Here is a 461,373-nt window from a genome sequence, read left to right on the forward strand (position 1 = left end):
AATTTTACCTGTTATTTTTTTTAAAGAAAACACTTCTTTTTTACGAACTACCGACAGTATTTCGGCAAGAATAGAAAGTGCAATTTCTTCGGGAGTTTCTGCACCAATATTTAATCCAGCAGGAGTGTGAATTTTTTCTAAGAAATCATCAGTAACATCAGGAGCCAAGTCAAACAATTCGTTTAGTAGTTTTTCGCGTCGTTTTGCTGCACCTAAAATTCCTATATACACGGGGTTTTGCTCTTGCAATTTAATAATCCAACGTAAATCATAGGTGAAATTATGATTCATAATTACAACGGCGGTGTTTTCATTGATATTTGTTAATTGAATAACTTCTGGAGTTTGAGCTATAACTGATTTTGCAGTAGGAAAGTCAGCCAATTGTTTTGGGTCTTTAATGGAAGTAATTACATCAACTTCCCAACCCAATAAAGTTGCTTGATTAGATAATTTAACAGCATCATGCTCTCCACCAACAATTAATAAACGAAACAAAGGTTGTAGTTTTTGTTCAAAAAACAAATTGTTGTTTTTTTCTGATGGATTAAAAGGTTTAGAAAAAGGCAATGTTACATTGTTATTAAATTGAATAACCGAACCAAAATTATCATAAACTTCATCCTCTCTTTTGTAATAAGAAGTAATAATAAAAGGTTTTCTAGCAGATAAATGGTTAGAAAAAGTAGTTATAAATTCTGATGATAAATAAACCGATTCCAATAAAATATACAGCACTCCTTCACAGCCTAAGCGATACCGACCGTCATAGGTAATAACTTTCGGTTTTCCATCATTAAAAACTGATTGCGCTCTGCGTTGCACTTCTTTTTCTACACAGCCACCGCTTACAGCTCCTGTAATTTTTTTATCTGAAGAAAGTAACATTCTAACACCAGGTTTTCTGTAAGAAGAACCTTCTAAATCAACAACGGTTGCCAATACATTTTGTATGCCTTTTTGCTGATTTAAAATAATTTGCTGAACAATTTCTTTAAATTCGTGCGTCATCTAATAATGTAAGTTTCTGTTTTTAAAAATACAATTTTTTATGAACTACAACTCAATACAGAGCAGCCTACTTTATGTCTAGCCCATTCAGGTCGTTTAGCAAACCATTTTTCGTAATTTGGTTGCTCAGCATATGGTTTTTTAAGCAATTGGTATAATTCTTCAATTAATAAATAATCGCCTTCGTTGGCAGCATCAATAGCCAATTGTGCCATATAATTTCGCAGCACATATTTAGGGTTTACTAAATCCATTTTTTCTTTTTTCTCGGTATCTGAAAAAGTTTCTTGTTGTAATCTTTTTAAATAACGTTGCAACCAATCTTTCCAATGCGTTTTTATTTCGTCTTTTACTTCATCAATAGTATAAAAAGCATTTGTAATTTTTTTAAAAGCACCTTCAAAAGTATCTTCCGAACTAATATTTGCTAAATTTCTAAAGAAAATAGTCATGTCGGTTTCTGTTAAATGTAAGGTTTCTTCTAATCTACCAATAAGCTCTTTGTCGTTTTCATCATCAGAAAATAAACCGATTTTAGCTTTCATTATATGATGTTTCTTTTCATTATAAATGTCAGAATATTCGTCTAAAATTGCTTGTATTGGTGCTACTTCTTCAATAAGAGGGTACAATGCGTTTGCGAGTTGAAACAAATTCCATAAACCAATTTGCGATTGGTTTCCGTATCGGTACCTTTTATGTTGATTGTCGGTTGTATTTGGTGTCCAACCAAAATCATAGCCTTCTAACCAACCATAAGGGCCATAATCTATTGTTAATCCTAAAATAGACATGTTATCGGTGTTCATTACGCCATGTACAAAACCAACGCGTTGCCAATGCACAATCATATCGATGGTTTTATTTCTTATTTCTGATAAAAAATCGAGATATTTTTGTTTTCCTTCGGATGTGATTTCCGGATAAAAATATTTGATGGTATAATCTGCTAAGACTTTTAGAGCAGGTGTATTTTTTCTTGCTGATAAAATTTCGAAATTCCCAAAACGGATAAAACTTGCCGCTAAACGAGTAACGATAGCTCCTTTTTCGTAGGCCGAATTACCGTTGTAAAGCATGTCTCTTAAAACTTTATCACCTGATAAACTTAACGACAAAGCGCGCGTGGTTGGAACACCTAAATGAAACATGGCTTCGCTACACAAATATTCTCTGATGGATGAACGTAAAACGGCTAAACCATCGGCAGTTCTTGAGTATGGAGTTTCGCCAGATCCTTTTAATTGTATTGCCCAACGTTTGTTGTTGTGAACAACTTCGGTTAAGTTTATAGCACGACCATCACCCAATTGTCCTGCCCAATTACCAAACTGATGTCCACCATAACACATGGCAAAAGGATGGGTGTTTTGTATGATTTTATTTCCAGTAAAAACCTTTAAAAACGCTTCTGAATTTGCATCTTCAGTTGATAGTCCGATTTCGTTTAACATTTCTGTAGAAACATGTAATAATTTCGGGTTTGCAGTTTTTGTAGGTTCAACAAACGAAAAACAAGCATCTAAAACTTGCCTGCGAGTGTTTCCTGTAATTTTATCGGCAGGTAATTCTTTATTAAAAGTATCTTGAATGTTAAGTTTCATCGTCTTTTTAAAAATAGTGCTATTTTAATTTGTCGGCATGTAATTTTCGCAATTTGGCTAGTTTTGGTTCAATTACAAAACTACAATATCCTTGTTGCGTATTTTCTCGATAATAATTTTGGTGTTCTTCTGTTGCTTTATAAAAAATAACGTATTTGGTTACTTCGGTTACTATTGCATCTTCATAGTAAGGTGTAATTTCTTTTAAAACATGCTGTGCTATTTTTTTTTGTATATCAGAATGATAAAAAATTACAGAACGATATGCTGTTCCACGATCAGCACCTTGTTGATTTAAAGTTGTAGGATCATGAGTTGTCATAAAAATAATTAAAATTTCTTGATAAGAAATAACAGCAGCGTCAAAAGTTATCTGAATAACCTCTGCATGACCAGTTAATCCAGAACATACTTCGCGATACGTTGGATGCCCAGGAACTGTACCTCCAGCATAACCTGAAACAACTTTTTCAACTCCTTTTACTTTTTGAAAAACAGCTTCGGTACACCAAAAACACCCGCCACCTAAAGTGGCTATTTGTAAATTTTTAGTCATAATTATTCTTTATCTAATTGCATTGCTTCTGAATTGATACAATATCTTAACCCACTTGGTTCTGGTCCATCAGGAAAAACATGTCCTAAATGTGCATCGCAAGTATTACATAATACCTCCACGCGCACCATACCAAAAGTTATGTCTCTATGATATTGAATTGCATTTTCTGTAATTGGTTGTGTAAAACTTGGCCATCCTGAACTTGAATTGAATTTTATAGTTGAATCAAATAAAGGAGTATTGCAACAAACACAATTATATTTCCCTTCATCATAACTAGTACATAATTCACCTGAAAAAGGACGCTCAGTTCCTTTTAAACGTGTAATTCTAAACTGTTCAGGTGTTAGTAGTTTTTTCCATTCATTTTCAGTTTTTTCAACTCTTTTTGTGGGAGTTGGGTTTCCTTTTACAGCAAAATGAATAATTTTTTCCCAAGTTAGCATACAAATTTTGGTTTTAATAATTAGGATTAAAAATATACTAATTTTAAATGACAATAATTAGGTACTTTTTGTACGTTAGTTTGTCGTGTTTAATCCGACAAACTTACATCTAATTAATAGTTAAATATTATTTTTAATTTAGCAAAAACCTTTTTAATGAAAAATTTATTAATTGAAGCTGAAAATTTTGTTATTCATCTTTTAAATGAAAAATTAACATCTTCGTTTGTTTATCACAATGTATTTCATACGCAACGAGTTGTCGAAAAAGCAAAAGAGTTGGTTGAAGGGATGCAAATTGATGAGGCATCTGCAAATAAATTATTGTTAGCGGCTTGGTTTCATGATACAGGTTATATTAAACAGATTGATGGTCATGAGGAAGAAAGCGTTAAAATAGCAGCGTTGTTTTTTAGAGAAAGAAATGTTTCAGAAACTATAATTAAAGAAGTTTCGGAGTTAATTTTAGTAACAAAAATGGATGCAACACCAGTTACTGAATTAGAAAAAATAATTTGTGATGCAGATTGTTCTCATTTAGGAAGTAAAAATTTTAGCGAGTATAATTCTTTATTAAGAAAAGAGTGGGAATTGGCTAAAAATCATGTTGTTTCTGATTTTGAATGGATTGAAGAGAATATAAATTTTTTAACAAATTATAGGTTTTATACTAGTTTTGCTGTTAAAAATTGGGAAAAACCTAAAAGTAAAAACTTAGCGCAGTTATTAAAGATTCAAAAAAAAACAGCTCAAGAAAATAGAAAGTTAAAGCAAAAAAGGGAGGAATTGGCTTTTAAAAAGAATAAAGTAGAATTACCTGAACGCGGAATTGAAACAATGTTTCGTGTTGCATTGAGAAACCATATAACATTAAGTGATATTGCTGATACAAAGGCAAATATTTTATTATCGGTAAACGCAATTATTATTTCGATGACGCTGTCTACACTAATCCCAAAGTTAGACAACCCATCAAATCATTATTTAATTATTCCGTCAATAGTTTTTATTTTATTTACGGTAGCTTCTATTATCTTATCAATAATGGCAACACGTCCTAATGTAACAGAAGGCAAGTTTACCAAAGAAGATGTTGCAAATAAAAAGGTAAATTTATTATTTTTTGGGAATTTTCATCAAATGAGTATGCCTGATTTTGAATGGGCAATGCATGAAATGATGAAAGATCGTGATTATTTGTATGGTTCACTTACAAAAGACTTATATTTTTTAGGATTGGTTTTAAATAGGAAATATAAATTATTAAGAACCACTTATACCGTTTTTATGATAGGTATAATTATAAGTGTAATTGTTTTTGCCATAGCGTTTCAAATGCAAGAAGTAACAAACCTAGTTTAGTAAAAAGAAAATCCTTTGTAATTCACGAAGGATTTTCTTTTTTAGTGTTTAAATTCTTCTATTAATTCGTCAATAGAAATAGTTTTTTTACTATCAAAACCTTCTTGATAAATGACTTCGATACGTAGCGCTTTTAGGCCAGAAACCCCTTGTAAGTCTTCTAATTCTAGTTTTTCGATATCACCTAACAAGTTTTTTGACTGTAAATAACTAATGTATTTTAGATACTCATTAGCATCTTTATCTTGCGAATAAACAATGGCTATTTTTCCAGGAACGGTTAAGCGCTCTTGCGTATTTTTAATATGGGCTTTATCTATTCGTTTTTTTATAATTTCATACCTAATATTATAAGCTCCATCAACATCAAATTGTTTTTCATCCATTCTAAATTTTATAGATAAAGGATTACTGTGTACTAATATTAAAGAAGCAACTTGTAAGTCATGATCCATAGCTTTACGTGCAGTATTAGCAACGTTTTCCATTTCACACATTGTTTGTAGTTGCCACAAGCGTAAGTTATAAAGATATAGTTGATCAAACTTTTTTTGCTTGGTTAAAGATTGCCCGATATACATGTTGTATTCTATACCGTCGGTTTTATAACGTTCAAAGTAATGTGGAAACATTACTTGTGCATTTCCTTGTTTCTTGTCAATAAATTTAGCGAGTTTGTCATTTAATAACGTAACGCTTTGTTCATAAGCTTTTCGTTTTTCATAAACTACATGTAGGTTGCTGTCTAAACGCTTCATATAAGTATTTACAACGCTAGTTAAATTATTGTTTAGCGATTTAATATGTTTAAATACTGGGTAAATTTCTCTGCTTAAAAAATCTAAAATACCAACTTCATCACCTGCTTTTAATCCGTTAATAACAGCATTTAGATACTCGTTTACACGAAAGGTTAACTCTTGGTAAATAGGTAGTTTTTCAGATTTACATGCTTGTTTCAATACAGATATAGCTAAGGTAAGTTGTGTAATTAAATCCTCTTTAATAGCTTCGTTTCTTGCTAAAGAAGATCCTTTTATATCTGTTTGACCATATAAAGGGTATACATTTTTAAAAACAATTTGTTCGATTTTTACATTTTCTTTTTTAGTAAAAACATCCGTTTGATATTGCTCAGCTGCTTCGTAAAATTTCCATTTTACTGTTGGGTGTAAAGAGGTGTAGTGTTCTTGTATTGTAGCTTCTAAAATGTTTATATATTCCTCCGAAAAACGGTCAATAGCTGCTTTAAAAACAGGAACAATGTCTGTTAATTTTTGATGATTTACCGAGTTTAATTCATAAGGTCTAGGAGAAGCTATTTCTAACAGCGCCAAATCATTATTTTCACTAGCTTTAAATGGAATTAATAAAATACTTCCAATATTTTTATCTTTTAATCGGTTAAAAAACTGATTACCTTTAGTGTTTTTTCCGTAGTTGTCAGTGTTTGAAATAATAACGGTTTCTTGTTTGTTAAAAAGCTTAGTGATAACATGATCACAAAAAAAAGTATTACAAGCTATTTCTTTTTCTTCTGTTAATAAAATAATGCTTTCAGATTTTTTAATCCGAGTGGATTGTAACGACAAATCGGTAGTGTCAAATACAGAAAAACCTACTTTTAAGTCTTTAATATTATAAAATTCGCTTAAGTTTTTACGCAGTTTTTCAATAATATTCCCATCGTCTTTTTGTAGTAAACTTGTTCTTATTGATGAGATGTTTTCGTCAGCAGTAACATCAAATAGCGTCATTAAACCGAAGCCTTTGAAAATATAGCTGTTCGGAGGGAATTTTTCTTTCCACACTTCAATGTTATCATAGTTGTCTAAAAGAATTTTAATATCTTCCTCAGTAATTTTTGGTGCACTACTAGAAGGTGCTACTTCCATAAAATCACCATTAAATGCCACACGATAATGTTTCATGATATTGTTTTCCTTATCAGGAATGTCAAAGAAAAAAGGACGTTTTAAGTCGATAGGATGGTTATAATACATGTTTAAAATAAAGGTACATGCCATGATGTACATTTTATCTTCTTCAAAATCTCTTACTTTAAATTCAAATCCTTCTCCAGCATTTTTAAGAATGTTTTCAAGTCGTTTAGTAAATTTAAATGAAGCGAAAGAGAAAGGAATTGTAGCTGCTTTTATTTCGTTTAAGGTTAATATTTCTGGGAATAAGGCTTCTAATAAAACATCGATAGTTTCTTCGTGTTTTTTTAGTAGAGAAAGGTCGGAAAATCCTTCGATAAGTTCTGGGTGGTTTTCAATTTCTTTAATTAATATGTTAACTGAAGCATCGAAAGGATGGTTTTTAGAGTTACTATTTTTATACTCTTTAAGCATATTATAGATTTTCTTAAAACTTACATTTAGTTGTAGTGGTAACTCTGTGTTTTGAAATTTTTTTAATTTTCTAACCTTCATAAAATATTTTCTTAACCTAATTACAAATTTACAAAATTTGTAGGCATATAGTCGTTGTTGCTTAATAAAGCTTTCATAGGCTAAAGCGTAAAAAAAAAGACATTAATTTAATTAATGACTTTTTTTGATAATTTTTATGTTAAAAAAACATTTTATAATCTCTTACTTTTCCTTTTTTTCCTAAGCTATTAAATTTCCAACTAAAACCTAACATAAAGTATTGTTGTAATACTGTACTTTGTGAGTCTTCAATATAATTAGAAGTTGCTCTACGTTGTGCATTGGTGTTTTGGTTTAATAAGTCATAGGCTTTTAAACTAATTGTACCTTGATCTTTTAATACAGAATAAGCTAAAGTTGCGTTCCAGAACCAAGAAGATTTGTTAAAGCCAATTACATTTGCATTGTAGTTGTACCTTATATCATTTCTCCATTCTAATTTTTTTGGAAAATTAGTTTTTGTTCTAAAACGTAAGGTTTGACTCGTAAAGTTTTGATTTTGATTCGTGTTAATGTCGTATTTAGTTTTAGAGAATGAAACATCGTAGCGAGTTTCAATTGAAATAAGCTTATTCCACTCTAAAGTTATTCCTAAGTTTGGTCTAAAAGAAGTTGTTTGAGCTCCTTCTTTTACTGTGTTTACTATGTTAAAATTTTTGTAGATACTTACATTAGAACCTGCTCTAAGTTTTAAATTGGTAATAGAGTCTAACTTAAGTTTTTTACTATAACTACCACCTCCCCAAAAATCGTAGCCTTCATCAGTGTTTTCGTAGGTTGAATTTCTGATAAACTCATCAGAGATCGTAGTATTTGAAATAATTTGATTTTTGAAAATACTACCACTCATATATAAATAGAGACCTGTACCAGCTTGCCAATTATATTTGTTAAAGTTAATGTAAGCTCTGTGGTTTTGTGTAGGTTTTAATTCTGGGTTACCTGTAATAATGTTAGATGGGTTGCTAACATTTGCAAATGGTTGAATTTGATTAATGTTAGGAACTTGATTTGTTAAACGATAATCAAAATAAATTGAAGCTTTTGAATCGAATCTATATCTAAAACCAGCATCTAGCGCTAAATTATTAAATTCTTTTTCTAAACTTAAATTTGGACGTAGTTTATCGTTGTTTTCTAATGTTCTGTTTACAAAACCAGTCTCAAAATTAAAACGCCATTTTTTCGTTTTATAAATTAACTCCAGCGCAGGTGTTTTAGCAATATCGTTATAGGTAAAATCTGAACTTAAACTTTGATTAAAATCACTGTATTGTTGAGTCGTGTTGTTAAAATCATACGTGTCTTCTTTGTTTTCTCTTTCATCGTTTTGATACGTGTATTTTGCATCTAAAAATAATTTTTTAGCAATTAAAGGAAAACGGTAAGTAACCTTTGTGTTAAAGCTATTTAAATTATTTGAAATTGCGCTTTCTTGATCCCTATTTTCAGTACTAGCATTTGGGCCGAATACTTCAATGGTCGATTTATTTAATTCGTCTGTATCAGCTTTGTCTATTTGATTTGTAATAGATGTTTTAATAAATGACCCTTTATTACCTAGTTTTTTGGTTAAATCAATAGTGTTTTGAAAATTATTAGCTTTAGATTTAACATAAGAATTACTGGTGTAATTGTTTGTTAAAGTGCCGTTTTCGTCTAAAGATTCTTCTTGTCTGCTGTTACTACCGTCTCTTTTATTAAAAACAAAAGAAGGTTTTATATTAATTAAAAAAGTTGAGTCAATTTTTATATCAAATTCAACACCAATGCTATGGTTATGGTTTTCATTATCAGATTTAGAAATAGAGTTTGAGAAGTATTTTCTGTCTGGAAGCGTGTATTCTTTGTTGCTTTTAGATTCATCATTAGAGTTGCTGCCAGAATAAAAGTAATTTGCATTTACATCAACACCCTTGCCGTATTGATCGGCATAAGTTGCGCCAGCTGTTTTAGATTTTACAATTCCACTTCCTCCGCCAAAACGTCTACCATTAATGCTAAAACTACCATTGCTGCTAACCCAATTGTTACCGCCGCCAAACATTTTTTGAATTTCACCAAAGCTAAAACCAGGAGAGTTTATGTTGTTGGTGCTTGCCAGAATACTAAATCGTTGGTCGTTGTCAAAACGATTAACCATTGTAGCTCCTTCAAAACGTTTGTCTGTTCCTGCGCCAGCAGATACTCTACCAAACCAACCTTTATTGTTTTCTTTTTTTATGGTAAGGTTAATTGTTTTATTGTTGGCGTCTCCTTTTTCGCCTGAAAACGCCTCTGATTTTGATTTGGTATCGGTAATTTGAACTTTTTCAATAATTTCTTTTGTTAAGTTTTTGGTTGTAATACTTGGGTCGTTACCAAAAAAAGGTTTTCCGTTTACTAGTATTTTATTCACTTCTTTACCGTTTACGGTAATTTTCCCTTCTTCGTCTACTTCTACACCTGGTAATTTTTTTAGTAGATCTTCAACGTTAGCATCTTTTTTTGTTTTAAAGGATTTTACATTGAACTCTAAAGTGTCTTTTTTAATAGTGATAGGTGCTCTTGATTTTATAACAACTTCATTAAGTAAATTACTTTCTTCTTTTAAAGAAATAGTACTTAAGTTAAAATTACTTTTTTTTCCTAAAGTAATTGTTTTAGTGTAGTTATCCATTCCTATGTAAGAGATGAATAGTTTTAAGTTTTTGTGAAAAGATTTACCCTCTAAAGAGAAGTTTCCTTTATTGTCAGATATTGTATAGGAAACAACTGTGCTGTCTTTTATTTTTTCTAAATGAATGGTTGCAGCTTCAATGGGTGTTTTTTCTTTACCGCTATTAATTTTACCAGTAATCTTAAATGGGTAAGATTGAGCAAATGTACTTGTAGTAAGTAATAACGTAAAAACAAAAAGTAGTTTTTTCATTGCTTTTTTATGAGTTGTTTAATAAACGCATAAAGAAAATGAAAAAACTACTTTAAAAGAGTTAATTTATGTTAAAGCTATATTTATTTTTGTCTAAAGTAAATAATAATTGGCACTCCATTAAAATTATAATGCTGGCGTAATTGATTTTCTAAATAACGCCTGTACGGATCACGAATATATTGAGGTAAATTAGCAAAAAATGCAAATTGAGGTGTATGCGTTGGTAATTGCATACAGTATTTAATTTTGATGTATTTCCCTTTGGTTGCAGGAGGCGGATTTTGTTCTAAAATCTCTAACATCGTTTCATTTAATTTACTTGTTTGAATACGACGTTTTCTGTTTTCAAAAACTTCAACAGCGGTTTCAATAGCTTTAAAAATACGTTGTTTTGTTAAAACAGAAGTAAATATAATTGGTACATCTGTAAATGGAGCTATTTTTCTTCTTATTTGCGCTTCAAAATCACGCATAGTATTGGTTTCTTTTTCAATCAAATCCCATTTGTTAACAAGAATAACGACTCCTTTTTTGTTTTTTTCAGCTAGCCAAAATATTTTTTCATCCTGACCTTCAAAATCACGAGTTGCATCAATAACTAAAACAGCAACATCACAATGTTCAATAGCACGAACAGCTCGCATTACTGAATAGAACTCTAAATCTTCTTTTACTTTAGATTTTTTTCGAATTCCAGCAGTGTCTACTAAGTTAAACTCAAAGCCAAAACGATTGTATTTTGTGTCGATAGAGTCACGAGTAGTACCCGCAATATTGGTAACAATATTTCTGTCTTCACCAATTAAAGCATTGATAAATGATGATTTACCGGCATTAGGGCGACCAACAATCGCAAAACGAGGCAATTCATTTTCTTCAACTTCATCTTCTTCAGGTATTTCTTTTGCAACTGCATCTAGTAATTCACCTGTACCACTACCATTTATTGAAGAAATAGTATGGTATTCACCTAAGCCAAGGTTGTAAAATTCAACCGCATCAGCATCACGCATTGCGTTATCTACCTTATTTACAGCCATGATAAGTGGCTTTTTAACTTGACGTAATATTTTAGCAACCTCATTATCCATTGGGGTAATTCCTTGCTCTACATCAACTACAAAAACAATAATATCAGCTTCATCAATAGCTAATTGAACTTGTTTACGTATTTCTCCTTCAAAAATATCATCCGACCCGACAACATATCCACCAGTATCAATTACAGAAAACTCTTTCCCGTTCCACTCAGATTTTCCGTAGTGTCTATCTCTTGTAACTCCACTTACAGAATCTACAATAGCTTCACGACGTTGTACTAAACGGTTAAATAAAGTGGATTTACCTACATTAGGTCTTCCTACAATGGCTACAATACTACTCATTTTGTAAAAATTTGTGCAAAGATACAACTTACGTTATGATTTTAAGCCGAATTTTAAAGAGTATACTATTTTTACTACATTGTGGGATAATTAGTTTAAAATATGGAGGATCAATTATATAATCAGATTTTTTTAAAACCAAGATTTCAAATTGATTTTGAAATGGATGCTGAGGTTTTATTAAATGAAGTTAAAGCACATTTATTGGATACATCAGTATATAAAATGAAAGTTATTGATAATCATGTTGTTATTGATGTGCCTGTTAATGAAACTCATTTTTGGTCACCTCAACTAGCTATTGAGATAGAAAAAATATCAGCAAATAAATCTAAAATTAAAGGGTTATTTGGTCCTAAACCACAAGTTTGGACTTTTTTTATGTTTTTGCATTTTGTGGTTGCCACCGCCTTTTTAATTTTTGGAGTTATAGCATATAGTAATTGGTCTTTAAAAAAAGTGTCAATTTTGCCAGTTGTAATGCTTGTTGTTTTACCAATTGTATGGGTATCGTTATATTTTGTAGGAACAATAGGTAAATCTACTGGTCAAAAACAAATGGATGAATTAAAAGATTTTACAAAATCATTTTTACAAAAAATAAATTAATCTTTGTAACCAAAACGTTTTAATTGACGTTCATTAGATCTCCAATTTTTATTTACTTTTACATATAAATCTAAAAAAACCTTTTTATCAAAAAACTGCTGTAAGTCCTTACGAGCTTCGGTACCTACACGTTTAAGAGCGCTTCCTTTATGCCCAATAATAATTCCTTTTTGGGTGTCACGTTCTACCATAATAATAGCTCGAATTTTTATAATATCCTCTTCCTCAATAAACTCTTCGGTTTCTACCTCAACAGCATACGGAATTTCTTTTTTGTAGTGTTGTAGAATTTTTTCACGAATTTTTTCGTTTACAAAAAAACGTTCAGGTTTATCGGTTAATTGATCTTTTGGGTAAAAAGCAGGTCCTTCAGGCAATAACTCTACAATTTTATTAAAAACTACTTGTACGTTAAATTTTTCTAAAGCTGAAATTACATGTACAAATGCGTTGGGTACTTTATTAGTCCAGTAAGTAACTTTTTCTTCAACTTCTACTTGTGTAGATTTATCTATCTTATTTAATAATAAAATAATTGGAATTTTACTGTGAATTATTTTATTAAAAAAAGCTTCGTTTTTTAACTCCTTTTCACCAACTTCAACCATATATATTAATACATCAGCATCATCAAAAGCCGATTTTACAAAATCCATCATAGAAGATTGTAATTCATAAGCGGGTTTTATAATTCCGGGTGTATCAGAAAAAACAACTTGATAATTATCATCGTTAACAATCCCTAAAATACGATGTCTTGTCGTTTGAGCTTTTGAAGTAATAATTGATAATTTTTCACCAACCAATGCATTCATTAAGGTTGATTTCCCAACATTTGGGTTTCCGATGATGTTTACAAATCCTGCTTTATGTGTCATGCTGCAAAGATAAGCTGTTTGAATTAAAAATATTTTTTTTTATTAGGTTGTTATTGATGTAGTTATAAAAAATAGTGTTTTTAAAAGATGTTTTATTTGGTTATAAGAAATAAAAGAGCGTATATTTGCACTCGAAATCGCGGGATAGAGCAGTAGGTAGCTCGTCGGGCTCATAACCCGAAGGTCACTGGTTCGAGTCCAGTTCCCGCTACTAAGAAAAAAGTCTTTCATTTATTTGAAAGACTTTTTTTGTTTTAAAAGTTCTATGATTAAAATAAGATTTAGTTATTTAATATAATTGAATAACTTAGCAAAAAAAGGTTTAATGATTTTAACGGTTTCAATAGTCTTATTTAATAATGAAATTAATGAAGTTAAGAAATTACTTTCTGATTTTTTTTCATCAACTATTAATTTATATGTTTTTATTATAGATAATTCGCATGAAAACAATTATAACTTTTTTAAAGAATATAAAAGCCTAGAATATATTTATAATAATGAAAATTTAGGGTATGGAAAAGCACATAATATAGCTATAAGAAAAGCAATTGAATTAAATTCTAAATATCATGCAGTTGTTAATCCAGACATAAGATTAGGTAAGAACCTGGTGTCCCAGCTAATTCTTTTTATGGATAGGAATAAGGAAATTGGTTTAAGTGCTCCTAAAGTATTATATCCATCAGGTAAATTACAATTTTTGTGTAAGTTAATACCTACTCCAAAAGATTTAATTATTAGACGCTTTTTACGGGTTAAAAAGATTGTTAAAAAGAGGGATGAAAAGTATGAATTAAGAAACTTCAATTACAATAGTAATATAGATATACCATATGTATCGGGTTGTTTTATGTTTTTTAGAACAAGTATATTAAAAAAAGTGAATGGATTCGATGAGCGTTTTTTTCTTTATTTTGAAGATCTAGATTTAACGAGGAGAGTAAATGAACTATGTAGAACAGTTTTTTTTTCCGAAGCATTTATTTATCACGTTTATAATAAAGAATCATATAAGAAAAACAAAGTTTTTTTACATCATTTAGTATCGTCAATTAAATATTTTAATAAATGGGGATGGTTTTTTGATGAAAAAAGAGAGGAAATAAATAAAAGAACACTTCTTCAAATAGATATTAAAAAATGAATATTTTAAAAAGCATATTATATTTTTCTATTTTTAATTATCCTTTAACACTAGAGGAGGTTTTTCGTTTCTCAGATTCTAAAAAAAAAGAGGAGGTAGTTAAACAGATATTAAGTTTAGAGCAACGAGGGATTATCTATAATAACAATGGGTACTATTCTATACTTAATGATAAAAACATTTTAGATAGAAGGCTAGAAGGAAATAAAAATGCTGAAAATATAATGCCTAAAGCTTGGAAGATAGCTAAGTTTATATCCAATTTTCCATACATAGATAGTGTTTGTATTTCTGGATCATTATCAAAAGGATATTTTGATGAGAAGAGTGATATTGATTTTTTTATTATTACCAGAAAAAATAGAATTTGGATTGCCAGAACTTTACTGATACTATATAAGAAAATATTCTTGCTAAATTCTAAAAAATATTTTTGTGTAAATTACTTTATGAGCAGCGGTTATTTAAGTGTAGATGAAAAAAATAGATTTACTGCTACAGAAGTCGCTACGCTAATTCCTTTATACGGAGAAATTACATTTAAAGAATTTCTTAAAGAAAATAAATGGGTGTATGGTTTTTTTCCAAATTTAATTAGAAAAGAAAAAAATATTAAAACAATCTCTAAAAGTGCTTTTACTAAAACGGTTGAAAAACTATTGAATTATAAAGCAGGAGATTATATAGAAAAGATTTTTATGAAAATAACTATAAAAAAATGGAGAGATAAATTTAATCATTTACCTAAAGAAGATTTTGAAATAGCTTTTAAGTCTTCAGAGAATGTATCAAAACATCACCCGAGTAATTTTCAAAAAAAGGTACTGTCTTTATTAAATGAAAAATACGAAGAAATCGAAGAAATACATAATATAAAACTTGCGTCAGAACATGCTTAACATTGCTTTTTCACATTCTTATTTTTATCCGTTTGACGAAAAACAGTGGAAAAATAAAACCCCTTTTCCACCGCTTGGAACTATGTATGCTGCATCTTTTTTAAGAGAAAAAGGGTATGTTGTTAGTCTATTTGATACATGTTTGCTTAAAAATATTGACCCATTACATTCGTTTTTAGAAATTAATAAGCCTGATATTTTTGTAATTTATGATGATGGTTTTAATTACCTCACTAAGATGTGCTTAACCAATATGAGAGAAGCAGCATTTGAAATGATTTTAAAAGCAAGAGGGAATAATTGTAAAATAGTAGTTTGTAGTTCTGACGCTACTGATCATTATGAAAAATATTTGGATGCTGGAGCAGATTTTATAATTCAAGGAGAGGGAGAAGTAACATTAAAAGAGTTAGTAGGTAAGTTTCAGAATAAAGAAGATGCCACAGTAATTGATGGAGTTGTTTATGTTAATGATAAAGGGGAAATTATTAAAAATCCAAAAAGACCTGTTTATAAAGACCTTGATAGTTTTCCAATGCCTGCTTGGGATTTAATAAATATTAATGATTACAAAAAAATTTGGGAAGAAGGAGGGAAAGAGTTTAGTTTAAATATGGTTACTACTAGAGGATGCCCGTTTAAATGTAATTGGTGTGCTAAACCAATTTATGGAAATAGATACAATTCACATTCTCCAGAATATATTGTTGCACATATTAGTTATTTACAGAAAACTTTTGGAGTTAAAAAGTTTTGGATGTGTGATGATATTTTTGGTTTAAAATCACAATGGGTACAAGAGTTTAATACTTTATTGAAGAAAGAAAACTTAAATATTAGTTATTATATACAAAGTAGAGCAGATTTATTATTAAAAGAAGAAAATATAGAAGCATTAGCCGAAAGTGGATTATCTGAAGTTTGGATTGGTGCTGAAAGTGGGTCTCAAAAAATTCTTGACGCTATGGATAAAGGAACTACCATAGATCAAATAGAAAAGGCTACTTATTTACTAAAAGAAAAAAATATAAAAGTTGCTTTTTTTATTCAGTTTGGATATTTAAACGAAACTAAAGAAGATATCGATTTAACAATTAAAATGATACAAAAATTGTTGCCTGATAATATAGGTGTTTCGGTATCTTATCCATTACCTGAGACAGAATTTTACGAAAAAGTAAAAGATGATTTAAAGCTAAAAGCTAATTGGACAGATTCTGATGATTTAGCAATGATGTTTCAAGGATCATTTAATTCTAAATTTTATAAAAAACTGCAGCGATATGTTCACAAGGTTTTTAGGAAAGCTCAAGGAGTTTTTAATTTTAAAAAAATGATTAGAAACCCTTTTAGTTTAAAAATGTATGAGTGGCGTTTAGTTTTTTTATTACCATATTATATAACTACCTCAATGATAAATAAATTGCAACTAAATAAATTAGAGAATATTAATGACTAGTTTTTTTGATATTGCAGCAAAAACATACGATGATACCTTTACGAACACTAAAATAGGTAGGGAACAGCGTAAAAAAGTTTATAAAAATATTGAACATATATTTTCATCAGAAAAAAAAGTAAATGTTTTAGAATTAAATTGTGGGACAGGTGTAGATGCAATTGCTCTTGCAAAAAAAGGACATAATATAATAGCCACAGATATTTCAGAAGAAATGATTAAAGTAGCAAATAAAAAGAATAGCTATAATAATTTAAATTTTGAAGTTTTAGATTGTAAAAAACTTTCAAAAGATTCTTTTAAAAAAGAATTTGATGTTGTTTTTTCAAATTTTGGAGGATTGAATTGCTTCTCTCATGAAGAGTTGAGAGAGTTTTTAAAAATGGCTTCAGAATTATTAGTATCTAAAGGAAAATTAGTAATGGTACTGATGCCTAAAAACTGTGTTTGGGAACAACTTTATTTTTTAGTTAAAGGAAGTTTTAAAAAGGCTCAAAGAAGAAATACAAATGAAGCTTTATTGGTGAATGTTGATGATGTACAAGTGCCAACTTGGTATTTTAACCCAAAAGGAATAATTGAAATGTCTAAGGTAAATTATACATTAATTAACTATTCTCCTGTAGGAATCGTAATTCCACCTTCTTATTTAGAAAAGTCGTTTTTAACTAAAAAGCCTATTTGGAATATTTTAAAAACAATCGAAAAAAGATTGTCAAATCGTTTTTTAGCGAAATATGCAGATCATTTTATAATTGAATTGATAAAAAAATGAATGTAGTTTTAACCCATGCATATTATTTATATGAAGATGATAAGGAGCAAAAAATTATGCGGCCTTATGCTCCTTTAGGACTATTATATATATCGAGTTATCTCAATAAAAATAAAATTGAAAACGATGTATATGATAGTACTTTTTATTCATTTAAAGAGCAGTTAGAGTTTATTGAGGAGAAAAAACCTAAGGCGATAGCTATTTATACTAATTTAATGACAAAAGTTAATGTTATTAAGTTGATGAAAAAACTTAAAACAAATGTTAAACTAAGAGGAGTTAAAATTATACTTGGAGGGCCAGATGTAACCTATAATTGTGAGAGTTACCTAAAGGCAGGTGCTGATTTTTTGGTTATAGGAGAAGGAGAACAAACTACTTTAGATTTATGTTCAGCAATTTTTAATAATGAAAGTTATAACACGATTCAAGGAATCGCTTTTTTACTTGATGAAAAAGTTATTAAAACAGCCCCGAGAGTAAAAATAAAAGATTTAACTGATTTACCATTGCCTAATAGAGAAGCAATACCTGTTTATAAGTATTTAGAAACTTGGAAAAAACACCATGGACAAAGCTCTATGACTGTAAGTACACAGCGTGGTTGCCCATATACATGTAAATGGTGTAGTACTGCCGTTTATGGGCAAAGTTATCGTAGAAGGTCTGCAAACTTAGTTGCTCAGGAATTAAAATTATTAAAAAATAAGTATCAGCCGGATTCTATTTGGTTTGTTGACGATGTTTTTACAGTAAGCCATAAATGGATTAAAAGTTTTCATGAAGAAGTTATAAAACAAGATGCTATTATTCCTTTTGAATGTATTACGCGTGCAGAGAGATTAACCGATGAGGTTTTACAACTTTTAAAAGAAGCGGGGTGTTCTAGAATTTGGATTGGAGCAGAAAGTGGTTCGCAAAAAATTGTTGACGCTATGGATAGACGTGTAGATATTAACGTAGTAAAATCAGCAATTCAAAAAACAAACGCCTTAGGGTTAGAAACAGGTACTTTTATTATGGTTGGTTATCCTGGAGAGGATGAAAAAGACATCTACGAAACGGTTAAATATTTAAAAGCAGCAAATCCAACACATTTTACAATTACTGTTGCTTATCCTATAAAAGGAACTTCATTATATAATGAAATAGAACAAAATATTACGATACAGCCTGATTGGAAAACTACGACCGATAGAGATATAGATTTTAAAAGAACATATTCTCGAAAATATTACGATTATGCAGTTAAGTATATTGTAAATGAAGTAAATTCTAATAAAGAGATTTTAAAAGGAGATAGAAAAAGTTTCCTTTATTTTATGAAAATAAAAGCGAAATCAATTTTAGCATATTGGGCAATGAAATATTATAAGAATCTATGATTATAAATCCTCTTTATACACGGAATGGTGTCGGTTATTTAACTGAAGAAAAAGAAAAATTTGAATCAGACTATATTAGAGCTCGTGAGAAAGAAAATAGAATATTGATAGATAAGGAAGTTTCCATACTACCAAAAACATTTGCAGAAAACCCCAATAAAAAAGAGTGGGAATTACGAGGGAAATCAACGAAAAGATTTTTAAAATATTTAGGAAATAAAAACAGAGGTTTATCTATTTTAGATATAGGTTGTGGAAATGGTTGGTTTACGAATCAATTATCAAGTGTTTTTAAAGAAAATAAAGTTATAGGGTTAGATGTAAATAGTGAAGAATTAGAACAGGCTGTACGTTTGTTTGGGAAAGGTAAAATTAGTTACCTGTATGGAGATATCTTCAAGTTAAAGAGTTTTGAAGAGCAATTTGATATCATTACTTTAAATGCTTCTGTTCAATATTTTTTAGACTTTCAAAAATTATTTTCTATTTTGAAATTATATTTAAAATCAAAAGGTGAAATACATATTATAGATAGTCCGTTTTACAAGAAAGAAGAACTGTCGAAAGCAAAATTTAGAACTGAAAAATATTATAAAAATTTAGGTTTTCCACAAATGACATTAAACTATTTTCATCATGAAATTACAAAGGTGAAAGATTTTGAAATTCTTTACATGCCTAATAGAAGTATTTTTCATAGAATATTAAAAAGAAATGATTCTCCGTTTCCGTGGTTACGTTTTGTGAAAAAATAATTGAAAAAGAACTGTTTTGAAAAAATGATTAAAGAGTTAAAATAATATCAGGGTAAGAGTTTATGTAGTTTTGATATTGATGTGATTTTAGGTGGAAGAAGATTGGTATTTGAATATAAGAATCTTAGGTGGTAAAGATATTACAACTTGTCTATTACTGATTTAGTTTTGTTTCATCTAATTTTTTTTTAAATAAACAATGAAATGGTAATAATGTAGTATTATTTTATGAAGATCTATCAATTAGAAATAGAAAACAAGTTGCCATATGGTTGTCGTTTGTATATTGTAAAAAAAAGATTTAGTTTCGATAGTCAACAAGACAAGAAGAATAGGGTAAAAGAATATTCTGATTTTTTAACACCCTAAGGACAATATCAGAAATTCATTCTAAAACAATTTCTGTTATGCACCTATGATTTAAGAAGTTTATAGGAAACATAGTCAAATATTTGTAAGGTTATGTTTTTGTCTCTTTTTTTTAAAAAAATAAAAAAATTAACTTATGATTTGGATGAAAGTTAAATGTCGTTTCTTATTGTTTTATAGGAATTATTTATTAAAAATAGGATTGAAAAAAGCATTGCTTAAAAATAGGTATGGTGAACGTATTTTGTTATTTCATGGGGTTGATAAAGTAGGGAACACTAGTTTAAGCAGTAGGTTTTTTTCTGAAGAATATTTTGAGCGATTTATAGAATATATTGCGTTACACTATAATATAGTTTCTGTAGGTGATTATTATGCTAAAAATTTTAAAGAGAATACGTTGAATATAGCAATAACTTTTGATGATGGATATTTAAATAATTATGAATATGTAATTCCAATTTTGAAGAAGTATAAAGTACCGGCAAGCTTTTATATTACAACAATTCATGAGCAAGCTTCATTTTTATGGACAGATTTTTTAGATTTGGTTTCATTAAAAACAAAAGTAAAGCAAATTTTTTTTGAAGGAAATACATATGAGAAAAATAAAAAGTCTGAGTTTGTTAACAAAGGAATGTCTTTGAAAAAAAAAATGAAAACAATTTCTTATGAAAAAATTAAATCAGTTTATAAACTTTTTAATGAGGATTGGAATGTTATAAAATCGAGTTCATTAAAAGAATATTGGCAATTAATGAATTTCAGACAGATTAAAAGTATTTCGGAAAATTCATTGTTTACTATTGGTTCTCATGCCCAAACACATGCTAATTTATTAGCGATTTCAATTGAAGAAGCAAAAGGTGAAATTATTGAAAGTAAAAATAAATTAGAAAACATATTAGGGATTCCTATTGAAGAATTCGCGTTTCCTTTTGGTTATTATTCAGATGAGCTTGCTAATTATTGTTTAGAGATTGGGTATAAAAGAGTTTTACTAGTTGATTATAATAAAAATGAGGCTAATAAAAATGAAGTTTTTAAAAATCGTTTTGTAATGAATCCTTATATTTCGTTTGAACTTCAATTAATTTGTTTATTAAAAGGCTCTTATTTTTAAAATGATGTTATATAAGTTTGTCCCACTTACTTCAGAAAATATAAAAGATTTAATTTACCTCTATAAACATGTTTTTGGGAAAATTGTAACTTTAGATGAGCTTTTAGCTAAGTTTGATACTTCTTATCTAGGTACCGGTTATTTGGGGTATTTAGCTTACGATAAGGGCAAACCTATTGCCTTTCAGGGAGTAGTTCCTGTCTTAATGAAATATAATGAAAAAACTGAACTTGCTGCTCAATATACAGATTCTATGACACTACCAGCCTATGCTAGAAAAGGTGTTTTTACGAAATTACTGAAACTTACAGATGAGGCATTAAAAGAGGCTAATGTTAAATTTGTTTGGTGTTTTCCAAATCAAAATTCAGAATACGTGTATATGAATAAATTAAATTGGCAATACAAAGAACGTATGCAGAGATTTAGTGTGAAAACGGCCTTAATTCCAATTGAAAAAATTACAAGGAAATTAGGTGTAATTAATCGCTTATACAAAAAAAGAGTTTTTAATATTTTAAAAAAATATAAAACAGATGCAATTATAAAGGGAAGTGTTTTTCAAGAAAAAAATATTGTTTCAACAGTTAGAAACCATGAGTTTTATAAATACAAAACGTTTACAAATAATTTTACCATTTCTATTGAAGGAGTCCTTTTTTGGATAAAAATTAAAAATGGATTGTTAATAGGTGATATAGAAACCCCATCAGAAGAATTGTTTCATATAGCATTTAAAAAAATAAAAAAGATTGCAACATTTAATGGAATTGGAGAAATTAATATTCAAGCTTCACCAAATACACAAATTTCAAAATTGATGAGAAAACACTCGAAGAAAACCTTTGAATCTTGGACTGTTGGATATAAGAATTTCTCTTCTGATTTTCCTCTAGAACAACTTAAGTTTACTTTTGGAGATTTAGACACTTTTTAGTATGAAAGATAAAGAGTCACATATTGTTTTTTTAACACCAGGTTTTGCTTCTTCTGAAGAAGATTCAACTGTAATACCAGCATTAGCTATTTATTTAAAGGAATTAAAAAAAACTATTCCAAAAGCTCGTTTAACTGTTATTGCATTTCAATACCCTAAATTTATTGAACAATATAAATGGTTTGATATTACTGTAATACCTTTAAATGGATCTAATAAAAGAATAAAAAAACCTTTTATATTTTATAAAGCAAAAATGAAGCTTAATCAATTGAATGAAAAACAGCCAATTAGTTGTGTTCATAGTTTTTGGATTGGTGATTGTTCTTTTATAGGACAAAGGTTTTCGATTAAGAACAATATAAACCATGTTGTTACAGTTATGGGGCAAGAGAGTGTCGTTAGAAATAGATTTGTGAAATTTATTAATGAGAAAAAGTCAAAAATTGTATCTCTTTCTAAAAATCATTCTGAAGATTTAAAAAATAAATTAAACATTAGCTCTCAAATAATTCCTTGGGGAATATCCTCTTCAAGTTTTCCTGATTTAGAGTTGAATTCAATTGATATTTTAGGTGTTGGTTTTTTAAATGATGTAAAAAACTATTCTTTTTTTATTAAAGTGATAGCTTTTTTAGTGAAGAAACACCCTAATATTAAAGTTGAAATTATTGGTGAAGGAAAAAAATATACCTCTTTAAAAGAAGAGATAAAAAAATTAAATCTTAATAAAAATATAAAATTAACGGGGTTATTACCAAGAAGTGAAGTTTTATTAAAAATGTCTAAATCTAATATTCTTTTACATACAAGTAGGTATGAATCTTTTGGTTTTGTTTTTCCAGAAGCTCTTTACTCAGGTATGAGAATAGTTTCTACTAATGTTGGTTGTGCTTCTGAATCAATGTTTTGGAAAGTTGGAGGTAATGTAAAGGATTTAGCAAGTTATTGTGATGATTTTCTCTTGTTTACTACTGTTAATAAAAAAAGAATACATTTATATTCAATAGAAAATACAATCAAATCTTATTTGAATTTATATCAGTTAACAGAATAAAATGATAAATCAACTAAAAATTATCTTATCCATTATTCCTGAAAAATTTAGGAAAAAACTACCCTTTTTTGTATCTCTATCTTTTTTAAATCTTTTATTAGATCTAATTTCAATAGCTTATTTAATACCTGTTTTTTTGTTGTTAATAGATTATAAGATGGTTTTAGAAAAAGCTTCGGAATTTATACAAATTAGTGAGTCTAATATTCCTTTGATTGTTGTTTTATTTATTGTCAGTTTTATCGTAAAAAATTTAATACAGATAAGGATTAATACCTACCAATCTCATTTTATTTTTAATATTGCAACGAAATTATCATCAAAATTTTTAAATAATTTTTTGACAAAAAACTATCTTGATTTTCAAAAAAAAAATACAGCAAAAAGTATCCAGAATATTAAAATAGTTGGATTAGATTTTTCAAACCATATTTTGTTGTCAATTAATACATTTCTTACAGAAGGTATTGTTGTTTTTATTATATTAGGAATAGGTATTTACTTTTATCTAAAGCTAACACTAATCGTTTTAGGAATTTTTTCATTAGCTTTTATTTTTTTAATATTTCAAAGGAAAAAAAAAATTATCGCCATAAATGATTCCTTAAAAAGCAGTTATCATGAGGTTACATCACAATTAATAAATATAATTCAAGGTTTTTTGGAGTTAAAAAGCTTAAATAAAGAATTACATTTTTATAAGAAGTTTAATAAAAGCGTTCATCATTTTAATAATCAATATGCGAAGTTGGAAATTTACAAGAAATCTAATAACAAGTATTTAGAAATTTTAATGGTGGTTGGATTGACTTTTGTTGTTCTTTTTCTAATTCAAGCACAAAATTCAACAATTTCAAATGTTTTTGTAATTTCATTTATTGCAGGTTCTGCTTTAAAATTGCTACCGTCAATAAATAAAATAATTGTGTCTTATACTAATTTTCAATCATTCAAGTATACGATAGATATTTTAAGTGAAGTTGTTAACTTAAATAAAAACACGACTATAATTAATACCCCTTTAAAAAAGAATTTTATTTTAAAGGATGTTTCATTTCAGTACAGTTCCAAGAAACGTATTATTGATAATGTAAATTTAACTATTCTTAAGGGGGAGGTTATTGGGATATCTGGAGATTCTGGAACAGGTAAAACAACCTTCGTAAATATTATTATGAATCTTCAAAAACCTCAGAAAGGAGCTGTTTTTATTGATGATTTTAAAATTTGTAATGAGCATAATTTATTTGGTATAATTAATTATTTACCTCAAAATTCTTTTATATTTGAAGGATCTATTATTGATAATATCACTTTAGGTGAGGGTGAAAAGAATATTGATTTTAAAAAAATTCATAAGCTTTCAGAGATCCTAGAATTAGATAGTATTATAAAATCTGAAGAAAAACTATATTTAGATATTAATTCTTTAAAAATATCTGGAGGTCAAAAGCAACGAATTGCATTATTACGTTCACTTTATCATAATTTTGATATTTTAATATTAGATGAAGCGACAAATCAATTAGATGAAAAGTTAGAAGAAAGAATACTTAATTATCTTGTTGAATTAAAAAAAGAAGGAAAAACAATTATAATGATTTCACACAACCCAAAAATGAAAAAAATTAGCGATAAATATTATGTTCTAAAAGATAGAAAATTAGTGATGATTAAATAAAGTTTCAATTAATTTTTCTAAGCCAGATGATAAAGCCTTAAAAGAAAGTTTATTATTAAAATGGTTTTTAATTTTTAATGATAGTGATTTAGAATTAAAATTCTTTAACGATTTTAATTTTTCTAGAAGATCTTCTTTATCTCCTGGTTTAAATAGTTTTGCATATTTACCATTCTCAGTTATTGCTCTATTTGAAGCAATATTAGTTATTATAGGGATACATCCACAAGCCATCGATTCTATAAGAGCTGTTGATCCACCCTCATAGTATGATCCTAATAAAAAATAAGTGCTTTTTTGATACCATTCTTCTAATTCTGAATTATCAATAACTCCCATTAGTTTGATTTCATTTGTTATTCCACTTAAATTTAGAATGTCAATAATTTTTTTCTCTAGTTCTTTCTCTGAATAAAATAAGACTAATTTGGCTTTTGAATTGATTTTGATATAAGATATAAATGCTTCTATTATAGTTATAGGGTCTTTGTTTTTATTTAGTCTACCAACCCAAATAAATAAATTAGCATCCTTTTTGATAGTGCTATTATAAGAAAAGTGAGTAGATAATTCAGGTTGGGTAAAAATTTTAACTCTAGAAGATATTAAATCTTTTGAGATCCAATTATCAGCCATATCAATAGATGTGAAAATATAAGCATCAATAAATTTATCTAACTTACTTAAAATATTTTTCTTAAGCCAGTTATGAGGAGGCCTTTCAGCATGATGTTGAATAATGATTTTGGTGTTTTTTTTTAAATAAAATTTAAAGAAAATAACATGATATATCTTACTAAAACCATGAATGTAAATAACATCAGGAGAAATTTTTTTAATTAAAAAATGAGTTTTTAAATCAATTAAAAACTTCTTGTTATTTGTTTTTCTTTGGAAATAATAAAAAATATTATTTTTAATAAAAAAGTTTTTTACACCAATAAATTCTATGACACTAATTTTATGTTTTTTTTTAAGTTCTAAAAGAACGTCATATACAAAGTGAAATTTTATAAGTTTTTCATTTGGGTCTAGGATTTTAGGTAAAGAATGGTAATTTAAAAATAATACATGTTTACTCTTCATTTTTTAATTGGGGATTATTTTTTATAATATTAATAAAAAATAATTAGGTTTTAAAGCTTAAAACTTATATTTTTCTTATTTATTTTAAATTAAATTTATAGTTCAAGAGAACACATTAAATATGTACAAAGTATTAAAAACAATCAATAAAAATTATTTTCCAAACAAATATTTATTCGCACCAGAGTGGATTGTTTTAGGGGTAAATAATGTTTGTAATTTACATTGTAAAATGTGTGATGTAGGAACCAAAAATTTAGAGAGTAATTTTGCTCAAAATTTAGTGGGGACTCATCCTATAAACATGCCAATAGAATTAATTAAAAATATTATTGATCAAGTAAAAGAAAATTTCCCTAAGACTAAATTAGGTTATGCTTTTACAGAACCTTTAGTATATCCTCACTTGATTGAGTCTTTAGCATACGCAAATAAGATGGAGTTGTATACAACCATAACAACAAACGCTTTAACCTTAAAATATAAAGCGCAACAACTAGTAGATTCAGGAGTTAATGAAATTTATATATCTTTAGATGGTCCAAAAGACATTCACAATGAGATTAGAGGTCATAAAAAATCTTTTCAAAAAGCATTAGAAGGTATTGAGGAGCTTATTAAAATTAATCCTAAACAATCTGTATCTGTTTTTTGCGTAATTACAGAATGGAATATTGGTTATTTAACTCAATTTATTAATGAAATTAAACATTTGCCTTTAAAAGAAGTTGGTTTTATGCATACTAATTTTACCCCAGAATATGTTGCTCGGTCCCATAATGAAAAATGGAGTCAATACTATTTAGCTACTTCGTCAAATATGGATGAAATAAATATAGATAATTTTAATCTTGATACTCTTTTAAAAGAAATAAAAAAGATAAAAACTACCAAATTAAATTTTAATGTAAGTTTTTCACCAGATATATCTACAAAAGAAGGGTTAAATGTTTTTTATCATGCACCCCAAGAAATTATAGGAAAAGGATGTAATGATGTTTTTGGAAACATAATGATAAAATCTGATGGTAGTGTAATTCCGGCTCATGGAAGATGTTATAATTTAGAGTTAGGAAATATGTATAAGGAATCTTTGAAAGAGGTTTGGAACTCTAAAGTATTGAAAAAATTACGTAATGACTTAAATAAATCAGGAGGGTTGTTCCCAGCCTGTAGTAGATGCTGTAGTGCTTTTTAATTATGAAAAATAAAGTAATAATATTTAATCCTAAAAGTGGAAATGCAAAACATAGAATACCGAACTCTATTTTGCAGGTTGGAGCATCTATTCATGAAGAGTTTGAATATGTTTTGGTAGATGGGAATTTAGAAAAAGATCCACTTCAAGAAATTTTTAAATATTTAGAAACAGGTGAGTATAAGTATTTTTGTTCAACTGTTATGCCGGGACCACAACTTAGACAAGCAATTCCTTTTACCAAAAAAATAAAAGAAACGTTTCCTAATGTTACTGTAATTTGGGGAGGTTATTTTGCCTCTAACCAATACGAGGTTTGTATGGATTCTCATTTAGTAGATTATATTGTAAATGGGCCTGGAGATGTAACTTTTCCTTCTTTATTAAGTGTCTTAGAAGGAGAAAAATTAGGTAAAGTAGTCTTTGAAAAAACGTTGAGTAATATAGATAATTTGATTTTTAGAAATGGTGATGGAAAAATCGTTAAGACTAAAAAAGAAAAATTGTTAGATCAGGATGCATTACCCAATTTACCTTATACTTATTTAGATACTTTTTACCCACTTGAAAGTTATTTAGGAAAAACTTTTATGGGGAAAAGAACTTTAGCTTATCATTCGAGTATGGGGTGTCCATTTACATGTTCATTTTGTGGAATTGTACCGATTTTTAGTGGTAGATGGAAAGGTAAATCAGCTGAAGGAATGTATCAAGATGTAAAGTATTTTAAAGAGAAATACAATGTTGATGCAATTGAATTTCATGACAATAATTTTTTTACCTCAAAAAAACGAGTTTTAGAATTTTCTAATTTAATTTTAGAGGATAATATTAAATACTGGGGAGAAGGAAGAATTGATACACTTAATAAATATTCTGATGAAGAGCTAAAGTTGATGAAAAAGGCAGGTTGTGAAATGATTTTTTTAGGCGCAGAAACAGGAAATGATGAAGTGTTAAAGCAAATGAATAAAGGAGGTACACAATCTGGGAAAATGATTAAAGACTTTGCTTTACGTATGGGGAAAGCGGAAATTATTCCTGAAATGTCATTTGTTTTAGGAATGCCCGCAGATACTGAAGAACAAGTGTATAAACAGATTCTTTGGGATATCAATTTTATTAAAGAAATTAAAGAAATAAACCCAGATACAGAAATTATTATTTATTTATATAGCCCAACCCCAACAAAAGGATCAGAATTATATAAGCAAATTTTAGATGCAGGTTTTTCTTTTCCAGAGACTTTAGAGGAGTGGGTTTTGCCAAGTTGGGAAAATTTTGATTTACGTAAAAACCCATTAACTCCTTGGTTAAAACCATACATGATTGATACCATTAAAGATTTTGAAACGGTATTGAACGGAAAATATCCAACAGTATCTGATTTTAGAATTCGTGGATATAAGAAAAACATATTACGTTTGGTTTCTAATTGGCGTTACAAAACAGGTTTTTACAATTACCCTTATGAAATAAAAGTATTACATAAAGTTTGGAAATACCGTCAACCAGAAGTAGAGGGTTTTTACTCAGAATAGAATTATGAGAGGTTTTATAAAAAAAGTAATTCACCCTTTCTTTAGAGTTATAACTAAACTTTGGTTTTCTAAGCCAAGGAAGTATTCTTATAAAAAAGTAAGTGTAACAGTACATCCAGAAGTGTTTCCTCCGCATTATACAATAAGTACTAAAATTTTATTAGATTTTATTAGCACTTTAAGTATTTCAAAAAAAGACTTTTTAGAGCTAGGTTGCGGTTCAGGAATCATTTCTTTATATGCGGCGTCAAAAAAAGCAAACGTTACAGCAGTAGATATAAACGTAAAGGCTATCGAGTATTTAAAAAAATCGGCTTTAAAAAATAACTTATCGATTACTGTGATATATTCAGATTTGTTTTCTGAATTGAAAGATTCATATTTCGATTTGATAGTCATAAATCCTCCTTATTATCCTAAAGATCCACAAAATCAAAAAGAACAAGCTTGGTTTTGTGGGGTAGATTTTGAGTATTTTAAACAATTGTTTCATGAATTATCTAAAAGAAAAAAAACTGAAACTGTATATATGATTCTTTCAGAAGATTGTAATTTAGCTAAGATTAAAGATATTGCTTTAAATCACCACTTTGAAATGAAAATTATTTTAGAAAAGAAAGTGTTTAAGGAGAGAAATTTTATTTTTCAAATTATTAAGAATAAAAAGTTATAATTAGGTGAAAATTTATTAAACCCCGTAATTTAGGATGAGTTTGTTAGTTACTATTTAAGGTTAAAACTATTTTAATAGTTTTAACCAAAATAATGAAGTCTAATTTCCAAGGGTATTTTTCTATATAGTATAAATCAAACTTTAATTTTTTTAGGTTGTCCTTAGGTTTTGCTTTAGGTAAATTAACTTGAGCCCAGCCAGTAATACCTGGCTTTATGGCATGTCTTAACTTAAAAGAAGAATTCTCTTTTAAATATTCATTAACATAATGAGGTTGTTCAGGTCTAGGACCTATAAAACTCATGTCGCCTTTTAAAACATTAAATAGTTGAGGAAGTTCGTCAATTTTAGAAAGTCTTAAGATTTTACCTAAAGAGAAAATTTTAAAATTAGATTTTTCTATGTGGTCATTTTGAACATTAGAAATTGTTCTTATCTTGTATATTAAAAATAGTTTATTATCTTTTCCTACTCTTGTTTGTGAATATATAGCAGATTCTTTTAGGGTTATTTTAGTTAGTAATAAAGCAATTATAATTAAAGGTAGTGATATCGGTAAAAAAAAGAAAACAATACAAATGTCAAACATTCTTTTCAATATTTTTCTTTTCTTTCTTTCTAAAGACGAACTAGAATTTTCAATCATTTTAACGAAAAAAGGAATTTTTTATAAATATATTAAATACATTTAAAAAAAAACATCGTGTTGAAAAAAATATTACATAAAAACGAATTTTATTTGCACTCGAAATCGCGAGATAGAGTAGTAGGTAGCTCGTCGGGATCATAACCCGAAGGTCACTGGTTCGAGTCCAGTTTCCGCTACTAAGAAAAAGTCTTTCATTATATTTGAAAGACTTTTTTGTTTAAAAGTAAAGTTTGGTAATGAGTTACTTTATTTAAAGCAATCTGATTTTTTTGGTTTTTGGTTAGCAGGTGTTAAATCACGGCGATAAAATACTGTTTTACCAATGCTAATATTTGATTTTTTAGCACTCATATCTAAAAAAAGTTCTTTTTCTCCCTTCTTTGCAAAATCATACGTTAAATCATTGATACAATGCCTTTTGTTGTTCTTTGTAATTATAACAAACCAGTAGCGCATATACTTTTGTGGTTGCCGTAGGTTTTTTAGCATGCATGTCATAGGACAAAGGAGAAACTAATAAACGTGCATTTCCGTATTGGTTTTCTTTTAAGAATGTTTTTCATCTGTATTTAAATTAAGTTGTACTTTAAAAATATATGTTTTATGTGTGTTAAAAAATACCTAATTCTAGGTATTTTGATGCTATTGAATTTTCTTAAATAAATAAAGGATAGCCTTTAAATTGAGGGTTGTTTATATTTTGAGTATAAAATAAAAACTAAAAAACAAAAAATAGTATTGTAGTTTAATAAAAACATAGTATATTTGCAGTCCAAATCGCGGGATAGAGCAGTAGGTAGCTCGTCGGGCTCATAACCCGAAGGTCACTGGTTCGAGTCCAGTTCCCGCTACTAGTAAAGAGTAATCAGCAATGATTACTCTTTTTTTGTTTAAAAAGTTAAACTTTTTTATTGTTCTTGTTTTACAAAAGAAAGATGTTATTTTTACAAAAAATAGAATAACTTTTTTAATTGTATAAAAATGAGGAAATTAATAGCGATCTTAATCTTTACAATAAGTTCTGTGTCATACGGGCAAATGCACAGTCCTGTAAAATGGACAACCACAGTAAAAAAAATATCTGATAAAGAAAGTGAATTAATTGCCGTAGCTACATTAGATGAGGAATGGTACATTTATTCTCAAGAAATACCTAAAGGAGGGCCATTACCTACGGTGTTTTCATTTACAGGAGATCAACGTTACTTAAAAAAAGGAAATACAAAAGAAGAAGAAGGGCACGTTGTAGATGATGATGTATTTGATATGCGTATTAAATATTTTGATAAAAAAGCAGTTTTTAAACAACGTATTCGATTAAAAACAAACGAAAAGTTTATCATAAAAGGTACTGTTGAATATATGGTTTGTTCTGGTGAAAATTGCTTACCTCCAAAAGAAGAAGATTTATCTTTTTCAATTAATTAAAGTTTTAAGAAATAGTAAATGAAAAAAACAGGAATATTATTATTTTGTTTATTGATAAGCTTATCAGCAACAAGTCAAATATTTAATCCAATTAAATGGACAACTAAAGTTGAAAAAGTAACAGATTCTAAGTTTAAACTAATAACAATAGCAACTATTGAAAATGGTTGGAGCTTATATTCTCAACAAGTACCAAAAGGAGGACCAATACCAACAACTTTTACTTATGATGATGTTGGAGGTAAAATTACAATAGTCGGAAATACGAAAGAACCTAAGGGAAAAATTAAGTTTACCAAACTGTTTAGTGAAACAGGAATGAACATTAAATCTTTTGCTCATAAAGCGATTTTTGAACAAGAAATAACTTTGGTAGATGCTAGTATTCAAAAAGTCGATGCTTTTGTAGAGTTTATTGCATGTACTGAAGAGCAGTGCTTGCCTCCAAAAGAAATAGAACTCACTTTTGCTTTAAATAAAGCAAGTATTAAAAACAAAAATGCAACTAAAATAAAGACAACAATAAACGGTAAGGATGATAAAAAAGGTTTATTAAGTATCTTTTTTATTGCTTTTTTATCAGGTTTTGCCGCCTTATTAACCCCGTGTGTTTTTCCGATGATTCCGATGACGGTAAGCTTTTTTACAAAACAAAGTAAAAGTAAAGCTAAAGGAATAAAAAATGCAATTATTTACGGGATTTCAATTATCGGAATATATGTATTATTAGGTACCGTAGTTACCGGTATTTTTGGTGCAGATGTTTTAAATGCGTTATCAACAAATGTTTGGTTTAACATTATCTTCTTTTTAATTTTAATAATTTTTGCAGTTTCCTTTTTAGGAGCTTTCGAAATAACATTGCCAAGTTCTTGGGCTACAAAAGTAGATTCACAAGCAGATAGAGGTGGATTATTAGGAATCTTTTTTATGGCATTAGCCTTAGCAATTGTATCATTTTCTTGTACTGGACCAATTGTAGGGACATTGTTAGTAGAGGCAGCCTCAAAAGGGGGAATCGCGCCTATTGTAGGTATGTTAGGTTTCTCTTCAGCTATCGCAATACCATTTGCATTGTTTGCAGCTTTTCCGGGTTGGTTAAATTCACTGCCAAAATCAGGAGGGTGGTTAAACACGGTAAAAGTTGTACTAGGATTTTTAGAATTAGCTTTAGCTTTTAAATTCTTATCGAATGCCGATTTAGTATTGCAATTACATCTACTAGAAAGAGAAGTATTTATTGCAATTTGGATAGCTATTTTCGGGGCTTTAGCATTATACTTATTTGGTAAAATTCAATTGCCACATGATAGCCAGCAAAACCATATTTCAGTAGGTAGATTAAGCTTAGGATTAATAGTAGCATCATTTACTATTTATATGTTACCTGGTATGTGGGGAGCACCTTTAAATTTAATCTCGGCTTTTCCGCCACCACAACATTATAGCGAATCTCCTTATGGGGTAGGCTTTACAAAACAAAACACTGTAACAGTTTCAAATAACGATACAAATACACATAATAGTTTACCTGAAGGTGCACATTTAATGCCTCCGCATGATATTATTTCTTTTCATGATTATGACAAGGGATTAGCATATGCTAAAAAAGTAGGGAAACCAGTAATGATAGATTTTACAGGGCATGCTTGTGTAAATTGCCGAAAAATGGAGCAAAATGTTTGGGTTAAACCTAAGGTTTTAGAGGTGTTAAAAAACAAAGTAGTACTTATATCATTATATGTTGACGATAAAAGGGCTTTAAAAGAAGGTGAAGTTGTTGAATCAAAATTAAACCCAGGAAAGAAATTAAAATATATAGGACAAAAATGGAGTGAAATGCAGACTATAAAATATAAAGCAAATTCACAACCATTTTATGTGTTAATGGCACATGATGAATCTAATTTAATTGACCCCGTTGCCTACACTCCAGATGCATCAGAATATTACAATTGGTTAGAAAAAGGAATTGCAAATTTTAAAAAACAATAATAAAAAAGCTTCTCTATAACGAGAGGCTTTTTTATTATTTGTGCTTTATTATATAGTTTTCTAAAAATAATATACCTTTGCACAATATGTTAGATACTACACACGAGAAAAAAAATCAAAGAGTTTTTACTTTTAATTACCTTGTTTTTCGTAACCAATCAAATAAATTTATTCCGCCTGGGATATAATAATATTTAATTGTTTTCTTTTTTAAGAAAACAAACCACCCATTTCTTCTTTTTAACAGAAATACTCTATCACCCAGAAGTAATTTTTTAATTTATATTGTTTTATAATTATAAAGCAGTATGATTGATGCCTTATGCAAACCATTATGCATTCTATTTTATTTCATTTATGAATTAAAATAGTATGTTTCATTATACAACCTTAAAATAAAAGACATGATATTAAAAACATACGATGCGTTTAATCGCATTACACCTTTAAAAATCGAAAAAGTAACCAATTTTTTATTCGAACACCTTGAAAATTATGGAGATAGTAAAACAGCAATAAAAAAAGCAATAGATTACGCAGCCAAAGAGAGAACAGGTTTAGGTGGTTATGTATTTACTATTGAAAATGATAATATAATTGTAGGAGCAGTTGTTGTTAATAAAACGGGTATGGATGAGTATATACCTGAAAACATTTTAGTTTACATAGCAACTCACAATGAGCATAGAGGTAAAGGAATCGGTAAAAAGATTATGAAATATGCTATAGATAACTGCAAAGGAGATATAGCATTACATGTTGAAAAAGATAATCCTGCAAAATTTCTATATGAAAAATTAGGGTTTACAACCCCTTATTTAGAAATGAGGTTAAAACGATAAGTAAAAACACTCAATATAACCTTTAAATAATATGGCAGAATTAATAATTCATTCAGAAAGGATAAAACATAATATAAAAAGTTTAAGTAGCTTTTTTGAAAAAAATAATATAGAATGGAGTTTGGTTACAAAAGTGTTTTCAGGAGATAAAACTTTTTTAAAAAGAGTTTTAACCCCAGATGTGACTGAGAAAATAAATTCAGTAGGAGATTCTAGATTAACAAGTCTAAGAAACATACGAACAGTAAACTCTAAAGCAAAAACTATTTATATTAAGCCACCTGCAGATATTTATGTCGATGATGTTGTCGAATATGCAGATATATCCTTAAATACATCTTTATCAACAATTAAAAAATTAAACGAAGCTGCAAAAAAGAAGCAAAAAACTCATAAAGTAATTGTTATGGTTGAGTTAGGGGAGCTTCGTGAAGGTGTTAAGCGAGATGATATTTTAGGGTTTTATGAACAGGTTTTTAAACTTTCAAATATAGAAGTTATCGGTATAGGTTCAAATTTAGGCTGTATGTATGGAGTAGAGCCAACGTATGACAAATTATTGCAATTATCATTATATAAAGAATTAATTTCCGCAAAGTTTGATAAAGAATTAAAATATGTTTCTGGAGGAACCTCTATAACATTACCACTAATTGAAAATAAAATGATTCCTAAAGAGATTAATCATTTTAGAATAGGAGAAGCTGCTTTTTTTGGTATTAGTCCTCTTGAAAATAAACAGTTTCAAAATTTATTTACAGAAACCTTTGAGTTTTATGCAAATATTATTGAATTAGAAGAAAAAAAAATTGTTCCAGACGGTATTATAAGTGAAGCTAATATTGGGCATACAACAGATTATGATCAAAAAAAACTAAAAGAAACATCTTACAAAGCGATACTAGATTTTGGTTTATTAGATGTTAACAAAGAGGATGTAGAAACAGATGATTCTGATATTTCTTTTGTAGGAATAACATCCGACATGTTGGTTATTGATGTTGGTACAAATAAAGATACTTTAGGAAATATAAAATATAAAGTAGGAGATAAGGTTAAATTTAAACTTAATTATATGGGAGTCGCCAGGTTGTTAAGCTCTAAGTTTATTGATAAAATATACTTATAAGATTTTGCGATTTATTTTCAAGAGAGAAGTATAATCTCTCTTGAAAATTTAATCATATCTATTCGGATTAAAAGGGCTAATATCTAAACTAGTTTTTTCTTCAGATATAATTTCAGAAACTAGTTTTCCGGTTGCAGGTCCTAAGCTCCAGCCCATCATCGCATGCCCGGTTGCAATAGTAATATTTTTAACTTTAGATAAACGACCAATATAGGGTAATCCATCAGGAGAACATGGTCGCAATCCGCTATCAGCGTTATCAATTTCGAGTTGATTTATATCTAGACCTTTATAATAGTTTTCCCCTGCTTTTGTAATAGTTTTTACGCGAGTGGCATTTATTTGGTTGTTTAATCCGCCTATTTCCATAGTTCCTGCAAAACGAGTAAAACCATCCATTGGTGTAACAGCAACTTTTGCTTCAGTTAAAATAGCTGGAATTTTAATACCAGTGTCTTTTTTAACATCAATTCTATAACCTTTACCAGCCTGTATAGGTATTGTTGTGTTTAGTTTTTTTAATAGTTTTTGTGACCATGAGCCAGAAGCAATAATAATTTCATCAGCAAATAACTCTTGTTTGGTTGTTTTAATAGAAGTTACATTATTTTTAACTGTATTAAAATCGAGTACTTCTTCGTTTTGTAAAAAAGTAACTTCATTGTTTATTAAATATTTTTTTATTTGAGGCATAAAATCATTTGGCGTCATATGAGCATCAGAATGATAATAGACTGCGCCCTTAATATTTAAATTCACATTAGGTTCTAATTTTTGAACTTCTTGTTTTGTTAAAAGTTCAACCTTTAAGCCTTCTTCAATTGCAACTTTTCCCGTATTCCATTCTTCTTCTCCTGCTTTATCTGTCTTGTAATACATCAGCAAACCATTGTTTTGGTAAAAAAAATCAAAATCATTCGAATTCTTCATTTCTTCATATAAAGCTTTACTAAATAGATTAATATTCTTTATAACAGGAATAGATGAGGTTACTTTTTTAGTAGTTGATGCTTTTTTAAATAATAACGACCATTTTAAAAAGTCGATATCTAGACGTGGTTTTATTGAAAACGGACTTGTGGTACTAAGCATCCATTTAATTCCCTTATTAATCATCCCTGGAGCTGCTAAAGAAATAATATGACTAGGCGTTATTATACCCGCATTTACGTGTGAAGCACCAGATGAAAAATCATTTTTTTCGATTACAGTAACTTTATGCCCTTTTTTTTGAAGATAATAAGCACTACACAAACCAATAATTCCGCCACCAATAATTAATATTTTTTTAGACATAGGAATATTTTTAAATTACCTGAAAACCATGTGCATACGGGTCATCTTCATCATTAATAATTATGTTATTATATCCAAATACTTTTGCCCAGCCTTGTATGCTTGGTATAATTGCTGGTTTTCCGTTTAAAGTAGTTTCTTTTGTTACCTTACCAATAAATTTGCTGCCAATAAAACTTTCGTGAATAAAAGGTTCATCTAACTTTAATTTTCCTTTTGCGTATAATTGAGCTAAACGAGCTGAGGTACCTGTACCACAAGGACTCCTGTCAATAGCTTTATCACCGTAAAAAACAGCATTTCTTCCAGATGATGTTACGTCAATTGGATTTCCTGTCCATAACAGATGTGTTACATCTCTAATAGTTTCGTTTTCAGGGTGAATAAACATATCAGGATATTTTTCATTGATATTTTTTCTAATAACTTGTGAAAATTGAATAATCTTTGAAGCTGAAAAATTATGAACTCCACTAAAGTTTTTTTGAGGATCTATAATGGCATAATAATTACCGCCATAGGCAACATCAAAAGTAATGTCTCCTAATTCAGGGCAGTTAACAGTTAAATTTTCAGCAGCTAAATAGCTTTTTACGTTTGTAAGTTTTACCCAATCTACTTTTTCATTTGTTTGTTGATATTCGATTTCAACCAATCCAGCAGGGGCTTCCATTTTAATTTTTCCTGGAGTTTTTGGTGTAATTAAGCCTTCTTCAATAGCAATAGTAACGGCACCAATAGTTCCGTGTCCGCACATAGGTAAACATCCCGAAGTTTCAATAAATAAAATAGCAAAATCATTATCAGAGTTATGCGGAGGAAATAGCATTGCTCCACTCATCATATCATGTCCACGAGGTTCAAACATTAATCCTTTACGAATCCAATCATATTCGTTTAAAAAATGTTGTCGTTTTTGGCTCATATTAGTTCCAATTAAATTGGGACTACCACCAGTAACAAGTCTTACAGGGTTTCCGCAGGTATGCGCATCAACGCAAAAGAAAGTTTTTTTCATGCTAAATTGAAGCGCCAGCTTGTATTCTTTCTTAGAAAAAACCCTTCAAAATCTCTCTAATTAAGAAAAACGAAGCTGGCTTTGTTTTCAATCTCTTTAGCGTATTCAAAAGTAGTATTTAGTTTTTTTGAATACCTAAAGAAAATGTTAATTTTTGTTAAAGTATTTGTTGTTTTGTACGTTCATTATTAACCCTACGTGAAATATTTAACGGATTTTCATTCTTTAGTTCATCCGGTAATAATTCGTTTGGCCAATCTTGATAACTAAAAGGTCTAATCCAACGTTTAATTGATTCGGTTCCAACTGCTGTAAATCTAGAATCTGATGATGCTGGATAAGGACCACCATGCGTCATAGATTCACAAACTTCAACACCTGTTGGTACTCCATTAAAAATAATTCTTCCAACTTTAGTTTGTAAAGCATCAGTTATGGCAGGAAGTTTAGCAAAATCTTCTTTTTCTGCTAAAATAGTACCTGTTAATTGCCCTTCTAAATGATTAATAATTTGTATTAATTCTGATTGGTCTTTTGCTTTTACTACTATAGAAAAAGGACCAAAAACTTCAGTTTGCATTTTAGGGTTTTCTAAAAAGTCAGCTCCTGATACTGCACATATTGTTGAAGCAGCAAAATTAGAATTAATATCTCCTTGAATTTTTTCAACGATTTTTATACCTGGTTGTGAAGTGACAACTTCTCCGTTTGACACAAAGGCATCTTTAATATTTGGATGTAACATACATTGCGATGCAATTGCTATAGTTTTTTCTGCTAAATCTTTAATAAAAGCATCTGTTTTTTCCCCTGCTATAGTTAACAATAATCCTGGGTTTGTACAAAATTGCCCTGTTCCCACAGTTATTGAATCTGCATAAGTAGCTGCTGTTTCTGCAGATTTATTTTTAATTACATTTGGCATTATTACAACAGGGTTGATACTTCCCATCTCAGCAAATACCGGAATTGGTTCAGATCTTTCAGCTCCTAAATTGTATAGTGCTCTACCACCAGCAATACTTCCTGTAAACCCTACAGCTTTTATTTTTGGGTGTTTTACTAATGCACTACCAACAATTCTTCCGCTTCCAGTAATGTTTGAAAATACACCATTTGGCATTCCTGTTTTTTCTGCTGCTTTTATAATTGCTGAAGCTACTAATTCTCCTGTCCCTGAGTGCATTGCGTGTGATTTTACAATTACAGGACAACCTGATGCTAATGCACTTGCTGTATCTCCTCCTGCAGTTGAAAAAGCTAAAGGGAAGTTACTTGCTGCAAACACCACAACAGGGCCTAAAGGAATTGACGTTTTTCTAATATCTGACTTAGGTAATGGCTGTCTTGTAGGGATTGCTTCATCAATGGTAATGCTTCTCCATTCATCTTTTAAAATTAATTCAGCAAAGGCTCTCAATTGACCTATGGTTCTACCTCTTTCTCCTTGTGCTCTTCCTTCAGGTAAACCAGACTCTAACATATACATATCGGTTAGTTCTGAGTCTAAAGCTAATATTTCATCAGCTATTGCATTTAAAAAAACAGCTCTTTGCTTTCCTGGTATTTTACGATATGTTTTAAAGGCACTGTCTGCTAACATTACAGCTTCATTTACTTCTTCTAAAGTAGCTTGGTGAAAAGCGGTAGGATTTTGTATGTTTAACTTTGGATTTATTGTTTTGTGCGTTTTCGTTCCGTTTCCAGACAATCTATTTCCTATATAATTTTTTCCTGTAATCATTGTGATTCTTTATTTATATTCTATACCAATCGGGTTTGTAACATTGATCTTATTTCTTTAAAAAGAACATCAATTTTAAATACATAAAAGCCTAATTTTGATAAAGATATTAATTTGTTTATTATATCAGTAAGTTATTAATTAACCTTTTTGAATACAAAAATAGTATTGATTTAATATTTTTTTTGTTTATTTTCTATCTTGTTATGATACTATTTTATCCATTTATATGATTTTATTCGCGTTATGCGTGAGTAGTGTATGTGTTTGTTGTTATTTTATATAGTTTTACAAAAAACTTACTAATATAATTTTAGACAATAAGAAACATGATAAAAGTAAATAATTCAGATTGGAGATATAGCGTTATGCCGGCCGTGTTTACATGGTTGAAAGAGTCAAAATCTGGCGATTTTGAAATAGACTTGGATGCTACAAAAAAATATGCAGCAGACATTTTAAAGGTTCAAGGAAAAGGTGGAAGCAGAATGGGGGGACTTGTAGGTTCTGGTACTTTAGGTGAGAACAGCTATTTGAGCTCAGAACAGCGACTTTCTTTACTAAAAGCTCTTTCTGAGGTTGCTAAAGAATACAATGTGCCATTAATTAGTGGAGCTGCAGCAGAAACTAAAGAAGAACTTGCTAAAATAGTTGAAGGTCTTGCTACTGTAGGAGTGGATACTGTTATGGTAATGCCTCCAAAAACTAAAGCAGTTCCTTCTGATGAAGAAATGTATGAGTACTATGCACTTGCTGAAGCAACTGCAAGAGGTGCAGGCATAACCATTATGCCTTATAACAATCCTGATGCAGCTGGATATCATGCGCTTTCAGTGGATCTTCTTTTACGAATTTCTGTTCTCCCTAATGTAACTGCACTTAAAATATCAACTATAGATGTTTCTATTATTGAAACATTGATGTTAAAGAATAAAGAATTAAAAGTTTTAGCAGGAGTCGATACAGTAACTATACATGCAGGACTTGCTGGAGCATGTGGTGGAATTACAGGTGTAGGTTGTATCTTCCCAAAGGCTAGTGTTACTATGCAAGAATATATCGTAAATGGAGAATGGGCTAAGGCAAATCAAATCTCTCAGGCAATGAATTCTATTTCATATCTTGATGCACAGCCGTTACTTATGGAATATCTTAAATATGCTTTTGGAATTCATCATAATGATGCTGATGGAGGACTTCACACATTAGGTACGAAGTTAACACAGCAACAAATTAATGATGTTCAGGTAAGATATATTCAAGCTAAAGAGAGACTTGAGGTTCTAGACTTAATATAGGTTAATTCTTTTAAGTAGTCAAAAAAACTCTTTTTTTATTGAGTTTTATTATGGTCAAATGCTTAGTATCATAAAAAGAGAGCAGATTGAGAATAGATTAATGACAAAAAGTTATATTATTTTTCTAATTAAAACTTTCTTTTTGTGATACTACCTTATCTTTTTTTGTTGAAAAATATTATTGTATTATTTGAATAGTTTTGAGTTTTTAATTTAACAGTATATTAATGAAAGTTTTACCATTTAAAATACCAAAAGTAAAAAATCTAGGATTAATTTATCAAGAAGATAAAGGACGATTTTTTTATGATAAGTTACATCAGCATGAAGAAATTCAACTTTGTTATATTGTAAAAGGTGAAGGAACTTTAATTGTTGGCGATACAGTTAATGAATATAATACAGGTGATATTTTGGTAATAGGAGGTAATCAACCACATGTTTTTAAAAGTGATATAACTAATGTACAAGAGTCATTTATGATATCACTTTTTTTTACAAGGAAATCATTTGGTGATACCTTTTTTGAATTGGATGATTTTAAAGAGCTTACTTCTTTTTTTGACAATAGTAAAAATAGTTTTAGAGTAAAAAATAATAAGAAAGTATTAATAGATTTTTTTTTAGAACTACAAAAAAGTAGGGATTTAGTGAAGTTTATTATTTTTATTAAGATGATAGCTGTTATTTCAAATTCTGAAATTGAATATCTCTCTTCATTTGTTTACAAAAAAAAATATACAGACAATGAAGGAAAGAGAATGAGAGATATAATGGACTTTACTCTTGCTAATTTTAATAAAAAAATTGAATTGAATGAAATAGCACAAATTGCAAATATGACTTCTAATGCTTTTTGTAGATATTTTAAACAAAGAACAAATAAAACATTTTTTGCTTTTTTAAATGAACTTAGAATTGAAACGGCATGTAAATTACTGCAAAATAAAGAATATTCAATTATTGAAGTTTCTGAGAAATCTGGATTTAAAAATATTTCTAATTTTAATAGAAAGTTTAAAGAATTAAAAAGGAAAACTCCATCTAATTATCGGTTGAATTATTAAAACATTAAAAATTAATAATAAGAGCATTTTTTTTATAAATAAGTATTTTTTTATTTACTCTTAGTTATATTTGACAGCTATTTATCAAAAAATATATGAAAAGAGTTATTATCTTGTTTTTTATCGTTTTTATATCAAAAGTTAATGCACAAGAAACATTACCTATCTATGCAGATTATTTATCTGATAATGTTTATTTGTTACATCCAACTGCTGCAGGAATTGGTGATTGTGGGAAATTACGTTTAACTGCCCGTCAACAATGGATTGGAGTCAAGGACGCACCATCACTACAAACGGCTAGTTTTCATGCTAAGTTTAATGAAAATTCTAATGCAGGTTACGGTTTTGTTCTTTTTAATGATAAAAACGGATATCATTCTCAAAAAGGATTGCAAGGAACTTATGCTTATCATATAGATATGGGGAATGAAAATTTATTTAAACAATTATCATTTGGTTTGTCAATGTCAATAGTGCAAAATGAGGTTGATCAACGAAATTTCGTCAATGATCCTACTGTTAGTCAGATTATAAATAGCGATTTTTATTTTAATGCTGATTTTGGTATGGCATACCATTATAAAGGTTTTTCATCTTACTTTACAATAAAAAATATCATGCTTTCTGCAAAAAATGATTTAAACCCTGATTTTGAGTCGTATAATTTAAGAAACTATATTGTTGGAGGAGGATACTTTTTTGGTGATGCAGATAAACTACAGTTCGAACCATCAGTTATGTTACAATATAAAGATCAAACTGGCGAAAAAATTGCAGATTTAAATTTTAAAGTATACAAGCAATTTGAAACCACTCAATTATGGGCTGCTTTATCATACAGAAGAAGTTTAGATAGTAGTGTTTTTGGTGATGCACATTACATAACACCAATTGTGGGTGTTAATTATAAAAATTTAATGTTTGCTTATACTTACACTCAACAAAGTGGTGATGTTGTTTTTTCTAATGGAGGTTTTCATCAAGTATCATTTGGTATTGATGTTTTGTGTAGAAAACGTAGAGCTTCAGCTTGTCCAAATATAAATGGAAGTTTTTAAAAGTCTAAAGTAGCAACGGTAACCTTATCATAGTCTTTTAATAAATGCTGCAATACATCTTTGTTTTTGTTAATGTAAAAAACGTTAAATTCATTTTTATTGGCAGCGGCAAGAAGATTATTTTGCTTTAAAACGTTTTTAGTTTGTCTTGCTACAGCTTCTCCTGAATCAATAATTTTTATATTATTTCCCACAATTTTCTTTATTTGAGGTATTAAATACGGATAATGGGTACATCCTAAAACAATACAATCACATTTTGATGAAAGCATAGTCTTTAAATATTTATTTAATAAAGTGGTCATTTCAGAAGAGTGTATTTTTCCATTTTCAATCAACTCAACTAAGCCATTTCCAACCTGTTCAACAATCGTAATTTTATTGTTAATAGAAGCAGAGGTTTTTTCAAATAAAGCGCTATTAAGTGTGCCTTTAGTAGCTAATATTCCTATAGTAGCAGTTTTTGTTTGTATGGATGCCGATTTAATTGCAGGCTCAATGCCAATAATTGGAACAGAATATTTCTTTCTTAAATAATCAATAGCATTTGTCGTTGCAGTATTACAAGCAACAACAATTAGTTTACAACCTTTTTTTATTAAAAACTCTGTGTTTTTAATTGATAAATCAAGGATTTGCTGTTTTGATTTTTGGCCGTAAGGAGCATTTTTACTATCTGATAAATATATGGTGCTTTCATTTGGCAATAAAGCATGGATTTCTTTCCAAATAGAAGTGCCTCCAATACCAGAGTCGAAAATGCCAATAGGTTGTTGCTTTTGTGTAATCATAGATATAACAAAAATAAAAATCCTGCTGAATTCAGCAGGATTTTTATAAAATATTTTAAATGTTTCTTAGAAGCCTAATTTTGCTTTTACAGCATCGTAAATATCTTCACCTTTATCATAAACGATTAATCCTTTACCAGGTGCAGCATCAAATACATAGATAATTCCTTTAGCAGCAGCAACATCTTTAATTGCTTGTTCAGCTTTCTTTAAAATAGGAATTGTTTTTTCTTGGTATTTCTTTTGCATTTCTTGACTAGCAGATTGCTCAGCCTGACCAATTCTTTGTCTGTCTTGTTGAATTTCAACAGCTCTTTTTTGGTTTACTTCTTGTGTTTGGCTTTTAGCTTCTGCTTCATATTTTTTAATTTTAGCCTGTACTTTCTTTACCATCGCTTCAATATCATCACGATAAGTTTTGTTTAATTTTTCTAACTCAGCTTTCATTGCTTTAGTTGCAGGCATTTCAGATAATAATTTATCTGTATTTATATGTGCAGTTTTTTGTGCATTTGCCACACCACCTAATCCAATTGTGAAAATTGCAACTAATACTAACGTTTTTAAATGTTTCATCTTTGTTTTAATTTAATTTATGTTCTTTATTCTTGATTTATTTATTCTCTTCTGTTGTTGCTTTCTTTTTAACCTCTTCTTGTGCTTTTTTTAATGCATCCTTTTTCTGTTTCAGCAACCTTCTCTTATCAGCTCTCAGTTTTAATTTAGCTTGTCTTTTTTCTTCGATGAGTTTTATTTTAGCTAACCGGTCTGCTTCTTTTTTAGATCTAAGTGCTTTCTTTTTAGCTATTTTATCTTTTTGCTCATCAGTTAAACTTTCATTTTTAAGTAACTCTTTTTTAGCTGCTATTTTATCTTTCTTTTCTTGTTTTTTCTGATCAATATTAATCATTTTAACAATAAGGTCGCTAATATCGTGTTTTTTGTTTGAATATAGCATAACTAATTCACCTGACTTGTCAAATACGAAATCATATTTTTTTCTAGCGGCAATTGTTTGTACGGCGTTAAAAACTTGATCTTGAATAGGTTTAATTAATTGTTTTCTTAAATTATACATATCCCCTTTAGGACCAAAATATAATGATTCTAATCTGCGTAAAGATTCATGTTTAATTGTGATGTCTTCTTCGCGTTCATCAATTAAATCTTTTGTTAAAATAGCCTTTTCATTTGTTAAGTCAGTTTTTAAAACTTCTATAGCCCTAGCTTCTTTGTCTAATTTTGTTCTCCATTTTTCAACTTTTGCATCTAATGAGTTTTGTGCTTCCAAATATTCTGGAATATTTTGAAGAATGTACTCCATATCAATATATGCTATACGTTGCCCTTTTTGTGCTAGAGTGATACTGGTAATAAGTAAAAGAACGAGTGCTAAAATGTTTTTTTTCATCTTGATAAAATGTATTTAGAAAAAACCGTGCCAAAAAACTACAAGCGTTACAAATGTAAGGTTTTAGAACTGTCTTCCAATAATAAAATGTGTTTGCCAACCAGACTTTTCAGTTGATCCAGGTAGTGGATCAAACCCATGAGCAAAATCAATACCTAATAAACCAAAGGCAGGCATAAAAATACGAATACCCATACCAGCCGAACGTTTTAATTTAAACGGATTAAAATCACTAAAATTGTCATAAGAGTTTCCTGCTTCTAAAAATCCTAAAGTATATATTGATGCAGAAGGTTTATCAGTTATAGAATAACGTAATTCCATTTGAAATTTATTGTAAATAGAACCTCCGTCAATAGATGATATTCTATTGTTTTCATATCCTCTTAAACCGATTGTTTCACGACCATCTAGTTGTCCTTGTGCTATACCATCACCTCCTACAAAATATCTTTCTACAGGAGTTAAGCCTAGTTTGTCATTGTAAGAACCTAAATACCCCATTTCAAAATTAGACATTAACACTAATTTATTAGCTAATGATGTATACCATTTACCTTTCGCAGTAATTTTGTAGTATTCTAGCCATTTATATTTATCAGACAAATAAGCTTGTCTTTCATCATCTGTAGGGAAATCAGGTTCTGTATAATCTTTTCCATTAACCAAAGAGTATGGAAATGTAGCTTTAGCACTTAGTGAAAAGTCTGAACCATAGGTTGGGAAAATTAAAGTAGGTCCCGCAGAATTTCGCCCGAAAGCAACTGTATAGGCTAGATTATTTAAGTTACCATCACTAATAACATCATTAGATGAGCCTACTCTGTAGCCATAGTTTTGTAAGTCTATTCTTTGATAACTTATAGTTTGTGACAATGAAAAGTAATCATCTGGCCAAGTTAAACGTTTACCTAAGCCTACAGATGCTCCAATAATACTTAAGCTTTGATTTTTATCAACAGAGTTTGTATTGTAGTCGTATCTATATTGATTTGATAAGTATACAGAAAAAGATAATGATTGTGGTTTTTTACCCCCTAACCATGGTTCTGTAAAAGAAAAGCTATAGGTATTGTAAGTTCTACTAGTTTGTAAACGAAGTGATAACTTTTGTCCATCTCCCATAGGTAATGGTTTATAAGCTTCTTTGTTAAAGATATTTCTAATAGAAAAATTATTAAAAGATAACCCTAGTGTACCTATAAAAGATCCACCACCATAACCACCTTGTAGTTCTATTTGACTACCACCTTTTTCAGCAACAGAGAATTCAATGTCAGCTGTTTTATTTTGATAATTTGGCTTTACATCAGGGGTTACATTTGCATCAAAAAAACCTAATTGCCCAATTTCACGTATAGAACGAATGATGTTTTGACGGCTAAATAAATCTCCTGGTTTTACACGTAATTCTCTATAAATAACATGGTCATTTGTTTTATCGTTACCTGCTACGCTTACCTTCTTTATGGTAGCTTGCTCATCTTCACGTATACGAACCTCAACAGTAATAGAATCATTACTAACTTTTGTTTCAATTGCGTTTATTTGAGAAAATAAGTATCCATTGTTATGGTATAAGGTTTGAATATCTTGAGAATCAGGAGTTCCATCACCTGAAATACGTTCTTTTAAAACTTTACCGTTATAGATATCACCTTTTTCAATACGTAACAAGCTGTGTAAAAATTCATTAGAATATTCTTTGTTACCTATGAATTTAATTTCTTTGAAACGGTATTGGCGACCTTCCTCTAATGCTATTTCTAGATTAATGGTGTTATCATCATTCCATGTTAAATTGTCAGATATAATACGTGCGTCTCTATATCCTGTTTCACTGTATTTTTCAAGTATACTTTCTAAGTCTGCCTTGTAGTCATCTAACACATATTTTGATGATTTCCAAAAACGACCTAAAACTTTACGTTTAGTGTTTTTCATTAACCCACGTAAAGCACTGTTAGACATTGCTTGGTTGCCAATAAAGTTAATTTCTTTAATTTTTATACGTCTCCCTTTATCAATAAAAATATTCATACTAACGGTGTTAATGTCAGTAGTATCTTTTTTAGTTGTTAAAGATACTTTTGTTTTTAAAAAACCTTTGTCGGTGTATTTTTTCTTAATAAAGTTTCTGGTAGTTATAATTAGGTTATCGGTAACCATAACACCTTTTTTTAGCTCAGTTTCTTTTTTTAAATCTCTTGCTTTAGATTTGCTAACACCTGAAATTGATATATCGGTTAACTGAGGTAATTCTGTAACATCAAATAAAAGATAAACAGTTTCTCCATCTTTTTTTGATAAATAAACATCTACATCACTAAATTGTTTACTTTCATAAAGCTTTTTTATAGCACTAGTAAGTTTATCTCCTGGAAGTTTTATAGGCTGTCCATCAATCAAGCCAGTATAAACTCTTATGGTTTGTTCACTGAATTTTTGTAAACCTGTAACAGTAATACCTCCTAGAATATATTGCTCCCCTTTTTTGTAGGAAATAATATTGCTGTTAGCAGTACTATCTTTAACTATTGTGTTTTGTGCTTGTGTTTTCGCTGATAAAAAAGCGATTAAAAATACTACTATATAAGAATATTTATTCATCATTGGTCTCAATCTGTTCACTTGTTTTTCCAAATCTTCTCTCTCTATTTTGATAATCTATTACAGCCTCAAAAAGGTGTTCCTTTCTAAAGTCGGGCCATAGGGTTTCGGTAAAATATAGTTCGGCATATGCAATTTGCCAAAGTAAAAAATTACTAATTCTTTGTTCCCCACTTGTACGTATCATTAAATCAACGTCGGGCAAATTAAACGTATATAAATGGTTATTTATAATTTTTTCATCTATTTTTTCAATATCTAGTTCGTTATTAACAACTTTTTTAGATATGTTTTTGATTGTATTAACAATTTCTTCTCTTGAACCATAGCTTAAAGCAAAGGTTAAAGTAATTTTTGTATTGTTTTTAGTTTCTGTAATTACTTTTGTTAGTATTTTTTGAGCATTACTAGGTAGGCTATTGATATTACCAATAGCATTTACTTTTACGTTTTTACGTTGAAAATCTGGTAATTCTTTTTTTAAAGTGTTAACCAATAGGGTCATTAAAGCATCTACTTCTAATTTTGGTCTGTTCCAGTTTTCTGTTGAAAAAGCATAAAGTGTAAGGTTTTTAACACCTATTTCAGAGGCCGCGTCAGCAGTTTCGCGAATAGCAGTTAAAGCGTTTCGGTGCCCAAAAACACGTTGCATTCCTTTTCCTTTAGCCCATCTGCCATTACCATCCATAATAACAGCAATGTGATTTGGTACTTTTTGTAAATTAATACGATGTTGTTGTTCCGTCATATTATTCTGCTAATCCTTTGTAACAAGGTGGTCTTCCGAAGGAATAAACAATAGAAACTCCTGTAAACATATACCAGTCGTTTCCTGTACCTCCAAAATTTAAACTATTTATTTTCTTTGTTGTAAAATCAATATCATCTACTAAAGTAAATCGAACTCCAGTTTCTAAAGCAATAGCAAAATGATCGTCTAATCTTCCTTTAATTCCAATACCTACGGGTAATGAATATGAAAATTTATTTTTTAAACGAATTGTCGTTGGTGATGTTCTTTCAATAGGGCTACTGTAGTTAAATACCGCAATTTCTGCTAATAAATAAGGTGTAAAAGTGGTGTTGTAATTACTGATATTATAATCAAAAAAGTTAAATTCTATACCAGCGGCAAATTCATGTATATTGTTAGAGAATTGTATTCCTCTATTTTTACGAAATAAGTTTTCTGCATCTTTATCGTTTCCTGAAACAGGAATATATGTGTAAGTACCTCGTAAAGCTATTCTAGGGTTTAAATTATATTTATAAATTAATCCTGCACCTACTTTATTGGGGTATATGTAGTTTGTTCTACCTATATCACCTACGTAATTAGATCCGCCTAGAAATACACCTACTTCGTGAGTTTGTGATTGTAATGTAATTGCTGTAATAGCAAGTAGTATGAATAAAAAATATTTCTTCATGTTGAAAAATAGCGTGCAAATATAGGGAAATGAATTTGCTTTAAAAAGTTAATAATCTGTCTTTTTGATTAACTTTTTTTTATTGATTTTATTGTGAATAGTTATAATTATGAAGACTCATTACGAGTATCTTCTCCCCATAATAACTTTTCGCGCAATGTTTTTAAATGGGATTGATTTTGTAATAAGATGCTTTTTATAGAAAAATTAGCTTTTTGTATTTTAATTTTTGTTCCTTCTGAAACTGTTGTAATACGAGAGTCTAATGATATTAAAAAATCTTTTTCGCGGGCGCTAACTTCTAATTGAATTAAAGTGTTGTCAGGAATTACCATGGGTCTTGCGTTTAAGTTGTGTGGCGCAATAGGAGTAATTACAAGGCTTTTAGAATCTGGTAAAATCACTGGTCCGTTACAACTTAGCGAATATCCGGTAGAACCTGTTGGGGTGGATACAATAAGTCCATCTGCCCAGTAGTTTGTTAAGTATTCTTTATTTAAATATGTTTTTACTCCAATCATCGAAGTCGTATTTCTACGAGCAATTGTTATTTCATTTAAAGCAAAGTCTAATTCTGCAAACTCTTTAGCTTGTGGTGTTGTTGTTATTTGTAATAAAGACCTTTCTTGAATAGAATACTTGTTTGCCAGTAATAAGTCAACCGATTCTTCTATTTGGTCTTTTTGAACGGTTGCTAAAAAACCTAATCTTCCTGTATTGATTCCTAAAACAGGAATATTTAAATCTCTAATATAGGTAACAGCTCTTAAAATTGTACCATCACCACCCATTGAAAACATGGCGTCAAATGAATTAGAAAGCTCTTTAAAGTGAGTGTAAGTAGGGTGTTTTTTGGTTATAATGTTGTTGTTAGTAAGTAGGTCGTAGAAATCTTTTTCAAAAAAAACAACAATATTGTTTTTTTCTAAAACAGCGAGTAAGATTTTAATTTCTTTTTCTGCTGATATTGTATAAGTTTGACCGTAAATAGCTACTTTTTTCACTTGTAATAATGTTTTGTTAAAAGATATGTAAAACTTACATGTCTAAATATTTTTTCAAATAAGAGGCTCTGTCCTTTAATTCTTCTAGGTAAAAATCATCTTTATGTTGCGTAATTACATTATAGTCATATCTTCTAAAAGTTTGAATAATTTCATTTATTTCATCAGTAATTATTTTTAAAGTGATTTGAATATTGTCTTGATTTTCAGATGAAATATAAAAACCAAGTAGCTTGCCATTAGTTGTTTCAACTATTTGTGCAATCTGACTCATTGAATAATCGTTTTTGTTTTTATTAACGATTAAAGTTTCACTTTCGTTGTGTAAAAAAGGACTGTCGGCAAAAGCATCCAAAATATCACTTAACTCATAATAACCTACGTAATTCATTTCTTTGTTTAAAACAGGAATTAAATTACAATCATTGTCTGCAAAAAGCACAATTAAATCTAATAAAGTAGCTTCTTCATTGGTGTGAAAATGATCAAATAAATAAGAATATTCACTAAGTTCTTGATCTTTGTTTTCAATGGTTTGAATATCACTTTCTGGTAGACAGCCAATTAGTTTTCCATCATCAATAATCGGAATATGGGTTATCGGCAGATTTTTACATATTTTCTGAGCACATTTTACAGTGTTTTTTGAAGTAAGTGCTTTTATTTCGTCTAATATAAAGTCGTTGATATTCATTATTACGAATATAGTTTAAAATGTTTTAATGATTTACCTTTGTGGTTTAATTTTAATGACATGACAAAGTTAAGTGTAAATATTAATAAAATTGCAACATTACGTAATTCTAGAGGTGGAGATACACCTAATTTATTAAAAGTAGCTAAAGATATTCAAGAGTTTGGTGCAGAGGGAATAACAATTCATCCACGACCAGATGAGCGTCATATTCGTTATCAAGACGCGTATGATTTAAAATCATTAGTAACTACCGAATATAATATTGAAGGGAACCCGATTGATAAATTTACTAAAATGGTTTTAGAAATTAAGCCAACACAAGTAACTTTAGTGCCCGATAGTGTATCGCAACTTACTTCAAACGCAGGTTGGGATACGATAAAAAACCAATCTTATTTACAAGAGGTAATTGCTGAGTTTAAAAACGCAGGAATAAGAACGTCAATTTTTATTGACACGGATTTAAACTTGATTGAAGCGGCAGCAAAAACAGGAGCAGACCGTATTGAATTATATACCGAAGCTTTTGCAACGCAATATGATTTAGGAAATAAAAATGCAATAAAACAATATGTCGATGCTGCAGTTTTAGCGCACGATTTAGGATTAGGAGTCAATGCAGGGCATGATTTAAGTTTAGAAAATATTAAATTTTTCAAACATAATATTCCAAATTTAGCTGAGGTTTCAATAGGGCATGCACTTATTTCTGAAGCTTTATATTTAGGGTTAGAAAATGTAGTGAATATGTATTTACATAGATTACAATAAGATGCAAATTTTACATTCAAAAATTTTAGGAGCAGGAAATCCATTATTGATTTTGCACGGGTATTTTGGAATGGGTGATAATTGGAAAACTCATGCCAATCAACTTGCTAAAGACGGGTTTGAAGTGCATTTAATAGATCAACGTAATCATGGACGTAGTTTTCATTCTGATGAATTTAATTATGAATTAATGGTAGATGATTTGTATAATTATATAACGAATCATAATTTAGAAAAGGTAAATTTACTAGGGCATTCAATGGGAGGAAAAACAGTAATGTTATTTGCTACGGAATATCCTAAGTTAGTTGATAAGTTAGTGGTTGCAGATATTTCACCAAAAATGTATCCACCACATCATCATGATATTTTAGATGCGTTGAATTCGATTGATTTTACGATTCAAAACTCTCGTAAACTAATTGATGAAAAATTAGCAACCTTGATCCCTGAAATTGGTGTACGTCAGTTTTTGATGAAAAGTGTATACAGAAAAACAAAAACTGAATTGGCTTTCCGATTTAATTTATCATCCTTAACAGAAAATAATAATGAAGTAGGCGTTGCATTGCCATCTTTTACCATTTTTGAAGGAGAGACTTTGTTTTTAAAAGGTGAAAATTCAGGATATATTTCATCAAATGAAGCGCCAATTATTGAAGCTCATTTCCCGAATTCAACCATAAAAAAAATAGCCAACGCAGGGCATTGGCTGCATGCTGAAAATCCTAAGGGCTTTTATAATGAAGTTATTAGTTTTTTAAACTAATAAAATAAAGTAGGCTTGTAAATATAAGAGAACAAGTGTTTTTAGTTATAGGAAAAGAGATTACTTTAATAATATTTAATTGCTGAGTTTATTTTAGTATAACTGCCAAAATTACAGTTTATTAATTTTGGTATGATTATCGCACTTGATTATAAAAAATAAAAGTAATGAAACTATTTTTAAAATTATTATTAACAGCACTAGCAGTTATTATATTAGCAAGCATTTTGCCAGGTGTAACAGTAACAAATTATGTAACAGCTATGCTTGTAGCGGTGGTAATTTCGTTATTAAATATGTTTGTGCGTCCGTTATTGGTATTTTTTACATTACCGGCTACCATTGTAACATTAGGGTTGTTTTTATTTGTGATAAACGCCGTAATTATTTTGTTTGCTAGTAACTTAGTAGGAGGTTTTGCTGTAAATGGATTTTTTACAGCGCTCTTGTTTAGTATATTATTGTCAGTATTTAGGTCGTTCTTATTTTCGTTGTTAGATGAAGAAAGAAAAGCGTAAAAATTCAGTTAAAAGCAAGCGTAAATAATAATTTGATTATCAGTATATAAAAGATTAAAAACAGTGTTTGTTCTTAGTAGCAAATAGCTTGTTTCTAAAAAAATAAAATAGTAATTTTGCACCCGATTTTAAAGAAACTTATTTTAAGATGAATATTACAAAAGAAAACGTAGATGCGTTAAATGCAGTTGTAAAAGTTGATATAGTTGCTGAAGATTATCAAGCTAAAGTAACAAAGCAATTAAACGATTACCGTAAAACAGCAAACATTCCAGGATTTAGAAAAGGTCAAGTGCCAATGGGAATGGTAAAAAAGCAATACGGAAAATCAATAATGATTGATGAAGTAAATAAGCTTTTACAAGAATCATTAAATAAATATTTAACAGAAGAAAAATTAGATATTTTAGGAAACCCGTTACCAAGAGTTCAAGACGATTTTAATTGGGATGCTGAAAAGTTTTCTTTTGAATTCGAATTAGGATTAGCCCCTGAGTTTGATGTAAACTTAAAGCCTAAAAATAAAGTTACCCAATATAACATCGTTGCTACTGATGAGTTATTAGACAAAGAGGTTGAGAATATTCAAACTCGTTACGGTAAAATGATAGCTAAAGAAGAAGCTACTGAAACAGCAAACGTAACAGGTACATTTATAAACGAAGAGAAAGAAATCAATAAGAAATCAACTGTTTCTGTAAAAGATATTAAAGGAAAAACAAACTTAAAAAAGTTTGTTGGTGCCAAAGTTGGTGATGTTTTAGAATTAAAAACTAAAAACTTATTTGAAGACGAACATAAATTACAAGGAGCTTTAGGAGTTTCTCATGATGATGTTCACGAATTAGATGTTCCTGTAACTTTTACTATTGAAGAAATTACTGAAACAGAAGCAGCAGAATTAGATAAAGAATTATTTGATAAGTTATTTGCTGACGGAAGTGTAAGCACAGTTTCTGATTTAAAAGATAAAATTAAAGAAGATGCTGAAAAGCAATTTCAACAACAAGCAGATCAGCAATTGTTAAACGCAATTACTGAAAGCTTAGTAGAAAATACAAAGTTTGATTTACCTGTTGAGTTTTTACAAAAGTGGTTACAAACTGCTGGTGAAAAACAGTTAACTGCTGAAGAAGCTGTTGAAGAGTATAACAAATCTGAAAAAGGACTACGTTACCAATTAATCGAAGGAAAGGTTATGAAGGATAACGATATCAAATTAGATTATAAAGAATTGGTAGACTATGCAAAAGGATTTATCCGTTCGCAAATGGCACAATTTGGTAACATGAACCCAGAAGAAAAAGAATTAGACGATATTGCTGGTAGAGTGTTACAAAATCAAGAAGAAGCTCAAAAATTACAATCGCAATTAATTAGCCAAAAATTATTAGCTTTTTATAAAGAAAACATGAGTTTCGATTCGAAAGAGCTTTCGTACGAAGATTTCATCAAAGAAGTATATAAATAAATGTCATTGCGAAGAGTAAAACAACCTGTTTATTAAAAACTAAATTGTTTTAATTAGCCCTTCGTAAAGACAAAAAAACATAAGAAACCTGAATGTAAATTCAGGTTTTTTTAGCCATAAACAGTAGTAAAATACTAACTAAATAGTTCTTATATTTACAACTTTATAACCCCAAAAACATTTTTAGAATGGATTACGGAAAAGAATTTGAAAAATACGCAACAAAGCACCACGGAATAAACAGTACATATTTAGGTAAAGTAACCAGTAGTTTAACGCCATATATAATGGAAGAACGTCAAATGAATATTACACAAATGGATGTTTTTTCTCGTTTAATGATGGATAGAATTATCTTTTTAGGTACTGGTATTAACGATCAAGTAGCTAATGTAATTCAAGCACAATTATTATTTTTAGAAAGTGTAGACGCTAATAAAGATATTTCAATTTACATCAATTCACCAGGAGGTGGAGTATATGCTGGTTTAGGTATTTATGATACCATGCAATTTATTAAGCCAGATGTAGCAACAATTTGTACAGGTATGGCAGCATCAATGGGAGCTGTATTAATGTGTGCTGGCGAAAAAGGAAAACGATCTGCTTTACCACATTCACGTATCATGATTCACCAACCATTAGGAGGCGCACAAGGACAAGCATCTGATATGGAAATTACTGTAAAAGAAATCGGAAAATTAAAAACCGAATTATACAATATTATAGCAAATCATTCAGGGCAACCTTTTGATAAAGTACATGCCGATTCTGATCGTGATTATTGGATGAAAGCCGACGAAGCAAAAGAGTACGGAATGGTTGATGAAATTTTAACAAGAAAATAAAATACTTGCCTTAAGCTTACGTTAAAAACACACGCTGTTAATTAAGAGTGTGCTTTTTAGCCAAAGGCCTAAAGCCAAAAGCAAATAAGATGTCGAAAGAAGAAAACTTACAATGTTCCTTTTGTGGGCGTAAAAAACCAGAAACCGATTTGTTAATCGCAGGTATGGATGCGCATATTTGTGACAAATGTATAGAGCAAGCACACGGAATTGTAGAGGAAGAAATAACTGAAGCTAAAACTGATGGATTGTCTAAAGATTTAACATTAAAAAAACCATTAGAAATAAAAGGTTTTTTAGATGAATATATTATTGGGCAAGATGCTACTAAAAAAGCAATGGCAGTAGCTGTTTACAATCATTATAAAAGATTATTGCAAGCAAAAGATGATGCTGATGAGGTTGAGATAGAAAAATCAAACATTGTTTTAGTTGGTGAAACAGGTACTGGTAAAACATTAGTAGCCCGTACTATTGCTAAAATGTTAAATGTACCATTCTCTATTGTTGATGCTACAGTTTTAACGCAAGCAGGTTATGTAGGTGAAGATGTTGAAAGTATTTTAAGTCGTTTACTACAAGCTGCAGATTATGATGTAGAAAAAGCCCAGAGAGGAATCGTTTTTATCGATGAAATTGATAAAATTGCGCGTAAAGGCGATAATCCATCAATAACTAGAGATGTTTCTGGTGAAGGAGTGCAACAAGCATTATTAAAATTATTAGAAGGGTCAGTGGTAAATGTAGCTCCTAAAGGAGGAAGAAAGCATCCTGATCAAAAATTTATTGAGGTAGATACTAAAGATATTTTATTTATTGCAGGCGGTGCTTTTTCTGGAATAGACAGAGTTATTAGCAAGCGTTTAAATATGCAAGCGGTAGGGTACAGCGCATCAATAGATGAAGATAAAATAGATGAGGATAATTTATTACAATATATTATTCCATCAGATTTAAAATCTTTTGGATTGATTCCAGAAATCATTGGTCGTTTGCCAGTATTAAGTCACATGAATCCGTTAGATGCAGAAACGTTAAGGGCTATTTTAACGGAACCTAAAAACTCGATTATTAAACAGTATACAAAATTATTTTTAATGGATGATGTTGTATTTAGTTTAACCGAAGAAGCTTTACAATATATTGTAGATAAAGCGGTAGCATATAAATTAGGTGCTCGTGGATTGCGTTCGTTATGTGAAGCTATTTTAACAGATGCGATGTTTGATATGCCTAGTTCTGATGAAAAAGAATTAATAATAACAAAAGAGTATGCTGAAGCTAAAATAACAAAATCGGCTTTAAAGAAATTAAGAGCTGCTTCGTAATAGACGTACAATAAATAGTTACAAAAAAAAAGCACCTTATTTTTATAAGGTGCTTTTTTTATTTGCTTAAAAAATATTTAACGAGTTCTTATTTTACTGTGTTTTTGAATCCATTCAGTAAGCTGTGCATTGGTTAAATTATATTTTTTTTGCACAATGTTTTTTTTGCTTTGCAAGTAGGCAGTGTTTAAAACTAAATATTCATATTCTTTAGCTACCGACTTTTTAAACTTTGTATAATAGCTTTCAGAGTTTTCTGAAACAGGTGTCGTTTTTACTTTAAGATCAGCGTTACCAAGTAAATTAATCCACTCGGTAAATTGATTTGCGTTTAAATTATATTTTTTCTGAATTTCCTCTTTTTTACTTTGTAGGTAAGCCGGTGTAAGAATGGCTTTTTCATACTCTTCTACAGCAGATTTTTTAAATTTAGCATAATAAGCAGGCGTAAATTTAGCAGGAAGTCCAACATCAGTTGTTTTTGTTACACTTTCTGTAGTTAATAAACTAGCATATTTAGCAAGCCATTGGGTAAGTTGTGCTGGGTTTAAGCTGTATTTTCGTTGCAATTCCTCTTTTTTACTTTGTAAATGTGCAGCTGTTAAAACAAGTTTATCATATTCGGTAACTACAGAAAGTTGAAATTTTTCATAATAATTAGAGGCACTTTCTTTTGAAGTGTTATTCTGTGTCGGTTGTTTTTTTACAACACTAGGTTGTTGTACAATTGCTTTTTCTTTTTTAATTATAGTTGAAGTAGGGGTACTTACAGTAGCATTTGTAGTGTAGTAAGCTGTGTCGTCTTTATACCATGCTTGAGGAATATTATTACGCTGTACGTTGTTTACAACAATGGCGTCAATTTCATTACTAGTAGCATCTAAACTTTCTAACTTAGTACAACCTTTAACATCTAATTTAGAAATGCGATTAAAACTACAGTATAAACTTTCAAGGTTTTTGTTGTCTCCAAGAATAAGCTCCGTTAACTCATTGTTATCACAACTTACATAAATTAATTCGGTATTGTTTCGAAGGTCAAGGCGCTCAATTTTATTATCGCTACAATTTAAAAAAGTAATAGAAGTGCTTTTAGATAAATCAATTTTTGTAATATTATTTCCAAAACAATCAATACGTTTTAAATTAGGAAAGCTTTCAAGTCCTGTTAAATCTTTAACTTTAGAGTGTACGTTTGGTAATAACTTGTTGGTTATAGGGTCGTTAATGTTTAGGTTAACAACATATCTAGCATCACTAACTAAAATACTTCCGTTTAATCCGTTAGAGTCAATTCCTAAGTCGATTAAACATTCCTCCAAACCAATATCAGGAATAGTAATAGTTTCTTGCGAAGCTACATTTATAGTTAATAATACTGTAAATATGAATGATATATATGTTTTCATGATTGATAATTTGTGGCAAAACTATATATTTATAAGTTTTTAGCAAATAAAATAGATAAGAGATTTCTTTTTAATCATCAAAATATATAAAACGAGTATATTTGTTCGCTATATTTTATACCATATGATAACCCAACAAACCATAGAAAGAGTTTTTGAAGCAGCCCAAGTAGAAGAGGTGATAGGAGAGTTTGTGCAGTTAAAAAAATCAGGAAGTAGTTTTAAAGGGCTCAGCCCGTTTACCGATGAGCGAACCCCATCGTTTATGGTATCGCCAGTAAAACAAATATGGAAAGATTTTAGTACAGGAAAAGGAGGGAATGCTGTTTCTTTTTTAATGGAACACGAACATTATACTTATCCTGAAGCTATAAAATGGCTTGCTAAGAAATATAATATTGAAATAGAAGAAACCGAACAATCCGACGAGCAAAAAAAACAACTTAACGAAAGGGAAAGCATGTTTTTGGCTTCTAAATTTGCCAAAGATTATTTTCATGATGTGTTAATGAATACTCAAAAAGGACGCGCAATTGGATTGTCGTACTTTAAAGAAAGAGGATTTAGAGAAGATATTATCGAAAAATTCGATTTAGGGTATTGTAAAGATGAGTGGGATAATTTTACCAATGCAGCATTAGCCAAAGGGTATGATTTAAAATATTTAAAATCAACCGGATTAACAATCGTAAAAGAGGGTGGTCCGCAAATAAAAAAATTCGACCGTTTTAAAGGACGTGTAATGTTTCCTATACACAGTATGTCGGGGCGTATTTTAGGATTTGGTGGTAGAATATTAACTAATGATAAAAAAGCTGCAAAATATTTAAATTCACCCGAAAGTGATATTTACCATAAAAGTAAAATTTTATACGGAATTTATCATGCCAAAAAAGAAATCGCAAAACAAGATAATTGTTATTTGGTAGAAGGGTATACTGATGTAATTTCTTTTTACCAATCAGGTGTAGAAAATGTGGTTGCTTCATCAGGAACTGCATTAACAGCCGATCAAATTAGGTTGGTAAATAGATTAACAAAAAACATTACCGTTTTATTTGACGGTGATGCTGCCGGAATTAGAGCTTCTATTAGAGGTATCGACTTAATTTTAGAGCAGGGAATGAATGTAAAAGTGGTTTCTTTTCCTGAAGGAGAAGATCCAGATAGTTTTGCAAAAGCACATTCAACAGCTGAATTAAAAGAATATTTAGCCGATAAATCACAAGATTTTATCGAGTTTAAAGTGTCTTTGTTGATGAAAGAAGCAGCAAACGACCCTGTTAAAAAAGCGGGATTAATTCGTGATATTGTTACGAGTATTTCTAAAATTCCTGATGGAATACAGCGAGAAGTATATGTGCAAGAATGTGCGCGTATTATGGATATTTCTGAGCGTGTTTTATTTAGTGAGTTAGCACAATTGTTAACTAAAGGTTTGGCTAAATCAAATAAAGGAAGTCAAGCCAATAATAATTCAAGTCAACCACCAGCTGAATACTTGTACGAGCAAGAACAAGGTGGAATGAGGGCTTTAAAAGGCGGAAAAAAGGGAACTCAGAAAATAGATCAACTAAATATTCTTGAAAAAGAAATTATTAGAATTTTATTGTTATACGGTAACGAAGTTGTTGATTTTGTAAACTGGGTAGATGGTGTTGATGAAAAAGGACGACCTGTTTTAGAAAAAGAAGAGTATCAAAATACCGTATCAAACGAGTTGTATTTAAATTTGCAAGAAGATGAAATTGAGTTTGCAAATGAAATTTTTAAACTAACATATTATCAATTGGTACACCAATTAAATCAAGATGAAAAAATTTCTATTGATCAATTAATAATGCACGAAAACCAAGAAATATCAAGTTTAGTAACTAATATTTTAATGGATGAAGAAAAATATTCGTTAAGTGATTGGGAACGAAAAGAAATTTTTGTAACCGAAACAATTAAAATTCTTCCAAAATTGGTTTCAGATGCAACCTTAAATTTACGAAGGATTTTAATAGAAGAAAAAATTAAAGAAATGATGCACGAAGTACAAACGCAAAATGCAGTACTTGATTTAGAGGAAATTTCTAATTATACAGATCTTAAAAAGCGTCTTTTTGAAAAGTTAAACCGTGTAGTTTAACTTTTGTTGTTAATTGATTTTTATAATTTCTTTTTTGTAAGTTTACAATGAAAAAGAAAAATCATGAAAAATATATTACATTTCTTAGAGCTTTTAAGGCTCTTGATATTATTGCCAGTAAAAATTTCTAACGGATATAAAAAACAGACATATCAAAAAATTAAACGTCAAATGATGTTTTTGAATTTACTTTAAGCTTTTTGGTATTTCGCAAATAGGAATTGGAATCATTTTATGCTGATTAATACTGTTTAGACGGGTATATATTTTAAAAACTTCTAATTCTCTGCCAGTAAAGTCAGTATTGTTTTTACCTAAATCTTGCATGTGCATAGCCCATTCTAATTCGTCGTACGAAGCACCTATTTGATCTTCATCAGTTCTGCTATCACCAAATAAACCATCGGTAGGTTGTGCTTTTTGAATTGAATTTGGTACGTTTAAATGTGACGCTAAAGCATATACTTCAGATTTTACTAAATCGGCAATAGGACTTAAATCAACACCTCCATCACCATATTTAGTGTAAAAACCGACACCAAAATCCTCTACTTTATTACCCGTTCCGGCAACTAATAAACCGTGTAAACCAGCAAAGTAATACAGCGTTGTCATGCGTAAACGAGCTCTTGTGTTTGCTAATGCTAAGTCGGTTTTAGCAGAAACTTCGGCTTTAGGAACTACTGTTTTAAAATCTTCAAAAGTACTAGTCAGGTTTACTTCAGCTTCAGTAACGTTATTAAAACGATCTTTTAATAGTTTAATATGCTCATTAGCTCTGTTTACTTGACTTGCAGCTTGATGAATTGGCAATTCAACACATAAAGTAGGTAAACCGGTTAATGCACACAAAGTTGAGGTAACCGCACTATCAATACCACCTGAAATACCAACAACAAACCCGTTTACTCCTGAATTAGTAGCGTAGTTTTTTAACCATTGTACAATATGTTCTGATACTTTTGATGCATTCATAATTAAACAGATTTTATAAGCGTTTATATAAAATTGATATAAACTATTTTAGTAATTTCGACGTTGTAATGTTAAATGTAAATATACTAAAGTTCATGAGAAAAATTTTAGCACTTTGTGTTTTAGTTTCAAGTTTAATTTCTTGTCAAAAAGAAACAAATTTTAAATTAAATATAGATGTTTCTACAATAAAAACAAATGTAAATATTGATAGGTTTGATGTTGATTTTTACACAGCAAAACCTAATCAATTAAAGAAATTAAAAACAAAATATCCTTTATTGTTTCCTAAACAACCAGATAGTGTTTGGGTAAATAAGATGCATGATAAGGATGAAAGAGAGTTGTTTACTGAAACGCAAAAAGTATATGGTAGCGTTGGTAAATTAACGGAGGAATTAACGTCACTTTTTAAACATGTAAAGTATTACAACTCTAAGTTTAAAAGCCCAAGAGTAATTACAATGTTAACTAATATTGATTATGATAACCGAATTGTATATGCAGATAGTTTGTTGCTAATTTCGTTGGATGCTTATTTAGGTAAAAAACATCGATTTTATAATGATTATCCAGTTTACGTTAAACAAAATAATGAAAAAGAACATATTGTAGTTGATGTAGCAAAGTCCATTATAAATGCTCAAATATTACATAGAAAGCAACGTGATTTTATAAACAAAATGATTTATAAAGGTAAAAAAATGTATCTGTTAGACGCTTATTTACCAAATGTGTTAGATGCACAAAAAATAGGTTTTTCTAAAACAAAACTTGACTGGGCTAAGAGTAACGAAGAGCAAATTTGGAAGCATTTTGTTGAAAAAGATATGTTGTATAGTACTAGTAAGGAATTAGATAAACGATTTTTAGATATTGCGCCTTTTTCTAAATTCTATATGGAGCAAGATAGGCAATCTCCTGGTCGAATAGCTGAGTTTATCGGTTGGCAAATAGTACGATCTTATATGCAAAAGAATGATGTATCTTTGCAAGAGTTAGTACAAAAAAATGAAGTTGAAATCTTCAAAAAATCAAAATACAAACCAAGGAAATAATGGCGATAGAACACACTTCTAAAATAACTTTTAAGGTAGGATTAGACGAAAATAAAATTCCGGAAGAAATTTCATGGAATGCAGAGGATGGTGGAATTAGTAATGAGCCTTCAAAAGCGATAATGCTATCTGTATGGGATCATAAGAAAAAAGATACTTTGCGTATGGATTTATGGACAAAAGATATGCCTGTTGATGAAATGAAACAATTTTATCATCAAACATTAGTATCTATGGCAGGTTCATTTGAAAGAGCAACAAATGACGAAAAAATGAGTGCGACTATGCGAGATTTTTGTGATTATTTTGCTGAGAAACTTGAACTTAAAAAATAAAAAAAGCAGCTTTTAAGCTGCTTTTTTTGTTAAAGGATAATTATTTTTGATTATGATTAAATACCTAACCTTATTTTTAATTTTAATTACGATTACTGTTAATAGCCAAAACAATAGTTTAAGGGGAGTTAAAAGTGAAAACGAAGTAAAACAAATTCAAAAAGCTTTTTATTTATTAAATAATAATGAAGAAGATAAAGCATATTTAATAGCTAAAGATTCAGAAGAAATTTTTAAGTCTCGTTATGCTTTAATGAATAAGAATATAATTTTAGCCTATTACTTTAATAGAAAAGTCGCAATAGACTCATCAATAATTTATGCAAAAAAATCGCTTAAATTTAATACACAAGGTAGTGATTCAATAAAAGCAAGAAGAAAAGCAACTGTTTGTAATCTTTTAGGTAAAAACTATAATGTTAAAGGGCTTTATAAAGAAAGTAAAAAATGGTATTTACAAGGAATCGAAGAGGCTCAAAAGTATAACGAAAAATACTCATATTATGCTAATACACATGGATTGGCATTAGTATATTATAACGAAAGAGAGTTAGAAAAAGCACTTAGTTTTTTTAAAGAATGTTTAAGTTATAAAGAAGATAAAGAAATTACTTATGGAAGTTATATAAATATGGGGATGATTTATGGTGAACTTAAAAATTATAAAGCTTCAGATAATTATTTTAAGAAAGCGTATAATATGAGTTTGATTGATAATAACACTAATGCAATGGTGGCAATTCTTTTAAATTTAGGAAACAATGCTCAAGAACAAAAACAAGTAAGTAAGGCAAAAGAGTTTTATACAGAGACAATAAAAATTAGTAAAAAACAAGGGTTTCATCAAACAAAAATAGAGGCAAGAATAGGTTTAGGTAATGTATATTTTTTTTTAAAAGATTATAAAAATGCCCAATTGTCATATGGTATCGCACTTATTGGAGCATTAGAATTGGGTTTATTAGCAAAACAATTAAAAATTTATGAAAAGTTAAAAGTACTGGCAATAAAAAGGAAAAATTATAAAGATGCTTTTTATCATAACTCAAAGTATTTTAAAATACGAGATTCTATTAATCAGTTACAGAAAGTAGAAAAAATTAATGAGTTAGAAGTTAGATATGAAACTATAAAAAAGGAAAAAGAAATTGACTTATTAAAAAAAGATCAAGAATTACAGGAGTTTAATTTGAAAAAAGAAAAAGAAAATAAAAAATTCATGTTAATTTCTTTTTTAATTCTTCTTGTTCTTGTTATAGGTTTGCTTATTAATTATTATTTGCGCTTACAGGCTCAAAGTGAATTAAATAAAAAAGAAAAAGAGATTAATTTACAAAAAGTAACAACGTTATATAAAGAAAAAGAACTAGAATTAATAAAAGCAAATATTACCGGAAGAGATTTAGAACGTGAAAGAATAGCACAAGAATTGCACGATAGTATTGGGGGGAATTTAGCTGCAATAAAATTGCAATTAGCCAGTTCTAAAATTTCAAATCCAACTTATATAAAAAAAGTAAGTATTCAAGTAAATGATACTTATACTCAAGTAAGAAACATATCACATTCATTAGTTTCAGATCAAAAAAAAGGAGATGTTTTTTGTGATGAAATTGAAATGTACTTAAATAATATTGGTGACTCAAGTAATATCATAGCTTCATTTACAGCGCATCCTAAGAAAAAAATAGATGATTTACCACAAGAGATAAAAACTGAAGTTTTTAAAATTATTCAAGAATTAATAACCAACACACTTAAGCATGCAAAGGCATCTTTTATGGAGTTAAATGTAAATTTATCAGATAAAAAACGCCTAAATATTATGTTTGAAGATAATGGTGTTGGATTTAATTTTTACGAAACAAAAAAAGGCTTAGGGTATCTAAATATAAAAAATAGATTAAAGAAGATTAATGGAAAGTTAATGGTGGATTCTAAAAAAGGAAGAGGGACTATTATTAATATTGAAATAAATAAAGCTTAGCAATAGCTGTTGGTTTTAGGAGATTGTTATGAATGATTTTTTATTTTATTAATTATAAAATGGTAATCATCAAAGTTGTTTACAAAATCTAAATCAGAAACATCAATAATCAGTATGTTTAAATCTTGTTGTGTTTTTATAAAGTTACTATAACCATCGTGAATTTTTTGTAAATATTCAGCTTCAATATTTTGCTCATATTCACGACCTCTATTTTTAATATTTTCTAGTAATCGATCTGTATTTTGGTATAAATATACATACAAGTCAGGTTTTGTAATTTCTTTATACATTAAATCGAACATTTTACGATACAATTTATATTCATCTTTTTGTAAAGTAACTTGTGCAAAAATTAATGATTTAAAGATGTAGTAATCAGAAACGATAAAGTTTTTAAATAAATCAAATTGTGCTAAATCATCAGATAACTGTTGGTACCTGTCTGCTAAAAAACTCATTTCTAAAGAAAAAGCATAACGTTCATTATCTTCATAGAATTTTGGTAAAAACGGATTGTCGGCAAAACGTTCTAATACAATCTTGGCATTAAACTCATCTGACATCATATTTGCTAATGATGTTTTTCCTGCGCCAATATTACCTTCTATAGCTATGTAATTGTATTTTTCGGTTATAGGAATAGGTCTTTCTAATTGTTTTTTGATAGGTGTTATTTTTGAGCTATCGATACAGTTTTTTAAACAAATGTATAAATGTTTTTTTTCTATTGGGTGAAGGGTATTTCGAGCAATTTCAACCAACGGAACTAATACAAACTTTCGTTCTAACATTCGTGGATGTGGTACAATAAGGTTTTTAGAAAATATAATCTCATCTTCAAATAAGACAATGTCTATATCAATAATTCTATCTGTGTAACCTTTAGTTGTTTTTGGAGATCTCCCTAATTCTTTTTCAATAATAAGTAATGTTTTTATTAAGCTTTCAGGAGGTAAATAGGTTGATACTTTGATGCAGGTATTATAAAATTCTGCGCCATCAAAACCTAAAGAAGGAGTTTTATATATTGAAGCAATTTTTTGAATTGCACCAACTTTATTAGCAATTAAATTTATTGCATTTTGAATGTTTTTGAATTTATCACCTTGGTTTGTCCCTATAGATAAATATGTAGTTCGTTGTATTTTCATGAGCAGATTGCAAAGTAAAATAAAACTAAAATAAGATGGATAAAAAAAACAGTTTAATTTTAAAAAAAAAAGTAAAGTAAGATTGTTTTTACGTGTTTATCTAAAACAAAAAAACAACCATAAGGTTGTTTTTTTGTTTTAAGAAAGAAGGTTTTCTATGCTTCTTTTTTATCTTCTCTTGGTTTTCTATCATCACGACGATTGTCACGTCCACGATTATCTCTTCCTCTATTATCACGGCCACCACTTCTTTTATCATCTCTTGGTGGTCTTGCTACATAACCTTCTGGTTTTGGTAACAAAGCTTTACGAGAAACTTTTTCTTTACGTGTTCTAGGGTCAGTTCCAAAATATTTTACATCAAAAACATCTCCCATATTTACAACATCAGAAACATTTTCTGTACGTTCCCAAGCTAATTCACTTACGTGTAATAAAACTTCGTTTCCTGGAGCCTCCATATATTCTACAACGGCACCGAAATCTAACATTTTAATTACTTTTACTTCATAAGCACTACCAACTTGTGGCTTAAATAACATTGATTCGATACGTGAAGTAACCGCATCAATTCCTTCAGGTTTAGTACCTAAAATTTCAATGATTCCTTCTTCTGTTACAGGATCTTCTGTTACTACAATTGTAGTTTCAGTATCTTTTTGTAACTCTTGAATATGTTTACCTCCTGGGCCAATAAATGCACCAATCATATCATTAGGGATACGTCTAGTTATCATTTTAGGCGCATGTGCTTTAACATCTTCGTTTGGAGTTTGAATAGTATCGGTTAATTTAGATAAAATATGTAAACGACCATCACGAGCTTGTTTTAGCGCATTTACTAAAATCTCATATGATAATCCTTTTACTTTAATATCCATCTGACAAGCAGTAATACCATCAGCAGTACCAGTTACTTTAAAATCCATATCACCTAAATGATCTTCGTCTCCTAAAATATCAGATAAAACTGCGTAACGATCACCATCAGAAATTAATCCCATAGCAATACCTGAAACTGGTTTTTTCATTTGTACACCAGCGTCCATCATTGCCATTGTACCAGCACATACTGTTGCCATAGATGAAGAACCGTTAGATTCTAATACTTCAGATACAACTCTTACCGTGTAAGGGCAATCATCAGGAACCATTCCTTTTAATGCTCTTTGTGCTAAGTTACCATGACCAACTTCTCTACGTGAAGTTCCTCTTAAAGGACGTGCTTCACCTGTACAGAAAGGAGGGAAGTTATAGTGTAAATAGAAAGTTTCCTCACCTTCGTAAGTAGGCATGTCTATTTTATTTGCTTCTCTTGATGTTCCTAAAGTTACTGTGGCTAATGCTTGAGTTTCACCACGTGTAAAGATTGAAGAACCGTGTGTTGATGGTAAGTAATCTACTTCACACCAAATTGGTCTGATGTCTGTTGTTTTACGACCATCTAAACGTAAACCTTCAGCTAATGTTAATTCACGAACAGCATTTTTTTGAGCTTTATTGAAATATTTTCCAATTAATCCACCAAAATCAGCTATTTCTTCTTCAGAAAAAGTTGCAACAACTTCTTCTTTAACTTCTGCAAATGCAGCAGAACGTTCAGCTTTTGAAGTTCCTTGTTTTGCAATAGCATAACATTTATCGTAAGCTAAATCATTAATCTTTTTAGCTAACTCTTCATCTTCTCTTTCTGGTTCGTATTCGCGAGTTTCTTTTTTACCAAAAGCTTCAGCTAAACGCACCTGAGCAGCACATTGTACTTTAATAGCTTCGTGTGCAAATTTAATTGCATCGGCCATTTCTTCTTCAGAAACTTCATCCATTTCTCCTTCTACCATCATTACAGAATCTGCAGAAGCTCCAATCATCATATCTAAATCAGCATCTGCTAATTGAGTTCTGTTTGGATTGATAACAAATTCCCCATTTACACGTGCAACACGTACTTCAGAAATTGGTGTTTCGAAAGGAATATCAGACAATTGTATTACTGTTGATGCTGCTAAACCTGCTAAAGCGTCTGGCATAACATCTTCGTCATGAGACATTAATTGAATCATAACTTGTGTTTCCGCATGGTAATCTTTTGGAAATAATGGACGTAAAACACGGTCTACTAAACGCATTGTTAATACTTCTCCATCACTTGGTCTTGCTTCTCTTTTAAAGAATCCTCCAGGATAACGTCCTGCGGCAGCAAATTTTTCTCTATAATCTACCGTTAAAGGTAAAAAATCTACATCAGATTGCTTGTAGTTAGATACAACTGTACATAACAACATTGCTTTTCCCATTTGAACAACAACTGACCCGTGGGCTTGTTTTGCTAACTTACCCGTTTCTAATGAGATGGTTCTTCCATCTCCAAGGTCGATGACCTCTCTAAATACTTTTGGAATCATAAATTTTAATTCTAAATTTTTAAATTGTTTGTTGTTGTGTTGTTATTGTTTGTTGTTGCAATGGAAATTCAAAATTGTTGTTAAAAATTTTGAGTTTTTTATATAAATTTCTGTTTGTTAGTCAGAAATGAATTTTTGTAAAATAAAAAAGAGGCACGTTTATAGAGCCTCTTTTTGAAAGAAATTATTTTCTAATTCCTAATTCTTTAATAATTGCACGATATCTGTTGATTTCTTTTTTCTTCAAGTAATCTAACAAGCTTCTACGCTTACCAACCATTCTTACTAATGAACGCTCTGTGTTAAAATCTTTACGATTTTGCTTTAAGTGCTCAGTTAAGTGGTTAATTCTGTGTGTGAATAATGCAATTTGACCTTCTGCAGAACCAGTATCGTTTGCTCCTTTACCGTGTTTTGTGAAGATGTTTTCTTTTACTTCTTTAGTTAAATACATACCAATATTGTTTAAATGATTTTAATGTACACAATGCTTTTGCATTGAATCAGCAAATGTACAACTATTTTTTAAAATCATATTAATGATGTAAAAATAAAAAAGCTAGCATTTGCTAGCTTTTTTATTAGGCTCTTATGGGTTGATTTTGAATTAAATCAATGTATAAGTTTACTTGTTTTTTTAAGTTCTTACGCTCGTAAATACCATCTAAAAATCCGTGTTCTAATACAAACTCTGAACGTTGAAAGCCTTCAGGTAATTCTTTACCTGTTGTATCTTTTACAACACGTGGTCCTGCGAAAGCAATTAAAGCATTTGGTTCTGCTATATTAATGTCTCCTAACATTGCAAAAGAAGCTGTTGTGCCTCCAGTAGTAGGATCTGTACATAATGATATATACGGAATTTTAGCATCTGCTAATTGCGCTAATTTCGCAGATGTTTTTACCAATTGCATTAATGATAGTGAAGCTTCCATCATACGGGCACCTCCTGATTTTGAAATCATTAAAAAAGGAAGCTTGTTTTTTATTGAATAATCAATAGCTCTTGCTATTTTTTCTCCAACAACACTTCCCATTGATCCTCCTATAAATGCAAAATCCATAGAAGCGATAACGATATCTTTTCCGTTAGATTTTCCTACAGCTGTACGAACGGCATCTTTTAAGCCTGTTTTCTTTTGCGCTGCTTTTAAACGATCTGGATATTTTTTAGTGTCTTCAAATTTTAAAGGGTCTTTGGCAGTAAGATTTGAGTTTAACTCTTTAAAATCATTATCGTCAAAGAATATATCAAAATATTCATGACTTCCGATACGAACATGATAACCATCTTCAGGGCTTACATATAAGTTTTTCTTTAATTCATCAGTGTCAATTACCTTTCCGCTTGGTGTTTTATACCACAAGCCTTTAGGTGTATCTTTTTTTTGTTCTGTAGGGGTTTGAATCCCTTTATCTGTACGTTTAAACCAAGCCATAGTTTAGTTTATTTTTTGTTGTTTGTTAGTATATGACTCTTATTTTGTAAAAAAGAGTAGGCTACAAATGTAAATTATTTTTATGAACTTTGGTTTTTTGAAACAAAAAAAGCGCTTAGAATATTTCTAAGCGCTTTTTTTATAAGTAATTTTTATAATGTATTTACATTGTTTAAGTCTTCAAAAGCTTTTTTAAGACGTGTTTTAAATGTAATTTCACCTTCTCGTAACCATTTACGAGGGTCATAATGTTTTTTATTTGGTTGGTCGGCTCCATCAGGATTACCAATTTGGCTTGCTAAATATTCTTTTTTCGCTAAAACATAATCTCTAACACCTTCGGTAAAAGCATATTGTAGGTCAGTGTCAATATTCATTTTTATAACTCCGTAGCCAATTGCTTCTCTAATTTCATCTAAAGTAGAACCTGATCCTCCGTGAAAAACAAAATCGATCGTGTTATGAGGTACATTATATTTTTTTGAAATATATTCTTGTGAGTCTTTTAATATAGAAGGGGTTAATTTTACGTTTCCTGGTTTGTATACACCATGTACATTTCCAAAGGCAGCAGCAATGGTAAATTGATCACTTACTTTCATTAATTCTTCGTAAGCAAAAGCAACCTCTTCGGGTTGTGTGTATAATTTAGAAATATCAACATCTGAATTATCAACACCGTCTTCTTCTCCTCCTGTAATACCTAATTCAATTTCTAAAGTCATTCCTATTTTACTCATTCGAGCTAAATACTCTTTACAAATTTCAATATTTTCTTTAATTGGCTCTTCAGATAAATCAATCATGTGAGAGCTGTATAAAGATTTTCCTGTTTCTTTATAATGTTGTTCACTTGCGTCAAGTAAACCATCAATCCAAGGTAATAACTTTTTAGCGGCGTGGTCGGTATGTAAAATTACAGGAATACCATAAGCATCAGCTAATAAATGAACGTGTTTTGCTCCGGCAACTGCCCCTGCGATAGCTGCTTTTTCATTTTCGTTAGATAAGCCTTTACCGGCGTTAAATTGTGCTCCTCCGTTAGAGAATTGAATTATAACGGGTGAGTTTAATTCTTTTGCAGTTTCTAAAACAGTGTTTACTGTATTAGATCCTACCACGTTTACAGCAGGTAAAGCAAATTTTTTATCTTTTGCTAATTGAAATATTTCTTGTACTTCTTTTCCAGTAGCAACGCCAGCTTTTATCATTTTTTAGTTTTTTAGTTTACAGTTGTTGTGAATGCCAAATTTACACATTTTTGACTAAGTTATTGTCATTTTTACCGATAACGTTTTAGTTAAAAAGGGTAGTTAATTCCGATATTTATAACAGAGCTTTTAAAATTGAAGTTTTTAAACCATCGATTATTAGTTAAGTAAGGTTCACGCATTTTAAATCCTAAGTCCAATCGGGCTACTAAAAATTTAAAGTCGTATCGGAGCCCAAATCCTGAGCCTACTGCCATATCATTTAGTGATTTTAGGTTTTTGAATTTTGCGTTTTCGTCAATAAATTGAGAATTTGTGATATCCCAAATATTTCCTGCATCAACAAATAAAGCACCTTTTAATGAACCTATCATATCAAAACGATATTCAAAACTTGTTAAAAATTTTAAGCTACCAATGTTATATTCTAACCCAGGGCGTCTGGTTCCTGGACCTAAGTCGTAGGTTCTCCATGCTCTAATGTCGTTTGATCCTCCTGCAAAATAACTACGAGAAAAAGGAATGCTAGAGTTGTTGTAAGTTGCGATTGCTCCCAAAAATGTTCTGTGCGCTAAAACGGTGTTGCTTCCTAAATTCCAGTATTTTTTATATTCGATATCTGTTTTAAAATATTGTGCAATAGGTATTTTAAATACAGTTTTTCGTCCATTAGCATTTGTTTGCTTGGATAGCAAACCCATAATGTTCCCAGAATTTGCAATTCGAAATTTAAAAAAAGAAAAATTGGTGTCTTTCGTGTTTTCTTGGTTGTTATAGATATAATTAAAAGCTATTTCTGGAATTAAGAAATCAGAGGTAATGATATTGTATCTATTTAATATATTAAGGTTGCTTTGATATTCTGATGGATTTGTGCTGGCAAAAGAAGTGTCTCCTCTAACATCTTGAATAAATTGAAGTATATTATCAGAATTACTTGGTATATTTTGAGGTAAAGTATAATTATTATTAGCAGTATCTACATCTTTAAGTTTTGAATATTCAGATGAGTAGATATTAAAATAATTATCTACATTAAAATTACGAATATATTGTGTGTTGAAAAATTCTAATTGGATAGATTTCCGTTTATTATAATTCCATTTATAATCAATTCCTACAGATATATTTTGGTTATCAAGACCAATGTTTTTCTGAATTCCTCCACCAATGAAAAATTTGGTTTTTGGAAACATCCTTTTTGGTACAAGTGACTGTAAACCAAAGGGAGCCATAAAACGAGGCACTTCTAATGAAAGATCGGCTCCAATTTCCCATCCAGGTCCATTGTTAGAATTAAAATAAGAACCAAAAGTTGAAAATTTAAAAATTTCAGCACCTTTAAAGGTGTTTCTATTTGTTAAAGAAAACTTTAATGAAACATCGAAGTTACGGATGTTAGAGCGAGATAACTCAGTGTCTAAACCAAGAGTATATTTTTCAATAGGGGTTAAAAATATATTTGCTTCTAATTCATGGTCGCTTAATTCATTGTAACGAATAGAGGTAGATTTAAAATTTTTTAAACCTCTTAAATGGGTTCTAGTTAAATTTCTTGATATATCGTTATAAACCGAGTTGGGCTTAACAAACAATGATTGTGATAAAAATTTTGGATTATACTTTAATTTTTTATGAGCATAAAAATTAATTCCTTTATACAATAAAGTATCTTTATGAAGAGAGTCTCTTTTATTGTAGGTATAATCAGTAAAAACGTTTATTTTTTTTATTGTTTGAATTTTAAAAGGAATTACTCGGTCAGAAATATTAATATCTACACTTGTTTTCTGGTAATCTTTAAGTGTGTCATTATCAAAAGAAATATAATTTTCATTAAAATGATATATTCCTTTATTTCTAAATAAGGTAACTAGCCGATTTGCTTCTTTAATAAAATTACCATCTTTATATTGGTCTCCAGATTTAAGAAAACTTTTACCTTTTGATTCTTTATAGATAACATCTAGAGTAGGAGATGAAATTTTGGTGTAAATAGAATCTAAAAAAGAAGGATTACCTTTTTGTATAGAGTAGGTTATAGCCCCTTTTCGATTAGAAATAGTGTCTTTTTTAAAGGATACTTTTGATCTAAAATAACCTTCTGTTTGAAAATAGGTTTTTAAATTTATAACCGTTTTTTTTGTTTTTATATCATCTATAATAATAGGAGCTTCCCCACTATTTAAAAACCAGTTATTAATTCCGATAAAATTTTTAGCTATAGAGATACTCTGTTTTTCAGAAAAGTTTTTTTTGAAAAAAGAATAAGTATTAGGGTGTTTTTTACCCCATTCGCTAGGTTTTTTAGGAGCTTTCGGGTTTCCTAAATTATAAAAATATAAAGATAAAGGTATGCCTAAGGCTTTTGCATTAGGACGTTGCAGCAATAATTCAGTAATGTTTTCACTAGAGTTTTTTATACTATCAATATAAACAGTGTTTTTTGCTAATAGTAACTCATTTTTATTTACATATTTTATCGTATTACACGAACTGAATAAGATGACTAATAAAAAGAAGAAAGAAAGTTTTTTCATTAACTTTACGCCTCGTATTTTAAATGACAAAAATACTATTTTTTAGTGGTTATAATGTGTTAAAAAATATTTAATGAGTTTATCAAAAAACAATCTGAAGTTAATAACAAGTTTACAACAAAAAAAGTATAGACAAAAGCATAAATTATTTGTTGCTGAAGGAATAAAGGTTGTAAATGAGTTGTTAAAGTCGTCGGTAGAAGCATCGCATATTTTTATGACAGAAGATGTTGTTGAGTTACCTAAAAATGTAGCTCATACAGTTATAACAGAAAATGAGTTAAAAAAAATTAGTACGTTAAAAAATCCGAATAAAGTTTTAGGATTATTTCAGATTCCTGATGAAAAAGAAATATCAGAAAACTGTTTTATAGTTGCTTTAGATGAAATAAATGATCCAGGTAATTTAGGAACCATTATTCGTTTGTGTGATTGGTTTGGTGTTACGGAGTTGATTTGTTCTAAAAGCACGGTAGATTGTTACAACCAAAAAGTAGTACAATCAACTATGGGGTCTTTAACCAGAGTAAATATTTCGTATGTTGATTTATATACATTTTTATCAAACAGTGATTTTCCTGTTTTTACAGCTGATATGGATGGTGACAATGTATATAAAACCTCATTACCCGAAAAAGCTGTTTTAGTAATGGGAAATGAAGCAAACGGAATTTCAGCAGAAATATCGGCAATTGTAAACCGCAAGTTAACAATTCCTAGGTTTGGTGAAATTCAACAAACAGAAAGTTTAAATGTTGCAACAGCAACTGCTATTTTATTAAGTGAATTTAGAAGAAGTTAAAATAAACCGTTTATTTGTGCGTCAATTTTATCAATAATAGACCCTAAATCTTCTTGATTTTTAACAAAGTCTAAATTATCAACATCAATAACTAGTAGGTTTCCTTTGGTGTATTGGCTAATCCACGCTTCGTAACGTTCATTTAACCTGCTTAAATAATCGATACTAATAGAGTTTTCATACTCTCTGCCTCGCTTGTGAATTTGACCAACTAAAGTAGAAATATCTGCACGTAAATAAATTAATAAATCTGGAGGGGTTACTAAATTTTCCATTAATTCGAATAACGAAGAATAATTACTATAATCACGATTCGTCATCAAGCCCATTGCGTGTAAGTTAGGTGCAAAAATATGTGCATCTTCGTAAATAGTTCTATCCTGAATTATTTTTTTGCCAGATTGCCTTAATTCTAATACTTGACGAAAACGGCTGTTTAAAAAGAAAACTTGTAGGTTAAAAGACCAACGTTCCATTTCAGCATAAAAGTCATCTAAATAAGGATTCTCATCTACCGATTCAAAATGAGGATCCCAATTGTAATGTTTAGCTAATAATTTAGTTAAAGTGGTTTTACCTGCGCCAATATTTCCGGCAATTGCTACATGCATATTTTTAGATATTTCAAGATGGTAAAATTACATAAAAAAAGAGATTTGTAACAATGTTTAACAAATCAATTTATAACCATAGCCTTACATATTTACAATTTGAATGTTTTTGTTGTGTTTTAATTTTTTTGCGTAGTTTAGAAATAAATACATATGATAAGTGTTAAAAATATATCATTATTCTATATTATTTTTAATAAAATAACTAATCATGTCTCTACATATTAATACGTTTATTGTTTTGTCTTTAATGATAATTTTAAGTAATGAGTAAAAATCAAAAAACCTTCTATTAAAAAAGGTTTTTTGATCTAGTTAGTGAAATTTTTATTCAATAATAATTTTTCGCGTTTTTGTTTTTCCACTATTTTCTACTTGAAGTAAATAAATACCGCTACTCATTTTTGGGAATTGAATCCCTTCTTTGAATATATTTGAAATGGTAGAAAAGTTTTGAGTGTGTACTAAATTACCTGCTAAATCGAATAGTCGGATAATAATTAAATCTCTTGACTTAACCTTGAATTCGATGTTTAGTTTTTGATTAGAAAGTAAAGGTATACTACCTATTTTTAAATCGGTGAATAAATTATTATCGGTAGCAAAACTTTCTTCAATATTAATAGTATAATCTTCAGTTTCTCCCCATTCACTTTTATGATCAGAATCACAAGCGCCATCACCGTTTGATGAGGTTTCTAATTCAAAATATTCAATAACAACTCTCATTCTCGTTTTTCCTAAAACAGCATTTTCTGGTACTGTTATATTTAAGGTAGCTGTGGCTATATCTGTAGTTTGATTTCCTAAATCATATCTTTCGGTAGAGTTGTTAAATTGATAATCTTGGTTCCAATCAATAAAAACATAGCAATGATCTTGGAATCCACCTGTGTTAAGTGTTATACTTATTTCATATGCTTGCTTTCTTTCAAGGTTTGTGGTTATGGTAGTAAAATCTTCATATCCATTTACAGTGTTGTTGCCTGAAGTGTTGTTAATTGTATTAAGGGTAACATTGGTTATATGTTCCGTACCTCCAGTCTCATCTGTAAAAGTTGAATCGCAATAAGACGGATCTTCTGTTGTAAAAGTAAAATTATTAGAAAAATCACCTTCTCCACAAGCGCTTATAGGTTTTACACGCCAGTAATAATTTGTACTATGAGATAGAAAAGAAGACGGAGTGTATGAATTGACGGTTGTTGTTTCGTTAACTATAATAGAACTGAAGTTAGCATTAGTTGCAATTTCAATTTTATAAGAAGTCGCATTTAAATTTGTTTCCCATTCAAAAGTAGGGGTAATACTCGTATTTATATTAGCGTTTGCAGGTGATGTTAAATTTTGGGTAGAGAAATTATTAGAATTAACCTTTAAAAGGGCTTCGGTGGTTTTAGTAAAAGTGTTTGTTTGTGCTTGTACAACAATTGTATATTCTTGCTGAGTAGTGCCGTTTAAATTAGCAACGGTCATGATAACATCACCATCAGTGTTAATTGTACTTGGAGTAAAGTTAACTGTTGCTCCGTTAGGTAAACCTGTAGCTGATAAATTTACTGTTTCATTAAATCCGTTTACAAAATCAAAATTTAAGGTGTACTTGGTAGTATTATTACCATTGTTACAAACAGTTTGCTTTGAGGTGTTGTTATTTACAAAAAATGTAGGAAGATTGGCGTTAATGGTAAATTTTGAAGTATTTACATTGTAAAAAATATTATCAGCAGCTTCAACAAGTATACGAGCTTGTGTTGTAGCATTATTAGGAACGGTAATGCTTTCGGTACCGTCATTATCAGTATTTGACTTTAAAACAATTGGAAAAGTAACTCCACCATCTATAGAGAGTTTAATAGTTACCTTACTACAGTTTATTGGAGCAATGTCAGTGGTTCCTTTATTCCATGTTATGGTTTGAGTATCACCTGCGTTCCATATTACATTAGTGTTTGGAGCTGTAACGGTAAAAGGAACCGCATTGGTAACGGTAATTGCAACATCATCTCTATCCGAATTTCCTCCACCAATATGATTATCTCTTACGGTAAAAGCAAAATTTAACTCTCTTTCAACACTAGGTAGAACTTCCCATTGATTTGAAGTTCCGTTAACAACGTTTGCTAATGTTGGTAAATATCTATTTGGAGAAGTACTAGAAGGTAAAGCTCTAAAAGTAGGTCCAGCTGTATTGGTTGAAACAGGCGGCATGGTTGCAATTTCATTATCCGTTTGTTCCCAATTATAAGTCAAACCGCTTGTTCCTTGCGCATCGGTAGCAGTTCCTTTTAAAATAAAAGGAGTAGATTTTGGAATGCTATAGTTGGCACCAGCATTTGCAACTGGAGCATCATTATTTGTGTTAGATAATGTAGCACAATTACCACTGTTTTGTATGTGTGTCCACATTTGGGCAATGCTTATCGCATGAAAATTAGCATGACTGTTTCCTTGAACATCAGGATCACAAATACCTGCGTAGCCCATAATTGTAGAGCCGCTTCCAGGCTCTACAGCTGTGGCGTTGTTTCTGTTACAATCATTATTTTGTGTATGCATAGCACCAAATTGATGTCCTATTTCATGTGCTACATAGTCAATGTCATAAGGGTCATTAATAGGTTGGTTTCTACCAGTGATACCACTGGCTTTATGATTAGTAACACAAACAGAACGTACACTAGCTAAACCACCACCACCGGTACTAAAGGTGTGACCAATATCGTAGTTAGCATCACCAATAATAGCATCACATTTTTGTTGACTTTCATCAATTAAATCATCTGAATCATCATTTGTTAAACCATCAGTAGTTGCATCTAAAAAAATTAAATCGTCGTTATTACTTACCAGTATCATTCTAACTCCTAAATCTCTTTCATAAACTTCGTTTACACGAGCCATTGTGGTATTTATTGCTGACAAAACAATTGCTTTTTTTTCTGTGTCAGTGGTTGGAGTTGTATTAGCTCTATTGATATGAAACTGCGAATATTCTCCAGTACAGGCAATTGCTGTTCTAAAGGTTCTTAACTGACTATCATTTGCATTTCTCTGTTGCTTAGGGCTAACTATATTACTTTTTGCAGTTTCTTCTATTTTACAGGTAAAATTATTATTACTAGCAATTAAATCCTTTTTTTTATATATAATATATTGCTCCTTATTTTTAGTATACGGGTCTATGTATAATGTACCTTTACTACCGTAATTTATCAAAGCATGAAAGCCGTTAACTCCTAAGCTAATTTTAGCAGTAGTGGTTGGGTTGTCAATTTCTTGTGCCGAATATGATTTTATCATCGGAAATTTAGCTGCTAATTTAGGCGCTAAATAAGATGTTTCTTGAACATAAAATTGTATTAATTCACCTTTTGAATTAGGTAGCGTAATTGTTTTTTTATTGTTTTTTGATTGAAAACTAGTTAAGTGGTTTTTTAACTTATTTAAATTTAATACTGCTAAAGCGTATTTTTGAGGAATGTTTTTTCGGCTAAGAATTTCTTTCTTATTGATAGAAATATCTTTCTTAGATCTTTTATTCCAATAGCTCTGAGAGAATGAACTATTTGTGATAAATATGAAGAATAATACTACTAAAAGAACATTTTTTTTAATCATAATTGTAGATTTAATAGTAGTGAAAAATAACAGTTTAGAGCTATTTTTCCTACCTTTGGGGGACTTATTTTAGAATGTAAATTTATGAATAAAAAAATAACAGTCAGTGATTTAGGTCAAAAAGATTATAAAGAAACATGGGATTATCAAACTCAATTGCTAGATACAATAGTTTCTTTAAAAAGAGAAAAACGGAATTCGACTCAAGAAATTGTAACACCAAACCACTTTTTATTTGTAGAACATCCTCATGTGTATACTCTTGGTAAATCAGGTGATATGAGTAACTTATTGTTAAATGAAGAAAAATTAAAGGAAAAAAAAGCTACTTTTTATAAGATAAATAGAGGGGGAGATATTACGTACCACGGACCTGGACAAATTGTTGGTTACCCTATTTTAGATTTAGAAAATTTTTTTACGGACATTCATAAATACTTACGATTGTTAGAAGAAGCTATTATTTTAACAATTGCTGAATATGGATTAAAAGGTGAGCGTAGTGATGGTGAAACAGGGGTTTGGTTAGATGTTGGTACTCCTTTTGCTAGAAAAATTTGCGCAATGGGTATTCGTGCTAGTAGATGGGTTACTATGCATGGTTTTGCTTTAAATGTTAATGTGAATTTAGGGTATTTTGACAATATTATTCCGTGTGGTATTAGAGGTAAAGCAGTAACCTCAATGGAAGTTGAATTAGGTAAAAAGGTTTCAGAAGAAGAAATAAAACAAAAAATACTAAAACATTTTAAAGATCTCTTTGAAGTAGAAAAATATATAAAAGCATAAAAAAAGGGTTGACATCGTCAACCCTTTTTTTATAAAAAGTTAAAAATTATTTTTGAGCTTTAATATCAAAAGAAATTTCCATTAAATCGTTAATGAATTTATCTTTTAAAGCAGCATCAATTTTCTTAGATTTATAAGTTACACCAAAATCTGTTCTATCAATACTAAAAGTATCACTTTTAAAAGTAGCTACACCTTCATTTTCTGTAACTGTAGCAGGGATTGTAATGCTTTTTGTAGTATCTCTAAGAGTTAAGTTACCTGTTACACTTAATTTACCTTCTTTTATTTCAGAACTTGTAACAACAAACTTCGCTGTTGGGAATTTAGTTACATCAAAAAAGTCTTCATTTTTTAAATGTCCTTCTAAATCTTCTTTTCCTTTACCAGCTTCTAGATCAGTACAAGAAATAGAGTTCATGTCAATAACAAATTCTCCTGCTTTTACAATACCGTTTTCAATGTCAAAAACACCAGTTGTAATACTTACAACTCCGTTGTGAGAACCAGTTGGTTTGTTTCCTTTCCAAGTAACGGTAGACTCAGCTACATTTGCTTTATAAGAATTAATTATATTTTCTACTTTTTTCACCTCTTTAACTTCTTCGTTAGCAGTAACTTTATTTTTTTCTGTTTTACATGAAACAGCAGTAATTGCAATAAGAGCAATGGCTAAAATTGATTTTTTCATTTTGATTGATTTTAATAATTGAGTTTATTTTGAACAAATGTAATTAAAAAATAGTTTCCTTGGAGATTATTATTGTGCTAAGATTTTGTTAATAACATAAGAGCTAGCTTGTAAACCAAAAGCTGCGGGCATATAACTAATAGTACCGTAAAAAGATTTTTTAAAATTTGCTCCGTTTGTAAGTTGTAAACTTTCGGAAATTTGCACTTCTTCTGAATACACTGCGGTAATTCCTTTATTAACCTTGCGCTCTTTTAATCGTTTTTTTAAAGCACGTGCCATTTTACAGTTTTTGGTTTTACTAATATCTTTAACAACAACTTTGCTTGCATCTAACTTTCCGCCAGCCCCCATTGAGCTTATTAATTTCACCTTTTTTCGTTTAGCAGCCACAATTAAATTTATTTTTGGTGTAATACTATCAATACAATCCATAACGTAATCGTATTCTTTGTTAACAATTTCAAAAGCCCTTTCAGGCGATAAAAACTCTGTTAAAACCGTTAATTCAATTTCAGGGTTAATATCTTTAATTCTATCGGCAATTACGGCTGTTTTTGCTTTTCCAATAGTGCTATTTAAGGCTGGTAATTGCCTGTTTTTATTGGTTTCATCAAAAGCATCACCATCAACAATTGTCATTTTTCCAACTCCTGATCTTGCTATAAATTCGGCAGCAAACGACCCAACACCACCTAACCCAACAATTAAAATATTTGCTTTTTTAAGTTTTTCAATTCCTTCTTTCTGAACCAATAATTCTGTTCTTTCTAACCAACTCATTTTGTGTATAACTTATTAAAATTTCGATGTATGTTTTCTTGTAGTTTTTCTATTTCTATGCCTTTTGTAGTGGCTGCTTTTTTGTAAACCTCTTTTATGGTAATTGTAGCATCATCGTCTGTTTCTAAAAAAATAGTGTTTAATGAAATGTTTAAAAATACTTCTTGCAATTTGGTTGAAGTTATTAAAGCTTTTCCGAATGATAAATAACAGCCTTTTTTTAAAAGTGATGCAGCTACTTGGCTATTTTTATTAAAACCATGAATAATCCATGGTTGTTGAGGTTTTATTATTTTTTTTAAATGTAAAATTTCTTGAAATGATTTTACACAATGTATAATTAATGGTTTTTGATATCTTTCTGATAAAAAAATGTGCTTTTTGAATACAGATAACTGAAGATTATAATTAGTTTCAGATAATTTATCTAAACCGCACTCGCCGATAGCAAAACAATTTTTAAGTTGTAATTGCTGTTCTACAAAGTGAATTTCAGTAGCAATATTTTTCTCTTCAATATACCAAGGATGAATTCCGATAGAAAATAAATTGCTAAAATCGGCCGAGTTAGGATAACAATTTACAACTGTTGTAACCGAATTTTTATTTGAATTTTGATGTGTATGAATATCGATAAAATCCATCAAAAAATTACACCTTATTTTTAGTGTCGATTATAATAGTTACTGGGCCGTCGTTTAAAAGAGCTACTTTCATATCAGCGCCAAACTCGCCTGTTTGCACTTTTTTGCCTAAATATTTTTCAAATTGATGAATAAATTCTTCGTATAACGGAATAGCAATATCAGGTTTAGCAGCTTTTATATAACTAGGTCGATTGCCTTTTTTTGTGGTAGCTTGTAGTGTAAATTGACTTACAATAATTGCATCACCTTTGCTATCAATTAATGAATTATTCATCACATTATCACCATCATTAAAAATACGAAGATTATTTATTTTTTTTGATAACCAATCAATATCCTCTTTTGTGTCGTCATTTGTAATGCCAACCAAAATTAATAAACCGTTGTTTATGTTTGCAACTTTATTACCCTCAATAGTTACACTGGCTTCCGAGACTCTTTGAACAACTGCCTTCATTTATTTTTATTCTTTTTCCCAAACATCGGTTCGGTAATGTTCTTCTTCTCCTTCTAAAATTTGCAAATAACTTTTATAACGCGACCATGAAACTAAATCTTCTTCTAAAGCATCTTTAACAGCACATTTTGGTTCGTTAACGTGAATACAATTGTTAAATTTACAATCTTGTTTTAGGGCAAAAAACTCAGGAAAATAATCACCTAATTCTTCTTTGTCAATATCAACCACTCCAAAACCTTTAATACCTGGTGTGTCTATAATTCGAGCATCTTTAGGGGTTTCGAGATTTAAATCAAACATTTCGGCAAATGTAGTGGTGTGTTTTCCTTGATTGTGTTGATCGGAAATTTCTTTGGTTTTTAAGTTTAAATCGGCATCAATAGCATTCACTAACGTGGTTTTACCAACACCAGAATGCCCTACAAACATAGATGTTTTGTTAAGCATCATTTTTTTAATGGCATCAATATTGGTGTTTTTTTTGGCAGAAACTTCAATACATGTGTAGCCAATAGCTTGATAAATGTCTTTTAAATATAATATTTCGGCACGTTGTTCTAATTCGTATGCATCTATTTTATTAAATACTAAAATAGTATCAATTCGATAAGCTCTTGTTGATACTAAAAAACGATCGATAAATGTGGTAAAAGTAGGTGGGTTGTTAATAGTGATTAACAAAAATACCTGATCGATGTTAGAAGCAATAATATGTGTTTGCTTCGATAAGTTAACAGATTTACGAACAATAAAATTTTCGCGTTCATGAATTTCAGTAATTACACCAGTTTCTTCATTGTTTTTGGTTTCAAGATCAAAGTCAACCTTGTCGCCAACAGCAATTGGATTGGTACTTTTTATTCCTTTTAAACGGAATTTTCCTTTAATTCGGCATTTGTATAAAACATCTTCATGCTTAACCCAATACCAACTTCCTGTAGATTTATAAACCGTTCCTGTCATGTTGCAAAGATGAGAAATTTTTAAAAAATATGAGTGTCACTTCTATTGATTTTCAATTTTATAAAAAAAATGATTCCGTAATTTATAATAACTCACTTTACGATGTTTTAATCTTGTTTCAGGTTCTCATTATAATTTATTGTTTTATTATATGGATGTGATTCTGAAATAAATTCAGAATGACGCATTAATATTAGATTATGAATCCAAACGAATGTTTATAAAAAACGATGTAACGATAAAATAAAAAAGATCCTTTTGGTTTTTTTATACCTAAAGGATCTTTATTTGGTTAAAAATTCACTTTGTAAAAAGGGTTACGCGTTAAGGATTGAGTGGTTTGTTTGAGCTCTTTTTTGTTTGTTGAAAAACAAAAAAAGCGAGTAACGAAAGCCTGACCCTTGTGGTAACGCCCTAAAACTATCCTTTGATGATTTTTTCTTGATGATTGATAGATTCTTGGTGAATTGCTTTAAACATTTTTAGTACAAACTCTTCACTTAAACCTCTTGTTTCACCTTCTAAAATCATTTTTCCTAAAATTTCATTCCAACGCCTAGATTGTAAAACGGCTACATTTTTCTCTTTTTTTAGAAGTCCGATTTTGTCAGCAACTTTCATTCTTTTACTCATCATGTCGATAAGCTGATCATCGACAACATTTATTTGCGCTCTTAAATTATCTAAAGATTCTCTGTAAGAAGAGTCGGTTTCGGTTTCTTTTCTGATTTTAAGATCTTCGGTAATTTTTTTCAAGGTATTTGGTGTTACTTGTTGGGCAGCATCCGACCAAGCGTTATCAGGGTCGAAATGTGTTTCAATCATTAAACCATCAAAATTTAAATCTAAAGCGGTTTGTGAAACATCAAAAATCATGTCTCTATTACCAGTAATGTGTGATGGGTCGCAGATTAAAGGTAAGTCGGGAAATTTATTTTGAAACTCAATAGCTAATTGCCATTCAGGAATATTTCTGTATTTTGATTTCTCGTAAGTAGAAAATCCTCTATGAATTGCACCCAAGTTTTTGATTCCGGCAGTGTATAATCTTTCAATTCCGCCTAACCATAAGGCTAAATCGGGATTTACAGGGTTTTTTACCAATACAATTTTATCTGTTCCTTGTAAGGCATCAGCAATTTCTTGCATGATAAATGGCGATACTGTAGATCGGGCACCAATCCATAATAAATCGATATCGTGCTCTAAAGCTAACTTTACGTGAGCAGCATTGGCAACTTCGGTACAGGTTTTCATACCTGTTTCTGCCTTAACTTTTTGTAACCATTTTAAACCTAAGGCACCAACACCTTCAAAGTTTCCTGGTCTTGTTCTTGGCTTCCAAATTCCGGCACGAAAATAATTGGTGTCAGTGTCTTTTAATTCGTGTGCAATTTTTAAAACTTGTTCTTCGGTTTCGGCACTACATGGCCCAGCAATTACTAATGGATGTGCTAGTTTCATGTCGTTTAACCATGTTCTTAATTCTTTTTTGTTTTCCATCTTTTAATTATTTGTGCCGTTTTCTTAGCAAGTTGCTCTTTAAGTTTTTGATAGTAATAAAATTACAGTTTTAAAAAGTACTCAAAATTACAGCTATTTTAGTTTTATTTTATTCCGTTTAATATTTTTTTTATGTGATTTGTACTTTCCATTTCATCATAAATTTTAGTGAAATCGTCTTGTAGCATCAATTTTTTAAATTGCTGTAGGTTGTGTATATATTCATCTAATGTTTCAATTACGTTTTCTTTATTTTGTTTAAAAATGGGTGTCCACATGGCGGGCGAACTTTTTGCTAAACGAACGGTAGAGGCAAACCCTGAGCCTGCCATATCAAAAATATCGCGTTCGTTTTTTTCTTTATTGATGACTGTTTTGCCTAACATAAATGAACTTATGTGTGATAAATGTGATACATAAGCAATGTGCTTATCGTGCGATTTTGCATCCATATAACGAATACGCATTCCTAATTTTGAAAATATTGCTAAGGCTTTTTCCTGTAATTTAAACGCTGTTTTTTCTACTTCGCAAATAATATTTGTTTTTTGTTGAAACAGGTTTTGATGCGCGGCTGTTGGGCCTGAAAATTCGGTTCCGGCAATAGGGTGTGTAGCTAAAAAATTTCTTCGCTTTGGGTGATTTTTAATAATTTCACAGACTTGAGCTTTTGTAGAGCCAACATCTAAAACCAAACAATCTTCAGTAACAAGGTTTAATATTTTAGGAAGTATTTCTAGCTGAATATCAACAGGAACAGAAATGATGACAATAGTTGCTTTTTTTAAATCACTAAATGTTGCTTTTTGTTGAATTACACCAATTTCTAACGCTTTTTTTAAATGCTCTTCGTTAGTGTCAATTCCGTAAACGATAGCCTCAGGGTATTCTCTTTGAATATCTAAAACCATGCTTCCGCCAATTAACCCAACACCGATTACAAATACGTTCATTTTTTTGTTTTTTTAGAGTTGTTTCTGAAAATAGATTCAGAATACTGTTTTAAATTCTATTAATAGCAGCTTTAATTGTTTCTGCTGATACACATAATGAAAATCGAATATAGCCTTCTCCTTGAGAGCCAAAAACAGTACCGGGAGTAATAAAAATATCTTTCTGATATAAAATTTTATCAGCAAATTGTTCAGCTGTTTTTCCTCTGGGGATTTTTGCCCAAACAAATAATCCTGTTGAGTTTTTATTGTAAGTGCAGTTTAATTTATCAGCAAGTTGAAATACTAAATTTCTACGTTCTTCGTAAACTTTATTTTGATTTAAAAACCAATCATCTGATAGATGTAAGGCTTCGATAGCTCCTTTTTGAATGCCATAAAACATTCCAGAATCCATATTGCTTTTTACTTTTAAAATTGACTCAATAAAATTAGCTCTTCCTAATACCATTCCAACTCTCCAGCCAGCCATGTTAAAGGTTTTACTTAAGGAGTTTAATTCTAAAGCTGTTTCTTTAGCGCCATTTATTTGTAAAATGCTAATAGGTTTGTTATTTAAAATAAAACTATACGGATTATCGTTTACAATTAAAATATGATGCTTTTTTCCGAATGCAATTAGTTTTTCAAACGTTTTTAACGTTGCGTTTGTTCCTGTTGGCATGTGAGGATAATTTACCCACATGATTTTTACATCGGTTAAGTCTAATTTTTCTAATTCCTCAAAATCTGGCTGCCAATTATTAGTATCGCTTAAATTATAAAAAACAGGTTCAGCTCCTACTAATTTTGTTACAGAAGTGTATGTTGGGTAGCCAGGATTTGGAATTAAAACTTTATCACCTTCATTTAAAAAAGCCATTGAAATATGCATTACACCTTCTTTACTACCCATTAACGGAAGTATTTCATCCTCAGGTTTTGCAGTAACTTTAAATTTGTGTTTATAAAATTCTGCAATAGCATTCCTTAATTCAGGTAATCCTTGATAGCTTTGATATTTGTGAGCAACAGCATCGTTAAAACTTTGTTGAATGGCAGTTAATACTTTTGTTGGAGGTTGTAAATCAGGGCTTCCAATTCCGATATTTATTATCGGTTTACCGGCAGCAGCTAATTCCCTTACTTCTCTTAATTTTTTAGAGAAGTAGTATTCTTGTACGGTTTTTAATCTTTTAGCTGGTTGAATCATCTTCTTCCGTTTTTGTAGGTTCCTAATATCTTTAACTCTAAGGCCATTATTTTTATAATTGTAACTGCTTTTTCATAGTCGGAGTAATTATCAAAAGTTACATCTACAAAAAATGAATATTTCCATGGAGCTTCAATAACGGGTAGCGATTGTATTTTTGTTAAGTTCATTTTGCAGTCGCTTAAAACATTAAGTATCGTAGCTAAACTTCCTCTTTTATGGTCTAATTGAAATTTTAATGAGGCTTTGTTTATTTGATTAATACCATTATTAGGTTGGTTAGTTTGTATAATTACAAAACGCGTAGCATTATCTTTCATGGTTTGAATATCATCTTCAATAACATTTAAACCAAAAATATCTGCAGCAATTTTTGGAGCAATAGCAGCTACGCCTTTTAAGTTGTTTTTGGCAATTCTTTTAGCTACTTCTGCGGTGTCAACATCCTCTACTAATTTTATATGTGGATGTTTTTTTAAAAATTCTTTACATTGTAATAATGCCATTGGGTGCGAACAAACTTCATTAATGTCTTTAATTGTTTGATTTGGAAGCGCCATTAAATGATGATGAATGTTTAAATATTCTTCACCTACAATATGTAAGTTATTATTGTCGATTAACGCATAGTTTGGAATTATAGAGCCGGCAATTGTGTTTTCTAAGGCCATAATACCAACGTTAGCTGTTTTGTTAAGTAAGCTGTCTACCAAAAAATCAAAAGACATACATTCTTTTAATTGAATTGTAGATCCGTAAAAATCACGGGCCACTTTGTGGTGATTAGATCCTTCTGCTCCTTGAATTGCAATAGTTTGTTTCATTTTAGTCCAAAAAAAAAGTCTCGATATATCGAGACTTTATAATTTATATTTGTTGTTTAACAATATGGTACAAAGTCTCAGCTCTTATTAAAAAAATAAAAGTAAAAATAGAAACCTTGCCAAATGTTTTGTAATGTCATTGTAATTGTTGTATTGTACTCGACAAATCTAGAAATTAAATTGTCAAAAACAAATTTAATTTACTTAAATATAAAAAACTTTCGATAAACGTATTTTTAAAGTCTATGAACAACGTCAGTAGAATTATATAAAACTAAAAAAGCTCCTCTTGAAAAGAGAAGCTTTTTGCGGTCTGGACGGGACTCTCCACTTTTTTACTTTTGTTAATGCTATTGAGGCTTACAAAGGATTACATTTTTGATGTATGCCTAAATGTGTGCCTTTTCTTAATTTACACGAACAAAATATACAGTCTTAATATAACTTTCAATACCTGTTACAGTGAATTTAAAGTTCATATTATTTCCATTAACCTCTACAATTTGTTTGTTATTTCCTGGTAGGGTTAATTCATTGTTTGATTCATCATAAGAATAGTTTCCCTCCAAGATTTTTAAATCATCACAGTTAGTACCTGAATATTTAGTCAGTATTACTTGACTATTAGATTTTAACTCTAATGTTTCTTTGGAGTCACAAGCTGATAAACTTATTTCATCAATACTTCCATCTTGATACTCTTTAGTCTCTTTTGTTTTATTCCATTTTCCAATGATGCCTGACTGTATATCATCATTATTTTCTCCACAAGAGTATAATAATAAAATACTCATTAAAAGTAAAATTGTTTTCTTCATATTATCTATTTTTAATTGTTACTGTTTTAAATTTACTCTCATAATAGAGTAAATAGATTATAGTGAGTTTTGATTTCCACTTTAAATAAGATGTCTAATTCAAAATACAAATGAATCTGCTCTATTAGTTCCTCATTTATTTCTTCTATATCTTCTTTAATGTATTTATAAACTTCATAACTTTTTTTTGTGCTTACTAATTCTAAATCAAACTCCCAATTTTCATATTGCATACCTATTTTAAAGGGTAGTTCTTTTAACTTCATACAAACACATTGTTTTTTCTTTTACTTATAGGCACTGCTATTTTAAAATCTATTGTATCATTTTCTCTATTATTAATAGAAATAGCTACATCATCTTGAATACAAAACAAATCTGAATTACCTCCTAATACATCTTCAAATAAAAATTCATCTTCATTATTAGCAAAAGAGTTTATAAACTCAACTAGGTAATTAAGATTTTGCTCACTAGCATTAAATACTATTGCTAATAACTCATCTTTATAAAAACTTAAATAAGTTTCTACAGAGATAATCTTATTGGGGAGATATAACTCATGAAGCCTATTGCTTTTACAGTATTTAATTCCGTTACTAAAAGTAGTTAAGTAAGTTAATTCAATACTGCTTACATCAAAAGAACTCATCAGTTTATACTTGATATAATTTGTTATCATATTCTAAAATATTAACCTCCACAAAAAAGTTAGTACATACATAAACATTGAAACTATCATTAAAACAAATACAAACCCTATTAACTCTTGGAAAATTCTAAATCCCCAAGAAACTTCTTTGTTTTCTGTTTCGGAAAACAACCCTCCTAGTTCTTTTTTTAATGCTTTTTCTTTTTCTTCTTTTTTACCAATGTAAGAGATTAGTATAGTATAAACTACAATAGCTACTAATACTCTTAGTATGAAAAAATTTAATACACTCATAAATATTAGATGTTGCCATAAATGGCATTATGTTAAACAAATATAAATCTTTTATTGACTTGTCAAATAAGACAAGTAACAAATGATTCAAGATTTAAAACAATTACAGATTTCAATTCAAAAAGAAGTGGGTAAGAGTGTACAAACCATTAGAGAGTCTAAAGGTTTATCACAAGTTGATTTAGCTAGTAAAATGCTTGGTAGATTTGACACTACAAATATTTCTAGGATTGAATCTGGAAGAACTAACCCCACTCTTTTTACTTTATATAGAATTAGTGAAGCTTTAGAAGTTCCATTATCTGATTTAGTAAATGTGTCATTTGAAGAGGAAGAATAAGTTTTAGCTATTATATCCAAATCACAATAGAACTATAGGATAAAAGCTATTATCTAATGTAATACACTAAAACTACCTCTTGTAATGCTCTTTCTATTATAAAAAAGCTATAATTAATTATCTAGGTTTTTTTATTCCTGTAGCTCATGTGCCTTTATAACTTGTTTATACACTCATCCTTGTTGGTACTAGACTAAAAAATAATACCAATAGTATACAAATTGCAGACACTACAAGTAGTATAATTATAAAATTCCTTCATCTGCAAAGCTAAAGTAGTCTGTCTTAGTTATAATTAGATGGTCTAATAAGTTCAAATCCATATACATACATGCTGACTTTAATTTAATAGTAATACTCTTATCTGATGTACTTGGTTTTAAGTTTCCACTTGGGTGATTATGACATAAAATAATACTGTGAGCAACGCATTTCAATGCTACACTTATAATTAACTTTATATCCACTATACAGCTTGTTGTACCTCCCTTAGATAGATTATATATACCTAGTACCACATTAGCTCTGTTTAGCAAAATGACTTTCACTTCTTCCTGTAATTCTATAAGGTCTTGATTCCAGTTATCTAGAACTAACTTATAAGCATCTTTACTATCTGTAATTTTAACTTTTCTTCTATCATTAGTTGAATAAGAAACTTTTATTTCTGCTACATTCATTTCTTTAAAAATTAAATTCTGTCCAACTTTCGTAATCACTTATTATAATAAACACAAAACTTGGACAGAATTAAGTTATACAGCTTCTGCTTAATTATTGATTTACTCCATTAGGAGAAAAAGCATCAACATTAGTTTGAAATAACTTCTCTACATTAGGAGCTTCATCTGGTGTATAAACCCATCTATGAGTTAAAATAATTTCTTCTCCTGTTTCTTTAATTACATATTCATAAGGAGCTACTTCCTGCTTAACAATACTTCCTTTCATTTGAGTTCCAATAAGAGCCTTACAAGTAACCTCATCAAAAGTTGATGTTATTACAGCTTTTTTAGCTGTAGCATAGAACTGTCCTGTTGTTTTACTAATTACCATTTCTATACCTCCCTGTAACTCTAACAAGTAGAATTCAGAACCATCATCTTTGTTACACCCTCTGTAACCTACAATTTGTACCATAATTTATTTTTTTGAGTTGATAAATAAGTTGATTCTAGAAAATATCTTCTCCTTTAAAAACAGCTATCATCTTGTTTTTTAATCTAGGAAGTAAGAATATTTTCTATACAGAAACACCAAGGGGCATTTCAAAATCTAGAATAAGTGGGGGTAGTTTGGATAGAGAGACTTACATGTGAGAAAAGTTTACTTTAAATTTTTTATATAAAATTTTATATTCTATATTTAATGCCTTAACCCCGAAAAAGAAAAAGAAAAAGAAATGGGAGAATGGTCTAAATCAATAGGTGAGAAAGGAGAAAAAATTTCTAAATTCTTATTTGAAGATATTTTAAATTTTAATTCATTAGAAGAGAATACATCAATCAACTGTGTAAAAGGTAAAAAACATAAAAGAGTAGAAGCTAAAAAAGAAAGAACCACTCATGGATTGGATGGTCTAATAAATTATAAAAGCCCTGTTGAAGATTATTTACTAGATATAGGTCTCATTTCTTCAAAATATACAGGTAAAGAATACCCTAGTAGTAAATCAACATTAAAGACAGAGTTTAAAAAGTATATCAAAGATTTAGCTTATGGTATTGAGTGTTTCCGTTTTAGTGAAAAAAAAAGTAAAATAGATAAGGAGTATATCAATGTTAGTAAAACCACTATAACTGGTGTTTTAGTCTGGTTGTCTGATGCAAGTCCTTTAAATTATGATTTATCTCCTTTTTTGAAAAATGCTATAATAGATAGTGACTTAAATTTTGATAAAATCATATTAGTTGATAATCAAAAGATAAATTTTTTTTATGAAAGCATTTTTAAGACAAAAGACAAATATAAGCATGAGAATGTAGATTTTGTTTACCATAATTCTGGTATAAATACAGAGTTAATTCAAGAGAAATCTTATGGGAAAACTTTCCCTTTAGATTATTTATACTCTGATATAATCCCATTGAGAATAAAAGATAATAATCAAATCATATTAAAAGTATTTATTAATGATGACTTTGATGAAAAAAGTTTTGCTCAAGTGTTAAACTTTACAAAGTCTTTTGACTTATTAAATGCTGTAGATGAAACCATTTTTAAATTTAAAAACTATAATTCATCAATTGATGGGAACTTAGTGAAAGAAAAGCTTTCAAAATTTGAAAATTACAAATTCAATGAAAATCTATTTGTAGAAAAATTCCCATCAGACTTTAGAAATTAAAAATGAAAAAAGATTTTTTACCACAAGGAGATAAAGTAAGGCAATTACTTATCAAATCAGAAATATCAAGTTCAAAGATTAATAATTTATTAAGAGAGAAGGGGGTTTTTATAGGGAGAAGCAAAAAAAATGACTCAATCCCAATGCTAATGAAGAGTATAATTAGTCCAGATGATTTTGAGGAATTGTATAGTGCGCAAAAAAGCAAAGAAGAGAGTTTAAAATATCGAACATCTTCTATAAAGTGTAGTAAGGATTTTGATTTATCCGAAGTTTTTTCATCTGAACTAGATTTAAACTCTAAGATAAGTAAAATACACACTTACAACCCAGGTTATAAAGTAATAGGAGCACCTAATTTTACCATTCCAGATAAAAATACTGTTATGGTAGAGTATAGAATTGAAAGAGAAAATGTTCTAAATGATTGGACAGATAACAAAACATACCATAATGGTTCTGTAATGCTAAGAAAAACCTCTGATGGTAATGTTCAAATTTCAGTTCAACAGAACTCTACATCTAGGGAAACCTTTGAGGTAAATAATATTATAATTAATGAAACAAAGAGATTGTTGAATTATAATTCAATTATTAATCCTCAAGATGATTTTATTTCTATAAAATTTAAAGACTTTGATAATGAGTCAAGGATTAAGTTTTTTAATTCTTTCATGGAAAATCTCTCTTTATTTTTAGATTTCAAATCAATAACTGATATAGATTTATATAGGGATTCTGATAAAAAAAGTCATATTGATATTAAAAAATTTCTTGATGAGATTGTAAATTTAAAATTAAATGGTAAAGGTTTGGAAAACCATATTCTATTATCTAAAGAAGAGTATCATCCGAATCTTATTTTCTCATCTGTTAAATTAAAGTATAAACTTAATTATTCTGATGATGTAAAAGGAGAAGCTATAATAATACTTTCTTTTCCAGATTATATGAGAAATAAAAATGAAGACTCTGAACTTCAAGTATCTATTAATTTCAAGCTAGATAAAGAGAATAGAAAAAAGAAACTTGAAAACTTAATAAGAAAGAAGTTATTAGAGCATCTTGAAATAAAAAAAATAAATAGTTATAATTTACTTAAGATAAAGCCCTCCCTAACTAAATAGGTTGGGCTTCTATCAACTCAAAAACCAATGATAATCTCCATTACCATTGAGTGCTTTAGCTAAACCTTGAGTAAATTCAAAAACATTTGAGTTTCTATTTAAGAAAGTATCTATATAACTACTCTTATTAGCAGAAGTAAATAAGTTATATACATTCCATAAATTAATTGTACTATCATTGCTTTTACAAAACCTTTCATCTTGGTAGAAATCTTTTGCAATGGTAGAAATTTGCCCATCATTTAATAAGAAATCAGGTATGATAGCCTTTTGTTCTTTAGGTAAGTACTGATATAACCTCATCCTACCAATAAGTTGAGCAAATTGATGTTCTGTTAATTGATACTGAGTAAGATTTTTCATTTCTTGTAAGTGCTGTTCAGCTTGATATTGCTGTAAAACTGTAGTTACCTTATTTCCTAGTTCAGTATAAGAACCCACCCGCATTTCATCTATAAAACCATCTGAACTTACACACAAATTACAACAGACTAAATTTTGAAAGCCCACAAAAAATTTGAATTTCTCAATAGTCTTTTTACTATATAAATTCTCTTGGTTATAGGCTCTAACTCCTCCTAATGTTAAAGATATTTTATTACCATTAATAGTATCAGTAATACTTGGTATCCTTATTATAAAAGCCATTCTTTCATAATAGGTTGTTTTCTCATGTTCTAAGAGCTCATTAACAGATTTATTTATTGCAGAAGGTACTCTTCCTTTTATTTGATGAGAAACTCTGATTTCAGCTTTTGAAATAATATGATGAGGAAAAACTTTTCTTACAGCATCTTGCACTACTTCAATAAACTCATGATGGCTAATAGTTCTTTCATTGTCTTTTGAGAATACAGGAATAATACATTTCTCCTTTAAATGAGAAAGACTAACACTCTTTGTGTTAGCCTCTATAAAAGGAGAATTATTTTCACTACTTACAATATCATTATACTCTATTATGTTAGTAGTTTTTTGAATATCTGTATTTTTTCTAGTTGGTATGAGTTGTAATTCCATTTGTACTAAAGTTTTGTTGGTTACTTAATTTTTCTAATTGTTCTTTTTTACTCTTAAACTGAGATTGTAAAGACTGTTGGTATTTTGGATTATCATTATAAAGTTCAGTTAATTCTGATACTGATAAAGAGTTATTAATTTTATGCATCATTTCTTTAACTGTAAGAGGCATGGTATTACACCATTTCAATAATCTCTCACCTATTTTATCTGTAATTACAAACTCTGGTTTATTCATAAACAAACCTGTTCTATCCTTACTTGCTTTAACTAAATGCCTATCATTAACTAATTCAAAATTTACAGTCAATTCATATTCAAAACCTTCTCTTGTAATTTCTTTAGTTCCATGTTTTACAACTTTAGTTTTACCATTACCTACTGAATCTAAAGAGTAATCTACTTTTCTTCTAGTAGTAGTTATAATATGGCAAGATGATTGTAATATTTTGTTTATAAAGTTCTGATGTCTAGGTGTTACAACTGCCCAATCCTGCCACCTGCCACCTAATTTTTCGTGTATCTGCAAGCATCCTCCCGTACCATTCCATTCATGACTCATAGAATCAATGATAACTACTGACATATTGGACTTTTCACATAATTCTATAGCTTCAATATATCTTTCTGGTGAATAAGGAGCTTGTAAGTCTACTACATTAAAACTTCCTAAATCTGAATACAAACTAGCTGATGAGTTTTCTGTATCAATTACAGCTATCTTATTCCAATCTTTTGTCATACCATAAGCTAATAGTAAAGCAGAGTGAGTTTTACCAAATCCACTTGCTCCAGATATTCCTAATCTGAGTTTTACATTTGTTCTTTTACTTTGTTTTAATTGCATAATTTTATTGTTTAAATTAGTTAATATCTATGTGTATAATCTTAAATTTAAAAACGCATCTAATTACTTGAAAATAAATCACTTAATTAGTGTTTTTTTAACATTTGAAAGACCTAATTCTAAATTTTTTTCACTACCTTTGCCTAACAAGATTTCTAGGAGAGAAAATCTTGAAATACTAAAGTATTTTGAGGTGGGGTGTGTTTTTAAGAGAGGGGAGGTAACTTTTATACCTCACAACTAATTCCTCTTTTAAATCTATAAAGTTTTGATTTAATTGGTGGGTACTAGGATTAAAAAGGAGTCTTACTTTATTCAAACAGTAAAACTCCACTTTATTGTTTTTTATATACTATACAAATACATAAAAGTGTGGATTGTTTAAAAACCAGAAGTATCTATATCATCAAGAGCTAATTCTGAATATAATCTATCATATTCTTCTTGACCTAAGTAATCTATTCTCTCCTGCTTTATTTGCTCCCAATTGATACTAGGGTTTAGAAAGTTGATGGAATTGTGATTCATTATTTTAATAGAAATTACTTCTTTAACAAGCACCCTTTCACCACTTACATAATGCTCTTTTCTTTTTCCTAACACTACAAAGTCCTTTTTCAAAAGCTTATACAGGGAGTTTATCTTTTGTCTTGGAGTTTTATTCTCTAAGCTTCTTCTAAATATAAAAATATCATTGTTTAAAAAATCATCATATGTTAATAATCCTTCTAATTGAGTTAATACATCTAAATCTATTGAATCTAATCCGAACTTATTATCAGTTCTTAAGTAGTAGTATTGTTTCCCCTTACTATCATACTTCTTAATATTTACAAGTAGTTTATTCCTAAAATGTCCTATAGCTTTAAATAGGGTTATTCTTTTTTGTTGTACTTCATCTTCAGCAGTAGGAGTCTCTATCTCAGAAGCTGTTTTTATATTATCTAAGAGATAATCTGCTCTTGAATAATCTTCTGTGTGCTCAGCTCCAAAGAACCATTTCTTAGCTCTAGAAATGAGTTGTATTTCAAATGCTTTAAGTGCTTCTTTACTCCTTTGATAAGTTTCCTGTTCTTGATTTAACCTTTTTCTTTTATAGGATACTTTGCACACATTAAATACATAATCTCTTAGCTCGTAATAGTATGCGCTAAAATTTCCGTAGTCTAAATGAAGTCTAAGTTTATATTCAATAGCATGATTGCTGTAAAATCTAGTAAGTTCTTCTTCTATGTTAGTTTCACTAAACCATAGCATTTTACTTGCAAATACCTTTTCTAGTTTACAATTTATAAATTGATTTGTAATAGCAGCATAGGTTATATAGCCACTAATATCTCTCCCGAAGATTGGATAAGTATTTGCTAAATAATCTTCTCCTTTTTCTAATACAAAAGTTTTGAATTCTGGAAAATTTAAAGCTGGTAATCCTCTTCTGTTCCTAGTACCAACTATATCAATTTCATTAGATAAGTAGCCTTGTAATTCAACTGAATAAAATTGATATAATAACCTATTTTGTATACCAAACTTAAAATATTTTACACATTCTTCTTGTTCATTTACATCATGTACTCTTGAATAGAGTTTTGAAAATTGAAGCTTTTGTGCTTGATTCATCAAAGTATACTGAAGTGAAGTATAATCAAATTGGTTGGGTCTAGATAAAATAATATGAATTTGGTTTTTCTCTTGTGTTTCTTCTTCAGGCTTCATATATCTCTGTCTTGCTAAGGCTTGTATCACTGAATTAATTCCACCAGAAAATATTCCGTATTGATTTTTAAAATGTAGCCTTGTACTTCTAGATGGCATAATAATCACCAACGCATGATTGTGTTTCTTTATACTTACTCCTGTCTTGAAATTAGTACCAACATTACACATTGAGTTATCAAATTGATTTTGTTGCTCTATATTTTCCTCTCTACTATTTGAAGCTAATTGAGAGGTGCAATCTTTAATCCCATCATTTCCATACATCTTACGTAATTCCTTACCTATATCTTCTCTTGGGTTTATTATATCCTTTGAAAGTGATTTTGAATAACACAGTACATCAATATCTTTCTTTCTCTCTAATAGCCTAAAAATTGTATTCTTTATTTCTTTTGTCTCAGTAGTAAAATTATAATCATCACTATAATGTAGGTAAAGAGCACTTTGTTTTCTTGAAAACCTTGTTCTTTTAGATTCTATTATTTTAATTTTTCTGTCAGTGAGTTCTGCTAAATATTCAACTACAACTTTTGAAGCTTCATTAAAGGTGGCACTTATTATGAAATTCTTGTGGATAACCTTTTGCCATTTCCATAGATTAAAAATATATTCTTGCCTAAAGTTATGATGTGAATCATGTATTTCATCATATATAAAAACAACCTTTATGCTGTTTTTTTCACAATACTTAGATAATAAACTTAAGTATTCTCTTTTAATTTCGGAGTTCTTAAAGCCATCTTCTCCTGGGTTACCTAATAATGTATTTGCTGTAACTACATGCACGAACTTATTTAAATAATCTATATTTGATGTTCTTCCCAGGTTATTATAATCAAATATTTTCTCTTTAGGTATTCCACCATCTACATGAATATCATTTACATACTGCTTAACTAAGCTAACAAAAGGTGATGCTACAATTATTAAATATTTTTGTCTAGATGTATCTTCGTAGTATCTTTTTATAGTTTTTATAATTCCATAAGATTTACCTTGACCTACAGCTGCATTTACAATTACTGTATTTTTGTAATCTATGGTTATTTGAGCTTGAAGAGAATTATTTATATAACCATTTTCATCAGGTGGTATAATTATTTTCTGTCCATTAGGTTCAATCTTAAGTGTACTATTATTAGTCCTAGAACCAACTATATCAGTTTCACAAATAAAGTCATCAGGGTTTACTTCTTTATACTCAATAGGGTAGTCCTTAAATTCAGTATTCATAGCTAATTTTATTTATAAACCCTAAAATAACACTTTTCTAAAAAACAAAAAGATGAACCTAAGTTCATCTTCTTGAATATTCTAATTATTTAATTTACTATTAAGAATTATCTTTTAGTTTAGCCTGAAGCATAAAAACTTCATCACTAATCTTTTTCTTAACTACTTTAGCGTAGTGCTCTTGTGTTACTGTGATTTTAGAATGCCCTAGTAATTCAGATACAATTTCCATAGGAACACCATTATAAAGCAATACAGTAGAAGCAAATGTTTTTCTAGCTATATGATGAGTAAGGTTTTTATTTAGTCCTACTATATCTGCGATTTCTTTTAAATAAGAATTAAATCTTTGATTAGATATATCAGGTAAATCATTATTGTATTTTAATAAGATTTCTTTTGCTTTGGGTAATAATGGAACTGAAACTTTAGATTTTGTTTTTTTTCTCTCCATCTCAATCCATTCATTGCCATCAAATCCAATTTGAATGTGTTTAATATTTAATTTTGACATATCTACATAAGCTAATCCTGTATAACAACAAAAAATGAATAAGTCTTTTACAACTGATAGTTTCTTTTGTTTTAACTGATGAGTTTCTAATAATTTTAATTCTTTATCAGTTAAGAAAATTAGCTTTTTATAGGTTTTCTTGGCTTTGTAAAACACAAATGGGTCTTTGTCAATATATCCCTCTAGAAAGGCTAATTTGATAATCTTGCGGGTTCTCTGTATGTGTTTGTTTATTGTACTTTGACTTTGTTTTCTTTCGGTTTTTAAATAATAATCTAAATCTTCTAAAAATATGAGTTTTATATTTTTGAGTACTAAATCATTTTTCTTGTATTTATGTTTAATAAATCTTTTTATTAGCTTTTTACATTCTTCAAATTTCTTGTAAGTTGATTCTACATAGCTAATACTAATCATCTTTTTAATTTTTGAATTGTGATAGTCAAATACCTCAAGAAATGTTTTTTCAGATTTTATGCTTTTACCCCTGTATTGTAAATAAATATCTTCAACATCAAACTCTTTTTCATTTACCTGTAAAAACAAGAAAGCCTGATTAATTTGTTGTTTAATCAGACTTAGTTGGGTGTTTATAAAAGTATTGTCTTTATCAGGTGGTTTAGCTAATTGTTCTTTACTATTCCAATATTCTGGATTTATAAAAAAACCAGTTGAGAATTCTTTTCGTTTTTTATAGTAAGTTATTCTGCATCTAATTGGACACTTATTTTGTTTGTTAGTTCTATTCTTTTGTAAGAAGAATAGAATAATTAATCTATTGTTATTCATTGTGTTGTGTGTAATTAGTAATGGTACACCTGAAAATAAGAGTGGTACACCCAATGGTACACTTTTGATACACCTAGCTTTTTTAGCTATGTACACCTAAAAGTACTCCTTTGTAGTTGTTTTTATAAGGTTTTGAAAGAGTAGAGTAGTAGTGAATCCCTTGTAATTACTGTAAACTAAAAAAGCTCCTCTTGAAAAGAGAAGCTTTTTGCGGTCTGGACGGGACTCGAACCCGCGACCCCCTGCGTGACAGGCAGGTATTCTAACCAGCTGAACTACCAGACCGTTGCTTGTAGCAATAATATATTTACTTAGATAAATTTGCGGTCTGGACGGGACTCGAACCCGCGACCCCCTGCGTGACAGGCAGGTATTCTAACCAGCTGAACTACCAGACCGTTGCTCTAAGCGGGTGCAAATATAGAACCTTTTTTTAAATAAAAAAGAATTAATTAGATTTTTTTTTGTCTTTGAATAAGGTAAGCGGTAAGTATTTTCTCATAACCTTCAGTAATATTAACAGGTATGTAGTCTATCTTGTATTGTAAGCATTTGTTTTTTAAGTTGTTGAAAAATGACTGGCTTAATTCGGTATATTTTTCTTGGATGTTTTCTGGATGTAAATTTATTTTTTCACCAGTTTCAATATCTACAAATTTTTTAGGGCTATTATCAAAATCAAATGAAAATTCTGTTTTTTTATCATAAGTATGAAATAAAATTACCTCATGTTTGTTAAATTTTAAATGTTTGAGGGCATCAAACAGTTCTTCTTCGTTTTTTGTTGTTTGAAACATGTCTGTAAATAAAAAAATTAATGAACGGCGGTGAATTTTTTCTGCTATTTCATGTAGGTATTGATGTGTTTCTGTTGTTGCTTTAGAATTTGATGTAAGTAAGTTTTCTAATTGATTTAATAACATCTTACGGTGACGCTCGCTTCCTTTTTCAGGAGCGTAATATTCATAAGTGTCAGAATAGATACTTAAACCTACCGCATCGCGCTGTTTTTTTAGAATTTCTATTAAAGAAGCTGCAGCTACCGCAGAGAAGCCAATTTTATTTAAACGATGTATTGATTGATTTTTAATAATAGGGTAATGCATTGAGGCTGAGTTGTCAATAATTAAATGACAACGTAGATTTGTTTCCTCTTCATATTTTTTAGTGTATAGTTTTTCTGTTTTAGCAAATAACTTCCAATCTATATGACGTGTGCTTTCTCCTTTATTATAGAGTTTGTGCTCTGAAAATTCGACAGAAAAACCATGAAATGGGCTTTTATGCATTCCTGTAATAAACCCTTCAACCACTTGTTTAGCTAGTAACTCGAGGTTTTTAATTTCTGAAGAAGTATTGTTTAAATCAATCATATGCTCGAAAATAAAAAAAGGTTTAGCGATAGCCAAACCTTTTTAATGATATATTGTAATTAAATAGCTTATAAAGCAGCGTCAATTTTATCAGTATATGCTTTTTTAGGAGCAGCACCAACTTGCTTGTCTACAACTTCTCCGTTTTTAAACACTAAAACAGTAGGTATGTTTCTTACACCGTATTTAGCCGCAAATTCTTGATTGTTGTCTACATCTACTTTACCAACAACAGCTTTCCCTTCATATTCAGTGTGAATTTCATCAACAATTGGTCCAACCATTCTACAAGGTCCACACCAAGCTGCCCAAAAATCAACTAATACTGGTTTGTCTGATTTTAATACTACTTCCTCGAAGTTTGCATCTGTAATTTCTAATGCCATTTTGTTATATTTTAAATTAGGTTACTATCTTATTTGTACACTACAAAAGTAATCAAATATTTTACCAATACAATTTTAGTAAAATTACTTTTTATTATCAGAGTATCAATACTTTCTATTTCTTTGCTAGTTTGTTTTTCTGTGTGTAAAATTATTGATAACTTTGCAGCATAATATTTTGAGGAAAAATTTGACTGATTGCAACCTCTTTGAACATTGAGTTCATAAATAAAATGCTAAAGCAGTAATAATCTACTTCTTTACGCGACCAAGCAATTCAAGTTTTTCTTTTAATTAATTTTTAAATAAAATTTTATGTCATATTTATTTACTTCAGAAAGTGTTTCTGAAGGACATCCAGATAAAATAGCTGATCAAATTTCAGATGCTTTAATTGATAATTTTTTAGCCTTTGATAAAGAATCTAAAGTTGCTTGTGAAACATTAGTAACAACAGGACAGGTTGTGTTGGCAGGAGAAGTGAAGTCTAAAACATATTTAGATGTTCAAAAAATTGCAAGAGATGTAATTAACAAAATAGGATATACCAAAAGTGAGTACATGTTTGATGGTAGTTCTTGTGGTGTTTTTTCGGCAATTCATGAACAATCACCTGATATTAATCAAGGAGTTGTAAGAGCAAATCCTGAAGATCAAGGAGCGGGAGATCAAGGAATGATGTTCGGTTACGCAACCGATGAAACTGAAAACTACATGCCATTAGCATTAGAGTTATCACATCGATTGTTAATTGAATTAGCAGCACTACGTAGAGAAAATAAGGATATTACTTATTTACGACCAGATGCTAAATCGCAAGTAACTATTGAATATTCTGATGATAATGTGCCGCAAAGAATTGATGCAATTGTAATCTCTACACAGCATGATGATTTTGATGAGTCTGATGATGTGATGCTAGCTAAGATAAAAAAGGATATTGTAGAAATATTAATTCCGAGAGTAGTTGCTAAATTACCAGTACATATTCAAAAATTATTTACTGATAGTATTACGTATCATATTAACCCAACTGGAGTTTTTGTAATCGGAGGGCCTCACGGAGATACTGGTTTAACAGGGCGTAAGATTATTGTAGATACTTATGGAGGAAAAGGAGCTCATGGAGGTGGAGCATTTTCAGGAAAAGATCCTTCTAAAGTAGATCGTTCTGGAGCCTATGCAACTCGTCATATTGCTAAAAACTTAGTAGCAGCAGGTTTGTGTAAAGAAGTTTTAGTACAGGTTTCATACGCAATTGGTGTTGCAAAACCAACAAGTATAAATGTAGAAACTTACGGAACATCGAATGTTGATATGACCGATGGAGAGATTAGTAAAATAGTAGAAACTATTTTTGATATGCGTCCATATTTTATTGAGCAACGTTTAAAGTTAAGAACGCCAATTTATTCTGAAACTGCTGCTTATGGGCATATGGGAAGAAAATCTGAAAAGAAAACAGTTACTTTTTCTAATCCAATGGGAGAAACTGTTTCTCAAGAAGTAGAAACATTTACTTGGGAAAAGTTAGATTATGTTGATAAGATAAAAGAAAGTTTTGGATTGTAAATAACCCAAAACTTATGATAATAAAAAAGCCTTGACAATGTCAAGGCTTTTTTATTAAGTCTATTTTATTTGAAGGATATATGGCATTCTTGCTTGAATTCCTTTTAGTTTTTTCATTTGGTTAATGTTATTATACATTTGGTAATTTTCGTTACCTAAAGCCTCTTTTAAAATATCCTCTTTAGATGCTTTAGTAAAAGGAGAAAAACTAAAAGCTTCTTTTAAATCTTTTTTATAGTTAGGGTAGTTACGCACTTTGTAAGCTTCAATTTGTGCTAGTTCAGCAGCAACTGTAATTGCATCATTTAAGTTTCCTAATTTGTCTACCAATCCATTTTTAAGAGCTTCTTTACCTGTCCAAACTCTACCTTGTGCAATTTCATTTACTTGTTCAAAAGTCATATTACGACCAACGGCAACACGGTTTACAAAAGTCGTGTAAATTTGTTCAACACCTTCTTTAGTTACGTCATAGAATTTTTTATCCATAGGTTCAAAAACACTATAGTTAGGGTTGTTGTTTGTTGATACTTGTTCAGCATTGATACCTATGTTATCCGCGAGTTTGTTAAAGTTTGGTATAGCTCCAAAAACACCAATAGAACCAGTGATTGTAGTAGGTTCAGCAAGTATTTTGTCAGCATTACAAGCAATATAATAACCACCAGAAGCGGCTACGTTACCCATAGAAACAACTAAAGGTTTTTCTTTTTTCGTTAATTCTAATTCACGCCAAATTAATTCAGAGGCTAAAGCACTACCTCCTGGTGAATTAACACGTAAAACAATTGCTTTTACATTTTTGTCTTTTCTAGCTTTGCGTAATGCTTTATTTATAATTCCTTGACCAATAATATCTTCATTTCCTTCAGCATACATTATTTCACCTTGTGCATAAATTACAGCAATTTTGTTTTTTGCAGTAGCAGAAATTCTTCCTTTTCCAGAGTTGATGTAATCAGCTAAAGAAATAGTGTTTGTTTTTTTATCAGCATTTAAAGCTAGTTTTTCGTCATATTCATCTTCATAAATAATCGCATCAATTAATTTATGGTTTTTAGCCATTACTGCATTTCTACCATTAGCATTATCAGCAATTAAATTTAATTGTTCGGTAGTTATATTTCTACTCTTACTAATGTCATCTGTAATTTCTGACCAGATAGATTTTAAAAGTGATGTGGTTTGTTCTCTATTGGCATCACTCATTTTATTTGTTAAATATGGTTCAACGGCACTTTTGTATTTTCCGTGACGAATTACTTCCATTTTAACTCCGTATTTATCTTCAAAATCTTTATAATATAATATTTCGGTAGCTAAACCTTTAAAATCAATTGCGCCAACAGGATTTAAGAATAAACTATCGGCAACTGAACTTAAATAATAGTTTTTTTGAGAATAGACATCATTATAGGCATATACAAATTTGCCGCTTTCTTTAAATTCTTCAATTTTATTTCTAATAGCTTGCGTTTGTGCTATACCAGCGTTTACTAATGTTGTTTTAATACTGACTCCTTTAATATTGCTATCTGTTTTAGCATTTTCGATAGCGTTTATTATTTTGTTTAAAGCTAGTTTCTCGTCGGTTAACTCTAAAATTTCTGCTAACGGATTGTCATCTTTTGGAGCGTAATCTTTTATAGTTGCTGATAAATCTAATTCTAAAACAGAATTTGGTTTTACCGTAATTTCTTCTTCAGCTCCAATGATAGAGGCGATGGCTATAAAAAATAAAAAGATTAAAAAAGTGGCTATAAAAAAGCCAAGTATCGAGGCTAATAGGTTTCGTAAAAACTTCATGTGTTGTTGTTAAATTTTTTAGCAAAGATACATTTTTACATGTAGCTTACTATTTTAACGTAAGGTCATTCGATATTTGCGTTGTGCAAATTCAAAATAATTAAAAAGCTTGTAGTTTACATCATAACCATAATTAATGTTTAGGTCGTAATCAATTCTATTTTCGTAAATATTACTGTCAAAATTAATAGGATTGTCAACTCTAGTGTTCCATTCAACAACATATATACGATTTTTGTTTTCTAAATAAAATTGAGAATGAAATCCTGGCGGTTTTGCAATGGTGTTTAAATAATTGTTAAAACCAACATCAAAAATGATAATTTCATATTCTAAACTATCGTTTTTAATCACAACAGGTTCTTCTTTTACGGTAGTTTTATTTTTTAGAGATGAAGATCCGCAAGCGTAAAAGATGATGATTAAAATGGTTATAGCCGATAAATACTTTAAGGTTTTCATAATCTATAAATTCGATGTCTATAAAGTTGCAAAAAATATTTTAATTTTCATTGATTTTTAATCTGTTTAACAGTAATTTTCACTTTTAAAGTCAAGAAAATGAAGAAAAGATGTTTTTGGGTAAATGATGATCCTTTGTATGTAGCATATCACGACAAAGAATGGGGTGTTCCTGTTTATGACGATAAAACTTTGTTTGAGTTTTTAATTTTAGAAACTTTTCAGGCAGGTTTAAGTTGGATAACAATTTTAAAGAAAAGAGAAAACTTTAGAAAAGCATTTGATAATTTCGATTATAATAAAGTAGCAAATTACAAAGAGGATAAATATGAAGAGTTGCTTATGGATGCTGGAATTATAAGAAATAAATTAAAAATACGAAGCGCTATAGCAAATGCAAAACTTTTTATACATGTTCAAGAAGAGTTTGGGTCTTTTTCGAAATATATTTGGGCTTTTGTTGATGGTAAGTCAATTAAAAATAGTTTTGATAAGCGAGAAGATGTTCCTGCCACTACAGTGTTGTCAGATAAAATATCAAAAGATTTAAAAAAACGAGGTTTTAAGTTTGTGGGTTCTACAGTTATATATGCTTATATGCAGGCTACAGGTATGGTTAACGATCATACAACCGATTGTTTCAGATATAACGAAATTTAAAATTCGTACATTTATCAACTGAAAAAATCAATTTAAAATTATAAAAATGAAATTAAAACAAATGCTTTGTGCTGCGGCAGCAGTTAGCTTATTGGTTTCTTGTGGAGTGGAAAATAAAAAAGAAACTAAAGAGAAAAAAGTAGAAACAAAGAAGGAAGCAAAGTTTAATCATGAGGTTGAGCAATTTGCAGATATAAAAGTTTTAAGGTATCAAATTCCGGGGTTTGAAGAATTAACACTAAAAGAAAAAAAGTTAGTGTATTATTTAACACAAGCAGGATTGGCTGGGCGTGATATTATGTGGGATCAAAATTACCGTCATAACTTAGAGATAAGAGCCGCTTTAGAGCAAATAAATAACGATTATAAAGGAGATAGAAATAGTGAAGATTTTAAAAGTTTTACTACTTATTTAAAACGTGTTTGGTTTTCAAACGGAATTCATCATCATTATTCAAATGATAAAATTAAACCTACTTTTTCTAAAGAGTATTTAGTTGGTTTATTAAAAGACACGAAAGCAATTTTATCTGCAGAAGCATTAGATGTGATTTTTAATGAAAAAGATGCTAAAAAAGTAAATAAAAAAGCTGGCGTTGATAATGTGTTAGCATCAGCAATTAATTTTTATGGACCAGATGTTACAAGTAAAGATGTTGAAACTTTTTATGAATCAGCATATAAAGGACCTGAAGGGCAACCGATAGAAGCTGGATTGAACTCTAAATTAGTACGTGAAAACGGAAAGTTAGTTGAAAAAGTATGGAAATCATGTGGTATGTATGGTAATGCTATTGATACCATTATTTTTTGGTTAGAAAAAGCACAAGATGTAGCTGAAAATGAAAAACAAGGAGCCGCTTTAGGGTTATTAATCGAGTATTATAAGACTGGAAGTTTAGATGTTTGGGATAAATATTGTATTGCTTGGGCTACATCTGTTGAAGGAAATATCGATTGGATAAATGGTTTTATTGAGGTTTACAATGATCCAAAAGGATATAGAGGTTCTTATGAAACTGTAGTGCAAATTAAAGACTTTGATATGTCTAAAAAGATGAAAGTTTTATCAGACAATGCTCAATGGTTTGAAGATAATGCGCCATTATCACCAGCGCATAAAAAACAAAATGTAGTGGGTGTTTCATATAAAACGGTAAATGTTGCCGGAGAAGCAGGAGATGCATCACCAAGTACCCCAATAGGAGTGAATTTACCAAATAATAATTGGATTCGTCAGCAACATGGATCTAAATCGGTTTCATTAGGTAATATTATAGGGGCGTACAATAATGCTGGAGGCTCTGGTAGATTAAAAGAGTTTGCCTATGATGAAGAAGAAATAGCGTTAGAGCTAGAATATGGAAAATTAGCAGATAAATTACATACTGCTTTGCATGAAGTAATCGGGCATGCTTCAGGGCAGATAAATGAAGGAATAGGACAGCCAAAAGAAACCTTAAAAAATTATGCATCTACGATGGAAGAGGGTAGAGCAGATTTAGTTGGATTGTATTATTTAATGGATCCTAAATTACAAGAATTAGGTTTGGTTAGTGATTGGCAAAAAGTAGGAAAAGCTGCTTATGATGGTTATATTAGAAATGGATTGATGTCTCAATTAATACGTATTAAATTAGGAGATGATATTGAAGAAGATCATATGGTAAATCGCCAATGGGTTTCTGCTTGGTCTTTTGAACAAGGAAAAAAAGAAAATGTAATTGAAAAAATTACCAAAGAAGGTAAAACATATTTTGTGGTAAATGACTATATGAAGCTTCGTGAAATTTTTGGTCGTTTATTAAAAGAAACGCAACGAATTAAATCAGAAGGAGATTTTGATGCAGCCAAAGCTTTAGTAGAAGGTTATGGTGTTAAAGTAGATCAAGAACTTCATAAAGAGGTTTTAGAGCGTAATAAACAATTTACATCTGCTCCTTATAGCGGATTTGTAAACCCAGTTTTAGTACCAGAATTAGATGCCAAAGGAAATATTACTGATGTAAAAGTTACACAACCCGAAACTTTTGAAGAGCAAATGAAGTTTTATGCTAAAAATTATAGCTTTTTACCTATTAAAAACTAATAAGAGGTTTAATTTATTTATAAAAAACCGACTCTTTCATAAAGAGTCGGTTTTTGTATTTTTACAAAGTAAAATAATGTAATGGCAAGAAAAATTAAAGACCCTGGATTAGGTTATAATTCACAAGAAAATAGTAGGGGGCTTATTAATAAAGACGGGAGCTCTAACGTGATTCATGTTAATAAAAACGTGAATATAGATGACTTGTATACGTATTTTGTTGAAATGTCTTGGGCTAAATTTTTTCTTCTAGTTTTTTTAGGATACACTTTTTTAAATGTGATTTTTGGACTTATATATACCTTAATTGGTATTGAAGAAATTACTCAGCCAAATGATTATTTTTTGTATGATTTTTTAAATGGATTCTTTTTTAGCGCGCAAACATTAACTACAGTAGGGTATGGAGGGATTGCTCCGCATGGAATAACATCTAACGTCATTGCTTCTTTTGAGGCAATGCTTGGTTTATTATCTTTTTCATTTATTACAGGGTTATTATATGGTCGGTTTTCTAAGCCAAAAGCAGCCATTCGTTTTAGTGATAATTTGGTGTTAAGAGATTTTAAGGAGCACAAAGCATTAATGTTTCGATTAATGAATAACCGAAAAACCGTAATGATTGAGCCTGAAATAAAAGTTACATTGGTTTTAAATGAAGAGAGTGAAAAAGGAAATTATAAGCGTCAATTTTATCAATTAAAATTAGAACGAAATAAAATAATGTATTTGCCAACAATCTGGACAGTGGTACATGAGGTAGATAAAGAGAGTCCGTTATATAAATATACCAAAGAAGAAATAAAAAATATGGATGCTCATGTGTATATTTTACTCAAGTATTACGAGGAGTCTTTTGGGCAAAATGTTTACCAAGCAACTTCTTATAATTTTTCTAACTTACAGATGGATATGAAATATACAGCTTCATCTCATTTTAATGAAGAAGGATTCACTATCTTAAATCACGATAAGTTGAGTAAAGTAGAAAAAATGAATTAACCTTTAATTAAAAATTTAGAAATAAATAAAAACGCAATAACACTTATAATTCCTATAGTTACATAAATAGCACCATTCTTATAATGTTTTTTATTGTTTTTTGCATCTTTTTTGTAGCTATAAAACATTAACACTATAAAAGCGATAACAAATAAACTAGCAAAAACTATTCTACCTGGAGTAAACATTTTTGCAGCGATAAGAGTAAACATAAAATTGTATTTTCAGCAAAGTTAAAGAATGATTTTATTATGAAGAAAAATTTAAGGAAGTAGTTTTTTTTGATACATTTAAAAAGTAAACCAATAAGAAATTTTATAAAATGAAAAATAAATTAAAAGCAGTACATGAATTTCATTCAGCATTTAAGTTAAATATTCAAAACGAGCCAACAGTTAAAATAGCTGAAGATCGAAAAAAATTGCGTTTTGAATTAATGAAAGAAGAAAATGAAGAGTATTTAGAAGCGGCTAAAAATAATGATTTGGTTGAGGTAGCTGATGCTTTAGGTGATATGTTATATATTTTATGTGGTACTATTATTGAGCACGGAATGCAAGATAAAATAGAAGCCGTTTTTAACGAAATTCAACGAAGTAATATGAGTAAATTAGGTGAAGATGGTAAACCAATATATCGTGAAGATGGTAAGGTTTTAAAAGGACCTAATTATTTTAAACCGAATATAGAAACAATTTTGAATCAATAAAAAGAGCCTCATTAATGAGGCTCTTTTTATTTATTAGTTGCTTATTTACCTACAATACGTTCTAGTTCTGAGGTTAATGTTTTAACGTTATTAACCATTTTTAAAATAACACCGTTGGCATCAACAATAAGATGTGTAGGGTATTGTTTTACCTTTAATTTTTTAGACATGTACTTTTTTTGATTAGGAACCGTGACATATTTAAAAGGTTTTGTTTTTAAAAACTCGATTAGTTTATCTTTTTCATCAAAAGCTAAACTAACAAATTCAATATCATCTTCTTTATATTTATCAACCAAAGCATTTAATTGAGGAAACTCTTCAACACAAACTTTACAAGTAATAAACCAGCACTTTAAAACGACTATTTTACCTTCTGTATCTGCTTTATTATGAGATTTTCCTTTTAAATCAACAAAATCATAACGAGGAATTTTTTTGCCTTCCATTTTAAAATATTGATAAGCAATAGTAGCTTTACTTACAATTGCTTTTTTTATTTTTTCGTTACTAGTATTTTTAATATTAGTTAACTGATATTGAATTTCGTCTTTTTTATTTTTAGATTTAACAGCAATGTAGGCTCCTGTACGTAATGAAACTAAAAAAATCCCTTTATCCATTATTGCTCCCTTGTTATCAAGAGGAATAAAGGTTGACATTAAATCAATATTTTGTTTATTGTAAGCGTTCCAGTTGTCGTAATTTTCTTGAATATCATCGGTGTTTATAGGTTTTTTCTCCTCAGTATTGTTGGCGACTACAGTTGCTTCAATTTCCACTGGTTTTTCAACTTCTGCTGGCTTTTCAATTTCTTTAGTTTCTGAAGCGGCTTTTTTACTAATTATAATTTCTTTTGCTGCTGATTCAGTATTATCATTTTTACTAGTACCTTTTATGTAGGTGTTTAAAGTAAATAGCGATAAACCAAACCCTATAATTATTGATAATAAAGCAAGTATAATATTTCTCATTTCCCCCTTTTGTAATTTTATAAATATCTTATTATGAATTACTAAGATAGTTTTTTTTAACGAAATCTAAATTTTAACTCTCCAGCCGTGTTTGTCTTCAGTTTTGTTAGATTGTATGTTAACAAGCTTTTCTTTAAAAAATGTTGCATATGAATCGTTATTTTCAGGTAATTCAAAAACGTCATCTTGATGCTTAAAACCTTTGATAGGGTTAATTACAGCAGCAGTACCTGAACCGAAAATTTCTTTTAATTCACCAAGTTTTGCAGCTTCTTTAATTTCGGCAACAGTTACCCTTCTAACGTCAACGTTAATGTTATTATCCTCCGCAAGTTGAATTATTGATTTTCGAGTAATACCATCTAAAATACGATCGTTTGTTGGTGTTGTTATTAATTTATCTCCTATTCTAAAAAAGATATTCATGGTACCAGCTTCTTCTAAATATTCATGGCTATTAGCATCGGTCCAAATTATTTGTTGAAAACCTTGTTCATTTGCTAATCGCGTAGGATAAAACTGAGCGGCATAATTACCTGCGGCTTTAGCATAACCTACACCACCATCGGCAGAACGACTATATTTTTCAGCAAATAAAACCCTAACTTCACCAGCATAGTATGATTGTGCAGGTGAGCAAATAATAATAAATTTATAAGCTTCGGCAGGTGAAGCTGCGATAGCACCTTCAGTAGCAATGATAAAAGGACGAATGTAAAGAGCATTACCAGCCCCTTTTTTTATCCAATCGTTGTCTATTTTTAAAAGTTTTTCTAACCCCTCAAAAAACACCTCTTTAGCAACAGCAGGCATTGCTAAACGTTCGGCAGATACGTTTAATCTGTTAAAGTTGTCTTCAGGTCTGAATAAAAATACGTCATCATTATCGTCCTTAAAAGCTTTCATGCCTTCAAAAACAGCTTGTCCGTAATGAAATACTCTCGCCGAAGGATCAAAAAGCATTGGTCCGTAAGGCATTATTGTTGGGTTTTTCCATTCTCCTTCAGAAAAATCACAAACAAACATGTGGTCTGTAAAAGTACGACCAAAAGCAAGGTTGCTAAAATCAACTGAATCAATTTTTGATTGTGCTACTAATTGAATATCTATGTTCATAAAAATGCTTTTTTTTTCAGTGTGTCAAAGGTACAAAAACTAGCTATATAAAGATTTGTAATAAGTAATCACTTCAGTAATTATAATTATATTTGCTAAGTGTTAATTTTAACTTTTTGATAATGAAAAGAATACTAGTATTTACCTTGGTTTTAAGTTTCTTGTTTTTAGCTTGTAAAGTAAAAAAGAAAGAAGAAGTAAAAGAAAATGAAGCTTCTAAAATAGCATATGCTTCGTTTGGGGAAAAAATAGAAAGTGTAAATGCACTTTCTGAAAAAGAAATGTCTAAAAAATTTGATGCCTTAAAGATTGGTGATACAATAAACGTGAAATTTACATCTAAAATTGATGAGGTTTGTACTAAAAAAGGATGTTGGATGGTGTTGCCTGCGGCGGATAAAAAAACAATGGTAAAATTTAAGGATTATGGTTTTTTTATGCCGTTAGATAGTAAGGGAAATGAAGTGATAGTTGCAGGAAAAGCGTTTGTAAAAGAAACGCCAGTTGATGAATTACGTCATTATGCTGAAGATGCAGGGAAATCAGAAGAAGAAATCGCAAAAATAACGGAACCTAAAAAAGAGTTTTCGTTTTTAGCACACGGAGTATTAATGAAATAATTGTTGTTATTAAAAGAGAAATAATTATAACGTCAGATGGTTCTACTACAATACATTTACCTGATTGGAATGAACAGTATCACTCCAAACACGGAGCAATACAAGAAGCATATCACGTATTTATAAAAAGCGGATTAGAACAGGTTAATAAACCAAAACTTTCTATTTTAGAAATAGGATTTGGTACTGGGTTAAATTGTTTTATTACTTTTTTAGAAAGTAATAAAACAATAAATTATGTAGGAGTAGAAGCATATCCTGTAAGCAATACTGAGCTTGTTAGGTTAAATTATGTTACCGAATTAAATGTAGTAGAGCAACAGCCTATTTTTAATAAAATGCATGCGATTTCTTGGGAAGAAAAGCATGAGGTTACATCAAATTTTAGCCTAACAAAGCGTCAACAATTTTTTAAAGATATTGATGACAAAGAAGCATTTGATTTAATTTACTTTGATGCCTTTGGTGCTGAACATCAACCAGAATTGTGGACAGAAGATATTTTTAAATTGATGTTTAATGCTTTAAATAAAAACGGAATTTTAGTAACTTATTCAGCTAAAGGAAGTGTGCGTAGAGCAATGCAATCAGTAGGTTTTAATGTAGAACGTTTGCCTGGGCCACCAGGAAAAAGAGAAATGCTTCGAGCAATAAAATATAGTTAAAATAATAAATTATAAAAGTAAAAAATGAAGTTTCAAAGACGTTTTGGTAATCGAAAAAAAACAAATCCTAAAAAAGGGTTGTACTTAATTATAATGCTTATTGTTGTTTTGTATTTGTTTTTTAATGCTGATGCTATAATTGGAAAATATTTTTAAATGAAACCATTTCAATTTAAAAAATTTACAGTAGCACAAGATAAAACAGCTATGAAAATTGGTACTGATGGGGTTTTATTAGGTGCTTGGTGTGCTTTGCCTGAGTTTCCAGACAGTGTTTTAGATATTGGTTCAGGTACAGGTCTTATTTCGTTAATGATAGCGCAACGAACAGATGCTATGACAATAGATGCGGTAGAGGTTGATGCGGCTGCTTATGAGCAAACGGTAGCTAATTTTGAGCAATCTGACTGGGGAGATCGATTATTTTGTTACAATGCATCTTTTAATGATTTTGTAACCGAAATGATAGAAGAGGAAGAGCAGTATGATATTATTGTATCGAATCCGCCATTTTATACCGATAATTTTGAAACAAATGATGTTTCTCGTAACAAAGCACGTTTTACATCGTCTTTATCTTTTAAAGAATTGATAGTTGGAGTAGCTAAAATTTTGGCTCAAAAAGGTATGTTTTCAGTAATAATACCTTATAAAGAAGAAGTTGAATTTTTAAAGATAGCACTTGAATACAATCTATTTTTAAATAAGGTTTGTCATGTAAAAGGAAATGAAAATTCTGTTATAAAAAGAAGCTTGTTAACCTTGTCTTTTGAAGAAAAAGAAATTGAAAAAGAACTTTTGGTTATTGAAAAAGAAAGGCACCAGTATACTGATGCCTATATAAATCTAACAAAAGACTTTTATTTAAAAATGTAAGTTTTATACTTATTTTTTAATACTGTAATCAAAATCGTTAGCTAAAAATTTATCAGCTATTTCATTGAAGTTTTTAGCACTGTTACGAGGAATTCCATGGTTAGCTCCAGGAACAATACATAATTGAGATTTTTTAATATTATCAAAAATTTCAACAGCATGTTGGTTTTTAATAATATCTCTATCTCCAATTGTAATTAATACTGGTGCGTTTATTTTTTGTAATTCAGCATGACTTATATCTGGAGAATTTAAAAGTAATTTGTCTAATTGTAATTCTTTTTTCCAGTTTCTTGAAGTGTCACCTTTTTTTATCATTTTTAAAGTTTCGGCATGCATTTCTTTAACTTGTTGCATTGCCCAATCATTAACAGCAGTGTTGTCAAACCTTAAATTAGGTCCCATTGTAACTATTTTTTTAATAGTTACTTTGTTTCTAATTCCCATTTTTAAGCCAATAATACCGCCATCGCTCCAACCAAGAATATTTACAGCTGTTAAATTTAGTTTTGTTACCAATTGCTCTAAATCTTTTGCCATTTGTAGGTAGGTTAAAGATTTTGTTTTTAATTCTGATTTTCCTTGCCCTCTACTATCCGCAGCAATTACCCTATATTTATCTTTAAAATAATCAATTTGATATTCCATGGCTTTAATGTCTGTCCCACAGCTATGTATGATTAATAAAGGTTCTCCTTTTCCGTATTCTTCGTAATAAATTTTAGCGCCGTTTACTTTAATATATTTACCAACGGTTTTATTGTTTCCGTAAGGAGTATTAAAATTATTTTGAGCGTTAGTTTTACTAAGTTGTAAGCTTAATAAAAAGAAGGCGGTTAAAAGAAAGATTGTTTTTTTCATTGATTGATTTTTAAAAATTTAATTAATGTTGTTAAGGGTTTGGTAATGTTTTAATTAATAAAAAATCGGGGATGCAAAACTAACTTTAAATTGTTTAGAAATCAAGTGTTTTGTTTTAAGGTTAAAACTTTTGTATAAGAAAAAAGACATCAGTAATAATGCCTTTTTAAATTATTTATGGTAATTAATAAAAAATGAGTTTTTTAAAGCATAACTTCTATTTATTTAAAAATGTGAATAGAAATAGTTATTCATATTCTATTAGATACTTTCAGGATTATAGCCTAAATATGGTACTTCTTTCTCAATAAAAGTAATTCCGTATTCTTCTAACTCCTTTAAAATAGGTTCATACACTTCTTTTGTTATTGGTAATTGAACACCTGGAGTTGTAATTTCACCATTTAAAATACGTAAAGTAGCCATAGCTACTGGTAAACCAACTGTTTTTGCCATGGCAGTATAGGTTTGGTCATCACCTTTGATAACCATGCTACTTTCTATTTGATGTTTTTTGTTGTTAAGTTCATATCCAAATTTATGATGCATTACAATCATATCTTTATCATCGGCTTCAAGCGTCCATTTATCAGAAAGTATTTTTTGTAAAATTTGAGCAGGAGTAGCGTTCTTAAGTCCAGTTTTTTTAGTTGGGTTAAAAATGTCAAGTTCCAAAAACTTATCCCACATAACATCATCCTGGTCTATTTTTAAGTAAGAACGAAATTTTAATTCTACAGAATCTGTAGGAGAGTAAGCTAAAAATAAATTCGTAAAATCACGATAACTCATGTTTTCAGAATCTTCAATGGCATAAGAATCATCGGTCATTCCTAATTGAACAAAAACATTCCAAGCTCTCGAAAAACCTACTTTTCTAATGGTACCTCTGTACATTGTAGGTATGTTTTCAAGATTATAAAGACTTCTATATTTTAAAGAATCACGATTCGCATACCCTTCAAACTTACCATATCCTTCAATATCTAAAAATTCTGTTCTTCTAAATAATTTATGATATGGTATGTATTTGTATGTGTTTTCTTGAATAAACATTGCGGCGCCACCTTGTCCGGCTAAAACCACATTTCTAGGGTTCCAAGTAAATTTATAGTTCCATAAATTAGTATCACTTTCAGGAGCCACTAAGCCACCTGTAAAAGATTCAAAAAGTAACATTTTAGCTTTCTTGTCATGAATTTCATTAATGATTTTCATGGCACTCATATGATCAATCCCTGGGTCTAAGCCAATTTCATTCATAAAAACCAGTCCTTTAGCTTTAGCTTGTGTATCTAAAGCTTTCATTTCATCAGAAATGTAAGAAGCAGTTACCATATGTTTATCATAAGTAATACAATCTTTAGCTACTTGTATATGAAAACGGGCAGGAAGCATTGATATAACGATGTCGGCATTTTTAATAGCATTAATACGTTCTTTATCGTTAAAAACATCTAAAGTAATAGCTGTTGCGTTTTTATGATTATTAACTAATTTTTTTGCATTGTTAATAAAAACGTCACCTATGGTTAAATGCAATTTTTCTGATATGGATTTATCTAATAAATATTTTATAAGTGATGCACTAGATCTACCAGCACCAATAATTAATATTTTTCTCATTATATAATGTATTTTTGTATACTCTAATTTTTAAAGGCACAATATCGCTAAAAAAGTTTAAATTTAAACAAAAACAATAAAAATGTACAAGAATTTAACAATATCATCTTTTTTGGGAATTATAGCAGTAATTTTAGGTGCTTTTGGAGCGCATGCTTTAAAGACAAAATTAAGTGCAGAGGCTATGCAAAGTTTTCAAACAGCGGTACGATATCAATTTATGCATGTTTTATTATTGTTGTTTGTAAACATTTTTAATGAATTTACTTCTAAGCAAAAAAATGCAATTAGTTTATTTGTAATTGGCGGTATCATTTTATTTTCAGGATCAATTTATGCAATACATTTATTAAAAGTACCTGCCAAATCAATTTGGTTTGTAACTCCATTAGGTGGACTTATGCTAATTATAGGCTGGTCTTTACTGTTTTTTTTATTTTTTAAAAAAAGTTATTAAAAAAGAATAGTTGATAATTTTTTTCAATGATTAATGAGTTTAATCAAAAAGCCCTACTTTTGTATGAAATTTAACACAACTAAATTATTTTAAGATGACAAATCTTGATACGAAAACGATATCGTTAAACAACTTAGGTATAAAAGATGCTACGGTTCGTTATCAATTAACTTCAGAGGAGTTACACAATATTACTATAGAAAAAGAACAAGGAGTAGAAACTAGTTTTGGCGCATTAGCAGTTAAAACAGGTGAGTTTACTGGACGTTCGCCAATGGATCGTTTTATCGTTAAAGACGATATAACAAAAGATGAAATTTGGTGGGGAGATATAAACATACCTTTTGATTCAGAAAAATTTGACAAATTATACGATAAAGTAACACATTACTTATCTAATAAAGAGGTTTTTGTACGTGATAGTTATGCATGTGCAGATGAAGATTACAAGTTAAATATTAGAGTTGTAAACGAGTACCCTTGGAGTAACATGTTTGCTTACAATATGTTTTTACGACCAACTGCTGAAGAATTAAAAGATTTTTCTCCAGAATGGACAGTTGTTAACGCACCTGGTTTTATGGCAAATCCTGAAGTAGATGGGACACGTCAGCATAACTTTGCTATTTTAAATTTTGAGAAAAAGATTGCTTTAATTGGTGGAACTGGTTATACTGGTGAAATTAAAAAAGGAATTTTTTCTGCATTAAACTTTATTTTACCTGTGTTTAAAAACACATTACCAATGCACTGTTCAGCAAATATTGGTAAAGAAGGTGATACTGCTATTTTCTTCGGATTATCAGGTACAGGAAAAACAACTTTATCTACTGACCCTAACCGTAGTTTGATTGGTGATGATGAGCACGGTTGGACTTCAGAAAACACGGTGTTTAATTTTGAAGGAGGTTGTTACGCAAAAGTAATCGACTTATCTAAAGATAAAGAGCCAGAAATATACGCAGCTATTAAGAAAGGAGCAATTCTGGAAAATATTGTGATGAACGATAAAAAAGAGGTTGATTTTAACGATACTTCAATTACACAAAATACACGTGTAAGTTATCCAATTCATCATATTGAAAATATTCAAACACCATCGACAGGTAAAAACCCTAAGAATATATTTTTCTTAACGGCAGATGCTTTTGGGGTATTGCCTCCAATTTCGAGGTTAACACCAGGGCAGGCAGCCTACCACTTTATTTCAGGTTATACTGCTAAAGTAGCAGGAACAGAGGCTGGTGTTACAGAGCCATTACCAAGTTTTTCGGCTTGTTTCGGAGCGCCATTTATGCCATTACATCCAACTCGTTATGCAGAAATGTTAAGCGAAAAAATGAAAGAAACTAACGTTAATGTTTGGTTGGTTAATACAGGTTGGTTTGCAGGTCCTTACGGAGTAGGAAATAGAATGAAGTTAAAGTATACAAGAGCTATGATTAACGCTGCTTTAACAGGTGGTTTACCAAGTGAAATTACTAAAGAAAACTATCATATACATTCGGTATTTGGTTTAGCACAACCAAGAGAATGTCCAGGAGTACCTTCTGAGTTATTAAGCCAAAGAACAGCTTGGAATAATGATGAAGAGTATTATAAAACAGCACATAAATTGGCAGATTCATTTAAAGAAAACTTTAAAAAGTTTGAAGAATATGCAAATGAAGAAATTTTAAAAGGAGGGCCAGCGGCTTAACTTTTAATCATATTGTAAAAAAAGCATCCTTTTAAAGGATGCTTTTTTTATGCATAAATACTAGCTATTTTTGTGGTGTTAAAAATAAAGGTATGATTGTACAAGGAAATATAGTTGATATACAAAATAAACGAATCTTTAAAGGAGAAGTTGAGGTTGAAGAAGGTAAGATAAGAGCAATTAGAAAAGCTGATCATTTAATAGAAAACTATATTATTCCTGGTTTTGTTGATGCGCATATTCATATTGAAAGTTCGATGTTAGTGCCGTCAGAATTTGCAAAAATAGCTGTAACGCACGGAACAGTCGCTACTGTTTCTGATCCGCATGAAATAGCAAATGTATTAGGAGTAAAAGGTGTTGATTTTATGATTGAAAACGGAAAGAAAGTTCCGTTAAAATTTAATTTCGGAGCACCATCATGTGTGCCAGCTACCTCTTTTGAAAGTGCAGGAGCTATTATTGATTCTGATGACATAAAATTGATGCTAGAAAATCCGAATATTAAATACCTAGCTGAAATGATGAATTATCCGGGTGTTTTGTTTGACGATGAAGAGGTTTTAAAAAAGATTCAACACGCTAAGAATAATAACAAACCTATAGATGGGCATGCGCCAGGTTTAAGAGGTGATGATGTAACTAAATACATATCGGCAGGTATAACAACCGATCACGAATGTTTTATCTACGAAGAAGCTTTAGAGAAACTTCAAAAAGGAATGAAAGTAATTATTCGTGAAGGTAGTGCTGCCAAAAACTTTGAGGCTTTAATTGATTTATTGCCTGATCATTTTGAAAATATGATGTTTTGTTCAGATGACAAGCATCCAGATGATTTATTAGTTGGGCATATTAACCAGTTATGTGAGCGCGCAGTATCGAAAGGTGTTAATGTTTTTAAAGTATTACAAGCTGCCTGTGTTAACCCAGTAAAACATTACAATTTAGATGTTGGTTTATTAGAGAAAGGAGATGATGCTGATTTTATTGTTGTTGATAGTTTAGAAAAATTTAATGTTTTACAAACGTATATAAACGGTGAATTAGTTAGTGAAAATGGAAAATCATTTGTAAAATCAGTAGATTTTGAAGTATTGAATAATTTTGATACAGATAAAAAGAAGGTTACTGATTTTGAATTTAAATCATCCGCAGAAAAAATTAGAGTTATTGAGGCTTTAGACGGAGAATTGGTAACCAATGAAATTGAAGCAAACTCTCTAATAAAAGAAGGGAATTTAGTTTCTAATATAGCAAATGACGTATTAAAAATGACGGTTGTAAATCGTTATAAAAATGCTGAACCTTCAATCGCTTTTATTAAGAATTTTGGATTAAAAGAAGGGGCAATAGCAAGTTCTGTAGGACATGATTCTCATAATATAATAGCCGTTGGTGTTTCTGATGAAGCAATTTGTAAGGCTGTAAATTTGTTAATTGAGAATAGAGGCGGAGTTTGTGCTGTTACCGAATCCAAAGAAAAAATAGTTTCATTGCCAGTGGCAGGGATTATGAGTGATAAATCGGCTGATGAAATAGGTAAATCGTATGCTGAATTAGATAAGATGGCTAAACAAATGGGGAGTAAATTACGCGCACCATATATGAGTTTATCGTTTATGGCGCTGTTGGTAATACCAGCGTTAAAATTATCTGATAAAGGTCTGTTTGACGGAAATAACTTTAAGTTTACTTCATTAGAGATTCAGTAAAATACTATTTAATTGATTAGTTTAGCCTTATAGAAATTAAAATTTGAAGACAGAGAAAATTATTTTAGGAATTGATCCAGGAACCTCTATCATGGGATTCGGAATTATAAAAGTGGTAGGAAAAAAAATGGAATTCGTTCAAATGAATGAATTGATTTTAAAAAAATACGACGATCATTATTTAAAACTAAAGTTAATTTTTGAACGTACAATTGAATTGATAGATACTTATAAACCTGATGAAGTTGCTTTAGAAGCTCCTTTTTTTGGTAAAAATGTACAATCGATGTTAAAGCTTGGGCGTGCGCAAGGAGTTGCTATGGCTGCTGCATTGTCGCGTGAAATACCTGTAACAGAATATGCACCACTTAAAATAAAAATGGCAATTACAGGAAACGGAAAATCGAGTAAAGAGCAAGTCGCGTTAATGCTAAAGTCTTTATTAAATTTAAAAACCTTGCCTAAAAATTTAGATGCAACCGATGGTTTAGCCGCTGCGGTTTGTCATCATTATAATTCAGGAAAAGTTATTGGCGGTAAAAATTATACAGGTTGGGCAGCGTTTGTAAAGCAGAATGAAAAAAGAGTTAAGAAGTAATTTAATTTGGCAGGAATTTATATACATATACCGTTTTGTAAGCAAGCATGCTTTTATTGCGATTTTCATTTTTCTACTTCTTTACAAAAGAAAGACGAATTGGTTTCATGCATGGTAAAAGAGTTAGGGTTACGTAAAGAAGAATTAGCAAATGAAATGATAGAGACTATTTATTTCGGAGGCGGAACCCCTTCTTTATTATCAAAAGAAGAAATAGAAACTTTATTAAATGCTATTCATCAAAATTATAAGGTAATTCAAAATCCAGAAATTACTTTAGAAGCCAATCCGGATGATTTGTCTGAAACTAAAATTTCAGAACTAGCTAATTCGCCTATTAATCGATTAAGTATTGGCGTGCAATCTTTTTTTGAAGAAGATTTAAAAAGCATGAATCGCGCGCATAATTCAAAAGAAGCAAAAGAATGTTTGACTATGGCGACTCGCCATTTTGATAATATTACTGTAGATTTAATTTATGGTGTTCCGAATATGAGTAATGAACGCTGGAAAGAGAACTTACAGATAGCATTCGATTTTGGGGTGAATCATATTTCAAGCTATGCCTTAACTGTTGAGCCTAAAACGGTACTAGATAGTTTTGTGAAAAATGGAAAATATCCCGCACCAGACGAAACCGAAGCAAAAGAGCATTTTGATATTTTGGTAGCAGAAACCGCTAAAAACGGATTTGTACATTACGAGATATCAAATTTTGGAAAACCTGATTACTTTTCAAAACATAATACAAGTTATTGGTTGGGTAAAAAGTATATAGGTATTGGCCCGTCGGCACATTCGTTTAGTAAAACGCATCGTAGCTGGAATATAGCCAACAACGCAAAATATATAAAAGAACTTCAAGAAAGTAATTTACCGAATGAGGTTGAAAAACTATCAAAAGAAGATCAGTTTAATGAATATTTAATGACTGGTTTGCGAACTATTTGGGGTGTTTCATTAAATAAAGTAGCTGAAGAATTTAGAGAACAATTAGTAATTTCTTCAAAGAAGTTTATAGATGAAGGTTTACTCGTCATTGCGAGAGAAACGAAGCAATCGGTATCTTCTTTATCGAGATGTAATGAAGATAGCGTATTAAAAACGACTGAAAAAGGAAAGTTTTTAGCAGATGGTTTAGCTTCAGAATTATTTATAGTTAAATAATAAAATATGATTGCAGAGATACAACACAAATCAAAAAAATATCAAATAGATTTATCGAAACCTTTAGATATTTCTATCTCAATAGATGTTTTGAAAGAAAATATTAACGCTTGGTATCTTGATGACCCTGTAATTTCCCCTGTTACGTCAGGAGATTGGGTAGGTAGTGTCGCAGAAGGTGCTGATGTGAATTTTAATAATGTATCATTCAATCCACATGCACATATAACACATACGGAGTGTGTTGGTCATATTACCAAAGAAGTGTATTCTGTTAATAAAAATTTAAACAGATTTTTCTTTTTAGCTGAGGTGGTAACTATTTATCCTGAACAGTTAGATAATGGAGATTTTGTAATTACAAAACATCAATTACAAAAAGTTTTAAACCATAAAAAAATAGTAGCCGTTGTAATTAGAACTTTGCCAAATTCTGATAAAAAAACAAACGCTCGTTATTCAAACACAAATCCGCCATATTTATTAGAAGAAGCTGCGGTTTATTTAAAAGAAATAGGAATAAAACATTTGTTAATTGATTTACCTTCGGTAGATAAAGAAAAAGATGAAGGGAAATTATTAGCACATAATGCTTTTTGGAATACTAAAAACGAAATCCGTTTTGATGCAACCATTACAGAGTTTATTTATGTGCCAAATAATATTGAAGACGGAACTTATTTTTTAAATTTAATGATTGCGCCTTTTGAAAATGACGCAACACCAAGTAAGCCTATTTTATACAAAGTTCTCTAAGTTGATTTATTTAGAATCAATATGAAATGAGATTTTTAAAATACATTTTGTAAAACCTATTTCTTTTTTTTATAGTTTTACAACTCAATTAGAAAAGTAGAATGACAAATTTTTATACATATAAGCAATGTAAATCAGTCGTGAGAAACGATAGATGTCGGGCTATTTATGTATTCTAATTATATTCAAAAAAAATATAACTATAACTAAAAGTCCGACTTAGCAGTCGGACTTTTTATTTTTATAATAAATCAAAACTAACCAACTATGAAAAAATTATATTTTAATTATTTAAATACCTTTAAAGGACTTTCTACTGAGGTTTGGTGGCTTGCTTTAATTACTTTAATCAATAGAGCGGGTACCATGGTAATTCCGTTTTTATCATTGTATCTAACAAAAAGTTTAGATTTTTCTTTAAAAGATGTAGGATGGATTATGAGTTGTTTTGGATTAGGATCTGTATTAGGGTCATGGTTGGGAGGTAAGTTAACTGATAAAATAGGGTATTATAAAGTAATGAAAACGAGTTTGTTTTTAACAGGTTTATTCTTTTTAGGATTACAGTATGTAACAACATTTTACGGCTTTTGTATCGGTATTTTTTTAGTAATGTTAGTTGCTGACACTTTTAGGCCTGCTATGTTTGTAGCCTTAAGTGCTTATAGTAAGCCCGAAAATAAAACACGTTCGGTAACTCTTATTCGTTTAGCAATAAACTTAGGTTTTTCGGCAGGGCCTGCAGTTGGCGGAATTATTATTACATCGTTAAGTTACAGTGGTTTGTTTTGGGTTGATGGTGTTACTTGTATTTTAGCAACCTTTTTGTTAATGAAAGTGTTAAATCCTAAAAAAGCAAAAGTTTTAGATGAGATAAAGACTGAAAATCCTATTTCTGTATTTTCAGATAAAGCATTTTGGGTGTTTTTTGTGGCTATGTTTATCTTCGGATTTGTGTTTTTGCAATACTTTTCAACAATGCCATTGTATTATGAAAACATTCATAATTTATCAGAATTTGATATTGGTTTATTAATGGGAATGAATGGTTTTTTAATATTTTTATTAGAAATGCCTTTAATTAAATGGTTAGAAGAAAGTAAGTACTCAAAAGAACGTTTAATGTTCGTTGGGTTATTGCTAACAGCTATTAGTTTTTTAGTGTTAAACCTAACAGGCTGGGTTGGTGTTTTAGTAATAGGAATGTTGTTTATGACTGTTGGAGAAATGATTGCTTTTCCGTTTTCGAATGCCTTTGTAATGGAGAGAGCAAAAAAAGGGAACCAAGGAGAATATATGGCATATTATAGTATTGCATTTTCTTTAGCTCATATTTTTGGACATAATTCAGGAATGCAATTAGTAGATAATTTAGGGTTTGATAAAACTTGGTGGATTATTACCATTATGTCAGTAATAGGACTATTTTTCTTGCTCATTTTAAGTAATGTTGTTAAAAAAGAAAAATAAAAAGATGGATTTAAATCAAGTTACTGTCCCTTCTTTAAATGTTGAGGTAGCAACATTGTTTTATATAAAATTAGGCTTGCATCTTATTGTAGATGCAAGACCTAATTATGTTCGTTTTCAAGCACCCGAAGGTGACGCTACATTTTCTATTCATAAAGTAACAGAACTACCAAAAGGAAATGGAATAGATGTTTATTTTGAAGATGAAAACTTAGATGTTTTAGTTAAAAATCTCCAAAAAAAAAGGAATTGTTTTTACACAGTTGCCAAAAGATGAAAACTGGTTATGGAGAGAAGCTCATTTGTTAGATCCTGACAAGAATAAAATCATTTTGTTTAAAGCAGGTAAGAATAGAAAAAATCCGCCTTGGCGAATTAACTAGCCCAAAAGAAATATTTATATTTGATTTTTAAATTATAAAAAGTAAAATGAATATACAAAACGCTCAAAAAGAAGTTGATAATTGGATTAAAAACCACGGAGTTCGTTATTTTAACGAATTAACCAATATGGCACAATTAACAGAAGAAGTAGGAGAGGTTGCAAGAATTATTGCGCGCCGTTATGGAGAACAAAGCGAGAAGGAGAGCGATAAAAATAAAGATTTAGGAGAGGAATTGGCAGATGTTATGTTTGTTGTTTTGTGTTTGGCAAATCAAACAGGAATAAATCTTCAAGAAGCTTTTGATAAAAAATTAGATATTAAAACAAAACGCGATCATGATCGCCATCATAATAACGAAAAATTAAAATAAATGAGTCTTTTAAAAAAAATACAAAAAGGAAGTTTTTGGGTTAACGTAGTTAAAGTAAGTGTTCCTTTTTTAGTTTTTGTAACACTATTTTCGTTATTGGTAAATAGCGGAAGCGCATTGTTTTCTGGAGATTTTGAAACAGTAAATGCTATTAATTTTTCAGAAAATAAGTGGCAACGATTTTGGTTAACCAAAGTAACTGTTAGTATTTTATATGCAATTTATGTTGTAAATAAAAAAACAAAATAAAAATGAACCTCAAAAAAACAACCGATCAGCTGAATAAAAATATTGAAGAAGAAACGGAGTTTGTAAACAAAATATCATTATTAAAATATATTTTAGTGTACGTTCCGTTATTATTTTCAATGTTTGCAGCTACCAATTTTATAGGAAGCTTAGTGTTTGAGAGTGTTGTTTTTGATTGGAGAAGAATTTTAATTCAAGCCGTATTTTTTTCAATTTTCTTTAGAGTTTTTCATGGAGTTAGAAAATTATGGAATGATGGTTGGAAAAAATAATAATAAAAAGCGATTGTAAAAGCAAACAAATAAATAGTAAATGAACTTACAACTAACAGTAAAAAAAGATGTAGAAATTAATACCGATATTGTAATTTCAGGATCTAAAAGTGAATCGAATCGATTGTTAATTTTACAACAATTATATCCGAATATTACAATTCAAAATTTATCAGATTCTGATGATACGCACCATTTAAAAGAAGCATTATCATCAAAAAATAAAATTGCAGATATTGGTCATGCAGGTACAGCTATGCGCTTTTTAACTGCTTTTTTTGCAGGTAAAGAAGGTGTTGTAAAAGTTTTACAAGGGTCAGAAAGAATGCATAATCGACCGATTAAAATTTTGGTTGATGCGCTGCGTGATTTAGGAGCCGATATTGCATATTTAGAAAAAGAAGGGTATCCGCCATTAAAAATTACAGGAAAAAAATTATTGAAAGAAACCGTTACTATTAACGGAAATGTAAGTAGTCAATATATTTCAGCTTTAATGTTAATAGCACCAAGTTTATCAAACGGTTTAGAAATTGAACTGATTGGTAAAATAACATCGATACCGTATATAAACATGACATTAAGTTTATTACATCAACTAGATGTTAAAGCAAGTTTTTCAGGGCAAAAAATTAAAATTTTACCTAAACCAACGGTTCATGATAAAACATTTGTAGTAGAATCTGACTGGAGTTCTGCTTCTTATTTTTATTCCTTAATTGCATTGAGTAAAATAGGATCGTCAGTAAAATTATCAGCCTATAAAAAAGATAGTTTACAAGGCGATAGTTGTTTAACAAAAATATATAAACACTTTGGTGTAACAACCGTTTTTAAAGAGAACTCGATTGTTTTAACAAAGGAAAATCTACACAGTTCATCAGTTTTAATTGAAGATTTAAAAAACGCACCAGACATTGCACAAACTATTGCAGTAACCTGTTTTGGATTAGGTGTTGCTTGTGATTTATCAGGCTTACATACCTTAAAAATTAAAGAAACTGATCGATTAGAAGCCTTAAAAGAAGAATTAACAAAGTTAGGTGCTAGTATATCTGTAAGCAACGAAAGTTTGCATTTAAAACCATCCGAAGTAATTAATAAGGATGTAAAAATAGCCACCTATAACGATCATAGAATGGCAATGGCATTTGCGCCGTTAGCATTAAAAACAAGTATTGAAATTTTAGATGCAGGGGTAGTTACAAAATCGTATCGAAATTTTTGGAATGACATGCAACAGGTAGGTATAGAAACGATTAAAGTAAAATAAAAGCCGAATTGCTTGACAAGGCCTATGTCGAGATTGTATATTTGCGCATACGAAAAAAAGACACATGAAGTTATCAAATTTTAATTTTGAATTACCAGAAGAATTATTAGCAGAATACCCTTCTGAGCATAGAGATGAAGCACGTTTAATGGTGTTGCATAGAGATACTCAAAAGATCGAACATAAAATGTTTAAAGATTTAATCGATTATTTTGATGAAGGAGATGTAATGATGTTAAATAATACGAAGGTTTTTCCTGCTCGTATGTACGGGAATAAAGAAAAAACTGGAGCACGTATCGAAGTTTTTTTATTACGTGAGTTAAATGCTGAAAACCGTTTGTGGGATGTGTTAGTTGATCCGGCAAGAAAAATTAGAATAGGAAATAAGTTGTTTTTTGGTGATGATGAAAGTTTAGTAGCTGAAGTTATTGATAACACCACCTCACGAGGTCGAACTTTACGTTTTCTGTTTGATGGACCTTATGAAGAGTTTAGAGAAAAGTTAGTAAAGTTAGGAGAAACACCGTTACCTAAATATATTAAACGTGAAGTTGAAGAAACAGACGAAGAACGTTACCAAACCATTTATGCAAAGCACGAAGGAGCTGTAGCAGCACCAGCAGCAGGATTACACTTTTCTAAACATCTAATGAAGCGTTTAGAGATAAAAGGAGTTGATTTTGCTGAAATGACATTACATGTAGGTCTGGGAACATTTAATCCAGTTGAGGTAGAAGATTTATCGAAGCATAAAATGGATTCTGAAAAAATTAATGTTCCATTATCAAGTGCTGATATGGTAAATAATGCACTTACTAATAAAAAGCGCGTTTGTGCGGTTGGTACTACTGTAATGAGAACAGCCGAATCTGCAATTACATCAAAGCATAAGTTAAAAGAATTTGATGGTTGGACTAATAAATTTATCTTTCCTCCTTTCGATTTTAGCGTTGCTAATGCTATGATTACTAACTTTCATACTCCAAAATCAACATTAATGATGATGGTATCTGCTTTTGCAGGTCATGATTTTATGATGGAAGCGTATCAAGAAGCAATCAAAGAAAAATATAAATTTCACTCGTACGGAGATGCGATGTTAATTTTATAAAACAATACATTAAAACGAATTATAAAACCTCACAAGGCTACTTGTGAGGTTTTGTGTATTTTTGCACCAATGAAAGTGAAGAAAAAAGACATACGCGCATTAACAAAAGAACAATTACGTGATTTTTTTGTTGAAAATGGAGATAAAGCATTTAGAGGTAATCAAGTGTATGAATGGCTGTGGCATAAAACAGCACATACTTTTGAAGATATGACAAGCTTGTCGAAAGCAACACGTTTAATGTTAGACGAAAATTTTGTAATCAATCATATAAAGGTTGATAATATGCAGCGTAGTAAAGACGGTACGGTAAAAAATGCTGTTCGTTTACACGATGGTTTGGTGGTTGAGTCGGTTTTAATACCAACAAAAACCAGAACTACAGCTTGTGTATCTAGTCAAGTTGGTTGTAGTTTAGATTGCAGGTTCTGTGCAACTTCACGTTTAAAAAGAATGCGAAACCTAAATCCTGATGAAATTTACGATCAAGTATCGGCAATTAATCAAGAAAGTTTATTGTACTACAACAGAAAATTATCGAATATTGTTTTTATGGGGATGGGAGAACCGTTGATGAATTACAATAACGTAATTAAATCGATTGATAAAATCACCTCTCCCGAAGGTTTAGGAATGTCGCCAAAACGCATCACAGTTTCTACTTCTGGTGTGCCAAAAATCATCAAAAAAATGGCAGATGATGAGGTTAAATTTAACCTAGCTGTCTCATTACATTCTGCAATTGATGAAGTTCGTACATCAATCATGCCTTTTAATGCAACTTTTCCTTTAAAAGATTTACGAGAAGCATTAGAATATTGGTACGAAAAAACCGAACGTATGATTACTTATGAGTATGTTGTTTGGGGCGGAATTAATGATAAAAGAGAAGATATTAAAGCGTTGATAGATTTTTGTAAGCATGTGCCTTGTAAAGTCAATTTAATAGAATATAATCCTATTGATGATGGCGAATTTCAACAAGCAAGCCCAGAAGCAATAAACAATTATATATCTAATTTAGAGATGCATGATATTACGGTAAATGTAAGACGTTCACGTGGAAAAGATATTGATGCAGCTTGTGGTCAATTAGCAAACAAAACGTAATGAATTTATCCTCTTTTAGAGTTTTTTTCAAACAAATATTACAAACCTTAGGCTTGTTGTTGCTTATTAATTTTTTAGGTCTTTTTATAGATAGTAAATTTGTAGCAGAAAATATTTTTAAAGAAGCTCAGTGGATTAATAACATAGCAGTGATTATTGTTTTTATTTACTTGTTCCTAAAGGCAACTGCAAGAGTTAAAGAACAGCTTATTTATGCAATTTTAATAGCAATAATTGGTGAATATTTGTTTTCCTTGATCTTTGGTATGTACTCATATCGTTTAGGTAATATACCTCATTATATACCTGTTGGTCATGCTATTGTATTTATATTTGTGTATTATTTTAGTAGAAAGCCATCAGTAAAAGCAAATAGAAAAAACATAGAGATGTTTAATACTATATTGATACTAATTTTCTCATTATTTTTTTTACTATTTAAAAAAGATGTTTTCGGTTTTGTTTGTACATTGTTTGTTTTTTTCTTTTTAAGAAAACATCCTAAAGAGCGTTTGTTTTATTTAACAATGTATTGTGTGATTGCTGTTATAGAGCTTATAGGTACGGGATTTGAATGTTGGAAATGGCCAGAGATAGCTTTTAATAAATTCGAGTTTTTGCCAAGCGGAAACCCACCTTCTGGAATATGTTTGTTTTATTTTGGTTTAGATAGAGGAACCATGTCTTTTTATAAGAGAAGACATAAGTTAACGTGGGGCAGATTAAAGAGAATTAGAGCTATTGAAAACTAAAATTTTCACTATTTTTGATATTGAAATGAAGCCAGTAGAACAAATAAAACTTCCGATTGCCAATGAAATGGAACTCTTTGAAACCAAGTTTAAAGATTCCATGTTATCAAAGGTCCCATTATTAAATAGAGTAACCTATTATATCGTTCGTAGAAAAGGAAAACAAATGCGACCAATGTTTGTGTTTTTAGTAGCTAAAATGGTTTCTGATGGAGGCTTTGATGAGCGTACTTATCGTGGAGCTTCAGTAGTTGAGTTAATTCATACTGCTACTTTAGTGCATGATGATGTGGTAGATGATAGTAATCGACGTCGTGGATTTTTTTCAATCAATGCGCTCTGGAAAAATAAAATAGCTGTTTTAGTAGGTGATTTTTTATTGTCAAAAGGATTGCTACTTTCTATTGATAACGAAGATTTTGATTTGTTAAAATTGATTTCTATCGCTGTTCGTGAAATGAGTGAAGGGGAGCTATTACAGATAGAAAAAGCAAGGAAATTAGATATAACCGAAGAAATTTATTTTGAAATTATTCGTCAAAAAACAGCAACGTTAATCGCTGCTTGTTGCGGTATTGGAGCTGCGTCTGTAGGTGCTAGTAATGATGTTGTGCAACAAATGCGAAAATTTGGAGAATATATCGGAATTGCTTTTCAAATTAAAGATGATTTATTTGATTATACTGAAGATGAAATAGGAAAGCCTACGGGAATAGATATTAAGGAGCAGAAAATGACATTGCCGTTAATTTATACGTTGAATAATTGCTCTAAAAAAGAAAAATCTTGGTTAATCAACTCGGTTAAAAAACACAACACGAATAAAAAACGAGTAAAAGAAGTTATCGCTTTTGTAAATACCAATGGAGGTTTAGAATATGCCACAGTTAAAATGCATAGTTATAAAAATAAAGCATTAGCCATATTAAATAACTTCCCAGAATCAGCATATAAAAACTCATTACAACAAATGATAGATTATGTTGTAGAGCGTAAAATATAACCTGATTTTTCAAGTCTTTAAAAAATAAAAACCTCGATAATATTAATTATCGAGGTTTTATGTTTAGATGTCGAGCTTCTCGACTACATCATTCCTGGCATACCACCACCCATTGGAGGCATAGCTGCAGGAGCGTCTTCTTTAATATCAATTAAAGCACATTCGGTAGTTAAAATCATACCCGCTACAGAAGCGGCATTTTCTAGCGCTACACGTGTTACTTTTTTAGGGTCGATAATTCCAGCTTCTAGCATATCAACATATACTTCAGCTTTAGCATCATAACCAAAATCTTTTTTACCTTCTAATACTTTATTTATAACAACAGATCCTTCACCACCAGCATTTTCAACAATAGTTCTTAAAGGTGCTTCAATAGCTTTGTTAACGATTTGTACTCCTGTTGTTTCGTCTAAGTTTTCAGTAGCTAAAGCTTCTAATACTTTTTTAGCGCGCACTAAGGCAACACCACCACCGGCAACAATACCCTCTTCTACAGCAGCACGAGTTGCATGTAAAGCATCATCAACACGATCTTTCTTTTCTTTCATTTCTACTTCAGAAGCAGCACCAACGTATAAAACAGCAACTCCGCCAGCTAATTTTGCTAAACGCTCTTGTAATTTTTCACGATCGTAATCAGAAGTAGTCGTTTCAATTTGTGCTTTAATTTGGTTTACACGACCTTTAATTTGCTCTTCGTTACCAGCGCCATTAACAATAGTTGTATTGTCTTTATCAATAGTTACAGTTTCAGCAGTTCCTAATAAATCTAAAGTTGCATTTTCTAAAGAAAAACCTCTTTCTTCAGAAATTACAGTTCCACCAGTTAAGATAGAAATGTCTTCTAACATTGCTTTTCTACGATCACCAAATCCAGGAGCTTTTACAGCAGCAATTTTTAAACCACCTCGTAATTTATTAACTACTAAAGTAGCTAATGCTTGTCCGTCTACATCTTCAGCAATAATTAATAAAGGTCTACCAGATTGAGAAACAGGTTCTAATATTGGTAAAATTTCTTGTAAGTTAGAAATCTTTTTATCGAATAATAAAATATAAGGATTTTCTAAGGTAGCTACCATTTTATCAGCATCAGTTACGAAGTATGGAGATAAATATCCACGATCAAACTGCATTCCTTCCACAACATCAACATACGTATCCATTCCTTTAGCCTCTTCAACAGTAATCACTCCTTCTTTTCCAACTTTACCAAAAGCAGTAGCAATTAAATCACCAATAACCTTATCGTTATTTGCAGAGATTGAAGCTACTTGTTGTATTTTTTCAGAAGAGTTACCAACTTCTTGAGATTGTTTTGCTAAATCTTCAGTAATAACAGTAACAGCTTTATCAATACCACGTTTTAAATCCATTGGATTTGCACCTGCGGCAACATTTTTTAAACCTTCTTTTACGATTGCTTGTGCTAATACGGTTGCAGTTGTAGTTCCGTCACCAGCTAAATCGTTGGTTTTAGAAGCAACTTCTTTCACCATTTGAGCTCCCATATTCTCTAAAGAATCTTCTAACTCAATTTCTTTTGCTACAGTAACACCATCTTTAGTTACGTGTGGCGCACCGAAAGATTTAGAAATAATTACATTACGTCCTTTAGGACCTAAAGTTACTTTTACTGCATTTGCTAATGCATCTACACCGCGCTTTAAACCGTCACGAGCATCTACATCAAATTTTATATCTTTTGCCATTTTATGATCTTTTTTTGTGTTAATTATTAAGTGGATAAATAAATTATATGATAGCGAAAATGTCGCTTTCCCTCATAATTAAATAATCACTTCCTTCATGTTTTAATTCAGTACCAGCGTATTTTCCATATAAAACAGTGTCTCCAACTTTAACCGTTAAAGGTTCATCTTTGGTACCATTACCAATAGCAACAACAGTTCCTTTTTGAGGTTTTTCCTTGGCGTTATCAGGAATAATAAGTCCTGAGGCTGTCTTGGTTTCTGCAGCAGCTGGTTCTATAAGAACTCTATCTGCTAAAGGTTTAATATTTAATCCCATTTGTATAAGTTATGATTAAGTAGTTGTTATTTAAAGTTTAGAATTAGTCAGAAATTATGCCATTAAAAAAAACATGCCACTTTTTCTAAATCACTTAATGTTATGCATAAAAAAATGCCAACGTGTCATTACGTTGGCATTTTTATTTTTATGTTAAAAAGATTAGTTTACACTATCTTTTGTTGTGTCATTTGTTACTGGTGCAGTAGGTGCTGTAGCTTCTACATTTTCTAAAGCACTGTCTAGCTGAGGTGCATCAGCTGAGTTACCTCTAGGTATCGCAAAGTTAGCTAATAAAATTAAAGCAAACATTGTAATTGCTAAAGTCCAAGTAGTTCTGTCTAAAAAACTGTTAGTGTTCTGTACACCACCAATGTTTTGAGCACCACCACCTCCAAAAGAAGAAGATAATCCGCCACCTTTAGGGTTTTGTACCATAACAATTAAGATTAAAGCTATCGCAACAATCAATATTAGCACTAAAAGTAAAGTATACGTTGTCATTATTTATTTTTTTGTAAAATTTGTATTCTCTTAATTTGGTCTGCAAAGAAACCACTTTTTTCTGGATATTTCAAACTTAATATTTTATAAGCTTGTATAGCACTGTTATATTTTTTTTGTTCAAGATAAACTTTAGCTAAGGTCTCGGTAGCTAGGGGAGAGTTTTGTTTGCTTTCAATAATTTTAACCTCAGAAGGATTCGTTTTACTTGGACGAGATATTTTAGGGGCTGTTTCGATAAAACGATTAATAATATCGTTTTTTACAGAGTTTTTAGTTGATTCTATTTCTTTTAAAACAACAGGAGCTTCTCGATGAATTATTTTTTTTGATGAAAGCTGCATCCATTGATTAAAAGAAAAAGATTCGTTTTTAGTAAAAGCAATAGGCTTTCCTATAGCTAGTTTTTCCTTGATTAACGAAACTTCTTTTGTTTTTTTCTTTGGAAGCAAAATTTCTTTTAAACTTTGTTTTTCTTCTTTTTTTAGGGTGTTTTCTTTAAAAGATCTGGAAGTTACAAAGTCAAATAAAACACTACGGTCGCTCGTGTAGGCTGCTGTAATTTTTAATTCATTATTATACTTAAAACTGTCTTGATTTTTTAAAAGTTTTAAATGTAAAGCTCTTGCTGATTGAAAATAAGGGTATTTTTGAGTGATATCTCTTAAATCAACATTATTTTCAGTTGAAATTAATGTTGGTTTTTCTAGAATTTTTATGTAGCTTTTTTTATCCAATTAGTTGTGAAATATTATAAAAAAATTACTTTTTATCAAATAGATATTTAAGAACAAGTAAGTAGAATGTGAAAATTGAAGTTGTTAAAGAACCAATAATGAAGAGGAATTCAGTTTGCGATAAATTGTAACTCCAAAGCTCAAATCCTTTCAGTAAAATAGTTAAAGCTATAAAAATTGCCCAAGCTGATGAAAACCTAAATGCTAATTTAGCATTCTTTTCTCTTAAAATTCTTTCTGATTGTCTATCAAGCTTATTGATAACAAATTCTTCGTGTTGTATGTATTCTTGAAAACTTTCATACTTACCCGTAAATTCAAACAGAAAAACATCTTCTTTACTTGATTTTGAATCTGCACTTGAATCAATATCATCAAGGGGTTTAGAAAAATAATTTTTAGCTTTTTCTTCTAGACTATCCATTAACCTTGTTTTTATAATACTCTTTGATTAACTCATTGTTTATCTGAGTAAAAGATTGACCATTATAGGTCTTATACCAAGGGGTACCTTTTTCATGAGTTTTTGAAGATAACTGACTTCCGTCGAAACGGTTGTAGGCTCCCCAAACAGTTTCTATAAACTTACTATCTTCTTTACTTAAATTATTTTGAGAGTACATTTCTATAAACTTAAAATCATTGTTTGAAAAATCAACTCTTTTAATAATATGGTATAAGTCTGGTATAACTGGTCCGTACTTCCAGGCTTCAATTTTGTTTTCAAATAAAGGTTTATCTGTAAAAGCAAGATAGTAACCATGAGCTATATAAGTTAACTTTAATAACTTCATAGGACTCATTGGAATTGAATCTTTATTGGATAATTCTATGAACTTCTTAGCTATGTCGAAACAGTTATTCACAATAAAGGTGAGTTTTTAACAAAAGTAAAATTTATTACTGACAAAAAAAAACGTGCTTATAACATTGGTTTGATTTAATACTTTTTTTAGTTTTTATTAATTTTTTACTCTATTTACTTATCTGATTAGCTTTAAGTTGATGAAGAAAAAAATATAAAATAAATCTAGTTTAAGTAGCTTGTTCAGTAATTTTTGATTTATCAACTAGCGTACCAAGTTTGGTTAAATATGTTACCATTTGGCTACAGAAGCATTAAAAATATCTTGTGTAATTCTTTCCAAAATATCTTTTAAAGCACTGTCTAAAACTCCGCCAGAAAGTTGTTGTGTGGCACCATAATCGTAGTAAAAAGAAAAACGTTTTTCAAAGTTATCTTTTTCTTCGAGTTTGTTTTCAAAAATTACATTTACAGTAATAGTTAGTCGGTTTTGCGCAGCAGTTTGTTCTGCAGTAGCACTCATCGGTGTAATTCGATAATCTGTTATTTCACCTGAAAAATGCAAATCGCCATTAGTATTTACAAGTGTTAAATTAGTTTGACGAGTAAATAAATCTTGTAAAGTTTGAGTAAATTCTTGACTTAATTTAGGTTCAATTAATGGAGCTTGATTTGGAAAAAAATCAACTTGAATCGTTTTTGCTTTACCTGTGTTACCTCCAGTAAAAGAATAAGCACCACAACCTATTAAAATAGACGCAACGATTATAAAGGTGATATTGTATAAGAGTTTTTTCATAAAATCAAAAATAAATAATTTAACACTTAGCTAAGTTGTTTTATAAATCGTATTGCTTAATTTTTCGGTATAATGTTCGTTCAGAAATCCCTAGTTCTTTTGCCGCTAATTTACGCTTGTTACTATTTTTTTCTAGCGATTTTCGGATCATTTCAATCTCTTTTTCTTGTAATGATAAGTTTTCATCTTCTTCAATAGTTTCAGCATATTCATAATTGTTCTGAACAGATGAATTTTGAGGAATTTGAACTACTTCTATATTTTGGTTTTCAGGCGGTTCTTGTTCTTGATAAATACGTTCTATTAAACTATGGTTAGCTTCTTTTACTTGCTCAGTATCTCCATTTTTCATTAAATCTAGCGTCAATTTTTTTAAGTCATTGATGTCATTACGCATATCAAACAAGATTTTATACATAATATCTCGTTCGTTAGCAAAATCTGAATTACTAGATTGCTTTCCAATTACAGCGGGTAAGCCACTTTTGTTATTCGGGAGATATTGTACTAGTTTTTCAGCAGTAATTAAACGACTTTCTTCTACAACAGATATTTGTTCTGCTAAATTTCTTAATTGACGTATGTTACCCGGGAAATTGTAGTTTAATAGCACTCTTACAGCGTTATCTTCTAGCCTAATGGTTGGCATTCGGTATTTTTGAGCAAAATCAGCAGCAAATTTTCTAAATAATAAATGAATATCTTCATTTCTGTCGCGTAAAGCTGGTAGGCCAATTTCGATAGTACTTAAACGATAATATAAATCTTCACGAAATTTTTCTTTAGAGATTGCTTGTTGCATGTTTACATTGGTAGCAGCTACAATACGAACGTTAGTTTTTTGTACTTGTGATGATCCAACTTTAATAAACTCACCATTCTCTAAAACACGCAGTAAACGTACTTGCGTTGTTAATGGTAGCTCACCAACTTCATCTAAAAAAATGGTTCCTCCATCGGCAACCTCAAAATATCCTTTACGTGAGGATGTAGCTCCTGTAAAAGCGCCTTTTTCATGTCCGAATAGTTCACTATCTATGGTTCCTTCAGGAATAGCTCCGCAGTTTACCGCAATATATTTAGCGTGTTTTCTATGTGATAATTGGTGAATTATTTTAGGAATACTTTCCTTACCTACACCACTTTCACCAACAACTAAAACTGAAATATCGGTAGGAGCAACGCGAATTGATTTTTCAATAGCGCGATTCAATTGCATATCATTACCAATAATTCCGAATCGTTGTTTTATAGCTTGTAGGTTTTCCATAGTTTTATTCTCTTTTAAAGAGGAAGTGTTCTTGTTTTTTAATTATTATTAGAATATCCAACTGCGGTTCCTCTTAAGGTTGCCGAAGTACAATCTTCTACTTTTACATTTACAAAATCTCCTAATTTATAATCGCCTTTAGCAAAAACAATTACAGTATTTTGTGTATTTCTACCTTTCCATTCATTTGGGTTCTTTTTAGAAGTTCCTTCAATTAAAACTTCTTCAATTTTACCTAAATGTTGTTGTGTTCTGTATAAACTATGTTCTTGTTGTAGGTCTATGATTTCTTGTAAACGACGTTTTTTGATAGCGTGCGGAACATCGTCTGGCATTTTTTTAGCTGCCAAAGTTCCTGGTCGTTCAGAGTATGCAAACATAAATCCAAAATCATATTTTACATGACGCATTAAATCTAATGTGTCTTGATGATCTTGTTCTGTTTCTCCGCAAAAACCAGCAATCATGTCTTGCGATAAAGACATCTCAGGGATAATTCTAAAAATATTATCAACCAACTCCATGTATTCTTCACGTGTATGTTGGCGGTTCATGGCTTTTAGCATATTGTTACTTCCACTTTGTACAGGTAAATGAATGTATTTGCAAATATTGCGGTGTTTTGCCATGGTGTGAATTACATCTAAGCTCATATCTTGCGGATTAGAAGTTGCAAAACGGAATCTCATTTTAGGGAATTCAGTAGCAGCCATATCTAATAATTGGGCAAAATCTACGGCACTAGCTTGTGCTATTTCAGAAGCTTTGTTAAAGTCTTTTTTAAGTCCACCACCATACCATAAATAACTATCTACGTTTTGACCTAATAAAGTAATTTCTTTAAAATTTTGATCGGCCATAGATCTAATTTCCTCTAAAACACTTTTCGGATCTCTACTTCTTTCGCGTCCACGAGTAAACGGAACTACACAAAAAGTACACATATTATCGCATCCACGAGTAATTGACACAAATGCTGAAACTCCGTTTGAGTTTAAACGAACTGGCGCTACATCACCATAGGTTTCTTCTTTAGATAAAATTACATTTATTGCATCTCTACCAGCATCAATTTCTTCTAATAAATTAGGTAAATCTCTGTAAGCATCTGGTCCAACAACCAAATCTACAATTTTTTCTTCTTCTAAAAATTTCTCTTTTAAACGCTCAGCCATACAACCTAAAACACCAACTTTCATTGTTGGATTTACTTTTTTAACAGCATTGTATTTTTGTAAACGCTTACGAATGGTGGTTTCGGCTTTTTCTCTAATAGAACAAGTGTTTACCAAAACCAAATCAGCATTTTCTAAATTTTGAGTGGTATTAAAACCTTGCTCTGCTAAAATAGAAGCTACAATTTCACTGTCGTTCATGTTCATTTGACAACCGTAACTTTCTATAAATAAGTTTTTAGTATTTTCTTTTTTGTTTTCGGTAACAAGAGCTTGCCCTTGCACTTTTTCATCTATAACCTTTTCAGTGTGCTCCATATTCATAATAAAAATGATTGCAAAGATACAACCAAAATCTAAAAATTATGACAAATTGGCAGAAAATTACTATTGAAATTATAACTGTTTTTTAGGGAAGTTAAAACAAATAATTTTTTTTTAAAAAAAAGATTCTACTTTTGCAAATTGAAAGTGTCATTATATATATGATACAAAAAGAGATAATCGAAGAGTGTTATGGCAAAGAATTTAGTTATAGTTGAGTCACCTGCAAAAGCAAAGACGATTGAAAAATTTTTAGGAAAAGATTTTCAAGTAGAATCTAGTTATGGTCATATTGCAGATTTGCCCTCTAAAGAGTTAGGGATAGATGTTGATGGAGATTTTAGTCCGAAATACATTGTTTCAGATGATAAGAAACCCGTTGTTAGAAAGTTAAAAACCTTAGCAAAAAAAGCAGATACTGTTTGGTTAGCGAGTGATGAGGATCGTGAGGGAGAGGCAATTGCATGGCACTTAAAAGAGCAATTAAAACTAAAAGATGAAAATACAAAACGTATTGTTTTTCATGAAATTACAAAAAACGCCATTTTAAAAGCAGTTGATAACCCAAGAGATATTGACTATAATATGGTAAATGCACAACAAGCACGTAGAGTTTTAGATAGACTTGTTGGGTATGAATTATCGCCAGTTTTATGGCGTAAGGTTAAGGGAGGATTGTCGGCAGGTAGAGTACAGTCGGTAGCGGTACGTTTGATTGTTGAAAAAGAACGTAGTATTATCGATTTTAAAGCAGAAACGCATTATAAGGTAGTTGCTCAGTTTTCTAATAACGAAGGAAAATCGTTTAAAGCAACAATTCCGAAAAATTTCGATTCTAAAAAAGCAGCTGAAGAGTTTTTAAATTCATGTGCAAATGCTAGTTTTTCAATTGCAGATTTAACAAAGAAGCCAGCTAAGAAATCACCTGCACCACCATTTACAACATCAACTTTACAACAAGAGGCATCACGTAAATTAGGTTTCCCGGTAGGTAAAACCATGCAAGTTGCACAACGTTTATATGAAGCCGGTTTAATTACCTATATGAGAACTGATAGTGTAAATTTATCAGAAGATGCAAGGAACGCTGCCGAAGAAGAAATTAGTAATTATTACGGTAAAGAATATAGTAAACAACGTGTTTTTAAATCGAAAGCAAAAGGAGCGCAAGAAGCCCACGAAGCGATTAGACCAACTAATATGAAAGCACATTCTATAGATACTGAATACGATCAAAACAGATTGTATGATTTGATATGGAAAAGAACATTGGCTTCTCAAATGAGTGATGCGCAATTAGAGCGTACTAATGTGAAAATTGAAAATTCAGAAAACGATAAAATTTTCACTGCAAACGGTGAAATGATAAAGTTTGATGGTTTCTTAAAAGTGTATTTAGAAGGGACTGATAACGAAGAGGAAGAACAAGCAGGAATGTTACCTAATTTAACAAAAGGTGATAATTTAGGTTATGTTTTTATCAACGCAACACAACGATTTACGAGTCCACCTTACCGATTTACGGAAGCATCTTTAGTTAAGAAGTTAGAGGAGTTAGGCATCGGTCGACCATCAACCTATGCGCCAACAATTTCTACAGTACAACGAAGAGGTTATGTTGAAAAAGGACAAAATGAGGGAGTAGAAAGAGGTTACGAGCAAATGATTTTATCAGATGGAAAAGTTGAAAGTCAAATGTTGACAGAAAAAACTGGTTCGGATAAAAATAAGTTAATTCCTACCGATATAGGGAATATTGTAAACGATTTTTTAGTTGCCAATTTTTCAAATGTTTTAGATTTTGGGTTTACTGCAAAAGTTGAAAATTCTTTTGATGATATTTCAGAAGGAAATGAAAATTGGACAGAAATGATTAAGGGGTTTTACAATACCTTTCATGAAATTGTAGAAGATGTAAAAGAAAACGCCAACAGAGAAAGTGGCGAACGTATTTTAGGAAAACACCCAGTTTCAGGTAAAACAGTTTTAGTGCGTTTGGGTAAATTTGGACCAATAGCTCAAATCGGTGCTCCTGAAGATGAAGAAAAGCAATTTGCAAGTTTAAATAAAGACCAGCATTTAGGAACAATTACGATGGAGGAAGCATTAGAGTTGTTCTTGCTTCCAAAAACTTTAGGAACTTTTCAAGATGAAGAAGTGATTGTATCTAACGGGCGTTTTGGACCTTATATAAAATTTGGAGCAATGTATGTTTCTCTTGATAAAGGAGAAAATCCTATGGAGGTTGATTTGCCAAGAGCTGAGGAGTTAATTGTTGCAAAACAAAAAGCTGATGCGCCAATTTATCATCACGAAGAGTTACCTGTGCAAAAAGGAGTTGGACGTTTTGGACCTTATTTAAAATGGAACTCAATGTTTATCAACGTAAATAAAAAATACGATTTTGATAATCTTTCAACAGATGATATTATTGAGTTAATTGAAGCAAAAAAACAAAAAGAAATAGATAAAGTACTTCATAATTGGGAAGATGTTGGTATTCGAGTAGAGAAAGCACGTTGGGGGCGCTTTAATGTTATTAAAGGTAAGATTAAGGTAGAATTACCTAAAACTACGGACATTGAAAAAATGACAAAAGAAGAAGCAGTGAAAATAATTGAAGCTAAAACCCCTAAAAAGAAAGCAACTAAGAAAAAAGCTGTTAAAAAGAAGCCTGTTAAGAAGAAATAAAAAAAATGATTTCATAAAAAATAGTATATTGCCAATTCTTTAGTCCCCGAAATAGATGAATTTTAGTTTTTTTACCCCAATAAAAAATACTGTTGTTGCACATTTAATGTCGCAACCAATAACTTCATTTGGGCAAAATATTGCAATACATACAGAAGGTGATGGTTTTCCTGATTTATCAGAAGTTGCTATTGCTATAATAGGCGTAAAAGACGGTAGAGGAGCTATAGATAACGAAGGTTGTGGTGAGGATTTACAATATATTCGTAAAAAAATATATGAATTATATCCAGGAAATTGGCATACAAAAATAGCTGATTTAGGTAATCTTGAAAAAGGGCATACGCTTAAAGATACTCACTTTGCTGTAAAATCATCCGTAGAATATTTATTAAAGAAAAAAATATTGCCTGTAATAATAGGAGGTGGGCAAGATATAACATACGCTAATTATAGAGGTTACGATACTTTAGAGCAAACAGTAAACTTAGTATCTGTTGACAGTCGTTTTGATATTGGAACTCTTGAAGAGAATATTTCTTCTAAATCATTTTTAAGTAAAGTGATTATGGAGCAGCCTTGTAATTTGTTTAATTACAGTAATATAGGGTATCAAACTTTTTTTAATTCGCAAGAGGAAATAGGGTTGTTGGATAAATTATATTTTGATGCTTTTAGGTTAGGTGAAGTAAAAGATGTAACTTTAGTGGAACCAATACTGAGAGATGCGGATGTGGTTAGTATTGATATTGGAAGTGTAAGACAAAGTGAAGCACCAGCTAATAATAATGCCTCTCCAAATGGGTTTTATGGAGAAGATATTTGTGCCATAGCAAGATATGCCGGAATAAGTGATAAAGTAACTTCTTTTGGTATTTATGAGTATAATAGTAGTTTAGATTCCAATAATCAAACCGCAAGTTTAATTGCACAAATGATTTGGTATTTTATAGAAGGAGTAAATGCAAGAGCAAAAGACTATCCATTTGTAACAAAAGAAAATTACCAAAAGTTTACCGTACTTTTAAGTGATGATGATCCAATAAACTTTTATAAGAGTGATAAAACAGGACGTTGGTGGATGGAAATAAATTTAATAACGAATAATAAACACAAAAGACACGCGTTAATACCTTGTAACTATAAAGATTACGAGCAAGCACTAGAACGAAAAACGCCAAGCAGGTGGTTTAAAGCTCACCAAAAGCTTGTTTAAAGCAGTATGTTTTTTGTTTTTGAAAAAATTATAACACGTAATTGTTTTTTAATAAAAAAAATAATAGGTTTACGACCTCTTTTATAAGAAAGAAATAATATGAAGAAAGTAGTAATATTTGCATTGTTAGTATCTCTAATATACGCTTGTGGATCAAGTGGTGATAGAGGAGAATTGGTAGGTGAAAAGTCAAAAAGAAAATGGTTTGCAGAAAAACCTTTTGGAATGGCGAAAATACCTGGAGGTTCTTTTACAATGGGTAAGCAAGATGAAGATCCTTTAGGAGCAATGAATGCACCAACCAAAACAGTTACTGTTCAGCCGTTTTATATGGATGAATCTGAAATTACAAATAGTGAATACAAGCAATTTGTGTTTTGGGTAAGAGATTCTATTACGAGAACAAAATTAGCATACCAAGCAGAGTTTGCTTCAGGAGGTGACGTAGATTCTGAAAATGCAGGTAAAAACGCCGAAGGTATTCAGTTATATGCATTTGCATCAGCAGATACTGTAAACGAATCTCCATACGCAAAGTACATGCGTGAGAATTATTACGAATTAGGAGAAGGTATGGATTCTTTAAAACCATTAAATTGGCAAGAAGAATTAGTTTGGGAACAACAAGAATACCCTGATGTAGATTATGTTGAAGTAATGGATTCATTATATTTAAAGAAAGATGAATCTTTAAACGGAATAAGAACATTTAATACAAAATTACTTAATTACAGATATTATTGGTTTGATAATGAGCAGGCTGCTAAAACAGGTAAGAATAGAAAAAATTTCATGAAAAGTGAAGTGATAAACGTATACCCTGATACAACAGTTTGGATTAAAGATTTTAATTATTCATATAATGACCCAATGCACCAAGAGTACTTTGCGCACAAAGCTTATGAAAATTATCCTGTAGTTGGAGTAACATGGAATCAAGCAAAAGCATTTTGTCATTGGAGAACACAAACAAAAAATAATTTTCAGCGTTCTAGAAAAAAATTAGGATTAGTTCCTTCTTTTAGATTACCAACCGAAGCAGAATGGGAATATGCTGCTCGTGGAGGTTTAAACTATGGTAAATACCCTTGGGGTGGACCGAGTACAACAAGTGATAGAGGTTGTTTTTTAGCAAACTTTAAACCAGTACGTGGTGATTATGCTGCTGATGGAGCTTTATATACTGTTGAAGCTGTTTCTTTTAATCCAAATGAATATGGGTTATATAATATGGCAGGTAATGTTTCAGAATGGACAAATACAGCATATAATCAAATGTCTTACTATATGGGGTCAACAATGAATCCTAATGTAGAGATTAAAGAAAACCGTAGGAAAATTATCCGTGGTGGTTCTTGGAAAGATGTAGCATACTTTTTAGAAGTAAGTTCTCGTGACTGGGAATATGCAGATACTGCAAGAAGTTACATTGGTTTTAGAACTGTACAAGATTATTTAGGTACAAATAAAAGTAAGTAATCAAACAATAATAAATATAATAATCCCCAAAAATCAAAAGAAAAATTATGGCACAGTCAAAATCAACTAAGAAAATTTTTAACATGGCTTATGGTTTAGGAGCCTCAGTAGTAATACTTGGAGCTTTATTTAAAATCATGCACTTTAAAATAGGACCGTTAACAGGTGGTGTAATGCTAACGCTAGGTTTAGTTGTAGAAGCAATTATTTTTGCTATTTCAGCATTTGAACCTATTGAAGACGAATTAGATTGGACTAAGGTGTATCCAGAGTTAGCAGACGGACAATCTTTAGGGAAAAAAGGAAAAGAAGCTGCTCCACAAGATGCACAAAGTATGTTATCTCAAAAATTAGATAGTATTTTAAAAGAAGCAAAGCTAGATGCAAATTTAATTTCTAGTTTAGGAGATAGTATTAAAAATTTTCAAGGTGCTGCTGAAGGATTAACAGCAACTTCTAAAACGGTATCTTCAACTAATCAATACAACGAGCAAATGTCTATGGCAGCTGCTAAATTAGAGTCGTTAAACGGATTATATACTACGCAAGTTGAAAACGCTGGAAAACAAGCAGATTTAAATTCAGCTTTAGTTGAAAATTCTCAACGATTACAAGAGCAAATGCAATCATTAGCAACTAATTTATCTTCTTTAAACGGAGTATATGGAGGAATGTTAACTGCAATGTCAACTAAATAATTAATTAGTTTATCTAATTTTAATATTAACTAAACAAACTAATTAAAGATGGCAGGAGGAAAACAGTCACCAAGGCAAAGGATGGTAAACTTAATGTATCTTGTATTTATTGCAATGTTGGCAATGAATATGAGTAAAGAAGTTCTATCAGCCTTTGGATTAATGAATGAGAAATTATCGGAGTCTAATATTAGAGCTACCGAAAAAAATAAAGCTTCGTATGAAACTTTAGCATTAAAAGCACAAGAGCAAGCAAAGCAATATGGTGAAGCTAAAGGAAAAACAGACAAGCTTAGAGTAATGGCAGATGAATTCTTCGCCTACATTGGAGCGTTAAAAACTCAAATGACAAGTGATTTAGAAGATAAAAAAGCCTATGAATCTATGGATAAATCAGGGTTTTTAGATCAATATTTTTTCGCAAGCGGAAAGATTACACCTAAAGGAAAAGAATTTGTTGACAAAGTAAACCAGTTTAGAGAGCAATCTTTAGCAGTTTTAGGTGAGTCTGAATTATCTACGGTTGTAAAAGCGCGTTTTAGTACTGCAGACGTTAAAGGTCAGGATGGAGTTACTAAAAATTGGTTAAACTATAACTATGAAGGTTTCCCTTTAATAGCATCATTAACTAAGTTAACACAAATTCAGGCTGATATTAAAACGACTGAATCTGATGCGTTAACAGCTTTATTACAAGGAGAGTTAGAAAGTGCGGTGTCAATGACAAACTATGATGCCATGGTTATTTTTGATAAAAACGCATACTATCCGGGTGAAAAATTATCTGGTAAAATTGTGTTAGGTAAGAATGATCCTAATTTAACAGCCGAAAAAGTTATCGTTAACGGTAAAGAAATGCCTGCTGATAAAATTCAAGCTGGTCAAGTTATTTTAGATGGTCCTGCAGGATCAGTAGGAGATAAGGAATTAAAAGGAGAATTCCAGTTTATGGAAAATGATTCTTTAGTAACAATTCCTATTTTAGGAGGTTACTCAGTAATTCCTAAACCTAACGAAGCTGTTGTATCTGCAGATAAAATGAATGTTGTATACCGTGGGTTATCAAATCCATTAACAATTTCTGTACCAGGAGTTTCAGGAAATAAAGTTACAGCATCAGCACCAGGATTAAGAAGAGTTAAAGGTGATAAGTATGTAATGAACCCAGGTAAGGGAAGCGAAGTTACTATTAGAGTATCGGCAACATTACCAGGAGGTGGAAAAATTAGTACGCCTAAAAAATACAGAATTAAAGATATACCACCAGCAGTTGGTATGGTAAGAGGTCAATATGGTACAGTAAAAATGCCTAAAGCAAGTGTTGCTAGAATTAGCGTTGCTGCAGGTTTACCAGATTTCTTATTTGATTTAAAATTAAATGTATCTAGTTTTAAAATTAAAGTTCCAGGTCAGGTAACAATTCCTGTAAATGGAAGAAGTTTATCAGCTAGAGCAAAACAAGCATTAGGTAAAGCAAGAAGAAATGATGTAATCACTATTTATGACATCAAAGCATCTGTTTCAGGATCTAATTATAAGATCAAGAAGGTATTACCTGTAAGTATTGAAATTACGAATTAATAAGTAAAAAATTAAAGTATGAATTGGAAGCGTTTTTATATGGTTTTATTTGCCCTTGCAACCACAAGTTATGCAAGTGCACAAGCTAACCTTTTAAACTCTAAAAAGGTTGAAGAGATTGGATTTAAATCTGAAGCCCAAATAGCTTCAGAAGACGATAAACCTCTTCCTTATGGTTATATTAGCGATAGAGATGTATTATGGTCTAAAGTAGTGTGGGAATATGTTGATTTAAATCAAAAAATCAATTTACCTTATTATTATCCAATTGATACAACTAACGCAGGTTTAACAAGACGTTCGCTGTTTGATACCTTATTAAAAGGAATCAAAAACGGTGAAATCAAAGAAGTTTATAGTGATTCTTATTTTACAACCAAAATAGGAATGGAAGAAATTAAACAAATGACCTACAATGAGCGTGATGATGGTTATGGTAATATGGATCCTTACGCAGTTCAATCTTTAGATATTAAAGGATATTTAATAAAAGGGCTTTGGTATTTTGATAAAAGAGGAGGAGAGTTAAAATACCGTATGTTGGCTTTAGCACCTATGGGACCTGACGTTCAAACATTAGGAGTTGAAGAAATTGATGACAAAGATAATGTTTATGAGTTGTTTTGGGTATTTTTTCCAGATGCAAGAAACACCTTACATGCATCTAAAGTATTTAATCCTAAAAATACAGCGCATCCGTTATCTTACGATAACTTGTTAAATGCTCGAAGATTTACTTCTACGATACTAAAAGAAGAAAATATTTACGGAGATAGAGCTATTAAAGACTATGTTCGAGGTAATTCATTATTTCAATTATTAGAAGCTGATCGCGTTAAAGAAAATATTCGTAATCGAGAAATGGATATGTGGAATTATTAATAACTTTCACTATCAAGTATATTGTTAATTGAAAAAATAAAAATCACAAAAATAACTTCCTAGATTTTTAAAGGAAATTTAAATAGAAAAAGATGAGAAAAATGTTTATGAAATCTGCACTTATTATATTAGGTGTTGTATTAATGAGTTTTACAAGTAAAGACAATGAAAATAAGAAATTTGGTGTTAATTGTACTATAACGCATGGCCGATATCACACAGTAGATGGCGTGAGAAGTTTATTATGGTCAAGAATGGAAAGTTGTGATGGGAAACACGTTTACAAATATTATTTTGGAACAGGACCTATAGGGCCAATTACTAATGGAGATTTATCAATGCCTGTAGAGGACGGAATTATAGGTAAACAACAGACAGAAGATTTTTATGAAGATGATACTGATTCTTTCGTACCTTTAAATATATTAGGTAACTAGTTTATTAATGATAAATAAGTATAGTTTCAGAAAATTATAGTTATTGAATAAGGTTGTCTATTGAGTGGCAACCTTATTTATTCATAAAAAGATGAAAGTAGATTATATTATTGTAGGCCTGGGTTTAGCAGGAATTGCTTTTGTTGAAGAGTTATTAAATGCAAACAAAACGTTTGTTGTTTTTGAAAACAATTCACAAACATCATCTATTGTTGCAGGTGGTGTATATAATCCAGTAATATTAAAACGATTTAATGCGGTTTGGAATGGTCATCAACAAATTGTTGATTCTCAGCCTTTGTATAAAAAACTAGAAGAAAAATTAAATATAAAATTAGATTATAAGTTCTCTATTAAAAAAGCTTTTGGAAGTATTGGTGATGAAAATAATTGGTTTTTAGCCTTAGATAAACCAACATTATCAAATTATATGAATCCTAAAATTAGTAAACAGAAAATTAAAGGAGTTATTGGTGATTTAGGTTTTGGAGAATTAACAGGAACAGGGAGAATAGACACAGCCTTGCTAGTAAAATCATATAGAGCTTATATTAAAAGATTAAACAATTTAATTAATGAATCATTTGAGCATTCAAAATTAAGTATTGTTGATAAAGCAGTGAAGTATAAAAATATTACAGCAAACAAAGTTGTTTTTTGCGAAGGATATGGAATTACTGAAAACCCATTTTTTAAACATTTACCATTAAATGAAGCAAAAGGTGAAACTGTAACAATACATGCGCCAGATTTAAAAATTGATTTTTTATTAAAATCAGCAGCATTTGTAATGCCATTAGGTAATGATTACTATAAAGTAGGAGCTACTTTTAATTGGACAGATAAGACATGTAATCCTACAAATGAGGCTAGAAAAGAATTAGAAGAAAAGCTTAGTAAGGTAATCACTGTACCTTACACCATAACAGATCATACAGCAGGTATTAGACCAACAGTAAACGATCGAAGGCCTTTGGTTGGTGTACATCAAGAATATAAACAATTAGTCGTTTTAAACGGACTAGGTACACGTGGGGTTATGATTGGCCCAACAGTTGCTAAAAACCTATTTAACCACCTTGAAAAAGGAGCAGAGTTAGATCCCGAAATAAATATAAAAAGGTTTGAAAATTAGTTTATTTCTAATAAACTAATTTTATACTCATTTAGCTATTTATTATTATATCAAATAAAACAGTTTTTTATTAACTGATTAATTTTAAAATTTCAGAATAAAAATTAATCAGAGATTTTTTTATTTCCTTTATCGTAACTAACAAAAATGTTTATCCAAATAATTCTAGATAAACGCAAAGTAAAAGGAGTTAGTAATAAAGAAACGATTACAATTGTAATAAAACTTTGTAAAATTGTTAAACCAAAAAACACTTTTGAAATAATAAAAATAGCAACAAATAAAGCAACAGCTAATCCGTAGTTTACGTACATGGCTCCAAAGAAAAAAGAAGGTTCCATCATGTATTTTAAATTACAATTAGGGCAATTATCATGTAATTGAGTTATTTTTTTAGGATTAATTGTTGCACCGTGTTTAAAGAATTCTCCTTCATGACAACGTGGGCATTTACCTTTTAAAACACTGTATAACTTTGTTCCTTTTCTAAACATAATCGAATATAAATTTATATACTTTTGCAAAGGTAAATTTTTTATAACTTTTTATAAGTAACAATTATTACAATTATGCTAAACGTACACAATTTATCGGTTTCTTTCATGGGGTCGGATTTGTTTTCAGGAATCACTTTTAAATTAAATAAAGGGGATAGAATCGGGTTGATAGGAAAAAATGGAGCAGGAAAATCGACACTTTTAAAAGTACTTTCTAAAGATATTGAAACTAGTGGCGGTACGATGGCTTTTGATAAAGATATTCGAATGGGATTTTTACGACAAGATATCGATTTTGTTGAAGGAAGAACAATTTTAGAAGAAGCATATCAAGCATTTGAAGAAATAAAAGAAATCGAGTTAAAGTTAGATGATATAAACAATCAACTAGCTACAAGAACCGATTATGAAAGTGAAGCATACGGACAATTAATTCACGATTTAACCGATTTAACTGAACGATACGAACTTTTAGGAGGATATAATTATCAAGGTGATACTGAGAAAATTTTACAAGGTTTAGGATTTCAACGAGAAGATTTTGATAAATTAACCAACACTTTTTCTGGTGGATGGAGAATGCGTATCGAATTAGCAAAGTTGTTATTGCAAGACAATGATATTTTATTGTTAGATGAACCTACCAATCACTTAGATATAGAATCGATTATTTGGTTAGAAAGCTTTTTAAAAAATTATTCAGGCGCAATTGTACTTGTTTCGCATGATAAAATGTTTTTAGATAATGTTACCAATCGTACAATCGAAATTTCTTTAGGGCAAATTTACGACTATAAAAAACCGTATTCAGAGTTTTTAAAATTGCGAGGAGAAATTAAAGAAAAACAGTTACAAGCGCAAAAAAATCAAGAAAAAGAGATAAAACAAAAGCAACATTTAATCAATAAATTTAAAGCAAAAGCAAGTAAAGCTTCGATGGCACAATCGTTAATGAAGCAACTTGATAAAGTTGAATTAATTGAGGTTGATCAAGATGATAATGCAGCAATGAATGTTCGTTTTGCAATATCAAAAGAACCGGGAAAAATTATTGTTGAAGCTGATGGTTTAAGTAAAAGTTATGGAGATAAACATGTTTTGGAAGATGTTGATTTATTAATTGAGCGCAATAGTAAAATAGCTTTTGTTGGTCAAAACGGACAAGGAAAATCTACCTTAGCAAAGATGATGGTTGGTGAAATTCCGTTTACAGGAAACCTTAAATTAGGACATAATGTACAAATAGGGTATTTTGCTCAAAATCAATCAGAAGAGCTACCACCAGAGAAAACAGTGTTAGAAATTATGGAAGATGCTGCTTCAGACACCAACAGAATGCGTGTTAGAGATATGTTGGGGTCGTTTTTATTTGGAGGTGATGCAGTAGATAAAAAAGCAAAAGTATTATCAGGAGGAGAAAGAAATCGATTAGCTTTATGTAAATTATTATTATCACCATTTAACGTGTTAATAATGGACGAGCCAACAAACCACTTAGATATTGCTTCTAAAAATGTATTAAAAACTGCATTACAAAATTTTGACGGAACTTTAATCGTAGTTTCTCACGATAGAGATTTTTTACAAGGATTAACATCAACCGTTTACGGATTTAAAGATAAGGTAATTAAAGAGTATTTAGGAGATATTGATTATTTCTTAGAGCAGCATAAGATGGAAAATCTTAGGGAAGCTGAAAAGAGAACCGTTGTTAAAGAAGAAAAAGATACCACTAAAAAAGAAGCACATCAATTATCTAGAGAGCAAGAAAAAGAGTTGAAAAAACTTAAAAATAAACTGAATAAAATTGAAACTCAAATTGCTGATTTAGAAAAAGAAATTGAAAAGATAGATTTAGAATTAGCAAATAATTATGACGAAGTTTCATCTCGTCCTAATTTCTTTGAAAAATATAAAGCTAAAAAGACAAGCTTAGAAAATTTAATGCACGATTGGGAAAATGTAGAAGAACAGGTTACTGGTTTTTAGAGTGTAATAGCGCATTAACTCATTTAAATCAGCAATCATAAATACGATGATTGCTGATTTTTTAAAATATAGAAAGCTCAGTTTTTGAGGTAAACTCCTCTAAAAACTTCATTCCTTTATAAGAGTTTCCTTTTTTATTAAGTTTCGGACTCCAAACAGCAATTGCATATTGATCTGGATGTATTGCTATAATACCACCACCAACACCACTTTTTCCTGGAAGGCCTACTTTAAAAGCAAACTCACCAGATTCATCATAAAATCCACAAGTTTGCATCAAAGCATTTATTCTTTTAGATTCACTTTCACTCAAAATATTTTGATTAGAAGGTGCTCCAATACCATTGTTAGCTAAAAATAAAAACATTTCAGATAATTCTTTGCAACTCATTTCTAACGAACAAAGGTTAAAGTAAAAATCAAGAACATCTGATGGGTTATTATCAATACATCCGAAGGATTTAATAAAATTACATAAGGCAACATTTCGATAGCCAACCGCTTTTTCTGACTCTGCAATTTTACTAGAATAATCAATTGTAGTATTGTTAGAAATTTGACGAACAAAATTTAAAAAATCTTCTTTAGGATTTTTTAAATGACTTAATAAAATATCAGAAATAACAAGCGCACCGCCGTTTAAAAAAGGATTTCTTGGTATACCATTATCAGCCTCAAGCTGCACTAAAGAATTAAATGCGGTACCCGATGGTTCAACCCCAACCCGATTCCATATTTTATCCCCTAAAAGTTTATAGGCTAAACTAAGTGCTAACACTTTGGCTATACTTTGTATTGAAAACTTTTTATAACAATCACCTATACCAAAGTTATCTTGATTGATGGTAGTTATATGAACCCCAAAATTTTCGGAATCTATAAGTGCTAATTCAGGAATATAAGAAGCAGTTTTTCCACTGTCATCCATATTTTTAACTTTAAAAAAAGTTTCTTTAATTATTTCCTCAAAATTTAAATCCATTGTTTTTATATAATGACGTAAGTTTAATAAGCTAAAATCGTTTTTTTATTATAAAATCAAGTGAAAAATAGCTATAAATTAATTGAGATTTCTATTATTTTTACATAAATATTTTTTGCATTGAATAGTATACATAACTTTTTTTTTAATCAAGTTTTTAAAAGTGAAAATCAACAGGTATTTCTTCCGATATTAGAAGAAAAAAAAGTGGAGTTGTTTATAAAACGAGAGGATGAAATTCATCCATTTGTTTCAGGAAATAAGTTTAGAAAACTAAAATATAACATTGCAGAAGCTAAAAATCAACAAAAAAAAATATTATTAACCTTTGGAGGCGCTTTTTCTAATCATATAGTAGCAACAGCAGTTGCGGGGAGTTTATCTGGTTTTAAAACCATCGGAGTAATTCGTGGTGATGAATTGGGAAATAATCTTGAAAAAACATTGGCAGGAAATTCAACTTTGCAAGAGGCACATAAAAACGGAATGGAATTTAAGTTTGTTTCAAGAAGTGTTTACAGAAATAAAACATCCGAAGAATTTATAAATGATTTAAAATATGAGTTTGGCGACTTTTATTTAATCCCCGAAGGAGGAACAAACGAACAAGCAATTAAAGGTTGTAAAGAAATCTTAAACGAAGAAGACGAGAATTTCGATTATATTTGTTGCGCAATTGGTACTGGTGGAACTATTGCTGGATTGATAAATGCAGCAAAAAAGCATCAAAAAGTAATAGGTTTTCCTGCATTAAAAGGTGATTTTTTTCAGCAAGAAGTTGAACGTTTTGCAAATAATAAAAGTAATTGGAGCTTGCAAACTGACTATCATTTTGGGGGTTACGGAAAATATGATGAAAATTTAATTCGTTTTATAAACGAATTTAAAGAGCAAGTAAAAATTCCATTAGATCCTATTTACACAGGTAAAATGTTATTCGGAATTATTGATATGGTTAAAGAAAACCTGTTTCCTGAAAACAGTAAAATCATAGCAATTCATACAGGTGGATTACAAGGGATTGCTGGGGTTAATCAAAAGTTAAAAAAGAAAAATAAAGCGTTAATAAAAAATTAATGAATTTAAAATTAGTTACTTATATAGTTTTGAGTGCCACTTTTTTAGTGAGTTGTGGTTCTAATAAAAATGCGGTTACAAAAAACCGTAAAAAAGTTGTTGTTTTAGAGCAAGAAGAAGTGTATCCAGAGCTTCCACAATTAGAGCAAATACCAAAACCGATAAAAACAAACGGAAATCATACACTTACTTATATTCATAAATTTGCACCGATTGCCGTAAAAAAAATGCACGAGCATAAAATTCCTGCTAGTATAACTTTAGCACAAGGAGTGTTAGAGTCTGGTAGTGGAAGAAGCGCCTTGGCAGTTCGTTCGAACAATCATTTCGGAATAAAATGTCATAAAGGATGGCAAGGAAAAAGTGTAACACATGATGATGATGAAAAAGGAGAGTGTTTTAGAAAGTATAAATACCCAGAAACTTCTTATGAAGATCATTCGCAGTTTTTACTTACAAGAAGTCGTTATGCTAGTTTGTTTAGGTTAGGGCATACCAACTATAAAGGCTGGGCGTATGGCTTAAGAAAAGCTGGTTATGCTACTGATAAACGCTATCCACAAAAGTTAATCTCAATTATTAATAAATATGGATTAGCAAAGTACGATAGAGTTAAATTTAAAAATAAAGCAACCCAGAATATAGGCATAACTAATAATTATCATAAAGTAGAAAAAGGAGATACACTGTATTCTATCGCAAGAAAATATCAAATATCTGTTAGTAGACTAAAACAAGTAAACGGACTTACCGATAATACAATCAGTATTGGAGAAAAGTTGTTGTTAAATTAAAACAACTTCTACGTAATAAAAAACAGCCGTTATTTTAATAACGACTGTTTTTTATTTTACCAAGAATATTTTTTCTTTTTAGCTTGTTTTTTTATTGCTTTAATCATTACGTTTTCTAACTCATTTTTAGAGTTTTTTTCATGTTGTTTTTTAGCAACATATTGTTTTCTTTTTTTATTTAAATGTTGAATTTTTTCTTGAATTTTAGCTCTTTCTTTTCGTTTAGTAGCAACATATTTTTTTATTTCTTCGGATGACTTTCCTTGTAGTTTTTTAGGAAGTTGAGATTTTTTTAGTTTTTTATAATCTATTTCTTTTTCTTTAGAAGCATCAACCAAATCCCATTCAGCATTGTTATATAATTTAGAACTTTTACTAATAGCACGTTTTACAACAACAACTTCATCTAAAACTTCAGCATTGGCATCTTGTTTTGCTTGATTAGTGTATTTTGAATGTCCAACACTTCCATAATGAATATAGGTTTTATTTAGTTGTTTATTTAAAATAATAATGTCATTATCATACGGTGTTACAATATGTACAATGTTTTTGTTGTGATTAATTGTCATATAATCTCCGCCACCATAAGCAGCTCCGTCTTGCCACATTCCAGAAACACCTTGGTCGTAATTACCACAAAAAATAGTGTTAACTGTAATGTCATTTTCTTTAGCGTTGGTAATAGCATCTTTATAATTTAATTTTCCTTGTGTAAAAGGTTCGTTTCCTGCAATAAAAATCATTTTTAAATCACGTTTATTATCGCCCCATTCTAGCTCATTTAAAGAGGTTTGAATTACCTGTCCGCAAAACTCACTACCGCCGTTGGTAGTTAAAGAAAATAACTGTTCAGAAATAGCGTCTAAGTCACTTGTAAATTGTAAAACCTGACGGATGTAGCCTTCTTTAGAAGAAAGACGACTATTACCATATTCGTATAAAGCAATTTCTAATTTTGGAGTTTTTCCTTCACATTTAGCATGTGATAATTCATTAATGATTTCCCATAATTGTGCTTTTGCCTGATTTATAAGCCCGTCCATACTGCTACTAGTATCAAGTAATAATGCAACTTTAGTAGTTTGTTTTTTTGCTTTATTTATTGGATTTGTAGCATAACTAGTAATTGAAGTTAAGAAAGTAAAAATGAAGACTGTTTTTAAGATATAATTTTTCATGTTTTTTTGTTTTAAATTATTATTGAATCAAATTTTGCCGACTTACAATACTGTAAAACTACAAGCAACTTTCTTTTTAAAAAATTAAGAATGAGGTAACGAGTAATCTAAGTGAGTAAAGTGGTTAAAAAAATGAGTGAAAGTAATTTTTTAATGTTTCTTGGTACTGTTATTTAAGGAAGTTCATTTTTTGTACTCAACTTTTGTGTGTATGTTTACAGTAATAAATAAAAGATGAAAAGATTTTTTAAAATAATATTTGCATTGTGTTTACTAAACTTTTTTTCAGGGTATGCTCAGGTTTTTGAAGAACAAAAAAAAGAGTTTACTGTAAAGGTTCAGGTAATTAACGATAATACGCAACAACCAATAAAAGATGCAACGGTAACCGTTAATGGACGTATTTTTAATTTTTCAAACATAAAAGGGCGATATATTGTAACGGCTCAAAAGGGAAGTCAATTAGTAGTTTCTCATACAGGCTTTGAAACTATTTATTATACAATTAAAGATGACGAGGATATAAAAGTACTGGTTGAAGATTTTACACGAGAAAGAAAGTCGAAGTTAAAATATTCAAGTTATAAAAAGATAGATTTGTATACGAAGTATTTAGATTCAGTAAAATTTTATAAGAAAAAAAATATTGATAAGAGCATCGCTGCTATCGAAAAAATGTTACTAAATTCTTCAACAAAAAAACAAAGAGCTATTGCTTACAAAGAGTTGGCTGATATTTATTTTTATTGGAAACAATATGATTTAGCTGAAGAAAACTATACTGTTTCTTTAAAGGAGCTAAATAATTCAAAAGTTCTTTTTTTATTAGCAAAAACACAATTTTTATTAAAAAAATATAAAGAAAGTGAAAGTAGTTACAAAGCAAGTTTACGTTTTAAAATAAGTGCTTATCAGCAACTAAAGATTTATGAAGGTTTAGGCGATGTTTTTAAGGAAACGAAACAATATAGTAAGGCATCTAGCAATTATAAAGAAGCTTTAAAGATTGCTAAAGATAATTACGTAACACCAAAAATAACGGATTTGAATTCGAAGTTAGCAGAAGTTTTTGCGGCACAAGGAAAAACACAAAAGGCTGATGGGTATTTTCAAAACTCGTTAAAATTAGCATCTAAAGAAAATCAAAAAAGAGCCTTAAAAGAGCAAGAAAAAGTAGCCGATTTTTACAATTCATCTCGCAGATATGATGATGAAATTCAATTGCGAAAGCAAAGTTTAGTAGAGGCTGATGAAATTAATATTGAAGCAGTAGATAAAGAATCATTAGTCGATTCGATTACACCGCAAAAAATTAACTACAAAATAGGAAATGCTTACATTCAAAAAGAGTCTTATAACGAAGCAATTCCTTTCTTTAAAAAAAGTATAAAAGAAGCGGGCGAAAAAGAAGATTTAATCATACAGAAAGATGCAACACGTAGGCTTTCTGAAGTATATGCAACTGTTGGAGATTATACAAAAGCGTTAGAGAGTTATCAAGATTACGTAAAGTTGGTAGATACGTTGTATTCAAAAAAAGAACAAGAAATTCAACAAGTTAAAAGGTTTGGAAAAAAAATAGCAAACAACCAAAATCGAATCCGAAGTTTAGAAAAAGACAAGCAATTAAGCGATAGTAAAATAAGCTTGGCATATAAAGATCAACAATTAATACAGGAAAGTAATAAACAGCAAAAACTGATTATTTATTCATTAATCGGAGGTTTCTTTTTAATGAGTTTGTTGGCATATTTTATGTTTCGCACTAATAAACAACAAAAATTAGCAAACAATTTATTGGCATTAAAATCAATGCGATCGCAAATGAATCCGCATTTTATATTTAATGCTTTAAACTCGGTAAATAATTTTATAGCAGTAAATGACGAACGAAGTGCGAATCGTTATTTATCGGAATTTTCAGTATTAATGCGGTCAGTTTTAGAAAATTCTGATGAAGATTTTATTCCGTTAGCAAAAGAAATAGAACTGTTAGAATTGTATGTGAAATTAGAACATAATCGCTTTAAAGACAAGTTTGATTATGTAATGTTTATTGATGAAAAAATCAAAAGAGAAAACTTTTCTATTCCGCCAATGTTACTACAACCTTATATAGAAAACGCTATTTGGCACGGACTCCGTTATAAAAAAGAAAAAGGGAATTTAGAGATTTCTATGCGTCAGCAAACAGCGAATACGATTTTAATAACGGTGCAAGATGACGGAGTTGGTAGAAAGAAATCGATGGAAATAAAAACAAAACATCAATTACAGCAAAAATCAAAAGGAATAAGTACCATTGAAAACAGAATTGCTATTTTAAACAGTATGTATAAAGATAAAATTAAAGTTACAGTTTCTGAAGTTTTTGAAGATGGTAGCGGAACAAAAGTCGAACTGATTTTAAAGAAAAATTAAAGATGAAGTTAAAAGCAATCATTATTGAAGATGAAGCCATTGGTAGAGATATTTTGCGAAATTATATAACAAAATATTGTCCTAATGTTCAATTATTAGGAGAAGCAGATAATATAAAAGACGGACAAAAATTGATTGAAGAACACGAGTTAGATTTGGTGTTTTTAGATGTAGAAATGCCTTATGGAAATGGATTTGATTTGTTAGAAAAAATAGAAAATCAAACCTTCGAAACCATTTTTGTAACCGCCTACGATCATTATGCGATAGAAGCTTTAAACAATCAAGCAACATATTATTTATTAAAACCTATTTCGATAGATGAATTAATTAAAGCAGTAAATTTGGTTGAAGAAATTAAAACCAAAGAACAAACGTTAGAAAACACGGTTTTAACAACCAAGAGTATTACAAATTTAAATAAAATTACCATTCCACAACAAGACGGATTTGAAGTGGTATCGGTAAAAGACATTCTGTTTTGTAAGGCAGATGATAATTATACCGAAATCTACTTCGAAAACACCAAAAAAGTAGTTAGTAAAACCTTAAAACACTTTGACGATCTTTTAAAAGAAAGTGGTTTTGCACGCGTGCACAAATCGTATTTGGTAAACGTAAACGAAATTGTAAAATATAAAAAAGGTAAGGGTGGAAGCGTACTTTTATCCAACGGAAAAGAAATAATGGTATCCGCATCAAAAAAAGCAAATTTATTATCATATTTTAAATAAAAACGAATGAAAATTATAAAAGCAGTAAACGGTAAATCTCCTCAAATACCTGAAGATTGTTACGTAGCAGAAAACGCCACAATTGTAGGCGATGTGCAAATGGGAAAAGAGTGTAGTATTTGGTTTAACGCCGTAATAAGAGGCGATGTACACTATATAAAAATGGGTAATAAAGTAAATATTCAAGATGGTGCTGTAATTCATGCAACTTATCAAAAATCACCTACTACAATTGGTAATAATGTTTCAGTTGGGCACAATGCAATTGTACATGGTTGTACCATTCAGGACAATGTTTTAATAGGCATGGGAAGCATAATTATGGACGATTGTATTATAGAATCAAACTCGATAATAGCAGCCGGAGCAGTGGTTTCTAAAAATACAATTGTAAAAAGCGGAAGCGTTTATGCCGGTGTGCCAGCCAAAAAAATTAAAGATGTTTCTAAAGAATTAATTTCAGGTGAAATTGACCGAATTGCTAATAATTACGTAAAATATTCAAGTTGGTTTAAGGAGTAATATTTGGGCGTTACCTAAAGGTCGGGCTTTACGTTGTATCTTTTTTTCGTGCCTCAAAAAAGGATGCCACTTCAATCCCTAACGCAAAAAGTAACAATGCATAAAAAAGCCCAATTTTGTTTCCAAAAAAGGGCTTTTAATCACAAAACTAATCTACTATCAATCAATATTATTTTTTTTCGTGCGCTTTTTTGCGTTTTCTGTTTTTCATTTTCTTTTTACCTTTTTGAGCTCTTTTTTTGCTTATTTTCTCAAACCTTTCAAATTGTTGTTTGTCTAAGATGCGTTTCATTTCGGTTTTAAAAGCAATTCGGCTATCCAATGCTTTGTTTTTTCTTTCAAAGCGCTCATCAGCAGATAATTTTACTCTTTTTTTACCACTTTCTCTTATAGCTTTTCTTTGCTCATGCATTGTTTTACGCTTTGCAATCTTTTCAGCTAATAATGGTTTTATTTGGTTTTGTTGAGACGTTGTTAAATCTAACTTTAAGGTCATTTTTTTAAGAGCTAACTCTGTTTGTTGTGCAACACTTAATCTTTCTAATTTATTTTTCTTTCCTTTTTGAGCCTGAGTAGTTAAAATAAAACTAAGGGCTACAACTAATACTGCTATTATTTTTTTCATTATTGTATAATTTTAAGGGTTTATTTATATATCTATGACTACGCTTCTTTAAAAAAGTTTAAATTTGAAGGTAATTTTAACATTTTTTTAGATTTTTATGAAAAATATAATAAAGCCTGTAGTAAGGCTGCTTGTTTTGGTAATTATTGCATTTGTAATCTTTTTTTTCTGGGCATCATCACCAACAATAGATGAAAAAGAATATGCCGAGTTGATAGAGAATGAAAATCCAGTAGCCGTAATAAATGATTCAGTATACAGTATTGTAACATATAATGTGGGTTATTTAAGTGGTATGACAAACAATTTACCAGTAGCAAAACCAAGGAAACTTTTTGAAGATAATCAGAAAAAGGTAGAAGCGGAACTTAAGAAAGTAAATCCAGATATTGTTGCTTTTCAAGAAATTGATTATAAGGCATCGAGATCTTATGAGGTAGATCAAGAAAAGGAGTTTATGAAATTAGGTTTTAATTATGCTGCAAGAGGTGTAAATTGGGATGAACGATATGTGCCTTTTCCATATTGGCCGCCAAGCATGCATTTCGGAAAAGTAATTTCAGGGCAATCAATCATCAGTAAATATAAATTAAAAGACTATGAGCGCATTGTTTTAGAGCGTGTGCCAGATAATCCTTTTTATAGAGATGCATTGTATTTAGAAAGATTAGCACAAGTGGTAAAAGTTGTTCTAGAAGGAAAAGAAGTGGTGATTATAAATATCCACTTAGAGGCTTTTGATAAACCAACACGAGTGTGTCAGTTCGAATATGTTTTAGAGTTGTTTAAGCAGTATAAGGATAATTATCCAACAATATTATTGGGAGATTTTAATTCAAAGGCAAGAGATAAAGAGGCTGCGGTTCAAAAAATATTTAAAATGAACGGAGTAGGAAACGCTGCTTTTAACACTTTAAACCCTTCAAATACATTTGATACGAAAAATCCGTTTGAACGAATAGATTACATTTTTTATACAGAAAACACTATTGAATATGTAAATGGTAAAGTACTTAATGATTTTGAGCAAGCGTCCGATCATTTGCCTGTTGAAATGCAATTTAAGTTAAAGTAAAATATAAAAGTTCATTATTTAATAGTGAATTTTTATATTTTATTAAACAAAAAACCCGAACAAATGTTCGGGTTTTTTCGGTGGTGCCTCCAGGAATCGAACCAGGGACACAAGGATTTTCAGTCCTTTGCTCTACCAACTGAGCTAAGGCACCGTTAATTGCTTTATTAAAGTAACAAAAATAAAATTCACAATTGCATTGAGAAAATTATAGTGGTGCCTCCAGGAATCGAACCAGGGACACAAGGATTTTCAGTCCTTTGCTCTACCAACTGAGCTAAGGCACCAGTTTGCTACTTTCGTTAAGCGGATGCAAATATACAACCGTTTTTTAATTATACAAAGTATTTTTTTTAAAAAAATGTATTGTAACTTTGAAATTCAATAAATATAAAGATGAATTTAATAGTTGATGTTGGTAATACTAGAGTTAAAGCAGCTGTTTTTGAGTTGAATACGCTTAAGAAAGTTTTTGTTTTTAAGGAGGAAGAAATTGTATTAGAAATAGAAAAAATTATTAAAATTTTTTCTATTTCAGGAGCCATAGTGTCTTCAGTAGCTAATTTATCAGTAAAAACAATAGCTGAAATTACTTATTTGTTAAATCCAATATATTTAAATTCAAAAATAAAAGTTCCGTTTTTAAATAAATACCAAACTCCAGCAACACTTGGTGTAGACAGAATAGCTTTGGCAGCAGCAGCTACTGATAAATATCCTAACAAAAATGTTTTAGTTATTGATGCAGGAACCTGTATTACTTTTGATTTCATAAATAGTGAAAAAGAATATTTAGGAGGAGCCATATCATTAGGAGTAGTTATGAGGTATAAAGCATTACACGACTACACGTCAAAACTTCCATTATTAAAAAAAGAGGAAATTTCTAATTTTATAGGAGCTAACACTAGCAGTTCAATACATTCGGGCGTTGTAAACGGTATATGTAACGAAATAGATGGGGTAATTAGTCAATATCAAAAAAAGTATACAGATTTAACAGTTGTTTTAACAGGAGGAGATACAATTTTCTTGGCTAAACAATTAAAAAGTGGCATATTTGCCCATCCAAATTTTGTTTTGGAAGGATTACATACTGTTTTGACATATAATTTAACGAATGATTAAGAGATTTATATTAGGATTATTAGTGCTTAGCGCAATAACAATATCAGCACAAAGAAACAGTGCATCACCATATTCTTATTTTGGAATTGGAGAAAACTTTGAGGCGGTTACTGTAGAGCAAGCTTCTATGGGAGGTATAGGTGTAGCTTTAAAAGATACATATCACTTAAATTTTACAAATCCAGCTGCAAATGCAGATTTAAGAGTTGCTACATATGCCTTAGGAGGTAGTTTAAGTTTTTTAACACTTAAAGAAGAAAATTCATCGCAATCAGGAAATTCTACAAATTTAAGATATATATCATTTGGATTTCCTATTGGAAAAAAGGCTGGTTTATCTGTCGGATTACAACCTTTCTCATCAGTAGGGTATTCGTCATATGATAATCAAAGTGACACTGAAGCTACTTTATATAGAGGTGAAGGTGGAACAAATAAAATTTACATAGGTTTTGGTACTTCAGTTTTTAAAGGGCTTTCTTTGGGATTAGAGGCAGGATATATATTTGGAAGTTTAGAAAATAGTATACTAAATGAAAGAACAAATGTGTCATTAGTTACAAAGTATGAAGAAAATGTAAACATTAGAGGAGGGCAATTTAAGTTAGGAGCAAAGTTTGAAAAAGAATTGAAGAATAAATTAAACTTATATTCAGGTGCTTCAATTACATTAAATAGTAACTTATCTGCTAAAGGAAATGAAAAAATGTATTCATTATCTTATGTGGGAGCTGGTCAAGAAGCACCTAGAAAAGTATTATTTGATAAACCATTAAATGGTGAGGTTACTATTCCTATGAAAACTGTTTTTGGGTTTGGTTTAGGAAAAACAAACAAATGGTACGTTGGTGTTAATCAACAGTTTCAGAGCGCAATAAGTAGTACTAATAGCCTTTTTTCAAATACAGGAAATTATAAATATGATGATTCGAGTAAGTTTTCTATAGGAGGATATTACATTCCAAAAGTAAATTCAATATCAAGCTATTGGGATCGAGTTACCTATAGAGCTGGTTTACGTTTCGAGAATACAGGCTTGTCAGTTAAAACAGGTAGTAATTATACAGACGTTAATGACTTTGGCATAAATGTTGGTTTAGGTTTACCATTGCCAAGGCAATTATCGAATGTGAATATTGGGTTTGAGTATGGGCAAAAAGGGACAACGAGCAATAACCTTGTAAAAGAAAACTATTTTAATGTTAGATTAAGTTTATCTTTAAATAGCGTTAAATGGTTTCAGAAAAGAAAAATAGACTAATAAAAAACTAATAATAGGATGAAAAAAATTACGTATTTACTAACAGGATTATTTTTGTTTGTAGCCGTAAATGGTGTAAAGGCACAAGCAAGCCAAGAGTGTAATATAAAGTATAACCTTTTTAAAGGAGATACAAATACAGGCAAGTATGAAGCTGCGAAAACTAATTTAGAGTACTTGTTAACTGAGTGCCCGAAATTATCGGTTAATATTTATAAATATGGAGCTAAAGTAGCTAAAAAAACAAAAGACCATGGGTTGGCTAAAAAAGTTTACGAAGCTCGATTAGTTAATTTTCCATCAAAAGGAGTTGCTAAGGCTCATAGTGATTATGCTACGTATTTAATAAAAAATAAATTAGCTACAGACGCTGAGGTTTTTGCTATCTTAAAGAAAGCTTATGATGTTTCGCCTAAAGATATGGGAGTGAAAAATATCTTTAGATATTTTAAAGCTATTGCAGAAGAAAATAAAGATACGAATCCTCAAAAAGTATTTGATACTTATGATGATGTAATGGAATCTGTAGAAGTTAAATTAGAAGACTATAATAAAAAAGTAGCTAAGCTGCAATTAAAAGATTCTATAGGTACTATAGGTGCTAGAGAAAAGAGAAACTTAAAAGCTTATACTATAAATTCAAGTGCTTTAGGTCAAGTTGAAGGAGGTTTAGATGCAATGATCTCTAAAATAGCAACTTGTGAACGGTTAATACCAATTTATACAAGAGATTTTGAAGCTAAGAAAACTGATGGGGTCTGGTTAAGAAGAGCAGTTTCTAGAATGTATAATAAAGGTTGTCAAACCGATCCATTATTTGAAAAATTAGCTAATGCTTATGCTGAAACTACACAGTCTGCAGATGCATACAATTTTTTAGCAGGTGTTTTAGCTAAAAATGGAGATAGAAATGGAGCTGCACAAATGAGAAAGAAAGCATTTGATTTAGAAACAGATCCATTTAAAAAAGCAAAATATAAGTTAAGAGAAGCACAAAGTGCTAGAGGGGCAAGAGCAAGAGCTTTAGCTTACCAGGCATTAAAGTATAATCCTAATATGGGTAAAGCATATTTATTTATCGCTAGTTTATATCAAAAAAGCGCCAACTCTTGTGGTAGTGATGAGTTTGAAAAAAGAATGGTATATGTAGCAGCATTAAACAAAGCATTAAAAGCTAAAAAAGTAGATCCAGGATGTGGAGCTAACAGATATATTTCTAGTTATAGAAAGAATATGCCATCAAAAAAATTAGTTTTTCAAAAAGGTGTAGCGTCAGGAAGTACTCATAAAATCGGTTGTTGGATTGGTGAAACTGTTCGTATACCATAACATATTAAATGAAAATATATTTACGACATATATATCAAAGCATTGTTATCATTTTTTTGATAACAATGCTTTTTTCTTGCACAAATTCTAAAAAAGAAGTGAGAGATTTTTTGGCTGATAAAAATATGCCAGTTGGAACAGCTGTAAATATTTATCATATAAAAAAAGACTCAGGTAAAATAACATCTAAAACAAAAGCACCTTTGTTTTATGATTTTTCGAACCGAAAAGAGCACCCGTATAATGAATTTCCTAAAGGAGTAAAAATTGTTACTATTGATAAAAAAGGAAAAGATTCTACAACAATTACAGGGAATTATGCGTTAACCTATAGTAAAACTGGGGTTTCTGAAATAAATGGGAATGTGGTGATTCTAAATCATACAGAAAACTCTAAATTAGAAACCAATCAATTGTTTTGGGACCAAAAAGAACATTATTTTTTTACTGAAGATGGATTTAGGTTAACTACCTTTAAGGATACAATTAATGGGTATGGTTTTGAATCGAAAGAAAATTTAAAAAAATGGATAGCAAAAGACATTACAGGTGATGTTATAACTACTCAACAATAAATATTATGAATACATTTTGGAAATACTTACAGTATGGATATTTAGTTATTGGAGCACTTTTTTTTATAGAAGGAGTTTTAAGATGGAGTACAGATAAAAAAGATGCGCTTATTATGTTTGGTTTTGGTATCTTTATTACCTTAATTTTCTTTTTTAAGCGTCATTTTAGAAGGAAAATTGATAAGAGAAACCAACAACTTTAATGGAACTTGAAATTATTATAATTTTTACTTCAATACTATTTTCAGCTTTTTTTTCAGGAATGGAAATAGCTTTTGTTTCCGCGAATAAGTTACACATAGAGTTAGAAAAAAAAAGAGAAGGCCTACTCCCTAAAATATTAGCAAAGCTTACAGAAAAATCATCCAAGTTCATAACCACAATGTTGGTGGGTAATAATGTTGCCTTAGTAATTTACAGTTACTTTATGGGACAATTATTAATGGATTGGTTTCAACTCATGTTGCCAACAAATATTGTTTTTGTAAATTACTTACTAAACGATTTAAATTTATTAACGCAAACTATAATATCTACATTATTAATTTTAGTAACGGCAGAGTTTTTACCTAAAACAATTTTTAGAATCTATGCGAATGAAACACTAAAAATTTTTGTAATACCAGCTTATGTTTTTTATATACTTTTTTATGGTGTTACATGGGTAATTACAAAAATATCAGATTTTTTTCTCTATACTTTTTTTAGAATAAAAGAAAATGAAACTAAAACAGAATTTAGTAAAGAAGAATTAGGGAATTATATTTCAGAACAGCTAGATGGAGGAAGTGATGAAGATAAAATTGACTCAGAAATTCAAATTTTTCAAAATGCGCTAGAGTTTCATAAAGTGAAATCAAGAGAAATCATGGTGCCTCGAACTGAAATAATGGCTATTGATATCCATCAATCTGTTGCAGAACTCAAAAAAGTATTTATAAACACAGGTTTGTCTAAAATTTTAGTGTATAAAAATTCTTTAGATGACATTTTAGGTTATGTCAATGCGTTTGAATTGTTTAAGAACCCACGTTCTATCAAATCGATATTATTGCCAGTTGAGTTTGTGCCAGAATCGATGATTATTAATGATGTTTTAAATAATTTAATGAAAAAACGAAAAAGTATTGCCGTGGTTGTTGATGAATACGGAGGTACTTCAGGTATAATAACCGTTGAAGATGTTGTAGAGGAGTTGTTTGGTGAAATTGAAGATGAACATGATAGTCAAGAGTTATTGGAAGAAAAAATTAACGAATCTGAATTTAAGCTTTCCGCTCGCTTAGAGGTAGATTACTTAAATGAAGAATACAGTTTAAATATCCCTAAAGAAGAAGCGTACGAAACTCTAGGAGGGTTTATAATTAATCATACCGAAACAATACCCGAACAAGAGGAGGTTTTAGAAATCGATAGATTTCATATTAAAATATTAAAAGTAAGCGCAACAAAAATTGACGCTCTTTACTTAAAAGTTATCGATAAAGCAGAGTAAGAACAACTTATTTCATATAATGTAGATAGCCATTAAAAACAGCTAAAAAAAAGATTGCATTGTTTATTATGAAATTGTATTTTCGCTCACTGTTAATAAAATAAATAACGTATGGCAATTTTATCGAAAATTAGAGAGCGCTCAATGTTCTTAATTCTTGTAATTGGTTTAGCACTTTTCGCTTTTGTATTAGACCCTTCTACAATATCAGATTTTTTTAATGCAAGCAAAGTAAATGAAATAGGTGAAGTAAATGGAGAAGCTATTTCGCGCCAAGAATTTGCTGAAGCTTTAGATGCATATAAAGCGCAAACAGGAAATAGTGTTTCTGAAATGCAAGCTGCTAAAGCTGTTTGGGGTAACTTAATCAGACAAAAAATATACAAAAATCAGTTAGAAGAAGCAGGTATTACTGTTGGTGATGCTGATATAATGAATAAGTTGTATGAAACAGAGTTCATTTTAAATGATCCAAGATTTCAAACATCTAACATTTTTGATAAGAATAAATTTAAAGAATTCTTAGCAACAATTAAAGAAGAAAATGGAGCTGATTGGAAAAATTGGCAAAACTACATGTTTTCATTAAAAAATAGTCTTGAGAAATCTGCATACGATAATTTAGTTGCAGCAGGATTAGGAGCATCTTTAAAAGAAGGTGAAGCACAATATTTAACAGAGAACACAAAAGTGACAGGTAATTATGTATACGTTCCTTATACAACAATTGCCGATAGTTTAGTTACTTTAAAACAAAGTGATGTTAAAAACTATATTAATGAGCATAAACAACAATTTCAGGTTGATGCTTCAAGAGATATTAACTTTGTAAAGTTTGATATAAAAGCAACACCTGAAGATGAAACTGCGATTAAAGAAGCCGTAGCAAAATTAATTGACGATTCTGTTACAAGTGCAAATATCTCAGTTAAAGGGTTAAAAAATACTACAGATTATGCTGAATTTTTATCAGAAAATGACTCAGATTTAACTTTAGATAATAATTACAAGTTTAAAGTACAAGTACCACAAGTAATTGCAGACGATATTTTTAATGGAAAAGAAGGCGATGTTTTTGGACCATATAAAGATGCAGGTCAATTTAAATTGTCAAAAATTACAAAGGTGGTTCAATTACCAGATTCTGCACAAGCAAGTCATATTTTAATTCCGTTTGTAGGTACAGCTAGTGCTGATGCAAGTGTAACTCAAACAGAAGAAGAGGCTAAAAGCACTGCCGATAGTTTGTTAGTAGTATTAAAAGCAAACAAATCTAAATTTGGAGAATTAGTAAAACAATTTTCTTCGGATAAAGGTTCGGTTGAAAAAGAAGGTTTTTATGATTGGTTTGGTTACAACAGAATGGTGCCAGCGTTTAGAGACTTTGTTTTTGAAGGAAAAAAAGGTGATATGGGAGTTGTAAAATCTCAATTCGGATTTCATGTAATAAAAATTGATGATCAAAAAAACTTTCAACCAGTTGTTAAGTTAGCAACATTTGGTCGTAAAATAGAAGCATCAGAAGCAACAGAAAATACAATTTTTCAAAATGCAGAAACATTTGCTTTAGCATTAGCAAACGGCAAAAAATTTACAGAGGTAGCAAAAGAAAGTAATTTAACGGTTTTACCAGCAATAGGGTTAAAATCATTAGATGAAGTAGTGCCAGGTATTGGTAGCGAAAGAGAAATTATAACTTGGTCATTTGATACCGAAGTTAATATTGGAGATGCTAAGCGTTTTGATGTAGATGGAGGATATGTGGTAGTTACTTTAACAGGTAAAACAGAAAAAGGTTTAATGCCAGTTGAAAAAGCAATAGCTCAAGTACGTCCTATTTTAACAAAAGAAAGAAAAGCCAAATTAATTGAAGCTAAAATTAATGGCGCTACCTTAGCTGAAATTGCTAAATCGGTTGCACAAACTGTTAAAAAAGCTACTGATGTTAATTTACAATCACCTACAATTTCAGGTGTTGGTTTTGAACCTAAAGTAGTAGGAGCGATGCTAAATTCTAAAGAAAATACTGTTGTTAAAAACGTTGCAGGTGATAAAGGTTTATTTGCTTTTGAAGTAACTTCTAAAACATTACCAACAGCATTGCCAAATTATGATTCATACAGAAACCGTATTGTAAATCAAAGAAAAAATAAAACTTTTCAAATGTATGAAGCAATTAAAAAAGCTTCTAATATTGAAGATAATATGAGTTCTTTTTACGGAATTCAGTAATCATAAAAAGTTAAAATATAAAAAATCCGAACTCATTGAGTTCGGATTTTTTTGTGCTTTGTTATAAAGGTATCGCTAATTTATTTTTTAGATTTTTTATTCTTTAATTAGCCATCGCTTTACCCAAAGTTTCACCAAGGTCAAAAACATAGCCAGTCATTAACATAATAGCTATAAAAGCGATTAAAACATACCAGTAATTATTTTTTTTAGTTTTCATAACTTTAGTTTTATAGTTTATAACAATTTATTTAATCATAATCATAATAATAAACCAAAAAGCAATCTCATTTGAGATTGCTTTTTAAAATATATTTTAAAGCTTTGTATTAAGCATTTAAAGGTTTTCCGTCCCAAGCAGCTTTTGCAGCTTCTTTAACCGCTTCTGAATAGGTTGGGTGCCCATGACAAATTCTAGCTAAATCTTCCGCAGAAGCTCTAAATTCCATAGCTACAGCAGCTTCCATAATTAAATCGGCAACACGTGCACCAACCATATGTACACCTAATACCTCATCAGTATTTTTATCAGCTAATACTTTTACAAATCCGTCAGTATCTCCACTTGCTCTAGAACGACCTAAAGCACGCATTGAAAATTTACCAGCCTTATATTCAACTCCAGCATCTTTTAACTCTTGTTCTGTTTTACCAACAGCGGCAACTTCTGGCCATGTGTAAACAATACCAGGAATTAAGTTATAATCAATATGAGGTTTTTGTCCTGCTAAAAATTCAGCAACAACAACACCTTCTTCTTCAGCTTTATGAGCTAACATTGCTCCACGAACAACATCACCAATTGCATAAATATTAGCAACATTGGTTTGTAAATGATCGTTTACATCAACCATACCTCTATCGGTAAGCTTTACACCAGCCTTTTCTAAATTTAATCCTTTTGTAAATGCCTTACGACCAACAGAAACTAAACAGTAATCCCCTTTAAATTCAACTTCAACACCTTTTTTGTTGGTTGCTTTTACGATTACTTCGTCTCCGTTTCTTTCTACAGAAGTTACACCATGACTAGTGTTAAACTTCATACCTTGTTTCTTTAAAACTTTTTGAAGTTCTTTAGAAATATCAGCATCCATAGTAGGAGTAATTTTTGGAGCGTATTCGATAACAGTTACATCAGCGCCTAAACGTTTGTAAACAGAACCTAATTCTAGTCCGATAACTCCACCACCAATTACTAATAAGTGTTTTGGAACTTCTTTAAGTTTTAAAGCTTCGGTAGATGTTATAACACGCTCTTTATCTAAAGATATAAAAGGCAATGTAGATGGTTTAGAACCTGTTGCTATAATAATATTTGTTCCTTCAATTATTTCTGAAGTTCCGTCGTTTTTAGTAACCTTTACATGCGTAGCATCTTCAAAAGAACCTAAACCTTCATGAACAGTAATATCATTCTTGTCCATTAAATATTTAATTCCTCCAGTAGTAGTTTCAACAACATTGGCTTTACGAGCTACCATTTTTTCGAAATCAAACGTTGGTTTTTCAACCGTAATTCCATGTTCTTCAAAGTGGTTTACAGCATCGTAATAGTGGTGAGAAGAATCTAATAATGCTTTTGAAGGAATACATCCTACATTTAAACAAGTACCTCCTAAAGTTGAATATTTTTCGATAATAGCTACTTTAGATCCTAATTGAGCGGCTCTAATGGCAGCAATATATCCACCAGGACCAGAACCGATAACGATTAAATCGTATTTCATAATTCGTTTTTTATTATTTATGTATATCTGGTAAAAATTTAACTTTTACCAGTTTATATTTTGTTTTTCAGAATAATAACTGCAAAATTACACATAAAAGTTGATTTTTTGAAGTATGTTTTCGATTACTTTTTATCAAAAAAAGACATTAATTATTTTAACTTTGAAACCTTATGAAACAGCTATTAATTATTGGGTATGTTTGGGTTGAACCAAAATCATCTGCGGCAGGAAGTAGAATGTTACAATTGATTGAATTGTTTACCAAAAACGGTTATAAAATAACGTTTGCTTCACCAGCTCAGAAAAACGAGAAAGCTATTGAATTATCTGAATTGGGAGTAGAAGAAGTAGCGATTGAGTTAAATAATACGTCGTTTGATGATTTTATCTCTGAATTAAATCCGGATATTGTTTTGTTTGATCGTTTTATGATGGAAGAACAATTTGGTTGGCGTGTTGCTGAAAATTGCCCGAATGCCTTACGGATTTTAGATACTGAAGATTTACATTTTTTACGCAAAACCCGTCATCAGCAATTAAAAAAAGGCGAAGTTTTTTCTACGGATGCTTTATTAAATTCTACAGATGCAAAACGAGAAATCGCAGCAATATTGCGCTGTGATTTGAGTTTAATAATTTCTTCTTATGAAATGAAATTACTGAAAGAGGTTTTTAAACTTGATAAGCGTTTATTATATCATTTGCCTTTCTTATTGGATAAAATTGATGAAAAGGTTATAGAAAAGTGGAAAAATTTTAAAGAGCGTCAACATTTTGTATTCATAGGTAATTTTTTTCATGCACCAAATATTGATGCCGTTTTACAATTAAAACAAATTTGGAAATCAATTCGTAAACAGCTACCAAAAGCAGAAATTCATATATACGGAGCCTACGCAACACAACAAATAAATCAGTTGCATAATAAAAAAGAAGGTTTTTTGGTTAAAGGTTTTGCAGAAGATGCTATAAAAGTTGTGCAAAACGCAAAAGTTGTATTAGCTCCGATACGTTTTGGTGCCGGAATTAAAGGTAAATTAACCGAAGCGATGGTTTGCGGAACTCCATCTGTAACAACATTAATAGGAGCAGAGGGAATGCATGATGGTTTTGGTTGGAATGGTTTTGTAGAAAATGATTTTGAGGTTTTTTCAAGCAAAACAATTGAATTGTTTACTGATGAAAAACTGTGGAAAAAATCACAGTTAAATGGAATAGAAATTATCAATGCTATTTATGATAAAAATAATATTGAACCAATTTTTATAAATCAACTAAAAAAAATCCAAGAAAACTTAATTGAACATCGTCAACAAAATTTTCTTGGAAGTTTATTACAGCATCAAACCTTACAAGCTACAAAATATATGAGCAAATGGATTGAAGCAAAAAATACCGACTAACCTCTTTTAATAATTAATAAGTGTTCCTTTTTTTAATTTTCGTTTAAAAAGCCACCAAGCGATACTCACAAAAAATAAAGAAAAAACTATTAGTGAAATTAATTTTATTAATAAGGAAGAAGAGTCAGAAACTTTGTATTTAAAAGTTGGAAGTTTATAATACAGTTTTGTGCTAAATTTTTTGTTTTTATATAACAAGGGAACAAAAAAGTTTCGCCATTGCTTAGAAAAAGCACCAGCTTGCTCTCTAAAATTTTGATAATGTAAACTAGAGGTTCCGGTAATATCATTTAAAGCTTGTTGCAAAATTATAGCAGGCGAAGTATATTGCCAATTTTGTACCCAATTTTGTTGGTTTTCTAATTGAATATCATAAGTGTCAATTAAAGGTTTTAACTCTTCTTCAACTAAATTTTGTGAAGCCATATATTTATGCCAAAAAGAATAATTTGTACTAGTATTATTACTAGCATATTCTGGATGATCTCTTAAATAACTATCTAAAATTTCATCTTGTTTTTTTGAAATTTCTTCTTTAACCTCTCTTATCTCACTGATTAATTTTGTTCTTGACGGAATCGGATAAAAAGTATTACCAAGTTGACCAATTACCGCAGGAATTATTAAAATTATAAATACCCAAATAGCAAGTAAACTAACGGCATTTTTTGCAGAGTTATTAATCAATATATTTATTAAAAACACCATAGCAAACCAAAAAAGAATATAGGCTGTTATTAACAATAATGTATTTATATAAACTGTAAAATAGGAATAAAAATCAAACTTATTGATTGCAAAAGTTATGGTTAAAATTAAAAGTGTACTTATAGTTAACCAAATGAAACGTATACCAATTTTTTGTACTATCCAAGTAAATATAGATAAAGGTTGTGAAGCTAATAGTTTTAAAGAACCAGCTTCTTTTTCTGACGAAAAAATATTATAACTAAAAGCAATAATAATTAGCGGAAGTATGTAAATGATAACAAAAGAAAGGTCAAAACTTCCAAAAAGTAATTGAATAGGGTTCGTTAATTCAGCATAATTAAATAAAAAACTATCTCCATAAGCTTTTGGTTGCACATAATGGGTAAATAAATCACTTTGTCCTGTCGCTATAAAAGCCAATGATTGTGGGGGCATTGCTACTACTCTTGGAAAAGAATAACCTATGTGCATGGGTCTTGTTGGTGCAGCCCATGAATTGTTACTTGTTTTATGCCCTTTTTCAATAGAATCTAATACTTGTAGCATTTTTTGATCCTTCTTTTTTACGCTATTATTAATTGCTTCAATATCAGCAATGCGTTTGTTTACCTTAACTTTTCCGTTGTAACCCGCAAAAAGAATAATAGTAAGTATTGTAAAAAAAAGTAAAAGAAGCCACTTATTACGTAACAATATTTTTAATTCGTATTTAAAATTATGTGTAATCATTTTAATAAGTTTTATTAGTAAATGTTAGTACCAGTGATGTAATTATAAACCACACAAAAAGCATTAAAAATAGAAAGGAATTTTGTTGTAAGATCTTTTCGAATGAAGAAGTTTCATATTTAAATTCTGGTAGTTTACTCCAGGTACTTGCAGGTGCCACATAACGTTCTCCGTATTTTGAATTTTTTTGGGTAGTACCGTTTAAAAAACCTTGTGTTTCAACCCTATATATTTCGGCCGATTCGGTAAAATTCCAATGATTTTCATAATCAGTTTTTGCGACTGCCATTGATAAAAAACGAGTAGGAAGAAAAGGAGAAATAATAGCTAATGATTTATAAATTTTATCTTGATTTTTAGCTTGTTCTTTTAAGAAAGCGTAATGTTTTTGATACACTTTAGCTTGATACTCTTCTCCTTTTTGCATGCGGTAGGCACTAAAATTAAATGGAAGTTTATGAACACTATCAACTTTATATTTAGTAAGAACTTCTTGTTCTAATTTTTTAGCTTCCTTGCTCCAAGGGTTATGACCATCTAAGCCTTTTTTGTTTTCCTCTGAAATTCGTTTAGAAAACTCTTGATGCGTAGGATATGGATATTTGGCATCAGCGAGATTACTGGCAACTTTAGGAGTTATAAAACAAGCTAAAACCCAAAAAGATAAATTAATAACTAAAGAAATTCCTGATTTTTTTACAAGAGAAGAAATTATTAAGGTGATATTTATAAAAACAAAATAATATAAAAGATATATCAGGTATAAAGTACCAAAAGGCTTCCAGTTAAAAACCCCATAGTTTTCGATGCTAGAAAGTATAATGGCTCCTATAGCAAAATGAAATGTAAGAATTGTAAAAGGTGGTATTAATGTGGCTACCCATTTTCCTAAAAGCAGTTTCCAACCAGTAACACCTTGACTTTTTAAAATGTAAATAGTTTTACCTTCAATTTCTTTAGTAAAACTATTATATCCAATTAAAATTATAATTAAAGGAAGTATGTATAATAAAATAAAATCAACCGATAGTTCTCCAGAACGAGATAAGGCAGTTTGATCAGAAGCATTGCTAAATTGTGCTTGGTTTCTACTATGTGCTTCTAAAAAAATAGAAACACCAGTGTATTTATCAATCCCTTGATCTATAAGTGATAATGGAGATTTAGGTTTAAAAATATAATTACCATAATGTGCTGCCGAATGAGGGGTTTTTTCCCCTTGAGACTCCCATATTGTTCGTTCGTTATTTTTAGCTTCATTATATTGATAATTAGTAGTCTTGTATTGTTTATTTGTTGCTAAAAGAGCTACAATTAATAACACAAATACGATACTTATTGAAATTTTAAAACGACCGTCTCTAAAAATTTCTTGAAGCTCTTTTTTTATTACGTAGTAAATCATACAGGTTCATCTTTTAAGTTCATCGTTTCTAAGTATAATTTTTCTAAATCAAGCAATGAAATATCATCACTTAAAAAGCAATGTTTTAATTCCCCTTGTTTCATAATACCAATATGTGTACCTATTTTTTTAGCTCTAAAAATATCATGTGTAGCCATTAATGTAGCTACATTGTCTGCTTTCATTTTTTTTAAAAGCTGTCCAAATTCATTACTGGATTTTGGATCTAACCCCGATGTAGGTTCATCTAATAATAACACTTTTGCATTTTTAGCAATGGCCAAAGCAACTCCTATTTTTTGTCGCATTCCTTTTGAAAAATACTGCGTACGTTTATGGTAAGCTTCTTTTTGCAAGCCAGCTTCATCTAAAAAGAATTCTAACTCTATTTTAGAAAACTTGTAGCCACCAATTCCTAAAAAATAATCTAGATTTTCTACCGCAGTTAAACTAGGGTACAACATTAAATTTTCTGGAATATAAGTTAAGAATGATTTTGTTTTTTTAGTGTTATTAGCAACATCTAACTCATTAATAAAAGCATTGCCAGAAGTAGGGGTGATAAAATTTAATAATAGGTTTATCGTGGTTGATTTTCCAGCACCATTTGCGCCAAGTAAACAAAATATCTCTCCTTCTTTTATTTCTATATTTAAATTGTTTAACGCAATAAAATCGCCATATTTTTTAGTTAAGTTTTTAGTTTTTATCATTTTGTGAAATCGTTTTTTAGAATTCTTTGTGTAACAAGTTTATTCAATTTTAATATCTATTGATGTTCTGCTTTGCCAACCAGTTATATCAATTACAGAAATTTGACAATGATAATCTCCTGTATCAATATCATTAGGTATTGTTATGACTTGCGAAATTTCATATTCTTTAGGTTCGTTATCAATAGTATAGTTTTGCATAAAAATTAAAGGAGAAAGAGGTGTTTTGATAGGGTTCAGTTCACATTGGCTTCCTTGATCATCATGCGTATGGTGGTCAAAATTATGGTGAATGTCGATAGCGTATTTGGCTAAAGCAACATTGTCAGAAACTTTTACTTTAATAGTGTATTGTTTACCTTTTTCTAATACGGTACATGATTTAGGAAAACCTTGGTTGTAATTAACTGATATTGTTGGTTTTTCTTCGTCGATATTTTCAGAATCACTACTACAGTTTACTAGTGGTAAGCTTAAAAGTAGAAGGAGTGTTGTTTTTTTTATAAATTTCATTTTTTTAGATATAAAAGGCTACCCAAAGAGGTTTGGGCAGCCTTGATTTTTTATTATTAATTTATTTCGAAAGGAATAGATAGTTTTACTTTTTCTTTTTCACCATCTTCTTGTACATAAATGTTTAACCAGTATCCTCCTTTTGGAGATTCAGGAATTAAGTCGAAATGATAATGGATATCTGGGTTTATTACATTTTCATATAATTCTTTTGGTAATATTGTTACTACACTATCCCATTCACCAACGGCTACATCTTGGCCAGTTCGCCATTCTTCAAACCATAATTCATATTTAATTTCAGTTACTTTATTAGGAGTAGATACATATTCAAATTCGGTATGTAGTTCATCTTTTCCGTAAGTAACTCTATTGTTTTCACCAACTTCTAAATGTTTAAATTTTTGAACAATATTTAACTTCTTTGTAACAATACTTTTAGTACCATCTTCATGTTCAACAGTAATTTTAAAGTTGTATACTCCTTCAGCAGCTTTAAACGAAGGTTCATATTTGCTATCTTCATCAAAATAAACATGGTAATGAATATGAGGATTTAATTGCCCTTGGTATCTTTCAACAGGTACTAAATGATCTCTTAAGTCCCATATTAATTCTCCGTCGTTAACTGCATTTGTACTGTGTGCTTCAACATCAAAATATATTTTAGATACTTTGCTGGTTCCAGTATAGTCAAATTCGATATGCACATCTACATTTGATTGTGGTAAAATAAAATCAGAGTTTCCTAACTCGATATTTGTAAATCTTTCAGCATTTTTGTTTTCTTCAAAGGTTTTAACGATTGAATCGTCATCGCTACAAGAAACCATAAAAGTGGTTGCTAAAAATAGAATTGCTGTTTTAATTGTGTGTTTCATGATTAAAAAAAAATGATTGTTTAAAATGTTTGTATAATGGTTATTGAAAAATTTCTACCAGGTTCAGGGACCTCAATCAACCGGTAAAAACTTGTGTGATTAAAAGCTTTAGTATTAAAAATGTTATTTATTTTTCCTTGAATTTTTAAAGGATGTTTTTTTGAAAAAGGAAATGTATTTGTGTGTAAACCTATATCTACAAGCGTGTAGCCTTTGGTTGGTTTTTCTGGTGGAACTATATTGTCTTGATCCGAAACAATTCTTACTTTCGAGAAAAACGAGGTGTCTTTTAAAAAGAAGAAACGATTTAAATTGTATTTAAGTGATAGTATTCCGGTTAAAGGTGGTGAAAACGGTAGGGTAAAGTTTTTCTTTTTACCGCTTAATTGTGTTGCCTTAACATACTCTAAAGATCCTTTAAAAGTGAAGGTTTTAATCGGTGTGTATTCTAGGCTAATTTCGCCTCCATATCTAAAAACCTCGCTCTGTGTATATTGATATTTTTGAAGTGTTTCGTAATATTCAGATGTAGGGCTTAAGTAAATATAATTGTCAAAGTAATTAGCAAAGGGAGTAATTTGGATAAAACTATTCTTAAAGTTTAAACTAAATTCTCCATCAACTTGATAAGAGCTTTCAGGTTGTAAATTGGTGTTACCTTCTTCATAGCGATACATGTGATAATTAACTCCGTTTGAAGCAAGCTCATTAGCTAAAGGAATTCTAAAACTTTTACCAAAGTTTATTTTGTAAGAAGTATTTTTTACCGAATAACTTAATCCAGCAGAAGCACTAAAGTTTTTAAAATTTAAATTCCTTTTTTCTGATCGCTGTAATTGTTGTTGTGTAATGTTTCCGTTATTATCAGTAACAGGAGATGTAAACCATTCATAATATGGTTGTGTTTTTACAACCCCATAATCATAACGTATTCCAGTATCTAGGTATAAATTAGTATTAATTTTTATTTGATCATATAAAAAGGCGCCAACAGTTAGTCTTGTGTATTCAGGAATCAGAAATCCCCAGCCATCAATGTCATTGTCTTGATATTCGAAATTAAGTCCTGTTGTAATTTTATGGTTTTTAAAACCATAATGATTATTTTTTATATTAAAACTGTAAGTGTTTTTGTTAAATAAACGTTCTTTGGTTGAATCTGGTTTTGGCATATAACCATGTGGCACAGGCTCTGAATGTTCTTCTCTGTCATTTATTTGATAACCAAGTTCAATATCTAAAGTATTGTTAGCAAAAAGAAAACTGGTGTTATTTGTTATTTTAAAGTGATTAACTTTATGTAGTGGTAAATCAATATCTCTATTGTTTGCATCGTAATTAATTTTCGAAGTTCTTACCTCTAATCCATGTGCGTTTGCAAAAAAACCATTTTTAGCATTTACATTACTAAAAGTAGTGATTGTATTTATTTTATCAGAAGTGTAACCTAAAGAAACACTAATATTATGATTACGTCCTGCGGTATTTCGTAAATAGTTTTTATGTAGGTTAAAAATGTAATTATCATACGTTATTGTACGAGTAGGCACCTTATAATCACCATATTCTTCATGCGTAATTCTTGCTTTATAATACCAATGTTTATAACGTTGTTTTACTCCTAATGATATTCCGTATAAATCATTATTACTCCTGTTAGTTAGGTTTAGTTCTCCAGAAAAAGAATTAACATCTGGGAGTAAATTATTTTTTAAACTAATAACACCTGCAATTGCATCAGAGCCATGCATTAAAGAAGCAGCTCCTTTTGTTACTTCAATGTTTTCAACGTTGTATTGATCAATTTCTAAACCATGATCTGCTCCCCATTGTTGCGCCTCGTGTTTAATTCCGTTTTCAACAACCACCACTCTGTTAAAACCGAGCCCTCTTATTGTAGGTTTAGATTGCCCAGACCCAATGGCAATTGTACTTACACCTGGTATATCTTTTAACGTTTGCATTAAGCTATTGTCTCTATTTTGTTCTAAAAACAGTTTGTCAATTTTTTGCTTATTGCTTGAGCTTTTATGAAATACTTTTTTTGTACTATGTGCAATCGTAACTTCGTTAAGCAACGAAATATCTTGTTTAAGAGCTATTGATATTACCGAGTTTTTAAGAGGGAATGTTACCAGTTTTTTATGGGTAATATATCCTACGTGCGTAACACTTAGTAGTTGTTTTTTAGAGTTAATTCCTTGAAAGTAACTGTTTCCTTTTAAATTGGTGTACGCGTGTTTTAAGCCAATACTTACATGGGCATTGGGCAGCTCTATTTGTGTTGCCTCATCAATTACTTTTACCGTTACACTATTAGTGTTTTGGCTAAAGATAAAAGCATGAAACAATACACAAAATAAAGCACTTAAGCTTAGTTTTGTCATTATAGTAAAAAATAAGTGGATGTAGTATTATGGTCAAATAATTATAATATTTGAGGATAATACAGATTAAATTAGTGAGTTACTTAAATTCAATTAAATAGATAATACAAAACCATCTATACACTAATTTGTAGGTAATAAATAGCTGTTGGTATTAAATAAAAAGAGAATAAAAATAATTAAGAGTTCACAGGAGGAGCTCTTAGTCTTTTAAGTGATGAAAAGTAAGAAACAGTAGCAATTAAATTGTAACTTTCAATTACGTTCTTATTAATTTTAAAAGTTTTAGTTTGTGCAAACTTTTTTGAAGCTAAGTTAAAAGCAGCAAAAGAAAAATAACAAATATCACAATGATCATTTACAGATTCATGTAAGTGTGTTAATTTTTCTTTACAATGATGATGACTTTCATCTTTATGCTCATGAGTAGCTTTAACAATAGCAGGAAGCATAATAAGCAACACCAAAAATATGGCGGTGATTCTACTTGCTATGCTATTGTTTTTTATGGTCATTTATCTTTTTTTATAGAAAAGAAATGCAAATATAAATTATTAATAATCATTATAAATAGGTTATTGTGTTAAAAGTTTAAAAAAATGATAAGAATATTATTTTAGTGTTTTTTAAAGAAAAAACCTTTCGAAATTTCGAAAGGTTTTTGTAGCTTTTATAGTAACCCAGCACGTTTTAAAAGTGCATCTGGTTTAGGTTCTTTTCCGCGGAATCGTTTGTATAATTCCATCGGTTTTTCAGTACCTCCTTTAGATAAAACATTGTTTTTAAATTTATCGGCAACTTGTTTATTAAAGATTCCTTCTTCTAAAAAATACTCAAAAGCATCAGCATCTAAAACTTCCGCCCATTTATAAGAATAATATCCGGCAGAATATCCTCCTTGAAAAATATGAGAGAAAGCCGTACTCATACAATTTTCAGCAACATCAGGATATAGTTTTGTTTCAGAAAACGCAGCGGTTTCAAAATCTTTAACAGATTTTATTTCTGAAGGGTTTTGGGAGTGCCAACTCATATCTAATAATCCAAAGCTTAACTGACGAAGCGTTTGCATACCTTCATGAAAACTAGCTGACTCTTTTATTTTTTCAACATATTCCATCGGAATCGTTTCTCCAGTTTCATAATGTTTTGCAAACAACTCTAAAGCTTCCTTTTCGTAACACCAGTTTTCTAAAACCTGACTAGGAAGTTCTACAAAATCCCAAGAAACAGATGTTCCAGATAAACTATTATACGTTGTGTTTGCAAGCATTCCGTGTAATGCGTGACCAAATTCATGAAATAGCGTTGTAACCTCGTTAAAGGTTAATAATGATGGTTTTGTTTCGGTAGGCTTAGTAAAGTTACAAACAATAGATACTTGCGGGCGCTCATTAACACCATTTTTAATTTGTTGCGATTTATAACTCGTCATCCATGCACCATTTCTTTTTCCTGGCCTTGGATGAAAATCAGCATAAAAATGTGATACAAAATTTCCGTTTGCATCAGTTACATTGTATGTTTTTACATCTTCGTGGTATTTATCTATCGAGTTTATTTCTTCAAACTGTAAGTCGAATAATCTATTTGCAATTTCAAAAACACCATCAATTACGTTTTCTAATTTAAAATAAGGCTTCAGTAACTCTTGGTCTAAAGAAAATAATTCTTTTTTTAATTTTTCTGAATAATAAGCGCCGTCCCATTTTTCAAGTTGCGTTATACCATCTAATTTTTTAGCGTAAGCAGCTAAATTATCAAATTCACGTTTTGCGGCAGGTTTTGCTTTGGCTAATAAATCGTTTGAAAAAGATAAAACTTTTTCAGGTGTTTCTGCCATTCGTTCTTCTAAAACAAAATGTGCATGTGTTTTATAACCTAGTAAATTGGCTCTTTTATGACGAAGTTTTACAATATTTAAAACAACATCTTCGTTGTTAAAGTCATTATCTTGAAATGCTTTTTTACCAGCTGCAATGGCTATTTTTTTGCGCAATTCTCTATTGTCAGCATAGGTCATAAAAGGAATGTAACTTGGATAGTCTAAAGTGAAAACCCAACCTTCTTTTTCTTTTGATTTTGCAACCTCTTTAGCAGCCTCTTTTACACTTTCAGGTAAACCTGATAAATCATTTTCATCAGTTAAATGCATTTCAAAAGCATTGGTTTCAGCCAATACATTTTCTCCAAATTTTAATGATAGCTTAGATAATTCAGCATCAATTGTGCGTAATTCTGCTTTGTCAGTTTCATTTAAATTAGCGCCGTTTCTAGCAAAACTTTTGTATTGTTTGTCTAGCAACATTTCTTGCTCAGGAGATAAATCTAAATTATCTTTAGCATCAAAAACAGTTTTAACTCTTTTAAATAAAGCTTCATTTAACGTAATATCATTTCTAAATTCACTTAGCCAAGGAGAAACCTCTTGTGCTATTTTCTGAATTTCATCATTGGTTTCGGCAGAATTTAGATTGAAAAAAATAGAAGTTATTTTATTCAGCTTTTCACCTGTAAAATCTAAAGCTACTGTGGTATTATCAAAAGTAGCAGCATCATTATTATTTACAATGGCAGCAATTTCTGTTTTTGCTATTTTTATTGCTTCTTCAATAGCAGGTTTATAGTCTGCATTTGTAATTTTAGAAAAAGGAGGTGTATTAAAATCTTGTAAAAGTGGATTCATTTATTCTTTTTTCAAACCTCACAGGTTTTTAAAACCTGTGAGGTTTATTTATAATAATCTATTTTTTTACGCGTTCCGAAGCTTTTTCAACTTTAAGTTTTAAACCTTCTTTGTAGGCAATAATTTTGTCTAAAACACATTTATCAGAAGCACCAATAATTTGAGCTGCTAAAATCCCTGCATTTTTTGCACCATCTAACGCAACAGTTGCAACAGGAACGCCACCAGGCATTTGTAAAATTGATAAAACAGAATCCCATCCATCAATAGAGTTTCTACTTTTTACAGGAACTCCAATTATTGGTAACGGACTCATACTTGCTACCATTCCTGGCAAATGAGCAGCGCCACCAGCACCAGCAATAATAACTTTTATACCGCGTGTGTGTGCGTTTTTAGAATAATCTACTAGTTTTTCTGGTGTTCTGTGCGCAGATACAATATCAACTTCTATTTGAATATCAAAACTTTCTAAAATATCAATTGCTTCTTGCATGATTGGAAGATCTGAATCGCTTCCCATTATAATTCCTACCATAATTTATGTTTTTAAAATGAGGTTCTAAACTTTTTTCAGAACCTCATGAGTTTGGGTGAGAAGCTGAAATAAATTCAGCTTGACGAGTAATTATTTAGCTATTACTCTAATTGTTTCTTTTACTTGTTGCGCTATTTTTCGAGCTACATTTACGTCTGTATTAACAATAGTAACGTGCCCCATTTTTCGGAAAGGTTTGGTTGTTTTTTTTCCGTAAATATGTGGTGTTACTCCATCAATTTTTAAAATTTTGTGCATGTTTTCATAAACAACATCGCCTGTATAACCTTCTTCACCTACAAGGTTTACCATAATTCCGGCAACTTTACTTTCGGTATTTCCTAACGGAAGATTTAAAATACTACGAACATGTTGTTCAAACTGACTAGTATAACTTGCTTCGATTGAATAATGTCCAGAGTTATGTGTTCTTGGCGCTACTTCGTTTACTAAAATAGCATCATCTTCTGTTTGAAACATTTCAACAGCTAATAATCCAACAAAATCTAATTTACTGGCAACATCTAAAGCAACTTCTCTAGCTTTTTTTGCTACAGTAGTATCAATTCTTGCAGGACAAATTACATATTCAACCTGATTTGCCTCTGGATGAAATTCCATTTCAACAACAGGATAGGTTTTTATTGCTCCATCAGAATTTCTAGCAACAATTACTGCTAATTCATTTTTAAACGGAACTAATTTTTCTGCAATACATTCTCCTTCTGGTAAGGATTGTAAATCATCATAATTACGAACCACTTTTACGCCATTACCATCATAGCCAAATTGCGCAGCTTTCCATACAAAAGGGAATTCAATAATGTTGTTTTCGTATGAATGTTTTAATTCTTCTAAAAAAGCATAATGAGAAAAATCGGCAGTAGGAATTTGCTGGTCTCTATAAAATAATTTTTGACGTGCCTTGTTTTGAATTACTCGTAAATTGGCTGGCTTTGGGTAAATTGTTAACCCTTCGGCTTCTAGTTTATCTAAAGCATCAATATTTACATTTTCAATTTCAATAGTTAATACATCTACTTTTTTACCAAAATTGTAAACAGTATCAAAATCAAACAAATCTCCTTGATGAAATTCGTTGCAAACTTGTGCGCAAGGAGCTTGCGGATTGTTATCTAAAATAACCGTGTAAATGTCTAGTTTTTGTGTTTCGGTAAGTAACATTCTACCTAATTGTCCGCCACCGAGAACGCCCAATTTAAAATCAGAAGAAAAATAATTTTTCAAGATAAATATTTTAGTGTGTTGTTGTTATCGCAAAAATAAGAATCTAAATAATAGTATTATACAATTAAATTGAGATTCTTAATTTAGAATTACCAAGATAAGTTACAAAGTACATTAAAGCTGAACAAGAACTACTACCAACGCATTCTCCTTTATCATTAATGAGGCATCCAGATAAAGAGCTATACTGCTCTCCACCACAAGAACATATTAATTTTAATCCATTAAAATCCATTGGAGATGTACAATCTTTTGATGGACACTGTAAATCAAAAGCACGATAATTATTATTTCCAAGATTTGAAATTAAAATTTTTCTACCTTCAATAAAACTAATTGAATACCCACCAGGGACTAATAAATTATAAGGGCTAATATTATGTTCAGACAAAGATGAGTCAATAATAGTAGTTATATTAACCCCTCTAAAGCAGTTGTTAATATTTGTATTATCACTACAACTTAAAGTGGTTATAAAGCAAAATATAGCTATAAGTTTTTTCATTATTTTAAAATAGGGTTATTAAACTAACGCTACGAATTTACAAATATTTTGTACATTTGTTACACAATCTCATTCCTATCGGTGTGAGATTTTTTAAAGTTTAAAAGTTATGAGTAAAGTATCATATTATAGTGCCGAAGGATTAAAAAAATTAAAAGACGAGTTATCACACTTAGAGCATACTGAAAGACCAAGGGTTTCTCAAGAAATTGGTGATGCTATAGATAAAGGGGATTTAAGTGAAAATGCAGAGTATCATGCAGCAAAAGAGGAACAATCGTTATTAGAAACTAAAATTGCAAAACTTAAAAACGTAGTTGCAAACGCACGTATTATTGATGAAAGTCAGTTAGATACCTCTAAAGTGTTAATTCATTCTATCGTAAAGTTAAAAAATACAACCAATGGTATGGAGTTTACCTATACTTTAGTTGCTGATTCTGAAACCGACGTTAGAAATGGTAAATTATCAGTTAATTCGCCTATCGGAAAAGGATTATTAGGAAAAAAGGTTGGTGAAATAGCAGAAATTAAAGTGCCTAACGGAATTATGAAATTTGAAATTATGGAAATTTCAAGATAATTTTTGTTTAAAATATTTATAGATAAAAGCGTTGCATTTGCAGCGCTTTTTTTATTTTTGATTGATAAGTCTTAATTGTTTGATACATCAACCTGAACTCGTTTCAGATTCTCATCATGATTTGCTGTTTGTTATATAAGATTGACAAATGAATGTAGAATGGCGTACTGATATTGAGTTTCGAATTAAAATAGATATTTATAGTTTTACTAAAAGAATAAAAAATTATGGCAAGTATTTTTACCAAAATAATAGTAGGAGAAATTCCATCATACAAAGTAGCAGAAGATGAAAATTTTATAGCCTTTTTAGATGTAAATCCGAATACAAAAGGACATACTTTAGTAGTGCCTAAAAGAGAAGAAAATAAGCTTTTCGATTTATCAAAAGAAGAGTATAACGGATTAATGTCTTTTTCATATCGCGTAGCAAAAGCGATTGAAAAAACAATTCCTTGTAAACGCATAGGTATGAGTGTAATTGGTTTAGAAGTACCGCATGTGCATGTGCATTTAATTCCGTTAAACACAATGGCAGATATTCAGTTTATTGAAAAAGTAAAATTAACCAATGATGAATTTGTAGATTTGGCTAAAAACATAGCTTCTAATTTTAAATAAAATTATGAAGCTAAAAAAGTGGCAAAAAGCTGGATTAAGTTGGGGGATGTTTATGTTTGTTATAATGACTTTTGTTTGGCCTTATTTTGATGGAGAAGAAATTACGTTAAAAAAAACATTGATAAGTTTAGTAATTTGGACAATAGCAAGTTTTGCTTTTGGTTGGTCAATGAGGCATAATCACAAAGAAAAATAAACGAAACATCAGCGTGTCATTCTGAATCTATTTCAGAATCACATCGTTGTTAGACGGAGTTACTTTAAACTTTTTTTAAGAGGATTTCGAAAGTAGTTCCTTTGTTTATTTCAGATTTTAAAACGTGTATTTTTCCGTTATGATAATCTTCAATAATACGTTTAGAAAGTGATAAACCTAAACCCCAACCACGTTTTTTAGTTGTGTATCCAGGTTTAAATATTTGTTTAAACTGCGATTTAGCCATTCCTTTACCAGAATCAGTAACTATAATTTTAACAAACCTAGTGGTTTCTTTAATAACCAATGAAATGCTCCCTTTCCCTTGCATAGCATCAATGGCATTTTTAATTAAGTTTTCAATAACCCAACCATACAATTCAATATTTAATAAGGTTGTAATAGCTTTTTTATCCGAAGAAAAAGAAAAAAATATTTGTTTAGAGCTTCTAGTTTTTAAATAATTAAAGGCGGTTTCTGTTTCAGTAACAATATTGTAGCTTTTTAATTTTGGTAACGAGCCAATTTTAGAAAACCGATTTGCAATGGTACTTAATCGATCAACATCCTTTTCAATTTCAACAATATAATCTTCATTTACATTTTCGGTTCTTAAAATAGCAATCCAACCTAATAAAGATGATAACGGCGTACCTATTTGATGTGCAGTTTCTTTGGCCATACCTGTCCAAAGTTTGTTCTGTTCCGCAACTTTACTCGATTTATACACCATATATACAATGGTAACAAAGAGCCCTAAAATTAGTAATAAAGCGAGTGGATAATATTTAAGCTTGTATAATAAATCAGAGTTTCGGTAATAAAGATGTTGGGTGATTCCAAAATATTCAATAATAATAGGCTCATTTTGCCCTTTCATTATAGCTAATTGTTCTTGAAGGTATTTAGGGTTTTTAGACTTAATACTGTCTAAATTTCTATGTAAATTAATAGTTTCATCTTCATTTACAAGAATTGTAGGAATGTTTTCAATAGTTTCATACACCTTATTAATTAAGTTGGTGTTTTCATTTAAATCTGGATTAGAGGCGAGTTCTTTAAAAGCAGCCGCAAAAATTTTAATTTTACCTCTTTCTTCTTCTTTAAATTTTTGAAAAAAAACATAAGTATTCCATAAAATAAAAGGAACAATTAATAGTGAAACAAAAACGGTAATTCGCTTTATCCAATAAGTATTTTTAAAAAAAGTCATTAGTCAAATATAAACTATTCCATACAATAACTTAATTTGTAAAAGCGTAGTATCTTTACCATAAAAAATAAAATATGTTATCACTAGATCCTAAAGAATTACCAGTACCAAAATTACACGGTTATTTATTAGGTGCCATAGCGCCAAGACCCATTGCTTTTGCAAGTACTATTGATAAGGATGGAAATCCGAATTTATCGCCATTTAGTTTTTTTAATGTTTTTGGAGCCAATCCGCCCATGTTAATCTTCTCACCTGCACGAAGTGTACGTGGTAATAAAACAAAACATACGTTAGATAATGCAGAAGAAACTAAAGAAGTGGTTATTAATGTAGTAAATTATGACATTGTACAACAAATGTCGTTAAGCAGTACCATGTACCCGAAAGGAGTTAATGAGTTTGAAAAAGCAGGTTTTACAATGTTAGCTTCTGATAAAGTAGCGCCTTTTAGAGTAGCAGAATCACCTGTGCAATTTGAATGTAAAGTAACTGATATTATTTATACAGGAACCGAAGGAGGTGCAGGAAACTTAATAGTTTGCGAAGTAGTAAAATTACATATTAACGAAAATGTTTTGGCAGAAGATGGCAGTATTGATCAGCACAAAATAGATTTAGTAGCTAGGGCAGGTGGAAGTTATTATTCAAGAGCAAGAGATGGTTTTTTTGAGATACCAAAACCAATTTCAACTTTAGGTATTGGAGTAGATCAAATTCCGACTGAAATTAGAAATAGCCCTGTTTTAACAGGTAATAATTTAGGAATGTTAGGTAATGTAGAGCAGCTGCCAAGTGAAGACGCTGTTAATAACTTTGCAAAAGAACACCCAAAATATGTTTCGCTTTCAACTGAAAAAAAACATACATTTGCACAAGAATACTTAAAGAGTAATGATGTCGAAAGTGCTTGGAAAGTGCTTTTAATTAAATAGTTAAGAATATGGAAGTAATAGGGAAGATTAAATTAATAAACGAAACACAAACATTTGGTGCTAGCGGATTTAGAAAACGTGAAATGGTTGTAACTACCGATGAGCAATATCCACAAATGATTATGATCGAATTTGTGCAAGATAAATGTGATGTTTTAAATAACTATGCAGTTGGTCAGGATGTAAAAGTGTCTATTAATTTAAGAGGTAGAGAGTGGATTAACCCAGAAGGTGTTGCAAAATATTTTAACTCTGTTCAAGGATGGAGAATTGAAAACTTATCACAAGCAGCTCAAAACACTCCGCCAGTTGATCAATTTCAACCAGCTCCAGATTTATCTGCAAACGAACCAGATGATTTACCATTCTAATAAAACAAAGTTTTTAGAATAAAAATAAAAAAAGAGAACTAAAATTATTTAGTTCTTTTTTTTTTGTTTTTTGAAGCTATTTCCAGCTTTCAGTACTCGCTTTTTTTTCGTTCCTCAAAAAAGAGCTCAAACAAATACTTCAATCTGGGCTAAACATATTTATAAAGTATAGGTAAAACTCTTAATAGTAAAGATTATTTTTTAGGAGGCATTGGTCCTCGTAAATGAATAATTAATCCATTTAAAAAATTACGTAAAAACTGATCACCACACTCCATGTATTTAGGATGATCTTCTTTTCTAAAAATAGCTCCTAATTCGCTTTTTGAAACTTTAAAATCAACCAAAGCACAAATGTCAATAATATCAGTATCTCTTAATTTGTGTGCTACCCTTAATTTTTTAAAAATATCGTTATTGTTTAATCCCATAATTTTTTTAATATTAATGTTTTAGTTTACTACCGAAAAGATAGCCCAAGCATAAATTGCAAAACGTATAAAACGAAAAGAACCAACCAATACTACATTTTTAAAAGGGTATTTTATCATACCAGCTGTTAAACAGCTAATAGCAAAGGGTAATGGCAATAAAGCACCAACTAAAATTAAAAAACCACCCCATTTACTGGTGTTTTTAAGGTTTTTAGCCATTTTTACTTCTAAATAATTTTTAACAGAGTCAATTTTTAAAGAAGCTCTACCAATAAAATAAGCAGTTAAGCCACCTAAATACGATAAAGTAGCTAAAATTGATAAATTTAAAACAGGGTTGGCAGTTTTTTTAGACCAAGCTATAAAAATTTCAGGCGGTATTAACCCTAATATGGTTTCAGAAATAAAGAAAACAGTCAACACACCTAGTCTAGAAAAAGTTTCGGTCATTGCCTGTAAGCCATCGTTAATATTATAAACGTATTTATTAAAAATAAATAAACCTACAATAGCTCCCACTATTGGCCAAAAAGCTTTTTTTAAACTTTCCCAAATAAACATGTAAAAACCAGTACGTTGGTAGTAGTTATGTAAACGTTTAACGTGCGGTTTTACATTCTTTTTATTTCTTCTTTTTTTAACTTTCATTTCCTTGTTACTCTAAGCATATTTTAGAGGTAGCAAAAATACGAGGTAATTAGAAAATATTCTAACAAAAAATTGTTAATTATAAATTCGTAATTGCAGCTTCGGCACAACGTTCACCGTCCATAGCTGCTGAAATAATTCCGCCAGCATAACCACCACCTTCTCCGCAAGGAAATAAACCTTCAATTTGTGGGTGTTCTAGGTTGTCTTTTCTAGGAATATTTACTGGTGATGAGGTACGAGATTCTACCCCTATAATATTCGCTTCAGCAGTATAATAACCATGCATTTTTTTACCAAAAGCGTCAAAACCTTTACGTAGCCTACCTCCAATTATTTTTGGAAGTAATGAATGTAGCGGAGAAGATTTTAACCCTGGTTGATACGAAGTTTCATTTAATGTAGAAGATAACCTCCCTTCAACAAAATCAGTTAAACGTTGCGCAGGGGCAACTTGACTTTTACCGCCTGCATTAAAAGCTAATTTTTCTAAATCTTTCTGAAATTCTAACCCTTTTAAAGGTCCAAAATGTTCGTATTTCTTAAAATCTTTATCAATATTTAATTCAACAACAATACCCGAGTTCGCAAACTTATTATTTCTACGAGAAGGCGACATTCCGTTCACTACAACTTCGCCATTTGCTGTGGCAGCAGGTACTATAAATCCGCCAGGACACATACAAAAAGAATATACGCCACGGTTATTTACTTGATGTACCAAACTATATGCAGCGGCAGGTAATAATTCATCTCTTTGTCCTGTACAGCTGTACTGAATTTGGTCAATAATTTCTTGAGGATGCTCTACACGAACTCCCATTGCAAACGATTTTGCTTTTAATAAAACATCTTTCTTGTGTAGTAATTCGTAAATATCTCGTGCTGAATGCCCTGTTGCTAAAATTACCGAGTTTACAACCATTTCATTCCCGTTTTGTAACAGAATCGCTTGTAGCTTGTTGTTTTTTATAACAAAATCGGTAACACGTGTGTCAAAATGAACTTCACCACCATATTTTATAATATTCTCACGAATATTTTTAATAATTTTCGGCAATTTATTAGTTCCGATATGTGGATGTGCATCAATTAAAATTTCTTCAGTTGCACCATGATAAACTAGGTTTTCGAAAATACGGCGAACATCACCACGTTTTAAACTACGAGTGTATAGCTTTCCGTCAGAATACGTTCCGGCACCACCTTCACCAAAACAGTAATTAGAATCTTCATTAACAAAATGCTCTTGATTAATAGCTCGTAAATCTCTACGACGATCTTGAACATTTTTACCACGTTCTAAAACAATCGGTTTGTAACCAAGTTCAATACAACGCAATGCGGCATACATTCCCGCAGGCCCAAAACCAATAATATGGATTTCTTTTGCTTTTGATACATCTTTATAATCAAAAATATAATCAGGTGTAGTTGGTTGAGGTTCGTTTACATAGACTGCAACTTTGTAGTTGAAAATAACTTCTTTTTTACGCGCATCGATAGATTTACGTAATATTTTTACACTGTTTATTTCAGAAACATTGATGTTTAATTTTCTAGAAGCTTTCTTTTTTAAGATATCCTCTTTTTTTTCTTCTATTAAATTAACGCGAAGTTGCAGTTCTTTTACCATACTGCAAAATTATGGAAATTTGTATGGATTCGTTTTTATTTCAATAAGAATTATAAAAAAATGAAATGAACGAAGTTTTTTTATCATTAGTTATGATAAAAACTGCAGTATATTTGTAGCATTTATTATAGTTTTTATATGATTTGGTTACCTGAAGAAATAGTATTTCCGCCCTACGAATTCGCAAATGAAGATGGTGTTTTGGCATTTGGTGGAGATTTATCTGCTAAGCGGTTAATACATGCGTATAAAAACGGAATTTTCCCATGGTTTAATGAAGGTGAACCAATTGTTTGGTATTCGCCACCAGAACGTATGGTTTTATTTCCGCAGGAAGTAAAAATTTCAAAGTCAATGCGTCAGGTTTTACGAAAAGGAGGTTTTAAAATTACCGAAAACAAAGCATTTAAAGATGTTATTTTTAATTGCCGCCATATTGATAGATTCGACCAACTAGGAACTTGGATTACGGACGATATGGAAGATGCTTATATTAATTTGCACGATAAAGGAATCGCAAAATCTATTGAGGTTTGGATTGATGACAAACTCGTTGCTGGTTTGTATGGAGTTGATGTTGGAAATGGTATTTTTTGCGGCGAAAGTATGTTTAGCAAAGCTAGTAATATGAGTAAAGTTGCTTTTATACATTTAGCCAAAAAATGCGATTACAAACTCATAGATTGCCAAGTACATAATGAACACCTAGAAAGTTTAGGTGCTCGTGAAATTGATAGAAATGATTTTTTAAAGATGTTATAGGACATTATATAGGATTAATTATGATTATTATTTATGCTTTTCAATGGTTCTGCGTTTAATTTTTTCCAATTAGGAATATCAGTCATAGCTATTAATGCATTCTCTGTTTGGATGTTTGAAATTATTTTAAATTCATTTGGAATTTTTGATTTATCAGTGTAAAAAAAGATTATTATATCTACTAGAAAGAGACCAAAGGAGTACTTCGAAAATTCATAAGCTGCAAAAATACCTCTTGAATATTTATTCTTTACAGTACATTTGAAGAAATATGAGTCAAAACTCGTTTTATTCTGAATATTTTTTAATGTTTCAGTTAACTGATTATATGATAGTGTTAAGTTAGAATTTAAGAAAGTTCTTAAAATTTCCTCATTAAATTCATTAAGTTTAAAGCTTGAAAATTCATGCATATTAGAAATACTAGCCCTCCATACTAAAGAATAATTAAATAATTTTATTGCATTAAATGGAATTTTATAACATTCTAGAATAATATTGTTTTGAATTGTATGAATTTTAAATTTATCTTTTTCATTAAGATAATTATGTATACTCTTCAGTTTTAACGAAAAATAATGTTCAAGTTTAGCAAATCTTTCTTCACAGCTTGAGCAAAAAATGTAATCTTCTTTGGGCGAGTCTTGTATTTTTTTCAAGTTACCATTACCATCTATTTTAACACCATGTCTGGGGCTTGTAGATTCGAACAATCTTTTACCCATAAATTTGGGGATAATATGAGAGTTTTTTTTGTCAGCAATTTTTATTAAGCATAATTTGCATTTTGACATAATTTCAATGTTGGAATACGTAATTTAAATACCCTTTTTTTAAGAGATATAATTAGTTAACGAAGTTAATAATTTTAAAGCGTAAATAAAACTGACTTAGTAATCAAAAACCTCGCAATTTTAATTACGAGGTATAGAAAAAAATATTTAAGCCAATTTTAAAATAGCTATTAATTGAACTTTAAAGTATCATCTTTAATCGATTTTACACGTAATGTAAAATAATCGTAAATCCAGTTTTGATATAATTTCCACGGAAACTTATTTCCTTGTTTTGGTAAGTTTGCGGTAGAACGATGGATATATCCTGAGTTTAAATTAATTAACGGAACAGTTTCTATATTTTCATTTTCTACTTTCGGAACAATGGTGTTGAATCCTTTTTTATCCATGTACGAAATAACTCTACTTGCATATTCGCTAGTTAAATCACTTTTTAATGTCCAAGAAGCATTGGTATATCCTACAAAAAAAATGAAATTAGGAAGATCGTTTAACATCAAACCTTTGTAAGTTAACTTTTCAGCAGGATTAAAAGCGGTGTTGTTAATACTTACTTTAGCATCACCAAAAGCAACCAATTCTAATCCAGTTGCGGTAACAATAATATCAGCTTCAAGTTCTTTTCCTGATTTTAAACGCAATCCGTTTTCGGTAAAACAATCAATATGATCGGTTACAATAGTTGCTTTTTTGTTTCTGATAACTTTAAATAAATCGCCATCAGGCGCTACACAAAAACGTTGATCCCAAGGATTGTAACTTGGTGTAAAATGCGGTTCAACCGGAAAGCCATTCAGTTGTTTTTTTGCTCCTTTAATAATAAAGTTTCTCATAAAATTCGGAAACCTTTGCGAAACGTTATAAAATAGAATTGAAAATAAAATGTTTTTAAGTCGAACTACTTTATGCGCTATCTTTTTAGGTAGTATTTTTTTAATTCCGTTGGCAACTTTATCTTTGTTTGGTAGTGCACCAATATAGGTTGGCGAACGCTGTACCATCGTAATATGTTCGGTTTTATCTGCCATGGCTGGCAATAATGTAACTGCTGTTGCGCCACTACCAATAACGATAACTTTTTTACCAGTATAGTCTAAATTTTCAGGCCATTTTTGCGGATGAATTACAGTGCCTTTAAAATTAGTAACTCCATCAAATTTTGGTGTATATCCTTGTTTGTAATTGTAATATCCGCTACAAGAAAACAAAAATCTTGAAGTATATTGATGTGTTTCTTTTGTTTTTTGATGCTCAGAGGTAACTGTCCAAAGAGCAGATTTTGTATCAAAATTAACCGATGTAACTTTTTCGTTATAGCTTATTTTATCGCGGACTTTATATTCATCAACAGCTTCGTTTAGATATGCTAAAATAGAAGGAGCATCTGCAAAAGATTTAGAAGCATCCCATGTTTTAAAAGAATATCCGAAGGTATACATATCAGAGTCTGAACGAATTCCAGGATATTTAAATAACGACCATGTTCCGCCTAATTCTCCACGCATTTCTAAAATACGATAACTTTTATTTGCATTTTTTCTTGATAAATGACAAGCTGCGCCAATTCCAGATAATCCAGCGCCAACAATTATTACATCGGTATAATTTTGATTCATACTTAGTTTTTTAACACTGTGAATTCTATACTAGAATCTGTAAAAACCGAATGTGTTTGTGTTTTAAAATCTTTTTCGTCAGCTTTATAAATGTTATCTACGTAAGTCTGCGGGTTTAAATCAATTAAAGGAAACCAGGTACTTTGCACTTGAATTTGTAATTTATGCCCTTTTTTAAATGTGTGAAATACATCTTGTAGTTTAATATTTACGTCTGTTTTTTTGTTAGGTGTAAACGGTTCTGGATTCGAAAAACTATTTCTAAAACGGCCACGTAAAACTTCGCTACGAACCATTAAATGATAGTTACTTAGTTTTAAATGCGATTGCATTTCTTTATTATCATTTTTTAAATCAGAAGGATGCACATCAATAACTTTTACAATCCAATCGGCAGCAGAACCAGTTGTTGCTACTTTTAATTTAGCTAAAATATCACCAGCTAACGTAAAATTATCTGTTAAAACATCAGTTTCGTAAACCAATACATCAGGTCTACGAGCAGCAAAACGCTGATCATCGGTCATGTATTTTCTTGGCGTGAATACGGTTTTAATGTCTTCAGAATACGGAACAGGACGTTTAATATCACTGATGAAATCAACTTTAGAATTATCTTTCTTTGTAGTTGTTAATTCTTGATTTTCTGATAAATAAAATGATTGTTTTTCTGCATTTTTTGGTGGCCATACATCGTATGATTTCCATTCTTTTTTACCGCTATCAAAAACGTACGCTTCTGGTAATCCACTATTTTTAGACCCGTCACCTTTTAAGAAATGATTAAAAAATTTAGTTTCAATTTCTTTTTGAAATTTTAATGAGATTGAATCTCCAAAATAATAGTTACCCACTTTGTTGGCTACTTTATTTCTTGCCCATCCTCCATGATCCCAGGGGCCAAATACTAATGTATTGTAATTATTAGGCTGATTTTTTTCTATATTTTTATAAGTTTCTAAAGGACCATATAAATCTTCAGCATCAAACAAACCACCAACAATCATCGTTGCTACGGTAGATGGAACTTTATCTAAATGTTGAATAATTCCTTTACTTTGCCAAGTTTCATCATAATTTGGATGCTCAACAATTTCTTTCCAGAAAAAATCATCAATTTGATCTTTCTTTTTAGTTGATGCAACATCTAATTTATCATATTGAAAATATTCGTTGAGGTTTTTTAATGGTCCTTTGTCTAAGAAAAATTGATATTGATCTTGCGTATCCATTTTAGGAAACGAATACCAAGCAGAATCTGTAGGTTGATCTTTATAGGTTCCGAATAACGAAATTGCTCTGAAATAACTTAATAAAAATGCACCGTTATGGTGAAAATCATCAAAGAAAAAATCACCAATACAAGCTTGTGGTGAGGCTGCTTTTAAAGCAGGATGCGCATCAATTGTAGAAACAGTTGCATAATGCCCAGGGTATGAAATTCCCCATGTACCAACTTTTCCATTATTGTTGGCAACATTTTTTATTAACCAATCAATGGTATCATATGTATCGGTTGTTTCATCGGCTTGCTTTGCTGTTTTGTTAGGGATGTAAGCACGCATATTGTCGTATACACCTTCGCTCATCCAACGACCACGAACATCTTGATACACCACAATATTTCCTTCTTTCATTAAAATGCTATTCGGACCAATTTTGGTTTTAAATTTACCATCTCCATAAGGTCTAGAACTATAAGGAGTACGTTGCATTAAAATAGGATATGTTTTTGAAGTGTCTTTTGGTGCGTAAATTGTGGTATGTAATTTTACGCCATCACGCATGGTAATTGTCACTTCTTTTTTAGTGAAATTATCTTTTACGTAGGTGTCTTTTTTCTTTACATCGGCATTTTTGTCTGTTGTTTTTTGGGTACAACTGCTAATTATTAATATAATGATTAGTAGTGGTTTAAAAAGTGATTTCATATATTTTAAATGTTTGGAAAGTAAATATAAAAAAAGGCAACCAATTTGGTTGCCTTTTAGTTTTATAAAATGAATACTTAGTTTTTTAACCAAGCTTTCCTTAAAATTACTTTAGCGTTATTGGCAGGAAGATTTTCAATTAACAAGCCAGTACTTTCACTGGTTGGTTGTACATAATTTCCTTTTAGTGTAATTAATTTTCCGTTTCTAGTAACTTCCATGGTTATTATATCTCCAGCTTTCCACAGCATAGTTTTTCCTATGACAGGACGAATATTTGCTAAAGATATTTTTTCGCCATTTACAGCTTCTAACACATCATTAGCTTCAATTCCAAAGGTAACTAAAGCAGAATTTGTTCTCTTAGTAAAAAAAACTTTTTGAGCCTCGTTAACAGAAATAAAAGGTTGTCCTTTTGAGTCGATAAAATAAGTAGCGTTTTCGGTTTTTGTTTCTTTTTTAACACCTACTTTTTTAAAGTATGTTTCGTAATTTATAGGTGTTGCTCCTTGTACATGGTTCTTAAAGAACTCGCCAACGGAAGGGTAAGTCATCTTTACAATTTCATCAATAATTTTTTCATCTTTAAAAGCATTGTTTTTTCCGTACTTTTTAGATAAATCTAACATCATGTTTCTTACACCGTATGTACCGTTGCTTTCTTCTCTTAAAATAATATCTAAAACCATTCCAATTAAAGCACCTTTTTGATATACATTTCCGTAGTTTTTAGCATATTCAGGTTCTAAGATGTTTTTACTCATTTTGGTAAAAGACATAGCATCGTTATAACGCATTGAAGAACCTATTTTTACGTTCATTTCATTAATAAATTCTTCTTCAGAAATTAAACCTTGATTTACTTGAAAAAGATTGGCAAAATATTCCGTCATCCCTTCATACATCCATAAATGCTCAGACATGTTGGCTTTGTTAAAATCGAATGTGTGAATTTCTTCAGAATGCACAGATAATGGCGAAACGATATGAAAAAATTCATGAGATACCGTTCCGTTAATCATATTACTAGCAAATTGTTTTTTGCCCATTGTTTCTGGATAAACAACTGTAGTTGATGAACGGTGTTCTAAAGCTCCATATCCTTGAAATTTATAAACTTCAGGGTCAAATAAATATACTAAAACATTGTATTCATTTGTAGTTTCAAAGCCTTTTAAAAAGTTTGTTTGGGCAGTCATCATTGTTTTTAAAGCTTCTTCTAAATCTGTCGCTTTATGCTTGTTGTTAGGAGAGTATACTGCTAAATTAACATCAATTCCGTTTACTGTAAAATTAACGTTGTTTAACGGCGCGTACATAATCGGATTGTCAGAAATTTCATCATACCTAGGTGCTAAAAACACATCTTTACTATTATCTGTTTTAGTCGTGTTTTTATTGATTAAAGATGAGGTTTCGTATAGGTTTGTTGGGTGCGTTACGGTAATTTCATAAGGCAATTCTTTTTTATTATTAAAGTAACCAATAAACCCAGGTAGGTTTAATAAAAAGTTTTTACCCTCTTCAATATTAGTACCTGCCATTACATAAATTTTGTGCTCTTTTTCAGAATCGAAAGTATCCTCAACCCAGTAAGAAATTTTATCCATGTTCTTCGCATTGTTTATTTGCCAAGAATTTTCGCTTAATTTTGTAGTAACTAATTCTTTTCCGTCGTAGTCAAAAGCTTTAAAGTCTGCAACAAATTTACCGTAGTTACTCATTGCATAGGTTCCGGGTACAATTGCAGGAATGTTATAAATAAGAGTTTTTTCTTTAATTTTCTGCGGATTTATCTCAACCATTATTTTATCATCAACAACAGTATTTAAGTCGATTGCAACAGCCACGGTTTGCGTGTTGTTTTGAACTGTTTTGTAAGTAGAACAGCTTGCTAGTAAGGCTATAAAAGCAGTTCCTAGTATAATTTTTTTCATGATTCGTATTTTATCTACTGCATAAGTATTAATTTCTATAGAAATGTTACATTATTATTCATTTATTTAACACCTTTTTATGATAGGTAATTTCAACTAAAACGTTGTACCTTTGCAACGGCATGAGAATAAGACGAGTTTCAGATTGGTTACCGACTACAAATAAGGAGGTTAAGTTAAGAGGATGGGAAGAATTAGATGTAATTCTTTTTAGTGGAGATGCATATGTAGATCATCCATCATTTGGTCCTGCAGTAATTGGGCGTATACTAGAAAGTTACGGGCTAAAAGTAGCCATTGTACCACAACCTAGTGTAAACGATAACTTACAGGATTTTGAAAAGTTAGGAACCCCGCGTTTATTTTTTGCCATTACTGGTGGATGTATGGATCCGATGGTAAGTAATTACACCGCAAGTAAACGTCGTAGAGATAAGGATGCTTATACTCCAAATGGTGATAAAGGTTTTAGACCAGATTACGCTACTTCGGTTTATTCAAAAATTTTAAAAGAAAAATTTCCAGACGTTCCGGTATTAATTGGAGGTATTGAAGCTTCATTACGTCGTGTAACTCATTACGATTACTGGTCAGATAAGTTATTGCCAACAATTTTAGAAACTTCTAAAGCGGATATGTTGGTATACGGAATGGGAGAACAACCGTTGCGTGAAATTGTTGAGTTACTGCAAAAAGGTGTTCCGTTTTCGAGCTTAAAAACCATAAAACAAACAGCTGTTTTTGTTGAAGAAGGAGAGAAAATTCCGAAGAATAAAAATTGGAAAGATGTTGATATCAATTCGCATGAATTGTGTTTAAAAGATAAAAAAGCATACGCATCAAACTTTAAAGTAATAGAGCAGGAGTCGAATAAATTATATGCGCGTCGTATTTTTCAAGAAGTAGGTGATAAGAAGCTGATGATAAATCCGCCATATCCTACCATGACTGAAAAAGAAATTGATGCTTCTTTCGATTTGCCTTTTACACGTTTGCCGCATCCAAAATATAATAAGCGTGGGCCAATACCTGCGTTTGAAATGATTAAATTTTCAATAAATATTCACCGTGGATGTTTTGGAGGTTGTAGTTTTTGTACAATTTCTGCGCATCAAGGAAAATTTATTGCCAGTCGTAGTCAAGAATCTGTTTTAAAAGAAGTGGATGCCGTTGCGCAAATGGACGATTTTAAAGGTTATTTATCTGATATTGGCGGACCTTCTGCCAATATGTATAAGATGAAAGGTAAAATACAATCTATCTGTGATAAATGTGTGGCACCTTCTTGTATATCGCCAGTAATATGTAGTAATTTAGATACTTCTCATAAGCCGCTAACAAAATTATATCAAGCTGTAGATGCACATCCGAAGATAAAAAAATCATTTATAGGAAGTGGAATCAGGCACGATATGTTAGTGCCTGAGTTTAATAAAAATGCGGATCCGAAAGAGTTAGATGCGTATACCGAAGAGGTGATGACAAAGCACGTTTCTGGTCGTTTAAAAGTAGCGCCAGAACATACTTCTGATCCTGTTTTAAAATTGATGCGTAAGCCATCGTTTAAATATTTTCATTTATTTAAAGAACGATTTGATCGTATCAACATAAAAAAGAAATTAAAACTTCAGTTGATTCCTTACTTTATTTCAAGTCATCCAGCTTGTGAAAAAGAAGATATGGCAAATTTAGCTGCCGAAACTAAAGATATGGGTTTTCAGTTAGAGCAAGTACAAGGGTTTACGCCAACACCTATGACAGTTGCTACGGTAATTTATTATAGTGGTTACCATCCATACACTCTGAAACCAACAAAAACGCCTAAAACAGCTAAAGAAAAAGAAGATCAACATAAATTCTTTTTTTGGTATAAAAAGGAGAATAGAAAGTGGATTAAAGATACGTTAACTAAAGTTGGACGTAACGATTTATTAAAAAAGTTATTGCCTGAAGATACTTCGTGGAAGAAAAATAAAGCAGGTAAAGCAAAAAATACGTTTGATGATACGGTAGAAAAGTTTAATCCGAAATCTCGAAATTCAAGAAGAAAATCGAAAGGAAATTATAGTAAGAAGAGAAGGTAAAAGCTTTTAACATAAAAAAACTCAGTATTATCTAAATATACTGAGTTTTTTGTTTTCTTAACTTGATGTAAATAAGCGTTCCATTACGATATACTGAATCCCACCTTTTTCAAATTTTTTATTGGTTGGTTTTAAATCGAATTTTTCATAGAAGGTTGATTTTTCTACTCGAGCATTGCACCATAATTTACGGGTTCCTTCTTTTTTTGCTGATACGATTACTTTTTGTAATAAAACTGTTCCGTATCCCAATCCTTGAAATTCAACTAGTGTTGCAAATTTTCGAAACTGTACCTCATTATTAACAGTAAATAATGAAACTATTGATGTTAGCGTGTCGTTTACATACAAACCCAAATGTTTTCCGTTCTTATCGTCTGGTAACTCAACATAGGTTAATGGTTTGTTTGGCCACATAACTTTGTGTCGAATATGTAAAGTCTCAACAATAGAAATTTCTTTAATTTCAAAGCGTTTGTTTTTCAATGATAATATGATTAAAATTTATCGAATTGATTTTATAAAAGGAGCAATTCCTTCAACACCTTCTTTACCTAAATTTTTGATAAAAGCAGAACCAATTATGGCTCCGTTCATATAATTACAAGCAGTTGAAAAAGTTTTTTTATCAGAAATACCAAAACCTACAATTAAATTACTTTGTAATTGCATTGCGTTTATGCGGTTAAAATAATCGATTTGTTGTTGTGAAATTTCACCTTTTGCACCTGTAATACTTGCATTAGCAACTACGTAGATAAATGATTTAGTATAAGAATCTATTTTTTTAATTCGCTCTTCAGAGGTGTGTGGTGTTATTAAAAACACGTTATTGATTCCGTATTTATCAAATAATTGTTGATAATGATTTTCAAATTCAATCATTGGTAAATCAGGAATAATAACTGTGTCAATTCCGCATTCGTTTACTTTTTGACAGAATTTTTCTTCACCATACTTTAGCATCTGATTTAAGTAGCCCATCAAAACTAAAGGTGTTTTGTTGGTGTTTTTTATTGATAAAAGTTGGTCGAAAATCACATCTAAATTAATTCCGTTTTGCAATGCAATTTGGCTACTATCCTGAATTGTTGGGCCATCTGCTAATGGATCAGAATAGGGTAAACCTACTTCAATAAAGTCAACATCGTTTTTTGAAAGTTCAGAAATAACTTTTGTTGTGTCGTTTAATTTAGGAAAACCAGAAGTAAAGTAAATTGATAATAAATTTTTATTTTTTTGCTGAAATATTTGTTGAATTGAGTTCATTATTTAATTTTTATGTCAGTTCGAGTATTTCCTGAAAGAAAATATATCGAAAACTAATTACATCTCGATACTAATTTGTTCATTTTTCACAAATTCACTCGATGCGACAGCTATTTTAAATGTTTAATATACGTTTCTAAATCTTTGTCGCCTCTTCCTGATAAATTAATAACAATTACTTGATTCCCTTTTAAATCCATCTTAGGTAAAACGGCTAAAGCGTGTGCGGTTTCTAGCGCAGGGATAATTCCTTCTATTTTTGTTAATTCATAAGCAGCTTCTAGTGCCTCTTTATCAGTAGCATTCATAAATGTAGCTCTTTTTTCATCAAACAAAAAAGCATGTAAAGGGCCAACACCTGGGTAATCTAGTCCTGCAGAAATAGAATATGGTTCAATTATTTGTCCGTATTCATCTTGCATTAAAATAGTTTTACTACCATGAATTACACCAACTTCTCCTAGTTGTGAAGTGGCAGCACTTTCGCCAGAATCAACTCCTAGGCCAGCTGCTTCTACAGCAATTAATTCTACATCTTTATCCTCTAAATAATGATAAAAAGCACCTGCAGCATTAGAGCCACCTCCAACACAGGCAATAATTGTATCAGGGTTTTCTTTACCAGTTTGTTCTTTTAATTGAATTTTCATTTCTTCTGAAATAACAGCTTGCAAACGCGCTACCATATCAGGATAAGGATGCGGGCCTACAACCGAGCCTATTAGATAATAAGTATCAGGGTTTTGAATCCAATAGCGAATTGCTTCATTGGTAGCATCTTTTAGGGTTTTACTTCCGCTTGTGGCAGCAACAACTTTAGCGCCAAGCATTTTCATACGAGCTACGTTTGGAGCTTGACGTTCAATATCAATTTCACCCATAAAAACAGTACATTCTAAACCCATTAAAGCACAAACTGTAGCGGTTGCAACTCCGTGTTGACCAGCACCAGTTTCAGCAATGATTTTAGTTTTCCCTAAATGTTTTGCAACTAAAATCTGACCTATAGTGTTGTTTACTTTATGTGCTCCTGTGTGATTTAAATCTTCTCGTTTTAAATAAATGGTTGCTCCATATTTTTCAGATAAACGTTTTGCTAAGTATAGCGGACTTGGTCGGCCAACATAATGTTGCAATAAGTCTTTATATTCATTTTGAAATGCTTCAGATTCTAAAATTTTCAAATAATTATCTTCTAATTCTTTTACGTTTGGGTATAGCAATTCAGGTATAAATGCACCTCCAAATTGTCCGTAATAACCGTCTTTGTTAGGTTGAAATTTCATTTGATATATCTTTCTGTCATTCTTGTGTAAACAGGAATCTCGTAATGAGAAGTTACAACAAGTTTAGCTTGACTGGTTTTTATTATAGTTTTAACTCTTGTTTGAACTTTTTTATTTTTTCAACTGATTTTAAACCAACAGTTGTTTCAAATTTACTATTTACATCTAAGGCATAAATAGGTAGTTTTTTTGATTGTAATTTATTTACCTCCTTTGTTTCATTAAGCCCAATTCCTCCGCTTAAAAAAAAAGGTTTTGTAAAAGGATATTTTTCTAAAACCTTCCAATTAAATGTGATTCCATTGCCACCTCTTTCTTTTCCTTTGGTGTCAAATAAAAAATAATCAACAATTTGTTCATAAGGTTTTAAAATCTCGAAATTAAATTCGTTTTTAATACCGAATACTTTTACAATTTCAGGTGTTTTGTATTTTGCTTTTTGATGTTTTTCAGAAATACTTTCTTTAAAAATAATTTTTAATTGTTGAATGTATTCTGCGGTTTCATCACCATGTAATTGCACCATGTTTAAACCATATTCTTCAACTAACGAAACCACAATTTCAGGGATTTCATTTACAAAAACCCCCGCTTTTTTAATTTCCTTAGGTAGCTCAGGAATAATTCCTTCAAAATTTCTTTTAGATTTTTCATAGAAAATAAATCCCAAATAATCAGGTTGCAACATGGCAACTTGTTGGATATTTTCTATGTATTTCATTCCGCAGACTTTTAGTTTCATGCTTTTCTATAATGAGATACTGAGGTAAGTTCAGTATAAAGTTTGTAATTATCGTATTTGATTAATAAAATCTTTACAAGCTTCGCCTGGATTATTAGTTTTCATAAAGTTTTCACCAATTAAAAAACCTTGAAAACCATGTTCTTTTAAACCTGTTATAATTCTTGGGTCTGAAATACCACTTTCAGAAACTTTAATACAAGTGTCTGGAATTTGGTTCGCTAATTTTATTGAGTGCTCTAAATCTACCTCGAAAGTTTTTAAATTACGGTTATTGATACCAATAATTTTATTGTTTAAATCGTTAATTTTATCTAAATCTTCTTGTGTATGCACTTCGTATAAAACCTCTAAACCTAGGTCGTTAGCTAGTTGTCCGTAATTTTTTAGTTCTTGGGCTGTTAAACAAGCGGCAATTAATAAAATAACATCAGCACCAATTGCTTTGGCTTCAACAATTTGAAATCCGTCTACAATAAAATCTTTTCTAAGAATAGGTGTTTGTTGATTAATAACTCTAGCTTCCATTAAATCTGCCATGGTACCGCCAAAAAAAGAAGTGTCCGTTAAAATAGATTGCGCTGCAACGTTAGCATCTAAATATCCGTTGGTTACATCGGCAATGGTAGCTTTATCATTAATAATTCCTTTAGAAGGAGATTGACGTTTAAACTCGGCAATAATTCCTGTTGAATTTGGTGTAAGTAACGATTTTTTTAATGAGAAAGATTCGTTTTTAAAATTAGGGCTTTCAACTAATTTTTTAACAGGAATTTCAGCTTTTATTTTAGCGACTTCTGTTTTTTTAAACGCGATTATTTTATCTAGTATTGTCATATTGCTATTCTTTGTCACTTCGAGTGATTTTCGATTTTATGAGAAAATAGTATCGAGAACTTTTTTATTTATAAATTTATTAATTTTTCTAATGTTTGTTTTGCTTTTAATCCTAACAAAGAATCTTTTGCTTCTTCGTAAGCATCTTGAAAACTTTTCTTGTCATTAACAATTTTCAAAGCGAATGCTGCGTTTGTTAATACTACACTATTTTGAGCTTCGGTACCATTTCCGTTAATAATATTTTTAAATATTTTTGCGGCATCAGCAACAGACTTTCCTCCAAAGATAGCAGATTGTTCAATTCTTTTTTGATTTAAATCTTCAGGGTTTATTAATTGTTCTCCTTTTTTGGTAAACAATTTAAATCCACTTGTTAAAGATATTTCATCATAGCCATCTAAGGTATGAACAATACCATAATTTGTATTTTCCTCTTGTAAAATATAATTATACAAACGAGCTACTTCTAAATTAAAGGTTCCTAATAGTTGGTTTTTAGGTGAACTAGGATTTACTAAAGGACCTAACATGTTAAAAAATGTTTTTAACGCTAAGGCTTTTCTGGTAGCACTTACGGCTTTCATTGCTGGATGAAATTTAGGAGCGTGTAAAAAACAAATATTTGCTTGCTCTAAATGTGATTTTAAAACGGTTTCATCGTTGGTAAACTGATATCCAAAACTTTCTAACATATCAGATGACCCAGATTGTGATGAAACTGAATAATTACCATGTTTTGCTACTTTTTGTCCGGTTCCGGCAACAATAAAAGAAGTCAGGGTTGATATGTTAAAGGTGTCTTTACCATCACCACCAGTACCAACAATATCAATGGTGTTGTAATCAGAAAAATCTACTTTTATAGCCAGCTCTACTAAAGCGTTTCTAAAACCTGAAAGTTCATCAACAGTTATTGGTCGCATCATAAAAACAGTCATGAATGAGGCTAAATGTGCTTCGTTAAATTTACCTGAAGTAATATCAATTAATACTTGTTTGGCTTCGGTTTTTGATAACTTTTTGTGCTGGTATAAGTTGTTTAAAATATCTTTCATTTGTTGTTTATTACTTTGTTGGCAAAAATGTTTTTTGTGTAACGATTACTTTTTTGCGTTGTTAATAAAGTTTCTAACAATTTGCTCGCCTACTGTTGTTAATATTGATTCAGGGTGAAATTGTACTGCGGATATGTTAAATGTATTGTGCTCTATGGCTTGTATTCCACCATCTTCATCTACCGCTGTGATGCTGATTTGTGAAGGGAAATTTTTATGAGTAGCAATCCAAGAATGATATCTTGCGGCTTCAAATTTTGTAGGAATATCTTTAAAGATAATAGCGTCTTTTTTTGTGATTTCCATTTCTGTAGCTACACCATGAAATACTTCGCCCATGTTTACAATGTTACCTCCAAAAACTTCTGTTATTGCTTGTAGACCTAAGCAAACGCCAAAAATAGGTTTTTTACCAGCGTAGTATTTTATAACATCTTTTAAGATGCCTGCTTCGTCTGGAATTCCAGGACCTGGTGATAAGATAATAGCATCGTATCTTTCGATTTCTTCAATCGAAATTTCGTTATTTCTATATACATCAGGCAAATTACCTGTAATATCTTCTACCATGTGTACCAAGTTGTAGGTAAATGAATCGTAATTGTCTAGTACTAATATTTTCATTTTTTGTTTGTTTTTGCGTTAGGGATTGAAACGGCATCCTTTTTATTTTTTTTAATAAAAAGATATAGTGTAAAGCCCGCTCGAACGCCCTAAATATTTTCGGCTAAAGTCAATGCTTTTTTTAAGGCTGCTAATTTATTGTTTACTTCTTGTAATTCTTTTTCTTCGTCGGAATGAATTACGATTCCGGCACCTGCTTGGTAATACAAAACGTTGTTTTTGCTAACAAAAGAGCGAATGGCGATGGCTAAATTTACCGAACCATCTAAACCGATGATTCCGACTGCCCCACCATAAAATCCGCGCGATTGATTTTCGTAAGTGTCAATTAACTGCATGGCTTTGTATTTTGGCGCGCCGCTTAAGGTTCCGGCAGGAAAGGTGTCACCCACTATTTCAATAGGGTTTCCTTTAATTTTACCTTGCACGGTAGATACTAAGTGAATTACGTGACTAAAATATTGTACTTCTTTAAAAACTTCAACTTTTACGTTTTCGGCGTGTTTACTTAGGTCGTTTCTGGCTAAATCAACTAACATTACATGCTCGGCTGTTTCTTTTTTGTCTTCTGATAACTTTTTGCCTAACTTAATATCCTCAGCCATGTCGCCAGTTCTTCTAAAGGTTCCAGCAATTGGATTGATGATTGCTTTTCCTGCATTTATTTTAATTTGTGCCTCAGGTGAAGAACCCATTAATTTGAAAGAGCCATAATCGAAATAAAACAAATAAGGTGAAGGATTTATAGAGCGTAATGCTCGATACACATTAAATTCGTCTCCTTTAAATTTTTGTTGAAATTGGCGTGATAATACTAATTGAAAAACATCGCCACGTTTACAATGTGCTTTTGCTTTTACTACATATTCTTTAAAATCGTCGTTAGTGCAATTTGAAGTTTCTGTTCCATCAATTTCAAACTTTTGGGTGTTAAATGTTTGTGCTTTAATGATGGTTTCAATTTCTGAAATTCTCGATGCTGTTCCTGCTTCAATATTTTCTATCAACGTCATTTCATCGTTAAAATGATTAATGGCGATAATAAATCGATAAAAACTGTACTGCATTACAGGTATTTTTGACGGCGCATCTTTTACGTTTAGTTGTATGTTTTCGAAATACTGAACGCTATCGTAAGTTGAATATCCGTATAATCCGTTGAATGATTTTAATTCGTCAGGACAATCTAAGGTGATTGATTTTGAAAAATCATCAAACAAGCTGTAAAAGTTTTTGTTGATGGTGTTTTTGGTTACAATTTTTCCTTGTTTTGAAACTACAAAAGCATCGTTTTCAACTTTCATAGTTACTATAGGATCAATAGCTATAAACGAAAAACTTTCTTCTTTACTGTGATAGTCAGAGCTTTCTAATAGTAGTGTGTTGGCATATTTATCTCTAAACCGTAAGTACAAACCTACTGGAGTAATGGTGTCTGAAATACGCTTTTTGCTAATTGTTTTAAATGTTGTTTTACTCATTTTTTTATGCTTAAAAAACAAAAAAAGGCTTATCGTGAGATAAGCCTTTTCTTTATAATATATACATATAGGTTTCTTCTCACTTAATTTTTAAGAGAGTTCCACCACCATATGTTGTTTTGTTTCGTCATTATATGGCAAATGTATAAAGTGTTTTTGTGTTTGCAAAATTTATTTTATTAAAAATGCATTTTGTTACAAAATGTTATTCATATTTAACATTTGAAAAATAAATGTCTATGGGAGAGTTTCCTACGTTTTTGATTGTTTTAAAAACAGTTTTATCTTGATTATATATTATTAATACACTTTTTTCTGTATCAAAAAAATCTTCAAAACCTAATACATATACTTGCTTAGTAATTGGGTGTTCTCTTATTACAGAAGTTAATAAAATGTTGTTTGTTGATGGGTTTGCAAACTCTTCAATAGTTTTAGTTTCTGTGTTAAAACGATACACTAATCCTGTGGCTACTTCTGACCAATATATGTGGTTACTTGTCTTATTCATAGAAAACATGCTTGTTTTAAATAAATTAAGAGTAGGGTCGTTTACGGTTACTGTTTCTTTTATCGAATAATCTGTATTCAAACTAATGATTTTGGCATCTCCAGTTCTTTTTTCTGTGACTAACCAAATTATATTGTCTTTGTCTTTAAAAATTCCGCAAATAGCGTCTTCAAAAGTTAATTGAACTTTAATAGATTTATTATCTATATCTAATATTTTTAGTTCTTTATCATCTGCTATTAAAACATTTTTGTTGTCTACTAAAAGTGCTGATTTAGCGTATAAAACTTTAGTTGATATTTCATCTATTTTTTCTCCTATTCCATTGGTAACGTCAAAATAAGATAAATTGTAAGTTCTTCTTCTTCCTCTTCCTCCGGTTGATATCATTAATCCTTCAGTTTCAGAAAACATAGTTAAATAAGAGGGACTTGTTACCTTGGAGTTTGTAATTTCCATTTCTGAATTTAAATTCTCTAAATTTAGTTTAGCTACATAAGCAGGGCCATTTTGACTTACTAAAAATAATTGCTTATCGAACTCTGAAAAAGAAATTGTATTTTCATTTAAAGATTCATATACTTTTGCGGTAAATTCTTGTTTTTCATTTAGGTGGCCTATTGTGGTTTTATCACTTTCAAAAGTTAAAATAAAAGAGTTGTCATAAATAGGTTCAGGTTCTTTTGAATCTTCAGAACATGAAAAAAATGCCATAGTAAGGCACAGTAATAGTACGTTATAAATACGTGTCATTCTATAATTAATTTTAAATTTTAAAAACGTAATTATACATCTATAAACATCAATACCTAATTTATTGTTATATAGTTAAATGTATAAGATTGTTTGCAATTACTTTTAATCCCGAAAGTAAAAACTAATGAATATTTTTGGCAGGTCTCCTGACTTACATCTTGTTATAGCCTTCCCGTAAAAACAGTGGCGTAAGAACATAACAAGTAGCCAATAAATTAGGCTTAAAGTTTACAGTTGCGGGTACAGTTTAGGTATTTCACCTAATTCCCTTTTAATTTACTTTATAAACATAAAGAAAAACCGCCGCAAATATATTTCAGTTTTATTAATTAATAAAATTTTGCAAGTGTATATTCATGTCATTCATATAAAAAGTAAGCTTATTTAATTAAAAATGATTGTAAAAGTTACATTTTTATATATAAATTTATATTTAAATTTATATTTAAAACTAAAAATAAAATATTTGTTTTTATAATGAAACTTCATTCGGTTATTTGTATCATAATTATAAATAAAAAACAAACTTCTTTTCTATTTAAAATTGAAAAGAAAATAAAAAATATAAAAGTTATGTGTGGAATTGTATGTGCGTTTGATTTAAAAGAATCTTCAAAAGTTTTAAGACCTCAGTTATTAGAAATGTCAAAAAAAATTAGACATCGAGGTCCGGATTGGAGTGGTGTTTATAGTGATGATAAAGTAATCATGACGCATGAGCGTTTGGCAATTGTTGATCCTGCTTCAGGGCAACAACCATTATTTAGTGCTGATAAAAAATTGATTCTTGCAGCCAACGGAGAAATTTACAATCATAGAGAATTGCGAACACAATTAGATGGTTCTTATCAATTTCAAACAGCTTCTGATTGTGAGGTGATTTTAGCGTTGTATAAAGAAAAAGGTGTTGATTTTATTGATGATATGAACGGAATTTTTGGTTTTGCGTTGTATGATGTAGAAAAAGATGAATATTTTATTGCACGTGATCATATGGGGATCATTCCATTATATATTGGTTGGGATCAAAACGGAACTTTTTATGTGGCTTCTGAATTAAAAGCTTTGGAGGGAGTTTGTACAAAAATAGAATTATTTCCCCCAGGGCATTATATGTCAAGCAAAGACGGAAAGTTTATACAATGGTATAAAAGAGATTGGAGTGAGTATGAGGCGGTAAAAGAAAATGAAACGAGTATTGCTGAGGTTAAAGAAGCGCTAGAAGCAGCAGTTCATAGGCAATTAATGTCTGATGTTCCTTATGGCGTTTTACTTTCAGGCGGGTTAGATTCATCAGTAACATCTGCTATTGCAAAAAAATATGCTCAAAAAAGAATAGAATCTGATGATAAGTCAGATGCTTGGTACCCGCAGTTACACTCTTTTTCAGTTGGGTTAGAAGGCTCTCCAGATTTGGCAGCGGCACAAAAAGTTGCCGATCATATAGGTACAATTCATCACGAAATAAAGTTTACCATTCAAGAGGGTTTAGATGCTATAAAAGATGTGATTTATAATATTGAAACCTATGATATTACTACAATTCGTTCATCAACACCAATGTATTTAATGGCACGTGTTATTAAATCAATGGGAATTAAAATGGTGTTATCTGGTGAAGGAGCGGATGAAATTTTTGGAGGTTATTTATACTTTCATAAAGCTCCAAGTGCAGAGGAGTTTCATGAAGAAACTGTTCGTAAATTAGACAAATTACACATGTATGATTGTTTACGAGCAAACAAAAGTTTAATGGCTTGGGGAATTGAAGGGCGTGTGCCATTTTTAGATAAAGAATTTATGGATGTTGCTATGCGTATAAACCCGCAAGACAAAATGATTAACGGAGAGCGCATGGAAAAGTGGGTGATTCGTAAAGCTTTTGAAGATATGTTACCAGAAAGTGTTGCTTGGCGACAAAAAGAACAATTTTCAGATGGTGTTGGTTATAGTTGGATTGATACTTTAAAAGAAGTAGTAGAAAAGGAGGTGACAGACGAGCAATTGGCAAATGCTAAGTTTAGGTTTCCAATTCAAACACCAACAAATAAAGAAGAATTTTATTATCGATCTATTTTCGAAGAGCATTTTCCAAGTGATACAGCAGCATTAAGTGTACCGCAAGAAGCAAGTGTTGCTTGTAGTACAGCTACAGCTTTAGAGTGGGATGAGGCATTTAAAAATATGAACGAACCATCGGGTAGAGCAATTATGAATGTGCATGCTGATGCTTATTAGACGCTGCATTAATCTTGATTATTAATGAGGTATGTCATTCTTGTTTAGAAAATAAATTGATTGTTTAATTCGCGTTTGTTATCTTTACAGCGAATGTTCGCTGAAATATTATAAACACACACACTAGTAAAAATGAAAATTAAAAAAGTACTTGTTGCCAATAGGGGAGAAATAGCTATTAGAATATTTAGAGCCTGTACCGAAATTAACGTTAAAACAGTTGGAGTTTATACCTTTGAAGATCGTTATTCATTGCATCGCTATAAGGCTGATGAATCTTATCAAATAGGAGAAAATAACGAGCCTTTAAAACCGTATTTAAATATTGATGAGCTAATTAGAGTTGCATTAGAGAGTGGCGTAGATGCTATACATCCTGGATACGGTTTCTTGTCTGAAAATGCAAATCTTGCTCAAAAATGTGAAGATAATGGTATTGTTTTTATAGGGCCAAAAGTTTCTGTTTTAAAATCTTTAGGAGATAAGATAACGGCAAAAAAAGTGGCTGTAGCTAATAATATTCCTATTATTAGAAGTAATGAAAACCCTTTGGTTGATATTGAAACAGCATTGAGTGAGGCCGAAAAAATTGGGTACCCAATTATGTTAAAAGCCGCTTCTGGAGGTGGTGGAAGAGGAATGCGTGTTATAAGAAATGATGATGAACTAAAAAAAGCATTTGTTGAGAGTAAGCGAGAAGCTTTAAATGCTTTTGGAGATGATACTGTTTTTCTTGAAAAGTATGTAGAAAATCCAAAACACATAGAGATTCAAATTGTAGCCGATAATTTCGGAAATACAGTGCATCTTTTTGAACGCGATTGTTCTGTGCAACGTCGTTACCAAAAAGTAATTGAATTTGCACCATCATTCGATTTAAATCAAGATACAAAAGACGCACTTTATAAATATGCAATCAACATTTGTAAAGCGGTAAATTATAACAATATTGGTACCGTTGAATTTTTGGTTGATGATGATGGCTCAATTTATTTTATTGAGGTAAATCCAAGGGTTCAAGTTGAACACACAGTTACCGAGGTTGTGACAAATATCGATTTGATAAAAACACAATTGTTTATAGCAGGTGGATATAAATTAGCTGATCAGCAAATAAAAATACCAAATCAAGAAGCTGTAAAAGTTAATGGTTATGCTTTGCAGTGTAGAATAACAACTGAAGATCCTCAAAACGATTTTAAACCAGATTATGGAGAAATTACTACCTACAGAAGTGCCTCTGGATTCGGAATCCGTTTAGATGCAGGTAGTGTGTATCAAGGAGCAATTATTTCGCCATTTTTTGATTCTATGTTAGTTAAGGTTACAGCAAATAGTAGAACTTTAGATGGAGCTTGCAGAAAAGTTCGTAGAGCCTTAGCTGAATTTAGAATTAGAGGTGTAAAAACCAACATGCCGTTTCTAGATAATATCTTAAAACACGATACTTTTAGAAAAGGAGCGGTAACAGTAAATTTTATTAAGCAAAATCCTGATTTATTCAATTTTAAAGCGCCTAGAAATAGAGCAACAAAATTAGTTACCTATTTAGGTGATGTGATTGTAAACGGAAATTCGGATGTTAAAAAAATAGATACAACAAAAACGTTTGTAAAACCAATCGTTCCAAAATTTGATGCAAATGCAGCTTATCCGAAAGGAACTAAAGATTTGTTAACAGAGTTAGGGCCTGATAAATTTTCGCAATGGTTAAAAAATGAAAAGAAAGTTCATTTTACAGATACCACCATGCGAGATGCACATCAAAGTTTATTAGCAACTAGAATGCGTACGTATGATATGCTAAAAGTAGCAGAAGGTTACGCAAAAAACAATCCGAATATCTTTAGTATGGAAGTTTGGGGTGGTGCTACTTTTGATGTTTGTATGCGTTTTTTACAAGAAAATCCGTGGGAACGTTTACAGTTACTGCGTAAGGCAATGCCAAATGTATTGTTGCAAATGTTACTTAGAGGTTCAAATGGAGTAGGGTATAAGGCTTATTCTGATAATTTGATTGAAAGTTTTGTGCAGCAATCATGGGAAAATGGAGTAGATATTTTTAGAATTTTCGATTCTTTAAATTGGATGAAATCTATAGCTCCGTGTATAGAACATGTAAGAAATAAAACACAAGGATTAGCAGAAGCTTCAATTTGTTATACAGGCGATATATTAAATCCGAAGAATACAAAATACAATCTTAAATATTACACTTCTTTAGCTAAAGATATTGAAAATGCAGGAGCGCATATTTTAGCAATTAAAGATATGGCAGGTTTGTTAAAGCCCTATGCCGCATATGAATTAGTCTCGGCATTAAAAGAAGAAATAAATATTCCAATTCATTTACATACGCATGATACTTCGTCAATTCAATCAGCAACCTATTTAAAGGCTATTGAGGCTGGGGTTGATGTGGTTGATGTGGCTTTAGGTGGATTGTCTGGGTTAACTTCGCAACCCAACTTTAATTCAGTTGCTGAAATGATGAAGTTTAATGAGCGCGAAAATGATTTAAACATCGATTCTTTAAATGAATATTCTAATTATTGGGGAGCGGTTAGAGAATATTATTACCCGTTCGAATCTGGTTTAAAAGCAGGATCAGGAGAGGTTTTTAAACACGAAATTCCTGGTGGACAATATTCTAACTTAAAGCCACAAGCGCAAGCATTAGGTTTAGAAGATAGATTCCACGAAATCACTAAAATGTATGGCGATGTAAATTTACTCTTTGGTGATATTGTTAAGGTTACTCCAAGTTCTAAAGTAGTTGGAGATATGGCACAGTATTTAGTAAGTAATAATTTAACGGTACAAGATGTTTTAGAACGAGGTGATACTATTTCGTTTCCGCAATCAGTAGTTAGTTTTTTTAAGGGAGATTTAGGACAGCCAGTTGGTGGTTTTCCAAAAGACCTTCAGAAGTTAATTTTAAAAGATGACACACCTTACACAGACAGGCCAAACGCTCATATAGCACCTTTAGATATTGAAGCTGAATATGAAGATTTCAAGAAAATATTTGAAAACGATTTAAGTCGTCCTATAGATTTTACGGATTTTTTATCCTATAAATTATATCCAAAAGTATTTACAGAGGCTTACAATAAGCATTTAAAATACGATAGTTTACTAAACCTTCCAACTAAGAATTTTTTCTATGGAATGGAAAGAGGTGAAGAAATCATTGTCGAATTAGATAAAGGTAAAACCTTGTTAATTACGTTAGATTCTGTAGGAAGACCAAATGAAGACGGAATGGTGAAAGTTTACTTTAAAGTAAATGGACAAGGTAGAACAGTTTTAATAAAAGATGAGTCAATAAAGATTGATAAAGTAGCACACGTTAAAGCTAATAAAAGTGAACCAAAAGAAATTGGAGCACCGTTGCAAGGAATGTTGTCAACAATATTGGTTAAAAAAGGAGAAAAAGTAAGTAAAAATCAGCCTTTATTTATTATTGAAGCGATGAAAATGGAAACTACAATTACGGCAAATGAAGAAGGAGTAGTTCAAGAGCTTATTTTAAAAGCAGGGATTATGGTAAATTCAGAAGATTTAGTGTTAAAACTAACGTAAAAGTTTTTGTTTCTGATATAAAAACCTTGCGTTAGTAAGGTTTTTTTTGTTTTTGTCATTTTTTTTTAAGGTAAATCTTGTCAATTTGTAAAACAAGGTGCTTTTTAACGTGTTTAAGGCGGTTTTGTTTTTTAGGGTGAAAAAATAAATATAAAAATTATATTAAAGCAAAAGCTTTTATTTAAGGTCTTAAAATTGTAAGTTTGTTAGGTTAAAAATACCTTATTATAGGTTTTTTTAAAATAAAAACTAAAAACGCACTTTTCATAATGAGCGAAGAAAAAAAACATAATTATTCAGCCGATAGTATTCAGGCATTAGAAGGAATGGAGCATGTAAGAATGCGTCCGTCGATGTATATTGGAGATGTTGGTGTTAGAGGTTTACATCATTTAGTATATGAAGTTGTAGATAACTCTATTGATGAAGCAATGGGAGGTCATTGTGACGCCATAGATGTTACTATTAATGAAGATAATTCTATAACAACCAAAGATAACGGTCGTGGTATTCCTGTTGGAATTCACAAAAAAGAAGGTGTTTCTGCATTACAGGTTGTAATGACAAAAATTGGAGCTGGAGGTAAATTTGATAAAGATTCATATAAAGTTTCTGGAGGGTTGCACGGAGTAGGTGTAAGTTGTGTAAACGCATTATCAGATCATTTAACAGCGACCGTTCATAAAGAAGGTAAAGTTTGGCAACAAGAATATGAAAAAGGAAAAGCCTTATATCCTGTTAAAACAATAGGAGAAACTGATTTTACAGGTACCATTGTAACTTTTTTACCAGACAAATCAATATTTGCGCAAACTACCGAGTATAATTATGATACACTATCAGCTCGTTTAAGAGAATTAGCTTACTTAAATAAAGGAATCACAATAACTTTAACAGATAAGCGAAATACAGATGATGAAGGTAATTATATCACTGAAACTTTTAAAAGTACAGAAGGATTACCTGAGTTTATTACATATTTAGATAGCACACGAGAGCAATTAACAGCGAATGTTATTTCAATGGAAGGTGAAAAAAATGGAATTCCGGTTGAGGTAGCCATGGTGTATAATACATCATATTCTGAAAACTTACATTCGTATGTAAATAATATTAATACACACGAAGGAGGAACTCATTTATCTGGTTTTAGACGTGGATTAACGCATACCTTAAAAAAATATGCAGACGAATCAGGATTGCTTAAAAATGTAAAGTTTGAAATTGCAGGAGATGATTTTCGTGAAGGATTAACAGCAATCGTTTCTGTAAAAGTAGCAGAACCACAATTTGAAGGACAAACAAAAACAAAATTAGGGAATAGAGAAGTAACCTCTGCTGTATCACAAGCTGTAGCAGAAATGTTAACTGATTATTTAGAAGAGAATCCTAATGATGCTAAAACAATAGTTCAGAAGGTAATCTTAGCCGCACAAGCACGTCATGCCGCGCGTAAAGCACGTGAAATGGTACAGCGTAAAACGGTAATGAGTATTGGTGGTTTACCTGGTAAATTATCTGATTGTTCAGAAACGGATCCAGCACAATGTGAAATTTTCTTAGTTGAGGGAGATTCGGCAGGTGGAACGGCAAAACAAGGTAGAGATCGTAACTTTCAGGCAATTCTTCCGCTACGTGGAAAAATATTGAATGTTGAAAAAGCGATGCAGCATAAAGTTTTTGAAAATGAAGAAATCAAAAACATGTTCACAGCTTTAGGTGTATCTATCGGAACAGAAGAAGATCCAAGAGCTTTAAACTTATCTAAAATACGTTATCATAAAGTAGTTATTATGTGTGATGCCGATGTAGATGGTTCGCATATTGCTACGTTAATTCTTACTTTTTTCTTTAGATACATGAGAGAGATGGTAGAGCAAGGGTATATTTATATTGCAACACCACCTTTATATTTAGTAAAGAAAGGACAAAAAAGAGAATATGCCTGGGATGATAATCAACGTGATTTAATTGCTCAAAAATTAGGAGGAAGTGTAAGTATTCAGCGTTATAAAGGTCTTGGAGAGATGAATGCTGAGCAGTTATGGGATACTACAATGAATCCCGAGTTCAGAACATTACGTCAAGTGACAATTGATAGTATGACAGAAGCTGATAGAGTATTTTCAATGCTAATGGGAGATGAGGTGCCACCACGTAGAGATTTTATCGAACGTAATGCAAAATATGCAAATATTGATGCCTAACAATATCTTAATAATAAAATTAAAAAGCTCAATCTTAAAAGATTGAGCTTTTTTTATACATTTGTTAAAAATAAAAATGTAATAACATGAAAAAAATTACTTTATCACTATTGGCAGTTTTTGGTTTGATGTTTAATGTAAGTGCTCAAGACGGACCAGAAGGAATGTTATTTGCAGACTCAGAAGACACTAATCGTTTAATAAACGCATACATGAACCCAGCAATGAAGGGGCTGGTTTATGGAATGAGTAATGGTTGGTATCATACGGCTAAAGTTCACAAAAAATTTGGATTCGACATTACCATAGGTGTTAGTGGAGCTACTGCACCTTCAAAAGAAGAAATGTTTTCTTTATCTAACTTAAAATCTATAAATCAAGCTACAGGCGGAGGGATAACTTCAGCTACAGTAGTAGGTTCTGAGAATGACGGTAGTAATGCAACAGTAACATTTCAAGAAAATGGAATAACTTATACAGGAACTTTTGAAATGCCTGGAGGAGTTAAAGAAAGTTTACCATTAGACTTTGTTCCTGCACCAGCAATACAGGCAAGTTTAGGATTGCCTTTTAAATCGGAAGTGATTTTACGTTTTGTACCTAAGGTTGGAGAAGATGATGTAAAAGGGAGCTTGTTTGGTATTGGGCTTAAAAAAGAGATAACTAGTTGGTTTGGTCCTTTAGATAAATTACCACTTCACGTATCTATATTAGCAGCATACACAACAATGGGGGTTGATTATGATATAAAAGATGAAAATACAAGCGATAATATTGCTATCGAAAATGGAAAAATAGATTTTGATTTAAATTCTTATACAGTTCAAGCAATTGCTTCGTTAAACTTTCCAATCATTAATGTTTATGGAGGTGTTGGGTATACAGGAGGTTCATCAAGTGTAGACATGTTAGGTAAATATACATTATCATACAATGCCTCTTTAAATCAAAGAGTTCTTAATGACCCTTTAAATTTAGATTCTAATACTGGCAGATTTAACGCAACTATAGGTACACGGTTAAGTTTAGGTTTCTTTAAAATATTTGGAAGTTATACAATGCAAGAATATAATTCTGTAAATGCAGGTATTGCTTTTAGCTTTAGATAAGCAACACTAAAAATAAGATAGATAAAACCTCGTTGAAATTTCAATGAGGTTTTGTTTTTATATCCATAGTCAAATCGTTATTTTTGTGCAACTTAAATTAATCATCACAATTAAATAGATAAAAAAAATGAAAGTAACAGTTGTAGGAGCAGGTGCTGTAGGTGCAAGTTGTGCAGAGTACATTGCAATTAAAAATTTCGCATCAGAAGTTGTATTAGTAGATATTAAGGAAGGTTTTGCTGAAGGTAAAGCAATGGATTTAATGCAAACAGCTTCTTTAAATGGTTTTGATACTAAAATTACAGGTACTACTGGTGATTATAGTAAAACTGCAGGTTCGGATGTTTGTGTAATTACTTCAGGTATTGCTCGTAAACCAGGTATGTCTCGTGACGAGTTGTTGGGAATCAATGCAGGTATTGTAAAAACGGTAGCTTCTAGTTTAGTAGCAGAATCACCTAATACAATTATCATTGTGGTTTCTAATCCAATGGATACTATGACTTATTTAGTACATAAAGCAACTGGATTACCTAAAAATAGAATTATTGGTATGGGTGGAGCTTTAGATTCTGCTCGTTTTAAATATCGTTTAGCAGAAGCTTTAGGAGCGCCTATTTCTGATGTAGATGGAATGGTTATTGGAGGGCATTCAGATAAAGGAATGGTTCCTTTAACGCGTTTAGCTACTCGTAACTCTGTACCAGTTTCTGAATTTTTATCAGAGGAAAGGTTAGAACAAGTAAAACAAGATACTAAAGTTGGTGGAGCAACTTTAACAGGTTTATTAGGTACTTCTGCGTGGTATGCACCAGGAGCAGCGGTTTCAGGGATGGTACAAGCGATTGCTTGTGATACTAAGAAAATATTTCCATGTTCAACTTTATTAGATGGTGAATACGGATTATCAGATTTATGTATTGGAGTTCCTGTTGTTTTAGGTAAAGATGGAATTGAAAGTATTGTAACAATTAATTTATCTGATGCAGAAAAAGAACACTTAACGGCATCAGCTGAAGCTGTTAAAAATAACAATGCTGCTTTAAATTTATAGATAGTTTTTGTTGTAGTAACATAAAAAAACCTGTGTAGTTTTAACTATACAGGTTTTTTATTTAAAAAAAAAATAATTTTTTGTAAGGCTTTGTAAGAAATAGCGTCTTATGTAAAAGAGAAGCATACATAGTGTTTCTTTTTCATAGTTTTTCATAGCAATTTTCCCACTTCATTCGTGAAGTGGGTTATTTTTTACTTAAAAACTACACTGTTTGTTGTACTACTTCAAACAACTCTCCGCCTTCACATTTAATTGTTTTTTGCTTAAATTTTACAATTAACTGATAGTCATGTGTAGCCATTAAAATAGTTTTTCCGCTTTTGTGAATTTCATTTAATAGCTGCATTACTTCTAAAGATGTTTTAGGGTCTAAATTTCCCGTAGGCTCATCAGCTAAAATTAACTCAGGATCGTTTAATAATGCTCTAGCAATAGCTACCCGTTGTTGCTCACCTCCAGAAAGTTCAAATGTTTTTTTGTAGTATTTTTCTTTCATACCTACTTTGTCTAAAACCTCATAAATCTTATCTTTCATTTCAGTTTTGTTTTTCCATCCAGTGGCTTTTAAAACAAATTCTAGATTTTCAAAAACGTTTCGATCGTTTAGTAATTTAAAATCCTGAAAAACGATCCCTAATTTTCTTCTTAAAAAAGGAATGTCATTTTCTTTCATCTGTTTTAAATCAAAACCTACAATTTCGCCCAAACCACGTTGCAAGCGTAAATCGCCATAAAGCGTTTTTAGTAAGCTACTTTTACCGCTTCCTGTTTTTCCTATCAAATAATAAAAATCACCTCTATTTAATTTGAAGTTGATTTTTGATAACACTAAATTGTCTTGCTGATAAATATCAGCATTTTCAAGATGTAAAACAGGTTTTTCCATAAATCGATTGGTTTTTACAAATCTAAAATTTTATTATGTAATTCTATAACATTTCTTACTTTTGATGCGTTGTTTTCCAACAAAAACAAAAAAGGAACGTTATACCTCTTAGATAACTAAAAAATATGAGATTTATTTGTTACAAAAAAAGCTATTATTTATTATTTATAATCGCTTTTTCAACAACGATAGTAGCCCAAGAATCAGCCATTAATTCAGCAATAACAGCCAATTATCATAAGGCAGTAAAACTATACAATAACAAAGCTTACGCCGCTGCGCAGAGTTTGTTTATTGAGGTTTCAAAGAATGCGAATATTCATGAAAACAAGAAATCAGAAGCTGATTATTATGATGCAATGTGTGCTATAAAGTTAATACAAGACGATGCCAATGATAAGGTGTTAGCATTTGTAGAAAATTACCCGTATAGTAATAAAAAAGAAAAAGCTTTTTTAAATGTGGGTAACTATTATTTTGCTAACAGAAAAGCGGCACATGCATTAAAATGGTATCAAAAAGTAAATGAAAAACTATTAAGCCAGCCAGAAAGAGATGAGTTAAACTATAAAATGGGATATGCTTTATTGGTTTCTAATTATTTAAAAGATGCAAAATCTAGATTTCAAACCTTGTTAGGAAACCCAATTTATGGTAACGATGCCCGCTATTACTTTGGATATATTGCATACAAACAAGAGAATTTTGGAGAAGCAGAAAATAATTTAAGCCAACTAGCAAATGACGCAACGTATCAGGCAAAAGCTAATTATTATATTTTAGATATTAGTTTTAAAGCAGGACGTTTTGATAAGTCGGTTAAAATAGGAACACAGCTTTTAGAAAAGTCAAAAGACGAAAAAGAGATTTCTCAAATATCTAAAATAGTTGGAGAAAGTTATTTTAACCTAAAAAAATACGCTGAGGCAATTCCGTATTTAACAGCTTATAAAGGAAAAAACGGAAAATGGAATAATACTGATTATTATTATTTAGGATACGCCTATTATCAGCAAAAAAACTATGAAGAAGCAATTGGTAACTTTAATAAAATTATAGATGGTAATAACAAAGTAGCTCAAAATGCTTACTATCATTTAGGGGAGTGTTATTTAGAATTACAAAAAAAACCAGCAGCGTTAAATGCATTTAAAAATGCTAGCGAGATGGATTTTGATTTAAAAATAACAGAAAGTGCTTCGTTAAGCTACGCAAAGTTAAGTTACGAGCAGGGAAATCCGTATAAAAGTGTACCAGATGTATTAAAAGATTTTTTAGCAAAATATCCTAATTCATCCAATGCATCTGAAATAAATGACTTGTTAATTACTTCTTATTTACACCAGCAAGATTATCAAGGAGCTTTAGATTATTTGAGCACCACAAAATCTATTGCTAACGAAAATATAGCGAAAGAAGTGTCATTATATAGAGGGATTCAATTATTCAATGAAGATAAATTATTAGAAGCAAAATCATTTTTTAAGACAGCAACTGCATCACAAAATAGTTTAGTGAATAATAAAGCAACCTTTTGGTTAGCAGAAACTGAATATTTATTAGGTAATTATAAAAATGCTCTAACTAATTTTTTATTAATAACTGACACAAGTTTAGAAGACACTAAAAGATTAGAGTACCACATAGCATACGCTTATTTTAAACAAAAAGAATATGAAAAATCAGCAAAACATTTTCAACAATTTTTGGCACTTAAGTTAGATGATAATGATATAAATGATGATGCTTCAAATCGATTAGGAGATTCTTATTATGCTTCTAAAAATTATTCAAAAGCAATAGAATCGTATAAAAAAGTAATTGACGAAGGTGGTGTTGGAGCAGATTATGCACAGTATCAAACAGCAATGAGTTATGGTTTTAAAGGGGAAAATGATGCTAAAATTACAAGTTTGAAAAAATTGGTGACCAACCATACAGATTCTCAATTACAAGACGATGCTTTATTTCAAATAGCAACAACGTATACAACGATAAACAACTCGAGCCAAGCGCAAAAAACATATAATAGTTTATTGTCAAAACACGCAACTAGTAATTACGTACCTACTGTTTTGTTACGTCAAGGATTGTTATACTACAATAATAATAAAAACACAAAAGCATTACAAAAATATAAGGAAGTAGTAGCAAAACATCCAAATTCAAAAGAAGCAAAACAAGCAGTTACTAATGTTAAAAATGTATATATAGATATCGGTAAGGTTGATGAATATGCGACATGGGTTAAAAACGTGAAATTTGTAAACGTTACGGATGCTGAGCTTGATAATGCAACCTATCAAGCTGCTGAAAATAAATTTTTAGAAAATAATAATACAAAAGCAATCACAGGTTTTCATAAGTATCTTCAAGCATTTCCTGGCGGAATTAATGCATTAAAAGCACATTTTTATTTAGCGCAATCTTATAATAATACACATCAGTTTAAAAGCGCTGTTCCGCATTATACTTATGTGATTACTCAAAATAAAAGTGAATTTACAGAAGAATCACTAACTAAATTAGCTAAAATTTATTTAGAAAAAGAAGATTGGGATAACGGAATGAAAATTTTAGCACAGCTAGAAAAACAAGCCAATTATCCGCAAAATATCACCTTTGCACAAAGTAACTTAATGAAAGGATATTACAATAAAAAGGAATATACAAATGCAATAAGTTATGCCGAAAAAGTTTTAGGAAAAGGAAAAGTAGCCACAAATATCATTGAAGATGCTAAAGTAATAATGGCACGATGTGCTTTTAAAACCAATGATTATTTAACGGCAGAAGAGTTTTTTAATGAAGTAGGTAAAAACGCTACAGGTGAGTTAAAAGCTGAAACATTATATTACAATGCTTTCTTTTTAAATGATTATAAAGATTACGAAGCATCTAACAAAGCGGTACAAAATTTAATAGCTAATTATTCATCATACAAATATTGGGGAGTAAAAAGTTATATTATTATGGCTAAAAATTATTATGCTTTAAAAGATGCTTATCAGGCAACCTACATCTTAGAAAACATTATTAAAAACTTTACACAATTTAAAGATGTAATTGAAGAAGCTACTAATGAACTTCGTTCAATTAAAAATAAAGAAGCTAAAACCAACGAATCAGTAACTAACCAAAACTAAAATTTGTTACTAACAAAAAAGAGTTCAATGATTAAATCAATGAGAAAGTATTTAGGTTTACTTGTTTTATTTGTAATAACAATTGCAAATGCGCAAGAAAAAAAAGCATCCGAAAAAGCAAAAGATTCCATTATAAAAACCGAGGTAGTAAAGGTGGTAACCTCTTATGTACCTAAAATTACTGATGCTTTTAAAATAAAACAAAAACCAATAATAAAGCATACTAAAGAAACCCAAAAAAAAGCGTTAGAATACACAATTTTTTCAGTGCCTGTTGCTTCTACATTTATTCCTAAAAGTGGTGTAATGAAAAAGGTAGATTTAGGAAAAAGAGAAACGCTATATGATAATTATTTTTCTTTAGGTTTAGGAAATAAGATCACCCCTTTTTTAGAAGCTTATATACGACAAAACGAAAGTTATAACAGTGAGTTGGGGGGGCATTTAAAATTTTTATTATCAGCAGATCCAGTAGAAAAAACACGATTAAGCAGTACTTTTTACGATCTTAGTTTAAATTTATTTTATGCTCAACAAGAGCGTTACTTAAATTGGAGAGCAGGTATTGAAGCAGCACGAAATAAACACAATTGGTATGGTTTACCAACTAATATAAATTTTACAGACGCAACTATAAGTGCTATTGAAGAAGAGCAATCATACACCTCTTTTAAAGTTTTTGGAACTATAAAATTTGACGATTCTTATTTAGAAGAAGGTAATGCTGCTGTTTCATTTTTAACAGACGGAATAAGTAGTAGTGAGTTTTTAATAGATGGAAACGCAAAGTTTAGATTACCGTTAGATAATTTTCATCGTCAATTAAACGATCTTTATATAAATACGACGCTAAGCTATTTAGGTACTAAATTTGAAAACGAATATGCTACAAGAGGTGAGTTAAAACATAGCTTTTTTAATTTAGGGGTACACCCAACGTACAATTTTAGAGTGCAAGACTTGGCAATTAAAATAGGAGCAAAAGCGTATTTTTCGTTAGATTTAGAAAATAGAAATAACAACTTTTTTATATACCCAGATGTAGAAATTTCATATCCAATAGTAAAAGATTTTGCAAATGTTTTTGTGGGTGCTTCAGGAGATTTAGAAACCAATACTTATAAAAGTTTATCAAGCAAAAACCCTTACATTTCACCAACGCAAAAATTATTACAAACAAATACTAAATACAATGCCTTTGTAGGAGTTAGAGGGAAGTTAGATGGGCAGTTTAGTTATAACTTTAAAGCAAGTTATACAGATATAGAAAACAACCCGTTTTTTGCCGTAAATCAATCAAAATCTAACGGAGATAATATTGCAGGAGTAGATGCTTTTTCTTTCTACGGATATGATTATGGAAACTCATTTAATACAATATATGACGATATTAAAAAAACTTCTTTTTTTGGAGAAGTTGCTTTTGAAGGAGTTAAAAATCTTAGTATTGGTTTAAATGGGCAGTTTAATAATTTTACCTTAACAAAGGAATTAGAACCTTGGAACACTCCAAAAATTAATGGAGAACTTTTTGGAACTTACAAAACTGATAAATGGTTTGCAGGAGCAAATCTATTTTTCGTAGGCGAACGAAAAGGAAAATTATATGAAGTTTTACCAGCTAAAAACTTTTCAACTATTACGATGGATGCCTATTTTGATATTAATTTTAATGGAGGGTACCATTTTAATGATTCATTTTCGGTTTTTTTAAATCTTAATAACATATTGAATAATAGCTACCAAAGGTTCAATAATTTTAACGTGCAAGGTTTTCAGGCAATGGGAGGTTTAACTTGGAAATTTGATACTATTTTCTAAAAAAAAACAAGCTAATATTGGTGTATAAAACTATTTGCAAAGTGTAATTACACTAGTATTGTAATAATTGGTATAAATTATAGTTTTATTGGTTTTTTTACGATTAAAATATAAAACTTACATTTAGGGCACATTAAAACAGTGTTATAAATGAAAAAACTATCCATCTTATTAATCACAGGACTATTTGTAGTTTCTTGTAAAACAGCAAAAAAAGAAACAACCTTAACATCTAAAGATTTTTCTTCGGAAGAAAAAATAGATTCTACACAAATAAAGCACCTATTTAATACAGCTTTAACCAAAGGGAAGTCGTACGAATGGTTGAGAGATTTAACCACTAATGTTGGTAGTCGATTATCAGGTTCAGAGGGAGCAGCAAAGTCGGTTGTTTGGAGTGAGAAATTAATGAAAGAAGTAGGATTAGATTCTGTTTGGTTGCAACCAGTTATGGTTCCGCATTGGGTTCGTGGAGAAAAAGAGGTGGCTAATTATAACTTTAACGGCAAAGAAATTAATGTGCCTGTTTGTGCTATCGGAGGATCTATTGCAACACCAATTAACGGAATTACAGCCGAAGTTATTGAAGTAAAAAGTTTAAAAGAAGCTGAAAGTTTAGGTACTAAAGCACAAGGGAAAATAGTTTTTTTTAATGGTGCTTTTGATAATACATTAATTCAAACATTTAAAGCCTACGGCGGATGTGTAGGGCAGCGATTTGGTGGTGCAGCAGCTGTAGGTAAATTTGGTGCAAAAGCGGTAATAGTACGTTCAATGACTAACGGAATTGATGATTATCCGCATACAGGGTCAATGGGATATGGAGATATTCCTAAATCAGAATATATTCCTTCAGCAGCAATTAGTTCAAGAGCTGCCGAAAATTTAAGTAAGCATTTAAAAGAGAATCCTACACTTAAATTTTATTTAAAACAAAGTTGTGAAATTTTACCAGATGCTCCTTCACACAATGTAGTTGGAGAGATTAAGGGAAGTGAAAACCCAGATAATATTATGGTAATCGGGGGGCATTTAGATTCTTGGGATTTGGGTGATGGTGCTCATGATGACGGAACAGGAATTGTGCAATCATTAGAGGTTGCTTATTTATTAAAAAAGAATAATGTCAAACCTAAAAACACCATCCGAATCGTGTTTTTTATGAATGAAGAAAACGGTTTGCGTGGCGCAACGGAATATGCACGTTTGGCAAAATTAAATAACGAGCATCATATCGGAGCTTTAGAATCAGATGCAGGAGGACATACACCTAGAGGGTTTTCTATTGATGCAAATGATAAAAACAGAAAGTTATTACAAAGCTGGAAAAAATTATTAGCCCCTTATGGATTGCACGATATTACCGCAGGCGGAAGCGGTGCAGATATCGGTCCGTTAAAAGATGACCATGTTACTTTGGTAGGGTATCGCCCAGATTCGCAACGTTACTTTGATTATCATCATGCAGCTACTGATACTTTCGATAAAGTTAATAAACGCGAACTAGAATTAGGAAGCGCATCAATGGCAAGTATTGTGTATTTGATGGATAAATATTTATATAATAACGAAACCATTAAACCATAATTTATGGATGTTTTAGTTTTAATACTCCGAATAATTTTTGGAGTATTTTTAGCATACGTAGGAATCATGCATTTTGTAAAGCCTCGTTTTTTTAACGGATTTATACCAAAACCATTACCTAAGTTAACAGTAAATTATATAGCTGGTTTTGTAGAGTTTACAATCGGAATAGGTCTTTTATTTAATGCAACAGTAAAAAATGCAGCCATCGGTTTTTTTATATTGATGATTATTTTCTTACCATTACACATATGGGATTTGTTCAGAGAAAAACCCGCAATTGGTTCTAAGAAAATCGCAATTATACGCTTGCCTATACAATTCTTACTTTTATATATCGCATATTTAATATATTCAAACTCATGAAAAAATTATTATTACTTTTTGTAATTTCAATAGCTGTTGTTTCTTGTAAACAACAAGAAAAAGTAGATTTAATAGTTGCAAATGCAAATGTGTATACAGTAAATTCAAATTTTGATAAAGCAGAAAGTTTTGCTGTAAAAGAGGGTAAGTTTATAGCTGTTGGAACAAACAAAGAAATTCAAGAAAAATATGCTGCATTAAAAACAATTGATGCCAAAAATAAAGCGGTATATCCTGGTTTTATAGATGGACATTGTCATTTTTACGGATTAGGTTTACAGCAGCAAAAAGTGAACTTAGTAGGAACAAAAAGTTACGATGAAGTATTACAGAAGTTAGTTGCATTTCAGAAAGAAAAAAGTACGAATTTTATTACAGGTCGTGGTTGGGATCAAAATGATTGGGAAGTAAAAGAATTTCCAACCAAAGAAAAATTAGACGCTTTATTTCCTGAAACTCCCGTGGCAATTCGTAGAATTGACGGACATGCAATGTTGGTAAATCAAACAGCTATTAATTTAGCAGGAATCACTATTAATACTAAAATTGATGGAGGTGAATTTGTCAAAAAAGAAGGACAACTTACAGGTGTTTTAATAGATAATGCAATGAATTTTATTAAAGTTCCAAAACCGAATAAACAAGAACAAATCCAAGCTCTAAAAGATGCTGAGAAAATTTGTTTTGATTTAGGTTTAACAACTGTTGATGATGCAGGACTAGATAAACAAGTTATTGAATTGATAGATAGTTTGCAGCAAACAGGCGATTTAAAAATGCGTATTTACGCAATGATTTCTAACAATAAAGAAAACTTAGATTACTACCTGAATAAAGGTATTATTAAAACAGATAGGTTACATGTTCGTTCGGTTAAAGTGTATGCAGATGGAGCTTTAGGTTCGCGAGGAGCTGCTTTAAAGGATGCATATGCTGATAAAAAAGGACATTTTGGTGCTTTGGTAAACTCGTATGATGATCTTCAGCGTTTAGCAAAAAGAATTGCTACTTCAGAGTATCAAATGAATACGCACGCCATAGGAGATTCAGCAAATTATGTAATGCTTAATACGTACAATAAAGTGTTGAAAAATAAAGAAAATCGCCGTTGGAGAATTGAACATGCTCAAATTGTAGCTTTAAAAGATTTTCATCATTTTAAAAACATTTTGCCATCAATTCAACCAACACATGCTACCAGTGATATGTATTGGGCTGAAGATCGTGTAGGAGCAGCAAGAATTAAAGGTGCTTATGCTTATAATGATTTATTGAAACAATACGGTAAAGTTGCTTTAGGAACTGATTTCCCTATTGAAAACGTAAGTCCGTTATATACCTATTATGCAGCAACTATAAGAAAAGATTTAAAAGGGTATCCTGAAAAAGGATATCAAATGAATAATGCTTTATCAAGAGAAAATGCTTTAAAAGGGATGACTATTTGGAATGCTTTTGCTAATTTTGAAGAAGCTGAAAAAGGAAGCATCGAAGTTGGTAAACTTGCCGATTTTATCACCTTAGAAAATGATATTGTAACTGTTGCAGGTAACAAAATTCCGAATACAAAAGTTTTAGCAACGTATGTAAGTGGCGAAAAAGTAAATTAATCAAATTATAAAACGAACCCCTTTTATGAAAATGTATTTTTATATAGTATTAGTAGCATTATTTATGTCATGTAGTAGTGACGATGATATTAATTATGACGCCAAAAATGAAGCAGATATTGTTAAATATATTGCTGATAATAATTTATCAGCAACTAAAAGCAATTCAGGGTTGTATTATATTATAAGTAGCGAAGGTAATGGAACAAGACCAACAGTAACATCAAATGTGAAAGTAGCTTATAAAGGTTATTTTTTAAATGGAGATATTTTTGATCAAAATACAGCAGGAGTTGAATTTAACTTACAAGAAGTTATTAAAGGGTGGACAGAAGGAATTACATATTTTAAAGAAGGAGGTAAGGGTGTTTTATTGGTTCCATCAAAATTAGGATACGGAAGTAATGGAAGGTCTGGAATACCTGGTGGATCGGTTTTAATTTTTGATATTAACTTGTTAGAGGTAAATTAAAAAGTAGTAACTTTTTTAAACACGTTAAATAATTATTGTTTAACGTGTTTTTTTATACATAAAAATGCATCTTTTTTTATGTTAAAAAGTCTACTATATGAATTTAAAATATAAATATCATGAAATATAAAAATCAATGTACGTGCAATTGTGATGGTTGTAAAACGGGAAATTGTTCAAATTGTACTTGCGAAAGCTGTTCATGTAACAATTGCAACTGTTAAACAACAAGTTTGTTAACTATAACAGAAATTATTCTTAAATTTATAAGGAATAATTTCTGTTTTTATTTCAATATAAAATGACAACAAATCAAGTTTGGACACAATATGCAGATGATGTTAAATACTTTATTTTAAGTAAGGTAAAAGATGTTGCGATAGCAGATGATATTTTGCAAGACACTTTTATAAAAATACATACCAAATTGCATGTTACGAAGTTGAAATCGTGGATTTTTACCATTGCCAGAAATACTATGATGGATTATTTTAAAACTACAAATAAAACTTTTGAATTGGCTGGTTTCGAAACTGAAACAAAAATAGAAGAACAAGAACATACTGAAAAAGATTGCTTACAAGGCATCTTACAAAACTTACCTAAAATATATCGAGATCCTTTGTTTTTATCTGATATTAAAGGCTTGAAGCAACAAGAGGTTGCCGATATTTTAAAACAAAGTTTATCAACAACAAAATCACAAATTCAACGCGCTCGTAGATTGATGGCAAAAGGATTTATGGATTGTTGCGGCTTTGTATTAAATGAAGAGGGCAAGCTTGTTGGAGAGGTTCAGGACAAGGGTGATTGTAAAGTATGTAGATAAATAAAGTAATGATTTAATGTTTTTGTTAATTTTGATTAAAATAAAAATATAAAAAAATGAAAATTAGCTTAGTACTTAATATTGTTTTAGCCTTTGTTTTAGTTTCGTGTAAAAATCAAGAAAATAAAATAAATAAACAGGCACCTAATCAAAATCAGGTAGAGTTTAAAAATAAAGGACATAAACTAGTTTATCAAATGATAAAAAAAGTAGGAGACTATGATGTGCTTTATAATAAAAAAGATGTTGCATATACATATACTTATAAAACACCTAAAGGTGAGATAGATGTATCTACTGAGAAGTATATTTTCGAGGGGGAATTGTCATACGGTAGATATAAAAAACATGAAAGAACGTTGCCTAATCTAGAAGGTCAAATAGAGCAAGGTTATGACGGAAGTAAGTTTTGGTTAAAGAATAATGGAAAAATAGTAAAAGATTCTGTCGCATTAAAAAGAGTTGCTTTTAATAGGCCTACCAATTATTATTGGTTTACCATGATGCAAAAGTTATTAGATCCAGGTGTGAGGTATAAATTTATTAAAGAAGAGTTTATCGGTAAAATAAAATACGATGTTGTTAAGATTACATTTGAGTCTGAAAACAATGAGGCAAAAGATATTTATCAACTTTATATAAATCAGCAAACAAAGTTAGTTGATCAATTTTTATTTACCGTTATGGACTTTGGGAAAACAGAACCTTTTTTAATGGAATTGAAATATGAAAATATTGAAGGGTTATTAATACCAACAAAACGTAGGTATAAAAGTTCTAATTGGAATGCAGAGGTAACAAAAAAACCATGGATATTAGTTGATTGGTCAGATATTAAATTTAATAATAATTTAAGTAAACTTGAGTTTGAACAATAAATTTTAATGTTTTAAAAGTTAAAGTATTCATAATTTTTATAAAAAAAAATGTGAATGCTTTAATTTCGTTTGTATAAAATCAAACAGATGTCTAAAAAAATTCTATTCCTATTCGCAATGCTATTTAGTTTTGGTATTGCAATTTCGCAAAATTCTTTAATTCGAAAACCAGCTATAAGTAATGATGGTTCACAAATGGCTTTCAGTTATCATGGCGATATTTGGTCATATAATTTTAGGAATAAACAGGCAAAAAGATTAACAATTCATAAAGGGTACGAAAGCAATCCGGTGTGGAATATTAACGATACCGAAATCGCATTTTCATCAAACAGAAAAGGAAATGATAATGTGTTTACAACGACTCTTAATGGAGGAGTGCCAAAACAACTAACGTATTATCCAACAGCAAATATTCCTACCGATTGGACATCAAAAGGTACTGTTGTATTTACCACAGGAAGAGTTTATCGTGGCCCAGAATGGGATAAGCAAATGTATACGGTAAATGAAAAAGGAGGTACGCCACAACGATTATTAACAGCTTATGGTGAGTTAGCTTCGGTTTCTCCTAACGGTAAATTAATTGCGTTTACTAAAGGAGCTTGTCGTATTGCTCGTGAAGATTATTCAGGTTCTGCACAAAGAGATATTTGGATTTACAACACAGATACAAAAAAGTATAATCAAATTACTACAAGTAATAAAAACGATCATTCGCCTAAATGGGATGCTGCTGGTAATTTATATTATATCGGCGCAAAAAGTGGACGTTATAACGTATATAAACAAGCAATCTCATCAAACGGAACAGCTAATGGAAACGCAACACAGTTAACATCAGAGAAAAAAGATGGAGTTAGAGAGTTTTCAGTAAGTAATAACGGAACGTTTATTTATTTAAGCGGTGTAAATTTGTTTAAAGTTGAAAATGGTTCGAAACAAAAAATAAGCTTAAATCTTTCTTCGGATAATCGATTTGAAGAAGAAATAACAAAAACAGTTTCAAACGGAATTAGCAGTTACGCGGTTTCTCCTAACGGAAAAAGTATCGCACTTGAAATTAACGGTGAAATTTTTGTAAAAGAAAACAATAAAGAAAAGAAGCGCTCTAATAATGTAAGTAAGCATTTGTTTAGAGATCGTAATCCGCAATGGATAAATGATAAAACAGTTGTTTTTTCTTCAGATAGGAACGGAGTTTATCAGTTGTATAGTGTAGTTTCTACAGATACATTAGTTGGTTTACATCGTAGTTTAAAAACAAGGGTGACGAAATTAACAAGCCATAAAGAAGATGTAATGGGGTCGTTAGTTTCACCTGACGGAAAAAAAATAGCTTATCAAGTTGGTCGAGGAATTTTAATGATTGCTGATATTAAAGGTGGAAAAATTGTAAATGCTAAAGAATATTCTAATTCTTGGGCGGCAGCAGAAGGTGTTTCTTGGAGTCCAGACAGTAAATATATAGCATATTCTCAAGAAGATTTAAATTTTGATAGTGAAATATTTATCCAATCGATTGCTGATAAATCTACAAAAATGAATGTTTCTATGCATCCACGTAGTGATGCGAATCCGGTTTGGAGTGCAGATGGTAAAAAATTAGCATTTTTATCGAACAGAAGCGGAATGAACTATGATGTTTGGATGGTTTGGTTAGATAAAACCGATTGGGAAAAATCGAAAATTGATCACGAAGAAGGAACTTACTATCCTGAGAAAAAAGAAAAAAAGACTAGTAAATCTGATAAAAAGAATAAGAAGAAAAAAACAGTTCTTGTTAAGATAGATCAGGATAAAATTTATGATCGTTTGGTACAAGTAACTTCTTTACAAGATAATGAGTATAGCCCAATGTTTAGTGCTGATAGTAAATTTATTTACTTTTCAGCAACAAATCCAGCTAACAAAAAAAGAAGTACTTACAAAGTGAAATGGGACGGAAGTAAGCCAAAAGCTATAAAAAGTGTAAGCGGAGCAAGAGGGATATCAGAAAATAAAGGAAAAGTTTATTTTACTTCAAAAGGTCGTTTAAATCAACTAGATACAAAATCAGATAAAGTAACAAAATTACCACATTCGGCTACGTATACAAAAAATACTAAAAAAGAATACGAGCAAGTTTTTGAAGAAGGGATACGTGTTTTAACTGCAGGTTTTTACGATCCAGAATTTCACGGTTATGATTGGAATAGTTTGGTGAAAAAGTATAGGCCATGGGTTTTATCAGCTACAACTCATCAAGATTATACTTATATGTATAATTTATTATTAGGACAGTTAAACGCGAGTCATATGGGATATAGAGGTGCTGCGCCAAGAAATATTAATGATAAAGTTGGTTTACTAGGTTTAGATGTTGTAAACACGAAAGGTGGCGTAAAAGTGAATTATATTTTACAAAATACGGTTGCAGATAAATCGAAAAGTACTTTAAAAGTAGGAGATGTTATTACAGCTGTAAATGGAAATAAAATAGCTAAAAATACTAACTTTTATCAACTATTAAAAAATACACAAGGTAACGAAGTGTTATTAAGTTTAAAAAACGGTAAAGATGTGGTGTTAAGACCACAACGATCTATTAGGAGTCAACAGTATGAAGCTTGGATAACTTCTCGTAAAAAACTAGTTGATGAATACTCAAACGGGCAATTAGGATATATTCATATACAAGGAATGAATATGCCAAGTTTTGAGCGTTTTGAGCGTGAATTAAAAGCTAGTGGATACGGAAAAAAAGGAATTGTAATTGATGTGCGTTATAATGGCGGTGGATGGACTACCGATCGATTAATGGCTGTTTTAAATGTAGATCAGCATGCCTATACAGTACCAAGAGGAGCCGCTAAAAGTTTAAAGAATAATAAAAAATTTACTAAAAATTATCCGTTTAACGAACGTGCAATTTTATCAGTAAATACAAAGCCAGTTGTTGCTTTGTGTAACGAAAATAGTTATTCGAATGCTGAGATTTTTTCTCATGCATTTAAAAACTTGGGTTTAGGTAAATTAGTAGGGCAACCTACATTTGGAGCCGTAGTTTCTACTGGTTCAGCAAGATTACAAAATGGGTCTATCCGTATGCCGTTTAGAGCTTGGTTTGTTAAAAAATCAGGAAAGAATATGGAAAATGAAGCACCAGCTGTTCCAGATTATTTAGTGAAAAATGCTCCAGGTTGGAAAGAAAGAGGAGAGGATGCGCAATTACTGAAAGCTGTTGAGGTTTTATTACAAGATATAAAGTAAGATAATTTTAATAGTAAATAATTAACGAAACCTGAACAATTTTAAAAAGATTGTTCAGGTTTTTGTTTTAAAATTGTTCGATGAATAGGTGAAAACCTGTTTTTTATAATTGTATTGTTTTTATTTTGTTGTAATTCAGATAATTATGTATATTTAGGTTCCGTTAAACTAAAGTAATAATGTCAAGAATTAATCAATTACAGCGTTATAGAGAACATCTTGAAGAGAGGTATCGTAAATTGGTTGAAAGAGCTAATGATTACAAGTATGAAGATGAGTGCAAAAGCGATCGTTCGGCTTTTAAAGCAATGCGTATACTAGAAAAATTAAATAAAGTAAGGTACTTAGATAAAGATTTTTCAAATACTACGATGTAATTGTATAAAATAATCAAAGGCTTTTAATAACCTGCTTCCATACCACGAAAACATTTCGCCATCAACTAAAATAGTTTGTGAGTTTTTGTAGTAGTTAGATATTTCGCTAATATGTTTTTCTTTAAAAGGATAAGGCTCAGAAGAAAGTAAGATGAAATCCAGCGTATCGTTTTTATTTATTTTGTCTAAGTTAATTTCAGGATAACGTTGTTTGTTGCTGTATATATTTTTAAAATTGTTTAGTTCTAATAAATGATTGATAAATGTATTATTACCTGCAACCATCCACGGATTTCTCCAAATAAAATAAGCTACCTTTTTTTCTTTAGTGTTTTTAATAAATTGTTGAAAATTACTGATTTCAATATCTAGCTTTTTAACAATATTTTCAGCTGCTGTTTTACAAGAAAGAATTTCCCCATACTGAATGATGAGTTCTTTAGAATCATCAAGTGTAAAAATATCAGAAACATGAGTTGTAGCAATTTGTTTGCATGCTTCAACAATTTCTTTGGTGTTTTCTTCTTTATTACAAAGAATAATATCAGGCTTTAGGGCTTTAATTTTATCAATTTTGATGTTTTTTGTGCCGCCAACAATTGTCTTTTTCTTTCTTAAATCACTAGGGTGAATACAGAATTTAGTAACACCAACAATACTGTCTTCTAATCCCAAATCAACTAATAATTCAGTTTGACTAGGAACTAAAGAAATTATTCTTTTTGGAGTTTCTGGAATTTCAAAAACTCTATTCATTTGGTCTTTGAACTCCATGTGTTTAGTTTAAAATAGCACTCATTTGCAATTGTAATTCTGTTGCTTTTGCGACAGCAGCTTCTGTAAAATCAGTATCGTTTGAAGCATAAATAATTCCACGAGATGAGTTAATTAACAGTCCTATATTTTCGCTCATTCCGTATTTGCAAACATCTTGTAAGTTTCCGCCTTGGGCACCAACACCAGGAACTAATAAAAAAGAATTAGGAATAATTTTTCTAATTTCTTTAAAATATTCAGCTTTTGTGGCACCAACAACATACATTAGATTTTCAGAATTTTGCCAACTTTTAGAAGTTTCTAAAACCTGTTTATACACTTCTTTTCCATCAATAGATCTAGTTTGAAAATCAAACGCACCTTGGTTTGATGTTAAGGCTAACATAATGGTATGTTTATCATCAAAAGCCAAAAAAGGCTCTACAGAATCTTTACCCATATAAGGCGCAACGGTAACCGAATCAAAAGCTAAATCTTCAAAAAAAGCTTTTGCATACATGGTTGAGGTATTTCCTATATCACCACGTTTGGCATCAGCAATGGTGAAAATTTCAGGATGTTTTTCGTTAAGGTACTTGATGGTTTTTTCTAAAGATTTCCAACCTTTAATTCCGTAAGCTTCGTAAAAAGCAGTATTTGGTTTGTAGGCAACACATAAGTGATGAGTAGCATCAATAATTGCTTTATTAAAGGCAAAAATAGGATCTTCTTCTTGTAATAAATGTTGTGGTATTTTAGTTAAATCGACATCTAAACCGATGCATAAAAACGATTTTTTTCTTCTAATTTCGTTAACTAATTGTTGTGTAGTCATGTGTTGTTGTAAAAGTTATGCAAAAGTACACATTTTTAACACTTTCTTTTATCTTTGTTGTATATGTTTCAATATATAATTAATAAAATTTTCTACGGATTTTTAACCTTATTTGGAGTAGTTACCGTAATTTTCTTTTTGTTTAACGTGTTACCAGGTGATCCTGCAAGAATGATGTTAGATCAACGAGAAGATACGGAACAGCTTGAAAATATTAGAAAAAAATATGGTTTTGATAAGCCAATATTTACACAATATTTATATTATTTAAATGATGTTTCACCGTTGTCATTACATAGTAAAAATGTTGAAGATTATACTTTTTTATCTGAAAATAAATACACCGCTCAAAAATTATTATCAATAGGAAGTGTAATTATAGTTTTTAAATATCCGTATTTACGACAATCATTTCAAAAAAACGGAAAAAATGTATCTGAAGTAATTGCAGAAACCATACCTAATACAGCAATTTTAGCAGTTTTAGCAATTGTAATAGCATTATTATTGGGTGTTGTTTTAGGAATTTTATCGGCCTTATTTAAAGATTCTTTTTTTGATAGAATTGTAGCAGTAATAAGTACCTTAGGAATGAGTGTGCCGTCTTTTTTCTCGGCAATTTTATTTGCTTGGTTTTTCGGGTTTGTGTTGCATGAGTTTACCGGATTAAAAATGACAGGGAGTTTATATGAGGTTGATGATTTTGGGGAAGGAAGTTATATTCAGTGGCAAAACTTGTTATTGCCAGCAACAGTGTTAGGTATACGTCCTTTAGCTGTGGTTATACAATTGATGCGAAACTCGTTGTTAGAAACTATGAGTCAAGATTATATAAGAACAGCCAAAGCAAAAGGGTTAACTATGTATCAGGTAATTCGTAAACATGCGTTAAAAAATTCATTAAACCCTGTGATAACTGCAATTTCGGGTTGGTTTGCATCGATGTTAGCGGGTGCTGTTTTTGTAGAGTACATTTTTAATTGGAACGGATTAGGGAAAGAAATAGTAAACTCTTTAAATACGTTAGATTTACCTGTGATAATGGGAAGTGTATTAGTGGTGGCAACATTATTTATATTGATAAATATATTGGTTGATGTTATATATAGTTGGTTAGATCCACGAATTAAATTAAGTTAATTATGCGATTATTTTTACTTTTAGTATTGTTTTTAACATTGCAAAGTTGTGCTGTTTTTCAGCCAAAATCTTTTACAAAAGATGCTTTAGATGAAAAACTTGTAACGATTGATAGAGACTCAATTTCATTAAGAACAATTTTAGCAAACAATAAAGGAGCCCAACAGTTTATACAAATTTTTGCAACTTATTGTCCGGTAAGTCAAGATAGTTTTGATGATGTTCTTCTTTTTCAAAAAAAGAATCCTTCATTTAATTATGTTTTTTTATCAGTTGATCACTCTTATTTTGATTGGAAAAGAGCATTAAAAGATATTCCTGTAAAAGGGGAACATTATTACATTCCTAAAAAAGGAAAAGGTAAATTAGGAACGTTTTTAAAGTTAAAAACAATTCCGAGATTTATGATTTTAAATAAAAAAGGAGAAATTAAACTATTTAAGTCATCAAGTGTATCAAAGTTAAACTAAGATTAAACTTTAATAATTTTAACGAAACCAAGGTTTCGCAAAAGTTTAATTAAAGTATTAAAAAAATAATGTACTTTTAACTATTAATCAAATTAAAAACCTATACATGAAAAAAATAATTTACATCTTCGCTTTTATATTACTTGTATCTTGTAATGGAGAAAAACCATCAGCTTTTCCTGAAGAGGTTTTAAATGAAAAACTTTTAACCCTAAATGAAGAGTCAATAACATTTAAGGAGGTTTTAGCTAAACATAAAGGGAAAAAAATAATGTTTGAACTTTGTGCATCTTGGTGTGTTGAATGTATTTCGGGAATACCAAAAATTAAAAAATTAAAAGCAAAGTATCCAGATGTTGTTTTTGTTTTTTTATCGATAGATAAAACAATACCACAGTGGAAAAAAGGGATTGAACGTTTTTTTAATATAGAAGGAGAGCATTATTTTATGCCAGCAGCGCTAAAAGGAGGGTATGCAAAAGGTTTTGATATAAAAGATATACCAAGTTATATGGTGGTAAATGAGTTAGGGATTACCGCTTTGGCAAATGTAGCAGAATCTGATGACCCAAGAATAGAAGCGGCATTAAAATAAAATATAAATAAACATAAATTAGATTACAGTTTTGAGAAAAAAGATAGTTGCAGGTAACTGGAAAATGAATAAAAATATTGATGAAACTAAAAAGTTAATCAAGCAAATTAAAAAAGGAGTAAAGAAAAAGGTAGATAAAGATACTAGAGTAATTGTAGCACCAAGTTTTGTAAATTTAAACACAGCAATAAAAAGAGCTAAGAAATCTAAAATAGAAGTAGCTGCTCAAAACATGCATCAATCAAAAAGTGGTGCTTTTACAGGTGAAGTTTCAGCCGAAATGTTGACATCTTTAGGGTTAGATTTAGTTATTTTAGGGCATTCTGAACGTAGAGAGTATTTTGGAGAAACTAATAAGGTGTTAGCCGAAAAAGTTTCAGCAGCTTTAGATAATAAGTTAGAAATAATTTTTTGTTTTGGAGAAGTTTTAGAAGATCGTAAATCTGAAAATCATTTTAAAATAGTTGAAAGTCAGCTAAAAGAAGGATTGTTTCATTTAGAAGGAAAAGATTTTTTTAATATAACACTAGCGTATGAGCCTGTTTGGGCAATTGGCACAGGAGAAACAGCATCTCCAGAACAAGCGCAAGAAATGCATGCTTTTATTAGAGAAGTTATAGCAAAAGAATATGGTGATGAAGTAGCAAAAAGTATCTCTATATTATATGGAGGAAGTGTGAAGCCAGCAAATGCAAAAGAAATTTTTTCTAAAGCAGATGTTGATGGAGGGTTAATAGGAGGAGCTGCCTTAAAAGCAGATGATTTTGTAGCGATTATTAAATCTATTTAATGGATAATATATATATTGAGTATGTTTTTGAGGTATCACCGAAAGAACCAGCAACCGAAATTTTAATAGCAGAATTAGGAGAAATTGGTTTTGAAAGTTTCGTTGAAAGTGAGTATGGAGTAACAGCGTATATCCAAAAAAATGATTGGAAAGAAAATATATTAGAAGATGTTTTTATTTTAAAATCAGAAGCCTTTTCAATTGATTTTAAATACAATGAAATAGCACAAACAAATTGGAATGCTGAATGGGAAAAGAATTTTAATCCAATTCAGGTAGATGATTTAGTAAGTATACGAGCACCATTTCATACAAACCCTAATTTAAAATACGATATCGTAATAGAACCAAAAATGAGTTTTGGAACAGGGCATCACGAAACAACCCATATGATGGTGCAGCATTTACTTAATTTAGATTTAGCCGATAAAAAAGTGTTAGATATGGGGTGTGGTACTGGAATTTTAGCAATTTTTGCAGAAATGAAAGGAGCGCAGCCAATAGATGCGATAGATATTGATGCTTGGTGTTATGAAAATTCAATAGAAAATGTTGAGCGAAATAACTGTAAAAGTATTTCGGTTTATGAAGGAGATGCTGCTTTGTTAGATAATAAAAAATACGATGTTATTATCGCTAATATTAATCGTAATATTTTATTGAATGACATGAAAAAATTCACTAAGTGTTTAAATGAAGAAGGTGTTTTGTTGTTAAGTGGATTTTATAAAGAAGACATTCCTGTGATAGACTTAGAAGTCTCAAAATATGGTTTAACATTAAATAAGACAATAAAAAGAAATAATTGGGTAGCTTTGCAGTATCAAAAATAGCATAAATGAGTACAATAGAGAAAATACAAGAAGAGCTAGATGTTTTGATTCAAGAAACAAAAAAGCACGAAATTATTTTACACAATGATGATGTAAATACATTCGATTTTGTAATTGATAGTTTGGTTAGTGTTTGTGATCATACATTAGAGCAAGCTGAACAATGTTCTGTTTTAGTACATTATAAAGGTAAGTGTACAGTTAAAACAGGTGAGTATAAAGATCTAGAAGCAAGATGCTCAAAATTGTTACAGTTAGGTTTATCTGCAGAGGTTGTTTAATATGGAAAATATTTTTAGATATTACGAGTTTTCTGATTTTATAAAAGATAAATCAGCAACTTTTTCAGAAAATGAAATATGTTTTTCAGTATTAAACGAGCAACATTTTTTAATTTTTGAAAAAAATAAGGACACTTATAACTTATATGTTTCAAAATATAAGGCGGAAATAGAAATAGGAGTAAAAGCTCCAGAGATATTGGAAATGTTAATAAAAGATTATGATAAATCAATACCAGATCATAGAATAGTGCTAAGAAAATATTTATATTAAAAACTCAAAAAACTTTTTTTGAGTTTTTTTTGTTTTTTAATGTGACTATTTAAAAAAGAGAGTGTCTAAATAAATGTGAATAAGGTAGTAATATTTAAAATGTCATATAAGTTCCCCTCAGTTGTTACCTTATAATAACTTTTTCTAAGTAGAATGCCCCCTTTTGTATTCCTAGGTATAGGATAATATTTTGAAAAGAGAAGTTTATAATAAAAATGGCAAAAAATAGTAGTAGTTAGTTTTTATACTAAGTTTGGTTAAAGGGCCTTGAGCATATGTTTAAGGCCTTTTTATTATAAATTTAAAGCTTTTTTTTTTAAGTTCTTGTATTTCCGTGTTTTGTTTTGTATTTTTATTAAAACTCAAAAGAGATTTAGACTTTTAAGTTAATTAAGAAGGGTATAAAATTTATAAATTATATTTTTGCATTCATGTTAAAGTCTTTTTAGAAAATAAAAAGTGGTTAATTAATGTTGTGTATTTTTAAATAAAAAAGTTAGATTCTAAAAAAAAAACTTATGAAAAAAATAATACTATTTTTATTAATATTATCAAATGTTGTTGCTTACGGTCAGCGTATATCAGCTGCAAATAAATTTTTTGAAGAGTTTTCTTATAAAAAGTCGGCAGAATTGTTTGAGTCTATATATAATAAAGGAGATTCTTCACAAATAGTGTTGAGTAAATTGGCAGATTCATACTATTATAACGCTGAGTTTAAAAAAGCAGAAAGTTGGTATGAGAAATTATTACGAATTTTTGAAAAAGAAGAAACTCCTCAACATTTTTTTAGATATGCACAAGTACTTAAAAGTAATGGGAAAGTAGCTGAATCTGATAGGTGGCTTCAGAAATTAAAAACTTTAAAAGAAACAGATAGTAGAGCTGTTGCTTTAGAAAAAAATGAAGATTATTTTGCTAAGTATACAAATAAAAAAGAAACCTATATAAATATTTATAATGTTTCAACAAATACAAAGTATTCAGATTTTGGAGGCTTTTTGTATAAAGATGAATTATATTTTGCATCGACAAGGCCAACAAAAATAAAAAGGGATAATAAAATATACGCATGGAATAAGCAGCCGTTTTTGAATATTTATCGTTCAGGTTTAAAAGAGTTAAATAGTGATGGAGTGGTTGATCTTTCAGTTACGGAAAAATTAATAGAGTTAAATACACCTTATCATGAGTCTAATATTGTAATTACAAATGATGGTAATACAATATATTTTACCAGAGATAATTTTGATGGAAAAAAAGTAAAGAAAGGTGAGGATAGTGCCGTTCATTTAAAGATATACAAAGCAACAAGAGATAATGATAAATGGATAGATGTAAAAGAATTGCCATTTAATACAGATGATTATTCTTGTGGTCATCCAGCACTGAGTCTTGATGAAAAAACGCTTTATTTCGTGTCTGACATGCCTGGGGGTTTTGGTGAAACAGATATTTATAAAGTAGCAATACTAGAAAGTAATAATTATGGTTCTCCAGTAAATTTAGGCTGGAAAATAAATACAGAAAGTAGAGAGATGTTCCCTTTTGTTGGGGCAGATAATACATTTTACTTTGCTTCAGATGGCCATATTGGTTTAGGGGCATTAGATGTTTTTGAATCAAAAATTAAAGATAATGAATTCACAAATCCTGTAAATTTAGGTACTCCAATAAATGGTCCAAAAGACGATTTTTCTTTTGTAGTTAATAAAGAAAAAAGTAAGGGCTTTTTCTCATCTAATAGAAAAAAAGGGAAAGGGGATGATGATATTTATAGTTTTTTGATTTATGATTGTAAGCAAAATATTGAAGGAGTTATAAAAAATTCTATTACAGGTCAGCCAATGTCAAACGTAAAGGTGGTTTTGGTAGATGATGAAGGTAATCTTGTGTCTGAACAAATAACGAAAGAAAATGGAAGTTACTTGTTTAAAACAATAGATTGTGAAAGAAAGTTTACGGTAACAGCATCTAAAGATGATTACAGAAGAGTGCTTAAAGAAACACAAACTTTAGATGTTGATAAAGCAATAGTTAATGTTGATTTACAGCTAGAGCCTTTGGTTTTTGAAGATCAGATAGTTATTAAACCTATTTATTTTGATTTTGGTCTGTCAAATATTAGAGAAGATTCAGAATATGAATTAGAGCATATTGTATCTGTGATGAAGAATAATCCAAGTATGATCATTAAAATTGAATCGCATACAGATAGTAGAGGAACAAAAGGTTATAACAGAAGATTGTCTACAAGTAGAGCTGTTTCTACAAGGAATTATATAATATCTAGAGGTATCTCTTCAACTCGTATAAAAAGTGCTTTAGGGTATGGGGAAAGTCAGTTGTTAAACAAGTGTAATGATACAAATCAGGATAAATGTACTGAAGAGGAACATCAAGAAAACAGGCGTTCATATTTTTATATTGTTGAAGGGGGAGTTAATGTTAAAACAAGTAATTAAGGTTTTATAGATTTTATCGTTTGATAAAAAAACCTCGAAGTAGTTATTACTTCGAGGTTTTTTTATATGATGTATTTTAAAAAAAGAAAAACCACATAAATAAATATGTGGTTTTTGTGACCTCGACAGGATTCAAACCTGTAACCTCTTGAGCCGTAATCAAGTGCGCTATTCAGTTGCGCCACGAGGCCGTTTTGCGGGTGCAAATATAGGAATGTTTTTTAATTAAATAAAATAAATAAACACTTTTTTTAATTTTATTTTTTAATTATTCACCAACCTCTTGTTTAAAGTTAGTGACAATTTTTTGAGCGTCTTCAAAATCAGACTTATAGATGAATAATTCGCAAGAAGCTTCTGTTGTGCCGAATCCTGCTAATCTTCCAGATTCTTTACTATCTTTTATTAAAGTGGCTATTTTAGCTTGGTCAAGTAAAAAAGCAAGTCTGTTTGTTAAGATGGTAGTTCCTGTATATATTTTTATGTGTTCTTTCATAATTATAAGGTTTTAATCCAATGAATTTGTAGTAACAAAAGCGCGCCATCCAATAATTGCTAATTGAAGTTTTGAAGCTTTAGATATATCTAACTCCTTTTTTGTGAAAGAAGGTAGTAGTGCTTTGTTTAGTTTAGCGAGTATTTTAAATAGTTGTTTTTTCATTATAAGATGAATCTGTTATATCAAAAATACTGAAAAATAATTTGCCATATAAAGCGGAGGGTAAAATTGCCACTCCGCTTATTGTAGTATTATAAGGTTACTTTTTATTCTCCATCATTTTTTTAGCAAGGTCGGCACCAATTAATGATTGTAATAGGTTTCCGTCGTTTCCGCTTTTACCGCCTTCAATATAAGTAGATGGTAGCTGTAAATCTTTTATTTGCCCTGCAACACCAACGGCTGTTTTATATTCCCATTCGGCTTTTTCTTGAGGAGTTAAACCAGCGCTTACTAATTTAGCATTTTCGTAATACTGAGCATCTGCAGCAACTTTTTTACTTTTTGCTTTAAACTGTTCTACTTCAAATTGTTTTTTCTCTTTTATTAAGTTGAACCCAGCTACTTTGGCTTCGGTTTCTGCTTCTATTGTTTGTTGAATTTGAATTTTCTCTAATCGAGCTCTTTCTTTTGCTTTTTCAGATTCTCCTTTAGCAACTTCTTTCTTTGCTCTGTAGTATTCGCGTTCAGCTTGTTGTTTTTCTAACTGAGTTTGTGCAACTTCATTTTTTTGTAAATCTAAACGTTCGTCAAAAGAAGCTTCCCAGTCAATACCTGTTACTTGTGCTTGGTAAATTTTTAATCCATATTGTTTTAAAGTGTTTGAATTATCTCTAATAATGTTTCCGTTGGTGTCTCTTTTTATTCTAAACTTTTTTTGTTTACTAGATTTACCAACTTTTATTTTTCTAATAGTAGTAGTGTCTCCTACAATTTCATTGATGTTTTCAGATTCATAATATTGTTCTACCTGATACATCCCATTTTCTAATTGATCTCTAAAATATCTGTCAAAGTCTGATGCCTGTCCTGAAATATAATCTTGAGCATCCATCAATTTACAAGTGTTTTTTATAGCTGCATCAATGTTAGGTAAAACTCTTCCGTAAATTAACTTAGATTCGCTTCTATTTCTGTCGGCCATATTTAAAAATACTTCCTCGTCGTTAATATTTACTCCAACAATTACTGAGGTGCTTATTTCTGCTTTAATAGCATCGCTAAATTCCCATTTTTGCGCTTTTCTATTGTAGATTCCTCTGTCGCTTTTTGGTAATTGGCTTTCGTCGTCAACAATAATGTCTTTTATAGATGTTTCATAAGATAGGGGAATAATTCGCCCCCACCACTTAAGTTTTAAACCTTGTGTAGTAATCATTTTGTCGCCACCAGAAACGTATTGTACTGCGTAAGCTGTACCTGCATCAGCATAAAAAAACATTCCTGTTATAATACTCATAATGGCTCCAAGAACTGTAAATTGAATACTCCTTTGTAGGGTAAACCAGTTTAAGATTTTACTGTTTTTAATAATTGAGTTTAATACAATGGTAATTAACCCTGTAATAATTAGTAATACTCCGATAAATGTTAGCATAATATAGTGTGATTTTAAAAATTGATTAATATAGTGATGTAATTATAGTTGCAATTTTTATGGCAATAATAATTAATTTTAATATGATAGCAATCATTCGTTTTTTTTGGTTTTTAATAGTTAATATTAGTTGATTCCGGAATTGTTTTATCAATATATACTAAAGGTGATCTTGTTTCCAAAAAAATGAATATGAATTATTCTATTTATGTTTAAGTTTTAAGTTAAAAAAGTCTTTTGTGTTTTATATTGTAACATATGTTTCTTAGTTATTGTTATTTTATGTAGTTTGAAAATGGTTTTTATGTTTTAATTTGTAATTAAATAAAGGAGTTTTTTTAGTTGTTTTGTTTTATTAAAGTGGAAAAGGTTTTTTTTAAGATGATTTTTGGTTATTTGATTATTTTTTTAATTTTTTTTTGAAATGATAATAGTTTTCAAAAGGTGCTTTTTGATGTTTTTATGATTGGTGTATTTTCATGTCAAAGTTTTATCTTCGTAAAAAAATAAATAAATGAATATAATATATATTGTAGTAGGGTTGTTATTGCTAGTTCTGGGTGGTAATTGGTTGTTAAAGGCGGCGGTAGGTTTGTCTTTAAAATTAAATATTCCTAAAATTGTAATAGGTATGACGGTGGTTTCTTTTGCAACCTCTGCACCTGAATTAATTGTGAGTATAAAGTCTGCCTTAAATAATGCTACTGGTTTGGCGGTAGGTAATGTAATAGGGTCCAACATTGCAAATATAGGTTTGGTACTAGGTATTACTGTAATCCTGTCAACAATAGAAGTGGAGAAAAGTTTTTATAAAACTGATTGGCCAGTAATGATGATTGCTTCTCTGTTGTTGTATTTTTTTATAGCTTTTGATAATACGATTCAGCAGTATGAAGGGGGTATAATGTTTACTTTATTGGTGGTGTTTTTAATTTATTTACTGCGTTTTCAAAAACAAGCTGTCGTAGATGAAATGCCTGAGGATGATGAGGAGTTGCCTTTGTATAAAATTGCGATGTTTTTCGTTATTGGTGGTTTTGGTTTATGGGCGGGGTCAGAATTGTTAATAAACGGTTCGGTAAATTTGGCAAAAAAAATGGGGGTAAGTGATGCTATTATTGGGGTTACGGTTGTTTCGGTGGGAACAAGCGTGCCAGAGTTGGCGGCTTCTATAATTGCGGTAATGAAAAAAGAAAAAGCAATTTCTTTAGGGAATCTGATAGGTTCGAATGTGTTTAATATTTTAGCAGTTTTAGGAGTTACAGCAATTATTACACCAGTAAAGTTAAATGCTGATGCATTAAGTTTGGTCACTAACGATATTTATTGGATGTTGGCAATTTCATTTGCAGTATTACCGTTAGTGTTTTTCCCGAAGAAGTTGCGTTTAAATTGGAAGGACGGAATTATATTATTGACTTCTTATTTTGTTTTTGTGTTTTTAACATTAAAATAAATACTAAGTTTAAAAATAAAAAAGCCTTTAAATTAATTTAAAGGCTTTTTTGTTGTTGTGTTAGTGTGTGTTGTTTTGGAAATATTATAAATTTTCGCAAACTGGTTTTACGGTTTGTATAATTCTTGAAGCAATTTTATATGGATCTCCGTTTGAAGCTGGTCTTCTGTCTTCTAAATAACCTTTCCATCCGCTTTCTACAGTTAAAATAGGGATACGAATAGAGGCTCCTCTATCAGATATACCGTAGCTAAAATCAGTAATAGAAGCGGTTTCGTGTAAACCAGTTAAACGTTGGTCGTTATGTGCTCCGTAAATATCGATATGTTCTTTTGTAACAGGTCTAAAAGCTTCACAAATTTTCATGTAAGTTTCTTTAGATCCACAAGTTCTTAAAGTAGTGTTAGAAAAATTAGCATGCATTCCTGAGCCATTCCAGTCACCTTTTACAGGTTTAGGGTGGTACTCAATATAATAACCGTATTGCTCAGTTAATCTATCTAATAAATATCTAGCAATCCAAATTTCATCTCCAGCTTTTTTTGCGCCCTTGGCAAATAATTGAAATTCCCATTGTCCAGAAGCAACTTCTTGGTTAATTCCCTCAAAGTTTAAGCCAGCATCAATACATAGGTCAGCATGTTTTTCAACAAAATCTCTACCATGTGTATTTCTTCCACCTACTGAGCAGTAGTACATTCCTTGTGGTCCTGGGTAACCACCAACAGGAAATCCTAAAGGAAGTTGTGTCTTTTTATCCATGATAAAATACTCTTGTTCAAAACCAAACCAGAAATCATTGTCATTATCGTTAATAGTAGCACGTGCGTTAGATTCATGCGGAGTTCCGTCAGAATTCATAACCTCAGTCATTACTAAGTATCCATTAATACGAGTAGGATCTGGGTGAATTGCAACAGGCTTTAATATGCAGTCAGAAGAGCCTCCTGAAGCTTGTTTTGTTGAAGATCCGTCGAAAGACCAGTTTTTAAGTTCAGCTAAAGTTCCTTGAAAATTTTCATGTTCTTCAACTTTTGTTTTACTTCTTAGGTTTTGTGTCGGTTGGTAACCGTCTAACCAAATGTACTCTAATTTAATTTTAGCCATGATACTGTGGTAATTTGTGTTTTGTTAAATCCACTACAAAAGTGAGTATTTTATATTTAATATTAAAATTTTAGGGGTTTAAAATTTAAAAATTAAGTTTTATTTAATTTAACCCCTGTTTTTTTAGGGGTATTTTGTTTTTTATGTATTTTTGAGGTGAATTTTATACCTTTAATGTAATGACTACTTTAAGATTTAGCGCTTTAAAACAAACTTTAGATAGAAAACCTGTTCTTATAGAAGAAAAAGGACGTAGATCTGAGTTGTTTGGAAAAAATGTTTTTAACCAACAAGCTATGCGTCAGTATATGACAAAAGATGCTTATCAAAGTGTGATGGATGCAATTGAGTTTGGGAATAAGATTGATAGAAAAATAGCAGATCAAATTGCTGTAAGCATGAAAGATTGGGCTTTATCAAAAGAAGCCACTCATTATACACATTGGTTTCAACCATTAACAGGAGCAACAGCTGAAAAACACGACGCTTTTTTTGAAACAATTGAAGGTGGAGGAGCAATGGAACGTTTTGATGGTAGTCAATTAGTACAACAAGAACCAGATGCCTCTAGTTTTCCGCATGGAGGAATTAGAAATACCTTTGAGGCTCGTGGTTATACAGCTTGGGATCCAACATCGCCAGCATTTATATATGGTACTACTTTATGTATACCAACGGTTTTTGTTGCATATACAGGGGAGTCTTTAGATAATAAAGCGCCATTGTTAAGAGCATTACAAGCTGTGGATACTACTGCAACTGCTGTTTGTAAATATTTTGATAAAAATGTTTCTAAAGTAAATGCAACCTTAGGTTGGGAACAGGAATACTTTTTAATAGATACAGCTTTGGCAGCTGCAAGACCAGATTTAATGATGACAGGTAGAACTTTATTAGGGCATTCACCAGCAAAAGGACAACAGTTAGATGATCATTATTTTGGATCGATACCAGATAGAGTGATGAGTTTTATGCGTGATTTAGAGCAGGAATGTATGTTGTTGGGGGTTCCTGTAAAAACACGTCATAATGAAGTAGCTCCAAATCAGTTTGAATTAGCACCTGTTTTTGAAGAAGCTAATTTAGCGGTAGATCATAACTCTTTGTTAATGGATGTGATGGAAAAAGTATCACAACGTCATCAATTTAAAGTATTGTTTCATGAAAAACCATTTGCAGGAATTAACGGTTCAGGTAAACATAATAATTGGTCTTTAGTAACTAATACGGGAGTAAATTTATTAAGCCCAGGAAAAACACCAATGAAGAATTTACAATTCTTAACATTTTTTGTAAACACAATTAAAGCAGTACATGATTATGAAGAATTGATAAGAGCATCAATGGCTAGTGCTAGTAACGATCATCGTTTAGGAGCTAATGAAGCACCGCCAGCAATTATATCGGTTTTTATAGGGTCGCAATTGTCAGCTGTTTTAGATGAGTTAGAAAATGTAACCAAGGGAAAGTTATCTCCAAAGGAAAAAACAGATTTAAAGTTAAATATAGTAGGTAAAATTCCTGAAATACTATTAGATAATACTGATAGAAATCGAACATCGCCCTTCGCATTTACAGGAAATAAATTTGAGTTACGTGCTGTAGGTTCTTGGTCTAATTGTGCTGGGCCAATGACGGTTTTAAATACAGTTATAGCAAAGCAGTTAAAAGAGTTTAAAAATGAAGTAGATGAATTAATTGATGTTAAAAACTTAAAAAAAGACGAAGCAGTTTTTAATGTGTTAAGAGAGTATATAAAAGCATCTAAAAAAATTAGATTTGAAGGTGATGGGTATGGTGACGCTTGGGAAAAAGAAGCTACTAAACGAAAATTAAGTAACTATAAGACTACTCCGGAAGCCTTAAAAGCTAAAATCTCTAAAAAAGCAATTACACTTTTTGAAGAAATGAATGTAATGAACAAGGTAGAGGTAGAAGCGCGTCATGAAATTGAGTTAGAAGAATATTCTAAGAGAATTCAGATTGAAGGAAGGGTTTTGGCAGATATTGCTAGAAACCATATAATTCCTACAGCTATTCAGTATCAAAATACATTGATTGAGAATGTTAAAGGCATAAAAGAAATATTTGGAAAAGGTTTTGAGCAATATGCAGAAGAACAAATTGATTTGATAAAAAAAATATCGAATCATATTGCAGGGATAAACTCTAAAACTAAAGCAATGACTGAGGAGAGAAAAAAAGCAAATAAGTTAAGCGGGCAAGAAAATGCTGATATTTATTGCAATAAGGTAATTCCTTATTTTAATGAAATCCGTTACCATTGTGATAAGCTAGAATTACTGGTTGATGATAACCTGTGGCCATTAACAAAATATAGAGAATTATTGTTTACAAGATAATTAGCATTCGTTTTTGGTGATGGATATTGAGCTGAAATTTGTAGATTAATAAGGTTAAACGATAATATTTTTCAAAAAAAACATTCTAAAAACTACTTTGTCAGGAGGTGTAGGTCAAATAAATTTATTTTTAAAAGCAACAACGTTAGATAAAGAGTGACAAAGATTATAAAACAGTTAAAAAAGCGAACGATAAAAAACGTTCGCTTTTTTATTGATTTAAAACTTAGATAAACTAAATTTGCACTAACAACAACACAACACATGAGTAACGAAGTATCTAAGCGCTACGCACAACGCGGAGTATCAGCATCTAAAGAAGATGTACACAATGCAATTAAAAATATTGACAAGGGCTTGTTTCCTAAAGCTTTTTGTAAAATTGTTCCAGATTATTTAACCAATGATAATGATTATTGTTTAATTATGCATGCAGATGGTGCGGGAACAAAATCATCATTAGCCTATATGTATTGGAAAGAAACAGGAGATATTTCTGTTTGGAAAGGCATTGCACAAGATGCATTAATAATGAATATTGATGATTTATTATGTGTAGGAGCAACTGATAATATTATGCTATCGTCTACCATTGGGCGTAATAAAAGTAAAATTCCGGGTGAAGTTTTATCAGCAATAATTAACGGTACAGAAGAGTTAATTGAAGATCTTAAAGGTTTTGGAGTAACAATTCATTCAACAGGAGGTGAAACTGCTGATGTTGGAGATTTAGTGCGTACAATTATTGTAGATTCTACTGTAACTGCTCGTATGAAACGTAGCGATGTAATTGATAACGCTAATATAAAAGCAGGCGACGTAATTGTTGGTTTAGAATCTTTTGGACAAGCAACATATGAAACAGAGTATAATGGAGGAATGGGATCTAACGGATTAACATCTGCACGTCATGATGTTTTTGATAATTATTTAGCTTCTAAATATCCAGAAAGTTTTGATGCTGCCGTTCCTGCGGATTTAGTGTATTCAGGAAATACAAAATTGACTGACGAAGTTGAAAATTCTCCAATTGATGCTGGTAAATTAGTATTATCTCCTACAAGAACCTACGCTCCAATTATTAAAGAAATTTTATCGAAATTTTCTTCAGATGATGTACATGGAATGATTCATTGTTCAGGTGGAGCACAAACTAAAATTTTGCATTTTGTTGATGAATTACATATTGTAAAAGATAATATGTTTCCAATACCTCCTTTATTTAAGTTGATACAAGAGCAGTCTAAAACAGATTGGAAAGAAATGTATCAAGTATTTAACTGTGGGCATAGAATGGAGCTTTATGTGTCTCCAGAAGTAGCTGAAGATATTATAGCAATTTCTAAAAGCTATAATGTAAATGCTCAAATTGTGGGTAGAGTAGCAGCTTCTGAAACTAAGAAATTAACTATAAATAGTGAATTCGGAACTTTTGAGTATTAAAAAAAGTACCTAAACGTATATTTTAATAGTATTAAATTACTTAAACCTAAGCAATATCTTTATTGTTTAGGTTTTTTATTGGTTAATTTTAAAATTTATGTGATTCATAAATATAATAATAGACGACAAAAAAGAAATAAAAAAATAATATTGAAAATTCCTATTATCAAGCTTGTCAATAAAAGTAACCATCATTCCTAAAATACTAGGAGTAGAAAGTTTTAGCATAAGTTTTCAAAGGTTTTTACTCAGAAAGTCTGGCTTTTTTTTAGGTTTTAGCATTGTAAATTTCATTGAAAAATATTTTAGGAGTCTATTTTTTAAAGGCCTTAATGAAAATAGTTTTATTGAAAAAAATGAATGATAAACCAAAAAGAAAAAAAGAGATACTTATAATTTCTATTAAACTGCTTCTAATGTTTTTAATTTTAGATGAGTTGTTTGTGTTCAGATTAAATTTAGGGAGATTTTTATAATCGTTATTTGTTATTTGTTTATTTAAAAAGAGTCTGTCAAAATAAAAGTGAGTAATCTCTTTATGGAAATTCGTAATTGACAGATGAAAGTCTTGAAAAATTGCAGCATCCGTTTCTGTAATTTTATTTAAAATGTTTTGAGTATTTACTGCAGGATTTGCCCATTGAAATAATGAAATCCATTTTTGACGTAACTGAATTTGGTTAAAATAATCAACAACTTTCTTTTTGTGATGGTTGTCGTTTAGGGCGGTAAAAGCTGCATAAGCTTTAGACATTGTATTTGTATCAATTAAAGCTTTGGCTCCCTTTAAATCATCACGATAGTGTAGGTATTCACGAATTACAGACTTGGCTTCGTTTATGTCTTCTTCGTTTTCAAGACTTTTTCTTCGGGTAATATCTGCAAGTGACATATTATCTATTGGGTACGCGATATTGGCATATACATTTATTACAGCAGGTAAAACAATTAGAAATAAAAGCCATAACCCAGCAGCAGAAATAGCCGTTAGAGAAGAGTTTTTTTTAAGACTAACTAAAAAGAACATTAAGGTAAACCAAAAACTGAAGTAGCATAAAATAGCGGTTATCCATAGAGCAATGGTTAAGATTTTTACATTCGTAGCTATTAAAAAACCAATAGAAGATAAGAGAAATGCTATGCCTGCAATTAATACGTAGTAAAAAGAAATTCTAATTAATAATATTTTTCTTAATCCTACGGTTTGTAATTTTAGTAAGGGAAGCATTCCGTTTTCTTTTTCTTCAGCATACAATCCGTAAGTAAAAACGATTATAAGCAAGGGGAATAAGTAGATAAGTACAAAAGAAAGGTCAAAATTTCCTATGTATAGTTTAAGAGGATTGGCTAATTCATTTTCAAATAATTGATAATACAGGCTCGCAGCTGTTAGTTTACGGTAATAAGGCTCTATATCTCTTTGCCCTAACGACATGTGCGCTAAATTATGAGGATTTAAAACAGCATGATATTCATGTCTATACCATGCATAAGCAGGGTCGGAAGCTATATTAAATAGTTGTTTTTCTTTAATGGATGTGTGTTCGTTAGTAAAACTTTTTTTATAGTTTTCAAATTCATTTTTTTGAATACTTTGAACGTTTTCGATTGTTTCTTGCTGCTTTGTTATTATAGAGTTCCCATAATATATGGCGTAGATACCTAAAAGAACAATCGAGATTAATAGAATCATTTGAAAGATGTTTCTAATAATAGAAATACCTTCACGTTGCCATAATAGTAAAATTAACTTCATATCATTTTGCTTTTAAAAGTAGAAGGTGTTAGAAAGAGTATTGCTAAAAACCAAAGAGCTAATGAAGCTAGTTCTATCTTGTAATACTTTAATGTTTCAGTTACAATAAGTGCTTGGTATTTGAAATCTGAGATTGTTTCCCACAAGTTTCTTCCAGCTTTGTATTCATAAAACTCAGCATAGCGTGAGTTTTTTGCCGTATCATAATTCATTGTTCGTATTAAATGTCGGCGGTAATTTTTTGTTTTTCTTTGAAAATCATTAAAACTATGCCAGTCAGTTGCAGAGATGGCCATCGAAAGGTTTCTAATTGCTATATAAGGAGCTATAAAACTCATTAAACTTTCTGTTTTATTTTGAAGTTCAAACTTTTCATGAAGTTTTTTTTCATGAAAATCGTATACTTTATTAGCATATTCTTCACCCTCTTGCATTTCTATTCCACTAAAATTTAAGGGGAGTTTATGAATGGAATCAACATTATATTCTTGTAAATAATTTTCTTTTAGTCTGGCTAACCTTTCTTCTTTAGATTCATTTATTGCCATTCCATTTGCAATATCATGTTGTATGCCTTCTTTGTATATTTTCATAGAAGGTAAAGGGTGTAGCGTTTCTCCCAAATTTGCTGAGGTTTTTGGGATAATAATTCCTGTTACGACCCAAAATATTAAAAGAGTTAAAAGGGCACTTCTAGAGCTAGAAGCTTTAAGAGAAATCCATACCGAAAAATTTGTAAAAATCCATAAATAACCAATGTAAAGAAGAAAAAGAAGTAGGGTACGAAACCCGATATCATCCATTACTGAACTATTTGTTTCATATAAACCTACGGTATATAAGCCTATGAAAAAAGGAACCATTATTACTAAAATAATTACAAAGTAAGCTAAGACTTTACCTATATAAATAGACCTTATTGAAGTGCCTTGACTAATTAAGAGTTTAAAGGTTCCTGTTTTTCTTTCTTTAGTAAAAGTTTGAAATGTTATAAATATAATAAGAAGTGGTAATAATAATTGAAGCACCAAGGCTGCACTTAGTTCACCAAAACGAATCATATTCCCGTAACCTTGTGCAGGTCTAAACATAAACTCATGAGGATAGTGCGCTTCTAAATAAACAGAAGTTCCAGTATAGGTGTCTAAACCAAAATCAAAAAGGCTAAGAGGTGTTTTTTGTTTAAAAACAAAAGTACCGTAGTGTGCAGCAATGTGGGGATGTTTGTGTCCTTGATCTAGCCATTCAGTTCTTCTTTCTTTTTGGGCGGTTTCTACCATTGCAGTTTGATGTTTATAAGCAATGTGGCCTCCATATACAGCAAAACCCAAAAGAACTATAATTATGGTAAATAAAATTTTTAAGGAATTTTGCCTAATTACACTCGTAAGCTCCTTTTTAGCAATTAAAAAGATTTGATTTTTCATCTATTTAAATTTTTATAGATATCTGTTAAATACACAGCCTGGTTTGGTCTTAATGTTTTTTTATTACCACTTTATATTAAGTGTGCATATGTTTTAAGTATTTTTTCTCTAAATCTTGAAAAGAGACTTGATCAGATTTCATTAAATCAACTAAGAGACCTTCTTTCATGATTCCTATGTGAGTACCTGTATCTTTGGCGCGAAAAAGATCGTGAGTCGCCATTAAAATGGCGACTTTTTGTTCTTTCATCTCTAGTAAAAGTTGTGAAAATTCATTACTTGCCTTAGGATCTAATCCAGATGTAGGTTCATCTAAAAGTAAAATTTTAGCTCCTTTTGCTCTTGCTAAAGCAATACCTACCTTTTGTCGCATTCCTTTAGAGTAGCTACTTACTCTTTTTAAGATGAAATCTTCTTGCAGCCCTGATTGTGAAAGTAAAAAAGCTAATTCATCTTTCTTTTGATTTCCACCTTGAAGACCACAAAAAAAGTGAAGATTTTCAAGTCCTGTCATATCTTGATACAATTGAAGATTTTCTGGGATATAAGATAGCCATTGTTTTGTTTTTTGTGGGTGCTTTTCAACATCAAAACCATTAACAAAAGCATTTCCAGAAGAAGGGTCAATAAAATTTAAAAATAAGTTTATAGTTGTTGATTTTCCAGCACCATTTGCCCCAAGCAGGCAAAAAATTTCGCCTGCTTCTATTTTTAAATTTAATGAGTCTAGTGCGGTGAAATCACCGTATCTTTTTGTGAGATTTTTAGCTTCTAGCATGTGGTTAAATGGTTATTTTTTTAAATCTTCTATACCTGAGATATAACCTCCAGTAGAAGTAAATAATTTACTAGAAGTATTCGAGGTAGTATCAAAACTAAATACAGCATTTTCATCATTGGTAGCTGTTGTAAATAGTAATTTATTATCCTTGTAAGGAAGAATTATCATTCTACGAGAACCGTAAGTTGTTGGAAGCCCTGGTACAGCACCTAAACTTGATTTATTTTCTAGGTCTAACTCAAAATATTTAAACTGTGGCTCACCAGTTTTAAATTCATAAAAATCAGTTTCGTCTTCAACCTTTGCGGTAAAGCTTCTACCATTAGGTGTTTGATAAATTCCGTAGCAAACATTTCCTGTAGCATTTTGCATATCCATAAAATAGTTTGGGTCAAAAGAAGTTTGTCCGTTACTTATTTTTAAGAGACCACTAGGGCTGTTACCTCCACTTAGTTTAGTTCCTAAACCTTGTACGTAAATATCGCCATTACTAGCTTTAATCATTCCAGTATTAGCTGCTTGTCCACCAAAAACCATCCCTGTTCTCTTATCTGCTATAATTTTTTCTACTACTTTTTGGTTTAAATCAATTACAGCAACATAAGCAGAGTCGTTTAAAGGAGCAAAATTGTTTTCGTAATGCAAGCCCATAAATAATTTACTGTCTCGTGCCATCATATCTAAATAGTAAGTACGAGTAGCTTCAGGAAATCTTTTGGTAATTGAAGTTAAAGGAACTTCTCCTGTAATACGCATTGTGGTAGGGTTAAAAATAATAAGTTTTGAAATACCACCAGCAACAGATGCGTAAGCAACACTTTCACTTTCAAAATAAACTGTAGAAAAAGTATTAGCACCAGGAACTACAATTCGTTCTTCTTCAATAGTATCTCAATTTTCGTTAAATGAATATTTAACTAAAGCTGCAGGAGCCCCAAAAGGTGAAGCGTATAATGCTTTGTTGTAAGAAACAGTACCTGAATTTCCATTTAATTCTAAAGCCTTCTCATTTCCTATGGTCGAAAAATTTAAATCTTCAACACCTTGTATATATGAGGTTTGATTAGGCCATGCACCACTTACGGTAGTAATACCAAAGTTTAAAGTAATAGGATTCGGGTCACCTTTTTTAGTAGGAGTATCATCACTACATCCTATTAATGTTATAGTTAAAGCGATGTAAAATAATAGTGCTGTGATTTTCTTAAAAAATTGTTTTTTCATTTTTTCTACTGTGTTTAATCTCTCGTTTTTTTCGAGTTTAAGGGGTAATTTATTTAATAAAGGTTCTGAGTGTTATGCTAAATGCCCTTCCTGGACGTTGTGCACTAAAATTGTCGAATACTTTTTTGTCGAAAATATTAGTGATTTCTGAGGTAACCGCCCAATGATTAGAAGGGTGTGAAATAGTTACCCCTAAGTTTTGAGTAAATTGAGAAGGAATTATATTTTTAAAATCTTTATTTCCGTCTACTGCCCAATAAAGGTAAAATTCATTAACGTAGTTAGCAGACCACCAAAATGAAATATTATTTTTTGTACTTAGAAATTTCTTTCTATGATATCGAATCTCTCCATTTCCAAATAAATATGGAGTATTAGGAAGCCTTGCGTTGAAATAACGATTGTTTACTGCTCCTGTAGTACTTTTAGAAGAACGATTTCTTAAATCTTGGTAAGTCGCGTTTGCTTTTATATCAAGAGTTTTGAATGGGCGATAGCGTATTTCTGTATCTATACCTAGAGTACGTGATTTTAGTAAATTTTTATATTGTGCATAAAACTTAGAAGTACGTAGCCAAATAACGTTATTTGTATTTCGGTAAAAAAGATTGGTATCCCAATTAATTTTTTTTGAGTTTAACTGAAAACCTACATTTAAATTATGGCTTTGCTCTGGTTTTAAAAAAGGGTTCGGTTTTACTAATGTGAAATTACCAAAAAGTTCTATTTCATCAGGAAGCCTAGTAGCATATTCGTAAGAAGATTTTACCAGAAATTTCTTAGAGAATCGGTATCTAAGAGATTGCAGAAATCCGAAATTTGTAGCTTTTTGTTCGTTCGGAATATATTTTAGATTCTGAATTGCATAGCCATTAGCATTCATCCAAAAATGCTTTACACCTGTGTAGGTTGTGAAATTTCTTGAAAAATTATGCTCATATGCCAAACCAGTAGCATTTTTTAAAAGACGGGTAGGGTTTGCAAAAAAGTCTTCTCCATAAAACTCGGCAGCAATAGGGTCTTTTCCTATTCTTTTAGACCAAGCTGAAAATATATTTAAGGTAAAATTACCTTTTAGCCATGGACTGTATTTTATATTAATTCTGTTTAGGAAGTTTTGCGATGTGAACTTTAAATTATTTCGCGAAGTAGAAATTTCACCTCCATCTGTTCGTTGACCAAAAACTTTACCATCCCAAGTATAGATATTTAAAGAAGTATCTATAAAATTACTTTTAGTATTGTTATAAGCAGTATACCATTTGATATCAGTATTATTTAGAATTTCTTTTTTTTCATATTCTAAAGATGTACCTATAGTAGCTTCGTCATAAGTAACTTCTCCGTAAGGCTGCGCCATAATTGCATTATGTTGAATATCATCTTTTAGTCCCGAATAACGGATGTTAAAAATGAGGCGGTCAGCATAATTTTTATCATAAACACCAGTGTAAAAGTTTAGTAAATAATTAGAAAAATTATCATGAAAACGTTTAACAGTTGCAGGTTTTGGATTTCCAAATTCATCAGGAATTTCAACATTTACTTTATAATCATTGTCAGAATGATTGTAAAATGAATGCACTCCAAATATCCAATTTTTGTTGGTGTTTACGAATTGACCATTTAGATTTACTTTATGACTATTAAATGAGCCAGCTGAGTAAGAGGCATCGAGGTAATCGGAATATGATTTTCGAGTAATAATACTTACACCACCACCAAGAGCATCAGCTCCTAAGTTAACAGGAACAACGCCTTTATAAACTTCTATTTGGTCTATTAAACTTGCTGGTAATGCATTTAATCCTAAACCTGATCCGAAATAAGATAGTGGAATTCCATCTATAAAAAAGGGTATAGATTTACCAGTCATTCCGTTCACATAAATTTTTGCATTACTACCAAAACCACCTGTTTGCCTAATATTTACTCCAGGAATTTGTTTAACAATATCACTAGTATTTGTATTCCTTTCGCGAAATTTTTTCATCTTTACTATTGATACATTAGCAGTACTTTCTCTTTTTTGTTGAGTTTTTGATTTACTTGTAATGGCTATTTCGTTAAGTTGGTTTTTCTCAGGTATTAATCCAATCTTAATCTTGTTTTCTTTAGAGGTATTCACTTTTATATAGCTAGTTTCAAAACCTATAAAAGAAATTTCTAGTGTGTAATTTGTTTCGGATAATTTATTAAAATAGAAAGCACCATTTTTATTGGTGATGGTTCCTTTGTTTAATTTTAGTATTTGTATATGAGCTCCGGTAAGAGGGATTTCTTTGTCATCTGTAACTATTCCTGTAATACTCTTATTTTGAGAATACACGTAATTATTTACTAGACAGAATAGTATTAGTTTTACAACCTTCATTAAGTTTTTAATATTTAGAACTTCTGTTGTTATAATTTTATTTTTTTAATGACTCCTTGTTCTTGCATTTCTTTTAATACGCCATTTTTTTTTCAGGTAGAGTATATTTATTTAGTAATCTATCAGACTTATCCCATAAGTATTTAGCTTCAGGTAAAAGCCAAAAAGCTTCATCATCATCTTTTTTTAGTAAACAAGCCGATCCATTTTTTACTTATAGATAATATTTCTTGATTTCTGATTAAAAAATTACTTGTTTCTTCTGTTAAATTAAGCATTTCACGTTCTTCATTATAAAGTAAAAAGGTTTTCCTTTTCATAACAATTTTTATTTTGTGTGTGTACAAAAATAGATAAGCGAAATTCTCTCTTAACTGTATTTAGTGTTATTTGTCTTTTAATAAAACTGTATAAATTTTACAATGAAGTTAGGTGTTAGCAAGAAACTCTTATTATTACAAAAGGAGGAGGACGAGAAAATAATTGATTAGCGGCAATAGTATTTGAGATAAGAAAATTATAGTTTCCTGATTTCTTTATTTGAAGACTATATTTAATTGCTTCAAATGTGTAATCTATAATGTTAAGTAAAAGTGTGGGAGTTAGGTTGTGTGAAATGATATAATCACAAGTCGTACAACCTAATGAAGGAGAGGTGTCATCGATATGAGATAGCGTGTGAAGTCCTGCCATTTTCATAGAAATGAAAATAACGAGAAGTAAACAGGTAATGCTATTTTTTAGACGATTACTCTTCATTAAAAAATAATTATGATTTTTAAGTATTTTTTGTCAAAAGTATGAAACTATTTAAGCTAATGCAACTCAGTTGCGTTTAAATAGCTTGCTTGAACAGTGTTAATTTTTAATCTAGTTGATTAATAGGTTTTTACAGTGGAGAATGCCGTGAAATTATATAATTTTAGGTGTGATTTTATAAAGAAAAAAATGTTTTGTTTTTTGATGCTGTGAGGTAGGATTTTTAATGATGATGATACTTCTATTAAGTGTATTTTTCCGAATATAAATAAGAAATCATAGTTTTAATAATAACTAAACAATAAAGTATTTTTGTTTAAAGGATGTTTAATTATCGACAAAATGATAGTAAAACAAGCTATCAAAATGGTAATTATTAACAATGTTGATACAAGAATCTTCATTTTATATTTTAACACAACAAAAAGAATTAATATTAGAGGAAATAAAATTTTAGTTTTCATTGTAGTTAAATAGAATAAAAACAAATTTACTTAAACAAATTTTAAAAATATTTTAGATAAAAAACGTAAATTCGCAAACTAGAAAAGCAAGAAGATGTTAGACAAATTAAGAATTATAAAACAACGTTATGATGAGGTATCGGATTTAATAATCCAACCAGACGTTATAATGGATCAAAAACGTTACGTTAAATTAAGTAAAGAATACAAAGATTTAGGTAAGGTTGTAAAGAGAGGAGATGAATACAAAAGTCTAACAGATGCTATTGAAGAGGCTAAAGAAATTTTAGCTGATGGAAGTGATGCCGAAATGGTAGAAATGGCAAAAATGGAAATGGACGAAGCTAAAGTTCGTATTCCTATATTGGAAGAAGAAATTAAGTTTTTGTTGATTCCGAAAGATCCAGAAGATGGAAAAAATGCAGTAGTTGAGCTACGTGCAGGTACTGGAGGAGATGAAGCTAGTTTATTTGCAGGAGATTTATTTAGAATGTACACAAAATATTGTGAAGGTAGAGGGTGGAAAGTTTCTACAGTAGATTATTCTGAAGGAACCAATGGTGGATTCAAAGAGATCCAATTTGAAGTTTCGGGTGATGATGTGTATGGAACCCTAAAATTTGAAGCAGGCGTACACCGTGTACAGCGTGTACCACAAACCGAAACACAAGGTCGTGTGCACACATCGGCAGCAACTTGTATGGTTTTTCCAGAAGCAGAAGAATTTGATGTAGAAATAAACCCTAAAGATGTGCGTATTGATTTTTTCTGTTCTTCAGGTCCAGGAGGTCAGTCAGTAAATACTACTTATTCTGCGGTGCGTTTAACACATATTCCAACAGGATTAGTAGCGCAATGTCAAGATCAAAAATCACAGCATAAAAATAAAGAAAAAGCCTTTAAAGTATTACGTTCTCGTTTATACGATTTGGAATTAGCAAAAAAGCAAGCCGAAGATGCAGCAAGAAGAGGTACTATGGTAACTTCAGGAGATCGTTCTGCAAAAATTAGAACCTATAACTATCCGCAAGGTCGTGTAACAGATCATAGAATTGGTTTAACATTATACGATTTATCTAACATTGTAAATGGTGATATTCAAAAAATTATTGATGAATTAATGTTAGCAGAAAATACTTCTAAGCTAAAAGAATTAGGAGAGACTATTTAAATTTATTTTTTTGTTTAAAAATAGATATAAAAAAAGCAACCAGAATAGGTTGCTTTTTTTTTTGTGGAGACGCCGAATATACTTTAGCTTAATTTTTATTTGTCAGTAAATCTTTATATGTTGTTCATATATAGGGGTTTGATGGCTTTTTTCATGTCTTGTTAATAACTTTTATACTAATAAGATATAACAAAATTATCAACGTTTCTATCAACGCGTATTATTTTAAAATAAAAATTATGAAACACACATTTTGTTTAAGAAAACCAAAAGATGTAAAAGAGACATTAATTATATTTTCTTGCTACTTTAAAAATGAGAAAAAGCAATTCAAATACTCAGTAAGAGAATCTATACTTCCAGATCATTGGGATTTTGAAAATACAAAACCAAAAAATAAAGGAAAAAACATTGCTATTGACCAAAAACGTATTTCGAGTATTATCAATAAATATTCTGCTGAGTTTAATAGCTATAACGCAAAATGCGAATTAAGCGAGTTAGAATTTACTAGCGAGCTTTTAAAGAACCATTTTAATAAAGTTTTTGGAAATGTAACGACAAGTAAAACATCTTTTTTTGAAGTCTATGATAAATTTATGGAAGAGAAGATAAAACGTAAAGAATGGAAAAAGTCAACAATTAAAAGATATAATAACATTAAGAACTTACTATTAGAGTTTGAAAAAGTAAAAAAATATAAACTAACATTTAGTAAAATCAATAATACATTCTATACTGAACTAACAGATTTTTGCTATGAATACAAAGATCATTATACAAACACTTTTAATAGAAACATCGGCTTAATTAAAACATTTTTATTTTGGTGTTTGAAAAAGGAATATACATACAATAGAAAGTTTACTGATTTTAATAAACCCAACCGAGTTTTAACAAGAGAAGAAGTTTTAAGCTTAGAGAATATTAAAGAGTTATATAATTTTAATTTTATAGAAAAACATTTAGTTGAGATTAGAGATACTTTTATTTTTCAATGTTTAACAGGAATGAGGTATGGAGAGTTGAAAAGGGTAAATAAAAGAATAATTAATAATAATGATTGTATTTTGTTAAAAGAGGAAAAAGATAGTGGAAAACCTACTAGAGAGATACCTTTGATGTCTATTTCTAAAGCAATATTAGAAAAGTATGATTATATCCTTCCTCTTAGGACTAATCAGAAAGAAAATGATTATATAAAAGTTATTTTAAAAGAAGCTGGTTTCACTCATGAAGTAGAATATACTAGAACTAAAGGAGTAGAACAGAAATTATTTGTTAAAAAGTTTTATGAACGTATTTCTACTCATACTGCTAGAAGAACTTTTGTAACTATAATGAGGAATAAAGGAATTCCTGATAAAACGATAATGAGTATTACTGGACATAAAGATATTAAAAGTTTTAATATGTATCATCAAGTAGATAATAGTGCTAAAATTGATGCTGTTAAATCTGTGTTTGAAAAATTTTAAATACTTAACGGGTAATAAATTACTCGAAATAACTATATTTGTGTATTAAATTACATGTTATGACTAAGAAGATATCGATCATATTACCGAAATTAGAACGTTTATTAGAAGAAATGGGAGAGCAAATAAAATTAGCTCGTTTAAGAAGAAAGTTAAGTACTGAACAAGTATCAGAAAGATCTGGAGTTAGTAGAAAAACTCTTTATTCAGTAGAAAAAGGAAAAAGTTCTGTAAGTATAGGTATTTATATCAAAGTACTAAATGTGTTAGGTTTAGAAAAAGATATTTTACAGGTAGGTAAAGATGATGTGTTGGGTAGAAAACTCCAAGATATTGGTTTAAGAACTAAAGAACGTGCTCCGAAAAGAAAATAAAAATGAAAAGAACTATTTATATATATGCTGATTGGTTAACTTTAAGTGAGCCAGTATTAATTGGAGAATTATATTCGGAGTTATTAAGGGGAAAGGAGATATTCTCTTTTGCATATAATAATGTATGGTTACAATCTGATTATGCCTATCAATTAGATCCAGATTTGGGTTTGTTTGAAGGCATACAATATTTGAATGACGATAAATCTAATTTTGGTTTATTTTTAGATTCTTCTCCAGATCGTTGGGGTAGAGTGCTAATGAAAAGAAGAGAGGCTGCGCTCGCTAGGAAAGAAGAAAGAAAGGCAAATAAATTATTTGAAACTGATTTTTTATTGGGTGTTTTTGACGGTCATAGAATGGGGGCTTTACGTTTTAAATTGGATAAAGAAGGCTCTTTTTTAAATGATGATGAAAAATTAGCAAGTCCACCATGGACATCGATAAGACAATTGGAACAAATAAGTTTACGTTTAGAAGAAGATGATAGCTTAGATGATCCAGATTATTTAAAATGGTTACAAATGTTGGTTTCTCCAGGTTCTTCTTTAGGAGGTGCAAGACCTAAAGCAAGTGTTTTAGATAACGAAGGCAATTTATGGATAGCCAAATTTCCTAGTAAAAATGATGGAGATGATATCGGAGCATGGGAAATGGTAACGTATGAATTGGCAATTCAATCTGGTATTGATATGGCAGTTTCAAAAGCTCAAAAATTTAGCAGTAACCAACATACATTTTTAACGAAACGTTTTGATAGAACAGTAGAAGGAAAAAGAATTCACTTTGCATCCGCTATGACATTATTAGGGTATACGGATGGTGTAGATGCTTCTTCTGGAGTTAGTTATTTAGAGTTGGTAGATTTTATTACAAAAAACGGAGCAAACCCAGAAAGTGATTTAAAACAATTATGGAGAAGAATTGTTTTTAGCATTTGTGTATCAAATACAGATGATCATTTAAGAAATCATGGTTTTTTATTAACAGAAAAAGGTTGGGAATTGTCTCCAGCTTATGATATAAATCCTGTAGAAACAGGAGTTGGACTAAAATTAAATATTTCTGAAGACGACAATTCGCTTGATCTTAATCTAGCTACTCAAGTAGCTCCTTATTTTAGAGTAACTAAAGATGAAGCTAATATTATAATTAACGATATTATAAAAATAGTTTCTAGTTGGAGGGATTACGCTAATAAATATAAAATTTCGAGATTAGAGCAAGAAATTAAAGCTGATGCTTTTATGAGAGTTTAAATTGTAAAAATTATGAAAGAAATTTTAGAATATAATGGGTACAGAGGGAGTAATGAGTATAATAGTTTAGACAAGGTTTATTTCGGGAAATTAATAGGTATATCTGATTTAGTAACCTATGAATCTGAAACAGAAGAGGGGTTGAAAAAGGAATTTAAATTGGCAATAGAGGATTATTTACAAGATCTAAAGGACTTAGGTAAAGTACCTTAACAAACTTAACGAAATGAAACAAGCAAAGACTTGAGATAAGGAACGAATGTGACTTAGTGATGGTTTTGGGAAGCTTGAACGAGGTAAGTTTTGTTTAAAGTAATATTTGTATTTACGATGTTTTTAAAAGCTTCAAATCGATTAAAATTCTTCTAGCTATATTCTCATCTAAAATATTATTTTCATTAAAAATAGTTGTTTTTGACAATTTACATTGATGGTGTTTTTCTTTACTATCTATTTTATCAAAGTGTATAAATTCACCAAAATCCGTTTTTGTGGAAGGGTATAATAATATTGCTTTTTGAGCATTCCAATAATCATTATAAACATACATTTGCCTTAAATCATTGGTAGACGGCTTTGCGTTGTCTATTTTTTTCCATTTGGTATCAATAACAAAAGTTTCTTTTGATTCTCCTTGTTTTTTCTCAATAATAATGTCGGGTCGAATGGTTATACCATTCCAAAAATATTTATCATTTTGTCCAAATACCTTTAAGTTTTTGGTTTCTTCCTCTTTTAGTCTTGCTAAAATATATTCTTCCCAAAGTGAATTCATATTAAAAAGTAATGCTAACATCTTTTCTGATCCTATAGAAACATTTGGCGCATAATTTAATATAATAAGCCTTGCTATAGCTAAAGCCGTTTTATAAGGAGCTGTTTTTCTATTTTGAGGAACTTTTGAAAAAGTATTTTCGGATGCTTTTATTTTTTTAACATCAGGAAAATGTAAAAATGTTTTTTTGCATTGATGATACAAATAGTTTCCCTTACTTAAGTTAGAAACAATATCTAAAGCTTGATGTAAGATTTGATGTACTAAATGGTCTTTATCATAAATTTGATGCGTAGTATAAAAACGTTCTTTATGTATGATATTTTTAGATATATGACCAGAAAATTCTAATTTTCCTTTTAAAGCTTTTACGTTTTTAGTCTCTTTATAATATTGCTTTATTAACCCTTGATGCATTAGTAAATTAATTTCTGTAAGAAACCATTCAAAATAAATATCTAGTAAATGGATTTGTTGCTTTTGTACATTTGCTTCACCTACTTTTTGCACTTTAAGCTTTTTGGTAACTCTAAGCATTTCTATCAAAGCATTTTGCCAAACAGCTTTGCTATTTGTATCACTATCAATTTTTGGTAATATTTCAATAGTTAAGCCTTCTACTTGAATAACACCAACATATTCTTTAAACTTTATTCCATTATGACGTAATTTAAAATACTTATCATTATGCAATTCATTTAATTTTGATAATGCTACAAAATGATTTTCTTTAAATACCCCTTCAATAGGTAAAAACTCATGTTCAAAAACTTGAATTCTATTCATTTACTATAGTTTTCTTTAAAAGAATATTGATTGCTTTTATGATATCGAAATTCTCATCTATAGTTTTTAAATGGAATATTTTTCCCTTTTCAGGATAGTTTTGAGTGTCAAAAGAAGCGAAAATCTCTTTATCAAACCTTAACGTTTCTTCATTGAAAAAACCTTTCCCTAAAACCAAACCTATTTTTTCATAATCGCCATAAAAGTATTCTTGCAACAATGGAATAATATTATTTTTAAAAGCGTTTTTTAAGCCCACAGTATCATTTTCTTTTAACTTAATAAAATAAGAATGCCCAATGGTATGATCTCTATCTAATAAAATTTCTATACGTTTATTTATAGTTTCTAAAAGTTCTTTTAAACTTATACCACCAATTTCTAACTCTAACAAACTTGGCTTAGGCATTATTTCCTTAAACTCAAATCGACGGCGTAAAGCGGTGTCTAAAGCTTCTACAGATCTATCAGCTGTATTCATTGTTCCAACTATAAAAAGATTTGGAGGTACTCCAAATTTAGTTTTACTGTATGGTAATTGCACTTTCAAAGCTTCATCTTCTCCTAAACGCTTGTCTTTTTCTATTAAAGTAATAAGCTCTCCAAATATTTGAGATACGTTTCCTCTATTTATTTCATCTATTATTAATACAAAAGGTTTGTTTTCTTCAATGTTTTCTTCAGTAATATTATATGCATTCAAAAACTGTAATAAATAATCGTAGTAAGACCTTAAACCTCCAATAATATCTCTTTCGCCAAGTGCAATGCCTTTTAAAGTGTCTATTACTAAATCATGACCAGTTCCTCCAGATGCTTTTCTAAACTTTATATGCTTGTCTGTTATTGATGTTATATGATAAGTTTTTTTTGTCATTGCAATTTCAACTTTAGAATCTTCAGACTGTTCTAATTCGTCTCTTAACTTTTTGAGTCTTTTATCTAAATCTACTTTTTTAGATACAGAAACTACTTTATCTGAGCTATATAATTCGGCATCATTACATATTTTTTTAAAGATTCCATCTTTAATTTCGTATGTTACTAATCCATCTTTGGTTTGTGGTTTAATACCTTCTACAAATTCTTCATAACTCATTGATTGATGAAAAGTTGTAAATACAATTTGATTTAAATCTACTAGCCTTTGATATTCATCTTTAATTATAGAACGAGCTTGATGTAAGTTAAAACCAGGATTTGCAATGGCAACAGCTTTAGAAATAGTAGCATACGTTTTTCCTGTTCCTGGAGGTCCATAAAGTATTTGATTTACAGGTGTTTTGTTCGAGTTAGGTTTTACACTAATCATTTGTGATGTACTAAATTTCTGTTCTAAAAATTGATAATAATTAGTTTTACCTAAAATTGCTCTTGGTCTATGATTACTCTCTCCATCACTATATTTAAAAAAAACACTATTTTCATCTTGATATGCTACTTTATCTATAGTTTCTATTATAGTTTTATAATTTGATTTTGAGACTTCAAATATATTGGCATCAAAATATGTATTATAACTATCTAGATATCGATTTAATACTTCCTCATCGTTATTAAAGTAATTGGATTTTGGTTTATTAGTTAACCAGTCAATAAATTCTTGTTTAACGTTTTCCATATTTTTATTTTTTGACCAAATAGCATTAATATGTATTGCTTTTTTCACCTCTTTTATTGTGGTTAGGTACCCTCCGAAATTAACTTCAAACGGATTAAAATTCTTTTCCCAATTTATTTTTAAATTCCTTCCGTCTTTTAAATTTTGAGTTACAATTCCTCTAGCTTTAATTGACATTACAGACTTTGTTTTTTCTCTTGTAAAAGCAGATTTTATGGCTATAAAACTTCCAACAGCAACTTCATTAACATTTTTAAGAAACTTATCTTCATATCCATTTTCCCAAATACCCTCATTGACAAATCTTTCAGTTTGATTCATAGGTGTTCTGTCATCCCAATATGCGCCAACTAAGTAATATTTATTTTTCGTACCGTTTTGGTTTAAAATATTTTCTCTATACTCTTTATCAAATAAAGCTTTTCTAAAGGCAGAATTATCATAAGATTTGGCCAGAGCGTGATTGTCCCTTTCTATTTCATTTTCTACAGCAAATTTTATTTCCTTATAGTTATCTAAAACTTCTTCAAATTTTCTGTCATTATAAAGATAGGTGCTTTCTTCACCAGAAAACACTTCTCTTTTACTATTATCAGGTTCTGAGTCTTTATTTGAAATGTAATCAAAAGTTTCTTTTTTGACATTCAAACAATAGCGTTTCCCTACCTGAAAACTCAAACGATTTTTGGCTATACTAAATACAAACCTTTCTTCGTCTTGGATATCTAAGTCTTCTTTTAGGCTATCTAGTATATTAAAATAGTTTGATAGAGCATTGATATTTCCTTTTTTTACAGTTTTTTCAAATTCCTTTTGATCTTTTATAAAAATAAAATCCACCTTAGAGTTTAGTTGAGACCATTCATCTTTATTATTTATAGTGTGGTTTAGATAATCATCCCAAACATTAAATCTTAAATCTTGATTTTGAAATTTCTGTTTTGTTAAATTATGACCTTTATGGATACCTCCAGTTAAACCATTTAAATCAATTGTAAAGAATAATTGATATGCATACTGGACACTAGGAGCCGTTTTAGGAATTATAGCAACCCAAACTCTATCTGAGCCATAATTTTGTGAACCTTGAAAACTTACAATATGTTTAGTAACATTCTCTAATCCGTTATCCTCTATGATATTATTTGCCAACTTATTTAATAGGTTTTTTATTTCCTCATTTTTCGCAGAATTATGAATGAATGGAAACAAAATTTTAAAAGCATGTTTCCAATTAGGAAACATACCTACTTTACTATTCTTGTAATTTATCAAACTTTGTTTCACAGAATCATTTAGATCGTAATATCTTGAAACATCTCTTTTTTCTATTGCCGCTTTTAACTGCTCTAAAATATTTGGATCCAAAATATTCCCTTTTTTAAGTTCGTTGGCTATTAAAAAGCGGAGAGTATTTACGGGTTTAAAGTCTCGTTCAGGTTTGTAATTACTTATAACTTCTTCTAAATTTTCTTGTCTTTTGTTTATATATTCGAATAACTCATTTTCATTAGTACTTAGTTTATTAAGGAGTATGGCATTTTCTTTTATTATTTCAATTGTATTCATTTATCTTCTTTTTCAATATTTTTTTAATTCACAATCAAACCATTCTCCCAAAGTGCCAACACAACATCCATTTGAGAATTATGACTTTTATTTCCTAGCTCTAGTTGTTCCCATAATTCTTTTGGTGAAAATAGAGTTTGACTAGTTTGTTTTAATATTTTAATAGCTTTTACAGCATACGCTTTATTGTCAATAGACCTAGTATATTTCCCTTCGGGTATTCCTTTAACCAACCCTTCTTCACATAAACCTAGATAAGTAGCTTTAGGGCAGCTTTTTTCTTGAGAGCTTTTGGAATCAAATATTACTTGAGCAGTTCTTGAGTATATTTCTGTTATAGAATAGTTTTCTTTAAAATTTTGTGTGCTTTTTATAGCAATTAAGCCGTATTTATTCATAGCTGTTTTTTATTGTCAAGTAATTTTTATTTGTGTCTGTATTATTTTTTTTTTCCCACTTTTGCAAACTTTTTAAATTATTAGCTTTTATATAACCATTATTCTTTTCTATAAAATTAATTACTTTAAAAGGTTCAGATTTAAAGTTTAATAAATGATTAGTATTTACTGTAGCATGACACAATACACAAAGAGGTTTTAAATTATTGTAATTATTGTTTTTTTTATCAGAATCTATATGATGTACTTCTAAAAAATATTTTTCATTTTCCAAATTAATATTACAATTACTGCAACAATAAGCTGCTTTTTCTCGGATAGCTTCTGAAATTTGTTTCCACATAATTACATAACCATCTTTCTTTGTTTTTTTAGCTATATCAGCATTAGAATTTGCGTATTCTATAACATAGTCAAACCAAGGTTTACCTTTTGCTAAAAACTTATAAAAACTCCTTTGACTTTCTGAAACACAATTTCCACATAAAGGTAGTTTTTGTAATTCATTTAGTTCCAGTTTTCTATCATTGCAATATACTTTTACAGGCATTTTACTGGAAAAAACAAAACCACTATATTCTTTAATTGTTCTGCAATTACAAACATGAAAACTTGGTAGTTTTTTGTTTTTTAAAATAAATGTTTTGTACTTATATGAAAACATCATAAAAGCGTCTTCTCCTTTTTTGTAAAAAAATCTATTTCCTTCTCGTTCTACTTGAGAGTAGTTTATGTTTTCTATAGGTTCAAAAAAATAATTACTATTTTTTTTTATTTCTGTCAATGAGAGTTTTTTAATATATTCAGCTAAATCGCCTTTGTGAAAATCATATATCATTTTTCTTTTGTTTTAACAATCTCTTCAACCAAATCTTTATTTGATGTAACTATTTTAAATTCTACTCTACGAGATAGTTCATTGTTAACTTTTTTATCAGAAGATAAATAGATAATATCTTTATTTTTATTTAAAGCTCTAGAAAAGGATAGCCCGTTTGATGTAAAAAGAAAATCTAATCTTTTTTTTATACTGTCTGGGTATTCTTTGTAAGATTTGTGATTTCTAATATAGTTTAAAACTGATCTTGCTCTATTTGAAGACAACTCTAAATTATAATCATAATTATCTCTTCTCTTGTCTTTTGGCGGATCTGTATCAGTATGACCTTCTATTCTAATTTCAGAAATATTATTAATATAATTATTTGCTGTTATAATTTTTAAATATTTAGGTGTAAAAATATTTAACCTCTTTTTAAATTCTTTGGTCATTTTTGATCTCCCAGATGTAAATAATTCTTGATTCTTTTTTTTGAAATTAAAACGTACAGTTCCATCTGGAGATAATTCTATTGTTTCTTGATTTAATTCTTCTTTTAAATTTACTTGTAATGCATTATAAATATCTTGCTCAACAAATTTGTATTCAATTACTTGTATGATATAATTTATAGCTATAAACATAAAAATAATCATAAGCCCAGTCATAATGTCTGAAAACGAAATCCAATAAGAATCTTGACTTTTTCTTCTAGACATACTTATTTTGTTTTATTAATAAGCAACTGTAATTGAGCTTTCATTATTTCATCTAAGCCTTTAAAAGTATTATTAAGGCGATTTAAAAATTCTTGGTTTAAATCTTCTATTTGTGTTACTTCAAATGATTTTAATTCTATTAAGCTTTCAGATAGAGCAGATACCATAGATTGTACACTAGTTTCTTTATGTAGCCAATCGGTAATTTCATTTTTAGTTAAATTTAATGCTTCTGTAGTATTTTGTAATTGATTTGTATGTTCATTTACAGCAATACTTGTGTTTTTTAAGTTTTCTACCGAGAAGCTAATGTTAGAGATTACTTCACTAAACCTTGATTTATCATCGAAAGCAGCTTGAAAATCATCAATAATTGTTTGTAGTTGACTACTACTACCAGCAATTAAATCTAATTTAGAAACCCAATTATCTGTATTTTTAACAAAGTCTTCATGATTTTTTGCTAACTTTTCATAAGAATCCTTAATTAAAGTAATGTCACCTTTGTAGTCTTTTTGCCAAATAATAAGTTGATCTATAGATGCTGTTAGGTTTTCAAAATTTTTAGAAACTAATTGACTTATTAGCTCCTTAAATGTTTCATTAAAATCTACCATTACTGTCATTAAAGCTTCTTGAATTGCATCTGCACTCTGTGATGCCATACTTTTAAAAAACTTATCTAACTTTTTCTGTAGTCCTTTGGTACCATCTGAAATGTTTTTTAACTTATTTTCTCTAATATCATGAAGTACGTCATAAGAATTTCTTGTCTGTTTGTTTATGTCTATTAAATTATTATTGATACAACGGTAAAAGTCTAATTCTTTATCATCTTCTGGGTTTGTAATTACACCAGAATTTAATTTAAAATTGATAATTATTTTAAATACTAAAGAAAATACGATACCAAATATTGAAGTATAAAAAGCTGTTTTTAAACCTTCTAATAAACCAGAAATACTATCTTTAATTGCACTTGGGTCTGTATTAAAGTTAATTAAACCATAAGCAATCCCCAAAAATGTACCTAATAATCCTATGGTAACAAATGTTGCAGGTATGCTTTCAATTAAATAGTAGTTTGTATATTTTTTAATTTTGTTTGGTATTGTAACAGCTAATAGCGCATAGATTAACCAAGCAATTAATAAATACCATGGTAGTTCTTGACATACAAAAACTAAAAAACTATCACTAAATTCAAATATTCCAATTTTTTTATTCATTTTCTTCTTTTCTTTTCAATCTTAATTTTATTTCCTTTCTAGCATTTTTTCTTCTAAAAGAGCGTTTTCGTAATTATTTTGAGTTGACAATTTTAATTGTACCTCATTTATGGTAGTTGTGAGTTCTATAGCTTTTTGTTTATGAACTATTAATTCGTCATTAAGAGTTACATATTTTTTATAAACGCTAGATTCTAGTTTCATTTTTAAATTATGAATGTATTCTTTAACATTAGCAAACGTACCAAATGCTATGAAAGAAAAAATAGAAATGATAATGATTGCAAGTTGATTCCAATTTAAAAGATCTCCTAGCGCGGTAATTTTAAAAATAAAAAATAGCAAAGCATTATAGCCAAGATATACAAGTGTTAAGCCTAAGCGAACACCAAAATAAATGCGTTTAAACTTTTTGTTTAGCCGAATATTTAAGGCTTCTTTTTGCTTTATTAATGCTTTTAGTTTTTGATATTCTTTTTGAAGTGAGTTTAAATAACTTTCATTAGTATTACTTGGTTTTTCTTCTTTTTCTATAGCAATATTTACTTGGCCAAAAGAACCGATGAAAATTAAAATAACAATTACTATAGTTATTATTAGTAATATGTTGTTGTCTTTTTCTTTTTTCATAGTAATTTATTTATTCTTGCATTGTTACCTGCCCATTCATTAACATAGGCAATAACCAATCTCTTAATTCTGATAGTTTTTGGTTTTCATCTTTATTGTTATGAATTCTTTTATATATTGGAATAATACTTTTATCTAAAGCTCTTTGAATGTTTTTGTTCAATGGTACAGCCAATTTTACATCTGCAATTGATTTAGTATTGACCACGCCTTGTACAGACCCACCTGAAGTCGATTTTATTTGTTTTACTATATGTTTTGTATTCAGTGTCTGATATAAAAATTCACTTGAATAAACTGTATTATCCTCTGGTTTAACAACAACAACGTTGAGACAGTTTGCTGGCTCCTTTTTATAATAAATTGATGAAAGTCCACTGTCTCCATGTCTTGCAACTAGAATATCACCAGATCTCAACTGAGATTTTAAATTCTTATTATGAAATTCATTATTCACATAAACTAAATTATTCATATCAAGCCCAGCTAAGCTTAAGTTACCCGTTCTTATTAACGGAATACCTTCCGTTTGGGAACAGAAATATGGTTGGCATTTACCTACGAAACCAACACAAACTCTATTTGCCATTTTATCAATAGTTTTCACTTCCCAACCTTCAGGAATCTCCCGCTTCAATTCTTCATTAAAAACCATTTTACCACCAGAAGACTTATAAGATTTTCCGTTTTTATCGGGAAAATCGAATTGTACAAACCAATAATCATAGAGCGTTTTTGCCATCGCTTCTAATTCTTGGTTTATTTTATTGTTGATTTCTATTTTGGCATCTAAATCTGAAAGAACTTTGGCTATTTGTTTTTGAATATTAAGACTTGGTAATTTAATAGGTACATCGTAATAAGCGCCGAAGGTCATACTTGGAACTCCCGTTCCTGTATTAAGATGACTTAAATCTAATAGCTTTATATAATTATACAAATAATAAGGGTCAGCTTTACTTTCATCAACAATAGAATAATAAATAGTATCTACTGTCCAAAATAGTTCATTTACATATTGTATATTACTTAATGTTCCTTTTCTTGGTAATAAAATACTTTTACCTTCATAAAGAGATTCATCAACATACCTCATTAAACCACCACTTCCATAAACTGGAATATTACCTTGGTTGAGATGTTTGTAATCTCTACCGTTTTTAATTTTAAGTAATTCTTCGAGTTTATATTCAGTCATAGTTCAAACTCTTTAAATTCTTATGAATCTCTTTTTCTAAATTTTTAGATTCAGAAAACAAACCTTCTAAATTACTTTCAAAATTTTTCATTTTACTAGTAAACTCATCCGCAGAAATATCTACATAATCAATTTTTACTTCAAAATATTGTCCTGCACTTAAACTGTAATTTTTAGCTTTTATATCATCATAAGAAACAACTACAGAAAAGTCTTCTTTAGCTTCTTTACTGTTAAAAACATCAATAATTTGTTGTTCTTCAGCTTCGCTTAAAACCGTTTTCTGAGTTTTACCGTCTTTTACTTTGGTTCCTATGTTAGAGGCATCAATTAATACCACATCCTCAGTATTCATTTTATCCAAAAACAAAATACTTACATTGGTTCCTGTAGTAGCAAAAATATTAGATGGCATAGAAACTACACCGGCTAGCATTTTACTTTCCACTAATTTTTGTCTAATCTTTTTATCAATACCACTTTGCGCAGTTATAAAACCTGTGGGTACTACAATAGCCGCTTTACCTTTAGCAGATAAGCTGTGCATAATATGTTGTATAAACAACAAGTATATCGCCATTGATTCTTTCTTTTTGGCAGGTACTTTTGGGATGCCCGCAAAAAAGCGTTCTTTATTGGCTTTAGAATCTAAATCGGCACTATAATCAGAAAAATCTAATTTAAAAGGTGGATTAGATACAATGTAATCAAACTGTTCTAGCTGTCCGTTTTCTTGTTTATGGTACGGATGCTGAATGGTATTCCCTTGTATAATGTTTTGTATGGAATGTATCAGGTTGTTTAAAATTAAATTTAAACGCAATAAAGCAGAGGATTTTTGTGAAATATCTTGAGAGTAAATGGTACATTTATCTTCTCCAATAGCATGCGCAATATTCATTAACAAAGTACCTGAACCCGCACTAGGATCATAACAGGTAACATTGTTTACAGTATCATCTGTCACCAAACAAGCTGCCATAATTTTAGCTACAGCATGAGGTGTAAAATACTCTGCATATTTACCACCACTATTGGTATTGTAATCTTTTATTAAATACTCAAATATAGTCGCAAAAAAGTCAAACTTTTGGGTAAATATATGCTCAAAGCTAAACGTAATTAGTTTGTTTACTAAAGCCTTACAAAAAGCATCTCTACTATCCGTAACATATTTGCTAATGTTTTCAAACAAGACTATTTTTTCGCCTCCCTTAGTTTTTACCGAGAAAATGTCATTGTTGGCTTTAGCAACATCCAATAAGGTTTGATCAAAAACCTCTGCAAATTTGTCTTTATTTTGTTGTTCAAACAAACGCGACAATAAGTTTTTAGGAGCAATACGTGCTGTATTCTCGCTAATTTGCATGCTTAACATTTCTAAATCATCATCGGAATAATTTTTTAAGGCTTCGTCAAAATTTTCAGCATTCGCTAAATCGGGTTCCAATTGCTTTAATTCGTAAACATATTTATCGTTCAAAAATTTATATAAAAACACTTGAGTAATTACTTTAAACTCGTTTCCGTCATTCCCTAAACCGTAATTGGCACATACACTTTTTAAATCATCAATTAGTGCTTTGGTTTGGGTTTCAAATTGTACTGTACTTGTCATTTATTTATATTAAGCAACGTATCCGTTGTATTCGTTCATATATTCTTTAACTATAATACTATTAATACGCCTTACATCGGTAGTAGTAATAGGAATATTTTGTTCCTTTTTAAATTGGTTCACTACCAAACGCATAACCATTTTTTCTACATAACTTTCGTTTTCTAGAATCTTAGCATTCTGTAATATTTCTTTATCTACCGCTGTTTTTAATCCTTTTAAAGCTTCAAACAATTTACGTTCACTATCCGTTAACGGATTCTTTTCTAATAGTCGTTTGTGTATGCGAGCGTACTTAGCATCGTAATCATACTTCGCTCTAAGCAATTGGTTTTCTCGCTCTAACTTTTTGGCTTTATCATAAATAACATTTAAGGCTTTAATGTTAGCTTCCATTTCTTCTTTAGAAACTTCACTTAAATTCTTCTTTTTAAATAAGCGTTCCAATTCCTCACGTAGTGACACAAAAACAGGATCTTTCTGGTCGAAGTTTCCTCCTAACATTTCACGTGTTTTTCCTAAGGTATTTTTAAGCTCATCTGCCAATACCATTTCCTCTTCCTTAACTTTTACAAATGCAAAAATAACATCTTCTAAAGCGGTGTTTAATATATTAGCGGTTTCCACATTATGCTCTAATGCTTCTTTGGTATTGATTAATGCTAAACGATCGTTTGTTAAACGAGATAATACCGATAGTTTTCTGAAATCTAGTTTTTCTAATAATTCAAAATTACCCGATAAACGAATTAAATTATACAATTCCTTAGCATTGTTTAATGCCTTAGCTAGTTGTCTAATTTCAGTACGTTCGTTAATCTCCGAAATTTGATCGCTAAAAATAGCTGCATTTTCGGTATCGTATTTAAACAAGATATCTTTTATTTCTTCAATCTCTTCCTTAATTTCTTCGGCTGATTTAAATAAATTGGAGTAATGCTCCATTTCATCACCTAACTCAGACTGTAACTCGTTAAAATAATCCTGATTAGTTTTATCAAACTCTCTCTGAATATCAGCAAAATCTACTACAAAACCGTATTTATGATTTTTGTAAGTTCTATTTACTCTAGTTAGTGTTTGTAATAAGTTATGACTCTTAATTTTTCGTCCGATGTACAACTTCTTCAAGCGTTTGGCATCAAAACCAGTCAACAGCATGTTGTAAACGAACAAGAAATCTATATTACCTGCTTTATAATCGGCTACCCAATCTCTTCTATCTTGCTTAGTACCTATGTCATGTAAGATTACTTGCGCAGTTTTAACGTCTGAAGTTGTTTTTTTAATAGCGTAGGTTAACTCTGTTTCTGCTGCCATACCCAATTGAGCTTCTGGTTTTACAGCATACTTTTCTAAAAACAACTCATGCATCATTTTTGCCTGATCAGAAGAATCGCAAACGACCATACCACCTATAGTATTGTCGCTCATGGCTATTCTACCTTGCTCTAAGTCTTTTACCACATAATCTAACATAGGTGCTACAAACCTTTTATGGGAATAGATTACTTTTTTATCGGAGTTACCCTGTAAAATTTGAAGTTCTTCTAAAACTTCTTTTAAAGCCAACTTATAATTGGTTTCTATTTCCTCACGTATTAAACGCAAAGTATAGCCATCTTTAATAGATAAGTTGTAATAATATTTGTGAATGTATTCTCCAAATAAGGTTTTAGAGTTGTATTCTTTACCTAATAAAGGTGTACCTGTCAATCCTATTTTTATTGAATGCTTATCTGCTAATTCTAAATTGGCTAAAAAACTTCCTTTAGGATTATAACTACGGTGTACTTCATCTAAGAAAAATACACGTTGTACACTTAAATTGTAATCGTTGTTTTTAATAACATCGGGATCGTCTTTAAACTTCTGAATGTTTACTACGGTAATCTCTGCTTTACCAGAATCGTTATGAATTACCTTGGTAGACTTTATATCTTTTGTAAACTCGTCCCTACTGTTAATTTTATGTACTATTAAACCTCGTGCTGTAAATTCTTTAGCAGCTTGAATTAATAAGTCTAACCTATCTACAATAAAATAGAATTTAGGGATGATATCTTTTTTCTGATAATAGTCGGTTAAGTGTTTTACATTAAAATAGGTTAAGGCTGTTTTACCAGAGCCCTGTGTATGCCATATAATCCCTTTTCTTAAACCATTCTCTAACTTATTCTCTATAGCTTTTGTTGCAAACAACTGCGGGTAACGCATGATATGCTTTTCCAAACCGTTTTCTTCTTCTACATATGCAAAGGCATATTGTAAAATGAATTTCAAACGATCTCTTTGGAATAAAGAAGTAGATATACTATTTGTAGGTTTATTAGGAGATTTATTAGTAGCAAACTCTTTAGCGTTTTTAATACTTAATAAATTAGTGTCTTTTAAAACAAAATTTTCTTCATCGTCAGAAAGAGGTTGTAATAATTTCTCTAAATCGAATGTTTCTTCTTCTCTAAAATAATTGAATATCGGTTTGTAGTAGTTTGTTGTACTATAAAAAGCACCTTCCAACATGAGTGAATCGTCATCGCTATAATTCATGTTGTTAGAAAATACCATTAATTGTGTAAAGTTAATGAACTTACGGAATTTTTTATTCCTAAAACGTGTTTGCATACGTTTATGCTCTGCTAAAACACCATCTCTGTTATTCGGTTTTTTAACTTCTATAAACACCAAAGGCATTCCGTTTATTAACAAAATAATATCTGGTCGGAATGTTTCATCATCTTTTTGATATGGAAGTTCTGTTACAACGTGAAATGAGTTATTATCAAAATTCTCAAAGTCGATTAGTTTAATCTCTGATTGATCAATTAGCTTATTGTAAAAAGCACGACCTAAATCTTCATTTTCTAGCGATAATGAAACTTCATCATATACTTTTTGAATATCGTTTGTAGATAGCTTAGGATTTATTTTTTGAAGTTGCTCCTTAAATATATCGATAAATATATTTGTTTCTACATCCCATTTAGCAGTTTTTAGTGATAGGTAAGTATACCCTAACTTCATTAAATGCAGTATACTAGGTATCTTAACTCTCGAATCTTCGTTGAATTTCAATTTTTTTTCTTTTTTAGAATCCTAAAAATACTAAAAAAGACCATTATATACTTATGGAATTCCATAATTATATAAAAGTAGTTTTCTATAAAAAGAGAATAATAATTTTGTTATTAGGTGTTCTAATTTTTTGTTTAAAAAATGATTATTTCTTTTGATGCTGTTTGTTTAGCTATTTCACTTTCTTTTATTTGTTCGTCTGTTACCGATTCAAAATCTGCCCAATGTTTTTGCTCGTAATTGTACAGTAATTTATTTAAAGCTTTACGAGTTTTGTTAACTTTTTCATTTTCTTTAGATAACAGGCGTAATTTTCTACTTGCAATTTTCCCTCTTTGAAAATCTAATTCATTATCAATTAATCCTTTTTCTAAAAAAGAAGTTATATTGTAGTGTAATAATTCTTTTAAATTCATTCTTGTGTATGATTTAGAAGTTATAAGTTAGTAAGACGTTGGTAAAATTTTAAAGTATTAAATATAATATCTTTATTGATTTCTAAATTTTGGTGCTTTAAAGCTATAAACTCAAATGAAACAGCTTTATATTTATAGGAATTTGATAACACATCTCTATATTCTTCTATTTCTTTGTCAAGTATTTTATGTTCAGCGAATAGTTCTGGTAATGAAAATTCATTAATTAGTTTGTCAATGTCGGCCATAATTTTTTTATAAAAAAGTAAAGCGTGGAACTCTAATCTTGGGAATCAGAGGTATCGCCAAACACCCATCCACCACAAGAAAGAGCCCACGCTGTACGTGGGCGTCTTAACTTCGATATTGGTGGATTTAAAATTGGCGATTTTCTGACCCCAAATCAAAAGCTAAACGCTTTATAAATTAATATGTCTTATTTTTACATCTGTAAATCTATTGCAAGATACTACAGATATTTTAAATGTTAGGTTGTTTTAATATAGTTTTCTAAAGCTTTATTAATGATGTATTTGATACTTTTATCTTCGTTTAAAGCTCGTTGTTTAATCTTTTTAAGCAGGTTTTTATCTAGGTAAAAAGAAAATTGAACTTCTTCAGTTTCTTTAACTGGGATAGGAACTACCTTTTGAATCGTTTTAACTTGGTTATTGGCTTTAGCTTTATTGATTAAATCATTAAAATTTTGTTTTTCCATAATGCTAGAATTGTAGTTTTATATAAATATGTATTTATAGAATTATATGAGTTTTGTTAGTACTTCTTTTGTTAGGTTGTCTAATTGCTTTTGAGCATTTTTATTATTAACTCCACCTACTAAAACCGAACGAGTAAAAGCAACCAAGTCAGATATACGAGTCTTGGCAATAGGAATGTTGTATTCTTCTAAGCTTATTAAAATATCTAGAGTCAGTGTAGTATTGGGTTTAATCATATTAAAAACCAGCATAGATTTTTCTTGTTTGTTTTCGTTTTCAATTAATTCGATAGTACTGTTAATGGCTAATAAATCTAGTACACCTGCTTTGGTTGGTATAATGATTAAATCGGCTACCTGTATTAATTCAGGTAATTGTTGAGATAGGTAAGGCGGAGTGTCAATGAAAATGAAATCATAGTCTAAATTTTGAATTTCTTTAATTCTTCCCTTGTACGGAATAATTTCAAAGTCTGTAACCAAATCTTTAACAGATGAAAGACTTCCTTGTAAGTCTAAATCAAGAATAGCAACCGAAGCGTTTTTCGAAATGTTTTGTGCTAGGTTAAAAGTAAGTGTTGATTTACCTGTACCTCCTTTTTGATGTGTGATAAGTATTTTTTTGCTCATGGATGTTTTCTTTTGTAATTAAAGTTTCTTTTAACTTGATCTTGTTTTTCAGTTTTTTTATTTCTTTAGGAGAGCCATTTTTAAGTATGTATTGATTTTGAAATTTTTCGAGTTCTTTTCTTTTATAGTTAAAGAAAGCGTCGAAAGTTGTTTCGTTTGTGTTAATCCATTGCATTCTATCAAAACCTACACGATATTTATTTCCTCCAATAGACCTGTCAGTTTTTCTTTCTTTTGTAGTAGGAGTAAGTTTTAACCGTTGATTTTTACATTTTCTACTAACAATAATGTGTATATGAGTGTTAATGCCAGGTTTCAGGTCACCTGCTTTGTAGCCTCCTTTTATAACTTCTTCGTTAGTTCCTTTAAATCGTCGGAAATGTTCAACTTTCCCGAAATAAACCAAGTCATCACCAGAAATTAGACCTTTTTCCTGTCTGTTAAAATTTGCAGCATAGTTGGTCATTACTTTTCTAGCATATTCTATTATGATACGGTTATACTCTCTGTATTGAGTTGTATTTAATTGCCATATATCTTTAATTTCATCATTTTTAGAAATTATACTAAGAATATGTTTTAGTTCTTCTTGGCTAAAGCTAATAGTTGGAGCAAAATATTTAGCATCATTTTTACCTAACTTCTTTATGTTAGTGTCTATGGAATTGATAACTTCATTGGTGCTAATATTTTGTTCATTATGTGAAAAAAAGAATTGTTTTCTTCCTTCAATGTTCCTTTTAGCTTCAGAAGATTTTTGAACTAGTAACAATTTATCTAAATCATGATTTTCCTTTTCTAAATATAATGCGAGATTAGAACAGCTACCAGTATTAGCAGCTCCTAATGTACTGTGAGGTTTGCTAATTGGCATTGTTGAAAATTGAGTTTAATTTACCTTTAAGTCCAGATTTGTTTTTTTGATCTATTAATTCACATATAGTGTAAATAGCTTCTTGTTCTTTTTTCATGTTTTTCTCAATATCTTCTATTTTTTGAGAAATAATTTTAAGTTTTTGATTTGTAGTTTGTGTTCTTTCTGAATCAAATTTGTTTACTTTTATTATTGCATCTTGAATCCATTTTGATAAATTTTCATATTGCTTTTTTTGCTCAGCAGAGTATTCAAAAATTTCATTTCTTAAAGGTTTTAGAATATCTCTTTCTTGAACTTTTAAGAAAGAAACAATTCGTTTATCTAACACCTTAATCATTGTAGCAGGATTATCATTTGTAGTTTCTAAGGGGTTGATACCTGTCTTTTTAAAATAAAGGATCATGGACTCGGTAAAGTCTCCATATTTAGCACCGAATACATTGGAAATTTTTACTAACTCTTTATGATGGAATTCGTCAATAATTATACTTTTTTTCTTCATGTTATAATTTTTAGCACTGTTATTCAGTGGGTTAAGTTCTTGGTTATAGTTTGGTTATAAAGTTTTATAAATAGTTGATGAATGTAATAATCACATTTACAGTAGTTAAGCCTCGCAGAGCAAGTTGAATAATAGGGGTTTTGCCCCTGTTCAACTTGCTACCTTAAATCAGGTACATTTTGACATTAGATAATCGTTTAGATCATTATAGTTTTTATAATGAATTCTACAGTCAATTAACTCTTTAGATACTTTTTTTTGAAGGTGTTTTAAAGCTTTGTTTCCAGCTTCATCATTATCAAAAAAGCATTTGGTTTTTGAATAACCTTTAATTAGTTCAGGAATCTTTTGCGTAAGAGAAGTAGAATTCAAAATGATAAAATTTTCATTTGGAATTATTTTTTTTAAAGTCAAATAAGAAAGAAAGTCAGACCAAGATTCGAATAAAGAAATTATACCAGAATTATTGTTAATTGTTGTAATAGCTTTTTTGCCTAAACAGCCTTTAAAGTATTTATTTCTAATTTCTAGCCCACCTAAATCATTCATAAATCCAACTCCGAAATACTCTTTTTTAGCATTGAAAGAGTAGTGAACTTGAAATAAAAAACGCTTAGCAAATTCTATATTTATCTTTCTAGTAGATAGATAATTTAATAACAGCGGATTGGTTAGTTCGGTTATCTTCTTAATGGAATACGTATTAGCTGGAGGTTGTTTTTTTTGAGGTTGCTGATGAAAAGAAAAACTATTTGTGTTTAAAGTATCCAATACTTGTTTAATAGAACAGTTATTGATTTTTTGAATAAAATCGATAATTGTGCCTCCAACACCTTCTCCGAAATCGTACCAAATATTTTTAGTAATATCGACTTTGAATGAAGGTGTTTTTTCATTCCTAAAAGGAGAGCAAAACCAAACAGAATTTGGAGTGTTTTTTACAGGAGTAAATCCTTGTTTTTTTAAGTAAGAAACAAAGTCTATTTTTTTAGCTTTAGAACAGTTTATTTTCATAATTCGTGGTGTATAAAAAAATGTGTAAAAGTTGATGATTTGATGACGAAACGTCTGTGTTTCTTTATTTGTAAGACTTTGTTGCGTCATCAAAATGTCATCAAGTCATCAGTTTTTTTCTATTGATGTCATCAACTTTAAATCTTGATGACGCTTTGATGACGATTTTGATGACGGCTTAACCTATTGTATTTACTAGGTTTATTAACTAAAAAGTTTACTCTGTCATCAAATCATCAAAGTTTTTGAGTAAAAATGTTTTTTTAAGTGTAAAAAACCTTCCTTTTGTGTTTAATAACACAATTTCACCATCGCTAAGAATAGAGAATTTTTGATACTTAAAACAGTTGTTTTTTTGAGGTAATTTCCAGTTGTTTTTAAGTAGTTTTCTAAGTTGTGTTAAATCGGTTTTAATACGAGTTTTATTTAAAGCGTTTAGCAAATCCATTATACTGAAATTGATTTCTTCTAAATCGAATTTTTCCATAACACTAATTAGTAAATGGGCAATTTCTTTTTCAACTCTATTTCGGTTGTTATTTACAAGTTTGGTTAAAGCTGTAGTGTGAATTTGTTGTGGGGTAAACCACATTCTAGTTTTTCTTTCACTAGCAAATTCTCGTTTTAATGTAAAGTTTAAGAATGCAGGAATTTCAGATGTTAATTTGCTCAGAAAATTAACATCTTCAAACTGTAGTTTTGGAATCTTAATAACCCAAAATCGAATTTCATCAGCATCAATTTTAATAAAAGAATCTTCTTTGTTGCTGCACATAATAAACTTGCCGAAAAAGTCCACTTCAAAACGTTCTTTTCCTTTAGCTTCTATTTTGTTTTTATTAGCAGTTGATAAGTATTTTATTTTTTCAGTTATTTCTTCTTTTTGCACAAAGGCTTCGTCCATTCCTGATATTAACTTATTCCCCCAGTCTAGATTAAAATTACTGTTAATGGAGTGGCTATCTAAGTAACTCATATTGTGTCCAAAGACTTCTTTAAGATATTTTAGAAATGAACTTTTACCTGTTGCTCTTTCCTTACTGACTAAACATAAAACAGGTAATGAATGTGTTGGTTTTTCATACAATAGTTTAAAGTAATCTAATCCATACTCTAGTTGACTACCGAAAATGTGTTTGAAGAAGTTTAAGGTATTTTGTATTTCTCCATTTTTAGGTTTATGAGAAAGAGGGGAGTAAGTGTTATAGAAACTATGAATGGTTTTAGAAAAATTAATGTGATTAGGGAAACATATGCTTCCATCGTATTTTGGGATTTTAGTTAAATAGTTTCTGTTATGATCTTGTATAATGGTATTTCTATCCCATTTTATAAGAGTTTCATTAAATTGATTATGAATTGTTGGGACTTGAACTATTTTAAAATAAGACGTACCAATTCTTAAGTATGGTATTTGTTCCATAATTAATTAGAGAATAAACCGTATATTTGTATTACACGGTAGTTAATACTGTGTTTTGGAAAAAATTTAAAGCGTGATTGGTAGAAGCAATCACGCTTTTCTTTTATACTTGAAGTTTTTCAATGTTTGATCTTTATTGAAAATTTGGTAATGGTGGATTAGTTTTCTTTTAGGTCCAACTTTTTGAACCTCTATGCGTCCATCATTAATGTAATTGTCAATCGATTGTTTTGACAATTTTAAGATTTGAGCAGCCTCAGCTCTTGTGTAATAATTAAGAGTATAGTCCTCAGGTTTTTCTTTTATTTCAAGAACTATTTTTTTTAATTCATTTAATTGATTAAAAATTTGTCCAAATGGATCTACATATGTTTGTGCCATAATCATGTGTTTTTTTGTTTATCTAGCACAAATATGAGAGGTAAGATATAAGAGAATTAATTCGAATTAATTCTTTTATATGTTATTATTGAAATTTTTCTAAAAATGATTTAATTTTTATTCTTTCTTTAATAAAATCATTTTCAAGAAGTATAGGAACGTATACCTTGTACTCATCTTTTTTGAATAAACTTTCTAAATTTTCTTTTGTTAATTTATTGAAAGCATTTTTTAATGTTCCGCTATTCGTTATTTTTTTTTCTTTTTTTACTATCATTTTACAAATAGTTATTCTGTCTTTATCACTTTGTAAGAAACTATCTTTTCTGTAAAATTTTTCTTCTAGTAAATATTTTAAGGCTACTAACTTATATTGTGAGATTTTTTTTCTTCCAGCTTTAATTTTTACTTGATTATTTGTCTCCTTAGTAAAAGGAATCAGCATAGGTATTTTTTTTAACTGAAACCAAATAAAAAATATTAAAAGCCCTATAATTAATCCAAACCCTAAATAATTAATAGTTGCATTGCTAGAATTAAGTCTTATTAAAGATTTCATTAAAGTACCTGGAGCAATTAAAAGGGTAAGAGAAAATAATAATTTTAATCTATCTACATTTGGATTCCAATTAATTTTACCATTCCAGAGATAGGGAGCTAGCTTCTTAGTGTATTGTCTTGAAAATACGCCTATTTGAATTAAGTAAATTCCAATGAATAACAAAAAAAGAGGAACGTAATAATTTGTCATAATTTTATATTTAATTAAGTTTAATTAGGATAAAACTATTAATTTTGAAGAGAAGTGACAAATTAGAGTTTTGACATTTAATAAGTTAAGATTATCAACGCGATTATCAACTCAAAATAAAAACCCTCATAAACACTGGGTTTATAAGGGTTAAAAGTGGAGACGCCGAGAATCGAACTCGGGTCCAAACAAGCAGCTCAAAGGCTTTCTACATACTTAGTTCTTTCTTAATTTTCGACTTATAACTGATTAAGAACAATCTGTTAAAAGCTTATCTTCTTTAGTTTCGAAAACTAGCCAAAGTTTCAAGTTTTCTATGTTTACTTTTACGATGCCCAAAAGTGAAACGCCGTAAACCAAGGCTGTTCGTGGACATAAAGCTTGCACACCTTGTGTGCCTAGGCCAATCCTACTATAATTCGGATTAAGCAGCTAAAGCGTAGTTATCTTCGCCGTTTAAAAAGTTGAAAAAAGTTTAACGAGTAATCTCTTCACTCCTCGGTATGCTTACATTATCACTGACCTTGCTGTCAAAACCAGTCGTCCCCAATATGTTAAAGATTTCAATATTTTCTGGTAAAAAAATAAAAACTAATTACTTTTTATAAAAAAATATGGGCTGCAAATATATGAAAATACTATTTGTACAATACTTTTAAATCAAGTATTTTCGCCTACGCTGTTTTAATTTACAACAATAATAGTTAATTTGTTTAATTTTTATAAAAAAAAGAAGAATGAAATTCGGAATTATAAAAGAACGTAAAAACCCACCAGATAGACGTGTTGTGTTTTCACCAGAAAAATTACAAGAGTTTAAACAACAATTTCCAGAAGCTGAAATAGTTGTAGAAAGTTCTGATATTAGAATTTTTTCAGATGAAGCATATAAAAAAGCAGGTTTTAAAGTTGTAAATGACGTTACTGATTGTGATGTTTTATTAGGCGTAAAAGAAGTTCCTTTAGATGATTTAATTCCAAATAAAAAATATTTCTACTTTAGTCATACGATTAAAAAACAGCCTTACAATCGTAAGCTGTTACAAACAATGTTGGCTAAAAATATTGAAATGTACGACCACGAAACAATTGTTAAAGAAAACGGTGCACGATTAATCGGATTTGGGCGTTATGCAGGTTTGGTAGGGGCTTATAACGGATTTAGAGCAATTGGTTTAAAAGAAAATAGTTTCAAACTACCTAAAGTAGAAACTTTAGTAGATTTAGATGCTGTAAAAGCTGAGTTAGATAAAATTAAACTTCCGAATTTAAAAATTCTTTTAACAGGAACAGGTAAAGTTGCCTACGGAGCTAAGGAAATTTTAGATCATTTAGGGATCAAACAAATTTCTGATGCATTGTATTTAACATCAAAATTTACAGAACCAGTATATTGTATGGCTGATGTAATGGAGTATGCTAAGCGTAAAGATGGTAAAGTAGGCGATAAGTTTGCTTTTTATAAAGACCCTACAGGTTACGAAAGTAATTTTATGCCATACGCGAAGGAAACAGATTTTTTTATTGCGGGGCATTTTTACGGTAATGGTGCTCCTTATTTATTTACAAGAGAAGATGCTAAATCATCAGCGTTTAATATAAGGTATGTGGCAGATATTTCTTGTGATGTAGATGGACCTGTGGCATCAACAATAAAAGCATCTACCATCGCTGATCCTATTTATGGATATGATCCTAAAACAGCAAAAGAAGTTGATTATAAATCTGAACAAGCAATTACAGTAATGGCTGTAGATAATTTGCCTTGTGAATTGCCAAAAGATGCAAGTGAAGGTTTTGGTGAAATGTTTTTAAAACATGTGATCCCTGCCTTTTACAACAATGATAAAGATGGAGTTTTATCAAGAGCGAAGATGACTACTGATAATGGTGAGTTAACTAAGCGATATTCATATTTGCAAGAATATGTAGACGGAAAAGAATAAAAAAATCCCGCTTATGCGGGATTTCTTATAAACATAATTTATGCTACCAGATCAACAATTTTTAATAGATACTGCAAAAATGCGAATGCCTTTTGGTAAATATAAAGGAACCTATTTAGTTGATATACCTGAGTATTATTTAGTATGGTATAAAAACAAAGGGTTTCCAGAAGGTAAATTGGGTAAAATGATGGGGTTGGTTTATGAATTACAACTAAATGGTTTAGACGATGTACTTCGAAAAATTAAATTACACTTTTAAAGTAATTCTTTACATAAAGTTAATAAACAAAAAAAGAGTCTTAAAAAGACTCTTTTTTTGTTTATTAAAAAATGTATAATTACTTTAAAGACACATTGTAAGTTAAACCCGCTGAAAAAGTAGTAGCTTCACCTATGTTTCTACCATCAATTACTTTACCAAAACCTAAACTAACACCCAGCTTTGGAATAATGTTTTTATATACAGTAATTCCAACTCTTTTATAATCTACATTCGTTTCAGGAAAATTACCTGCAAAATCTGAACTTCCAATATCAACACCTTCTTCAGAATTAAAAATATCAGCCCAAGCTTCAACATAAATAAAACTACTTGCGTATCCAATTTTACCTGTGGTTACAAAAGCATTTGGCACCCCAAAATCTTTACCAGGAGTTAAATTATTGTTAGCATCACCTCTAAGATTATAAGAAGCAAAAAGAGTAGAAAAGAAGCCACTATCGGTGTTTAAATGTAAACCAGCAGTTACATCAAATCCGAATGCACCACTACCTAAAGATAAAATACCGTTTGGTTCATACCCTGTAGGAATAACAGCGGTAAATCCTGTTATAATATTTAAGTTTGCTTTTTCAAAATTAATTTTATGAGCATTTAACTTTAAAGCTATTGAAATGTCTTGTAACTCAGAGATAGAGTTTTTTCCATTTACAGGGTCTACAGCTCCTGTTGTATTGTCAGAAGAAATAAAAGGTACGTTTATTACAACTGATAAACGGTCAGTAATACCATATTTAGCATAAAGAGAAATTATGTTTTGGTTGATTTCTCCATGAACAGGAACTTCATCTTTTTTTACATTAGCTACATAAAAAGAATCGTACTTGCTAGTAGAAAAAGAAGTTGTTAAAGATAAATCACCTTTTTTAGATGTAAATCCATCTAATAACCCTTGTGCATTTACGGTAGAATATACAGTTGTTATTGCAAAGACAGATAATGCAATTAATTTTTTTACTTTCATTGTTCTATTAATTTGATTTTAATGTCAGTCGTAATAAAAACCAAAAATTACATAAACAATCTTTGTTTATTTTTTAGTAATCAACTCTATCGTTAACACCACAGTAATACCTAGAGTATAGGCAATTAAATCGTAATAGCTAAAGGTGTTACCAATTATAATATTTGCTATTCTATAATTTTCTAGACCAAGTATTTTAACTAAGTTATAATTTTGTAATATTTCAATACTAAAAGAAAAAATTAAAATTGAGATTGCTAATTTTTTAGATGAAATATTAAAAAAAGATTTTATTAAATAATAAAGAAGTATTACTACTAAAAAATCACCAAAGGTATGTCGTATAAAACCTGATGTTTGTGCAATTAAAATTTCTGTTATAAATAATAGTATAAAAATTATAAAACTGGTTAAATTAAATTTCATAAGCCTTAATTTAAGGCGCAAAACTCCTTGTTTATAAGAAGTTTTACGCTGTTTAATAAATAAAATTAATTAATCGTTTTGCCAATCTATTTTTCTTGAAGTATACATTACAGTTGCTAAAATGGTAAACAAACCAATGCTTCCAACTAATAAAGCGTAGTTTTCTAATTGAATTATTATAAAAATAAAAGCATATAAGGCAGTTAGTGAAAGTGCTATAAAAACTGGAAACTTTATGTTTTTTAAGATAGATTTTGAGTACAAAGAAATTAACATAATAACCGCTATTCCTGAAATTATATAGGCTTTTAAATAACTAGAATGTTCTGATATTGAAATTAATAAAGTGTAAAACATAGTTAAAGCAACACCGATCATTAAGTATTGAAAAGGATGAATGGCAATTTTACTCATGGTTTGAATTAAAAAGAATACTAAAAAAGTTAAGCCAATTACTAAAAAGCCATATTTGGTTGAGCGTTCACTTTTTTGATATTCATCAACAGGAATCATAAAGTTTACTCCAAAAGCATAGTTTTTTAAATTAGGAATTCCGTTAAAAGATTGTTGTGGGAAAGGTCGGTTAATATCTAAAACTTTCCACTTTGCAGAAAAACCATTTTCAGAAATTTTATTAGAATTATAAGGTAAATATTCACCTAAAAAGTTTGCTGTTTTCCAATTAGAATTGATTGTTACATTTGTTTCTTTTCCAATGGGTATAAAACGGATTTGTTTACTACCATTAATATTTATATTTAACTCAAAATCAACATCTTTTTCTAAAGGAATATCATTTTTAATTATAACATTGCTCTCTAATTTATGTAAATTAAGTGAGTTATTATAAATGTTATTCGTGTTATTGTTTTTATATTTTGATGTAAAAGAATAGGTACTTTTATTTAAAGCTATTTCAACTAAACTATTAACACCTTTTAGGTTAGAGGTTTCAATAATAAGCCTTACTTTGTCCCAAATAATAGCCTCTTTTTGTATATCAATTTCACCAAAATCAGGCTGCGTAAAACTTCCTGAAATATTAATATTACTTTTATAAACAGCTGTTTTATAAATGCCGCGTTTTTTTTCTTCTGGATTTATAGTTGATTTTATCGCTAATTTTTTAGGAAAAAAGTACCCATACTTTATTTCTTCAACCATTTCGGTTTGTATTTCTTTTGTTTTTTGATTTACGATTGATTTTTTATGATACGTTTTATAAGGAACCTTCATAATTGGCCCATAAAGCAATACTTCTTTTCCCCATTTTTTATTAATTTCTTGTACAACTTCTTGTTGCCTATTCATGCGTTCATTAATGATGTTTTTAATAAACGATAATGGAATTAATAGTATCAATATTAAAAAACCAACCATTAACATTCTAGCAGTTATTGATGTTTTAACCCATTTTCCAAATTTTCCGTTTTGTTTGTTTGTTACTTCCATAGTTTATTTATTAAAAGAACTTTGAATTTCAAAGTTGTTGTGTAAAAAAATATCATTTGTTTTTAATTAGCTTTTCTAAAGCTTCGATGTGTTTTTTAAATTCTTGTTTACCTAGATCTGTTGCATAGTATCTTGTGTTTGGTTTTTTACCTATAAATTGTTTTTCTATTCTAATAAATTCAACTTTTTCTAAAGCTTTGGTGTGGCTGGCTAAATTACCATCTGTAGCACCTAATAACTCTTTTAAGGTTGTAAATTCGGCATATTCATTTACCATAAGAACCGACATAATTCCTAGCCGTATTCTATGATCAAATGCTTTATTGATATGTAAAATAATATTTTTCAAAATTATTTTTTATCGTATTTAAAATACATTAAAGTTCCGTAAACAATATGCATAACACCAAAGCCTAAAACCCAAAACCAAAAGCCATAACCTATAAAATACGAGGCTAGTAATCCTAAAATTATTTCGATATAACCTAAATATTTAATATCTCCATAGGTATGTTTTGAGGCATTTATTAATGATAATCCGTAAAATAATAGCATTAATCCTCCGGTTTGCCCGTAACGCCCTTGGCTTAATATGATAATAATATAAATACCGCCTGCAATTAGAGGAATAAGAAAACTGGTTAATAACCGTTTAGTTGTGGCATCCCAAATTTTAACGTTATTTTTTGTAGCTTTTTTTGTGGTTAAAAAAACAGCCGTACCAATACTTGCGGTTAATACCAATAATAAGTCTGTTAAGGCAAGTTTAAAAACCCAACCATCTAACAATAATTTTCCTTGCGAGTGATTGTTTACCAGCCAATATGCATAGCCAGCACCAATAAGTGCATAAATACCGGCCATAATACCTGATAATCCGCTTAAAGAAATAAATCGAGAGGATTTATTCATTAAGTTTTTAATTTCTGATATGTCTTTTAAATAATTTTCTGAACTCATTTTTAAAGAACTTTGAAATACAAAGTAAATGGTTTTATATTTTACTGGCAAGTAAAATATTTAATTTATTTTTATAGGATGAAACCAGCTGAACAATATATATTAAAACAAGCAGAGCCGTTACGGTCAATTTTATTACATCTTCAAGTTTTGATTGAAGTAAATTTTTTAGGTGTTGAGCTATTATATAAATGGAAACTTCCTTTTTATTATTTAAAAGGCAAGCCGCTATGTTATTTTAACGCCACTAAAAAAGGTTATGTTGATGTTGGTTTTTATTCTAAAACTACTTTAAACAACTACAATGAATTTCTGGTAACTGAAAAAAGAAAGGCTGTTAAATCGTTACGCTTTTCTAATTTAGAAGAGATAAATGAAGAAGTATTAAGAGCTGTTTTGTTAGAAGCGTATAAAATTAGGCAAGGGAAAAGTACATTGTAAAACAAACAAAACTTAAAGTAAGGCTTAGCCCCGATTGTAGCATTTGTTTGAGCTCCTCGCAGAGAGCGAGTGCGAAAAGCGGGAAATAGCTTCGTAAAAAAGATAATGCTCTTATAAAAGTGTATTTTTTAATATTGTTTGATTAAAAAATCTAACATTACTTGTTGGTTAATAATTAGATGTAATTTTTTGCTTATTTTTGGAGGGATGATACTTATTGTGGTACTATTTTTAGTGATTGTAATTTTAGGTTTTTTAGCATAGTTAGAGTTTGAAAAGCCGCAATAAATAGGTTGATTTGCGTTTAAATTTTTTAAGGTAATGTTAATAGGAGTGCCTTTTTTTACTTGTAATATTCCGTTAGTTGGTTTGAGTAGTTTGTAGCCTTTTTTTAAAAAATTAGTGGCGTATATTGGTTGTTTAAAAAAGGTAGTTAAAGATATTTTTTTGATATCAGGTTGCCAAGATGCGTTTTCAGGATAGTGTGTTAATAGATATTTTTGTTTAGGGATGTTAAAAAAGTAATCGTTAAAGTTGCGTTCCCATTTTCCATTTATAACAAATCCGGCAGCCCATGTAGCATCAATATAAAGCCATTTATTGTTTAATTTTACAGCATTCCAAGCATGATTTGTTTGTGTTTTTATTTTGCCAATGTCATTTGATGAATTACGAACATAACCTTTTATAACTTGGTTTTGTATTTTTAACAACGAGCATATTTTGGCAAAAGCTTGAGCGTAACCTTCACAAACACCTTTTCTTTTTAACATGGTTTCAGTAGCAATATTATTTTTAATAGCGCTAATTTTAGCTTGTTTGTCAGCTTCGTTTTTGTAAGAAAACCGAATTCTTTTTTGTTTTGGATTGTAAAATTCGTTTAAATCATAACGAATATTAAAGGAAAGCCAAGAAAATATCGCTCGAACTTTATCTTGATCAGAATTAAAATCTATCGCAATTTTATGTGCTAATTTTTCTGCCGTAATTTTTTTAGGATAGGTTTTTATTTTGGAGTCAACAAGAGTAAAGTTTTGTGCCGTTACTGATGCAAAACTTAGGAGTAAAAAAAAGAAATAAAGTTGTTTCATAGTAAGGATTTAAAACAACTTTATTTATCAAATATTGTGCCTATAAGTTATTTATTGTTTTACGAATGGTAACTAAATTTGTTAGTAGGTTTTCTAAATAATCAAGATGCAACATATTTGCCCCGTCAGATTTTGCATTGGCAGGATCAAAATGAGTTTCAATAAATAAACCATCTACATTATTTACCACACCAGCTCTTGCTATGGTTTCAATCATATCTGGTCTACCACCTGTAACTCCGCTAGATTGATTTGGTTGCTGTAATGAGTGTGTTACATCTAAAACGGTAGGTGCGTATTGGCGCATGGTAGGAATTCCTCTAAAATCAACAATCATATCCTGGTAGCCAAACATGGTTCCACGATCGGTTATCCATGCTTTTTCATTGCCAGCATCATGTACTTTTTTAACGGCATGTTGCATTGCCTCTGGACTCATAAATTGCCCTTTTTTTAAATTTATAACTTTACCTGTTTTAGCGGCAGCAACTACTAAATCGGTTTGACGTACTAAAAAAGCAGGTATTTGTAATACATCAACATATTCAGCAGCTTTAATTGCATCCGAAACTTCATGAATATCGGTTACGGTTGGTACATTAAAAGTTTCAGAAACTTTACGTAATATTTTTAGTGCTTTTTCATCACCAATTCCTGTAAAACTATCAATTCTACTACGGTTTGCTTTTTTAAAACTTCCTTTAAAAATATAAGGAATTTCTAATTTATCAGTAATAGAAATAACTTTTTCAGCAATACGCATTGCCATGTCTTCGCTTTCAATTGCGCAAGGGCCAGCTAAAAGAAAAAAGTTGTTAGCTTTAGTGTGTTTTATATTCGGAATAAGTTGTAAGTCCATCATTGTAAATTTTCAACAAAATTAAGAAATTAAATTGGCTATATTTAGCCTTTTAAATTAAATACAAATTAATACTATAAATAGGATCAAATGAAAAAAATACTATATACATCAGCAATTGTAACAACATTGATGTTGTCATGTAAAGCGGTAAAAAATGAGGAGCAAAAAATAGCTGTAACAACCAATAGTATAGCAAAAAATGTAATAGTGAGTGATGTGAATATTGATTCTACACTTGTTAAAAAGCATTTATATACCTTGGCTTCTGATGAAATGGGCGGTAGAAAACCAGGTACAGCAGGTATTGAAAAAGCAGCGAAGTATATTGAGAATGAATTTGAAAAAATAGGCTTAAAAAAGTACAATTCGTTACCAACGTATCGTCAAAATTTTGAATACAAGAGCATTAAAATGTTTAATGTAATAGGTGTTTTAGAAGGGAAAAGCAAAAAAGATGAATATGTTGTTATTTCGGCGCATTACGATCATTTAGGAACTAAAAAAGAGGGTACTGGCGATTTGATTTTTAATGGAGCAAATGATGATGCTTCAGGAGTAACGGGAGTTTTAGCATTGGCTAAATACTTTAAAAATAAAGGACAAAATGAACGAACTATTGTTTTTGTAGCTTTTACAGCCGAAGAAATGGGCTTGGTAGGATCTACACATTTTGGAAAAGGAATTGACGCGAGTAAATTTATTGCCGGAATTAATTTAGAAATGATTGGAAAAACCCCAAGTTTTGGCCCAAACACGGCTTGGTTAACTGGTTTCGAACGTTCTGATTTTGGTAAAATTATTCAAAAAAACTTAGTAGGAACAGGATATCAATTATTTCCAGATCCGTATAAAAAGTTTAATTTATTTTTTAGATCAGATAATGCTTCTTTGGCACGTTTAGGGGTACCTTCTCATACATTTTCTACAACGCCAATTGATGTAGATAAAGATTATCATAAAGTATCTGACGAAGCAGAAACGTTAAATATGACAGTAATTACTGAAACTATAAAAGCAGTAGCAAAAGGTACTGAGAGTATTATTAATGGTAAAGATACGCCTAGTAGAGTAACTCTTAAAAAGTAATTTTTGTATCTTTACTGAGGTATGATTATTGATATAAATGTATAAAATTTTATTATGAAACAAATAAAGTACTTATTGTTAATTGTTCTTTTGGGTTGTTCATCTGCTAAAGTAGCCTATGATTACGATAGTCAAACAAATTTTACAGCCTATAAAACATTTAATTTTTTTGGAGATGCTGGTAAAGGTTTAAATGAGTTAGATGTAAAAAGAATTACAAATGAAATAACAAAAGGACTACAACAAAAAGGAATGATTTTGTCTGAAAATCCTGATATATACGTTAATATTATATCAAATAAAAATACGTCAACTAAAAGAAATCGAATAGGAATTGGATTAGGCTCAGGAGGTAGAAATGTTGGTTTTGGTATTTCAGGAGGAATTCCTATTGAAAGCAAAAAAATAAATGAAGAGCTAATTGTTGATTTTGTTGCGAGTAAAAATGATGAATTATTATGGCAAGGAGTATTAAACGGTGAAATGAAAGAAAGAAGTTCGCCTCAAGAAAAGAAACTACATTATAAAAAAGTAATTGAAAAAATATTGATAAACTATCCACCTAAAAAGTAAATTTAAAAGCATAAAAAAACCTCCATTTAATGGAGGTTTTTTTATGCTAATATTTTCGTTTTTAAAACTGGTAACGAATCCCTAAACCAAAATCAGAGTTAAAGCCATCATAATAATCGCTAAAACCAATTTCTGGTCTAAAGTCTAAAGAAATCATTAAAGGAATATCAAAGTTGTATTCGATACCTACAGTCCCTGCAGCAAAAATCGCGCTGTTACCACTAGCAGAAATTAATCCTCCACCTGCACCAGCAAACCAGTTAAATTGGTTGTCTAATTTATAAACCCATTGGTAAAGTCCAGTAGCTTTAAACGCGCTACCTTTTCTAAAACCTAAATCGATTTCTAAACGATTCACATTGCTTAATTTTCTTTGGTATGAAATTTCTCCACCAAAACCACTATTGTCTCCAAAACGAATACCAATTGCATTTTTAGAAACTTCTTGTGCGTTTGTTGATAAAATTGAAATGGTTATAAAGCCAATAAATAAAATTAGTTTTTTCATAAATGTTAATTAAATTATTTAAAAAAGATATTTTTTAAGTAAGCTACAAACTTACTTAATTATTAATGATTTTCCATTTGAATGACTGTTAAATTCAGGAGCATACATATTTTGAATGGTTGTAATGCCATTGCTAAAATTTCCTTTATTATTTGCGCGTACATCATATTCAAAAACATAAACTCCTTTAGGTAAACGATCAAAAAAGAAATTTGTTGCCGCATCTTTGGTTGCTTGATAATAACCTAAGCCATCTTGCCATTTGTATTGCGAAAGTACATTTATTGGTTCTACACCAGACGCTCTCATGTCTTTCATGTGAATAAATTCCATATCTCTGTCAGAGCGAAGTTCAATTCTTACCGTAATTAAATCGCCAACTTTTAAATTTGTTTTAGTAGTAACTTCAACAAGTTCTTTACCTGTATCCGAATTTACTTTTTTAAACAGTTTTTTCTTTATTTTTAGCGGAGTCTCAGCGGTTGTAATTTTATCTAAATCTTCAAAATATTGCCAATACAATCCTCCCCAAGCAATACCTTTTCCTTTTTTAGAAATCGTTACTTCTGCCATGTCGGATTTAATTTCTTCTTTATTCCATGAAGTTTTAAAATAACCAGTTCCTGCTTCTACTTTTACATTTTTTAACTTTGTGGGAGCAATTTTTTGATTTCCGATTTTAAGATCAACCATATCTGTAATAGAAAGCCAATCGTTTCCTTGTAATAATAATGCATATACAGCCTCGGTGGTTGCTTTGGTTGTTTGCCAACGATTGGTTTGTTTATTTTTAAGCAGCCAAATTTTTAAATTATCAATAGTTTTGGTGTTGTTTTCAATTTCAGAAAATGCTTCTATTAATAATGCTTGTGTTTCAATAGGGGCTTCGTAATTATAATATCCTGCAACGTTTGCTTTCCAGTACATACCTAATTCATCAGAAGTAATACTATTTTCTTTTAAAGATTTGATAATTTTTGTTGAAATAGATTGATTATCAGCTCTAAATTGAATTAAAGCTATTTGCCCTTTAGCGTATAAATTATAAGCATTCCAATAAATAGCAGTTTGATTTTTATAATATTTAATTGCGCTTTTAGTCGCGTTTGAAAATGTAATTTCAGGGTGAAAACTACGCATGTATAAATACTGAATCGTAAAATAATTTAAATGATTTTTCTTTAGATATTCTTCATATTTAACAACGCCTTTTGTGGCTTTTATTTTTGCAGCTTGTTTTAATAAATCACTGTATTGTACTACAATTTCTTGATCTAAAAATCGAATTGCTTTTTGAAGCATTTCATTTGTTGAAGCATCAAAATTTTTAATACCTAATTTTTTTAAATGACCAAATCCACTAACAATGTGTTGCGTAATATATGTATTGGCATAATCACTTCCTTTAAACCAAGGAAAACCACCAGTATTCAATTGCATGTTTCTTAGTTTATGGACGCTTTTTTGTTGCTCGTTCTTCATTTTGTTTAAATCAAATAACAGGGCAATACGCTTTTTTTGTTCGGTTTCAGATTGTGCATCACGCAACCAAGGAGTTTCTTGAATAATCAATGATTTTAATTCCTGATTTTTTTCTAAGTTACTTACTAAAGCATCCGAAGATTTCCATTGTTTAAAAACTTCTTGAATCCTTGGATTTGAATTTGCTATATGACTCGCCAATGTATTTGCATAATAACGTGTAAAAGTTTGCTCGCTACATTCATATGGATATTCCATTAAATACGGTAACGCTTGCACAGCATACCAAGCCGGGTTTGATGTAACTTCTAATGTTAATTTGTGATGTTTTAAACTTGTTGAGGTATTGTTTTTTAGTTTATCTAACGTAAATGTTTTTGTTTGATTAGAGCGTACCCACATTGGCAGCGTTTCAGTAACCAACATTCGGTTAGATAAAACAGGTAAAACATTTTGTTCTCCATCAGAAAAATCGCCAGCCTTGGCTATAATTTTATATTGAACTGCTTGTACAGTTTCTGGAATGGTTAAATTCCAAGAAACATTTGTATTTCCGTTTGTATCAACTTTAAAAGATTGATTTTTTGTTGTGTTTTCTAACAGATGAATTTCTTTACCTGTAATAGCATCCGTTAAAATTAATTGAGATATCCCTCGCAGATTTTTATCTGACAGATTCGAAATTTTGGCACTCAATGTTATTTTATCACCTTCTCTTAAAAATCGTGGAGCATTTGGTGTAATCATTAACTCTTTTTGAGTTACCGTTGTTAACGTTTTTACAACAGATTGTGCTTTTTTAGTGTGTGCTAATAATTGTAATTTCCATTTGGTTAACGCTTCGGGAGTTGTAAAACTAAACGTAATATTTCCTTTTTTATCCGTAGTTAAATGTGGGAAGAAGAAAGCAGTTTCTTGTAAGTTTTTACGAATTTGAATTCCTTTTAAGGAAGTTTTTTCTTGTTTTTCTTGAACGTTTTTAGGTGATTTTTCTTCAGATTCATCAGCTTCATTATTTTCAATATTTAATCCAGATACTTTTCCAGAAATAGCCTTACGGGCTGTGCCTGTAAATGCTTTTTTCGGACTAGTTCCATATCCCATAACAACAACTTCATCTAAAGTATTACTATTATTAATCATCAAAATATTAAGGTTTGAAAAATCCCCAATAACTTTTTCAATAGTTTGCATACCAACAAAACTTAAAACCAAAATATCTCCTTTTTTAGCTTTGATTGTAAAATCGCCATCAAAATCTGTTTCAGTACCTTCTGTATTTCCTTTTATTGTAATAGTTACGCCAGGTAAAGGACCCGATTCATCAGAAACAATACCTTTTATTGTTCCTGAGTATTTTCCAGAAGTTTTAATTTTATCTCTTAGTTTTAATTTTTTCAGGTATCTTTCATTTGTCCAACTATGATTATTTAAACTAAATCCAAACCAGTTAAATTGATCGTATTGTTGAGGTTGATAACGGTTATTCGAATAACTACGGTTATAAACTCTAAAACTATTATTACCAAAACTTTGGTGTGCGTTTGCGGTATTTCCGTATGAATAATAATTAGATGTTGTTATAGGATTGAATTGCCAGTTATGCGGTTTAAACTCATCTAAAGAAGCATCATACATACTTGCCAAAACTTCGGCAGTTACTTTGTTTCTTTTATCATTTTTAATGGTGAAACTCCATTTTTCTTGTACGCCTGGTTGTATTTTATCTCTAAAAGTAGTAGTTTCAATCGTAATAAGTTCATCTTTTTTAGGAACCGAAATATTAAGTGCACCACTACTAAAAGAATTATAGTTTACAAAGTAGTATTTAACAGAAAAACTGCCAATATCTTCTTTTGTTACAGGGATTTCAATAGATTTTTTGTTATTGTTTAAATGAACTAATTGAGTATTTACAATTTTATGATTTTTTTCAATTTGAACAACCACGGTAATATCTTTTGATGCAGAAGCAAGTTCTAAAGAAACCATATCACCAATCGAATAATTAGTTTTATTTTTTGTGATAAACAATAATTTACTATCAGCAATCTTTTTCTCACGAGCACTAGTAACGGTAAAATTGGCTTTGTCGGTTACTTGTTGTTTAAATTTATCTCGCGTAGTTAAAACGGCAATATATTTACCTGAACTCCAACTTTTAGTGGTTTTAAAAACATGCTCTTTTGATTTTTTAGTGTCAAATTCTTTCTCAAAAACCAATTTTCCTTTCTTCCAAAAAGCTTCACCTTGTTCTTCTTTAGTATAAGCATCATGCGGAAATAATTTTCTAAACTCATCTTCAGGGATATCTTGATAATCGGGAGTATTCCAAGGTCTTTTTCGTAACGGATTTTTAGGAGCTTTTAATTTGTAGATTTTTACAGTTCCGCTAGCAGCCACAAACTCGTTATTTAAGTTTTCGGTGTTGATTTTTATTTTGTGCTGTTTCTCGTCTTTATCAATAATCGAATTTATTTGTAAAGAAGCCGTTAAAGCATGATAACCTACTTTTACAATGGTGGTAGCACTTCGTGTTTCGCCATTAATATCGGTAACATCAGCCGTAATTTCATAATTAAAAATGGGTAAACCTTCTTTGGAAACACTCTCATCAGGAAGTGCTTTAAATTTGATAGCAAAATTACCTGCTGCATCGGTAATGCTTTCTCCGTGGGTAATTTCTTGTGCTTCAGACGATGAATTTGGTCTGCGCCAATACCACCAATTAGGATATTGTACTTTTCTATGCACTCGATATACCACTTTAGCATCGGTTATATTTGCTCCAGAAAAAGCTTTTGCAAATCCGTTTACAGTAATACTATCATTCAGTTTAAAAGTTTCGGTAACTGGTTTAAAATCGGTTTCAAATTTCGGTCGTTTGTATTCTTCTACCGAAATAGTAGTAATGTAATCATCTCTTTCAAAATCGAAATCGACTGTGTTATAAAAAGTACTTTCTTCTTTGTTACTTTCATCAATATTAAAAGAATATTCGCCAGTTAAACCATTATTAGGTAATACTATTTCACCGGATGCAGATCCGAATTCATTTAATTTTAAATCTAACTTTTTAACTTCTTGTCCGTTTACATCATTTAAGGTAATTTCAACATATTTATTAGTGAAAGGAGTAGATTTATCGTCCTTTTTTTGAATGAAAATAGTTTTAAAATAAACCGTTTGTCCTGGGCGATAAATACTTCTGTCAGTAAAAATAAATGGTTTTATTTTGATACTTTCATTTTGCGTATCTATAGTTGGTTTTTGATATTTATATAAATAATAATCACCAAAAATAGCCTTGTCATTTTTAGTTGTAACAGTTATAAATACATTATAAAAAGTTTGATTACTTTTATAAGTAGCAAACCCATTTTTATCAGTAATTAATTTCTGATTGATGCTTTTTCTATTTCTGTATTCTTTGTTTTTAAGTAAAAGTTGCGCGTTTTTAATCGGTTTACCTGTATTTCTATCAACTACTTGGTAGGTTTTTATATTGTTATCTGTACTTTCAATTAAAACCAAATTACTTACCTGAATATTTGCGGTAGCCAATAAATCAGTCGTATTTAAAGTTTCGTTTTCATGGGCAATAATTAAATAATTTCCTTGTGCAAGTTTTGGAACGATAACCTCGGTTGTGTGTGATAAATAATCTAATTCATTTCTTAATTTGGTATTCCAAGATGTTGCTATTGTTAGCTTTTTTATAAAGTTGACGCGCTCTTCTTCTTTATAAATAGTATTTAATTCTTCAACCTGATCTCTACTAATTTTATAAGTTGTAAAATATAGCGTATCAATATTATTGTAAGTAAGTAATAAACGAGAAGCAGTATTTATAGGGCTAAATTTTTCTGTTAAAACAGTAAGTTTTTTTGTGGTGATTTGCTGCTTTAAAGCTTCACATTTTTTAGCGCCAATACTTTTAGGAAACTGCGTAATTACACGATTACAAATGGTAAGTACTTCTTTGTTTTTAAAACGAAAAGTTTCATTTTTGTTTGAATTGTAGCTGCTTGCTTGTTGTTTGTAAATTTCAGCAATCTTATAACTATACAATCCAGCAATTTCTTGTTTTTTATAGTTGTTTTCAGCTGATTTTAATGTTTGTAAAAGCAACTGCTCTTTATCATTAAGAGTAGTATGTTGATTCACAAAATTTAATCGTTCTAAATCTACCGTAGCCAAAGCTTTTAAATTGTTGTCTTTTAAATGAAAACTTAGTAGTTCTTGATAAATTTTCAACGCATTTAGTTGAAGTGAAATAGCATCTTTTGAAGTTAAGTTGATAGTAGAAAAACTACCTGCATCACTTATCAATTTAGGATTGTCAATTTTAAATTGATAGGCTGGTTTTGTAATATTTGTCTCAGATGTTTTATAAAATTTTAGCGCATTATGTGCTAAGAAATCAAATAGGGTAGGACGGTATTCTTTAGAGTTTTTTGCTGTATGTAAAATATCACTAAATTCATAGATGTCAGCTTGTTGTAAAAGTAATCCGTTGGCTAATGATTTTTGATAATAGCTGTGAATTTCGGCAAATAAAGTATCTAAATCCCAAGTTCTAAAATCGTTTTCATCAATTTTTTCGGATGTTTTGGTACGTTGATAAAACTTCCATCTATTTTGATTAAAATATTGCCAATACAAATTGGCTAAAACATTTTCTAACAAGTTTTTTGTAGGGAAACTACTTTTATCAATCTGTTCTTTAAATTGATTGATGATTTTTAATTGAGCGCCTTCTTCTAAAGCTAACGAAAACTTACTTTTATAAAATAATGCTTTAATAATTTGTGGAGAATTCTTAGTTGCTTCCGCTTTAGCGTAAATATTATTTACAACTTTTAGGGCAGATTTAGGTAAGTTATCTTTTTCAAATTCCTGAACTTCATTCCAAAGATTTTTATAATTTTCTTGTGCATTTACAAGGGATGAAAATAAAATTAGTAACAAAAAAGGAGTGATTTTTTTCATAGCAGTATTCGTTTTATACCTTCAAAGGACTTAAATAATTATAAATAAGACAACCAAAAATTTGTAAAATTAGTATTTGAATGCGTGAATATAACTTTTCAATGAGTTTCGATTTAAAGATACTTAAATTATAACTTGGTTTTGTATTTTTGCTTTATACTAGAGATACCTAAAATATGAAAATTCATTTTATAGCCATCGGTGGTAGTGCAATGCACAATTTAGCAATTGCTTTACACCAAAAAGGATACCAAATTACAGGAAGTGATGATACAATTCACGATCCTTCAAAATCTCGTTTATCAAAACATGGATTGTTGCCTGAGGAATTTGGTTGGTTTCCAGAAAAAATCAATACTGATTTAGATGCGATTGTTTTAGGAATGCATGCAAAAAAAGACAATGCTGAATTGTTAAAAGCACAGGAGTTAGGAGTGAAAATTTATTCATATCCAGAGTTTTTATACGAGCAATCTAAAGACAAAACACGTGTTGTTATTGGTGGTTCTCACGGTAAAACTACTATTACCTCTATGATTTTGCATGTGTTGAATTATCATGAAAGAGAGGTTGATTATATGGTCGGAGCACAGTTAGATGGTTTTGATACGATGGTGCATTTAACTGAAAAAAATGAATTTATTGTTTTAGAAGGTGATGAGTATTTAAGTTCTCCAATAGACATGCGTCCGAAATTTCATTTATACAAGCCAAATATTGCGTTGTTAAGCGGAATAGCATGGGATCATATTAACGTGTTTCCTACGTTTGATAATTATGTAGAACAGTTTCAAATATTTAACGATTCGCTTACTAATGGCGGAATTATGGTGTATAATGAAGAGGATACAGTTTTAAAAGAGGTTGTTGAAAATTCAAATCATCCAATAAAAAAATATCCATACAAAACACCAAATTATTTTATAGATAACGGAATTACGTATATCGATACTCCTGATGGAGATTTACCTTTAGAAATTTTTGGTGATCATAATCTTCAGAATTTAGCAGGAGCAAAGTGGATTTGCCAACACATGGGAATTGATGAAGATGAATTTTACGAAGCAATCGCTAGTTTTAAAGGAGCTAGTAAGCGATTAGAAAAAATTGCAGAAAATAAAACATCGGTAGTTTTTAAAGATTTTGCACACAGTCCGAGTAAAGTAGCGGCAACAACTACAGCTGTAAAAAAACAATATTCAGAAAGAACCGTTTTAGCTTGTTTAGAGTTACATACCTATTCTAGTTTGAACGCTGAGTTTTTAGCAGAATATAAGGGTGCTTTAGATGAGGCGGACAAAGCAGTAGTTTTTTATTCACCACACGCAGTAAAAATTAAACAATTAGAAGAGGTTACAGCGCAGCAAATAGCCAATGCTTTTAAACGTGATGATTTGATTATCTATACGAATCCAACTGAGTTTAAAGAGTTTTTATTCAATCAGAATTTAGAAAATACCGCTTTGTTATTAATGAGTTCTGGTAACTATGGAGGTTTGGATTTTGATGAGGTAAAGAAGTTTATTAATTAAATAAACGTTTCAATAAGTATATTCTATATTCTCTTATATAAAAAGATTTTGAAAACAAAGAGATACGATGGATATATAAAAAGTAATATTCCAATGATTTCATATATTTTGAATGTTTTTTTGGATTATCAATAAAAAACAATTGTTTTTTTAAGAATTTTTTAGTTTTATTAGTTTTTTGATAATTTAAAGAAGTTGGCGAATTAAAGAAATAATTTGTACTTGCGATAAAGTTATCAAAGTAATATTTTTTTGAATATTTAAAATTAGATATAACATCTTTAGAAGATGTATTTTCTGATTGTAAGTATAGGTCATATGAATTTCTAAAAGAAATATTTTTATTCCATTGGCCTTTATCATTAATTTGTTTGTTAAAACAGGTCATCAATACTTGGTTTTTATTTGAAAGTACTGTAATGTTTTTTACTTTTTTTAAAGTACTCTTAACATAGTTGTAATTAAAAATATTGTTATTTGTCATTTTGTAATGCACTTCAATAGCTCCTGTTTTATCCTTTTTCACTAATCTTGGATAATGTCTATTAAAAATAGTTCTGTCAATGCTTGGTTTACTTATGTATTTTTCTTCTTTTAAAATTGATAAAGTTAATTTAATATCTTTTTCATCAATTAAAAAATCAATATCGCCCACCATACGTTCAGCTATATCATCATACAAACCATCTAATAAATTTCCAGTTCCTTTTAAAAAAATAGGCGTGATGTTATTTTTTAAGAGTATTTCATTTATTTCTTTGGCTTCGGTTATAATTTGCTGATTTCTTTCGCGATTTAAATCCGTAATATGCTGCATGTACTCAACTAAATCCTTTGGTAAATAATGTAAAAATCCGACACGTTTTAAATTACAGTATAAAGCAGGAAAAACATAATGTGACGTGCTAACTTTAACAACAGGATCCCAATCAATATTATTTAGTTTTAATTCTTTTTCAATCAACTCTCGGTTATGTTTTTCATGAGTAATTGTTAAGCATTTACCAATAAATAATAAGGTGTCTTTATAATTCATCGTTAAAAATTTTTGAAACAGTTGTTATCATTTTCGAATTATTAGAATACGTAAGTTGATAACAAGGTAGGTTTGAAAACCAGTTTAAGAAAACTTCAACATTTTCTTGTATTGGTGATAACCAAGAGTCAGGTACTAACTGTTCAAAGGCTTTGGTATTAGGTATTTTATTAATAATCAGGTCACTATCTTTTTTGTATTTAATAAAAACGAGTGCTTTGCATTTTTCCTTTTGTTTATAGTTTGTGTTGTTTGTAGGTAAATATCTAACAATTTTATTTAATCTTTTAAAGTGGTATTCAGCAGAATTTTGTAGTTCAGGATAAATAGGAAGTAAAGTAGTTAAGCTATTTTTTTTAATTGAAATAGCAGAAGGAAAACTATAAACTTCTTGTTTTTTAGCATCAACAGGAACAAAATCATCTGCTAAACAAGTAAACCTATTTGCTTGTAATAAAGCTAAAGAAGTACTTTTTCCATTACCAGAATCTCCTAAAAAAAGCATAGAATTTTTACCATTACTAATAGCTGAAGCATGAAAAACACCTAACCATTGATTTTCTGGTTTGTGATGGATTAGTTCTGTGATTTTCATTGAGAATTTCCCTTGAAAATAATGGACATTATTTAAAGTCCATGTTCCGATAACATTGTTGTTTATAGCAAAGCAAATGTGCTTTTTATCACTATACACTTCAAAATGATGTGTTATTTTTTTATTTATATTACCTTCTAAGTATGCAAATTTTGGGTGTACTAATGAGTATTCATATTCAGATAAGTAATGTACTTTGAAAGTAATATCATTTACTTGATAAAACTTTTCGTATTCGAATTTTTTTGGTTTTAAAATAGGAGGTAAATCACGTTTAGTTGAGTTTTGGGAATTTAGTAAACTGTTTATGTCTGCGATTAAGTTTTCTATTTCTTGGAGAGGTATATTTATTTTATTGCTAATTTTAGTTATAATGGTTTGTTTATCAATATTTTTATATAGTAAAGAAAGTGTTTCAGCAACTAAAGGTTCAACAACAATATATTCGTTTGAATCTTTAAACCAAATAATATTTTTATTTTCTATTTTTTTAATAATCATATTAGTAAATATATAAAAAAGGAAGAATTTTTTATACTCCTATTTAATTTAGTTAAATAATAAACCCTCGAAAATTTCGAGGGTTTATTTATTATAAATAATTAAAAATTTCCGCCAGGAGTTCCTGGGCCTGGACTTTGCGCTTGTGCTTTTTGAGGGTTTAAAATCATATAAGTTCCAATGGCTGTTAAAGCAGCATACTTACTATAACCACCTATTTTTTTTAGCGCCTCTTTTCTTGATATATTTTCGGTGTTGTTTTTTATTTGTTTTTTCATGATGTCAAGTGTTATTCTAAAATAATTTTTTTATTAACTTTTCCTAAGCTAGAACTTAGTTCTACAACATATATTCCTGAAGCTATTTTAGGTAATTCAACAACATGAGTACCTGTTGCTTTAAATTCAGATGTCATTATTTTTTTTCCTAGAATTGAATATATGTTAACTGAATATTTATCAGTTTGTAAACCTGATATTGTTATGTTATTATTAATTGATTTATAAATATTAACATTTTGAATATCTTCTTTAATATCAGTGTTATTTGGTTTTTTTGCACTTGTGTGAATGTAAAATTGCCCAGAATTATTTGTATTTGACTTTAAAGAAACAGTATAATTTTTATTAGATAAATTTGTAAACACATTGTTTTCTCTATCTTCTAAATACAACTGAATACCAGAAGGTATATTTTTACTATTTATAGAGAATGTGATTTGTTCACCTGCTTTACCAATTATACCTACTGGAATTACCATTTTTTGATAATCTGAGTTAGGTAATGTTTGAATTGCTAATTTTTTTCCTTCATTATTTTCTAATAATTCAGTAAATACAGCAAAATCATGCGTTACACCACTAAACATTTTTGAATCATATCCCTTATCAAAACCGGCAGTTTTGTTAGCTACATAAAATACTTTAGTTGACTTTTTACTTCCATCATTTTCTAAAAATAATTCAAAAGATGGGTTAGGAGCTTGTCTCAAAAAAGTATCTGAACTTTGATGACTTTGATTAGCGGTAGAAAAAATAACATTAGTATTAGTGTTAGCTTCAACAAAAAAGCCTTGTGCAGGAGCAATATTAATAGGAGAGGCGTTATTATATGTTTGATATTGAGAACCATCCCATAACCAAAAAGTACCATTTTCAATAACAGAATTATCTCCGGCTAAAACTGCTGAGTTTATATAAGATGTAAATGGGTTTCCTATTAGATTGAAATTATCTCTACTTCCCATAGAAACAGGGATGGCTACATTTGTGACATTGATATTTCCAGTAATAGAAACATCGCCAGGAGCGTCTAGTTTCATTGATGCTCCTGTTCCTGATATTACAGGTCCAGTGCTACTTATGTTTAAATAATTCCAAGTATTGGTAGCGTGATCATTATTATAAGCACCAATACCAATATTAGCACCACTACCTGTTGCAAAAGTATGATTTGCAATTATATCTTGTGTAGTTTCATTATTAACAGGAGGAGCTACTAAATACCAATTTGTAGTTGGTAAATTTCTGTTATATGTTACAGGAGCAGTTACCGTTGCGTTGGCAATTAAAGATGCTCCAGATACAATATTTATTGAGTTTACAGTAACGGCAGAAGATACAGTAGGGTAATTAGTTACCCCAGAAGGAATAATTACATTAGCTGAATTAGTAGGAATAGTGTTCGTGTTCCAATTCCCTGCTGTTGTCCAGTTGTTATTTATAGTACCTGTCCAGGTAATTGTAGGGTTACCTACTAAAACACCTGTAGTACTACCGACACTATTTAAGGTTAAATTAGCATCATTTGCAGAGGTATCTTTTAATGTTCCCATATTATTAGCTAAAGAGCCTATGGCGATACCATCAGTGTCTAAATCACTAATTATAACAGTGTATCTAAATAATAAAGAGCTAGTTCCTGAACCGCTAATATATGCAGCTTGACGCAAGGTACTACCAATATTAATAGCTATTTCTGGAGTTCCACTTACAGTGTTTACTATTATATTTTCATTAAAATTAACAGTGAAATCTAAATTTTGTCCCACAGTATAAGTTGCATTTACAGGTACGTTAACATTAACGACAGTTGGGCTATTCGCATCAATAGCATCTGCGTTTTGACTAATAGCTGTAGTGAAAGCATCAGAGTTATTACCAGCAGCGTCTGTTAAAGTAAAGCTTACTGGAATATCGTCTCCAGCAGCTCTATCAGTATTTCCTTCTACTATTGTATAAGTAGTGGTATAATTACCACCTCCATTATCAGTAAGACCAGATACAGTTACTCCGTTAATAAATCCAGCATTTAATAAAAGTCCAGTTTCACTAGCAGTAATAGTTACTGTAATTGCATCACCAACTTTAGTAGAAGTATTAGGAATAGATACAGAAGTTATTGTTGGGCTATTCGCATCAATAGCATCTGCGTTTTGACTAATAGCTGTAGTGAAAACATCAGAGTTATTACCAGCAACGTCTGTTAAAGTAAAGCTTACTGGAATATCGTCTCCAGCAGCTCTATCAGTATTTCCTTCTACTATCGTATAAGTAGTGGTATAATTACCACCTCCATTATCAGTAAGTCCAGATACAGTTACTCCGTTAATAAATCCAGCATTTAATAAAAGTCCAGTTTCACTAGCAGTAATAGTTACTGTAATTGCATCACCAACTTTAGTAGAAGTATTAGGAATAGATACAGAAGTTATTGTTGGGCTATTCGCATCAATAGCATCTGCGTTTTGACTAATAGCTGTAGTGAAAGCATCAGAGTTATTACCAGCAGCGTCTGTTAAAGTAAAGCTTACTGGAATATCGTCTCCAGCAGCTCTATCAGTATTTCCTTCTACTATTGTATAAGTAGTGGTATAATTACCACCTCCATTATCAGTAAGGCCAGATACAGTTACTCCGTTAATAAATCCAGCATTTAATAAAAGTCCAGTTTCACTAGCAGTAATAGTTACTGTAATTGCATCACCAACTTTAGTAGAAGTATTAGGAATAGATACAGAAGTTATTGTTGGTGCTTTACCATCAACAACAATAGCTTTATTTGCCCCTAAAGAATTTGCAGCACCAGGTGTAGCCAATGTTATATCAGCATTAGTACCAGAACCGTTTTGAATTGTTCCTCCGTTTAATAATATAGCACCTGTAGATATATAGTCTAAATCAGCACTTATATCACCAACTTGTACTGTATAATTAAATGTTAGTACGTCTGTACCACTACCAGAAGTATAGTTAATGGTACGGTCTGTAACACCAGTTTCTAAAGTAATTTGTGGAGTACCCGTTACTGTAACATTTTCGCTAAATGTAACAGTAATGGCGATAACATCACCTGCTTTATATGTTCCGTTTGCACTAGAAGAGTTAACATTACTTATAATTGGTGTACTACCGTTAAAGGTAGAGCCAGTGAACGAACTAGGAACAGTTGAGGGAAAAGAATACCCTCCAAAAGACCAATTTGAAGATGAAGTATTAATTAGAGCAGCACAATCCGCTAAGCTTCCATTACAAATAGTTGATCCATTATAATATCCTTCTTGAGTAATTATGTTGGCAGTAACTCCATCTGTTAGCCCTGTGTTGGCTAATGAATTACCGTTTATGTCACCAATAAAAGCAAGAAAAGTTCCAGGAGCGGCTCTAGTTCCTGTAAATGCAAAAAGCTCATCTATATTTGAAGTCGTAAAACCAGTGTCAGATTCAGAAGCTGTTCCTGAACTAGCAGTTATTCCTCCGCTATTATCATCAGCATCTGTAATATTTATAATGTTTCCTTTTGTAATTGTATTACCAGTGTTATTTGTCCATAAAACTTCTCCTTCACCAGTTGGACTAACGAAAGCGGTTCCATTCCATTCTTCGTCTGTAAAGCGTATTGAGGTGTTATTAGGACAGTCATCTAATAAAATAAAAGAAAAACCATCATCATCATCATGATAGGCTACAAAGGCAATGTCACCTGGGGCATCAATTTGACCATTATCATTTTGACTAATGGTATTTAGAATTCCTAAAAAAATAAATAGAAAACTAAAAATTTTGGTATTTAAGGTAATTTTTTTTTCCATAATTGTAGTTATTTTTTTGTAATTAGCATAAAGATAGTGATTTATAAATAAAATTCACCTTTCGTATTTGAAAGGTGAATGATAATAAATTTTTAATTTTAACTTCTAGAAGGATATTGACCTTGTAAACATATAATATAGTTAATTACTTGAACTGGCTGGATAATATTGAAAGGAGCATTATTTCCGGTAGGTCCTATTTGAACATTACCTGTTCCACTTACAGGGACACTTTGACCACCATATTTAGCATTTGTTGTTGTTTCACTAGAAAATCGATCTTTCCCATTATTAGCTAAAACACCAGAGCCAGGATTACTATCATCTTCTCCTCCAGATTCAGTATTTACAGGTATGTCAACAGCACCTAAAAAAGAAGATAAAATTGCAGTATGTGTATGAGAAGGTAGATTTAAAAGGTTTAGAGACATCGTTTGTACTCCAAACCTTTGCCCTAAAACTCTTGTAGTTAAACCAGGGCCTGTTCTAGGTCCCATTGCTACCCTGCCTCTTAAGTCAGGTAAAGCAAAAGTTGTTCTACCATCTCCACCATAAATAGTTCCTATAACTGAAAATAAAGCTTGATTTTGTGCAATAGAAAGTAATTGACCATCGCAATAGGCCCAACCTCTTGGAGCAAAATTTCCTGCAAACATTTTAACTTCTCCAATAAAGCCTTCTTGTTGTGCAGAGATATTTGATATTGATAATAAACAAATGAAAAGTAATACTGTTAATTTGATTTTTAGTTTCATCTTTAGTAAAGTTTAGTTAGTTTATAGTAACCAAATTTAACTATAGATAATATGAGATAATTGTAAAAAACCTTAAGCGTATAAATTAAAAGTATAAAAGAGGTTAAAAAAGGTATAGGAGTGCTGTTCTTTGTAAAACATTAATTTTTACGCCAAAAGAACGGAGTAAATAAAATTAATACAGTAAAAAGCTCTAATCTTCCTATCAGCATTAAAAATGAGCAAAACCATTTGGCTGCGATAGATAAATGATTAAAATTACTAACAGGGCTAACGCTACCAATTGCAGGGCCAATATTTCCTAAAGAAGAAGCACACGCACCTAAGGCAGAATAAAAATCTAACCCGAAGAAAGATAAAATAATAGTACCTGTAATAAAAATACCCATATACAAAACAAAGAACGAAAGTATGTTAAAAACAATAGTTTGTTTTACCGCTTTTCCGTCATAACGAACTGGTATTATTGCATTTGGATGCAATGATTTTTTAAATTCTAAAAAACTACTTTTAAGCATTATAATATGCCTTACAATTTTCACACCTCCAGAGGTAGAACCGGCAGAACCGCCTAAGAAAAATAAAGAAAAAAACATGGCGGTAACCAAAAAACTCCACATTGTAAAGTCGGCACTTACAAATCCGGTTGTTGTAACTACTGAAATTACTGAAAAAAGTGAATGTCGTATGGCACTTTCAACTTTTCCAAAAACCATTGGGTGTTCAATGGTAGTTTGTAATGCAGGATCTTGATAAAAAATAATCATAACTGCTATAAAGAATGATATAGTTAAGGTTCCGAATAAATAATATTTAAATTCCTCACTCTGAATTACTTTTCTAACTTTTCCTTTTAATGCAAAATAAGTAAGAACAAAGTTAGTACCCGCTATAAACATAAAAAATATAATAATGTATTGTATCATTGGTGTTCCGTTCCAATGTGCTACACTTGCATTTTTAGTTGAAAAGCCACCTGTGCTTACCGTTGCCATGGCATGATTAAGGGCATCAAACCAGTTCATACCGGCTACTTTTAATAATAACAATTCAACAGCGGTAAGTAATACATATATTTGCCAAAGTCGTTTTGCGGTATCAGTAATACGTGGGTGTAATTTATCTGCAGATGGCCCGGGCGCTTCGGCCATAAACAACTGCATGCCTCCAATACCTAATAGTGGCAATATTGCAATGGTAAGTACAATTATCCCCATTCCTCCAATCCAATGGGTTGCACTACGCCAAAAAAGAATCCCTTTTGGCATTGCTTCGATGTCTGTTAAGATTGAAGATCCGGTTGTAGAATATCCTGAAATAGTTTCAAAAAAAGCGTTGGTAATTGACGGAATACTACCTGATAATACATAAGGAAGCATTCCTGTTAAGGTTAAAATCAACCATCCGAAGGTAACAATAAGATACCCTTCTTTTTTTTGAATTTTTTTAGTGTCAGGTTTGTTAAAAAAGTAAAGAATTAAACCTATAGCAATAGTGATAATACCAGCGTTTAAAATTCCCCATTTAGAATTTTCGTTATAATAAAAACTAAAAGGAAGTGAAAGCCACATAAATAATCCGTTAAGAATGGCTGTTATTCCTAAAAAACGATAAATTAACTTTAGATTTAGGTTTTCCATTAGTTAAATAAATCTTCTACAACTGATATTGCTTCTGGTAAACAAAACACGATTGCTTTATCACCACTTTGTAATTGAAAATTTCCGAAAGACATGTGTGGTTTCCCATCTCTAATAACACCACCGAAAACGGCTTCTCTAGGAAAACGTAATTCTTTAATTGGTTTGTGAGTTACTTTAGCATTTTCTTGCACCTCGAATTCAAAAACTTCAGCGTCAATATTATGTAAATTAGCTAGCGCCAAAATTTCTCCTTTACGTATGTGGCGAAAAATATTACTAGCAGCAATTAGTTTTTTATTGATAAGCGTATCAATACCTATGGTTTGTGAAATGTTGATGTAATCCATGTTTTCAACCAAGGCAACTGTTTTTTTTACTCCTTTGGATTTTGCTACCAAACAAGACATAATGTTTGTTTCAGAATCGCCAGTTACAGCAATAAAGGCATCCATTTCTCTAATACTTTCTTCTTCTAAGAGTTCTATATTACGGCCATCACCATGAATTAACAAGGTGTCCATCAGGTCTTCAGCAAGGTTTAACGCTTTTTCTTTTTTGCGCTCAATTAGTTTTACATTAAAATTATCTTTGCAAAGGCTTCGGGCAGTTTTTCGTCCAATACTACTTCCGCCCAAAATCATCACATTTTTAATATCTATTTGCTCTTTACCAACAATTGGATATAATTTAGAGATGCTATAATTGGGTACTGAAAAATAAACTTGATCGTTCATTTTATAGGTAGTATCCCCACGGGGGATGATAGTTTGCGCAATTCCTTCACGTTTTATCGCGATGGTAATAAAATCAACCAAGCTAAACTTTTCTTTAGCTTCTTTAACGGTTAAATCTAATATAGGTGATTTGTAACCAAGGGTTGTTCCCATGATATTAAAAACACCGTTTTCAAAAGCAACAGTATCATTAAAAGAAGATTGATTTAGTAATAATTTAATTTCTTCGGCAGCTAAAGCTTCAGGAGAAATCATAAAATCAACACCATAATTTTTAAAATTAATACTATCGTTTTTAACAAATTCAGGGTTGTTAATTCTGGCGATTGTTTTTTTAACTCCAAGTGCTTTTCCTACAACGGCTATTGTAAAATTAGTGTTTTGACTTTCGGTAACAGCTAGTAATAAGTCAGCAGAACCGATACCAATTTCTTTTAATAATTTAATAGAGGTTGCATCACCTTTTTTAGTAATAACATCTAAATGATTGTTGATATAATTTAGCTTTTCGCCATCAAAATCAATCACATAAGTATCTTGTGATTCGTAAGAAAGGAGTTTAGCCAAATGAAAACCTACATCTCCAGCCCCGGCTATAATAATTTTCATGGTTGAAATTAAAAAATGATAGGAAGCAAAGATACTGTGCATCTTTGGGTTGTGCAAAAAATGAATTATATTTATGTGTTATTTTGATATAATAAGCGATGAAAAAGATATCTATTAAATCATGGGCGCTAGATGATAGACCTCGTGAAAAATTAATGTTAAAAGGAAAAACAATATTATCAAATGCCGAATTAATAGCTATTTTAATAGGATCGGGTAATAGAAGTGAAAGTGCAGTTGCGCTGTCTCAAAAAATATTATTATCTATTGATAATGATTTAAATGCGTTGGCTAAATTATCAATAGAAGAGCTAATGAAGTTTAAAGGAATAGGAGAAGCGAAAGCAATTTCGATTATAACCGCTTTAGAATTAGGTAAAAGAAGACAGTTTGAAACAAAAGAAATAATAGAGCAAATAAAAAGTTCGTTAAATGCAGCTACAATTTTACAGCCTTTGTTAGGTGATTTAGAGCATGAAGAATTTTGGGTGTTGTATTTAAATAATTCCAATACTGTATTAGCAAAAACACAAATTAGTAAAGGGGGTTTTACTGCTACTTTGGTAGATATAAGATTATTGTTTAAAAAAGCATTAAAACTATCGGCAGTTGGTATTATTGTAGCTCATAATCACCCATCTGGTAAATTAAAGCCAAGTACTTCAGATATTCAACTAACCAATAAAATTAAAGAAGCTGGTGTAACTTTAGATATAAAATTGTTAGACCATTTAATAATTACTGAAAAAGCGTACTTTAGCTTTGCAGATGAGGGAATTTTATAAGTAGTATATTTTATTCTCTTTTATAATTGACTATGATACTTATTTACACTCACAAAATAACACCTCGTGTTCGGTATATTTTTAAACATATTTTTACACGTATTTTATTAATTCCAATAAACTTTACAAACAAAGTAGAAGAGTTTGTTGCTTATAATGGCCCTAAATTTTCATACACAAATGTAGCTTTAGGAAAAGAGTTTTTTATTAAAAGTAGCGAATTATTATTTCAACAAGGGATTAAAAACCATGAGATAAATGTGAAAGATTGGGATAACATTCCTAGTTTTTTTTCAACAAATGAGCAGTCAGAAATTCCGTTTGATGTTTTTGCGGCTAGCTTTTATTTAATCACTAGGTATGAAGAATATTTACCACAAGTTAAGGATGTACATGGGCGTTTTATAGCAACAGAGAGTATTGCATTTAAATCAGGTTTTTTAGAAAAACCAATTATAGATATTTGGGCTTATAAATTTTTAGAAATATTAAAAAATAAGTTTCCCGATTATCAGCATTCAACTAGAAAATATCAATACATATCTACCATTGATGTTGATAATGCTTTTGCGTATAAATATAAAAGCTTTGTAAGAAGTATTGGTGGGTTTTTAAAAGATGCATCGCAATTTAAAATAATTACAATTTGGGATCGTTTTGCGGTATTATTTAATATTAAAAGAGATCCTTTTAATACTTTTAAATCAATCATTGAGCTAAAAAAAATATATGAAATTAGAACTATTTTTTTCTTTTTAATAGGTGATTATACAACGTTTGACACTAATGTTTCTACATCAAAAAGAAAGTTTAAGTTGCTAATAAAAGACATGGTTGATTATGCACGTGTTGGGTTGCATCCTTCGTATTACACGAGTAAAAATAATACTTTATTAAAAAAAGAAAAGGAACGATTAGAGAATATAACCAACATGCCTATTAAACGTTCTCGTCAGCATTATTTACGCTTGTCATTACCAAAAACATATCAAAATTTAATAGATTTAGAAATAGAAGAAGATTACTCAATGGGGTATGCCAGTCACACAGGGTTTAGAGCAAGTACCTGTACACCGTTTTATTTTTACGATTTAGAGTTTGAAATTCAAACACCTTTAAAAATATTTCCTTTTGCATTAATTGATACTACTTTAAATGATTATATGAAGCTAACCCCAAAACAATCTTTGGGTAAAATAAGAGATTTAAAAAATGAAGTTAAGGCGGTAAATGGAACTTTTATCACTGTTTTTCATAACGAAAGTATAAGTAATTATCAACGTTGGAAAGGGTGGAAAAGAGTGTATAGCTCCATGCTAAAAATTGTTAGAAGCTAATTATAATAAATAGATGAACATAGAACACATTTTTTTTGATTTAGATCATACCCTTTGGGATTTTGATAAAAATTCACAACTTACTTTTCAACAAATATTTAAAGAACAAAATATTCAATTAAAAGTAGCAGATTTTTTAGAGGTATATATGCCTATAAATTTAGATTATTGGCGATTGTATCGAGAAGATAAAATATCAAAAGAATATTTACGATTTAACCGATTAAAAGATAGTTTTACAGCTGTAAATTATAATATTTCAGATGATTTAATAAATATAATTTCTAAAGATTATATTACCTATTTACCAAATCACAACCATTTATTTGAAGGAACTATTGAAATTTTAGAGTACTTACACAAAAAATATAAACTACATATTATTACCAATGGTTTTGAAGAGGTACAGAATTTAAAACTTCAAAAATCAGGTATTATTAAATATTTTAAAGAAATAATTACTTCCGAAAGTATAGGAGTGAAGAAGCCTAACCCGAAAATTTTTGAGCACGCATTAAAAAAAGTAAATACTGTGGCTCATAATTCCGTAATGATTGGAGATAGTTATGAAGCTGATGTATTAGGAGCATTAAAATCTAATATGTTAGCAATTCATTTTACAAATAATATAAAACAAGAATCTGGTGTTTTATGTATCGATAAATTAATGAAGTTAAAAAATTATTTGTAGCCCTTTTATTAATTAACGATATTGCTACATCAATCAAAAAAAGAAATAAATTAAAAAAGATGAAAAAAATATTTTTAATATTATTGATGCTAACAACGTCAATTTTTGCACAAAAAAAAGTAAATAATTATAAATATATTATTGTGCCAAATAAATTTGATTTTGTAAATACAGTTGATCAGTATCAAACAAGTTCACTAACAAAATTTTTGTTTAATAGAGCTGGTTTTACTGTTTTTTTGAGTGATGATAAATTACCAAAAGATCTCTCTGTAAATAGATGCTTAGCGCTTACAGGAACAATTAAAGATGTTTCTACGATGTTTGTAACAAAGAGTAAAGTAGAGTTAAAGGATTGCTCCAACAATGTAATATATACATCTATACTTGGGAAAAGTAAAACTAAAGACTACAAAAAGGCATACCACGAAGCAATCAGAAATGCATTTAAATCAATTGAAGCTTTAAACTATAAATATGTTTCTGTTAAAAATGAAGAATCAAATAATTTAGTTAATAAAACCCTAATAGTAACAGTGCCTAAAATTATAAAAAATAAAGAGGTTTTAAATAAACAAAATAATACAATTGTAAATTTGTATGCCCAGGCTATAGCTAATGGATTTCAATTAGTAAACACAAAACCATCAGTTGTTTTTCAAATACTAAAAACCAATGTAGCAGATGTTTTTATTCTAAAAAATAAGAACGGAATACTTTATAAAAATAATGCTAATTGGATTGCAGAATATTATCAAGATGGTGTTAAGGTTACAGAAGAATATCAAATTAAGTTTTAAATTGATAAACAAACAATTAAAAAAAGGAGCGATATCGCTCCTTTTTTTAATAATTATATTTACCCTTCCAACGTTTTTTTAAGAGTTCTCTAAACTGATTTTCACGTGTGTTATTTCCAGGTTCATATAATTTTGTGTTTTTAATTTCATCAGGTAAAAATTCTTGATTAACAAAATTCCCTGTATAATTATGTGAATATTGATACTCTTTACCATAATCTAAGTCTTTCATTAACTTTGTAGGCGCATTGCGTAAATGTAAAGGTACCGATAAATCTCCAGTGGTTTTTACTAAATTTTGAGCTTCACCAATAGCCATGTAAGAAGCGTTACTTTTTGCAGAATTAGCCAAATAAACAGCACATTGACTCAAAATAATTCTAGATTCAGGATAACCGATTACTGATACAGCTTGAAAAGTATTGTTTGCCATAATAAAAGCAGTCGGATTTGCATTTCCAATATCTTCAGATGCAGCAATTAACATTCTACGAGCAATAAATTTTACATCTTCACCACCTTCAATCATTCTTGCCAGCCAATATACAGCAGCATTAGGGTCGCTACCGCGGATAGATTTTATAAAAGCCGAAACAATGTCATAATGTTGTTCACCAGTTTTATCGTACCGAACAGTATTTTTTTGAATTTTAGACAAAACTAACTCATTGGTTATATCTATATGATCATCTGCAGCAACTAATAATTCAAAAATATTTAATAACTTTCGAGCATCACCACCAGATACCTGCAATAAAGCTTCGGTTTCTTTTAAATGGATTTTTTTTTGAGATATAAATTCATCCTTTTCCATTGCTCTATGTATCAAAGCAATTAAATCATTTTTATCAAAAGAATTTAAAATATACACTTGACAACGAGAGAGTAGGGCAGGGATTACCTCAAAACTTGGATTTTCTGTTGTAGCACCAACCAAAGTTACCCATCCTTTTTCTACAGCACCTAATAACGAATCTTGTTGCGATTTGCTAAAGCGATGAATTTCATCAATAAATAAAATGGGATTTTTTTGTGTAAACAGCCCACCACTTTTCTTGGCTTTTTCAATAACTTCACGCACATCTTTTACACCTGAACTGATAGCACTTAAGGTATAAAATGGTCTGCCAGATTCGTTGGCAATAATATTAGCTAAAGTTGTTTTTCCAATTCCAGGAGGCCCCCATAATATTAAAGAAGGAATGATTCCTTGTTTTATATGATTCGTTAAAATACCGTTGTCGCCTACTAAATGTTGTTGACTAATATAGTCAGACAAATTTTGAGGTCGAATTCTTTCTGCCAAAGGTTGATTCATCTTGTAAAAGTATAAAAGATTTATGACAGATGTTCCGAAATTATCATTTGGATTTATTTTTGCTATTCTTTACTCGATGAAAGAGTCTAAACAATTAAAATTTTCTAATAGCGTATTGGCAATCCCGTTTGTGTTTGTTTTCTCAATATGGTTTATTTATTGGATAGAAATCAAATTCGGATTTAATTTTAACAAATTTGGCATTTTTCCAAGAACTCTATCGGGTTTAAAGGGGGTTTTTTTTAGCCCTTTTATACATAGCGATACTAACCACCTTTTTAACAATTCTGTTCCTTTATTTGTGTTATCTGCAAGCGTTTTTTATTTTTATAAGGATGTAGCTGGTAAAATATTTACTTATGGATTAATTTTAACAGGAATATTAACATGGCTTATCGCTCGAAAATCATTTCATATTGGGGCAAGTGGTATTGTATACTTATTATTCAGTTTTGTTTTTTTTAGTGGAATAATAAGAAAACATTACCGACTGGTGGCTTTATCATTTATCATTATATTTTTATATGGAAGTATGATTTGGTATGTACTGCCAATTAAGGAAGGCATGTCTTGGGAAGGGCATTTATCAGGGTTGATAATTGGATTTATTTTGTCAATGATTTATAGAAAAAAAGGAATTATTAAAGAAAAATATGAGTTTTCTAAAACTGAATTTGATGATATGTTTGATGAAGAAGGCAATTATGTTCCGCCACAAATCGATGAAGAAGATATCTTACCAACATTAAATTATCGATATATTTATAACGAAGAAGAATAAAAAAATCCTGCTACAAACAGGATTTTAAATTTTATTATTGACGTTGCCTTATGGTTTCATACAAAAATACTCCACAAGCAACAGAAACGTTTAACGATTCTATTTCACCAAGTAATGGTAATTTAGCCTTATAATCCACCATTTTTAATACTGAGTTACTTACACCTTTGTGTTCCGAGCCCATTATGATTGCTATTGGTTGGTTAAAATCAACATCGAACACAGAGTCTTCAGTTTTTTCAGTAGCAGCAACCATTTTTATATCAGAAGCTTGTAATTGAAACATAGCATCTTTAATATGGTCAACTTTACAAATAGGTATTTTAAAAGCAGCACCAGCAGAAGTTTTTATCGTTTCAGCATTTACAGGAGCACTCCCGCTTTTTTGAATGATAATTCCGTTGACACCAGTACATTCAGCAGTTCTAATAATAGCACCAAAGTTTCGTACATCAGATACTTGATCTAATAGTAAAAATAAAGGTGTTTTATCAGATTCTAAAGTAGTTTCAATTAAGTTTTCTAAGTCATGAAAAGCTACTGGAGATATTTTTGCGACTGCTCCTTGATGATTATTATGTTTAGATAACCTGTCTAGTTTTTCAGTAGGAACTACACTTGTTGATACTTTATTTTTTTTCAATAATTTGTCTAACTCAAAAAATAAATCTCCTCTAAGACCTTTTTGTAAATATACTTTATTGATTGAAGCATCACTTTCAATTGCTTCAATTATTGCTCTAATACCAAAAATAGTAGTGTTTTCTTCCATGCAGCAAATGTACTAGAATTTATTGTATAAAAAAACCACCTCGTTAGAGGTGGTTTAATAAAAATATCAAAAATATTAATTAGTTAACATCCCAGAATATTTTAGAAATCATTGTATCTCCGTCAGATAAAAGGTCTCTTGCAGCATCTCTATTTTCTTTATTTAATAGTTGCTCATTTGCAGGATAATTTACTCTGTTAGGAATTGTGTTTAAATCAGTTATTAAAGTTGTAAAAGTAACACCATTATATACATCTCCAGGTACATCTAAAGTATTAGGGTATCCTGATCTTCTGTATTCTGTCCATCCTTCTAAACCGTCCATAAATAAACCAATATATTTTTGCGTTAAAACAGTTTCTTCAGAAGCTGCAGGTAATGCAGCTACATATGAAGTTATATCAGCGCTAGGAACACCCCAGTACTCCATTGAAGCCTTTACACCATTTTCATAGTTTGCTTGACTCCATGAGTTAAATTCAGATCTAATAAATTCAACTTCTGCATATTGAAATAATGGTTGAGCGAAATCAGCTTTTATAATTTCAGGGCTCATTGTTGATTCATTTAAGATAGCTAATGTAATGTCTTTACCATATACTGATGGTACACCAATTACTTCAGCAGAAGATTCTCTTTTTTCAAAGAACTTCTCTACTCTTGGGTCTTCAGAACCAACTGCTTGAAAAGGTCCTTTTCTGTTATATAATAACTCAACAAAAGAAGTACTAGGAGCAAAATCTCTTCTAGCCCCTACTGTAACAGCTTGGTGCCAAGGACCTCCTGTAAGGTCATCAGTTCCGAAAATAAAATCTGCATTATCTGCATTACTACTAAAAGCCAAAGCATCAGATTCGTTAAATGCTTGATTAGCTATTGCAGCATCAGATTTTAATATATGTGACGCTAAACGTAATCTAAGTGAATGTGCAAGTTTTCTCCATTTAGAAACATCTCCATCATAAATATTATCTCCAGATTTAAAACCAGAAGCGCTTAAATTTAATTTATCGGCAGCATCTTTTAATTCAGCTAATAAATCTATATATATTGTTTTAGCGTCAGTATATTTAGGTGTACTGATACCTTCAGGTAACTTTAATCCTTGAAAATCAGGATTGTCTTTTTGACCATAACTCCAATAAGGTACATCACCAAAAGTATCTACTAATTTAACAAAAGTGTAAGACATTAAAATTCTTGCAACTTGTATTTGGTTATTATTGTCACCATAAGCAGACATTAAATCCCTAGAATCAGCATTTTCATTTAATTCAATAACCTTTTGAAGTTCTGTTAAGATGAAATATGGTTGGTTCCACATAGAGTTAACCATATTAGTTCTTAAAGCATATCTGTTTTCTTCAGTATATTCAGTACCTCCCCAATATTGAGCAATACTTAATGTTCCTCTACCGGCAACCCATTGGTCATTTAAATTATAAGCTACATCATATGCAGCATTATTAAATAATTGACTTGTAGGTACAATTGTGGGTCTGTCAGGGTCATTTATATAATCTGTATCACAGGCTGTGAATAGCGATCCAACTAGCATTGTGAATATTAAAGTTTTTTTAATTTTTATCATGATTTTTTTTTTTAAAAAGATAATTTTACATTCATACCATAAGATCTGTTTGAAGGTTGTAAACCACCTTCTAAACCTTGTACGTTACCAGAACCAGTAGAAACTGTTTCAGGATCGATACCATCATAGTCAAGACCCCATGTGTATAAGTTTCTTCCAAATACACTTATTCTTGCAGAATCAAAAATTGGTAATGTTTTACTATCAAAAGTATACCCTAATGAAAGTTCTCTTAGCTTAAAATAGTCGGCATCAAAAACATTTTGAGCGTCAGGAGTACCAAATCCACCATAGTGCATCTGTCCGTAAGCTTGACCTGATATTCTTGTTGTATTTTCAGCAGTGTTAGTAACAGTATATTTACCGTTTTCATCGTAAGTAACAGTTCCTGTAACACCTCCTAAAATAATACCGTCTTCTCTTATATTATTAGCAGCTGTTTCTTCTAACATACCAGAGTACATACCCCACATGTGAGAAGTAGAAAAGTATTTACCACCTTTACTCATTTCAATTAAAAATCCTAAGTCCCAGTTTTTATATTTAAAAGAGTTAGTCATACCAGCAGTGTAATCAGGTAAAGTTGATCCTAAAGAAACAATATCTCTAGTCGCAGCATACCTACCATTAGAAGCTATAACCTTATTACCCTGATCATCATATACAAAATCTCTACCCATTATAGTACCATAAGCTTCACCTACAGTAGCAGCTAATGAAACTTGGAAAGAAGCATTTGTTAATGTTAATGTTTCTAAATCCTCTTTTAAAGATACAAGCTCATTTTCGTTTTTAGAGAAATTAAAATCTACATCCCAAGAAAAGTTGTCTTTAATAATAGGTCTTAAACCTAAGTTTATTTCCACACCTTTATTTGTCATTTCTCCCGCATTAACATATTGTTCGTTATAACCAGTACTTGTAGATAGGTTAACAGGAATAATTTGATCAATAGTACTATTGTTATAGTAAGTAGCATCTAAATTAACTCTTCTGTTTAAGAATGATAATTCAGCACCAACTTCCCAAGTTCTAGTAGTTTCATTTTTTAAGTTAGCGTTTAATAATCTACCAGGAACTGATGCAGTACCTTCTCCATTAAATGGTTGTTCTAACGCTAAAGTGCTTATTACACTGTATGGGTTAGCATCATTACCAACTTCTGCCCAACCTAATCTTAATTTACCAAAACTAAACCAATCGTTGCTTTTTAAGACAGATTGTGAAAATATCCACGCAAGAGATGCAGATGGGTAAAAATAAGAATTATTATCATCTGGTAAAGTAGAAGACCAGTCATTTCTGGCTGTTAAATCAATAAATAATTGATTGTCAAAAGCAAAATTTAAACTACCAAAAATACTATTAACCTTTTTAAAACTAGAGTCAGTACCTTTATTTAATTGTCCTTTACCGTTATTTATGTTGTAAATATTAGCAATTGAAAGTCCTCCCGTAGTTTGAACTGCTCTGTATTCAGTAGAAAAATCTCTACTATTCATTCCCGCTAAAGCATTAACAGAAATCTTATCACTTAAGTCTTTTTTATAATTAGCAGTAAATTCATAATTATATTCTTTAAAGTCATAAACTCTTTCTAAGTATTGTGATTGACTTTGAGATCCTACAGCAATTCTTTCAGAATTTCTAAAATTATATGTATCAGCAAAAATATTAGCTTTAACACTTAAGTCATCAGTAACTTGGTAATTTAAACCAACAGTACCATAGATTCTAGTCCTTTTATCTTTAGGAGTATTTTCGTAAATTGTCCAATAAGGATTGTCAGAATATTTAGGTTTTGCGTTATTCCATCCAGATCTGTTCCATGTTCTTTGAGAACCATCAAGGTTTTTATAATTAGCTAAACGCTTATAATCTAATTGTCTTTGTCCCCATTGAAAAAACTTTTGAGTTACACTATTACCATCATAACCAACAACAGCCCTTGTACCACTAGTTTGTACATAGTTAATGCTACTGTTAGCAGATAAGTTATCAGATAACTTTTGAGATAAACTTAATTTAGCAAAATGCTTGTTAATACTTGTATTTGGTACTGTACCAGTAGTTTTATCATCACCGATAGACATTAAAAAGTTTCCTTTATCAGTTGATGATGTTATTGTAAGAACATTATTAGTTGATATACCATTTTTAAAGAAGCTATCCACATCATTTTCAGAAGCAACCCAAGCACGAGGCTTTAAATAATCTTCAGGAAAACTAGCTTGATCAAAAGCATCCCAATGTAAAACTTTTAAATTTGGGTCAAATTTAGGTCCCCAGCTTTCATCTACTGCATAACCAACAAGCATTTGTTCAGTTCCATTAATTGTAGCAGTACTAAAACCATTTTTACCACCATTAGCGTCAGAAACAATGCTACCTCCACCATATAATCTTTGTAATCTTGGTAAAATAGCTACTTCAGTAACAGAGATTGATGAATTTAAAGAGATTCCTAATTTTTTAGAATTGTTTCCTTTTTTAGTGTTTATTAAAATTACACCATTTGATGCTCTAGAACCATATAAAGCTGCTGCTGCACCTTTTAATACAGTTACACTTTCAATGTTATTTGGGTCTATATCATTTATAGTACTACCAAAATCTACTCCACCAGCTCCTCTTTGAGCATCATCTGTATTGAAGTTTGAGTTATCCATAGGGATACCATCAATAACAAATAAAGGTTGGTTGTTACCTGTTACAGAGTTTGTACCTCTAATTAAAATTCTTTGAGAACCTCCTAAGTTTCCTGAAGGAGAGTTAACTTTTAAACCAGCAACTTTACCTGATAAAGCACTAATAGCATTAGAGTTTTGAGCTGAATTTAATTCTTCAGCCTTTACTTTTGGAGCAGCAAAAGCTAAAGATCTCTCACTTCTTGACATACCTAAAGCAGTAACAACTACTTCATCAAGAACATTTGAGTCTTCAGTTAAAGTAACGTTAATTGTGTTAACAGCTCCAACACTTTTTTCTGAGGTTGTCATACCTACAAAACTAAAAACTAAAACATCTCCAGTTTTTGCTTTGATAGAGTATTTACCATCAAAGTCAGTTTCCGTTCCTTGTGAAGTCCCTTTTTTTAATACTGTAACTCCTGGTAATGGCCCTGAACTATCAGAAACTTTACCTGAAATTGTTTTGTCTTGTGCAAATGATACTTGCACAATCAACGCTAGTAACAGCGTTAAAATTCCATTAAACTTTGTTTTCATTGTGTAATTATTTGAATTAATTAGGTGCTAAATTCTTAAAATAATCTTAAAGCAACAACTTTTTAACAAAAAAAATAGAAAATAATTATTGTTTAATCAGTAATTCGTTTGTTTTATTGCTGTACTATTATTTTAAATGTTTTTTTGTTTTTATCATAACTATGACTCAGCTTGTGCAGAATGATTTGTTTCATATCGTGTAATCTAATTATAGATGCTAAATTATTATAATATTTGTAGTTGTTTCTAGAGTGTGATTTATGTGAAAAAGTTTTAAATATTGTTATTATTTAAAAATAACTAACTGGTATTTGAATGTTTAGAAATAAATTGTACATTTGCACACTCTTATAAATAGAGTGAATTAAGTACAAATTAAAAACAAGTAATAATTTAGTATGCCAACTATTCAACAATTAGTTCGTAAAGGAAGAACCAAAATAACTAAGAAGAGTAAATCGGCTGCATTACAAGCTTGTCCTCAAAGACGTGGAGTTTGTACGCGTGTGTATACCACTACACCTAAGAAACCTAACTCAGCAATGAGAAAGGTAGCAAGGGTAAGGTTAACAAATGGTAACGAAATTAACGCGTATATTCCAGGTGAAGGACATAACTTGCAAGAGCACTCGATAGTATTAGTTAGAGGTGGAAGGGTAAAAGATTTGCCAGGAGTTAAGTATCACGTTGTTCGTGGTGCGTTAGATACTGCAGGAGTTGAGGGTAGAACCCAGCGTAGGTCTAAGTATGGTGCAAAACGCCCTAAGAAGTAAAATTAATCAATTAACTTTTTTAATGTAAAGACATGAGAAAAAGAAAAGCGAAAAAAAGAGTTCTTTTACCGGATCCAAAATTTAATGATCAATTAGTAACACGTTTTGTAAATAACTTAATGTGGGACGGTAAAAAATCTGTAGCTTTTAAAGTATTTTACGATGCAATTGCAATCGTAGATGAAAAGAAAACTGACGAAGAGAAGTCAGCTTTAGAAATTTGGAAAGATGGTTTGTCAAATGTTATGCCTCACGTAGAAGTACGTTCTCGTAGAGTAGGTGGAGCAACATTCCAGATTCCAATGCAAATTCGTCCAGACCGTAAGGTGTCTATGGCGATTAAGTGGATGATCACTTACACGCGTAAGCGTAATGAAAAAACAATGGCTCAGCGTTTAGCTGCTGAAATTTTAGCTGCTGCTAAAGAAGAAGGTGCCGCTGTTAAGAAAAGAGTTGATACTCACAAAATGGCAGAAGCTAATAAAGCATTCTCACACTTTAGATTCTAAGATATGGCTAGAAATTTAAAATTTACAAGAAATATTGGTATTGCTGCGCATATTGATGCTGGTAAAACTACTACTACTGAGCGTGTATTGTATTATACAGGTGTAAGTCATAAGATTGGTGAGGTACATGATGGTGCTGCAACTATGGACTGGATGGAGCAAGAGCAAGAAAGAGGTATTACAATTACTTCTGCAGCTACTACTTGTGAGTGGAAGTTCCCTGTAGAAAATGGTCAGCCAACAAATGAAACTAAAGGATATCACTTTAATATCATTGATACTCCTGGTCACGTTGATTTTACTGTAGAGGTAAATCGTTCGTTACGTGTACTAGATGGTTTAGTTTTCTTATTTAGTGCAGTTGATGGTGTTGAGCCTCAGTCTGAAACTAACTGGAGATTGGCAGATAACTATAAAGTACCACGTATTGGTTTTGTTAACAAAATGGACCGCCAAGGATCTAACTTTATGGCAGTATGTCAGCAAGTTAAAGATATGTTGAAGTCTAATGCTGTGCCAATTGTAATGAATATTGGTGATGAAGACGAGTTTAAAGGTATTGTCGATTTAGTTAAGAACCGTGCTATTATTTGGCATGATCATACTCAAGGTGCTACTTTTGATATCGTTGATATTCCTGAAGATTTAAAAGAAGAAGCTGCTGAATTAAGAGGAAAACTTATTGAAGAAGTTGCTGCTTATGATGAAAATCTTTTAGAAAAATTTATGGAAGATGAAGATTCTATTACTGAAGATGAAGTGCATGCTGCTCTTCGTGCTGCTGTAATGGATATGTCTATCATTCCTATGATTTGTGGATCAGCCTTTAAAAATAAAGGAGTTCAGTTCTTATTAGATGCTGTGTGTCGTTACTTACCTTCGCCGGTAGATAAGGATGCAATTGTAGGAACAGATCCTAATACTGGTGATGAGATTTCTCGTAAGCCAGATGCAAAAGAGCCTTTCTCTGCATTAGCGTTTAAAATTGCTACAGATCCTTTCGTAGGTCGTTTAGCATTTTTCCGTGCATATTCAGGGCGTTTAGATGCAGGTTCTTATGTGTTAAATAATCGTTCAGGTAAAAAAGAACGTATTTCACGTATCTACCAAATGCACTCTAACAAACAAAATGCTATCGATTATATCGAAGCAGGAGATATTGGAGCTGCAGTAGGTTTTAAATCTATTAAAACAGGAGATACTTTATCTGATGAAAAGAATCCAATTATTTTGGAATCTATGGACTTTCCTGATCCAGTAATTGGTATAGCGGTAGAGCCTAAAACGAAAGCAGATGTCGATAAGTTAGGGTTGTCTTTAGCTAAATTAGCAGAAGAAGATCCAACATTTACAGTAAGAACTGATGAAGCTTCAGGACAGACTATTATTTCTGGAATGGGTGAGTTGCACTTAGATATTATTGTTGATCGTTTAAAGCGTGAGTTCAAGGTAGAGGTGAACGAAGGTCAACCTCAAGTAGAGTACAAAGAAGCTATTACAGCTGCTGCAGAGCACAGAGAAGTTTATAAGAAACAATCTGGAGGACGTGGTAAGTTTGCTGATATTGTATTTACTATGGAGCCGGCAGAAGAAGGTGTTCAAGGATTAGTTTTCGAATCTGTAATCAAGGGTGGTAACGTTCCTAAGGAATTTGTACCGTCTATTGAAAAAGGTTTCAAAGAAGCTATGAAGAATGGTCCTTTAGCAGGATACGAAATGGATTCAATGAAAGTAACTTTAAGAGATGGATCTTTCCACCCTGTGGATTCTGATCAATTGTCTTTTGAGTTAGCTGCAAAAATGGGTTATAAAGCTGCTGCAAAAGCTGCAAAAGCTAAAATCATGGAGCCATTGATGAAATTAGAGGTGTTAACTCCAGAAGAAAACATGGGAGACATCGTAGGGGATTTAAATAGAAGAAGAGGTCAGGTTAACGATATGAGTGATCGTAACGGATCTAAAGTTGTAAAAGCATTAGTGCCATTATCTGAAATGTTCGGTTATGTTACTGCTTTAAGAACAATGTCTTCAGGTAGAGCAACTTCTACAATGGAATTTTCTCATTACGCAGAAACTCCTTCAAGTGTTTCTGAAGAAGTAATCGCAAAAGCTAAAGGTTAATAAGATATTAAGATGAGCCAAAAAATTAGAATTAAATTAAAATCTTACGATTATAATTTAGTAGATAAATCTGCTGAAAAAATCGTAAAGACAGTAAAGTCAACTGGAGCTGTAGTAAACGGGCCAATTCCTTTACCAACAAATAAAAAGATTTTTACAGTATTACGTTCACCACACGTAAATAAAAAATCTAGAGAGCAATTTCAATTATCTGCTTACAAAAGATTATTAGACATTTATAGTTCTTCTTCAAAAACTATTGATGCTTTAATGAAACTTGAGTTACCAAGCGGTGTTGAAGTTGAGATAAAAGTATAAGTAATGACTAACTTTCGGTTTAATTTTTTTAAACCGAAAGTTTTTTATACTTTTGCACACCAGAATTTATATTCTGTGGTGTAAAGTTTCTAGTGTATGCTAGAAATTAACATGTCCTGAGGGTTTCGCAAGGGAAAAATGGTAAAAACAAATTCAGAGTGAAGATGTTTTTCGCTCTTTTTTTATGTGTAATATCCAAAGGAAAAATGAAACTTTTGTTTCAAATAAATTTATATTAATAGACGCGCTGGATAAAATAGATCTATCGTCTTAAAATTAACAAACATGTCTGGGTTAATAGGTAAAAAAGTAGGTATGACCAGCTTATTCGATGAGAACGGGAAAAATATTCCTTGTACTGTAATCGAAGCAGGGCCATGCGTGGTTACCCAAGTCAGAACCGAAGAAGTTGACGGGTATAACGCGTTACAACTTGGTTTCGATGACAAAAAAGCAAAAAGCTCTAATAAAGCTTTAGATGGTCACTTTAAAAAAGCTGGCACATCTGCTAAGAAAAAAGTCGTAGAATTTCAAGGTTTTGATGGAGAGTACAAATTAGGTGATTCAATTACTGTTGAGCACTTTATTGAAGGAGAATTCGTAGATGTTTCTGGAGTTTCTAAAGGTAAAGGTTTTCAAGGTGTTGTTAAACGTCATGGTTTTGCCGGTGTTGGTCAAGCAACGCACGGTCAGCATAACCGTTTAAGAGCTCCTGGTTCGATTGGTGCTGCATCTTACCCTGCAAGAGTATTCAAAGGAATGCGTATGGCAGGTCGTATGGGTGGAGACAAAGTAAAAGTTCAAAATTTAAAAGTATTAAAAGTGGTTGCTGATAAGAATCTTATCGTAGTAAAAGGAGCTATTCCTGGTCACAAAAATACTTTTGTAACTATCGAAAAATAATGAAAGTAGCAGTTTTAGATATTACAGGAAAAGATACCGGTAGACAAGTTGAACTTTCTAACGAGGTATTTGGTATTGAACCAAACGATCATGCAATTTATTTAGACGTAAAGCAGTACTTGGCGAATCAAAGACAAGGAACGCATAAGGCTAAAGAGAGAGCTGAAATCGCTGGTAGTACAAGAAAGATTAAAAAGCAAAAAGGAACTGGTACAGCACGTGCAGGTTCTATCAAATCTGGAGTTTTCAGAGGAGGTGGGCGTATGTTTGGACCAAGACCAAGAAACTACTCTTTTAAATTGAATAAAAATTTAAAGCGTTTAGCACGTAAGTCAGCTTTAAGTATTCAGGCAAAAGAAAGTAATTTAGTTGTTGTTGAAGATTTCAATTTTGAAACTCCAAAAACAAAAGAATTTATCAATGTTTTAAAAGCTTTAGAATTAGACACAAAAAAGTCTTTATTCGTATTAGGTGATGAAAGTACAAATGTGTACTTATCATCTCGTAATTTAAAAGGATCTAAAGTAGTAAATGCAACAGGAGTTAATACTTACAGCGTTTTAAATGCAAATAAGGTGATTATTTCTGAAAGCTCTTTAGAAGGAATTGAAACTAACTTAAGTAAATAGGGAAAGAATGAGTATTTTAATTAAACCTATTATTACGGAAAAAGCAACAAACGATAGCGAGGTATTTAACCGTTATGCATTTGTTGTAAACAGTAAAGCTAACAAATTAGAAATCAAAGGAGCTGTTGAAGCTGCTTATGGTGTAGCGATTAAGTCTGTTAAAACTATGAATTATCCTATTCAAAGAAATACTAAATACACTAAAAAAGGTTTAGTAACAGGGATAAAAAGTGGATACAAAAAGGCAATCGTTCAGTTAGCTGAAGGAGAAACTATTGATTTTTATAACAATCTTTAAGAAAAGACAGAATGTCAGTTAGAAAATTAAAACCAATAACACCAGGTCAGCGTTTTAGAGTTGTAAATGGGTTCGACACCATAACAACTGATAAGCCGGAGAAATCTTTATTAGCTCCGAAAAAACGATCTGGAGGTCGAAACAATCAGGGTAGAATGACTACACGCAACATCGGTGGAGGTCATAAACAAAAATACCGTATTATCGATTTTAAAAGAGATAAGCAAGGTATCCCTGCAACAGTAAAAACTATAGAGTACGATCCAAATCGTACAGCATTTATTGCTTTACTTAGTTATGCTGATGGTGAAAAACGTTATGTAATTGCACAAAACGGTTTAAAAGTAGGTCAAGTAATTACTTCAGGTAAAGGATTAGTTCCAGAAGTTGGTAATGCTATGTACTTAAGCGAAATTCCTTTAGGAACAACAATTTCTTGTATTGAGTTGCACCCAGGTCAAGGAGCTGTTATGGCTCGTTCGGCAGGATCTTTTGCCCAATTAATGGCAAGAGATGGTAAATACGCTACAGTTAAGTTACCTTCTGGTGAAACTAGAATGATCTTGTTAACTTGTATGGCTACAATTGGAGTTGTATCTAACTCAGATCACCAATTATTAGTTTCAGGTAAAGCAGGTAGATCTAGATGGTTAGGTAGAAGACCAAGAACTAATGCAGTACGTATGAATCCAGTTGATCACCCAATGGGTGGTGGTGAAGGACGTTCTTCAGGAGGGCATCCAAGATCAAGAAACGGTATTCCAGCGAAAGGGTTTAAGACTAGATCTAAGACTAAAGCTAGTAATAAGTATATTATAGAACGTAGAAAGAAATAAACCATGGCAAGATCATTAAAAAAAGGACCTTTCGTTCACTATAAATTAGAGAAAAAAGTGTTAGCTAACGTTGAAACTGAGAGTAAATCAGTTATCAAAACTTGGTCAAGAGCAAGTATGATTACTCCAGATTTCGTAGGGCAAACAATTGCAGTTCACAACGGAAAGCAATTTGTACCAGTTTACGTTACTGAAAACATGGTAGGTCATAAATTAGGCGAATTTTCACCAACACGTTCTTTTAGAGGGCACGCTGGTGCAAAAAATAAAGGTAAAAAATAGTAGGAAATTATGGGAAGTCGTAAACATAACATGGCAACACAGTTAAAAGAAGCTAGAAAGTCTAGAGCTTTCGCTAAAATAACTAATTGTCCTACATCACCAAGAAAAATGCGCTTGGTAGCAGATTTAGTAAGAGGAGTTGAAGTTGAAAAAGCTTTACAAATCTTAAAATTTAGTCCAAAAGAAGCATCAAGAAACTTAGAGAAATTGTTAATGTCTGCAATTGCAAACTGGCAAGCTAAGAACGAAGATGCTAGTATCGAAGATGCTGGATTATTTGTAAAATCTATTTATGTAGATAGCGCAGGTATGTTAAAAAGGTTAAGACCAGCTCCACAAGGGCGTGCACATAGAATTCGTAAGCGTTCTAATCACGTAACTTTAGAGTTAGGAGCTAAAAATAAAAGTAATTAATCAAAGTAGAAATGGGACAAAAAACAAATCCAATAGGAAATCGTTTAGGAATTATCAGAGGATGGGAATCTAACTGGTATGGTGGAAATGACTACGGAGATAAATTAGCTGAAGATGATAAAATAAGAAAGTATATTAATGCTAGATTATTTAAAGCAAGTGTATCGAGAGTAATTATTGAGCGTACGCTTAAACTTGTAACCGTTACTATCACTACTGCACGTCCAGGTATCATTATTGGTAAAGGAGGTCAAGAGGTAGACAAGTTAAAAGAAGAGCTTAAGAAAATTACTGGAAAAGAAGTTCAAATTAATATTTTCGAAATTAAACGTCCAGAGTTAGATGCTAAATTAGTAGCTGCTAGTATTGCACGTCAGATTGAAAATAGAATTTCTTACAAGCGTGCAACTAAAATGGCTATCACTGCTGCAATGAGAATGAATTCAGAAGGTATTAAGGTACAATTATCTGGTCGTTTAAATGGAGCTGAAATGGCACGTTCTGAGCACTATAAAGAAGGAAGAATTCCTCTTTCTACTTTTAGAGCAGATATCGATTATGCACTTGTTGAGGCACATACTCAATACGGAAGATTAGGTATTAAAGTATGGATCATGAAAGGTGAGGTTTATGGAAAACGTGAATTATCTCCATTAGTAGGATTATCTAAACAAAAAGGTGGTGCTAATAAAGGTGGTGGAAATAAACGTCAACAACCTCGCAGAAGAAAATAATTTTTAAAATTAGAAATTAAAAATGTTACAGCCAAAAAGAGTAAAATACCGTAAGGTACAGAAGGCGAAAGGAAATATGAAAGGTAACTCTGGTAGAGGTACTCAACTTTCTAACGGAATGTTTGGTATCAAATCATTAGACCAGAATTTACTTACCTCTCGCCAAATAGAGGCAGCTCGTATTGCGGCAACTCGTCATATGAAGAGAGAAGGACAGCTTTGGATTAAAATATTTCCAGACAAGCCTATTACCAAGAAACCTTTAGAGGTACGTATGGGTAAGGGTAAGGGTGCTCCTGATCATTTTGTGTCAGTTATCAAACCAGGTAGAATTTTGTTTGAAGTTGGTGGAGTACCAATGGATGTTGCAAAAGAAGCTTTACGTTTAGCTGCACAAAAACTTCCTGTAAAAACGAAGTTTGTTATTGCAAGAGATTTTGATTTTAACGCTTAATTCTATATACAATGAAACAATCAGAAATTAAAGAATTATCTATCGCTGACTTACAAGGACAGTTAGAGGCGTTAAAGAAAAATTATACGGATCTTAAGATGGCTCACGCCATAACTCCATTGGAAAACCCATTGCAGTTACGTAGCTTAAGAAAAACTGTAGCAAGAATTGCTACAGAGTTAACTAAAAGAGAATTACAATAATTCTAGTCAGTTTTAAAGATGGAAAAAAGAAATCTTAGAAAAGAGAGAATCGGTGTAGTATCTAGTAGCAAAATGGAGAAATCTATTGTTGTTAATGAGGTAAAAAGAACCAAGCACCCAATGTATGGTAAGTTCGTATTAAAAACGAAAAAGTACGTTGCACATGACGAGAATAACGATTGCAACGAAGGTGATACTGTTAGGATAATGGAAACACGTCCTATGAGTAAATCTAAACGTTGGAGATTAGTAGAAATCCTAGAAAGAGCTAAATAATATGTTACAGACAGAATCAAGATTAAGAGTCGCAGATAACACTGGAGCAAAAGAAGTTTTAGTGATAAGAGTTTTAGGAGGAACAAAAAAGCGTTATGCTAGCGTTGGAGATAAAATTGTAGTAACTGTAAAGTCTGCAACTCCAAATGGTGGTGTAAAAAAAGGTCAAGTATCTCGTGCTGTAGTTGTTCGTACTAAAAAAGAAATTAGACGTAAAGACGGATCATATATCAGATTTGATGATAATGCTTGTGTACTTTTAAATCCTACTGAGGAAATGAGAGGAACACGTGTATTTGGTCCTGTTGCCCGTGAATTACGTGATAAGCAATTTATGAAGATAGTATCATTAGCACCTGAAGTGCTTTAAATCGACATTAAGATGAAGAAGTTCAAAATTAAATCAGGAGATACTGTAAAAGTATTAGCAGGTGATCACAAAGGATCGGAAGGTAAAGTTTTACAAATTCTTAAAGATAAAGATAGAGTTTTAGTAGAAGGTGTTAATATGGTATCTAAACATACCAAGCCAAGTGCTGCTAATCCTCAAGGAGGAATTGTAAAAAAGGAAGCTCCATTACACATCTCTAACATAGCATTAATCGAAAACGGTGAAGCTGTAAAAGTTGGATATAAGGTAGAAGGAGATAAGAAAGTTAGATTTTCAAAAAAATCAGATAAAGCAATATAACCATGAGTTACGTACCAAGATTAAAAGAAGAGTACAAGAGCAGAGTTATCAAAGCTCTTACTGATGAATTCGGTTATAGTAATGTAATGCAAGTGCCTAAATTACAAAAGATTGTTGTAAGTAAAGGTGTTGGTGCAGCTATAGCAGATAAGAAATTAATAGAATACGCTATTGATGAGTTAACTACAATTACAGGTCAAAAAGCAGTTTCAACGATGTCTAAAAAAGATGTTGCAAACTTCAAATTACGTAAAGGGATGCCAATTGGAGCAAAAGTTACGTTAAGAGGAGAAAAAATGTACGAATTTTTAGATAGATTAGTTACTGCATCTTTACCACGTGTAAGAGATTTTAACGGAATCAAAGCAAACGGTTTTGATGGTAGAGGTAATTACAACTTAGGAATTACTGAACAAATCATCTATCCTGAAATCAATATTGATCAAGTAAAAAAAATTAGTGGTATGGATATTACTTTTGTAACATCTGCGAACACTGATAAAGAAGCTAAATCATTATTAGGAGAATTAGGTTTACCATTTAAAAAGAACTAAGACATGGCTAAAGAATCAATGAAAGCGCGTGAGCGCAAAAGAGCTAAAACGGTTGCAAAGTATGCTGAAAAGAGAAAAGCTTTAAAAGAAGCTGGAGACTATGAAGCATTACAAAAGTTACCTAAAAATGCATCACCAGTTAGAATGCACAATCGTTGTAAACTAACAGGACGTCCTAAAGGATATATGCGTCAGTTCGGTATTTCACGTGTTACTTTCCGTGAAATGGCTAACCAAGGATTAATTCCAGGTGTAAAGAAAGCGAGCTGGTAACAGTTGTTTTTTATAAACTTATAAAGCATATCACAATTTTGTGATATGCTTTTTTTTTGTCAAATAAATTTGGTGTTTATGTTTTAATAAAGCCAATAAATTAAAACTCAAAATGATAAGTTGTAAAAACAGTGAGTTTCTAATAAATTTATGTATATTTGCACTCTGTTTTTATAAGGTGAATTATGCCTTGTAAGTAAATACTAGTAAAGTGGTATACTGCTTATGAGATTTATCTAAAAAACAAAAAACAAATATTAACTGGTTTCAGGTTCATTAATTAGCTGATTTTCATACTGTAAATAGCTTTTAGTGAAAACCAAAACCGAAATTTAATTAATTATGTATACAGATCCAATCGCGGATTTTCTTACTCGAGTTAGAAATGCTATTGCAGCAAATCACCGAGTAGTTGAGATTCCTGCTTCAAAATTGAAGAAGGAAATGACGAAAATTTTGTTCGATCAAGGTTATGTTTTAAGCTACCAGTTCAATGACGATAAAGTTCAAGGAACTATTAAGATAGCTTTAAAGTACGACCGTGACACGAAAGAGTCAGTAATCAGAAAGATTCAAAGAATTTCAACACCAGGTTTACGTAAATACGTTGGCTCTAAAGAGATGCCAAGAGTATTAAACGGTTTAGGTATTGCTATTGTTTCTACATCTAAAGGTGTAATGACAAACAAAAAAGCTAAACAAGAAAACGTTGGTGGAGAAGTATTATGTTACGTTTATTAATCACTTTGTACAATGAGTAGAATAGGAAAAAATCCAATCGCATTACCACAAGGTGTTGAAGTTAAAGTAGACGGAAACGTGGTTACAGTAAAAGGTAAATTAGGTGAGTTAACGCAAGAGTTAAAGTCTGATATTACTGCAAAAATTGAAGATGGTGTTATAACTGTAGAAAGAGCATCAGATAGTAAAGATCATAGAGCAGCACACGGTTTATATCGTGCTTTAATCAATAACATGATTGAAGGTGTTACTAAAGGTTATACTAAGGAATTAGAATTAGTAGGTGTAGGTTATAGAGCATCAAACCAAGGGCAAAAATTAGATTTAGCTTTAGGTTTTTCTCATAACATTGTTTTAAACTTAGCTCCAGAAGTAAAGGTTGAAACAGTATCTGAAAAAGGTAAAAACCCAATCATTAAATTATCTTCATTCGATAAGCAATTAGTTGGTCAAGTAGCAGCTAAAATCCGTGGTTTCCGTAAGCCAGAGCCTTATAAAGGAAAAGGAATTAAGTTTGTAGGAGAAGTATTAAGAAGAAAAGCAGGTAAATCTGCATAATAAATAAGAGAAATTATTATGGCATTATCAAAGCTTGAAAGAAGACAACGAATTAAGTATAGAATTAGAAAAGTTGTTACAGGAACTGCTGTTAAACCTAGGTTATCAGTATTTAGAAGTAATAAAGAAATCTATGCTCAATTAATTGATGACGTTGCTGGTGTAACATTGGCATCTGCATCATCAAGAGATAAAGAAATTACATCTGGTTCTAAATCAGAAGCTGCTACTGCAGTAGGTAAAGCAATTGCAGAAAAAGCTGCTGGAAAAGGTGTTGAAACAGTTTCTTTTGATAGAAATGGATTTTTATACCATGGTAGAGTTAAAGTATTAGCAGAAGCTGCTAGAGAAGCTGGTTTAAAATTTTAAGAAATTATATTATGTTAGGATATAAAAACGTAGAAAGAGTAAAACCAAGCGGATTAGAGCTTGTAGATAAATTAGTAGGTGTACAGCGTGTTACCAAAGTAACTAAAGGGGGTAGAGCATTTGGTTTCTCTGCAATCGTAGTAGTTGGAGATGGTAACGGAGTTGTAGGTCATGGATTAGGAAAGTCTAAAGATGTTGCTTCAGCAATTGCAAAAGCAATTGAAGATGCAAAGAAAAGTTTAGTACGTATTCCTATTTTAGACGGAACTTTACCTCACGAACAAAAAGGTAAGTTTGGTGGAGCGAAAGTGTTCATTAAGCCAGCCTCTCATGGTACGGGGGTTATTGCCGGTGGAGCTGTACGTTCAGTATTAGAATCTGTTGGTATAAAAGACGTATTATCAAAATCTCAAGGATCATCAAATCCTCATAACGTAGTTAAGGCAACTTTTGATGCTTTATTACAATTACGTAGCGCAGCAACAATTGCTAAGCAAAGAGGAATTTCTTTAGAGAAAGTTTTTAACGGTTAAAATTTAAGACGATGAGTAAAATTAAAGTTACACAAGTAAGAAGTAAAATTGGTCGCCTTAAAAGTCAAAAAGCAACGTTAGAGGCGTTAGGTTTACGTAAATTAAACCAAACTGTAGAGCATAATGCTACAGCTACAGTTATGGGTATGGTAAATAAAGTTTCACACTTAGTTTCTGTAGAAGAAGTTAAATAAACAATATAAGATGAGTTTACACAACTTAAAACCTGCAGCAGGATCTACTAAGAGCGGTAAAAGAATCGCTCGTGGAGAAGGTTCTGGACATGGAGGTACCTCTACAAGAGGTCATAATGGTCAGAAATCACGTTCTGGTTATTCTCGTAAAATCGGATTTGAAGGAGGTCAAATGCCACTTCAAAGACGTGTACCTAAATTTGGTTTCACAAACATAAACCGTAAAGAATATGTTGGTGTTAATTTAGATAAATTACAAGGATTAGTAGAAAATGGAAAAATTTCAGATACAGTAACTTTAGAGGTTTTAGTAGAAAACCGTTTAGCTCGTAAAAACGACTTAGTAAAAATATTAGGTGGTGGTGAGTTAAAGGCTAAATTAAATATAACTGTACATAAATTTACTGCAACAGCAAAAGCGGCTATTGAAGCAGCAGGAGGTGAAGCAGTTACATTATAAGAATTGTAAATGATGAATTTTATAAATACTTTAAAAGACATTTGGAAGATAGAAGAGTTAAAAGAGAAATTACTTTTAACTTTAGGTTTAATTGCTGTATATCGTTTTATGGCGGCAGTTCCATTACCTGGAATTGACCCTACACAATTATCAGCATTACAAGACAGTACTTCAAGTGGACTTTTAGGTTTATTAAACGCATTTACAGGTGGGGCATTTGCTAGAGCGTCAGTGATGGCACTTGGTATAATGCCTTATATTTCTGCATCAATTGTAGTTCAGTTAATGGGTATTGCGGTACCATATTTACAAAAATTACAAAAAGATGGAGAAAGTGGACGTAAGAAGATTACACAAATAACAAGATGGCTTACAATTGCTATTACTTTGTTTCAAGCACCTACTTATATTGGTATTATTCAAAACCAAATGGGATTAGGACCTGAAGCATTTTTAGTAACTGGAGCAACATTTTGGGTTTCATCAATTATCCTTTTATCTGCAGGAACAATTTTTGCAATGTGGTTAGGTGAGCGTATTACAGACAAAGGAGTTGGTAATGGTATATCATTATTAATTACAGTAGGTATTATTGCTAATTTTCCAGCAGCTTTCATACAAGAGTTAGTTTCTAAGCAAACAGCTGGAGCTGGAGGGATTATGATGATTCTAATCGAATTAATAGTTTGGTTTGTAGTAATCTTGTTAACCGTATTATTAGTTACAGCAGTAAGAAAGGTAGCGGTTCAGTATGCACGTCGTACAGCTGTTACAGACATTAAAGATGTTGACGGTGCACGCCAGTACATTCCATTAAAATTGAATGCATCGGGTGTAATGCCAATTATTTTTGCACAAGCTATTATGTTTTTACCAGTAGCTTTGGGGCAAAAATTTCCAGCATTAAACAGTTTAACTGATAATTTCGGATTATGGTATAACGTTATATTTGCTATCTTAATTATTATCTTTAGTTATTTTTATACGGCGATTACGATCCCAACAAATAAAATGGCAGATGATTTAAAGAGAAGTAATGGTTTTGTACCTGGATATAAGCCAGGAGAAGAAACAGCAAACTATTTAGATTCGGTGTTATCGAAAATAACATTTCCAGGATCTTTATTTTTAGCAGCTTTATCTATATTACCAGCGATTATTGTAAAGTTTGGAGTTACTCAAAACTGGGCAATGTTTTTTGGTGGTACTTCTTTAATCATTATGGTTGGAGTTGCAATAGATACCATACAGCAAATTAACTCGTATTTATTAAACAGTCGTTACGATGGTTTAATGAAAACAGGTAACAGTAACAGAAAATCATTAAAATAATATGGCTAAGCAACCAGCAATTCAACAAGACGGAACAATAACAGAAGCATTATCAAATGCAATGTTTCGCGTAGAATTAGAAAACGGACATATTGTAACGGCACACATTTCAGGTAAAATGCGTATGCATTATATCAAATTATTACCAGGAGACAAGGTGAAATTAGAAATGAGTCCGTATGATTTATCAAAGGCAAGAATTACTTACAGATATTAAAAACACACACTGATGAAAGTAAGAGCATCATTAAAGAAAAGAAGTGCCGAGTGCAAGATTGTACGTAGAAAAGGCAGATTATATGTAATTAACAAAAAGAATCCTAGATTTAAACAAAGACAAGGGTAATGGCAAGAATAGCAGGTATTGATATTCCAAAGAATAAAAGAGGTGTTATCGCTTTAACTTACATCTTTGGTATAGGAGACAGCAGAGCAAAAGAAATTTTAGCAACTGCAAAAATAGACGAAAGTATCAAAGTTCAAGATTGGACAGATGATCAAATTGCAGCGATTCGTGAGCAAGTAGGAACTTTTACTATAGAAGGTGAATTACGTTCAGAAGTTCAATTAAACATTAAACGTTTAATGGACATAGGATGTCAAAGAGGTATTCGTCACAGACTTGGTCTTCCTTTAAGAGGGCAAAGAACTAAGAATAACTCTCGTACAAGAAAAGGTAAGAGAAAAACTGTAGCTAACAAGAAAAAATAAGTTAGATAAGTAATAAAGATCTAACAGTGGTTATTATAACCATAAGGTTAGAAAACTAAATTACTAAAACTATAATAATCATGGCAAAGTCTAAAGTAACAAAAAAACGTAAAGTTGTAATAGAATCAGTTGGTGAAGCTCACGTAACTGCATCTTTCAACAATATTATTATTTCTTTAACAAACAAAAAAGGTGACGTTATATCTTGGTCATCTGCAGGTAAAATGGGTTTCAGAGGTTCAAAAAAGAACACTCCGTATGCAGCTCAATTAGCCGCAGAAGATTGTGCTAACGTAGCAAAAGAAGCAGGTTTACGTAAAGTAAAGGTGTATGTTAAAGGGCCTGGTAACGGTAGAGAATCTGCAATCAGATCTATCCACAATGCAGGAATCGAAGTAACAGAAATTATTGATGTTACGCCAATTCCTCACAACGGATGTCGTCCTCCAAAAAGAAGAAGAGTATAAGTTGATATAAATCAACTTATACTTTTATTTAGCGTATTTTTGTACGCGCAAAAAAAAGTATTTTAACTAAAGTAGGAATACGATTATCGAAGGAGTAAGCCTTAATTCATAATCCCTACTAAAACAATAAGAAATGGCAAGATATACAGGACCAAAAACTAAAATTGCTCGTAAGTTTGGTGAAGCAATTTTTGGAGATGATAAAAACTTTGAAAAAAGAAATTACCCTCCAGGACAACATGGAAACGCAAGAAGAAGAGGTAAGAAATCTGAATATGCGACTCAGTTAATGGAGAAGCAAAAAGCTAAATACTCTTATGGTATTTTAGAGCGTCAGTTTAGTAACTTATTTAAAAAAGCATCTGCATCTAAAGGTATTACAGGTGAGGTTTTATTACAATTATGTGAATCTCGTTTAGATAACGTTGTTTTCCGTTTAGGAATTGCTAACTCAAGAAGAGGTGGACGTCAATTAGTATCTCACCGTCACATTACTGTGAACGGAGAAATTGTTAACATTCCATCATACAGCTTACAAGCAGGAGATGTTGTGGCAGTAAGAGAAAAATCTAAATCATTAGTAGCTATTGAAGATTCTTTAGCATCAAACAGTAATGTTTATGAATGGTTAAGCTGGAACTCTGATCAAAAGTCAGGAACTTTTATTAAAGCTCCAGAAAGATTACAAATTCCTGAAAATATCAAGGAACAATTAATCGTAGAATTATATTCTAAATAATAAATTATTTACATTGTTGTATAGCCAAAGGGTTTATCTGTATTTCTTCAAACTAATAAACCGCGCAACTAAACAACAATTAAAACGAAGAAAAATATGGCAATTTTAAATTTTCAGAAGCCTGATAAAGTAATAATGATTGAATCTACTGACTTTTCAGGAAGATTCGAATTTAGACCTCTTGAACCAGGTTTTGGATTAACAATAGGAAATGCTTTAAGAAGAGTTTTATTATCTTCTTTAGAAGGATTTGCTATCACATCATTAAGAGTAGATGGTGTAGATCATGAGTTTTCAACAATTCAAGGTGTTGTAGAAGATGTTACAGAAATCATCTTAAACTTAAAACAAGTTCGTTTTAAGAAACAAATTGAAGAAACTGATAGAGAAACAGTATCTATAGCAGTATCAGGACAAGAACAATTAACTGCAGGAGATTTACAAAAATTTACTTCAGGTTTTCAAGTACTAAATCCAGATTTAGTAATTTGTAACATGGATAAATCAGTGAATTTTAATGCTGAAATCACTATCGAAAAAGGTAGAGGTTTTGTGCCAGCAGAAGAAAACAAAAGAGCAGGTGCTCCATTAGGAACAATTTTTACAGATTCTATTTACACTCCTATAAAGAATGTAAAATATGCTGTTGAAAATTTTCGTGTAGAACAAAAGACCGATTATGAAAAATTAGTTTTTGATATCGATACAGACGGTTCTATCAACCCTAAGGATGCCTTAACAGAAGCTGCTAAAATTTTAATCCACCACTTTATGTTATTCTCAGATGAGCGTATCACTTTAGAGGCAGATGAAATTGCACAAACTGAAACATATGATGAAGAATCATTACACATGCGTCAGTTATTGAAGACGAAATTAGTAGATATGGATTTATCTGTTCGTGCTTTAAACTGTTTAAAAGCAGCAGAAGTTGATACTTTAGGAGACTTAGTATCGTTCAACAAAAGTGATTTAATGAAATTTAGAAACTTTGGTAAAAAATCATTAACTGAATTAGATGAGTTAGTGGCTAATAAAAACCTTAATTTCGGAATGGACTTAAGCAAATACAAATTAGATAGAGATTAACCTTTCATAATTTGCTCCCTTAAAAGGTAGTAGCAAGATGAGAGCTAAAAACCAAATGTCATGAGACACGGAAAGAAATTTAATCATTTAGGAAGACAAACAGCGCACAGAAAGGCGATGTTAGCAAATATGGGGTGTTCTTTAATAGAGCACAAACGTATAAACACAACTTTAGCAAAAGCGAAAGCTTTACGTATGTTTATAGAGCCTATAATTACTAAGTCTAAATCAGATACTACTCATAATCGCCGTACAGTATTTAGCTATTTACGTAGCAAAGAAGCTGTAACAGAATTATTTAAAGAAGTTTCTGTAAAAGTAGCAGATCGTCCAGGAGGATATGTTCGTATTATCAAATTAGGAAACCGTCAGGGAGATAACGCTTCTATGGCAATGGTTGAATTAGTTGATTACAACGAATTATACAACCCGAAAGGAAACAAAGCTAAAAGGAACACTCGTCGTAGCCGTCGTGGTGGTGCAAAAACTACAGCTGCAGCAGTTGAAACTCAAACTTCAAACGAAGAAGAATAAAAATGAAAATTTTTATAAATTATATCAAAGGGATAAACATTTAATGTTTGTCCCTTTTTTTATATATTTTTGCAATCAAATTACACAACACACACTAAATGAAATATCAGCAACGTAAAAAAGCACTAGTTTTATTAGCAGATGGAACTATTTTCTATGGAAAGTCTATAGGAATCGAAGGTACTTCAACAGGGGAAATCTGTTTTAATACAGGAATGACAGGCTACCAAGAAGTATTTACTGATCCTTCTTATTTTGGACAATTAATGATAACTACCAATGCTCATATAGGTAATTATGGTGTTAATAATGAAGAAGTAGAATCAGAAGGAATAAAAATATCAGGATTAATTTGTCGTAACTTTAGTTTTACACATTCACGTGTAGATTCTGATGGTAACTTATTTGACTGGTTTAAAGAACATAATTTAGTTGCCATATCTGATGTAGACACTAGAGCTTTGGTATCATATATTAGAGATAATGGTGCAATGAATGCTATTATATCTACAGATGTAGATAATGTAGAGGGGTTAAAAAAACAGTTAGCAGCTACACCTAATATGGAAGGTTTAGAACTGGCCTCAAAAGTATCAACAAAAGAGCCTTATTTTGTAGGAGATGAAAACGCACCAATAAAAGTATCGGCTTTAGATATTGGTATTAAAAAGAACATTTTAAGAAATTTAGTAAAAAGAGGTGCTTATATAAAAGTGTACCCATACAATGCTACTTTCGAACAAATGAGTGATTTTAATCCAGATGGTTACTTCATTTCTAACGGACCTGGTGATCCAGAACCACTTTCAGACGCAATTAATACAGCAAAAGATATTATCAAAAATGATAAACCTCTTTTTGGTATTTGTTTAGGACACCAAGTTATTGCATTAGCTAACGGAATTTCTACTTATAAAATGCATAATGGTCACAGAGGAATCAATCATCCTGTAAAGAATTTAATAACAGGAAAAGGTGAAATAACTTCTCAAAATCATGGTTTTGCGATTAATAAAGAAGAAACTGAAGCGCATAACGATGTTGAAATTTCACATGTTCACTTAAACGATCATACAGTGGCAGGTATTAGAATGAAATCTAAAAATGTATTTTCTGTGCAATATCATCCAGAAGCTAGCCCAGGACCACATGATGCCGAATACCTTTTTGATGAGTTTATCGAAAATATCAAGAAAGTAAAAATTGAAGCGTAATCGTTTTCGTAATTCTTAAATAAGAAACACTACACAATCAATTACAATTATTAAATTAGCAAGTATATAAAATTAGCATTCCCGTGAGTTCATATTCACGGGAATCTATATTAAAAATAAACAATTATGAGTATTATAATCAACATTCACGCACGTCAAATTTTCGATTCAAGAGGTAACCCAACTGTAGAAGTAGATGTTACTACTGAAAACGGTGTAATAGGTAGAGCAGCAGTTCCATCAGGAGCATCAACAGGAGAACATGAAGCGGTTGAATTACGTGACGGAGGAAGTGATTACATGGGTAAAGGTGTATTAAATGCTGTAAACAATGTAAATACTTTAATTGCACAAGAGTTATTAGGTGTATCTGTTTTTGAACAAAATATGATTGATCAAATGATGATTGATTTAGATGGAACATCAAATAAATCTAAATTAGGTGCAAATGCTATTTTAGGGGTTTCTTTAGCCGCAGCAAAAGCCGCAGCAAATGAGTTAGGTTTGCCTTTATATAGATATGTTGGCGGAGTATCTGCAAATACCTTACCAGTACCGATGATGAATATCATTAACGGAGGTTCACATTCAGATGCACCAATTGCATTTCAAGAATTTATGGTAATGCCAGTAAAAGCTAAAAACTTTACAGAAGCAATGCAAGTTGGTTCTGAAATATTCCATAATTTAAAGAAGGTTTTACACGATCGTAATTTATCAACAGCCGTTGGTGATGAAGGAGGTTTTGCACCAACTTTAGATGGTACAGAAGACGCAATTGAAACCATTGCGTTGGCAACTAAAAATGCTGGATATAAATTTGGAGAAGAAGTAATGATCGCTTTAGATTGTGCTGCTGCCGAATTTTTTGTTGATGGAAAATATGATTATACAAAGTTTGAAGGAGCAAAAGGAAAAGTACGTTCAAGTAAAGAACAAGCTGATTACTTAGCTGAATTAGCAGAAAAATATCCTATTATTTCTATTGAAGATGGAATGGATGAAAATGACTGGGAAGGATGGAAGTATTTAACTGAAATTTGCGGAGATAAAGTACAGTTAGTTGGTGACGATTTATTTGTAACCAACGTAGAGCGTTTATCTAGAGGAATTGAAAACGGAATTGCAAATTCAATTTTAATTAAAGTAAACCAAATAGGAACGTTAACTGAAACTATTGCAGCAGTAAATATGGCACATAATGCAGGTTATACATCAGTTATGAGTCATCGTTCTGGTGAAACAGAAGATTATACAATTGCCGATTTAGCAGTAGCTTTAAACTGTGGCCAAATAAAAACAGGTTCAGCTTCTCGTTCAGATCGTATGGCAAAATACAATCAATTATTGCGTATTGAAGAGCAATTAGATGGTGTTGCTTTTTATCCACAAGAAAAAGCTTTTAAAATAAAGTAATTTAACTATTCTTATAAGAATCAATATTTAAAACCTTGTCATTTAAACGGCAAGGTTTTTGATTTTATATAGCTTCTATAAAAAAAAATAAAAATAGTAAGGCTTTTATTTAAAAAACATGCTACTATTTAATGCTTTAAACAAACAAAACTATGAAAAAACTAGTATCAATTATTTTACTGTTAACAATAACAGTGATTAATGCACAAGAAAAAAATACTGAAAAAGCATGGCGAGTTAATTTTTTAAATCCAGGAGTAGAATACGAAATGCCTACGGGAAATAATACAACACTTTCTGTTGGAGCAGGTATTGGCTATAGTGGTAGTTATCCGCATACAGATGTAGGAGCTGGTTCTGGAGCAATAACTTCTTTCAACCCTTTTGTAGATATACAACACAAATGGTTTTATAATTTTGATAAACGTAAAAGTAAAGGTTTAAAAACGACTAATAATACAGGTAATTTTGTGTCAGCAAGGTTTTTAACAAGAAGTGAATCGTTGTTTGGTAACTCTAACGGAACTGATGGGTTAGATTTTGCAGTAGGCCCTACTTGGGGAATTCAGCGTACTTATGGTAAAAACTTTCATTTTTTGTTTGATATGGGACCTATTTATTATTTTGATACCAACGGTAAAGGATATTATTTCCCGTTAATGATTCAGCTAAATTTAGGGTTTGATTTATAACAACATAAAAGAGACTGTTGTAAACAGTCTCTTTTTAACATAATTAAAATATATGAAAAAGATATTCGCTTTACTAATAGTTATAACCTTTACAGCTTGTCACTCTACAAAGTACACACATTCAGGAAATGTAAATTCGCGTTTAGATTTTAAAAAAGGTAAATGGTTGTCACATACTGTTGAAGCTCCTAAAAGTATAAAAGAAAGCTTAACGAATATAGCGAGCGAAAAATTTACTGCATTGTTAGGAAATCGTTTTTCTGATGTAAATACTATTAGAGGAATTTTATTACCAGCTAATATAACCACTAATCTTAGTAAAGCTGATTTAAAAGATATTAAAAACGGAACAGGATATGATTTTTTTATAAAGATTAACGCTACTGTAATTTCTGATGAAGTTGGAATTTTAGGACAAGGAAATATAATGTCTTCTTCAGAAAATAGAGGCGAAGTAACAGTAACTATTTACGATTTAAATTTACTAGAAGAAATGTATTTTCAATCAGTTGTAGGTAATGTTTTTGTTCCAGAAAACTATGATAATTTGGCTTTAACAAAAAGTACAAGGAGTATAATTATAAAAGGTTTTAAACGAATTATGAAAAATATTCATAAAAATCAGATTAAAAACTAAACTAGCGAATCTTTAAATCGGTTTCTAATTTGAATTATAGCCTAACTTACATAACACGTCATTCTGAATTTATTTCAGAATCACATTATTATCATAAAGAGTATTTCATGATGAGAATTTGAAATAAGTTTTGCCTAAGTAAATAATAAAAAATATATAAAATAATACTATTTTTAGATAGTAAAAAACTATTAAAACTCACTTTTAAAATACTACAAAAAATGGTATCTTCGCAATTCACTTGAATCATAAAAAATTAAGAGATAAAAATGGCAGATATAGCAAAACTACAAATTGGTGAAAAGACGTATGAGTTCCCGTTAATTAAAGGAACAGAAAATGAAACTGCAATTGATATAAAAACATTAAGAGGAGCTTCTGAAGGAGTTATTACTATCGATCCAGGATATAAGAATACAGGTTCTTGCCAAAGTGCTATTACATTTTTAAATGGTGAAGAAGGAGTTTTACGTTACAGAGGATATTCAATTGAAGAATTGGCAGAAAAAGCTGATTTTTTAGAAGTCGCTTATGCGCTTATTTTTGGAAATTTACCAACACAAGAACAGTTAGATAAATTTCATTCAGATATCAGATCTAAATCTGTAGTTGATGATGATGTTAAAAAAATATTAGATGCTTTTCCTAAAAATGCGCATCCAATGGGTGTATTATCATCTTTAACATCAGCACTAACAGCATTTAATCCAAGTTCAGTAAATGTAGATTCAGAGGAAGAAATGTACAATGCTATTGTAAAAATATTAGGAAAATTTCCAGTATTAGTAGCATGGGCAATGCGTAAAAAACAAGGATTACCGTTAAATTACGGAACAAAATCTTTAGGGTATGTAGAAAATATTTTAAAAATGATGTTTGAGCAACCAAATGAAGAGTATGTTCAAAATCCAATTTTAGTAAATGCATTAGATAAATTATTAATCTTACATGCAGATCATGAGCAAAACTGTTCAACATCAACGGTAAGAATTGTAGGTTCTTCACATGCAGGATTATTCGCTTCACTTTCAGCAGGAATTTCTGCACTTTGGGGACCATTACATGGTGGTGCAAACCAAGCAGTTTTAGAAATGCTAGAAGCTATTAAAGAAGATGGTGGCGATACTAAAAAATATATGGCAAAAGCAAAAGATAAAAACGACCCTTTCCGTTTAATGGGATTCGGACACCGTGTTTATAAAAACTTTGACCCAAGAGCAAAAATTATAAAAGTTGCTGCTGATGAAGTGTTAAAAGAATTAGGAGTTGAAGACCCTATTTTAGCTGTAGCAAAAGGATTAGAGCAAGAAGCATTAAACGATCCTTATTTTGTAGACAGAAAATTATATCCTAATGTAGATTTTTACTCAGGTATTATTTACCGAGCAATGGGAATTCCAGTTGAAATGTTTACAGTAATGTTTGCTTTAGGACGTTTACCAGGGTGGATTGCACAATGGAAAGAAATGAGAGAAAACAAAGAACCTATTGGAAGACCTCGTCAAATTTATACAGGAGAAAACCTTAGAGAATTTGTAGAAGTTAGTAAAAGATAAATTAACAAAAATGTCATTTAAATTTTAAATGACATTTTTTTATTAAAATAAATGAAGATGAAAGAAATAAAAATTATAAAAAACAGGTCAGATATTGGTGCAGGTACACGTGGTTCTGATATGGGAGTTGATGCTATAGAAATTGCAGCCATCAATGAAAATAATGATTTTTTTAATCGTTTTGAATCAGAAGATGTTATTACAGAAAATGAATCTATTTATGATAAAAAGAATAACTCATTTGGTAAGCAAATAAATAGTGTATTTAATCAATGTAAAAGATTAAGTAATCATGTAAAAGTAAATTTGCAAGAAGATAAATTCCCAATAGTTTTATCAGGAGACCATTCATCAGCCTTAGGAACCATAAGTGGTATTAAAGCAGCAAACCCAACTAAAAAAATAGGAGTTATTTGGATTGATGCCCATGGAGATTTACATACACCATACACCTCACCTTCAGGAAACATACATGGTATGCCATTAGGAGCTGCTATTTCTGATGATAATTTAGATTGTCAAATAAATGATGTAGATAGAGAAACGGCTGAGTTGTGGGATCGAATGAAAAATATAGGAATACCAGAACAAAAAGTTTTACCAGAAAATATTGTTTTTTTTGGAGTCCGAGATACTGAAGAACCAGAAGATAAACAAATAGAAAAATACGGTATAAAAAACTATATGGTTGCCGAAGTTCGCTACCGCGGATTAGAAGTTTGTGTAAATGAAGCTTTAGAAAAATTAACAGATTGTGATATTATTTATGTTTCTTTTGATGTAGATTCTATGGATTGTGATATGATTTCTTATGGTACCGGAACACCAGTGCCAAAAGGTTTTGATGATAAAGAAATTGTTGAAATTATAAATGGATTATTAGCAAGTAAAAAAGTAGCTTGTGTTGAATTTGTCGAAGTAAATCCTTTATTAGATTTAAAAGGAAATAAAATGGCAGAAACTGCTTTTAAAGTTTTAGAAGAAGTAACAAAAACAATTGAAGCATTATAAAAGTTATTAATTAAAATAAGCCAGTCTTTTAAAAAAGACTGACTTATTTTTTTATAACCTTGTAATACCAGTAATATGAGGTTTAACATCGCCTAAGGGTTGAAAAATTTCAACAATAGCTTCCCACATAACCTCGGCAGGAGGTATAGAAGCATTACACTTAAAACGATAGTTTGTTCCAGCAACAACTTGAGTAGATACAGCTGTCGGCTCATAATTTACTCCAACAAAACCATTAAGTGCTTCATCAAATACTTTGCGATCTTCTGTCGTTAAAGAACCATAAGATGTCCATCCTCCAAGAAGAGTTTCTTTTGCTTTTAAAGTTTCAGTACTCATAATAAATTTGTTTAGTTTACCTACTCATAAGGCTTTTCGGTTACCTCCTTCTGTAACAAGTTTTACAGAAAAACCGTTTTTTAACGTGATCGCTGCTTCACAGTTTCAAATTTATAAGAAACATTAACTTGAGTTAAAAAAAATGACATAATCGCATAAAATTTAAGCATAAGTGAATAAAAATCAAGAATAAAAAATTAATTCATATTAAAAATGCGGTGTTTTTTAATTTAAAGCATACATTTGCTTTCGTAAACTTTAGGAGTAGCTATTAAATTAGTTTGAGAAAAATCCTTAGAACCTGATTTGGTTAATACCAACGGAGGGAAAAGTTATCTTCGATATAATTTTGTCGAGCTACTACCATTTGGTTTACAGTAATATTTTATAAATATGATTACTATAAAAGTAAACCAAGAAGACCATCAAGTTTTAGAAAACGTAACACTACAAGAGTTTATTGAATTATTAAAAATTCAAACAAACGGAATAGCAATTGCTATAAATAGTACTGTTATAAAACGATCAGATTGGTCTTTAAAGTTACTTCAAAACAATGATGATATTTTAATTATAAAATCAACCCAAGGAGGATGATTTTTATTTTAAAAACTAACAAACACTAAGTATCAGATGAAGAACAAAGACACAGCTCCAAAACAAGACGGAATAACAAGAAACCCGTTTCCGAATTCGAAAAAAATTTACGTAAACGGAAAAATTCACCCGCAAATTAAAGTAGCAATGCGTGAAATTTCGTTAAGTGATACGGTAGATTCTATGACCAAAAAGAAAACACCAAACGAACCAGTTACTGTTTACGATACTTCAGGGCCATATACTGATCCTAATAAAGAAATCGATATTCATAGCGGTATAGAGCGTATTCGTGAATCTTGGATAAAAGAGCGTGGTGATGTTGAAGAACTTGATTCATACTCATCAGAATATTGTAACGAACGTTTAAACGATAAAAGTTTAGATCACATGCGTTTTAAGTTACTTAAAAAACCTATGCGCGCTAAAAAAGGGCAAAATGTAACACAATTGCATTATGCTAAAAAAGGAACAATTACGCCAGAAATGGAATACATTGCTATTCGTGAAAATCAACGAATAGATGAAATGACTGAAATAAGAAAGCAACATAAAGGCGAACATTTCGGTGCTTCTATTCCAGAAAAAATTACACCAGAATTTGTACGATCAGAAGTAGCAAGAGGACGTGCAATTATTCCATCAAATATTAATCACCCAGAAGCCGAACCTATGATTTTAGGGCGTAACTTCTTAGTAAAAATTAATGCCAATATTGGTAACTCCGCGGTTACTTCATCAATTGAAGAAGAAGTAGAAAAAGCCGTTTGGGCTTGTCGTTGGGGAGCAGATAATATTATGGATCTATCCACCGGAGAAAATATCCATGAAACTCGTGAGTGGATTATCCGTAATTCACCAGTTCCAGTAGGTACCGTGCCAATATATCAAGCTTTAGAAAAAGTAAACGGAGTTGCAGAGGATTTAACGTGGGAGATTTTCCGCGATACGTTAATTGAACAAGCAGAACAAGGAGTAGATTACTTTACCATCCATGCCGGAGTTTTGTTACGTTACGTACCAATGACTGCAAAACGTGTTACAGGTATTGTGTCTCGTGGAGGTTCAATTATGGCAAAATGGTGTTTAGCACATCATAAAGAAAGTTTTTTATACACACATTTCGAAGATATTTGTGAAATATTAAAGCAATATGATGTTGCCTTTTCTTTAGGTGACGGATTACGACCAGGCTCGGTTGCTGATGCAAATGACGAAGCACAATTTGCGGAGTTAGAGACCTTGGGTGAGTTAACTCAGATTGCTCGTAAGCATGAAGTTCAGTGTTTTATTGAAGGGCCAGGACATGTGCCAATGCACATGATTAAAGAAAATATGGAGAAGCAAATTGAAGTTTGTGACGAAGCTCCTTTTTATACTTTAGGGCCTTTAACAACTGATATTGCACCAGGTTACGATCATATTACTTCGGGTATCGGAGCCGCTATGATTGGTTGGTATGGTTGTGCCATGTTGTGTTACGTAACGCCAAAAGAACATTTAGGACTGCCTAATAAAGAGGATGTACGTGTAGGTGTTGTAACTTATAAATTAGCAGCCCATGCAGCCGATTTAGCAAAAGGGCATCCAGGTTCTCAGCACAGAGATAATGCGTTGAGTATGGCGCGTTTCGAGTTCCGTTGGGAAGATCAATTTAATTTAGGATTAGACCCAGAGCGGGCTCGTGAATATCACGATGAAACGTTACCAGCTGCAGGTGCAAAAATTGCACACTTTTGTTCTATGTGTGGTCCAAAATTCTGTTCTATGAAAATTTCGCAAGAAGTACGTGATTTTGCTGCTGAGAATGAAATTGATGAGAATAACGAAATCTTCCAAAAAGGAATGGACGAAAAGTCGAAAGAATTTAAAGAAAAAGGTTCAGAAGTATATTTATAAAATAATTAGGAGGTTCCTACGCCTTTTTATTAAGGCGTAGGCGGGCTTTCCGTTATATCTTTTGCAAGTTCTCGATACTAATTTATTTCGTTCTACTGCATAAATTAACTCGAACAAAATGCAAAAGGATGCCACTGCAATCCCTAACCCGAAAAATAATAACTGTGATAACAGGCAGTAAACGATAAGGTAAACCTGCTATTTCAAGATTAAATTAGGTTATTTTTACACCAAATTAAAAGCGACTAAATTAAACGAATATGATAGTACTTATAGCCCCCGAAAAAGATGTAGCAAACGAAATTGAAATACTACATCAATTATTTGAAGCAGGTTTAGAATACTATCATTTAAGAAAACCGTTTAAAAATTTAGAAGAGCACGTTTCATATTTAAATAAAATTGATGCAAAATATCATAATAAGATAATCGTACATTATTTTCATGAATTAACGAATGAATTTAATTTAAAAGGAATCCATTTTCAAGAACAAAAAAGACGCGAAGCTTTAGAAAACGGAAATAGGTATTTTATAGGATTAAATATGTTAGGAAAAACAATGAGTAGTTCTTTTCACGAACCTAAAGATATTGAAGTTTGTGATATTGAATTCGATTATCATTTATTGAGTCCAGTTTTTTCATCCATTTCTAAAAAAGGATATGAAGGAAGAGGTTTTGATGTAAACCATATCGATAAATCAATCGTAGGAATGGGCGGAATTAATAAAGAAACCATTGCAAAAACAATCGACTTAGGATTTAAAGGAATTGGTGTTTTAGGTGGTGTTTGGAATGCTGAAAATCCGATTGAAAGTTTTAGAGAGATAAAGTATCAATATAAAAATTGTTTAACTCAATAATTTTATTCGTTTGTCAGTTCGAGCGCAGTCGAGAACTATATGTCAGTTCGAGTGTTTTTTATGAAGTGATAACGGAATAAAAAAGTAACGAGAACATTTTTATATTAACTATTGTTATCAGAATCAAAATAAAGAAATAGCATATTGAATAAAAATAACTACATATTAACCATTGCAGGACTAGATCCATCAAGTGGCGCAGGAATTACTTCAGATATTAAAACATTTGAGGCGCATGGTTTATATGGATTGTCAGTTTGTACAGCTGTTACTATTCAAAATGATATTGATTTTAAAGATTGTGTTTGGATTGATAAAACTGTAATCATCAATCAAATTAAAGCTTTGTTTGAGCGATTTTCAATATCCGTAGTAAAAATAGGAATTATTGAATCTTGGGATGTTTTGTTAGAAGTAATACAAACTTTAAAACGATTAAATCCGAAGATAAAAATAGTGTTAGATCCTATTTTAAAAGCCAGTGCAGGATTTGAATTTCATACAAGTAAAAACTTAAAAACACTCGAAAAAGTATTAGATAATTGTAATTTTGTTACACCAAATTATAATGAAATAAAAGCATTGTTTCCTGATAAAAATATTGAAGAAACTATTGAATTTATTGCTAGTAAAACAAACCTTTATTTAAAAGGAGGGCATAGAAAAGATAAAAAAGGATGGGATGAAGTGTATTATAATAAAATAGTACAATTAAATATTTCTCCAATAGCGAATAAAGTATATGAAAAACACGGAAGTGGTTGTGTTTTATCATCCGCATTAACGGCTAACTTAGCGTTAGAACTTTCTTTAGAAGACGCCTGTAAAAACACAAAACGATATACAGAACAATTTTTAAACTCGAACGATTCCTTGTTAGGAACTCATAACTACAAATAAAATGGTAAGTAAATTACATTATATAACACAAGGAAATACACCCGAACAGCATTTAGAAAATATTCAAAGAGCTTGTGCTTCAGGTGTGGAATGGGTGCAATTACGATTAAAAAAAGTTGATCCGAAAACGTTGTTAGAAACCGCAAAAAAAGCACGAGAAATTACAGGACATTTTCAAACTAGATTAATTATTAATGATCATTATAAAGTAGCCAAAGAAGTAAATGCTGATGGTGTTCATTTAGGTAAATCAGATGCTTGTCCGTTAAAAGTTCGTGCATATTTAGGTAAATTTTACAGTATTGGAGGAACGGCAAACACCTTAGAGGATTGTAAAACATTACTAGAAAAAAAAGTAGATTATATAGGTTTAGGGCCTTTTCAGTTTACAGAAACAAAAAAGAACTTAAGTCCTGTTTTAGGAACCGTAGGTTATCAAGTATTGTTAGATGAATTAAAAACTGAAACTCCAATTATAGCGGTAGGCGGAATTATGTTAGATGATACCACAAAAATTATACAAACAGGTGTTTACGGTGTTGCTGTATCAGCAGCAATAACCAACGATTTTACAAGTATACCTGTTTTTCATAAAATATTAAACGCGCCAAGTACACAAGAACAAGTGTATAAAATGGACGATAAGTAGCCTAAAAAAATAATGAACAAAGTATTAAAAATAGCAGATAAAGAATTTAACTCAAGACTGTTTACTGGAACAGGAAAGTTTAGTTCTTCACAATTAATGAAAGAATCATTAGTAGCATCAGAAAGTGAATTAGTAACCGTTGCTTTAAAACGAGTAGATGTTAAAGATAAAGAAGATGATATTTTAACACACTTAAATCATTCGATAATAAATTTATTACCGAATACATCTGGAGTTAGAACTGCAAAAGAAGCCGTATTTGCGGCAGAATTATCAAGAGAAGCTTTAGAAACCAATTGGGTAAAATTAGAAATACATCCCGATCCGAGGTATTTATTACCAGATCCTATAGAAACTTTAAAAGCTGCTGAAGAATTGGTTAAAAAAGGATTTGTGGTAATGCCATATATTCATGCCGATCCTGTTTTATGTAAACGATTGGAAGATGTGGGTACACAATGTGTAATGCCTTTAGGTGCGCCGATTGGAAGTAATAAAGGGTTAAAGACGGTAGAGTTTTTAGATATAATTATTGAGCAATCTAACGTTCCGGTAATTGTTGATGCAGGTATTGGTGCACCATCACATGCAGCACAAGCCATGGAAATTGGTGCCGATGCGGTTTTGGTAAACACCGCAATAGCAGTGTCAGAAAACCCAGTAGTAATGGCAAAAGCATTTAAAATGGCAGTAGAAGCGGGTAGAATGGCATTCGAAGCAAAGTTAGCTCCTATAAGAGCGGAAGCCGAGGCAAGTAGCCCGTTAACATCGTTTTTAAATTAAAAAATGAGTAAATTTAAAGAGCTTTTCGATACGTATAGTTGGGATGATACCTTAAAAAGTATTTTTAATAAGACTACTGATGAGGTAATGCGTGCTTTATCGAAAGAAAAAATTGATTTAGAAGATTTTAAAGCATTGATATCTCCTGCTGCACGCCCGTATATCGAGCAAATGGCACAAAAAAGTAGCTTACTTACTAAAAAGCGATTTGGTAACACAATACAAATGTATGCGCCAATGTATTTGAGTAACGAATGCCAAAATATTTGTACATACTGTGGTTTTAGTATGACTAATAAAATACCTAGACGAACGTTAACCGACGCTGAAGTTTTAAAAGAAGTAGCTTTTTTAAAAGAAAAAGGATACGATCATATTTTGTTGGTTACTGGTGAAGCAAATAAAACGGTTGGCGTTAATTATATTAAAAATGCAATCGAATTAATACGTTCGCAATTTTCAAATATTACGATTGAAGTGCAACCTTTAGATCAGGATGAATATGAATCTTTAATCGAAGCAGGATTGTACGCTGTATTAGTTTATCAAGAAACGTATCATAGAGATGAGTATAAGAAACATCATCCGAAGGGGAAAAAATCTAATTTTGATTACCGTTTAGATACACCAGATAGATTAGGGAAAGCTGGAATTCATAAAATAGGATTGGGTGCTTTATTTGGATTGGAAGATTGGCGTGCTGATAGTTTTTTTACAGCATTACATTTAAAATATTTGCAAAAAACATATTGGAAAACAAAGTATTCTATCTCTTTTCCGAGGTTACGACCACATTCTGGCGGATTAGAACCAAAAGTTGAAATGACTGATGCTGATTTGGTACAATTAATTTGTGCATTTCGCTTGTTTGATGAAGATGTTGAATTGTCAATGTCAACCAGAGAAAGTGAAGTTTTTAGAAATAATATTGTTAATTTAGGAGCTACGTCTATTAGTGCCGAATCTAAAACAAATCCTGGAGGATATTCAGTAGAACCACAATCTTTAGAGCAATTTGAAATCTCTGATGAACGAAGTACAGAACAAGTGGTGAAAATGTTAAAAGACAGAGGTTTAGAAGTGGTTTGGAAAGATTGGGCACATTTTGAGTCAATAAAAAACTAATGAATTTAAGTAACGAAGAACAAAAACAATACAATCGCCATCTTATTCTAGATAAAATAGGAGAAAAAGGGCAGCTAAAATTAAAACGAGCAAAAGTTTTAGTGATTGGTGCTGGCGGATTGGGTTGTCCTGTATTGCAATACTTAACAGCAGCAGGAGTAGGAACAATAGGAGTTATTGATGATGATGTAGTTGATCAAAGTAATTTGCAGCGTCAAATTTTATATACCATTGATGATATTGGCTTGTCGAAAGCAGCAACAGCTGCAAAGCGATTATCGAGGTTAAATCCGTTTGTAAACTTTAAAGTATATAAAGAAAAATTAACCAACAAAAATGCCATTTCATTGTTTGAAAAATATGATGTTATTGTAGATGGAAGTGATAATTTTTCGACCCGTTATTTAACCAACGATGCAGCGGTTATAACAAATAAGCCTTTAGTGTATGGTGCAATTTTTAAGTTTGAAGGCCAAGTAAGTGTTTTTAATTATAAAGAAAGTGCAACTTATAGATGTTTATACCCAACACCACCAAAACCAGATGAATCTCCAAATTGCTCTCAAATAGGTGTTGTAGGTGTTTTACCAGGAATTATAGGAAGTTTACAAGCAAACGAAGCAATTAAAATTATTTGTGAAATAGGAGAAGTACTTGCTAATAAATTATTGATGTATGATACGTTGACTATGCGCCAAATGATTTTAAAATTAGAGAAATCAAGTAATAGTATTGTAACAGCGTTAGAAAAAGATTATGATTTTTTCTGTGGAATAAAAGCTGTGAAAAATGAAATTACTTTTGAGGAACTTCAAAATGATTTACCGAAATATAATTTATTAGATGTGCGTGAAAATTGGGAGCGTGAACAACATCATATAAACGGACAGCATATTCCTTTGGGAGAATTATCAAATCGATTTAAAGAGTTGCATATTGATAAACCTTTAGTTGTGTATTGTAAATCGGGAATAAGAAGTAAAAAAGCAATTACCTTTTTAGAAGAACAGTTTAAGAATATTGTTTTTTTGAACCTAAAAAATGGACTGAATTAAATTATTAGAGGTTTTCTTTTACTTGTAAAGAAAACCTCTAATTATTTTTACGGATTGGTTGACCATAAAGAGGCACCTTTAAGCATAGCTCTTCTAGGTAAACTTAAACCAGCTACAATTAGATCGGCGAAATCATCTGGCTGTAATACTTTTTCTGTATTTCCATCGGTAATCCCTAATTCTAAAGACATGTCAGAAGCAATTGTACTAGGGGTAAGAGTGCATACTCTAATATTATTTTTACGAACTTCTTTCATTAATGATTCGGACATTCCGATTACAGCAAATTTAGAGGCTGAATATGCTGAGGTCGTTGCATTTCCGTTTAAGCCTGCAGTAGAAGCAATATTAATAATATCACCTTCGTTTTTTTCAATTAAATAAGGTAAAACTTCTTTGGTAACATAATACATTCCCATTAAATTGGTTTGTATAATTTGTGTCCAATCTTCAACGGGCATTTCGTTTAGCGAACCAAAAGCAGCAATACCTGCATTATTTACTAAAATATCAACAGTGCCAAAAGTAGTTATAATGTCTTTTATCCCTTTTTGAACTTCGTTGTAATTGCTTACGTCAAAAACAGCGTAAGTTGCTTGTATGTTATATTTTTTTAATTCTTTAACAGTGCTAAGTAAACGTTCTTCATTTCTACCAGTTATAGCAACGTTTATTCCTTTTTTAGCAAAAGCAATTGCGGTAGCTTTTCCTAAACCTCTACCACCTCCAGTTATGATAGCTTTTTTGTTAGTTAAATTTTCCATGTGTTATTTTTTAGTGAAAGATATTGATTTTTTAGTCTTTAGATGTAATTAAAAGGTTAAAAAAAAACTCACCAAATGGCGAGTTTTTATGTAAGAAATATGTTTGTTACTTTGCTTTTTCCCCTTTGTCAACAATAACACGATTATCACGATTTGCAAGCTCCCAAGCAGTATGAAAAACTAAACGAGTTCTGTTTTCTAACATCTCGTAGTTGATTTTATCAGGTGTGTCTGTTGGTTGATGGTAGTCATCATGAGTACCGTTAAAATAAAAAATAACAGGAATGTTATTTTTTGCAAAGTTATAATGATCAGAACGATAGTAGTAACGGTTTGGGTCGTTTTCATCGTTATACTTATAATCTAAAGCAACATTTGTGTATTTTTTATTTATAGCTTCAGAAATATTATGTAGCTCAGTACTTAATTTATCAGCGCCGATTAAATATACATAATTAGGATTCCCTTTATGACGATCATCAACTCTACCAATCATATCAATGTTTAAATTGGTAACAGTATTTGCTAAAGGAAAAATTGGGTTTTCTGTATAATATTTAGAGCCTAATAGTCCTTTTTCTTCACCAGTTACGTGTAAAAATAAAATAGAACGTTTTGGTTTTTTACCTTCGTTATAAGCTTGTTTAAAAGCTTCTGCAATTTCTAAAATGGCAACAGTTCCAGATCCATCATCATCAGCACCATTGTATATTTTTCCATTTTTTACACCTTCGTGATCTAAATGAGCGGAAATTACTAAAATTTCTTCTGGTTTTTCTGTTCCTTCAATAAAAGCAACAACATTTTCAGAATCTTTTAATTTCATTCCTCTACGGTTATTACTTAAGTATTCAGAAGGGACTTTTTGAAAATAATTATTGTTACCTAAAGGAGATATAATACCTTCATTTTTATAAAAATCTCTTAAATAATTGACTGCTTTTTTTTGCCCAGGTTCACCTGTGTCACGTCCTTCAAACTCATCAGAAGCATATACAAATAAATGTTTACCTAAATCTTTAGCGGTAATTGTTTTAGCATATTTAGCAGCGTAATCTATATTAGTATCATTTTTATGCTCATTATTTGCAGTGTCTTTACTTGCTCCACAAGCGGTAAGTGCTATTGCACTTGCTATAAAAAGTAATTTTTTCATTAATTTAAGGTTTGATTGATGTTCAAAAATAACATATTGTTATAATCAGCCAAATTTAATTTTTCTTGATGACGAATTGTTCTAATGTTTTGTTAAAATTAATCAACTCTTTAGGGAATAATTGGTCAAAAGCATTTTGATTGATTAACTCTTTTGCAGTTCCATTATAAATTTGTTGTTCAGAAAGTAAAATAAATTCATCAGCTAATTGAATAGCAAGGTTTACTTCATGTGTAGAAATAATGATTGTTTTTCCTGTTTTTTCAACTAATTGCTTTAATAAAGAAAAAACTTTAAAGGTATGATGAATGTCTAAGTGTGCGGTAGGCTCATCTAAAATAATAATTTCGGTATCTTGAGCTAAAGCACGAGCAATAAGAACGCGCTGTAATTGTCCGTCACTTAATTCATAAAAACGTTTATTCTTTAAGTGATCGATATTTGTCTGTTCGATAGCCCAGAGAACTTTTTTTAGATCTTTTGCTGATAATTTATCAATCCAATTAGTATAAGGTTGCCTACCTAAAGCAATTAATTCAAAAACGGTAAGTTGGCTTTGTGGTAAACGTTCGGTTAATACTAAACTTAATGATATTGCTAATTCTTGATTAGAATATTTAAGAATGTTTTTTTGATTAACTTCAATAATTCCGCTTAACGGATTTTGTACTTTAGATAGTGTACGTAATAAGGTAGATTTCCCTATTCCGTTTTTACCTAATAAGGCTACAAATTTTCCTTTTTCAACCGAAAAATTAAGATTATCAGCAATAACAGTTTGTTGCTTTTTATTTTGATAACCTATTGAAAGATTATCAGCTTTAAGAACGATATGTTTTTTAAGATTATTCAATTTTATACATAAATTTTCTTTTTTCTCACTAATAACCAAATAACAACAGGTGCACCAAATAATGATGTAATTGCATTTATAGGTAAGGTAAATTCACTTGTAGGTAACTGAGCAATTGAATCGCAAATTAATAAAGCAATAGCACCAATAAGTGCGGCTGCTGGGAGTAATATTTTATGATTAGAAGTTACAAAAATCATTTTAGCAATGTGTGGTATGGCAATACCAATAAAAGCAATAGGTCCTGAAAAGGCTGTAATAACACCAGTTAATAAGCTGGTAATTATTAAAATAATATTTCTACTTTTTTTAATGTTTATACCCAGGCTTTTAGCATAATTTTCACCTAATAAAAAACTATTTAAAGGTTTTATAATGGTAAATGTACTTAACATGCCAATAAGGTAAATAAACCCGAAAACAGTAAGTTCTGTCCATGATAAGTTGCCTAAGCTACCAAAGCTCCAAAACATATATTGTTGAATTTGTTCGGCTTCACTAAAGTACGATAAAACACTTATTATGGCTGAAGTTAAAGAGCCAAACATTAACCCTATAATTAAAATAGACATGGTATTTCTAACTCTACTAGCAGCTATAATTACTGCTGTTAAAACAATAAACGAGCCTAAACTTGCAGCGATAGCCATTGCCCAATTTGAAAAAGATATTGAAATAAACAAGCCTCCAAATAAACTCGTTCCTAAAATAAGCAAAGCAACTCCTAAACTAGCTCCAGATGATATTCCTAATACAAATGGGCCAGCAAGAGGGTTTCTAAATAAAGTTTGCATTAATAACCCGCAAATAGACAGGCCTGAACCTACCATAATAGCTGTAATTGCTTTGGGTAAGCGAAAGTTTAAAATGATAGTTTGCCAACTATCTTTAGATGCAACACCGCCTGTTAGTGAGTTGAAAATATCTTTAAAAGGAATTGAAACAGAACCCAGACTGGTGTTTAAAAAGAAAAATAATATCAGTAAAACCGATAAAATAATAAAATAATTATTGTTGTTAGAAGTATTCAATTAGTTGATTGATTTTAAAAATTCAACTAATTTACGAATTGCTAATCCACGATGGCTAATGTTATTTTTTTCATCCGAGGTCATTTCAGCAAACGAGGTGTTAAATCCGTCTGGTTGAAAAATTGGATCGTAGCCAAAACCTTTTTCTCCTTGTTTTTGAGTTAAAATAACACCTTTACAAATGCCATCAAATAGAAATTGTTTTCCGTTTAAATTTAAACAAATAGAGGTTCTAAACTGTGCGTTTCTATTTTCTTTTTTGTTTAATTCGGTCAATGCTTTTTGCATATTTTTTTCCGAATTACTAGGTTCACCAGCATAACGAGCAGAGTATACTCCAGGAGCTCCTTGTAAACTTTCAATTTCTAAACCAGTATCATCAGCAAAACAATTATAGCCATAGTTTTTTGTAATATGATCTGCTTTAATTTTAGCATTACCTTCCAGAGTACTAGCAGTTTCTTCAATGTCATCAAAACAACTAATATCTTTTAAAGAAAGTAGCTCAATAGTATTAGGAAGCATTTTTTGTACTTCGGCTAGTTTATTTAAATTATTTGTAGCAAATACAAGTTTCATTAATCAATTTTTACTAACAAATGTATCAATTTTTATCATCTTTGTAAGTAGTTATTTAATTATTTATAAAAATAAAAAATTGCTGTAAGTATTGTTTATAGTACATTGTCGTTATAATGTCGGGTTAAAATCAATTAAAAAACTTTATCAAATTAAAAAGCAAAAGTAACATTGTATGGAAAATAAAAACTTACTTACCATGAAACAACCAGCATTAGGAAAAAAGATTTTTGAATTAAGAAAACAAAAAGGATTAACACAAGAAGAGTTAGTTGAAAAATGTAATATTAATGTGCGAACAATTCAGCGAATAGAAGCAGGAGAAACCACACCGAGGAGTTTTACTATTAAGGTTATTTTAGAAGCATTGGATACTAATATTGATGAAAGTTTTTTAAACGATGTAGAAATAAATAGTCAAGATAAAAAAGTGTTGAATTTAGCTTGGTTTTTTGGGGTCGTTTATTTTGTTTTTGGATTTATAGAGGCTATAGCTGATGTATTTCAGTTTACAAAAGGTACTGCTATTTTTAATAATTTTTTATATACAGGTGTTAAAGCTGTTTCTGCATTAACGTTTGTATTTTTTTTCAGAGGGTTTTTAAAAATAGCGAAACTATATTCACATAAATTATTAAAAATAATTGTGTTAATTTTTATGGTTACTTATGTTCTTTTTGCAATATATGATGTGTTTCTTGTAAACTTATCAGATGAAATTATTGCTATATCAATTGTTGTTAAATTATTGGTTTTTGGAATTGTTCAAATAATTTTCGGAATAAGTTTATTGCAATTAAAACAACAATTGGGAACTTTAATTCAAGTAAACGGAATTGTAGAAATTGTAACAGGTATTTGTTTAACAACGGTTATTTTAGCTACTTTAGGATTGTTTTTATTAATACCTACTATTATTATTGAGGTAATTGTGCTGTATAAGTTGGCTAAAAAATAGTTGTATGAAAAAAGCGAAATTTAGATTATCCTAAATTTCGCTTTTTTTTATAAAATAATAAAAAGTGATTATGCTTTTAATTTTGCTAACTCTACCTTTTTAGTGTTTATTTCGTTTTGAATTTTGTTTAAACGCTCTTGAATTTTAACAATAATAGCTTCTTTACGAGCAATACTTTCTTTAGAAGTAGTAGGGTCTTTTTTAGCAGTCTCTAATTTTGCTTTCATTTTAGCTAAACCTTCTTTACCACTAATTAAAATTTCTTCATTAATACTAATGTCATCCTCATAATCGCTAATTAAAGTTCCTTTTTCTTTAATAATAGATTTTTCTTCAGCTTTAATTTGATTATCTAATTGCTCTAGTTTTTCAACCTCTAAACGCAAAGCTTCCTGTTCTTTTAAATATGCAATTTCTTTAGCTTTACGGCTTTCTTCTATTTTTCTGCGAGCTTCTTCAAGCTTTTGCTTACGTATAGCTAATTCACTTACGTTATCTTTTATAGGAGTTTCTACATTATTTTTAGCTTTTTGAGTAGCCGTTTTTTTAGGAGTGCTCTTCTTTGTTTTTCTTGCAAGTTTTCTTTCAAGTGAAGCTAGATTTTCTTTTTGATTATCAATCTGAGAGTTTAACCTAGTTAGTCTATCTTGCATGTTTGCAACGATTTTTTCTTTTCTATTAACCTCATTTTTAGTAGCTTTTTTGCTCTTTTTAAAGTCTTCTAAATTAGCTGTAACTCTTTTTAAAGCTTTAATTCCGCTCATTAAAATCTCTTCATTAGCGCTAACTTGGTCTTTTTTTACCTTTATCTGAGTTTTTAACTCTTTAAAATCATTTTGAGCATTTATTTGCTGTGTTCCAATTATGTTTATAAAAAAAACAGTAAGTAATAAAAATTTTAATGTATTCATTTTGATTTGTTTATTGGGGTGTTTCAAGTATTTTTTTCGGGCGACAAAATTACAGTTTTTTTATAAATTAATAAAAGAAATAAGGATAAATTTACTCGTGATGATATGGCTCATTTCGTAAAATTGTAAATCCACGATAAATCTGTTCAGTAACAAATAATCGAATCATTTGGTGAGAAAAAGTCATTTTTGATAATGAAATTTTTCCTTGTGCCTTCTTATAAACAGCATCCGAAAATCCGTATGGTCCACCAATCACTAAAACTAACTGTTTAATACCCGAATTCATCTTTTTTTGAAGATACTTAGAAAACTCAACAGAGGTGAAATCCTTTCCCTTATCATCCAATAAAATTAGTTGATCAGTGTTTTGAAGTTTTGTTAAAATTAAAGCACCTTCTTTTTCTTTTTGCTGTGGTTCACTAAGGTTTTTAACATTTTTGATATCTGGTATAATTTCTAATTCAAACTTCACATAATGTTTTAATCTATTCTGATAATTTTGAATCAATTGAACCAAATTTTTATCATCAGTTTTACCAATGGCAAGTAGTTTTATTTTCATGCGCCAAAATTAGTAATTAAATGTATTAATTGGGTAATACATCATTCGTAATTCATAATTAAAATAGTATTTTTACGTCATAATTATTGAAAATATGATATCAAAAGAACAATTTAATAAAGAGTTAGATTTAATAATTACAAATGCCATTCGTGAAGATATAGGCGATGGCGATCATACTTCACTTTCTTGTATTCCTTCGGATGCAACAGGTAAAGCAAAATTATTAGTTAAAGATGACGGAGTTATTGCTGGAGTTGAGTTTGCTAAAATGGTTTTTAAATATGTAGATGCTAATTTACAAGTTGAAACATTACTTAATGATGGAGATGAAGTAAAATATGGAGATATTGTTTTTTATGTTACCGGTAAATCACAATCAATATTAATGGCAGAACGTTTAGTGTTAAATGCTATGCAACGTATGAGTGCCATTGCTACTAAAACAAAGTTTTTTGCTAATTTATTAGATGGTACAAAAACCAAAGTGTTAGATACTCGTAAAACCACGCCAGGTATTCGCGCATTAGAAAAATGGGCAGTAAAAATTGGAGGTGGAGAAAATCATCGATTTGCTTTATACGATATGGTAATGATTAAAGACAATCATATTGATTTTGCAGGCGGAATTACCCAAGCAATTACTAAAACAAAAAAATATTTAGCAGCAAAAAATTTAGATATTAAAATTATTGTTGAAGCGCGTAGTTTAGAAGAAATTAAAGAAATTTTATCAAACAAAGGCGTGTATAGAATCTTAATAGATAATTTTAATTACGAAGATACTCGTAAAGCTGTTGCTTTAATTGGTGATACTTGTTTAACTGAATCTTCGGGAGGAATTAACGAAGAAACCATACGTAAATATGCCGACTGTGGAGTCGATTTTATATCATCAGGAGCCTTAACACACTCTGTATATAATTTAGATTTAAGTTTAAAAGCAGTTGATTAATTTAATTTTATTAAAATGAAAAAACATATAATTATAGTAGCAACCTTAGTATTGGCAATTTCTTGTAATACTAAAGAAACTAAAAAAGAATCGAAAACGAAAATGGTTATAGAAAATCCGTTATTGGTAAAAAGCACCTTAGATTATGGTGCGCCAGATTTTACTAAAATTAAAGAAGAACATTTTATGCCTGCTATTTTAAAAGGGATGAAATTACAGAACGAAGCAATTGATAAAATTGTATCAAATGTTGATGTTCCAACCTTTGAAAATACCATTTTAGCTTTAGAAGAAAGTAGCAAAACTTTGGATAATGTAACTGCTGTTTTTTATGCTTTAGCTGGAGCAAACACCAATGATGTTATTAAAGATGTTCAAAAAGAGTTAGCGCCTAAGTTTTCTAAACATAACGATGATATTTTATTAAACACGCAGTTGTTTGCTAAGTTAAAAGTAGTTTATGATAATTTAGAAGGATTAGAACTTGACGCAGAATCAAAACATTTAGTAAAGGAGTATTATAAAAACTTTACAAAAGCTGGAGCTAATTTATCAGAAGATAAAAAAGAGCAACTAAAAAAGATTAATTCTGAAATAGCAACCTTATCAAACGATTTTGGTAAAAAACTATTAGATGCCAGTAAAAAAGGTGGTGTTGTAGTTGCTGATAAAGAAAAATTAAAAGGATTTTCTGAAGAAAAAATTAAATCGATTGCAAAAGATAATAAGTTTGAAATTCAGTTGATAAATACCACACAACAACCATCATTACAAACATTAGAAAACAGAGAAGTTCGTAAAGAGTTATTCGAAAAGTCAATCCATAGGTCCGATGCTGGAGAATACGATACAAGCGAATTGGTTAAAAAAATGGTGGCTTTAAGGGCTCAAAAAGCACAAATTTTAGGTTTTGAAAATTATGCAAGTTGGAGCTTACAAGGCACTATGGCATCAACACCAGCTAAAGTTTTTGAAATGTTTGATGGTTTAATTCCTGGTGCTTTAACTAAAGTTTCCTCAGAAACTAAAGAAATTCAAGCTGAAATTAATAAAGAAGGAAAAGACTTTAAATTAACAGCTTACGATTGGAATCATTATGCCGAAAAAGTACGTAAATCTAAATACAATTTAAACGAAGCAGCAATAAAACCTTATTTCGAATTGACAAATGTTTTAGAAAAAGGAGTGTTTTTTGCAGCGACAAAATTATACGGAATCACTTTTAAAAAACGTACTGATATTCCTGTTTATCATCCAGATGTTGTGGTATATGAGTTGTTTGAAGAAGACGGAAGTAAATTAGGATTGTTTTATGGTGATTTCTTTGCAAGAGATAGCAAGCGTGGCGGAGCTTGGATGAGTGCTTTTGTAAAACAATCAAAATTACGTAACCAAAAACCGGTGGTTTATAATGTTTGTAATTCACCAAAACCAGCAGCAGGAGAACCTGCTTTAATTAGTTTTGATGAGGTAGAAACGATGTTTCACGAGTTTGGTCACGCATTACACGGTTTGTTTGGTAATCAACAATATGCATCAATTTCAGGAACAAGTACGGCGAGAGATTTTGTAGAGTTTCCGTCGCAGTTTAATGAAAACTGGTCAACACATCCAGCCGTTTTAAATAATTACGCAGTACATTATAAAACAGGAGAAGTGATTCCTGACGAATTGTTACAAAAAATTAAAGATGCCGGAACTTTTAATCAAGGATATTCAATGATTGAAAACTTAGCTTCTTCTAGTTTAGATATGAAATGGCATACAGTTTCTGTTGATACAAAAATTGAAGATGTTGCCAAGTTTGAAGCAGCGGCATTAGAAAAAATGAAATTAAAAGTATCTGAAGTACCGCCAAGATATCGTTCTACTTATTTTGCACACATTTTTAGTGGTGGTTATGCTGCTGGATATTACTCATATTTATGGACAGAAATGTTAAGTCACGATGCTTTTGATTGGTTTAAAAACAACGGATTGTTAACACGAGCAAACGGAGATAAGTTTAGAAAAGAAGTGTTATCAAAAGGAAATACGATGGATTATGCGAAGATGTATAATGTTTTTGCAGGAAGAGACCCGAAAGCAGCACCAATGTTAAAAGCTAGAGGATTAAAATAATGAATGATTATTTTGATAGTGAAACATTTAATAAAGTTGATTTTTCGGTAGCAAAAATCAAAAAAGGAGAATATGATAATTGTACGTTCACCGATTGTAATTTCGAGAACGTACATGCATCTAATATTCAGTTTGACGACTGTGAATTTATCAACTGTAACTTTAGCAATGCAATTGTAGCAAATACAGCTTTTAAAGACGTATCGTTTATCAATTGTAAAATGATAGGTGTAAAATTTAATGAATGTGATTCGTTTTTATTACAGTTTAGTTTTAAAGATTGTCAATTAAATTTTTCATCGTTTTATCAACTTAAAATTCCGAAAACAAAATTTACAAACTGTAGTTTACAAGAAGTAGATTTTACCGAAACAAATATTACGAGTGCACTTTTTGATAATTGTGATTTAAAAAGCGCAATTTTTGATCGTTCAATTATAGAAAAATCAAATTTTACAACAGCTGTTAATTTTACAATCAATCCTGAAATAAATCAACTAAAAGGAGCAAAGTTTAGTAAAGAAAATATAATAGGATTATTACAGGAGTATAATATTATTATTGAATGATAAAAGAAATAGAAAATAACCTAGAAAAAATACCAGTAATAAACCTCTTGGTAAAATTCGGGAAGAAAATAAAAATTCCGGGTTTACAAGGTATGTCATTATATGATGTAATAGAAATGTATGTAATAGGTATTGTAAAAGGAGCTTTAACAACGCGTGCAGGCGGAATTGCATTCAGTTTTTTTATGGCAATTTTTCCGTTTATGCTTTTTATACTATCTTTAATTCCATACATACCAATTGAAGGTTTTCAAGACAATCTTTTTTGGTTAATTCAAGAATTATTACCTCCTAAAACTTTTGATGCTGTTGATTTAGTTTTAAAAGATATTATTAATAATCAATACGGAGGGTTACTTTCGTTTGGTTTTTTAGCATCTATTTTTTTAATGACCAATGGTGTTAATGCTATTTTTGGGGGATTTGAGTACTCATACCATGTAACAGAAATAAGAAGTGTTTTTTTAGCATATTTTATTTCGTTAGGTGTTTCTTTATTAATGTCACTTTTTTTAATCATAACAGTAGTCGCTATTATTTTTTATCAAATAGCTTTAGGTAGAATAAGTGATATAGGCTGGCTAAATACAAGTGATTTAAACTTACTTTATTGGGGAAGAGGATTACTTTTTTTATTGATGATTTTTACCATTGTGTCCTTATTATTTCGTTTCGGAACCAAGCAAGGAAAAGATGTTCGTTTTTTCTCAGCAGGAGCAATTTTAACAACAATATTATCGTTGTTTTCTTTTTACCTTTTTGGTATTTATGTAGATAAATTTGCTACTTATAATCAATTATACGGTTCAATAGGTACACTTTTAATACTAATGTTGTTTGTTTGGTTAAATTCGATTATACTTCTTTTAGGCTTTGAGTTAAATGCATCATTATATAGATTAAAACGAATAAATAAAACTTCGTAATTCGCCTATAAATTCAGATATTTGCCAACTAAGTTAAATTAAGTATCTTACTTTTATAAAAACTTAATTTGAAGTAACAGAATACAAACGTTTAAAAAAATAAGTATTTTAAGTTTTGAGAAGAATCTCATAATTTAGAATCTATAATTCATAATTATTTACATGAAACCATCAATCCCAAAAGGAACCAGAGATTTTTCATCAAATGAAGTAGCAAAAAGAAATTATATTTTTAATATAATAAAACACTCGTTTGAAAATTTTGGATTTCAACCTATCGAAACTCCAAGTTTCGAAAACTCATCAACCTTAATGGGCAAATATGGAGAAGAAGGCGATCGTTTAATTTTTAAGATTTTAAACTCTGGAGATTATTTAAAGAAGGTTGATGAAGGTTTACTATCAGAAAAAAATAGTCAAAAGATTATATCAAAAATATCAGAAAAAGCCTTACGTTACGACTTAACAGTGCCTTTTGCGCGTTACGTGGTACAGCATCAAAATGATATTACTTTTCCTTTTAAAAGGTATCAAATTCAGCCTGTTTGGAGAGCTGATCGTCCACAAAAAGGACGTTTTAGAGAGTTTTATCAATGTGATGCTGATGTAGTAGGAAGTAAATCCTTATTACAAGAAGTAGAGTTTGTACAATTATATGATACCGTGTTTAGTAAGTTAGGACTACTTGGTACGACTATCAAAATAAATAACAGAAAAATTTTATCTGGAATAGCTGAGGTAATTGGAGCTTCGGATAAATTAATCGATTTTACAGTTGCTTTAGATAAGTTAGATAAAATTGGTAAAGAAGGTGTAGTAAAAGAAATGCTTGAAAAAGGAATTTCTGAAGAAGCTATTGTAAAAGTAGCTCCGTTGTTTAATTTTTCAGGAAGTAATCAAGATAAGCTAGTTTCTTTGCAAGAAATGTTACAAACTTCGGATGAAGGCTTAGCAGGTGTGCAAGAATTACGTACCGTTGTAAACATGATTGAAGAGATTGGTTTAGCCTCAGCAACCTTAACTTTAGATGTAACCTTAGCACGTGGTTTAAATTATTATACCGGAGCTATTTATGAAGTCAGCGCTCCTGAAGGTGTAAAAATGGGATCAATTGGCGGTGGAGGTCGTTATGATGATTTAACAGGTATCTTCGGGTTAAAAGATGTGAGTGGTGTAGGTATTTCTTTTGGATTGGATAGAATTTATTTGGTAATGGAAGAATTAAATTTATTTGAAGAGGTTGAGTTACCAAAACCACGCGTATTATTTTTAAATTTTGATGAGGGTGAAAATTTATCAAAAATAAAAGCAATAAAAACATTAAGAGAAAACAACATAAAATCAGAATTATATCCTGATACAGCAACAAGTAATAAACAACAAAAAAAACAATGGAAATATGTTACAAATAGAAACATACAATTTGTTGTAACTAATGTTGATAATAATACATTTGTTTTAAAAAATATGACAAATGGTGAGCAAATTACTTGCTCTTTAAACGAATTGATAAGTAAAGTACAGTAAATTAGCAACAAAGTTGTAAATTTGCGTCATAATAATTGAACGAAATGTTTGAAGTGAACAACAACAAAATGAATGACGAGAGAATAGACGAAATAGGAGAGAATCACATTGCGACATCGGCAGAATCGCCAATACGTAAAGATGCTTTTGATATTTCTGATGAAGAAAAAATAGCAAGAATTGAAGAAAGTGTTAAAGATATTTTAATCACTTTAGGAATGGATTTAACAGATGATAGCATGCAAGGAACGCCTAAACGTGTTGCTAAGGCTTATGTTAATGAACTATTTATGGGGTTAAACCCTAAAAATATGCCAAAGGCATCTACATTTGACAATAACTATAATTATGGAGAAATGTTAGTAGAAAAGAATATCGTTGTATATTCTACCTGCGAACATCACTTATTACCAATTATAGGAAGAGCACATGTGGCTTATATATCTAACGGAAAAGTTATTGGACTTTCTAAAATGAATCGTATTGTAGAGTATTTTTCTAAAAGACCACAAGTACAAGAGCGTTTAACAATGCAAATTGTACAAGCCATGCAAGAAGCATTAGGTACTGAAGATGTTGCTTGTATTGTAGATGCAAAACACCTATGTGTAAATTCGCGTGGAATAAAAGATATTGAAAGTAGTACTGTAACAGCTGAATTTGGTGGAGCTTTTAAGAATAAAGACACTAAACGTGAGTTTTTAGATTACGTAAAAATGGATACTAAATTTGATTAGTATTTTTTATTATTAAAAAAGAGCAAAAAACCTTAACTAAATAGTTAAGGTTTTTTTATTACGTAACAATTTTATTACACTAAAATAGCATTATGAAAAAGTTTTCTTAATATTCAAAAGTTTACAAATAGTAAAAAATACATTTGATTTGCAGTGTATAATTTAACTATTGTAAAACTATAAAAATGAATAATTTAAAATTTTTAATAAGTACGGTATTAATTCTTATTATAAATAATACAACTTACTCTCAAGAGTCTACAATTTTGGGTATTGTAAGTGATGGTAATTACCCTTTACCAGGAGCAAGTGTTGTTGTAAAAGGAACAGCAAAAGGAGTAAATACAGATTTTGATGGAAACTTTGTATTAAGTAAAATACCAAAAGGAGATGTAAAGTTAGAAATATCTTACATTGGTTTTAAAACAAAAGTATTAGATGTTGTTGTAACAGGTACTACAAATAATAACATGGGTACAATAGCTTTACTACCGTCAGCAGAAGTATTAGGAGTTGTGCATATAAATGCTAAATCTAGAAGAAATACAGAAGCAAAGGCTTTAAGTATTCAAAAAAAATCAATGAGTATTATGAATGTTATCGCTGCAGATGGTATAGGGAAATTACCTGATCGTAATGCAGCAGAAACTGTACAGCGTATTCAAGGATTGTCAATTGAAAGAGATCAAGGTGAAGGGCGTTTTGTATCAATTAGAGGATTACCGCCATATTGGACATCTACAACAATTAATGGAAATAGAATTCCTACTGCTGAAGAAGAAACTACATCGCGCGCCACAGCATTTGATTTTTTCCCTTCAGAATTAATATCATACGTACAAGCAGCTAAAGCTTACACTCCAGATATGGAAGCTGATGGTATTGCGGGAGGTGTTAATTTTATAACACAAACAGCACCAACAAAAGAAATTTTAAATGTAAATATAGGCGGTGGATTTAACGAAAAATCAGGAGCACCTATTTACAATGCATCTATAACTTATGGAAACAAAAGTGAAGATGGTAAATTTGGGTATATTATTAACGGTTCATATTGGAATAGAAGTTGGGGAACTGATAACTTTGAAGCGCGTAGAAAAGGAGATGAAGGTGTTTTTAGAATAGAACTTAGAGATTACAACGGAGTAAGAGTAACTACTGGCTTAAACGGAGCAATGGAATATAACTTTACGCCAGCTCATAAAATGTATTTTAGAGGAGTTTATGGAACTTTATCTGATACTGAAGAACATTATAAACACAGAATACGTTTTGATAAATTTGATGAAACATCTAGTACGGCTAGGGTAGAATTACAAAATATTCACAATGAATTAATAACAGAAATGTTTGGTGGTGAAATAGGAGGAAAGCACAATTTAGAAAATGGAAAATTAGATTGGAGTATTGCTTCTTACGCAAATGAGTTTAGGTATGGAAACATTCCAACTCCTGAAGATAAAAGTTATTTTGTAGTAAAATTTAAACAAGATGGTGTTGGTATTAATGGTAATTATTTAGATGTTAGGCCATCGGCAGGAGATCATAGGGCATATTGGAAAGCAGATGGTGGAAAGTTAGATTATAATGATACTGATGCTTTATTTGGTTTTTTTAGCAACGATAACTTTAAAATGGATCCAACCAAAATGAATTTTTCTGATTTAGAATTATACAAAATAGCTATAACAGAAAAAGATAACATAGTTTCTTCTTTAAATTATGAGCATACTGTTAATGACGTTTTTAAAATTAAGGTAGGAACAAAATATAGAGATAAAGAGCGCACCGCTACTTTTGAAGATTTATATTATGGTTGGAATGGAGCAGGAGATACACCTGTGTTATCAGATTATTCTAAATACTTAATTAATCAACCAGGAGCGGCAGATTATTTGAAAGAAATGAATACAAGTATAAACACGTCATTTGGAAGTGTTTTGTCTACCCAAGGGATGCAAAATTTTTGGATCACTAATAAAACTAATTTAGCTGTTTTAGAAGATGACTCTTCTGCATTACAATATAATAGTGGATTAGGACGTAATTTTAATGTTAACGAAACTCATTTATCTTTTTATGGAATGGGAACTTTAAAAGCTACTGAAAAATTAACAATTTTAGCAGGTTTAAGAGCTACTAAAACAACAACAAAAGTAGATGGATATGTAGTTGAAAATGATGTTTTAACCAAATCAGTAAAAACAAAAAAATACTGGGCAGTTTTACCAATGTTACACGTTAAGTATTCTCCTAAAAAAGATTTAAACATTCGTTTTGCAGCAACAAGAAGTTTTTCAAGACCAAATTTTGGAGACATTTCACCATCTGGAACTTTTATTTCTTTTGACAACGAATTTAAAGGAGGTAATCCTAATTTAGACCCTACTTTTTCATGGAATTTTGATTTATTAGGAGAGTATTACTTTCAAAATGTAGGAGTTATAAATGCAGGTGTTTTTTATAAATCTATTACCAACCCAATATTTAATGATACTTATCAAGGTCCTTATAATGGTATACAAGGAGTAGAATTTAGCACACCTATAAACGGAGCTGATGCTTGGATTGGTGGAGTAGAGTTAGGTATAAATAGACGTTTTGACTTTTTACCAGGGTTTTTACAATATTTTGGAGCAAACTTAAACGCAACGTTTATGGATTCAGAAATGATTAAGCCTAGTGGTAGAAAAGTAACTACACCATACCAAGCAAAAAGCTTATTTAATGCGCAATTGTTTTTTGAAAAAGGAGGCTTTAACACAAGATTAGCCTTTAATCATAAAGGAAAATATGCAATTGCTTTTGGTGAAAGAGATATAGATGACGTGTATTATGGTAAGTATAATACATTAGATTTTTCAGCATCTTATCAAATAGGAAACAAATGGACAATTTATACAGATGTAAATAATATATTAAATAATCCCCTGATTTATCATTATGGTAATAGCCAAGACAGGCCTAAGCAAGTAGAATACTACGGAGTCAAAGGAAGTATTGGTGTTAAGTTTTCTCTTTAATATTTGAATTAAGTGCAAAATTTAGCTCTCAAGAAATTGAGAGCTAAATCTATATAAAAAAATAATATATGCGTTTACGTTTTTTATTACAAGCTTCTATTGCTGCATTTGGTACTTATTTTTGCATGTATGCTTTTAGAAAGCCATTTACAGTTGCAACTTTTGAAAACTTAGCTTTTTTAGGTATAAACTATAAAATATTATTAATAATAGCTCAGGTTGTAGGATATACATTATCAAAGTTTGTAGGCATAAAAGTAATTTCAGAAATGAAATCAAATAAAAGAATGTACTATTTAATAGGTTTCATTCTTTTTGCAGAGCTTTCTTTATTGGGGTTTGCGGTTGTACCAGCACCTTATAATATAATTTTTCTGTTTTTAAACGGATTACCTTTAGGTATGATTTGGGGAATCGTTTTTTCATACTTAGAAGGAAGAAAAGCAACTGAGTTACTAGGGGTAATCTTATCATCAAGTTTTATTGTATCCTCAGGAGCAGTTAAAACAATAGGAAAATTGGTACTTGATAAATTTCAAATTAATGAATTTTGGATGCCATTTGTAACAGGAGTTATTTTTATTTTACCCTTATTGTTTTTTGCCTGGATGTTAGAAAAGTTACCAGCTCCAACTAAAACAGACAAACTATTAAGAGCTGTAAGAAAACCATTAAATAAACAAGAGCGAAAACAGCTATTTAAAAACTATGCTTTGCCCTTAAGTTTAATTGTTTTCTTTTTTATGTTACTTACTTCAATAAGAGATTTTAGAGACAACTTTGCAAGAGAAATATGGGATGCACTAGGCTATACAGATGCTACAATATACAGTATTTCTGAAATACCAATAGCAATAATAGTACTAGTTGTTTTAGGTGTTATAGGTAGTGTAACTAAAAACTATAAAGCATTTATATATTATCATTATGTATTAATAGTAGGATGTTTTTCAATTTTAGTATCAACTTACTTATACCAGCAGCAGGTAATTTCCCCTTTAGTTTGGATGGTTGTTTCTGGTTTAGGTCTGTATAGTTGTTATGTGCCTTTTAATGGAATCTTTTTTGATAGAATGATAGCCACCTTTAAAATAAAAGGAAATGTAGGATTTTTAATTTACATAGCAGATGCTTTCGGTTATTTAGGAAGCATACTTATTTTATTATATAAAAATTTCGGAAAACGTGATATTTCATGGTTATCGTTTTTTACACAAGCACTTTATTTATTAGCAATTATAGGTTTAGGAGTATCAGTTTATTGCTATCACTTTTTTAAAAATAAATATAAAAAACCAATAGAAATACAAAAATTAGTATATGAACAGTAAATATGATTTAATTGTTGTTGGCGGAGGAGTTTTAGGAACTTTTCATGCCTTTCATGCAGCAAAAAAAGGATTGTCTGTGGCAATTTTAGAAAGAGATAGTAAACCTCAAGGAGCTACAGTACGTAATTTTGGACAAGTTGTACCTTCAGGAATGAATCAAAAATGGCAAAATTTCGGAAGAGAAAGTTTGTCTATTTATAAAGATATTCAAAGTCAATTTGATATTACTATTAGACAAAATGGAACTGTATATTTAGCTTCAAATGATGAAGAAGTACAGTTGATTGAAGAACTACATCAAATAAATAAAAATAATAATTACACATCGCAATTATTAAATAAAAAGCAATGTTTAGATAAGTATGCTGGTTTGCGATCAGCTTATTGTAAAGCTGGACTATTTTTTCCGGATGAGGTTACAGTAGAGCCTAAAACGATGATAAATAGATTACACACTTTTTTATCAGCACAAAATAATATTCAAATTAATTACAATACTACCGTAATTAACACGCAAGAAGTAAATAACCATGTTGTTGTGACAGCTTCAAACGGCATTGATTATAAAGCATCTAAAGTTATTATTTGTAATGGAGCAGATTTTAAAATATTATATCCATCAATTTATAACAATAGCGATTTAGTAGTTTCTAAATTGCAAATGATGCAAACGAAACCTCAAAAAAACTACACTTTAGATGGTTCTATTTTAACAGGTTTAACGATCCGAAGATATGAAGCTTTTGAGGAGTGCGCTTCTTGGAAGCAGATAAAAGCCAAAGAAGATTCTAATAGTTTTTCAAAAAAATATGGAATTCATATTTTATTTAAACAAGCTGCTGATGGCTCTGTAATAATAGGTGATTCACATGAGTATGCATCAGCTCAAAATATAAACGATTTAGGGTTTGATTTAAATGAAGAAATTGATGATTACATGATTGCAGAAGCTAAAAAAATAATTGATTTACCAACTTATGATATTCAATATAAGTGGGCTGGTTTTTATAGTCAATGTAAAGAAAAAGACATTTTTGAATATAATGTAAGCGATAATGTACATGTTATAACTGGTATAGGAGGTAAGGGAATGACAGGAAGCGCAGGATTTTCAAAAGTTAACATTAATAAAATTTTTAATAAGTAATGACAAAAAAAGAATTACAAATGGTTGTTTTTGATATGGCAGGGACAACAGTAGATGAGCAAAATGTTGTATATAAAACATTACATAAATCAATTGTAGCAGCTAATGTTGAGGTAAGTTTAGAAACTGTTTTAAAATATGGTGCAGGAAAGGAAAAGCATCAAGCAATTAAAGATATTTTAAAGTACTTAAAGTCTGATAAAATAAATGAATCTGAATTAATATTTAATAATTTTAAACAATTATTAAGTATTGCCTATGCTACACTAGACGTTAAGCCTATAAAGGGAGTTGAAAATTTTTTGTTAGATTTAAGGGCAGAGGGAATAAAAGTAGTTTTAAATACAGGCTATGATAGAAAAACAGCAACCATGCTATTAGAAAAACTTAAATGGGATAAAAAAGTGCATTTTGATGCTATAGTAACAGCAACAGATGTTAAAAAAGGACGACCACATCCTGATATGATATTTAAAGCAATGGAACTGTTAAATGTTACTGATGTTTCAAAGGTTTTAAAAGCGGGTGATTCAGCTATTGATATAGAGGAAGGTAAAAACGCAGGTTGCGGTATTACAGTAGGTGTCTTATCTGGAGCACAAACGAAAGAGCAGTTGGAGGAACAAAAACCAACATATATTTTTGAATCGTTGGTTAGTTTAAAGGATATTGTTTTAAATAATTTTAACTAGCATCAATAAAAAAATACAGCACAAGCATTGTGCAATCTTGTGCTGTATGATTATAAGGTAAATGAGGTGTTTTTCCATTAAAGTATAAAGAGTCACCTTTGTTTACAATAATTTTATCTTCTCCAATATAATAAGTGCAACTGCCACTAATTATGTATTTAAACTCCCAAGCATCAGTAACTACTTTTTCTCTTTTTGAGTTTGGTGTTATGTTTAAAATAACAGCTTCAAAACCTATAGCAGATAAACTTTTACTAAAAATATGATGATAAGTAAAACCTTCAGCTTCAACTTCTTTTTCAATTAATTGCTGTTGTTTTTTAGAAATATGAATATATTTTCTTGATTGAGAATTTTCTATATCTTTAAAAAAAGTACTTGCATCAATTTTTAAAGCACTTATTAACTCTAGTAAAACAGGTAAGGAAGGTATTGTTCTACCATTTTCTATTCTAGAAATTAAACCGTTAGATACACCAGCGTTTGTGGCAACCTCATTAATAGTAAGTTTTTGTTTTTTTCTGATTATTTTGATACGCTTACCAATTCCTATTAAAAAATTATTCATGCATAAATAAGTTTAACAATATAAAAATATACAAAATGGATGGGTTTTCTTAAGTTTAAAAAAAAATAAATAAAAAATGTTTTTTAAGCTGATATTAATAATTTTGGCATTACATTTGCATAATAATAAACGTTGCGGGCACTTAAGCAAGTAACACATAATTTTTTACAATGAATAAAGGTACTGTAAAATTCTTCAACGAATCAAAAGGATTCGGATTTATTACTGAAGAAGGATCAAACAAAGAGCATTTTGTACATGTTTCAGGATTAATCGACGAGATTCGTGAAAACGACGAAGTTGAATTCGAATTACAAGATGGAAGAAAAGGATTAAACGCTGTTAACGTAAGAGTATTATAATATATATTTTACCAGAGTAAACTTTTTAATAAGAAGCCTATCAATTTATTGATAGGCTTCTTTATTTTTGTTAAAAAACTATTACTAAATGAAAAACGGTACAAATAGAAAAGATGTTACCATAGGAGCAACGGTTAAGGTTGTTCAAAAAAATCATCAAAGAACAGGTAAGTTAACCGAGGGTATTGTAAGTAGGTTGCTAACAAAATCAGCAATGCATCCACATGGAATAAAGGTACAATTAGAATCTGGTATTGTTGGGCGGGTAAAAGTAATTGAAGATTAAATTGGAATTAACTTTCTTTTTGTTGTTTTAGTTTTTTTATCCCATCTACAATAAACCAATACGAAAATAAGAGTCTTATTAATAGAAAAATATATTTGTTTTCTGTTTTAAAATTAAATAAGACCCTATAGCTTTCTTGATTTTGAAAAAATTGAAAAAAAGTTCCAATTAAAATAAAACTACCAAATGTTATGTATATATAAGGAATCGCTTTTTTCATTAATTTGGTATTTTAATTTCGTAAAGCTTTCTACTTTTATTGTTTAATTTATTTTCGCGCAACCAAGAATTATGAAGTTTAAGGTCTTTATAAGTAGTTCCGTGTTTTTTAGCAAATAAAGCAATGTTGGTAATGGCAGTATCTACTTTAACAATATGAGTTGAAGGTAAAGTATATAAATCATCTTCATCAAATTCAAAACCATATTTTTTAGGGTTTGAAATAATTTCTTTTAAAGCTAAAACTCTAAATACATAACGTTCGGTTTCATCAGGTAATAAAGCATCATAATAACTAGTTACACCCTGTGCTTTTAATCTTTTTCCAACACCGTGGTTTCCTGCATTATAAGCAGCTGCAGCAAGGGTCCATGAATTAAAACGTTTGTAAGCTTTTTTTAAATACTCGGCAGCGACTTTGGTAGATTTTTCTATATGATAACGTTCGTCTACATTTTTATTAATTTCTAAACCATATTCTAAACCTGTTCTTTTCATAAAATGCCACATACCTGCAGCTCCTACAGATGAGGTTTCATCAATAAAACCACTTTCAGCCAAAGCTAAAAATTTAAAATCGTCAGGTAAACCATGTTTTACTAATAAAGGTTCAAGAATAGGAAAATATTTATGTGCACGTTTTATAAGTAATAACCCGTTTGATTGCCAGTAAGTGTTTACGAGTAATTCTCTATCCATACGTTCTTTAATGTCGTGTTTTTCTATCGGAACTCGTTCGCCAGCTAAATTCAAGGTAGCTGGTAATTTTACAGCTTTTATTTGATAACTTTCAGCTACATTTTTAATTAACGGTTCGTTAGATTGGCTAATGGTGTTGGTAAATAATACCGCTACAAATACTACGGTTATGATTGATAAAAAACGTATTGATTTATTCATTTTCTTTTAATTTTTATAATTGATTCTTTTTCTCGTTTAATTTTTGTGTTACTCTAACTGTATCTTGTTGTAATATAAATTGTTTAATTACTAAATTAAATTCTAAATATTGATCCTTAAATTAATCAATCAAAAAACATTCCTTTTCTAATAATTTAGAAATTTTTTTAGCTTTATTTAAAATCATTACATGTGTGCCATTTTCTATTTCGATACTATTTTTGATATGTTTTATAGGAAAAACCTCGTCTTTTTTTCCATGAATATGTACAATATTGGCTAATACTTTATTTTGTTGCCAATGTAATACATTATATATTGCCCATTGTAAATAATTTGGGTCTCTAACAGATAAATATATTTTGTATAATTCTGCTCTCTTTTTTAAATAATCATTAAAAAAGTAATGCTCATATTTTTCAATATTTGCGATAATTTTTGAAGGGAAAAGTTTATAAACTTTAGTAATTAAAGCTAATTTTAATCGTTTAGGAAGCTCTTTATTACTTTTTACACTTGATATAATAATGACTTTTTTACAAGGAATAATTTTACTCATTTCTTGAACTAAAATTCCGCCAAAAGAAACCCCAATCAGTATTGGGTTTTTATGCTGTATATTGGTACACATTCTTTGTGCGTATGTTTCAATACTTTCATCTATTGAGTTTGGGATGAGCCACTCTAAAAAATGAAGTTCAAAAATTTTTTCTGGTAAAGAAAGATACTCAAATATTTTAGAACTGGCAGCTAAACCAGGCATAAAATAGAGGTGAGTTTTTGTCATTAGTCAATGAATTTTTTGGCTAATAAAATCTCTTCTAAATACTCGTGTACTTCAATTAATTCATCCGGAATTCCATTCCATAATCGAATTTGAACCTGCTTGCCATTACTTATAATATATGTACTTGGTAAATCGGTTATTTTTGGGTCGTCATACACATCTTTAAACTCGTTAAAATCTTTTTCAGCAAGCATTTTAGTAAGTTTTTTAAAGGCTGTTTCAGGAAGTGTGAATTCACGAATTCCTTTTTCTAATACGTAATCTATTCCATTATAAATTACATCTCCTTTTTTATCAATCGTTAAAGTATATACAGCACAGTCGCCAAAACAAGGTGTTTTACGAACGCTAATAAGCGTGTTTTCTTCTTTTTCTATTAAATTTTTTAGTGTGTTTTTAGTATTGATAGCAACTTCTTTAAAGGCTTTTGTTTTTTGTAATTTATCTAGCCAAAAAGTTCTTTTTCCTTCGGGAATCCTAACAATTCCGATTTTATAATTTTGTTTATCATATGCCATTTTATGAAAATTTAAACCACTATTTTTAAGTAATGACTTGGCATCTTCAATTTTTTTAGGATTTTTAAAAACTACAATTAATTCGTTTTTAATTAAGTTAGGTTCTTTTACGATTATTGTTTTTTCCTTTTTTGGGGTGTTCGTTTTTTTTTTAATTTCTTTTTTAGGAACATTACAAGCTAATAGCAATGCAAAAAAAGTGAATAGCAAATATTTCATAGTTGTTTATTTTAATAACAAATAAATAATATCCACAATTTAAGCAATAACTTGGTCTTTAACAAAGTTAAAACGAACAATACCATCTTCATCAATTTCGGTTAATGTAACTGTATGTAACGTATTTACTAATTCAGGATTCCACGGTGTTTTCACTTTTACGTAGTTTTGAGTAAATCCGTGAATATAACCTTCTTTATTTTCGCTTTCAAAAAGTACTGTTAAAGTGTTTCCTATTTGCGTTTCATAAAAAGCTCTACGTTTTTTAACAGATAATCCGCGTAACATTTTGCTTCGTTTTGCGCGCACTTTTTTAGCAACTACACCATCCATATCAACAGCTTCTGTATTGGGTCTTTCAGAGTAAGTAAAAACATGTAAATACGAAATATCCATTTCGTTTAAATAGTTGTAAGTTTCTAAAAATAATTCATCTGTTTCGCCAGGAAAACCAACAATTACATCAACCCCAATACAAGCATTTGGCATTACTTCTTTTATTTTAGTAACCCTGTTTGTATAGGTTTGTGTTAGGTAACGACGCTTCATTTTTTTTAATAACTCATCGCTACCAGATTGTAACGGAATATGAAAATGAGGGACAAAAGTGTTAGACTTTGATACAAAATCAATCGTTTCATCTTTTAATAAATTAGGTTCGATAGATGAAATTCGTAAACGATGAATTCCATCAACTTTGTCAAGTTCTTTAACTAATTCTAAAAAAGTATGTTCGTGTTTTTTATTGCCAAACTCTCCTTTACCATAATCACCAATATTTACGCCGGTTAAAACGATTTCTTTAATTCCTTTTGCTGATATTTCTTTGGCATTTTTTAAAACATTATCTAAGGTGTCAGATCTTGAAATTCCTCGTGCTAACGGAATTGTACAATAGGTACATTTATAATCGCAACCATCTTGAACTTTTAAGAAAGCACGAGTACGATCACCAATTGAATAAGCACCAACATAGGAGTCGGCTTCTTCAATTTCGCACGAATGTACCTCACCAATATCATTTTTAGTTAAATCGTTGATATAACTAGTAACGTTAAATTTTTCGGTAGCACCTAAAACTAAATCAACTCCATCAACATTAGCTAATTCTTCAGGCTTTAATTGTGCATAACAACCTACGCCAATAATAAAAGCATCCTCATTTTGTTTTAAAGCAGATTTTACAATCGATTTAAAACGTTTATCAGCATTATCAGTAACCGAACAAGTGTTAATTACATAGATAGCTGCTTTTTCATCAAATTCAACCCGTTTAAAACCTTCATTCACAAAATTACGAGCAATGGTTGAGGTTTCAGAGAAATTTAATTTACATCCTAAAGTGTAAAAAGCTACTTTTTTATCTACATTCATTCTTTTAATATCCTTAATAAAAAGCAAAAGGCTTGTGTAAGTCTTTAATTTTTTAGAAGTTCGTATGGTATATTTTTATAAATCTGTTAAAACAGTATTTATCAACTGCAAAAATACGATAATAATCATGATTTTTGAAACCAAAAATTTACTTGTTAGAAAACTAAAATTAACAGACGTAAATGATTTTTTTAATTTAGAAAGCAACCCGAAGGTTTTGCAATATGCAACAGGAAATGTGAAAACAATGGCTGCATGTAAAGTAGAACTTAAAGAGTTGATAGAAAAGTATGATAAACCTAAAAATGATTTTTGGATTTATGCAATTGAGCGAAAATTGGATAAAAATTTTATAGGAACTGTAGCTTTAGTAAAAGATACTATTGATGATGAAATAGGCTACCGATTTATTGAAAATTATTGGGGAAATGGATATGCTACTGAAATTTGTGAAGGCTTAATTTCTTATTGTAAACTCGTAGGAATGAAAAAAATTGTAGGCTATGTGGTTGATAAAAATATAGCTTCTGCTAAAATATTAAAACGATTTAATTTTACAGAAGTAAAAAAGTTTATAAGCGAAGATATTGGATTACCAGAAACCAAATACGAATTATTTTTATGATAGAAGACGGATTAACACCACCTTATTACGCAGTTATTTTTACCACTATTTTAACTGATGATTTATCAGGATATACTGATATGGCTAACAGCATGGAAGCTTTAGCAAAACAACAAGAAGGGTATTTAGGGATTGAATCAGCTCGATCGGATGTAGGAATTACGGTCTCTTATTGGAGAAGTTTGGAATCTATCACTCTATGGAAAAACAATTTATTGCATATTGAAGCAAGGAACTTAGGACGCGAAAAATGGTATAAAAAATACCAACTTCGAATTTGTAAAGTTGAGCGTGAGTATGGATTTGAAAAATAAAGACAACTAAATGTACGCAGCAATATCAAAGATTTTAAGTAGTTTTTTTAAGCAAAGTACTATTTTTAAATATGGATTTAATGTTTCGCCAATGTATCGAAGATCTACCGGTAAAATTATTGAAGTATCAGAGGATTTGTTTAACGTAAAAGTTAAAATTCCTATTAGTTATAAAAATAAAAACTATGTAGGCTCTGTATTTGGTGGAAGTTTATTTTCAGCTACCGATCCTATTTTTATGATTCAATTAATGAATATTTTAGGAAACGATTATGTGGTTTGGGACAAAAGTGCCAATATTAAGTTTAAAAGACCTGCAAGAGAAACATCGTATGTTGATTTTGTTTTCACAGTAAATGAAATTCAACAAATAAAAGAGCGTGTAAAAAACGAGCAAGAAATAGACTTGCAAAAAGAAATTAATATTACAAATAAAGAAGCTTCTGTTATATATGCCGAGGTTTCTAAAACTATATACATTGCAAATAAATCATACTATAAAAATAAGCGGAATAAAAAGTAGCATACTTGTTTTATTGGTTGTTTTCTTCGGTTTATACTCATGTACTAAGAAAAAAAATAAATTTACCGACTGGCAAGTTTTTCGTTACAATGAGCATTCAAATATAACCTCTTTAGACCCTGCTTTTGCAAAAGATCAACGAAATATTTGGGCGGTAAATCAGTTGTTTAATGGTTTAGTGCAGTTAGATGATAGTTTACATGTACAACCAGATATAGCTAAAAGTTGGACAATTTCTGAGGATGGAAAAACATATAAGTTTCCTTTAAGAAAAGATGTTAAGTTTCATAAACATTCGCTGTTTGGAAAAGATTCGACAAGAAATGTTATTGCTAATGATTTTGAATATTCATTTAATAGATTGTTAGCTAAAAATGTAGCTTCTCCTGGTGGTTGGGTTTTACAAAATGTAGCAAATTTTAAAGCAGAAAGTGATTCACTTTTTACCATCAATTTGAAACAACCATTTCCGCCTTTCTTAGGGCTGTTGGCAATGAAATATTGTTCGGTAGTTCCTAAAGAGGCAATTGAATTTTTTGGGAATAATTTTAGAGCAAACCCAATTGGTACAGGGCCTTTTAAATTTAAATTATGGGTAGAAAACACGAAGTTGGTATTGCGTAAAAATCCGTTGTTTTATGAAAAAGATATCAAAGGAATTTCATTGCCATATTTAGAAGCTGTTGCCATTACTTTTTTACCAGATAAGCAGAGTGAGTTTTTACAGTTTATTCAAGGAAATATTGATTTTATGAAAAGTTTAGACGCTTCTTATAAAGATGATATTTTAAATACAAACGGAACCTTAAAAGAAAAATACATTGGTAAAATCAAAATGGAAACCGGAGCGTATTTAAATACTGAATATTTAGGAATTTATTTAGATAACGAAAATGAGTATCCAACAAAATCAAAATTAATTAGACAGGCAATAAATTATGGATTTGATCGAAAAAAAATGATTAAATTTTTAAGAAACGGAATTGGTACACCAGCAACAAGTGGATTTATACCAAAAGGGTTACCATCGTTTAATAATCAAAAAGGATATTCATATCAACCAGAAAAAGCAACAGCGCTAGTTGCCAGGTATGTAAAGGAAACAGGAGGTGAAAACCCAGAAATTACGATTACGACCAACGGAAATTATTTAGATTTATGTGAATTTATTCAGCGAGAATTACAAAATGTTGGCTTGCAAACAAAAGTAGATGTAATTCCACCATCAACTTTAAGACAAGGAAAGTCGAGTGGGAAATTGTCAATTTTTAGAGCGAGTTGGATTGCTGATTACCCTGATGCAGAAAATTATGTATCGTTATTTTATAGTAAAAATTTTACTCCCAATGGACCAAACTATACACATTTTAAAAATGAGTTGTTTGATGATTTATATGAGCAATCTATAAAAGAAATTAATGTTGAAAAACGCCATCAATTGTATCAAAAAATGGATAGTATCATTATTCAAGAGGCTCCAATTGTTCCATTATATTATGATCAAGTAATACGTTTTAGTCAAAAAAACATCCAAGGATTAGGGATTAACCCAATTGATTTATTGAATTTAAAAAGAGTTAAAAAAGATTAAAATTAATCATAAAAAAAAGACACCATTTAAACTATTTATATGGTGTCTTTTTATTTACTATCGATTAAGAAACTAACGATTTTATCTTATTTTTAATGGTTTGTTTAATGTCTTTAGGGTAAGAACGTTTACCGTGAAAAACATCAGCCATTGCTTCACTAAATCGTTGGCCGTATTTTTTTAATAATAAATTACGGATTGTTTTTTGTTCATAAAACCATTTAGAAAGCCACAAGCCAGTATTTAGTTCTGGTAGTAGTTTTTCATCTAATTTATTAAGATATAATTTTTCAGCATCTTTAGAGTTTAATTGGCTTTCAATTATTGCTTCAGCAGCTAGTTTACCACTATAAATAGCATTTGAAATACCTTCAGCAGTAATAGGATCAGCAAAACCAGCCGCGTCACCAATTAAAAAAACATTGTTTTTTACAAAGCCATCAGTTCGTGGAGCTACAGGTATTTGAAAGCCATGTTGCGATTCACTAATTACGTTAGTAATTTTAAGTGTTTCCATGTACTCTTTGTAAAACTTCTTTAAATTTATCTTTGTTCTTCTTGCTGACGCAACACCTATTGATAAATGATTTTTTTTAGGAAAACTCCAAGCATAGCCATAAGGTATGGCATCAATATCAAATCGAACTTCATTTTTTAAGCGATTAAAATCATCTTCAGAAACTTCTACTTCATACTCTAAAGCAGGAATTAGTTTTCTTGTGTCTTCTTTCCAACCAGCCATTTTAGCGGTAGGACTTAAAGCACCATCTGCAGCAATTACAAAATTTGCAGTTAAGTTTCCTTGAGATGTTTCTAAATTAATTTTATCATCAGAAAAATGTAATTTATTTAATTTATGATTTTCTAATAAAGTAACACCAAGGTCTTTTGCTTTATCTACAATTAGGTGATCAAAAGAATCTCTCATAATCATGGTAACAGTAGGATCTTCTCTATGTGTTTGAAAATGTAATTTTTCGCCTAAGTATATATCTATTGTATTAAATTCTCTTTCAACAACAGAAGAAATATCAAAAGGTAAATCTTTTCTACCTCTAAAAACAAATCCGCCTCCACAGGTTTTGTACCTGGGTAATGTTTCTTTTTCTATTAATACGGTTGATATTCCGTTTTTGGCTAAATGAAATGCGGTAGAAGCACCTGATGGTCCACTACCAATAATTGCCACATCAAAATGTTTCATAGTTGATTGTTTGAATTTGTAATATACAGATTACTTCCAATGTAAACGTGTCATTATAGGATAATGATCTGATAATTTAATATTGTCGTATGTTTTATATTGGTTTATAATTGCTTTTGCATCGCTAAAAATAAAATCAATACGCATTGGGTAAATATACCTAAAAGATTTTCCTGAGCCAGTACCAGCTTGTAAAAAAGCATCTTTTTTGTTTTTAGAAAGTTTTTTATAAACCCATGAATATGCCGTGTTATTAAAATCACCACACATAATTTTTTTCCCTTTCCATGAATATTCGTGTTGTAAAATAAGTTCAGTTTGGCTTACTTGCTTTTCAAAACCATTTGCTAAGCGTTTAAATAGACGTTCAGAATCTTGTTCACCAAAATTTACTTTTTCAGGATTTATTTTTAAAGATTCTAAATGTACATTGTATACGCGTATGGTATCTTTATTTTTAACAATATCTACAAAAATGGTGTTGTTAGCACTGTTTTTAAAGTTTAATGAACCTGAATTTACTATTGGGTGTTTTGAATAAATGGCGAGCCCGAATTTATTAGCTTTGGTTTTAGTTTTAATATACTTGTAAGGAAGTTTTATGTTTAATAAATTCGACTGATAAAACTCTTGCATAGCAATAATGTCAGGGTTTTCATCATTAATAAATTCATATATTTTTTGTTCAGTAGTAATATCTTCTATGTGTTTATAATGATTAAATAAGCGAACATTGTAGCTCATTATTTTTAAATCTTTATTTAAGATAATTTCTTTACCTGAAAATTTGATAAGTGGTGGAGTGCTAAACCATCCAATTGCCAATACAAGTAGTGATAGTAAGGCATTTTTATGAAGCTTAAGTAGCCAATACACAAAAAAAATAGTATTTAAAACTACAAGTAGTGGTACAAATAAACTAAAAACAGCAACAGCAGGAATTGTTTTTGGCGATATAAGCGGTAAAATATAAGATAGTAACAAAACAGTTGCGAAAACTGAATTGATAAAGAATAATAACTTATGTATGATCGAATATTTTTTCATTTATTTATCTACCTTGTTTAAATAAGAAATCTTTTTCGGTTTTAGTTAACGTATCATAACCAGATTTACTTATTTTGTCTAAAATAGCATCTATTTCTTGTTGATTTTCTGATTTTTTAGAGGTGGTATTCTTTGTTTTTTTTCCTGATTTATATACTGTTTTTAAAGGTTTTTCTTTCTTTTCAAAAAACTTTTTTAAAGGTTTTAAAATTTCCAATTCTTTATTACTAGCCTTAACCACATATAAAAAACCAAAAAGTGCACCGCCAATGTGAGCAAGGTGACCACCAGCATTACCAGCTGGTATTTGAATAATATCAACGGCAATCCAAACACAAGCTAAAACGTAAAGTTTTACATAACCAATTAGTGGAAATTTTAATTCGTAATTAGGAATGTAAGTAGCAATTCCTATAAAAATTGCTGAAATTCCGGCAGAGGCCCCTAACAAAACGCTATTGTCTGCAACGCGCTGTAATGCAGGAAAAAAATTATAACTAGTAATAAAAATAATTCCTCCAAAAAGCGTTCCTAAAAGATAAAAATTAAGGAGTTGTTTAGCGGTAAAATATTGTTTAAATAAATGCCCAATATAAAATAAGGCAATTAAATTTAAAAGAATATGTAAAAAACTGGTGTGTAAAAAACCATAAGTAATAATTGTCCACGGTTTTGATGAAAAATCATTAAAACTGGCAGGTAAAGAAAACCATTCAACAAATAAATTAGTGTTGGCTTGAAATAAAAAACCAAAAGTGTTGCTAATAAAAACGAGTAAAAAAACAGCAAGGTTTACATAAATTAATTGTTCTACAATACCAGCGTTTTTAAATCGATATTTTAAGTTTTCTAAAATGTTCATTTAAATTTTCTTTTTCTTAACAGAAACTAAAGATACTAAATTAAAGAGTTTTAAACTGATTTTTTTTCCAATACCAAGCAATAATAAAACCGATAATAGCGCCACCAATATGTGCAAAATGTGCTACATTTCCGATAGAGTACTTTGTTACGCCAAAAAATAAATCACCAAAAATCATTAAAGGGATAAAGTATTTTGCAGCAACAGGTACGGGGAAAAAAATTAAAGCCAATTTTGCATTTGGAAAAGCTAACCCAAAGGCAACTAAAATACCATAAACAGCCCCTGAAGCTCCAACAGCAGGCGTGTGATACAGACTGTAAAACTCACTCATTGTTTTGTTAGAAAGTGTTATTAAAGTATCGTTATATTGCCCTGTATTTAAAATGTTTTGTATTTCTGAAGGTGAAATTCCTAGTGCAGCTATTTGCTCATAAATTCCGCTAAATTGATAATAATTTACCAAAGTATAAATAAGTCCTGCACCGATACCTGCCGAAAAATAAAAAAATAAAAACTTATTTCTGCCCCACATTTGTTCTAACGGTGTACCAAAAGCCCATAAAGCATACATGTTAAAAATTAAATGCATTGTGCTTCCATGCATAAAAGTATGGGTAACATATTGCCACACACCAAAATGTTCGTTTTGTGGATAATGTAATGCAAAAATGTTGGTAAGGTCTAATTTTAATAACTGCGGCGCAAAGTACATAATCACGTTAATGATTATCAGATGTTTTATAGCGTTTGTTAATTTAGGCATAGTTTTATTTTTTATTTATTAAAAATAGCGTCAATTTCGTTTAATGCCAATGTTTTAAATGTTGGTTTTCCAAAAGGTGATGTGTTTGGTTCTTTACAAGAAAATAAATCATCCACTAAGTTTTCTTGTTCTTTAACGGCAAGTACGGTTCCGGTTTTTATGGCTAATGATTTTGCAAAAGATTTTGCCATTACATCAAAATGACTAAAACTTGTATCTGGTACTTCTAATTTAATGTCGTCTAAAAGTTGTTCTAAAATTAAGGTAATTTGACTTTCGATAATTGAAGTTGGTATTCCACCAATAACAACACTTTCTTTAGTAAATTCATCAAACATAAAACCAGCGCTTTCTAAGTCTGATTTTATGGTGTAAATCATTTCAATATCTGCTTTAGAAAAAGAAATGCTTACCGGAAATAATAGTTGTTGACTACTAGCTTCTTTTACGGTGATGTTTTCTAAAAATTCTTCGTACAAAATACGCTGATGTGCTAACGATTGATTTATTAACACAACTCCTGATTTAATTGAACTTAATAAATATTTTCGTTGAATTTGAAAGGTTTTGCCTGTTTCAGTTTCTTGTTGACTTTCAAAAAGTTGTTCTTGTTTTGTAGATTCAAACGATTCGGTATTTGTATATAAAGCTTCCCAATTACCAGTATCTTTTTTAAGGTTAGATTGATAACTTACCGAACTTGATTTACCAGCATTATTTGATTTTGATTCGAAACTTGTTTCAGTTTTAAAAGGATTAAATGTAGGGTCTACAGTAATCGGAGGAACAGAAGGAGACGATAAAGTTTCTTTTTTGCTATAATCATAAGGTGTGTCAAGCGTTGCATCACGATTAAAATCTAATACAGGTGCTACATTGTACTGCCCTAAACTATGTTTAACAGTTGCCCGTAATATTGCATATAAAGCTTTTTCATTATCAAATTTAATCTCCGTTTTTGTGGGATGTATGTTTATGTCAATACTACTTGGCGGAACTTCAAGGTATAAAAAGTAAGAAGGATGTGATCCGTTTTCAAGTAATCCTTCAAAAGCATTTACTACTGCATGATTTAAGTACGAACTTTTTATAAAACGATTGTTTACAAAAAAGTACTGTTCGCCACGTTTTTTCTTTGCAAACTCTGGTTTAGCGGTAAATCCGTTTATCGTAATAATATCAGTTTGTTCAGCAATAGGAACTAATTTTTCATTCATTTTTGCCCCAAAAATAGCTACAATACGTTTGCGTAAATTACTTTTTTTTAAATGATAAACTTCGGTGTTATTATGATGTAGTAAAAACGAAATATTAGGATGTGCTAAAGCTACTCTTTGAAATTCATCAACAATATGACGAGTTTCAATTGTGTCTGATTTTAAAAAATTTCGTCGTGCAGGAATATTATAAAATAAATTTTTAACAGCAATACTAGTTCCTTTTGATGTTGAAATGGCATCCTGACAAACAATTTTACTTCCTTCTATTTTTATTTGTGTACCAAGTTCTTCATTTTCTTGTTTTGTTTTTAACTCAACATGTGCAATAGCTGCAATAGAAGCTAAGGCTTCACCACGAAAACCTTTGGTATTTAAGTTAAATAGATCTTGAGCATCTTTAATTTTTGAAGTAGCGTGGCGTTCAAAACTTAAACGGGCGTCGGTGCCACTCATACCTTTACCATCATCAATTACTTGAATTAAGGTTTTACCAGCATCTTTTAATAGGAGTTTGATAGAGGTTGCTCCGGCATCAATAGAGTTTTCAACCAATTCTTTTACTACAGAAGCAGGGCGTTGTACTACTTCGCCTGCGGCTATTTGATTTGCCACATGATCAGGTAGCAATTGTATAATATCTGACATTAGTTGTTTTTAGGTAAAAATATAGAAAGATCAAAGTCGATAAAAACTAAAAATAAAAACACGAAAAAAGCAATTAAAATAACAATTGTTTTATTAAAACCACCATTTTCTGAAGCTTTAAATTCATCTAAAGCTGCATTAAATTTTCCTTTTAAACCTTTGGTTTTACCTACTGTTGTACGAAATTCGTCGAATTTATGTTTTACTTGATACGGGTTTCCTTCTCCTTTATAGTAGGTAGGTTTGTAATTAAATTTTTTATTTTCTCTTTTAATAAATCCCATAAAATATAGCTTTTATAATACTGTAGTGCTACAAAAATCACACCAAAATAAGACGAAATTCAAAGTTACTGAATTATCAATAAGTGGTCAAAAATTATAACTAAATTAAAGTTAAAAAAGCATCAAAATGTATAACACTTTGATGCTTTGATATTGTATTAGTTTTGTAAATGTTTTAAAACCCTAAAGAACCAGAAGGTTTATCTGTGTTTTTAATGGCAGCCATTTTAATAGCGGCTATGGCACATTCAATACCTTTGTTACCTAATTTACCGCCAGATCTGTCTATTGATTGCTGCTTGGTGTTATCTGTTAAAACACAGAAAATTACCGGAACATCGTATTTAATATTTAAATCTACAATTCCTTGTGTAACACCTTCACAAACAAAATCAAAATGTTTTGTTTCTCCTTGAATTACATTTCCGATGGCAATAATAGCATCAACTTTTTGTGATTCTATCATTTTTTTACAGCCGTATACTAATTCAAAACTTCCTGGTACCTCCCAAGAAACAATGTTTTCTTTTTGCGTTCCACAATCTAAAAGAGCTTCAATAGCACCTTTGTGTAGGTTGCCTGTAATTTCAGGATTCCATTCAGAAACAACAATCCCAAATCGAAAAGATTTCGCATTTGGGATTGAAGCTTTATCGTAATAAGATAAATTTGTTGTAGCCATTATTGAGCGTATTTTGCGCTATTGATATATTTTTCGATATCTCTACCTTGATCAGTAGTAGCATATTTTTCTTTAATGGTTGAAAATAATTTTTCAGCTTTGCTATAGTTTTTTAAATTCATTGCAATTTGACCTGCTTTGAATAAAAATAAAGGAGCTGTAAATTCGTTGTCTTTTTTATTAGCGGCTTTTTCATAGTATGTTAAAGCATCTTCTGGTTGATTGATGTCTGCAAAAGCATCACCAATGGCACCTAAAGCAGTTGGTCCTAGTAATTCATCATCAGAATTAAAAGCACTTAAATATTCAATTGCTTCTTCGTATTTTTTCATTTTTAAGTAAGAAATACCTGCATAGTAATTGGCTAAATTCCCAGCTTTAGTTCCGCTAAACTCATCAGCAATATCCGTAAATCCGTATTTTCCATCACCTCCAGTTAATCCTAAATTATATAAAGAATCAGCTGCAACTCCAGCAGAAGTACTTGCTTTAGCAAAAAAAGTTCTTGGGTAAGCTAATTCGTTTGAAGCTTCTTTTTCATTTGGCTCTAAAACAAAACTAGTGTATGCCAAATAACCTAAAATTAAAGCAGCAATAGTAACTAAACCATAAAATAATGGCTTGCTGTTATTTTCAATCCATTGCTCTGATTTATTCGCTGTATCATCTAAAGTGTTAAATACTTCAGCAGTAGTACTTTGCGACTCGTCAAAATTTTCTTCAACTTCTTGTGCAAACTTTTCTTTTTTAGGTTTGTAACCTCTTTTTTTGTATGTAGCCATAATTGCTTAAAAATTAGTGGCGACAAAAATAGCTTTTTAAATTGGATTTTAAAAATCGATTATTCGTAAAAAAAACTATAATTTGCGCTTTCTTTTTTGAAATAATCTTCATTCATGTATTTGCAGAAAATAGCATTAGTAAATTTTAAAAATATTGAAACACAATCTTTTGATTTTCAGAAGAAAATAAATTGTTTTGTAGGTAATAACGGAATTGGAAAAACCAATGTGTTAGATGCTATTTACTATTTGTCTTTCGCAAAAAGTTATTTTAATTCGGTCGCTGGGCAAAATATTCGCCACGGTCAAGATTTTTTTATGATCGAGGGAGATTACCTATTAAATGATCGGAATGAAAAAATTTTATGTTCTTTAAAAAGAGGGCAAAAAAAAATACTAAAAAGAAACGGAAAGGCTTATGAAAAGTTTTCTGAACATATAGGGCAGTTACCATTGGTGATAATATCGCCTGCAGATAGAGATTTAATTGTAGAAGGAAGCGATACTCGTAGAAAATTTATTGATGGTGTTATTTCACAACAAGATAAAAACTATTTACAAGGGTTAATTGCGTATAATAAAATTATAAGTCAGCGAAATGCCTTGTTAAAATATTTTGCAGCTAACAGAACTTTTGATGCTTTAAATTTAAAAGTATATGATGAGCAATTAGTTGAATACGGAACCGTGATTTATAACAAGAGAAAGGTTTTTTTAGAAGAATTTGTGCCTATTTTTAACGAAAAGCACCAAATTATATCGGGCGCAAAAGAAACAGTGGATTTGCGTTATAAAAGCCAGTTACACGATACTTCTTTGGTTGATTTATTTACCCAAAGTTTAGAAAAAGATAGAATGTTGCAATATACTTCGTCAGGAATTCATAAAGATGATTTGAGTTTTGAAATAGGTGAGTATCCTATTAAAAAATTTGGATCTCAAGGACAACAAAAATCGTATCTTATCGCTTTAAAATTAGCGCAGTTTGAGTTTATTAAAAAACAATCAAACGTGACACCGATTTTATTATTAGATGATATTTTTGATAAATTGGACGAAAATAGAGTTGCGCAAATAGTAGATTTAGTAAATAATGATGCTTTTGGGCAAATATTTATTACTGATACACATTTTAATCGTACTGAGAATGTATTAAAAAATAGTAACCAAGAATATCAAATTTTTAAGTTAGGGTAAGAAATGGCAAAGAGAGAAAACGATAGCTTTTCAATTAAAGATTTATTGGGGAGTTATATAAAAGAGGGGAATTTAAATAAAGGGTTTCAAAAAATTCATATTGATGAAGCTTGGGCAAAAATGATGGGGCCAGGTGTTGTGTCGTACACAAGTGAAGTGAAATTACAAAACGGAACTTTAATTGTTCGTTTAACATCATCAGCTTTAAGAGAGCAATTAGGTTATGGTAAAGATAAAATTATAAAAATGATTAATGAAGAGATGGGAGAAATATTGGTTAATAAATTGATGTTGGTTTAATAGTTTTGCTAATGTGTTTGTATAAGTTTAGTTGCGTGGTTTGAGCACATAATTTACTAAATAAAAAACGAACGGCAAGAAGTCCGAAGGATTTCATAAGTTAGCCATAGATTAGCAATAAATTATATATTGTGTTGTGCTTAGTTCTTTTCCGTAAAGTTTGTGTATTTATCTAAATTTTCCAAAATATATTTCGGGTTATTTCCAATGAATATATCAAAATATGCTGTATGAGTTGCTCCCATAATGATTAAAACTCGGTCGTTTTTTGTTAACGGAATATCTGAAAAATTTGTGTACATCCTCAAATTCCTTTTGTAGAAATCCGCTATAATATCTGAGCCTTCAAAATTATTTGGGTTGTGCATAGTTGCTAGAAAATTATATAAGTTAAATGTTTCCATTTTGTACTTAGTAGTATTTATTTCGGTGAATTGTTCAAGTAGTGGTTTTTTGTTTAGGGTTGCATAACTCTCCATAATGTTTTGAACATATAAACTATCGGAATAATTTTTATTCGCCATTTCAATGAGGCTAGGATAGTCAAAGCTTATTGGATTGTCAATTCCATATATTTTTTTTGTTCCACTCAAACGAGCGACTTCAAGCCCAATTACATTCACTTCTTCAGAGTAGTTAATTCTCTTACTCTGGTCAATTTTATATTTCTGATAGGTCTCATTTATAAAATCTGTGCTTTCTGGCGGTATTTCTACACAGATTATAGTTGGTTTGAATTTCGCTAATCGGTCAACTATTTTTTTTATATCCGCTTTAACATTTGGATTACTTACATCTGAAATAGAAGAATAGGCATCAGAACTTCCGCTCAAATGAACCGAACCAAAATTTAAAACACTTACTTTGTCTGTTTCATTCTCTTTTTTTACTTCTACTTTTGATTCTGAATTACAAGAAAAAAAAGAAAATATTAAAATGGATATAATAAGTTTTTTCATTAATTATAAGTTTTTTTGAATTAAGCATAACTTTATTGATATGTCGAGTTTGAATTCGTTATATCAGGAGTTAGCGAAGTTATTAGAATTTAAACCAAGAATCAAGATAAATTTTAAAACAAAAAACTCGTTACATTTTATGTAACGAGTTTTTTATATATCTTAAAGAAGTGTGTTCTTAGAACATTTCTCTACCAGAAAAATGGAAAGCACCCTCAATAGCAGCGTTTTCATCAGAATCAGATCCGTGAACCGCGTTTTCACCAATAGAAGTTGCAAACATTTTACGAATAGTTCCTTCAGCAGCTTCCGCAGGATTTGTAGCACCAATTAAAGTTCTAAAATCTTCAACAGCGTTGTCTTTTTCTAAAATTGCAGCAATAATTGGTCCGCGAGTCATAAACTCAACTAATTCACCAAAAAATGGACGTTCGTTGTGCACAGCATAAAAAGCTTCAGCATCACGCTTAGTCATTTGAGTTTTCTTCATTGCTACGATTCTAAAACCAGCAGCATTAATTTTGTCTAAAATAGCACCAGTGTGTCCGTTTTCAACACCATCTGGTTTAATCATTGTAAAAGTTCTATTTGTTGCCATTGCTATAAATTTCTATAAATAAAGTAAATAAAAAATGTAAGTGCGCACCTCGCACAAATCGGCGCGAAATTACATAATTTTTTTAATTTAATTGTATATTCGCCACTTATGATTTTAAAACAATTTACAGAACTTAAAGAATTTTTATCAAAACCTAAAAACATTGTAGTTATAGGTCATAGAAACCCTGATGGAGATGCAGTAGGTTCAACCTTAGGGTTAAAGCATTATTTAGATAAAAAAGGACATACCGTTCAGGTTGTAATGCCTAATGAATATCCTGATTTTTTACATTGGATACCAGGTTCTGAAACGGTATATCGATTTGATCGTCAAAATAAACAAAGTGTGCGATCATTAAAAAGCTCAGAAATAGTTTTTTTGTTAGATTTTAATGCCTTGCACAGAGTTGGTAGCGATATGCAAAACACATTAGAGCAGTATACAAATGATTTTGCATTGATAGATCATCATCAACAACCCGATGAATTTGAATATATGTACTCTGATACCACCATGTCATCAACCTGTCAAATGGTGTATAATTTTATTGAAATGATGGGAGATGTTGCTTTGATTGACAAAAACATAGCTACTTGTTTGTACACTGGCATTATGACGGATACTGGATCTTTTCGTTTTAGATCAACCACAAGTACCACGCATCGTATTATTGCAGATTTAATTGATAAAGGTGCTGAAAATGATAGGATACATAGTAATGTGTTAGATGCAAATTCATACAGTCGTTTGTTATTGTTAGGGCAAGCATTAAGTAATATGAAGTTATTACCAGCACATAAAACGGCATTTATAACTTTATCAGAAGCCGAAAAGAAAAAATTTAATTACGAAAAAGGAGACACAGAGGGGGTTGTAAACTATGCCCTTTCTTTAAAAGGAATTGTGTTTGCTGCTATTTTTATTGAAGATAAAGAGCAAGGTATTATTAAAATGTCACTTCGTAGTAAAGGAAGTTTTTCTGTAAATCAATTTGCTAGAAATCATTTTAATGGTGGTGGGCATGATAATGCAGCTGGTGGTAAAAGTTTAGAGTCGATGGAAGATACGATTGCAACATTTACAGCGTTATTACCTAAATATCAAAAAGAATTAGAAGTGTCTTATGAAGTTTAAAGTTGTTTTTTTATTATCAGCGTTTTTAGGGTTGGTTTCGTGTAAAGAACCTGAAGCAAGAAGACCTAAAAAACAAGGAACCGTTAATTTTTATAATGAAGTAATTAAAAAGAATAAAAAATTAAATGCTTTAGAAAAAAAACGTTTAGAAAATTGGATAGCTAAAGATACTATAAATAAGTATAACGTTTCTGAAAACGGATTTTGGTATAGATATATTGTTAAAGACTCTGTAAATAGCCAGAAGCCAAAAACTGATAATATTGTTTTAATTTCTTATGATATTTCAGATATTGCAGGAAATATTATTTATCCAAAGCAAGAAAGAAATTATAAAATAGATAAAGAAGATTTTATTCCGGCATTACAAGAAGGAATAAAGTTGATGAAAAAAGGAGAAACAGTTACATTTGTAATTCCGTCATATAGTGCTTTTGGAGTAACTGGAGATGGAAATCAAATAAAAGTAAATCAACCAATACAAAGTACCGTAACATTAATCGAAATTAAATAACAAATAAATAAAAATGAAATTAACTAAATTTTTAGCAGTAGCAGTTGTAACCTTATCAATTGTATCATGTGGTAATAGCCAATTTAAAACAAAAAGTTCATTAGCAACAGAAGTAGATTCAGTAAGCTATAGTTTAGGTTTAGATATGGCAAATAAAATTAAAATGAATTTTGAAGATTTAGATCAAGATTTATTTGTGCAAGGATTTAAAAACGGAATGGATTCTACCAACCTTTTAGTTGAATCTAAAGATATTAATAATATCTTAAGAACATTTTTTCAAAAGCAACAACAAGAAAAAATGAAAGAACAACAAGAAGCACAAGCAAAAAAAGCTGAAGCTGAGTTTGGAGAATATAAAAAAGAAGGAGAAAAATTTTTAGCAGATAATAAAGTAAAAGACGGTGTAAAAACTACAGCTTCTGGTTTACAATATATTGTTTTAAAAGAAGGAAAGGGAGATGCGCCAACGGCTACTTCACGTGTTAAAGTTCATTACCATGGTACATTAACAGACGGAACTGTTTTTGATAGTTCTGTTGATAGAGGAGAACCAACAGAGTTTGGAGTAAACCAAGTTATTAAAGGTTGGACAGAAGGGTTGCAATTGATGAAGCCAGGTGCTAAATTTAAGTTTTTTATTCCTCAAGATTTGGCTTACGGAGCACAGCAAAGAGGTGCAAAAATTAAACCTTTTTCAGCTTTAGTCTTTGAAGTAGAATTGCTTGAAGTTAAGTAATAAAAATATAAATAATAAATAATTAGTTAGGTTAACACATTGTGTTAACCTAACTAATTGTTTATAAGAGAATCTAAAAATATAAGTGAATGAAAATTTATAAAATTTTAATAGCAATTGTTGTGTTGTTTTCAGCATGTAAATCGGTGAAATACCCAGATTTAGAAAACGGTTTATATGCAGATATTCAAACAAATAAAGGAGATGTTTTAATAAAGTTGCATGAAAAAGAAGTGCCGATGACGGTGGCAAACTTTGTGTCATTAGCTGAAGGTGATAACCCTAAAATGACAGATTCTTTAAAAGGGAAACCTTATTACAATAGTACGAAGTTTCATAGGGTAATTAAAGATTTTATGATTCAAGGAGGAGATATAACAGGTACCGGAGCAGGTAATGCTGGGTATAGGTTTGGAGATGAATTTCCTATGGATGAGAACGGAGAATTGATTTATAAGCACGATAGTGCAGGGGTTTTATCGATGGCAAACTCAGGTAAAGCAACAAATTCTAGTCAGTTCTTTATAACTCATAAAGAAACTCCTTGGTTAGATGGTATGCATTCAGTTTTTGGAAAAGTTTTAATTGGTCAAAACATTGTTGATGTAATTCAGAAAAACGATTATATTAAAGAAGTTAATATAATTAGAGTTGGTAGCGAGGCTAAAAAATTTAAAGCAGCCACTGTATTTGAATATGAGTTGTCAAAAGAAGAAGAAAGAAAAGCAGAGCGTGAAAGAGTAATAGCGGAAGCAAAACGTAAATTTCAGGAAGATAAAGGGATTAAAAATGCAATTGCAACAGATTCGGGTTTAAAAGTATTGCAATTGCAAAAAGGAAATGGCAAAAAAGTAAATCCGGCATTATCTACCACAGTTCATTATACATTGTATTTAGATAGTGGAAAAAAAGTAGCGTCAAGTCTTGATAAAAAAGAACCTTTTGTATTTACAATAAATAATTCTGAATTACCTTTAATTCCAGGTTGGAAAGAAGGTGTAAAAACAATGCGAGAAGGTGATAAGTCAATATTCTTTATTCCTTATTACTTAGGGTATGGAGAAGAAGGTTTAGGGCCAATTTTAGGAAAGTCAGATTTAGTTTTTGAAGTAGAAGTATTAAAAGTAGGAAAATAGTTTGATAGAAAGAATTATACAAAAAGATAAAGAGCTTCTTATTTATTTAAATAATTTAGGAAGCGAGCAATGGGATGGGTTTTGGTTGGTAATAACCAATCAATTTAGTTGGACACCATTATTTTTATTAATGCTGTTTTTAATGTTTAAGTATTTAGGATGGAAAAAAGGACTGTTTACGATGTTATTTATAGCTGTATTGGTTGCTTTTTCAGATCAACTTACAAACGTTATAAGAGGTGTTTTTGAAAGGTTAAGACCAAATAATGATCCAGAGATAAAAGAGTTGTTAAGAACTTTAATAAGGCCACAGAGTTATAGTTTTGCTTCTGGGCATGCTACTACATCTACAGTAGTAACAGTGTATTTGATTATGCTCTTAAAAAAACATATTGAATGGGTTAAGTTTTTGGTATTTTTTCCTTTAATATTTGCGTATAGTAGATTGTATTTAGGAGTGCATTTTCCTATAGATATATTAGTGGGTTTTGTAAATGGAGCAATAATTGGGTGTTCAGCATTTAAGTTATATCAATTTTTAGTAAAAAAGATATTTAATTAGTTTTAGAGTTTTAATTTATATAGCCATTTAATTTTAATAAGTTGAATGGCTATTTTTGTAGTATAGGTATTTATAAAATAGAAAAAAGCTTACATCTGTAAGCTTTTTTTCTTTAATAATCCCCTAAAAAAAAGCCGAAGCGTTAGCTTCGGCTTTGCGGAGAAAGAGGGATTCGAACCCCCGGTCCTGTTACAGACAACGGTTTTCAAGACCGCCGCATTCGACCACTCTGCCATTTCTCCAGGCATGCTATCAAGTAATCCCTGATTGCGGGTGCAAATATACAACCTTTTTTCACTTCTAAAAAAAAAATGACACTTTTTTTTATTAAAATTTACCGTAAATAAAGGGTTTGTAGTGTAATTGTTTTTTTATCAGGTAGTTATGTTTTAAATAAAAATAAATTTATTTTCTGTAAATCTCCTTTCATGTTTTTTTTATTTATAATAAAATAACATTTGCTTATTGTTCTAAGTAAATGTTGGTTTTAAAATCATGTAATTATCATGTAAAAGTGATAGTTTTTATTGTAAATAAATTACTTTCGTTTAAAATAGTGAAAGTATGTTTAATTCGTTTGGAAATATTTTAAAATTGACCACTTTTGGTGAGTCGCACGGAATTGCAATTGGAGGAGTTATAGATGGTTTTCCTGCAGGAGTAGATGTTGACTTAATAGCAATTCAAAAAGAACTAGATCGTCGTAAACCAGGGCAATCTAAAATTGTAACGCAACGTAAGGAACCAGATACGGTTGAGTTTTTATCAGGAATTTTTGAAGGTAAAACAACAGGAGCTTCTATTGGTTTTCAAATTAAAAACACCAATCAAAAAAGTAAAGATTATAATCATAATACAAATGTATATCGCCCTTCACATGCCGATTATACATATGATAAAAAATATGGTGTAAGAGATCATAGAGGAGGAGGTAGAACATCTGCTCGTGAAACTGCCAATTGGGTAGTTGCTGGTGCTTTAGCAAAACAATTAATTAAACATATTAATATAAACGCATTTACATCATCAGTAGGTGATGTTTTTATGATGAAACCTTATCAGGAAGTAGATTTTTCTAAAATTGAAGATAATATCGTTCGTTGTCCTGATGATGCATCCGCAGAAAAAATGATCGCTAAAATTAAAGAAATTAAAAAAGCTGGTGATACTATTGGAGGTACCATAACTTGTGTAGCTCAAAATATGTCAGTTGGTTTAGGTGAGCCTATTTTTAATAAATTACATGCTGAGCTTGGTAAAGCAATGTTATCAATAAATGCTGTAAAAGGTTTTGAGTTTGGAAGTGGTTTTTGTGGTGCAAAAATGCAAGGGTCTGAGCATAATGATGTTTTTAATGAAGATGGAACTACACAATCAAATTTGTCGGGAGGAATTCAAGGAGGAATTTCAAACGGAATGGATGTGTATTTTAGAGTAGCTTTTAAGCCAGTGGCTACAATTATGCAAAATCAACAAACAATTAATTCAGATGGTGACCTTACCGAGATTATGGGTAAAGGTCGTCATGATCCATGTGTGGTACCTAGAGCTGTACCAATTGTTGAAGCTTTAACAGCATTGGTTTTAGCTGATTTTTATTTGTTGAATAAAACAAGGAGAATATAACGTTTATTTATGAATTTACTTGAACAGTTATATGCGGCGTTATTACCTTTTTGGGAGCAAGAAATTGACCTGAAAAGAAACGAGTTTATTACTGTTCCTGGTGATGTAAATACCAATATGTATTTTGTAGTTGACGGAAGTTTACGAGTATTTGTTGAAAGTGACGTTGAAGAACATACTATTCGTTTTGGTTATAAAAACTCATTTATAACAGCATTAGATTCGTTTTTAAAAGATATTCCAACTGTTTTTTATATACAAGCAATAAAAAAATGTAAACTTAAGGTGATTTCAAAAGAAAATTATTTAAAGTGTATAAACGCATCTAAAGAAAATCAACAAATATGGCAAACACTTTTACAGGAATTTGTGTATCAGCAAATAGAGCGTGAAAATGATTTAATTATTAATTCTCCTCAAAAAAGATTTGAAAGAGTGTTTAAGAGGAGTCCACAGTTATTTCAGGAAATACCTCAAAAGTATATTGCTTCTTATTTAAGAATGACGCCAGAAACCTTGTCTAGAATTATCAAAAAGTATTGATTTAAATCAAGTTTTATATTTAAGATGCATTTTAATTTTGAAAAAAAATAAAATTATGGTTTATAATAGTAGTGAAGTAATTAAAGATTTAATATTGATGACTACATCGCATATTAATTATGCAAAAAAATTAGTAGAAGTTTCTGGTGAAAAATTACAGCATAAACAATCATCTAAATCATGGAGTGTTTTAGAATGTTTAGAGCATTTAAATAGATATGCATTTTTTTATAATATTGAGATCAATAAAAAAATGATCGCATCATCATTACCTTTTTCTGAGACTTTTAAAAGCGGTTTTTTAGGTAATAAATTTGCCAATGATATGTTGCCTAAAGAGGGAATGACAACAATGAATACTTTTAAAAGTAAAAACCCTAATAATTCAAAATTAAATAAAGAAAAAGTATTGCTTGATTTTATAGCGCTTCAAGAAGAATTACTTGACTTATTAGAGGTTGCTAAAAATAAAAACGTAGATAAAATAAAAACAAAAACTACTTTGCCTTTAGTGAAATTTAAACTAGGTGATACTTTACGTTTTGTTATTCATCATAATGAACGACATATAGTGCAAGCTAAAAAAGCATTGATTTAAATAAAAAAAGCTCGCAATTTGCGAGCTTTTTTTATAGAGTGTTATTTTAAAAACTATGCTAACATAGTAACAGGGTTTTCAATATAAGTTTTTAGTGTTTGTAAAAACTGAGCTCCAACTGCACCATCAACGGTTCTGTGGTCGCAGGCTAAAGTTAACTTCATGGTATTACCAACTACAATTTCTCCGTTTTTAACAACTGGTTTTTGCACAATTGCTCCAACCGATAAAATTGCTGAATTAGGTTGATTAATGATTGATGTAAAACTTTCAATACCAAACATTCCTAGGTTAGAAACCGTAAAAGTACTTCCTTGCATTTCAGCTGGTGTAATTTTCTTGTGTCTTGCTTTGCCTGCTAAATCACGAACCGAAGCTCCGATTTGAGTTAAGCTTAAAGCATCAGTATGTTTTACTACCGGTACAACTAAGCCTTCATCAACAGCTACAGCAACACCAATATGGATGTGACTATGAAATAACGTGTTATTATCTGTCCAGCTAGTATTTACATTTGGATGCTTTTTTAATGCCATAGCACAAGCTTTTACAACCATATCGTTAAATGATACTTTTATATCAGGAATCGCATTGATTGTTTTACGAGAAGCCATTGCATTATCCATATCTACTTCAATATTTAAGTAGAAATGAGGAGCAGAGAATTTAGAGTTTCCTAATGCTTTAGCGATAGCCTTACGCATTTGAGAGTTTTTAACCTCCGAAGTGTTTTCTTCTCCAGCAATTGCAAAATTAGTTACGGTTGTAGAGGCATCATTAGAAGTGGTGCTAGAAACAGCTTGCGTTGTAGCAGTTTTTGTAGCTGGAGTATAGTTTTCTACATCTTTTTTAATAATACGTCCGTTTTCACCAGAGCCGTTAATATTTGCTAAATTAATTCCTTTATCTTTTGCTATTTTTTTAGCTAAAGGAGAAGCAAATATTCTTCCTCCTGAAGAATTAGTTGTTACAGTTTCAGCTTTAACCTCTTCTTTATTAGGAGTTGGTTTGTTTTCTTCTTCTTCTTTAGATGTATTAGCAGCAATGTTGCTTCCTGAGCTTTGAGCGGCTAATACAGTAGCTACATCTGTTCCTTCTTTACCAATAACGGCAAGTAAACTATCTACGGGTGCGGTTTTTCCTTCTTCAACACCGATGTGTAATAAAACACCTTCGTTAAAAGATTCGAATTCCATCGTAGCTTTATCAGTTTCAATTTCCGCTAAAATATCACCTTCTTCAACTTTATCACCTACTTTTTTTAACCAAGAAGCTACGGTTCCTTCTTCCATAGTATCACTTAAACGAGGCATGTTAATAACAGTTGCTCCTTCTGGCATTGTTACAGTATCGTTTTGTGTTGTAGTTTGGTTGTTGGTTGTTTCAGGTTTCGGTTTTTCTGTAGTTTCGGTTGCAGTTGCTCCGCTTAATAGAGCAGAAATATCTTCACCTTCTTCACCAATAATGGCTAATAACGTATCTACCGGAGATGTTTCACCTTCTTGCACACCGATATGTAGCAAAGTACCTTCGTTAAAAGATTCAAATTCCATCGTAGCTTTATCAGTTTCGATTTCGGCTAAAATATCACCTTCTTCAACTTTATCGCCTACTTTTTTTAACCAAGAAGCTACCACTCCTTCTTCCATCGTGTCGCTTAAGCGAGGCATGTTTATAATTATAGCCATGGTTTACTTAGATTTTATAAATGGATAATCTTCTTGTTCGTATACCATATCATGTAATTGATTTAATTCTGGATATGGAGAGTCTTCAGCAAATTTTTCGCATTCTTTTACTGAATCTTTTACTTCTTGTTTTATAGCTTCAATTTCATCTTCAGAAGCATATTTATTTTCTTTAATGATGTCTAAAACTTGTGTAATAGGATCAATTTTTTTGTATTCCTCAACTTCGTCTTTTGTACGATAGTGTTGTGCATCAGACATTGAGTGACCTCTATAACGGTATGTTTTCATTTCTAAGAAAGTTGGTCCTTCGCCACGACGAGCTCTTTGGATAGCTTCATCAACAGCCTCGGCAACTTTAATAGGGTTCATTCCGTCAACTGGACCACAAGGCATTTCGTATCCTAAACCAAGTTTCCAAATATCTGTGTGGTTTGCAGTTCTTTCAACAGAAGTTCCCATTGCGTAACCGTTGTTTTCAACAATAAAAATCACTGGTAATTTCCAGTTCATTGCCATGTTAAAAGTTTCATGTAAAGAACCCTGACGCGCAGCTCCATCACCAAAATAACATAAAGTTACTGCATCATTACCTTTAAATTTGTCACCAAAAGCTAATCCTGCTCCTAATGGAATTTGACCACCTACAATTCCGTGACCTCCATAAAAACGGTGTTCTTTAGAAAAAATATGCATAGACCCACCCATACCTTTAGAGGTACCAGTAACTTTACCATATAATTCTGCCATTACACGTTTAGGATCTTCACCCATACCAATTGGTTGTACGTGGTTACGATATGCGGTAATCATTTTGTCTTTAGTTAAATCCATTGCATGCAATGAACCTGCTAAAACAGCCTCTTGACCGTTATATAAGTGTAAAAAACCTCTTACTTTTTGTTGAATGTAAACAGCTGCTAGTTTATCTTCAAACTTTCTCCAAAATAGCATGTCTCTATACCAATTGATATAGGTTTCTTTGGTTATTTTATTCATTATATATTAGTTGTTTATTTAAAGTTTGTTTGTTTTTATTGTTGTAAAACGTAACTACAAAAGTAAGTAGTTTTTGGTAATTTTAAAAAAGTTCTTTTGAAAAATTATTGCTAGCTTTTTATAAAGTTAAAACTTCTAATATTATTTCTTTTCTTTAGCTATAATAATTGAAGCTTTGGCTCCTGTAGCTAAATTCCATTGATTAGATGAGATTACCATTCCGGCATCATTAAAAATCTTAAAACCCGCAGTGTTGGGTCCAGACGAACCTTGGTTTAGGGCTATAATATCTATTGTATTTATTCCATCATCTAAAGGAATATTAAAGGATTGATAATTTTGTTTAAGGGTTACACTACTAACTACTGGAATATTATTTACAAGAATCATTACTTTATCTCCGTCTGGATATTGAAAATCACGACAAATAATATTTACATTTTTAGATTTTGTGCTAAAACTACCTAAATCTTGATCGATAACAGGGTAGTTGTATAGTCCATTTATTTTTTGAAAAGATTTTAAGTATTGTTGTTCAGCTATTTTAGCTTTGGTTAAAATACCTTTGTTCTCAAAATTACTTTCAGCTTGTTTTTTTTTAATTTTTTTTTGTTCTTCTCTATGAGCGTTTTTAAAACCATTATTATTTTTAAAATCTAATGATTTAGGTTTTTTTACATCTTTTGATGAAGAAGATACAATACCAAAGGATGTGTTATTACTTTTTTTATTTCCAAAACCACTATCTAGTTGTGCAAAACCATAAGAGTTTACACAAAGTACACATATAAATAAAAAATAATTTAAGCTTTTTTTCATATCAAAATAAATATGAGCAAATATAATGCCGATGTTTTTTGTTTTTCTAAACAAAGCGTTAAAAATTAGTTTGTTGAAATAAAAAATATAAATAGTTTATTTAACAGGAAAGCTAAAATAAGTTTTAGGAAAAGGTTCGTGACGCAAAGTAAAATGCCACCATTCTTTACTATATGACCTAAAATTATTTTTATTCATTATTGTTTGCAATAACTGTCTGTTTTTTTTCTGATGATTGGTTAATTTAGGGTAAGCAACATGAGATGATACACCAAAAAAATCAAACGGACTTCCCATATCTAATTCTTTATTTGTTTTTATATTAACTATAGTTAAGTCGACAGTACTTCCTCTAGAATGGCCAGACCTAGATGAAATATATCCTTTTTTAAATAAATGACGTTTGTTTATAGTAGGGTAGTACTCTTGTTTTTTTAAGGTGTCGTTAATAACACGTGCCCATTTTACAAAATGATTAACAGCAGTTTGCGGGCGGTAAGCATCAAAAACTTTAAGGCTTAAACCTTTTTTTACAAGTTCATTTTGTACTTTTTTTAAAGCATTAGCAGCTACTGTAGTAATGATAAGTTTGCTTTCTTGATAGCCATTTATGGAGGTGCCAATAAAATTGTTGTTTGAACAGTATCTTAGTTCTTGCTGAATACTAGGTGCAATATCGTTTATATAAGAAAAACCTTTTGGGAGTTTTTGAGCGTTTACAATGTATGATGATAGTATTAGTAAGTAAAAAAGCTGTTTCATTAGATAAAAATAATAAAATAGATTTAAAGAAAACGAATAAGGGTAAGATACTTAAAATGTATAACGCGTTTTATCAAAAGTAGATGTTGTGTATTTTGTGTTTTTATGGGTTTAAAAATAGGTATTTGTGTTGTTTTTTTTAGTTAAAACGTGTATATTCACAAAATATTATTTGTTTTTGTGCTAAAAGCATAATTTTAAGTAATGAGTTATGTAACCTATAAAACCCCCAATTATATGAATACAATTAATGATATTAAAGTGATTGAAAAAGAGTGTATTAAATTTTTAACTTTTTCAAAAAATGAAGTTTTAGGAAGAAAAGAAGAAAGACTTAATCGAATTTTAGATTTAAAAAGAGCTTTGGCACTTGGTAATTTAGAAAAAGAAAAAGTAAAAATAACTTTTGTAGATGATACAGGTTTAAAAATGGTTGAAACTACCATTTGGGGATTAACTGATAAATCGGTAATCTTAAAACAAGCCACTATTATTCCGTTACAAAGAATTTTAGGAGTCGCTTAAATAACAAAAAAACTCACTTTATAAAGTGAGTTTTTTTTGTGAAAAGTTAATAATTTATAGAAATGGGTTTTTTATCCGTATCAATAGCTACAAATGTAAATGATCCTTCTATAGCTTTTTCTCTTTGCTTACTATACATTTGCTCAATATAAATAGCTACGTTTACTTTTAAGCTGGTGTTTCCTACGTGAATAACAGTACCAATTAATTCTATAATCGTTCCGGCGGGAATAGGTTTTTTAAAATCAATTTTATCACTACTAACCGTTACCATTTTTTGCCGACTAAAACGGGTTGCGGTAATAAAAGCAACTTCATCCATAAGATGTAATGCAGTGCCTCCAAAAAGAGTATCGTAATGATTTGTGGTGCTAGGAAAAACAGCTTTAAAAATACGTGTTTCTGATTTTTTAATTTTTTCGTTAAAAGTCATTTTAATATATAAATAACCCAAGGTGCACTAGTTTTGGGGATGGGTTTGCACCTTGGGCAGGGATTATTTACTGTGATAATTTAATTGTGCTTCTTTTGCGGCAGCAACCATTTCAATTAAAGCTTTTTTAGTTTCATCCCAATGACGTGTTTTTAAACCGCAATCTGGATTTACCCATAATTGATCTCCAGGAATAACTTTTTTTGCTTTTTCTAAAAGTAGTACCATTTCTTTTTTTGATGGAATTCTTGGAGAGTGAATATCATAAACACCTGGACCAATTTCGTTTGGATATTTAAAATCAGCAAAAGCATCTAATAACTCCATTTGCGAACGAGAGCATTCAATTGTTATTACGTCAGCATCCATGTCTGAAATATTTTTAATAATATCATTAAATTCAGAATAGCACATATGGGTGTGAATTTGAGTCTCATCCTTTACGCCACTAGCTGATATTTTAAAAGCATTTACTGCCCATTGTAAATAGTTTTGCCATTCTTTTTTTCGCAAAGGCAAACCTTCTCTAATTGCAGGTTCATCAATTTGAATAATATTGATGCCTGCTTTTTCTAAATCAACCACTTCATCTCTAATTGCTAAAGCTATTTGGTTACAAGTTACGTTGCGAGGTTGATCGTTACGAACAAAAGACCATTGTAAAATGGTAACAGGCCCTGTTAGCATTCCTTTGACCAATTTTTTTGTTAAAGATTGGGCAAAGTTAGTCCAATAAACAGTCATTGGGTTAGGTCTATGCACGTCTCCGTAAATAATTGGAGGTTTCACGCATCTACTACCGTAACTTTGTACCCAGCCTTTTTTGGTAAAAGCAAAACCAGCCAATTGTTCACCAAAATACTCTACCATATCATTACGTTCAAACTCTCCATGAACTAGCACGTCAATATCAATTTCTTCTTGCCAACGAATAGATTTTTCGGTTTCTTCTTTTAGTAAAGAATTGTATTCTGAATTAGAAAGTTCACCTTTTTTAAATCGAGCCCTCCAACTTCTAACTTCTTTTGTTTGCGGAAAAGAACCAATAGTTGTGGTTGGAAACAAAGGTAAGTTTAGTGTTTTTTTCTGTGATATTTTACGAACAGAAAAAGGATTATTTCTTGTAGCGTCTTTTAATGTTATTGCATTTACTCTATCTTTTACTTTTGTGTTGTGGATAAGTTTAGAGGTGGCGCGGTTTTTTATAACTTCTTTATTAGCTGCTAATTTAATTTTAGCTTCCTTACTTACATTTTTAGCGCTTAATGTTTTTAAAACTACAACTTCACTTATTTTTTGTTTAGCAAAAGCCATCCATTGTTTAATTTCTGATGATAAAGTTTTTTCATCAGTTTCTAAATCTAAATCACATGGAGTATGTAAAAGTGAGCAAGATGGAGCAATTAATACACGATCTTCTCCAATTTTATCAATCGCTTTTTTGATGAAAGATAGCGATTTTTCGAAATCATTTTTCCATATATTTCTACCATCAACAACACCTAAAGATAAGCTTAACTGTTCAGGAAATGTATTTAAAACATCGGCTAATTGCTCAGGGTTACGAACTAGATCAATATGTAAAGCACATACAGGTAATGAGGTTGCTAAGGATACATTGTTCTTTAAACCATCAAAATAAGTGGCTACCAATATTTTTAATTTAGGAAACTCATTTTTTAACGTTGCGTAAACATGTTGATACGCTTTTTTTGTTTTTTCATTAATATCTAATGCTAAAAAAGGCTCATCAAATTGAATCCATTCGGCACCTTTTGCGGCTAATTCTTTTAAGATGTTAATGTATACAGGTAAAAGATTTTCAACTATATCGAGTTTGTCAAAATTTTCTTCTTTTTCTTTTCCTAAAAGTAAATACGAAACTAGTCCAATAATTACAGGTTTAGCGTTTATATCAACTTGTTTTGCTCCTACAAATTCGTTGATGATTTTGTTTGAAAAAAGTTTAAATTCTTGATTTTATAAAATTCAGGAACTATGTAATGGTAGTTGGTATCAAACCATTTGGTCATCTCCATAGCAGTAATATCAATACCATCTTTTTGATACCCTCTTGCCATGGCAAAGTATAAATCGAGTTCATTAGTCGATTTTTTTAAAGCTATTTCATTGTATCGTTTTGGAATAGCACCAACGGTTAACGACATGTCTAAAACTTGATCATAATAAGAAAAATCATTACAAGGAATTAAATCGATTCCTGCTTTTTGTTGAGTTTTCCAATTTTTAATGGTAAGATTTTTTCCTACGTTTAGCAATTCATCTGCTAAAATTTTGCCTGACCAATATTGCTCGCAGGCTTTTTTGAGTTCTCTGTTGCTACCAATTCGCGGATAGCCAAGATTGTGCGTTTGCATTTTCTTCTAACTTTAAATGATTAATAAATTAGTTAAAAGCTCTTTTTTAAGCACTTCGCAATGCTTTTTTGAGAGAAAAATTAAGAAAGAAAATGCATTTAGGAGCAAACAAGGCATAACTATCCTATTCAAGTAGTTGGCTTGTAAAAGATGCATCTGTCTGACTAAAAGCTTCAAATCGCGAAAGCATTGTCAATTCGGAATAGGCAGGTCTCCTGACTTGTAACAGTTTTATTTTCCTTCCCATTTTAATTAAAAAACAGTGGATTTTTAGTAATAAAACCTTTGGTGTGTTACTTACAGTTGCGCGACAGTTCGTGATTTGCACACGATTCCCTATTAATCTACAGCTAAGTAAAACCTTTCCGGTTGATGAAGTATGTAAAGAACTTATTGGGATCAAATGTAACTATAATTTTAAAAGAATAGCTTTTTTTATTTAGGATAAGTATAAATTAGTTTTTTAATAAGTTGTATTTTTTGTAAATAGCATAAAAAAGCCAAAGCAATAAAGCTTTGGCTTAATAAAACCAAGTATTAGTATCATTGGAGTTAGCTATAACAAATGACCTAATTTTTTTAGGGTTAACTATATTTTAATGTAGGCTAATAACTTTTGTTATTTTCCATTGTTTGTTTTCTTGTTTCCAAATTACAATAAATTTACTAGGAACTGATTTTTCGTTTGGTTGTTGATTGTTATAAAATTTATGATAACCAATTTGTATGGCTCCGTAATTTTTTATCGGATAAACTTCAATACTTCCTTTTACTAAAGTTCGGGTTACTTTACCACAAATGTTTTTTTCTAAAGCTTTTAAAAGATTTTCTTTAGATGTTGATAAACCTGCCTTGTCATGAAAAAATTCTAAATCTTTATCATAAAAATTTGCTTGGGTTTTCATGTCACAAGTATTGTATGCGGTAAAATAAATACTGTCCATTTTTACAATTTCATTGTGTAACCCAATGTCTACAGCTTTGTAATTAGGAATTTCATGCACTTGTCCGTTGGTTATCCAACTAAATAATAACGTATACAAAAGGGTAATGAGTTTTAGAAAAAAATTACCTTTAAAGAAAAAATCAAAAATAGTTCCCATAATTTTAATTTACCAAATTTTAAAGGTTATAGAATCATTTTCGTTATAACTTCTTGTAAAACCATGTTTTCTATTACCAACAATTATACTTTTTGTAAGCTTTTTTGTTTTTCCTTTAAAACCATCATTACAATCAACTTTTAAGGAGTATGTTTTTATCTTTCCGTTATCATAAAAGCTTGATTCTGAAAAATCAATATCAATATTTTTGCGGTCTTTAAACCAGCGAGCTAATTTTTTTAATTCGTTTCTGGTGGTTTCTTTTGTGATAATAAGTTCTGATTTCACCTCATTTATGGTGCTGTTAAACATAAAACTAATCTCATCATCGTTATCCGAATTCCAATTATTAGTATCGGTTTCATTAATAGAGCAATCAGTACATTCAAAACCTTTTGAGGTCATTTTGAAATAATGGTTAGCCATATCGCGGTCGTAAATATTATTTGTATTTTTAACATCGTCTAAAAATCTACGAGATGAATTTTCAAAATAAATTGTTGTTCCTTCTGGTATAAAAATAGTGGCTTTAACTTCTTCATCTTTCCAAATATTTTTATATTCACTTAAAAAGAAAGCATCAAAAACTATGGTGTTGTTAGCAGTTTTAAAATTATACAGAATCGCTTCAGCATTATTATTTGCATTATTTCGCTTTCTGCCTTCTGATGTTTTTTTAATTTCTATATAAGCGTTGTTAGTTTCGCTTTTACGAACGTCAATATTTATATCGTTTGAGTATTTTAACTCTTTATTGTTAATATAAACTGATATTGCATTATTTCTGTTACGTAAATTATGATTATAATGAATGTTATCATCATTAACAACTCTAATTTTTAAAGGTTCTTCTTTAATATAGTTAATACTATGTTTGCTTACGTTTGTGCCGTTATACGCGTGTGTTGTTGCGTATTCGATACCTGAAAAAGCAACAGCTAATAAAGACACTAACCAAATTCCTAATAATGTTAAAATAGCAGCGGTGCTTAATTTTTTAATATTAGGTGATAGTATTCGTAATCCTAAAATAAATAATACGATAAACGGAATTCCGATTAAAACAAATAATGCAGTAGATAATAGCCATTTAGGTAAAGTAGCATCGTAAAAAAATGGAGGATAATGCACGAAATCACTATCAACATTTAAAAACTCTAAACTACCTATTGAAAATATACCTAAAAGCAATGATATAATGGTAATACCAGCAATAAAAATTAATAGTATTCCCATAAATTTACCAAAAACTTTAAAAAGGGTTAGCAATATTTTACCCATAGTATCTATGAAATCTTGAAAACCCGATTTTGTTTGCGCTCGCATTTTTTCATAATCGGCACTCGAAATTTTCTCTGAAATTCCTGTTGCTCCATCTTTTATTTTTGTTGAAAAAGATTCAAACTCGTCACGAATTTTTTTTTCGATGTTATCAATATTTACAGCTTCACCTTCCATTTGTAATTTTTCAGAAGTTGTTATTGCTTCAGGTAATAGCACCCATAAAATAACATAAGCTAAAGGAGAAAATCCAGAAGCAACTAAAACGATAAAAGCAATGCGAATCCAAATAACATCAATATTAAAATAATGTGCAATACCAGCACAAACACCACCTAAAAATTTATCATCTCCATCTCTAAATAATTTTTTTGAAGATTGGTTTCTTTTTCGGTTTTTATATGAGGTTTCTTCATTGTATGAGCCTTCAGCTTCAGCATAATCTTCTGGTTGACCCATTATAGTGATAACCTCTTCAATGTCGTTTTCATTTATTACTTGACGAGCATCGGTAATACGTTCAGATAAAAGTTCGCTAATGCGTGCTTCGATATCTGAAATAATTTCATCCTTTCCTTGCGGATCATCACTTAAAGAACGCCCAATGGCTTCTAAATAACGTTTTAATTTTTGATAAGCAATTTCATCTATATGAAAGAAGAATCCACCTAAGTTTATATTTATTGTCTTATTCATTGTTAGTTGATTTTGTACTTGTTACTAGGTTTACTGCGTTTACTAAATTACTCCAGGTTTTGTTTAATTCTTTTAAAAACATTCCGCCATTTTCTGTTAAAACGTAATATTTTCTTGGAGGTCCAGAGGTTGATTCTTCCCATCTATAGCTTAGTAATCCTGCATTTTTTAAGCGGGTTAGTAGCGGATAAATAGTTCCTTCAACCACAATCATTTCTGCACTTTTTAATGTTGAAAGTATTTCAGAAGTGTATGCATCATTATTTTGTAAAATTGATAAAATGCAGTATTCTAAAACTCCTTTTCGCATTTGTGCTTTGGTGTTTTCTATCTTCATATAATGCGGTTTATGAGGTTATTTTATAAAATTAATTGTAAAAGGATATTTATATTCTTCTCCTTTATTGGCTTTCATTGCTGCGATAATGATTAAGGCTATTTTAATAAGTGAAACAATACTTACTAAAGAAGCAATACCAATAAAACCAAAGAGGCCATTGTATGAATGATGTCCTCCAAAGTCAATATCTATTCCGTTAAAAATATCTAAAAAACTTCCGAAAAAGAATGAGAAGAATGAAGCACTTAAAATAAAAATATACAATCCAAAACTGATGTTAAAGTTTACAGCTTCTTTTCCATGCTCATCTAAAAAATTGCTTTTATCTTTTAAAGTTTGCCATAAAACTAAAGGAGTTATAATACTACCTAATGGAAATAAATATCCTGCGAATGCAGATATATGTATTAAAAAAGCGTTGGTGTTTTCTTTGTTTTGTTGCATGGTTAAATATTTTATATAATACTGTACTATGCAAATATATGTCTTTTAAAAGGTATTATGCAATACATAGTACTGTAATTAACATTTCTTTAACATATTTTATTTTTGTGAAGTTTTATAAAAAAAGCTGTAAATTGCCCATAAATACTGATAAAATGAAGTTTACACCTCGAAAAATTAATTTTTTTACCTTATTTAAATTACCGTCTGCTTATATATGCGGAATTAAAGTAAAGTCGATTACAGAAGAGAAATCGATGGTAACAGTAAAGCATAGATGGATTAATCAAAACCCTTTTAAGAGTATGTTTTGGGCAGTACAAGGTATGGCAGCAGAATTAACTACCGGCATTTTAGTAATGCAAGCTATTGATAGATCAAATAAAAAGGTATCAATGTTGGTTACAAATATGAATGCGACGTTTACTAAAAAAGCGACAGGTAGAATTGTATTTGTGTGTAATGATGGAATAGCGATAAAAGAAGCAATTCAAAAATCGGTAGTAACAGGCGAGGGACAAACTGTTCAGGTAACTTCTGAGGGCGTAAATGAAGACGGAATTTCTGTGTCTAAATTTGAATTTGAATGGAGTTTAAAAGTGAAAGCGTAACAAATGAGAGTTTTTAACGTCTAATTATTGAATATTAATAATTAAACTATGAACGCACACGAAATAGATTACCGCATTTTTGGAGAGGAAATGCAATATGTAGAAATTGAATTAGACCCGCAGGAAGGAGTTGTTGCAGAAAGTGGAAGTTTTATGATGATGGATGCTGAGGTGAAAATGAATACTATTTTTGGCGATGGTTCTAATCAAGAAAAAGGGTTATTAGGTAAGATATTCTCGGCAGGAAAAAGAATTCTTACTGGAGAAAGTTTGTTTATGACTGTTTTTACAAATGATGGTCAGGGAAAAAAACAGGTTTCATTTGCTTCACCATACCCCGGAAAAATAATTCCGATTGATTTATCAGAGTTTGGAGGAAAGTTTATTTGTCAGAAAGATGCCTTTTTGTGTGCTGCAAAAGGTGTGTCTATAGGAATAGAGTTTTCTAAACGTTTAGGAAGAGGTTTGTTTGGTGGTGAAGGTTTTATAATGCAAAAGATGGAAGGTGATGGTATCGGTTTTGTGCATGCTGGCGGTACAATGGCAAAAAAAGTTTTGCAAGTAGGAGAGGTTTTAAAAGTTGATACAGGTTGTATTGTTGGTTTTACGCAAGATGTAGATTATGATATTGAATTTGTGGGTGGAATTAAGAATACTATTTTTGGAGGAGAGGGCTTGTTTTTTGCAAAATTGCAAGGGCCAGGAACAGTTTATATTCAGTCTTTACCATTTAGTAGGTTAGCAGGACGTGTATTAGCAATGGCACCACAAACAGGTAGAGGAGATAAAGGAGAGGGAAGTGTTTTAGGGGGCTTAGGTGATCTTTTAGATGGAGATAATCGATTTTAAATTAAGTTAGTTATATGAAAACAAAAAACCGCCTATTGGCGGTTTTTTGTTTTCAAATTAGATATTTAATTTGTCAAAAATGTTTATTAATTTTTCACCTTGAGATGGTGCTGGTGCATTAGGGTTTACGATGTTTCCATCAGGATCGATGATTATGAATTTAGGTAATCCTTTTATTAAGAATTTTTTGGCCCATTCTAATTCAGATTGTTTTTTACCACTAAATAATTGTATTCCTGTCATTTCACGGTCAACAATTGTTTGCTTCCACTTTTCATGTTGACTTTTATCATCAACACTAATACTAACAAACTCTATGTTCTTTCCGTGATACTCTTCTTCTAGTTTTTTTAATAGAGGAATTTCTCTTTTACAGAAACCACACCAAGTAGCCCAAACATCAATGTATAGATATTTTCCTTTACCTAATAGGTCATCTAGAGAAGTTGTTCCGCCAGCATAATTTTCAAAATCTTTAAATTTAGGAGCGGGTTGCCCTTTAGCTGTTGTTTTTAAAATGTTATAAGTTTTAGATATTTTTTCTTTGTGGATTTTATCGGTAGAGTATTCCATAAACTTGTTATAAAACTCTTTTAAATTGTATGTAAGGGTTATACCATCTTTAGCGTTTTTGTATAATAAATCATTCTTAGCTATGGTGTCTTTAACTTTTGTTTGAACAGTTTCTAAATAAGATAAAAAACGATCACCTCCGTCTTTAGCTTTTTCCCTAGCAATAAGATCTAATTGAGTTTCTAATATTTTGCGATAAGAATATGAATTTACATAATCAGTACTGCTGCTATAATTAAAGTTTTCAAGAGGGTCAGGAAAGTCTTCAGAAACAGTAAAATCCTGTTCTTCGTTTAAATATCTATAATAATCTTGATAATTACTTAAGTTTCTTAAATATTCATATTCAATGTTCTTTACTTCTTTTTTTAAGAATTCAGAAGGTAAATTATTAGCGATTGATAACTCGGTTAAGGCGCCTTTATATTCTTCCATTTTATCTAAAAAAGCTTCTTCTTCTAAAGAGAAGAAATTCTTTGCGTTTACTAAAATTTCAGAAAATTTTTCCTTTTTTTGAATGAAATAACGATTAATGTTAGCGTTGGTTCCTTTGAACTCAAATTCATTTAATTTTTTATAATCTCCTGTTATTTTTGTGTCGACAGTGTCAGAAAGATATAGACTAATAGGTTTTTTATTTAAAGATAAAGTATAGTATCCTCTTTCTTTAATTCTAATGGTGTCTGAAAATGTCCCTGTTTTTTTATCAAATTTTATTTTTTTATCGAAATTAAAACCAGTTAAGGTCACGTCTCTCTTTTTAAAATTTTCAATTTTTCCTGATAAAATTAGATAATCTTTTACAGGTTTTTCTTCTTTACATGAAGTAATAGTTAGTCCTATAAGGGCAAAATATATTAATTTTTTCATGGTTTGTTGTTTAGTTAAATAAGGGATTAAGGCGCCGAAGTTACTTTTTTTAGCTTTTTTATCAAAGAAATTGACAAAATATTTAATAGAATATCAATTATTTTAGCTTTTATTTTTTTATGAATTAACAGTTAAGTTCCTAAATAAATGCATTTAGGAACTTTTAAAAACTGTAATTATTCTATTTCGGTACGTGACTCTTCAGGTTTGTCCCCTTTTTTTATCTTTATAATGAGTTTATTGCTTTTCTCGTCTAAATTCATTGAGATTGTGTCTCCTTCGTCTAACTTTGAATTTACAATTTCTTCAGCTAAAGCATCTTCAATATACTTTTGAATAGCTCTTTTTAAAGGCCTTGCTCCGTATTTTTTATCAAAACCTTTGTTTGCTATATAGTCTTTAGCTTTTTCACTCAAAATTAATTTATAACCTAAATCGGCAATGCGACTTAAAAGTTTTTCTAACTCGATATCTATAATTTTATGAATATCTTCTCTTTCTAATGAGTTGAAAATGATAACGTCATCGATACGATTTAAAAACTCAGGAGCAAATGACTTTTTTAATGCGCCTTCAATGATACTTTTTGCATGTGCATCTTCTTGTTCTTTTTTCGATGAGGTACCAAAACCAACTCCGGCACCAAACTCTTTTACTTTACGAGCACCTATGTTAGATGTCATTATAATAATGGTATTTCTAAAGTCTATTTTTCTACCAAGACTGTCAGTTATATGTCCGTCATCTAAAACTTGTAAAAGCATGTTAAAAACATCTGGATGTGCTTTTTCAATTTCATCTAAAAGAATTACAGAGTACGGTTTTCTTCTAACTTTTTCGGTTAATTGCCCACCTTCTTCATAACCTACATATCCTGGAGGTGCTCCGATTAAACGAGAAATGGCAAATTTTTCCATATACTCACTCATATCGATTCTAATTAAAGAGTCGCTAGAGTCAAATAATTCACGAGCCAGTACTTTTGCTAGTTGAGTCTTTCCAACTCCGGTAGATCCTAAGAAAATAAAAGAACCAATCGGTTTGTTTGGGTCTTTTAGCCCTACACGATTTCGTTGAATAGCTTTTACGACTTTAGTTACAGCTTCGTCTTGTCCAATAACTTTACCTTTTATCATGCTAGGTAAGTCTGCCAAACGATTACTTTCAGCCTCGGCAACTCTGTTAACAGGGATTCCTGTCATCATAGAAACTACCTCGGCTACGTTATCTTCGGTAACAATTTCTCGGTTTAATTTAGCGTCTTCTTCCCATTGATTTTGTGCTGAGTCTAAAGCTGTTTCAATATTTTTTTCATCATCACGAAGTTTTGCAGCTTCTTCATATTTTTGTCCGCTTACAGCTTTTGTTTTTTGTTCGCGAATTCCTTCAAGCTTAGCTTCTAATTCTAAAATTTGTTGCGGAACAACAATATTGGTAATATGAATTCTAGATCCAGCTTCATCTAAAGCATCAATAGCTTTGTCTGGTAAAAAACGATCTGTCATATAACGATTTGTTAATTTTACACAAGCGTCAATAGCTTCGTCGGTGAATGATACCTGATGATGCGCTTCGTATTTACCTTTAATATTATGTAAAATTTGAACAGTTTCTTCAACTGTTGTAGGTTCAACAATCACTTTTTGAAAACGACGTTCTAAAGCGCCGTCTTTTTCGATGTTGGTTCTAAATTCATCTAAAGTAGTGGCTCCGATACATTGAATTTCGCCACGAGCTAGGGCTGGTTTTAACATGTTAGAGGCGTCTAAAGACCCTGTGGCACCACCAGCGCCAACAATGGTGTGAATTTCATCAATAAACAGAATAATGTCGTCATTCTTTTCTAGTTCATTCATTAAGGCTTTCATGCGCTCTTCAAATTGACCTCTATATTTTGTTCCAGCAACTAAGCTTGCTAAATCTAGCGAAACAATTCTTTTGTCGAATAATATTCGCGATACTTTTCTTTCAACAATCCGTAAAGCTAAACCTTCTGCAATGGCAGATTTACCAACACCAGGTTCACCAATTAACATTGGGTTGTTTTTTTTTCTTCTACTTAAAATTTGTGAAACGCGTTCAATTTCTTTGATTCTTCCTACTACTGGATCTAACTTTCCGGTGGTAGCAAGTAATGTTAAGTCGCGCCCAAAATTATCTAAAACAGGAGTTTTGGATTTTTTAGCTTGTTTTCCTTTTGGATTTTGTTGTCCATAAGGATTTGATTTTTCTTCGCTAAAAGCGTCGTCAGAAGGGGTTTCTGCAGATGGAGAAAGAAAAGTATCATCTACATGTAACTGTTTGTATAATGCTTTTGCTTGTTCATAGTCTACATCATATTTTTGAAGCATTTTTGTGCTGGGATCGTTTTCGTTACGCAAAATACATAATAATAAATGTGCTGTGTCTATAGCGTTACTTTGATATAATTTAGCTTCTAAAAAAGTAGTTTTTATCGCTTTTTCAGCTTGTCTAGTAAGGTGCAGGCTCTTTTTTTCGACGCTTGCTATTGATGGTGAAGTCGGATTTAATTTTTCCAATTTATTGCGCATCAAATTTAAATCTACATCAAACGTAGTTAATATTTCGATGGCTTTTCCGTCTCCTTTTCTTATCAAACCTAATAATAGATGTTCTGTTCCAATAAAATCATGCCCTAGTCGCAAGGCTTCTTCTTTACTGAAAGTGATTACATCTCTAACTTGTGGTGAAAAATTATCGTCCATAAATTTAATTTGTATAAATGTAAAGTTAGTAAGTTTTTTTATAAAAAATTACAAAAAAGATGCCAATAGTTTTAAGTAGACATAATGGCAAGATGAAGATATAAAATTTATGTTTAAAAAATGTTAAAATTGTTGATAAGTATGATTAAAACAGTAAGTTTATTTTTTGTGTAAAAGAAGTCATTATATTATCTTGCAATGTTTTAAGAAGTACAGCTAATATAAGTGTATTTTAGAAGTGAGTTTTATCAAGTGTAAGATTCACTTTTTTAACGAAAATGAGAATTAATATTTTAAAAAAACATATATGGCAGATGGCGAAAAGTTGATTCCTATCAACATTGAAGAGCAAATGAAATCAGCGTATATCGATTATTCTATGTCGGTTATCGTATCAAGAGCATTACCCGATGTAAGAGATGGTTTAAAACCAGTTCACCGAAGAGTATTATTTGGTATGCATGAGCTAGGAATTAAAGCAACAGGGTCATATAAAAAGTCTGCAAGGATAGTAGGGGAAGTATTAGGTAAGTATCACCCGCATGGAGATACCTCTGTATATGATTCTATGGTGCGTATGGCGCAAAATTGGAGCGTACGTTATATGATGGTTGACGGGCAAGGTAACTTTGGTTCGGTAGATGGAGATTCTCCAGCAGCAATGCGTTATACTGAGGTAAGAATGCAAAAGATATCAGAAGATATGTTGGCTGATATTGAAAAGGATACCGTAGATCACCGTTTAAATTTTGATGATACTTTACAGGAACCTACTGTGCTACCAACGCGTATTCCAAACTTATTAGTAAACGGAGCTTCAGGTATAGCCGTAGGTATGGCAACAAATATGGCGCCGCATAACTTAACGGAGGTTGTAAATGGTACTATAGCATACATCGAAAATAGAGATATTGAAATCGATGAATTAATGCAACATATTAAAGCACCTGATTTTCCTACCGGAGGAACCATTTATGGTTATGATGGGGTAAAAGATGCTTTTCATACCGGTCGTGGACGTATTGTAATGCGTGCTAAAGCTACGATTGAAGAGGTTAAAGGAAGAGAGTGTATTATTGTTACCGAAATTCCTTACCAAGTTAACAAAGCAGAAATGATTAAAAAAACTGCGGAGTTAGTAAATGATAAAAAACTAGAAGGGATATCTAATATACGTGACGAGTCTGATAGAAACGGAATGCGTATTGTATATATTTTAAAGCGTGATGCAATTCCTAATATTGTATTAAATAAGCTATTTAAATACACGCAATTACAAACATCATTTAGTGTAAATAATATAGCACTTGTTAATGGGCGACCAGAACAATTAAACTTAAAGCAGTTAATTCATCACTTTGTTGAGCATAGACATGAAGTTGTTGTGCGTAGAACAGAATTTGAATTAAAAAAAGCAGAAGCTAGAGCACATATTTTAGAAGGGTTAATTATCGCTTCAGATAATATTGATGAGGTTATAAAAATTATCCGTGGATCTAAAAATGGAGATGAAGCACGCGAAAAGTTAATTGAACGTTTTGAGTTAACTGAAATTCAAGCTAAAGCAATTGTTGAAATGCGTTTGCGTCAGTTAACAGGACTGGAGCAAGATAAATTACGAGCAGAGTTTGATGAAATTATGTTAACTATTGCTGATTTAAAAGATATTTTAGCAAATGAACCAAGACGTTATCAAATAATTACAGATGAGCTAATTCACGTTCGTGATAAATATGGAGATGAACGTCGTTCTGAAATTCATTATGCAGGAGGAGACATGCGTATCGAAGATATGATACCAAACTCTAAAGTTGTGGTAACTATTTCACATGCAGGTTATGTAAAACGTACAAATCTTGACGAGTATAAAGTTCAGAATAGAGGAGGGCGTGGGCAAAAAGGAGCAACGACTCGTAATGAAGATTTCTTAGAGCATTTATTTATAGGTACCAATCATCAATATATGATGTTCTTTACCCAGAAAGGAAAAGTATTCTGGATGCGTGTGTATGAAATTCCAGAAGGAGGAAAGAATACTAAAGGAAGAGCAATGCAAAACTTAATCAATATTGAACAAGATGACAAAGTAAAAGCATTTTTAGTTACACAGGATTTAAAAGATGAAGAGTACATCAAAAATCATTTTGTAATCATGGCTACTAAAAAAGGGAAGGTTAAAAAAACGCCTTTAGAGCAGTATTCTCGCCCTAGAACAAACGGTATTAACGCTATTACTATTAAAGATGGTGATGAGCTTTTAGAAGCCAAACTAACCACAGGTGATAGTCAAGTAATGTTAGCTTTAAAATCAGGTAAATCTATCCGTTTTGAAGAGGCGAAAACACGCCCAATGGGACGTACAGCTTCAGGAGTACGAGGTATAACTTTACAGCATGATAAAGATGAGGTAGTAGGTATGGTTGCTGTTAATGATATGGATAGTAATATTTTAGTAGTTTCTGAAAAAGGATATGGTAAGCGTTCAAAATTAGAAGATTATCGTGTTACTAACCGTGGAGGAAAAGGAGTAAAGACATTAAATATATCAGAAAAAACAGGAGAATTGGTTGCAATTAAAAATGTAGATGATTCAAATGATTTGATGATTATAAATAAATCAGGTCTTACCATTCGTATGGCTGTTGAAGATTTACGTGTTATGGGGCGTGCAACACAAGGGGTGCGTTTAATTAATATAAAAGGGTCTGATAGTATCGCAGCTGTTGCAAAAGTTATGCATGAAAAAGAAACAGATGAAGATGGCACGGAAATTGAAAATGAAGATATAACAAACCAAGAGCAAGAATAATAATAAATTAAAAAGTAACAAAAATGAAAAAACAAATACTAACCTTTTCTTTAGGATTGATGTCATTAGGATTAATGGCTCAAAAATCTGAATTAAAAGCAGCTGAAAAAGCAATAAAAAAACAAGACTTTACAACAGCTATTACAACTTTAAATAATGTTGAAGGAGCTGTAATGATGAATGGAGAAGATAAATATAAATCTAAGTTTTATTTTTTAAAAGGTAAAGCATTAGCAGCTAAAAAAGATTATAAAAACTCAGCAGTAGCTTTTAATGAGTTACTAGCAATGAAAGAAAGTAAGTACTCAGAACAAGCTAAACCTATCTTAAATCAAATGATTCAAGAGGTTTCAGATAAGGCTATAAATTTATATAATAATAAAAAAGATTATAAAAATGCAGCAGATAATTTTTATTTAACCTATGTATTAAGTCCTACAGATACTTCTTTTGTATTTAATGCGGCTGTTGCAGCTACACAAGCTAAAGAATATGATACGGCTATTAAATATTATAAAGAATTAAGATCAGTAGGTTATACAGGTATTCAAACTAAATATTACGCAACAAATAAGTTAACAGGTAAAGCGGAAGATTTAGGTTCTAAAAAAGAGAGAGATTTATTAGTAAAGTCTAAGAAATATATAAAACCTGAAAATAAAGCCTCTGAGTCAAAAACAGCTGTTATTGTAAAAAATATAGCTTTATTATTAAAAGAACAAGGTAAAACTGATGAAGCAATAGCAGCATTAGCAGAAGCAAGAAAGGCTAATCCAAAGGATTTGAATCTATTATTAAATGAAGCTGATATGTATATTAAGCTTGAAAAAATGGATAAGTTTGGGGAGTTAATGAATCAAGCAATTGCTTTAGACCCTAAAAACCCAACACTTTATTACAACTTAGGTGTTGTTAATTTTAATCAGGGTAGGGTAGAAGATGCTAAAAAATATTATGAAAAGGCAATCGAGCTAAAACCTAATTACAGTGATGCATACATGAATATAGCAGTTGTTGTTTTAGATAAAGATAAAAAGATTGTTGAAGAAATGAATAAAAATTTATCAAACTTTAAAAAGTATGATGCATTGGCATTAGAACAAAAAGAGGTTTATAAAGAAGCATTGCCTTTTTTAGAAAAAGCAGACTCTTTAAAAAGAAGCATAAGTACAGTTAAAACATTAATGAACTTGTATGAAGTTTTAGAAATGGAAGCTAAAGCTACCGAGTATAGAGCTATCTATAAATCAATGAAATAAATTTAGGAAACTATATTTTGAAAATCAAAAAACCGAAACTTAAATAGTTTCGGTTTTTTTGATTTAAATAAAGATTTAAAAATTAAATATAACGCTTTATGACTCTTAATTTATGAGTGTGTTTAAGTGTGTCTATATTGTAAATACCACTATGATCTAGTTTATCAATGCGTACTTTACCATGTGCATGAATAATATTATAATCATTCATAATAATACCCACATGTGTAATGTTACCTTCATCATTGTCAAAAAAAGCTAAATCACCAGGTTCACTTTCTTCAATAAAACTTAAAACTTCGCCTTGTGTGGCTTGTTCTTTAGCATCACGAAGTAAGTTGTAGCCGCATAATTTATATACGGTTTGTGTAAAACCAGAGCAATCGATACCAAAAGGAGATTTACCTCCCCATAGATAAGGTACATTTAAAAAAAGAAAAGCAGTATCAATAATTGCTGATTTTTCTAATTTGTTACCGCATACTTTTCCGTTGTAAGTATATCTGGTATTATTTATATTAATGTTGTTGTCTTTAAGAAAAGGAAGTCTGGCTCCCATTGGAATAGTAGTTAAATTATGATTGTTGTCAGTAATAAAATCGATCAATTCACCAGCATAACTCATTTTTTCTTCGCATAAAGAAATATAAATTTCTTCTGTAATTTCCTCGTATTGTTTATTGTCAATAAAGCCTTCGTAATTATCGAAAGCTAAACGTATTTTACTCCATTTTTTAGTTTTTTTCAAAACTTCAAAATGTTCTCCAAAAACCACTTGATTTACCATTTCTGAAGGGTCAGAAGGTTCAAGCCTAAGAGGTACAATAGAAAGATTACAAATTCCGAAAGACATTAATTAAATATTTAAATTAAATTCTTTCGATTACCATGGCGCTAGCACCACCACCACCGTTACAAATACCGGCAGCACCTATTTTAGCGTTGTTCTGTTTTAGTATTGATGTTAAGGCAATGATTATTCTCGCTCCTGAAACACCTAATGGGTGTCCTAATGATACCGCTCCTCCATTTACGTTAACTTGGTCAGCAGATAATCCCAAGATTTTCATGTTTGCTAAACCAACTACAGAAAAAGCTTCGTTTAATTCAAAGTAATCTACATCATCAATTGTAACTCCAGCCTTTGCTAGTGCCTTTGGTAATGCTTTTGCAGGTGCAGTTGTAAACCATTTTGGTTCGTGAGCAGCATCAGCATACCCTTTAATTTTAGCTAAAGGAGTTAAGTTTAATTCTGCAGCTTTATCAGCAGACATTAAAACTAAGGCAGCTCCACCATCATTAATTGTAGAGGCATTTGCAGCAGTTACTGTTCCTTCTTTAGTAAATGCAGCACGTAAAGCAGGAATTTTTTCCATTTTTACGTTTTTGTATTCTTCATCTTCAGAAAAAATAATAGGTTCACCACGACGTTGAGGTATTTCTACCGGTACAATCTCATCAGAGAATTTACCTTCGCTCCATGCTTTTGATGAACGGTTGTATGATTCAATTGCAAAAGCATCTTGATCTTCTCTAGAAAAATTATATTCAGTGGCGCATTCATCAGCACAAACTCCCATTGCTACTTGCTCATAAGCGTCAACTAAACCATCTTTTTGCATCCCATCTTCCATCTTTATTGGTCCAAATTTAGACCCTGTTCTTGCATGTTGATAATGAGGAATCATACTCATGTTTTCCATACCACCAGCAACTACAATTTCAGCATCACCTAAAGCAATTGTTTGCGCTGCTAACATAATAGATTTCATACCTGAAGAGCATACTTTATTTACAGTAGTACAAGGTACAGTATTCGGAATTCCAGCAAAAATAGCAGCTTGACGAGCAGGTGCTTGTCCTACTCCAGCAGAAACTACGTTACCCATAAAAACCTCTTCAACTAATTCAGGTTTTAAATTGATTTTATCTAAAGCTCCTTTTATTGCTACGGCACCTAATTTTGGTGCAGGTATCGTTGCTAAACTTCCTAAAAAACTACCAATTGGTGTTCTTGCTACTGATACAATAACTACTTCTTTCATATATTTGGGTATATTTTGTTAAGATTTGTTTTGCGAAAATAACGATTTTATAACAAGTACTCAAATAATAGAGAAAGGTTATATTTACATTTTTAAATATATAAAATGAACGATTTTATTAATAAATTATATAAAAATAATGCAATTATTTACAAGGTGTTATTGTTTTTAATTACCGTTGTATCAATTGTATACTTGTTTCCAAAAAGTGGGAGATTTAAGTATGATTATCCACAAGGAAAACCATGGCATTATGATAATTTTTATGCACCGTTTGATTTTGCAATTCAAAAAACAGCTAAAGAAATTGAAGAAGAAACTGAAGAAATCAGATTAAATGCCAAAAAATATTTTGTTTATAACCAACAAACAGAAAAACAGGTTTTAAATTTATATAAACAAAAAATAACTCTTTTAGATTCCTTATCAACTAATGATAAAGAAATTTTAAAAAAGAAAGGGGGGCAGATTATAAAAAGGATATATAAATATGGCTTTTTAGATGATGAAAGTGTTACTAAAGCAAGGCAAGAAGAACTTGTGATTTTACGAAAAGGAAACTCTACATATGATATGTATTTTTCTAAATTAGTACAATCAAAAGATATATTAAGATACATTTCAGATAACAGTAAGAATATTGAAGTATCCATGCAAAATATACTTTTAAATAAGTTATCTGAAGTTGTTAGAGCAAATGTAACTTACGATGTAAAATATAGTGGTAAAGAATTAAACGCAGCAATAAAAAACATTTCTCATGCTAAAGGAAAAATATCTAAAGGTGAATTAATAATTTTAAAAGGTGATATTGTTGAGGGGCAAAAATTTAATGTTTTAAAATCGTACGAAACGGCCTCAAGTTCTCAAATTTGGACAAAATCTAATTATTATTGGATTGTTTTTGGGTACACTATTTTAGTTGCTTTGGCTTTATTGATGTTGTTGCTTTTTCTTCAGAAATATCGTTTCGAAATTTTTAACGACAATAATAAAGTAACCTTTATCTTTTTTAATGTTTTTTTAATGATTTTAGTCCAAACATTAGTTGTTAAATATAATTTCGAGTACTTGTATGTAGTTCCGTTAAGTATTTTGCCAATTGTATTAAAAGCTTTTTTTGATGCTAGGTTAGGTTTGTTTACGCATGTTCTTACCGTATTGTTATTGGGTTTTATAGTGCCAAATAGTTTTGAGTTTATTTATTTACATATAATAGCAGGAATTGTGACAATACTAACCGTTTCTGAGTTGTACAAAAGAGCTAGCTTATTTATGTCAATAGGCCAGATAACTTTAATTTATATGATTACTTATTTTGCATTTTCTATTTTAAAAGAAGGGAATGCAGGTAAAATAAACTGGTTGTATTTCGGGTTATTTGCTGCAAACGGGTTGTTGTCTTTTTTAGCAGTGTTCTTTATCTATTTTTATGAAAAATTGTTCGGCTTAGTTTCTGACGTAACTTTATTAGAACTTTCGAACACCAATTCAAAGTTGTTAAGAGATTTAAATGAAAAAGCACCAGGTACTTTTCAGCACTCAATGCAAGTAGCTAATTTAGCAGAAGCAGCAGCGAATGAAATAGGTGCCAATTCAATGCTGGTAAGAACCGGGGCTTTGTATCATGATATTGGTAAAATGGCAAATCCAATGTACTTTACAGAAAACCAATCAACAGGGGTAAATCCACATAATGATTTATCACCTAAAGACAGCGCAAAAATAATTTTAGATCATGTAATTAATGGAATTGAAATCGCTAAAAAGCACAAATTACCAGACCGAATTATTGATTTTATAAGAACACACCATGGAACAAATGTTACGTATTATTTTTATAAAAAAGAATTAGAAAGTAATCTTGAGGTAGATATTAAAAAGTTTCAATATCAAGGGCCAATTCCGTTTTCAAAAGAAACAGCTATTTTGATGATGTGTGATGCGGCAGAGGCAGCTTCTAAAAGTTTAAAAAATCCTACAGCTCAATCAGTCGATAATTTAATAGATAAGATTATTGAGAAACAAAAAAATGACAATCAGTTTACAAATTCAGATATCACGTTTCGAGAAATAGAAAAAATAAAAAAAATTATTAAGAATAAGTTGATGAGTATCTATCACTTACGAGTTGAGTACCCAGATTAGGGTAATTTTTTTAAAAAAATACTTGTGAAAACTCTTAAGTCGTTGTATATTTGCACTCGCAATTTAAAACTCTTATTTATTAAGTAGTTTAAAAATTCAAGGAGAGGTGCCAGAGTGGTAATGGAGCAGATTGCTAATCTGTCGACGGGTGACTGTCGCCAGGGTTCGAGTCCCTGTCTCTCCGCAATTAAATTGCACTCGGGGTGTAGCGTAGCCCGGTCATCGCGCCTCGTTTGGGACGAGGAGGTCGCAGGTTCGAATCCTGCCACCCCGACACTGTTTTCGTAGAAACATAAAAACTACGGGCTCGTAGCTCAGCTGGATAGAGCACCTCCCTTCTAAGGAGGCGGTCATAGGTTCGAATCCTATCGGGCTCACTTAAAGCTTCACTAGAAATAGTGAGGCTTTTTTGTTGTTTTAAAGTTTTTTTGATTTCTTTTGTGTTTGTCTGTTTTTAGCTGTTTTTATCTATATTTGCACGAATAAGTGTGATATTTTTGTGATATTTTGAAGGGTAAAATTTATTTAGACGTAAGAAAAACAAACGAGCGTAAAGATGGATCATTTCCTGTGTTGGTTAATTTAACGCACGCGGGTAAAAGATCTGTGTTTTCGTTAAAAATAAATATACAGAAAAAAGATTGGAATTTCGATTTGGAATTGCCAAAAACTTCAAGTAGGTATTTTGTGGTGGTTAAGAAAAAGAAATTGTTATTGGAATCTGTTATGTTGGATTTTCTTTCTGGAGAAGATATTTCTTTGGATCAGGTAAAAGATGTGTTGTTAAATAAACAGGTGGTTAAATTAACGTCGTTTTTAGATTTTTACATGGTTTATGTTGATGAACTTAAAAAAGCAGGTAAAACGGCAACTGCTTTATCTTATGAAAATGCTTTTAATCAACTAAAAATATACCGCGAAAAATTATTGTTTAACCAGATTGATTATAATTTACTAAATGGTTTTAAAACTTGGCGATTATCGGCGGGTAATTCAAAATCTACTGTGCATACATATTTGCGAAAACATAGGGCGGTTTATAATGAAGCAGTGCGTAGGGGTTTAACGGAAAATTTAAAACCGTTTAATGGTGTTTTTAATAATATTACTGTAAAGGCAAATCGCACAAAAAAACGGAACATTACAAAAGTTGATGTTAAATTGCTTGAAAAGGATCATGGATTGGCAATGTCGCACCAGCGTGCTGTTGATTTATGGTTGCTGATGTTTTATTTTGGCGGCCAAGATTTAAAAGATATTTACTATCTGGAGCATTCGCAAATTAATAAAAACAGGGTGTTTTTTAGGCGCGGAAAATTAGGTGAAAATGGTTATGAGTTCGATTTGTTAATTACGCCAAAAGCGCAAAAAATTATTAATAAATATAAAGTGTCTGGTACTTATGTTTTTCCGTGGCGTAAAGATTTTGAAGGTTATAAAAGTTTTAGAGATAATTTGCGTAGATCATTAGATAAAGCTCAAAAAATTACAGATATACAGGTGTTGCCTTTAGGTGGTAATATTCGTGTGAAAGTGGCGCGTCATACATTTGCAACTATTGGTAAGCAACTTTTTATTGAAGCTGATTTGCTCCGTGAATTAATGGGTCATGAAAGAAATGATGTTGATACTATTTACAAAGATAAATACCCGCAGAGTGTTCGTGATGAAGCGCAGTTAAAAATTATAGAATAATTACCAATCTTCTTTTTTAAGTTCTTTAATGGTAAATTTATCTGTAAAATGCTGATCGTATATTTTTAAGCCTTTTTTATGTGTTTTGGCTGTTTTTATTTTGTTTTTTCTTACAACGTATTCTTCTAAGTTCATTCTTACACCAGTATTCATAGTTGCAGAAGTTAATTTGGTTATGGTTACTCGGTATTTGTAGTTTTTAAAATCTATCTTTACAAGATGGCTGTTTGTTTGTTGTATGTAAAATGCTGTAAATAAAGATTTACCGCCATATTTTTTAAAATTAATACTTTCATTTTCAACATTAAAAGTTATATTTTGTTTTGTTTCGTTTAAATTTTTTGATATAAGTTCTAGTAGTAGTTTATCTTTAAATTGTTTTTTAGAATCTTCTTTTGTTGTTTCAAAAACCTTTTGCCAAAAAATATTTCCATTTTCAGTTTTGAAGTTGTAAAGACTGTCAGCGTATTTTTGGCTGTATAAATTTGTTGTTACTAGTAATGCTATTATAATTATATTTTTCATAGGGTAAATTTAAAACAAATAACTAGATGCTTGTACTTTAAATAGGTTTAATATTAATGTTTTTTTTATTTGTTGTGGCGGAAACTCGTTTTTTTTGCTATCTGATGGTTTGCTAATTAGTGTAAAGTAATCTTCATTTTTACCTGCGGTAATTATTTTAATCATGCGGTAATTGTCTTTTGTTACAATTGCATAAATTTCGCCAAATGGTAAAAACTCCTGCCAATTTTCAATCTTAACAATTCCGATGGCGTCGCCGTGTTTAATTATTTTTGCCATACTTTGTCCAGAAGCGCGAATTACATAATCACAGCCGTTAAAAAATGGGTGTTTTATAAAACTAGTAGGTTGTAATTGTTGGCTTTGTGTAAAATCTTCAAATCCTGCTGCAAATTCTACATCGTAATATGGTACGCCTTGCTGGTAGGTTGCAGGTGGTTCGGCGGCTTGTGGTTGTTTGTGTTCTTCTTTTATTTCTAAAGATCCTTTTGTGCCTGTTATAGTTTCTTCTAAATAATCTAAAATAATATTTAAGGTTTTGCGGCGTGGTTTTATAGTGTCGTCGTTTAAAATATTGTAAGCTGTTTTATTGCTAACAGGTGTGTTTTCTCCTATTTGATATGATGAAATATCGTTATCTGAAGCTATTTCACGTATTAATTTAATTAAATCTTTATCCTTTATCATATTGATTTACAGTTATATATGCTTGATTACATTAAATATTAATGTAATTACTTGTAAATTACCTGTAATTTACTTTATATTTGTAACGTAGAGAACGTCGCTTCATCAAAATTACAAAATAAATAATTAGTAGCGATGTTCACATCTTAAAATACTACAAATATGGTATCAGTGAATTTAAAAGGAAGTAAAAAATTTAAAGAGAGTTTACCGTATGGTACAATTAAAATGATTACAGCAGCTTTTGGGTATAAAAGTGCAAGTACTGTTGGTGAAATGCTAGGTGGTAAAAAAAATGAAAATCCGCAGGTAATGCAATGTGCTAAGGATATTAAAATGGCATATGATGAATGTGGTTTTGAGAAAAAAAGAAAATTAATTTTAAAAACCTATAAAAATGGACTTATCAAGTAGGGAATTGCAGGTTGCGGGTTTAATTGCTCGTGAATATGCCGAAAAGGAAATTGCAGATAAATTGTGTATTAGCCCGTTAACAGTACATACGCATGCAAAAAATATCCGTAAAAAGATTGGCGCAAAAAATAATGTAGGTATTGCAACACGATATTTATTGTCTTTAGATCAGCCAAAATCTTTTATACCTGGTATGTTCTTTTTGTTGTTGCAGTTTTTTATGGTAATAAATGCATCCGATGTGGACATGCGTAAACCGATGAATGCTAATAGGGTTAAAAGAGTTAAAAGATATGTTGTGTAATACAAAAAATAGAGCTTATAAGTTAAAGGCAAGGTTTGTTAGTTTGGGGTTTAAAAGATTAAACGCGTTTTTTTATATATGTAAGTCTTTAAAGGTTGATGTTGCAGGAATGTCTTTAATTGAATTTTGGAACATTCAAAAAGCAGATGCTGAAACGTTGTTGAAAATTGAAAATGTAATAACTATTTTAAAAAATGAATAGTGAAGAATTAACAACATACCTGCAAAAAAACAACTTACTGTTGGTTAACAAAGATGCTTTGTTGGATTTAATGGTAGAAGTTAATTTAAAAACTAAGGTTGATAAGCGTGTAAAATGGTTAACGCAGCGTGATGTAATTGCAAAATATGGCGTTACTAGGCATTGGTTAACCCTTGCAGAGAAAAACGAAAAATCGCCTTTAAAAGTTAAAAAAGGAGCTTATAAAACGGCAAAGAAAAAATATAACGAGCAATCGGTAATTGATACCCAAAATTGGCAGTATGAAATTAGCAATTGTTAAAATTAAAAATAAAATGAAGTTTCATTTAGGTGAAGATAATTTAGATCAGAATTGTAAAGTTGGTAAAACTTACCCGGTAAAGTGTGGTGACAAATTATGCAATCCGCAGCCAGAGTTTGATATGGTAGAATCTTGTAAAAAATGTAAAAAATGGCAGTAGAAGAAAAAAAGAAATTACCGTTTTGGAAAACAAATGTGCATCCTATTCTTGGTTATCGTGTGTCCTATCGTCCGGTAATATCACATGGTTTTGCTAACGAGAATAATAATGCAGTGCCTTTGTCTAATAGTTATAGAGGTTATTAAATTATGGCAAAATCGCATTCTTTTTCAGTTGATGTAGCTGCAGCATATAATGTTGATGTAGCTTTAATGTTGCAGCATTTTTGTTTTTGGTACGAAAAAGTTGTTTCAGATGGTATTAATAAGCATAAAAATGAACATTGGGTGCGGCTAAAATTAACGCAATTACATCATCAGTTTCCGTATTGGGGCGAAAGTAAGGTTAGGCATTTAGTTGATAAAATGATTGCTTTAAAGCTTATTAAAAAGGATGAGTTTAACGAGCGAAAAAACGACCGAACAAAGTGGTATACTTTAACAAAAAAAGCGAAGCAAATTTTAAACATTTTACCGCAAAATTATAGTGAAAAAGTACCTGAAAAAACACCTAAAAATGTGACTGCCGAAATTGGCAATTACTTGACTGCCGAAATTGACAGTCCGACTGCCGAAATTGGCAACTCTATTAATAAGGAAGTAGTTATAAAATATAGTTACTTATTATTAGAAAAGAAGTTGAATGAAAATTTAAGTTTATTAGAAATAATAGCAATGCAAAACAGGTTAAAATTAATCACTGTAAAAAACCAAATAAAAACATTTGTAAAGCAATCGATTTCGGTGGGTGAATTTTACAACAATGATAGAGAATTATTTAAGCATTTTCAGAATTGGATTCGTACACAAAAATTAACAGATGTAAATCTTGAAGATGAATTGAATTGGTTTTTAAAAATGTTTAATAAAATATCAAATAGAGATTTTAAAATTACAGATGCTTTAACGCAAAGTTTTGCAAAACAATTTGCAGTTGGTTTTTCGGGTGATGAAATGGCTAAAGCGGTTAAAAATTTATATAGCAGCTCGGTGGCAAACAAATTTCATTTGCAGCATAATTTCAAATTTGCAACACCAGAGTATTTATTGAAGGATGATAATTTAAACAAGTATTTAAACTTTAAAAATGGCAACTAAACTACAATATCATAAAAATAAAATTGCAGATGCAAAAAACTTTTGGGATGTAAAGCGTGCCGGTGAGCGTTTGTTGTGGCGTTTCGGTTTAGATAAGCCATTTAAACCAAATGCAGATGATGAAATGGCGTTGCGTTCGGTTTTAGCTTGGGTTAACAGGGCATCAAGTGATGCGGTTAGTAATAACCAGTTGTTTGCAAAATTGTATATATATCAATTAAACCAGGCAATCAGATACCATGAAACAACTGTGTTTGAAGAGTTGGTGCAGTTAGAGTTGTCTAAGGTTTTAGATACGCCGTTGCATTTGTTTTACGATGCTTTTATCGGTGATTTGTATGGTAATCAGTTAAACAGGATATCAGAAGTTTCATCAAGAAAGGAAAAGCTGGAAGTTGTAAAGTATGCGCAAAGATTTAAAGAAACTTACAGCAAAGATTATGTTACTGCTAAGTTAGATGAAATGATTGTTAATGCTTTAAATCGATTTAGTTAATGTTTGATTTAGATAAAAATAAAGCTGCAGAAGCTCCTGAAAATGATAATGCTGATTTTTTAAAAGATGTATTAGCGAAGCGAGTTAAGTCAACTGATAAGATAAAGCAAAACGAGTATTTGTTGCGTATTGATAATACAAATAAGTTTTCGAAAGGAAATATTAGTGGTTGGATAGGTTTGGCGAAATCAAAAAAAACATTTGCGTTAACAATGTTTGTATCTGCATTAGTTGGTAATTTAAAGTTGTATTCTAAATTCAATGCTAACGCGTCTGCGAAAGTGTTGTATATAGATACAGAGCAGTCGCCAAGTGATGTGCAAAAAATAACTAAGCGAGTTAAGGCGCTGGTTGGTGATGAGGATGCTTTGTTTATGTATGGTCTGCGTCCGTTAAGTCCAAAGCAACGAATTGAAGCGATTGGTTTGTTGTTGGAACAACATAAAATTGATGTGTTGGTTTTAGATGGTGTTCGTGATTTGGTGATGGATATAAATAATGCTGTTGAATCTACCGAAGTGATGACGTTGTTAATGCGTTGGTCGTTTGATTATGATATTCATATAGCTACGGTGTTACATCAAAACAAAGGTGATGGTAATTCTCGTGGTCACATTGGTACTGAGTTAAATAACAAATCTGAAACTATTATAAGAATTACACGCGATGAAACAGATACGTCAGTAAGTTATATTGAAGAGGTTTTTGGTCGTGGTAAAGGATTTGAGAAGTTTGCGTTTTGTGTAAACGAAAAAGGTTTGCCGGAAGTAACTGAAATTGGTTATGGATCGTTAGATGTAGAAACAGCGCCATGGGAAAAATAATAGAGAAACAAATTGATATCAACTCTGCAATGAGTACTTGCATTCGTTCGGGTGTAAAAGTATATCCGGTTCCTGTTGGTCGTTTGTTTGCTATTGAAGTAGAGAAGCACGACGGAAGTAAAAAGAGATATGATGAATTGGTAACATCAAAAGATGTTGCTAGAGCACAGCGTAAAACGTACATCGCTTATGCTAGGTTAATTTTAAAAACAAAACAAGATGCCTAATGTACCAATAGTAAAGAAAAAACCATGGTCAACAGATCGCGTGCAGCATCGCAGGGTAAAAGATATGCGTTGGTTTTACAACAGTCGTAAGTGGCGAAAGTTTAGTAAAGATTATAAACAGCGTAATCCGTTGTGTGTGTTCTGCGAGCAGGAAGGAATTGTAAAGCAATCCGCAGTAACAGATCACATTGATGTTTATGAGGTGGCACCGCATGGTTTTGATTTAGATAATTTGCAAGATAAATACATGCAACCGCTTTGTAAAAAGCATCATAATAGCAAATCTGGGCGCGAAGCGCACGGTAAATAATAATAAAAGCAGGGGTATGGGGTAAAATCGACAAAGGTTAAACCCGATGTACATCGCCTGTTAGTTGGAATTTTAGTTGTAGTAAAAATAAAAGTAAAGGGGGGTAACGATATGGAGGCTAAAAAGTTAGAGGTAAAATATAATGGTATTGGTAAGGTTAAAAACCTGAATCCAGAGCAGAAAAAGTTGTACGAAATTTTGTTAAAGGTTCCTGCTCCGCCAAAAGATTTTAATTTATCAAAGGATCAGAAGAAATGGTGGTATTGGTTTGGTAAAGAGTTTTTATCAACTAAAAAATTAGTAAAAGGTGATTTGTTGCATTTGCAAAATGCTGCTTTTTGTATGGATCAGAGAAATAAGATTGTTGCAAAAATTAATCAAATGAATTTAGCCGATGAAGATGGTGTTGCTGGTTGGGTTCAGGAGTTTAAGAACGGAACAAATAACATTACTGGTTACCAAAGTTCGTATGATAAGGCTACAAAGCAGTTAGATGATATTTCGCAATATTTTGGTTTATCGTTTGCACATCGCCAAAAAATAAATAATCCGTCTGCAGGAAGTAATGGCCAGTTAAATTTATTAGATCAGATTAATGAAATGTTAAATCAATAAGCAATGAATAAAGAATATTGGAAGTATTTAAAAGAGCATGATCCGATGCATTACAGTGAAATGAAGGGTGATCCAGTAACAGGTTTAGGTTCAGATTTCGGCGGTGGATTAGCTTTTATAGCATTTGTGGCGTTTCTTTTAGCGATCGGTTTTTTAATAGGTGTTGTTTTTGTGTAAAAAAAATAGGTTTAATAAAAATGCAGATACCAACAGAAATACAGCAATCAATACCGTTTCAATATGCGGCAGAGGTAAAATCGGGCAAAATTGTTACTGGTTTACGTATAAAGCAGGCAATTGATAGATTTTATAAATTAATAGAAGATGCTGATGCAAAAGGTTATTGGTTAGATTATAAAAAAGGCTTTGCTGTAATTCGGTTTTTCGAAAAATTATTAAAACATACGAAAGGAAAATCAGCAGGTAAACCATTTTTACTATCACCGCATCAGCAATTCACATTGTTTAACATATACGCTTGGCAAACTTTAAACGAATCAGGAGAGCCAATAAGATTAATTAGAAATGTTTATGAAAAGGTAGCTAAGAAAAACGGAAAAACAGCAGTAGAAGCAGCTGATGGTTTATTTTCAATGGCGTTTGATGGTGAAGAAGGTGCAGAGGTTTATGTTGGTGCTACAAAAGAAGAACAGGCAAAACTGTGTTTTAACCAGGCATCAGAATTTATAAACAAAAGCGCGTTGTTGCAGGAATTGGGTTTTAGAGTGTACCAGAAAGAAATAAAGTTTTTACCAACCAATAGTTTTATGAAGCCGCTTGGTGGTGATAGTAAAACGCAGGATGGAATTAACAGCCACAAAACAATTATTGATGAGTACCATGCGCATCGTGATGATTCGGTAAAAGAAAATTTAGAATCATCATCGGCAGCACGAAAGCAACCAATTACCAAAACAATAACAACAGCCGGAACAAACGTGCATGGCGTTTGTAAGAATTTCGAAGATAGTTGTATAAATATATTAGAAGGCGTATCAGAAGATGATACATTTTTAATTATGATACACGATTTAGATAAAGAAGATGATTGGGAAGATTCTAAAAATTGGATAAAAGCCAATCCAAATATGGGCGTAACTGTTTCATTAGATTTTATGGAAAAAGAATTTCAGAAAGCCAAGAATCAGCCAAGTAAAATACCCAACTTTAAAACAAAGCATTTAAATATGTGGGTAGATGGCGTAAGTGAGTGGATTCCGTCAAAATATTGGAACGAATGTATGCAGCCAATACAAGAAGAAAACTTTGCAAAATTAGGTAATTGTGGTGGGTTAGATTTATCAACCACAACAGATATTACAGCCTATGCCATGATTAGTAATCCAGATGCAAATGGAGTTCGAGATTTAAAAGTTTGGTGTTTTTGTCCGAAAGAAACAATAGAAAAACGAAGCAAAGAAGATCGCGTACCGTATCAATATTGGGCAAACCTAAAACGAGAAAATGCAGTAGATGAAAAAGATACCTATTTAATAGCTACTGAAGGAAATATGGTTGATTATTCCGAGGTTGAAAAAGTAGTAATTAATCAATACTACAAAAACACAACAAAGCACGTAGAGTATGATCGCAAGTTTTCAGGAAGTTTGGTGCAAAACTTAATGGCCGAAAATATAGAATTGTCGCCATTTACGCAAACTTTAATGAATTACACCAGTCCAACCAAAGAGTTTATGCGGTTAGTAATGTCTGGTAAGTTAAGAGTTGGCAAAAATCCGATATTAAAATGGATGCTATCAGGTTGCGTTGCAATTACCGATACCAACGAAAATATAAGAATAGATAAATCTAGGTCCACAAAAAGAATAGATGGTATAATAGCATCAATAATGGCGTTGGCAGGTACTATGGCTATCGAAAAAGAATCAGAAAAAAGCATTTACAATAATCCTGATGTAGAAATAACATTTTAAAAGCATTAAACTAGCATGTAGGAACGCGGTGAACTCGCGAGCTATTAATTTAGTGAGCGAGTTTTAAAAAAAAACAAAAAAAAGCAAACAAAAAAACAATCGTTTATAGAGAGTTTAACCAATGTAGCAATAGGCTATTTAATATCGCTACTCTCTTTGTTTATAATATTTCCAATTTTAGGAATAGAAAGTAGTACAAGGAAAAACTTAATAATCACTTTATATTTTTCTTTAATTAGCATTGCAAGAAGTTATATTTTAAGAAGATTTTTTAATAAAAAAACAAAATGGAAAACAGAAAAATAAAGTTTCGCTTTTGGGATATAAAGCTAAAAGTAATGTGCTATCGCCTGCCGTTATTAAATGATTTTAATCATCCAGAAATAATGCCATTGCAGTTTACAGGATTTTACGATAAAATAGGAAAAGAAATTTACGAAGGCGATATATTAAGTGATTACACTCAGACAGATGAAGGAGTTTTGCAAAGTAAAATGCAAGTATTTTTTGATGAAAAAAAAGGTGGTTGGCGTTTAGATAATAGTTTTAATCAAGATAAAACAAGTAGTGTATCACTTTGGTTAGAATTAAATGATTACCAATACAAAATTATGGGTAATGTTTATTTAGATTCTATCGTTAAATAACGCATTGTGTATGGCATCGTTTTAATGTGCTATACACGTTGTTGTAAACTGTACGGAATATTAACAAATAAATTTATAAATAATGAAAGACTTAATTGAAGCACTAAAAATTTTACTTAAATACGGAAACCCTAAATACCCAACTCATTGCTCACACGATGAACTTAATATAGTAGGTATTGAGCCAGAAAAAATAAGCAAAGAAGATATAAAAAAACTTGATGAGTTGGGTTTTATTGTGCAAATAGAAGGTGTTTACTACGAAGAAGATGATTATAAAGCAGAAGAAAGTAAAATTTTCTCTTTTAGATATGGTAGTGCGTAGTGTTGTTTACGGACGAGTATAACCATTGGACTGATTAAATAAAACAAAATATTATGGCAGGAAAAAAATTTATAAACGAACAAGAATATAGTAGGCCACTAAAGGCAAAGTCTTGTGGTTATACATTGTTAGGTGATGTTTGGGTAAAACCTGATAAGCCTTTAAATGAATTACCAGAAGGGACTAAAGCAAAAGCACTTGGCGGTGGTTATTGGATTAAAAACAAAAGAGGATGGAAATGGTGTACAGGTGCGACCTTTCCAAATGTAGGAGGTGATTGGGATGGAACTGTACTTTTACCCAAATGACACCTAACGCATTGGCTATGGTTTGTTGCGTATAAATAAACTGAATTATTAAAGATTAACAAAAATAAAATTATAAACTAGAACACTAAAGTCAGCAGAAAAAAGCAATGAATTATAGCTGTTGTTGGCTTTAGTTTTCTCTCAAAAAATTGAATTATGAATAAAATAAAAGCAAAAAGCTTAAAGACAGGTGAATGGGTTTATGGTTATTTTATGTATGACTGGGACGGTACGGAAGTTTTAAAACCTATGTTGCAGGTTCTGCCAAACAGAAAAATAATAGATATCACTTCCTTTTATAGAGTTGTAATAGATAAAGATACTATTTGTCAGCCTACAGGTTTAAAGGATTCGGAAGGAATCGATATTTACGAGAATGACTTGGTTATTCACACTATTGAGTCTGAACACTTAGATGAGTCTGATTGGGATATCATTACAGACAAAGTTATTCTGATTGAGGGATGTTGGTGCGTAGGAGCTGTTCAATACCCCTTGTTCGCTTTCAAAAATAAGGTACTAGTTGAGTAATTAAAGCCAAGTATGGCTATATGATTAGTGCGGAATTTAAACACGAAATTTAATTATGAAAAAAGAACTTAGAGAAAAGGTTTGGAAGAAATATAATTGCAAATGCGCCTATTGTGGCGAAGATTTAGAATACAAAAAAATGCAAGTAGACCACATTGAGGCTAAATACTTAGGTGGTAAAGATGATATTGAAAACTATAACCCAAGTTGTAGGCAATGCAATTTTTATAAAAGCACATTTAGCCTTGACCAATTTAAACAGCAATTAGCCACAATAACTGAAAGGATTAAAAAACCATTTATAGTAAGACTCGCAATGAAGTATGGTATTATTTCTTTCAAACCTTTTGACGGTAAATTTTACTATGAAAAAATGAACGAGCATTAATTATATAGCGTGTTGTAGTTTCGTTTTAATGAACTACAACGTATCGCAAATAAAGAAAGTGACGATTTAATATTTACAAAAAAAAATAAAATGAACAATAAAAAGTGCAAAAAAATAGAAAAGCATTACAATAAATTAGTTAAGAATAAAACTATAAAAACGCTTAACGATGCGTTAATTTATAAAAAAGCAATAGATAAGGCTTTTTCTTTATTTGATGTTGGTGAAAGTAAAATTAAGGACGATAACTGGAGTAAATTAACAGAACTTTTGCAGTGGTATAAAGATGAAAAAGTAATTGTGGATTCTTTTGAAGAGAATAGAGGTTCTAAAGACATATCTTGTGATGGTGGTTTTGTAAGAACCCAAACAAATGGAGAAATAACAATTACGATTAACTTAAGAAAAGAATAATTTTATTTTTACCAACGTTAAAATATAAGATTAGTGCAGGCCAAAAAGCACTGATTTTAGTAAATAAAACACTGGCCAACCGCATAAACACTGACTTTTATACTGGGCCACATTATGCATTAATTTTATATATTGTTGTACACTGTGCGACTTAAATTTAAAAACTTTAAAAAATGAAAACATTTAATATAAACCATTACATCTATATACAAATAACTGATAAAGGCTGGGTTTACTTAAAAAAAACAGTTGGCCAAGAATACATAGACGCTTGTATTGATAGAGAACATTATAGAAAAACAATTGATGGCCAGACTTGGTATAAATTACAAGCACATCAAGTTTTTGAATTGATGCCTATACTTGGTAACAATGAAATACTTTACGGTACAAATATAATGATTGAAGAAAAGGACTTAACCTAGCATTGTGTACAACGTTATTGTTGTATGGCTAGTTGCCGAATTAAAAACTTAAAAACCAAATAAAGATGAAATTATACAAAAAATTATTAAAAAGAATTGAAGATGGTGATCCAATATATTGCAATGAAACATTTGCAAAAGATTTAGAAGCCGTTGCAAATAAGCACTTTGGGCAATTAGCTATACAACGTGTTGTGAGTAGTGCGTTTTTAGTACAACACAAAGAAACCTTAATAAACTATGGTTTGTTTAGTACACGAAAAAAAGCAGAAAACTACATAGACAATAATACAGATTTGTTTGGAATACAAGAAGTTAAAATAGCGTAAAGTGAAACTTAATAGCATTACTTACAACTACTTATAAAGAGAATAAAACCAAATCAAAAAGCTATGAATTATAATAAAAATGATTTGAATTTAACGGTAAAAGGTACAGATAAAATAGTAACCAATAAAAATAAGTCAGAGTTTTATAATATAAAGACTGGTCGAAGTATAAAAGTAGTTCGTAATTGCAGGAGCTTTGGTATATGGAGTAGGCGTAAGTTTATACCGTTAAGTAGAATTGAATTTCAGAAACAAATCGATGCTGATTATTCAGAGGAATTGCGTAATGTGTTAGATCAGTTATCTCGGTTATCTGTATAGCGGCAGATAATTAATAATATCTGCTATAAGGCAGATTAAATAAATATAAATAATTAGCTATGAATCAGCAGCAAAAAGCAAATTTGTATCAATTAAAAATAAAATCTCAATTAGCAGATTTAGTTTTGCAAATAGCAACATCCAACGGATTTTTACAATATTATTTTAAAATATTGCCGAAATGCAAAACGCAAAAAGATGCGTTCGAGTTAGTTAATTTAATCTATTACCTACTTTTTAACGAGTATAAATACACTGGGTATAATTCGTTTCGTCAGGTAAAAAATAAATACTTAAAAAATGGATCATCAAAATAAAATAGAAGCATTGGTAATACATTATTTTTTAAACGAAATAAACAACAGTGTTTCGGCCATTGCAGCAAAACTAGAAATTACAGAACATCGTGTGCATGTAATTATAAATAAATATTTAAAAAACAAAACAATTGGCAATGCGTAATAATTTAAAATTAATCACAGTAATAGTAGCAACCTTTGCAATAGCATTTGCAACATCGTTGCTGTTAGAATTTACTATATTTAAAAATCCAATTCGTTATGTATTAGTAATTATGCTGGTATTGGTAGAGCTTTATTTTGGATTTATAACTTATAGATACATGATAACCAAACAAGAGTAACTAATATACACAGCTTAAACTAAAATAAATATCAATTTTACACCGTAAACCATTCGGTGTAAAATGATATTTAAAGCAGCACAACATAATAATTTAACCAGATCGGCAACTGTTTCAGGCGGTGGCGGGTTTTTAAATATGTTTGGTGGTGTAACTTCAAAATCGGGCGTTGCAGTAACTTCTAATTCTGCGTTAACCTTATCAGCATTTTACAATGGCGTTACTATTCTGTGTAACGATTATGCGAAATTGCCAAAACACGTAATACAAAAAACCGATGGCGATATAAATCGTTTATCAAATCACCCTGTAGATTATTTAATAAATCAGCGTCCAAACCAATACATGAACTCTTTTGGGTTCGATTCGGTTTTAATGAAAAACGCAATATTAAAAGGAAATGGTTATGCCGAAAAGGTGGTTAATAGCTACACTGGTAAAGTGGAATCTTTGCAATACATAGATCAGTCAATAACACCAGTAACCGTTAAAAAGTTCGAAAATAAACTTTGGTATCATTTCGATGGTCGTGTAGTTGCTTCAGAAAATATGTTGCATTACAGGTCGCTGTATTCAGATAACGGAATTACAGGAATTGGTATTGTAGCGCATGCAGCAAAATCGTTAGGCGTTGCATTATCTAGTCAAGAATTTGCAGAAGAATACTATGCGTCAAAAGGTATTGGAACAGGTATTGTAACCACCACAAAAGATATGGATCCTGATGCAAAAAAGCGTTATGGTTCGGCATTAAGTGGTGTGTTAAGTTCAAAACAACCATTTAAAGTAGCGGTTGTAGATGAAGCAGGTTCATTTCAGCATATAAAATTAACACCGCAAGAAAGCATGTTTTTAGAAACAAACAAACATGCAATTGGCGAGGTTGCGCGTTGGTTAAACATACCAACATACAAACTAAAAGATACCGAAAATCAAAATAACTCAAACATGGAAAATCAAAGTATTTCTCATGTTTCAGATTCAGTATTGCCGTGGTCAATCATTAATAATCAAGAATACAACGCAAAGCTTTTTACAGATGCAGAGCGAAAAAACGGAATAAAAGCACGTTTTAACACTGAAAGTTTATTGCAATCAGATAAAAAAACGCAATTAGCGTGGTACATCGGGCATATTTATGCGGGTTCAATGACGCGTAATGAAGTGCGTAATAAAATGGGGTTAAATAGTTTGGCAGGATTAGATGAGCCATTAACAGCAGTAAATATGCAAACAATGAAGCAGGTGATGGAATCTTTAAAATTACAAGAAAATGAGTAAACAGATAGTAACTAGAGAAGCGTTTGCAAGAAGCACAGCAGCGGAATTGTTGGCAAAACGTCAAGTAGAGTTTGTGATATCGTCAGAATCGGTTGATACTTATAGCACGGTTTTTAAACAAGATGGTGCCGATTTGTCAAGATATGCAGCAGGTGGAATTGTGTTGTATATGCATGACTCATTTTCGGGCGATGAAGATAATATTTTAGGGCGTGGCGAGGTGTTTAAAGAAGGTGCTGAGTTAATTGGTCGTGTAACATTCGAGCCTAGAGAGATTAACGAAAAAGCAGATAAGATTTTCAGGAAAATAGAAAACGGTACGCCGTTTATGGCAAGTATTGGTGCAAGGGTTATAAAAGCAGAATTAGGTGATGAGTCGCGTGGTGAAGATAAAAACATCGTTTATTTCAGAGCGTGGCAATTGTTAGAGTTTTCTGTTGTTCCTGTAGGTTCAAATCCTGATGCGCATAAAAGAAATGCAGAAACGTTGCAAGAAATAAGAACATCTTTAGTTGCTGAAATACCAGTAATTGCAGATGAAGTAAAACCAAAAAGAAATGTGCGTGAAGCGCAGTTAATTATTAACGGAAATAGAAAGTAAGATGAAAAAATCAAACGATTTAAAACAATTACGCGCTTCAAAATTCGATGCGCAAGTACAAATTAAAGACGATGCAGCTTCAAGAGATGAAGGTAAAAGAGCGTGGTCGGCAGATGAAGAAACACGTTTTGATGCTTTACAAGTAGAAATCGATTCTTTAGATGCTCAAATAGCAAGAGCCGAGAAGTTCGAAAACTCGCAGGCAGCAAGGTCTGTAGGTGGTGAAAATGTAACAGCTCCTGCAGCAATTAATGCTCCTAAAAAAGCAAGTTTAATTGTTGGTTTAAGAGCTTTGGCAGCAGGTAACCAGTTAACAGGTGCCGAAAAAGAATTGCACGAAGCAACGCAAACTCAAATGCGTAGCCAAGGTTTAGAAGCTAAAGAAGGTTTAGTAATGTCGTTGCCAATGCAAAGCAGAGCGCAAACAGTAGATGGTGATGCAGGTGCAAAAGGTGCTGCTTTAGTAGCAACAACGCCTCAATTAGTTACACCATTACAGCCAACTTTAGCTATTGAAGCTTTAGGTGTAAATGTAATGTCTGGTTTAACAGGCAATGTAACATTGCCAACATCAGGATCGTTTAGTTTCGATTATGTTGCCGAAAATGCCGATGTGGCTGGTACAGATGTAAATATTGCGGGGCCTACATTATCGCCAAAACGTTGTGCAGGTGTTGTTGATATTTCTAAAAAATTATTAGCACAAACATCATTTGATGTTGAAGCATACATTATCGAGCAAATTAACATTGCCTATGGTAATGCAGTTTTAAAAAATGCAATTAACGGTCCAGGAGGTGTTGCGCCAAACGGATTGTTAAATGTAATTACAACAAATATAGATACTACTGCAGGAGCAGGAACTTATAAAACTGTTGTAGCATTAGAAGGTTTAATTGATGATGCAAATGCAACAAGTACAAGCCGTGGTTATTTGTCTGGAACAAAATTACGTTCTGCTTTAAAAACTACAAAGATTGATGCTGGTAGTGGTGTTTTTGTAACAGATGGTAAAGAGTTAAATGGTTACGGTTATTTGGCTTCTACTTTAATGCCTGTTTTAGATACAAACAAGCATCCATTAATCTTTGGAGATTGGAAACAATTAACGGTAGGTTATTGGAATACGGTAACTATCATGGTCGATCCGTACACGCAAGCAGCAAAAGGAAATGTTCGTTTAATTATCGAAGGTTTTTCTGATGTAGCGGTAGCAAACGAAAAAGCATTTGCGGTAAACAAAGTAATGACATTGTCGTAGTTTTTTTGATTTATTTTAAAAGCCTTGTTGTTATGGCAAGGCTTTGTTTAAATAATTAATGGAATAATAAATTTTTAAAAAAAATAGTAATGGCAAAATCTAAAACAAAAAAAGTAAAAATACTATTACCGGTGTCTGGTAAGTATTTGTTATCTGATAATGTAGGTGATGTGGTTTCATATCCTTTAGCGTTAGCAGATGAATTAATAGAAAGTAAATACGCAAAAGAAGTAAAGTAATGGCACGATTTACAGAAATAGCACACACACCAGATCCAATAATAACATTGGCAAAGGCAAAAAAACAATGTAGAATTGAAGCAGATTATACTGATGAAGATGATTTGTTGCAAGATTATATTGATGCATCGGTAGCAATTGCCGAGAGCAAAATTTATTGTGCTATTCAAGAACGTAAATATGCGGTTACAGGGAAGTCTTTTAGTGATGTGTTGCAGTTTTCTAAACAGAAAATTACAGCAATTGATAAAATTGAGTACGTAGATGAAGCGGGAAATACACAAATCTTATCAGATGACTTGTATTCGTTAGATGAAGTTGATGCGTACGAAAATAAAATCTGTTTTATAAACGAATCAGAATTGCCAACAGTAAAAAAGTTAACACCAAATGCAGTAACATTAACAGTTTTGGTTGGTTATCCTGCAGGTAAAATTCCGAAGGATATAAAAGCAGCTCTTTTAATGTTAGTTACAGATATGTATGAAAAACGAATGAATTTTGTACAGGAAAAACAAACGGCAGTTGATAATTTATTGCACAAGCATAGATATTATAAAGTAAATGAAATCTAAATTTTATCCAGGCGAATTAAAAACGCGCATCAAAATAATTGAAGAAATAACAACATCATCGCCAACAGGTGAACCGGTAAAAACGGCGCAAATATTTGCAAGTTGTTATGCTAACCAGTTCGATGTTAAAGGATCAGAAGATGAAGATGGTAAAATACGCTTTTTGTTCGATGTAGGTTTTGTGGTTCGTTACAACAAAAATTTTATAAAAGGGCAAATAAACGGAATGCAGATTGAAGATACCGATGGTTTTAAGTACAATATTGTATCGGTAATTTCTAAAATTCCAAAAAGATATTTACAAATAAACGCCATACGTAGTGAGTAAATCTTTAGTAGAAATTCAAGGTTTTAAAGAGCTTCAAACAAAGCTTAAAAAATTGGGTAACGATAAAGATAAGCGTAAAGAAGTTCTTAAAATTTTAGGTAAAGTAGCAAACCCAACAGTAAAGGCGGCAAAGCAATTAGCGCCAGTTAGTAAGAAAACGCATTTGCAAAAACGCAAGGGGCAAAGGTTTGGTACTTATGTAACACCAGGAACAGGGCGAAAAAGTATTGGAAAAAAAACCATGCGGCGTGCTAAAAACCCAACAGTTTATGTAAGTCCGCGCAGCGTAAAGCGTGCCGATGGTTGGTATTTAAGGCAGTTTGTAATAAAGGGAACAAAAAAAATAAAATCAAATCCTTTTATCGACAAAGCGTATCAGCAAACAAAAGGTTTAGTTACTTCTGATGCAGAAAAAAAAGTAGCTAGGTATATACAAAAACAAATTAATAGGCTATCAAAATGATGTTTACAGAATTCTCAACACAAGTAAATACAGATTTAAGGTCGGTAACCAATTTAACAGCTTTGTTATCAAAAGGTGTTGATGGTGTAAGGCCATTAATGGCAGAGGCTGAAGATGGTGATAATTTAGTGGTGTATCGTGTTAAAAACAACGGATTGGCTACAAAAGATTATGCGCAAGAATGGCAGCTTGTGGTAACATGTTGGGCAACAACATACAATACAGCGGTGCAAATTGCTGATGCAGTAATAATTGGTTTGTTAGAATATAGAAAATACCGCTTTGTTGGTGGCGAACCGCAATTTAACGAGCAAGGGCAAATTTATACAGAATTAATATTTAACATTTTAAAATAAGTAAAATGGCAGCAGGTTTAGATTATAAAGGAAACATGCGTATCAAAATAGGTACGAAAACAGTAATGCATGAGGTGGAATGTAGTTTTTCATCAAACACCGAGTTTGAAGAAATTGCAACAAAAGATATCGAGGGTAAGGAGTTTAGCGCTTCAGATATTACTTGGTCAATGAGTAGTAATGCGGTCGCGTCTAATTCAACAGGAGATGCGCAGGTTGATATTAAAGAAATGTTAACGTCGCAAATTGGTAAACAATTGGTGCAAATAGAGTTAACAGATGATGTGTCTGGTAATTTAACTATTTCAGGATCTGCATATATCGAAGGTGTAAATATTACATCAAACAACAAGGAGTATGTAAAGTTCGATTATTCTTTAAAAGGTGTTGGGGTGCCTGTAATTGGTGAAGTAGCTTAATTATGATTATACAACTTAAAAAACAGAAAATACAACTACTTTTTGGCTACGGTGCATTGCGCATTTTAGCCAAAAAGTACAAGTTAAAAAGATTATCAGATTTAGATAAAATCTTTTCAAAACTAAATTTTAAAGAAGGTGAAGAGCCAACGTTAGAGCAGATGGATGTGTTGGTAGATTTAGTAATGGCAGGTGTTTTAAATGCCGATGCAAAAGCTAATGTATCATCTTCTGAAATTGCGGATCATATATTTTTAAAAAACCCTGATTGTTTACAGGAAATAATGGTTTCTTTTTCTGATTCAATGCCAGTTAACGCGGGAAAGTCGAAGAAGGGTTAAAAAAACCTGCGTTTAGTCCTACGTTTGACGATTTAGAGCAGGTTGCATTGGGTGAAATGGGTTTGGCTGTAAATTATTTTTACAGTTTAACACCGCGCCAATTTGCAAATTTAACAATCGGATATAATAAAAAACAACAAGAAGCTACAAAGCAAAGTTGGGAGCAAACGCGCATGATAATGCATACGGTTTTATTACCGTATCAGCAAAAAGGAAAAACATTAAAGGTAACAGATGTATTGCCGTTTCCGTGGGAAAAAGAAATACAGCAAGAAGATCAAAAACCAAAAACACGTGCCGAGTTAGAAGCGTATTGGCAGGAAATAGATAATCAGAAAAACAAACCAAAAAAGTGAGTTTAGCAAACGTTAACATAAAATTTACTGCTGATTTAAAGCAGTTTTCTGATAAAATTCAAAACGCAAACCGATCTATTCAAAAAGTTGGTAAGCGCATGCAATCTGTTGGTAAAGGGTTGTCTGTTGGTTTAACAGCTCCTTTGGTTGCATTTTCTGCGGTGGCTTTAAAAAATTGGGACAAACAAGAAAAAGCAATTGCACAGGTAGAAAATGGTTTAAAAACAACAGGAGGTTCTGTTGGTTTTGTTTCTGCCGAATTGCAAAAAATGGCATCCGATTTGCAAAACAGTTCATTGTTTGGTGATGAAGATATTTTGCAAGGTGTAACAACGCAATTATTGACCTTTACAAACATAGCAGGCGAGCAGTTTAAAAGAACGCAATTGGCAGCTTTAGATTTGTCTGCAAAATTAGGTACCGATTTAAAAAGCAGCTCTATACAGTTAGGTAAGGCGTTAAACGATCCTGTTGCTAATTTATCAGCGTTAAGTCGTTCAGGTATTCAGTTTTCTACAGAACAGAAAACGGTAATTAAATCGTTGGTAGAAACCAATCGTTTAGCCGATGCGCAAACTATTATTTTAGATGAGTTGGCAAAACAATACGGTGGTTCTGCAGAAGCTGCTGCAAAAGCAGGTTTAGGACCATTTAAACAATTGTCTAATACAATTGGCGATTTAACCGAAGATTTTGGTAAAATAATTGGCGAGGCATTATTGCCTTTTGTGGCTAGTGTTAAAAATATTGCATCGGGTTTCCAGTCGTTATCACCAGCAACAAAAAAGTTTATAGTAGTACTTGGCGGTGTTGCTGCGGCAATAGGGCCAATGTTAGTTTTGGCAGGTACTGTTTTGCCTGCAATTGTTACAGGTTTAGGTTTGGTGTTGTCGCCAGTTGGTTTGGTCGTGGCTGCGTTGGCAGGTATTGGTGTGGTTATTTACAAATATTGGGAGCCAATAAAACAAACCTTAGTTGATATTGCTAACTACTTTGTCGATTTATACAACGAAAGCACGGTTTTTCGTGTAGCGGTAGAAGGTGTGGTTTTGGTGTTTAAAAATATGTGGGCGGCTGCAAAGTTTGTGTTTACATCAATAGGTGATTATTTATCTGCTTTAGCAACCGATTTTTCTACAAAATTTAAGTTAATCGGTGCTGTAATGAAAGCAGCGTTAACAGGTAATTTTAAAGAAATTCCAAAAATATTCGAGCAGTATAAAAACGATACTGCTAATGGTATGTTGTCTTTAGCGAAAGATGTTAAAGATAATTGGGGTAATTTAATGGTTGATGTTACTGATAATGTAAATACCGCTTTAGATAATATAGGTAAGAGAGGTAAAATTACATTAAGTAAAAATAATGTTGATGTAAGTGGTGTTGTTGATAAAATAAAAGATATTTCGCCTGTTGTTGTGCCTACAAAATTAGGCGGTGCGACAGGTCGTAAAAAAGCAACAGACTCTTTAGCTGGGCAACGTGGTAAAGATGGTAGAATTACGCAAAATTTAGATTTAGGGTTGTCTAAAGGAATTTCGGCAGAAGGCGAAGCTTTAGATACTTCTTTAAATAGTGTTCAAGATAAATTAATTGATTTTTCAGGGCAAACATCAGATATTTTAACAGGTGCTGCAAATAATTTCGCTTCTAATTTTGGCGAAATAATTGGTGGCCTAATGTCTGGTACTGTTTCAATGGGAGATATTGCTGGTTTGTTACTGCAAACAATTGGTGATTTAGCAACGCAATTAGGTGAAGCGGCAATTGCAATTGGTATTGGTATGATTGCTATAAAAGCAGCTTTTTCAAATCCGTTTACTGCAATTGCAGCAGGTGTTGCTTTGGTTGCTGTGGGTGCTATTATTTCCGGTATTGCTTCGCAATTTTCAGGTGGTGGTAACGATGCTGGTGCATTTGCAAATGGTGGTGTTGTGGGTGGTAACTCGCCAATAGGTGATAAACTTTTTGCGCGTGTAAATAGTGGTGAAATGATTTTAAACACTAGCCAACAACGTAATTTAAACAACATGATATCGCCAGCAAGTCAAATGTTAGAAGTTGTTTTGGGTGGCCAAATTACTGCCGATGCGGGTAAATTACAGTTTGTTTTAGATAAATATAATACGAAAAAACAACGACGTAAATAATGGCAATAACGCAATTAAATATAAAGGTAATTGATACGCACGAAAACAATCGTCCGTTAATTATAGAAAATACACAGATAGAAGCTCCGCATTTGGTTTATAATGGTCAGGATGATAGATTTGATGTTTTTTTTACCAGCGAGTTGCAGTTTAATTTATTGGTAGATAATAAATTGGATGGTCGTTTTTTTCATTTGTTTACAGGTTCAGAAACACGTTACAAAGTTGTTTTAGAAGATGCAGAAAGTAATGAAGTAATTTGGGTAGGTTTCTTATTGCCAGAGCAGTTTAGTGAACCATATAAGGGTGCTTCGTTCTTTGTAGAATTTATGGCTACAGATGGTATTGCGCGTTTAAAAAATAAAGAGTTATCAGCAGATTTTTATAAAGAAATTAAGCCGATACCAACAATATTGGCAGCTTGTTTGTTGCAAACAGGTTTAGAGTTGCCGATTGTAATATCGCCAGCGATTAAAAACGAATTTTTGCAGCAATTAAAAACCGATGAAATAGAAATCAATACAGCCTGTTATCAAGATGATGGTAAAAAGATGTCAACATACGATATTTTAGAAGCGCTGGTAACTTCAATGGGTTTAAAATTGTTTCAATATGAGCAAAAGTGGTGGTTTGTTGGTATTAATAGATTTGCAGATGGTGTTTTATTTTTAGAAAATTACAATAAAAATGGTGTTTTAATTGGTAGTTCTGATTACTACAGAAATAGTATTTCGCCAAAATTTTTAGCAGGTTTAAATATCGATTTAAATCCACCAATACAACAAATGGTGGTTGATTGGGAAAAAGAAGAGCGTGATAATTTATTTCCTTTAGAGGTGAGCGAGTTTTATTTTGATGCGTTTCCTGATCCGTTACCGTATCATTTTACAAAACACTTTGCAGATTCTTTTAATACGTCTGCTACTTTACGTAAAGGTTGGGATTTAAATTTAGGGCATATTACACCTGAACAATTTGAGTTTGATTTGTATAACACGCAGCCAACGGCAGAGCCTGATCCTAATTTTTATTTAAGGCCTTCTGATTTTTATTTACGAATAGAAGGGCGTGTAAATGATTTTGAAGATATACAGCAAAATTACATCGAGTTAACAGAAGAAGTTTTTGTTGAAAAAGGGCGTGAAGTTACTTTTGAGATTGAAGTTGGTATAAGCTCAAAAAATTATTTAGTAGCAAAAGATGAGTTCAAAAATATTTATGAAAATGAAGAAGAAATAGGTAATTTATTTTATTACGAATTGTATTACACGAAAGCAAAAGGAGGTGATCGTGAAGTTTATTTGTCTAACATTCCGCGTTTTGGAGTGATGCATGAAGATTATAACTTAAAATTAGATTACAGCTCAGAAGATGATTTTGCGGAATATATAAAAGGTAAATTAAAATTAGAAAGAAATAAAGTGAATAAATCGGGTTATTTTGGTTTGCGTTTGTTTCCTATAGTATCTCAGCGTCAAATTACTTTTTCAGTTCGTTTTCAAAAAATAAATTTTTCTGTAAAAGGAAATTCTAATGAAGAAGTAGTTTTAAAAAGGGCAATCGATTTTACAACGCAAAATGATGTTGCTGTTTTTCATGGATCTGATGAAATGGCGTTGACAAATCGTAGTTTTTTGGTGAATCCTAAACAGTCATTTGAGGTAGATTTATCGGAGCCAGAAAGATTGTTAGAAGCGACTATTGTAAATTTTTTAAAAGTGCCATACTTCGAATATCCTAATTTTTCGATACAAGCATTAACAGATTTAAATTTAGCAGATTATTTTGAAGAAACATTTTTAAAACCAGGTACCTTTTTTGTTCAAAAGAATGGAGTTGGTGAGTTAATTCCGTTTAAATCTTCAGCGATTATTCAGGATGATGGTTTTTTGCTTTTTTGGCAAATTTATTTTGAAGGTGGTATTGTTAATTCTGATTATTATTTACAGGAAGGTGATAAATTGTTTGTAAAAATACCTGCAAAAACGGCAGCGGCTAGTTATAATAGTTATTTGTATGATAAGTGGTCGCGTGTTGGTTTTTCTGATAATCAAAAATATCATAAAAATTTAGGGCAAATATACCATGACAGCTTGCATCGTTATAATTTAAAGTTACAGGGTACTGCTAAAAAAATAGTGTTTCCTTTAGATATGGTGGATTTTAATTTTAAAGAAAGCCGAGTTTTAATGCCAGTAACTATAGATATTAATTTAACAGAGGGTCAAACCGCAGTTGATTTGGTAGAGTTGATAAATGAAAATGTAACTGATTATGAAGAATAATGTAGCGCATCAATTAATTATAAAAGTTAGGCAGCAGGTAGGTGTTGTTTTGCCGGTGCAAGAAATAAGATTTGATAGTGAGCAAAAATCATTTGATAGCGAGCAGATAAAGTTTGATAAATTTTAAAAACCATGAAAAAAATAAATTTAGGGAGCGCGGCAAATGCAAATAACGGAGATAAAATTCGTATTGGTGGTGCTAAAATAAACGACAATTTTAAAGAAATAATTACGGTTTTGTTTGGTGCTCAAATTTGGGATGGCAATGTTGATGAAAATATACAGGCTTTGTTACAAAATTTATTAACAACCGAAAAAGGGTCGTTTGTTGCGGCTTTAAATTCGTTGGTAGGTGGTCGTTTTAGTGGCTTATATAGTGATCTGGTTGGTGTTCCTGATTTTGGTAGTTATGTGAAAATAAAAGATAGGGATTATGTTTTACACAAGCACACAAACAACACCGATCCATCAAAAAAAGGAATACGCCAAAACAACGATATTGTATATAACGTGCAATGGAGCGCAACAGAAGTTTGGCAAATGGCAATGTGTATAGATGCTACCAAAAGTGCAGATGATAGGGCGGCATGGAACGTGATAAACCCAATAGAAGGTATACCATTAATTTAAAACAAATATATGTCAACATTAACAGAGAGAGTTGCGGCGTTAGAGAAGCAAATTCAACCGCACAAAATTACGCTTACACATGCAGATAATCCAAATTTAACTGCTTGTGTCGAGCTTAAAGAAACAGGAGATGTTGTTGTAAAGTACAACACAACAACATCAACCGAAACACCATTTTTAACATTTGAAAAAGAATAAATTATGAAACAAAAAATAACATTTTTAGCATTACTATTTACAGTTTTAACATTTGCTCAAACCACGGTGCATAACACCAAGGTTAAACTTAAAAACGTTATCACAGGTGTAGTATCAGACAGTTTACTGGTTATAGCACCAAATGATGAAGTTCGTAAAATTCCAAGGTCTGTTTTTTTACAAGGGGTAGAAGTAGATTTAAGTGATTATTTCACCCGAAACGAAATGAGTAGTTTACTAGCAAACTACGCAATTGGCGACCACACGGTTGATACTAACACGCAGTTGTCAGAAGCGCAAGTAGATGCTTTTACAGCTAATAATGGGTATTTAACAACTTTGCCAAGCAATATCAATGCTAGTAAAATTGCTGATGGTTCGGTGTCGAACGAAGAGTTTCAGCTTTTAAATGGTTTAACAGAAGACATTAGTATAAGTTTGGCTCAAAAAGAAGAAACTATAAACAAGTCGCCAAATTTTATAAGTCCTAATAATATAAGTTATCCAACTACTAAGGCTGTTGATGATAATTTTGTTAAAAAGTCTGGCGATACCATGACTGGGAGTTTAAAAGCTACTAACTTTCAAAATGAAAATATAATACTTGAAAATCAAGGACTTCGTGTAACAGGGTTAAACGCTTCTTTAGGTTTTTTAGGTAACGGAACAGGGAATTTCAGTTTTGGATATGGCGCTGGAAACGGAAGTGGTTTACTTAGGTATTATGCGGGTACTACACAAGCTAAATGGGGTGTTGATAGCGGAGGAAACTCAACACAAACTGGTTCAGCAACAGCAAATGATTTTATCGGTGCTTGGAATGGTAAAACACCTGCCGATTTTGAGCCAGCCATGACAATGAGCAGTACTTTTGGTACTTTAAGTGATGCTAAAGGGAGTTATCTTCATGGAAGTTTTGGTTCAGCGGCAACCTTAACTATTCCTGCAGGTGTGACAAATAGAAAGTGGTTAATTAGTACGACAAGTCAGGCTGTTAATTTTGTGGCGGGTAGTGGTGTTGTTATAGATGTAATTGCAAACGGTAGATCTACTTCGTTGGCAATTGGTGATGAGGATAGTATCGGTCAAAGCGCGACGTTAATTCGTGTATATGGTGATACTTATATTTTGATAAAATAATTGTAAAACACCTAAAAAATGGAATTATTAAAACAAATATTAGGAAGTCAGTCAGTAGAAGTTTGGTTAGCAGGTATGTTTTGGAGCTTGCAAGGAATTATAGCAATAAAACTGTATTATTTACCAAGTAAGGAAAAATTCAACCTTAAATTTTGGTTAAATGACAACCTTATTGATGTCGTTAAAGGACTGTTTTGGTCGTTGGTGGCGTTAAGGTTAGGAGATTATTTAATTCAGGTTTTGCGCCAAAAAATGAATTTTGATTTACCTGAAACTACCGATTTTGTGGTTTATATGATTATTATAAGTACTGTAATTCAGTACAAATTGCATCAAAATAGAACTCCTGTTCTAAAAAACAAACAATTAAAATAATATTTAAGCCATTCCTTTTAAATGATTGAGAATATTTTACAGCTATCAGGGGTTTTAGCGCCTGTTTTGTTTGGTTTTTACAAGTACGCAACCGATCGAAAAGATAAGAAGCAGAAAGACGAAATAACAGCGTTAAAGCAAGATAAAACAGCGTCAGGCTTTAATATCGGCTTATTGTCTAACTTAATGAAAATGAAGCTTTACAGCTCTTTAGAAGTTGTAACAAAAGTTTTATTTAATAACACAAAAGCGACTAGAGTGATAGTATTTGTAGCTATTAACGGAAAAGTAGAGCCTAAAAAAGTATATGCGTTATTTGGAGAAAAAGACGATGGCATGCAAATAGATCAGGAATTTAAAGGAGTTGAAATAGATGAGCCATATTTGCATACGCTTCATGAGTTAGAAAAGGAAGGTAGTTTATTGGTTGAAACAATGAAGCTAAGGAGTGGCTTGTTGAAAAACATATATTTTAAAGAGCAAATAACATTTTCTTATTTAAAATTTGTAAAGAGATATCATTTAACAGAAGAAGATGATGCTGTTGTGTATATGAGTATAGCTACAGATAATGATGTTAGCTTTAATTCTATTGAGTTGACAGAAATAGATATTAAAGTAAGCACCACTTACAGGAGTATAATTAATAAAATAGCAAATTAACTATGCATCTACCATTAAAAAAAATAATTGACAGAGGAAACGATCCAACAGGTTTTGGGCATTTTGGAGCGAAAAGAGGAACACGCAAACACAAAGGACATGATATAATTTCTGTTCCTGGCGAAAGTGTAGTTTCTATGATTGATGGTGTAGTGACAAAAATAGGGTATGCTTACAAAAATGCGTTGCAATTTAGATATGTGGAAGTCACAAATGATACTTATCGAGTTTGGTTAATGTACTTAGAACATGCTAATTTAAAAGTTGGGCAAACAGTTTGCGCTGGACAAAGAGTTGGCTACGCTATGGATATTGCCAAATATCATAATGCTAAAAGAGCTAAAAAAAACAAACTACTTAAAAAATCGGAGCGTAAAAAATTAGTAAAAATGATTAATCATTTACACGTGCAAATTTGGAAAAACGGCAAATTAGTTGATCCTAAACCTTATTTGATATGAAAAACACAATACAAATAACGCTTATAATTATATTATCGGTATTGCTGTTTAATCAGTGCGAAGAAACTGCACAGTTTAAAACCACGCTAAAAAACAACGAATTAGCGAAAGCAGATACAATTGAATATTATATTAATGCAATTGGTTTAGGAGTAGCCGAAAAACTCACCTACAAAGGTACGGCTGAGCAACTAGAAGTTTACTTATCAGAAAAAACTAAAGAATCAGATCAGTTTAAAGAAGCTGCAAAAGGTTGGCGCAAAAAGTATAATGCTTTACATATTAAACTAGATTTTGTATTAGATAGTGTTGATGTATTGTTTAACAAGCCAGTACCTTATAATTTCGAACGCACATTCGAAAAACTTACAAAAGACTATGCTTTAAAAGGAATTGCCAACCAAAATGGCTTACAAATAGATTTTAGAGCAAAAGCAGCAGTAACATCATTTACAGGTATTAAGCCAACAGCCTTATTTGATAACCAACTGCAAACAGAAATAACAAGCTCAACAGATGCGTTAAGAGTATCGGGCTTTGATAATTTTAGTTTTTTACCAAAACCAAAGAAATGGAGTTTAAATTCGTCAATTTTCATAAACACAAAAGCCGAAATTCATTTTGGCGTTGGTATAGGTTATAATTGGTGGTCTTTTTAATTTGTGATATTTTTGTGATATTTTAAAACCTTAAAAGGTGTTTTCCTTTTTGTTTGTTGGTTTTCTTTTGTTGTTTTAAAAGTTCCTTCTAAGGAGGCGGTCATAGGTTCGAATCCTATCGGGCTCACTTAAAGCTTCACTTTAATTAGTGAGGCTTTTTTGTTTTCTTATGTTTTGTAATGCTTGTAGCTTCTTTTTATAGTCTTTCTTTATTATTTAATTACAACAACTTATTAATCAAATAACATCTTTTAAGGTACACTTTTAGGCACCCTATTTATACATCAGGTACACCCTTTAATCTTTAAAATTTAACAATAACAAGTTTAATGCAGTTTTACAAGATTATATTTTTATAAAAAAAAGTCCTACCGAAGCAGGACTTAAGATTTTCATCTACGGCATATAACCTTATTGTGATAAGATTAAAAATTAGAAAAAACGATATTAGTTGTGCTGTTAACTTCTAATTATCATGTTTTTAAAGTGATGTATCGTGAATAAAAAATGCTTCTTGTAAAGATGTAATAGCTTTACTTGAAGCATTCGTAGTTTAAAAAAAAATTAAGGTAGTTTCCGTTACGTTCTCTTTTAAAATCAAAAATATGTTTCCAATAATAAGCTGCCGCAACAGCTTCTCTATTATCAGTATCACCACTTAAAACTTTAGAAGCATAATATTTTAAAGGATTATTGTTTTTGTTTAAAATTTCTAAAACCGCAGCCTGATTATTAATTTTAGCTTTTATAATTTGTTGCCATAGTTGTTTTTTTAAAGGCTCAGAAGCATTAATTTGATTTTAAAATGTTGATGTTGTATATGATGACTTTCTAAATTTAAAAGCATGCTTTGAGGCATGTGTTTGTTGTTGCAAAAAATTACACTTACGTTGTTATTACTTAGTTTTGATATTGTTGGAATTGAGATATACAATTCTTGATTTTCAATTACCAAAAAAACAATATCTTCAATAGGTACGGTAGTCGTTTTTATAGGTGTTTTAATTAGTAATTATTCATTTTTGGTAGTTAACGAGCATTTATTTGTAAAAAATAAGGTTCTTTTAAGCATAGTTTTTGTTTTAAATATACAATTAAACAATGTGAACAAAAAGCGTAACGTTTTATATAAATACGTATAATTAATTATTGTGTAGTTTAAAGATGTTTTTTTTATGAAATTTCTGTTTTTTTTGTTAATAAATTAGGTTTGTTGTTTTTTTTATTTTGATGTAAACAATAATATATAATTATAGACGTTTAATACAAAATCAACCTTCAAACCCTTCAAATAATGAAAACAATGAAACAATTTATTAAATTAATAACGTTAGCCATTTTGGTTTCGTTACAAAGTTGTGATAAACAAGAAGTAGAAAAAGACTTAAGTTTAAATGCTATTGCTCCAGAATCAGGTATTTTACCAAGTGAGTTAGGTAGTCATAATACAACGCATAACTGTGCAACGGTATCTCAATTTGGACCTAATTCTTATTGGTCAAATACGCTTGTAAACGCAAGTGAAACAAATTTTTTAAAACAACAAAATAATAAAGCGTCAAACCTTTTTGGAATAGCTAATGTTCCTCTTTACTTTGCTGCAGGAAGTGGTACATTTAATGCGCTTTCTTATGGGCCTCCAAACAATTATATTATTTGGGGTGAAGAAATGTTAAGCGGTGCATTAAATTACGGAAGATCTGCGGTAGCATATATTGTAGCACATGAAGTAGCACATCAAATTCAGTTTAGACAAGGATACCCTTCTGTAACAGGTGCTTCTAATACAGAATTAGAAGCTGACGGTTTTGCAGGATATTTTTTAAGAAGAAGTTATACCACTAATTGGTCTGACGTTATTCCTGCGTATAACTTTGCGCAATCTATAGCAGGGGCTAATGGGTCTTCTCATGGTACAGCTGCACAAAGACGTTCTTCAGTAAGGTTAGGATGGTTATTAGCAAATAACGGAGCTTTATCAAACGCAAACCTTGATTATAACTTTTTTTACTACTATAATAGTTATATTCTTCCAGGTAAGTTAAGACCTAGTGGTGAGCAAAAACCTAAAAAAATAGATGAAAAATTACATGAATTTATGTTAACTAAAATAGAAGAGTTAAATGATATTTATACAGGTAAAATTTCAGAAGAAGAATATGCTAAGTTAGGTAATAACTAAAAAATATAAATAAAATAAAAAAGGTTGATGATTTTAAAGAGGGGTTTTAATGCCTCTCTTTTTTATTATACAATAATCGGTTTTAATGAAGTCATACCCTTTATTTAAAGGAAGATAGTCAATGAAATGTAAAATAATGATTTATACTACTAGTAAACCGTTCGTTAAAACACCGTCTAAATTAAAAATAAAAGTGTTAACTTATGAAAATGGTTCTTTACAGCTTTTTTCATTTTTCTTAGATTTGTTTTAAAATAAGTTGATAAATTTATCTGTTGCACTTATTACTTGAACTTACAATTTAATAAATCTAAATGATTTCAAATTGTTTTTTATCACTTCTATTCACTGGGTTTATTTGTGCCTATGCAGGGTTTCAGATAATAATTTTATATGTTGTTTCTTTAATTAGCAGATGTGAAATTTCAAAAGATATATTATGTTAAGTATAAAAACTAGTACTAATTTGATACATAGTATTGATAAAATTATTTGCAAAAACAGTAGCAACATTTAATTTTTTTCGTTACTCAGAATTAATAGCATATGTTTTTTTCCTATTTATTTCGCTAATTTTTGAAAAATTTAAAAATCCATTTTTTTTTCGACTTCTAAATAAAACGGAACTTCATTAAAATTTACTTCTATTATATTTATAGCAAAACGTTGCAGTAAATAAAAATACTTTTTTTGCTTTTACTTTTTGATAAGTTTAATAAATCTCTACCTGAAGTGTTTATAAAAAAATAGTTTTGTAAATCTAAACTATTTTAGTTGTAGATAGTAAACAGCCAGTTTAATACACAAAACAGCATCACAAATATTCAAATAAATCTAATCAGTCGGAAGATTAATAGTTTTTTTATTTCAATTTTTTTATCAGAATATTTTGATGCGGATGATATTTACAGTGAATGTAAAAATTAAAACGTTAGGTTGAAAGAAGTGAGATATTGTTTTAAAAAAGAGTTAGAATTGAGAGAAATCATCATTCCTAGAAAAAAGTATTTTCAATCTTATAAAATCTATTTTGTTCTTAATAGGTTGATTATTAGTGTTTTTGTTTGTTTTTTGATTTGGTAATTTATATATTTATAGAGAAAAGAAAAAGTAAGTGTATTTGATAGCAGGCTCTGTTTTTTGATATTAAGTTAAAAAACTAGATATATTATTAATAAAAAAAGATGAAAATATTTAACCCCCAAAAAAAATAACAGATGAAAAAGAAAATTATATTATTAATGTTTATGATGAGTGTAAACTTATTTTCTCAAGTAGGAATAGGAACTTTAACACCTAGTGAATCATCCCAATTAGAAATTACTTCAAATAATAAAGGTGTATTAATACCCAGGGTTAATATTGATGATTTAAATACCACAGCACCTATAACTAGCCAAGTAGTTGAAGAAAGTTTATTAGTTTATAATACGAATACAGTTTCAGGTAAAGGTTTTTATTATTGGGCAGAAAATAAATGGAATAGATTAGTTGATATAGATAAGGTTTTAAACATTATAGCAACGCACTCTGATAATCAAACGATAACGTCTTTTTTTTTAAATAATTCTAATATTTTAACAATAGAAATTGAAAATGGAGGTACAGCAACTGTTGATTTGTCTTCATTATTGAATAGAAATGAAGTGTTAACTGGAGCGGGTAGCCCTATAGTTAATGCAATTAATCCTTTGTCAGGTAATTTGTATATTGATGTTGATAATGGCAATTTATATAGTTCGAATGGAAGTATATGGATAAGTGTCACAGAAAAAGGTGTAGATGGAGCGGATGGAAAAACAGTTTTAAACGGAATAGGTAACCCTGGAAGAGGAGTAGGTGGAGACAATGATTTTTACATTAATACTACTACAAATGAAATTTTCGGACCTAAAAGAGCTGGTCAATGGGGTTTAGGAACAAGTTTAGTTGGGCCAACAGGAAAAAAAGGAAAAACAGTTTTAAACGGAATAGGTAACCCTGGAAGAGGAATAGGTGGAGATAATGATTTTTACATCAATACCACTACAAATGAAATTTTCGGACCTAAAAGAGCTGGTCAATGGGGTTTAGGAACAAGTTTAGTTGGGCCAGTAGGAAAAAAAGGAAAAACAGTTTTAAACGGAATAGGTAACCCAGGAAGAGGAGTAGGTGAAGACAATGATTTTTACATTAATACCACTACAAATGAAATTTTCGGGCCTAAGAGAGCTGGTCAATGGGGAGTTGGTGTAAGTTTGGTGGGAGCTGTAGGTGCTTCAGGAAAAACAATATTAAACGGAAATGTTATTCCAACAACAGAAGGAGTTGACGGAGATTTTTATGTAAACACATCAACAAATATGTTTTATGGGCCAAAAGCATCAGGTTCATGGGGAGTTGGTGTAAGTTTGGTAGGAGCTGTAGGTGCTTCAGGAAAAACAATACTAAACGGAAATGTTATTCCAACAACAGAGGGAGTTGATGGAGATTTTTATGTAAATACATCAACAAATATGTTTTATGGACCAAAAGTATCAGGTTCATGGGGAGTTGGTGTAAGTTTGGTGGGAGCTGTAGGTGCTTCAGGAAAAACAATATTAAACGGAAATGTTATTCCAACAACAGAGGGAGTTGATGGAGATTTTTATGTAAACACATCAACAAATATGTTTTATGGACCAAAAGTATCAGGTTCATGGGGAGTTGGTGTAAGTTTGGTGGGAGCTGTAGGCGCTTCAGGAAAAACAATACTAAACGGAAATGTTATTCCAACAACAGAGGGAGTTGATGGAGATTTTTATGTAAACACATCAACAAATATGTTTTATGGACCAAAAGTATCAGGTTTATGGGGAGTTGGTGTAAGTTTGGTTGGAGCTGTAGGTGCTTCAGGAAAAACAATACTAAACGGAAATGTTATTCCAACAACAGAGGGAGTTGACGGAGATTTTTATGTAAACACATCAACAAATATGTTTTAT

458 protein-coding genes, 12 tRNA genes, 1 other RNA gene, 2 pseudogenes and 3 riboswitches (2 of these 476 running past the window's edge) are annotated in these 461,373 nt (G+C 30.6%); of the genes and pseudogenes, 270 read left to right on the plus strand and 203 right to left on the minus strand.

The window, feature by feature from the left end:
- The 4 genes in view from BA195_RS04565 to msrB are tightly spaced (at most 38 nt apart) and all read right to left on the minus strand, a layout consistent with a single transcriptional unit that may run on beyond the window.
- A protein-coding gene (locus tag BA195_RS04565; protein WP_068702872.1) for an XdhC family protein crosses the window boundary here: on the minus strand, positions 1 to 1,011 show its 5' portion. Its footprint begins 9 nt before the window's first position; only the first 1,011 of its 1,020 coding nucleotides appear in the window; the start codon lies at positions 1,009 to 1,011; its stop codon lies beyond the left edge, outside the window.
- Between the two features lie 38 nt (positions 1,012 to 1,049).
- Positions 1,050 to 2,615, minus strand: coding sequence for a protein adenylyltransferase SelO (locus BA195_RS04570; RefSeq protein WP_068702874.1), 1,566 nt, complete (start codon positions 2,613 to 2,615; stop codon positions 1,050 to 1,052).
- Positions 2,616 to 2,634: 19 nt separating this feature from the next.
- A complete protein-coding gene (msrA, locus tag BA195_RS04575; RefSeq protein ID WP_068702876.1) occupies positions 2,635 to 3,171 on the minus strand; it encodes a peptide-methionine (S)-S-oxide reductase MsrA in 537 nt (178 codons plus the stop codon).
- 2 nt (positions 3,172 to 3,173) lie between these two features.
- A complete protein-coding gene (msrB, locus tag BA195_RS04580; RefSeq protein WP_068702877.1) occupies positions 3,174 to 3,620 on the minus strand; it encodes a peptide-methionine (R)-S-oxide reductase MsrB in 447 nt (148 codons plus the stop codon).
- A gap of 156 nt (positions 3,621 to 3,776) precedes the next feature.
- Between msrB and BA195_RS04585 the strand changes: the two genes are divergently transcribed.
- Complete coding sequence (locus BA195_RS04585) at positions 3,777 to 4,982, plus strand: Pycsar system effector family protein (RefSeq protein ID WP_068702878.1); 1,206 nt, start codon at positions 3,777 to 3,779, stop codon at positions 4,980 to 4,982.
- Positions 4,983 to 5,023: 41 nt separating this feature from the next.
- Here the strand turns inward: BA195_RS04585 and BA195_RS04590 are convergent, their stop codons facing one another.
- The 3 genes from BA195_RS04590 to der all read right to left on the minus strand — a co-directional run bounded on the left by BA195_RS04590 (position 5,024) and on the right by der (position 11,716).
- Positions 5,024 to 7,417 carry a hypothetical protein gene (locus BA195_RS04590; protein WP_068702879.1) on the minus strand — a complete coding sequence of 798 codons (2,394 nt, stop codon included), beginning with the start codon at positions 7,415 to 7,417 and terminating at the stop codon, positions 5,024 to 5,026.
- A 139-nt stretch (positions 7,418 to 7,556) separates the two neighbouring features.
- Positions 7,557 to 10,328: an outer membrane beta-barrel protein gene (locus BA195_RS04595; RefSeq protein ID WP_068702880.1), complete on the minus strand. Its 2,772-nt coding sequence runs from the start codon at positions 10,326 to 10,328 to the stop codon at positions 7,557 to 7,559.
- A gap of 83 nt (positions 10,329 to 10,411) precedes the next feature.
- Positions 10,412 to 11,716: a ribosome biogenesis GTPase Der gene (gene der, locus BA195_RS04600; protein ID WP_068702882.1), complete on the minus strand. Its 1,305-nt coding sequence runs from the start codon at positions 11,714 to 11,716 to the stop codon at positions 10,412 to 10,414.
- Between the two features lie 102 nt (positions 11,717 to 11,818).
- Here der and BA195_RS04605 point away from each other — a divergent pair, with 102 nt between their 5' ends.
- A complete protein-coding gene (locus BA195_RS04605) occupies positions 11,819 to 12,325 on the plus strand; it encodes a hypothetical protein (RefSeq protein ID WP_068702884.1) in 507 nt (168 codons plus the stop codon).
- Here BA195_RS04605 and era read toward each other — a convergent pair.
- On the minus strand, positions 12,322 to 13,203 hold the full coding sequence (gene era / locus BA195_RS04610) for a GTPase Era (protein WP_068702886.1): 882 nt from the start codon (positions 13,201 to 13,203) through the stop codon (positions 12,322 to 12,324). The genes BA195_RS04605 and era overlap by 4 nt on opposite strands.
- A gap of 138 nt (positions 13,204 to 13,341) precedes the next feature.
- Between era and BA195_RS04615 the strand changes: the two genes are divergently transcribed.
- From BA195_RS04615 to BA195_RS04665, 11 genes are all read left to right on the plus strand, one after another.
- A tRNA-Met gene (locus BA195_RS04615) sits at positions 13,342 to 13,414 on the plus strand.
- Positions 13,415 to 13,528: 114 nt separating this feature from the next.
- Positions 13,529 to 14,350 (plus strand): glycosyltransferase, encoded by an 822-nt coding sequence (locus BA195_RS04620; protein WP_068702888.1) that lies wholly within the window; start codon positions 13,529 to 13,531, stop codon positions 14,348 to 14,350.
- Positions 14,347 to 15,249, plus strand: coding sequence for a nucleotidyltransferase domain-containing protein (locus tag BA195_RS04625; RefSeq protein ID WP_068702890.1), 903 nt, complete (start codon positions 14,347 to 14,349; stop codon positions 15,247 to 15,249). The genes BA195_RS04620 and BA195_RS04625 overlap by 4 nt, the downstream gene beginning before the upstream one ends.
- The gene (locus BA195_RS04630) at positions 15,242 to 16,708 is read left to right on the plus strand and encodes a B12-binding domain-containing radical SAM protein (RefSeq protein WP_068702891.1); all 1,467 of its coding nucleotides are present in this window, start codon (positions 15,242 to 15,244) and stop codon (positions 16,706 to 16,708) included. The genes BA195_RS04625 and BA195_RS04630 overlap by 8 nt, the downstream gene beginning before the upstream one ends.
- Complete coding sequence (locus tag BA195_RS04635) at positions 16,701 to 17,483, plus strand: class I SAM-dependent methyltransferase (RefSeq protein WP_068702892.1); 783 nt, start codon at positions 16,701 to 16,703, stop codon at positions 17,481 to 17,483. Before BA195_RS04630 ends, BA195_RS04635 begins: the two co-directional genes overlap by 8 nt.
- Positions 17,480 to 18,871, plus strand: a complete 1,392-nt coding sequence (locus tag BA195_RS04640; protein ID WP_068702893.1) for a B12-binding domain-containing radical SAM protein — start codon at positions 17,480 to 17,482, stop codon at positions 18,869 to 18,871. Before BA195_RS04635 ends, BA195_RS04640 begins: the two co-directional genes overlap by 4 nt.
- A complete protein-coding gene (locus tag BA195_RS04645) occupies positions 18,868 to 19,626 on the plus strand; it encodes a class I SAM-dependent methyltransferase (protein ID WP_068702896.1) in 759 nt (252 codons plus the stop codon). Before BA195_RS04640 ends, BA195_RS04645 begins: the two co-directional genes overlap by 4 nt.
- 505 nt (positions 19,627 to 20,131) lie before the next feature.
- Entirely contained in the window at positions 20,132 to 21,118 is a 987-nt protein-coding gene (locus BA195_RS04650; RefSeq protein ID WP_068702898.1) for a polysaccharide deacetylase family protein, read from the plus strand.
- 1 nt (position 21,119) lies between these two features.
- Positions 21,120 to 22,055 carry a GNAT family N-acetyltransferase gene (locus tag BA195_RS04655; protein WP_068702900.1) on the plus strand — a complete coding sequence of 312 codons (936 nt, stop codon included), beginning with the start codon at positions 21,120 to 21,122 and terminating at the stop codon, positions 22,053 to 22,055.
- 1 nt (position 22,056) lies between these two features.
- The gene (locus BA195_RS04660) at positions 22,057 to 23,112 is read left to right on the plus strand and encodes a glycosyltransferase (protein WP_068702903.1); all 1,056 of its coding nucleotides are present in this window, start codon (positions 22,057 to 22,059) and stop codon (positions 23,110 to 23,112) included.
- A 1-nt stretch (position 23,113) separates the two neighbouring features.
- Positions 23,114 to 24,793 carry an ATP-binding cassette domain-containing protein gene (locus BA195_RS04665; RefSeq protein ID WP_068702905.1) on the plus strand — a complete coding sequence of 560 codons (1,680 nt, stop codon included), beginning with the start codon at positions 23,114 to 23,116 and terminating at the stop codon, positions 24,791 to 24,793.
- Here BA195_RS04665 and BA195_RS04670 read toward each other — a convergent pair.
- On the minus strand, positions 24,776 to 25,879 hold the full coding sequence (locus BA195_RS04670) for a glycosyltransferase family 4 protein (protein WP_068702911.1): 1,104 nt from the start codon (positions 25,877 to 25,879) through the stop codon (positions 24,776 to 24,778). The two genes, BA195_RS04665 and BA195_RS04670, sit on opposite strands and share 18 nt — an antisense overlap.
- A gap of 121 nt (positions 25,880 to 26,000) precedes the next feature.
- Between BA195_RS04670 and BA195_RS04675 the strand changes: the two genes are divergently transcribed.
- The 3 genes from BA195_RS04675 to BA195_RS04685 are packed head-to-tail and all read left to right on the plus strand — an operon-like array spanning position 26,001 to position 29,291.
- The gene (locus BA195_RS04675; RefSeq protein WP_068702913.1) at positions 26,001 to 27,077 is read left to right on the plus strand and encodes a radical SAM protein; all 1,077 of its coding nucleotides are present in this window, start codon (positions 26,001 to 26,003) and stop codon (positions 27,075 to 27,077) included.
- Between the two features lie 2 nt (positions 27,078 to 27,079).
- Positions 27,080 to 28,618: a B12-binding domain-containing radical SAM protein gene (locus BA195_RS04680; RefSeq protein WP_068702915.1), complete on the plus strand. Its 1,539-nt coding sequence runs from the start codon at positions 27,080 to 27,082 to the stop codon at positions 28,616 to 28,618.
- 4 nt (positions 28,619 to 28,622) lie between these two features.
- On the plus strand, positions 28,623 to 29,291 hold the full coding sequence (locus BA195_RS04685) for a methyltransferase (protein ID WP_068702917.1): 669 nt from the start codon (positions 28,623 to 28,625) through the stop codon (positions 29,289 to 29,291).
- A 43-nt stretch (positions 29,292 to 29,334) separates the two neighbouring features.
- Here BA195_RS04685 and BA195_RS04690 read toward each other — a convergent pair whose 3' ends face one another.
- Positions 29,335 to 29,937 carry a sugar transferase gene (locus tag BA195_RS04690; protein WP_084443064.1) on the minus strand — a complete coding sequence of 201 codons (603 nt, stop codon included), beginning with the start codon at positions 29,935 to 29,937 and terminating at the stop codon, positions 29,335 to 29,337.
- 106 nt (positions 29,938 to 30,043) lie between these two features.
- Between BA195_RS04690 and BA195_RS04695 the strand changes: the two genes are divergently transcribed.
- Positions 30,044 to 30,116 (plus strand) — tRNA-Met (locus BA195_RS04695).
- A 70-nt stretch (positions 30,117 to 30,186) separates the two neighbouring features.
- Here BA195_RS04695 and BA195_RS14345 read toward each other — a convergent pair.
- Positions 30,187 to 30,396, minus strand: coding sequence for a hypothetical protein (locus tag BA195_RS14345; protein WP_176714952.1), 210 nt, complete (start codon positions 30,394 to 30,396; stop codon positions 30,187 to 30,189).
- 322 nt (positions 30,397 to 30,718) lie between these two features.
- Here BA195_RS14345 and BA195_RS04705 point away from each other — a divergent pair.
- The 5 genes from BA195_RS04705 (at position 30,719) to BA195_RS04725 (ending at position 35,334) form a co-directional block, all read left to right on the plus strand.
- Positions 30,719 to 30,791: transfer RNA gene (locus BA195_RS04705), tRNA-Met, on the plus strand.
- A 130-nt stretch (positions 30,792 to 30,921) separates the two neighbouring features.
- Positions 30,922 to 31,368, plus strand: a complete 447-nt coding sequence (locus BA195_RS04710; protein WP_068702921.1) for a protein-disulfide reductase DsbD domain-containing protein — start codon at positions 30,922 to 30,924, stop codon at positions 31,366 to 31,368.
- 18 nt (positions 31,369 to 31,386) lie between these two features.
- A complete protein-coding gene (locus BA195_RS04715; RefSeq protein ID WP_068702925.1) occupies positions 31,387 to 33,363 on the plus strand; it encodes a protein-disulfide reductase DsbD family protein in 1,977 nt (658 codons plus the stop codon).
- A gap of 404 nt (positions 33,364 to 33,767) precedes the next feature.
- The gene (locus BA195_RS04720) at positions 33,768 to 34,205 is read left to right on the plus strand and encodes a GNAT family N-acetyltransferase (protein WP_068702926.1); all 438 of its coding nucleotides are present in this window, start codon (positions 33,768 to 33,770) and stop codon (positions 34,203 to 34,205) included.
- A gap of 31 nt (positions 34,206 to 34,236) precedes the next feature.
- Positions 34,237 to 35,334, plus strand: a complete 1,098-nt coding sequence (locus tag BA195_RS04725) for an alanine racemase (protein WP_068702931.1) — start codon at positions 34,237 to 34,239, stop codon at positions 35,332 to 35,334.
- Between the two features lie 48 nt (positions 35,335 to 35,382).
- Here BA195_RS04725 and BA195_RS04730 read toward each other — a convergent pair whose 3' ends face one another.
- The 3 genes from BA195_RS04730 to BA195_RS04740 all read right to left on the minus strand — a co-directional run bounded on the left by BA195_RS04730 (position 35,383) and on the right by BA195_RS04740 (position 39,392).
- The gene (locus BA195_RS04730; protein WP_068702933.1) at positions 35,383 to 36,630 is read right to left on the minus strand and encodes an NAD(P)/FAD-dependent oxidoreductase; all 1,248 of its coding nucleotides are present in this window, start codon (positions 36,628 to 36,630) and stop codon (positions 35,383 to 35,385) included.
- Positions 36,631 to 36,640: 10 nt separating this feature from the next.
- The gene (locus tag BA195_RS04735; RefSeq protein WP_068702935.1) at positions 36,641 to 37,648 is read right to left on the minus strand and encodes a 4-hydroxyproline epimerase; all 1,008 of its coding nucleotides are present in this window, start codon (positions 37,646 to 37,648) and stop codon (positions 36,641 to 36,643) included.
- Positions 37,649 to 37,805: 157 nt separating this feature from the next.
- Positions 37,806 to 39,392: an aldehyde dehydrogenase (NADP(+)) gene (locus BA195_RS04740; RefSeq protein WP_068702938.1), complete on the minus strand. Its 1,587-nt coding sequence runs from the start codon at positions 39,390 to 39,392 to the stop codon at positions 37,806 to 37,808.
- Positions 39,393 to 39,721: 329 nt separating this feature from the next.
- On the opposite strand from BA195_RS04740, the gene BA195_RS04745 reads away from it, so the two are divergent.
- From BA195_RS04745 to BA195_RS04755, 3 genes are all read left to right on the plus strand, one after another.
- Positions 39,722 to 40,690 (plus strand): dihydrodipicolinate synthase family protein, encoded by a 969-nt coding sequence (locus tag BA195_RS04745; protein WP_218059519.1) that lies wholly within the window; start codon positions 39,722 to 39,724, stop codon positions 40,688 to 40,690.
- 227 nt (positions 40,691 to 40,917) lie between these two features.
- Entirely contained in the window at positions 40,918 to 41,757 is an 840-nt protein-coding gene (locus tag BA195_RS04750) for an AraC family transcriptional regulator (RefSeq protein ID WP_068702939.1), read from the plus strand.
- Positions 41,758 to 41,852: 95 nt separating this feature from the next.
- Positions 41,853 to 42,818 carry a PorP/SprF family type IX secretion system membrane protein gene (locus BA195_RS04755; RefSeq protein ID WP_068702944.1) on the plus strand — a complete coding sequence of 322 codons (966 nt, stop codon included), beginning with the start codon at positions 41,853 to 41,855 and terminating at the stop codon, positions 42,816 to 42,818.
- On the opposite strand, the gene murI is transcribed toward BA195_RS04755, so the two are convergent.
- The 8 genes from murI to BA195_RS04795 form a co-directional block, all read right to left on the minus strand.
- Entirely contained in the window at positions 42,815 to 43,609 is a 795-nt protein-coding gene (murI, locus tag BA195_RS04760; RefSeq protein ID WP_068702946.1) for a glutamate racemase, read from the minus strand. The genes BA195_RS04755 and murI overlap by 4 nt on opposite strands.
- A gap of 66 nt (positions 43,610 to 43,675) precedes the next feature.
- Complete coding sequence (locus BA195_RS04765; protein ID WP_068702952.1) at positions 43,676 to 44,185, minus strand: OmpH/Skp family outer membrane protein; 510 nt, start codon at positions 44,183 to 44,185, stop codon at positions 43,676 to 43,678.
- A 37-nt stretch (positions 44,186 to 44,222) separates the two neighbouring features.
- Positions 44,223 to 45,020: an OmpH/Skp family outer membrane protein gene (locus tag BA195_RS04770; RefSeq protein ID WP_068702956.1), complete on the minus strand. Its 798-nt coding sequence runs from the start codon at positions 45,018 to 45,020 to the stop codon at positions 44,223 to 44,225.
- A 63-nt stretch (positions 45,021 to 45,083) separates the two neighbouring features.
- Positions 45,084 to 47,633 carry an outer membrane protein assembly factor BamA gene (bamA, locus tag BA195_RS04775; protein WP_420882847.1) on the minus strand — a complete coding sequence of 850 codons (2,550 nt, stop codon included), beginning with the start codon at positions 47,631 to 47,633 and terminating at the stop codon, positions 45,084 to 45,086.
- Positions 47,623 to 48,378, minus strand: a complete 756-nt coding sequence (locus tag BA195_RS04780) for an isoprenyl transferase (RefSeq protein ID WP_068702958.1) — start codon at positions 48,376 to 48,378, stop codon at positions 47,623 to 47,625. The genes bamA and BA195_RS04780 overlap by 11 nt, the downstream gene beginning before the upstream one ends.
- Position 48,379: 1 nt before the next feature.
- Positions 48,380 to 49,060: a type IX secretion system protein PorG gene (gene porG / locus BA195_RS04785; RefSeq protein WP_068702959.1), complete on the minus strand. Its 681-nt coding sequence runs from the start codon at positions 49,058 to 49,060 to the stop codon at positions 48,380 to 48,382.
- A gap of 107 nt (positions 49,061 to 49,167) precedes the next feature.
- On the minus strand, positions 49,168 to 50,064 hold the full coding sequence (locus tag BA195_RS04790; RefSeq protein ID WP_068702960.1) for an NAD kinase: 897 nt from the start codon (positions 50,062 to 50,064) through the stop codon (positions 49,168 to 49,170).
- 34 nt (positions 50,065 to 50,098) lie between these two features.
- Positions 50,099 to 50,758, minus strand: coding sequence for a CBS domain-containing protein (locus BA195_RS04795; RefSeq protein WP_068702961.1), 660 nt, complete (start codon positions 50,756 to 50,758; stop codon positions 50,099 to 50,101).
- Positions 50,759 to 50,818: 60 nt separating this feature from the next.
- On the opposite strand from BA195_RS04795, the gene BA195_RS04800 reads away from it, so the two are divergent.
- The 6 genes from BA195_RS04800 (at position 50,819) to clpX (ending at position 56,466) form a co-directional block, all read left to right on the plus strand.
- The gene (locus BA195_RS04800) at positions 50,819 to 51,532 is read left to right on the plus strand and encodes a pyridoxine 5'-phosphate synthase (RefSeq protein WP_068702963.1); all 714 of its coding nucleotides are present in this window, start codon (positions 50,819 to 50,821) and stop codon (positions 51,530 to 51,532) included.
- A 1-nt stretch (position 51,533) separates the two neighbouring features.
- The gene (locus BA195_RS04805) at positions 51,534 to 52,301 is read left to right on the plus strand and encodes an alpha/beta fold hydrolase (RefSeq protein ID WP_068702965.1); all 768 of its coding nucleotides are present in this window, start codon (positions 51,534 to 51,536) and stop codon (positions 52,299 to 52,301) included.
- 167 nt (positions 52,302 to 52,468) lie between these two features.
- Positions 52,469 to 52,819, plus strand: coding sequence for a phage holin family protein (locus BA195_RS04810; RefSeq protein ID WP_068702967.1), 351 nt, complete (start codon positions 52,469 to 52,471; stop codon positions 52,817 to 52,819).
- 148 nt (positions 52,820 to 52,967) lie between these two features.
- The gene (gene tig / locus BA195_RS04815; protein ID WP_068702969.1) at positions 52,968 to 54,290 is read left to right on the plus strand and encodes a trigger factor; all 1,323 of its coding nucleotides are present in this window, start codon (positions 52,968 to 52,970) and stop codon (positions 54,288 to 54,290) included.
- Positions 54,291 to 54,478: 188 nt separating this feature from the next.
- Positions 54,479 to 55,138, plus strand: coding sequence for an ATP-dependent Clp endopeptidase proteolytic subunit ClpP (gene clpP / locus BA195_RS04820; protein WP_068702971.1), 660 nt, complete (start codon positions 54,479 to 54,481; stop codon positions 55,136 to 55,138).
- An 89-nt stretch (positions 55,139 to 55,227) separates the two neighbouring features.
- Positions 55,228 to 56,466 (plus strand): ATP-dependent Clp protease ATP-binding subunit ClpX, encoded by a 1,239-nt coding sequence (gene clpX, locus BA195_RS04825; protein ID WP_068702973.1) that lies wholly within the window; start codon positions 55,228 to 55,230, stop codon positions 56,464 to 56,466.
- Between the two features lie 77 nt (positions 56,467 to 56,543).
- Here the strand turns inward: clpX and BA195_RS04830 are convergent, their stop codons facing one another.
- Complete coding sequence (locus BA195_RS04830; protein ID WP_068702975.1) at positions 56,544 to 57,875, minus strand: leucine-rich repeat domain-containing protein; 1,332 nt, start codon at positions 57,873 to 57,875, stop codon at positions 56,544 to 56,546.
- Between the two features lie 124 nt (positions 57,876 to 57,999).
- On the opposite strand from BA195_RS04830, the gene dnaG reads away from it, so the two are divergent.
- Entirely contained in the window at positions 58,000 to 60,009 is a 2,010-nt protein-coding gene (gene dnaG, locus BA195_RS04835; protein WP_068702977.1) for a DNA primase, read from the plus strand.
- Between the two features lie 186 nt (positions 60,010 to 60,195).
- Here dnaG and nadE read toward each other — a convergent pair whose 3' ends face one another.
- Positions 60,196 to 60,984 (minus strand): NAD(+) synthase, encoded by a 789-nt coding sequence (gene nadE, locus BA195_RS04840; protein WP_068702979.1) that lies wholly within the window; start codon positions 60,982 to 60,984, stop codon positions 60,196 to 60,198.
- 95 nt (positions 60,985 to 61,079) lie between these two features.
- Here nadE and gldB point away from each other — a divergent pair, with 95 nt between their 5' ends.
- Genes gldB through BA195_RS04855 form a run of 3 tightly spaced genes read left to right on the plus strand, consistent with a single transcriptional unit; the run spans position 61,080 to position 64,364 of the window.
- Complete coding sequence (gldB, locus tag BA195_RS04845; protein ID WP_068702981.1) at positions 61,080 to 62,042, plus strand: gliding motility lipoprotein GldB; 963 nt, start codon at positions 61,080 to 61,082, stop codon at positions 62,040 to 62,042.
- A complete protein-coding gene (gene gldC / locus BA195_RS04850) occupies positions 62,042 to 62,377 on the plus strand; it encodes a gliding motility protein GldC (RefSeq protein WP_068702987.1) in 336 nt (111 codons plus the stop codon). The genes gldB and gldC overlap by 1 nt, the downstream gene beginning before the upstream one ends.
- Before the next feature lie 52 nt (positions 62,378 to 62,429).
- Positions 62,430 to 64,364, plus strand: coding sequence for a tetratricopeptide repeat-containing sensor histidine kinase (locus BA195_RS04855; protein ID WP_068702990.1), 1,935 nt, complete (start codon positions 62,430 to 62,432; stop codon positions 64,362 to 64,364).
- Between the two features lie 26 nt (positions 64,365 to 64,390).
- Here the strand turns inward: BA195_RS04855 and folK are convergent, their stop codons facing one another.
- From folK to tamL, 6 genes are all read right to left on the minus strand, one after another.
- Positions 64,391 to 65,518, minus strand: coding sequence for a 2-amino-4-hydroxy-6-hydroxymethyldihydropteridine diphosphokinase (gene folK / locus BA195_RS04860; protein ID WP_068702992.1), 1,128 nt, complete (start codon positions 65,516 to 65,518; stop codon positions 64,391 to 64,393).
- Between the two features lie 155 nt (positions 65,519 to 65,673).
- A complete protein-coding gene (locus BA195_RS04865) occupies positions 65,674 to 67,920 on the minus strand; it encodes a polyribonucleotide nucleotidyltransferase (RefSeq protein WP_068702994.1) in 2,247 nt (748 codons plus the stop codon).
- A 184-nt stretch (positions 67,921 to 68,104) separates the two neighbouring features.
- A complete protein-coding gene (rpsO, locus tag BA195_RS04870; RefSeq protein ID WP_068702997.1) occupies positions 68,105 to 68,374 on the minus strand; it encodes a 30S ribosomal protein S15 in 270 nt (89 codons plus the stop codon).
- Positions 68,375 to 68,501: 127 nt separating this feature from the next.
- Entirely contained in the window at positions 68,502 to 69,359 is an 858-nt protein-coding gene (gene accD, locus BA195_RS04875) for an acetyl-CoA carboxylase, carboxyltransferase subunit beta (RefSeq protein WP_068703000.1), read from the minus strand.
- A 152-nt stretch (positions 69,360 to 69,511) separates the two neighbouring features.
- On the minus strand, positions 69,512 to 70,570 hold the full coding sequence (fbaA, locus tag BA195_RS04880) for a class II fructose-bisphosphate aldolase (RefSeq protein ID WP_068703002.1): 1,059 nt from the start codon (positions 70,568 to 70,570) through the stop codon (positions 69,512 to 69,514).
- 89 nt (positions 70,571 to 70,659) lie between these two features.
- Positions 70,660 to 73,140, minus strand: a complete 2,481-nt coding sequence (tamL, locus tag BA195_RS04885) for a translocation and assembly module lipoprotein TamL (protein ID WP_245662317.1) — start codon at positions 73,138 to 73,140, stop codon at positions 70,660 to 70,662.
- Between the two features lie 43 nt (positions 73,141 to 73,183).
- Here tamL and BA195_RS04890 point away from each other — a divergent pair, with 43 nt between their 5' ends.
- A complete protein-coding gene (locus BA195_RS04890; RefSeq protein WP_068703006.1) occupies positions 73,184 to 73,912 on the plus strand; it encodes a TrmH family RNA methyltransferase in 729 nt (242 codons plus the stop codon).
- Here BA195_RS04890 and BA195_RS04895 read toward each other — a convergent pair.
- A complete protein-coding gene (locus tag BA195_RS04895; RefSeq protein WP_262509356.1) occupies positions 73,909 to 74,535 on the minus strand; it encodes a deoxynucleoside kinase in 627 nt (208 codons plus the stop codon). The genes BA195_RS04890 and BA195_RS04895 overlap by 4 nt on opposite strands.
- 315 nt (positions 74,536 to 74,850) lie before the next feature.
- The gene (locus BA195_RS04900) at positions 74,851 to 78,144 is read right to left on the minus strand and encodes a reprolysin-like metallopeptidase (RefSeq protein ID WP_084443066.1); all 3,294 of its coding nucleotides are present in this window, start codon (positions 78,142 to 78,144) and stop codon (positions 74,851 to 74,853) included.
- Between the two features lie 84 nt (positions 78,145 to 78,228).
- Between BA195_RS04900 and lipB the strand changes: the two genes are divergently transcribed.
- The gene (lipB, locus tag BA195_RS04905; protein ID WP_068703011.1) at positions 78,229 to 78,933 is read left to right on the plus strand and encodes a lipoyl(octanoyl) transferase LipB; all 705 of its coding nucleotides are present in this window, start codon (positions 78,229 to 78,231) and stop codon (positions 78,931 to 78,933) included.
- Positions 78,934 to 78,979: 46 nt separating this feature from the next.
- Here the strand turns inward: lipB and BA195_RS04910 are convergent, their stop codons facing one another.
- The 13 genes from BA195_RS04910 to BA195_RS04970 all read right to left on the minus strand — a co-directional run bounded on the left by BA195_RS04910 (position 78,980) and on the right by BA195_RS04970 (position 88,713).
- Complete coding sequence (locus tag BA195_RS04910) at positions 78,980 to 79,624, minus strand: YceI family protein (protein WP_068703013.1); 645 nt, start codon at positions 79,622 to 79,624, stop codon at positions 78,980 to 78,982.
- Positions 79,625 to 79,693: 69 nt separating this feature from the next.
- Positions 79,694 to 80,407: a tRNA threonylcarbamoyladenosine dehydratase gene (locus BA195_RS04915; protein ID WP_068703015.1), complete on the minus strand. Its 714-nt coding sequence runs from the start codon at positions 80,405 to 80,407 to the stop codon at positions 79,694 to 79,696.
- Positions 80,404 to 81,051, minus strand: a complete 648-nt coding sequence (locus BA195_RS04920; protein WP_068703017.1) for a TatD family hydrolase — start codon at positions 81,049 to 81,051, stop codon at positions 80,404 to 80,406. The genes BA195_RS04915 and BA195_RS04920 overlap by 4 nt, the downstream gene beginning before the upstream one ends.
- A 7-nt stretch (positions 81,052 to 81,058) precedes the next feature.
- Positions 81,059 to 81,511: a D-aminoacyl-tRNA deacylase gene (gene dtd, locus BA195_RS04925; protein WP_068703018.1), complete on the minus strand. Its 453-nt coding sequence runs from the start codon at positions 81,509 to 81,511 to the stop codon at positions 81,059 to 81,061.
- A gap of 6 nt (positions 81,512 to 81,517) precedes the next feature.
- Entirely contained in the window at positions 81,518 to 82,477 is a 960-nt protein-coding gene (gene rsgA, locus BA195_RS04930; RefSeq protein WP_068703020.1) for a ribosome small subunit-dependent GTPase A, read from the minus strand.
- A gap of 420 nt (positions 82,478 to 82,897) precedes the next feature.
- Complete coding sequence (locus BA195_RS04935; RefSeq protein WP_068703023.1) at positions 82,898 to 83,980, minus strand: bifunctional 3-deoxy-7-phosphoheptulonate synthase/chorismate mutase type II; 1,083 nt, start codon at positions 83,978 to 83,980, stop codon at positions 82,898 to 82,900.
- A gap of 104 nt (positions 83,981 to 84,084) precedes the next feature.
- A complete protein-coding gene (locus tag BA195_RS04940; protein ID WP_068703025.1) occupies positions 84,085 to 84,933 on the minus strand; it encodes a prephenate dehydrogenase in 849 nt (282 codons plus the stop codon).
- A gap of 49 nt (positions 84,934 to 84,982) precedes the next feature.
- Positions 84,983 to 86,125 (minus strand): pyridoxal phosphate-dependent aminotransferase, encoded by a 1,143-nt coding sequence (locus BA195_RS04945; protein WP_068703026.1) that lies wholly within the window; start codon positions 86,123 to 86,125, stop codon positions 84,983 to 84,985.
- Positions 86,122 to 86,949: a prephenate dehydratase gene (locus tag BA195_RS04950; protein WP_068703039.1), complete on the minus strand. Its 828-nt coding sequence runs from the start codon at positions 86,947 to 86,949 to the stop codon at positions 86,122 to 86,124. The genes BA195_RS04945 and BA195_RS04950 overlap by 4 nt, the downstream gene beginning before the upstream one ends.
- A 407-nt stretch (positions 86,950 to 87,356) precedes the next feature.
- Complete coding sequence (locus tag BA195_RS04955; protein ID WP_141677648.1) at positions 87,357 to 87,767, minus strand: lipocalin family protein; 411 nt, start codon at positions 87,765 to 87,767, stop codon at positions 87,357 to 87,359.
- A gap of 38 nt (positions 87,768 to 87,805) precedes the next feature.
- Positions 87,806 to 88,033, minus strand: a complete 228-nt coding sequence (locus BA195_RS04960; protein ID WP_068703041.1) for a hypothetical protein — start codon at positions 88,031 to 88,033, stop codon at positions 87,806 to 87,808.
- Positions 88,030 to 88,449 (minus strand): hypothetical protein, encoded by a 420-nt coding sequence (locus tag BA195_RS04965; protein ID WP_141677649.1) that lies wholly within the window; start codon positions 88,447 to 88,449, stop codon positions 88,030 to 88,032. Before BA195_RS04965 ends, BA195_RS04960 begins: the two co-directional genes overlap by 4 nt.
- 3 nt (positions 88,450 to 88,452) lie before the next feature.
- Positions 88,453 to 88,713, minus strand: a complete 261-nt coding sequence (locus BA195_RS04970) for a hypothetical protein (protein WP_068703044.1) — start codon at positions 88,711 to 88,713, stop codon at positions 88,453 to 88,455.
- Between the two features lie 82 nt (positions 88,714 to 88,795).
- Between BA195_RS04970 and BA195_RS04975 the strand changes: the two genes are divergently transcribed.
- Positions 88,796 to 89,053, plus strand: coding sequence for a helix-turn-helix domain-containing protein (locus BA195_RS04975; RefSeq protein WP_068703048.1), 258 nt, complete (start codon positions 88,796 to 88,798; stop codon positions 89,051 to 89,053).
- Positions 89,054 to 89,298: 245 nt separating this feature from the next.
- Here BA195_RS04975 and BA195_RS04980 read toward each other — a convergent pair whose 3' ends face one another.
- Together BA195_RS04980 and BA195_RS04985 are read right to left on the minus strand one after the other, a co-directional pair.
- A complete protein-coding gene (locus BA195_RS04980; RefSeq protein WP_068703948.1) occupies positions 89,299 to 89,733 on the minus strand; it encodes a JAB domain-containing protein in 435 nt (144 codons plus the stop codon).
- A 94-nt stretch (positions 89,734 to 89,827) separates the two neighbouring features.
- Positions 89,828 to 90,193, minus strand: a complete 366-nt coding sequence (locus tag BA195_RS04985; protein WP_068703050.1) for a hypothetical protein — start codon at positions 90,191 to 90,193, stop codon at positions 89,828 to 89,830.
- A gap of 262 nt (positions 90,194 to 90,455) precedes the next feature.
- Here BA195_RS04985 and gapS4a point away from each other — a divergent pair, with 262 nt between their 5' ends.
- On the plus strand, positions 90,456 to 91,400 hold the full coding sequence (gapS4a, locus tag BA195_RS04990; protein WP_068703052.1) for a GapS4a family protein: 945 nt from the start codon (positions 90,456 to 90,458) through the stop codon (positions 91,398 to 91,400).
- 2 nt (positions 91,401 to 91,402) lie between these two features.
- Positions 91,403 to 92,527: a GapS4b family protein gene (gapS4b, locus tag BA195_RS04995; protein ID WP_068703054.1), complete on the plus strand. Its 1,125-nt coding sequence runs from the start codon at positions 91,403 to 91,405 to the stop codon at positions 92,525 to 92,527.
- A 12-nt stretch (positions 92,528 to 92,539) separates the two neighbouring features.
- On the opposite strand, the gene BA195_RS05000 is transcribed toward gapS4b, so the two are convergent.
- From BA195_RS05000 to trxA, 8 genes are all read right to left on the minus strand, one after another.
- Positions 92,540 to 93,547 (minus strand): DUF3871 family protein, encoded by a 1,008-nt coding sequence (locus BA195_RS05000; RefSeq protein ID WP_068703062.1) that lies wholly within the window; start codon positions 93,545 to 93,547, stop codon positions 92,540 to 92,542.
- Complete coding sequence (locus tag BA195_RS05005) at positions 93,522 to 94,394, minus strand: AAA family ATPase (protein ID WP_068703064.1); 873 nt, start codon at positions 94,392 to 94,394, stop codon at positions 93,522 to 93,524. The genes BA195_RS05000 and BA195_RS05005 overlap by 26 nt, the downstream gene beginning before the upstream one ends.
- Before the next feature lie 381 nt (positions 94,395 to 94,775).
- Entirely contained in the window at positions 94,776 to 97,346 is a 2,571-nt protein-coding gene (locus tag BA195_RS05010) for a DEAD/DEAH box helicase family protein (RefSeq protein WP_068703066.1), read from the minus strand.
- A 100-nt stretch (positions 97,347 to 97,446) separates the two neighbouring features.
- Complete coding sequence (locus BA195_RS05015) at positions 97,447 to 98,649, minus strand: site-specific integrase (protein WP_068703068.1); 1,203 nt, start codon at positions 98,647 to 98,649, stop codon at positions 97,447 to 97,449.
- Between the two features lie 211 nt (positions 98,650 to 98,860).
- Positions 98,861 to 98,934 (minus strand) — tRNA-Asp (locus tag BA195_RS05020).
- Positions 98,935 to 98,973: 39 nt separating this feature from the next.
- Positions 98,974 to 99,047 (minus strand) — tRNA-Asp (locus BA195_RS05025).
- Between the two features lie 54 nt (positions 99,048 to 99,101).
- Positions 99,102 to 100,022, minus strand: coding sequence for a DUF58 domain-containing protein (locus BA195_RS05030; protein ID WP_068703950.1), 921 nt, complete (start codon positions 100,020 to 100,022; stop codon positions 99,102 to 99,104).
- A gap of 68 nt (positions 100,023 to 100,090) precedes the next feature.
- Positions 100,091 to 100,408, minus strand: a complete 318-nt coding sequence (gene trxA / locus BA195_RS05035; protein ID WP_068703073.1) for a thioredoxin — start codon at positions 100,406 to 100,408, stop codon at positions 100,091 to 100,093.
- A gap of 315 nt (positions 100,409 to 100,723) precedes the next feature.
- Between trxA and metK the strand changes: the two genes are divergently transcribed.
- Positions 100,724 to 101,980, plus strand: a complete 1,257-nt coding sequence (metK, locus tag BA195_RS05040) for a methionine adenosyltransferase (protein ID WP_068703075.1) — start codon at positions 100,724 to 100,726, stop codon at positions 101,978 to 101,980.
- A 60-nt stretch (positions 101,981 to 102,040) separates the two neighbouring features.
- On the opposite strand, the gene sppA is transcribed toward metK, so the two are convergent.
- Both sppA and BA195_RS05050 read right to left on the minus strand, forming a co-directional pair.
- Entirely contained in the window at positions 102,041 to 103,786 is a 1,746-nt protein-coding gene (gene sppA, locus BA195_RS05045; protein WP_068703077.1) for a signal peptide peptidase SppA, read from the minus strand.
- Between the two features lie 54 nt (positions 103,787 to 103,840).
- Positions 103,841 to 104,248, minus strand: coding sequence for a DUF6146 family protein (locus tag BA195_RS05050; protein ID WP_068703079.1), 408 nt, complete (start codon positions 104,246 to 104,248; stop codon positions 103,841 to 103,843).
- A 99-nt stretch (positions 104,249 to 104,347) separates the two neighbouring features.
- Between BA195_RS05050 and BA195_RS05055 the strand changes: the two genes are divergently transcribed.
- The 3 genes from BA195_RS05055 to BA195_RS05065 all read left to right on the plus strand — a co-directional run bounded on the left by BA195_RS05055 (position 104,348) and on the right by BA195_RS05065 (position 107,999).
- Complete coding sequence (locus tag BA195_RS05055) at positions 104,348 to 104,908, plus strand: DNA-3-methyladenine glycosylase I (RefSeq protein WP_068703081.1); 561 nt, start codon at positions 104,348 to 104,350, stop codon at positions 104,906 to 104,908.
- Positions 104,909 to 104,954: 46 nt separating this feature from the next.
- Positions 104,955 to 106,997, plus strand: coding sequence for a dipeptidyl-peptidase 3 family protein (locus BA195_RS05060; protein WP_068703083.1), 2,043 nt, complete (start codon positions 104,955 to 104,957; stop codon positions 106,995 to 106,997).
- Between the two features lie 81 nt (positions 106,998 to 107,078).
- Positions 107,079 to 107,999 (plus strand): ion channel, encoded by a 921-nt coding sequence (locus BA195_RS05065; protein WP_068703085.1) that lies wholly within the window; start codon positions 107,079 to 107,081, stop codon positions 107,997 to 107,999.
- On the opposite strand, the gene BA195_RS05070 is transcribed toward BA195_RS05065, so the two are convergent.
- Complete coding sequence (locus BA195_RS05070; RefSeq protein WP_245662318.1) at positions 107,996 to 108,211, minus strand: hypothetical protein; 216 nt, start codon at positions 108,209 to 108,211, stop codon at positions 107,996 to 107,998. The genes BA195_RS05065 and BA195_RS05070 overlap by 4 nt on opposite strands.
- 110 nt (positions 108,212 to 108,321) lie before the next feature.
- Here BA195_RS05070 and BA195_RS05075 point away from each other — a divergent pair, with 110 nt between their 5' ends.
- Positions 108,322 to 108,708 carry a pyrophosphohydrolase domain-containing protein gene (locus tag BA195_RS05075; protein ID WP_068703087.1) on the plus strand — a complete coding sequence of 129 codons (387 nt, stop codon included), beginning with the start codon at positions 108,322 to 108,324 and terminating at the stop codon, positions 108,706 to 108,708.
- Between the two features lie 41 nt (positions 108,709 to 108,749).
- On the opposite strand, the gene BA195_RS05080 is transcribed toward BA195_RS05075, so the two are convergent.
- Positions 108,750 to 109,682: a TlpA family protein disulfide reductase gene (locus BA195_RS05080; RefSeq protein WP_068703089.1), complete on the minus strand. Its 933-nt coding sequence runs from the start codon at positions 109,680 to 109,682 to the stop codon at positions 108,750 to 108,752.
- A gap of 66 nt (positions 109,683 to 109,748) precedes the next feature.
- Entirely contained in the window at positions 109,749 to 110,798 is a 1,050-nt protein-coding gene (locus tag BA195_RS05085) for a branched-chain amino acid aminotransferase (protein ID WP_068703091.1), read from the minus strand.
- 122 nt (positions 110,799 to 110,920) lie between these two features.
- Between BA195_RS05085 and BA195_RS05090 the strand changes: the two genes are divergently transcribed.
- Genes BA195_RS05090 through BA195_RS05100 form a run of 4 tightly spaced genes read left to right on the plus strand, consistent with a single transcriptional unit; the run spans position 110,921 to position 112,959 of the window.
- Positions 110,921 to 111,418, plus strand: coding sequence for a DUF4920 domain-containing protein (locus tag BA195_RS05090; RefSeq protein WP_068703093.1), 498 nt, complete (start codon positions 110,921 to 110,923; stop codon positions 111,416 to 111,418).
- Between the two features lie 8 nt (positions 111,419 to 111,426).
- Positions 111,427 to 112,083 (plus strand): tRNA (5-methylaminomethyl-2-thiouridine)(34)-methyltransferase MnmC2, encoded by a 657-nt coding sequence (gene mnmC2, locus BA195_RS05095; RefSeq protein WP_068703095.1) that lies wholly within the window; start codon positions 111,427 to 111,429, stop codon positions 112,081 to 112,083.
- A 24-nt stretch (positions 112,084 to 112,107) separates the two neighbouring features.
- Entirely contained in the window at positions 112,108 to 112,239 is a 132-nt protein-coding gene (locus BA195_RS14580; RefSeq protein ID WP_262509355.1) for a hypothetical protein, read from the plus strand.
- On the plus strand, positions 112,240 to 112,959 hold the full coding sequence (locus tag BA195_RS05100) for a tRNA1(Val) (adenine(37)-N6)-methyltransferase (RefSeq protein WP_068703096.1): 720 nt from the start codon (positions 112,240 to 112,242) through the stop codon (positions 112,957 to 112,959).
- A gap of 9 nt (positions 112,960 to 112,968) precedes the next feature.
- On the opposite strand, the gene BA195_RS05105 is transcribed toward BA195_RS05100, so the two are convergent.
- Positions 112,969 to 113,820 carry an alpha/beta fold hydrolase gene (locus tag BA195_RS05105; protein WP_068703097.1) on the minus strand — a complete coding sequence of 284 codons (852 nt, stop codon included), beginning with the start codon at positions 113,818 to 113,820 and terminating at the stop codon, positions 112,969 to 112,971.
- A 261-nt stretch (positions 113,821 to 114,081) separates the two neighbouring features.
- Positions 114,082 to 115,446, minus strand: coding sequence for a saccharopine dehydrogenase family protein (locus tag BA195_RS05110; RefSeq protein ID WP_068703098.1), 1,365 nt, complete (start codon positions 115,444 to 115,446; stop codon positions 114,082 to 114,084).
- A gap of 82 nt (positions 115,447 to 115,528) precedes the next feature.
- Between BA195_RS05110 and BA195_RS05115 the strand changes: the two genes are divergently transcribed.
- The 16 genes from BA195_RS05115 to BA195_RS05190 all read left to right on the plus strand — a co-directional run bounded on the left by BA195_RS05115 (position 115,529) and on the right by BA195_RS05190 (position 129,837).
- Entirely contained in the window at positions 115,529 to 115,903 is a 375-nt protein-coding gene (locus BA195_RS05115) for a DUF423 domain-containing protein (protein ID WP_068703099.1), read from the plus strand.
- A gap of 94 nt (positions 115,904 to 115,997) precedes the next feature.
- A complete protein-coding gene (gene pckA, locus BA195_RS05120; RefSeq protein WP_068703100.1) occupies positions 115,998 to 117,602 on the plus strand; it encodes a phosphoenolpyruvate carboxykinase (ATP) in 1,605 nt (534 codons plus the stop codon).
- Between the two features lie 92 nt (positions 117,603 to 117,694).
- Positions 117,695 to 119,317, plus strand: a complete 1,623-nt coding sequence (ade, locus tag BA195_RS05125) for an adenine deaminase (RefSeq protein WP_068703101.1) — start codon at positions 117,695 to 117,697, stop codon at positions 119,315 to 119,317.
- Positions 119,318 to 119,360: 43 nt separating this feature from the next.
- Positions 119,361 to 119,915 (plus strand): crossover junction endodeoxyribonuclease RuvC, encoded by a 555-nt coding sequence (gene ruvC / locus BA195_RS05130; protein WP_068703102.1) that lies wholly within the window; start codon positions 119,361 to 119,363, stop codon positions 119,913 to 119,915.
- 6 nt (positions 119,916 to 119,921) lie between these two features.
- Entirely contained in the window at positions 119,922 to 121,082 is a 1,161-nt protein-coding gene (gene hemW, locus BA195_RS05135) for a radical SAM family heme chaperone HemW (protein WP_068703103.1), read from the plus strand.
- Positions 121,083 to 121,088: 6 nt separating this feature from the next.
- Positions 121,089 to 121,838 (plus strand): cyclase family protein, encoded by a 750-nt coding sequence (locus tag BA195_RS05140; RefSeq protein WP_068703105.1) that lies wholly within the window; start codon positions 121,089 to 121,091, stop codon positions 121,836 to 121,838.
- A gap of 267 nt (positions 121,839 to 122,105) precedes the next feature.
- Positions 122,106 to 123,308: an MDR family MFS transporter gene (locus tag BA195_RS05145; RefSeq protein ID WP_068703107.1), complete on the plus strand. Its 1,203-nt coding sequence runs from the start codon at positions 122,106 to 122,108 to the stop codon at positions 123,306 to 123,308.
- Positions 123,309 to 123,312: 4 nt separating this feature from the next.
- Positions 123,313 to 123,585: a VOC family protein gene (locus BA195_RS05150; RefSeq protein WP_338116835.1), complete on the plus strand. Its 273-nt coding sequence runs from the start codon at positions 123,313 to 123,315 to the stop codon at positions 123,583 to 123,585.
- Between the two features lie 152 nt (positions 123,586 to 123,737).
- The gene (locus BA195_RS05155; protein WP_068703108.1) at positions 123,738 to 124,064 is read left to right on the plus strand and encodes a nucleotide pyrophosphohydrolase; all 327 of its coding nucleotides are present in this window, start codon (positions 123,738 to 123,740) and stop codon (positions 124,062 to 124,064) included.
- Positions 124,065 to 124,313 carry a hypothetical protein gene (locus BA195_RS05160; RefSeq protein WP_068703109.1) on the plus strand — a complete coding sequence of 83 codons (249 nt, stop codon included), beginning with the start codon at positions 124,065 to 124,067 and terminating at the stop codon, positions 124,311 to 124,313. It begins immediately after the preceding gene.
- Positions 124,314 to 124,315: 2 nt separating this feature from the next.
- Positions 124,316 to 124,585: a hypothetical protein gene (locus BA195_RS05165; protein WP_068703110.1), complete on the plus strand. Its 270-nt coding sequence runs from the start codon at positions 124,316 to 124,318 to the stop codon at positions 124,583 to 124,585.
- 40 nt (positions 124,586 to 124,625) lie between these two features.
- Positions 124,626 to 125,858 (plus strand): 3-phosphoshikimate 1-carboxyvinyltransferase, encoded by a 1,233-nt coding sequence (locus tag BA195_RS05170; protein ID WP_068703111.1) that lies wholly within the window; start codon positions 124,626 to 124,628, stop codon positions 125,856 to 125,858.
- Between the two features lie 64 nt (positions 125,859 to 125,922).
- Entirely contained in the window at positions 125,923 to 126,972 is a 1,050-nt protein-coding gene (gene queA, locus BA195_RS05175; RefSeq protein WP_068703112.1) for a tRNA preQ1(34) S-adenosylmethionine ribosyltransferase-isomerase QueA, read from the plus strand.
- Between the two features lie 69 nt (positions 126,973 to 127,041).
- Positions 127,042 to 128,082, plus strand: a complete 1,041-nt coding sequence (gene rlmN / locus BA195_RS05180) for a dual-specificity RNA methyltransferase RlmN (RefSeq protein ID WP_068703113.1) — start codon at positions 127,042 to 127,044, stop codon at positions 128,080 to 128,082.
- Positions 128,082 to 128,834: a hypothetical protein gene (locus BA195_RS05185; protein ID WP_068703114.1), complete on the plus strand. Its 753-nt coding sequence runs from the start codon at positions 128,082 to 128,084 to the stop codon at positions 128,832 to 128,834. The genes rlmN and BA195_RS05185 overlap by 1 nt, the downstream gene beginning before the upstream one ends.
- A 25-nt stretch (positions 128,835 to 128,859) precedes the next feature.
- A complete protein-coding gene (locus tag BA195_RS05190) occupies positions 128,860 to 129,837 on the plus strand; it encodes a polyprenyl synthetase family protein (protein WP_068703954.1) in 978 nt (325 codons plus the stop codon).
- 83 nt (positions 129,838 to 129,920) lie between these two features.
- Here the strand turns inward: BA195_RS05190 and groL are convergent, their stop codons facing one another.
- From groL to miaB, 9 genes are all read right to left on the minus strand, one after another.
- The gene (gene groL / locus BA195_RS05195; protein WP_068703116.1) at positions 129,921 to 131,552 is read right to left on the minus strand and encodes a chaperonin GroEL; all 1,632 of its coding nucleotides are present in this window, start codon (positions 131,550 to 131,552) and stop codon (positions 129,921 to 129,923) included.
- Positions 131,553 to 131,595: 43 nt separating this feature from the next.
- The gene (locus BA195_RS05200) at positions 131,596 to 131,871 is read right to left on the minus strand and encodes a co-chaperone GroES (protein WP_068703119.1); all 276 of its coding nucleotides are present in this window, start codon (positions 131,869 to 131,871) and stop codon (positions 131,596 to 131,598) included.
- Positions 131,872 to 132,033: 162 nt separating this feature from the next.
- Positions 132,034 to 132,375, minus strand: a complete 342-nt coding sequence (gene secG / locus BA195_RS05205; protein ID WP_068703121.1) for a preprotein translocase subunit SecG — start codon at positions 132,373 to 132,375, stop codon at positions 132,034 to 132,036.
- Positions 132,375 to 133,112, minus strand: coding sequence for a hypothetical protein (locus tag BA195_RS05210; RefSeq protein WP_068703124.1), 738 nt, complete (start codon positions 133,110 to 133,112; stop codon positions 132,375 to 132,377). The genes secG and BA195_RS05210 overlap by 1 nt, the downstream gene beginning before the upstream one ends.
- A 25-nt stretch (positions 133,113 to 133,137) precedes the next feature.
- The gene (locus BA195_RS05215) at positions 133,138 to 133,536 is read right to left on the minus strand and encodes a hypothetical protein (protein ID WP_068703126.1); all 399 of its coding nucleotides are present in this window, start codon (positions 133,534 to 133,536) and stop codon (positions 133,138 to 133,140) included.
- A complete protein-coding gene (locus BA195_RS05220) occupies positions 133,529 to 133,978 on the minus strand; it encodes a Panacea domain-containing protein (protein ID WP_068703128.1) in 450 nt (149 codons plus the stop codon). The genes BA195_RS05215 and BA195_RS05220 overlap by 8 nt, the downstream gene beginning before the upstream one ends.
- A 231-nt stretch (positions 133,979 to 134,209) precedes the next feature.
- Positions 134,210 to 134,716, minus strand: a complete 507-nt coding sequence (locus BA195_RS05225; protein ID WP_068703130.1) for an LptE family protein — start codon at positions 134,714 to 134,716, stop codon at positions 134,210 to 134,212.
- A gap of 40 nt (positions 134,717 to 134,756) precedes the next feature.
- Positions 134,757 to 135,986 (minus strand): sigma 54-interacting transcriptional regulator, encoded by a 1,230-nt coding sequence (locus tag BA195_RS05230; protein WP_068703132.1) that lies wholly within the window; start codon positions 135,984 to 135,986, stop codon positions 134,757 to 134,759.
- Between the two features lie 38 nt (positions 135,987 to 136,024).
- Positions 136,025 to 137,479 (minus strand): tRNA (N6-isopentenyl adenosine(37)-C2)-methylthiotransferase MiaB, encoded by a 1,455-nt coding sequence (gene miaB / locus BA195_RS05235; protein ID WP_068703134.1) that lies wholly within the window; start codon positions 137,477 to 137,479, stop codon positions 136,025 to 136,027.
- Positions 137,480 to 137,677: 198 nt separating this feature from the next.
- On the opposite strand from miaB, the gene topA reads away from it, so the two are divergent.
- The 8 genes from topA (at position 137,678) to BA195_RS05275 (ending at position 147,604) form a co-directional block, all read left to right on the plus strand.
- The gene (gene topA / locus BA195_RS05240) at positions 137,678 to 140,176 is read left to right on the plus strand and encodes a type I DNA topoisomerase (protein WP_068703136.1); all 2,499 of its coding nucleotides are present in this window, start codon (positions 137,678 to 137,680) and stop codon (positions 140,174 to 140,176) included.
- Positions 140,177 to 140,231: 55 nt separating this feature from the next.
- On the plus strand, positions 140,232 to 141,392 hold the full coding sequence (locus tag BA195_RS05245; protein ID WP_068703138.1) for a formimidoylglutamase: 1,161 nt from the start codon (positions 140,232 to 140,234) through the stop codon (positions 141,390 to 141,392).
- A gap of 99 nt (positions 141,393 to 141,491) precedes the next feature.
- Positions 141,492 to 142,871, plus strand: coding sequence for a T9SS ring complex lipoprotein PorK/GldK (porK, locus tag BA195_RS05250; RefSeq protein WP_068703140.1), 1,380 nt, complete (start codon positions 141,492 to 141,494; stop codon positions 142,869 to 142,871).
- Between the two features lie 47 nt (positions 142,872 to 142,918).
- The gene (gene porL / locus BA195_RS05255; RefSeq protein ID WP_068703142.1) at positions 142,919 to 143,569 is read left to right on the plus strand and encodes a type IX secretion system motor protein PorL/GldL; all 651 of its coding nucleotides are present in this window, start codon (positions 142,919 to 142,921) and stop codon (positions 143,567 to 143,569) included.
- 48 nt (positions 143,570 to 143,617) lie between these two features.
- Positions 143,618 to 145,150: a type IX secretion system motor protein PorM/GldM gene (porM, locus tag BA195_RS05260; RefSeq protein ID WP_068703144.1), complete on the plus strand. Its 1,533-nt coding sequence runs from the start codon at positions 143,618 to 143,620 to the stop codon at positions 145,148 to 145,150.
- Between the two features lie 18 nt (positions 145,151 to 145,168).
- A complete protein-coding gene (porN, locus tag BA195_RS05265) occupies positions 145,169 to 146,032 on the plus strand; it encodes a type IX secretion system ring subunit PorN/GldN (protein WP_068703146.1) in 864 nt (287 codons plus the stop codon).
- 107 nt (positions 146,033 to 146,139) lie between these two features.
- On the plus strand, positions 146,140 to 146,469 hold the full coding sequence (locus BA195_RS05270; RefSeq protein WP_141677650.1) for a hypothetical protein: 330 nt from the start codon (positions 146,140 to 146,142) through the stop codon (positions 146,467 to 146,469).
- Positions 146,470 to 146,560: 91 nt separating this feature from the next.
- A complete protein-coding gene (locus BA195_RS05275; RefSeq protein ID WP_068703150.1) occupies positions 146,561 to 147,604 on the plus strand; it encodes an NAD(P)/FAD-dependent oxidoreductase in 1,044 nt (347 codons plus the stop codon).
- Positions 147,605 to 147,708: 104 nt separating this feature from the next.
- Here the strand turns inward: BA195_RS05275 and BA195_RS05280 are convergent, their stop codons facing one another.
- On the minus strand, positions 147,709 to 148,128 hold the full coding sequence (locus tag BA195_RS05280) for a DUF983 domain-containing protein (RefSeq protein WP_338116836.1): 420 nt from the start codon (positions 148,126 to 148,128) through the stop codon (positions 147,709 to 147,711).
- 45 nt (positions 148,129 to 148,173) lie between these two features.
- Here BA195_RS05280 and BA195_RS05285 point away from each other — a divergent pair, with 45 nt between their 5' ends.
- Positions 148,174 to 150,090, plus strand: coding sequence for an ABC-F family ATP-binding cassette domain-containing protein (locus BA195_RS05285; protein ID WP_068703152.1), 1,917 nt, complete (start codon positions 148,174 to 148,176; stop codon positions 150,088 to 150,090).
- A 61-nt stretch (positions 150,091 to 150,151) separates the two neighbouring features.
- Here BA195_RS05285 and BA195_RS05290 read toward each other — a convergent pair whose 3' ends face one another.
- On the minus strand, positions 150,152 to 151,072 hold the full coding sequence (locus tag BA195_RS05290) for a glutaminase (RefSeq protein WP_068703153.1): 921 nt from the start codon (positions 151,070 to 151,072) through the stop codon (positions 150,152 to 150,154).
- 120 nt (positions 151,073 to 151,192) lie between these two features.
- On the opposite strand from BA195_RS05290, the gene BA195_RS05295 reads away from it, so the two are divergent.
- Positions 151,193 to 152,149, plus strand: coding sequence for a 1-aminocyclopropane-1-carboxylate deaminase/D-cysteine desulfhydrase (locus tag BA195_RS05295; RefSeq protein ID WP_084443071.1), 957 nt, complete (start codon positions 151,193 to 151,195; stop codon positions 152,147 to 152,149).
- Entirely contained in the window at positions 152,149 to 152,943 is a 795-nt protein-coding gene (locus BA195_RS05300; protein ID WP_068703156.1) for a glucosaminidase domain-containing protein, read from the plus strand. Before BA195_RS05295 ends, BA195_RS05300 begins: the two co-directional genes overlap by 1 nt.
- Positions 152,944 to 152,999: 56 nt before the next feature.
- Here BA195_RS05300 and BA195_RS05305 read toward each other — a convergent pair whose 3' ends face one another.
- Positions 153,000 to 154,124, minus strand: a complete 1,125-nt coding sequence (locus tag BA195_RS05305) for a vWA domain-containing protein (RefSeq protein ID WP_068703159.1) — start codon at positions 154,122 to 154,124, stop codon at positions 153,000 to 153,002.
- A gap of 234 nt (positions 154,125 to 154,358) precedes the next feature.
- On the opposite strand from BA195_RS05305, the gene BA195_RS05310 reads away from it, so the two are divergent.
- The 3 genes from BA195_RS05310 to BA195_RS05320 are packed head-to-tail and all read left to right on the plus strand — an operon-like array spanning position 154,359 to position 157,801.
- Entirely contained in the window at positions 154,359 to 156,545 is a 2,187-nt protein-coding gene (locus BA195_RS05310) for a tetratricopeptide repeat-containing sensor histidine kinase (protein ID WP_068703160.1), read from the plus strand.
- 2 nt (positions 156,546 to 156,547) lie between these two features.
- Positions 156,548 to 157,279, plus strand: a complete 732-nt coding sequence (locus BA195_RS05315; protein ID WP_068703162.1) for a LytR/AlgR family response regulator transcription factor — start codon at positions 156,548 to 156,550, stop codon at positions 157,277 to 157,279.
- Between the two features lie 6 nt (positions 157,280 to 157,285).
- Entirely contained in the window at positions 157,286 to 157,801 is a 516-nt protein-coding gene (locus BA195_RS05320; RefSeq protein WP_068703164.1) for a gamma carbonic anhydrase family protein, read from the plus strand.
- Positions 157,802 to 157,970: 169 nt separating this feature from the next.
- On the opposite strand, the gene BA195_RS05325 is transcribed toward BA195_RS05320, so the two are convergent.
- Positions 157,971 to 158,426: a hypothetical protein gene (locus tag BA195_RS05325; RefSeq protein WP_068703166.1), complete on the minus strand. Its 456-nt coding sequence runs from the start codon at positions 158,424 to 158,426 to the stop codon at positions 157,971 to 157,973.
- 97 nt (positions 158,427 to 158,523) lie between these two features.
- Between BA195_RS05325 and BA195_RS05330 the strand changes: the two genes are divergently transcribed.
- Entirely contained in the window at positions 158,524 to 159,501 is a 978-nt protein-coding gene (locus BA195_RS05330; RefSeq protein ID WP_068703168.1) for an endonuclease/exonuclease/phosphatase family protein, read from the plus strand.
- Positions 159,502 to 159,582: 81 nt separating this feature from the next.
- Here the strand turns inward: BA195_RS05330 and BA195_RS05335 are convergent.
- Both BA195_RS05335 and BA195_RS05340 read right to left on the minus strand, forming a co-directional pair.
- Positions 159,583 to 159,655: transfer RNA gene (locus BA195_RS05335), tRNA-Phe, on the minus strand.
- Positions 159,656 to 159,715: 60 nt separating this feature from the next.
- Positions 159,716 to 159,788: transfer RNA gene (locus tag BA195_RS05340), tRNA-Phe, on the minus strand.
- Positions 159,789 to 159,897: 109 nt separating this feature from the next.
- Here BA195_RS05340 and BA195_RS05345 point away from each other — a divergent pair.
- The 7 genes from BA195_RS05345 to BA195_RS05375 all read left to right on the plus strand — a co-directional run bounded on the left by BA195_RS05345 (position 159,898) and on the right by BA195_RS05375 (position 167,521).
- Complete coding sequence (locus BA195_RS05345) at positions 159,898 to 160,629, plus strand: type III pantothenate kinase (RefSeq protein WP_068703170.1); 732 nt, start codon at positions 159,898 to 159,900, stop codon at positions 160,627 to 160,629.
- Complete coding sequence (gene bamG / locus BA195_RS05350; protein WP_068703172.1) at positions 160,622 to 161,890, plus strand: BamG family beta-barrel-assembly machinery protein; 1,269 nt, start codon at positions 160,622 to 160,624, stop codon at positions 161,888 to 161,890. Before BA195_RS05345 ends, bamG begins: the two co-directional genes overlap by 8 nt.
- A gap of 18 nt (positions 161,891 to 161,908) precedes the next feature.
- A complete protein-coding gene (locus BA195_RS05355; protein WP_068703173.1) occupies positions 161,909 to 163,219 on the plus strand; it encodes a hypothetical protein in 1,311 nt (436 codons plus the stop codon).
- Positions 163,220 to 163,227: 8 nt separating this feature from the next.
- A complete protein-coding gene (lptC, locus tag BA195_RS05360) occupies positions 163,228 to 163,794 on the plus strand; it encodes an LPS export ABC transporter periplasmic protein LptC (RefSeq protein ID WP_068703176.1) in 567 nt (188 codons plus the stop codon).
- Between the two features lie 5 nt (positions 163,795 to 163,799).
- On the plus strand, positions 163,800 to 163,997 hold the full coding sequence (locus tag BA195_RS05365) for a hypothetical protein (RefSeq protein ID WP_068703178.1): 198 nt from the start codon (positions 163,800 to 163,802) through the stop codon (positions 163,995 to 163,997).
- Positions 163,997 to 165,289, plus strand: coding sequence for a hemolysin family protein (locus BA195_RS05370; protein ID WP_084443073.1), 1,293 nt, complete (start codon positions 163,997 to 163,999; stop codon positions 165,287 to 165,289). The genes BA195_RS05365 and BA195_RS05370 overlap by 1 nt, the downstream gene beginning before the upstream one ends.
- A gap of 111 nt (positions 165,290 to 165,400) precedes the next feature.
- Entirely contained in the window at positions 165,401 to 167,521 is a 2,121-nt protein-coding gene (locus BA195_RS05375) for a peptidylprolyl isomerase (RefSeq protein ID WP_068703180.1), read from the plus strand.
- Positions 167,522 to 167,850: 329 nt separating this feature from the next.
- Here BA195_RS05375 and lpdA read toward each other — a convergent pair whose 3' ends face one another.
- Positions 167,851 to 169,251 (minus strand): dihydrolipoyl dehydrogenase, encoded by a 1,401-nt coding sequence (gene lpdA, locus BA195_RS05380; RefSeq protein WP_068703182.1) that lies wholly within the window; start codon positions 169,249 to 169,251, stop codon positions 167,851 to 167,853.
- 173 nt (positions 169,252 to 169,424) lie between these two features.
- Between lpdA and BA195_RS05385 the strand changes: the two genes are divergently transcribed.
- Positions 169,425 to 170,657 (plus strand): glycosyltransferase, encoded by a 1,233-nt coding sequence (locus tag BA195_RS05385; protein ID WP_068703184.1) that lies wholly within the window; start codon positions 169,425 to 169,427, stop codon positions 170,655 to 170,657.
- Positions 170,658 to 170,663: 6 nt separating this feature from the next.
- Here the strand turns inward: BA195_RS05385 and BA195_RS05390 are convergent, their stop codons facing one another.
- From BA195_RS05390 to BA195_RS05440, 11 genes are all read right to left on the minus strand, one after another.
- On the minus strand, positions 170,664 to 172,097 hold the full coding sequence (locus BA195_RS05390) for a DUF3526 domain-containing protein (protein ID WP_068703186.1): 1,434 nt from the start codon (positions 172,095 to 172,097) through the stop codon (positions 170,664 to 170,666).
- Between the two features lies 1 nt (position 172,098).
- The gene (locus BA195_RS05395; RefSeq protein ID WP_068703188.1) at positions 172,099 to 173,502 is read right to left on the minus strand and encodes a DUF3526 domain-containing protein; all 1,404 of its coding nucleotides are present in this window, start codon (positions 173,500 to 173,502) and stop codon (positions 172,099 to 172,101) included.
- On the minus strand, positions 173,499 to 174,215 hold the full coding sequence (locus tag BA195_RS05400; protein WP_068703190.1) for an ABC transporter ATP-binding protein: 717 nt from the start codon (positions 174,213 to 174,215) through the stop codon (positions 173,499 to 173,501). Before BA195_RS05400 ends, BA195_RS05395 begins: the two co-directional genes overlap by 4 nt.
- Positions 174,216 to 174,254: 39 nt before the next feature.
- Complete coding sequence (locus BA195_RS05405; RefSeq protein ID WP_068703193.1) at positions 174,255 to 174,728, minus strand: DUF4625 domain-containing protein; 474 nt, start codon at positions 174,726 to 174,728, stop codon at positions 174,255 to 174,257.
- Between the two features lie 56 nt (positions 174,729 to 174,784).
- Complete coding sequence (locus BA195_RS05410) at positions 174,785 to 175,609, minus strand: hypothetical protein (RefSeq protein ID WP_068703195.1); 825 nt, start codon at positions 175,607 to 175,609, stop codon at positions 174,785 to 174,787.
- A 20-nt stretch (positions 175,610 to 175,629) separates the two neighbouring features.
- Positions 175,630 to 177,996 (minus strand): TonB-dependent receptor, encoded by a 2,367-nt coding sequence (locus BA195_RS05415; protein WP_068703197.1) that lies wholly within the window; start codon positions 177,994 to 177,996, stop codon positions 175,630 to 175,632.
- A 179-nt stretch (positions 177,997 to 178,175) separates the two neighbouring features.
- A complete protein-coding gene (locus tag BA195_RS05420) occupies positions 178,176 to 178,511 on the minus strand; it encodes a hypothetical protein (protein ID WP_068703199.1) in 336 nt (111 codons plus the stop codon).
- Positions 178,512 to 178,666: 155 nt separating this feature from the next.
- Entirely contained in the window at positions 178,667 to 180,682 is a 2,016-nt protein-coding gene (locus BA195_RS05425) for a M3 family metallopeptidase (protein ID WP_068703201.1), read from the minus strand.
- 58 nt (positions 180,683 to 180,740) lie between these two features.
- A complete protein-coding gene (gene purE, locus BA195_RS05430; RefSeq protein WP_068703203.1) occupies positions 180,741 to 181,220 on the minus strand; it encodes a 5-(carboxyamino)imidazole ribonucleotide mutase in 480 nt (159 codons plus the stop codon).
- Between the two features lie 90 nt (positions 181,221 to 181,310).
- Positions 181,311 to 182,468 carry a 5-(carboxyamino)imidazole ribonucleotide synthase gene (locus tag BA195_RS05435; RefSeq protein ID WP_068703206.1) on the minus strand — a complete coding sequence of 386 codons (1,158 nt, stop codon included), beginning with the start codon at positions 182,466 to 182,468 and terminating at the stop codon, positions 181,311 to 181,313.
- Positions 182,469 to 182,532: 64 nt separating this feature from the next.
- A complete protein-coding gene (locus BA195_RS05440) occupies positions 182,533 to 182,859 on the minus strand; it encodes a Rieske (2Fe-2S) protein (RefSeq protein ID WP_141677651.1) in 327 nt (108 codons plus the stop codon).
- A gap of 223 nt (positions 182,860 to 183,082) precedes the next feature.
- Here BA195_RS05440 and greA point away from each other — a divergent pair, with 223 nt between their 5' ends.
- The 3 genes from greA (at position 183,083) to BA195_RS05455 (ending at position 184,372) form a co-directional block, all read left to right on the plus strand.
- Positions 183,083 to 183,556 (plus strand): transcription elongation factor GreA, encoded by a 474-nt coding sequence (gene greA / locus BA195_RS05445; RefSeq protein WP_068703209.1) that lies wholly within the window; start codon positions 183,083 to 183,085, stop codon positions 183,554 to 183,556.
- A 227-nt stretch (positions 183,557 to 183,783) separates the two neighbouring features.
- The gene (locus BA195_RS05450) at positions 183,784 to 184,176 is read left to right on the plus strand and encodes an HIT family protein (RefSeq protein WP_068703210.1); all 393 of its coding nucleotides are present in this window, start codon (positions 183,784 to 183,786) and stop codon (positions 184,174 to 184,176) included.
- Positions 184,177 to 184,180: 4 nt separating this feature from the next.
- A complete protein-coding gene (locus BA195_RS05455) occupies positions 184,181 to 184,372 on the plus strand; it encodes a hypothetical protein (RefSeq protein WP_068703211.1) in 192 nt (63 codons plus the stop codon).
- Between the two features lie 64 nt (positions 184,373 to 184,436).
- Here BA195_RS05455 and BA195_RS05460 read toward each other — a convergent pair whose 3' ends face one another.
- Positions 184,437 to 185,585 (minus strand): sensor histidine kinase, encoded by a 1,149-nt coding sequence (locus BA195_RS05460; RefSeq protein ID WP_068703214.1) that lies wholly within the window; start codon positions 185,583 to 185,585, stop codon positions 184,437 to 184,439.
- 74 nt (positions 185,586 to 185,659) lie between these two features.
- Here BA195_RS05460 and BA195_RS05465 point away from each other — a divergent pair, with 74 nt between their 5' ends.
- Positions 185,660 to 186,520 (plus strand): flavin reductase family protein, encoded by an 861-nt coding sequence (locus BA195_RS05465; RefSeq protein ID WP_068703216.1) that lies wholly within the window; start codon positions 185,660 to 185,662, stop codon positions 186,518 to 186,520.
- An 8-nt stretch (positions 186,521 to 186,528) separates the two neighbouring features.
- Positions 186,529 to 186,891, plus strand: coding sequence for a DUF3127 domain-containing protein (locus BA195_RS05470; protein WP_068703218.1), 363 nt, complete (start codon positions 186,529 to 186,531; stop codon positions 186,889 to 186,891).
- Positions 186,892 to 187,085: 194 nt separating this feature from the next.
- Here the strand turns inward: BA195_RS05470 and BA195_RS05475 are convergent, their stop codons facing one another.
- From BA195_RS05475 to BA195_RS05485, 3 genes are all read right to left on the minus strand, one after another.
- Positions 187,086 to 187,322 (minus strand): DUF1456 family protein, encoded by a 237-nt coding sequence (locus BA195_RS05475; protein ID WP_068703219.1) that lies wholly within the window; start codon positions 187,320 to 187,322, stop codon positions 187,086 to 187,088.
- A gap of 21 nt (positions 187,323 to 187,343) precedes the next feature.
- A complete protein-coding gene (locus BA195_RS05480) occupies positions 187,344 to 187,973 on the minus strand; it encodes a YqaA family protein (protein WP_068703221.1) in 630 nt (209 codons plus the stop codon).
- Between the two features lie 79 nt (positions 187,974 to 188,052).
- Positions 188,053 to 189,609 carry an NAD(P)/FAD-dependent oxidoreductase gene (locus BA195_RS05485; RefSeq protein WP_068703223.1) on the minus strand — a complete coding sequence of 519 codons (1,557 nt, stop codon included), beginning with the start codon at positions 189,607 to 189,609 and terminating at the stop codon, positions 188,053 to 188,055.
- A gap of 138 nt (positions 189,610 to 189,747) precedes the next feature.
- Here BA195_RS05485 and aat point away from each other — a divergent pair, with 138 nt between their 5' ends.
- Positions 189,748 to 190,371 carry a leucyl/phenylalanyl-tRNA--protein transferase gene (gene aat, locus BA195_RS05490; protein WP_068703226.1) on the plus strand — a complete coding sequence of 208 codons (624 nt, stop codon included), beginning with the start codon at positions 189,748 to 189,750 and terminating at the stop codon, positions 190,369 to 190,371.
- A 14-nt stretch (positions 190,372 to 190,385) separates the two neighbouring features.
- Here aat and BA195_RS05495 read toward each other — a convergent pair whose 3' ends face one another.
- The 4 genes from BA195_RS05495 to BA195_RS05510 form a co-directional block, all read right to left on the minus strand.
- Entirely contained in the window at positions 190,386 to 191,165 is a 780-nt protein-coding gene (locus tag BA195_RS05495; protein WP_068703228.1) for a hypothetical protein, read from the minus strand.
- A 170-nt stretch (positions 191,166 to 191,335) separates the two neighbouring features.
- Positions 191,336 to 192,784, minus strand: a complete 1,449-nt coding sequence (locus tag BA195_RS05500) for a flavin-containing monooxygenase (RefSeq protein WP_068703230.1) — start codon at positions 192,782 to 192,784, stop codon at positions 191,336 to 191,338.
- Between the two features lie 2 nt (positions 192,785 to 192,786).
- The gene (locus tag BA195_RS05505) at positions 192,787 to 194,715 is read right to left on the minus strand and encodes a CocE/NonD family hydrolase (RefSeq protein WP_068703232.1); all 1,929 of its coding nucleotides are present in this window, start codon (positions 194,713 to 194,715) and stop codon (positions 192,787 to 192,789) included.
- 77 nt (positions 194,716 to 194,792) lie between these two features.
- Positions 194,793 to 196,652: a M61 family metallopeptidase gene (locus BA195_RS05510; protein WP_068703234.1), complete on the minus strand. Its 1,860-nt coding sequence runs from the start codon at positions 196,650 to 196,652 to the stop codon at positions 194,793 to 194,795.
- A gap of 122 nt (positions 196,653 to 196,774) precedes the next feature.
- Here BA195_RS05510 and BA195_RS05515 point away from each other — a divergent pair, with 122 nt between their 5' ends.
- Positions 196,775 to 198,736 carry a YgiQ family radical SAM protein gene (locus BA195_RS05515; protein ID WP_068703236.1) on the plus strand — a complete coding sequence of 654 codons (1,962 nt, stop codon included), beginning with the start codon at positions 196,775 to 196,777 and terminating at the stop codon, positions 198,734 to 198,736.
- Positions 198,737 to 198,793: 57 nt separating this feature from the next.
- On the opposite strand, the gene BA195_RS05520 is transcribed toward BA195_RS05515, so the two are convergent.
- From BA195_RS05520 to BA195_RS05560, 9 genes are all read right to left on the minus strand, one after another.
- Positions 198,794 to 199,222, minus strand: a complete 429-nt coding sequence (locus BA195_RS05520) for a GNAT family N-acetyltransferase (protein ID WP_245662319.1) — start codon at positions 199,220 to 199,222, stop codon at positions 198,794 to 198,796.
- Between the two features lie 18 nt (positions 199,223 to 199,240).
- The gene (gene trpA / locus BA195_RS05525; RefSeq protein ID WP_068703238.1) at positions 199,241 to 200,005 is read right to left on the minus strand and encodes a tryptophan synthase subunit alpha; all 765 of its coding nucleotides are present in this window, start codon (positions 200,003 to 200,005) and stop codon (positions 199,241 to 199,243) included.
- 110 nt (positions 200,006 to 200,115) lie between these two features.
- Positions 200,116 to 201,291 carry a tryptophan synthase subunit beta gene (gene trpB / locus BA195_RS05530; protein WP_068703239.1) on the minus strand — a complete coding sequence of 392 codons (1,176 nt, stop codon included), beginning with the start codon at positions 201,289 to 201,291 and terminating at the stop codon, positions 200,116 to 200,118.
- 82 nt (positions 201,292 to 201,373) lie between these two features.
- Entirely contained in the window at positions 201,374 to 202,012 is a 639-nt protein-coding gene (locus tag BA195_RS05535) for a phosphoribosylanthranilate isomerase (protein ID WP_245662320.1), read from the minus strand.
- Between the two features lie 69 nt (positions 202,013 to 202,081).
- Complete coding sequence (trpC, locus tag BA195_RS05540; RefSeq protein ID WP_068703244.1) at positions 202,082 to 202,870, minus strand: indole-3-glycerol phosphate synthase TrpC; 789 nt, start codon at positions 202,868 to 202,870, stop codon at positions 202,082 to 202,084.
- Between the two features lie 68 nt (positions 202,871 to 202,938).
- On the minus strand, positions 202,939 to 203,928 hold the full coding sequence (gene trpD / locus BA195_RS05545; RefSeq protein ID WP_068703246.1) for an anthranilate phosphoribosyltransferase: 990 nt from the start codon (positions 203,926 to 203,928) through the stop codon (positions 202,939 to 202,941).
- Between the two features lie 45 nt (positions 203,929 to 203,973).
- Positions 203,974 to 204,552 (minus strand): anthranilate synthase component II, encoded by a 579-nt coding sequence (locus BA195_RS05550; protein WP_068703247.1) that lies wholly within the window; start codon positions 204,550 to 204,552, stop codon positions 203,974 to 203,976.
- Between the two features lie 89 nt (positions 204,553 to 204,641).
- Entirely contained in the window at positions 204,642 to 206,033 is a 1,392-nt protein-coding gene (locus tag BA195_RS05555) for an anthranilate synthase component I family protein (RefSeq protein ID WP_068703248.1), read from the minus strand.
- A gap of 205 nt (positions 206,034 to 206,238) precedes the next feature.
- Positions 206,239 to 207,258, minus strand: a complete 1,020-nt coding sequence (locus tag BA195_RS05560; protein ID WP_068703250.1) for a DUF5074 domain-containing protein — start codon at positions 207,256 to 207,258, stop codon at positions 206,239 to 206,241.
- Positions 207,259 to 207,419: 161 nt separating this feature from the next.
- A riboswitch (cobalamin riboswitch) is annotated at positions 207,420 to 207,620 on the minus strand.
- A 253-nt stretch (positions 207,621 to 207,873) separates the two neighbouring features.
- On the opposite strand from BA195_RS05560, the gene asnB reads away from it, so the two are divergent.
- The 5 genes from asnB to mdh all read left to right on the plus strand — a co-directional run bounded on the left by asnB (position 207,874) and on the right by mdh (position 217,493).
- Entirely contained in the window at positions 207,874 to 209,538 is a 1,665-nt protein-coding gene (asnB, locus tag BA195_RS05565) for an asparagine synthase B (protein ID WP_068703963.1), read from the plus strand.
- 132 nt (positions 209,539 to 209,670) lie between these two features.
- Positions 209,671 to 213,123, plus strand: coding sequence for a pyruvate carboxylase (locus BA195_RS05570; RefSeq protein ID WP_068703252.1), 3,453 nt, complete (start codon positions 209,671 to 209,673; stop codon positions 213,121 to 213,123).
- A 269-nt stretch (positions 213,124 to 213,392) separates the two neighbouring features.
- Entirely contained in the window at positions 213,393 to 215,330 is a 1,938-nt protein-coding gene (gene gyrB / locus BA195_RS05575; protein WP_068703254.1) for a DNA topoisomerase (ATP-hydrolyzing) subunit B, read from the plus strand.
- Between the two features lie 86 nt (positions 215,331 to 215,416).
- Positions 215,417 to 216,439 carry a DUF6588 family protein gene (locus tag BA195_RS05580; RefSeq protein WP_068703256.1) on the plus strand — a complete coding sequence of 341 codons (1,023 nt, stop codon included), beginning with the start codon at positions 215,417 to 215,419 and terminating at the stop codon, positions 216,437 to 216,439.
- Between the two features lie 127 nt (positions 216,440 to 216,566).
- Positions 216,567 to 217,493 (plus strand): malate dehydrogenase, encoded by a 927-nt coding sequence (gene mdh, locus BA195_RS05585; protein WP_068703258.1) that lies wholly within the window; start codon positions 216,567 to 216,569, stop codon positions 217,491 to 217,493.
- Between the two features lie 205 nt (positions 217,494 to 217,698).
- On the opposite strand, the gene BA195_RS05590 is transcribed toward mdh, so the two are convergent.
- Positions 217,699 to 218,382 (minus strand): cell division ATP-binding protein FtsE, encoded by a 684-nt coding sequence (locus BA195_RS05590; RefSeq protein ID WP_068703260.1) that lies wholly within the window; start codon positions 218,380 to 218,382, stop codon positions 217,699 to 217,701.
- A gap of 125 nt (positions 218,383 to 218,507) precedes the next feature.
- Here BA195_RS05590 and BA195_RS05595 point away from each other — a divergent pair, with 125 nt between their 5' ends.
- The 10 genes from BA195_RS05595 (at position 218,508) to BA195_RS05640 (ending at position 232,720) form a co-directional block, all read left to right on the plus strand.
- Positions 218,508 to 221,528 carry a tetratricopeptide repeat protein gene (locus BA195_RS05595; RefSeq protein WP_084443075.1) on the plus strand — a complete coding sequence of 1,007 codons (3,021 nt, stop codon included), beginning with the start codon at positions 218,508 to 218,510 and terminating at the stop codon, positions 221,526 to 221,528.
- A gap of 27 nt (positions 221,529 to 221,555) precedes the next feature.
- The gene (locus BA195_RS05600) at positions 221,556 to 223,349 is read left to right on the plus strand and encodes a TonB-dependent receptor (protein ID WP_084443077.1); all 1,794 of its coding nucleotides are present in this window, start codon (positions 221,556 to 221,558) and stop codon (positions 223,347 to 223,349) included.
- A 150-nt stretch (positions 223,350 to 223,499) separates the two neighbouring features.
- A complete protein-coding gene (locus BA195_RS05605) occupies positions 223,500 to 224,936 on the plus strand; it encodes a M20/M25/M40 family metallo-hydrolase (protein ID WP_068703262.1) in 1,437 nt (478 codons plus the stop codon).
- Between the two features lie 3 nt (positions 224,937 to 224,939).
- Positions 224,940 to 225,302: a MauE/DoxX family redox-associated membrane protein gene (locus tag BA195_RS05610; RefSeq protein WP_068703264.1), complete on the plus strand. Its 363-nt coding sequence runs from the start codon at positions 224,940 to 224,942 to the stop codon at positions 225,300 to 225,302.
- A complete protein-coding gene (locus BA195_RS05615; RefSeq protein WP_068703266.1) occupies positions 225,299 to 226,912 on the plus strand; it encodes an amidohydrolase in 1,614 nt (537 codons plus the stop codon). The genes BA195_RS05610 and BA195_RS05615 overlap by 4 nt, the downstream gene beginning before the upstream one ends.
- A gap of 25 nt (positions 226,913 to 226,937) precedes the next feature.
- Positions 226,938 to 227,384, plus strand: coding sequence for an FKBP-type peptidyl-prolyl cis-trans isomerase (locus BA195_RS05620; protein ID WP_068703268.1), 447 nt, complete (start codon positions 226,938 to 226,940; stop codon positions 227,382 to 227,384).
- Positions 227,385 to 227,685: 301 nt separating this feature from the next.
- Positions 227,686 to 228,213, plus strand: coding sequence for a sigma-70 family RNA polymerase sigma factor (locus BA195_RS05625; RefSeq protein WP_068703270.1), 528 nt, complete (start codon positions 227,686 to 227,688; stop codon positions 228,211 to 228,213).
- Positions 228,214 to 228,269: 56 nt separating this feature from the next.
- Positions 228,270 to 229,091: a hypothetical protein gene (locus tag BA195_RS05630; RefSeq protein ID WP_068703272.1), complete on the plus strand. Its 822-nt coding sequence runs from the start codon at positions 228,270 to 228,272 to the stop codon at positions 229,089 to 229,091.
- An 87-nt stretch (positions 229,092 to 229,178) separates the two neighbouring features.
- Positions 229,179 to 232,343: a S41 family peptidase gene (locus BA195_RS05635; protein ID WP_068703274.1), complete on the plus strand. Its 3,165-nt coding sequence runs from the start codon at positions 229,179 to 229,181 to the stop codon at positions 232,341 to 232,343.
- 179 nt (positions 232,344 to 232,522) lie between these two features.
- Entirely contained in the window at positions 232,523 to 232,720 is a 198-nt protein-coding gene (locus BA195_RS05640) for a hypothetical protein (RefSeq protein ID WP_068703276.1), read from the plus strand.
- Here BA195_RS05640 and BA195_RS05645 read toward each other — a convergent pair.
- On the minus strand, positions 232,703 to 233,494 hold the full coding sequence (locus BA195_RS05645) for an ABC transporter substrate-binding protein (protein WP_068703278.1): 792 nt from the start codon (positions 233,492 to 233,494) through the stop codon (positions 232,703 to 232,705). The genes BA195_RS05640 and BA195_RS05645 overlap by 18 nt on opposite strands.
- A 4-nt stretch (positions 233,495 to 233,498) precedes the next feature.
- Positions 233,499 to 234,311: an orotidine-5'-phosphate decarboxylase gene (gene pyrF, locus BA195_RS05650; RefSeq protein WP_068703280.1), complete on the minus strand. Its 813-nt coding sequence runs from the start codon at positions 234,309 to 234,311 to the stop codon at positions 233,499 to 233,501.
- 63 nt (positions 234,312 to 234,374) lie between these two features.
- Between pyrF and BA195_RS05655 the strand changes: the two genes are divergently transcribed.
- The 8 genes from BA195_RS05655 to BA195_RS05690 all read left to right on the plus strand — a co-directional run bounded on the left by BA195_RS05655 (position 234,375) and on the right by BA195_RS05690 (position 241,159).
- Positions 234,375 to 235,451, plus strand: a complete 1,077-nt coding sequence (locus tag BA195_RS05655) for an ABC transporter permease (protein WP_068703282.1) — start codon at positions 234,375 to 234,377, stop codon at positions 235,449 to 235,451.
- A gap of 2 nt (positions 235,452 to 235,453) precedes the next feature.
- Positions 235,454 to 235,921: a thioredoxin family protein gene (locus BA195_RS05660; RefSeq protein ID WP_068703284.1), complete on the plus strand. Its 468-nt coding sequence runs from the start codon at positions 235,454 to 235,456 to the stop codon at positions 235,919 to 235,921.
- Between the two features lie 106 nt (positions 235,922 to 236,027).
- Positions 236,028 to 236,516, plus strand: coding sequence for a TlpA family protein disulfide reductase (locus BA195_RS05665; RefSeq protein ID WP_068703286.1), 489 nt, complete (start codon positions 236,028 to 236,030; stop codon positions 236,514 to 236,516).
- 31 nt (positions 236,517 to 236,547) lie between these two features.
- The gene (gene tpiA / locus BA195_RS05670; protein ID WP_068703288.1) at positions 236,548 to 237,306 is read left to right on the plus strand and encodes a triose-phosphate isomerase; all 759 of its coding nucleotides are present in this window, start codon (positions 236,548 to 236,550) and stop codon (positions 237,304 to 237,306) included.
- Positions 237,306 to 238,139, plus strand: a complete 834-nt coding sequence (gene prmA, locus BA195_RS05675; protein ID WP_068703290.1) for a 50S ribosomal protein L11 methyltransferase — start codon at positions 237,306 to 237,308, stop codon at positions 238,137 to 238,139. The genes tpiA and prmA overlap by 1 nt, the downstream gene beginning before the upstream one ends.
- A gap of 5 nt (positions 238,140 to 238,144) precedes the next feature.
- Positions 238,145 to 238,420: an ATP-dependent Clp protease adaptor ClpS gene (locus BA195_RS05680; protein ID WP_068703293.1), complete on the plus strand. Its 276-nt coding sequence runs from the start codon at positions 238,145 to 238,147 to the stop codon at positions 238,418 to 238,420.
- 1 nt (position 238,421) lies between these two features.
- Positions 238,422 to 238,694 carry a hypothetical protein gene (locus BA195_RS05685; protein WP_068703295.1) on the plus strand — a complete coding sequence of 91 codons (273 nt, stop codon included), beginning with the start codon at positions 238,422 to 238,424 and terminating at the stop codon, positions 238,692 to 238,694.
- Positions 238,695 to 239,212: 518 nt separating this feature from the next.
- The gene (locus BA195_RS05690; protein WP_068703297.1) at positions 239,213 to 241,159 is read left to right on the plus strand and encodes an OmpA family protein; all 1,947 of its coding nucleotides are present in this window, start codon (positions 239,213 to 239,215) and stop codon (positions 241,157 to 241,159) included.
- Positions 241,160 to 241,276: 117 nt separating this feature from the next.
- Here BA195_RS05690 and BA195_RS05695 read toward each other — a convergent pair.
- The 4 genes from BA195_RS05695 to BA195_RS05710 all read right to left on the minus strand — a co-directional run bounded on the left by BA195_RS05695 (position 241,277) and on the right by BA195_RS05710 (position 243,255).
- A tRNA-Arg gene (locus BA195_RS05695) sits at positions 241,277 to 241,350 on the minus strand.
- 77 nt (positions 241,351 to 241,427) lie between these two features.
- Positions 241,428 to 241,655: a putative signal transducing protein gene (locus BA195_RS05700; RefSeq protein ID WP_084443079.1), complete on the minus strand. Its 228-nt coding sequence runs from the start codon at positions 241,653 to 241,655 to the stop codon at positions 241,428 to 241,430.
- Between the two features lie 12 nt (positions 241,656 to 241,667).
- Complete coding sequence (locus BA195_RS05705) at positions 241,668 to 241,820, minus strand: SsrA-binding protein (protein ID WP_068703301.1); 153 nt, start codon at positions 241,818 to 241,820, stop codon at positions 241,668 to 241,670.
- Positions 241,821 to 241,917: 97 nt separating this feature from the next.
- A complete protein-coding gene (locus tag BA195_RS05710; RefSeq protein WP_068703303.1) occupies positions 241,918 to 243,255 on the minus strand; it encodes an SPFH domain-containing protein in 1,338 nt (445 codons plus the stop codon).
- Between the two features lie 514 nt (positions 243,256 to 243,769).
- Between BA195_RS05710 and BA195_RS05715 the strand changes: the two genes are divergently transcribed.
- Positions 243,770 to 244,711, plus strand: coding sequence for a calcium/sodium antiporter (locus tag BA195_RS05715; protein ID WP_068703304.1), 942 nt, complete (start codon positions 243,770 to 243,772; stop codon positions 244,709 to 244,711).
- A gap of 84 nt (positions 244,712 to 244,795) precedes the next feature.
- On the opposite strand, the gene BA195_RS05720 is transcribed toward BA195_RS05715, so the two are convergent.
- Positions 244,796 to 245,818, minus strand: a complete 1,023-nt coding sequence (locus BA195_RS05720; protein WP_068703306.1) for a glutamine synthetase beta-grasp domain-containing protein — start codon at positions 245,816 to 245,818, stop codon at positions 244,796 to 244,798.
- 179 nt (positions 245,819 to 245,997) lie between these two features.
- Here BA195_RS05720 and BA195_RS05725 point away from each other — a divergent pair, with 179 nt between their 5' ends.
- Positions 245,998 to 248,181, plus strand: a complete 2,184-nt coding sequence (locus BA195_RS05725; RefSeq protein WP_068703308.1) for a glutamine synthetase III family protein — start codon at positions 245,998 to 246,000, stop codon at positions 248,179 to 248,181.
- A 264-nt stretch (positions 248,182 to 248,445) separates the two neighbouring features.
- On the plus strand, positions 248,446 to 249,624 hold the full coding sequence (locus BA195_RS05730; RefSeq protein WP_068703310.1) for an AIR synthase related protein: 1,179 nt from the start codon (positions 248,446 to 248,448) through the stop codon (positions 249,622 to 249,624).
- A 313-nt stretch (positions 249,625 to 249,937) separates the two neighbouring features.
- Here BA195_RS05730 and BA195_RS05735 read toward each other — a convergent pair whose 3' ends face one another.
- The 8 genes from BA195_RS05735 to BA195_RS14245 all read right to left on the minus strand — a co-directional run bounded on the left by BA195_RS05735 (position 249,938) and on the right by BA195_RS14245 (position 257,879).
- Positions 249,938 to 251,380, minus strand: coding sequence for a DUF3526 domain-containing protein (locus BA195_RS05735; RefSeq protein WP_068703312.1), 1,443 nt, complete (start codon positions 251,378 to 251,380; stop codon positions 249,938 to 249,940).
- Complete coding sequence (locus tag BA195_RS05740) at positions 251,377 to 252,807, minus strand: DUF3526 domain-containing protein (RefSeq protein WP_068703314.1); 1,431 nt, start codon at positions 252,805 to 252,807, stop codon at positions 251,377 to 251,379. Before BA195_RS05740 ends, BA195_RS05735 begins: the two co-directional genes overlap by 4 nt.
- A gap of 76 nt (positions 252,808 to 252,883) precedes the next feature.
- On the minus strand, positions 252,884 to 253,585 hold the full coding sequence (locus BA195_RS05745) for an ABC transporter ATP-binding protein (protein ID WP_068703316.1): 702 nt from the start codon (positions 253,583 to 253,585) through the stop codon (positions 252,884 to 252,886).
- A 12-nt stretch (positions 253,586 to 253,597) separates the two neighbouring features.
- Positions 253,598 to 254,344 carry a DUF4374 domain-containing protein gene (locus tag BA195_RS14505; protein ID WP_218059520.1) on the minus strand — a complete coding sequence of 249 codons (747 nt, stop codon included), beginning with the start codon at positions 254,342 to 254,344 and terminating at the stop codon, positions 253,598 to 253,600.
- A 135-nt stretch (positions 254,345 to 254,479) separates the two neighbouring features.
- Positions 254,480 to 254,812 carry a hypothetical protein gene (locus BA195_RS14510; protein ID WP_218059521.1) on the minus strand — a complete coding sequence of 111 codons (333 nt, stop codon included), beginning with the start codon at positions 254,810 to 254,812 and terminating at the stop codon, positions 254,480 to 254,482.
- 49 nt (positions 254,813 to 254,861) lie between these two features.
- A complete protein-coding gene (locus BA195_RS05755) occupies positions 254,862 to 257,186 on the minus strand; it encodes a TonB-dependent receptor (RefSeq protein ID WP_068703318.1) in 2,325 nt (774 codons plus the stop codon).
- Positions 257,187 to 257,362: 176 nt separating this feature from the next.
- Complete coding sequence (locus BA195_RS14350; protein ID WP_176714953.1) at positions 257,363 to 257,506, minus strand: hypothetical protein; 144 nt, start codon at positions 257,504 to 257,506, stop codon at positions 257,363 to 257,365.
- A 115-nt stretch (positions 257,507 to 257,621) separates the two neighbouring features.
- Positions 257,622 to 257,879, minus strand: a complete 258-nt coding sequence (locus BA195_RS14245) for a hypothetical protein (protein WP_141677653.1) — start codon at positions 257,877 to 257,879, stop codon at positions 257,622 to 257,624.
- A 624-nt stretch (positions 257,880 to 258,503) separates the two neighbouring features.
- Here BA195_RS14245 and prfA point away from each other — a divergent pair.
- The 5 genes from prfA to BA195_RS05780 all read left to right on the plus strand — a co-directional run bounded on the left by prfA (position 258,504) and on the right by BA195_RS05780 (position 262,904).
- Complete coding sequence (prfA, locus tag BA195_RS05760) at positions 258,504 to 259,580, plus strand: peptide chain release factor 1 (RefSeq protein WP_068703320.1); 1,077 nt, start codon at positions 258,504 to 258,506, stop codon at positions 259,578 to 259,580.
- Between the two features lie 239 nt (positions 259,581 to 259,819).
- Complete coding sequence (locus BA195_RS05765; RefSeq protein WP_068703322.1) at positions 259,820 to 261,058, plus strand: tyrosine-type recombinase/integrase; 1,239 nt, start codon at positions 259,820 to 259,822, stop codon at positions 261,056 to 261,058.
- 59 nt (positions 261,059 to 261,117) lie between these two features.
- Positions 261,118 to 261,432 carry a helix-turn-helix transcriptional regulator gene (locus BA195_RS05770; protein WP_068703324.1) on the plus strand — a complete coding sequence of 105 codons (315 nt, stop codon included), beginning with the start codon at positions 261,118 to 261,120 and terminating at the stop codon, positions 261,430 to 261,432.
- Positions 261,433 to 261,434: 2 nt separating this feature from the next.
- Positions 261,435 to 262,691 (plus strand): type II toxin-antitoxin system HipA family toxin, encoded by a 1,257-nt coding sequence (locus BA195_RS05775; RefSeq protein WP_068703326.1) that lies wholly within the window; start codon positions 261,435 to 261,437, stop codon positions 262,689 to 262,691.
- 12 nt (positions 262,692 to 262,703) lie between these two features.
- A complete protein-coding gene (locus BA195_RS05780; protein ID WP_068703328.1) occupies positions 262,704 to 262,904 on the plus strand; it encodes a hypothetical protein in 201 nt (66 codons plus the stop codon).
- 112 nt (positions 262,905 to 263,016) lie between these two features.
- Here BA195_RS05780 and BA195_RS05785 read toward each other — a convergent pair whose 3' ends face one another.
- From BA195_RS05785 to ssrA, 21 genes are all read right to left on the minus strand, one after another.
- The gene (locus BA195_RS05785; protein ID WP_068703330.1) at positions 263,017 to 264,252 is read right to left on the minus strand and encodes an McrC family protein; all 1,236 of its coding nucleotides are present in this window, start codon (positions 264,250 to 264,252) and stop codon (positions 263,017 to 263,019) included.
- Positions 264,245 to 267,442 (minus strand): McrB family protein, encoded by a 3,198-nt coding sequence (locus tag BA195_RS05790; protein ID WP_068703332.1) that lies wholly within the window; start codon positions 267,440 to 267,442, stop codon positions 264,245 to 264,247. The genes BA195_RS05785 and BA195_RS05790 overlap by 8 nt, the downstream gene beginning before the upstream one ends.
- Before the next feature lie 23 nt (positions 267,443 to 267,465).
- The gene (locus tag BA195_RS05795; protein WP_068703334.1) at positions 267,466 to 267,840 is read right to left on the minus strand and encodes a DUF6979 family protein; all 375 of its coding nucleotides are present in this window, start codon (positions 267,838 to 267,840) and stop codon (positions 267,466 to 267,468) included.
- On the minus strand, positions 267,833 to 268,678 hold the full coding sequence (locus BA195_RS05800) for an HNH endonuclease (RefSeq protein ID WP_068703336.1): 846 nt from the start codon (positions 268,676 to 268,678) through the stop codon (positions 267,833 to 267,835). The genes BA195_RS05795 and BA195_RS05800 overlap by 8 nt, the downstream gene beginning before the upstream one ends.
- The gene (locus BA195_RS05805) at positions 268,675 to 269,379 is read right to left on the minus strand and encodes an OmpA/MotB family protein (protein WP_084443081.1); all 705 of its coding nucleotides are present in this window, start codon (positions 269,377 to 269,379) and stop codon (positions 268,675 to 268,677) included. Before BA195_RS05805 ends, BA195_RS05800 begins: the two co-directional genes overlap by 4 nt.
- Before the next feature lie 2 nt (positions 269,380 to 269,381).
- Positions 269,382 to 270,608 carry a MotA/TolQ/ExbB proton channel family protein gene (locus tag BA195_RS05810; protein ID WP_068703338.1) on the minus strand — a complete coding sequence of 409 codons (1,227 nt, stop codon included), beginning with the start codon at positions 270,606 to 270,608 and terminating at the stop codon, positions 269,382 to 269,384.
- A 27-nt stretch (positions 270,609 to 270,635) separates the two neighbouring features.
- Positions 270,636 to 271,238, minus strand: coding sequence for a hypothetical protein (locus tag BA195_RS05815; protein ID WP_068703340.1), 603 nt, complete (start codon positions 271,236 to 271,238; stop codon positions 270,636 to 270,638).
- Positions 271,239 to 271,248: 10 nt separating this feature from the next.
- Positions 271,249 to 272,436 carry a restriction endonuclease subunit S gene (locus BA195_RS05820; protein ID WP_068703342.1) on the minus strand — a complete coding sequence of 396 codons (1,188 nt, stop codon included), beginning with the start codon at positions 272,434 to 272,436 and terminating at the stop codon, positions 271,249 to 271,251.
- A complete protein-coding gene (locus BA195_RS05825) occupies positions 272,429 to 274,054 on the minus strand; it encodes an HsdM family class I SAM-dependent methyltransferase (protein WP_068703344.1) in 1,626 nt (541 codons plus the stop codon). Before BA195_RS05825 ends, BA195_RS05820 begins: the two co-directional genes overlap by 8 nt.
- 9 nt (positions 274,055 to 274,063) lie before the next feature.
- Positions 274,064 to 277,129 carry a type I restriction endonuclease subunit R gene (locus BA195_RS05830; protein WP_068703346.1) on the minus strand — a complete coding sequence of 1,022 codons (3,066 nt, stop codon included), beginning with the start codon at positions 277,127 to 277,129 and terminating at the stop codon, positions 274,064 to 274,066.
- Positions 277,130 to 277,263: 134 nt separating this feature from the next.
- Positions 277,264 to 277,545 (minus strand): hypothetical protein, encoded by a 282-nt coding sequence (locus BA195_RS05835; protein WP_068703348.1) that lies wholly within the window; start codon positions 277,543 to 277,545, stop codon positions 277,264 to 277,266.
- Between the two features lie 20 nt (positions 277,546 to 277,565).
- Positions 277,566 to 277,793, minus strand: coding sequence for a hypothetical protein (locus BA195_RS05840; RefSeq protein WP_068703350.1), 228 nt, complete (start codon positions 277,791 to 277,793; stop codon positions 277,566 to 277,568).
- A 239-nt stretch (positions 277,794 to 278,032) separates the two neighbouring features.
- Positions 278,033 to 278,263, minus strand: coding sequence for a ribbon-helix-helix domain-containing protein (locus BA195_RS05845; RefSeq protein ID WP_068703352.1), 231 nt, complete (start codon positions 278,261 to 278,263; stop codon positions 278,033 to 278,035).
- Positions 278,264 to 278,305: 42 nt separating this feature from the next.
- Positions 278,306 to 278,893 (minus strand): ParA family protein, encoded by a 588-nt coding sequence (locus BA195_RS05850; RefSeq protein ID WP_068703354.1) that lies wholly within the window; start codon positions 278,891 to 278,893, stop codon positions 278,306 to 278,308.
- Positions 278,847 to 279,767, minus strand: coding sequence for a DUF5712 family protein (locus BA195_RS05855; RefSeq protein WP_068703356.1), 921 nt, complete (start codon positions 279,765 to 279,767; stop codon positions 278,847 to 278,849). Before BA195_RS05855 ends, BA195_RS05850 begins: the two co-directional genes overlap by 47 nt.
- Positions 279,757 to 280,272 (minus strand): BfmA/BtgA family mobilization protein, encoded by a 516-nt coding sequence (locus tag BA195_RS05860; RefSeq protein WP_068703358.1) that lies wholly within the window; start codon positions 280,270 to 280,272, stop codon positions 279,757 to 279,759. Before BA195_RS05860 ends, BA195_RS05855 begins: the two co-directional genes overlap by 11 nt.
- Before the next feature lie 168 nt (positions 280,273 to 280,440).
- A complete protein-coding gene (locus BA195_RS05865; RefSeq protein WP_176714954.1) occupies positions 280,441 to 281,286 on the minus strand; it encodes a toprim domain-containing protein in 846 nt (281 codons plus the stop codon).
- 217 nt (positions 281,287 to 281,503) lie between these two features.
- A complete protein-coding gene (locus BA195_RS05870; protein ID WP_068703359.1) occupies positions 281,504 to 282,709 on the minus strand; it encodes a primase-helicase family protein in 1,206 nt (401 codons plus the stop codon).
- A 90-nt stretch (positions 282,710 to 282,799) separates the two neighbouring features.
- Positions 282,800 to 283,090 (minus strand): helix-turn-helix domain-containing protein, encoded by a 291-nt coding sequence (locus BA195_RS05875; RefSeq protein WP_141677654.1) that lies wholly within the window; start codon positions 283,088 to 283,090, stop codon positions 282,800 to 282,802.
- An 85-nt stretch (positions 283,091 to 283,175) separates the two neighbouring features.
- Positions 283,176 to 283,841 carry a hypothetical protein gene (locus BA195_RS05880; RefSeq protein WP_068703363.1) on the minus strand — a complete coding sequence of 222 codons (666 nt, stop codon included), beginning with the start codon at positions 283,839 to 283,841 and terminating at the stop codon, positions 283,176 to 283,178.
- 154 nt (positions 283,842 to 283,995) lie between these two features.
- Positions 283,996 to 284,389, minus strand: a transfer-messenger RNA (tmRNA) gene (gene ssrA / locus BA195_RS05885).
- 189 nt (positions 284,390 to 284,578) lie between these two features.
- Here ssrA and BA195_RS05890 point away from each other — a divergent pair.
- Both BA195_RS05890 and BA195_RS05895 read left to right on the plus strand, forming a co-directional pair.
- Positions 284,579 to 285,787 carry an NAD(P)-dependent oxidoreductase gene (locus tag BA195_RS05890; protein ID WP_068703365.1) on the plus strand — a complete coding sequence of 403 codons (1,209 nt, stop codon included), beginning with the start codon at positions 284,579 to 284,581 and terminating at the stop codon, positions 285,785 to 285,787.
- Between the two features lie 40 nt (positions 285,788 to 285,827).
- A complete protein-coding gene (locus BA195_RS05895; RefSeq protein ID WP_068703367.1) occupies positions 285,828 to 286,049 on the plus strand; it encodes a DUF3820 family protein in 222 nt (73 codons plus the stop codon).
- 79 nt (positions 286,050 to 286,128) lie between these two features.
- Here the strand turns inward: BA195_RS05895 and BA195_RS05900 are convergent, their stop codons facing one another.
- The 5 genes from BA195_RS05900 to BA195_RS05920 all read right to left on the minus strand — a co-directional run bounded on the left by BA195_RS05900 (position 286,129) and on the right by BA195_RS05920 (position 289,872).
- A complete protein-coding gene (locus BA195_RS05900; RefSeq protein WP_068703369.1) occupies positions 286,129 to 287,034 on the minus strand; it encodes a transporter in 906 nt (301 codons plus the stop codon).
- 66 nt (positions 287,035 to 287,100) lie between these two features.
- On the minus strand, positions 287,101 to 287,460 hold the full coding sequence (locus BA195_RS05905) for a ribosomal maturation YjgA family protein (protein WP_068703371.1): 360 nt from the start codon (positions 287,458 to 287,460) through the stop codon (positions 287,101 to 287,103).
- A gap of 69 nt (positions 287,461 to 287,529) precedes the next feature.
- Positions 287,530 to 288,912, minus strand: a complete 1,383-nt coding sequence (gene creD / locus BA195_RS05910) for a cell envelope integrity protein CreD (protein WP_068703373.1) — start codon at positions 288,910 to 288,912, stop codon at positions 287,530 to 287,532.
- A 52-nt stretch (positions 288,913 to 288,964) separates the two neighbouring features.
- The gene (locus tag BA195_RS05915; protein ID WP_068703375.1) at positions 288,965 to 289,261 is read right to left on the minus strand and encodes a winged helix-turn-helix domain-containing protein; all 297 of its coding nucleotides are present in this window, start codon (positions 289,259 to 289,261) and stop codon (positions 288,965 to 288,967) included.
- A gap of 2 nt (positions 289,262 to 289,263) precedes the next feature.
- On the minus strand, positions 289,264 to 289,872 hold the full coding sequence (locus tag BA195_RS05920) for a hypothetical protein (protein WP_068703377.1): 609 nt from the start codon (positions 289,870 to 289,872) through the stop codon (positions 289,264 to 289,266).
- A 78-nt stretch (positions 289,873 to 289,950) separates the two neighbouring features.
- Here BA195_RS05920 and BA195_RS05925 point away from each other — a divergent pair, with 78 nt between their 5' ends.
- Complete coding sequence (locus BA195_RS05925) at positions 289,951 to 290,313, plus strand: DUF1801 domain-containing protein (protein ID WP_068703379.1); 363 nt, start codon at positions 289,951 to 289,953, stop codon at positions 290,311 to 290,313.
- A 128-nt stretch (positions 290,314 to 290,441) separates the two neighbouring features.
- Here BA195_RS05925 and BA195_RS05930 read toward each other — a convergent pair whose 3' ends face one another.
- Positions 290,442 to 291,404: a transglutaminase domain-containing protein gene (locus BA195_RS05930; protein ID WP_068703382.1), complete on the minus strand. Its 963-nt coding sequence runs from the start codon at positions 291,402 to 291,404 to the stop codon at positions 290,442 to 290,444.
- A gap of 40 nt (positions 291,405 to 291,444) precedes the next feature.
- Complete coding sequence (gene kdsA, locus BA195_RS05935; RefSeq protein WP_068703384.1) at positions 291,445 to 292,263, minus strand: 3-deoxy-8-phosphooctulonate synthase; 819 nt, start codon at positions 292,261 to 292,263, stop codon at positions 291,445 to 291,447.
- Between the two features lie 90 nt (positions 292,264 to 292,353).
- Here kdsA and BA195_RS05940 point away from each other — a divergent pair, with 90 nt between their 5' ends.
- Together BA195_RS05940 and BA195_RS05945 are read left to right on the plus strand one after the other, a co-directional pair.
- Positions 292,354 to 293,352, plus strand: coding sequence for a M20/M25/M40 family metallo-hydrolase (locus tag BA195_RS05940; RefSeq protein WP_068703386.1), 999 nt, complete (start codon positions 292,354 to 292,356; stop codon positions 293,350 to 293,352).
- Between the two features lie 54 nt (positions 293,353 to 293,406).
- On the plus strand, positions 293,407 to 293,925 hold the full coding sequence (locus BA195_RS05945; protein ID WP_068703388.1) for a DUF4136 domain-containing protein: 519 nt from the start codon (positions 293,407 to 293,409) through the stop codon (positions 293,923 to 293,925).
- Between the two features lie 61 nt (positions 293,926 to 293,986).
- Here the strand turns inward: BA195_RS05945 and BA195_RS05950 are convergent, their stop codons facing one another.
- Positions 293,987 to 294,433 (minus strand): hypothetical protein, encoded by a 447-nt coding sequence (locus BA195_RS05950; protein WP_068703390.1) that lies wholly within the window; start codon positions 294,431 to 294,433, stop codon positions 293,987 to 293,989.
- 51 nt (positions 294,434 to 294,484) lie between these two features.
- On the minus strand, positions 294,485 to 300,907 hold the full coding sequence (locus BA195_RS05955; protein WP_068703392.1) for an alpha-2-macroglobulin family protein: 6,423 nt from the start codon (positions 300,905 to 300,907) through the stop codon (positions 294,485 to 294,487).
- Between the two features lie 176 nt (positions 300,908 to 301,083).
- Between BA195_RS05955 and BA195_RS05960 the strand changes: the two genes are divergently transcribed.
- Positions 301,084 to 302,439 carry a UDP-N-acetylmuramate--L-alanine ligase gene (locus tag BA195_RS05960; protein ID WP_068703394.1) on the plus strand — a complete coding sequence of 452 codons (1,356 nt, stop codon included), beginning with the start codon at positions 301,084 to 301,086 and terminating at the stop codon, positions 302,437 to 302,439.
- On the opposite strand, the gene BA195_RS05965 is transcribed toward BA195_RS05960, so the two are convergent.
- The 7 genes from BA195_RS05965 to trkA form a co-directional block, all read right to left on the minus strand.
- On the minus strand, positions 302,432 to 303,475 hold the full coding sequence (locus BA195_RS05965) for a nucleotidyltransferase domain-containing protein (protein WP_068703397.1): 1,044 nt from the start codon (positions 303,473 to 303,475) through the stop codon (positions 302,432 to 302,434). The genes BA195_RS05960 and BA195_RS05965 overlap by 8 nt on opposite strands.
- Complete coding sequence (locus BA195_RS05970; protein WP_068703399.1) at positions 303,465 to 304,571, minus strand: phosphoenolpyruvate carboxykinase (ATP); 1,107 nt, start codon at positions 304,569 to 304,571, stop codon at positions 303,465 to 303,467. The genes BA195_RS05965 and BA195_RS05970 overlap by 11 nt, the downstream gene beginning before the upstream one ends.
- A gap of 101 nt (positions 304,572 to 304,672) precedes the next feature.
- A complete protein-coding gene (locus BA195_RS14355) occupies positions 304,673 to 304,849 on the minus strand; it encodes a hypothetical protein (RefSeq protein WP_176714955.1) in 177 nt (58 codons plus the stop codon).
- An 11-nt stretch (positions 304,850 to 304,860) separates the two neighbouring features.
- Positions 304,861 to 308,661 carry a T9SS type A sorting domain-containing protein gene (locus BA195_RS05975; protein WP_068703401.1) on the minus strand — a complete coding sequence of 1,267 codons (3,801 nt, stop codon included), beginning with the start codon at positions 308,659 to 308,661 and terminating at the stop codon, positions 304,861 to 304,863.
- A 98-nt stretch (positions 308,662 to 308,759) separates the two neighbouring features.
- A complete protein-coding gene (locus BA195_RS05980) occupies positions 308,760 to 309,416 on the minus strand; it encodes a phage tail protein (RefSeq protein WP_084443084.1) in 657 nt (218 codons plus the stop codon).
- Positions 309,417 to 309,556: 140 nt separating this feature from the next.
- The gene (locus BA195_RS05985; RefSeq protein ID WP_068703403.1) at positions 309,557 to 311,056 is read right to left on the minus strand and encodes a TrkH family potassium uptake protein; all 1,500 of its coding nucleotides are present in this window, start codon (positions 311,054 to 311,056) and stop codon (positions 309,557 to 309,559) included.
- Positions 311,056 to 312,402, minus strand: coding sequence for a Trk system potassium transporter TrkA (trkA, locus tag BA195_RS05990; protein ID WP_068703404.1), 1,347 nt, complete (start codon positions 312,400 to 312,402; stop codon positions 311,056 to 311,058). Before trkA ends, BA195_RS05985 begins: the two co-directional genes overlap by 1 nt.
- A 98-nt stretch (positions 312,403 to 312,500) precedes the next feature.
- Between trkA and radC the strand changes: the two genes are divergently transcribed.
- Genes radC through BA195_RS06010 form a run of 4 tightly spaced genes read left to right on the plus strand, consistent with a single transcriptional unit; the run spans position 312,501 to position 316,015 of the window.
- Entirely contained in the window at positions 312,501 to 313,187 is a 687-nt protein-coding gene (radC, locus tag BA195_RS05995) for a RadC family protein (RefSeq protein WP_068703406.1), read from the plus strand.
- 32 nt (positions 313,188 to 313,219) lie between these two features.
- Positions 313,220 to 314,524: a polysaccharide deacetylase family protein gene (locus BA195_RS06000; protein ID WP_068703408.1), complete on the plus strand. Its 1,305-nt coding sequence runs from the start codon at positions 313,220 to 313,222 to the stop codon at positions 314,522 to 314,524.
- A 13-nt stretch (positions 314,525 to 314,537) separates the two neighbouring features.
- Complete coding sequence (locus BA195_RS06005; protein ID WP_068703410.1) at positions 314,538 to 315,215, plus strand: YjjG family noncanonical pyrimidine nucleotidase; 678 nt, start codon at positions 314,538 to 314,540, stop codon at positions 315,213 to 315,215.
- Positions 315,216 to 315,274: 59 nt separating this feature from the next.
- On the plus strand, positions 315,275 to 316,015 hold the full coding sequence (locus BA195_RS06010) for a hypothetical protein (protein ID WP_068703412.1): 741 nt from the start codon (positions 315,275 to 315,277) through the stop codon (positions 316,013 to 316,015).
- A gap of 46 nt (positions 316,016 to 316,061) precedes the next feature.
- Here BA195_RS06010 and BA195_RS06015 read toward each other — a convergent pair whose 3' ends face one another.
- The gene (locus BA195_RS06015) at positions 316,062 to 317,333 is read right to left on the minus strand and encodes a replication-associated recombination protein A (RefSeq protein ID WP_068703414.1); all 1,272 of its coding nucleotides are present in this window, start codon (positions 317,331 to 317,333) and stop codon (positions 316,062 to 316,064) included.
- Between the two features lie 22 nt (positions 317,334 to 317,355).
- Here BA195_RS06015 and BA195_RS06020 point away from each other — a divergent pair, with 22 nt between their 5' ends.
- On the plus strand, positions 317,356 to 318,114 hold the full coding sequence (locus BA195_RS06020) for a rhomboid family intramembrane serine protease (protein WP_338116837.1): 759 nt from the start codon (positions 317,356 to 317,358) through the stop codon (positions 318,112 to 318,114).
- Positions 318,115 to 318,148: 34 nt separating this feature from the next.
- On the opposite strand, the gene rlmB is transcribed toward BA195_RS06020, so the two are convergent.
- The 3 genes from rlmB to BA195_RS06035 all read right to left on the minus strand — a co-directional run bounded on the left by rlmB (position 318,149) and on the right by BA195_RS06035 (position 323,704).
- Positions 318,149 to 318,886 (minus strand): 23S rRNA (guanosine(2251)-2'-O)-methyltransferase RlmB, encoded by a 738-nt coding sequence (gene rlmB / locus BA195_RS06025; RefSeq protein WP_068703418.1) that lies wholly within the window; start codon positions 318,884 to 318,886, stop codon positions 318,149 to 318,151.
- Between the two features lie 79 nt (positions 318,887 to 318,965).
- Positions 318,966 to 320,477, minus strand: coding sequence for a SusD/RagB family nutrient-binding outer membrane lipoprotein (locus BA195_RS06030; RefSeq protein WP_084443086.1), 1,512 nt, complete (start codon positions 320,475 to 320,477; stop codon positions 318,966 to 318,968).
- 11 nt (positions 320,478 to 320,488) lie between these two features.
- Complete coding sequence (locus BA195_RS06035; protein ID WP_068703420.1) at positions 320,489 to 323,704, minus strand: SusC/RagA family TonB-linked outer membrane protein; 3,216 nt, start codon at positions 323,702 to 323,704, stop codon at positions 320,489 to 320,491.
- Between the two features lie 398 nt (positions 323,705 to 324,102).
- Between BA195_RS06035 and rpsL the strand changes: the two genes are divergently transcribed.
- The 38 genes from rpsL to BA195_RS06220 all read left to right on the plus strand — a co-directional run bounded on the left by rpsL (position 324,103) and on the right by BA195_RS06220 (position 348,225).
- Positions 324,103 to 324,477, plus strand: a complete 375-nt coding sequence (gene rpsL, locus BA195_RS06040; RefSeq protein WP_028887479.1) for a 30S ribosomal protein S12 — start codon at positions 324,103 to 324,105, stop codon at positions 324,475 to 324,477.
- Between the two features lie 32 nt (positions 324,478 to 324,509).
- The gene (gene rpsG / locus BA195_RS06045) at positions 324,510 to 324,986 is read left to right on the plus strand and encodes a 30S ribosomal protein S7 (RefSeq protein WP_068703422.1); all 477 of its coding nucleotides are present in this window, start codon (positions 324,510 to 324,512) and stop codon (positions 324,984 to 324,986) included.
- 3 nt (positions 324,987 to 324,989) lie between these two features.
- Complete coding sequence (gene fusA / locus BA195_RS06050) at positions 324,990 to 327,107, plus strand: elongation factor G (protein ID WP_068703424.1); 2,118 nt, start codon at positions 324,990 to 324,992, stop codon at positions 327,105 to 327,107.
- 12 nt (positions 327,108 to 327,119) lie between these two features.
- On the plus strand, positions 327,120 to 327,425 hold the full coding sequence (gene rpsJ, locus BA195_RS06055; RefSeq protein WP_024740605.1) for a 30S ribosomal protein S10: 306 nt from the start codon (positions 327,120 to 327,122) through the stop codon (positions 327,423 to 327,425).
- Between the two features lie 285 nt (positions 327,426 to 327,710).
- Positions 327,711 to 328,328, plus strand: a complete 618-nt coding sequence (gene rplC, locus BA195_RS06060) for a 50S ribosomal protein L3 (RefSeq protein WP_068703426.1) — start codon at positions 327,711 to 327,713, stop codon at positions 328,326 to 328,328.
- Complete coding sequence (gene rplD / locus BA195_RS06065) at positions 328,328 to 328,957, plus strand: 50S ribosomal protein L4 (RefSeq protein ID WP_068703428.1); 630 nt, start codon at positions 328,328 to 328,330, stop codon at positions 328,955 to 328,957. The genes rplC and rplD overlap by 1 nt, the downstream gene beginning before the upstream one ends.
- A gap of 7 nt (positions 328,958 to 328,964) precedes the next feature.
- The gene (gene rplW, locus BA195_RS06070) at positions 328,965 to 329,255 is read left to right on the plus strand and encodes a 50S ribosomal protein L23 (protein WP_068703430.1); all 291 of its coding nucleotides are present in this window, start codon (positions 328,965 to 328,967) and stop codon (positions 329,253 to 329,255) included.
- Between the two features lie 11 nt (positions 329,256 to 329,266).
- Entirely contained in the window at positions 329,267 to 330,091 is an 825-nt protein-coding gene (gene rplB / locus BA195_RS06075) for a 50S ribosomal protein L2 (RefSeq protein WP_068703432.1), read from the plus strand.
- Between the two features lie 3 nt (positions 330,092 to 330,094).
- Positions 330,095 to 330,373 carry a 30S ribosomal protein S19 gene (gene rpsS, locus BA195_RS06080; protein ID WP_068703434.1) on the plus strand — a complete coding sequence of 93 codons (279 nt, stop codon included), beginning with the start codon at positions 330,095 to 330,097 and terminating at the stop codon, positions 330,371 to 330,373.
- A gap of 9 nt (positions 330,374 to 330,382) precedes the next feature.
- Positions 330,383 to 330,787, plus strand: coding sequence for a 50S ribosomal protein L22 (gene rplV / locus BA195_RS06085; RefSeq protein ID WP_068703436.1), 405 nt, complete (start codon positions 330,383 to 330,385; stop codon positions 330,785 to 330,787).
- An 11-nt stretch (positions 330,788 to 330,798) separates the two neighbouring features.
- A complete protein-coding gene (gene rpsC / locus BA195_RS06090; RefSeq protein WP_068703438.1) occupies positions 330,799 to 331,521 on the plus strand; it encodes a 30S ribosomal protein S3 in 723 nt (240 codons plus the stop codon).
- Positions 331,522 to 331,543: 22 nt separating this feature from the next.
- Complete coding sequence (gene rplP, locus BA195_RS06095; protein ID WP_068703440.1) at positions 331,544 to 331,975, plus strand: 50S ribosomal protein L16; 432 nt, start codon at positions 331,544 to 331,546, stop codon at positions 331,973 to 331,975.
- Between the two features lie 11 nt (positions 331,976 to 331,986).
- The gene (rpmC, locus tag BA195_RS06100) at positions 331,987 to 332,178 is read left to right on the plus strand and encodes a 50S ribosomal protein L29 (RefSeq protein ID WP_068703442.1); all 192 of its coding nucleotides are present in this window, start codon (positions 331,987 to 331,989) and stop codon (positions 332,176 to 332,178) included.
- 18 nt (positions 332,179 to 332,196) lie between these two features.
- Positions 332,197 to 332,454: a 30S ribosomal protein S17 gene (gene rpsQ / locus BA195_RS06105; protein ID WP_068703444.1), complete on the plus strand. Its 258-nt coding sequence runs from the start codon at positions 332,197 to 332,199 to the stop codon at positions 332,452 to 332,454.
- A gap of 1 nt (position 332,455) precedes the next feature.
- The gene (gene rplN / locus BA195_RS06110) at positions 332,456 to 332,824 is read left to right on the plus strand and encodes a 50S ribosomal protein L14 (protein ID WP_068703446.1); all 369 of its coding nucleotides are present in this window, start codon (positions 332,456 to 332,458) and stop codon (positions 332,822 to 332,824) included.
- A gap of 12 nt (positions 332,825 to 332,836) precedes the next feature.
- Complete coding sequence (gene rplX, locus BA195_RS06115; RefSeq protein WP_068703448.1) at positions 332,837 to 333,145, plus strand: 50S ribosomal protein L24; 309 nt, start codon at positions 332,837 to 332,839, stop codon at positions 333,143 to 333,145.
- Between the two features lie 2 nt (positions 333,146 to 333,147).
- Complete coding sequence (gene rplE, locus BA195_RS06120) at positions 333,148 to 333,699, plus strand: 50S ribosomal protein L5 (protein WP_068703450.1); 552 nt, start codon at positions 333,148 to 333,150, stop codon at positions 333,697 to 333,699.
- A gap of 3 nt (positions 333,700 to 333,702) precedes the next feature.
- Positions 333,703 to 333,972 carry a 30S ribosomal protein S14 gene (rpsN, locus tag BA195_RS06125; protein ID WP_068363324.1) on the plus strand — a complete coding sequence of 90 codons (270 nt, stop codon included), beginning with the start codon at positions 333,703 to 333,705 and terminating at the stop codon, positions 333,970 to 333,972.
- Positions 333,973 to 334,314: 342 nt separating this feature from the next.
- Positions 334,315 to 334,713, plus strand: a complete 399-nt coding sequence (rpsH, locus tag BA195_RS06130; protein ID WP_028887461.1) for a 30S ribosomal protein S8 — start codon at positions 334,315 to 334,317, stop codon at positions 334,711 to 334,713.
- Between the two features lie 12 nt (positions 334,714 to 334,725).
- Entirely contained in the window at positions 334,726 to 335,271 is a 546-nt protein-coding gene (gene rplF / locus BA195_RS06135) for a 50S ribosomal protein L6 (protein WP_068703452.1), read from the plus strand.
- An 18-nt stretch (positions 335,272 to 335,289) separates the two neighbouring features.
- Complete coding sequence (gene rplR, locus BA195_RS06140) at positions 335,290 to 335,640, plus strand: 50S ribosomal protein L18 (protein WP_068703453.1); 351 nt, start codon at positions 335,290 to 335,292, stop codon at positions 335,638 to 335,640.
- 8 nt (positions 335,641 to 335,648) lie between these two features.
- On the plus strand, positions 335,649 to 336,173 hold the full coding sequence (rpsE, locus tag BA195_RS06145) for a 30S ribosomal protein S5 (protein WP_141677655.1): 525 nt from the start codon (positions 335,649 to 335,651) through the stop codon (positions 336,171 to 336,173).
- 11 nt (positions 336,174 to 336,184) lie between these two features.
- The gene (gene rpmD / locus BA195_RS06150; protein ID WP_068703457.1) at positions 336,185 to 336,367 is read left to right on the plus strand and encodes a 50S ribosomal protein L30; all 183 of its coding nucleotides are present in this window, start codon (positions 336,185 to 336,187) and stop codon (positions 336,365 to 336,367) included.
- 10 nt (positions 336,368 to 336,377) lie between these two features.
- Entirely contained in the window at positions 336,378 to 336,827 is a 450-nt protein-coding gene (rplO, locus tag BA195_RS06155; RefSeq protein ID WP_068703459.1) for a 50S ribosomal protein L15, read from the plus strand.
- Between the two features lie 12 nt (positions 336,828 to 336,839).
- Positions 336,840 to 338,159 (plus strand): preprotein translocase subunit SecY, encoded by a 1,320-nt coding sequence (gene secY, locus BA195_RS06160; protein ID WP_068703462.1) that lies wholly within the window; start codon positions 336,840 to 336,842, stop codon positions 338,157 to 338,159.
- Position 338,160: 1 nt separating this feature from the next.
- Positions 338,161 to 338,376, plus strand: coding sequence for a translation initiation factor IF-1 (gene infA / locus BA195_RS06165; RefSeq protein WP_024740627.1), 216 nt, complete (start codon positions 338,161 to 338,163; stop codon positions 338,374 to 338,376).
- 12 nt (positions 338,377 to 338,388) lie between these two features.
- Positions 338,389 to 338,505 carry a type B 50S ribosomal protein L36 gene (ykgO, locus tag BA195_RS14170; protein ID WP_073316873.1) on the plus strand — a complete coding sequence of 39 codons (117 nt, stop codon included), beginning with the start codon at positions 338,389 to 338,391 and terminating at the stop codon, positions 338,503 to 338,505.
- Positions 338,505 to 338,870: a 30S ribosomal protein S13 gene (gene rpsM / locus BA195_RS06170; RefSeq protein WP_068703464.1), complete on the plus strand. Its 366-nt coding sequence runs from the start codon at positions 338,505 to 338,507 to the stop codon at positions 338,868 to 338,870. Before ykgO ends, rpsM begins: the two co-directional genes overlap by 1 nt.
- 80 nt (positions 338,871 to 338,950) lie before the next feature.
- A complete protein-coding gene (gene rpsK, locus BA195_RS06175) occupies positions 338,951 to 339,337 on the plus strand; it encodes a 30S ribosomal protein S11 (protein WP_068703467.1) in 387 nt (128 codons plus the stop codon).
- 133 nt (positions 339,338 to 339,470) lie between these two features.
- The gene (gene rpsD, locus BA195_RS06180) at positions 339,471 to 340,076 is read left to right on the plus strand and encodes a 30S ribosomal protein S4 (protein ID WP_068703468.1); all 606 of its coding nucleotides are present in this window, start codon (positions 339,471 to 339,473) and stop codon (positions 340,074 to 340,076) included.
- 96 nt (positions 340,077 to 340,172) lie between these two features.
- Positions 340,173 to 341,165, plus strand: a complete 993-nt coding sequence (locus BA195_RS06185; RefSeq protein ID WP_068703470.1) for a DNA-directed RNA polymerase subunit alpha — start codon at positions 340,173 to 340,175, stop codon at positions 341,163 to 341,165.
- A 60-nt stretch (positions 341,166 to 341,225) separates the two neighbouring features.
- Positions 341,226 to 341,699, plus strand: coding sequence for a 50S ribosomal protein L17 (gene rplQ / locus BA195_RS06190; RefSeq protein WP_068703472.1), 474 nt, complete (start codon positions 341,226 to 341,228; stop codon positions 341,697 to 341,699).
- A gap of 98 nt (positions 341,700 to 341,797) precedes the next feature.
- Complete coding sequence (gene carA, locus BA195_RS06195) at positions 341,798 to 342,913, plus strand: glutamine-hydrolyzing carbamoyl-phosphate synthase small subunit (protein ID WP_068703474.1); 1,116 nt, start codon at positions 341,798 to 341,800, stop codon at positions 342,911 to 342,913.
- A gap of 126 nt (positions 342,914 to 343,039) precedes the next feature.
- The gene (gene eno, locus BA195_RS06200; RefSeq protein ID WP_068703476.1) at positions 343,040 to 344,329 is read left to right on the plus strand and encodes a phosphopyruvate hydratase; all 1,290 of its coding nucleotides are present in this window, start codon (positions 343,040 to 343,042) and stop codon (positions 344,327 to 344,329) included.
- A 152-nt stretch (positions 344,330 to 344,481) separates the two neighbouring features.
- The gene (locus BA195_RS06205) at positions 344,482 to 345,021 is read left to right on the plus strand and encodes a hypothetical protein (RefSeq protein ID WP_068703478.1); all 540 of its coding nucleotides are present in this window, start codon (positions 344,482 to 344,484) and stop codon (positions 345,019 to 345,021) included.
- 52 nt (positions 345,022 to 345,073) lie between these two features.
- Positions 345,074 to 345,658, plus strand: a complete 585-nt coding sequence (locus BA195_RS06210; protein ID WP_068703479.1) for a hypothetical protein — start codon at positions 345,074 to 345,076, stop codon at positions 345,656 to 345,658.
- Positions 345,659 to 345,927: 269 nt separating this feature from the next.
- Positions 345,928 to 347,214 carry a citrate synthase gene (locus BA195_RS06215; protein ID WP_068703480.1) on the plus strand — a complete coding sequence of 429 codons (1,287 nt, stop codon included), beginning with the start codon at positions 345,928 to 345,930 and terminating at the stop codon, positions 347,212 to 347,214.
- 57 nt (positions 347,215 to 347,271) lie between these two features.
- On the plus strand, positions 347,272 to 348,225 hold the full coding sequence (locus BA195_RS06220; protein ID WP_068703481.1) for an arginase: 954 nt from the start codon (positions 347,272 to 347,274) through the stop codon (positions 348,223 to 348,225).
- Positions 348,226 to 348,276: 51 nt separating this feature from the next.
- On the opposite strand, the gene BA195_RS06225 is transcribed toward BA195_RS06220, so the two are convergent.
- Positions 348,277 to 348,564 carry a hypothetical protein gene (locus tag BA195_RS06225; RefSeq protein WP_068703482.1) on the minus strand — a complete coding sequence of 96 codons (288 nt, stop codon included), beginning with the start codon at positions 348,562 to 348,564 and terminating at the stop codon, positions 348,277 to 348,279.
- Between the two features lie 250 nt (positions 348,565 to 348,814).
- Positions 348,815 to 348,909, plus strand: a riboswitch (TPP riboswitch).
- 48 nt (positions 348,910 to 348,957) lie between these two features.
- On the opposite strand from BA195_RS06225, the gene thiS reads away from it, so the two are divergent.
- The 8 genes from thiS to moeB all read left to right on the plus strand — a co-directional run bounded on the left by thiS (position 348,958) and on the right by moeB (position 356,435).
- Positions 348,958 to 349,161 carry a sulfur carrier protein ThiS gene (thiS, locus tag BA195_RS06230; RefSeq protein ID WP_068703483.1) on the plus strand — a complete coding sequence of 68 codons (204 nt, stop codon included), beginning with the start codon at positions 348,958 to 348,960 and terminating at the stop codon, positions 349,159 to 349,161.
- A 36-nt stretch (positions 349,162 to 349,197) separates the two neighbouring features.
- On the plus strand, positions 349,198 to 351,060 hold the full coding sequence (gene thiC / locus BA195_RS06235) for a phosphomethylpyrimidine synthase ThiC (protein ID WP_068703484.1): 1,863 nt from the start codon (positions 349,198 to 349,200) through the stop codon (positions 351,058 to 351,060).
- Between the two features lie 260 nt (positions 351,061 to 351,320).
- Complete coding sequence (locus BA195_RS06240) at positions 351,321 to 351,923, plus strand: thiamine phosphate synthase (protein ID WP_068703486.1); 603 nt, start codon at positions 351,321 to 351,323, stop codon at positions 351,921 to 351,923.
- Between the two features lie 144 nt (positions 351,924 to 352,067).
- On the plus strand, positions 352,068 to 352,823 hold the full coding sequence (locus BA195_RS06245) for a hydroxymethylpyrimidine/phosphomethylpyrimidine kinase (protein WP_068703488.1): 756 nt from the start codon (positions 352,068 to 352,070) through the stop codon (positions 352,821 to 352,823).
- Between the two features lies 1 nt (position 352,824).
- Complete coding sequence (gene thiE, locus BA195_RS06250) at positions 352,825 to 353,472, plus strand: thiamine phosphate synthase (protein ID WP_068703490.1); 648 nt, start codon at positions 352,825 to 352,827, stop codon at positions 353,470 to 353,472.
- A gap of 12 nt (positions 353,473 to 353,484) precedes the next feature.
- Positions 353,485 to 354,255, plus strand: a complete 771-nt coding sequence (locus BA195_RS06255) for a thiazole synthase (RefSeq protein ID WP_068703492.1) — start codon at positions 353,485 to 353,487, stop codon at positions 354,253 to 354,255.
- Between the two features lie 3 nt (positions 354,256 to 354,258).
- Positions 354,259 to 355,380: a 2-iminoacetate synthase ThiH gene (gene thiH / locus BA195_RS06260; protein WP_068703494.1), complete on the plus strand. Its 1,122-nt coding sequence runs from the start codon at positions 354,259 to 354,261 to the stop codon at positions 355,378 to 355,380.
- Entirely contained in the window at positions 355,380 to 356,435 is a 1,056-nt protein-coding gene (gene moeB / locus BA195_RS06265; RefSeq protein WP_068703496.1) for a HesA/MoeB/ThiF family protein, read from the plus strand. The genes thiH and moeB overlap by 1 nt, the downstream gene beginning before the upstream one ends.
- Positions 356,436 to 356,482: 47 nt before the next feature.
- Here moeB and BA195_RS06270 read toward each other — a convergent pair whose 3' ends face one another.
- The 5 genes from BA195_RS06270 to BA195_RS06290 all read right to left on the minus strand — a co-directional run bounded on the left by BA195_RS06270 (position 356,483) and on the right by BA195_RS06290 (position 360,818).
- A complete protein-coding gene (locus BA195_RS06270) occupies positions 356,483 to 357,199 on the minus strand; it encodes a 3-ketoacyl-ACP reductase (protein ID WP_068703498.1) in 717 nt (238 codons plus the stop codon).
- A 106-nt stretch (positions 357,200 to 357,305) separates the two neighbouring features.
- On the minus strand, positions 357,306 to 358,355 hold the full coding sequence (locus BA195_RS06275) for a M28 family metallopeptidase (RefSeq protein ID WP_068703500.1): 1,050 nt from the start codon (positions 358,353 to 358,355) through the stop codon (positions 357,306 to 357,308).
- Between the two features lie 55 nt (positions 358,356 to 358,410).
- Positions 358,411 to 359,208 (minus strand): ABC transporter ATP-binding protein, encoded by a 798-nt coding sequence (locus tag BA195_RS06280; RefSeq protein ID WP_068703977.1) that lies wholly within the window; start codon positions 359,206 to 359,208, stop codon positions 358,411 to 358,413.
- 2 nt (positions 359,209 to 359,210) lie between these two features.
- Positions 359,211 to 360,239, minus strand: coding sequence for a FecCD family ABC transporter permease (locus BA195_RS06285; RefSeq protein ID WP_068703501.1), 1,029 nt, complete (start codon positions 360,237 to 360,239; stop codon positions 359,211 to 359,213).
- Positions 360,240 to 360,818, minus strand: a complete 579-nt coding sequence (locus BA195_RS06290) for a non-canonical purine NTP diphosphatase (RefSeq protein ID WP_068703504.1) — start codon at positions 360,816 to 360,818, stop codon at positions 360,240 to 360,242.
- 175 nt (positions 360,819 to 360,993) lie between these two features.
- Here BA195_RS06290 and BA195_RS06295 point away from each other — a divergent pair, with 175 nt between their 5' ends.
- A complete protein-coding gene (locus BA195_RS06295) occupies positions 360,994 to 361,776 on the plus strand; it encodes a helix-turn-helix domain-containing protein (protein WP_068703506.1) in 783 nt (260 codons plus the stop codon).
- Between the two features lie 68 nt (positions 361,777 to 361,844).
- On the opposite strand, the gene BA195_RS06300 is transcribed toward BA195_RS06295, so the two are convergent.
- On the minus strand, positions 361,845 to 362,687 hold the full coding sequence (locus tag BA195_RS06300; protein ID WP_141677656.1) for a coiled-coil domain-containing protein: 843 nt from the start codon (positions 362,685 to 362,687) through the stop codon (positions 361,845 to 361,847).
- A gap of 91 nt (positions 362,688 to 362,778) precedes the next feature.
- Positions 362,779 to 363,252, minus strand: coding sequence for a 23S rRNA (pseudouridine(1915)-N(3))-methyltransferase RlmH (rlmH, locus tag BA195_RS06305; RefSeq protein ID WP_068703510.1), 474 nt, complete (start codon positions 363,250 to 363,252; stop codon positions 362,779 to 362,781).
- Positions 363,253 to 363,346: 94 nt separating this feature from the next.
- On the opposite strand from rlmH, the gene nadC reads away from it, so the two are divergent.
- The 10 genes from nadC to BA195_RS06355 all read left to right on the plus strand — a co-directional run bounded on the left by nadC (position 363,347) and on the right by BA195_RS06355 (position 376,280).
- Positions 363,347 to 364,207 carry a carboxylating nicotinate-nucleotide diphosphorylase gene (gene nadC / locus BA195_RS06310; protein WP_068703512.1) on the plus strand — a complete coding sequence of 287 codons (861 nt, stop codon included), beginning with the start codon at positions 363,347 to 363,349 and terminating at the stop codon, positions 364,205 to 364,207.
- A 15-nt stretch (positions 364,208 to 364,222) separates the two neighbouring features.
- A complete protein-coding gene (locus BA195_RS06315) occupies positions 364,223 to 366,328 on the plus strand; it encodes a M3 family metallopeptidase (RefSeq protein ID WP_068703514.1) in 2,106 nt (701 codons plus the stop codon).
- The gene (locus BA195_RS06320) at positions 366,328 to 366,897 is read left to right on the plus strand and encodes a pentapeptide repeat-containing protein (RefSeq protein ID WP_068703516.1); all 570 of its coding nucleotides are present in this window, start codon (positions 366,328 to 366,330) and stop codon (positions 366,895 to 366,897) included. Before BA195_RS06315 ends, BA195_RS06320 begins: the two co-directional genes overlap by 1 nt.
- Positions 366,894 to 367,823, plus strand: a complete 930-nt coding sequence (locus BA195_RS06325) for a YihY/virulence factor BrkB family protein (RefSeq protein WP_068703521.1) — start codon at positions 366,894 to 366,896, stop codon at positions 367,821 to 367,823. The genes BA195_RS06320 and BA195_RS06325 overlap by 4 nt, the downstream gene beginning before the upstream one ends.
- Positions 367,824 to 367,985: 162 nt before the next feature.
- The gene (hisS, locus tag BA195_RS06330; RefSeq protein ID WP_068703523.1) at positions 367,986 to 369,350 is read left to right on the plus strand and encodes a histidine--tRNA ligase; all 1,365 of its coding nucleotides are present in this window, start codon (positions 367,986 to 367,988) and stop codon (positions 369,348 to 369,350) included.
- 44 nt (positions 369,351 to 369,394) lie between these two features.
- Positions 369,395 to 370,087: a GTP cyclohydrolase I FolE gene (folE, locus tag BA195_RS06335; protein WP_068703525.1), complete on the plus strand. Its 693-nt coding sequence runs from the start codon at positions 369,395 to 369,397 to the stop codon at positions 370,085 to 370,087.
- 185 nt (positions 370,088 to 370,272) lie between these two features.
- A complete protein-coding gene (locus BA195_RS06340; RefSeq protein ID WP_068703527.1) occupies positions 370,273 to 373,110 on the plus strand; it encodes a TonB-dependent receptor in 2,838 nt (945 codons plus the stop codon).
- Positions 373,111 to 373,178: 68 nt separating this feature from the next.
- Positions 373,179 to 374,441 (plus strand): DUF5690 family protein, encoded by a 1,263-nt coding sequence (locus BA195_RS06345; RefSeq protein WP_068703529.1) that lies wholly within the window; start codon positions 373,179 to 373,181, stop codon positions 374,439 to 374,441.
- The gene (locus tag BA195_RS06350) at positions 374,431 to 375,588 is read left to right on the plus strand and encodes a TIGR03364 family FAD-dependent oxidoreductase (protein WP_068703534.1); all 1,158 of its coding nucleotides are present in this window, start codon (positions 374,431 to 374,433) and stop codon (positions 375,586 to 375,588) included. The genes BA195_RS06345 and BA195_RS06350 overlap by 11 nt, the downstream gene beginning before the upstream one ends.
- Positions 375,588 to 376,280 carry a phosphonatase-like hydrolase gene (locus BA195_RS06355; RefSeq protein ID WP_068703536.1) on the plus strand — a complete coding sequence of 231 codons (693 nt, stop codon included), beginning with the start codon at positions 375,588 to 375,590 and terminating at the stop codon, positions 376,278 to 376,280. Before BA195_RS06350 ends, BA195_RS06355 begins: the two co-directional genes overlap by 1 nt.
- On the opposite strand, the gene BA195_RS06360 is transcribed toward BA195_RS06355, so the two are convergent.
- Positions 376,273 to 376,848 (minus strand): helix-turn-helix domain-containing protein, encoded by a 576-nt coding sequence (locus tag BA195_RS06360; protein ID WP_068703538.1) that lies wholly within the window; start codon positions 376,846 to 376,848, stop codon positions 376,273 to 376,275. The two genes, BA195_RS06355 and BA195_RS06360, sit on opposite strands and share 8 nt — an antisense overlap.
- 170 nt (positions 376,849 to 377,018) lie before the next feature.
- On the opposite strand from BA195_RS06360, the gene BA195_RS06365 reads away from it, so the two are divergent.
- A complete protein-coding gene (locus tag BA195_RS06365) occupies positions 377,019 to 377,210 on the plus strand; it encodes a cold-shock protein (protein ID WP_068703540.1) in 192 nt (63 codons plus the stop codon).
- Positions 377,211 to 377,298: 88 nt separating this feature from the next.
- On the plus strand, positions 377,299 to 377,496 hold the full coding sequence (locus BA195_RS06370) for a YwbE family protein (RefSeq protein WP_068703542.1): 198 nt from the start codon (positions 377,299 to 377,301) through the stop codon (positions 377,494 to 377,496).
- 219 nt (positions 377,497 to 377,715) lie between these two features.
- On the opposite strand, the gene BA195_RS06380 is transcribed toward BA195_RS06370, so the two are convergent.
- The 4 genes from BA195_RS06380 to mtaB all read right to left on the minus strand — a co-directional run bounded on the left by BA195_RS06380 (position 377,716) and on the right by mtaB (position 381,513).
- Complete coding sequence (locus tag BA195_RS06380) at positions 377,716 to 378,615, minus strand: lytic transglycosylase domain-containing protein (RefSeq protein WP_068703545.1); 900 nt, start codon at positions 378,613 to 378,615, stop codon at positions 377,716 to 377,718.
- A 121-nt stretch (positions 378,616 to 378,736) separates the two neighbouring features.
- On the minus strand, positions 378,737 to 379,402 hold the full coding sequence (locus tag BA195_RS06385) for an alpha/beta fold hydrolase (RefSeq protein WP_068703547.1): 666 nt from the start codon (positions 379,400 to 379,402) through the stop codon (positions 378,737 to 378,739).
- Complete coding sequence (locus tag BA195_RS06390) at positions 379,402 to 380,139, minus strand: DUF6438 domain-containing protein (RefSeq protein WP_068703549.1); 738 nt, start codon at positions 380,137 to 380,139, stop codon at positions 379,402 to 379,404. The genes BA195_RS06385 and BA195_RS06390 overlap by 1 nt, the downstream gene beginning before the upstream one ends.
- A 39-nt stretch (positions 380,140 to 380,178) precedes the next feature.
- Complete coding sequence (gene mtaB, locus BA195_RS06395; RefSeq protein WP_068703551.1) at positions 380,179 to 381,513, minus strand: tRNA (N(6)-L-threonylcarbamoyladenosine(37)-C(2))-methylthiotransferase MtaB; 1,335 nt, start codon at positions 381,511 to 381,513, stop codon at positions 380,179 to 380,181.
- Between the two features lie 127 nt (positions 381,514 to 381,640).
- Here mtaB and BA195_RS06400 point away from each other — a divergent pair, with 127 nt between their 5' ends.
- From BA195_RS06400 to BA195_RS06415, 4 genes are read left to right on the plus strand one after another with little or no spacing between them, the layout of a single operon-like run.
- A complete protein-coding gene (locus BA195_RS06400) occupies positions 381,641 to 382,138 on the plus strand; it encodes a GNAT family N-acetyltransferase (protein WP_068703553.1) in 498 nt (165 codons plus the stop codon).
- Complete coding sequence (locus BA195_RS06405) at positions 382,135 to 382,452, plus strand: antibiotic biosynthesis monooxygenase family protein (protein ID WP_068703555.1); 318 nt, start codon at positions 382,135 to 382,137, stop codon at positions 382,450 to 382,452. Before BA195_RS06400 ends, BA195_RS06405 begins: the two co-directional genes overlap by 4 nt.
- 10 nt (positions 382,453 to 382,462) lie before the next feature.
- Positions 382,463 to 382,975 (plus strand): PaaI family thioesterase, encoded by a 513-nt coding sequence (locus BA195_RS06410; protein WP_068703557.1) that lies wholly within the window; start codon positions 382,463 to 382,465, stop codon positions 382,973 to 382,975.
- The gene (locus tag BA195_RS06415) at positions 382,932 to 384,566 is read left to right on the plus strand and encodes an ABC transporter substrate-binding protein (protein ID WP_245662322.1); all 1,635 of its coding nucleotides are present in this window, start codon (positions 382,932 to 382,934) and stop codon (positions 384,564 to 384,566) included. Before BA195_RS06410 ends, BA195_RS06415 begins: the two co-directional genes overlap by 44 nt.
- 64 nt (positions 384,567 to 384,630) lie before the next feature.
- Here BA195_RS06415 and BA195_RS06420 read toward each other — a convergent pair whose 3' ends face one another.
- From BA195_RS06420 to BA195_RS06455, 8 genes are all read right to left on the minus strand, one after another.
- Positions 384,631 to 385,770: a geranylgeranyl reductase family protein gene (locus tag BA195_RS06420; protein WP_068703559.1), complete on the minus strand. Its 1,140-nt coding sequence runs from the start codon at positions 385,768 to 385,770 to the stop codon at positions 384,631 to 384,633.
- Between the two features lie 30 nt (positions 385,771 to 385,800).
- A complete protein-coding gene (locus BA195_RS06425) occupies positions 385,801 to 386,817 on the minus strand; it encodes an endonuclease/exonuclease/phosphatase family protein (protein WP_068703561.1) in 1,017 nt (338 codons plus the stop codon).
- 4 nt (positions 386,818 to 386,821) lie between these two features.
- Positions 386,822 to 387,679, minus strand: coding sequence for a rhomboid family intramembrane serine protease (locus BA195_RS06430; RefSeq protein WP_068703563.1), 858 nt, complete (start codon positions 387,677 to 387,679; stop codon positions 386,822 to 386,824).
- A gap of 40 nt (positions 387,680 to 387,719) precedes the next feature.
- Positions 387,720 to 388,445: a rhomboid family intramembrane serine protease gene (locus BA195_RS06435; RefSeq protein ID WP_068703565.1), complete on the minus strand. Its 726-nt coding sequence runs from the start codon at positions 388,443 to 388,445 to the stop codon at positions 387,720 to 387,722.
- Positions 388,446 to 388,456: 11 nt separating this feature from the next.
- Positions 388,457 to 390,310 (minus strand): DNA mismatch repair endonuclease MutL, encoded by a 1,854-nt coding sequence (gene mutL, locus BA195_RS06440; protein ID WP_068703567.1) that lies wholly within the window; start codon positions 390,308 to 390,310, stop codon positions 388,457 to 388,459.
- Positions 390,310 to 390,594: a riboflavin synthase subunit beta gene (locus tag BA195_RS06445; RefSeq protein ID WP_068703569.1), complete on the minus strand. Its 285-nt coding sequence runs from the start codon at positions 390,592 to 390,594 to the stop codon at positions 390,310 to 390,312. The genes mutL and BA195_RS06445 overlap by 1 nt, the downstream gene beginning before the upstream one ends.
- Before the next feature lie 175 nt (positions 390,595 to 390,769).
- Positions 390,770 to 391,276, minus strand: coding sequence for a 6,7-dimethyl-8-ribityllumazine synthase (gene ribH, locus BA195_RS06450; protein ID WP_068703571.1), 507 nt, complete (start codon positions 391,274 to 391,276; stop codon positions 390,770 to 390,772).
- Positions 391,276 to 392,058: a tetratricopeptide repeat protein gene (locus tag BA195_RS06455; protein ID WP_068703573.1), complete on the minus strand. Its 783-nt coding sequence runs from the start codon at positions 392,056 to 392,058 to the stop codon at positions 391,276 to 391,278. Before BA195_RS06455 ends, ribH begins: the two co-directional genes overlap by 1 nt.
- Before the next feature lie 114 nt (positions 392,059 to 392,172).
- On the opposite strand from BA195_RS06455, the gene recF reads away from it, so the two are divergent.
- Together recF and BA195_RS06465 are read left to right on the plus strand one after the other, a co-directional pair.
- A complete protein-coding gene (gene recF, locus BA195_RS06460; protein ID WP_068703575.1) occupies positions 392,173 to 393,255 on the plus strand; it encodes a DNA replication/repair protein RecF in 1,083 nt (360 codons plus the stop codon).
- Positions 393,256 to 393,258: 3 nt separating this feature from the next.
- The gene (locus BA195_RS06465) at positions 393,259 to 393,555 is read left to right on the plus strand and encodes a DciA family protein (RefSeq protein ID WP_068703577.1); all 297 of its coding nucleotides are present in this window, start codon (positions 393,259 to 393,261) and stop codon (positions 393,553 to 393,555) included.
- A 140-nt stretch (positions 393,556 to 393,695) separates the two neighbouring features.
- Here BA195_RS06465 and BA195_RS06470 read toward each other — a convergent pair whose 3' ends face one another.
- Together BA195_RS06470 and BA195_RS06475 are read right to left on the minus strand one after the other, a co-directional pair.
- Entirely contained in the window at positions 393,696 to 394,514 is an 819-nt protein-coding gene (locus BA195_RS06470) for a DUF5694 domain-containing protein (RefSeq protein ID WP_068703579.1), read from the minus strand.
- Positions 394,515 to 394,692: 178 nt separating this feature from the next.
- On the minus strand, positions 394,693 to 395,112 hold the full coding sequence (locus BA195_RS06475) for a nucleoside-diphosphate kinase (protein WP_068703581.1): 420 nt from the start codon (positions 395,110 to 395,112) through the stop codon (positions 394,693 to 394,695).
- A gap of 108 nt (positions 395,113 to 395,220) precedes the next feature.
- Here BA195_RS06475 and BA195_RS06480 point away from each other — a divergent pair, with 108 nt between their 5' ends.
- The 5 genes from BA195_RS06480 to BA195_RS06500 all read left to right on the plus strand — a co-directional run bounded on the left by BA195_RS06480 (position 395,221) and on the right by BA195_RS06500 (position 399,200).
- Positions 395,221 to 396,249: a DHH family phosphoesterase gene (locus BA195_RS06480; protein ID WP_068703583.1), complete on the plus strand. Its 1,029-nt coding sequence runs from the start codon at positions 395,221 to 395,223 to the stop codon at positions 396,247 to 396,249.
- Positions 396,239 to 396,763 carry a gliding motility-associated peptidyl-prolyl isomerase GldI gene (gene gldI / locus BA195_RS06485; RefSeq protein ID WP_068703585.1) on the plus strand — a complete coding sequence of 175 codons (525 nt, stop codon included), beginning with the start codon at positions 396,239 to 396,241 and terminating at the stop codon, positions 396,761 to 396,763. The genes BA195_RS06480 and gldI overlap by 11 nt, the downstream gene beginning before the upstream one ends.
- Positions 396,764 to 396,776: 13 nt before the next feature.
- Positions 396,777 to 397,502 carry a BamJ family beta-barrel-assembly machinery protein gene (locus BA195_RS06490; protein ID WP_068703587.1) on the plus strand — a complete coding sequence of 242 codons (726 nt, stop codon included), beginning with the start codon at positions 396,777 to 396,779 and terminating at the stop codon, positions 397,500 to 397,502.
- Positions 397,503 to 397,591: 89 nt separating this feature from the next.
- Complete coding sequence (locus BA195_RS06495) at positions 397,592 to 398,638, plus strand: peptidylprolyl isomerase (protein ID WP_068703589.1); 1,047 nt, start codon at positions 397,592 to 397,594, stop codon at positions 398,636 to 398,638.
- A gap of 1 nt (position 398,639) precedes the next feature.
- Positions 398,640 to 399,200: a phosphatase PAP2 family protein gene (locus BA195_RS06500; RefSeq protein ID WP_068703591.1), complete on the plus strand. Its 561-nt coding sequence runs from the start codon at positions 398,640 to 398,642 to the stop codon at positions 399,198 to 399,200.
- A 157-nt stretch (positions 399,201 to 399,357) separates the two neighbouring features.
- On the opposite strand, the gene BA195_RS06505 is transcribed toward BA195_RS06500, so the two are convergent.
- Positions 399,358 to 399,442, minus strand: a tRNA-Ser gene (locus tag BA195_RS06505).
- Between the two features lie 322 nt (positions 399,443 to 399,764).
- Between BA195_RS06505 and aroC the strand changes: the two genes are divergently transcribed.
- The 3 genes from aroC to BA195_RS06520 are packed head-to-tail and all read left to right on the plus strand — an operon-like array spanning position 399,765 to position 401,967.
- On the plus strand, positions 399,765 to 400,826 hold the full coding sequence (aroC, locus tag BA195_RS06510; protein WP_068703593.1) for a chorismate synthase: 1,062 nt from the start codon (positions 399,765 to 399,767) through the stop codon (positions 400,824 to 400,826).
- A 9-nt stretch (positions 400,827 to 400,835) separates the two neighbouring features.
- Positions 400,836 to 401,369: a Crp/Fnr family transcriptional regulator gene (locus BA195_RS06515; protein ID WP_068703595.1), complete on the plus strand. Its 534-nt coding sequence runs from the start codon at positions 400,836 to 400,838 to the stop codon at positions 401,367 to 401,369.
- 37 nt (positions 401,370 to 401,406) lie between these two features.
- A complete protein-coding gene (locus tag BA195_RS06520; RefSeq protein WP_245662323.1) occupies positions 401,407 to 401,967 on the plus strand; it encodes a DinB family protein in 561 nt (186 codons plus the stop codon).
- Positions 401,968 to 402,020: 53 nt separating this feature from the next.
- Here the strand turns inward: BA195_RS06520 and BA195_RS06525 are convergent, their stop codons facing one another.
- From BA195_RS06525 to BA195_RS06540, 4 genes are all read right to left on the minus strand, one after another.
- Complete coding sequence (locus BA195_RS06525) at positions 402,021 to 403,655, minus strand: pyruvate dehydrogenase complex dihydrolipoamide acetyltransferase (protein WP_068703599.1); 1,635 nt, start codon at positions 403,653 to 403,655, stop codon at positions 402,021 to 402,023.
- Positions 403,656 to 403,658: 3 nt separating this feature from the next.
- Complete coding sequence (gene pdhA, locus BA195_RS06530; protein ID WP_068703601.1) at positions 403,659 to 404,654, minus strand: pyruvate dehydrogenase (acetyl-transferring) E1 component subunit alpha; 996 nt, start codon at positions 404,652 to 404,654, stop codon at positions 403,659 to 403,661.
- Positions 404,655 to 404,795: 141 nt separating this feature from the next.
- Positions 404,796 to 405,473: a hypothetical protein gene (locus BA195_RS06535; RefSeq protein ID WP_068703603.1), complete on the minus strand. Its 678-nt coding sequence runs from the start codon at positions 405,471 to 405,473 to the stop codon at positions 404,796 to 404,798.
- Between the two features lie 96 nt (positions 405,474 to 405,569).
- Positions 405,570 to 406,235, minus strand: coding sequence for a M15 family metallopeptidase (locus tag BA195_RS06540; protein ID WP_068703605.1), 666 nt, complete (start codon positions 406,233 to 406,235; stop codon positions 405,570 to 405,572).
- A 237-nt stretch (positions 406,236 to 406,472) separates the two neighbouring features.
- On the opposite strand from BA195_RS06540, the gene BA195_RS06545 reads away from it, so the two are divergent.
- Positions 406,473 to 406,760, plus strand: a complete 288-nt coding sequence (locus BA195_RS06545) for a hypothetical protein (protein WP_068703989.1) — start codon at positions 406,473 to 406,475, stop codon at positions 406,758 to 406,760.
- A 46-nt stretch (positions 406,761 to 406,806) separates the two neighbouring features.
- On the opposite strand, the gene BA195_RS06550 is transcribed toward BA195_RS06545, so the two are convergent.
- From BA195_RS06550 to BA195_RS06575, 6 genes and pseudogenes are all read right to left on the minus strand, one after another.
- Positions 406,807 to 407,193 (minus strand): acyl-CoA thioesterase, encoded by a 387-nt coding sequence (locus BA195_RS06550; protein ID WP_068703607.1) that lies wholly within the window; start codon positions 407,191 to 407,193, stop codon positions 406,807 to 406,809.
- Positions 407,194 to 407,256: 63 nt separating this feature from the next.
- A pseudogene (gene metE, locus BA195_RS06555) lies at positions 407,257 to 409,571 on the minus strand (5-methyltetrahydropteroyltriglutamate--homocysteine S-methyltransferase).
- Between the two features lie 188 nt (positions 409,572 to 409,759).
- Positions 409,760 to 409,951: riboswitch (cobalamin riboswitch) on the minus strand.
- Between the two features lie 216 nt (positions 409,952 to 410,167).
- On the minus strand, positions 410,168 to 410,674 hold the full coding sequence (locus tag BA195_RS06560; protein ID WP_245662324.1) for a nuclear transport factor 2 family protein: 507 nt from the start codon (positions 410,672 to 410,674) through the stop codon (positions 410,168 to 410,170).
- A gap of 9 nt (positions 410,675 to 410,683) precedes the next feature.
- Positions 410,684 to 412,651: a PspC domain-containing protein gene (locus BA195_RS06565; RefSeq protein WP_068703609.1), complete on the minus strand. Its 1,968-nt coding sequence runs from the start codon at positions 412,649 to 412,651 to the stop codon at positions 410,684 to 410,686.
- A complete protein-coding gene (locus tag BA195_RS06570; protein ID WP_068703611.1) occupies positions 412,644 to 412,988 on the minus strand; it encodes a PadR family transcriptional regulator in 345 nt (114 codons plus the stop codon). Before BA195_RS06570 ends, BA195_RS06565 begins: the two co-directional genes overlap by 8 nt.
- Positions 412,989 to 413,006: 18 nt before the next feature.
- Positions 413,007 to 413,435 carry a DUF4870 domain-containing protein gene (locus tag BA195_RS06575; protein WP_028888426.1) on the minus strand — a complete coding sequence of 143 codons (429 nt, stop codon included), beginning with the start codon at positions 413,433 to 413,435 and terminating at the stop codon, positions 413,007 to 413,009.
- A 155-nt stretch (positions 413,436 to 413,590) separates the two neighbouring features.
- On the opposite strand from BA195_RS06575, the gene BA195_RS06580 reads away from it, so the two are divergent.
- Positions 413,591 to 414,046, plus strand: a complete 456-nt coding sequence (locus tag BA195_RS06580; protein WP_068703996.1) for a DUF4442 domain-containing protein — start codon at positions 413,591 to 413,593, stop codon at positions 414,044 to 414,046.
- A gap of 48 nt (positions 414,047 to 414,094) precedes the next feature.
- Positions 414,095 to 414,895 (plus strand): TIGR00266 family protein, encoded by an 801-nt coding sequence (locus tag BA195_RS06585; protein ID WP_068703613.1) that lies wholly within the window; start codon positions 414,095 to 414,097, stop codon positions 414,893 to 414,895.
- Positions 414,896 to 414,952: 57 nt separating this feature from the next.
- On the opposite strand, the gene BA195_RS06590 is transcribed toward BA195_RS06585, so the two are convergent.
- Together BA195_RS06590 and BA195_RS06595 are read right to left on the minus strand one after the other, a co-directional pair.
- A complete protein-coding gene (locus BA195_RS06590; protein ID WP_068703615.1) occupies positions 414,953 to 416,338 on the minus strand; it encodes a TlpA family protein disulfide reductase in 1,386 nt (461 codons plus the stop codon).
- Positions 416,339 to 416,514: 176 nt separating this feature from the next.
- Positions 416,515 to 419,064 (minus strand): ATP-dependent Clp protease ATP-binding subunit, encoded by a 2,550-nt coding sequence (locus BA195_RS06595; RefSeq protein WP_068703617.1) that lies wholly within the window; start codon positions 419,062 to 419,064, stop codon positions 416,515 to 416,517.
- Between the two features lie 307 nt (positions 419,065 to 419,371).
- Here BA195_RS06595 and gyrA point away from each other — a divergent pair, with 307 nt between their 5' ends.
- Both gyrA and BA195_RS06605 read left to right on the plus strand, forming a co-directional pair.
- Positions 419,372 to 421,873, plus strand: a complete 2,502-nt coding sequence (gene gyrA / locus BA195_RS06600) for a DNA gyrase subunit A (RefSeq protein WP_068703619.1) — start codon at positions 419,372 to 419,374, stop codon at positions 421,871 to 421,873.
- 23 nt (positions 421,874 to 421,896) lie between these two features.
- The gene (locus BA195_RS06605; RefSeq protein ID WP_068703621.1) at positions 421,897 to 423,132 is read left to right on the plus strand and encodes a tetratricopeptide repeat protein; all 1,236 of its coding nucleotides are present in this window, start codon (positions 421,897 to 421,899) and stop codon (positions 423,130 to 423,132) included.
- An 82-nt stretch (positions 423,133 to 423,214) separates the two neighbouring features.
- Here BA195_RS06605 and BA195_RS06610 read toward each other — a convergent pair whose 3' ends face one another.
- On the minus strand, positions 423,215 to 423,985 hold the full coding sequence (locus tag BA195_RS06610) for a C40 family peptidase (protein ID WP_068703623.1): 771 nt from the start codon (positions 423,983 to 423,985) through the stop codon (positions 423,215 to 423,217).
- A gap of 16 nt (positions 423,986 to 424,001) precedes the next feature.
- A complete protein-coding gene (locus tag BA195_RS06615) occupies positions 424,002 to 425,177 on the minus strand; it encodes an acetyl-CoA C-acyltransferase (RefSeq protein WP_068703625.1) in 1,176 nt (391 codons plus the stop codon).
- A 105-nt stretch (positions 425,178 to 425,282) separates the two neighbouring features.
- On the opposite strand from BA195_RS06615, the gene BA195_RS06620 reads away from it, so the two are divergent.
- From BA195_RS06620 to BA195_RS06640, 5 genes are all read left to right on the plus strand, one after another.
- Positions 425,283 to 427,325, plus strand: a complete 2,043-nt coding sequence (locus BA195_RS06620; RefSeq protein WP_068703627.1) for an HD family phosphohydrolase — start codon at positions 425,283 to 425,285, stop codon at positions 427,323 to 427,325.
- 100 nt (positions 427,326 to 427,425) lie between these two features.
- A tRNA-Ser gene (locus BA195_RS06625) sits at positions 427,426 to 427,509 on the plus strand.
- 15 nt (positions 427,510 to 427,524) lie between these two features.
- Positions 427,525 to 427,599, plus strand: a tRNA-Pro gene (locus BA195_RS06630).
- A 29-nt stretch (positions 427,600 to 427,628) separates the two neighbouring features.
- Positions 427,629 to 427,702 (plus strand) — tRNA-Arg (locus tag BA195_RS06635).
- Positions 427,703 to 427,832: 130 nt separating this feature from the next.
- Positions 427,833 to 429,020: a site-specific integrase gene (locus BA195_RS06640; protein WP_068703629.1), complete on the plus strand. Its 1,188-nt coding sequence runs from the start codon at positions 427,833 to 427,835 to the stop codon at positions 429,018 to 429,020.
- Here the strand turns inward: BA195_RS06640 and BA195_RS06645 are convergent, their stop codons facing one another.
- Complete coding sequence (locus BA195_RS06645) at positions 429,021 to 429,545, minus strand: hypothetical protein (protein ID WP_068703630.1); 525 nt, start codon at positions 429,543 to 429,545, stop codon at positions 429,021 to 429,023.
- Between the two features lie 9 nt (positions 429,546 to 429,554).
- Complete coding sequence (locus BA195_RS06650) at positions 429,555 to 430,232, minus strand: S24 family peptidase (RefSeq protein ID WP_068703632.1); 678 nt, start codon at positions 430,230 to 430,232, stop codon at positions 429,555 to 429,557.
- A gap of 162 nt (positions 430,233 to 430,394) precedes the next feature.
- Here BA195_RS06650 and BA195_RS06655 point away from each other — a divergent pair, with 162 nt between their 5' ends.
- From BA195_RS06655 to BA195_RS06870, 50 genes and pseudogenes are all read left to right on the plus strand, one after another.
- The gene (locus tag BA195_RS06655) at positions 430,395 to 430,646 is read left to right on the plus strand and encodes a hypothetical protein (RefSeq protein WP_068703634.1); all 252 of its coding nucleotides are present in this window, start codon (positions 430,395 to 430,397) and stop codon (positions 430,644 to 430,646) included.
- Positions 430,630 to 430,950: a response regulator transcription factor gene (locus BA195_RS06660; protein ID WP_068703636.1), complete on the plus strand. Its 321-nt coding sequence runs from the start codon at positions 430,630 to 430,632 to the stop codon at positions 430,948 to 430,950. The genes BA195_RS06655 and BA195_RS06660 overlap by 17 nt, the downstream gene beginning before the upstream one ends.
- Positions 430,940 to 431,152: a hypothetical protein gene (locus tag BA195_RS06665; protein WP_141677657.1), complete on the plus strand. Its 213-nt coding sequence runs from the start codon at positions 430,940 to 430,942 to the stop codon at positions 431,150 to 431,152. Before BA195_RS06660 ends, BA195_RS06665 begins: the two co-directional genes overlap by 11 nt.
- A complete protein-coding gene (locus BA195_RS06670; RefSeq protein ID WP_068703641.1) occupies positions 431,145 to 431,453 on the plus strand; it encodes a hypothetical protein in 309 nt (102 codons plus the stop codon). The genes BA195_RS06665 and BA195_RS06670 overlap by 8 nt, the downstream gene beginning before the upstream one ends.
- Positions 431,434 to 431,613 carry a hypothetical protein gene (locus tag BA195_RS06675; protein ID WP_068703643.1) on the plus strand — a complete coding sequence of 60 codons (180 nt, stop codon included), beginning with the start codon at positions 431,434 to 431,436 and terminating at the stop codon, positions 431,611 to 431,613. Before BA195_RS06670 ends, BA195_RS06675 begins: the two co-directional genes overlap by 20 nt.
- The gene (locus BA195_RS14360) at positions 431,604 to 431,759 is read left to right on the plus strand and encodes a hypothetical protein (protein ID WP_176714956.1); all 156 of its coding nucleotides are present in this window, start codon (positions 431,604 to 431,606) and stop codon (positions 431,757 to 431,759) included. The genes BA195_RS06675 and BA195_RS14360 overlap by 10 nt, the downstream gene beginning before the upstream one ends.
- A gap of 3 nt (positions 431,760 to 431,762) precedes the next feature.
- Complete coding sequence (locus tag BA195_RS06680) at positions 431,763 to 432,710, plus strand: hypothetical protein (protein ID WP_068703645.1); 948 nt, start codon at positions 431,763 to 431,765, stop codon at positions 432,708 to 432,710.
- Positions 432,700 to 433,206, plus strand: a complete 507-nt coding sequence (locus BA195_RS06685) for a hypothetical protein (protein WP_068703647.1) — start codon at positions 432,700 to 432,702, stop codon at positions 433,204 to 433,206. The genes BA195_RS06680 and BA195_RS06685 overlap by 11 nt, the downstream gene beginning before the upstream one ends.
- Positions 433,206 to 434,030: an AAA family ATPase gene (locus tag BA195_RS06690; protein WP_068703649.1), complete on the plus strand. Its 825-nt coding sequence runs from the start codon at positions 433,206 to 433,208 to the stop codon at positions 434,028 to 434,030. Before BA195_RS06685 ends, BA195_RS06690 begins: the two co-directional genes overlap by 1 nt.
- Positions 434,018 to 434,257, plus strand: coding sequence for a hypothetical protein (locus tag BA195_RS06695; RefSeq protein WP_068703651.1), 240 nt, complete (start codon positions 434,018 to 434,020; stop codon positions 434,255 to 434,257). Before BA195_RS06690 ends, BA195_RS06695 begins: the two co-directional genes overlap by 13 nt.
- Complete coding sequence (locus tag BA195_RS06700; RefSeq protein ID WP_068703653.1) at positions 434,250 to 434,567, plus strand: HNH endonuclease; 318 nt, start codon at positions 434,250 to 434,252, stop codon at positions 434,565 to 434,567. The genes BA195_RS06695 and BA195_RS06700 overlap by 8 nt, the downstream gene beginning before the upstream one ends.
- 111 nt (positions 434,568 to 434,678) lie before the next feature.
- Positions 434,679 to 435,182, plus strand: a complete 504-nt coding sequence (locus BA195_RS06705; RefSeq protein WP_068703655.1) for a hypothetical protein — start codon at positions 434,679 to 434,681, stop codon at positions 435,180 to 435,182.
- Between the two features lie 3 nt (positions 435,183 to 435,185).
- Positions 435,186 to 435,359, plus strand: coding sequence for a hypothetical protein (locus tag BA195_RS14365; RefSeq protein WP_176714957.1), 174 nt, complete (start codon positions 435,186 to 435,188; stop codon positions 435,357 to 435,359).
- A 20-nt stretch (positions 435,360 to 435,379) separates the two neighbouring features.
- Positions 435,380 to 437,116 (plus strand): terminase large subunit, encoded by a 1,737-nt coding sequence (locus tag BA195_RS06710; RefSeq protein WP_068703657.1) that lies wholly within the window; start codon positions 435,380 to 435,382, stop codon positions 437,114 to 437,116.
- 93 nt (positions 437,117 to 437,209) lie between these two features.
- Positions 437,210 to 437,422, plus strand: a pseudogene (locus BA195_RS14625) (DUF7220 family protein); the annotation flags it as partial.
- Positions 437,404 to 437,763, plus strand: a complete 360-nt coding sequence (locus BA195_RS06715) for a YopX family protein (RefSeq protein ID WP_068703659.1) — start codon at positions 437,404 to 437,406, stop codon at positions 437,761 to 437,763. The pseudogene BA195_RS14625 and the gene BA195_RS06715, both read left to right, overlap by 19 nt.
- Before the next feature lie 82 nt (positions 437,764 to 437,845).
- Positions 437,846 to 438,088: a hypothetical protein gene (locus BA195_RS06720; protein WP_068703661.1), complete on the plus strand. Its 243-nt coding sequence runs from the start codon at positions 437,846 to 437,848 to the stop codon at positions 438,086 to 438,088.
- Positions 438,089 to 438,141: 53 nt separating this feature from the next.
- The gene (locus BA195_RS06725; protein ID WP_068703663.1) at positions 438,142 to 438,396 is read left to right on the plus strand and encodes a hypothetical protein; all 255 of its coding nucleotides are present in this window, start codon (positions 438,142 to 438,144) and stop codon (positions 438,394 to 438,396) included.
- Between the two features lie 156 nt (positions 438,397 to 438,552).
- Entirely contained in the window at positions 438,553 to 438,927 is a 375-nt protein-coding gene (locus BA195_RS06730) for a YopX family protein (protein WP_068703665.1), read from the plus strand.
- Between the two features lie 55 nt (positions 438,928 to 438,982).
- A complete protein-coding gene (locus BA195_RS06735) occupies positions 438,983 to 439,315 on the plus strand; it encodes an HNH endonuclease (protein ID WP_068703667.1) in 333 nt (110 codons plus the stop codon).
- Between the two features lie 90 nt (positions 439,316 to 439,405).
- Complete coding sequence (locus BA195_RS06740; RefSeq protein WP_068703669.1) at positions 439,406 to 439,729, plus strand: hypothetical protein; 324 nt, start codon at positions 439,406 to 439,408, stop codon at positions 439,727 to 439,729.
- Positions 439,730 to 439,902: 173 nt separating this feature from the next.
- Positions 439,903 to 440,154, plus strand: a complete 252-nt coding sequence (locus BA195_RS06745; protein WP_068703671.1) for a hypothetical protein — start codon at positions 439,903 to 439,905, stop codon at positions 440,152 to 440,154.
- Positions 440,155 to 440,219: 65 nt separating this feature from the next.
- A complete protein-coding gene (locus tag BA195_RS06750; protein ID WP_068703673.1) occupies positions 440,220 to 440,483 on the plus strand; it encodes a hypothetical protein in 264 nt (87 codons plus the stop codon).
- 63 nt (positions 440,484 to 440,546) lie between these two features.
- Positions 440,547 to 440,804, plus strand: a complete 258-nt coding sequence (locus BA195_RS06755; protein WP_068703675.1) for a hypothetical protein — start codon at positions 440,547 to 440,549, stop codon at positions 440,802 to 440,804.
- 59 nt (positions 440,805 to 440,863) lie between these two features.
- Positions 440,864 to 441,121, plus strand: a complete 258-nt coding sequence (locus BA195_RS06760; RefSeq protein ID WP_068703677.1) for a hypothetical protein — start codon at positions 440,864 to 440,866, stop codon at positions 441,119 to 441,121.
- Positions 441,105 to 441,266, plus strand: a complete 162-nt coding sequence (locus BA195_RS14370; RefSeq protein WP_176714958.1) for a hypothetical protein — start codon at positions 441,105 to 441,107, stop codon at positions 441,264 to 441,266. Before BA195_RS06760 ends, BA195_RS14370 begins: the two co-directional genes overlap by 17 nt.
- A complete protein-coding gene (locus tag BA195_RS06765) occupies positions 441,259 to 441,447 on the plus strand; it encodes a hypothetical protein (RefSeq protein WP_068703679.1) in 189 nt (62 codons plus the stop codon). The genes BA195_RS14370 and BA195_RS06765 overlap by 8 nt, the downstream gene beginning before the upstream one ends.
- Positions 441,448 to 441,510: 63 nt before the next feature.
- Positions 441,511 to 442,728, plus strand: coding sequence for a phage portal protein (locus BA195_RS06770; RefSeq protein ID WP_068703681.1), 1,218 nt, complete (start codon positions 441,511 to 441,513; stop codon positions 442,726 to 442,728).
- The gene (locus BA195_RS06775) at positions 442,721 to 443,329 is read left to right on the plus strand and encodes an HK97 family phage prohead protease (RefSeq protein WP_068703683.1); all 609 of its coding nucleotides are present in this window, start codon (positions 442,721 to 442,723) and stop codon (positions 443,327 to 443,329) included. The genes BA195_RS06770 and BA195_RS06775 overlap by 8 nt, the downstream gene beginning before the upstream one ends.
- Position 443,330: 1 nt before the next feature.
- Complete coding sequence (locus BA195_RS06780) at positions 443,331 to 444,590, plus strand: phage major capsid protein (protein WP_068703685.1); 1,260 nt, start codon at positions 443,331 to 443,333, stop codon at positions 444,588 to 444,590.
- 89 nt (positions 444,591 to 444,679) lie between these two features.
- The gene (locus BA195_RS14375) at positions 444,680 to 444,829 is read left to right on the plus strand and encodes a hypothetical protein (RefSeq protein WP_176714959.1); all 150 of its coding nucleotides are present in this window, start codon (positions 444,680 to 444,682) and stop codon (positions 444,827 to 444,829) included.
- Complete coding sequence (locus BA195_RS06785; protein WP_068703687.1) at positions 444,829 to 445,404, plus strand: head-tail connector protein; 576 nt, start codon at positions 444,829 to 444,831, stop codon at positions 445,402 to 445,404. Before BA195_RS14375 ends, BA195_RS06785 begins: the two co-directional genes overlap by 1 nt.
- Positions 445,394 to 445,732 (plus strand): phage head completion protein, encoded by a 339-nt coding sequence (locus BA195_RS06790; RefSeq protein ID WP_068703689.1) that lies wholly within the window; start codon positions 445,394 to 445,396, stop codon positions 445,730 to 445,732. Before BA195_RS06785 ends, BA195_RS06790 begins: the two co-directional genes overlap by 11 nt.
- Positions 445,725 to 446,195, plus strand: a complete 471-nt coding sequence (locus tag BA195_RS06795) for an HK97-gp10 family putative phage morphogenesis protein (RefSeq protein ID WP_068703691.1) — start codon at positions 445,725 to 445,727, stop codon at positions 446,193 to 446,195. The genes BA195_RS06790 and BA195_RS06795 overlap by 8 nt, the downstream gene beginning before the upstream one ends.
- Positions 446,192 to 446,551 carry a hypothetical protein gene (locus tag BA195_RS06800; RefSeq protein ID WP_141677658.1) on the plus strand — a complete coding sequence of 120 codons (360 nt, stop codon included), beginning with the start codon at positions 446,192 to 446,194 and terminating at the stop codon, positions 446,549 to 446,551. Before BA195_RS06795 ends, BA195_RS06800 begins: the two co-directional genes overlap by 4 nt.
- A 5-nt stretch (positions 446,552 to 446,556) precedes the next feature.
- A complete protein-coding gene (locus BA195_RS06805; RefSeq protein WP_068703694.1) occupies positions 446,557 to 446,970 on the plus strand; it encodes a phage tail tube protein in 414 nt (137 codons plus the stop codon).
- 2 nt (positions 446,971 to 446,972) lie between these two features.
- Positions 446,973 to 447,311 (plus strand): hypothetical protein, encoded by a 339-nt coding sequence (locus BA195_RS06810; RefSeq protein ID WP_068703696.1) that lies wholly within the window; start codon positions 446,973 to 446,975, stop codon positions 447,309 to 447,311.
- Between the two features lie 62 nt (positions 447,312 to 447,373).
- Entirely contained in the window at positions 447,374 to 447,667 is a 294-nt protein-coding gene (locus tag BA195_RS06815; protein WP_176714960.1) for a hypothetical protein, read from the plus strand.
- A complete protein-coding gene (locus tag BA195_RS06820) occupies positions 447,664 to 449,817 on the plus strand; it encodes a phage tail length tape measure family protein (protein ID WP_068703698.1) in 2,154 nt (717 codons plus the stop codon). The genes BA195_RS06815 and BA195_RS06820 overlap by 4 nt, the downstream gene beginning before the upstream one ends.
- Complete coding sequence (locus tag BA195_RS06825; protein WP_068703699.1) at positions 449,817 to 452,102, plus strand: hypothetical protein; 2,286 nt, start codon at positions 449,817 to 449,819, stop codon at positions 452,100 to 452,102. Before BA195_RS06820 ends, BA195_RS06825 begins: the two co-directional genes overlap by 1 nt.
- The gene (locus BA195_RS14380) at positions 452,092 to 452,229 is read left to right on the plus strand and encodes a hypothetical protein (RefSeq protein WP_176714961.1); all 138 of its coding nucleotides are present in this window, start codon (positions 452,092 to 452,094) and stop codon (positions 452,227 to 452,229) included. The genes BA195_RS06825 and BA195_RS14380 overlap by 11 nt, the downstream gene beginning before the upstream one ends.
- Positions 452,230 to 452,234: 5 nt before the next feature.
- Complete coding sequence (locus tag BA195_RS06830; RefSeq protein WP_068703701.1) at positions 452,235 to 452,732, plus strand: hypothetical protein; 498 nt, start codon at positions 452,235 to 452,237, stop codon at positions 452,730 to 452,732.
- Positions 452,733 to 452,741: 9 nt separating this feature from the next.
- Positions 452,742 to 452,930, plus strand: a complete 189-nt coding sequence (locus BA195_RS06835; RefSeq protein WP_068703703.1) for a hypothetical protein — start codon at positions 452,742 to 452,744, stop codon at positions 452,928 to 452,930.
- Positions 452,931 to 452,933: 3 nt separating this feature from the next.
- On the plus strand, positions 452,934 to 454,070 hold the full coding sequence (locus BA195_RS06840; protein ID WP_068703705.1) for a hypothetical protein: 1,137 nt from the start codon (positions 452,934 to 452,936) through the stop codon (positions 454,068 to 454,070).
- Positions 454,071 to 454,088: 18 nt separating this feature from the next.
- The gene (locus BA195_RS06845; RefSeq protein WP_068703707.1) at positions 454,089 to 454,445 is read left to right on the plus strand and encodes a hypothetical protein; all 357 of its coding nucleotides are present in this window, start codon (positions 454,089 to 454,091) and stop codon (positions 454,443 to 454,445) included.
- Between the two features lie 21 nt (positions 454,446 to 454,466).
- Positions 454,467 to 455,108, plus strand: a complete 642-nt coding sequence (locus BA195_RS06850) for a hypothetical protein (protein WP_068703709.1) — start codon at positions 454,467 to 454,469, stop codon at positions 455,106 to 455,108.
- 2 nt (positions 455,109 to 455,110) lie between these two features.
- Positions 455,111 to 455,569: a M23 family metallopeptidase gene (locus BA195_RS06855; protein ID WP_068703711.1), complete on the plus strand. Its 459-nt coding sequence runs from the start codon at positions 455,111 to 455,113 to the stop codon at positions 455,567 to 455,569.
- Positions 455,566 to 456,228: a hypothetical protein gene (locus BA195_RS06860; protein WP_068703713.1), complete on the plus strand. Its 663-nt coding sequence runs from the start codon at positions 455,566 to 455,568 to the stop codon at positions 456,226 to 456,228. Before BA195_RS06855 ends, BA195_RS06860 begins: the two co-directional genes overlap by 4 nt.
- A gap of 1,303 nt (positions 456,229 to 457,531) precedes the next feature.
- The gene (locus tag BA195_RS06865; protein ID WP_141677659.1) at positions 457,532 to 458,410 is read left to right on the plus strand and encodes a neutral zinc metallopeptidase; all 879 of its coding nucleotides are present in this window, start codon (positions 457,532 to 457,534) and stop codon (positions 458,408 to 458,410) included.
- Between the two features lie 1,217 nt (positions 458,411 to 459,627).
- Positions 459,628 to 461,373, plus strand: partial view of a beta strand repeat-containing protein gene (locus BA195_RS06870; protein ID WP_068703717.1) — the 5' portion only. The gene runs 1,131 nt beyond the window's last position; the window shows 1,746 of its 2,877 coding nt (coding positions 1-1,746); it begins with the start codon at positions 459,628 to 459,630; the stop codon falls past the right edge of the window.

This window comes from Tenacibaculum soleae, assembly GCF_001693415.1.
Classification (GTDB): Bacteria; Bacteroidota; Bacteroidia; order Flavobacteriales; family Flavobacteriaceae; genus Polaribacter; species Polaribacter soleae.

Bases quoted from the DNA above. Each gene is read 5' to 3' on its own strand.
- BA195_RS05920 (WP_068703377.1), bottom strand. From the start codon at position 289,872: ATGAGTTCAGAAAATTATTTAAAAGACATATCAGAAATTAAAAACTTA.
- BA195_RS06205 (WP_068703478.1), top strand. From the start codon at position 344,482: ATGAAAAAACTAGTATCAATTATTTTACTGTTAACAATAACAGTGATT.
- rplB (WP_068703432.1), top strand. From the start codon at position 329,267: ATGTCAGTTAGAAAATTAAAACCAATAACACCAGGTCAGCGTTTTAGA.
- BA195_RS06840 (WP_068703705.1), top strand. From the start codon at position 452,934: ATGAAACAAAAAATAACATTTTTAGCATTACTATTTACAGTTTTAACA.
- BA195_RS06480 (WP_068703583.1), top strand. From the start codon at position 395,221: ATGATTTTAAAACAATTTACAGAACTTAAAGAATTTTTATCAAAACCT.
- BA195_RS05410 (WP_068703195.1), bottom strand. From the start codon at position 175,609: ATGAAACACACAATTAAAACAGCAATTCTATTTTTAGCAACCACTTTT.
- BA195_RS04570 (WP_068702874.1), bottom strand. From the start codon at position 2,615: ATGAAACTTAACATTCAAGATACTTTTAATAAAGAATTACCTGCCGAT.
- BA195_RS06390 (WP_068703549.1), bottom strand. From the start codon at position 380,139: ATGAAATATTTGCTATTCACTTTTTTTGCATTGCTATTAGCTTGTAAT.
- BA195_RS14360 (WP_176714956.1), top strand. From the start codon at position 431,604: ATGGCAGTAGAAGAAAAAAAGAAATTACCGTTTTGGAAAACAAATGTG.
- BA195_RS05865 (WP_176714954.1), bottom strand. From the start codon at position 281,286: ATGAAAATAAACTGTTCTAAAGCTAAAAAAATAGACTTTGTTTCTTAC.
- greA (WP_068703209.1), top strand. From the start codon at position 183,083: ATGAGTAAAGTATCATATTATAGTGCCGAAGGATTAAAAAAATTAAAA.
- BA195_RS04940 (WP_068703025.1), bottom strand. From the start codon at position 84,933: ATGAACGTATTTGTAATCGGTGTTGGGTTAATTGGCGGAAGCATGGTT.
- BA195_RS06535 (WP_068703603.1), bottom strand. From the start codon at position 405,473: ATGAAAAAAAGCTTAAATTATTTTTTATTTATATGTGTACTTTGTGTA.
- BA195_RS04795 (WP_068702961.1), bottom strand. From the start codon at position 50,758: ATGAATATCAACGACTTTATATTAGACGAAATAAAAGCACTTACTTCA.
- BA195_RS05735 (WP_068703312.1), bottom strand. From the start codon at position 251,380: ATGAAGTTAATTTTACTATTATGGCAACGTGAAGGTATTTCTATTATT.
- BA195_RS05600 (WP_084443077.1), top strand. From the start codon at position 221,556: ATGATTAAATCAATGAGAAAGTATTTAGGTTTACTTGTTTTATTTGTA.
- BA195_RS05765 (WP_068703322.1), top strand. From the start codon at position 259,820: ATGAAACACACATTTTGTTTAAGAAAACCAAAAGATGTAAAAGAGACA.
- BA195_RS04630 (WP_068702891.1), top strand. From the start codon at position 15,242: ATGCTTAACATTGCTTTTTCACATTCTTATTTTTATCCGTTTGACGAA.
- clpX (WP_068702973.1), top strand. From the start codon at position 55,228: ATGTCGAAAGAAGAAAACTTACAATGTTCCTTTTGTGGGCGTAAAAAA.
- BA195_RS05230 (WP_068703132.1), bottom strand. From the start codon at position 135,986: ATGGAAAACCTACAAGCTATAAAACAACGATTCGGAATTATTGGTAAT.
- BA195_RS06645 (WP_068703630.1), bottom strand. From the start codon at position 429,545: ATGAAAAATATAATTATAATAGCATTACTAGTAACAACAAATTTATAC.
- BA195_RS05635 (WP_068703274.1), top strand. From the start codon at position 229,179: ATGTCTAAAAAAATTCTATTCCTATTCGCAATGCTATTTAGTTTTGGT.
- BA195_RS05000 (WP_068703062.1), bottom strand. From the start codon at position 93,547: ATGGAATTACAACTCATACCAACTAGAAAAAATACAGATATTCAAAAA.
- porL (WP_068703142.1), top strand. From the start codon at position 142,919: ATGGCACAGTCAAAATCAACTAAGAAAATTTTTAACATGGCTTATGGT.
- BA195_RS04910 (WP_068703013.1), bottom strand. From the start codon at position 79,624: ATGAAAAAATCAATTTTAGCCATTGCTCTTATTGCAATTACTGCTGTT.
- BA195_RS06860 (WP_068703713.1), top strand. From the start codon at position 455,566: ATGAAAAACACAATACAAATAACGCTTATAATTATATTATCGGTATTG.
- gapS4b (WP_068703054.1), top strand. From the start codon at position 91,403: ATGAAAAAAGATTTTTTACCACAAGGAGATAAAGTAAGGCAATTACTT.
- BA195_RS04720 (WP_068702926.1), top strand. From the start codon at position 33,768: ATGATATTAAAAACATACGATGCGTTTAATCGCATTACACCTTTAAAA.
- BA195_RS05595 (WP_084443075.1), top strand. From the start codon at position 218,508: ATGAGATTTATTTGTTACAAAAAAAGCTATTATTTATTATTTATAATC.
- rpsM (WP_068703464.1), top strand. From the start codon at position 338,505: ATGGCAAGAATAGCAGGTATTGATATTCCAAAGAATAAAAGAGGTGTT.
- BA195_RS04685 (WP_068702917.1), top strand. From the start codon at position 28,623: ATGAGAGGTTTTATAAAAAAAGTAATTCACCCTTTCTTTAGAGTTATA.
- BA195_RS06445 (WP_068703569.1), bottom strand. From the start codon at position 390,594: ATGGGATTTATTAAAAGAGAAAATAAAAAATTTAATTACAAACCTACC.
- BA195_RS06730 (WP_068703665.1), top strand. From the start codon at position 438,553: ATGAATAAAATAAAAGCAAAAAGCTTAAAGACAGGTGAATGGGTTTAT.
- fusA (WP_068703424.1), top strand. From the start codon at position 324,990: ATGGCTAGAAATTTAAAATTTACAAGAAATATTGGTATTGCTGCGCAT.
- BA195_RS05050 (WP_068703079.1), bottom strand. From the start codon at position 104,248: ATGAAAACCTTAAAGTATTTATCGGCTATAACCATTTTAATCATCATC.
- BA195_RS06580 (WP_068703996.1), top strand. From the start codon at position 413,591: ATGAAGTTTACACCTCGAAAAATTAATTTTTTTACCTTATTTAAATTA.
- BA195_RS05345 (WP_068703170.1), top strand. From the start codon at position 159,898: ATGAATTTAATAGTTGATGTTGGTAATACTAGAGTTAAAGCAGCTGTT.
- BA195_RS04975 (WP_068703048.1), top strand. From the start codon at position 88,796: ATGATTCAAGATTTAAAACAATTACAGATTTCAATTCAAAAAGAAGTG.
- BA195_RS06350 (WP_068703534.1), top strand. From the start codon at position 374,431: ATGAACAGTAAATATGATTTAATTGTTGTTGGCGGAGGAGTTTTAGGA.
- BA195_RS06750 (WP_068703673.1), top strand. From the start codon at position 440,220: ATGAAATTATACAAAAAATTATTAAAAAGAATTGAAGATGGTGATCCA.
- asnB (WP_068703963.1), top strand. From the start codon at position 207,874: ATGTGTGGAATTGTATGTGCGTTTGATTTAAAAGAATCTTCAAAAGTT.
- BA195_RS06700 (WP_068703653.1), top strand. From the start codon at position 434,250: ATGCCTAATGTACCAATAGTAAAGAAAAAACCATGGTCAACAGATCGC.
- BA195_RS05285 (WP_068703152.1), top strand. From the start codon at position 148,174: ATGCTAAACGTACACAATTTATCGGTTTCTTTCATGGGGTCGGATTTG.
- BA195_RS04950 (WP_068703039.1), bottom strand. From the start codon at position 86,949: ATGAAACAAACTATTGCAATTCAAGGAGCAGAAGGATCTAATCACCAC.
- BA195_RS14355 (WP_176714955.1), bottom strand. From the start codon at position 304,849: ATGAAAAAACAAATAAAAAACAACACCGAAAATATATCAAGAAAAGAG.
- BA195_RS06370 (WP_068703542.1), top strand. From the start codon at position 377,299: ATGAAAAACGGTACAAATAGAAAAGATGTTACCATAGGAGCAACGGTT.
- BA195_RS06000 (WP_068703408.1), top strand. From the start codon at position 313,220: ATGATACTTATTTACACTCACAAAATAACACCTCGTGTTCGGTATATT.
- BA195_RS05465 (WP_068703216.1), top strand. From the start codon at position 185,660: ATGTTATCACTAGATCCTAAAGAATTACCAGTACCAAAATTACACGGT.
- BA195_RS06755 (WP_068703675.1), top strand. From the start codon at position 440,547: ATGAATTATAATAAAAATGATTTGAATTTAACGGTAAAAGGTACAGAT.
- BA195_RS14350 (WP_176714953.1), bottom strand. From the start codon at position 257,506: ATGAAAAGGAAAACCTTTTTACTTTATAATGAAGAACGTGAAATGCTT.
- BA195_RS06610 (WP_068703623.1), bottom strand. From the start codon at position 423,985: ATGTCTTTCGGAATTTGTAATCTTTCTATTGTACCTCTTAGGCTTGAA.
- rplW (WP_068703430.1), top strand. From the start codon at position 328,965: ATGAGTATTTTAATTAAACCTATTATTACGGAAAAAGCAACAAACGAT.
- BA195_RS14375 (WP_176714959.1), top strand. From the start codon at position 444,680: ATGGCAAAATCTAAAACAAAAAAAGTAAAAATACTATTACCGGTGTCT.
- infA (WP_024740627.1), top strand. From the start codon at position 338,161: ATGGCTAAGCAACCAGCAATTCAACAAGACGGAACAATAACAGAAGCA.
- BA195_RS05365 (WP_068703178.1), top strand. From the start codon at position 163,800: ATGAATACATTTTGGAAATACTTACAGTATGGATATTTAGTTATTGGA.
- BA195_RS05925 (WP_068703379.1), top strand. From the start codon at position 289,951: ATGAAACCAGCTGAACAATATATATTAAAACAAGCAGAGCCGTTACGG.
- BA195_RS06785 (WP_068703687.1), top strand. From the start codon at position 444,829: ATGGCACGATTTACAGAAATAGCACACACACCAGATCCAATAATAACA.
- BA195_RS06030 (WP_084443086.1), bottom strand. From the start codon at position 320,477: ATGATAAAAATTAAAAAAACTTTAATATTCACAATGCTAGTTGGATCG.
- prmA (WP_068703290.1), top strand. From the start codon at position 237,306: ATGGATAATATATATATTGAGTATGTTTTTGAGGTATCACCGAAAGAA.
- BA195_RS05150 (WP_338116835.1), top strand. From the start codon at position 123,313: ATGGATTTAAATCAAGTTACTGTCCCTTCTTTAAATGTTGAGGTAGCA.
- radC (WP_068703406.1), top strand. From the start codon at position 312,501: ATGAAAAAGATATCTATTAAATCATGGGCGCTAGATGATAGACCTCGT.
- era (WP_068702886.1), bottom strand. From the start codon at position 13,203: ATGACACATAAAGCAGGATTTGTAAACATCATCGGAAACCCAAATGTT.
- BA195_RS05515 (WP_068703236.1), top strand. From the start codon at position 196,775: ATGAGAATAAGACGAGTTTCAGATTGGTTACCGACTACAAATAAGGAG.
- BA195_RS05275 (WP_068703150.1), top strand. From the start codon at position 146,561: ATGAAAGTAGATTATATTATTGTAGGCCTGGGTTTAGCAGGAATTGCT.
- BA195_RS05245 (WP_068703138.1), top strand. From the start codon at position 140,232: ATGAATTTTAGTTTTTTTACCCCAATAAAAAATACTGTTGTTGCACAT.
- BA195_RS04755 (WP_068702944.1), top strand. From the start codon at position 41,853: ATGAAAAGAGTTATTATCTTGTTTTTTATCGTTTTTATATCAAAAGTT.
- rplP (WP_068703440.1), top strand. From the start codon at position 331,544: ATGTTACAGCCAAAAAGAGTAAAATACCGTAAGGTACAGAAGGCGAAA.
- BA195_RS04810 (WP_068702967.1), top strand. From the start codon at position 52,469: ATGAAACTATTTTTAAAATTATTATTAACAGCACTAGCAGTTATTATA.
- BA195_RS05155 (WP_068703108.1), top strand. From the start codon at position 123,738: ATGAATATACAAAACGCTCAAAAAGAAGTTGATAATTGGATTAAAAAC.
- aat (WP_068703226.1), top strand. From the start codon at position 189,748: ATGATTTGGTTACCTGAAGAAATAGTATTTCCGCCCTACGAATTCGCA.
- BA195_RS04690 (WP_084443064.1), bottom strand. From the start codon at position 29,937: ATGATTGAAAATTCTAGTTCGTCTTTAGAAAGAAAGAAAAGAAAAATA.
- BA195_RS05820 (WP_068703342.1), bottom strand. From the start codon at position 272,436: ATGACTGAATATAAACTCGAAGAATTACTTAAAATTAAAAACGGTAGA.
- BA195_RS05080 (WP_068703089.1), bottom strand. From the start codon at position 109,682: ATGAGAAATATTATACTTGCTTTATTATCAATAATTATAGGGTTTGGT.
- BA195_RS04665 (WP_068702905.1), top strand. From the start codon at position 23,114: ATGATAAATCAACTAAAAATTATCTTATCCATTATTCCTGAAAAATTT.
- BA195_RS06720 (WP_068703661.1), top strand. From the start codon at position 437,846: ATGAAAGACTTAATTGAAGCACTAAAAATTTTACTTAAATACGGAAAC.
- BA195_RS05325 (WP_068703166.1), bottom strand. From the start codon at position 158,426: ATGAAAAAAATAATAGCAGTATTAGTTGTAGCCCTTAGTTTTATTTTA.
- BA195_RS06590 (WP_068703615.1), bottom strand. From the start codon at position 416,338: ATGAAAAAATTAATATATTTTGCCCTTATAGGACTAACTATTACTTCA.
- BA195_RS06345 (WP_068703529.1), top strand. From the start codon at position 373,179: ATGCGTTTACGTTTTTTATTACAAGCTTCTATTGCTGCATTTGGTACT.
- rplC (WP_068703426.1), top strand. From the start codon at position 327,711: ATGTCTGGGTTAATAGGTAAAAAAGTAGGTATGACCAGCTTATTCGAT.
- BA195_RS06495 (WP_068703589.1), top strand. From the start codon at position 397,592: ATGAAAATTTATAAAATTTTAATAGCAATTGTTGTGTTGTTTTCAGCA.
- pdhA (WP_068703601.1), bottom strand. From the start codon at position 404,654: ATGAATAAAATAACCAAAGAAACCTATATCAATTGGTATAGAGACATG.
- BA195_RS06735 (WP_068703667.1), top strand. From the start codon at position 438,983: ATGAAAAAAGAACTTAGAGAAAAGGTTTGGAAGAAATATAATTGCAAA.
- BA195_RS05055 (WP_068703081.1), top strand. From the start codon at position 104,348: ATGAAGAAAAGATGTTTTTGGGTAAATGATGATCCTTTGTATGTAGCA.
- BA195_RS05010 (WP_068703066.1), bottom strand. From the start codon at position 97,346: ATGAATACTGAATTTAAGGACTACCCTATTGAGTATAAAGAAGTAAAC.
- BA195_RS05980 (WP_084443084.1), bottom strand. From the start codon at position 309,416: ATGAAACTAAAAATCAAATTAACAGTATTACTTTTCATTTGTTTATTA.
- BA195_RS06385 (WP_068703547.1), bottom strand. From the start codon at position 379,402: ATGACAAAAACTCACCTCTATTTTATGCCTGGTTTAGCTGCCAGTTCT.
- rpsC (WP_068703438.1), top strand. From the start codon at position 330,799: ATGGGACAAAAAACAAATCCAATAGGAAATCGTTTAGGAATTATCAGA.
- rpsH (WP_028887461.1), top strand. From the start codon at position 334,315: ATGTATACAGATCCAATCGCGGATTTTCTTACTCGAGTTAGAAATGCT.
- BA195_RS06405 (WP_068703555.1), top strand. From the start codon at position 382,135: ATGATAGAAGACGGATTAACACCACCTTATTACGCAGTTATTTTTACC.
- BA195_RS05400 (WP_068703190.1), bottom strand. From the start codon at position 174,215: ATGATAAAAACTAAAAACTTAACTAAAAAATATGGCGATTTTATTGCG.
- gldC (WP_068702987.1), top strand. From the start codon at position 62,042: ATGGCGATAGAACACACTTCTAAAATAACTTTTAAGGTAGGATTAGAC.
- BA195_RS04800 (WP_068702963.1), top strand. From the start codon at position 50,819: ATGACAAAGTTAAGTGTAAATATTAATAAAATTGCAACATTACGTAAT.
- BA195_RS04660 (WP_068702903.1), top strand. From the start codon at position 22,057: ATGAAAGATAAAGAGTCACATATTGTTTTTTTAACACCAGGTTTTGCT.
- BA195_RS06805 (WP_068703694.1), top strand. From the start codon at position 446,557: ATGGCAGCAGGTTTAGATTATAAAGGAAACATGCGTATCAAAATAGGT.
- rplN (WP_068703446.1), top strand. From the start codon at position 332,456: ATGTTACAGACAGAATCAAGATTAAGAGTCGCAGATAACACTGGAGCA.
- trpD (WP_068703246.1), bottom strand. From the start codon at position 203,928: ATGAAAGATATTTTAAACAACTTATACCAGCACAAAAAGTTATCAAAA.
- BA195_RS06490 (WP_068703587.1), top strand. From the start codon at position 396,777: ATGAAATTAACTAAATTTTTAGCAGTAGCAGTTGTAACCTTATCAATT.
- lipB (WP_068703011.1), top strand. From the start codon at position 78,229: ATGAATAAAAAAATAACAGTCAGTGATTTAGGTCAAAAAGATTATAAA.
- miaB (WP_068703134.1), bottom strand. From the start codon at position 137,479: ATGGAGCACACTGAAAAGGTTATAGATGAAAAAGTGCAAGGGCAAGCT.
- BA195_RS06780 (WP_068703685.1), top strand. From the start codon at position 443,331: ATGAAAAAATCAAACGATTTAAAACAATTACGCGCTTCAAAATTCGAT.
- BA195_RS05165 (WP_068703110.1), top strand. From the start codon at position 124,316: ATGAACCTCAAAAAAACAACCGATCAGCTGAATAAAAATATTGAAGAA.
- BA195_RS05960 (WP_068703394.1), top strand. From the start codon at position 301,084: ATGAAAATTCATTTTATAGCCATCGGTGGTAGTGCAATGCACAATTTA.
- BA195_RS06745 (WP_068703671.1), top strand. From the start codon at position 439,903: ATGAAAACATTTAATATAAACCATTACATCTATATACAAATAACTGAT.
- BA195_RS05605 (WP_068703262.1), top strand. From the start codon at position 223,500: ATGAAAAAACTATCCATCTTATTAATCACAGGACTATTTGTAGTTTCT.
- BA195_RS04890 (WP_068703006.1), top strand. From the start codon at position 73,184: ATGAGTTTATCAAAAAACAATCTGAAGTTAATAACAAGTTTACAACAA.
- BA195_RS06550 (WP_068703607.1), bottom strand. From the start codon at position 407,193: ATGACTTTTAACGAAAAAATTAAAAAATCAGAAACACGTATTTTTAAA.
- BA195_RS06620 (WP_068703627.1), top strand. From the start codon at position 425,283: ATGAACGATTTTATTAATAAATTATATAAAAATAATGCAATTATTTAC.
- BA195_RS05290 (WP_068703153.1), bottom strand. From the start codon at position 151,072: ATGGATTTAAATTTTGAGGAAATAATTAAAGAAACTTTTTTTAAAGTT.
- BA195_RS05415 (WP_068703197.1), bottom strand. From the start codon at position 177,996: ATGACAAAACTAAGCTTAAGTGCTTTATTTTGTGTATTGTTTCATGCT.
- BA195_RS06650 (WP_068703632.1), bottom strand. From the start codon at position 430,232: ATGATAAAGGATAAAGATTTAATTAAATTAATACGTGAAATAGCTTCA.
- BA195_RS05485 (WP_068703223.1), bottom strand. From the start codon at position 189,609: ATGGTAAAAGAACTGCAACTTCGCGTTAATTTAATAGAAGAAAAAAAA.
- BA195_RS05315 (WP_068703162.1), top strand. From the start codon at position 156,548: ATGAAGTTAAAAGCAATCATTATTGAAGATGAAGCCATTGGTAGAGAT.
- BA195_RS06655 (WP_068703634.1), top strand. From the start codon at position 430,395: ATGGTATCAGTGAATTTAAAAGGAAGTAAAAAATTTAAAGAGAGTTTA.
- BA195_RS06400 (WP_068703553.1), top strand. From the start codon at position 381,641: ATGATTTTTGAAACCAAAAATTTACTTGTTAGAAAACTAAAATTAACA.
- BA195_RS04625 (WP_068702890.1), top strand. From the start codon at position 14,347: ATGAATATTTTAAAAAGCATATTATATTTTTCTATTTTTAATTATCCT.
- BA195_RS06525 (WP_068703599.1), bottom strand. From the start codon at position 403,655: ATGGCTATAATTATAAACATGCCTCGCTTAAGCGACACGATGGAAGAA.
- lptC (WP_068703176.1), top strand. From the start codon at position 163,228: ATGAAAATATATTTACGACATATATATCAAAGCATTGTTATCATTTTT.
- BA195_RS06825 (WP_068703699.1), top strand. From the start codon at position 449,817: ATGGCAATAACGCAATTAAATATAAAGGTAATTGATACGCACGAAAAC.
- BA195_RS06035 (WP_068703420.1), bottom strand. From the start codon at position 323,704: ATGAAAACAAAGTTTAATGGAATTTTAACGCTGTTACTAGCGTTGATT.
- BA195_RS05470 (WP_068703218.1), top strand. From the start codon at position 186,529: ATGGAAGTAATAGGGAAGATTAAATTAATAAACGAAACACAAACATTT.
- trxA (WP_068703073.1), bottom strand. From the start codon at position 100,408: ATGGCATTAGAAATTACAGATGCAAACTTCGAGGAAGTAGTATTAAAA.
- BA195_RS04590 (WP_068702879.1), bottom strand. From the start codon at position 7,417: ATGAAGGTTAGAAAATTAAAAAAATTTCAAAACACAGAGTTACCACTA.
- BA195_RS06835 (WP_068703703.1), top strand. From the start codon at position 452,742: ATGTCAACATTAACAGAGAGAGTTGCGGCGTTAGAGAAGCAAATTCAA.
- BA195_RS05715 (WP_068703304.1), top strand. From the start codon at position 243,770: ATGAATATAATATATATTGTAGTAGGGTTGTTATTGCTAGTTCTGGGT.
- BA195_RS06270 (WP_068703498.1), bottom strand. From the start codon at position 357,199: ATGGAAAATTTAACTAACAAAAAAGCTATCATAACTGGAGGTGGTAGA.
- BA195_RS06340 (WP_068703527.1), top strand. From the start codon at position 370,273: ATGAATAATTTAAAATTTTTAATAAGTACGGTATTAATTCTTATTATA.
- thiC (WP_068703484.1), top strand. From the start codon at position 349,198: ATGAAGAACAAAGACACAGCTCCAAAACAAGACGGAATAACAAGAAAC.
- clpP (WP_068702971.1), top strand. From the start codon at position 54,479: ATGGATTACGGAAAAGAATTTGAAAAATACGCAACAAAGCACCACGGA.
- folK (WP_068702992.1), bottom strand. From the start codon at position 65,518: ATGAAAATACAACGAACTACATATTTATCTATAGGGACAAACCAAGGT.
- BA195_RS06715 (WP_068703659.1), top strand. From the start codon at position 437,404: ATGGAAAACAGAAAAATAAAGTTTCGCTTTTGGGATATAAAGCTAAAA.
- BA195_RS06540 (WP_068703605.1), bottom strand. From the start codon at position 406,235: ATGAAACAGCTTTTTTACTTACTAATACTATCATCATACATTGTAAAC.
- BA195_RS04655 (WP_068702900.1), top strand. From the start codon at position 21,120: ATGATGTTATATAAGTTTGTCCCACTTACTTCAGAAAATATAAAAGAT.
- BA195_RS05890 (WP_068703365.1), top strand. From the start codon at position 284,579: ATGAAATTCGGAATTATAAAAGAACGTAAAAACCCACCAGATAGACGT.
- BA195_RS05115 (WP_068703099.1), top strand. From the start codon at position 115,529: ATGTACAAGAATTTAACAATATCATCTTTTTTGGGAATTATAGCAGTA.
- BA195_RS04640 (WP_068702893.1), top strand. From the start codon at position 17,480: ATGAATGTAGTTTTAACCCATGCATATTATTTATATGAAGATGATAAG.
- BA195_RS06680 (WP_068703645.1), top strand. From the start codon at position 431,763: ATGGCAAAATCGCATTCTTTTTCAGTTGATGTAGCTGCAGCATATAAT.
- BA195_RS04595 (WP_068702880.1), bottom strand. From the start codon at position 10,328: ATGAAAAAACTACTTTTTGTTTTTACGTTATTACTTACTACAAGTACA.
- BA195_RS06380 (WP_068703545.1), bottom strand. From the start codon at position 378,615: ATGAATAAATCAATACGTTTTTTATCAATCATAACCGTAGTATTTGTA.
- BA195_RS06425 (WP_068703561.1), bottom strand. From the start codon at position 386,817: ATGAAAAAATATTCGATCATACATAAGTTATTATTCTTTATCAATTCA.
- BA195_RS05895 (WP_068703367.1), top strand. From the start codon at position 285,828: ATGCTACCAGATCAACAATTTTTAATAGATACTGCAAAAATGCGAATG.
- sppA (WP_068703077.1), bottom strand. From the start codon at position 103,786: ATGAAGTTTTTACGAAACCTATTAGCCTCGATACTTGGCTTTTTTATA.
- BA195_RS05720 (WP_068703306.1), bottom strand. From the start codon at position 245,818: ATGGCTAAAATTAAATTAGAGTACATTTGGTTAGACGGTTACCAACCG.
- BA195_RS06770 (WP_068703681.1), top strand. From the start codon at position 441,511: ATGATATTTAAAGCAGCACAACATAATAATTTAACCAGATCGGCAACT.
- BA195_RS06765 (WP_068703679.1), top strand. From the start codon at position 441,259: ATGCGTAATAATTTAAAATTAATCACAGTAATAGTAGCAACCTTTGCA.
- BA195_RS06475 (WP_068703581.1), bottom strand. From the start codon at position 395,112: ATGGCAACAAATAGAACTTTTACAATGATTAAACCAGATGGTGTTGAA.
- BA195_RS06320 (WP_068703516.1), top strand. From the start codon at position 366,328: ATGAATGATTATTTTGATAGTGAAACATTTAATAAAGTTGATTTTTCG.
- secG (WP_068703121.1), bottom strand. From the start codon at position 132,375: ATGACAACGTATACTTTACTTTTAGTGCTAATATTGATTGTTGCGATA.
- rpsS (WP_068703434.1), top strand. From the start codon at position 330,095: ATGGCAAGATCATTAAAAAAAGGACCTTTCGTTCACTATAAATTAGAG.
- rlmB (WP_068703418.1), bottom strand. From the start codon at position 318,886: ATGGAAGAAAACACTACTATTTTTGGTATTAGAGCAATAATTGAAGCA.
- BA195_RS05630 (WP_068703272.1), top strand. From the start codon at position 228,270: ATGAAAATTAGCTTAGTACTTAATATTGTTTTAGCCTTTGTTTTAGTT.
- BA195_RS06290 (WP_068703504.1), bottom strand. From the start codon at position 360,818: ATGAAACTTGTATTTGCTACAAATAATTTAAATAAACTAGCCGAAGTA.
- BA195_RS14345 (WP_176714952.1), bottom strand. From the start codon at position 30,396: ATGCGCTACTGGTTTGTTATAATTACAAAGAACAACAAAAGGCATTGT.
- BA195_RS06005 (WP_068703410.1), top strand. From the start codon at position 314,538: ATGAACATAGAACACATTTTTTTTGATTTAGATCATACCCTTTGGGAT.
- pckA (WP_068703100.1), top strand. From the start codon at position 115,998: ATGACAAATCTTGATACGAAAACGATATCGTTAAACAACTTAGGTATA.
- BA195_RS05860 (WP_068703358.1), bottom strand. From the start codon at position 280,272: ATGAAGAAAAAAAGTATAATTATTGACGAATTCCATCATAAAGAGTTA.
- BA195_RS05590 (WP_068703260.1), bottom strand. From the start codon at position 218,382: ATGGAAAAACCTGTTTTACATCTTGAAAATGCTGATATTTATCAGCAA.
- BA195_RS05420 (WP_068703199.1), bottom strand. From the start codon at position 178,511: ATGACCATAAAAAACAATAGCATAGCAAGTAGAATCACCGCCATATTT.
- BA195_RS04680 (WP_068702915.1), top strand. From the start codon at position 27,080: ATGAAAAATAAAGTAATAATATTTAATCCTAAAAGTGGAAATGCAAAA.
- rpsD (WP_068703468.1), top strand. From the start codon at position 339,471: ATGGCAAGATATACAGGACCAAAAACTAAAATTGCTCGTAAGTTTGGT.
- BA195_RS04965 (WP_141677649.1), bottom strand. From the start codon at position 88,449: ATGATAACAAATTATATCAAGTATAAACTGATGAGTTCTTTTGATGTA.
- BA195_RS06515 (WP_068703595.1), top strand. From the start codon at position 400,836: ATGAATTTACTTGAACAGTTATATGCGGCGTTATTACCTTTTTGGGAG.
- BA195_RS06725 (WP_068703663.1), top strand. From the start codon at position 438,142: ATGGCAGGAAAAAAATTTATAAACGAACAAGAATATAGTAGGCCACTA.
- folE (WP_068703525.1), top strand. From the start codon at position 369,395: ATGTTTGAAGTGAACAACAACAAAATGAATGACGAGAGAATAGACGAA.
- BA195_RS05550 (WP_068703247.1), bottom strand. From the start codon at position 204,552: ATGAAAATATTAGTACTAGACAATTACGATTCATTTACCTACAACTTG.
- BA195_RS06360 (WP_068703538.1), bottom strand. From the start codon at position 376,848: ATGAATAATTTTTTAATAGGAATTGGTAAGCGTATCAAAATAATCAGA.
- mdh (WP_068703258.1), top strand. From the start codon at position 216,567: ATGAAAGTAACAGTTGTAGGAGCAGGTGCTGTAGGTGCAAGTTGTGCA.
- murI (WP_068702946.1), bottom strand. From the start codon at position 43,609: ATGATTACACAAAAGCAACAACCTATTGGCATTTTCGACTCTGGTATT.
- BA195_RS04805 (WP_068702965.1), top strand. From the start codon at position 51,534: ATGCAAATTTTACATTCAAAAATTTTAGGAGCAGGAAATCCATTATTG.
- bamA (WP_420882847.1), bottom strand. From the start codon at position 47,633: ATGATGAATAAATATTCTTATATAGTAGTATTTTTAATCGCTTTTTTA.
- BA195_RS06315 (WP_068703514.1), top strand. From the start codon at position 364,223: ATGAAAAAACATATAATTATAGTAGCAACCTTAGTATTGGCAATTTCT.
- BA195_RS04765 (WP_068702952.1), bottom strand. From the start codon at position 44,185: ATGAAACATTTAAAAACGTTAGTATTAGTTGCAATTTTCACAATTGGA.
- BA195_RS06255 (WP_068703492.1), top strand. From the start codon at position 353,485: ATGAACAAAGTATTAAAAATAGCAGATAAAGAATTTAACTCAAGACTG.
- porM (WP_068703144.1), top strand. From the start codon at position 143,618: ATGGCAGGAGGAAAACAGTCACCAAGGCAAAGGATGGTAAACTTAATG.
- BA195_RS05070 (WP_245662318.1), bottom strand. From the start codon at position 108,211: ATGTTTACTCTTATCGCTGCAAAAATGTTTACTCCAGGTAGAATAGTT.
- lpdA (WP_068703182.1), bottom strand. From the start codon at position 169,251: ATGAAATACGATTTAATCGTTATCGGTTCTGGTCCTGGTGGATATATT.
- prfA (WP_068703320.1), top strand. From the start codon at position 258,504: ATGTTAGACAAATTAAGAATTATAAAACAACGTTATGATGAGGTATCG.
- rplR (WP_068703453.1), top strand. From the start codon at position 335,290: ATGGCATTATCAAAGCTTGAAAGAAGACAACGAATTAAGTATAGAATT.
- BA195_RS05965 (WP_068703397.1), bottom strand. From the start codon at position 303,475: ATGAATTATAAAGACACCTTATTATTTATTGGTAAATGCTTAACAATT.
- BA195_RS05110 (WP_068703098.1), bottom strand. From the start codon at position 115,446: ATGAGAAAAATATTAATTATTGGTGCTGGTAGATCTAGTGCATCACTT.
- BA195_RS14510 (WP_218059521.1), bottom strand. From the start codon at position 254,812: ATGAAAAAACAATTTTTTAAGAAAATCACAGCACTATTATTTTACATC.
- BA195_RS04670 (WP_068702911.1), bottom strand. From the start codon at position 25,879: ATGAAGAGTAAACATGTATTATTTTTAAATTACCATTCTTTACCTAAA.
- BA195_RS14245 (WP_141677653.1), bottom strand. From the start codon at position 257,879: ATGGCAGGACTTCACACGCTATCTCATATCGATGACACCTCTCCTTCA.
- BA195_RS06810 (WP_068703696.1), top strand. From the start codon at position 446,973: ATGATTATACAACTTAAAAAACAGAAAATACAACTACTTTTTGGCTAC.
- BA195_RS06845 (WP_068703707.1), top strand. From the start codon at position 454,089: ATGGAATTATTAAAACAAATATTAGGAAGTCAGTCAGTAGAAGTTTGG.
- rplD (WP_068703428.1), top strand. From the start codon at position 328,328: ATGAAAGTAGCAGTTTTAGATATTACAGGAAAAGATACCGGTAGACAA.
- BA195_RS06585 (WP_068703613.1), top strand. From the start codon at position 414,095: ATGAACGCACACGAAATAGATTACCGCATTTTTGGAGAGGAAATGCAA.
- BA195_RS04750 (WP_068702939.1), top strand. From the start codon at position 40,918: ATGAAAGTTTTACCATTTAAAATACCAAAAGTAAAAAATCTAGGATTA.
- kdsA (WP_068703384.1), bottom strand. From the start codon at position 292,263: ATGGACTTACAACTTATTCCGAATATAAAACACACTAAAGCTAACAAC.
- BA195_RS06710 (WP_068703657.1), top strand. From the start codon at position 435,380: ATGCAGATACCAACAGAAATACAGCAATCAATACCGTTTCAATATGCG.
- BA195_RS05730 (WP_068703310.1), top strand. From the start codon at position 248,446: ATGAGTAACGAAGTATCTAAGCGCTACGCACAACGCGGAGTATCAGCA.
- recF (WP_068703575.1), top strand. From the start codon at position 392,173: ATGTATTTGCAGAAAATAGCATTAGTAAATTTTAAAAATATTGAAACA.
- BA195_RS06435 (WP_068703565.1), bottom strand. From the start codon at position 388,445: ATGCCTAAATTAACAAACGCTATAAAACATCTGATAATCATTAACGTG.
- BA195_RS05905 (WP_068703371.1), bottom strand. From the start codon at position 287,460: ATGAAATTTAATTTAACCAGTTTTATAATTTTTATACTATTATTTATA.
- dnaG (WP_068702977.1), top strand. From the start codon at position 58,000: ATGATAACCCAACAAACCATAGAAAGAGTTTTTGAAGCAGCCCAAGTA.
- BA195_RS05700 (WP_084443079.1), bottom strand. From the start codon at position 241,655: ATGAAAGAACACATAAAAATATATACAGGAACTACCATCTTAACAAAC.
- BA195_RS05405 (WP_068703193.1), bottom strand. From the start codon at position 174,728: ATGAAATTTATAAAAAAAACAACACTCCTTCTACTTTTAAGCTTACCA.
- mtaB (WP_068703551.1), bottom strand. From the start codon at position 381,513: ATGAATGTAGATAAAAAAGTAGCTTTTTACACTTTAGGATGTAAATTA.
- rpsQ (WP_068703444.1), top strand. From the start codon at position 332,197: ATGGAAAAAAGAAATCTTAGAAAAGAGAGAATCGGTGTAGTATCTAGT.
- mutL (WP_068703567.1), bottom strand. From the start codon at position 390,310: ATGTCAGATATTATACAATTGCTACCTGATCATGTGGCAAATCAAATA.
- BA195_RS04900 (WP_084443066.1), bottom strand. From the start codon at position 78,144: ATGATTAAAAAAAATGTTCTTTTAGTAGTATTATTCTTCATATTTATC.
- trpA (WP_068703238.1), bottom strand. From the start codon at position 200,005: ATGAACTCAATTCAACAAATATTTCAGCAAAAAAATAAAAATTTATTA.
- BA195_RS06430 (WP_068703563.1), bottom strand. From the start codon at position 387,679: ATGAACATTTTAGAAAACTTAAAATATCGATTTAAAAACGCTGGTATT.
- BA195_RS05460 (WP_068703214.1), bottom strand. From the start codon at position 185,585: ATGACTTTTTTTAAAAATACTTATTGGATAAAGCGAATTACCGTTTTT.
- BA195_RS05850 (WP_068703354.1), bottom strand. From the start codon at position 278,893: ATGAGCAAAAAAATACTTATCACACATCAAAAAGGAGGTACAGGTAAA.
- BA195_RS05160 (WP_068703109.1), top strand. From the start codon at position 124,065: ATGAGTCTTTTAAAAAAAATACAAAAAGGAAGTTTTTGGGTTAACGTA.
- ykgO (WP_073316873.1), top strand. From the start codon at position 338,389: ATGAAAGTAAGAGCATCATTAAAGAAAAGAAGTGCCGAGTGCAAGATT.
- BA195_RS05975 (WP_068703401.1), bottom strand. From the start codon at position 308,661: ATGGAAAAAAAAATTACCTTAAATACCAAAATTTTTAGTTTTCTATTT.
- BA195_RS05875 (WP_141677654.1), bottom strand. From the start codon at position 283,090: ATGGCACAAACATATGTAGATCCATTTGGACAAATTTTTAATCAATTA.
- BA195_RS05535 (WP_245662320.1), bottom strand. From the start codon at position 202,012: ATGAAATACATAGAAAATATCCAACAAGTTGCCATGTTGCAACCTGAT.
- BA195_RS05645 (WP_068703278.1), bottom strand. From the start codon at position 233,494: ATGGAGTTCAAAGACCAAATGAATAGAGTTTTTGAAATTCCAGAAACT.
- BA195_RS05170 (WP_068703111.1), top strand. From the start codon at position 124,626: ATGAACTTACAACTAACAGTAAAAAAAGATGTAGAAATTAATACCGAT.
- BA195_RS06240 (WP_068703486.1), top strand. From the start codon at position 351,321: ATGATAGTACTTATAGCCCCCGAAAAAGATGTAGCAAACGAAATTGAA.
- BA195_RS04985 (WP_068703050.1), bottom strand. From the start codon at position 90,193: ATGGTACAAATTGTAGGTTACAGAGGGTGTAACAAAGATGATGGTTCT.
- BA195_RS05065 (WP_068703085.1), top strand. From the start codon at position 107,079: ATGGCAAGAAAAATTAAAGACCCTGGATTAGGTTATAATTCACAAGAA.
- BA195_RS05330 (WP_068703168.1), top strand. From the start codon at position 158,524: ATGAAAAATATAATAAAGCCTGTAGTAAGGCTGCTTGTTTTGGTAATT.
- BA195_RS06595 (WP_068703617.1), bottom strand. From the start codon at position 419,064: ATGGACGATAATTTTTCACCACAAGTTAGAGATGTAATCACTTTCAGT.
- BA195_RS06295 (WP_068703506.1), top strand. From the start codon at position 360,994: ATGGAAAATAAAAACTTACTTACCATGAAACAACCAGCATTAGGAAAA.
- BA195_RS04605 (WP_068702884.1), top strand. From the start codon at position 11,819: ATGGAGGATCAATTATATAATCAGATTTTTTTAAAACCAAGATTTCAA.
- BA195_RS06615 (WP_068703625.1), bottom strand. From the start codon at position 425,177: ATGAAAGAAGTAGTTATTGTATCAGTAGCAAGAACACCAATTGGTAGT.
- BA195_RS04645 (WP_068702896.1), top strand. From the start codon at position 18,868: ATGATTATAAATCCTCTTTATACACGGAATGGTGTCGGTTATTTAACT.
- BA195_RS05755 (WP_068703318.1), bottom strand. From the start codon at position 257,186: ATGAAGGTTGTAAAACTAATACTATTCTGTCTAGTAAATAATTACGTG.
- BA195_RS05845 (WP_068703352.1), bottom strand. From the start codon at position 278,263: ATGGAAAAACAAAATTTTAATGATTTAATCAATAAAGCTAAAGCCAAT.
- BA195_RS05385 (WP_068703184.1), top strand. From the start codon at position 169,425: ATGAAACAGCTATTAATTATTGGGTATGTTTGGGTTGAACCAAAATCA.
- BA195_RS05790 (WP_068703332.1), bottom strand. From the start codon at position 267,442: ATGAATACAATTGAAATAATAAAAGAAAATGCCATACTCCTTAATAAA.
- BA195_RS04735 (WP_068702935.1), bottom strand. From the start codon at position 37,648: ATGAAAAAAACTTTCTTTTGCGTTGATGCGCATACCTGCGGAAACCCT.
- BA195_RS14380 (WP_176714961.1), top strand. From the start codon at position 452,092: ATGAAGAATAATGTAGCGCATCAATTAATTATAAAAGTTAGGCAGCAG.
- BA195_RS05805 (WP_084443081.1), bottom strand. From the start codon at position 269,379: ATGTCTAGAAGAAAAAGTCAAGATTCTTATTGGATTTCGTTTTCAGAC.
- rpsJ (WP_024740605.1), top strand. From the start codon at position 327,120: ATGAGCCAAAAAATTAGAATTAAATTAAAATCTTACGATTATAATTTA.
- BA195_RS05185 (WP_068703114.1), top strand. From the start codon at position 128,082: ATGAATTTATCCTCTTTTAGAGTTTTTTTCAAACAAATATTACAAACC.
- BA195_RS06215 (WP_068703480.1), top strand. From the start codon at position 345,928: ATGGCAGATATAGCAAAACTACAAATTGGTGAAAAGACGTATGAGTTC.
- porG (WP_068702959.1), bottom strand. From the start codon at position 49,060: ATGAAGAAATATTTTTTATTCATACTACTTGCTATTACAGCAATTACA.
- BA195_RS05570 (WP_068703252.1), top strand. From the start codon at position 209,671: ATGAAAATTAAAAAAGTACTTGTTGCCAATAGGGGAGAAATAGCTATT.
- pyrF (WP_068703280.1), bottom strand. From the start codon at position 234,311: ATGACTACACAACAATTAGTTAACGAAATTAGAAGAAAAAAATCGTTT.
- BA195_RS06665 (WP_141677657.1), top strand. From the start codon at position 430,940: ATGTTGTGTAATACAAAAAATAGAGCTTATAAGTTAAAGGCAAGGTTT.
- BA195_RS05145 (WP_068703107.1), top strand. From the start codon at position 122,106: ATGAAAAAATTATATTTTAATTATTTAAATACCTTTAAAGGACTTTCT.
- BA195_RS06830 (WP_068703701.1), top strand. From the start codon at position 452,235: ATGAAAAAAATAAATTTAGGGAGCGCGGCAAATGCAAATAACGGAGAT.
- BA195_RS05680 (WP_068703293.1), top strand. From the start codon at position 238,145: ATGAGTACAATAGAGAAAATACAAGAAGAGCTAGATGTTTTGATTCAA.
- BA195_RS06855 (WP_068703711.1), top strand. From the start codon at position 455,111: ATGCATCTACCATTAAAAAAAATAATTGACAGAGGAAACGATCCAACA.
- BA195_RS05225 (WP_068703130.1), bottom strand. From the start codon at position 134,716: ATGAAAAAACTCTTATACAATATCACCTTTATAATCGTTGCGTCTATT.
- BA195_RS05310 (WP_068703160.1), top strand. From the start codon at position 154,359: ATGAAAAGATTTTTTAAAATAATATTTGCATTGTGTTTACTAAACTTT.
- bamG (WP_068703172.1), top strand. From the start codon at position 160,622: ATGATTAAGAGATTTATATTAGGATTATTAGTGCTTAGCGCAATAACA.
- BA195_RS05710 (WP_068703303.1), bottom strand. From the start codon at position 243,255: ATGCTAACATTTATCGGAGTATTACTAATTATTACAGGGTTAATTACC.
- BA195_RS04620 (WP_068702888.1), top strand. From the start codon at position 13,529: ATGATTTTAACGGTTTCAATAGTCTTATTTAATAATGAAATTAATGAA.
- BA195_RS05555 (WP_068703248.1), bottom strand. From the start codon at position 206,033: ATGAGTAAAACAACATTTAAAACAATTAGCAAAAAGCGTATTTCAGAC.
- BA195_RS05620 (WP_068703268.1), top strand. From the start codon at position 226,938: ATGAAAATGTATTTTTATATAGTATTAGTAGCATTATTTATGTCATGT.
- BA195_RS06800 (WP_141677658.1), top strand. From the start codon at position 446,192: ATGATGTTTACAGAATTCTCAACACAAGTAAATACAGATTTAAGGTCG.
- BA195_RS04585 (WP_068702878.1), top strand. From the start codon at position 3,777: ATGAAAAATTTATTAATTGAAGCTGAAAATTTTGTTATTCATCTTTTA.
- BA195_RS06410 (WP_068703557.1), top strand. From the start codon at position 382,463: ATGTACGCAGCAATATCAAAGATTTTAAGTAGTTTTTTTAAGCAAAGT.
- thiS (WP_068703483.1), top strand. From the start codon at position 348,958: ATGATTACTATAAAAGTAAACCAAGAAGACCATCAAGTTTTAGAAAAC.
- BA195_RS06775 (WP_068703683.1), top strand. From the start codon at position 442,721: ATGAGTAAACAGATAGTAACTAGAGAAGCGTTTGCAAGAAGCACAGCA.
- ade (WP_068703101.1), top strand. From the start codon at position 117,695: ATGATTGTACAAGGAAATATAGTTGATATACAAAATAAACGAATCTTT.
- BA195_RS06575 (WP_028888426.1), bottom strand. From the start codon at position 413,435: ATGCAACAAAACAAAGAAAACACCAACGCTTTTTTAATACATATATCT.
- msrB (WP_068702877.1), bottom strand. From the start codon at position 3,620: ATGCTAACTTGGGAAAAAATTATTCATTTTGCTGTAAAAGGAAACCCA.
- BA195_RS05930 (WP_068703382.1), bottom strand. From the start codon at position 291,404: ATGAAACAACTTTATTTCTTTTTTTTACTCCTAAGTTTTGCATCAGTA.
- gldI (WP_068703585.1), top strand. From the start codon at position 396,239: ATGAAGTTTAAAGTTGTTTTTTTATTATCAGCGTTTTTAGGGTTGGTT.
- BA195_RS05810 (WP_068703338.1), bottom strand. From the start codon at position 270,608: ATGAATAAAAAAATTGGAATATTTGAATTTAGTGATAGTTTTTTAGTT.
- BA195_RS05355 (WP_068703173.1), top strand. From the start codon at position 161,909: ATGAAAAAAATTACGTATTTACTAACAGGATTATTTTTGTTTGTAGCC.
- BA195_RS05580 (WP_068703256.1), top strand. From the start codon at position 215,417: ATGAAAAAAATTACTTTATCACTATTGGCAGTTTTTGGTTTGATGTTT.
- BA195_RS04730 (WP_068702933.1), bottom strand. From the start codon at position 36,630: ATGTCTAAAAAAATATTAATTATTGGTGGCGGAATTATTGGTTTGTGT.
- creD (WP_068703373.1), bottom strand. From the start codon at position 288,912: ATGGAAGTAACAAACAAACAAAACGGAAAATTTGGAAAATGGGTTAAA.
- BA195_RS14505 (WP_218059520.1), bottom strand. From the start codon at position 254,344: ATGCGTATTACAGGAGAAGTTCCTTTAACTTCAATTACCAAAAGATTT.
- BA195_RS05615 (WP_068703266.1), top strand. From the start codon at position 225,299: ATGAAAAAATTATTATTACTTTTTGTAATTTCAATAGCTGTTGTTTCT.
- BA195_RS05785 (WP_068703330.1), bottom strand. From the start codon at position 264,252: ATGAATAGAATTCAAGTTTTTGAACATGAGTTTTTACCTATTGAAGGG.
- BA195_RS06865 (WP_141677659.1), top strand. From the start codon at position 457,532: ATGAAACAATTTATTAAATTAATAACGTTAGCCATTTTGGTTTCGTTA.
- trkA (WP_068703404.1), bottom strand. From the start codon at position 312,402: ATGAAAATTATTATAGCCGGGGCTGGAGATGTAGGTTTTCATTTGGCT.
- moeB (WP_068703496.1), top strand. From the start codon at position 355,380: ATGAATTTAAGTAACGAAGAACAAAAACAATACAATCGCCATCTTATT.
- BA195_RS05940 (WP_068703386.1), top strand. From the start codon at position 292,354: ATGAAAAAAATACTATATACATCAGCAATTGTAACAACATTGATGTTG.
- rplE (WP_068703450.1), top strand. From the start codon at position 333,148: ATGAGTTACGTACCAAGATTAAAAGAAGAGTACAAGAGCAGAGTTATC.
- BA195_RS05215 (WP_068703126.1), bottom strand. From the start codon at position 133,536: ATGGATAGTCTAGAAGAAAAAGCTAAAAATTATTTTTCTAAACCCCTT.
- BA195_RS06220 (WP_068703481.1), top strand. From the start codon at position 347,272: ATGAAAGAAATAAAAATTATAAAAAACAGGTCAGATATTGGTGCAGGT.
- BA195_RS05970 (WP_068703399.1), bottom strand. From the start codon at position 304,571: ATGATTATTAAAAAAATAGAAAATAAAAATATTATTTGGTTTAAAGAT.
- BA195_RS05505 (WP_068703232.1), bottom strand. From the start codon at position 194,715: ATGAAATCACTTTTTAAACCACTACTAATCATTATATTAATAATTAGC.
- BA195_RS06660 (WP_068703636.1), top strand. From the start codon at position 430,630: ATGGACTTATCAAGTAGGGAATTGCAGGTTGCGGGTTTAATTGCTCGT.
- BA195_RS04635 (WP_068702892.1), top strand. From the start codon at position 16,701: ATGACTAGTTTTTTTGATATTGCAGCAAAAACATACGATGATACCTTT.
- gapS4a (WP_068703052.1), top strand. From the start codon at position 90,456: ATGGGAGAATGGTCTAAATCAATAGGTGAGAAAGGAGAAAAAATTTCT.
- aroC (WP_068703593.1), top strand. From the start codon at position 399,765: ATGTTTAATTCGTTTGGAAATATTTTAAAATTGACCACTTTTGGTGAG.
- BA195_RS06185 (WP_068703470.1), top strand. From the start codon at position 340,173: ATGGCAATTTTAAATTTTCAGAAGCCTGATAAAGTAATAATGATTGAA.
- BA195_RS05375 (WP_068703180.1), top strand. From the start codon at position 165,401: ATGGCAATTTTATCGAAAATTAGAGAGCGCTCAATGTTCTTAATTCTT.
- BA195_RS04725 (WP_068702931.1), top strand. From the start codon at position 34,237: ATGGCAGAATTAATAATTCATTCAGAAAGGATAAAACATAATATAAAA.
- BA195_RS05815 (WP_068703340.1), bottom strand. From the start codon at position 271,238: ATGAAAAAAGAAAAAGACAACAACATATTACTAATAATAACTATAGTA.
- BA195_RS05775 (WP_068703326.1), top strand. From the start codon at position 261,435: ATGAAAAGAACTATTTATATATATGCTGATTGGTTAACTTTAAGTGAG.
- rsgA (WP_068703020.1), bottom strand. From the start codon at position 82,477: ATGACAGGAACGGTTTATAAATCTACAGGAAGTTGGTATTGGGTTAAG.
- dtd (WP_068703018.1), bottom strand. From the start codon at position 81,511: ATGAAGGCAGTTGTTCAAAGAGTCTCGGAAGCCAGTGTAACTATTGAG.
- BA195_RS04780 (WP_068702958.1), bottom strand. From the start codon at position 48,378: ATGACGGAACAACAACATCGTATTAATTTACAAAAAGTACCAAATCAC.
- BA195_RS05655 (WP_068703282.1), top strand. From the start codon at position 234,375: ATGTTTCAATATATAATTAATAAAATTTTCTACGGATTTTTAACCTTA.
- BA195_RS05945 (WP_068703388.1), top strand. From the start codon at position 293,407: ATGAAACAAATAAAGTACTTATTGTTAATTGTTCTTTTGGGTTGTTCA.
- BA195_RS04920 (WP_068703017.1), bottom strand. From the start codon at position 81,051: ATGGATTTTATCGATATTCATACACATCAAAATTCAAATAAAAATTCG.
- BA195_RS06740 (WP_068703669.1), top strand. From the start codon at position 439,406: ATGAACAATAAAAAGTGCAAAAAAATAGAAAAGCATTACAATAAATTA.
- BA195_RS06015 (WP_068703414.1), bottom strand. From the start codon at position 317,333: ATGAATCAACCTTTGGCAGAAAGAATTCGACCTCAAAATTTGTCTGAC.
- BA195_RS06545 (WP_068703989.1), top strand. From the start codon at position 406,473: ATGAATACAATTAATGATATTAAAGTGATTGAAAAAGAGTGTATTAAA.
- BA195_RS05705 (WP_068703301.1), bottom strand. From the start codon at position 241,820: ATGAAAAAACAACTATTTAAAATACTCGCTAAACTAAACAAAGCACTA.
- gldB (WP_068702981.1), top strand. From the start codon at position 61,080: ATGAGAAAAATTTTAGCACTTTGTGTTTTAGTTTCAAGTTTAATTTCT.
- BA195_RS05625 (WP_068703270.1), top strand. From the start codon at position 227,686: ATGACAACAAATCAAGTTTGGACACAATATGCAGATGATGTTAAATAC.
- BA195_RS05800 (WP_068703336.1), bottom strand. From the start codon at position 268,678: ATGATATATGATTTTCACAAAGGCGATTTAGCTGAATATATTAAAAAA.
- BA195_RS05835 (WP_068703348.1), bottom strand. From the start codon at position 277,545: ATGAATTTAAAAGAATTATTACACTACAATATAACTTCTTTTTTAGAA.
- BA195_RS06565 (WP_068703609.1), bottom strand. From the start codon at position 412,651: ATGAATAAGACAATAAATATAAACTTAGGTGGATTCTTCTTTCATATA.
- rpmD (WP_068703457.1), top strand. From the start codon at position 336,185: ATGAGTAAAATTAAAGTTACACAAGTAAGAAGTAAAATTGGTCGCCTT.
- BA195_RS04675 (WP_068702913.1), top strand. From the start codon at position 26,001: ATGTACAAAGTATTAAAAACAATCAATAAAAATTATTTTCCAAACAAA.
- BA195_RS06705 (WP_068703655.1), top strand. From the start codon at position 434,679: ATGGAGGCTAAAAAGTTAGAGGTAAAATATAATGGTATTGGTAAGGTT.
- BA195_RS06760 (WP_068703677.1), top strand. From the start codon at position 440,864: ATGAATCAGCAGCAAAAAGCAAATTTGTATCAATTAAAAATAAAATCT.
- BA195_RS06355 (WP_068703536.1), top strand. From the start codon at position 375,588: ATGACAAAAAAAGAATTACAAATGGTTGTTTTTGATATGGCAGGGACA.
- BA195_RS05270 (WP_141677650.1), top strand. From the start codon at position 146,140: ATGAAATCTGCACTTATTATATTAGGTGTTGTATTAATGAGTTTTACA.
- BA195_RS06690 (WP_068703649.1), top strand. From the start codon at position 433,206: ATGTTTGATTTAGATAAAAATAAAGCTGCAGAAGCTCCTGAAAATGAT.
- BA195_RS04980 (WP_068703948.1), bottom strand. From the start codon at position 89,733: ATGAATGTAGCAGAAATAAAAGTTTCTTATTCAACTAATGATAGAAGA.
- thiH (WP_068703494.1), top strand. From the start codon at position 354,259: ATGAGTAAATTTAAAGAGCTTTTCGATACGTATAGTTGGGATGATACC.
- BA195_RS05475 (WP_068703219.1), bottom strand. From the start codon at position 187,322: ATGGGATTAAACAATAACGATATTTTTAAAAAATTAAGGGTAGCACAC.
- der (WP_068702882.1), bottom strand. From the start codon at position 11,716: ATGAGTAGTATTGTAGCCATTGTAGGAAGACCTAATGTAGGTAAATCC.
- BA195_RS05685 (WP_068703295.1), top strand. From the start codon at position 238,422: ATGGAAAATATTTTTAGATATTACGAGTTTTCTGATTTTATAAAAGAT.
- BA195_RS04945 (WP_068703026.1), bottom strand. From the start codon at position 86,125: ATGATTCAACCAGCTAAAAGATTAAAAACCGTACAAGAATACTACTTC.
- BA195_RS05305 (WP_068703159.1), bottom strand. From the start codon at position 154,124: ATGAAAAATTATATCTTAAAAACAGTCTTCATTTTTACTTTCTTAACT.
- rplF (WP_068703452.1), top strand. From the start codon at position 334,726: ATGAGTAGAATAGGAAAAAATCCAATCGCATTACCACAAGGTGTTGAA.
- BA195_RS06010 (WP_068703412.1), top strand. From the start codon at position 315,275: ATGAAAAAAATATTTTTAATATTATTGATGCTAACAACGTCAATTTTT.
- BA195_RS05060 (WP_068703083.1), top strand. From the start codon at position 104,955: ATGAAATTAAAACAAATGCTTTGTGCTGCGGCAGCAGTTAGCTTATTG.
- BA195_RS04865 (WP_068702994.1), bottom strand. From the start codon at position 67,920: ATGATTCCAAAAGTATTTAGAGAGGTCATCGACCTTGGAGATGGAAGA.
- BA195_RS05370 (WP_084443073.1), top strand. From the start codon at position 163,997: ATGGAACTTGAAATTATTATAATTTTTACTTCAATACTATTTTCAGCT.
- BA195_RS05770 (WP_068703324.1), top strand. From the start codon at position 261,118: ATGACTAAGAAGATATCGATCATATTACCGAAATTAGAACGTTTATTA.
- BA195_RS06695 (WP_068703651.1), top strand. From the start codon at position 434,018: ATGGGAAAAATAATAGAGAAACAAATTGATATCAACTCTGCAATGAGT.
- BA195_RS05425 (WP_068703201.1), bottom strand. From the start codon at position 180,682: ATGAATCCACTTTTACAAGATTTTAATACACCTCCTTTTTCTAAAATT.
- BA195_RS06420 (WP_068703559.1), bottom strand. From the start codon at position 385,770: ATGAAACATTTTGATGTGGCAATTATTGGTAGTGGACCATCAGGTGCT.
- BA195_RS06225 (WP_068703482.1), bottom strand. From the start codon at position 348,564: ATGAGTACTGAAACTTTAAAAGCAAAAGAAACTCTTCTTGGAGGATGG.
- BA195_RS06465 (WP_068703577.1), top strand. From the start codon at position 393,259: ATGGCAAAGAGAGAAAACGATAGCTTTTCAATTAAAGATTTATTGGGG.
- BA195_RS06790 (WP_068703689.1), top strand. From the start codon at position 445,394: ATGAAATCTAAATTTTATCCAGGCGAATTAAAAACGCGCATCAAAATA.
- BA195_RS05640 (WP_068703276.1), top strand. From the start codon at position 232,523: ATGTCAAGAATTAATCAATTACAGCGTTATAGAGAACATCTTGAAGAG.
- BA195_RS06675 (WP_068703643.1), top strand. From the start codon at position 431,434: ATGAAATTAGCAATTGTTAAAATTAAAAATAAAATGAAGTTTCATTTA.
- carA (WP_068703474.1), top strand. From the start codon at position 341,798: ATGAAATATCAGCAACGTAAAAAAGCACTAGTTTTATTAGCAGATGGA.
- BA195_RS05100 (WP_068703096.1), top strand. From the start codon at position 112,240: ATGAAACCATTTCAATTTAAAAAATTTACAGTAGCACAAGATAAAACA.
- BA195_RS06605 (WP_068703621.1), top strand. From the start codon at position 421,897: ATGAAAAAACAAATACTAACCTTTTCTTTAGGATTGATGTCATTAGGA.
- BA195_RS04970 (WP_068703044.1), bottom strand. From the start codon at position 88,713: ATGAGTGTATTAAATTTTTTCATACTAAGAGTATTAGTAGCTATTGTA.
- queA (WP_068703112.1), top strand. From the start codon at position 125,923: ATGAAGTTATCAAATTTTAATTTTGAATTACCAGAAGAATTATTAGCA.
- BA195_RS05495 (WP_068703228.1), bottom strand. From the start codon at position 191,165: ATGTCAAAATGCAAATTATGCTTAATAAAAATTGCTGACAAAAAAAAC.
- rplX (WP_068703448.1), top strand. From the start codon at position 332,837: ATGAAGAAGTTCAAAATTAAATCAGGAGATACTGTAAAAGTATTAGCA.
- BA195_RS06850 (WP_068703709.1), top strand. From the start codon at position 454,467: ATGATTGAGAATATTTTACAGCTATCAGGGGTTTTAGCGCCTGTTTTG.
- BA195_RS04855 (WP_068702990.1), top strand. From the start codon at position 62,430: ATGATTAAATACCTAACCTTATTTTTAATTTTAATTACGATTACTGTT.
- trpB (WP_068703239.1), bottom strand. From the start codon at position 201,291: ATGAAATTTCAACCTAACAAAGACGGTTATTACGGACAATTTGGAGGT.
- rpsK (WP_068703467.1), top strand. From the start codon at position 338,951: ATGGCAAAGTCTAAAGTAACAAAAAAACGTAAAGTTGTAATAGAATCA.
- BA195_RS14370 (WP_176714958.1), top strand. From the start codon at position 441,105: ATGGATCATCAAAATAAAATAGAAGCATTGGTAATACATTATTTTTTA.
- BA195_RS05085 (WP_068703091.1), bottom strand. From the start codon at position 110,798: ATGAACATAGATATTCAATTAGTAGCACAATCAAAAATTGATTCAGTT.
- eno (WP_068703476.1), top strand. From the start codon at position 343,040: ATGAGTATTATAATCAACATTCACGCACGTCAAATTTTCGATTCAAGA.
- BA195_RS14580 (WP_262509355.1), top strand. From the start codon at position 112,108: ATGAAGTTTCAAAGACGTTTTGGTAATCGAAAAAAAACAAATCCTAAA.
- BA195_RS05090 (WP_068703093.1), top strand. From the start codon at position 110,921: ATGAAAAGAATACTAGTATTTACCTTGGTTTTAAGTTTCTTGTTTTTA.
- rpsL (WP_028887479.1), top strand. From the start codon at position 324,103: ATGCCAACTATTCAACAATTAGTTCGTAAAGGAAGAACCAAAATAACT.
- BA195_RS04745 (WP_218059519.1), top strand. From the start codon at position 39,722: ATGATAAAAGTAAATAATTCAGATTGGAGATATAGCGTTATGCCGGCC.
- BA195_RS04710 (WP_068702921.1), top strand. From the start codon at position 30,922: ATGAGGAAATTAATAGCGATCTTAATCTTTACAATAAGTTCTGTGTCA.
- BA195_RS06560 (WP_245662324.1), bottom strand. From the start codon at position 410,674: ATGGGAACTATTTTTGATTTTTTCTTTAAAGGTAATTTTTTTCTAAAA.
- topA (WP_068703136.1), top strand. From the start codon at position 137,678: ATGGCAAAGAATTTAGTTATAGTTGAGTCACCTGCAAAAGCAAAGACG.
- trpC (WP_068703244.1), bottom strand. From the start codon at position 202,870: ATGACAATACTAGATAAAATAATCGCGTTTAAAAAAACAGAAGTCGCT.
- fbaA (WP_068703002.1), bottom strand. From the start codon at position 70,570: ATGATAAAAGCTGGCGTTGCTACTGGAAAAGAAGTACAAGAAATATTT.
- BA195_RS05740 (WP_068703314.1), bottom strand. From the start codon at position 252,807: ATGAAAAATCAAATCTTTTTAATTGCTAAAAAGGAGCTTACGAGTGTA.
- BA195_RS05140 (WP_068703105.1), top strand. From the start codon at position 121,089: ATGATTGCAGAGATACAACACAAATCAAAAAAATATCAAATAGATTTA.
- BA195_RS04915 (WP_068703015.1), bottom strand. From the start codon at position 80,407: ATGAGTTGGTTAGAAAGAACAGAATTATTGGTTCAGAAAGAAGGAATT.
- nadC (WP_068703512.1), top strand. From the start codon at position 363,347: ATGATATCAAAAGAACAATTTAATAAAGAGTTAGATTTAATAATTACA.
- BA195_RS05105 (WP_068703097.1), bottom strand. From the start codon at position 113,820: ATGAAAAAAACAATCTTTCTTTTAACCGCCTTCTTTTTATTAAGCTTA.
- BA195_RS04715 (WP_068702925.1), top strand. From the start codon at position 31,387: ATGAAAAAAACAGGAATATTATTATTTTGTTTATTGATAAGCTTATCA.
- BA195_RS05450 (WP_068703210.1), top strand. From the start codon at position 183,784: ATGGCAAGTATTTTTACCAAAATAATAGTAGGAGAAATTCCATCATAC.
- rpsO (WP_068702997.1), bottom strand. From the start codon at position 68,374: ATGTATTTAACTAAAGAAGTAAAAGAAAACATCTTCACAAAACACGGT.
- BA195_RS05015 (WP_068703068.1), bottom strand. From the start codon at position 98,649: ATGAATAACAATAGATTAATTATTCTATTCTTCTTACAAAAGAATAGA.
- BA195_RS05955 (WP_068703392.1), bottom strand. From the start codon at position 300,907: ATGAAAAAAATCACTCCTTTTTTGTTACTAATTTTATTTTCATCCCTT.
- BA195_RS05190 (WP_068703954.1), top strand. From the start codon at position 128,860: ATGAAGCCAGTAGAACAAATAAAACTTCCGATTGCCAATGAAATGGAA.
- gyrB (WP_068703254.1), top strand. From the start codon at position 213,393: ATGAGCGAAGAAAAAAAACATAATTATTCAGCCGATAGTATTCAGGCA.
- BA195_RS06670 (WP_068703641.1), top strand. From the start codon at position 431,145: ATGAATAGTGAAGAATTAACAACATACCTGCAAAAAAACAACTTACTG.
- BA195_RS06325 (WP_068703521.1), top strand. From the start codon at position 366,894: ATGATAAAAGAAATAGAAAATAACCTAGAAAAAATACCAGTAATAAAC.
- BA195_RS05395 (WP_068703188.1), bottom strand. From the start codon at position 173,502: ATGATTTACTACGTAATAAAAAAAGAGCTTCAAGAAATTTTTAGAGAC.
- tig (WP_068702969.1), top strand. From the start codon at position 52,968: ATGAATATTACAAAAGAAAACGTAGATGCGTTAAATGCAGTTGTAAAA.
- BA195_RS05610 (WP_068703264.1), top strand. From the start codon at position 224,940: ATGGATGTTTTAGTTTTAATACTCCGAATAATTTTTGGAGTATTTTTA.
- BA195_RS05900 (WP_068703369.1), bottom strand. From the start codon at position 287,034: ATGAAAGTAAAAAAATTAATTGCATTATCTGTCTTTGCAATAACAACT.
- BA195_RS05510 (WP_068703234.1), bottom strand. From the start codon at position 196,652: ATGAAAAAAATTATACTAGGAACTGCTTTTATAGCCTTACTAGCAAGC.
- BA195_RS06570 (WP_068703611.1), bottom strand. From the start codon at position 412,988: ATGAAGATAGAAAACACCAAAGCACAAATGCGAAAAGGAGTTTTAGAA.
- nadE (WP_068702979.1), bottom strand. From the start codon at position 60,984: ATGAATGCATCAAAAGTATCAGAACATATTGTACAATGGTTAAAAAAC.
- BA195_RS04830 (WP_068702975.1), bottom strand. From the start codon at position 57,875: ATGAAAACATATATATCATTCATATTTACAGTATTATTAACTATAAAT.
- rpmC (WP_068703442.1), top strand. From the start codon at position 331,987: ATGAAACAATCAGAAATTAAAGAATTATCTATCGCTGACTTACAAGGA.
- rplQ (WP_068703472.1), top strand. From the start codon at position 341,226: ATGAGACACGGAAAGAAATTTAATCATTTAGGAAGACAAACAGCGCAC.
- BA195_RS05200 (WP_068703119.1), bottom strand. From the start codon at position 131,871: ATGGGATTAAATATTAAACCTTTAGCAGATAGAGTTCTTATAGAACCA.
- BA195_RS05560 (WP_068703250.1), bottom strand. From the start codon at position 207,258: ATGGCATTTTTTTCATGTTCTGAAGATTCAAAAGAACCTGAACCTATT.
- BA195_RS05950 (WP_068703390.1), bottom strand. From the start codon at position 294,433: ATGAAAAAACTAATTTTATTTATTGGCTTTATAACCATTTCAATTTTA.
- rplO (WP_068703459.1), top strand. From the start codon at position 336,378: ATGAGTTTACACAACTTAAAACCTGCAGCAGGATCTACTAAGAGCGGT.
- BA195_RS06470 (WP_068703579.1), bottom strand. From the start codon at position 394,514: ATGAAAAAACTTATTATATCCATTTTAATATTTTCTTTTTTTTCTTGT.
- BA195_RS05665 (WP_068703286.1), top strand. From the start codon at position 236,028: ATGAAAAAAATAATTTACATCTTCGCTTTTATATTACTTGTATCTTGT.
- BA195_RS05300 (WP_068703156.1), top strand. From the start codon at position 152,149: ATGAATTTAAAATTAGTTACTTATATAGTTTTGAGTGCCACTTTTTTA.
- msrA (WP_068702876.1), bottom strand. From the start codon at position 3,171: ATGACTAAAAATTTACAAATAGCCACTTTAGGTGGCGGGTGTTTTTGG.
- BA195_RS06020 (WP_338116837.1), top strand. From the start codon at position 317,356: ATGACAGATGTTCCGAAATTATCATTTGGATTTATTTTTGCTATTCTT.
- BA195_RS05320 (WP_068703164.1), top strand. From the start codon at position 157,286: ATGAAAATTATAAAAGCAGTAAACGGTAAATCTCCTCAAATACCTGAA.
- hisS (WP_068703523.1), top strand. From the start codon at position 367,986: ATGAAACCATCAATCCCAAAAGGAACCAGAGATTTTTCATCAAATGAA.
- BA195_RS04650 (WP_068702898.1), top strand. From the start codon at position 20,132: ATGATTTGGATGAAAGTTAAATGTCGTTTCTTATTGTTTTATAGGAAT.
- BA195_RS05390 (WP_068703186.1), bottom strand. From the start codon at position 172,097: ATGATTACACATAATTTTAAATACGAATTAAAAATATTGTTACGTAAT.
- BA195_RS05660 (WP_068703284.1), top strand. From the start codon at position 235,454: ATGCGATTATTTTTACTTTTAGTATTGTTTTTAACATTGCAAAGTTGT.
- porK (WP_068703140.1), top strand. From the start codon at position 141,492: ATGAAGAAAGTAGTAATATTTGCATTGTTAGTATCTCTAATATACGCT.
- BA195_RS05725 (WP_068703308.1), top strand. From the start codon at position 245,998: ATGACTACTTTAAGATTTAGCGCTTTAAAACAAACTTTAGATAGAAAA.
- BA195_RS04770 (WP_068702956.1), bottom strand. From the start codon at position 45,020: ATGAAAAAAAACATTTTAGCACTCGTTCTTTTACTTATTACCAGTATC.
- BA195_RS05870 (WP_068703359.1), bottom strand. From the start codon at position 282,709: ATGGAACAAATACCATACTTAAGAATTGGTACGTCTTATTTTAAAATA.
- purE (WP_068703203.1), bottom strand. From the start codon at position 181,220: ATGGTAGGAATTATAATGGGAAGCGATTCAGATCTTCCAATCATGCAA.
- rlmH (WP_068703510.1), bottom strand. From the start codon at position 363,252: ATGAAAATAAAACTACTTGCCATTGGTAAAACTGATGATAAAAATTTG.
- BA195_RS05795 (WP_068703334.1), bottom strand. From the start codon at position 267,840: ATGAATAAATACGGCTTAATTGCTATAAAAAGCACACAAAATTTTAAA.
- BA195_RS04740 (WP_068702938.1), bottom strand. From the start codon at position 39,392: ATGATTACAGGAAAAAATTATATAGGAAATAGATTGTCTGGAAACGGA.
- BA195_RS05480 (WP_068703221.1), bottom strand. From the start codon at position 187,973: ATGAAAGTTAAAAAAAGAAGAAATAAAAAGAATGTAAAACCGCACGTT.
- accD (WP_068703000.1), bottom strand. From the start codon at position 69,359: ATGGCTTGGTTTAAACGTACAGATAAAGGGATTCAAACCCCTACAGAA.
- BA195_RS06210 (WP_068703479.1), top strand. From the start codon at position 345,074: ATGAAAAAGATATTCGCTTTACTAATAGTTATAACCTTTACAGCTTGT.
- BA195_RS06685 (WP_068703647.1), top strand. From the start codon at position 432,700: ATGGCAACTAAACTACAATATCATAAAAATAAAATTGCAGATGCAAAA.
- BA195_RS05825 (WP_068703344.1), bottom strand. From the start codon at position 274,054: ATGACAAGTACAGTACAATTTGAAACCCAAACCAAAGCACTAATTGAT.
- gyrA (WP_068703619.1), top strand. From the start codon at position 419,372: ATGGCAGATGGCGAAAAGTTGATTCCTATCAACATTGAAGAGCAAATG.
- BA195_RS06455 (WP_068703573.1), bottom strand. From the start codon at position 392,058: ATGGCTACATACAAAAAAAGAGGTTACAAACCTAAAAAAGAAAAGTTT.
- rpsN (WP_068363324.1), top strand. From the start codon at position 333,703: ATGGCTAAAGAATCAATGAAAGCGCGTGAGCGCAAAAGAGCTAAAACG.
- BA195_RS05690 (WP_068703297.1), top strand. From the start codon at position 239,213: ATGAAAAAAATAATACTATTTTTATTAATATTATCAAATGTTGTTGCT.
- BA195_RS04935 (WP_068703023.1), bottom strand. From the start codon at position 83,980: ATGGAAAACAAAAAAGAATTAAGAACATGGTTAAACGACATGAAACTA.
- BA195_RS05500 (WP_068703230.1), bottom strand. From the start codon at position 192,784: ATGAATCAAAATTATACCGATGTAATAATTGTTGGCGCTGGATTATCT.
- BA195_RS05880 (WP_068703363.1), bottom strand. From the start codon at position 283,841: ATGACAAATTATTACGTTCCTCTTTTTTTGTTATTCATTGGAATTTAC.
- rlmN (WP_068703113.1), top strand. From the start codon at position 127,042: ATGAAAGTGAAGAAAAAAGACATACGCGCATTAACAAAAGAACAATTA.
- BA195_RS04955 (WP_141677648.1), bottom strand. From the start codon at position 87,767: ATGAAGAAAACAATTTTACTTTTAATGAGTATTTTATTATTATACTCT.
- BA195_RS05030 (WP_068703950.1), bottom strand. From the start codon at position 100,022: ATGATTGATTTAAACAATACTTCTTCAGAAATTAAAAACCTCGAGTTA.
- BA195_RS05745 (WP_068703316.1), bottom strand. From the start codon at position 253,585: ATGCTAGAAGCTAAAAATCTCACAAAAAGATACGGTGATTTCACCGCA.
- groL (WP_068703116.1), bottom strand. From the start codon at position 131,552: ATGGCAAAAGATATAAAATTTGATGTAGATGCTCGTGACGGTTTAAAG.
- BA195_RS06300 (WP_141677656.1), bottom strand. From the start codon at position 362,687: ATGAATACATTAAAATTTTTATTACTTACTGTTTTTTTTATAAACATA.
- BA195_RS05075 (WP_068703087.1), top strand. From the start codon at position 108,322: ATGAAAAATAAATTAAAAGCAGTACATGAATTTCATTCAGCATTTAAG.
- BA195_RS05985 (WP_068703403.1), bottom strand. From the start codon at position 311,056: ATGGAAAACCTAAATCTAAAGTTAATTTATCGTTTTTTAGGAATAACA.
- ribH (WP_068703571.1), bottom strand. From the start codon at position 391,276: ATGGCTACAACAAATTTATCTTATTACGATAAAGCTTCAATCCCAAAT.
- BA195_RS14365 (WP_176714957.1), top strand. From the start codon at position 435,186: ATGAATAAAGAATATTGGAAGTATTTAAAAGAGCATGATCCGATGCAT.
- metK (WP_068703075.1), top strand. From the start codon at position 100,724: ATGTCATATTTATTTACTTCAGAAAGTGTTTCTGAAGGACATCCAGAT.
- BA195_RS04960 (WP_068703041.1), bottom strand. From the start codon at position 88,033: ATGAAGTTAAAAGAACTACCCTTTAAAATAGGTATGCAATATGAAAAT.
- thiE (WP_068703490.1), top strand. From the start codon at position 352,825: ATGGTAAGTAAATTACATTATATAACACAAGGAAATACACCCGAACAG.
- BA195_RS06365 (WP_068703540.1), top strand. From the start codon at position 377,019: ATGAATAAAGGTACTGTAAAATTCTTCAACGAATCAAAAGGATTCGGA.
- porN (WP_068703146.1), top strand. From the start codon at position 145,169: ATGAATTGGAAGCGTTTTTATATGGTTTTATTTGCCCTTGCAACCACA.
- secY (WP_068703462.1), top strand. From the start codon at position 336,840: ATGAATTTTATAAATACTTTAAAAGACATTTGGAAGATAGAAGAGTTA.
- BA195_RS06275 (WP_068703500.1), bottom strand. From the start codon at position 358,355: ATGAAAAAATTACTTTTTATAGCAAGTGCAATAGCACTTACCGCTTGT.
- rpsG (WP_068703422.1), top strand. From the start codon at position 324,510: ATGAGAAAAAGAAAAGCGAAAAAAAGAGTTCTTTTACCGGATCCAAAA.
- BA195_RS05840 (WP_068703350.1), bottom strand. From the start codon at position 277,793: ATGGCCGACATTGACAAACTAATTAATGAATTTTCATTACCAGAACTA.
- BA195_RS05855 (WP_068703356.1), bottom strand. From the start codon at position 279,767: ATGCCAATTAGCAAACCTCACAGTACATTAGGAGCTGCTAATACTGGT.
- BA195_RS05455 (WP_068703211.1), top strand. From the start codon at position 184,181: ATGAAGCTAAAAAAGTGGCAAAAAGCTGGATTAAGTTGGGGGATGTTT.
- rplV (WP_068703436.1), top strand. From the start codon at position 330,383: ATGGGAAGTCGTAAACATAACATGGCAACACAGTTAAAAGAAGCTAGA.
- BA195_RS05780 (WP_068703328.1), top strand. From the start codon at position 262,704: ATGAAAGAAATTTTAGAATATAATGGGTACAGAGGGAGTAATGAGTAT.
- BA195_RS05005 (WP_068703064.1), bottom strand. From the start codon at position 94,394: ATGCAATTAAAACAAAGTAAAAGAACAAATGTAAAACTCAGATTAGGA.